We start from the raw sequence: 451,408 nt of genomic DNA, 5'->3' as shown, positions 1-451,408 counted from the left end.
CGCGACCGGCACCGGCGGGCAGGAGGCGCACGCGCGCAGTGGCCGCGGGCGCCGGATCGCCGTGCTGTTCGCGGTGGCCGCGTTCGCCTACGCCCTCGACCTGATCAGCAAGACGCTCGTGGTCGCCAAGCTGGAGGGCCACGAGCCGATCAAGCTGGTCGGGGACCTGCTGGAGCTGCACGCCATCCGCAATCCGGGCGCCGCCTTCGGCTTCGGCGGCGCCTTCACGGTGATCTTCACGGTGATCGCCGCGGCGGTGATCGCGGTCATCATCAGGCTGGCCCGCAAGCTCTACAGCTTCCCCTGGGCGGTCGCCCTCGGCCTGCTGCTCGGCGGCGCGCTCGGCAACCTGACCGACCGGATCTTCCGGGCACCCGGCATCTTCGAGGGCCAGGTCGTGGACTTCATCGCGCCGAAGGGCTTCGCGGTGTTCAACCTGGCCGACTCGGCGATCGTGTGCGGCGGCATCCTGATCGTGCTGCTGTCCTTCCGCGGCCTGGACCCGGACGGCTCGATCCACAAGGACTAGGCCGCCCGGAGTTGTCCACAGGCACGGTCGGGGGTGTCCGGGCCGTCCGGCATACTCGACGGGTGAGCACGATTCCCGAGATCCGTACCCTGCCCGTGCCCGACGGCCTGGAGGGCGAGCGCGTCGACGCCGCCATCTCCCGCATGTTCGGCTTCTCCCGCACGAAGGCGGCCGAGCTGGCCGCGGCCGGCAAGGTCCAGGTCGACGGCGCGGTGGTCGGCAAGTCCGAGCGGGTGCACGGCGGTGCCTGGCTTGAGGTCGAGATGCCGCAGGCGCCCGCGCCGGTGCAGGTGGTGGCCGAGCCGGTCGAGGGCATGGAGATCGTGTACGACGACGATGACGTGGTCGTGATCGTCAAGCCGGTCGGGGTGGCCGCGCACCCCTCGCCGGGCTGGAGCGGCCCGACGGTCATCGGCGGCCTCGCCGCGGCGGGCTACCGCATCTCCACCTCCGGCGCCGCCGAGCGCCAGGGCATCGTGCACCGCCTGGACGTCGGCACCTCGGGCCTGATGGTGGTCGCCAAGTCGGAGCGGGCGTACACCTCGCTCAAGCGCCAGTTCAAGGAGCGCACGGTCGACAAGCGCTACCACACACTGGTCCAGGGCCACCCGGACCCGACGAGCGGCACGATCGACGCGCCCATCGGCCGCCACCCCCAGCACGACTACAAGTGGGCGGTCACGGCCGACGGCAAGCCCTCCGTGACGCACTACGACCTCATCGAGGCCTTCCGCGCCGCCTCCCTGCTGGACGTGAAGCTGGAGACCGGCCGCACCCACCAGATCCGCGTCCACATGGCCGCCCACCGCCACCCCTGCGTCGGCGACCTGACCTACGGCGCCGATCCGACCCTCGCCAAGCGGCTGCGCCTGGCCCGCCAGTGGCTGCACGCGGTCCGGCTCGGCTTCGAGCACCCCGCGGACGGACAGTGGGTGGAGTTCGCGAGCGACTACCCCGAGGATCTCCAGCAGGCCCTCGACCAGGTCCGCGAGGAGACGTACGCGTGAGCGCGGCGTACACCGTCCGGATCGCCGCGGACTTCGCGGACCGCGAGGCCTGCTTCACGGTCCGCAAGGAGGTCTTCGTGGGCGAGCAGGGCGTCCCCGAGGACCTGGAGTACGACGCCCACGACGCGGACGCCGTGCACGTACTGGCGATCCGCGAGGACGGTGTGCCGCTCGGCACCGGACGGCTGCTGCACGGCGCGGCGGCCGTGGCGAAGACCGGCGCGGACGCCTCGGTGGGCTGCCTGGGGCGGCTCGCCGTCTCCCGGGCGGCCCGCGGACTCGGCGTCGGCGCGGCCCTGGTGCGGGCCATCGAGGACGTGGCACGCGCGCGTGGCCTCACCGCCGTGGACCTCCACGCCCAGACCCGAGCCCTGGGTTTCTACGAGCGCCTCGGCTACGCGGCGTACGGCCCGGAGTTCCCGGACGCCGGCATACCCCACCGGGCGATGCGCCGCGCCCTGTAGCGGCGCGCGCTCCCGGCGGCCGGATGGCAGGCTTGAGGCCAGCCGTGTGATCGTCGACCCCCGGAGCGCCGGCCGTGGATCAGTTGGCCCTGTTGTTCGTCCTGTTGCTCGGGGCCCTGGTGAGCGTGCCGGTCGGAGACCGGTTCGGGCTGCCGGCACCGGTGCTGATGACGGTCTTCGGCGGGCTCCTCGCGGTGGCCGACTTCGTGCCCAACGTGAACATCCCGCCGGAGCTGATCCTGCCCGGGCTGCTGCCGCCGCTGCTCTACGCCGCCGTGCGCCGCACCTCCTGGCGGCAGTTCGCGGCCAACGTCCGGCCGATCTTCCTGCTCGCCGTCGCCCTGGTGTTCGTGACGACGGTGTGCGTGGCGTACGTCGCCAACGCGATCGTGCCCGGGCTGTCGATCGGCGCCGCCGTCGCCCTCGGCGCGCTGATCGCCCCGCCCGACCCGGTCGCCGCGACCAGCGTCGCCGGACAGCTCGGGCTGCCGCGCCGGCTGGTGTCGATCCTGGAGGGCGAGGGGCTCTTCAACGACGTCACGGCCATCGTGCTCTACCACGTGGCGATCGCCGCCGTCGTGAGCGGCACCTTCTCGGCCTGGCAGGCAGGCCTGGACCTGGTGCTGTCCGCCGTGGTCGCCGTGGTCGTCGGGGTGGCGCTCGGCTGGGGCGCGAACAAGCTGATGGACCTGCTGGGTGATCCGACCCTCCAGATCGGCATGACCCTGCTGGTGCCCTACGCCTCCTACGTGCTCGCGGAGAAACTGCACGGCTCCGGGGTGCTCGCCGTGCTCACCACGGCGCTCTTCCTCTCCGAGTACGCCACCGACGCCGACGACGTGATGACCCGGCTGGCCGGGTACACCTTCTGGGACATCATCGACACCCTCGTCACGGGCGTGGCCTTCGGGCTCATCGGCCTGGAGCTGCACAACGCCATCCGTACGGCCCAGGGCCGCTGGGGCGAGCTGATCGGCTGGGCCGCCGCCGTCACGGGCGTGGTGATCGTCGTACGGCTGGTGTGGCTGCTGCCCGCGACCTGGCTGACCAAGCGGCTGCACGCGCGACGGGACTACGACGAGGAGATCCCGGTCAGCTGGCGGGAGACCGTCGTGATGTGGTGGTCCGGGATGCGCGGGGTGGCCTCGGTGGCGCTGGCGCTGGCCGTCCCGCTGACGCTCGACGACGGGTCTCCCTTCCCGGACCGGGACGAGATCGTCTTCATCGCCTTCGGGGTCATCGTCGTCACCCTGGTGCTGCAGGGGCTCACCCTGCCCTGGCTGGTGAAGCGGCTCGGGGTGCGGGCCGACTCCGAGCGGGAGAAGGAGTTCGAGAAGGAGCTGGCGGTGCGCGCGGCGAAGGCGGCGAAGGGCAGGCTGCGGGAGATCGAGCAGGTGGAGGACCTGCCCGAGGACCTGGCGGAGCAGATGCTGCGGCGCGCCTTCGACATCGGCATCCGGATCAGCCCGGACATGGGCGAGGAGGAGCGGCGCGAGGCACAGCACCAGCGGGCCAGGCGGCTCAGACGGATCCGGCGGATCCAGAGCGAGATGATGAGCGCGGCCCGGCACGAGGTCCTCGCGGCGCGGAGCGAGCCGGGCGCGGATCCGGAGATCGTGGACCGCGTGCTGCGCCATCTCGACGTGCGGAGCCTGCGCTGAACGGGTGCGCACGCCGACGCACAGGAGTGGCTCGATAGTCGTACGAATGTGTGGTGCCTGTGGAAAACTTCCGCGCCGCTCGGCGGTCCGTGCCTACGCTCGGATCATGACGCGGAACATTGTGATCAGTGGTGGGGGTACGGGCATCGGGCTGGCCACCGCCCGGGCGTTCGCGGCGGACGGGGACCAGGTGCTGCTCCTCGGGCGGCGGGCCGAGGTGCTGGAGAAGGCCGGTGTGCCCGGGGCGCTCACCTGTGCCGCGGACCTCGCCGAGCCCGATCAGGTCCGCAGGGTCGCCAGGTTCGTCGCCGAGGAGTTCGGCACCGTCGACGTCCTCGTGCACTGCGCGGGCGGCGCGGGGCAACTGGAGCCGCCGTCCGACAGCGACGACCCCCTGGACCGGGTGGCCCACGACTGGACCGTCAACTTCAGACAGAACGTGCTGACGGCCGCGCTGCTCACCGAAGCGCTGAAGAACCGCCTCGCCGAGCCCGGCGGACGGGTGCTCTTCGTCAGCTCCATCGCCGCCTACCGCGGTTCGGGCAGCGGTGCCTACGCTGCGGCCAAGGCCGGCCTGCACCCCTACGCGCACGACCTGGCCCGGCAGCTGGGCCCGCACGGCATCACCGTGAACGTGGTCGCTCCGGGGTACGTCGAGGACACCGAGTTCTTCGGGGACACGATGGACGAGGCCCGGCGGGAGCGGCTCATCGGGGACACGGTGACCGGCCGCGCCGGGACACCGGGAGACGTGGCGTCGACCCTGCACTGGCTGGCCTCACCCGCCGCCGGGCACGTCACCTCACAGGTCGTGCAGGTCAACGGCGGTGCGGAGCGCGGCAACTGACGACGGGCGGTGCGGCGGGGGCACCGCGTCGAAGGTGTTGTCAGGACGAGCCGGCAGGGGTGTCCCCGGCTCCGGCGGCTCCGGTGGCGTCGCACCGGCTGGCACCATGGCCTCATGAACATCATGCTCTTTCATTCGATCTACGGCCTCAGGCCCGCGGTGCGGGAGGCCGCGGACCGGCTGCGCGCGGCCGGCCACGAGGTGTGGACGCCGGACCTCTTCGAGGGGCGCACGTTCGACACCGTCGAGGAGGGCATGGAGTACCGGGGCGAGATCGGCAAGGACGAGCTGCTGAAGCGTGCCGTGCTGGCGGCGGCGCCGTACTCCGAGCGCGGGCTCGTGTACGCGGGCTTCTCGCTCGGCGCCTCCGTCGCCCAGACCCTCGCCCTCGGCGACGACAAGGCGCGCGGGCTGCTGCTCCTGCACGGCACGTCGGACATCGCGCCGAACGCACAGGCGGAGGATCTGCCGGTACAGCTGCACGTGGCCGAGCCGGACCCGTTCGAGACGGACGACTGGCTGAGCGCCTGGTATCTCCAGATGGGCCGGACCGGCGCGGACGTGGAGGTCTACCGGTACGCGGGCGCCGGGCACCTGTACACCGACCCGGAGCTGCCGGACTACGACGCCGAGGCCGCCGAGGCCACCTGGCGGGTGGCGCTGGGCTTCCTCGACGGCCTGGAGAACGCGTAGTCGTACGCCCTACACGGGGTCGTAGGTCCGCTCGACCTTCTGGGTGCCGCTGCGGGTGCGGTACGAACGCTCCCACGTCGAGGTCGCGTTCGGGTCGGTGCGGTCGGACAGGACGTAGTAGTCCATCTGCGCCCGGTCGGCGGTGATGTCCAGTACGCCGTAGCCGTGCCGGTCGGTGTCGACCCAGTGGACGTGCCGGTTGGCGGCCCGGATGAGCGGCGCGGCGACGGCGGAGACCGTGCCCTCGGGGACCTTGACGATGTCGTCGAGGTTGTCGGAGGTCACCGAGGTGATCACGAACTCGGTGGCCGCCGACGGCGACAGCGGGTAGGTGCCCGCGTCCACCGGCACGTCGTTGGCCCAGGACATGTGGATGTCGCCGGTCAGGAAGACGGTGTTGCCGATGGCGTTCGCGCGCAGGTGGTCGAGGAGTTCGCGGCGGTCGTGGGTGTAGCCGTCCCACTGGTCGGTGTTGACGCCGATGCCGCCCTGCGGCAGGTCGAGCAGCTCGGCGAGCGGCCCCAGCAGGTCGGCGGTGAGGGAGCCGATGACGAACGGCGCGATCATCACCGAGTTGCCGACCAGCCGCCACTTGGTGTCGGAGGCCTTCAAGCCGGCCTTCAGCCAGTCGAGTTGGGCGCGGCCGGTGATCGTCCGGTTCGGGTCGTCCACCGAGCCGCTGCCCGCCGACGCCTGCTGGGAGCGGAAGGAGCGCAGGTCCAGCAGCGACAGATCGGCGAGCTTGCCGAAGCGCAGCCGCCGGTAGGTGGTGCCCTCGATCGCGGGGCGGACCGGCATCCACTCGAAGTAGGCCTGCTGGGCGGCGGCCTTGCGGGCGGTCCAGGTGCCCTCGGCGCCCTCGGTGTGGTTGACCGCGCCGCCCGACCAGGCGTTGTCGGCGAACTCGTGGTCGTCCCAGATCGCGACGACCGGCGCCTTCAGGTGCAGGGCCTGGAGGTCCGGGTCGGTCTTGTACTCGCCGTGCCGGGTGCGGTAGTCGGCGAGCGTGATGATCTCGTTGGCCGGCGCGTGCGGCCGGACGACCGTGCCGCGGGCCGCGTACTCGCCGGACTTGTACTCGTAGATGTAGTCGCCGAGGTGCAGCCACGCGTCGAGGTCGCCGCGGGCGGCGAGGTGGCGGTAGGGGGCGAAGTAGCCGGCCTCCCAGTTGGCGCAGGTGACCACGCCGAAGCGCAGCCCGGACACGGCCGCGTCCGCCGCCGGGGCGGTGCGGGTGCGGGCCACCGGGGAGTCGGCGGCGCCGGCCGAGAACCGGAACCAGTAGTCGGTCGCCGGCTGCAGACCGCGGACGTCGGCCTTCACGGTGTGGTCGGAGGCGGCGGTCGCCTTGACGGTGCCCTTGGCGACGATGCTGGTGAACGCCTTGTCCTTGGCGACGACCCAGCTCACCTCGGTGTCCGGGCCGATCCCGGAGCCCGGGACGGCCTGCGGGGTCGGAGTCACCCGGGTCCACAGCAGCACGCCGTCGGGCAGCGGATCGCCGGAGGCGACACCGTGCAGGAAGGCGGGGCCCCGGCCGTCGGCGCGCGCCGGGACGGCGGCGGCGAGCGGCGCGGCCAGCGCAGCGGTCGCCGCTGCGGCCTTGACGACCGTACGGCGGCGGGGCGAGAGGGAGTTGAAGCGCTCGGAGGCCGAAAATGATCTCTGTCGACTGGTCACGACCGGTCATGTTACTGGCTGGTACGAACGCGAGAGCGGGCGAACTCCCCATGTTCGCCCGCTCTTCACGCGGAGGCCGGATTCCGCCGGGACGTCAGCCCTTCATGGCTGCGTCGAGCGCCTTGTCGAAGTCGGCCACGGTCATGGGCGGGTTCTTGCCGTCGGGGCCCGTCAGCGTCTTGCCGTCCATCTTCAGGGTCGGGGTGCCCGAGATGCCGTCCTTGTTGAAGATCTTGGACTCCTCCAGCGCCCACCGGTCGTAGGTGCCGTCCTTCACCGCCTTCTGGAAGGCCGCGTTGCCCTTCAGTGCCGGGACCGTGTCGGCGATCTGGAGCAGATAGGAGTCGTCCTTGAACTTGTCGTCCTGCTCGTCGGGGTGCCACTTCGTCGAGTACATCGCGGACCGGTACTCGATGAACGCCTCGGGGCTGACGTTGAGCGCGGCACCCAGGGCGCTGAGCGCGTTCTTGGAGCCCACGCCGGGCAGGTTCTGGTCGAGGAAGGTGGCGCCGACGTAGTGGAGCTTGATCTTGCCGTCGTCGACGTCCTTCTTCACCGTCGCGCCGACCGTCTGCTCGAACTGCGCGCAGATCGGGCAGCGCGGGTCCTCGTAGATGGTGAGGGTCTTCTTGGCGGTGCTCTTGCCGATCACGACGGTCGTGCCGTCCGAGCCCGAGGTGTTGGCCGGCTTCACGAGCGGCTGGGACTTCGCCGCGTCCCACCCTGTGGGCTTGTTGGCCTGGACGACGGCGTAGCCGATGCCGCCGGCGGCGGCCAGCACGGCCACGACCGAGGCGGCCACGATGACCTGCCGCTTGGCCTTGTCGCGCTTGGCCTGCCGCTCGCGCTCCTCGCGCAGCCGCTCGCGGGCCGCGGTCTTCGCCGCCTGGGTGTTCCGCTTGCTCATGTTGGTGATCTCCATGTGGGACGCGCACATGTCGTACGCGGGATACGTGTGGGGGACTGGATGTGCTCGGATGCCGCCGCGTACAAGCCGTTCAGACGGCGGCGAGGGCGGGTGAGCACGGCGGTCCACGCCGTCCCAGGGAGTGCACGAGAAGCCGGTCGCGGGCTGTCGCCGGGCCGGGAGCCGGCCGCGGCAGCCGGCGGGCCGGGGCCGGCCGTACGGCGGCGGAGGTCACCGCCAGCAGCAGCGGCCGGAAGGTGGTGGCGGCGACCGCGCGCAGCAGCTGCATCAGCGCCCGCTCGCCCCGGCGCAGCCAGGCGGCGGCGAGCAGCCCCACGCCGACGTGCGCGGCGAGCAGCAGCCACGCGGCCGTCGGGCCGGCGTGCGCGAGCAGCGCCTCCGGGTGGCCCTGGCCCCCGGTCATCCGGGCGAGCGGGGTGCCGACGGCACCGCCCTGGCACAGCACGTCGAGGCCGAAGGCGCGCAGCGGGCCCGCGACCGGGCCGCCCGCCCGGCCGTAGCAGGTGTGCTGGCCCGTGGTGAACACGGTGTCGGCGGCCAGCTCCACCGGGATCAGCAGGGCCGCGATCCGGCCGAAGCCGCGCTCGCGGCCCGCGAGCGCGTACGCGGCGGCGAAGACGCCGGCGCAGACCGCCAGCACCGTCCCCGCCGGCAGCGGGGCCTGGGACAGCAGCACGTGCGACGCGGTGCTGAGCGTCACGACGAAGGCCGTGAACAGCGCCGCGCGCACGGCTCTGAGCTGGATCCCGGATATGTCCATAGCGATTGAAGAGTCTGTCACGTACGTGAGTAAGGGACCCCTAAAGAGTGCCTGTGAGTGCGCGAAGGTTACAGCCCCGGAATCCGGCCGTTGCGGAACAGGTCGACGAAGATCTGGTGGTCGCCGCGCGCGCGTGCGCCGTAACTGTGCGCGAAGTCCACCAGCAGGGGCGCGAAGCCCTCCTCGTCGGCCGCGAGCGCCGCGTCGATGGCCCGCTCGGTGGAGAACGGCACCAGGGACTCGCCGGACTGGTCGTCCGCCGCCGCGTGCATCGCCGCCGTGGCCCGGCCCAGGTCGGCGACGACCTGGGCGATCTCCTCCGGGTCGTCGATGTCGCTCCAGTCCAGGTCCACGGCGTACGGCGAGACCTCGGCGACCAGCTGGCCCGCCCCGTCCAGCTCGGTCCAGCCCAGCCACGGGTCGGCGTGTGCCTGGAGGGCGCGCTGGGAGATCACCGTGCGGTGGCCCTCGTGCTGGAAGTAGCCCGCGATGGCCGGATCCGTGATGTGCCGGGAGACGGCCGGGGTCTGCGCCTGCTTGACGTAGATCACGACGTCGTTCTCCAGGGCGTCGCTGTGGCCCTCCAGGAGGATGTTGTACGACGGCAGACCGGCCGAGCCGATGCCGATGCCCCGGCGGCCGACGACGTCCTTCACCCGGTAGGAGTCGGGCCGGGCCAGCGAGGCGTCCGGCAGGGTCTCCAGATATCCGTCGAAGGCGGCCAGGATCTTGTAGCGGGTCGCGGCGTCCAGCTCGATCGAGCCGCCGTCCGGCGCGAAGCGGCGCTCGAAGTCGCGGATCTCGGTCATCGACTCCAGCAGCCCGAAGCGGGTCAGCGAGCGGGCGTCACGCAGCGCGTCGAGGAGCGGGCCCTCCGCCGTGTCCAGCGTGAACGGCGGCACCTCGTCGCTCTTGGCGCCCGTGGCCAGGGCGTGGATGCGCTCGCGGTACGCGCCCGCGTAGATCCGCACCAGTTCGGTGATCTGCTCGTCACCGAGCGCCTTCGCGTATCCGATCAGGGCGATCGAGGCCGAGAAGCGCTTCAGGTCCCAGGTGAAGGGGCCGACGTAGGCCTCGTCGAAGTCGTTGACGTTGAAGACCAGGCGGCCGCCTGCGTCCATGTACGTGCCGAAGTTCTCCGCGTGCAGGTCGCCGTGGATCCACACGCGCGAGGTGCGGTCGTCCAGGAACGGACCGCCGCGCTTCTCGGCGTCCAGGTCGTGGTAGAAGAGGCATGCCGTGCCCCGGTAGAACGCGAACGCCGAGGCCGCCATCTTCCGGAACTTCACCCGGAACGCGGCCGGGTCGGCGGCCAGGAGCCGGCCGAAGGCGGTGTCGAAGACGGCGAGGATCTCCTCGCCGCGCTGCTCGTCGTTGAGCCGGTGGACCGACATCGCGGGGTGCCTCCTGGTGCAAGTGCATGAGCGACAGCGTTTCTGTCGTCTCCAACGGGCGACGCCATGCGGGAGTGCCCGGTTCCGCCCGAAGGTACGCGCGAAGAGGCCGTGCGTGTCAGTGGCGAGGCATAGACTTCCCGCTGACCCCAGAACTCCCCGTCCGCCCCATGCCGAGCGTTTCCGTTGGAGGCCATACCGTGTCAAAGCCGCCCTTCACGCACCTGCACGTCCACACCCAGTACTCGCTGCTGGACGGTGCCGCGCGGCTCAAGGACATGTTCAACGCCTGCAACGAGATGGGCATGACGCACATCGCCATGTCCGACCACGGCAACCTCCACGGGGCGTACGACTTCTTCCACTCCGCGAAGAAGGCCGGAATCACCCCGATCATCGGGATCGAGGCGTATGTCGCCCCCGAGTCGCGGCGCAACAAGCGCAAGATCCAGTGGGGCCAGCCGCACCAGAAGCGGGACGACGTCTCCGGCTCCGGCGGTTACACCCACAAGACGATGTGGGCCGTGAACAGTACGGGCCTGCACAACCTCTTCCGGCTCTCCTCGGACGCGTACGCCGAGGGCTGGCTCCAGAAGTGGCCCCGGATGGACAAGGAGACGATCTCCCAGTGGTCCGAGGGGATCGTCGCCTCCACCGGCTGCCCCTCCGGTGAGCTCCAGACCCGGCTGCGTCTCGGGCAGTACGACGAGGCACTGAAGGCCGCCGCCGACTACCAGGACATCTTCGGCAAGGACCGGTACTTCCTGGAGCTGATGGACCACGGCATCGAGATCGAGCACCGGGTCCGCGAAGGCCTCCTGGAGATCGGCAAGAAGCTCGGCATCCCCCCGCTGGTCACCAACGACTCGCACTACACGTACGCGCACGAGGCGACCGCCCACGACGCCCTGCTGTGCATCCAGACCGGCAAGAACCTCTCCGACCCGGACCGCTTCAAGTTCGACGGCACCGGCTACTACCTGAAGTCCACGGACGAGATGTACGCCATCGACTCCTCGGACGCCTGGCAGGAGGGGTGCGCCAACACGCTCCTGGTCGCCGAGATGGTCGACACGACCGGCATGTTCGAGAAGCGCGACCTCATGCCGAAGTTCGACATCCCCGACGGCTACACCGAGGTCACCTGGTTCCAGGAGGAGGTCCGCCGGGGCATGGAGCGCCGCTTCCCCGGCGGCATCCCGGACGACCGGCAGAAGCAGGCCGAGTACGAGATGGACGTCATCATCCAGATGGGGTTCCCGGGCTACTTCCTCGTCGTCGCCGACTTCATCATGTGGGCCAAGAAGAACGGCATCGCGGTCGGCCCCGGCCGAGGCTCGGCGGCCGGCTCGATCGTCGCGTACGCCATGGGCATCACCGACCTCGACCCGATCCCGCACGGCCTGATCTTCGAGCGGTTCCTCAACCCCGAGCGCGTCTCCATGCCCGACGTCGACATCGACTTCGACGAGCGCAGGCGCGTCGAGGTGATCAGGTACGTGACCGAGAAGTACGGCGCCGACAAGGTCGCCATGATCGGCACCTACGGCAAGATCAAGGCGAAGAACGCCATCAAGGACTCCGCGCGCGTGCTGGGCTACCCGTACGCGATGGGCGACCGCCTCACCAAGGCGATGCCCGCCGACGTCCTCGGCAAGGGCATCGACCTCGACGGCATCACCAACCCCTCGCACCCGCGCTACAACGAGGCGGGCGAGATCCGGGGGATGTACGAGAACGAGCCGGACGTCAAGAAGGTCATCGACACAGCGAAGGGCGTCGAGGGCCTGGTGCGGCAGATGGGTGTGCACGCCGCCGGCGTGATCATGTCCAGCGAGCCCATCGTCGACCACGCCCCGATCTGGGTGCGGCACACGGACGGCGTGACCATCACGCAGTGGGACTACCCGCAGTGCGAGTCGCTCGGCCTGCTGAAGATGGACTTCCTCGGCCTGCGCAACCTGACGATCATGGACGACGCCGTCAAGATGGTGAAGTCCAACAAGGGCATCGACCTCGACCTGCTCGCCCTGCCGCTCGACGACCCGAAGACCTTCGAACTCCTCCAGCGCGGTGACACCCTGGGCGTCTTCCAGTTCGACGGCGGCCCCATGCGCTCGCTGCTGCGGCTGATGAAGCCCGACAACTTCGAAGACATCTCCGCCGTCTCGGCGCTCTACCGTCCCGGCCCGATGGGCATGGACTCGCACACGAACTACGCGCTCCGCAAGAACAAGCTCCAGGAGATCACCCCGATCCACAAGGAGCTGGAGGAGCCCCTGGAAGAGGTCCTGGCCGTCACCTACGGCCTGATCGTCTACCAGGAGCAGGTGCAGAAGGCCGCCCAGATCATCGCCGGGTACTCGCTCGGCGAGGCCGACATCCTGCGCCGCGTGATGGGCAAGAAGAAGCCCGAGGAGCTGGCGAAGAACTTCACCATCTTCCAGGCGGGCGCCCGCAAGAACGGCTACAGCGACGAGGCCATCCAGGCCCTGTGGGACGTGCTGGTCCCGTTCGCCGGATACGCGTTCAACAAGGCGCACTCCGCCGCGTACGGCCTGGTCTCGTACTGGACCGCCTACCTGAAGGCGAACCACCCCGCCGAGTACATGGCCGGGCTGCTCACGTCGGTCAAGGACGACAAGGACAAGTCGGCCGTCTACCTCAACGAGTGCCGCCGCATGGGCATCAAGGTGCTCCCGCCGAACGTCAACGAGTCGGTGCACAACTTCGCCGCCCAGGGCGACGACGTGATCCTCTTCGGCCTCGAAGCCGTGCGCAACGTCGGTACGAACGTGGTGGAATCGATCATCAGGAGCCGCAAGGCCAAGGGCAAGTACAGCTCCTTCCCCGACTACCTCGACAAGGTCGAGGCGGTCGCGTGCAACAAGCGCACCACGGAATCGCTGATCAAGGCGGGCGCCTTCGACTCCCTGGGGCACACCCGCAAGGGCCTCACCGCGCACTTCGACTCGATGATCGACAACGTGGTCGCGGTCAAACGCAAGGAGGCCGAGGGCCAGTTCGACCTCTTCGGCGGGATGGGCGAGGAGGAGAGCGACGAGCCCGGCTTTGGACTCGACGTGCAGTTCACCGACGAGGAGTGGGACAAGACCTATCTGCTCGCCCAGGAGCGGGAGATGCTCGGTCTGTACGTCTCCGACCACCCGCTCTTCGGCCTGGAGCACGTGCTCTCCGACAAGGCCGACGCGGGTATCGCCCAACTGACCGGAGGCGAGCACGCGGACGGCGCGGTCGTCACCATCGGCGGCATCATCTCCGGCCTCCAGCGCAAGATGACCAAGCAGGGCAACGCCTGGGCGATCGCCACCGTCGAGGACCTCGCCGGCTCCATCGAGTGCATGTTCTTCCCGGCGACGTACCAGCTGGTGTCGACCCAACTCGTCGAGGACGCCGTGGTGTTCGTCAAGGGCCGCCTCGACAAGCGCGAGGACGTGCCGCGGCTCGTCGCCATGGAGCTGATGGTCCCGGACCTGTCCAACGCGGGCGCCAACGCGCCGGTGATCCTCACCATCCCGGCCACCAGGGTCACTCCGCCCATGGTCAGCCGCCTCGGTGAGATCCTCAGCCACCACAAGGGCGACAGCGAGGTCCGGATCAAGCTCCAGGGCCCGCGCAAGACCACCGTGCTGCGCCTGGACCGGCACCGCGTCAAGCCCGATCCGGCGCTCTTCGGCGACCTGAAGGTGCTGCTCGGCCCGTCCTGCCTGGCGGGCTAGCGAGCGGAGACGTACGAGGGGCGCACCCGTGGCGGGTGCGCCCCTCGTCGTGTGCCTGGGCTCAAGTGCCCTTTATGCAGATGTCAGTTGTGGCCGAACCGCTTCTGCTTGCCCTTGCGCGCCAGGTCCCCGGGCGTCACCTGGGAGAGGTGCTGCTCGGTGCGTGCCTCCACCGAGGACTTCTGGGCCTGTTCCTGCCCGCGCTCGGCCTGCGAGGCGCGCTGCTGACCTCGGTCCTGCTTCTTGTTCTTGGCCATGGTGATCTGCCTCCTGTGGGGGATCTAGGGGCCAGGGCCGGATTCAGATTCACATACGCCGACATCAGGCGCATGTCGGATAATTACCGTGTGTGACAGGGCAGGTGGGCGTGCGTGGGCCGGAAACGCCACGCCGAAGATCCAGTTCCGGCCGTTAACCTCCGCGTGGTCGGGCAGACTCGAAGGAAGTCCGAAATCCAAAGCCTCCCGGGAAGAGGGTGAGTCGCGTGGACCGCTGCATCGTCCTGGTGGACGCCGGGTATCTGCTGGGCGCAGCCGCCAGCCTCCTCGCCGGTGAGCCCTCGCGGTCCCGGATCACCGTCGACCACACCGCGCTGATCCAGGCGCTGCGCGAGCGCGCGGAAGCCGAGACCGAGCGCCCGCTGCTGCGCATCTACTGGTTCGACGGCGCCCCCGACCGCGTTCCCCAGCCCGAGCACCGCCGGCTGCGCGTCATGCCCCGGGTCACCGTCCGGCTCGGCGCCCTCACCCGCAGCGACGGACGCTGGGCGCAGAAGGGCGTGGACGCCGCCATGCACGCCGAGCTGACGGAGCTGGCCCGCAACCGCGCCTGCTCCGACGTCGTCCTCGTCACGGGCGACGGCGATCTGCTGCCCGGCATGATGGCCGCCAAGGAGCACGGCGTCGCCGTCCACCTGTGGGCCGTCCAGGCCGCCGACGGCGACTACAACCAGTCCGAGGACCTGGTCGCCGAGGCCGACGAACGGCGTGTGCTGGACCGCGCCTGGATCACCCAGGCCGTCCGCGCCAAGGAGCTGACCGGCGTCTGCGCCCCGCCGCCCGTGCCCCGCCCCGAGATCGCCGCGATCCTCTCCGCGCCGCTGCCCGAGTCCGCGCTCGCCGCCGCGGCCGAGCGCCCGGCCGAGCAGGGCCCGCCGCCGGCCGCCGCGGCGAGCGCCAACGGCGCGCAGGAGCGGGCCGCCGCCCCCAAGGGCGTACCCACCCCCAAGGACCTCGCCGCCCTGCGCGCCCCCGGCGCCCAGCCCGCCCAGAACCCGGCGACCGCGACCCTGCGCTGGTCCTCCGACAAGGGCTGGGTGGACCGCCCCGGCGTGGTCTCCGAGCCGCCCGAGGCCGCCGCCATGCCGACGCTCGCCCAGCTCACCACCGCCGAGCAGCGCTGGGCCGACCGCGAGGAGGACATCACGACGGTCGGCGGCGACCCGTACGAGGTGGGCCAGGTCTTCGCCCGGCGCTGGATCTCCCGCCTCGGCGACCAGGGCCACCTCCAGAAGCTGGCGCAGATGTACCCGCGCGTCCCGCACCGCATCGACGGGGAGCTGCTGCGCTACGCCGCCCGGTTCGGGCTGCTCGCCCACAAGGACGACCAGATCGACGAGCACGACCGTTACGCCATTCGGGCGGGCTTCTGGCGGGAGATCGACGTGCCCGCGGGGACGGAACCCGCTCCCACCGGGGGACTGAACCCGGGCGGAACCCCCATGGCTGGCCCCAAAGGCGAGTAAAGGCCCCGGACCCCGTACCCTCGTCCCTTGTGAACACGCGCGCGGTACAGGCCCCTCGGGAGGACGGGGAGGACGAGGTCGTACGCGTGCGCGGGCTCGCCAAGACCTACCCGGCCGTCAAGGGACGGCGCGGCGCCCCCGGCACCCCCGAGGTGCGGGCCACCGACGGGATCGAGCTGAGCGTCCGGCGCGGCGAGGTCTTCGGGCTGCTCGGGCCGAACGGCGCCGGCAAGTCCACCCTCGTACGGCAGCTCACCGGACTCATGCGGCCGGACGCCGGCAGCGTCGAGATCCTGGGCCACGACATCGTGCGGCACCCCGAGCGCGCCGCGCGCCTGCTCGCCTACCTCGGCCAGGAGTCCTCCGCGCTGGACGAGCTGACCGTCTCCCTCGCCGTCGAGACCACCGGAGTCCTGCGCGGCCTCGACGTACGGCGGGCGCGGGCCGAGCGGGACGCCGTGCTGGACGAGCTGGGGCTCGCGCCGATCGCCGGGCGGGCGCTGAAGAAGCTGTCCGGCGGGCAGCGCCGGCTCGCCTGCTTCGCCGCCGCCCTCGTCGGCCGGCGCCCGCTGCTCGTGCTGGACGAGCCGACCACCGGCATGGACCCGGTGGCCCGGCGCGCGGTGTGGGCGGCCGTGGACCGGCGGCGCGCCGAGCGCGGCACGACGGTGCTGCTGGTCACCCACAACGTCATCGAGGCCGAGACCGTCCTGGACCGGGTCGCCGTCATCGACCGGGGCCGGGTCATCGCCTGCGACAGTCCGGCCGGGCTGAAGGAACAGGTCTCCGGCGAGGTGCGGGTCGAGCTCGTGTGGCGGGAGCGGGCGCCGCTGGAGGTGCCCGAGGTCGCCGCCCTGCGCGAGCGCGCGGCGGAGTCCGGCCGGCGCTGGACGCTGCGGCTCGCGCCCGAGGAGGCCCGGGCCGCCGTCGCCACCGTGACCGGCGGGGCCGCCTTCGCCGCGCTGGACGACTTCACCCTCGCCACGCCCAGCCTGGAGGACGTCTACCTGGCGCTCGGCGGTGCGGCCCGGCAGGGGCTGGTGAAGGCATGAGCGCGCAGACCGCGACATGCGTATCGGTCGTAGAGGCGTACGGGGTGTACGTGGTGCACGCGACGGCCGCAGGGAAGAGGAGCAGCTCGACGTGAGTGTCGTACCCGCCCAGGTTCTGCCGGGCGGTGTCCCGGCCGTGCCCGAGACGGCACGGGACACGGACGGACTCGGTCCGCCCGCGCGGCTGTGGCCGTCGCTGGCGGCCGTCTACCGGGCGCAGCTGTCCCGGGCCCGGGTGGCGCGGATCCCGCTGCTGTTCGTGGCGACCTTCCAGTCCGTCGGCATCGCGGTGATGATGCGCGGCGTCGTCGACAGCGGTACCGAGGCCCAGTCCGTGGTGGCCGGGTCGGCGGTACTGGTCGTCGCCTACGTCGCGCTGAACCTGCTCTCCCAGTACTTCGGGCAGCTGCGGGCCAGCGGCGGCCTCGACCACTACGCCACGCTGCCGGTGCCGCCGGCCGCGGTGGTGCTCGGCGCGGCGGCCGCCTACGCCTCCTTCACGGTGCCGGGGACCCTGGTGACCGCCGTCTTCGGGTGCGCGCTGTTCGGGCTGCCGCTGTCCAACCTGTGGATCCTGCTGCTCGTGATCCCGCTCGCCGGGGCCGCGCTGTCCGGGCTCGGCGCCGCCTGCGGGCTGCTCGCGCCGCGGCCCGAGCTGGCCACGCTGCTCGGTCAGCTGGGCATGTCCGCGGCACTGCTGCTCGGGGTGCTGCCGGCCGACCGGATGCCGGAGATCATCCGGCTCGCACGCGATCTGCTGCCGTCGACGTACGGCGTGGAGGCGTACGCCCGCACCTTCGCCGAGCGTCCGGACTGGGCCGTCGTCCTCGCCGACCTGGGGGTGTGCGCCGGTGTCGGGGTGGTCTCGCTGGCCGTGGCGACCTGGGCGTACCGCCGGGCCGCCGTCCGGTGACGCGGCGCACAGCGCGACCTGGCACGATGTCAGGGTGACCGCACCGCTGACTCCGCCACCGCCGCCGCACGACGACTCCGCGCACCACGCCTGGCAGGTTCCGCCTGCCGCGGGGCCGGGTGCGGGCACGTACGAAGAGGACGGGCCCGGAATGAAGACCGAGTTGCGGGAGGCCGCCGGCATCACGGTGGCCGTGGCGCTGGGCGGGGTGCTGCTGGGGCTGCTGTGGTGGTGGCTGGCGCCGCACGTGCCGCTGGTCGGCGACGAGGTGGACAAGAGCTGGGTGGTCTACCTCAAGGACAGCGAGGGCGAGCAGGCCATCGGGGTGGACGGCACCTTCACCCTGCTGGCGCTGGGCCTCGGGCTGGTCAGCGGGCTCGCCGTGTTCCTGTGGCGGCGGCGCGGGGGCGTACCGGCCGTGGTGGGCCTCGGCGTCGGCGCGCTGCTCGCGTCACTGCTGGCGTGGCGGCTCGGGGTGTGGCTCGGGCCCACGTCCGACGTGATCGCGCACGCGCAGCAGGTGGGGAAGGGAGTCACCTTCCCGGCGCCGCTGAAGCTGGGCGCGAAGGGGGCGCTGCTGGCCTGGCCGCTGGCCGCACTGGTCGTCCACCTCGCCCTGACGGCGGCCTTCGGCCCCCGGGACCCCGAGCTCCCGTATCCGCCGGGACCGATGACCGAGGACCTGTACGGGGCGCCGCCGGCGTAGCCGGCCCCTTCCTCCCCGCTCGGCGCTCGGCCGGCAGCGCTGCTCGTCAGCCTCGTCCCACCGGTGCCAGCACCGCGTCCGTCAGCTTCGCCAGGTCGCCCGGTGCCAGCTCCACCTCCAGGCCCCTGCGGCCCGCCGAGACGCAGATGGTGGCGTGTGCCGCCGCCGAGTCGTCCAGGACCGTCCTGAGGCGCTTGCGCTGGCCCAACGGGGAGATGCCGCCGCGGACGTAGCCCGTCGTGCGTTCCGCCAGGGCCGGGTCGGCCATGGCCGCCCGCTTGCCGCCGACCGCCGCCGCCAGCGCCTTGAGGTCCAGGGAGCCGGAGACCGGGACCACGGCCACCGTCAGGGCGCCGTCGACGTCCGCGACCAGGGTCTTGAAGACGCGGTCCGGGGAGACACCCATCGCCTCGGCCGCCTCCTCGCCGTAGGAGGGGTGGGCGGGGTCGTGGTCGTAGGCGTGGACCGTGAAGTCCACGCCGGCCGAGGTCAGGGCGACCGTCGCGGGCGTTCCCCCGGACTGCTGCGGCTTCTTCTGCTTCTTCGCCATCCGGCTTCCTCAGTTCAGGCTCGTCGGCGCCCGGGTCAGCTCGAACGCGGGCAGCGAGGGCAGGTTACGGATGATGGCCGTCTCGGCGCGCAGCAGTTTCAGCTCGTCGCGCAGGCGCGAGGCGGTGTCCGGGGCCTGCAGCAGCCGTTGCTTCGTCGGGGTGTCGTGGACCATCGCGGCCGCCACCAGGTACGACACCACGCCCGGGTCGTCCGGCAGCTCCGCGCCCGAGGACAGCGAGCGCTCACGGGCACCGGCCAGCCGCTTCTGGTACTGGCGGAAGGAGCGCAGGACGCCCTCGGCCAGCGCGCCGGCCTCGTCGCCCGGCTCCTCCGGCAGCTCCTCGCACTCCGCCGTCAGGAACGGGCCCGACGCGTCGATCGAGAGCAGACGCACGCGCGTCGTGCCCGTCGCGAGGACCTCGAACGTGCCGTCGGCCCGCTCCCGGATCGTCGCCGCGTCCGCCACACAGGCCGTCGTGTGGAGGGCCTTGAGCGGGTCCGGGCCGAAGCCCGCGGCCGGCCCGCGCTCCGGCTGCGCGGTCGGATCCGGCATGCCGGGGGCGCTCGGCGCCACCTCGTAGCCGTCGCGGATCGCCACGACCGCGAACCGGCGCGGCTCGTCCTCGGGTGTCTTGAGCAACTCGCGCATCACGGCGCGATAGCGCTCCTCGAAGACGTTGAGTGGCAGCACGAGTCCCGGGAACAGCACGGTGTTCAGCGGGAAGAGCGGGAGACGGACGGTGGTCACGGCGCCCCAGCCTAGTGGTCACCGGCGCGAACGTGTCCGCCGTGCCCGCCGAGCGGGACCGGGGACCAGGGCGCCGGCCCCGCGGGCAGGGGCCGCGTACCGGGTGCCAGCAGGTGCTCGCGCAGCCGCAGGAAGTGGCCCAGCGGGTCGTCGGAGAACCGGTCCCAGGGGAACGACGTGGCGTACGGGCCGATGAGGACCAGCTGGGCGCGGGCGTCCTTCCACCGCTCCAGGCGCAGCAGGACGTACAGGAGCTCGTTGCGGATCCCGGCCGGCCAGGGGTCGGCCGGGGGGAAGCGCTCCGACAGGGCGAGGGCCCGGTCGGCCGCCGCGTCCAGCCGGGCGCGCGGCACCTCGGGGCCGCAGCCGTCGGTCAGATAGCCGAGGGCCGCGCGGGCCGGCAGCGCCTGGACCAGCGAGTCGGCGGGCGCGTCCTGCGCGGCCCGGTCGGCGAAGTCCAGGCACTCGCGGTGCGCGCCGTGCCAGGACGTGCCCAGATAGCGCAGGGCGGACACATGGCAGCCGTGGTGGTGCGGGGCCCGCCGTACGGCCGCCTCCCACAGCTCCTCGACATAGCGGTGCCCGGCCCCGGAGCCGCGCGCGTGGTCCAGCGCGATCCGCCAGGGCACCGGATCGCGGTCGTCGGCCCGGGCGGCGGCGGTGATCAGCGGGCTCACCTCGCGCAGCAGTTCGGCGCGGGCCGGGGAGGACCAGACCCGGTCCACCGCGAGCTGCGTCGCGACCAGCAGCACGCCGGGATCCTGCGGGAGGGCCGTGTGCCAGGCGTCGAACCACTCGGGGCGCGAGCGGGCGAAGCCGGCCAGGTGCCGGACGTACCGGTCGTGGCTCTCCCAGGCGGCCGCGGTCCGGGTGGCGGTCAGCAGGGCGGCCGCCGTGGCGTACTCGCCCCGGCCGGCCGCGACCAGCGCGGGGGAGAGCCGGTCGTCGGGCGCGTCGAGTACGGCCTCGGCCCCGGTCTCGGGCCGGCCGGCCGGGCGCGCGGAGCGTCTGTTCATCAGGGCGCAGCGGATGAACGAGGGCAGCGGAGCCATGGTGTCGACCATTGAAAGTCCGCAGGTCGGGGGCGCGCCAGAGGGTTCGGGGAAGTCCAGGAAAGTTGTACGGCGCGAGGTCAAAGAGCGGTAAAGGTGCGGGTTCGTCTGGGTATCGGCTGTGGCCCCCGCCCTCCTGGGTCCCCTCAGCCCCGCCGCAGCAGCCGCGTCGCCCCCGCCGCCACGGTCGTCGCGAGTATCCAGCCGAGCAGGATCATCGCGGCCTTCAGCCAGTCCCAGACGCCGTGCAGCTCCCACTCGCCCGCCTGGCCCAGGTCGATCACCGGCAGCAGCAGGTCCAGCGTGAACAGGGCCGGGCTCCAGTAGGGGTGCTCGTCGTGGTTCGCCGGGAGGTGGTCCGCGTGGGCGAAGGCCAGCGTGCCCGCCGCCCACAGCACCGCCATCCACACCGCGGCCCGGCCCGGCCGGTAGCCGTAGGCGACCGTCCAGTCCTGGACGTACCCGAGGAACTTCGCGGCCAGCGGCAGCGTCTCGCGGCGCCGGCGCTGCTTGGCGAGCAGCACCTCGCGCGCGTCCTCGTCCTCGCCGGCCGCGCGCAGCACCGCCGCCAGCCGCTCGTACGGCTCCGGGGCGTACTCCGCCGTGGCCGCCGCTATCCAGTCCAGGCGCCGGGTCAGCGGGAAGGGGCCCTGCGGCACGAGGTTCTCGTACGTGAAACCGCCCATGTGCAGGTTCCCGGTCCCCGGCCAGGCGTTCGCGCGGTCCACCAGGTTGACGATCCGTGCCCCGGACAGCAGGACCTTGCCGCGCTGCGGCCGGTCGCCGAGGAAGCGCAGCTCGGGCGTGTGCACCCGGCGCAGGGACAGCTCCTGGTCGTCGGTGAGGGCGAAGCGGGCCCGCTCCAGGTCGACGGCGTCCCCGAACCGCCCGTCGTCCAGCCGCAGTCCGCCCCGGCACTCGAAGCGCTGGATCCGCGTCCCGCGCGCGGGAGTCGTACCGCTCAGCTGCGCGCCGCCGACGCCGGCCGGGGTCAGGTACAGGGTGCGCTCGACGGTCAGCTGCGGTGCGTTCAGGGCGAGCCGGGCGTAGGGATTGGCGAGTTTCGCGCCCCGCAGGCTGAGCGACACGCCGACCTTGGCGCTGCGCAGGCTCAGCTCGCCGTGCGACTCCAGCAGCTCCGCCTGGAGGTCCTGGCCGACGGTCATGCCGTCCGCCGCGATCGACCGGCCGCTGCGGTCGCGGTACACGATCGCCTCGTTGAGCAGCAGATCCGTGCCGATGTGCGCGTCGGTCAGCCGGATCCCGTTCTGGAAGCGGCAGCGCGGCAGATGCAGATCGCCCTCGGTGTGCACCCGGGCGGCCTCCAGGCGCGGCACCGCGCAGTTCACCAGGCGCAGGGTCGTGAACCGGGCCTCCGGCACCCGTACCTCGTCGTCGAAGCGGCAGCCGCGCAGCTCGACGTACGGCGTGATCTGGCCGCCCGCCAGCTCCATCGTGCCGGTGATCCGCACGCCGGCGAGCTTCAGCGCGGACACCCGGCCCGCGAGCGCCGGCGGCCCGTCCAGCAGCAGCCAGCACACGATCCGGGCCCGCACGGTCCGCTCGGGTCCCCAGGGATGCCCGCCGTGCGGATCGTCCACGACGGCGTCGCCGCTGTTCAGGTCGTACACACTGCCGTTGCGGAAGGCCTGCCACATGCCCGCCTCGGCCGCCGTCAGCTCGTCCGGCACGTCCCCGGCGACGAAGCCGGCCCCCTCGGTCACCGCCGTTCCTTCTCTCTTCCCGCGCACGACGCTCGCGCATGACATTTCGTACAGCCGTTCATGCCCGCTGAGTGACTGCTGGAACACTAGAGGTGAAGGAGATCTTCCGAATCAGGCCACGTTCTGTATCAGCCATTGATACGCGCGCACGGTGCCCGACCCCGGTCTGAGAGAATTGAGTCCGTGATCTCCCGAATCGATCTGCGCGGCGACGCCCTTCCCGAGGGCCCCGCCCTGCGCGACCTGCTGCCCCGAGCCGACTTCGACGTCTCGGCCGCCCTGGAGAAGGTGCGTCCGATCTGCGAGGCCGTGCATCATCGTGGCGACGCGGCGCTGATCGACTTCGCCGAGAAGTTCGACGGAGTACGGCTGGAATCCGTCCGGGTGCCGGCCGAGGCCCTCACCGATGCCCTCAAGACCCTCGACCCGGCCGTGCGCGCCGCGCTGGAGGAGTCCATCCGCCGCGCCCGCCTGGTCCACCGCGAGCAGCGCCGCGACACGCACACCACGCAGGTGGTGCCGGGCGGCTCGGTGACCGAGAAGTGGGTGCCGGTCGAGCGCGTCGGGCTGTACGCGCCGGGCGGCCGGTCCGTCTACCCCTCCTCCGTGATCATGAACGCCGTACCGGCCCAGGAGGCCGGCGTCGCGTCCATCGCGCTCGCCTCGCCGCCGCAGGCCGAGTTCGGGGGCCTGCCGCACCCGACGATCCTCGCGGCCTGCGCCCTGCTCGGCGTGGACGAGGTCTACGCCGCGGGCGGCGCCACCGCCGTCGCGATGTTCGCCTACGGCACCGAGTCCTGCGCCGCCGCCAACATGGTCACCGGCCCCGGCAACATCTGGGTCGCCGCCGCCAAGCGCTTCTTCACCGGCCGGATCGGCATCGACGCCGAGGCCGGCCCGACCGAGATCGCGGTCCTCGCCGACGACACCGCCGACCCGGTGCACGTCGCCGCGGACCTGATCAGCCAGGCCGAGCACGACCCGCTGGCCGCCGCCGTCCTCGTCACCGACTCCGTCGAGCTGGCGGACGCGGTGGAGAAGGAACTGCGGCCGCAGGTCGAGGCCACCAAGCACATCGAGGACCGGATCGTGCCCGCCCTTGAGGGCCGGCAGTCCGCGATCGTCCTCGTGGACGGCCTGGACGAGGGCCTGCGCGTGGTCGACGCCTACGGCGCCGAGCACCTGGAGATCCAGACCGCCGACGCCGCCGCGGTGGCCGACCGCGTGAAGAACGCGGGCGCGATCTTCATCGGCCCCTGGGCCCCCGTCTCCCTCGGCGACTACGCGGCCGGGTCCAACCACGTCCTGCCCACCGGCGGCTGCGCCTGCCACTCCTCGGGCTTGTCCGTCCAGTCCTTCCTGCGCGGCATCCACATCGTGGACTACACGAAGGACGCGCTCGCCGAGGTCGCCGCCCACGTGGTGACGCTGGCGGAGGCGGAGGACCTGCCGGCGCACGGCGCGGCGATCAAGGCGAGGTTCGGCTGGAAGGTACCGACGAGCAAGTGACCGGCATCGACGATCTGCCCGTACGGGACGAGCTGCGCGGCAAGTCCCCCTACGGCGCGCCCCAGTTGGACGTCCCCGTACGGCTGAACACCAACGAGAACCCCTACCCGCTGCCCGAGCCGCTGGTCGAGCGGATCGCGGAGCGGGTGCGCGAGGCCGCCCGCGACCTGAACCGCTACCCCGACCGGGACGCGGTCCAGCTGCGCACCGAGCTGGCCAAGTACCTCAAGAACACCGGCAAGTACCCCCTCGGCATCGAGAACGTCTGGGCGGCCAACGGCTCCAACGAGGTCATCCAGCAACTGCTGCAGACCTTCGGCGGACCGGGCCGTACGGCGATCGGCTTCGAGCCGTCGTACTCGATGCACGCGCTCATCGCGCGCGGCACGGGCACCGGCTGGATCTCCGGGCCCCGGAACGAGGACTTCACGATCGACCTCGCCGCCGCCGAGCGGGCCATCGCCGAGCACAAGCCCGACGTCGTCTTCATCACCACCCCCAACAACCCCACGGGCAACGCGGTTGCGCCCGAGACCGTCCTCGCGCTGTACGAGGCGGCCCAGGCGGCCAAGCCGTCGATGGTGGTCGTGGACGAGGCGTACATCGAGTTCAGCCACGGCGACTCGCTGCTGCCCCTCCTCGAAGGCCGCCCGCACCTCGTCGTCTCCCGCACGATGTCGAAGGCGTTCGGCGCCGCGGGCCTGCGCCTCGGCTACCTCGCCGCCGACCCGGCGGTCGTGGACGCCGTCCAGCTCGTCCGGCTGCCGTACCACCTGTCGGCCATCACCCAGGCGACCGCCCTGGCCGCCCTGGAGCACACCGACACCCTGCTGAAGTACGTCGAGCAGCTGAAGGCGGAGCGGGACCGGCTGGTCGCCGAGCTGCGCGCGACCGGCTACGACGTCATCGAGTCCGACGCGAACTTCGTGCAGTTCGGCCGGTTCGCGGACTCCCACGAGGCCTGGCAGAAGATCCTCGACCGCGGCGTCCTGGTCCGGGACAACGGCGTACCGGGATGGCTGCGGGTCTCCGCCGGCACCCCGCAGGAGAACGACGCGTTCCTCGACGCGGTCCGTGAAGTCAAGAAGGAGCTTGAGGCATGACTCGCGAAGGTCGCGTGGGAAGAACAGAGCGTACGACGAAGGAGACGTCCGTCCTGGTCGAGATCGACCTCGACGGCACCGGGAGGACCGACATCGCCACCGGCGTCGGCTTCTACGACCACATGCTCGACCAGCTCGGCCGGCACGGTCTGTTCGACCTGACCGTGAAGACCGACGGCGACCTGCACATCGACTCCCACCACACCATCGAGGACACCGCCCTCGCGCTGGGCGCCGCCTTCAAGCAGGCCCTCGGCGACAAGGTGGGGATCTACCGCTTCGGCAACTGCACGGTCCCGCTGGACGAGTCCCTCGCCCAGGTGACCGTCGACCTGTCCGGCCGCCCCTACCTCGTGCACACCGAGCCCGAGAACATGGCGCCGATGATCGGCGAGTACGACACGACGATGACCCGGCACATCCTGGAGTCCTTCGTCGCCCAGGCACAGATCGCGCTGCACGTGCACGTGCCGTACGGGCGCAACGCGCACCACATCGTGGAGTGCCAGTTCAAGGCCCTCGCCCGGGCGCTGCGCTATGCCTCCGAGCGCGACCCGCGCGCGGCCGGCATCCTCCCCTCCACGAAGGGCGCGCTGTAACCCCATGACCAGCCTCTCCACCATCCTGATCGTCGTCGGTCTCTTCCTGGTCGGCGGCATCATCTCCTTCGTCAAGCAGAAGATGCCCACGAGCCTCATCGTGCTGCTCTCCATCGGCGCGGCCATGTGCCTCGTCGCGGGCGTCATGCGGCTGGGGGTGTGGAATTGACCGCCCCCAAGAGGGTTGTCGTCTTCGACTACGGCTTCGGCAACGTCCGGTCCGCCGAGCGTGCCCTCGCGCGCGTGGGCGCCGATGTCGAGATCACGCGTGACTTCGACAAGGCGATGAACGCCGACGGCCTGCTGGTGCCGGGCGTCGGCGCGTTCGCCGCCTGCATGGAGGGCCTGCGCGCCGCCCGCGGCGACTGGGTGGTCGACCGCCGGCTGTCCGGCGGGCGCCCGGTGATGGGCATCTGCGTCGGCATGCAGATCCTCTTCGCGCGCGGCATCGAGCACGGCGTGGAGGCCGAGGGCCTGGACGAGTGGCCCGGCACGGTCGCGCCGCTGGAGGCCGACGTCGTGCCCCACATGGGCTGGAACACCGTCGACGCCCCGGCCGACTCCCAGCTGTTCGCGGGCCTCGACGCCGACGCCCGCTACTACTTCGTGCACTCCTACGCCGTCCACGACTGGCAGTTGGAGTCGCACAACCCGCTGATCGCCGCCCCCAAGGTCACCTGGTCGACGCACGGCAGGCCGTTCGTGGCGGCGGTGGAGAACGGCGCCCTGTGGGCCACCCAGTTCCACCCCGAGAAGTCCGGCGACGCCGGCGCCCAGCTCCTCACCAACTGGATCGGAACCCTGTAGAGACATGGCCAAGCTCGAACTCCTCCCCGCCGTCGACGTCCGCGACGGCCAGGCCGTCCGCCTCGTGCACGGCGAGTCCGGCACGGAGACCTCGTACGGCTCCCCGCTGGAGGCCGCCCTCGCCTGGCAGCGCTCCGGCGCCGAGTGGCTGCACCTGGTCGACCTGGACGCCGCGTTCGGCACCGGTGACAACCGCGAGCTGATCGCCGAGGTCGCGCGGGCGATGGACATCAAGGTGGAGCTGTCCGGCGGCATCCGTGACGACGCCTCGCTGGCCGCCGCCCTGGCCACCGGCTGCACCCGGGTGAACCTGGGCACGGCCGCACTGGAGACCCCCGAGTGGGTCGCCAAGGTCATCGCCGAGCACGGCGACAAGATCGCGGTCGGCCTGGACGTGCGCGGCACCACGCTGCGCGGCCGCGGCTGGACCCGTGACGGCGGCGACCTCTACGAGACGCTGGACCGCCTGAACAAGGAGGGCTGCGCCCGCTACGTCGTCACCGACATCGCGAAGGACGGCACGCTCCAGGGCCCCAACCTGGAGCTGCTGCGCAACGTCTGTGCCGCCACCGACCGTCCGGTCGTGGCCTCCGGCGGCGTGTCGTCGCTGGACGACCTCCGGGCCATCGCCGAGCTGGTACCCCTCGGTGTCGAGGGCTCCATCGTCGGGAAGGCCCTGTACGCGAAGGCGTTCACCCTGGAAGAGGCCCTGGAGGCTGTGTCGTCATGACGTCCGATGCCGTGCGGCGGGTGCAGAGCGGAAGTCCCTGGGAAGAGAGTTTCGGCTTCGCACGCGCCGTCGCGGCGGGGGACCGGGTGTCGGTGGGCGGCACCACGTCCTTCAAGGGCACGGTGCTGTACGGCGAGGGCGACCCGTACGAGCAGACCAGGGTCGCCTTCGGCAACGCCCTCGAAGCGCTGAAGGAGTTCGGGCTCGGCATCGAGTCCGTGATCCGTACCCGCATGTACCTGAGCCATGTGCGCGACGTCGACGAGGCGGGCCGGGCCCACAAGGAGCTGTTCGACTCCGTGCGCCCGGCGACGACCCTTCTCGTGGTCGAGGGCTTCGTCGACCCGCGCATCCTGGTCGAAGTAGAACTCGAAGCATTCAGAGGAGCCTGAGCAGTCATGACCCTGGCGGTCCGAGTCATCCCCTGCCTGGACGTGGACAACGGCCGGGTCGTCAAGGGCGTCAACTTCCAGAACCTGCGCGACGCGGGCGACCCCGTCGAGATGGCGAAGGTGTACGACGCCGAGGGCGCCGACGAGCTGACGTTCCTGGACATCACCGCGTCCTCGGGCAACCGGGAGACGACGTACGACGTGGTGCGCCGCACCGCCGAGCAGGTCTTCATCCCGCTGACCGTCGGCGGCGGCGTCCGTACGGCCGAGGACGTGGACAAGCTGCTGCGGGCGGGCGCCGACAAGGTCGGCGTGAACACGGCCGCGATCGCGCGCCCCGAGCTGATCCGCGAGATCGCGGAACGCTTCGGCCGCCAGGTCCTGGTCCTCTCGGTGGACGCCCGCCGCACCGCGTCGGGTTCCTTCGAGGTCACCACCCACGGCGGCCGCAAGGGCACCGGCATCGACGCCGTCGAGTGGGCGCACCGGGCGGCCGAGCTGGGCGCGGGCGAGATCCTGCTGAACTCGATGGACGCCGACGGCACCAAGGACGGCTACGACCTGGAGATGATCGCGGCCGTTCGCAAGCACGTCACCGTCCCGGTCATCGCCTCGGGCGGCGCCGGCAAGCTGGCCGACTTCCCGCCGGCCGTCGCGGCGGGCGCGGACGCGGTGCTCGCGGCCTCCGTCTTCCACTTCGGCGACCTGCGGATCGGCCAGGTGAAGCAGACCCTGCGGGAGGCGGGCCACCCCGTGCGCTGACGCTGCGCCGGGCTTCGGTCAGATACGAAAGGGAAGTTGCGCAAAATCTGTTGTGCAACTTCTCTTTCGCATCTACGGTCGTGCCCATGGCAAGCAAGGAGAACCGGCGGATCACCGACGTCGGCACACTCAAGGCGCTCGCGCATCCGCTGCGCATGAAGCTCTACCGACTGCTGTTCGTCGCCGAGGCGGCCACCGCCTCCCATCTCGCCGAGCAGGTCGACGAGGCCGTCTCGCTGGTCAGTTACCACCTGCGCAAGCTCGCCGAGCACGGCCTGGTCGAGGAGGCCGAGCCGCGCAGCGCGGACGGCCGTGAGCGCTGGTGGCAGCCGTCCTCCGACGGCGTCTCCATCCGCGACGAGGACTTCCAGGACGCCCCCGAGAAGGTGGCGGCGCATCTCGCGGCCTCCCGGATGTTCCTGGAGCAGCGGGCCGAGATGTACCGGAGGTACCTGGACGAGCGCGCCCACTGGGGCCCGGAGTGGAGCGAGGCCGCCCATGACTCCGAGTCGCTGCTCAGGCTGACCGCCGCGGAACTGGCGGAGCTGAAGAAGGACCTGCACGACCTGCTCAAGCGCTACGACGAGCAGGGGCGAGCCCACGAGGCCGCCGGCGACACCGAAGGGCGCGAGCACGTCGCGCTGCACGTGTACGGCTTCCCGTTCCGCGTCTGAGAGGGCCCCTCCCGTGACCGCCACGCTCGCCGCCCCGTCGACCACCACGCCCGCCCACCGCGACGGCAACGTCCGGCGCTGGCTCGCCGCCTACACCTCCTCGATGCTGGGCGACAGCGTCTACTACCTCGCCCTGTCCTGGGCCGCCGTCCGGGCCGGAACCCCGGCGCAGGCCGGTCTCGTGATGTCGGCGAGCGCGCTGCCCCGGGCCGTGCTGATGCTCGGCGGCGGAGTGATCGCCGACCGGTTCGGTCCGCGCCGGGTGGTCATCGGCAGTGATGCCGTGCGCTGTGCGGCCGTCCTCGCCGTGGCCGCCCTGCTGTTCCTCACCAGCCCGGGGCTGTGGCCGCTCGCCCTGCTGGCGCTGGTCTTCGGCGCCGTCGACGCCGTCTTCGTGCCCGCCGTGGGCGCCCTGCCGGCCCGGCTCACCGCGCAGGACCAGCTCGGCCGGGTCCAGGGCATGCGCAGCCTCGCCATCCGGTTCGCGAGCGTCGTCGGCGCCCCGCTCGGCGGGCTCGGGGTGGCCGCCGGCGGCGCTCCGGCCGCGTTCGCCCTCGCCGGGCTGCTCATCGCCGTGTCCGTGCCGCTGCTGGTCCGCGTGCGCGTACGGGACCTGCCGACGCGGGACGCCGCACCGAAGGGCACGGCCTGGGCGGACCTCAGGGCCGGGCTGCGCCACATCCGCGGCCACCGCGTCCTCGCCCCGCTGATGCTCGCCATCGCCCTCGGCGACCTGGGATTCGTCGGCCCCCTGAACGTCGGACTGACCCTGCTCGCCGACCATCGCGGCTGGGGCGCCGCCGGCATGGGCTGGATACTCGCCGGGTTCGGCACCGGCGCGGGCGCCGCCTCGCTGCTGCTGGCCGTCCGGGGGCGGCTGCCCCGCGCCGGACTCGTCGCCGGGTGCACGATCATCGCCGGCTCGATCGCCGTCGGCGCCCTCGCCTACGCCCCCACCCTGCTGACCGCCGTTGGCACGGCCCTGCTCGTCGGCCTGCTCACCGGGCTGAGCGGGGTGATGTGCGGCGCGCTGCTCCAGACCCGGTCCGACCCCGCCTTCCTGGGCCGCGTCACCGCCGTCTCCAGCCTGGTCAGCCTCGGCCTCACCCCGCTCAGCATGCCCTTCGCCGCCGCCGCTGTCGGGGCCTGGGGGCTGCGCCCGGTCTACGTCGTCAGCGCCGCCGTCTGCGGACTCGGCGGGGTCGTCGCCCTCGCCGTACCGGCCCTGCGCACCGCCGAACTGCCCCGCTGAACATCACTCCCGCGACTGAACCAGCTGCACCAGATTGCCGCACGTGTCGTCGAACACCGCCGCGAGGACCGGCCCCTGCCGCTGCGGCGGGTGCGTGAACCGGACACCCAGGGCGCGCAGCCGCAGGTACTCCGCCGGAAGGTCGTCCACGGAGAAGACGATGCACGGGATGCCCGCGTCGTACAGCGCGCCGCGGTACGCCTGCGCGATCGGGCCCTGCCCGGGCTCCAGCAGCAACTGGAGATCCGGCTGGGCCCCGGGCGCGCCGACCGCGACGAACAGGGCGTCGCCACCCAGGTCCCGGTGGACCCGCGTCTCGAAGCCCAGGACGTCCGTGTAGAAGGCGTGGGCCGCTGCCACGTCGTCCACGTACACACCCGTCATCGCGACCTTGATCATGGGATCAGAACCCGAGCTGCTTGGTGCCCTGCACCTTCTCGATGGCGTCCGCGTCGCCCTCCAGGTCCACCCGGGCCGCGCTCTGCCGGCCGAAGGCGAACATGACCAGCTCGGACGGCTCGCCGGTCACCGTCACCACCGGCACACCCCGGTGCGCCACCACCGTCTGCCCGTCCGGGCGGCGCAGCACCAGACCCGTCGGCACCCCCCGGCCCAGCAGCCGCGCGGTGCGCTCCAGCCGGGACCACAGGGCGTCCTGGAAGACCGGGTCCAGCTCGCGCGCGCTCCAGTCCGGCTGCGCCCGGCGCACGTCCTCGGTGTGGACGTAGAACTCGACGATGTTGGCCGCCTCGTCGACCTGCTTCAGCTGGAACGGCGAGAAACGCGGCGGGCCGGTGCGGATCAGCTGGATCAGCTCGTCGTACGGCTTCGCGGTGTACTCGGCCATCACCTTCTCCAGGCGTGGCAGGAGCTGCTTGACCAGCGTGCCCCCGGCCGCGTCGGGGCGGCGTTCGCGCACGATCACGTGCGCGGCCAGGTCCCGGGTGTGCCAGCCCTCGCAGAGGGTCTCGGCGTCCGGTCCGACGGTCTCCAGCAGGTCCGCGAGCAGCAGCCGTTCACGCTTGGCGAAGGTCGACATGGGGATCAGCCTACGACCGGTCAGAAAGTCCGCCCAGCGGACGTACTCCCCGCGTTGTCGGTGCAGCGCGGCACAATGGCACCCATGACCAGCACGACCGGAACGCCCCGGCCCAGCAGCCTCGACCCGGAGATCGCCGCGCGCCTCAAGCGCAGCCCCGACGGACTCGTCCCCGCCATCGCCCAGCAGTACGACACCGGAGAGGTGCTCATGCTCGGCTGGATGGACGACGAGGCGCTGCATCGCACGCTGACCACCGGCCGCTGCACCTACTGGTCCCGCAGCCGCCAGGAGTACTGGGTCAAGGGCGACACCTCGGGCCACTTCCAGTGGGTGAGATCGGTCGCGCTCGACTGCGACGCCGACACCGTGCTCGTCAAGGTCGACCAGGTCGGCGCCGCCTGCCACACCGGCGCGCGCACCTGCTTCGACGAGGACGTGCTGCTCAAGGACGGCGACGGCGACATCGATTCCGGCCCGGCCGGCTCCGATCAGTAAGGTCAGCGGCCATGGACCTCGAGACCTTCCGCAAGCTCGCCGCCGACCGGCGCGTCATCCCGGTCACGCGCAAGCTCCTCGCCGACGGCGACACCCCGGTGGCGCTCTACCGCAAGCTCGCCGCCGAGCGCCCCGGCACCTTCCTCCTGGAGTCCGCGGAGAACGGCCGCTCCTGGTCCCGGTACTCCTTCGTGGGCGTCCGCAGCTCCGCCACGCTCACCACGCGCGACGGCCAGGCCCACTGGCTGGGCACCCCGCCGGTCGGCGTCCCCGTCGACGGCGACCCCCTCCAGGTGCTGCGCGCCACGCTCCAGACCCTGCACACCCCGAACCAGGAGGGCCTGCCCCCCTTCACCGGCGGCATGGTCGGCTACCTCGGCTACGACATCGTCCGCCGCCTGGAGAAGATCGGCCCCGGCGAGCGCGACGACCTCGGGCTGCCCGAGCTGACCATGCTCCTGACCAGCGACCTCGCCGTGATGGACCACTGGGAGGGCTCGGTCCTGTTGATCGCCAACGCGATCAACCACAACGACCTCGCCACCGGCGTGGACGAGGCCTACGCCGACGCCGTGGCCCGCCTCGACGCGATGGAGGCCGACCTCACGCGCGCGGTGGCCCAGCCCCCGGCCGTCCTGCCGCCCTCGGAGCTGCCCGAGTACACCGCGCTGTGGGGCGGCCCCGACTTCCAGGCCGCCGTCGAGGACGTCAAGGAGCGCATCCGCGCGGGCGAGGCCTTCCAGGTCGTGCCCTCCCAGCGCTTCGAGACCCCGTGCACGGCGAGCGCCCTGGACGTCTACCGGGTGCTGCGGACCACCAACCCCTCGCCGTACATGTACCTCTTCCGCTTCGACGGGTTCGACGTCGTCGGCTCGTCCCCCGAGGCCCTGGTGAAGGTCGAGGACGGGCGGGCCATGGTCCACCCCATCGCCGGCACCCGCCCGCGCGGGGCCACCCCGCAGGAGGACCAGGCCCTCGCCGAGGAGCTGATGGCCGACCCCAAGGAGCGCGCCGAGCACCTGATGCTGGTCGACCTCGGGCGCAACGACCTCGGCCGGGTCTGCGAGCCCGGCTCGGTCGAGGTGGTCGACTTCATGTCCGTCGAGCGGTACTCCCACGTGATGCACATCGTCTCGACCGTCACCGGCCGGGTCTCCGCGGGCCGCACGGCCTTCGACGTGCTCACCGCCTGCTTCCCGGCGGGCACCCTCTCCGGCGCCCCCAAGCCCCGCGCGATGCAGATCATCGACGAACTGGAGCCCTCCCGCCGCGGCCTGTACGGCGGCTGTGTCGGCTACCTCGACTTCGCGGGCGACTCCGACACCGCCATCGCGATCCGCACGGCCCTGCTGCGCGACGGCACGGCCTACGTCCAGGCCGGTGCCGGCATCGTCGCCGACTCCGACCCGGTGGCCGAGGACCAGGAGTGCCGCAACAAGGCGGCGGCGGTGCTGCGCGCGGTCCACACGGCCAACCGGCTGGGCGCACAGGCGCCTTCCGCCCGTAAGGCACGTCCCATCCGAACCCCCGGGTGACGGTTCGCCCGGGGTTCAGGCGATAGTGGAGTACGTGACTGCCGTTCCTCACCCCCGTTCCGAAGCCGCCGAGCCCGTCCGGTCCGGCCGCCGGAGCCTCGCCCTGGCCCTCCTGTGCGGTGCGCTCGGCGCGGCCGTGGCGCTGCTCGCGACCCGGCAGCGCTGGGCGGAGGGCACCGCGACGGTGGCCGGCGGAGCGTTCCCGCTCACCGCGAAGGGCAGCGACGTCACGGGCGTCCCGGCGGCCCTCGCCATAGTGGGCCTCGCCGCGCTCGTCGCCGTCTTCGCCGTCCGCCGGGCCGGCCGCCTCGTCGTCGCCGGGCTGCTCGCGCTGTCCGGCGCCGGGATCGCGGCCGCCGCCCTCGTGTCCGCCTCCGACAGCTCCGCGCTGGACGACAAGGCCGCCCAGGCCAGCGGCGACACCTCCGCCACGGTCGAGGCGCTCAGCCACACCGGCTGGCCCTACGTCGCGGCCGTCGGCGGGGTGCTGATCCTGCTGGCCGGCCTGCTCGCGCTGCGCTACGGCAGCCTGTGGCCCGCCATGTCCGGCCGCTACGAGCGCGGCACCGACCGCCCGCGTCGCAAGGCCCGCCCGGTCGACCCCGAGCGGCCCGAGGAGATGTGGAAGGCCCTGGACCGCGGTGAGGACCCGACCGGGGCCTGAGCCGCAGGCCGCCCCCGGGCGCGGCCGGTGCGCCGGTGCGCCGGTGCGGCCAGGTGTGGCGAACCAGACGCCACCCCCGCGTCCGGAGCACGCACCCGTACGGGACAATGGGGGGTGAGCGTCCGGCTCGGACACTGACGGGCGGGCTCGGAGCCGTACGACACGTACGCCGCTCTCCCGGGACACGTACACAGCAACGAGGAGCACAGACATGGCGGGCAGCAGCCACGGCCACGGTCACACCCCGGCCGCCTGGACCGGCGTCATCATTTCCTTCATCGGTTTCCTGGTCGCGGGCGCCTTCATGGTGATGGCCAACACCGTCGGCTTCTGGGCCGGCATGGTGCTCATCCTCGCCGGCGCCGTGGTCGGCGGCATCATGCGCGCCATGGGCCTCGGCGCCGACCCGAAGCCGCTGAAGATGGTCGGCGGCTCCCTCGCGACCCCCGAGCCGGTTGCCGTGGAGAGCTGAGCCCTCCCGCTCCCGCCTTCGAGGGGCGGTCCGGCACCCGCAGGGGTGCGGGGCCGCCCCTCGGCTTTCCCCCGTACGCCCGCGACGACGCGCGGGCGGCACCGGCCCGCGGCACAATGCGAACGTGAACGCCGACAGCCGCGTGGCCCCGCCCGCGACAGCCGCGACCGCACCGCTCGGACGGCGGCTCGCCGTCCCGGGCGCGCTGCTCGCGGTCGTCGCCGCGGCCTTCGCGTACGTCGGCGCCGTCGACCCGAACGAGCCCGGCCACTACCCGGTCTGTCCGCTGTACCGGCTCACCGGTCTGTACTGCCCCGGCTGCGGCGGACTGCGCAGCGCGCACGCCTTCGTCCACGGCGACCTGCTCACCGCGCTGCACGACAACGCGCTGGGCGTGGCCGGCTACCTGGGCTTCGCGGTGCTGTGGAGCGTCTGGACGGTCCGTACGGCGCGCGGCCGGCCGCTGCGGCCGGACCTCGGCCGGGCCCACCTGTGGGGCGCCGGCGTGTCGCTGCTGGTGTTCACGGCTGTCCGGAACCTGCCGTCGAGCGACTGGTTGCATCCTTGATCACCGGGGGAAGGTCCAGTATGGGGGCACCTCCCGCCGAGCCGTGCGAAGCTGGTTCGAGGGTGGGGGAAGGACCGGCGTCCACTGGATGCGAAGGCACCGGCCCGCTGCGGATACCATCGCTATGACCACGGGTTTTCAGAACGTGAAGAACCCGGGCCCGAAGAACCTGATGAACCTGAAGGAACCACCGTCTGGAAGGGGGCCGCTCGCGTGAGTGTGCTCGACGAGATCATCGACGGAGTCCGTGCCGACCTCGCGGAGCGGCAGGCGCGCGTCAGCCTCGACGAGCTCAAGGAGCGCGCGGCCAAGGCACCCGCCGCAAAGGACGGGGTGGCCGCGCTCAAGGGCGACGGCGTCAAGGTGATCTGTGAGGTCAAGCGCTCCAGCCCCTCCAAGGGCGCGCTGGCCGCGATCGCCGACCCGGCCGGGCTGGCCGCGGACTACGAGGCGGGCGGTGCGGCCGTCATCTCCGTCCTCACCGAACAGCGCCGCTTCGGCGGCTCGCTGGCCGACCTGGAGGCCGTCCGCGCGCGTGTGGACATCCCGGTCCTGCGCAAGGACTTCATCGTCACCTCGTACCAGCTGTGGGAGGCCCGGGCCTACGGCGCCGACCTCGCGCTGCTGATCGTGGCCGCGCTGGAGCAGCCCGCCCTGGAGTCCCTGATCGAGCGCGCGGTCTCCATCGGCCTGACCCCGCTCGTCGAGGTGCACGACGAGGACGAGGTCGAGCGCGCGGTGGACGCGGGCGCCAAGGTGATCGGTGTCAACGCGCGCAACCTGAAGACGCTGGAGGTCGACCGCGGCACGTTCGAGCGGGTCGCCCCGGAGATCCCGAACCACATCGTCAAGGTCGCCGAGTCCGGCGTCCGCGGCCCGCACGACCTGATCGCCTACGCCAACGCCGGCGCCGACGCGGTCCTGGTCGGCGAGTCCCTCGTCACCGGCCGCGACCCGAAGACCGCCGTCGCCGACCTGGTCGCCGCGGGCGAGCACCCCGCGCTGCGGCACGGCCGGAGCTGATCACCCGGTAGGCTGATCCCGATGACTCTCACCGTGACGACCGTGGACCGGTACGCCCGCCTGGCGCGCGGCTGCCGCCCCCGGGGCTGCCGCGCCCCGGCGAGGCGCGTCCACGGCCGCAGGGTGCGGTACGTCATCGGTGACGAACCCGGGCAGGTCAACGGCATGCGATGGCAGCAGCCAACCTGAGGGGCGCGGGGCTCTGTTTGATATGCGGCTACCGCCGCGCGGGCGCGATCAACCACAGCGGTCCCGCAGTCGACTGATCACCCCGTCGCCCCACGGCGAACAGTGTCTTTTCACGCACTCACCGTGAGGTTTCGGCATGCCCAGCAACTTCTTCTTCCCTGACCCGGAGGGTCAAGTCCCCACCGCCGAAGGCTACTTCGGCGTGTTCGGCGGCAAGTTCATCCCGGAGGCCCTCGTCGCCGCCGTCGACGAGGTCGCCGTCGAGTACGACAAGGCCAAGCAGGACCCCGAGTTCGCCCGGGAACTCGACGACCTGATGGTCAACTACACCGGCCGCCCCAGCTCGCTCACCGAGGTCCCCCGCTTCGCCGAGCACGCCGGCGGCGCCCGGGTGTTCCTCAAGCGCGAGGATCTCAACCACACCGGCTCGCACAAGATCAACAACGTGCTCGGCCAGGCCCTGCTCACCAAGCGCATGGGCAAGACCCGGGTCATCGCCGAGACCGGCGCCGGCCAGCACGGCGTCGCCACCGCCACCGCCTGCGCCCTGTTCGGCCTCGACTGCACCATCTACATGGGCGAGATCGACACCGAGCGCCAGGCCCTGAACGTGGCCCGCATGCGCATGCTCGGCGCCGAGGTCGTCGCGGTGAAGTCCGGCAGCCGCACCCTGAAGGACGCCATCAACGAGGCGTTCCGCGACTGGGTCGCCAACGTCGACCGCACCCACTACCTCTTCGGCACCGTCGCCGGCCCGCACCCCTTCCCGGCCATGGTCCGCGACTTCCACCGGGTCATCGGCGTCGAGGCCCGCCGCCAGATCCTGGAGCGCGCCGGGCGGCTGCCCGACGCGGCCGTCGCCTGCGTCGGCGGCGGCTCCAACGCGATCGGCCTCTTCCACGCCTTCATCCCCGACACGGACGTCCGTCTCATCGGCTGCGAACCGGCGGGGCACGGCATCGAGACCGGCGAGCACGCGGCCACCCTCACCGCCGGCGAGCCCGGCATCCTGCACGGCTCCCGGTCCTACGTGCTCCAGGACGAGGAGGGCCAGATCACCGAGCCGTACTCGATCTCGGCCGGTCTGGACTACCCGGGCATCGGCCCCGAGCACTCCTACCTGAAGGACTCGGGCCGTGGCGAGTACCGCGCGGTCACCGACGACGCGGCCATGCAGGCGCTGCGCCTGCTGTCGCGCACCGAGGGCATCATCCCGGCCATCGAGAGCGCGCACGCCCTCGCCGGCGCCCTGGAGGTCGGCAGGGAGCTGGGCAAGGACGGCCTGATCGTCGTCAACCTCTCCGGCCGCGGCGACAAGGACATGGACACCGCCGCGCGCTACTTCGGCCTGTACGACGCCGACGCCGCGGTCGCCGCCGACGCGACCGACACCGCCGAGATCGAGGGGGACGCCAAGTGAGCGGGAACATTCAGCTGCTGTCCGACACCCTCGCCGGCGCCAGGGCCGAGGGCCGCTCCGCGCTCATCGCCTACCTCCCGGCCGGGTTCCCGACCGTGGACGGCGGCATCGAGGCGATCAAGGCCGTCTTCGACGGCGGGGCGGACGTCGTGGAGGTCGGTCTGCCGCACAGCGACCCCGTCCTCGACGGTCCCGTCATCCAGACCGCCGACGACATCGCCCTGCGCGGCGGCGTCAAGATCGCGGACGTCATGCGGACGGTCAAGGAGGCCCACGGGGCCACCGGCAAGCCCGTCCTGGTCATGACGTACTGGAACCCGATCGACCGCTACGGCGTCGAGCGCTTCACCGCCGAGCTGGCCGAGGCGGGCGGCGCGGGCTGCATCCTGCCCGACCTGCCCGTCCAGGAGTCGGCGCTGTGGCGCGAGCACGCCGACAAGCACGGCCTCGCCACCGTGTTCGTCGTCGCCCCCAGCAGCAAGGACGAGCGGCTCGCGCAGATCACCGCCGCGGGCAGCGGCTTCGTCTACGCCGCCTCGCTCATGGGCGTCACCGGCACCCGTGAGTCGGTCGGCGCGCAGGCCCAGAACCTGGTCGGACGCACCCGGGCCACCGGCACCGACCTGCCCGTCTGCGTCGGGCTCGGCGTCTCCAACCGCGTCCAGGCGGCCGAGGTCGCCGGCTTCGCCGACGGCGTCATCGTCGGCTCGGCGTTCGTGAAGCGGATGCTCGACGCCCCCGACCACGCGTCGGGCATCGAGGGGGTCCGCGAGCTGGCCGGAGAGCTCGCCAAGGGCGTGCGCGGACAGGCGTAACCGTCAGCAATCATCCGTAGTCACCTACAACGGAACATTCGGTCACTCGAACGGGTGGACCTGAGGCCGGGGAGGCGCGCTGCGCCTCCCCGGTTCGTTCTGGGGGTGTGAGCGAGAAGAACCGTGACGGAAAGCGCACCGCCCGGGAGCGGCTGGCGGTCGAGCGCGAGAAGCAGAAGTCCGCTGACAGGCGGCGGCGCACGCTGATCGTGGGCGCGAGCGTGGTCTGCGTCCTCGGACTCGCGGCGGTGATCGGCGTGATCGCCGCGAACGCGGGCAAGAGCGGGAGCAGTGCGAAGGCGGGCCCGGTCGTGGCGCCCTCGGGCGCGCAGGGCAAGGACAGCCTCGCGATCCCGGTCGGCAAGGACGGCGCCAGGTCGACGCTCACCGTCTGGGAGGACATGCGCTGCCCGGCCTGCCAGGCCTTCGAGACGGCCTACCGCCCGACGCTCCACGAACTGGTGGACTCCGGCAAGCTCAGAATCGAGTACCACCTGGTCCGGCTGATCGACGGCAACCTCGGCGGCACCGGCTCCCTGCGCGGCGCCAACGCCGTGGCCTGCGCCCAGGACGCCGGAAAGTTCCGCGACTACCACGACGTGCTGTACACGAACCAGCCGAAGGAGACCGACGACGCGTTCAGCAGCAACGACAAGCTGATCGCGCTGGCCGGCAAGGTGGGCGGCCTCGTCACCCCGGCGTTCCGCACGTGTGTGAACGACGGCACCCACGACAGCTGGGTGGACAAGAGCAACAAGGCCTTCCAGTCCGGCGGTTTCAGCGGCACGCCCACGGTCCTGCTCGGCGGGAAGAACATCTACGAGAACCAGAGCATGACCCCCGCCAAGCTGAAGCAGATGGTCGAGGCGGCCGGCCGCTGACCGGCGATTTCCGGACGCCCCCGTTATGGACCCGTAGCCGGGCTGCTTGCCGTCCCCACGGCCCGGCACGGTAGCGTCGGACCTGCCATGGAACTTGCCTACATTCCCAGCCCGTCGCGCGGGGTGCTGTACCTCGGCCCCATCCCGCTGCGCGGCTACGCCTTCTGCATCATCATCGGCGTCTTCGTCGCCGTCTGGCTCGGCAACAAACGCTGGGTCGCCCGCGGCGGGCGGACCGGCACCGTCGCCGACATCGCGGTCTGGGCCGTCCCCTTCGGCCTGGTCGGCGGCCGGCTGTACCACGTGATCACGGACTACGAGCTGTACTTCAGCCCGGGTCGTGACTGGGTGGACGCCTTCAAGGTGTGGCAGGGCGGCCTGGGCATCTGGGGCGCGATCGCGCTCGGCGCGCTCGGCGCGTGGATCGGCGCGCGGCGCCGGGGCATCCCGATGCCCGCGTACGCCGACGCCGTCGCGCCCGGCATCGCCTTCGCGCAGGCCATCGGCCGCTGGGGCAACTGGTTCAACCAGGAGCTGTACGGCCGTGAGACGCATGTTCCCTGGGCGCTGCACATCACCTCGTCCGAGGGCGGCCGGGTGCCGGGCTACTACCACCCGACCTTCCTCTACGAGTCCCTGTGGTGCATCGGCGTGGGCTTCCTGGTGATCTGGGCCGACCGCCGCTTCAAGCTGGGCCACGGCCGGGCGTTCGCCCTGTACGTCGCCGCGTACTGTGTGGGCCGCGGCTGGATCGAGTACATGCGCGTGGACGACGCCCACCACATCCTGGGCCTCCGCCTCAACGACTGGACCGCGATGATCGTGTTCCTGCTGGCGGTGGCGTACATGGTGGTGTCCGCGAAGCTGCGGCCGGGCCGTGAGGCCGTGGTGGAACCGGGTGCCTCCGAGGCCGTGGCCGACGGTACGGAAGAGGCCGCCGAGAGCGGGACCGAGGACGTCGAGGGCAAGGTCGCGGACAAAGCCGAGCCCGATGCCGAGCCCGCTGCCGCGGAGGCGAAGGCCGAGGCCGAGGCCGAGTCGGGGACGTCGAAGACCTGACGGCAGGCGGTACGACGCACAGGGCGCCCTGACCGGGGGCGCCCTTCGCGTGTGCGGTCAGCTCCTGCGTGCCGGCGCCAGCGTGCGCTGGGCCACGGCCACCACCGCCGTGTCGACGAAGCGCCCGTCCGGCAGGGCCTGCGGCCCGCTTCCGTCGCCGCTGCCTCAAGAACCGTCTGTGCCGCCTCGGTCTCCTCCGGTGCGGGCAGGTAGGCCCGTTCGATCACCGGCAGCTGGCGGGGGGTGGATCGCGGCGTGGCCCAGGAAGCCGAGGGCGCGGCCGTGGGCGCAGGAGGCGGCGAGGCCGGCCAGGTCACGGGTGTGGGGGTGGACCGGCTGGGGCGGTGGCGCGAGCCCCGCCGCGCGGGCGGCGACGATCACCCGGGAGCGCGGCCGGTCGAGGCCCGCGTCGGCCCGTACCCCCAGGTCGGCCCGGAGATCCGCTTCGCCGAGGGCGATGCCCCGCAGGGCGGGGTGCGCGGTGGCGACGGCGTAGGCGCGCTCGATGCCGAGGGCCGTCTCCAGCAGGGCGGACAGCGGGCTGCGGCTGCCAGGTCCTTGCCGGCCCAGGGGCTGTCTCCTTGCGGTCCGGGGCGACCGCGTCCTCCAGGTCGATCACCACCACGTCGGCGCCCGCGGTCAGCGCCCCGGCCACGCTGCGCGGGCGGCCGCCGGGGACGTAGAGCCAGGTGAGCGGGGGCCGGGTCGCAGGGCGCCCGCCGCGCGCAGGGCGGCGACGCCGGCCTGTTCGAGGCCCAGTTCGGCGAGGGGCGGTGCCGACGGGGGTGTCGTCAGGGGTGTCGTCGTCCTCATGCGTGGTACTGGTCCTCGATCTCCGGGCGGTACGGCATCGACGCCGACGCCCCGGCCCGCTGGACGGAGATCGCCGCCGCGGCGGCCGCCCAGGACAGGGCCTCCCGCACCGGTTTCTCCTCGGCGAGGGCCACGGCGAGCGCGCCGACGAAGGTGTCCCCGGCGCCCGTGGAGTCGACGGCGGTCACCTGCGGCGCGGCGACGACGAGCGGTTCGGTGCCCCGGGACCGGTACAGACAGCCGGTCGAGCCCAGGGTGACGACGACCTCCGGCACCAGCTCCAGCAGCGCGGCGGCGGCCTCGCGCGGGTCGGTGCGGCCGGTGAGGGTGACCGCCTCGTACTCGTTGGGCACCAACAGGTCGGTCGCGGCGAGGAGTTCGGGCGGCAGCGGCTGGGCGGGGGACGGGGTGAGTACCGTACGGATGCCGTGCCGTCGGGCGGCCTGCGCGCCCGCGACGACCGCGGCCAGCGGGATCTCCAGCTGGAGCAGCAGCGCGTCGGCGGAGGCGATCAGTCCCTCGTCGCCGGGGGAGAGGTGGTCGACGGTGCCGTTCGCGCCGGGGATGACGACGATCGCGTTGCCGCCCTCGTCGTCGACCACGATGTGGGCGGTGCCGGACGGGCCCTCGACCGTGCGCAGGAAGTCGGTGTCCACGCCGGAGTGTTCGAGGGTGTCGCGCATCCGCAGCCCGAAGGCGTCGTTGCCGACCGCGCCGACCATCGAGACGGTGGCGCCGGCGCGGGCCGCGGCGATCGCCTGGTTGGCGCCCTTGCCGCCGGGGATCGTGCGGAACTCCCGTCCGGTCACGGTCTCGCCGCGCTGCGGGGCCTTCGCGACGTAGGTGACGAGGTCCATGTTCGTACTGCCGAGGACGACGATGTGGGTCATGAGCGGGTCGTCTCCACAAGGGTGAGGTGGGCGAGGGTGTCGAAGCCGGTGCCGTCGAAGTCGGCGACGGTGCTGGCGAGCCGGTTCTTCAGCGGGGCCCGCCAGTGCTCGGGGAGCGCCGTCGGTCCGCCCGCGAGGAGACCGGCGACGCTGCCGGCCGTGGCACCGTTGGAGTCGGTGTCCCAGCCGCCGGACACCGCACGGCGGACCGAGCCGGTGAAGTCGCCGTCGGCGTGGGCGAGGGCGGCGACGGTCAGGGCGGTGTTGGGGACGGCGTGCACCCAGTGGTGGGTGGGCCCGTACAGGGCGTGCAGCTCGTCCACGACCGCGTCGAAGTCCTCGTGGAGGCAGGCGAGTTGCAGTGCGTGGTCGATCGCCTGCGCGAGCCGTGAGCGGGGCGGGACCACGCTGCGGCCGGTGCGCAGACAGGCGTGGACGTCCTGGGTGCCGGTGGCGGCGGTGGCGATGACGGCGGCCGTGAACATCGCGGCGTAGACGCCGTTGGCGGTGTGCGTCAACGCCGCGTCGCGGTAGGCCTGTTCGGCGGCGCCGGCCGGGTTGCCGGGGTTGGTCCAGCCGTGCACGTCGGCGCGGATCAGGGCGCCGATCCACTCGCGGAAGGGGTTGCGGTGCCGGGCCGTGTACGGGGGTTCGATGCCGGAGAGGAGGTTGCGGTAGGCGATGCGCTCGGCGGTGAACGTGCGGCCGGGCGGGAGTTCGTCCAGCCAGAGCCGGGCCACGTCCGTGGTGGTGAACGTCCGTCCGTGCCGCCGCAGGAGCAGCAGGTTCAGCAGGGGGTAGTTGAGGTCGTCGTCCTCCGGCATGCCGTCGATGTTCTCGGCGAGGGAGGTGGCGGCCGAGCGGCGGTTCCAGGGGTGCTCGGCGAGCAGGTCGTCCGGTACGCCGACGGCGGTGAAGTAGTCGGCGAGGGGCCAGTTTCCGGCGGCGCGGGCGAGGGCGCGCAGGGCGTCGAGGGGGAGTTTCTCGACGGGTTTGCCGAGCAGACAGCCGACGGCCCGGCCGAGCCAGGCGGCTTCGAGTGCGGCGCGGGTGGTGGTGCCGCCGGACGGGGCGGGCCACTGGGGGCACCGGGACCTGATCCCGTCCAGGTCCGTCGGCTCGTCGTCGGCCAACCGGCTGGGCAGGTCGGCCAGTTCGTCCAGCAGGTCCTCCGCCAGCAGCCGCAGATACCGGGACACCCGGTGCGGCGACGCCCCCGCCCGTTCCGGCGCGTCCGGGCCGCCGGCCGCCCGCCAGCGGGCCTCGATCGCGGAGGGCGACCGGCCGTCCAGGCGGGCCTGGCGGAGTTCGTGGCCGAGCAGGTCCTCCGGCTGGACCCAGGTCAGTCGGAGCATGCGGCGCCTCCGAGTGCCGTGACGGCCCGCTCGTGCGCACGGCGGCGGCGTACGTCCGCCGCGAAGATCTCGCGCGTGACCTCGGTGAGCGTGCGGGCCGGCGCCCACAGGTCGAGCCGGCTGGCCTGCGCGACCGTCTTCGCCCACTCCTCGGGGACGGGCGAGCCGAGGGCGCCCGCGAGGGCACCGGCCATCGTGGCGATCGAGTCGCAGTCGCGGCCGTAGTTGACCGCGCCGAGCACGGCGTGTCGGTGGTCGCCGCCGGAGACGAGCAACATGCCGAGCGCGACGGGCAGTTCCTCGATCGCGTGCAGCCGGGAGGGGCGCCGGGCGGCGAGCGAGGGGGCGCGGTAGTCCGGGCCGACGGTGTCGTACGGGGCGACCGCCGCGCGCAGCGGGCCGAGCGCCGACTCGAAGTCCCGGTGCCGTACGGCGACTTCGCAGACCTTCTCGATCGCCTCGCGCGTGCCGTCCTTCGCCAGGGCGAGGCAGGCCGCGACGACCGACTCGGGGGTCGCGCCCGGGGTCGCGGCGGCGGCGACGGCCGCGGCGAGGACACCTGCCGCCTCCCGGCCGTACGACGACTGGTGCGCACCGGCGATGTCCAGCGCCTCGGCGTAAGCGGCGGCCGGGTTGGCCGCGTTGACCAGGCCGACGGGAGCCATGTACATCGCCGCACCGCAGTTGACGATGTTGCCGACGCCCGCCTCCCGGGGGTCGGCGTGACCGTGGGCGAGCCGGGCCACCAGCCACTTCTCGGCGAGGAAGAGGCGGTGCAGGGGCAGGGTTTCGGCCTCCAGCTCCGGGATCCAGCGGGGGGTGGTCATCAGGTCCGGGACCAGGTGCTCGGCGACGGCGTACGCGTCGAGGTGGTCGCGGACGCGGGCGTAGACCCGGACCAGCGCATGGGTCATCAGGGTGTCGTCGGTGACGTGGCCGTCACCCTTGTGGTACGGCGCGATCGGGCGGGCGGTGCGCCAGGCGTCGCCGTGCCAGGGGCCGACGACGCCGTGCACCCGGCCGCCGTGGCGTTCGGCGATCTGCTCGGGGGAGTACCCCTCGACCGGGCCGCCGAGGGCGTCGCCGACGGCGGCGCCGACGAGGGCCCGGGTGATGCGTTCGTCGAGACCGATGGGGTCTGTTTCGTGAATTAGTTCTGTTTCACAGCTCAGTTCATGTTCTGTGACGGCATGGGAATTGCTGGGCGTCATGCCCCGAATCATCCTCCTGGCCGGGCCGGTTGTGCGGCTTCCAGGAGTCCGGCGAGTTCGACCAGGTCGGTGCCGGTGAGGCGGGGCAGGGCGCAGCCGGACAGGGTGCGGCAGGCGTCCCGCCAGGCCTGCGGGATGCAGGCGCCGCCGCCCAGCGCCCCGGTGAGGGCACCGGCGAGGGCGGGCGCCGAGTCGGCGACACGGGACAGACAGGCGGCGGCGGGTACGGCCGTGTCGATCCGGCCGCCGGCCGCGGTGGCGAGGGCGAGGGCGACCGGCACGGTCTCCGCGGCGGCGATGCCGTAGCTGTAGACGTGGTCGACGATCTGGTGCTCCAGCAGCGGGACGAGGGCGAAGGCGGACTCGCAGCCCTCGGCGAGGGCCAGGGCGTGGCGCGCGTTGCGGCCGATCTCGGAGTCGGCGGGGAGCTCCGCGAGCGCGGCGCCCACGCAGCGCTCCGGGCCGGCGCCGGTGAGGGCGAGCGCGAGTGCCGCGGCCATGGCGCGGGCGCCGTGCACGCCGTCGCCGTCCTGGGTGTAGCGGGCGTCGAACTCGGCGAGTGCGGCGGCGCGTTCGGGATCGCCGGGGTGGGCGACGGCGAGGACGCAGGCACGGACGCAGGCGGCGTCGTCGAAGTAGTGCGGGTTGTCGTGGCCGGTGGCGGGCGGGCGCAGGCCGGTGGCGAGGTTGCCGAGACCGGCGCGGACCGAGATGCGGGCGCGCAGCGGGAGGACGGCGGACTCGATCTCGGGCGCGCGCTCGGCCGCGGCGGCGACCTCCGCGGCCACGGCGGTCCAGGTGAGGTCGATGGCGGCGCGGGTACGGCGCTCCCGGCTGAGGTCGCCGAGGACGTCGTCGTCGCCGGCCCGCAGCACCGCCTCCGCGGCGAAGGCCGCCCACTCGGCGTCGTCGGAGGGGCCGAGGCGCAGCGGCTCGGGCGGCTGGTTGAGGGCGATCGGCACCGGGAGGGTGGTGGTGGCGTTCTGTTCGGCGAAGGTGTCCAGCTCGCGGGTGAGCCGGCGGGTCCACTCGGGCATACGGGCGGCGCGGTGCCGCGCGGCCGGCCAGCCGGCGGCGTCGCCTGCCGCGAGGCCGAGCAGGAGCCCCTCGATACGGCGTACGGTCATGACAGCACCTCACTGCCCGGGTGCCCGGCCAGCGGGCTTCGTACCGTGGGGCGGGGCGGTCCGGGTTCGGGTACCAGCAGTTCCGCCACCTCCAGCACGTGGTGGCCCGCCATCGACGGCAGACAGCGGCCCCGGGACGGGCCGATCGCCGCGGACCAGTGGGCGGGGATCGCCGCCGCGCCCCGGGTCGCGCCGGACAGGGCGCCCGCCACCGCCGCCGTCGTGTCCGCGTCGCGGCCCATGTTGACGGCCGTCAGGACCGCCTCCCGGAAGTCGCCGTCGGCCGCCGCGTACGCGCCGAAGGCGAGGGCGACCGCCTCGGGCGCCAGGTCGGTCCAGGGGTAGCCGCCGATGACCACCGCGCAGCGCACCGCCCGTTCGCCGCGGTGGGCCACCGCCACCGCACGCCGCAGGGAGCGTGCCGTCCAGGAGTCCTCGGGGATCACCGCCAGGGCCGCGGCGATCACCACCGGGAGCGGGGCGCCGGTCATCGCCGCCGCCACGCCCGCCGCCACCGCCTGGCCGCCGTAGATGCCCTCGCCCTCGTGGCTCACCGAGCCGTCGATCGCCACGAGACGGGCGGCCTCGGCGGGGCGGCCCGCCGCGAAGACGCCGAACGGCGCCGCCCGCATCGCCAGACCGTCGCTCCAGGCGTGGCGGTGCTGGGCGGAGATGGGGGCCGCGAGGCCCCGGCGCAGGTTCTCCAGCGTGCCGCGCTCACTGAAGCCGGCGCCGCGGAAGGGGCCTTCGGCCCGGTCGGCGATCCACTCGTGCCAGGCCGCCTCCACATGGGCCGGGGTGAGCGCCGAGCCGTGCCGGGCGAGCAGCAGTCCCGAGAAGATCGCGTACTCCGTGTCGTCCGTCCCGCAGGGGTGCTCGGTGACGTAGTCCGTGATGCGGCCCCAGCGGGCGCGGATCTCGGAGGGCCTGAGGTTCTCCGCGGGCGCGCCCAGCGCGTCGCCCACGGCGAGGCCGAGCAGCGCGCCGCGCGCCCGTTCGCGCGGCCCGGCGGTGTCCCCGTTCCCGTCCCCGGCGGCCGGGGACGGGGGAGTGCAGGCGATCGATGCCATGGCGGGCTCCTTCGGCGAGACCACGAACACGCTTTGCGGATGTGTCCCACGGGCCGCCGTCGGGTGTGCCTCCGAGCGGCTCCCGTCACCCAGTCGGCATCTGAGCCTCAGTGGGCACGGATGAGCAAAGTCGGGTAAAGCCGCAGGTTAGCCCAGCCTTCCCTTGCTGGCGGAGAGGAAGTGATCGGCGTACCTTCGGTGTTGTCGAAGAATAGAACTCGTCCAAAGTTAGCTTTGGCTAAGCTATCCCGGGGGCTCCCATGGCCATCATCGAAACCGAGGCCGCGCTGCACGAGGCGCACCGCGACAACCACACGCACCGCGATGTCAACGGCGGCTGGCTGCGCCCCGCCGTCTTCGGAGCGATGGACGGCCTGGTCTCCAACCTCGCCCTGCTGACCGGCGTGGCCGGCGGTTCCGTCGGCCACCAGACGATCGTCATCACCGGGCTGGCGGGGCTCGCCGCCGGTGCCTTCTCGATGGCCGCCGGCGAGTACACCTCCGTCGCCTCCCAGCGCGAGCTGGTCGAGGCCGAGCTCGACGTCGAGCGCCGCGAGCTGCGCAAGCACCCGCAGGACGAGGAGGACGAGCTCGCCGCACTCTACGTCTCCCGGGGCGTCGAGCCCGGGCTGGCCCGTGAGGTCGCGCGGCAGCTGTCCAGGGACCCCGAGCAGGCGCTGGAGATCCACGCCCGCGAGGAACTGGGGATCGACCCCGGCGACCTGCCGTCGCCGCTGGTCGCGGCCGTCTCGTCGTTCGGGTCCTTCGCGCTCGGCGCGCTGCTGCCGGTGCTGCCGTTCCTGCTCGGCGCGACCGCGCTGTGGCCCGCCCTGCTGCTGGCCCTCGTCGGGCTGTTCGGCTGCGGTGCCGTGGTGGCCCGGGTGACCGCGCGGAGCTGGTGGTACAGCGGCCTGCGGCAGCTCGCGCTCGGCGGTGCGGCCGCTGGTGTGACATACGCCCTGGGCAGCCTGTTCGGAACGGCCGTAGGATAGTGCTACCGGTACTTATGCGATGGGCCGCATAAGTACCCGTTACTCGCTGGTTTCGAATGCTTAACCACCGGGCATGAGCCGTAAGCGCCGCGGGCAACGACGCCTGTCGCACCCCCATGGGGCGAGTGAAGACGCTCTCCCCGCCCCCCGTGGGCCGCCGGACACCGATCCGATCGATCTTTGTCCGCGACGGTCCCCTCGCCATGTCGCCGCCCCGCGCGGTACCGCCGTCACCCCGCGGCACCCCTCGCCGTCTCGTGCGGCACCGCTGCCATGTACCCCGTGGCGTCCGCATGTTGGAACGCGGTATCCGGTTCCCGAGAATCGCTCCATCATGTAACCTGCACGAAATTTTGATCTCACATAGAGATCTTTCGCAGAGGGCCAACGTCGTCCCTCGGCACCTGCCACATGCCACATGACGACGACGGGAGAGCCGATGCGTACGCCGCGCCAGCCGTCCCAGCACTCCGAGAATGGCCAGAACTGGTCGTTCATGGATGCTCGCCCTGCTGCACAGGGTATGTACGACCCCCGCAACGAACACGACGCGTGCGGCGTCGGTTTCGTCGCCACCCTCACCGGCGAGGCGTCCCACACGCTGGTCGAACAGGCCCTCACCGTCCTGCGCAACCTGGAACACCGCGGTGCCACCGGCTCCGAGCCCGATTCGGGGGACGGCGCCGGCATCCTCTCCCAGGTGCCCGACGCCTTCTTCCGCGAGGTGGCCGGATTCGACCTTCCCTCGGCGGGCTCGTACGCGGTAGGCATCGCCTTCCTTCCCGAGGAGGGGACCGAGGACGCCGTCTCACAGATCGAGACGATCGCCGGCGAGGAGGGCCTCACCGTCCTCGGCTGGCGCGCGGTCCCGGTCGCGCCCGAACTGCTCGGCGCCACCGCCCGCTCCACCATGCCGGTCTTCCGGCAGGTCTTCGTCACCGACGGCGCCAGCGAGGGCATCGCGCTGGACCGCAAGGCCTTCGTGCTGCGCAAGCGCGCCGAGCGCGAGGCCGGTGTCTACTTCCCGTCCCTGTCCGCGCGCACGATCGTCTACAAGGGCATGCTGACCACCGGCCAGCTGGAGCCCTTCTTCCCGGACCTGTCCGACCGCCGCTTCGGCTCCGCGGTCGCGCTCGTCCACTCACGCTTCTCCACGAACACCTTCCCGTCGTGGCCGCTCGCGCACCCGTACCGCTTCGTCGCGCACAACGGTGAGATCAACACCGTCAAGGGCAACCGCAACTGGATGCGCGCCCGCGAGTCCCAGCTGGTCTCCGACCTGTTCGGCCCCGGCGACCTCGACCGCGTCTTCCCGGTCTGTACGCCGGACGCCTCCGACTCCGCCTCCTTCGACGAGGTCCTGGAGCTGCTGCACCTCGGCGGCCGTTCCCTCCCGCACTCCGTGCTGATGATGATCCCGGAGGCGTGGGAGAACCACGTCTCCATGGACCCGGCCCGGCGCGCCTTCTACGGCTTCCACTCCACGATGATGGAGCCCTGGGACGGCCCCGCCTGCGTCACCTTCACCGACGGCACCCAGGTCGGCGCCGTGCTCGACCGCAACGGTCTGCGCCCCGGCCGCTACTGGGTCACCGACGACGGCCTCGTCGTCCTCGGCTCCGAGGTCGGCGTCCTCGACATCGACCCCGCCAAGGTCGTCCGCAAGGGCCGCCTCCAGCCGGGCCGGATGTTCCTCGTCGACACCGCCGAGCACCGCATCATCGAGGACGACGAGATCAAGGCGACCCTCGCCGCCGAGCAGCCGTACGCCGAGTGGGTCGAGGCCGGCGAGATCGAGCTGGGCGACCTGCCCGAGCGCGAGCACATCGTCCACACCCACGCCTCGGTCACCCGCCGCCAGCAGACCTTCGGCTACACCGAGGAGGAGCTGCGCGTCATCCTCGCCCCGATGGCCCGCACCGGCGCCGAGCCGATCGGCTCGATGGGCACGGACAGCCCGATCGCCGCTCTCTCCGAGCGCCCGCGGCTGCTCTTCGACTACTTCACCCAGCTGTTCGCGCAGGTCACCAACCCGCCGCTGGACGCGATCCGCGAGGAGCTGGTCACCTCCCTGCGCTCGTCGCTGGGCCCGCAGGGCAACCTCCTCGACCCGACCGCCGCCTCCTGCCGGTCCGTCACGCTGCCCTTCCCGGTGATCGACAACGACGAGCTCGCCAAGCTCATCCACATCAACGCCGACGGCGACATGCCGGGCTTCAAGGCGGCGACCCTCTCCGGTCTGTACCGGGTCTCCGGCGGCGGTGACTCCCTCGCCGCGCGCATCGCCGAGATCTGCGCCGAGGCCGACACCGCCATCGACAACGGCGCCCACCTGATCGTCCTGTCCGACCGGCACTCCGACGCCGAGCACGCGCCGATCCCGTCGCTGCTGCTCACCGCAGCCGTCCACCACCACCTCATCCGCACCAAGCAGCGCACCCACGTGGGCCTGCTGGTCGAGGCCGGTGACGTCCGCGAGGTCCACCACGTCGCCCTGCTCATCGGCTTCGGTGCCGCCGCCGTCAACCCGTACCTGGCGATGGAGTCGGTGGAGGACCTGCTGCGCGCCGGTACGTTCCTCAACGGCATCGAGCCCGAGAAGGCCATCAAGAACCTGATCTACGCCCTCGGCAAGGGCGTGCTGAAGGTCATGTCGAAGATGGGCATCTCCACCGTCGCCTCCTACCGCGGCGCCCAGGTCTTCGAGGCCGTCGGCCTGGACGAGGCCTTCGTCGAGAAGTACTTCAACGGCACCGCCACCAAGATCGGCGGCGTCGGCATCGACGTCATCGCCGAGGAGGTCGCCGCCCGCCACGCCAAGGCCTACCCCGCCTCCGGCATCGCCCCCGCGCACCGCGCGCTGGAGATCGGCGGCGAGTACCAGTGGCGCCGCGAGGGCGAGCCGCATCTGTTCGACCCGGAGACGGTCTTCCGCCTCCAGCACGCCACGCGCACCGGCCGCTTCGACATCTTCAAGAAGTACACGGACCGCGTGAACGAGCAGTCCGAGCGCCTCATGACGCTCCGCGGCCTGTTCGGCTTCACCTCCGGCCGAGCCCCGATCTCCGTCGACGAGGTCGAGCCGGCGAGCGAGATCGTCAAGCGGTTCTCGACGGGCGCCATGTCGTACGGCTCCATCTCCAAGGAGGCGCACGAGACCCTCGCCATCGCCATGAACCAGCTGGGCGGCAAGTCCAACACCGGTGAGGGCGGCGAGGACCCGGAGCGCCTGTACGACCCGGCGCGCCGCTCGGCGATCAAGCAGGTCGCCTCCGGCCGCTTCGGCGTGACCTCGGAGTACCTGGTCAACGCGGACGACATCCAGATCAAGATGGCCCAGGGCGCCAAGCCCGGCGAGGGCGGCCAGCTGCCCGGCCACAAGGTCTACCCGTGGGTCGCGAAGACCCGGCACTCGACGCCGGGCGTCGGCCTGATCTCCCCGCCGCCGCACCACGACATCTACTCCATCGAGGACCTGGCCCAGCTGATCCACGACCTGAAGAACGCGAACCCGCAGGCGCGGATTCACGTGAAGCTGGTCTCCGAGGTCGGCGTCGGCACGGTCGCGGCCGGTGTGTCCAAGGCGCACGCGGACGTCGTCCTCATCTCCGGCCACGACGGCGGCACGGGCGCATCCCCGCTCACCTCGCTGAAGCACGCGGGCGGCCCCTGGGAGCTCGGCCTCGCCGAGACCCAGCAGACCCTGCTGCTCAACGGCCTGCGCGACCGCATCGTCGTGCAGACCGACGGTCAGCTGAAGACCGGCCGTGACGTCGTCATCGCCGCGCTGCTCGGCGCCGAGGAGTTCGGTTTCGCGACCGCGCCGCTCGTCGTCTCCGGCTGCGTCATGATGCGCGTCTGCCACCTGGACACCTGCCCGGTCGGCATCGCCACCCAGAACCCGGTGCTGCGCGACCGCTTCGCCGGCAAGGCCGAATACGTGGTGAACTTCTTCCGGTTCATCGCGGAGGAGGTCCGCGAGCTCCTCGCCGAGCTGGGCTTCCGCTCCATCGAGGAGGCCGTCGGCCACGCCGAGGTCCTCGACGTCCAGCGCGCCGTCGACCACTGGAAGGCGCAGGGCCTGGACCTGGAGCCGCTGTTCCACGTGCCGTCGCTGCCCGAGGGTGCCGTCCGCCACCAGCTGATCGCCCAGGACCACGGCCTGGAGAAGGCGCTCGACAACGAGCTGATCAAGCTCGCCGCCGACGCGCTGAGCGCGGGCTCGGCCGAGGACGCCCAGCCGGTGCGCGCCCAGGTCGCCATCCGCAACATCAACCGCACGGTCGGCACCATGCTCGGCCACGAGGTGACGAAGAAGTTCGGCGGTGCGGGCCTGCCCGAGGACACCATCGACATCACCTTCACCGGCTCGGCCGGCCAGTCCTTCGGCGCGTTCCTGCCGCGCGGTGTCACGCTGCGCCTGGAGGGCGACGCCAACGACTACGTGGGCAAGGGCCTGTCCGGCGGCCGGATCGTCGTCCGCCCGGACCGCGCGGCCGACCACCTCGCCGAGTACTCGACCATCGCGGGCAACACCATCGGCTACGGCGCCACCGCCGGCGAGCTGTACCTGCGCGGCCGTACCGGTGAGCGGTTCTGCGTCCGCAACTCCGGCGCGCTGGTCGTCTCCGAGGGCGTGGGCGACCACGGCTGCGAGTACATGACCGGCGGCCACGCGGTCGTCCTCGGCCCGACCGGCCGCAACTTCGCGGCGGGCATGTCCGGCGGCATCGCCTACGTCATCGACCTCGACCGCGACAACGTCAACGTCGGCAACGTCGATGCCGTCGAGGCACTGGACGACACGGACAAGCGGTGGCTGCACGACGTGGTGCGCCGCCACGCCGAGGAGACCGGCTCGACGGTCGCCGAGAAGCTGCTCGCCGACTGGGACGCGGCCGCGGCCCGGTTCAGCAAGATCATCCCCAGCACGTACAAGGCAGTGCTCGCCGCCAAGGACGCCGCCGAGCGAGCGGGTCTCACCGAGACCGAGATCACCGAGAAGATGATGGAGGCGGCGATCAATGGCTGACCCGAAGGGCTTCCTGAACCACGGCCGCGAGGTCGCCCGGACCCGTCCCGTCGGTGAGCGCGTCAAGGACTGGAACGAGGTCTACGTCCCCGGCTCCCTGCTGCCGATCATCAGCAAGCAGGCCAGCCGCTGCATGGACTGCGGCATCCCGTTCTGCCACAACGGCTGTCCGCTGGGCAACCTCATCCCCGAGTGGAACGACTACGCCTACCGCGAGGACTGGGCGGCAGCCCAGGAGCGCCTGCACGCGACCAACAACTTCCCGGAGTTCACCGGTCGCCTCTGCCCGGCGCCCTGCGAGTCGGCCTGCGTGCTCGGCATCAACCAGCAGCCGGTCACCATCAAGAACGTCGAGGTCTCGATCATCGACAAGGCGTGGGAGACCGGGGACGTCGCCCCGCAGATCCCCGAGCGCCTGTCCGGCAAGACGGTCGCGGTCATCGGCTCCGGCCCCTCGGGTCTCGCCGCCGCCCAGCAGCTGACCCGGGCCGGCCACACGGTCGCCGTCTACGAGCGCGCGGACCGCATCGGAGGCCTGCTGCGGTACGGCATCCCCGAGTTCAAGATGGAGAAGCGGCACATCAACCGCCGTATCGAGCAGATGCGCGCGGAGGGCACCCGCTTCCGTACCGGCGTCGAGATCGGCCGCGACATCAACGCGCGCGACCTGAAGAAGCGGTACGACGCGATCGTGATCGCCGCCGGTGCCACCATGGCCCGCGACCTCCCGGTCCCCGGCCGCGAGCTCAAGGGCATCCACCAGGCCATGGAGTACCTGCCGCTGGCCAACAAGGTCCAGGAGGGCGACTACGTGGCGCCCCCGATCTCGGCCGAGGGCAAGCACGTCGTCGTGATCGGCGGCGGTGACACCGGCGCGGACTGCGTGGGCACCGCCCACCGCCAGGGCGCGGCCTCCGTCACCCAGCTGGAGATCATGCCCCGCCCCAACGACGAGCGGCACCCGACCGGCCAGCCCTGGCCGACCTTCCCGATCCTGTACAAGGTCACCTCGGCCCACGAGGAGGGCGGCGAGCGGATCTACTCCGCCTCCACCACCCACTTCGAGGGCGACGAGGACGGCAACGTGCAGTGGCTGCACCTCGCCGAGGTCGAGTTCGTCGACGGCAAGCTGACCTCCAAGCCGGGCACCGAGCGCAGGATCCCGGCCCAGCTGGTCACCCTCGCCATGGGCTTCACCGGCACCGACCGGGAGAACGGCCTGGTCGAGCAGTTTGGTCTGGACCTCGACGAGCGGGGTAACATCGCCCGCGACGCCGACTTCCAGACCAACGTGCCGGGTGTGTTCGTCGCCGGTGACGCCGGCCGCGGGCAGTCCCTCATCGTGTGGGCGATCGCGGAGGGCCGCTCGGCCGCCCGCGGTGTCGACCGCCACCTGACCGGTGCCAGCGACCTGCCGGCCCCGATCCGCCCGACGGACCGCGCCCTGGCGGTCTGACCCCGGACCCCTCGGGTCCCCTGCAGACGTCCCGTACAACGGCGTACGGAACACTGACGACGCCTGCCCGACTGTCCCCGACCGGACGCTGGGCAGGCGTCGTCGCATGTCCGCACAGCCGAGGGGAAAGCATGACCGCGATCAGCCTGCGCAAGGTGGAGGAGACGGCCCCGGGGCTGGTCAGCCTGTACAAGACCGCCGGCGTGTCCCTGCGCGAGCACGGCCTGGACGGGCAGCGCGCCGCCGTCTACCTCGTGCTCGACCACTCGGGCTCCATGCGGCCGTACTACCAGGACGGCAGCGTGCAGGCGCTCGCCGACCGGGTGCTGGGGCTGTCCGCGCACCTCGACGACGACGGGCGGGTGCCGGTGGTGTTCTTCTCCACGGACGTCGACGCGGTCACCGACATCGCCCTCGACCGCCACGAGGGCGCCGTCGAGCGGATCGTGGCCGGGCTCGGGCACATGGGGAAGACCAGCTACCACCTGGCGATGGACGCCGTCATCGACCACTACCTGGACAGCGGCGCCACCGACCCCGCCCTCGTCGTCTTCCAGACCGACGGCGGTCCGATCAGCCGGCCCGCCGCCGAGCGGTATCTGTGCAAGGCGGCGAAACTCCCGCTGTTCTGGCAGTTCGTCGGCTTCGGCGACCCGGGCAGCCGGCAGTTCGACTTCCTGCGGAAACTGGACGAGCTGGCCGTCCCCGGCAAGCGGATCGTGGACAACGCCGGCTTCTTCCACGCCGGCGAGGACCCGCGGCGCCTGTCCGACGCCGAGCTGTACGACCGGCTCTGCGGGGAGTTCCCGCAGTGGCTGGCGGCCGCCCGCGCCGCCGGGATCCTCCGGCCGCCCGCCGCGTGAACCGGCCGTCGGTCAGGGCGAGTCCGAGGGGGCCGGCGTCTTGAGCGCGTCCTCCAGGAACACCTCCCGGCACTCCTCGGGGCTGCCCCACGCGGTGCGCAGCGCACGGGCCTTGGTCAGCCACAGGGACAGGTCGTACTCGGCGGTGTAGCCGATCGCGCCGTGCAGTTGCAGTGCCGTGCGGGCCGTCGTGTACGCCGCGTCGCAGGCCATGAGCTTGGCGGCGGCCACGTCCGCCGGGCGCAGCGATACCGCCGCGCCGAACAGCAGCGGGCGCGCGAACTCCAGGGCCGTCGCGGCGTCGGCGAGGCGGTGCTTGACCGCCTGGAAGGAGCCGACGGGGACGCCGAACTGGGTGCGCTGCCTGACGTACGCCACGGTGCGGTCGAGCAGCGCCAGCCCGACCCCGAGGGCCTGGGCGGCGACGGCCAGCCGGGCCCAGGTGAGCGCGCGGTCGAACGGCGGGCCGGGGTCGAGGAGTTCGCCGTCCGGCACGAGCGGTGTCAGGCGGCGGGCCGGGTCGAGGGAGCGGCGCACCGGGCCTGCGGAGGCCAGGCGCAGCCCGTCGGGGGCGCGGGCGAGGCGGACCGCGGCCGCGTCGCCGTCGAGGGCATGGCCGTGCGGCACCGCTGCCGTCGTCGCGAGGTCCGTACCCGCCAGGAGGCCCGGCAGGAACCGCTTCGCGAGCGGGGGGTCGGCAAGCAGTACGGCCGCCGCGACCGTCTCCGCCAGCGGACCCGGCACCGCATGCCGCCCCAACTCCACGAAGGCGAAGGCCAGTTCCACCGGATGCCGACCCAGCCCGCCGTGCTCCTCCGGCACCGCCAGGCCGAACACCCCCGCCCGGGCGACACGGCGCCACAACGCGCGCCCGCGCGCATGGTCGCCGCGGCTCCAGTCGCGGATCACCGCCGGGGTGTCCGCGGCCGTCAGCATCGCGTGCAGCGAGTCGGTGAAGGCGCGCTGCTCGGCATCGGGCAGGAAGCGCATCAGCGGCGTCCCTTCGGCAGGCCGAGCAGCCGCTCGGCGACGATGTCCCGCTGGATCTCGTTGGTACCGGCGTAGATGGGTCCGGCCAGCGCGAACACATACCCCTCGGACCAGCCGGAGTCGGCCGACTCGCCCTCGTCGTCCAGCAGATCGAGCGCCGTCTCGTGCAGCGCGAGGTCCAGCTCGGACCAGAACACCTTGTTCATGCTGGACTCGGGGCCGAGCCGCTCGCCCTCCAGGAAGCGGGCGGCGGCCGCGTAGGTGAACAGCTGGTAGGCGCGGGCGCCGATCAGGGCGTCGGCCACGCGCGCGCGTGCGTGCTCGGGGCAGCCGCGCTCCCGCCACAGCTCGGCCAGCCGGCCGGCCGCGGCGAGGAAGCGGCCCGGGGAGCGCAGGGTGAGCCCGCGTTCGTTGCCCGCCGTGGACATCGCGATCCGCCAGCCCTGGCCGGGCTCGCCGATCACGTCCTCGTCCGGGACGAACACGTCGTCCAGGAACAGCTCCGCGAAGGCCGGTCTGCCGTCCAGGCGGCCGACGGGGCGGACGGTGACACCGGGCGCGCGCAGGTCGAACATCAGGTACGTGAGCCCCTGGTGGGGCTTCGGGGCGTCGGGGTGACTGCGGAACAACCCGAAGGCCCGGTCGGCGAAGGCCGCCCGCGAGGACCAGGTCTTGTGCCCGTTGAGCAGCCAGCCGCCCTCCGTCCGCGCCGCCCGTGAGGTGAGGGAGGCCAGGTCGGAGCCCGCCTCCGGTTCGGACCAGGCCTGCGCCCAGACCACCTCGCCGGTGGCCATCGGAGGCAGCACGCGCGCGCGTTGCTCCTGCGTGCCGTGGTCGAAGAGCGTCGGCGCGAGCAGGCTGACGCCGTTCTGCCCGACCCGGCCCGGCGCGCCCGCCGCCCAGTACTCCTCCTCGAAGACCAGCCAGCGCAGCAGACCGGCGTCCCGGCCGCCGTACCGCTGCGGCCAGGACACCACCGACCAGCGGTCCGCGGCCAGTTCGGCCTCCCAGGCGCGGTGCGCCGCGAAGCCCTCCGCCGTCTCCAGGGACGGCAGCGGCGTGCGCGGCACGTGCGCCCGGAGCCAGGCGCGGGCCTCGGCGCGGAACTCCTCGTCGGCTTCGGAATGGGTCAGGTCCACGGCGGCTGCCCCTTTCTCCAGCAGGCTTCCCTAACAAGTGTTTGGTAGGTTAGCGTGACTCCATGACAGGCGTCGAGAGCCCGGCCTACGTCGTCGGACACGGACTGCTCCGGGGCCGCACCGCCGTCATCACCGCGGCGGCCGGCGCCGGCATCGGCGGGGCGACCGCGCACCGCTTCCTGGAGGAGGGCGCGCGCGTGCTGATCAGCGACGCGCACACGCGCCGGCTGCAGGAGCACGAGAGCGAGCTGCGCCGCAAGTTCCCGGGCCGGGTGGCGGCGGTGCCGTGCGACGTCACCGACGAGGCGCAGGTGCGGACCCTGTTCGAGACGGCCGCGCAGGAGCACGGCAGACTCGACATCGTCGTCAACAACGCGGGCCTGGGCGGCACTTCGGACCTCGCCGACATGAGCGACGAACAGTGGTCCCGGGTCCTGGACGTGACCCTGAACGGCACCTTCCGCTGCACGCGCGCCGCCCTGCGGTCCATGCGCGAGACCGGCGGCGGGGTGATCGTCAACAACGCCTCCGTCGTCGGCTGGCGCGCCCAGGCCGGGCAGGCGCACTACGCCGCCGCCAAGGCCGGGGTGATGGCGCTGACCCGCTGCGCGGCGATCGAGGCCGCCGCCTACGGCGTCCGGGTCAACGCGGTCGCCCCCAGCCTCGCCATGCACCCCCACCTGGTGAAGGTCACCTCCGCCGAACTGCTGGAGGAACTGACCGGGCGGGAGGCCTTCGGACGCTGGGCGCAGCCCTGGGAGGTGGCCAACGTGATCGTGTTCCTGGCGTCCGGCTACTCCTCGTACCTGACCGGCGAGGTCGTCTCCGTCAGCAGCCAGCATGCCTAGGCCCACCGGTCCCGGCACCGGAAAGGGGCCGGGTACCAGAATGGGTCCGTGCCGACCAAGAAGAAGCCCCAGGTGACCCCGGCAGCGGCCCGGCGCGGCGAACTCCTCACCACCGCCGCCGAGGTCTTCGCCGAGCACGGCTACAACGCCACCACCGTCCGCAAGATCGCCGACCACGCCGGGATGCTCGCGGGCAGTCTCTACTACCACTTCGACTCCAAGGAGTCGATGCTTGAGGAGATCCTGCGGACCTTCCTCGACGAGCTCTGGGACGGCTACGACACCGTCCTCGACTCCGCACTCGGGCCCCGCGAGACGCTGGAGGCCCTGGTCACCGAGTCCTTCCGGGAGATCGACCGGCACCGCGCGGCCGTCGCCATCTACCAGAAGGAGAGCCGGCAGCTCGTCGCCCAGGACCGGTTCGCGTTTCTCGCCGAGTCCCAGCGCCGGTTCGAGAAGGCCTGGCTGTCCACGCTGGAACGCGGCGTGGCCGAGCACGTCTTCCGCGCCGACCTGGACGTCCGCCTCACCTACCGGTTCGTCCGCGACACCGTCTGGGTCGCCGCCTCCTGGTACCGGCCCGGCGGACAGCACAGCCCGGAGGAGATCGCCCGCCAGTACCTGTCGATGGTGCTGGACGGGATCGCCGTACGCGAGTGACACCGTCTGCATCACGCCCCTTTCCTGTGAGGGAGTTGTCATGGCCGAGGCCTACATCGTCGAAGCGGTCCGCACGCCCGTCGGGCGGCGCGGGGGAGGGCTCAGCGCGGTCCACCCGGCCGACCTGGGCGCACACGTGCTCACCGCGCTGGTACGACGGGCCGGGATCGACCCGGCCGCCGTGGAGGACGTGGTCTTCGGCTGCCTGGACACGGTGGGGCCGCAGGCCGGGGACATCGCCCGCACCTGCTGGCTGGCCGCGGGCCTGCCGGAGGAGGTGCCGGGCGTGACCGTCGACCGGCAGTGCGGGTCCTCCCAGCAGGCCGTGCACTTCGCCGCGCAGGCCGTGCTCTCCGGCACGCAGGACCTGGTGATCGCCGGCGGGGTGCAGAACATGTCCCAGATCCCCATCGCCTTCGCCTCCCGGCAGGCCGCCGCCCCCCTCGGCCTCACCGACGGTCCCTTCCTCGGCAGCTCCGGCTGGCGCGCCCGTTACGGCGACCGGCCCGTCAACCAGTTCGCCGGCGCCGAGATGATCGCCGCCAAGTGGGGCATCAGCCGCGAGGACCAGGAGGAGTTCGCCCTGCGCTCGCACCGGCGCGCCCTCCACGCCCTCGACACCGGCCGCTTCGAGCGCGAGACCGTCCCCCACGGTGAGGTCACCGTGGACGAGGGCCCCCGCCGGGACACCTCCCTGGAGAAGATGGCCACGCTGAAGCCCGTCCTCGACGGCGGCACCATCACCGCGGCCTGCTCCTCCCAGGTCTCCGACGGCGCCGCGGCCATGCTGCTCGCCTCGGAGCACGCCGTCCGCGAGCACGGGCTGCGCCCGCGCGCCCGCGTCCACCACCTCTCCGTGCGCGGCGAGGACCCGATCCGCATGCTCTCCGCGCCGATCCCGGCCACCGCCCACGCCCTGAAGAAGACCGGCCTGACGCTGGACGCCATCGACCTTGTCGAGATCAACGAGGCCTTCGCCCCGGTCGTCCTCGCCTGGCTGAAGGAGACCGGTGCCGATCCCGACAAGGTCAACGTCAACGGCGGCGCGATCGCCCTCGGCCACCCCCTCGGCGCGACCGGCGTCCGCCTGATGACGACCCTGCTCCACGAACTGGAACGCACCGGCGGCCGCTACGGCCTCCAGACCATGTGCGAGGGCGGCGGCCAGGCCAATGTGACGATCATCGAACGCCTCTGAGTCCCGGCAGGCGAGCCAGCACCTCCTCCGCCTCCTTCGCGATCCTCTCCACCAGCTCCGCGCACGACGGCAGGTCGTCGATCACCCCGGCGACCTGCCCGGACGCCATCACCCCGAGATCCGTACGGCCGTCCACCATCGCGGATCTCAGCAGCATCGGCGTGTTCGCCGCCAGCAGCACCTGGCTCCAGCTCAGCTCCTTTCCGTGCTTCATGGCCAGGCCGTCCCGCAGCATCTCCCGCCAGCCGAGACCCGACAGCCGCCGGAAGCCGGCCGCCTTCCGCAGCGCGTGGGCCAGGGCCCGGATCCGGCCCGACCGCTCCAGCGCGGCCACCAGGTCCGTGCGCAGCATCCGGTGCGGCAGGCCGTCCACCGCCCGGGTGACCGTGACGTCCCGGACCGTCGCGGCCAGATAGCGGGCCTTCACCGCGTCCGGCACCGTCGAGTCGGACGTGAGCAGGAACCGTGTGCCCATCGCCACCCCGGCCGCCCCGTACGCCAGCGCCGCCACCAGGCCCCGCCCGTCGAAGAAACCGCCCGCCGCCACCACCGGTATGTCCACCGCGTCCACGACCTGCGGCAGCAGCACGCTCGTCGCCACCTCGCCGGTGTGCCCGCCGCCCTCGCCGCCCTGCACGATCACCGCGTCCGCACCCCACGCGGCGACCTTCTCCGCATGCCGCCGTGCCCCGACGGACGGGATGACGACCACGCCCGCCTCCTTCAGCCGGGCGATCAGCCCGGCCGAGGGGGCCAGGGCGAAGGAGGCCACCCGGACGCCCTCCGCCAGCATGATCTCCACCCGGTCGGCCGCGTCGCCCGCGTCGGCCCGCAGGTTCACCCCGAACGGCGCGTCGGTGCGCGACCTCACCTCCCGTATCGCGTCCCGCAGTTGACCGGGCGTCATCGTCGCCGAGGCCAGGATGCCGAGCGCGCCCGCGTTCGCCGCCGCCGAGACCAGACGGGGGCCGGCCACCCAGCCCATTCCGGTCTGCACGATCGGATGCCGTATGCCGACCAGCCGGGTCAGCGCCGTCTCCATCCGCCCCTCACCCCCCGGCCGCCTCGGGGACCTCGCGCGTCCGCGCGCCGCCCGGGTCCAGCAGCTCGCGGATCAGCCGCAGTTCCGCCTCCGCCGGTTCCCGGGTGTGGGGCACCTCGTCCGGCACGGCGAGCGCGAAGCCCGTCGCCTCCCGCACCTGCTCCACGCTCACCCCGGGATGCAGCGAGGCCAGCCGCATCGAGTGGTCGGGGGTGGCGAAGTCGAAGGCGCCGAGGTCGGACACCACCCGCCCGAGGCGGTGGAAGCGAGCCGCGCCGCCCAGCCCGGCCGCCCGGTCGTACCCCACCCCGCAGACCACGTCCACCCGCTCCACGAACACCCGACGGGAGTGCCTCGGGATCCAGTAACTCGTCGGATTGTTCAGTGTGTTGAGCGGTGCTCCGCGCATTCCGAGCAACTGGCGGCGGGGGTGCGCCCAGTCGCCGATGCAGGAGATGTTCTGGTTGCCGTACCGGTCGATCTGGCTCGCGCCCATCATCACGTGCCGGCGCCCGCCCGCCACCAGCTCCAGATGCTGCCGGTACGGCAACCAGCCCTCGGGTGTGCCGTCCGGGCCGACCAGCAGGGCCTCGCCGTCGGTCAGCAGCAGGTCCGGCGCGAAGGTCAGCCGGGCCAGCCGCGCCCCCAGCGAGGGGATCAGACCCATCGGGCTCGCCAGGATCTCCCCGGCCCCGCGCCAGGCCTCGGCGCAGGCGATCACGCAGTACTCGGCGCGGGTGGGCGGGGGAAGGGGGGCCCGCGTGCCCGCCGTCTCCGGTGTGTTCGTTTCCGATGCGTTCGTCTTCGGTGTGCTCATCCCGTCTGCTCCTTCCGCCACTTCCGCACCGCCGCCCGATAGGTCTCCTCGTCCGGGCCGAGGAACCGCTCGGCGAACTCCGGCCAGGGCGTGGTGGCGTAGAGCCGCTGGAACTCCTCGTCCCTGTCGTAGTCCGGTGCGCAGGACGTGAAGTGCGCGCCGTTCGGGGCCTCCACCACGCCGGTCACCGCGAGGCGTTTGAGCAGCAGCGACTGCGGAGGCGCCGCCTTGGTCAGCTCGGCCGTGTCCACGATCCGTTCGCAGGAGACGTAGGCCGCGTCCGCCGCCGCGCAGAACAGGTCGTCGAAGTAGGGATCCGGGCCCAGGTACTGTCCGTTGCCCAGCCGGTCGGCGCGGCCCATGTGGACCAGGGCCGCGTCCAGCCGCAGGGCGGGCATCGCCACCAGCGTCTCGCCGTCCTCGTACGGCGACGTGACTGTCTTCAGGTGGGGGTTGATCCGCATGACGTCCGAGCCGAGGCCCGCCCGCACCGGCAGGAAGGGCAGCCGGTGCGCCGCCGCGCGCAGGCCTGAGAGGAACATCCCTTCGTCGACCTCCGTCAGCTCGAACCCGGCCCGCTCGCGCGCCGCCCGGTAGTGCGGTTCGAGCGGGATCGAGTCGAGGGTGACGAAGGCGGTGACCAGCGTGCGGATCCGGCCGGCCGCGGCCAGCATCCCGACGTCGGGGCCGCCGTACGACACGACCGTCAGGTCCGTGATGCCCGTCCGCAGCAGGGCTCTGACCAGCGTCATCGGCTTGCGCCTCGATCCCCAGCCGCCGATGCCGAGGGTCATCCCGCTCCGCAGCCGGGAGACCACCTCGTCCGCGCTCATCGTCTTGTCGCCCACCTACGCGCCCTCCTTCCCTGACGTTTCGCTCTCTGCCGATGCGCCGCCGTCCCCGGCTGTGCCGTCGCTCCGGGCCGCGCCGTCCCTGACGTCCGCACCGCTCCTGCCGTCCGCGCCACCCCTACTGCCCTCTGCGCCCCCGCCCTCGTCAGCCGTCCCGAACGTGTCGCGGACCCGGTCCGCCAGTCCGCTGAGGTTGGCCTCGAAGGTGAAGCCCTGTTCGAAGCGGTAGCTGCGGCGGACGTCGACCGGGTCGATGCCGTTGATCGCGGCCTTCGCCATGCGCAGCAGCCGACCGTCCTTCGCGGCGATCTCGCGCGCCAGCGCCAGCGCCGCCTCCCGCAGTTCCGGCCGGGGTACCACCCGCCACACCGAGCCGTGCCGGTGCAGCTCGGCGGCGCTCGCCGTGCGCCCCGTGTAGTACAGGGCGCGCATCAGGTGCTGCGGGACCAGCCGGGCCAGATGGGTCGCGGCGCCCAGCGCGCCCCGGTCCAGCTCGGGCAGTCCGAAGGCGGCGTCCTCGCTCGCCACGATCGCGTCCGCGTTGCCCACCAGGCCTATGCCACCGCCCAGACAGAAGCCCTGCACCGCCGCGACCACCGGGACCGCGCACTCGTACACCGCCGCGAAAGCCTCGGAGCAGCCGTGGTTGGCGCCGATCAGGGCCTCCCGGCCGGCCGCCTGTATCTCCTTGATGTCCACGCCCGCGTTGAACCCACGGCCCTCGGCGGCCAGCACGACACAGCGGACGTCCGCGTCACGGCCGGATTCGCGCACGGCCGCGGCCAGCTCGGACCAGCCGCGCACCGGCAGCGCGTTCACCGGCGGGAAGTCGACCGTGACGACGGAAATCCCTTTTTCCGGGGACGAACGGGAGACACCCATGGCCGCATCAGCTACCTTTCCACCAAACATTTGTTAGGTGCGATGGCTTCGAAGCTAGCAGCCTGCGCGGACAAGCGGGAGGCCCTGTGGATAACTCGACGGCGCGCCCTGTGGGCAACGCATCGCGCGCCACCACCGTGGTGGTCACCGGCGGCACCCGGGGCGTCGGCGCCGGGATAGCGCGGGCCTTTGCCGAGGCCGGAGCCCGTGTCCTGGCCTGCGCCCGCCGTCCGCCCGAACTTCCCGTCGACGGCGTGGAGTTCGCCCCCCTCGATCTGCGCGATCCCCCTGCCGTACGGGACTTCTTCGCCGGGCTGCCCCGGCTGGACGTGCTCGTCAACAACGCCGGAGGCACCCCGTACCGGCTGCTGGCCGACGCCGACGCCGAGCGGCACGCCAGGGTCGTCGAGCTGAACCTGATCGCCCCGCTGACCGCGTCCCTCGCCGCGTACGAGCACCTGCGGCGCAGCCGGGGCTCGGTCGTCATGGTCGGCAGCGTCAGCGGCACCCGGCCCTCGCCCGGCTCGGCCGCGTACGGCGCCGCCAAGGCGGGCCTGGCGAACCTGGCCGCCTCCATGGCCGTGGAGTGGGCGCCCGAGGTCCGCGTCAACACGCTCGTGGTCGGCATGGTCCGCACCGAACTGGCACATCTGCACTACGGCGGCCCGGACGGCGTCGACGCCGTCTCCCGCACCGTCCCGCTCGGCCGGCTCGCAGCCCCCGCCGACGTCGGCGGCGCGGCGGTCTTCCTCGCCTCCGACGCGGCCGCCTACATCAGCGGAGCGAGCCTGCACGTGCACGGCGGCGGGGAGCGGCCCGCCTTCCTGAACGCCACAACAGCCAACCGTCAACCGGGAGATGTGAGATGAGCGCACTCTGCGACGGCCGGGTCGTCGTCGTCACCGGCGCCGGCCGCGGTCTCGGCCGTGCCCACGCCCTCGCCTTCGCGGCCGAGGGGGCTCGGGTGGTCGTCAACGATCTGGGGGTCGGACTGGACGGAGCCCGCGACGCGAAGAGCCCGGCCGAGACCGTCGTCGCCGAGATCCGGGCCGCCGGCGGCGAGGCGGTGGCGCACGGCGGCGACATCGCCACGGCCGAGGGCGCCGCGTCGCTGGTCCGGACGGCACTGGAGGCGTACGGCCGGCTCGACACGCTCGTCAGCAACGCCGGTTTCCTGCGCGACCGGATGCTCGTCAATCTCGACGAGGACGACTGGGACGCCGTGATCCGCGTCCACCTCAAGGGGCACTTCCTGCCGCTGAGACACGCCGCCGCGCACTGGCGGGCCGAGGCCAAGACCGGGCGCACGCCGGTGGCCCGGGTCGTCCACACCAGCAGCGGCGCCGGACTGCTGGGCTCGGTCGGACAGGGCAACTACAGCGCGGCCAAGGCCGGGATCGTCGGCCTGACCCTGGTCGCGGCCGCCGAGCTGGCCCGCTACGGCGTCCAGGTCAACGCCGTCGCGCCCGCCGCCCGCACCCGTATGACGGAGCGCACCTTCGCGGAGACGATGGCGGCTCCGGCGACCGGTTTCGACGTCATGGCGCCTGGGAACGTCTCGCCGCTCGTGGTCTGGCTGGGCTCGGCCGCGAGCGAGGGCGTGACGGGCCGGGTGTTCGAGGCGGAGGGCGGCCGGATCACGGTCATGGAGGGCTGGCGGCCGGGCCCCACCGCCGACAAGGGAGCACGCCGGACCCCGGCCGAGGCGGGCGAGACGGCGCGCGAACTCCTGGCGGCGGCGAAGGAACCGGGGCCGGTGTACGGCGCCTGAACCCCTCGGGGCTCCGGCCCACCGGCGGGAGACGGGCTACGTGTCGCACTCCAGCACCGTCCGGCACACCCCGCACCGCGCGCGGACGCGCCCTTTCACCGGCACCCGGATCCGCTGGTGGCAGGTGGGGCAGGGGAAGCTGACGCGGAGGTGGCCGGCGGGGTCGGGGGTGAAGGCGTAGGAGGCGCCCGGCGCGGTGGAGGGCGCGTGCCGGCGGTCGTGGGCGTAGCGGCGCCGGCCCGCCCAGCCCGCGCCGGTCAGCGGTGGCTGCTGCTCGTCCCGGCGGGCCTGGGCCATGCCCTTGGTGTAGGCGGTGTAGGCCTGCGGACTGGTGAACCACACCGACGGGTCCTCCTGGAACAGCAGCGCCCGCTTGGCCAGGACGTAGCCGAACTCCTCGGGGGTGAGATAGCCGAGCTTCTGCGAGGAGACCGCGTCCTCCCGGTAGGCGTCCAGCAGCAGCCAGCCCGCGCCCAGGTAGGTCGTCACCGTGTCCGTGAGGATCTCGTTCTCCGCCGTGGTCGGGAAGGAGAGGTCCAGGCGGTGCAGATAGACGTGCGCCACCTCGTGCGCGAGGGCGGCGCCGATGTCCCGGCGATGTGTGCGGAAACGGTCGTTCAGCTCGACGAAGTACTCGGGACCCGCCGCCAGTTCGACGTTCGCCGCGTGGGTCATCTCCCGGAAGCCGACGATCAGCCGCGCGTCCGGCAGCCGGAAGTGCCGCACGATCTCGTGGGCCACGCGCTGAGCGCCCAGGTGCAGGTCGTCGGTGTCGCAGAAGGCCACGTCGGCGGGGGCCAGACTGGTCGAGAACGTCTGGACGGTGTCGTAGGACAACCGCCTGTACAGCGCGTTGACGGCGGCCCGCACCGTCTCCAGGTGCGGATAGCCGTGCTCGACGGGTCCGCCGTTCGCCACGTCCGCACCCCCAATGACGCCGGAACTCCTCTCCACTCTAGGCGCGGCGGGCCGCCGGTCATACGGGGCACAGGCGGGGCGCCCGCCGGGCCGGGGGGCTCTCCTCCAGCTCCAGCACCCACAGCTCGTTGTCGCCCTCCCGCAGCACCGGACCGGGGACGTACAGGGACCGCTGGGGGCCCGCCGACCAGTAGCGGCCGAGCCCGAAGCCGTTGATCCAGACGAAACCGCGCGTCCAGCCGGGCAGCTCCAGCCGGGCGTCCCCGGCCCCGCGCACCGTGAGCGTGCCCCGGTACAGGCCCGGGGCGCCCTCCTGTGGCGGCGGGCCGAACGGCACCGCGTCCACGCCGGCGTCGAAGGCGTCCAGATCCAGCCCACGCGCGCGTACCCCGTGCAGGAACTGCCGCTCGTGCACGATGCCCCCGGTGACGCCCTTCGCCTCGCCGAGCCGGGGCCCGTAGTTCACCCGGCCCAGGGACTCCACCCACAGCTCCACGTGCGCGGGGCCCGCGACGGGCTCCTTCAGGACCGGCTCCTCCTCGGTGAGCACCCCGGCCCGCGCCCCGTCGACGTACACCACCGCCAGATCCCGCAGCCCGCGCACGCCGAGCGGGTACGGCTGCCGCGGCCCCGGCACCTCCACCACGTAGCGCACCAGCCCCCGGGTGACCCCCAGCTCCTCGAAGGACGGCGGCACGGGCGTCGTACGCTCCTCGCCGCCCAGCGTCTCCAGTACGGCGTCCAGCCCTGCCCAGGCGGTGAGTGACGCCTCGGACGGTGACTCCAACACGGGGGGCCGCGGCGGAAGTTCGGGCAGCGGGCCGGAGTCGTACGCGGTGAGGACCTCGCGGAACGCCCAGAACTTCGCGGTGGGGCGGCCCTGTTCGTCGACCGGGGCGTCGTAGTCGTACGACGTCACGTCCGGCTCCAGCGGGCCCTCGTGCAGCGCGCCGCCGCCCCGGTTGGCGCCGGCCCAGCCCCCGAAACTCGTGCCGCCGTGCGCCATGTACAGGTTCACCGAGGCCCCCGCGTCGAGGATCTCCCGCAGCGCCCCCGCGGCCTCGTCGGGGTCGCGTACGACGTGCTCGCCGGACCAGTGGTCGAACCAGCCGCACCAGAACTCCATGCACATCAGCGGGCCCTCGGGGCGGTGGCGGCGCAGCGTCTCGAAGGCCACGCGCGCGTGCGAGCCGAAGTTCACCGTGGCGAGCACCCCGGGCAGCGAACCCCCGGTCAGCATGTGGTCCTCCGGCCCGTCCGAGGTGAACAGCGGGACCGTGACCCCTTCCGCACGCAGCAGGTCGGCCAGCTCGCCCAGATGGCCGGTGTCGCTGCCGTAGCTGCCGTACTCGTTCTCGACCTGCACCATGAGCACCGGGCCGCCGCGGTCCAGCTGCCGGGGCACGATCTCGGGCAGCAGACGGCGGAACCAGGCGCGTACATGCGACAGATACCGTTCGTCGCGCGTACGCGCGCGTGTGCCCACCTCATGTGTCAGCCACGCCGGCAGGCCGCCGTTCTCCCACTCGGCGCAGATGTAGGGGCCGGGCCGCACGATCGCCCACAGGCCCTCGTCCCGGGCCGCGTCGAGGAACCGGCCGAGCGCCTGCACGTCCCGGAACGTGCCGGGGCGCGGCTGGTGCAGATTCCACGGGACGTACGTCTCCACGCAGTTCAGGCCCATCGCCCGCAGCATCGCGAGCCGGTGCCGCCACTGCGCCTCGTGCACCCGGAAGTAGTGCAGGGCCCCGGACAGCAGCCGTACCGGTCGCCCGTCCAGCAGGAAATCGCTTTCCCCCACCGTGAACTCGCTCATGCCGCCCAGCCTCGCCCCTGGCGGAGCGCCACGCCATGGACGAAGATCGGCGGTGCTTGGACAAAACGCCGCTCGGCGGGAATCCGTGGTGGCCGACGCCGGGAGGAGCGCCGATGTACCAGACCTGGATGCGGTTCTTCAGCCCTGCTCCCGCCCACCACCGCCTCGGTCTGGTCTGTCTCGGCGTCGGCCTCCAGCACGGCGCGCTGCCCACGGTCGGCCCGCGCACCCTCGACCACCACGTGGCTGTCGTGATCAGCTCGGGCGGCGGCTGGTACCGGGCCGCCGACGGCCGCCGTACGGCCGTCACCGCGCCCGCGCTGCTCTGGCTCACGCCCGGCGTGCCCCACCACTACGCGCCCGACCCGGGCACCGGCTGGGACGAGGGCTTCGTCGACTTCACCGGGCCCGCCGCCGCGACGTACACCGAGCTCGGCTACATCGAGCCCGAGCGGCCCGTCGTACCGCTCTCCGACGCCTCCGGGCCCCGCGCGGTGGTCGCCCGCATCGTCCGCGCCGCCCGCCGGGGCAACCCCCTGCTGGAGGTGGAGACCGGCGCCGCCGTGCACGAACTCCTCGTCGCCCTGCGCCGGGCCCGCGCCGACCTCGCCCCGGACGGCGACCAGGTGCTGGAGGCCCTCGCCCGGGACGCCTGCACCCCGATGAGCGTCGCCGACCACGCACGCGTGCACGGCATGACCCCCGCCGAGCTGCGCGGCGCCGTCCGCCGGGCCGCCGGGTGCAGCCCCAAGGACTACCTGCTCGGCATCCGCCTCGCCCGCGCCAAGGAACTCCTCGCCGCCACCGAGCTGCCCGTCGCGGCCGTCGCACGCCGCGTGGGCTACGACGACCCCGCCTACTTCTCCCGGCTCTTCAGGCGCCGTGTGGGCCTCGCCCCCGTCCGCTTCCGCGCCCAGCAGGGCCGTGCCGTCCCCGGCGGCTGGAGCGACCGGGTGCCGGACCCCGCCGACCCCCCGATGATCCACTCTCCGGACACCCCGTAGACGTGGGCCGCCAACCGCATAGGGTTGACGGCCATGACCACCAGCAACACCGGCACCGGTGACATGCAGCCCGAGGTCCGCCTGGAACTGGAGCGGCTGCGCGACAGCATCGACAACATCGACGCGGCCGTCGTCCACCTGCTCGCCGAGCGGTTCAAGGCCACCCAGCAGGTCGGCCGGCTCAAGGCCGTGCACCAGCTGCCGCCCGCCGACCCGGGCCGTGAGTCCCGCCAGATCGAGCGGCTGCGCCGGCTCGCCGAGAACGCCAAGCTCGACCCGGCCTTCGCCGAGAAGTTCCTGAACTTCATCATCGCCGAGGTCATCCGCCACCACGAGCGCATCGCCGAGGACACCGCCAACGCCCAGCCCGTGGAGGACTGACCCGGAGGAGGGCGCGGGGTAGGGGCGGAGCGGGCGCGGGGCGCTCCGGCGATCGGAACGGGCCCGGTCGACGTTCCGGACATATGCGGCGAACCAGTCCACCCCCTGTCCGCTGTCAGTGCCATCGGGCAGCATGGCCTGCATGTCCGTACTCACGCGCGACGAAGCGCAGCTCCGAGCACAGCTCCTCGACGTCCACCGCTACACGGTCGAGCTGGACCTGACGACCGGGGACGAGACCTTCGACTCCCGCACCGTGATCCGCTTCACCGCGCGGTCCGCCGGGGACACGTTCGTCGAGCTGAAGCCCGCGGAGCTGCGCACGGTCACGCTCGACGGACAGCCCCTCGACCCGGAGTCGCTCGCCGACGGCCGGCTGCCGCTGGAGAACCTCACCGCGGGCGAGCACGAACTGCGTGTCGACACGGCCATGCGCTACTCCCGCACCGGCGAGGGCATGCACCGCTTCACCGACCCCAGCGACGGCGAGGCGTACGTCTACACGCAGATGTTCATGGACGACGTCCAGCGTGTCTTCGCCGCCTTCGACCAGCCCGACCTGAAGGCCGTCTTCGAGGTCTCCGTCAGGGCGCCCGAGGGGTGGACCGTCCTCGCCAACGGCGTCACCGAGCAGCGCGCCGACGGGGTCTGGGAGGCCGCGCCCACCCCGCTGATCTCGACCTACCTCGTCGCCGTCGCCGCCGGCCCCTGGCACTCGGTGCGCACCGAGCACCGCGGGCTGCCCTTCGGCATCCACTGCCGCCGCTCCCTCGCGCCGTACCTCGACACCGACGCCGACGAGATCTTCGAGGTCACGCGTGCGTGCTTCGACCGCTACCACGAGGAGTTCGAGGAGCCGTACCCCTTCGACTCCTACGACCAGGCGTTCGTCCCCGAGTTCAACGCGGGCGCCATGGAGAACCCGGGCCTGGTCACCTTCCGCGACGAGTTCGTCTACCGCTCCGCCGTCACCGACACCGAGCGGCAGACCCGCGCCATGGTCATCGCGCACGAGATGGCCCACATGTGGTTCGGCGACCTCGTCACCCTCAAGTGGTGGGACGACATCTGGCTGAACGAGTCCTTCGCCGAGTACATGGGCTACCAGACCATCGCCGAGGCCACCCGCTTCACCGACCCCTGGACCGAGTTCGCCGTCACCCGCAAGGCCTGGGGCTACGACGCCGACCAGCGCCCCACCACCCACCCGGTCGCCCCCGAGAACGTCGACGACACCGCCTCCGCGCTGCTCAACTTCGACGGCATCTCCTACGCCAAGGGCGCCTCCGCGCTGCGCCAACTGGCTGTCTGGCTCGGCGAGAAGGACTTCCTCGCCGGCATCAACACCCACTTCGCGCGGCACAAGTTCGGCAACGCCACCCTCGCCGACTTCATCGACTCCCTCGCCTCCGCCACCGACCGGGACGTGCCCGGCTGGGCCGACAGCTGGCTGCGCACCACCGGCGTCGACACGCTCACCCCCCGGATCGCCTCCGCCGACAGCACCTTCACCCTGGCCGTCGACCGCACGGGCAGCCGCCCGCACCGCCTCACCGCCGGCCTGTACGACCGCGACGTCGCCGACGAAGGGCACCTGGTGCTGCGCGAGCGCCGCGAGCTCGACGTCCCGCAGAGCGACCCACAGCCTCTCGGCAGGCGCCCCGCGCTGCTCCTGCTCAACGACGGCGACCTCACCTACGCCAAGGTCCGCTTCGACGCCGACTCCTTCGAGGCGCTGCGTGCCGGACTGTCCGGCCTGCCCGACCCGCTCACCCGCGCGGTCGTCTGGAACGCCCTGCGGGACGCCGTGCGCGACGGCGAACTGCCGCCCGCCGCCTACCTGGAGACGGCCCGCGCCCACCTGCCGCGCGAGACCGATCTGGCGATCGTCCAGGGCGTCCTCGCCTTCTCCTCCGGTCAGATCGCCGACCAGTACCTGAGCGCGCGGGAACGCCCGGCGGCCCTGTCCACCCTCACCTCCCTCTGCCGCGACCTGCTGCGCCGCACCGAGGACGGCGACCACCCCGGCCTGCGCCTGATCGCCGTGCGGCACTTGATCGGCGTCGCCGCCCACCCCGACACCATCGCCGCCTGGCTCGCCGACGGCACGGTGCCCGGCGGGCCGGAGATCGACCCGGAGCTGCGCTGGCGCATACTCGCCCGGCTCGCCGTCCTCGGCGCCACCGACGAGGCCACGATCGCCGCCGAGCTGGAGCGCGACCCGAGCGCCACCGGCCGCGAGGGCGCCGCCCGCTGCCGCGCGGCCCTGCCGGACCCGGAGGCCAAGCGCGCGGCCTGGGAGGCCATGTTCACGGGCGACGACCTGTCCAACTACCTCTTCACGGCCACCGCACAGGGCTTCTGGCAGCCCGAACAGGCCGATCTGGTACGGGAGTACGTGCCGCGCTTCTACCCGGACGCGGTCGCCGTCAGCGCCCGCCGCGGCCCCGCCATCGCGCAGGCCGCCGCCCGCTGGGCCTTCCCGGTGCACGCCGTCGACGCCGAGAACGTGGCCCTCGGCCAGGCCTGTCTGCGCGACGCCGATCCCACCCCGGCCCTGCGCCGGACCCTCGCCGACCGCCTCGACGACCTCTCCCGCGCCCTGCGCGTGCGCGGCGGGCAGGAGACACCGGGGGAGCCGCACGAGACGCGGGAGGCCCAGGGGGTGTAGAGGCAGCACCGTGATCGTAGTGACGGGAGCGGCCGGCAACGTCGGCCGCGCCCTCCGCCTCAACGCGCGGGCGGGCATGACTCCGCAGGCATAATCCCAACGCATTTTCCCCGCACGGCAGTACCCACTTTCGGGTTCTGATCGTCGGTATTTCGGGACACACGGGCCACTTCCCGTACAAGCTGGAAAGTGAAGGCCGGCCCGAGAGCGCCCGAAAGCGGAGGACAGCCGATGCCCGGTGACCACCCTCTGCCCGCCCCGGCCCTCGCCTCGGGATCCGGGAGACCCGACGGCTCCGCAGCCCTGCGCCCCCTGCTCGGCACCGTCCTCGACGCGCTCGCGGCCGGTGCCCGGGCGCGGGGCGGGCCGGTGCCCGCCGGGGGACCCGAGGCGGTCGCGGCGCGCGTCGCCGACGTGCTCGGGGACGCGCTGCCGGAACGCGGTGACCCCGACGCCCTGCGCACGCTCGTGCAGGCCCTCGCCGAGGGTGCCGCCGACCCCGCCGACCCGCTGTGCGCGGCCCACCTGCACTGCCCGCCGCTCGCCGTGGCCACCGCCGCCGACCTCGCGGCGAGCGTGCTCAACCCGTCCCTGGACTCCTGGGACCAGGCCCCGGCCGCCTCCGTCCTGGAAGCCGCGGTCACCCGCGCGCTCGCCCACGCGGCCGGGCTCGCCGACGCCCTGGTCACCACCGGCGGCACCGAGTCCAACCAACTCGCCCTGCTGCTCGCCCGCGAGGCGCACGGCGCCGGCGTCCGGCTGGTCTGCGGGACGAACGCCCACCACTCGCTCGCCCGTGCCGCCTGGCTCCTCGGCCTGCCCGATCCGGTCGTCGTCCCCGCGCCGAGCGGCATCCTCGACCCGGCCGCCCTGGACGACGCCCTCACCACGCTCCCCGGTCCGCTGCTGGTCGCCGCCACCGCCGGCACCACCGACGCCGGCCTCATCGACCCGCTCCCCGAGATCGCGGGCCTGTGCGCCGCCCACGGCACCCGGCTGCACATCGACGCCGCCTACGGCGGAGGCCTGCTGTTCAGCGACCGGTACCGGGACCGACTCGCCGGACTCGAAGCCGCCCAGACCGTCACCCTCGACCTGCACAAGCTCGGCTGGCAGCCGGTCGCCGCGGGCCTCCTCGCCCTCGCCCGCCCCGCCGAACTCGCCGCGCTGCACCAACGCGCCGACTACCTGAACGCCGACGACGACACCGAGGCAGGCTTCCCCGACCTGCTCGGCCGCTCCCTGCGCACCACGCGCCGCCCCGACATCCTCAAGATCGCGGTCACCCTGAAGACCCTCGGCCGCACCGGACTCGGCGCCCTGGTCGACCAGGTCTGCGCCCACGCACGCGCGTTCGCCGCCCTGGTCGACGCGCACCCCGGCTTCGAGCTGTACGACCGGCCGGCGATCAGCACGGTGCTGTTCCGGCCGGCGGGAGCCGACGACGACGCCGTGGCCGCCGTACGCCGCCGGCTGCTGCACGAGGGCCGGGCCGTCCTCGGGCGGGCCCGGCTCGACGGCCGGCTCTGGCTCAAGGCCACCTTCCTCAACCCCCGCACCCGGCCGGACGACCTGACCCGGCTGCTGGAACTCACACACACCCGGCCGGTGAACCCCGCAGAAGCCGGTCGGACGGAACCCGCAGAAGAAGGCACCCCCGCATGAGCAACCCCCCACGCCACGAGCCCGCCTCCCCCCGCGACCTCGTCGGCATCGGCATCGGCCCCTGCAACCTCTCCCTGGCCGCGCTCGCCCACCCGCTCGCCGAACTCGACGCCGTGTTCTACGAACAGCGCCCGGGCTTCGACTGGCACCCCGGCCTGCTCATCGAGGGCGCCACCATCCAAGTCCCGTTCCTCGCCGACCTGGTGACCCTCGCCGACCCCACCAGCCCCTGGAGCTTCCTGAGCTTCCTGCGGTCCCGCGAGCGGCTCTTCCCCTTCTACTTCGCCGAGCGCTTCCACATCCAGCGCGCCGAGTACGACGCCTACTGCCGCTGGGTCGCGCAGAACCTGCCCGGGCTGCACTTCCGTCACCAGGTCGACTCGGTGCGCTGGAACCCCGAACGGGACGTGTTCGAGGTCGACTTCGCCCAGGTGGGCGCCGAGGGCGAGGCCGAGGCCCTGGGCCGTACGTACACGCGCAACATCGTCCTCGGAGTCGGCACCGCACCCCATGTGCCCGACCCGCTCAAGCCGCTGGTGGACGCCCCCGGGGTGCCGGTCGTCCACGCCGCCGACTACCTGGACCACCGCGCCGCCGTCCTGGCCGCCGAACACGTCACCGTCGTCGGCTCCGGACAGTCCGGCGCCGAGGTCTTCCTCGACCTGCTGCGCCACCGCCCGGCGGGCTGCGAGCAGCTGCACTGGATCGGCCGCAGCGAGGCGTTCGCGCCGATGGAGTACTCCAAGCTGGGCCTGGAGCACTTCACGCCCGACTACACGCGCTACTTCCACGCCCTCGCCGAGCCCGTCCGCGACCGGCTGATCGCCGCCCAGTGGCAGCTACACAAGGGCATCGACGCGGGCACCCTCGCCGCCATCCACGACGAGCTGTACCGGCGCACCCTGCACGGCGGCTGGCCCGACGCCGTCCTCACCCCCGGCGTCCGGGTCCGCACGGCCGGCCGGATCGCGACCACCCAGGTCGAACTCCATCTGGAACACCTCCAGCAGGGCACCCGCACCCGGCTCACCACCGGCGCCGTCGTCCTCGCCACCGGCTACCGGGAGCGCCCGCTCGACCGCATCCTCGCCGGGCTCGACCCCTACATGCGCCGCGACAGCAGCGAACGCCCGCGCATCGACGAGGAGTTCCGGCTCGTCCTCGACCCGTCCGTGACCGGCTCGGTCTACGTCCAGAACGCCGAGCTGCACACCCACGGCGTCGGCGCGCCCGACCTCGGCCTCGCCGCCTGGCGCAGCGCCACCATCATCAACTCGCTCACCGGAAAGAACCCTTACCCGCTGGCCGAGCGAACGGCCTTCACCACCTTCGGACTTCAGGACGGTCTGCCACGGGTGCCGCAGGCCCGGCAGGCCGTCCTGCAGCTGACGCCCCTCGCCGACGGAAGGTGAGAACCTCGCGAGGCCGGAAGAATCCCAGCGACGGCGGTGTTGGCGGTTTCCATGACCACGACATGGATCGCCGCCCACCGCACCGCCGTCATCGACCCCGACGAGGACTTCGCGCTCTTCCAGAGCCGGGGCTTCACCGATCAGACCGTACGGCAGACCCTGCGGCTGGCCGGGGGAGGCGAGGCGGTACGGATCATCCTCAGCAACCGTTACGGCAAGAAGCCACTGGAGATCGGCGGCGCGCACGTCCGGGGCGACGGGATCGACACCCCGCTCACCTTCGACGGGACCGGGGCCGTCACCGTCCCGGCGGGCGGGGACCTCGTCTCCGACCCCGTCGAGCGGCCCGTCACCGCGGGCCAGGTGCTCACGGTCGGCGTCTATCTGCCCGGTGACACCGGCCCGACGACCTTCTCCGCGGTGCCGTACGACATCGGCCGGGCGGCCCCCGGCGACCAGCTGACCGCGCGGACCCTGCGGGATGCCGAGGAGGTGCCCACCGGACACTTCGGGATCGGCGCCGACGTCCGCGCGCCCGAGGGCACCAAGATCGTGGTCGCCTTCGGGGACTCCTGGATCGAGGGGGCGGCCACCACGCCCGGCCTCGACAACAGCTTCCCCTCCCAGCTCGGCCGCCGGCTGCCCCACGGCTGGATCGTCAACCAGGGCATCTCCGGCAACCGCCTGCTGACCGACCAGATCGGCGAGCGCCTCCTCGCCCGCGTCGACCGGGACGTCCTCGCGGTGCCGGGCGTGAGCCACGTCCTGATCCACATCGGCCTCAACGACCTCGGCCTGCCGGGCCACATCGCCTTCCCCGACCCCGGCGAGCCGCCCACGGCCGACGCGCTCATCGCCGGGCTCACGGCCCTCGCCGACCGGCTGCACGCCGCCGGGCTGACCGTCGTCGGCTCCACCATCGGCCCGTACCGCGGCACGGTCTACGACGGCTACGACAGCGAGGCCGGGCAGGCCGTCCGTCGCGAGGTCAACGCCTGGCTGCTGGGGCAGGAGCACCCCTTCGACGGCATCGTGGACGTCGCCGCCGCCGTCGCGGACCCGGCCGAACCCGACCGGATCCGCGAGGAGTTCGACAGCGGTGACGGCCTGCACGTCAACGACGCCGGCGCGAAGGCGATCGCCGAGGCCGCCGAGCTGTCCCTGCTGAGGCTCTGAAGGCTCCGGAAGCCCTGCCGGATGCCCCGCAGGGAAATTCGCTCATCGGAGCGAGTGACCGCACAATTCAACACTTGTCAACGGCCCTTTACTCAAAGGTTGTTGAGTGGTCATGTGGGGCCGATTCTCTACCGGCGGGTAAGGCCTAGGCTCAAGGTATGCGCCGAGCAAAGATCGTCTGTACTCTGGGGCCCGCCACCGACTCGTACGACCAGATCAAGGCACTGGTCGAGGCCGGAATGGACGTCGCCCGCCTCAACCTCAGCCACGGCACGCACGCCGATCACGAGGAGCGCTATCAGCGCGTACGAAAGGCAGCCGACGAGACCGGCCGCAGCGTCGGAATTCTCGCCGACCTTCAAGGTCCGAAGATCCGGCTCGGCCACTTCGGTGAAGGCCCCGTACTCCTTGAACGCGGCGACGAGTTCACCATCACCGTCGAGGAGGGCGTCGCGGGCGACCGCCACCGGTGCGGCACCACCTACGCCGGCCTCGCCGCCGACGTCACCCCCGGTGAGCGCGTCCTCGTCGACGACGGCAAGGTCTGCCTGGAGGTCACGGCCGTCGACGGAGCGTGCGTGCACACCCGGGTGGTCGAGGGCGGCATGGTCTCCGACCACAAGGGGCTGAACCTCCCCGGCGTCGCCGTCTCCGTCCCCGCCCTCTCCGCGAAGGACGAGGACGACCTGCGCTGGGCGCTGCGCGCCGGCGTCGACGTCATCGCCCTGTCCTTCGTGCGCAGCGGGAGGGACGCCGAGGACGTGCACCGCATCATGGCCGAGGAGGGCCGCCGCCTCCCCGTGATCGCCAAGGTCGAGAAGCCGCAGGCCGTCGAGAACCTCGACGAGATCGTCGCCGCCTTCGACGGGATCATGGTCGCGCGCGGCGACCTGGGCGTGGAGATGCCGCTGGAGCAGGTGCCGATCGTGCAGAAGCGCGCGGTCAAGCTCGCCCGGCGCAACGCCAAGCCGGTCATCGTGGCCACCCAGATGCTCGACTCGATGATCGAGAACTCCCGCCCGACCCGTGCCGAGGCCTCCGACGTGGCCAACGCCGTCCTCGACGGCACGGACGCGGTGATGCTCTCCGGCGAGACCAGCGTCGGCAGGTACCCGGTCGAGACCGTGCGCACCATGGCGAAGATCGTGGAGGCCGCCGAGGAGGGCATGCTCGCGGCGGGCCTGCCCCCGCTGACCGAGAGCAACAAGCCGCGTACCCAGGGCGGCGCGGTCGCCCGGGCCGCCGCCGAGATGGGCGACTTCCTCGGCGCGAAGTTCCTGGTCGCGTTCACCCAGTCGGGAGACACCGCCCGCCGGCTGTCCCGCTACCGCTCGCCGATCCCGCTGCTCGCGTTCACGCCGGAGCCGGCCACCCGCTCCCAGCTCAGCTTCACCTGGGGCGCGGAGACCTTCCTCGGCCCGCACGTCGACTCCACGGACGCCATGGTCGACCAGGTGGACGAGCTGCTCCTGAAGTACGGCCGCTGCCGCAAGGGCGACGTCGTGGTGATCACGGCCGGCTCCCCGCCCGGGGTCTCCGGCTCGACCAACATGGTCCGGGTCCACCACATCGGTGAGGACGACAGCCCGAAGTAGTCACGGGTGACACGAAAAGGGCCCCTCGGTCGAGGGGCCTTGCATGTCTTTCTACACTGACCTTGGGATCCAAGGAAAAGTGCCCCGGGTCGGACTCGAACCGACACTGTACGGGTTTTGAATCCGTTGCCTGCTGCCAATTGGGCTACCGGGGCTCGCAGAATCCAAGGTTTCCCCCGACCCTCCGCGCGTCCACCATACCGTAGCTAGGTAGGCTCTTGTCAGCAGTACCCGTGCCCTGAACGAGGAGCCCCCGTGACCGCCGAGTCGCCCCAGCCCGTAGACGCGCCCGACGACGACAAGTCGCACGTGCCTCCGCTGACGACCCGCGTCGTCATCGCCGAGGACGAGGCCCTGATCCGGCTCGACCTGAAGGAGATGCTCGAAGAAGAGGGGTACACGGTCGTCGGCGAGGCCGGAGACGGCGAGCAGGCCGTCGAGCTGGCCCGCGAGCACCGGCCGGACCTGGTCATCCTGGACGTGAAGATGCCCAAGCTGGACGGCATCTCCGCGGCCGAGAAGATCGCCGAGGAGTCCATCGCGCCGGTCCTCATGCTCACCGCCTTCTCCCAGCGCGACCTCGTGGAGCGCGCCCGGGACGCCGGTGCCATGGCGTACCTGGTCAAGCCGTTCAGCAAGAGCGATGTCGTACCGGCGATCGAGATGGCCGTCTCCCGCTTCACCGAGCTGAAGCAGCTGGAGCAGGAGGTCGCCGACCTCACCCAGCGCCTGGAGACCCGCAAGCTCGTCGACCGCGCGAAGTCCATCCTCCAGACCGAGTACGGCCTGACCGAGCCGGCCGCCTTCCGCTGGATCCAGAAGACCTCCATGGACCGCCGCATGTCGATGCAGCAGGTCGCGGAGGCGGTGATCGCGGACAGCGAGGAGAAGAAGGCGGGCAAGAAGGGCTGAGCCCACCGCCCGTACGACGAGGCCCGTGCCCCGGAGAAGAGGGCACGGGCCTCGCCGTCGTCCTGGTCGGTCCTCGTCAGTCCTCGCCCAGATAGGCCTTGCGCACCGACTCGTCATGCAGCAGGTCCTGTCCGGTCCCGGACAGCACGATCGTGCCGACCTCCATCACATGCCCCTGGTCGGCCAGCGACAGCGCGGCCTGCGCGTTCTGTTCGACCAGCAGGATCGTCGTGCCCTGGGACTTCAGCTCGGCGATCGTCGCCATGATCTTCTGCATCATGATCGGCGACAGACCCATCGACGGCTCGTCCAGCATCAGCAGCTTCGGCTGGGACATCAGCGCCCTGCCCATCGCCAGCATCTGCTGCTCACCGCCGGAGAGGGTGCCCGCGGCCTGCTTCCTGCGCTCCCCGAGGATGGGGAACAGGTCGTAGGCGCGCTGGATGTCCTTCTCGACGCCCGGTTTGTCGCTGCGCAGGAACGCGCCGAGGCGCAGATTGTCCTCGATCGTCATGCGCGGGAAGATGTGCCGCCCCTCGGGGGAGTGGGCGAGGCCCAGCGCGACGATCTGATGCGCCGGGACCTTCTTCAACGACTTGCCGTTGAACCGGATCTGGCCGCCGACCGGCCTCAGCAGCCCGGAGAGCGTGCGCAGCGTGGTGGTCTTGCCGGCGCCGTTGGTGCCGATGAGGGTGACCACCTGACCGGCCTCGACCGTGAACGAGATGCCCTTGACGGCCTCGATCTTGCCGTAGGCGACCCTCAGGTCCTCGACTTCGAGCAGTGCGGTCATCGGTCGTTCTCCTTGCCGGGCGCGGCGTCGGTCGTGTTCTCGGAGTCCGCCGCGGCCGCTTCCGCGGGCTCGGCCGCCGCAGCAGTCCCGGTCTCGGCCGCCGCCTCCGCCGCCTCGACCTCGGCCACCTCCTCGTCGCCGGGCGCGTCCTCGAAGGGTTCGCCGAGGTAGGCCGCGATCACGCGCTCGTCGCCCTGGACGGTCGCGCTGTCGCCCTCGACCAGCTTCTCGCCCTGCACCAGGACGGCCACCCGGTCGCAGAGGTTGAAGATGAAGCGCATGTCGTGCTCGATGACGAGGACGGCGATGCCCTGGTCCCGGATGGCGAAGACCAGTTCCTCGGTGGCCCGGGTCTCCTGCGGGTTCATGCCGGCCGTCGGCTCGTCGAGCAGCAGCAGACCGGGCTCGCTGGCCAGGGCGCGGGCGATCTCCAGCTTGCGCTGCTCGCCGTAGGGGAGGTTGCGGGCGAGGTGCTCGGCCTTGCGGTCCAGGCCCACGAACCGGAGCAGTTCCATGGCCCGTTCGCGCGAGGCCGCCTCGGCGCGGTGGAATCCCGGGCCGCGCAGCAGCGCGGACCACAGGCCCTCCTTGGTACGGGTGTGGCGGCCGACGAGGACGTTCTCCAGCACGGTCATGTTGGCGAACAGCCGGATGTTCTGGAAGGTACGGGCGATGCCGGCCGCGGTGACCTTGAAGGACTTCGGCGGCAGCACCTGGCCCCGGTAGCGGACCTCGCCCTCGGTGGGCACGTACAGGCCGGTCAGGCAGTTGAAGAAGGTCGTCTTCCCGGCACCGTTGGGGCCGATCAGGCCGACGATCTCGCCGCTGTTGACGGTCAGGTCCACATCGCGTACGGCGGTCAGACCGCCGAAGCGCATGGTCACGCCGCGGGCGTCGAGGACGACCTGGCCGGGGGCGGGTGCGCCGGGGGCGGTGTCCTTCGTGGTGGTGTCGGTGGTCATCGTGGTCAGGCCCCTGCCTTGCTGAGGACGGCGGGCGTCTCGGACTCTTCGTGGAACTCCAGCTGGCGGCGCCGGTTCGGGATGAGCCCTTCCGGGCGGAAGCGCATCAGCAGGATGAGGGTGACGCCGAACGCGAAGAGCTGGTAGTCGCCCAGGAACTGGAGCTTGGCCGGGATCAGGTACAGCAGGGACGCGCCGACCAGCGGACCGGAGATGGTGCCCATGCCGCCGAGGACCACCGCGGCCAGCAGGAAGGCCGAGTTGGGCGGCACGGCGTAGGCGAACTGGTACTGCTCCGGGGTCACCGTGTAGGTGACGTGGCCCTGGACGGAGCCGGAGAGCCCCGCCAGGCAGGCACCGAGCGCGAAGGCGATGAGCTTGACCCGGAAGCCGTTGATGCCCATGGCGAGCGCGGCGGTCTCGTCCTCGCGGATGGCGACCCAGGCGCGGCCGATCCGGGAGTCGCTGCTGCGCCGGAACACCACGACCACCACGAGCGTGATGATCAGCATCAGCAGCAGGTAGTTGGCGAACCGGCCGATGGTGGTGCCGAGGATCTGGTGCTGCGCGCCGAAGTCGAAGCCGAGGATGTTCAGGTTCGGGATCGAGGAGATGCCGTTGGAGCCGTTGGTGACGTCCGGGCCCGAGGTGCCGTCCATGTTGAGGACGGTGATCCGGAAGATCTCACCGAAGCCGAGCGTCACGATGGCCAGGTAGTCGCCGCGCAGCCGCAGGGTCGGGGCGCCGATGATGACGCCGAAGACCATGGCCACGACCGCGCCGAGCAGCGCCGAGGCCCAGAACGGCCAGTGCACGTGCAGCGGCGAGGACGGCGAACCGGAGACCAGGGCCGCGGTGTAGGCGCCGACACCGAGGAAGGCGACGTAACCGAGGTCGAGGAGGCCGGCGAGGCCGACGACGATGTTCAGGCCCAGCGCGACGGTCGCGAAGATGAGGATGTAGACGCCGATCGTCGCGTACTGGTCGCTGGTCTGGGTGAACGGGAAGGCCGCGGCGGCGACGAAGGCGCCGATCATGGTGATGTTCCGGTGCTTCGCGGTGATCGCCGAGACACGGGCCACGAGCCCGGCCTTGGAGACCGCGGCGAAACCGAAGCCGGCGGTGATCAGGAAGCCGACGAACAGCTCGTCGTACGCCGTGCCGACGCCGTAGCTGAAGACGGTCAGACCCACGGCCATGACGGCGACGATGACGAGGATCTCGGCCCAGGAGGGCAACGGGCGCGCCGGGGCCGGGGTTTCGGCGGCGAACGCCGCGCGGAACGTGCTCCAGCGCCGGCGGGCGTTGTGCCGGAACAGCTCCCAGCCGGTGTCGTCGGGGTCGACCGGGTCCGGCTCCGGCCGTGTGAACGGCAGGGCCAGCGCGCCGATCAGGGCGACGAGCGTGGTGATCGCGACGACGACGCCGCCCGGGTCCAGGTTGACCAGGCCGCCGAGTTCCACGCTGATGGCGATGACGGTGTACCAGGCCGCGCCGAAGGTGCCGAGCGCGGCCATCTTCAGCGCGGCGTCGGCGCTGCCGGGCGCCAGTGCGCGAAGGCCTCTGACGCCGTAGGAGGCGAGGCCGAACAGGGTGGTGAGGACGCCGCCGATCAGGACGAGGACCTGGAGGCCGCCCGGGTAGCCGTAGACGGTGAGGTCGCCGGGGAAGTCGGTGGTCCAGGTCCAGGACAGGAAGGTGGACGCGATGGTGAGGACGCCGCCGCCGGTGGCGAGGGCCCGGCCGAGCGACGCCGGAAGGCCGACGAGGCCGGTGCGGGCGGCGGCAGGGGTGCTCGAAGTCTCCGGGGTCCCGGGGGACTCGGGGGACTCGGACGGTGTGGTCTGTGTGGTCATCGCTGTCACGCCCTGTCCGCGACGCGCTCGCCGAGCAGGCCCTGTGGCCTGAACAGCAGCACGAGGATGAGGAGTACGAACGCCCAGACGTCTGCCCAGGACTGGCTGCCGAACTTGGCCATTCCGGGGATGTCCGCGATGTAGGCGGTGGACAGGGCCTCGGCCACACCGAGGACGAGGCCGCCGAGCATGGCGCCGTAGATGTTGCCGATGCCGCCGAGGACGGCCGCGGTGAAGGCCTTGAGTCCGAGGAGGAAGCCCATCTTGAAGTCGATCTGGCCGTACTTGAGGCCGTAGGCCACGCCTCCGACGGCCGCGAAGGCGGCGCCGAGGGCGAACGCGATCACGATGATGCGGTCGGTGTTGACGCCCATCAGCCGTGCGGTGTCCGGATCCTGGGCGGTGGCCTGCATGCCGCGGCCGGTACGGGTGCGCATCACGAAGTAGGCGAGGAACGCCATGCTGAGCGGGGCCGCGACCACCAGGAAGATGTCACCGGTCTGGATCGTGACGTTGCCTATGTCGAAGGGGCCGCCCGGAATGGTGGGGAACGTGCGGGCGGACTTCGCCTGCGGGTACCAGGCCCACACCGCCTGCTGGAGCGCCAGGGACAGACCGATGGCGGTGATGAGGGGTGCGAGGCGCGGCGCGGTGCGCAGCGGGCGGTAGGCGAACCGTTCCGCCCCGACGGCGACGGTGACGGAGACCAGGACGGCGCCGATCAGCATCAGCGGCAGGGCCACCCACATCGAGGTGCCGTCGGGAAGGATGTAGACGTAGACCGTGAGCGCGCCGAACGCGCCGGTCATGAAGATCTCGCCGTGGGCGAAGTTGATGAGCTGGACGATGCCGTAGACCATGGTGTAGCCGATGGCGACCAGCCCGTACATGGATCCAAGTAGCAGGCCGTTGACCAGCTGCTGCGGCAGTTCGTTCACCGCATGTCCTCCGAGATGTTCGGACGTTCGACGGATGGAGCCGGATGCGAGACCGCGCGGGGCGCCAGTGGAACAGCGCCCCGCGCGGCTCGGTCGGTGCGGGTGGGCGGGGTCAGCCGCCGTTGTAGGTGCCGGACTCCACTGCCTTCCAGGCGCCGCCCGTCACGGAGTAGACGGTGAGCTGCTTGTTGGTCGCGTCACCGTACTGGTCGAAGGAGACCTTTCCGGTCACGCCGTCGAAGGACACGTTCTGCACCGCGGCGGTCACCTTCGCGCGGGCGTCGGACGGAAGCTTGCCGCCGTTGTCGTCGACGACCTTCTTCACGGCCTCGATGATCGACCAGGCCGAGTCGTAGGAGTAGCCGCCGTAGGCCGCGTAGTCCTCCTTGTAGCCCCCCGCCTTGTAGTCGGCGACGAACTGCTTGGCGGAGGCCAGCGTCTCGACCGGCGCGCCGACCGAGGTGGCGAAGTCGCCGGTGGCGGCGGAGCCGGCCAGCTTGATGAAGGTCGGGTCGTAGATGCCGTCGCCGCCGATCAGCGGGATGTTGGCGCCGGCGGACTTGATCTGCTTGCTGAGCGGACCGGCCTGCGGGTACTCGCCGCCGTAGTAGACCACCTCGGCGCCGGAGCTCTTGACCTTGGTGGCGACCGCGGAGAAGTCCTTGGTGTCGGGGTTGATGTGCTCGGTGCCGACCACCTTGCCGCCGAGCTTCGTGAACTCCTCGGTGAAGGTCTTGGCGAGACCGGCGCCGTAGGTCTTCTTGTCGTCGATGACGAAGACCTTGCTCTTCTTGGCCTTGTTGAAGATGTACTGGGCGGCGAACGGGCCCTGGACGGCGTCCGTGGTCGCCGTGCGGAAGTACGACTTGTACGGACGCGCCTTGGTCTGCTGCCAGTTGGTGCCCTGGGTCAGGTCCGGGCTGGTGTTGGCGGGCGAGACCTCCACCAGCTTGTTGTCGTCGAAGACCTTCTGCATCGACTGCGCGACCGAGGAGTTGAGCGGGCCGACGACGCCGAGGACGGAGTTGTCACCGACGAACGCGGTGGCGTTCTGCTGGCCGGAGGAGGGCTGTGCCTGGTCGTCCTTGGCCGAGATCGCGAAGGTGACGCCCTTGACGAGGTTCTGCTTGTTGGCCGTCTTGACCGCGAGGTCCACGGAGTTCTTGATACCCAGGCCGAGCGCGGACAGGTCGCCGGTCAGCGGGGCGTCGACGCCGATGGTGACGGTGGTACCGCCCTTTCCGGAGTCGGAACCCTTGTCGCCGCCGCTGTCGCGCGAGCCGCAGGCGGTGAGGGTGAGTGCTCCCGCTGCCAGCGCGGCGGTGATGGCGATGAGCGAACGTTGACGCACGATCAGTCCTTTCCCCAGGACGACCGCCTCCCCATGGAGACGGCCGAGCCGCGCGCCTGAACGACATGACAAGCCCAGAAGGCGAGTCGAAGCGGTAATCCGACGGGCGCGGTGACTGGCGGTGACTCTAGGCGTGTGCAGGGAACGTGGAGGAGTACCTGTCCGAGGCTGTGACTCTCTTGTTATGACACGACGTAATGCAGAGCGGTACGCGCTGGGCGGAAGGTCGGAATTCCGTCCGGTTCGCCCCGTCCGGATGATGAGAACCCGCAGGAATTACCATGATCAATTCAGGCGTCTCGGGGGTTTTGGTGATGACGTGATCTTGCTGTCGCAGGCGGCTTTCAACGCCTGGGAGAGGTGGTGCGCATACTGCGAACCGAGGATGAAGCTCTGAATCTGTATTGCGCGCACATTACGCAGGGTTACGTCCAGGAAAGGGAGTCCGGCGTCCTTGGGCACTTTTCCGCATTCCGTCACGTGCATCGTTATCGTGATCTTGCGCTCGGAACTTTCCTTGGCGGCAAAGGGGGTTCGCGGGGTCGTCACCAGCGACAGGCCCGCGTAGGGCTGGGTCACCCGGGCCACGGTGACCGAGGGTCCGGACTCCACTCTCAGTAGCACTGCGAAGCTGAAACTGCGGGGCGGTGCGCCGGGCGGAGTGGGCCGGCCGCCCGCGTAGAACATGTCCACCATCTGAGCGGGATACGGCGTAGGAGGCGGCGGGGGAGACGCAGCCTGCCGGGGCCGGGTGGCGTAGAGGTAGCCGCCACCGCCCAGGAGTACGGCGGCCGCGGCGAGGGCGAGGACGGCGCGGCGGTGGCGGTCGTACCGGGCCGCCGCGGCCCTGCGGATCCGGCTCGCGGGACCGGGAGCCGGGCCGGCCGGTTCCACGGTGTCCCACGCGCGCGTGCCCTCGCCGGGCTCCAGGGGGCCGATGGCGTTCACTGCCAGGGGCTTTCGCTCGGTGCGCCGTACCGGTAGCGGTCGGCGCAGGCCTGCCGCGCCCGACGGTCGATCAACGTGTCTGCCGCAGCGGCTCCTTGACGCCGTTTCACCACCCGTGCCCCGTCCACGACTTCACGCAGGATCTCGTACTGCCCGTTGGACAGCCCCATCGACTGGTAGTCGCCGTAGGTGGTGCCGTCCAGCACCGCGCGCGACCAGTGGGAGACCAGGCGGGTGCACAGGCCGGCGGGGGAAGTGGGGCCGGGGGAGGGTGAATCGGAGCCCGTGGGGTGCGCGGAGGCGTGTTGCGAGGGGGCGTGCTGTGAGGAGGTGTGCTGCGCGGATGTGTGGCGTCCGGTGCCGCCGGTTCCGTGGCAGGCCGTGGCGAGCAGCACCAGCAGCGCGGGCAGCACCGGCCCGAGCAGCGGGAACCTCACCCCCGGCCGGGGGTCCCCTCGCCGTCCCATGCCCTGAAGCTAAGGGGCGGGACGGCGCGGGGCAACGCCCCGGCGAGAGACGCTCAGCCCGCGGTGGGCGGCACCTGTGCCGCGTCGCCCGGCCGCGCGTCCCGCAGGAGGCAGGTCAGCCGGGCACTGCACACCCGGCGGCCCTCCTCGTCGCTGATCACGATCTCGTACGTCGCCGTCGACCGGCCCCGGTGCACGGGCGTGGCCACACCGGTCACCAGGCCCGAGCGCACCCCGCGGTGATGCGTGCAGTTCAGGTCGACGCCGACCGCGATCTTCGAGCTGCCGCCGTGCAGCATGGAGCCGACCGAGCCCAGGGTTTCCGCCAGCACCGCGGAGGCGCCGCCGTGCAGCAGTCCGTACGGCTGGGTGTTGCCCTCCACCGGCATGGTCCCCACGACCCTGTCCGCCGAGGCCTCCAGGATCTGCACGCCCATCCGTGTGCCCAGGTGTCCTGCCGAGAACAGGGCGGGCAGGTCGACACCGAGCGCCGCGTACTCGTCGATGACCTCCTGCGGGAACTTCACTCGCTGCTGCTCACCCATGATCCCGGCTCCGTTCGTCGGCCAGCTGTCCGCTCACAGCTGTCTGCTCGCTGAGCAAACGCTCAGTCGGTCGCCGATTGTTCCAGACGACCCGCCGGCGCACCGGTGTGATCTTCGAGACGTACGACGACGGACTTGCTGGCCGGAGTGTTGCTGGTGTCGGCGGTGGCGTCGAGCGGGACCAGGACGTTCGTCTCGGGGTAGTAGGCCGCCGCGCAGCCCCGCGTCGTCGGGTAGTGCACGACGCGGAAGCCGGGTGCCCGCCGCTCCACGCCGTCCCTCCACTCGCTGACCAGGTCGACGTACGCCCCCTCGGCGAAGCCGAGCGCCCGCGCGTCCTCGGGGTGCACCAGCACCACCCGGCGGCCGCCCCTGATACCCCGGTAGCGGTCGTCGAGGCCGTAGATCGTGGTGTTGTACTGGTCGTGCGAGCGCAGGGTCTGCAACAGCAGCCGGCCCTCGGGCAGTTCGGGGTACTCCACCGGCGCCGCCGTGAAGTTCGCCCTGCCCGTGGCGGTCGGGAAGCGGCGCTCGTCGCGCGGGGCGTGCGGCAGCGTGAAACCGCCCGGCCGGGCCACGCGCGTGTTGAAGTCCTGGAAACCGGGGACCACGCGCGCGATGCGGTCACGGATCGTCGCGTAGTCCTTCGCGAAGTCCTCCCACGGCACCACGCTGTGCCCGCCGAGCACCCGGCGGGCGAGGCCGCAGATGATCGCGGGCTCGGAGCGCAGCAGCGGGCTCGCGGGCGCGAGCCGCCCGCGCGAGGCGTGCACCATGCCCATCGAGTCCTCGACGGTCACGAACTGCTCGCCGGCGGCCTGGAGATCCCGCTCGGTGCGGCCCAGCGTGGGCAGGATCAGCGCCCGCGCGCCGGTGACCACGTGCGAGCGGTTGAGCTTGGTCGACACGTGCACCGTCAGCCGTGCGCGCCGCATCGCGGCCTCGGTCACCTCGGTGTCCGGGGAGGCGGAGACGAAGTTGCCGCCCATGGCGAAGAACACCTTCGCCTCCCCGTCGCGCAGCGCGCGGATGGCCCGTACGACGTCGAAGCCGTGCGCGCGCGGCGGCGCGAACCCGAACTCCTTCTCCAGCGCGTCCAGGAACGCCGGGGCGGGCCGCTCGAAGATGCCCATCGTGCGGTCGCCCTGCACGTTGGAGTGGCCGCGCACCGGGCACACGCCCGCGCCCGGGCGGCCGATGTTGCCGCGCAGCAGCAGGAAGTTGACCACCTCGCGGATGGTCGGGACCGCGTGCTTGTGCTGGGTGAGGCCCATGGCCCAGCAGACGATGGTGCGCTTCGAGGCGAGGGCCATGGAAAGGGCCCGCTCGATCTCCGCGCGCGTGAGGCCCGTCGCCGCCAGAGTCTCGTCCCAGTCGGCGGCCCGGGCGGCCTCGGCGAACTCCGCGAAGCCGTGGGTGTGTTCGCGGACGAACTCCTCGTCGACCGCGCCCTCCGTCTCCAGGATCAGCTTGTTCAGGAGCCGGAAGAGCGCCTGGTCGCCGCCGATGCGGATCTGCAGGAACAGGTCGGTGAGGGCGGCGCCCTTCAGCAGGCCCTGCGGGGTCTGCGGGTTCTTGAACCGCGCCAGGCCGGCCTCGGGCAGCGGGTTGACGCTGATGATCTTCGCGCCGTTCGCCTTGGCCTTCTCCAGCGCGGAGAGCATCCGGGGATGGTTCGTGCCCGGGTTCTGGCCCGCGACGATGATCAGGTCGGCCTGGTGGAGGTCCTCCAGCAGGACGCTGCCCTTGCCGATGCCGATGGTCTCCGAGAGCGCCGAACCGGACGACTCGTGACACATGTTGGAGCAGTCCGGCAGGTTGTTGGTGCCCAGCTCGCGCGCGAAGAGCTGGTACAGGAACGCGGCCTCGTTGCTGGTACGGCCCGAGGTGTAGAAGACGGCCTCGTCGGGGGAGGCGAGGGCCGCGATGTCCTCGGCGACGATGTCGAAGGCGCGCTCCCAGGTGACCGGCTCGTAGTGCGTGCCGCCCTCGGGCAGGTACATGGGGTGCGTGAGCCGCCCCTGCTGGCCCAGCCAGTAGCCGCTGCGGCCGGTCAGGTCCGACACGGGGTGCGCGGCGAAGAACTCCGGCGTGACCCGGCGCAGGGTGGCCTCCTCGGCGACCGCCTTCGCGCCGTTCTCGCAGAACTCCGCCGCGTGCCGGTGGTCCGGCTCCGGCCAGGCGCAGCCCGGGCAGTCGAAGCCGTCCTTCTGGTTCACCCGCAGGAGCGTCAGCGCCGTGCGCCGCACGCCCATCTGCCGCTGGGCGATGCGCAGGGTGTGGCCGATGGCCGGCAGCCCCGCGGCCGCGTGCTTCGGCTCCTCGACCTGCGGCGCGTCCTGGACCGGATCACCCTTGGGCGGCTTCGTCGCCATCGCCCGCTCCCCTCCGACTGCGTGTGCGTGTGCGTCGCCGATCCTCCCACGGCCCACCGACAACGGTGCCGCCCCGGTCTCCGCCTCTCCGTGCCCTCTGCTCCTCCCCTCTCCCGCGACACCGCCCGCACAGCGAGTGACCGCGCCGCGACCCTCGGCCGCCCCGGAACGGAGTGTCAGTGCGGCGTGGCAGGATCGGGGACGTGGCAGAGACAGCAGCGAAGAAGACCGACCAGACCCCCGGCGCCGCCCGTCCCCGGCTGATGCTCATGGACGGGCACTCGCTGGCCTATCGCGCGTTCTTCGCGCTGCCCGCGGAGAACTTCACGACCGCGACCGGCCAGCCGACGAACGCGATCTACGGCTTCGCGTCGATGCTGGCCAACACCCTGCGTGACGAGGCGCCCACGCACTTCGCGGTCGCCTTCGACGTCTCGCGCAAGACCTGGCGCTCCGAGCGCTTCACCGAGTACAAGGCGAACCGGTCCAAGGCCCCGGACGAGTTCAAGGGCCAGGTCGAGCTGATCGGCGAGCTGCTCGACGCGATGCACGCGCCCCGCTTCGCCGTCGAGGGCTTCGAGGCGGACGACATCATCGCCACCCTCGCCACGCAGGCCGAGGCCGCGGGCTTCGAGGTGCTCATCGTCACCGGCGACCGCGACTCCTTCCAGCTGGTCACCGAGAACATCACGGTGCTCTACCCGACGAAGGGCGTCTCGGAGCTGACCCGGTTCACCCCGGAGAAGGTTTTCGAGAAGTACGGCTTGACGCCCGCCCAGTACCCCGACTTCGCGGCCCTGCGCGGCGACCCCTCCGACAACCTCCCCGGCATCCCCGGCGTGGGCGAGAAGACCGCCGCGAAGTGGATCAACCAGTTCGGCTCCTTCGCCGAGCTGGTCGAGCGCGTCGAGGAGGTCAAGGGCAAGGCCGGGCAGAACCTCCGCGACCACCTGGAGTCGGTCAAGCTCAACCGCGTCCTGACCGAGCTGGAGCGCGCGGTCGAGCTGCCGAAGACGGTCGCCGAGCTGGAGCGGGCGCCGTACGACCGCAAGACCGTCGCGATGATCCTGGACACCCTGGAGATCCGCAACCCGTCGCTGCGCGAGCGGCTCTACGCCGTCGACCCCGGCGCGGAGGAGGCCGAGACCACCCCGGTCACCACCGAGGGCGTGGAGATCGACGGCGCGGTCCTGGGCACCGGCGAGCTGGCCCCCTGGCTCACCGGGCACGGCGCCGACACCCTGGGCGTGGCCACGGTCGACACCTGGGCGCTGGGCACCGGCTCGGTCGCCGAGGTGGCCCTCGCCGCGGCCGGGGGAGCGGCCGTCTGGTTCGACCCGGCCGAGCTGGACGAGGCCGACGAGAACGCGTTCGCGGCCTGGCTGGCCGACTCCGCCCGTCCCAAGGTGTTCCACAACGCCAAGGGCGCCATGCGCGTCTTCGCCGAGCACGGCTGGAGCGTCGACGGCGTCGCCATGGACACGGCGCTCGCCGCGTACCTGGTCAAGCCGGGCCGCCGCTCCTTCGACCTGGACGCGCTGTCCCTGGAGTACCTGCACCGCGAGCTGGCCCCGGCCGCCGCGGCCGACGGCCAGCTCGCCTTCGGCGCGGACGACGGCGCCGAGGCCGAGGCCCTGATGGTCCAGGCCCGAGCGGTCCTCGACCTGGGCGGGGCCTTCGGGACCCGCCTGGCGGAAGTCGGCGCGGCGGACCTGCTGCGCGACATGGAGCTGCCCACCTCCGCCCTGCTCGCCCGCATGGAGCGGCACGGCATCGCGGCCGACCGGGCGCACCTGGAGGCCATGGAGCAGACCTTCGCGGGCGCGGTGCAGCAGGCCGTGAAGGAGGCCCACGCCGCCGCCGGCCGGGAGTTCAACCTGGGCTCGCCCAAGCAGCTCCAGGAGATCCTCTTCGACGAGCTGGCCCTGCCGAAGACCAAGAAGACCAAGACCGGCTACACCACGGACGCCGACGCCCTGGCCTGGCTCGCCACCCAGACCGACAACGAACTGCCGGTCATCATGCTCCGCCACCGCGAGCAGGCCAAGCTGCGCGTCACGGTCGAGGGCCTGATCAAGACCGTCGCGGCCGACGGCCGTATCCACACGACCTTCAACCAGACGGTGGCCGCGACCGGCCGGCTGTCCTCCACGGACCCGAACCTCCAGAACATCCCGGTGCGCACCGACGAGGGCCGGGCGATCCGCCGCGGCTTCGTGGTCGGCGACGGCTTCGAGTCCCTGATGACCGCCGACTACAGCCAGATCGAGCTGCGCGTGATGGCCCACCTCTCCGAGGACGAGGGCCTGATCGAGGCGTTCACCTCCGGCGAGGACCTGCACACCACGGTCGCCTCCCAGGTGTTCGCGGTCGAGCGGGACGCGGTGGACGCGGAGATGCGCCGCAAGATCAAGGCGATGTCGTACGGCCTCGCCTACGGCCTGTCCGCGTTCGGCCTCTCCCAGCAGCTGAACATCGACGCGGGCGAGGCACGCGCCCTGATGGACACCTACTTCGAGCGCTTCGGCGGGGTTCGCGACTACCTCCGCCGCGCGGTCGACGAGGCCCGGGCGACGGGCTACACGGCGACCCTCTTCGGCCGCCGCCGGTACCTCCCCGACCTCAACAGCGACAACCGCCAGCGCCGCGAGGCGGCCGAGCGCATGGCCCTCAACGCCCCCATCCAGGGGACGGCGGCGGACATCGTCAAGATCGCCATGCTCAAGGTGGACAGCGCGCTGCGGGCGGCGGACCTGAAGTCCCGGATGCTCCTCCAGGTCCACGACGAAATCGTCCTGGAGATCGCCCCCGGCGAGCACCAAGCCGCGGAGGAGCTCGTCCGCCGCGAGATGGCGAACGCCGTCCACCTCAAGGCCCCCCTGGACGTCTCGGTGGGCGCGGGCCCGGACTGGGAGTCCGCGGCGCACTAGCCCGCGGCGCTTCGGCGGAGGGGCGTTGCCGGCGAAGGCCCGGGATGACGCCCCTCTTCGGGTGCGGGGACTTTCTCCGCACCCGCCGAAGCCCGCCCGGACCCCGCCCGCCCGGATCCCACCCACCCGCAGCACCCGACCGACACCACCACGGCGAACCGGCCAGGCCTCCCCCGCAGGGGCCCGTCACTCACGTGGCCCCCGCCAAAACGCCCCGCACCCCCCGCAGCCGCAACACTGCGGGCATGGGTATACGCATGCTTCACCGCCGGACGCCCGAGGCACACATCCGGGCTGCCTGGCAAGGCATCTCCTCGACGCACGCCCGGCTGCCTGTCTCGCCGGTCCCAGCCCTCGCGGCCGGCGCCAGCACCGCCCGTCTCCCCGTCGACCTCGCGAGGACCGTCCGTACGGCCACCGCGGACCTGCGCCGCAGGTGTGCCGGTCCGGCCGCCCGTGCGGACCGCGTTCCGGACTGGCGCCAGTGGGCCGACCTGGCCCGCGGCTACCTCGCCCTCGCGCTCAGCCTCGTCCCGAGAGCGCGCCCCCGGCCCACCCTCACGGTCTTCGTCGCCTCCCTCACCGACCGGCGGGCCGACGCCGGCCCGCAGCGGCCGCCGCGCCGCGATCCCCGGGACCGTCCGGCGCCGGGACCGGACGCCACGCCCTGACCCCGGCGGCGTACAGCAGCAGCCCCGCGCCCACCCCGAAACACAGGGCCGCCACCAGGTCACCCGGCCGGGCCGGAGCACCCCCGCCCGCCCACTCCCGCGCCACCCGCTGCACCGCCCCGGCCACCGCGCAGCCGCCGACGACCACCCCGGCCCGCCAGCGGTCCCGCACGGACAGCACCGGCACCCCCGCGGGCTCCCCGCCGGGCAGCCTGCGCAGCGCCCGTACGGCGAACGCGGCGAGCACGGCCGCACCTGCCACGGACGAGCCGTACTGGACCCACGCGACCAGCGGCACGCCCAGCAGCCGGTCCCGTTCGACAGCCGGAATCAGCCGGGTCCCCCGGCGGCCGTCATGGGGTGAACGCGTCCCAGACCACATGCGTCAGCGCGCCCAGCGCCGCGGAGACGTACCACCACCCCACCGCGACGGCCCGCACGCGCGCGTGGCACACCGCAGCGCAGCAGCGCGGCCGGCCGGCCCTGCGCGCCCCGGGTCAACAGCGCGAGCAACGGTTCGCGGGCCGGCAGCCACAGCCCCACCAGCGCCCAGGCGATGAGCACATCGACCGTGACGACGCCGGCGAACGCGTGCGTGACCGCACCGAACTCCATACCCCGGGAAGGACATTCGCCGCGTAGAAGGTCATGTCGGGCGCGAAGGAGCCCGCCACGAGCACCGCCGGCACCAGCGGGCCGCGCCCGGTCCCGTCCCGGCGCACCGCCGGCAGGACGGCCGCCGCATGGCTGAGTGTGAACGGCAACAGGACCCCCTCGGACGGTCCTTGGCCGTGCCACCGGTGGCGGTGATCAGGCCCGTTCGGTATGCGGGACCTCCCTGAGCACCCGCGGGCGGGAACGAGAGTCGGCCAACCGGTGAAAACCGGACGTGAACAGGTGCCCGTGTCAGACAAGTTGCCGTAGGGTCGCGAGCGGCGCCGGACCGGCGCGCGCGTGGCGCACGCACCGCACAGCGGGCACGGCGCAACAGACGCAACCGGAGCGCCGGGTCAACCGTCACACCAGAGCGAGACGGACGGACGGAGACGGACGCAGGGGCGTCCACAGGAGGGGTCACTTTATGGCGGCGCATTTCGGCAGGCGGCTGCGCAAGGGGGCGGCGACCACCGCCGTGGCCGCGGCGGCGGTCGCGGCTCTGTCCGCGTCCCAGGCTCCGGGAGCGACCGGCGGGGACCACGACAGACAGACGGCGGCCGGGGCCTCCGCTCCCGTACCCGGCGCGGACGGGGGCGGCGCCACCGGCAACTCGCCGTACTACACGGACCTTCCGCCGCTGAACAGCCCCAACCCCAGCCCGAGCCCCAGCTCCACGCCGACCGCGGGCACCCCGGTCCCCCAGGGCGACGGGGAGGCCGGCATACCCGCGACGGTCCTCGACGCCTACAAGAAGGCCGAGGCCGAACTGCGCTCCTCCAAGCCCGACTGCAACCTGCCCTGGCAACTGCTCGCCGCCATCGGCAAGGTCGAGTCGGGCCAGGCCGACGGCGGCCGGGTCAGCGCCGACGGCACCACGCTGACCCCGATCCTGGGCCCGGTGCTCGACGGCAACGGCTTCGCGCTCATCAAGGACACCGACCACGGGGCGTACGACGGCAGCGCCGCGTACGACCGGGCCGTCGGCCCCATGCAGTTCATCCCGTCGACCTGGGCCTGGGCCGGCCGCGACGGCAACGGCGACGGCAAGAAGGACCCCAACAACGTCTACGACGCCGCCCTCGCCGCCGGGCACTACCTGTGCCGCAACGGCTGGGACCTCTCGCGCGAGGCCGACCTGAGCAGCGCGATCCTCAGTTACAACAACTCGCAGGACTACCTGAACACGGTCCTGAGCTGGCTGGAGTACTACCGCAAGGGCAGCCACTCCGTGCCCGACGGCACCGGCGGCCTGCCCAGCCACCGCAGCGACGACGGCACCGGGCGCACCACGTCACCGTCGCCGACGCCCTCCGGCCCGCCGAAGGCCAAGCCCGGCCCGAAGCCGCACCCGAAGCCCAGCGCACCGGGCAAGCCCGGCGGAAGCGGCAGCCCCGGCCCGACCCCGTCCAAGCCGCCCGTGCCGACGCCCACACCGACCCCCACGGACACGGTGGACCACCTGGAGAACGCGGGCACCACCCAGCTCACCGCGATGGCCGGCGACACCTTCACCGAGCGGATCTCCACCCGCGCCGCGACCAAGCTGGGCAACGCCGTCGCCAAGGTGCGGATCCGGTTCACGATCAGCGGCGACACCGACACCACGTTCGCCGGCGGCGAGAGCGTGGCCACGGTCGTCACGGACACCAAGGGCGTCGCCCTCGCCCCCGCGCTCCAGGCGGGCGAGAAGACCGGCGACTTCAAGGTCACCGCGACCGTCGTGGGCCGCTCGACCCAGGGCGTCGACTACACGGCCACCGTGACAGCGCGCGCCGCCGACACCCTGACCCGCACCAGCGACACCCCGCTGACCTGCACCCCGGGCGGCGAGTTCGCCGACCAGGTCCAGGTGAAGGCGACGTACAAGGGCGCCGTCGCGGACAAGGTCGCGGCCACCGCCGCCCTGATCAAGTCGCCCCTCGACCCGAGCGAGAACGACAAGGGCCCCTACTTCAAGGACGCGAAGGGCAAGACGGTCCGCACCCTCACCGGTCTCCAGACCGACGCCAAGGGCCTGCTCACGCTGCCGAAGCTGTACGCCGACGACGCCACCGGCACCTTCCTGCTCCGGATCACCACCACCGGCGGCGCGGTCCTCACGGTCGAACTGAAGGTCGCCGCCGCCGACACCTCGGCGAGCCCCAGCCCGTCGCCGAGCCCGTCCGCGTAACCGCTCGTCGCCCGAGGGGCGTTCCTCCGCCACGGCGGTGGGGCGCCCCTCATCCATGTGTGCAACGTGTTCTCTTCTCGCCCGGGCGTTGCTACGGTGCCGGATCTGACGGAGTATCAGCTCAGGCCTGTCGGGAGGCCGTATGCGCGCCCTGATCGCCGCCGCGACCGGTCTCGTCGTCGCGGTCGCCCTGGTCCTCACGATCACCGCGATGGGCACACCGGACGCCGCGACCTCCCCGAAACCGCTGCTGACCACGGTGCCCGCGCACCCCTAACCGACCGGCAGGGAGGCCGAGATGCGCCGCAAGGCCAGTCTGATCCTGCTCGCCTGCGCCGTCTTCTGCGCGGCGCTGTCCCCGCTGATGCGCTGGTACGCCTTCCCGCGCCTGGCCAGGATCCCCGCGAACCAGTACCAGGACATGGTCCTGGAGGCCAAGGACGCCACCCTCCTCGACTACGGCACCATGCAGGCCAGGAAGGTCCCCGAGGTCACCATCGTGCAGACCCTCAAGGGCAACGTGGCGGCCGCGAAGAGGATCGAGAAGACGGCGGGGCGGCCGGTCGTCGTCTGGGACAGCCTGTCCTACGTCCAGGGCCCCGACGGCAAGATGGTCTCCAAGGTCCCCGAGCGCTACATCTTCGACGCCCACACCCAGGACCCCGTGCACGCCACCGGCGAGATGGTCGACGGCGACCCGGTCACCCGCCAGGGCATCGAGTTCAAGTGGCCCTTCCTGACCCAGAAGCGCGACTACGAGTACTTCGACGCCCAGACCCGCACCACCAGCCCCATCCACTACAAGGGCACGCAGACCTTCCGCGGCCTGAAGGTCTACTACTTCGAGCAGACCATCCCCTGGACCAAGGTCCCCATGCCGAAGACGATGCCCGTGCAGGGCATCACGCCGGATTCGGTGGCCAGGACGGGCACGACCCGCTGGTACAGCACGGTCCGCAAGTTCTGGGTCGAGCCCGTCACCGGCGCGCCCGTCTACGGCGAGGAGGACCACAAGGAGGAGCTGCGCGGCGGCACCCTGCTCGGCGGCCGGGCGAGCGTCACGGCGTTCGCCGGTGACGTGAAGATGCGCGAGGACTACATCGAGCACACGGTCGCCCTGGTCAAGCACAACCGCACCCTCGTCCTGGCGCTCACCTCCTACGTCCCCTGGGGCTCGCTCGTCCTGGGGATCCTGCTCCTGGCGCTCTCCCTCCTCCTGGAGGCCCGCTCCCGCCACCCCCAGGACCCCGCCCCGGCGCAGTCGGCGGAGCCCGAGCCGGTCAGCGCCTGAGCCGCGCGTTGGTGTGCCGGGTGGGCTCGGCGGCCGTCGGGTCCTCGGGCCACGGATGCTTCGGATACCGTCCGCGCAACTCCGCTCGGACGCCCTTGTAGCCGTCCTTCCAGAAGGAGGCCAGGTCGGCCGTGACGGCGGCGGGCCGCCCGGCGGGGGAGAGCAGATGCACCAGGAGCGGCACCCCCGCCACGGCCGGAGTCTCGTCCAGCCCGAACATCTCCTGCAACTTGACGGCGAGCACCGGCCGTTCGGGATCGTCGTAGTCGATCCGGATGCTGGACCCGCTGGGTACGGCGATCCGCTCCGGCGCCAGCTCGTCGAGCCGGCCCGCCTCCCCGCTCGCCCACGGCAGCAGCCGCGTGAGCGCCTGTCCGGCGTCGATCCGCGCGAGATCGGCCCGCCGGCGAGCCCGGCTCAGCTCCGGCTCCAGCCACTCGTCCACGCGCGCGTGGAGCGCGTCGTCGGACACGTCCGGCCACGGATCCCCGAGATGCGTCCGCAGAAAGGCCAGCCGCCGGCGCAGCGTCTCCGCCTCCCGCGACCAGCGCAACAGCCCGAGCCCGTCCTGCCGGAGGCCGTCGAGGAGAGCGCCGCGCACGAGGGCAGGCTCGGCGTCCCGCAGCGGCCGCACGGCCAGCTCGATGGCCCCCAGCCGCTCGACCCGCCGGGCCACGACATCCCCGTCGGCCCAGCGCACCTCGTCCCGCTCGCTCAGCAGGGACCCGGCGGCGGACCGGGCCACGTCCTCCCGCACGGCAGCCGCGAGCCGCACACGCGCGTGCCCCGTGCCGCCGGGCCGGTCGGCGACTGCCACCACGATCCACGGCGCCCCGCGCAACGCCGACCCGTCGGCCGGCTCGGCCCGGGTCCCGGAGGCCATGAGGTACGACCCGCCGTCGAGCTTGGCCACCCGCTCGGGAAAGGCGAGCGCGGCGACGAGTCCGGCGAGCCGGTCGACCTCGGTGCCCGGCCCCACGTGAACGGCACTCTCCGACCGGAAGCCGTCCGCTCGGGAGTCATCCGACCCGGAGTCCTGGGCCGGCGGTCGGGCGGGATCGGCGGCGACGGCCCGCAGTCGCCGAACCTCCGCGGCCCACCGCCCCGCGTAGGCGTCACCCCCACGCCGCGCACGTCGCAACGCACCGGCAAGATCGTCCCCGTAGTCCCGCGGCACCTCCTCGGAGAGCAGCGCGACCACCTCCGCACCCGCACCCGAGGTGTCCAGCAACGCCCGCCCCAGCCGGGGGTGCACCCCCAGCCGCGCCAACCGCACCCCGAGCCCCGTGGCCCGCCCGGCGGAGTCCACCGCCCCCACGGCCGCCAGCGCGGAGCGCCCGGCCGCCATCGCCCCACCCGGCGGCGGATCCAGCAGCGCCAGCCCGGAGGCGTCGGGATCGCCCCAGCAGGCCGCCTGAAGGGCGAACGCGGTCAGGTCGGCCAGCTTGATCTCCGGCGCCGGAAAGGCCGGCAGACGGCCGTCCTCGGCCTCCGTCCAGCACCGGTACACCGCCCCCGGCGCCTCACGCCCCGCGCGCCCGGCCCGCTGCCGCCCGGCCGCCCGCGACGCCCGTACGGTCGTCAGCCCGCTCAGCCCGCGCGCGTGGTCCACCCGCGGCTCCCGCGCCAGCCCCGCGTCGACCACCACGCGCACCCCGGGCACGGTCAGCGACGACTCGGCGACGGACGTGGCCAGCACGACCCGGCGCCGCTGACCGCCCGCCAGCACCGCGTCCTGCACCGCGGCCGGCGCCCGCCCGTGCACCTGGAGCACCTCGGCGTCCCCCAGGTCCCCGAGCTGCCCGGCCACGCGCGCGATCTCGCCGACACCGGGCAGGAAACACAGCACGTCGCCCGCCCGCTCGGCCAGCGCCCGCCGCACCACCGACGCCACGTGCGCCAGCAGCGCCGGATCGACCCGCATCCCGTGCGGCGGCCGTACCGGCCGCGCCGGGGGCGCCCACACCACCTCCACCGGATGCGCGACGCCCGCCGCCTCGACCACCGGCGCCCCGCCGAGCAGCCGGGCCCAGCCCGCCGCGTCCGTCGTCGCCGACGCGGCCACGAGCCGCAGCTCCGGCCGCAGCGTCTGCCGCACGTCCCAGAGGAAGGCGGCCGCCGTGTCGGCGTCCAGATGCCGTTCATGGCACTCGTCGAGCACGACGACGTCGACGCCCGGCAGCTCCGGGTCCCGTTGCAGCCGCTGGAGCAGCACACCGGTCGTCACGACCTCCACGCGCGTGTGCCGCCCCACGGCCCGCTCACCGCGCACCGTGAAGCCCACGCTCTCACCGGGCTTCTCGCCCAGCAGCCACGCCATCCGCCGGGCCGCCGCCCGCGCCGCGATCCGCCGCGGCTCGGCCACCACGACCCGCCGCGCCGGACCGCCCCCGACCAGCCCCGCCAGCACCAGCGGCACCAGCGTCGTCTTGCCGGTGCCGGGCGGCGCCACCAGGACGGCGGTGCCGTCCGCCTCCAGGGCGTCGGTCAGGTCGGGCAGGGCGGAGCGCACGGGCAGCGCGTCCAGGGCGTCGTAACGGATCACGCCCCCCAGTGTCGTACGACGGGAAACGCACCCCACGCGCGCGTGTGCCTCCCTTCGCAGGCGAAGGGAGGCACACGGAGAACACCGGTGAGGGTCAGTCGCGCTCGCACACGAAGATCGCTGTGCCCGGGAGCAGGCTCCCGCGCAGCGGGGACCAGCCGCCCCACTCCGAGGTGTTCCAGGCCGGCCACTCCGGCTCCACGAGGTCCACCAGCCGGAAACCGGAGGCCACGACGTCCCGGACGCGGTCGCCGAGAGTCCGGTGGTGCTCGACGTAGACCGCCCGCCCCTGCTCGTCCTGCTCCACGTACGGCGTCCGGTCGAAGTACGAGGAGGACACCGACAGGCCCTCGGGGCCCGGCTCGTCCGGGAACGCCCAGCGGATCGGGTGTGTCACCGAGAAGACGAACCGTCCGCCCGGCCGCAGCACCCGGCGCACCTCGCGCAGCACCAGCCGCGGGTCCGCGACGAACGGCAGCGCCCCGTACGCGGAACACGCCAGGTCGAAGGAGCCGTCCGCGAACGGCAGCGCGGAGGCGTCCGCGCAGACGAGCGGAAACGATCCGCCGATCCGCAGGGCGTGCTGGAGCTGGCGGTGCGAGAGGTCCAGCGCCACCGGCCGGGCCCCCTGGGCGGCCAGCCAGCGCGCGCACTGGCCCGCGCCCGCGCCGATCTCCAGGACCTCCTTGCCCTTCAGCTCCTCCAGCGGGCCGAGCAGCTCGGCCTCCACCTCGTCCAGGCCCTCCGGACCCCACACGAAGCGGTCGTCGCCGAGGAACGTGCCGTGCTCGACCTGGTACTCGTCCGCGTTGCGGTCCCACCAGCCCCGATTGGCCCGCGCGCTCTCCGTGACACCGGCGTCACGCCGTGTGGCCTCCGAGGTGGAATCCACGGTGTTGCCCGGGTCATAGCTTTCCGGCTCTTGGATGATCGGCTCCCTCGTCGTACTCTTCCGTCCAACCCGCCGGGGTCTGCCACGGAAGGGTCCCGGAGGCCTGCGTGCGGCCAACTGGGACGTTTCTTCTGCCGGGTATGCGGCTATCCGCCCCCCGTGTGCGCCTTCGCGCATTGACCCTGTCCGGCTGCCCCCGTATGCTACAAGTTGCGCTGCGGGCCTGCGCACCTCAGACGTAGCAGGCTGCGCTCGCATCTGTTGTATGTCCCCTCGGTTGTCGAGGCGCCACCAGCGGTTTTGTGTGGCGCTTCCTTGGCTGTCCGGCTTCATCAGAGCGATACGGGCTCCCGGCGTAGCAGTACCTACGACTTCAATGTCCGTACCGGAGCCCTTTCCCACATGACGAGCAGCACCGAGACCACCGCCACCACCCCGCAGGTTGCGGTCAACGACATCGGTAACGAGGAAGCCTTCCTCGCCGCGATCGACGAGACGATCAAGTACTTCAACGACGGCGACATCGTCGACGGCGTCATCGTGAAGGTCGACCGGGACGAGGTCCTGCTCGACATCGGTTACAAGACCGAAGGTGTCATCCCGAGCCGCGAGCTCTCGATCAAGCACGACGTCGACCCCAACGAGGTCGTCGCCGTCGGTGACGAGATCGAGGCCCTCGTCCTCCAGAAGGAGGACAAGGAAGGCCGCCTGATCCTCTCGAAGAAGCGCGCCCAGTACGAGCGTGCCTGGGGCACCATCGAGAAGATCAAGGAAGAGGACGGCATCGTCACCGGTACCGTCATCGAGGTCGTCAAGGGTGGTCTCATCCTCGACATCGGCCTCCGCGGCTTCCTCCCGGCCTCCCTGGTCGAGATGCGCCGCGTCCGCGACCTCCAGCCCTACGTGGGCAAGGAGCTCGAGGCGAAGATCATCGAGCTGGACAAGAACCGCAACAACGTGGTCCTGTCCCGCCGTGCCTGGCTGGAGCAGACCCAGTCCGAGGTCCGCCAGACGTTCCTCACGACCCTCCAGAAGGGTCAGGTCCGCTCCGGTGTGGTCTCCTCGATCGTCAACTTCGGTGCCTTCGTGGACCTGGGTGGCGTCGACGGTCTGGTCCACGTCTCCGAGCTGTCCTGGAAGCACATCGACCACCCGTCCGAGGTCGTCGAGGTCGGCCAGGAAGTCACCGTCGAGGTCCTCGACGTGGACATGGACCGCGAGCGCGTCTCCCTGTCGCTGAAGGCGACCCAGGAAGACCCGTGGCAGCAGTTCGCCCGGACCCACCAGATCGGCCAGGTCGTCCCGGGTAAGGTCACCAAGCTGGTTCCGTTCGGTGCGTTCGTCCGCGTGGACGAGGGCATCGAGGGTCTGGTCCACATCTCCGAGCTGGCCGAGCGCCACGTGGAGATCCCGGAGCAGGTCGTCCAGGTCAACGACGAGATCTTCGTCAAGGTCATCGACATCGACCTCGAGCGTCGTCGCATCAGCCTCTCGCTGAAGCAGGCCAACGAGTCCTTCGGTGCCGACCCGGCCTCGGTCGAGTTCGACCCGACCCTGTACGGCATGGCCGCGTCCTACGACGACCAGGGCAACTACATCTACCCCGAGGGCTTCGACCCCGAGACCAACGACTGGCTCGAGGGCTACGAGAAGCAGCGCGAGGAGTGGGAGCGCCAGTACGCCGAGGCGCAGGCCCGCTTCGAGCAGCACCAGCAGCAGGTCATCAAGTCCCGCGAGGCCGACGCCGCTGCCGCGGCCGAGGGCGGCGAGGCTGCGGCTCCGGCCGCGACCGGTGGCTCGTACTCCTCCGAGGGCGCCGACACCTCCGGTGCGCTGGCCTCGGACGAGGCGCTGGCCGCGCTGCGCGAGAAGCTGGCCGGCGGCCAGAGCTGAACGCTCACCGCTGAGGCCTAGCCGATAGCTGGTCCTGAGGGGCCGTACCTTCCGAGGTGCGGCCCCTCAGGCGTTCTCCGGGGGACTGGCGCCTGCTTCCTTGATCAGGAAAGTGCCGGGCGGGAATGCCCCCGGTCCAGAGGGCGTTGACCCTGAGGAACACGAGGAGGAGCGGTCACAGTGCTTGATCCGCAGGGTTTGTACGCATGGGAGCCGAAGGGCCTCGCCGTTGTCGACATGGCGCTCGCCCAGGAGTCGGCCGGCCTTGTCATGCTCTACCACTTCGACGGATACATCGACGCGGGTGAGACCGGCGACCAGATCGTCGACCGGCTGCTCGACTCACTGCCCCACCAGCTCGTCGCCCGTTTCGACCACGACCGGCTCGTGGACTACCGGGCCCGCCGGCCCCTGCTGACCTTCAAGCGGGACCACTGGACCGAGTACGAGGACCCGACCCTGGAGGTCCGCCTCGTCCAGGACACCACGGGCGCCCCCTTCCTGCTGCTGTCCGGGCCCGAGCCCGACGTGGAGTGGGAGCGCTTCGCCGCCGCCGTACGGCAGATCGTGGAGCGGCTCGGCGTGCGCCTGTCCGTGAACTTCCACGGCATCCCCATGGGCGTCCCGCACACCCGCCCGGTCGGTCTCACCCCGCACGGGAACCGCACCGACCTCGTCCCCGGCCACCGCAGCCCCTTCGAGGAGGCCCAGGTGCCCGGCAGCGCCGAGTCGCTGGTGGAGTACCGCCTCAGCGAGGCCGGGCACGACGTCCTGGGCGTCGCCGCACACGTCCCGCACTACATCGCCCGCTCCCCGTACCCGGACGCGGCCCTCACGGTGCTGGAGGCCATCACGGCCGCCACCGGCCTGGTCCTCCCGGGCGTGGCGCACGCGCTGCGCACGGAGGCGCACCGCACGCAGACGGAGATCGACCGCCAGATCCGGGAGGGCGACGAGGAACTGACCGCGCTCGTCCAGGGCCTGGAGCACCAGTACGACGCCGCGGCCGGCGCCGAGACCCGGGGCAACATGCTCGCGGAGCCGGCGGAGATTCCGTCCGCCGACGAGATCGGCCGGGAGTTCGAGCGCTTCCTGGCCGAGCGGGAGGGCGACAACTGACCTCCGCCGGTTCCGTTGTCAGTGGCAGGGCCTAAGCTTCGGCACATGCTGAAAGTGGGCCTGACCGGTGGCATCGGCGCCGGCAAGAGCGAGGTGTCCCGGCTGCTCGTGGAGCACGGCGCCGTGCTGATCGACGCGGACCGCATCGCGCGCGAGGTCGTGGCGCCGGGCACCCCCGGTCTCGCGTCCGTGGTCGAGGCCTTCGGCACGGACGTCCTCGCGGCCGACGGCAGCCTGGACCGGCCCCGGCTCGGGTCCATCGTCTTCGCCGACCCCGAGAAGCTCGCCGTGCTGAACTCGGTCGTGCATCCCCTGGTCGGCCTCCGCTCCCGCGAACTGGAGGAGGCCGCGGCCCCCGACGCCGTCGTGATCCATGACGTACCCCTCCTCACCGAGAACGGTCTGGCGCCGCTCTACGACCTCGTGATCGTCGTGGACGCGAGCCCCGAGACCCAGCTCGACCGGCTGGTACGGCTGCGCGGAATGACCGAGGAGGACGCACGCGCGCGCATGGCCGCGCAGGCCACGCGCGCACAGCGCCGGGAGGCAGCGGACATCGTGATCGACAACGACGTCCCCCTGGACACGCTGCACAAGCGTGTCGCCGCCGTGTGGGACGAGCTCGTACGACGCGCTCGCGAGGCGTCCGCGGAATAGCGGGCCCCTGACCGGGCGTTGAACGCTCCGAGTGAGGGAAGGACTCTGCCGTGCCCGAGACCAGCGGTTCCACCGGACGTACTCCGGAAACGCATGTCATCGACTTCCGTGCAGCCGAGCAGCTGCTCAACTCACGGGACCCGCGGGGCGCGGTGAAACTTCTCGACGGAGTCATCGCCGCACACCCCGAGAACACCGCAGCCCGACTGCTCCGCGCGCGTGCCTTCTTCGCCGCGGCGCAACTGCGGCCCGCCGAGCTGGAGTTCACCATCGTGCTGGAGCGCGAGCCGGACAACGCGTTCGCGCACTTCGCGCTGGCCCGCACCTACGAACGCCAGGGCCGCTCCGACCAGGCCAAACGCCATTTCCGGCTGGCGGCCGCGCTCGACCCGAATCCGCAGTATCTGAAGGCGGCCCGCTTCGACGACTGACCGGCCCCGCGACCGGCGACCCGGTGCCGGGCGGTCACGGATGCCGGTGCCTCGGCCAGTGCGGGTACGGCGGCCGGCTCCGCGCCGGCCGGTACGGCGGCACGTCGTCCGGCGGCGGATACGGCGGTACGTCACGGCCCGGCTGGTAGTGCGGGCCCTGCCGCATGTGCCGGAGGATCATGGTCATGTCGACGGTGACGACCAGCCACAGCACCCCGCAGGCCGCCGCCCAGCCGGGGCGCCCGGCCAGCACGAACGCGGCCGTGCCGAAGATCGACCAGACCAGCCCCCACACGCTCAGCCAGAACCGCGCCCGCAGCGCACTGCGCGCGGTCGACGGTTCACTGCCCGTACGCATGGCACACCACCACTCCTCCCTGCAACGTACTCTTCGGGAACGACGTTCACCAACGGTGCGCATCGGGCCCTCGCGTGCCGGTGGCACGTCGTTCACCGAAGGGGGATCCCGTGCTGCCGGACGCCGACGACCTGCCCGAACTGCTCCTCGACCTCTCCGTGCCGCACGAGGACATCAACGACCTGGTGGCCGAACGGCGCAGGATCGCCGCCGATCCGGGCCTGCTGCGGCTCGTCGAGGAGTGCGTCGAGGCGCTGTTCCGCGGCCCGGAGGGGACCGGCCACCCGCCCGACCTGGCGGAACCCTTCGACGCGGCGCCGCAGCAGCTGAGCCGCACCTTCCCCGCATACGTCTTCCTCGCCGCGATCCCGCGCACCCTCGTCCGGCACCGGGACCGCGGCATCCCGCCCGAGATCTCCCGGCGCACCCTGGCCGACCTGGGCCGGCACATGGCGGCACACCGCAGACGGCACGGCACGACCGGCGTGCAGGCGCGGTGCTGGCTGGTCCGGCACTTCCGCGGTGAGCTGTTCCAGCTGGGCCGGTTGCAGTTCGAGCGGGCGCGGCTCGGGCAGCGCTCGGCGCCGGTGATCGCGGCGGCCGGAGCGGCCGCGGTGCCCGGCACACCCTGTCTGAACCTGCACATCCCCGACTTCCACGGCCCGCTGACCCCGGCCGCCTGCGACCGCTCGCTCGCGTGGGCCCGTGAGTTCTTCGCCCGGCACTTCCCCGAGGAGCGGCCGGTGGCGGCGCTGTGCCACTCCTGGCTGCTGGACCGGCAGTTGAGACGCTATCTGTCGGCCGACTCCAACATCATCCGGTTCCAGGACCGGTTCCGCACCGCTCGCGAGGACTCCGAACCGGCCGACACCGAGCCCGTCCAGTTCGTCTTCGGGGACCCCGGACTGCCGGTCGCGGAGCTGCCGCGGCGCACGTCCGTGGAGCGTGCGGTGGGGGACCATCTGCGGGCCGGCGGCCACTGGTACATCGGGCACGGATGGTTCCCGTTCCCCGGCTGAACGGCACGGGGCGGGCGCGGGGTAACTCGAACGGGTGAACTGGCGCGGAAGAGGAACGGGCGTGCGGGGACCGGCCGTTGTTCGGGCATGACGGTCGAAATGCGTGAGGGACACGAGGGCACGGGACCCGGAGCCATCACCCCGGACGGCTGCGCGGTCGAGCTGTACGAGCGGCTGCCGGCGGGCGACGCGCCGGACATCATCGCCGCGGCGGTGCCGGCGGGCGCACACATCCTGGAACTGGGCAGCGGAGTGGGCCGGATGACCCACCCCCTGCTCGAACGGGGCTTCACGGTCACGGCGGTGGACGAGTCCGCCGACATGCTGGCCCGCGTCCGCGGGGCACGCACGGTGTGCGCTCCGATCGAGGAACTGGACCTGGGCGGTGAGCGGTTCGACGTGGTGATGCTGGCGTCGTGCCTCGTGCACGCCGGCGACGAGGAGGTCCGCCGCGGCCTGCTGCGCACCTGTGCCCGGCATGTGGCGAAGGGCGGCTGGGTGCTCATCCAACGGGAGGGCGAGGACTACCACACGAACGTGCCGAGGGAGCGGGTCGACCCGAGCGGCTTCACGATACGGATCGCCTCGGTGGAGCCCGTCGGAGACGGGGTGAACTCGGTCCGGGCCGAGTACACGTTCCCGGACGCGGCCTGGACCCAGACCTTCCTGGCCCGGCCCCTGACGAAGGAGGCGTTCGAGTCGGCACTGGCGGAGGCGGGACTGGAGGTGGACGCGTACCTGACACCGGACCGGACGTGGGTGCGGGCCGTATCGAAGCCGTAGCGGACGTGCCGGTGTTGGCACCGACGCCGGTGCCGGCACCGGCGGTGGGCGGAGAGGCGGTAGGGCGGAGAGGCGGAGGCGATGAGCGATGAGTTTCCGGGACTCGTCGGGTCTACCTCGGTGAAAGCACACAGCACCGCTTCACCCAGGAGACCCTCATGTCCCAGACTGCCGCTTCCGCCAGCGCCACGACGTCCGCGTCCTCCGTCGGCACCCACACCGGCCGGGCCCGATGGGCCGGGGTCGCGCTGCGCTCGGTGCAGGTGTTGCTCGCCCTGTTCTACGGCATCGCGAGTGCCCTGCCCAAGCTCATCGCACACCCCTCCGCCGTCGAGTCCTTCGACAAGATCGGCTGGGGCGGCGGGGCCATGTACACCATCGGCGCGCTCGAACTCGCCGGAGCCGTCGCCCTGTTGATACCGCTGCTCCAGTCCGTGGCTGCGATCGCCCTCAGCGCGCTGATGGTGGGCGCGTTCGTCGTCCAGCTCACCGCCTTCCACGGCCAGAACGCGGCGACCCCGGTGATCCTGATGGTGCCGCTCATCGCGATCGCCTGGGCGCGCCGTGGGTCCAACCGTGCGTTGCTGGGGCTGGTTCGGCGGGGGTGAGCAGGGAGGCGAGCCGAGAGGAGAGAGGGGAGGAGACGGGAGGAGAGACGGGCGGCGGATCACCGACCCCGAGAGCGCCCACCCGATCCACCACGCCCACCGGATCCACCGGCCCGATCCCGCCCACCGGTTCCGCCGGGCCTGCCCGATCCGCCACCTCGGTCCGCACGGCCGCCGGCTCCCCCGGACGTGCCCCGCCCGCCCGCATCACCGGAGCCACCACGGCTGCCCCGTCCACCGCGCTCGCCGGCGCCACCCGGGCCGCCCGGACCACCGGGTCCGGCGAAGCCATCAGGCTTCGCGAAGCCGCCGAGGCCGGCGAAGCTTCCAGGGCCGGAGAAGCCTCTTGGTCCCGCGAGGCCGCTCGGGGCGCCGGGCAGGCTGCCGAGGCCGCGGAGGCGTTCCATCTCGCGGCGGTCTCGCTTGGTGGGGCGGCCGGTGCCCCGGTCGCGGAGGCCGGCCGGGGCCATGGCATCGCGGGGCGGGGGCGGCGGTGAGTTGTCGATGTAGCACTGGACGGCCACGGGGGCGCCGACCCGCTTGCGGATCAGGCGCTTGACGATCACGACCCGTTCCCGGCCCTCGTGCCGCAGACGCACCTCGTCGCCGACGTGCAGGGAGTGTGCGGGCTTCACCCGCTCGCCGTTCACGTGCACGTGGCCGCCCCGGCAGGCGGTCGCACCGAGGGAGCGCGTCTTGATCAGGCGTACGGCCCAGATCCAGCTGTCGATCCGGACCGATTCGCCGGTCGACGGCCCCGCGGCCTCGGCGGCGGCCACCGCGGCGGTGATCTCGGGATCGAGGGGGTGGGCGGCCGGTGTTCCGGAGCCGGAGGTGTTCGGGGCGGGGCTCGTTCCCCCCGGCCCGGCGGTCTCACGGTTCACGGTGTCGTCCGCATCCTCGGAAGCCATGTCCCGACCTTAACTCCCCGGGCGGACCGAGCCGGCCGTGTTTTTCCGGGGCGCGCTCCACAGCGCGAGGAGTGCGAGGGGCTGCCCTCGCCGCTCGCCGGCCGCACCCCCCTGGCTCACCCCGGATGCGTCGGACCGGTGTACCCCAGAGGCTGTTGTCGTTGACCGGACCCGAGCGCAGGAGGTGGCGTGGACACGGCGGGCAGGGTGGATGCGTTGATGGAGGGGCTGCGCGCCGATCTGGTGCGGCTGGCCGAGATTCCCTCCGTGGCGTATCCCGGCTATCCGGAGGAGCCGGTGCATGCGGCGCACGATCTGCTCGTGGAAATGCTGCGCGGCGTCGGCGTGGAGCACATCGAGCGGATCGATCTGCCCGGCACCGCGCCGGTGATCTTCGCGGAGATTCCGCCGCCGGATCCGGCCGCGCCGACCGTCCTGCTGTACTCCCACTACGACGTCCAGCCGGCCGGTGACGAGAGGCTGTGGCTGTCGCCGCCGTTCGAGCCCACGCCGATCGAGGGCGGGCTGCGCGCCCGTGGCATCGCGGACGACAAGGCGAACGTCATCGCACACCTCGGCATGCTGCGGGCGTACGAGGGGCGGCCGCCGGTCGGGGTGAAGATCGTTTTCGAGGGACAGGAGGAGTACGGCAGTCAGTTCGACACGTACCCGCCGACCGATCCGGAGCGGTTCGCGTGCGACGCGATGGTGATCGCCGACCTGGGAAATCTGCGGCCCGGCACCCCGACCCTGACCACCGGGCTGCGCGGGACCGCCGATGTGATCGTGGAGGCCCGTACCCTGGCCGAGCCCCGGCACAGCGGTGAGTTCGGCGGGGCCGCCCCCGATGCCCTGCTCGTCCTGCTCAAGGCGCTGGCGACGCTGCATGACGTGCACGGCGACGTCGCGGTGGAGGGGCTGTGGCGGGAGCCGTGGTCGGGGGCCGGGTACACCGACGACGAGTTCCGCGAGCTGGCCGGGGTGGGCGAGGACCTGCCGCTCATGGGGAGCGGGACGCTGGGGGAGCGGTTGTGGAGCGGCCCGGCGATCACGGTCATCGGGCTCGACGCCCCGAGCGTCGACCACGCCGCCTCCGCCGTCGTCCCGTACGCCCGGGCCAAGCTGAACCTGCGCTTCCACCCCCGGCAGGATCCACGCGAGGCGCTGTCGGCGCTGGCCGAGCATCTGCGGGTGCTCAGACCGTACGGCGTGCCGCTCACCGTCACCCCCGGCGGCACCGGCCCGGGATTCGAGGCCGTCACCGGTGGTCCGGCCTACCGGGCGGCGCTCGACGCGCTTGCGCGAGCATGGGGCACCGAGCCGGCGTACATCGCCACCGGGGGTTCGATCCCGCTGGTCAACGGGCTCGCCAGGGCCGCGCCGGACGCGGAGGTGCTGCTCTTCGGCGCCCAGGACAACCTGTGCAATCTGCATGCCCCGAACGAGCGCGTGCTGCTGTCGGAGCTGCGCAACACGGTCGTGGCGATGTGCGCGTTCGTGGAGAACTACGCGAGCCTCGCGGCGCAGGACCGGGCCGGGGCGGACAGGTGACATCGACATCGACGGCGACGTCGACATCAAGGTCGACGTCGACCTGCTGATCCGCGTCTTCGTGGCGCCGGCAGCCGCGTTCGTCTGAACCGCGCCCCGCGCGGGGGCATACGGTGACGGTATGGACGACAGCGCTGCCCTCGCCCGGCTCGACGGGCGCGTCGCGGACTGCCGGGCCTGTCCCCGGCTGGTGGAGTGGCGCGAGGAGGTGGCCCGGACGAAGCGGGCCGCGTTCGCCGACTGGACGTACTGGGGGCGACCGGTGCCCGGCTTCGGCCCGGCCGACGCCCGGCTGGTGATCATCGGTCTCGCCCCCGCCGCGCACGGCGGCAACCGCACCGGCCGCATGTTCACCGGCGACCGCTCCGGGGACGTGCTCTACCAGGCGCTGTACGACGTGGGGCTCGCCTCGCAGCCCACCTCGGTCAGCGTCGACGACGGACTGGAGCTGTACGGCGTCCGCGTCACCGCGCCCGTGCACTGCGCGCCGCCCGCCAACAGCCCGACGGCCGGCGAGCGCGACACCTGCCGCCCCTGGCTGGTCCAGGAGCTGAAGCTGCTGCGCCCGACGCTCAGAGCCGCCGTCGTCCTCGGTGCCTTCGGCTGGCAGGCCGCGCTGCCCGCGTTCGCCGAGGCGGGCTGGGCCGTACCCCGGCCGCGCCCGGCCTTCGCCCACGGCACCCGGGTCGCGCTCGACGGCCTCGACCTCTTCGGCTGTTTCCATGTCAGCCAGCGCAACACCTTCACCGGCAGGCTCACCCCCGAGATGCTGCGCGAGGTGCTGCGCACGGCGGCGCGGACGGCGGGACTGCCGTGACCGGTAACGCACCTCGGTCAGACGGCTCTACCTTCTTGATCGGGTTGATCGAGCCATTCGTAGGGTTGGGTCGCCCAGGGGTGCTGGGTGTGGCTATCAGGCGGCTGCCGTCTCGTGGCATACGACGCTTCGCCGCCCGGCACCCCACGACGACTCGGCCGCCGATTAGGAAGTGCGAACAAGTCGCTGTGTAGAGCAATGCCGGCGAGGTCGTCTGTGGTACGAGCAGAACGAATACGCACGTCAGGAGCATGATGAGCCGGATATGGGCGGGGATCGACAGCGGCAAGGGCCACCATCACGGCCTTGCTCTGGACGCGGACGGCAAGACGCTGTTGTCGCGGCGGGTCGCCAACGACGAGCCCGAGCTGCTGAAGCTGATCGGTGACATCCTGGACCTGGCTGGCGGCCGTGAGGTCACCTGGGCCATCGACATGACCGGCGGGGAACCCGCGCTGTTGCTGGCCCTGCTGGTCAGCCACGGCCAGGAGGTCCTCTACATGCCCGGCCGACTGGTGAACCGGGCCTCCGACGGCTACCGCGGCGAGGGCAAGACCGACGCCCGTGACGCCTACGTCATCGCCGACCAGGCCAGGATGCGCCGGGACCTGCGGCCCATCCGCCCTGGCGACGAGGCCGCCGTGGAACTCAAGCTGCTGACCGGACGCCGGTCCGACCTGGTCGAGGACCGCACCCGCGTCGTCAACCGCCTGCGCGGCACCCTGCTGAGCATGTTCCCGGCTTTGGAACGAGCCCTGGACGTGACCAACACCGGCCCGCTCAGGCTTCTGACGGGCTACCAGACGCCGCCCGCGATCCGCCGGGCCGGCGTCATGCGGCTGACGAAGTGGCTGGCCAACCGCAAAGTCCGCAACGCGAGAACCCTGGCCGAAGCAGCCGTTGAGGCCGCCGAGCGCCAGCACACCTCCATCCCGGGGGAGAAGATCATCGCGAAGCTGGTCCACACCCTGGCCGAGGAGGTGATGGCCCTCAACGAGCAGATCGCCGAGATGGACAAGCTCATCGAGGGCCGGTTTCGCGAGCACGAACTCGCCGACATCATCCTGAGCGTCCCCGGCATCGGCGCGACCCTCGGTGCCGAGTTCCTCGCAGCCGTCGGCGGCGACCTGGACGAGTTCGACTCTCCGGACGCTCTGGCAGCCTTCGCCGGCGTCGCCCCCGCCCCTCGCGACTCGGGCAAGGTCAGCGGCAACCTCCACCGGCCGATCACCTACCACCGAAGGCTCCAACGCGTCTTCTACACCTCCGCGCTGGTCAGCGTCCGCTACGACCCCAACTCGCGGAAGTTCTACGACCGCAAACGCGCCGAGGGCAAGAAGCATGTCCAGGCCGTGCTCGCCCTCGCCCGCCGACGCGTCAACGTCATCTGGGCCCTGATCCGTGACCGGCGGTGCTACCAAGTCACACCGCCGGTGACCGCAGCCGCTTGACAACAGCATTAGGAAGCGTCGTCCCCGAACAGGTGCCGGACCGTCGAGCGGTAGTTGGCGCGGACGTGGTCCAGCGCGTGGGCGCGGGCGCGGTCCGGGTCGCCGGAGGCGATGGCGTCGTACAACTCGCGGTGTTCACCGAGTAGTTGGGGCCATTCCTCGTTCTGGCGGGTGAGCCAGCGCAGGCGGCCGTCGACCGGCTCCATGACCGAGATCAGCAGGCTGTTGCCGGCCAGGGCGCGGATGCGGTCGTGGAAGCGGGTGTTGATGTCCGTGATCGCCTCGGCGTCCCCCTCGTTCGTCGCCCGCGCCGCCTGGTCCAGCAGTGCGCGCAGCTCCGCCAGGGCCTGCGGCGTCACCCGGCTCGCCGCCAGCCCCGCCGCGTACACCTCCAACGCCTCGCGCAGCTCGAAGAGTTCCCGGACGTCGGTCGGGGTCAGCCGCCGCACGACCGTGCGCCGGGCCGACTCGAACAGGACGAAACCCTCGGCGACCAGTGCGCGGATCGCCTCGCGCACCGGCACGCGTGAGACGCCGAACCGCTCGGCCAGCTCCCGTTCGACGAGCCGGTCACCGGGTGCCAGGCGCCCGGCGATGATGTCCTCCCGCAGGCTCGCCAGCACGCGTTCGCGCACCGCGCCGAGGGGTTCGGTCTTCGTCGTCGCAGAGGCCGTCGTGGGGGTCATGAGCCCATCTTCGCCGACCCGGCGGCGCTTTTACGGGGCTGTAACGGCAACGACATCGGTCCGAACGGTTGACGGCGGGACCATGACGGGAGTTTGGTATACCAAACGGCTGCCGTCCTCCGTCTCCCCCTTGCCCCTGGAGGCCCCGTGTCCCTCGCCGATCGCGCCGAAGCCACCGGCGCCACCGCGTTCGTCCCCGACCCGCGCCTCGTCAACGAGGACCTCGCCCCCGCGAAGCAGCGGAACTGGAAGGTCTTCGACCTGTTCGCCATGTGGATGTCGGACGTCCACAACCTCGGCAACTACACCTTCGCCGCAGGCCTGCTGGTCCTCGGCATGAACGTCTGGCAGGTCTTCACGGCCCTGCTCGCCGGCTTCGTGCTCATCTACATCGGCATGAACCGCATGGGGAAGATCGGCCAGCGCCACGGCGTGCCGTTCCCCGTGGTCAGCCGCATCAGCTTCGGCATCTGGGGCGCCAACATCCCGGCGCTGATCAGAGCCGTGATCGCCATCATGTGGTACGGCATCCAGACCTATCTGGCCTCCGTGGCCGTCAACGTGATGCTGCTCGCCGCGTGGCCGGGCCTGGCGTCCCTCACCCACCACTCCTTCCTCGGCCTGGACGCGCTGGGCTGGATCTCCTTCGTCTCGCTCTGGCTGCTCCAGTGGGTGATCATCAGCCAGGGCATGGAGGCGGTGCGCAAGTTCCAGGACTTCTGCGGCCCGGTGATCTGGCTGGTGATGATCGCGCTCGCGGTCTGGGTCCTGGCCAAGGCCGGCTGGAGCATCTCGCTCACCTCCACCCCGCACCCGGTGTCCACGGGCGAACAATGGCGGCAGTGGTTCGGCGCGATCGGCCTGATCCTCGCCACCTACGGCACGCTGATGCTCAACTTCTGCGACTTCTCCCGCTTCGCACCCGACAACAGGACCGTCCGGCGCGGCAACTTCTGGGGCCTGCCCGTCAATTCCACCGCCTTCGTCGTCGTCTCGGTGATTGTCACGGCCGGTTCGCTGAAGGCGTTCGGGCAGGCCATCACCGACCCGGCGGAGCTGGTCGCCAAGGTGGGCAACACCTGGGTGCTGGTCGTGGCCGCGTTCGCCTTCGCGGTGGCGACCATGGGCGTCAACATCGTCGCCAACTTCGTCTCCCCGGCGTACGACCTCGCCAACGTCTGGCCGCAGAAGATCACCTTCAAGGTCGGCGGCATGATCAGCACGGTGGCCGCGCTGGTCGTCACCCCCTGGAACCTCTTCTCCAACCCGACGGTCGTCAACTACTTCCTCGGCGGCCTCGGCGCCTTCCTCGGCCCGCTGTTCGGCGTGATCATGATCGACTACTACTGGGTGAAGCGCGAGAAGATCGACGTCGACGCGCTGTTCGACGCCCGGCCGGGCAGCCCGTACCACTACCGCAAGGGCGTCAACCCCCGGGCGCTGTGGGCGTTCCTGCCCTCCGCGGCGGTCGCGGCCGTGCTGGCGCTGGTGAAGAGCTTCAGCGACGTGGCGCCGTACTCCTGGTTCATCGGCACCGCGCTCGGCGCCGGTCTCTACGCGCTGCTCAACCGGCGTGACCGCGCGGTCCGTACGACGGAGGAGGTCTGACGAGCGTGCGGATCATCGTCACCAACTGCAACACCACGCAGGAGATGACCGAGGAGATCGTGCGAGGTGCCCGGGCCGCCGCCGGCCCGGGCACCACCGTCACCGGTCTGACCCCTGCCTGGGGCCCCGCGTCCGCCGAGGGCTGGCTCGACAGCTACCTCTCGGCGGCGGCCGTCCTCGACACCCTGCGCACCTACGACGGTCCCGCGTACGACGCCGTCGTCCTGGCCGGTTTCGGCGAGCACGGCCGGGAAGGCGTACGGGAGCTGGTAGACGTCCCGGTCGTGGACATCACCGAGGCCGCCGCCCATCTGGCCTGTCTGCTCGGCCGCCGCTACGGCGTCGTCACCACCCTCGACCGCTCCCTCGGCCAGATCGAGGACAGCCTGGAGACCGCCGGGGTGGCCCGCAACTGCGCCGCCGTCGTCGGCACCGGCCTCGGCGTCCTCGACCTCGCCGAGGACCCCGGCCGCACCGAGTCGGCGTTCCTGTCCGCGGCCGAGCGGGCCCGGGACGCCGGCGCCGAGGTCCTGGTGCTGGGCTGCGCCGGGATGACGGGCCTGCAGCGGACGGTGGGCGAGAAGCTGGGGCTGCCGGTGGTCGACGGCGTGGCCGCGGCGGTCCGGCTGGCCGAGTCCCTGGTGGCCCTTGGCCTGACGACCAGCCGGGCGGGCAGCTACGAGAAGCCGCTGCCGAAGGAGCGGAGGTGGGGGCGGCCCCGCACCGATCAGTAGGGGTCAGTCCTGGGGCTGCCAGACGTACCGCACATCCGGCTCCCGCTCCTCGTTCCCGCTCCCGTCGGTGAACTCGACGGCCGTGAAGCCGTGCCGCTCGTAGAAACGGTGGGCGGGCTTGTTGACCTGGAAGGTCCACAGGGTCAGCCCGCCCGGGCTGCGCCCCTTGGCCAGCGCGACGAACCGGTCACCGATGCCCCGGCCCCGCCACGCGGGGTCCAGGTACAGCTGGGACAGCTCCTGCTCGTGCAGGACCATCACCCCGACGACCCCGCCGCCGGCCGCCTCCGCCAACCAGGTCTCCCGCGCCGGTACGACGACGTTCTCGAAGTAGTCCCGGACGTCGTCGTCGGAGCGCGGCCGGACGACGGTGGGCAGCGCGGCGGTGAAGGAGCGCAGCCAGACGTCGGCGACGGCCCGGGCGTCCCCCGCGACGGCCCGCCGGAGCACGACATCCGCCACACCCGCCACATCCGGTTTGTCGGTCCTGGTCGGCTCGGCGCTGGCTACGACCGTCTCGTCCGTCTTCGTGGGCACCACGGCCGTGGCCGTGATCTCCACCAGTTGCCCGGGGTATCCGAGGCAGGTGACACCGAGCAGCGTCGAGGAGTGCGGCCCCGTGCTCAGCCCCGAGGCCTCCACCACGTCCCACACCGCCGACAGGTCGGCCGTATCGCCGCTGACGACGTACACGTCGGTGGCGATCACATGCTCGAAGTCGCTGCCGACGGCGCGCAGTTGCTCCCGCAGATTGGCGAGCACCCGCTCGGCCTGCCGTACGGGGTCGCCCGGGCCGACGATCTCCCCCTTCTCGTCGAGCGGCACCGAGCCGGCGAGGAAGGCGAGCCTGGTGCCCGTCTCCACCACCGAGGCGTGCGCATAGGCGGGCGGCGGGAAGAGGCCGGGTGCGTTCACTCGGCGGATCATGGCGGCTCCTGGGGTGGCGGTCGACGCCTCCCGATCATCCGCGTCCGACGGCACCGACGCATCCCGGTTTCCCGGCCGGCAGCGGCGAGGGATCCGCGAGCACGCCCAGCCGCCCCACCTGCGCCGGGCGATCCACCGTCGGACGAGGGCTTCAGCAGGTCACTGTCGTGACGGTTCTCCTGGGCATGGTGTTGTGCGGGCTCACCACCAGGTGGGCCGTCACCGCGTCGGTCAACATGCTCGATCGGGACTCCGGGTCCGGCGCCGGAGGCGCTGGGTGCGCGTGGTCCCTCTTCGGACGCGTCGTGCTTCTGGCGGCGGCGTTCTGGACACCCCTGAGCGCGCCGGGCCCCGCCGGTGCCTGGGGGCAGGGTCTCGCCGCCCTCGTGGGTTTGCGGTGACCGCACCCTCGGCTTGTCGGACAACGGGTGCGCGGAGCCCGCACGGGGCGGCGCGGGCGAGGCGAGGTCGACTCGCCGCGCTGCGTACGCCGTTGCGACGCACCAAGGAGGGGCTCGCGGAAATCTCGGGTGCGGACTTCGGGATGGCTGCGGCAGGCTGAAGGGCATGCCCAGCTCTTCCCACGCCGAGCCCGCGGACGGTGGGTCCCCGGGCCGTGAGGTCCCGGGCCGTGAGGTCCCGGGCCGTGAGTCCCCGGACCACAAGTTCCCCGATCTCGGGTCTCCCGGTCCCAGGTCTCCCGATCCCGAGTGCTCCGATCGCGAGTTCCTCGCCGTCACCGCCGACCGTCTCGCCGCCCTCCCCACCGTCCGGGCGGTCGCCCTCGGCGGCTCCCGCGCGCAGGGCGTCCACCGCCCCGACAGCGACTGGGACATGGCGGTCTACTACCGCGGCTCCTTCGACCCCGACGACCTGCGGGCCGTCGGCTGGGAGGGGGAGGTGTCCGAGGTCGGGGGCTGGGGCGGCGGCGTGTTCAACGGCGGCGCCTGGCTGCAGGTCGACGGGCGCCGGGTCGACGTGCACTACCGGGACCTCGACGTGGTCGAGCACGAGCTGGCCGAGGCGACGGAGGGCCGGTTCCGGGTGGAGCCGCTGCTCTTCCATCTCGCCGGCATCCCCACCTACCTGCTCGTGGCGGAACTGGCCGTCAACCAGGTGCTGCGCGGCCAACTGCCGCGCCCGGCGGGCTATCCGGACAAGCTGCGCGTGAGCGCCGCCGAGCGCTGGCACGGCACGGCCCGCGCCACCCTCGACTACGCCAGGACCAACCACGCCCCGCACGGCCGCCTCACCGAGACCGCCGGGGTCCTCGCCACGGCCGCCGCGCAGGCCGCGCACGGCGTGCTCGCGGCACGCGGGGAGTGGGTGACCAACGAGAAGCGGCTGCTGGAGCGGGCCGGGCTGCGCGGGATCGACGCCGTGGCGGGCGCGTTGCGCGCCGAGCCCGAGGCCCTCGTCCACGCCGTCGTCCAGGCCGGAGAAATCCTGGCGGAAGCCCGGCAGTAACGGCGGCCGGAACCGTTTCATCGGGGCAGTCGGGGCAGTCGGGGCGTTGCGTTCATAAAGAAACCGGGCGTTCCGGGCACCTTTCACCTCCCCGAAACGTGATCGCCCCGCTCGCCCGGCGAACTCGCCCTACCGTGGAAGCACGGTCCGCCGGCCACCGTCGTCCGAAGGCACCCCACCCCGACCCGGCCCACGCCACCCCGCCCTCGGACGAACAGGAGCCCCGTGTCCCGGCCCGCCGCACCCCTCTGGCTCGCCCACGCCCTTCGCGCCCAGCGCGGTCCCGTGCCCTGGAGCGCGGTGACCCGGGGTGCGCTCGCGGCCGGGCCGCTGCTGCTCGCCGGGCTGCTGGCCGACCGGCTGCCCAGCGGTGTCCTCGCCGCCATCGCCGCGATGCTCGCCGGCATCAACGACCGCCCCGGCAGCAGGCGCGCCTCCGTCAGGCGGCTCGGGATGCCCGCGCTGGCCGGTGCGCTGGGGCTGCTCGCGGGGACGTACGCCGGGCAGGGGCTGGCCGCCGTACCGCTCACCCTGGTGCTCACCCTGCTGGGGCTGGTCGCCGGCGGCATCAGTGCCGTCGGGCCCGTCGCCTCCGCCGCCGGGACGCAGTTGCTCGTCGGAGCCGCGCTCGGCGCCGGGATGCCCGCGGCCGCGAGCGGCTGGCAGCGCGCGCTCGCCTTCCTCGCCGGGGCCGGCTGGCTGATCCTGCTGCGGCTCGCGCTGCCCACGCCCGGTTCACTCGCCGGGGACTTCCGGTTCGACGGGGAGCGGGAGGCGGTCGCCGACGTGTACGGCGCCGTCGCCGATCTGCTCGACGCCGTGGGCGGTGACCTCGCCACCGCCCGGCGGGCCGCGCTGACGGCCGCGCTCGACCATGCGCAGGACGCCCTCGCCGGACCCCGGTTGCGCCGGTTCGCGAGCTCCGCCGCCGAGCGCCGGCTGCACGCCCAGTACGTGGCCGCGCTGCCCCTCGCCGAGGCCGCCACCGCCCTGTTCTGGGCGGGGGAGCCGGTTTCCGCGCGGGCCGCGGAGGGGCCCCGCAGGCTCGCCGCCGCGGTCCGCGGCAATACCGGCACCGGCCCGCTGCCCGCCCCCAGCCGGTCCGTACCCGCCCTGCGCGCCCTGGACGACGCTCTGTTGCGCGCCGCCGAGGCCTTCGACCGGGCCGAGGGCCCGCACCAGCGGCTGCCCGCCCGGCGACGCGGCCGCCGGGACGCCCTGCGCGCCGCGTTCGGCACCGGCGGGCGCGAGTACGGGCTGCGCGTCGCCCTCTGCTTCGGGGCCAGCGCCGCCATCGCCCAGGCGCTGCACCACACTCGCTGGTACGGCCAGCACCAGCACTGGTACTGGCTGCCCGCCACCGCCGTCTTCCTCGTCAAGCCCGACCTCGGGCCGCTCGCCTCCCGGGTGCTGTGCCGCGCCGCGGGGACCGTGCTGGGCGCCCTGGTGTTCGCCGGGTTCGCCGCGGTGCTGCCGCGCCCGGCGGGGCTGATCGCGCTGGTCGCGGTCTGCGGGGCGCTCGTCCCGGTCGCCACCCGGCACTTCGCCGCGCTGACCGCCGTCGTCACCGTCCTCGTCCTCGCCCTCGTCATGGTCGGCGGCGAACCGCAGGCCTCCGCCGGCCGGATCGGCGAGACGCTGCTCGCCTGCGCGCTCGTGCTCGTCGTCGGGCACCTTCCGATGCCGGGGGAGCGGGGCGGCGGGGTGCGGGCCCGGCTCGCGGCGGCCGGGAGCGCCGCGCACGCCTACCTCGTGCATGTCCTCGGCGAGTCCGGCGACCTCGGCGAGCCCGCCACCCGCGCTGCCGGCGAGTCCTTCGACGCCCGTGCCGAGCGCTGGGCGCTGCGCCGGGAGGCCTACCGCACCCTCGCCGAGGCCCGCACCGCCATCGCGCTCGCCGCCGCCGAACTGCCCGCCCTGGCCCGGCACTCCGCGGGCACCGAGGCCGTCGCGGACGTTCTGGAGCGACTTGTCGACACGACCACGGCCTGCGCCGTGCACCTCGACGACACCGGCCGCCTCACTCTCCGGCATGTCAAGCAACTGCGGGACATTCTGGGCGAGTTGGAACTCCAGGGGATCGAGGTGCCGCTGCCCGCCGCCGCGTAGCCGTACGGTGGCATGCGTCGGCCGACACCTGCCCGACGTGATCGGACGTGGCGTCCACTGCTGCCTCGGCGTGCCGCCGAAGGTGCCGGAAAATTCTTCGCGGACAGCGATGAGTTCCGCTCCCGGCGACGGTCACCACCCCGAACCGACCGTCGGACAGGAGGGCCCATGTCGCTTCCGGAGATCGTCTCGCGCGAGCAGTGGCGCGCGGCGCGCGAGGAGTTGCTGCGCAACGAGGAGGCGGTCCGACGGGCGCGCGAGGCACTCGTCGCGCAGCGGCGGCGGCTGCCCATGGTCGAGGTCGACACGGAGTACGTCTTCGAGGGCGGCGACGGCAAGGCCACCCTCCTCGACCTCTTCGAGGGCCGGTCCCAGCTCATCGTGCACCACTTCATGTTCGCCCCGGAGTGGCGGACCGGCTGTCCGTGCTGCTCGGCCTTCCTGGACCAGCTCGGCCACCTCGCCCATCTGCGCGCCCGGAACACCGCGTTCGCGTCCGTCTCCCGGGCCCCGTTCACCCGCATCCTGCCGTTCAAGGCACGGATGGGCTGGGCGGTGCCCTGGTACTCGTACGCGGCGTCCAACGGCGACTTCAACCGCGACTTCGAAGCCACCGTGGAGTCGGACCGGGGCCCGGTCGAGCGCGCGGGCATCAGCTGTTTCCTGCGCGACCACGACCGGGTCTTCCACACCTACTCGGCCTTCGACGACGGGCTGGACGGCGCCTGCACCATCGCCGGCCTGCTCGACCTCACCGCGCTGGGCCGCAGCCCCGCCGGCAGCGACCGGCTCCGGCTGCACGACGAGTACGACTGACGAGTACGACTACTGACACGAAGCATGCGATTCGCCTACGCAATGTGTGCGCTTCAAGCCGTAACGTGAACGGGTTTTTCTGATTCGCGCCGAACGAGTGTAGGTAATGTCTCAGTGCCATCACTGAGCGAAGCGTTCGCCGTCCCCAGGGCGTTAACTCCTCCAAGAGTGACGCTTTCTGGAGGTGCGCGATGGTGAACGGGCGAACGGTGCTCGAGCGCTTTCCCGCCGGCGGTCCGCGGGGATCCTGGCCCGCGGAGGAGTTCGCGTACGCGCGGCGTATGGAAGGCCTGCCCGCCGAGGTCGTCATGGACCTCGCGACGGACACGTTCCTGGTGATCGTGCGCGGCGGCGACGGCTCGGAGTGACCGCCCGGAGGTTCGGACGCACGGGCTTACGCCGAGACCGCCCGCGACCAGTCCGGGGCCGTGCCGAGCACCCGGCACAGGGCCAGGTACAGCGGGATCGGCGGGGTGTACGGGACCGTGCCCTCGGGGCGGTGGACGAGCCGCGCGGGTCCGGTGACCAGCGCGCCGGGGGCGTACCGGGCCGGAGCCGGCCAGGGCAGGGCGTAGTCGGAGTCCGACGGAACGATCCACCACCACTGCGCGCCGTCGGTGTACACACAGCCCAGCCGGGGCAGCCGCGGTACGACCAGCGGGCCGAGGCGGTCCGGCACGGCCACGGCGTCACAGCCCAGAGGGGCCGTCATGCCCTCGGGCAGCAACAGCCGACGGGGTGCGTCCGGGACGGGCCGCCGGCGTTGCAGCCGTACGAGCGTGTCGAGACCGATCGCGCGCTCGGAGCCGGAACCGGCGCCGGAAGCCGGGCCGTTGTGCTCCGCGCCCGTGCTGTCGGGTCCGCCGCCGGTCACGGCCGCTCCCCGGTGCGGCGCTGTTCGGGGGCCCGGTGCAGCGGCTGGTGCCGAGGGCGGTCCGGGGACCGGTGCTGGTGGGGCTCCGACACGCCGTGCCGGTGCTGCTCGGATATCCCGAGGCGGTGCTGCTCGGACACCGGGTGCACCCGGTACTCGGCCGTCGCGGGCCGGTGCTGCCGCTCGGGCGACCGGGACGGCGACTGTTCCGGAGTCCCCTCGCTCCCACGGCCGAGCGGCTCCGCGGACATGCGGTCGTCGCGGCGGGGCTGCTCGGGGATCCCGCGTTTCCCGTGGACCTCGTCGGCGGGGCGCTCCGCGTCCTCGTGACTGGCCCCGGCCGGGCCGTCCTCGCGGGTGTCGGCAGGCCGGCCCGGCTTCGGGCGAGCACCCCAGCCGAGGTCGTTGCACGGCTCGGCGGTGTCGTGGGCCGCGTCGCTCCGGCGCGGCAGGTCGGCCCAGACCAGCAGGCCGGAGCCGTGCTCCTGCGCACCCCAGGCCCGGCACAACGCGTCGACGAGAAACAATCCCCTCCCGTGCTCCTCGTCCGGCCGCTGCGGGGACGGGTGGGGTTCGCCGGGAGCGCAGCCCTCGTCGAGGACGGCCATGCGCACGATGTCCTCGTGATCGTGCAGCTCGCACACGACATGGCTGCTCGCGGTGTGCACGATCGCGTTCGTGACCAGCTCGGAAATGACCAGGACCGCGCTGTCGCAGGTGTCCGCGCCGACGGACCAGCCGGTCAGCCGGGCATGCGCCAGGCGTCTCGCCTGGGCGACGGAACCCGGATGTGCGGCCAGCTCGAAGCGGAACCGGCGCTCGGCAGCGCCCCACCGGGGGGCCGCTCCCGACGCGGCACCGAGACCGGAACGGTCTGCGGCGGCATCTGTTCCTAAGGGCGCGGACGGAATCACGCTTGCCACTATCTCCCCGCCGTGAACACTTGGCAAGTGTCACTCTGAAAATTGCAGAGTGCTGTGTGACTCGGTCAGAGGCCGTGGCACACTGCTCGCAACAGCACGTCGAGCGGCGCCAATTGGGGTCATCGGAGATCCGCCCCGGTCTTCGAATGAGTCTTCGAATGGCGCCGCAGGGCTGTCGGGAGAGAGCGCGGTGTCAGGTGGAGTGGTGGGGCTTTCGGTGGATTCCGTGGAGGTGACAGCGTGAGCGAGCCGCGGTCCGCGCCGACGGTGGGCCAGGTGGTCCTCGGCCGGCGCCTGCTGGACCTGCGGGAACGCGCCGGGCTGAAGCGCGAGGAGGCCGCCCGCGTGCTGCGCGTCGCCCCCGCCACCGTCCGCCGTATGGAGATGGCCGAGGTCGCTCTCAAGATCCCGTACCTGCAACTGCTGCTCAAGGCGTACGGCGTGCCGGACGACGAGGCCGACGTGTTCGTCCAGCTCGCCGAAGAGGCCAACAAACCCGGCTGGTGGCAGCGGTTCCACGACATCCTGCCGGGCTGGTTCTCGATGTACGTCAGCCTGGAGGGCGCGGCCGGCCTGATCCGCTCGTACGAGCCGCACTTCGTCCCCGGCCTGCTCCAGACCGAGGACTACGCGCGCGGTGTGCTCAAGTCCGGTGCCATCGGCCAGACCAGCCCGGACGACATCGAACGGCACGTCGCGCTGCGCATGCAACGTCAGAGCCTGCTCAGCCGTTCCGACGCCCCCCGCTTCTGGGCGGTGATGGACGAGACCGCCCTGCGCCGGCAGGTCGGCGGCCCGGAGGTGATGCGCGCGCAGATCGACAAGTTGCTGGAGGCGACGAAGCTGCCCCATGTGACGCTCCAGGTGGCCCCGTTCGCCCACGGGCCGCACCCGGGGACGTACGGGCCCTTCGTGCTGTTCCGATTTGCCATGTCAGAACTGCCGGACATGGTCTACAGCGAGTACCTGACCGGCGCGGTCTACCTGGACGCGCGCACCGAGGTGGCGACCCACCTTGAGGTCATGGACCGCATGGCGGCGCAGGCCGCTACGGCACAACGCACGAAGGAGATCCTCCAGGATCTCCGCAAGGAGCTGTGAATGGATCGCATCAAGCCGCGCGGACACGTCTACAACGGCATGCCCGCGCGGGAGCTGGGCAGCGAGGGGTGGCACAAGCCCTGGAGCGGCGGCAACGGCGGCAACTGCCTGGAGGCGATGAAGCTGGCCGACGGCCGGATCGCCGTACGCCAGTCCACCGACCCGGACGGGCCGGCGCTGATCTACACCACGGACGAGATGACCGCCTTCATCGAGGGCGCCAAGGCGGGGGAGGCCGACTTCCTGCTGTCCTGAGCCTGCCCCTGTTTCTCGTTGTTCAGCCGACTTCCTTACCCTGGCACCGACTTGACCCTGCTCTTGACCTTGCCCTTGGCCACGGTCATCCCCCCGAACCTTGCTCGTCCCGCCCCCGGGTAGCCACCTGATGACGACCCGCGCGTCGGCCGGCTCCGTCCCGCAGGAGTCGGCGCCGCCCCGCAGGAGTCGGCCACCCCACAGAAGTCGGCGGCCGCCGTCGAGAAGCCCCTTCCGGCCGGCGTCCCCCTCGCCCGCGCCGCCGTCCCTCACCCCGGTGGCAGCACCGCGCACAGCGCCTCCAGCGCCGCGCCGTAGGCGTGCTCGGCAGGGGCCGCGTACCCGACCACCAGCCCATCGCCCGCCGTCGGCTCGCCCTGCGGATGACGGAACGCCGCAAGGCCGTCCAGGGCGACGCCCTGCCACGCGGCGGCCTTCACCGTCGACCGTTCGGTGCCCGGCGGCAGCCGCAGAACGGCATGCAGACCGGCCGCGAGGCCCGTCACCTCGACGTGCGGCGCGTGCGCCGCGAGCGCGGCCACGAGCCGGTCGCGCCGGTGCCGGTAGCGCTGCCGCATGCGCCGCACATGACGGTCGTACGCCCCGGAGACGATGAACTCCGCGAGCGCGAGCTGGTCCAGGACACTCGCCCAGGCCTCCCGCTCACCCTTCGCCGCGAGCACCGGCCCGACGTACCGCTCCGGCAGCACCATCCAGCCCAGCCGCAGCGCCGGCGACAGGCTCTTGCTGACCGAGCCGATATGGATCACACGCTCCGGATCGAGGCCCTGGAGCGCGCCGACGGGCCTGCGGTCGTAGCGGAACTCTCCGTCGTAGTCGTCCTCCAGCACCACCGTCCCCCGCGCGCGTGACCAGTCGATCACGGCCGCCCGGCGCTCCGGGTGCAGCGGCCCTCCGGTCGGGAACTGGTGCGCGGGCGTGAGCAGCACGGCCCGCTCCCGCCCGAGGGCGTCCACGCGCGCGCCGTCCTCGTCCAACGGCAGCGGCACCGTGCGCACCCCGGCCGTCGCGAGCAGCTCCCGGTGGAAGCCCAGCCCGTACGCCTCCACACCCAGCGGACCGCGCAGCACTCCGCCCGCACCCTGCCCGAACAGCAGCCGCAGCGCGTGCGCGAAACCCGAGCAGACGACGATCCGGTCCGGCTCGGTGCGCACTCCACGCGCGCGTGCCAGATATTCCGCCAGCGCCTCGCGCAGCTCCCGGCGCCCGGCCGGATCCCCGGGCCCGAACGCCTCGCTCGGCGCCACCTGCACCGCCCGCCGGTACGCGGCCGCCCACGCTGCCCGCGGGAACGCCGACGCGTCCGGCGCGCCCTGCTGCAGGTCGTGCCGCGGCCCACGCGCGCGTACGGGCGCTCTCGCCGGTGTCCGTACGGCACCCCGCAGCGGCTCCGCCCGGTCGGCCACCCGGGTGCCCGACCCCTGCCGGGCGGTCAGCCAGCCCTCCGCGACCAGCTCGGCGTACGCGTCCGCCACCGTGTTGCGGGCCACGCCCAGATCCGCGGCGAGCGAGCGGTACGGCGGCAGGCGGGTGCCCGGAGCCAGCCGCCCACTGCGCACGGCCTCCCGCAGCGCCCGGATCAGCGCGGCCCGCCGACCGCCCGGACCCGACAGCTCCAGATGCAGGTCGACGCCGATCCGCTCGGCCGGATTGACCCATGATTCCGTCATGAAAATGCACCCTACAACCGGTCTTTCCGGCTCGTAGGTTGAAGCCATGACGACGCACACGATCACCAACACCGCCCATGTGACCAGCGCGGTCACCGCCGCCGGGGCCGCCCGTACCCGACTCGACCTCGCGAGGTCCGCGCCGAAGGTCTTCCGCGCCATCGTCGGCTTCGACGCCGCCGCCCGCGAGGGCCTCGACCCCGCGCTGGTCGAGCTGATCCAGATCCGCGCCTCGCACCTCAACCACTGCGCCTACTGCCTGCACATGCACACCAACGACGCCCGCAAGGCCGGCGAGAGCGAGGACCGGCTCCACATGGTCGCCGTCTGGCGCGAGGCACGGCACTTCTTCACCCCGAAGGAACAGGCCGCCCTCGCCCTGACGGAGGCCGTGACCCTGGTCGCCGGCGGAGGCGTCCCCGACACGGTCTACGCCGAGGCCGCCGCCCGGTTCGACGAGCAGGAACTGGCCCATGTCCTCGCCCTGATCCTCATGATCAACACCTGGAACCGGGTCGCCCTGTCGACGGGCAAGGTGGCGGGCACGGACGAGCGCAAGGGCTGACCGCCCGCCCGTCGTCGCGCCGGTCCACCACGACGGCGCACGGTGCACGGCGCGTCCCGGTGGTGCCGGACCGTCCACCGGCACAGCCGGGAACGACGAACGGTCACGACAACCGTCGGCCGAGGGCTACACCCTCATCGGCCGGTCTCCCGGAGAGACCGGCGCGGGCAGGCGCCAAGCGCCCGTCAGATAGTGGTCGACGGCCGCCGCCACCGCCCGGCCCTCCGCGATCGCCCAGACGATGAGCGACTGGCCGCGTGCCGCGTCCCCGGCGGCGAACACCCCGGGGACGTTGGTCGCGAAGCCGTCGTCCCGGGCGATCGTGCCGCGCGGAGTGAGCGCCAGCCCCAACTGCGCGATCATCCCGTCCTCCTGGTCCGGCCCGGAGAACCCGAGGGCGAGCAGCACGAGGTCGGCCGGGAGCGTCCGCCCGGTGCCCTCCACCGGCTCCCGCCGCTCGTCGACCTCCACCACGTGCAGCGACCGCACCCGCCCGCTCTCGTCCCCGGCGAAGTGGAGCGTGGACGCCGCGAACAGTCGCGCGTCCGCGTCCGCCGCCGGAGCCGTACGCAGATCCCGCGCCTCCTCGTGCGCGGCCGACAGCCGGTAGACCTTCGGGTACGTCGGCCACGGCTCGGTGTCCTCGTCCCGCTCGGCATCCGGCTGCGCGTAGATGTCCAGCTGGGTCACGGACGCGGCCCCCTCGCGCACCGCGGTACCCAGACAGTCCGCTCCCGTGTCCCCGCCGCCGACGATCACGACGTGCCGACCGGCCGCCGACAGCGGTGATACCTCCAGATCCCCCTCGCACACCCGATTGGCCAGCGGCAGATACTCCATCGCCTGGTGTATTCCGTCCAACGCCCGGCCCGGCACCGGAAGTTCCCGCCACGCCGTGGCCCCCGTGGCGACGACGACCGCGTCGTACCGCCCGCGCAGCTCCACCGCCCCGACATCCCGCCCGACCACCGTCGACGTGCGGAACTTGGTCCCCTCGGCCCGCATCTGCCCGATCCGCCGCTCCAGATGGCGCTTCTCCATCTTGAACTCGGGGATGCCGTACCGCATCAGCCCGCCGAGCCGGTCGTCCCTCTCGTACACCGCGACCGTGTGTCCGGCCCGCGTCAGCTGCTGCGCCGCCGCAAGCCCGGTGGGCCCGGAGCCGATGACGGCGACCGTCATCCCCGACAGCCGCTCCGGCGGCCGTGCCGGGACGAAACCCTCCTCCCAGGCCCGGTCGGCGATCGCGCACTCGACGTTCTTGATGGTCACGGCCGGCTGGTTGATCGCCAGCACGCACCCCGCCTCGCACGGCGCCGGGCACAACCGCCCGGTGAACTCGGGGAAGTTGTTCGTCGCGTGCAGCCGGTCGCTCGCCGCCCGCCAGTCCTCCCGCGAGACCAGGTCGTTCCACTCGGGGATCAGATTCCCCAGCGGGCACGCGTCGTGGCAGAAGGGGACGCCGCAGTCCATGCAGCGGTCGGCCTGTTTGCTGATGATGGGCAGCAGCGCGCCCGGGACGTACACCTCGTCCCAGTCCCGTACCCGTTCCTCGACGGGCCGCCGCGGCCACTCCTGGCGCGGCGTGGTCATGAAACCCTTGGGATCGGCCATGATCGTCGCCACTCTTCCGGCACTCTTCCGGCCACGATACGTCCGTACCGTGGACCGCGCAGAGCGGCGGAGAGCGCTTTCCCGCGCGCCCTCGGAGACGGGTCCGGGGGAGGGGCGGGTCAGGCGGTCGGCCAGCGGTGGGGCAGGTCAGGTGAGGGCCAGGACGTAGACGAGGGCCGACGCGGCGGAGGCGGCGGTACGCACGTGGTTCCAGAACGTCCACTCGCGCACATACACCGGCCAGTACACCGCGGCCTCCGGCGCACCCGGGGTCAACCGGGCCAGCCTGTCGTTGCGGGGCGCGTTCGCGACCACCGTCAGTCCGAACGAGCCGAACAGATACAGCGTGCTGCCCAGCAGCAGCTCGACCGTCCCGTCGCCCGGCCACACCACGAACGTCACCACCGCGATCATCGCGCTCAGCACCGCCGCGCCCCCGAACACCGTCATGAAAGGGGGCCGCACCGCGGCCACGTTGATCGCCTTCATCGCCGCGACCCCCTGTGCGGGCGGCAACGCCGCGAGCCCCCGCATCACGAAGACCGAGAAGGCACAGAAGACCCCGGCCATCAGCCCGGTGCCGAGAACACCCGCCACGACCAGCACGAAGAACGGCCCGTCGATCATCCCCACGCCCTCATCCCGTCTCGTCCCGCCCACCGGGCCGGGCCCGGCAGCACCGTCACCTCCAGCCGACGCCCAGGACGGCGCACCGACCATGGCCGAACCGCCCGCCTCCATAAGCAGGCGTCTCCCTCGAACGCCCTCCCTCCGCTCGTCCTCTTCCGCTCATCCGACGTCCGCGTCCGCGCCCTGCCACGCCCGCAGCACCGCCTCCACGGCCGGGGCGATCCGGCGCCGTGCCTCGTACCGCGGCACCCCGCTCATCAGCAACTGGTCGTACGGCGTGTCCACGTGCCGCACGGCCGCCACGACCGCCGAGATCACCGCCCCCTCCGTCAGCGCCCGCCCCGCCGCACTGCGCCCGACCCGCCCACTGCCCCGCACGGACGCGTGCGCCGCGACGGCACGGGCCCGCTCGGCCGGGCAGCGCGGGAACAGCCGGAGGATCTCGGCCGCGAACGCCGCCACGAACCGCTCGTCCTCCACCGCCCTGCGCCGCGCGTCCCGCGCCCGCCGCCGGCGCCGGGCCTCGGCGTCCGCCAGACAACGGGCCTCCGCCCGGGCCAGCGCCTCCTCCTCCACGAGCACGCCCTGCCGCTCGTAGCGACTCCTGCGCCGGTTGAAGCGCACCACCACCGCCGACAGCGCGCTCTCCTCCCGCGATCTGCGGGTCAGCGCCGTGTCACCGCGCGACAGGAACACCAGGTGCCCGAGGTCGGCACAGTCCAGACAGCGCGGTGCCCCGTCCTCCAGCACGAGCAGCGACAGCGGCCCGCCCCGGCAGACGGAACAGCGCTTGCGCTTGGCGCTCTGGACGACCACAAGCCGCCCGGGGGAGTGGGGAGTTGGCATCGAGGGAAGGCCCATACGCGGTACTTTCCCCGCCACCGCCGCCTGACTCCGTGTCCTTGCCTGCCGTCCTCCCTACCTCCTCCCGTCGCGCACGTTGAACACCGAGACCCGCGCACGGTGCCGTACGGGCGTCTCGATCTCGTCCACCACCGCCACCGCGAGATCGGCGTACGACAGCCACGGCTCACCATCGCCATCACCGTCACTGTCGCTCTGCTCACCGCTCTCGCCCGCCCCGACGGGCACCCGCTCCCCGCCGACGCGGTACCGCCCCGTCCGTGGCCCGCCGTGCTCCAGGAACCCGGCCGGTGTCAGCATCACCCAGTCGACGGGTCCGCCCCCGCGCTCCCGCAGCCGGTCCAGCCCGGCGGTGTGCGCCAGCGCGAAGGGCCGCAGCGCCGACGGGAAGGCCGCCGGGTCGTCCAGCACCATCCGTCCGTCCGTGCCGAGCAGGTTCGCACCGAGCCCCACGGCGACGAGCCGCGTCACCCCGGCCGTGCCGAGCCCGTCGAGCAGCGCGTCGGCGGCCTGCACGAAGAACCCCGGGTCCACCGCGTCGACCCGGTCGTCCGGCCCGCCCGCCGGTGAGACGGCATGCACGGCACCGACATGCCCGGCGGCGACCCTGGCGACCGACCCGGCGTCCAGGACGTCACCGCGCACGACCGTCACGCCCCGCGCACCCAGATCCGGATACCGTGCCGGCTCCCGCACCACCGCCGTCACCGTCAGACCCCGGGCCCGCGCCTCGGCCGTCACCGCCCGCCCGGCCCGGCCTCCAGCACCGAAGACCACGATCCTGCCCATCCCCAACCTCCGTGTCCTGCCCGGTTGTTCGTGTCGGACCAGGACGTTAGAGAGCGGACCCCCGGTTACTTCAACGGTATCGGCGCTACCCTCGACGCATGCCCGACGCACCCTGCAGGACGACCGACGGTCTTCGGCGGACAGCCGATGTGTCTCGGGAGACGGCCGATGCTCTTCGGCGGGCAGCCGACGCGTCTCGCGGGATGTCGGGCATCTCTCGCGGGATACCGGACGTGTCTCGGGGGACGGCGGGCGCGGTGCGGCCCGGCGCCGGGACGCCGGACGCCGACCGGCCCGCGCCTCTCGATCCCGACATGTTCCACCCCCTCTGTCCGTCGTCCGTGATGCCGGTCCGCGTGGGCGACAAGTGGGCCGGCATGGTGATCCGCTGCCTCCAGGACGGCCCGCGCCGCTTCGGCGAACTGCGGGTCCCGCTCAAGGCCGTCACCCCAAAGGTCCTCAGCGAGACCCTGCGCGCCATGGAGCGCGACGGCCTGATCACCCGCACCCCCTACGACGAGAACCCCCCGCGCGTCGAATACGCCCTCATCTCTCTCGGCCGCACCCTGATCCCGCTCCTCGACGCGGCCCGTGCCTGGAGCGAGACCCATCTCCCGTCCCTCCTGGCGGCCCGGCAGACAGCTGCGGCCGACGCTGCCGCTGCCGCGGCGGACCAGGACTGAACCCGCCGCTCGCCGCCGAGCAGCCCGCCACCGACCACAGCGCGCCCCCGTCCCCGTCCTCGGCAGGCGTCCCGTTCCGGTAAGCGCCCCGTCCTTGGCAGGCACTCCGTCCCAGGCAGGCGCTGCCGTCCCGCTCTCGGCCACCCGGCATCATGGGCCGTGTGCGACTCGAAGCGATCACCTGGGACCGGCTTGCCGAGCTGCTTGCCGACCGGCTGGCCGGTGCGGAGCCGGCCGACGGAGGCGCCTGGCCGCGCGTCGGCTTCGACGGTGCCCCGGCCGCCCGCCCCGGAGACCTGGCCGAACGCGTCGGCGAGGCGCTGCGCGTGCGCGGCCGGCCCTCGCTCGTGGTCGGTACCGAGGGCTTCCTCCGGCCCGCCTCGCTGCGCCTCGAACACGGCCGGCGGGACGCGGAGTCGTACTTCGGCGGATGGTTCGACACCGGCGCCCTGTGGCGCGAGGTCTTCGGGCCGCTCGACCCCGGAGGCAGCGGGCGCGTCCTGCCCGACCTGTGGGACCCGGCCACCGACCGCGCCACCCGCAGCACCTACGTCCAACTCCCGCCCGGCGGGATCCTGTTGCTCCACGGCCCCCTCCTGCTCCACCACTGGTTCCCCTTCGACCTGACCGTGCACCTCCTCCTCTCCCCGGCCGCTCTGCGCCGCCGTACCCCGGAAGCCGACCACTGGACGCTGCCCGCCTTCGAGCGCTACGCCTCCGAGACGGATCCCGCCGGCACGGCGGACGTCCTGGTGCGCGCCGACGACCCGCGCCATCCCGCCTGGAGCGGCTGACCCGAGTGGCCCGTCGAGCCGGTCGACGGGTCCCTGCGGCTCTCCCCGGCGCTTCTCCCCGGCTGTTTCTCCCGCCGCTTGTGCCGCTTGCCGCTGCCCGCCTGTCGCTGCCTGGTGCCGCTCAGAGCCAGCCGTTGCGCCGGAAGCCCCGGTACAGCACCACGCACGCTCCCGCCATGACGGCCATGGCCAGCGGATATCCGAACTGCCAGTGCAACTCGGGCATGTGGTCGAAGTTCATGCCGTACACACCACACACCATCGTCGGAACGGCGATGATCGCGGCCCAGGCGGTGATCTTCCGCATGTCCTCGTTCTGCGCGACGGTCACCTGCGCGAGGTGTGCCTGGAGGATGGAGTTGAGCAGTTCGTCGAAGGCGGCGATCTGCTCCTTGGCCCGGATCAGATGGTCGAGCACATCGCGGAAGTAGGCCTGTATCTCCGGCGGGACGACCCGTATGGGCCGGGTGGCCAGGTCCTCCACCGGGCGGCTCAGCGGCACCACCGCCCGCTTCAGCTCCAGCAGTTCGCGCTTCATCTGATAGATGCGGCCGGGGTCGAGCCGAGCGCCGTTCTCCGAGAACACGTCCGTCTCGACCTGGTCGATGTCGGCCTGCACCGCGTCCGTGACGCTCAGGTAGTCGTCCACGACATGGTCGGCGATCGCGTGCAGCACCGCCGCCGGCCCCTTCGACAACTGGTGCGGATGCGCCTCCAGCTCCTCGCGCAGCGGGCCCAGCGAGCCGTGCCGGCCGTGTCGCACCGTGATGACGAAGTCCTCGCCGACGAACACCATGATCTCGCCGGTGTTCACCACTTCGCTGGTCGCCGTCAGCCGTTCGTGCTCGACGTAGCAGACGGTCTTGAAGACCGCGAAGAGCGTGTTGCCGTAATGCTCCAGCTTCGGGCGCTGATGGGCCTCGACCGCGTCCTCCACCGCCAGCGGATGCAGGTCGAACAGCTCCGCGATCCCGGCGAACTCACGGTCCGTCGGCTCGTGCAGCCCCAGCCAGACGAAGCCCTCGCCGGTCTTGCGCACCATCTTCACGGCGTCCACGAGGTCGTGGCAGGTCGGGACCCGCACGCCGTCCTGATACGTCACGCAGTTGACCACCGAGGACCCGAGCGGTGATCTGGCGGGATGGCTCAGGTCCACGCGCGGCTGCCGCCGGGCCAGCCGCGCCACCTTGCGCAGGCCGGAGGCTTTGCCCAGTCCCGTGACCTTGCGCAGATTCCCTGCCATGGACATCTGGGTCTCCTCGCTCGGATCTCCTCGCGTAACGCTTTTCGCGCCTTGCCCGAGCAGTTTGCCAGGCGAGAGCAAAACGCGGGTGAGCCTGTGGGAACACAAGGTTCCGCTTGGTTCCCGCCTGTGGACAAAGGGCCGGCTCCGCCGGTCTCCCGCGCTCGCAGCGTGGGCGGATCCGGACAAGCCGGGTGGGATGATCCTCACATGACGCGATCCGACGGGTACCTTCTGGACAACCGGCAGAACGAGGCGGGACAGCGCTTCGACGCCTTCGCCACGCTCTTCGACCCGACGACCTTCCGGCACATCGAGGGCCTCGGTATCGGACCGGGGTGGCGCTGCTGGGAAGTCGGGGCCGGCGGCACCTCCGTGGTGTCCTGGCTCGCCGAGAAGGTCGGCCCCGCCGGCAAGGTCGTCGCCACCGACATCGACACCTCGCTGATCGCCGCCGCGGCCCACCCGCCGGTCGAGGTTCGCGTCCACGACGTGGGCACCGAGGAACCGCCGGCCGAGGGCTTCGACCTGGTCCACGCCCGGCTCGTGCTCGTCCATGTCCCGGACCGCGAAAGGGCGTTGCGGTCCATGATCCAGGCGCTGCGCCCCGGCGGCCTGCTGCTGGTCGAGGACGCGGACCCTGCCCTCCAACCTCTGATCTGCCCCGACGAGTACGGCCCCGAGCAGCGGCTCGCCAACCGGCTGCGCCAGGGCTTCCGCAAGCTTCTCGCCGAACGGGGCGCCGACCTCTCGTACGGCCGCAGGCTGCCGCGCCTGCTCCGCGAGGCCGGGCTGAGCGAGGTGGCGGCCGACGCGTACTTCCCGATGACCTCGCCCGCGTGCACCGCGCTGGAGGCCGCGACCGTCCGTCAGATCCGCAGCCGCCTCGTCGCCGCCGGACTCGCCACCGACGAGGAGATCGACCAGCACCTGGCCCACGTCGAGACCGGCTCCATGGACCTGGCCACCGCACCGATGATCTCGGCGTGGGGGAGGAAGGCGTAGGAGACGGCGCGGGGCAAGGCGTCGGGGACGCGGGCGACCGTACGGCCTGGGCCGCCGCAATCACCCCTACGGGCGGACAGAGCCCGGGCTGTCCGCCGAGCGGGCCATGGCCCGCGACCGGTCGGGGCCCGGCGGCCATGGCCCGGGATCGATCAGGGCCCGAGCTGTCCGCAGGCCCCGGCAATCGGCGTCCTGTGGCGCTTGTCCGGGCGTTCGCGGCATCGGGGACCTGCGGAGCGCACACGGCGCCGACGTAGCCCGGCCGCGGCCGTCCGAGCGTGCGTGGCACCGGGCCGTCGCCACAGCGGCTGGGCCATCTGCGGCGCCCTGCGACGTCGCCAGGCCATGCGCGTCGCATGGCCATGCACGCCGCCCGGCATCTCGCCGCAGCCGCCCCGGCCTGCTCTGCCCCCTGGACCCGCCGCACCCGCCCGACATGCACCATCTGCGGTACCCGCCGCAGTGATCCGGGAGTGCGCAGAGTCCAGCTTCCGTCACGGTCGACCGAACGTGCACTGTGGCCGGTGGCCCCTGCTGACGGCCCCGCCTCCTACCCCCGCCGCCGGCTGGCCGACGTCTAGGCGCCGCTCCCCGGAATCGGTGGTCTGGCCCCCACTCGGCCCACCGCTCGCGCGCCCGCCCGGCAGCCCTGGGCCGCCGCCTCCTGCGGATCCGCGCCCGCGAGCAGGGCGGCGAGGAACGCGCCGGTGAAGGCGTCGCCGGCGCCCGTGGTGTCCCGGGGGACCGCCGGTGACGCCGGGATGTGCGTCGGCGCGGCGCCGGAACGGGCCACCAGGGCCCCGTCCGCGCCCGCCTTGGCCACCACCAGCGGCACCAGACGGCTCAGCTTGGCCGCCGCGTCCGCCGGATCCTGCAGGCCGGTCAGCAGGCATGCCTCGTCCCGGCTGGGCAACAGCACGTCCAGCTCCTCCGCGAACGCGAGGAACCGGTCCACGCCCAGCCGCGTCAGGAAGCCGGCGGAGGCCGGATCCAGACTGACGGGCACTTCACGCGCGCGTGCCGCCGCGAGTGCGGTACGTGCCAGAGCCCTGCTCGGCTCGGTGAACAGCAGATAGCCCGACAGGTGCAGCCGGGCGACCCCGTCGAGCAACGCGTCGGACCAGTCGTCGGGTTCGAGCCGCAGAGAAGCCCCGCTGTCCGTGAGGAACGTGCGCTCGGCCGCGGCTCCCGTGTCGACGAGGCAGATCACCGTCCCGCTCGCCGCCTCCGGATCGACCACCAGCCGGGGCTGTACACCGGCGGCGAGCAGCTCCCGCTCGTGCCAAGCGGCCGTGTCCGCGCCCACCCGTCCCAGCAGCCGTACGTCCGCACAGCCCGCGTGGGCGGCCCAGCAGGCCACGTTCGCGCCCGCCCCGCCGGGCAGCGTACGGATCGAGGCGACCGTGTCGGTGCCGGCCGCGAGCGGCCCCCGGTGCCGGGCGACCACGTCCGTGATCACGTCCCCGACGACCAGCAGGGCCCCGTTCCGACGCGTGGTCACTCCCTGGTCCAGGCCGTGGCGATCCGAGCCGCCAGCCGTACGTTGCCGCGCACGGCCGCCAGATTGGCGCTCAGGGACGCGCCGTCCGTGTGCCGGACCAGGTAGTCCAGCAGGAACGGGGTCACGGCCTGCCCGCTGACGCCCTGCTCCGCGCAGGCCCGCAGCGCGTCGGCGAGCACGCGCGCGTGCAGCTCGGGATCGAGCTGTTCCGCCTCCGGGACGGGGTTGGCGACGATCAGCGCCGACTCCACGGCGCCCAACGCGTCCTGGGCCCGCATGACCTCGGCGACCTCGTCCGGGCCGTGCAGGGTCCAGTCGACGGGATGCCCCGAGTCGGAGAGGTAGAAGCCGGGGAAACGGTCCGTGCCGTACCCCGCCACGGCCACGCCGAGGGTCTCCAGCCGCTGGAGCGTCGCCGGCACGTCCAGGATCGACTTCACGCCCGCGCAGACCACCGTGATCCTCGTGCGCGCCAGCAGCCCCAGATCGGCCGACTCGTCCTGTGTCACCGTCCACTCCCGGTGCACACCGCCCAGCCCGCCCGTGGCGAACACCCGGATGCCCGCGAGCGCGGCCAGCTGCGCCGTGGCCGACACCGTGGTCGCCCCGCTCGCCCGCGCGGCCACGGCGAGTGGCAGGTCGCGGTGGCCCAGCTTGCGGATCCCGTCCTCGTTCGCGACGCGCTCCAGCTGCTCCTTGTCCAGCCCGACATGAGGGCGTCCGTCCAGGACGGCGATGGTCGCCGGTACGGCGCCCTCCCGCCGCACCGTGTCCTCCAGCTCCCGCGCCACGTGCAGATTGCGGGGACGAGGCAGGCCGTGCGCGATGATCGTGGACTCCAGGGCCACCACCGGCCGCCGCGCGTCGATCGCTTCCCGGACCTCTTCCGACACCACGAGCACCACGCGCATCGCCTCCTGTCCGCCGGCTGTTCGTACCTGGATCTCTGGCGGGCGCCGGGCGCGCCTAAACGCTTGCGGCCTGTGGGAGACGCCACCAGCCTGGAGCGCATGACGAAGAACAGCACGCGTCTCGACCATGTCGTCCTGTGGGTGGCCGACCCGGTGGCCGCGGCCCGTTTCTACACCGAGGCCGTCGGTCTGGAGCCCGTCAGACTCACCGAGTTCGTCGAGGGGAAGGTGCCGTTCCCCTCAGTGCGCGTCAACGAGGAGACCATTTTCGACCTCGCCCCGCACACCTTCGCGGACCGCATGAGGATGCTGCCCGGCGCGGCCGACAGCGCGGGCCATCCGGTCAACCACGTCTGCCTGTCCCTGCCGGCCGACGCCTTCGAGGCACTGCGCGCCCGGCTGGAGAGCAACGGCGTCCCCCTGTCCGACATCGGCCACGACTCCTTCGGCGCCCGCGGCAGCGCCCCGCGATCGTTCTATTTCCGGGACCCCGACGGCAATGTCTTCGAGGCCCGGCACTACGACGCGTAGCAGCCGAGCAGTCGGCGAGCAGTCCCCGGGAGCGGTCAGAACAGCGGCTCGGGCAGCACGCCCTCCAGGGCGAGCAGCTTCCGCTTGGTCTCCAGCCCGCCCCCGAAGCCGCCGATACCGCCGTCGCTCTCCACCACCCGGTGGCACGGCACGACCACCGGCAGCGGATTGGCGCCCATGGCCGCGCCGACGGCCTGCGCCCCGCCGGGCTGCCCGACCCGCCCCGCGAGAGCGCCGTACCCCACCACCGTGCCGTACGGCACCCCGGAGGCCAGCTCGCGCAGCACCTGGCGGTTGAAGCCGGAGATCAGCGACCAGTCCAGCGGCAGGTCGAAGTCGTGCCGCTCGCCCGCGAAGTACGCGCGCAACTGGCGTATGGCCTCGGTGAGCGGCGGCGCGTCCGGATCCTCGACGGGGGCGGCGCCGAACCGGGACGCCAGCCGCTCCAGCGCCCGGTCGCGCACCGCGTCCGTGGCGTGGAAGACGACGTTGACCAGGCCGTCCCGGGTCGCGGCCAGCATCAGCGGACCGATGTCGCTGCCGACGACGGTCCATACGACGCGCTGCTCATCCTGCCGTTCGCTGTCCATGCGACCACCGTACGGCCCGCCACTGACAACGCCCGTCCCGGCTCAGTGCGAGCCCAGCGCCGCGCGCACCACGTCGGCCTTGTTGGTGATGATCCCGTCGACGCCGTACTCCGCGGCCGTGTGGGCGCCGGCCGCGTCGTCCACCGTCCAGGCGAACACCTTGAGCTTCCTGCCGTGCGGCCCCTTGAACGTGTGCACGGCCGCGACATAGCCGCGCGAGAGCGACCCGTACGAGGGATTGATGAGATCGGCGAAGCGCGCGTCCTGGTACAGCTGCTCCACCTTGGGCGAGCCGAGCAGGGCCGTGGTGACCGCGGGCTTCAGCTCGTGGACGGTCCGGATGCTGTCGGCGCTGAAGCTCTGCACGATCAGCCGCTCCAGATGGCTCCCGTCCAGCCAGCCCTCGTTGCCGAGGAGCTTCAGGGTCTGCTGCTCGATGCCCGGGTACAGCTCTGGGTTCTTGATCTCCAGGAGCAGTTTCTCGTGGTTGTGCTCGATCCGCCGCATGTACTGCGCGAGCGTCGGCACGCGGGTGCCCGCGTAGGCGGGGGAGTACCAGCTGCCCGCGTCCAGCCGGGCGATCTCGGCCGCGGTGAAGTCCTTCACCTTCCACGGCGCCCGCCCGGGGAAGACCTGCTCGACGTCGGTGGTGCGCTTCAGGCTGTCGTCGTGGATGACGACCAGCTCGCCGTCCTTGGTGCGCTGGACGTCGTTCTCGACCCAGGTGATGCCCAGCGTCGCGGCCTTGTCGATCGAGGGCAGTGTGTTCTCGGGCGCGTAGGCGGCGGCGCCCCGGTGCCCGACCACCGTCGGCTCGCCGGAACCGCCGGCCCGGGCGTCGGGGGTGGTGATCAGCAGGACCGTCGCGATCCCCAGGACCGCGGCGGCGGTGGCCACTACGCGCGCGTGCATACGGACTCCTCGCGTCGAGTTGATACCGACTGCCACAAGAGTGACAGCAGACGACCGATGGCACCGGGCACACGAGAAGCGCACAACGCGGACAAACACCCAAGTCCGCTCACGGGTACCGCACAAGTGCGGCAACGCCGTGTTTCTTTGCCGGAAAATCGTTCGACCATTCCGGTGGGGGTCATACTCTCTGCGACAACCCTGACCGCCCGCGCGGTCCTGGGGCAGGGGGAACGTTTCAGGTGATCCAGGACGCAAGAGGGCGGAAGGGCAGCCGCGAATGCAAGGCACGGTCGACGGATTCAGCTACGGGGCCGTCACCCCGTTGGCGGCCTATCTGATGGCCTGCCTGGGTGGTGCCCTCGGCCTGCGCTGCACCACGCGCGCGTTGCTGGTCTCGCACTCTCGGCGGCCCGCCTGGCTGGCCCTCGGCTCCGCCGCGATCGGCTCCGGCATATGGACCATGCACTTCGTCGCCATGATGGGCTTCGCCGTCAAGGAGGCGCCGATCCACTACGACAAGCCGATCACCTACGCGAGCCTCGGCCTCGCCATCGTCATGGTCGGCGTCGGAATCTTCATCGTCGGCTACCGCGGGGCCACGGGTGCCGCGCTGTTCACCGGCGGCACCGTCACCGGTCTGGGCGTCGCCTCCATGCACTACCTGGGCATGGCCGGAGTCCGCTTCCACGGCCGGTTCACGTACAACACCGTCACGGTCGCGGCCTCCGTCGCCATAGCGGTCGTGGCCTCCACCGCCGCCCTGTGGGCCGCCGGACGCGTGCGCGGCTTCCTGTGGAGCGTGGGGGCGAGCCTCGTCATGGGGCTGGCGGTCAGCGGCATGCACTACATGGGCATGGCAGCCCTGGGGGTCCACCTCGACGGCCACTCCCACGCCGTCGGCGGCGCGCCGGAGCCGTCCGTGCTCGTGCCCATGCTGATCGGCCCGCTCGTCTTCCTGCTCCTCGCGGCCGTGGTCGTGGTCTTCGACCCGATGATGGTCATGGGCCGGCCCGTCCGTGCGCCCGTCGAGCGGAAACCGGGCGTCCCGGCCGCCGCCGTCGTCTCCCACCTGGACCGCCGGCCCGCGCTCCACGAGGGACGCCGGCCCGAGCACCACGGCTCCAGGACGCCGTAGAACCGCTGATCGGGACCCGTTGTCAGTGCGGGGTCGTACGGTGGATGGCATGCGGCCCGTTTCCCACATCGAACGCACGGTGGCGCCCTTCGAGGTCGTCAGCCCCTACCAGCCCAGCGGTGACCAGCCGGCAGCCATCGCCGAGCTGGCCAAGCGCATCGAGGCCGGTGAGAAGGACGTCGTCCTGCTGGGCGCGACCGGCACCGGCAAGTCCGCCACCACTGCGTGGATGATCGAGAAGCTCCAGCGCCCCACGCTCGTGATGGCGCCGAACAAGACCCTGGCCGCCCAGCTGGCCAACGAATTCCGCGAACTCCTGCCGAACAACGCGGTCGAGTACTTCGTCTCGTACTACGACTACTACCAGCCCGAGGCCTACGTCCCGCAGTCGGACACCTACATCGAGAAGGACTCCTCGATCAACGAGGAGGTCGAGCGCCTGCGCCACTCGGCGACGAACTCGCTGCTCACACGGCGCGACGTCATCGTGGTCGCCTCGGTCTCCTGCATCTACGGCCTCGGTACGCCGCAGGAGTACGTGGACCGGATGGTCCCCCTCCGGGTCGGCGACGAGATCGACCGGGACGATTTGCTGCGCCGCTTCGTCGACATCCAGTACACGCGCAACGACATGGCCTTCAGCCGCGGCACCTTCCGGGTCCGCGGCGACACCATCGAGATCTTCCCGGTCTACGAGGAGCTGGCCGTCCGCATCGAGATGTTCGGCGACGAGATCGAGGCGCTGTCCACGCTGCACCCACTGACCGGTGAGATCATCAGCGACGACCAGCAGCTGTACGTCTTCCCCGCCTCCCACTATGTCGCCGGCCCCGAGCGCATGGAGCGGGCCGTCAACGACATCGAGAAGGAGCTGGGGGAGCGCCTCGCCGAGCTGGAGAAGCAGGGCAAGCTCCTGGAGGCCCAGCGCCTGCGGATGCGCACGACGTACGACATCGAGATGCTCCGCCAGATCGGCACCTGCTCCGGCGTGGAGAACTACTCGATGCACTTCGACGGCCGCTTGCCCGGCTCCCCGCCGAACACCCTGCTCGACTACTTCCCGGACGACTTCCTGCTCGTCATCGACGAGTCGCACGTCACCGTCCCGCAGATCGGCGCCATGTACGAGGGCGACGCCTCCCGCAAGCGCACCCTGGTGGACCACGGCTTCCGTCTGCCGTCCGCGCTGGACAACCGCCCCCTGAAGTGGGAGGAGTTCCAGGAGCGCATCGGCCAGACCGTCTACCTGTCGGCCACCCCGGGCGCGTACGAGCTGTCGCGTTCCGACGGTGCGGTCGAGCAGATCATCCGTCCCACGGGCCTCGTCGACCCGGAGGTCGTCGTCAAGCCCACCGAGGGTCAGATCGACGACCTGGTGCACGAGATCCGCAAGCGCACCGAGAAGGACGAGCGCGTGCTCGTCACCACGCTGACCAAGAAGATGGCCGAGGACCTCACCGACTACTTCCTCGAACTGGGCATCCAGGTCCGCTATCTGCACAGCGACGTCGACACCCTGCGCCGCGTCGAGCTGCTGCGCGAGCTGCGCGCCGGCGAGTTCGATGTCCTGGTCGGCATCAACCTGCTGCGTGAGGGCCTCGACCTGCCGGAGGTGTCCCTGGTGGCGATCCTGGACGCCGACAAGGAGGGCTTCCTGCGCTCCGGCACCTCGCTGATCCAGACGATCGGCCGCGCGGCGCGTAACGTCTCCGGCCAGGTCCACATGTACGCCGACAAGATCACCCCGGCGATGGAGAAGGCCATCGAGGAGACCAACCGCCGCCGGGACAGGCAGATCGCCTACAACAAGGCCAACGGCATCGACCCGCAGCCGCTGCGCAAGAAGATCAACGACATCGTCGCGCAGATCGCCCGGGAAGAGGTCGACACCGAGCAGCTCCTCGGCAGCGGCTATCGCAAGTCCAAGGACGGCAAGGGCGCCAAGGCACCCGTCCCGTCGCTGGGCGACAAGGCGGCCAAGGGCGCGAAGGCCGGCAAGGCGGCCAAGGGCCAGGCGGTGCCCACGGACCGTCCGGCGGCCGAACTCGCCGAGCAGATCGAGGAGATGACCGAGAGGATGCGCGCCGCCGCCGCGGAGCTCCAGTTCGAGATCGCGGCCCGGCTGCGCGACGAGGTCTCGGAGATGAAGAAGGAGCTGCGCCAGATGCGGGAGGCCGGGCTCGCCTGAGCCCGTGACACCCTGCCGGACCTCGGCATACGCGCCAAGTGTTGCAACACCGACACAAAGCGCGGGCCGGGGTTCGGCACTGTCGGTGCGCCTGCGTAGGGTTTTGGTCAACCGCGCACTGCGCGGCAACAGGGGACCATCGAGAGGGGAAATCAGCGGTGTCCGTCAACTTGAGCAAGGGTCAGGCCATCAGCCTGGAGAAGAAGGACGGGGCCACCCTGACCGCGGTCCGCATGGGGCTCGGCTGGCAGGCGGCGAAGCGGCGTGGTCTCTTCGGCTCCCGCACCCGGGAGATCGACCTCGACGCCTCGGCGGTGCTCTTCGCCGAGAAGCAGCCGGTCGACGTCGTCTTCTTCCGCCACCTGGTGAGCGACGACGGCTCCGTCCGCCACACCGGCGACAACCTCGTCGGCGGTGCCGGCCAGGGCGGGGACGACGAGTCGATCCTGGTGGACCTCCAGCGCGTTCCGGTCCACATCGACCAGATCGTCTTCACCGTGAACTCCTTCACGGGCCAGACCTTCCAGGAAGTGCAGAACGCGTTCTGCCGCCTCGTGGACGAGACCAACGGCCAGGAACTCGCCCGCTACACACTGGACGGCGGCGGCGACTACACCGCCCAGATCATGGCGAAGGTGCACCGCGCGGGTCCGGGCTGGACGATGACCGCCCTGGGTTCCCCGGCCAACGGCCGCACCTTCCAGGACCTGATGCCGTCGATCCTGCCGCACCTGTAGGCCCGACCGCTCGACCGGCAAGGCGCACGACACAACGACACAGGGGGGCACGGCGATGACGGCCGAGCTGGTGCGGGGGCAGAACCACCCGCTGTCCCAGATCCGGCTGACGGTCCGGATCTCGGCCGGGGTGCCGGTCCTGGCCGGAGCCACGCTCGGCGACGAGAACGGCACGGTGCCCGGCCCTCAGTGGGTGGCCCATCCCGGCGCCCCCGACCTGCCGGGCGTCGAGGTGCCCCGGCAGACCGCCGCCGAACACCGGCTGGCCGTCGACCTGGGCGCCCTGCCCGAGGCCGTGCACCGCGTCGGTGTGTTCCTCGCGCTGCCCACCGGGCCCGCCGGCCCGCTCCGGTTCGGTGCCGTCGCAGCCCCGCACACCACGGTCGACGGCCCCGACGGCACCGAGATCGTCAGCTACACCTTGACCGGCCTGGACACCGAGACGGCCGTGGTCGCCCTGGAGCTGTACCGCAGACAGGGCGCCTGGAAGGTCCGCGCGACGGGCCAGGGCTACGCGGCCGGCCTTCCCGCACTGCTGGCCGACCAGGGCCTGCCGGAGTCCGCGGACCTGGTGGCCACCATCCAGCGGACACCGGCCCCCGCCCCGGCTCCGCCCCTGCCGGCGCCCACCCCCGCGCCCGGCCCGGGGACGCCGACACACTCGTACGCACCCCAACTCCCGGAGCCCGCACCGTCGTACGAGACACAGAGCCCGTACGACGTGCAGAACCCGTACGACACCCAGGCACCCGGCGCCGCTCCGGCGGACCCCGAAGCTCCGCGAACCCCCGGGGCCCCGGTGGACTACACACACCCGCGCCGCCGCCCACCCGGCACCGCGCAGTCTCCGGCGCCCGCGACGGATGCCGCCACCGACGACCGGCCCGCGCAGCCGGTCGCGGGGGACGCCGTGGGCTGGTCGATGGAGGAGCGGCTGTACAACCAGGTCTGGGGCATGTTCGAGGACCTGGCCCGCACCACGGCCGCGTACCGCAGCGCCGTCGAGTTCGCCGACTCCCGTCTGGAGAGGGAACTGGACCAGGCGCTGGCCGACCCCGGCAGCCGGCTCGGCGCGGCGGGCGACACCGCGCGCGAGGCGGCCCACGCCCGCCGGACGCAGCTGATCGACCAGGCCCGCGTGGTCCTCGACCGCGACCTCGCCCAGCTCTCCGCCGAGTCCGATGTGGTCGAGCCCGCGCTTCCGCCCGCGTACGCCCGCTGGGACAATCCCGTCTGGCACGGCTACCGAGTGCCGGACGAGGAGCCGATGGCTCTGCGGCTGGGCGATCTTCACCTGCCGGAGAGCAAGCCGCTGCGCATTCCCATGCTGGTCAGACTGCCGCTGGAGCGCGGCCTGTGGCTCGACAGCGGCCCGGGGAACGCCCACGGTGTCCCGGACTCCGCCGAACTGCGGCACCTGGCCATGGAGGCCGCGGTCGCACTCGCCGCGCGCCTGCTCGCCGTGCATCCACCGGGCGGTTTCGCCCTCCAGGTCATCGACCCGGCCGGTGCCGGGGCGGCGGCGCTCGGCGTGCTGACCCGGACGGGGGTGCTCGCCATGCCGCCCGCGACCGGGGCGGCGGGTGTCACGGAGGTGCTGGAGAGACTCACCCGTCGGGTCGACCTGGTGCAGATGGCGGTGCGCGGTGGCACGCCCGAGTCACTGCCGCCCGACGTCGACACCGCGCAGCAGTTGCTGATCGTCAACGACTTCCCGCACGGCTTCGACGACCGTGCGGTGACCCGGTTGCGCTACCTCGCCGACGAGGGGCCCGCTGTCGGCGTGCACCTGCTGCTGGTGGCGGACCGCGAGGACGCCGCCGCCTACGGCCCGTTGCTCGATCCTCTGTGGCGTTCGCTGATGCGACTCACACCCGTCGCCGACGACCATCTCGCCGACCCCTGGATCGGGCACGCCTGGACCTACGAGCCTTCGCTGGTGCCGGCCGGCAGCCAGATCGTGCAGCACGTGCTCACCGAGGCGGCCGAGGCCAGGGGCAAGTACAAGTAAAGCCGCCCTGAACTGGGGGTTTTGTCTTTATTTTACCTTTAACTTTACCTTTCCTTGGTTATTGGGTAGGGTCTTCGGTGCGGAGGGGAGTACTCCCTGAGTGCGGCGCACCCGTCAGTACGGACCGGTTCCGGTCCCGGGGCGTCGGCCCCGAGCGGGTGGAAGAGACCTCCGGCAGCGACAGCGCTGAAAGTGTTTGCCGTTACGTAATGCCGGAGGAACAGTGGACGTTTCCGTGACCCTGTGGGTCCTGACCATCGCGGGCCTGGCCGCCCTGATCGCGGTCGACTTCTTCATCGGTCGCAAGCCGCATGAGGTGTCGATCAAGGAAGCCGGTATCTGGACCGTCGTCTGGATCGCCCTGGCCGGACTCTTCGGCCTCGGCCTGTTCCTCTTCGGCGGTGGACAGCCGGCCGGTGAGTTCTTCGCCGGCTTCATCACCGAGAAGTCGCTCAGCGTCGACAACCTCTTCGTCTTCGTCCTGATCATGGCGAAGTTCGCGGTGCCGACCCGCTACCAGCAGCGCGTCCTGCTCGTCGGCGTGCTCATAGCCCTGGTGCTGCGGGCGATCTTCATCGCCGCGGGAGCCGCCATCCTCGCCAGCTTCTCCTGGGTGTTCTACCTCTTCGGTGCCTTCCTGATCTGGACGGCCTGGAAGCTCATCCAGGAGGCCCGCGCGGACGGGGAGGACGAGGAGTTCGAGGAGAACAAGCTGCTGAAGGCCGCGGAGCGCAGGTTCGGCGTGGCGGACCGCTACCACGGCACCAAGCTGTGGATCCAGGAGAACGGCAAGCGGGTCATGACCCCGATGCTGGTCGTGATGCTCGCCATCGGCACCACGGACGTCCTGTTCGCCCTGGACTCCATCCCCGCGATCTTCGGCCTGACCCAGGATCCGTACATCGTCTTCACCGCCAACGCCTTTGCCCTGATGGGTCTGCGGCAGCTGTACTTCCTCATCGGCGGCCTGCTGCGCAAGCTGGTCCACCTCTCGTACGGCCTGTCGATCATCCTCGGCTTCATCGGCGTCAAACTGGTGCTGCACGCCCTGCACGAGTCCGGTGTCCACGTGCCCGAGATCAGCATCCCGGTCTCGCTCGGCGTGATCTGCGCCGTCCTGATCGTCACCACGATCACCAGCCTGATGGCCGGCAAGAAGCAGACGGCCGCCGAGGCGGCGGGTGCCGGCGGTGAAGGTGCCGCGAGGGACAGCGTCGACGCCTGACCCGGCCGACGGCAGAAGCGCCCACCGGCGGGAGCGGGACCGTGCCATGCGGTTCCCGCTCCCGCCGGTGGGATGAGGGCAACGGAAGGATGAGAGGTATCCGAAAAGAGCAGAATGCGAATCCTGTACGCCTCTGCGACGATCGCCGCATGATCAGTAGGCTGCGGTCGCTCACCCGGCAATGGACGACGCTCGTGCCGGTGCTCGCGATCGTCCTCCTGGTCTTCACCTGGGGCCGTGGCCTGCCGGGCGCGGCCGTCGCCCTGGTCACCCTCGTGCTCGCAGGGTCCGTCCTCGCGGCGGTGCACCATGCCGAGGTCATCGCCCACCGCGTCGGTGAACCCTTCGGTTCCCTCGTCCTGGCCATCGCCGTCACGATCATCGAGGTGGCGTTGATCGTCACCCTCATGGCCGACGGCGGCGACAAGAGTTCCACCCTGGCCCGGGACACCGTCTTCGCCGCCGTGATGATCACCTGCAACGGCGTCGTCGGGATCTGCCTGCTCGCCGCTTCCCTGCGGCACGGCACCGCGGTCTTCAACCCCGAGGGCACCGGCGCCGCCCTGGCGACCGTGGCGACGCTGGCCACGCTGAGCCTGGTCCTGCCGACGTTCACCACCAGCAAGCCCGGGCCCGAGTTCTCCTCGGTGCAGCTGACGTTCGCCGCGTTGTCCTCGCTGATCCTGTACGGCCTGTTCGTGGCCACGCAGACCGTGCGCCACCGCGACTACTTCCTTCCGATCACCCGGCAGGGCGAGGTCATCACCGCCGAAGAGCACGCGCGGCCGCCGTCCGCGCGCACCGCCTGGACCAGCCTCGGTCTGCTCGGACTGGCCCTCATCGGCGTGGTCGGGCTGGCCAAGGGCGTGTCGCCCGCCATCGAGTCGGGCGTGGCGGCCGCGGGCCTGCCCCAGGCGGTCGTCGGCGTGATCATCGCCCTGCTCGTGCTGCTCCCCGAGACGATCGCCGCGCTGCGCTCCGCCCGCCGCGACCGGGTGCAGACCAGCCTCAACCTCGCGCTGGGCTCGGCCATGGCCAGTATCGGCCTGACCATCCCCGCAGTCGCCCTCGCCTCCGTCTGGCTGTCCGGCCCGCTCGTCCTCGGCCTCGGCTCGACTCACATGCTGCTGCTCGCGCTGACCGTGGTGGTCAGCTCTCTGACGGTCGTGCCGGGCCGGGCCACCCCTCTGCAGGGCGGCGTCCACCTGGTGCTCTTCGCGGCCTATCTGGAGCTGGCGATCAACCCGTGACCGGCTCCACCACCGGCATCGGCACCGGGCGGGTCTCGGGCAGCAGGGCGAAGCAGGCGAGGCTGAGCAGCGCGACGCCCGTCAGATAGACGCCCACGCCCCAGGGGACCCGCCCGCCGTGTTCCGCGAGCGCCGTGGCCACGATCGGGGTGAGAGCGCCGCCGAGGACTCCGCCGAGGTTGTAGCCCACCGCGGCACCCGTGCAGCGCACCCGCGCCTCGTACAGCTCCGGCAGATACGCGGCGATCACCGCGAACATGGTGATGAAGGAGACCAGAGCGCCCAGGATGCCGAGGAACATCAGCAGCGGCTGACCGGTGCCCAGCAATGCGACCATCGGCAGCATCCACAGGCCGCATGCCGCGCATCCGGTGAGGCACATCGGCCGGCGTCCGAAGCGGTCGGCGAGCAACGCCATGAACGGCGTGAGGGACGCCTTCACCACCACCGCGGCCATGACACAGGTCAGCATCACCGTCCGGCTCACCCCGAGCCGCTCCGTCGCGTACGTCAGCGACCAGGTCGTCACCGTGTAGAAGACCGCGTACCCGGCGGCCAGCGCCCCGGCCGTCAGCAGCACCAGCCGCCCGTGATGCCGTACGACCTCGACGAACGGCACGCGCGCGTGGTCGTCGATCTCCAGGAACCGGGGGCTCTCCACGATCGACCAGCGCAACAACAGCCCGCCGAGCGCCAGCGCCCCAGCCGCCCAGAACGGCACCCGCCAGCCCCAGCGAGCGAACTCCGCGTCGGACAACGTCGCCGACAGCGCGAGCACCACCCCATTGGCGAGCACGAACCCGATCGCCGGGCCCACCTGCGGAAAGCTCGACCACAGGGCGCGACGGCCGGGCGGCGCGTGCTCGGCGGTCAGCAGCACCGCTCCGCCCCACTCCCCGCCGAGCCCCAGACCCTGGAAGAAGCGCAGCACGAGCAGCAGCACCGGCGCGGCGACGCCGATCGACCCGTACGACGGCACACAGCCCACCGCGACCGTCGAGGCGCCCGTGAGCAGCAGTGACAGGACCAGCACCGGCCGGCGTCCGCGCCGGTCACCGAGGTGCCCGAACAGCACCGAGCCGAGCGGCCGGGCCAGGAACCCGACCCCGAACGTCCCGAACGCCGCCAGCGTCCCGGCGAGCGGTGAGAACGTCGGGAAGAACAGCGGTCCCAGGACCAGGGCCGCCGCGGTCCCGTAGACGAAGAAGTCGTAGAACTCGATCGCGGTCCCCGCGAGGGAGGCGGCGGCGAGCCGCGGCATCGATGGTGTGCTTACGGTGCGTACAGGCTCCATGTCGCGTCAACTACCCTTAGTGATCAGGGGTTACGGGGGCGCATGGGGGTGCTGAAGTCACCGGAGTGCGCGCCGAGGCGACGGCGCACGCGGCGCGTCGTCCGCCGTGGTCACCGTGATAGACCGGGTGCGAGCGGCGGTCGTCGACGCACCGCCCCGAACGGACCGGAGGAACCGTGCCCCGCACCCTGGCCAACGCCCCGATCATGATCCTCAACGGGCCCAACCTGAATCTGCTCGGCCAGCGCCAGCCCGAGATCTACGGCAAGGACACGCTGGCCGACGTGGAGGCGCTGTGCGCCAAGGCGGCGGCCGCACACGGGGGCACGGTGGACTTCCGGCAGTCCAACCACGAGGGCGAACTGGTCGACTGGATCCACGAGGCACGCCTGAACCACTGCGGGATCGTCATCAACCCCGCTGCCTACTCCCACACGTCGGTCGCGATTCTGGACGCACTCAACACCTGCGACGGCCTGCCCGTCCTGGAGGTGCACATCTCCAACATCCACCAGCGCGAGTCGTTCCGGCATCACTCCTACGTCTCGCTGCGCGCCGACGGCGTGATCGCGGGCTGTGGCGTCCAGGGCTACGCCTTCGGCGTCGAGCGGGTCGCGGCCCTGCTGGGGGCCGCGCAGGCCGAGGCGTAGCGGCCGCCACGCGCGCGTAGCGGCCGCCCGCCGGGGGCGTCGCGCCACGACCTCACAGGCGGCCGGCCTCCACGATGCGCCGCAGGAAGCGCCGCGTGCGCTCCTGCTGCGGATCGCCGAAGACCTCATCGGCGGTGCCGCGCTCCAGCACGACGCCACCGTCCAGAAAACAGACCTGGTCGGCGACGTCCCGTGCGAAGCCCATCTCGTGCGTCGCCAGGACCATGGTCATGCCGTCGCCCTTGAGGTCGCGGACCACCTCCAGCACCTCGCCGACGAGTTCGGGGTCGAGCGCCGCCGTGATCTCGTCCAGCAGCAACAGCCGGGGCCGTACGGCGAGGGCCCGTACGATCGCCACGCGCTGCTGCTGACCGCCGCTGAGCCGGTCGGGGTAGGCAGTTGCCTTGGCGCCCAGTCCGAGGCGCTCCAGCAGCTCCCTGGCGCGTTCCTCGGCCTCCTCGCGGGGGACGCCGTGCACCCGCCGCGGCGCCAGCGTCACGTTGTCCAGCACGGTCATGTGCGGGAAGAGGTTGTACGCCTGGAAGACGACGCCGATCCTGCGCCGCACCGCGTCCTGGTCGACGCGCGGATCGGTGATCTCCTCGCCGTCCAGCCAGATCGCGCCGTCGTCGATCTCCTCCAGCAGGTTGGCGCAGCGCAGCAGCGTCGACTTTCCCGAACCGGAGGCGCCGATCAGCGCGGTCACCGTGTGCGGGGCGACCTCCAGGCCGACGTCGCGCAGGACGACGGAGCCGGCGAAGGTCTTGCGGACGGACTCCATGCGCAGCACGGGCGCGTCGCTCATAGGGATCCTCCCTGGGCCCGCCGCCGGTCCATCCGGGCCGTCACCCAGTCCGTGAAGCGGGTCATCGGAATGGTCAGCGCCACGAACACCAGCCCGGCGACGATGTACGGCGTGTAGTTCAGACTGCGGCCCACGATGATGTCGGACGCCCGGACGGCGTCCACCGCGCCGCCGATCGACACGAGACCGGTGTCCTTCTGGAGCGACACCAGGTCGTTGAGCAGGGGCGGGACCTGACGGCGCACCGCCTGTGGCAGTACGACGTGGCGCAGCGCCTGTCGGTTGGTCAGGCCCAGCGAGCGGGCCGCGGCGAACTGCGAGGGGTGCACGGACTCGATGCCGGCGCGGAACACCTCGGCCACGTACGCCGAGTACGTGAGCGTCAGCGCGGTACCGCCGAGCAGCACCGGATCGACCGTCACGCCCTGAAGACGCAGCGCCGGCACGCCCAGGACCACGATCATCAGGTTGATGATCAGCGGAAGGCCGCGGAAGAAGTCGGTGTACGCCGCGGCCAGCACGCGCAGCGGGAAGAACACGGGTCCGCGCAGGGTACGCGCGATGGCGATCAGCATGCCGAGGACCAGGACGGCGGCGCCGCAGATCACCAGCAGACGGACGTTCAGCCACAGCCCTTCGAGGACTTTCGGCAGCGCCTCGCGCGCGTACTGCGCGCTGAAGAACGTCTCCTTGGTGCGTGGCCAGCCCGGTGCGTCGACGACGACGAGGTAGAGCACGACAGCTGTGACGAGCGTCGAGAGTGCCGCGACGGCCGTGGCGCGCCGCGCACGCGCGCGTTTGTGGCGTTCCCGCTCCAAACGTCGCTCGGAGGGCACGTAGTTGTCGTCGACGGCGCCGGTCATGTCTCCCTTGTCGTCGGCTCCCTCCGGGGCCGACTCGCCCTTGGTGACCGTCACTTGAGCACCGGGGCGTCGACGGCGTCCGAGAGCCACTGCTTCTCGAGCCGGGCCAGTGTGCCGTCCTTGCGCAGGGAGTCGACGGCGCCGCTCACGCACGGGGTCAGCGCGCTGCCCTTGTCCAGCACCAGCCCGAACTGCTCGGGCGCGCCGCCCTGGTTCTCGAACTGGCCGACGACCTTCGCGTCCGTCACCTCGGCCGAGGTGATGTAGAACGCGGTCGGCAGGTCGACCACGATGGCGTCCACCTGGCCGTTCTTCAACGCGGACTTGGCCTGGTCGTTCTTGGCGAACGCGGCCGCCTCCTGCTTCGGCTTCACCACGTCGGTGATGTAGTCCAGGCTCGTGGTGCCCACCTGGGCGCCCAGCTTGAGGTTCTTCAGATCCGCGATGCTCGCCGCCTTGGCCGCCTTGCTGCCCTTCAGCGCGATCACCGCCTGGCGCACGTCGTAGTAGCCGGAGGAGAAGTCCACGGCCTTCTTGCGCTCGTTGCTGATCGACACCTGGTTGATGTCGAAGTCGAAGGTCTTCACGCCGGGCGCGAACGCCTTGTTGAATAGCACGCTCTGCCACACGACCGCGTTCTTGCCGTATCCGAGCTGCTTGGCCACGGCATAGGCGACCGAGGACTCGAAGCCCTTGCCGTCGGCGGGCTTGTCGTCCTGGAACCAGGGCTCGTACGCCGGTTCGTCCGTCGCGATCGTGAGCTTTCCGGACGTCCTGGTGGCCAACTTGCCCGGGGCGCAGCTCTTCGCGGCCGATCCGGAGGCAGGGGTCGACGCCTTCCCGTCGGGCTGCGGAGCACAGCCGACAGCGGTGGCGAGCAGGGCTACGGTGGCGGCGGCCACCGCGTGGCGCAGGGTGCGAGGGGCAGGATGCATGGCGGGAGATTGGCAGCGAACCCGGCGTTTGTCCAGGTCACAGCGGTAACTGTCCGCATGGTGGGAACGGGTGTTGCGGCTGTGTGAACAGCTTCCGCGAACCTCGCCGCGCGTGTGCCGCAGGCCTGGGCCGCCGGTCGAGGGGCGGGGTGGGAAGACCGGCGGCCCTTCCGCACAGGAGCCGTCGGCCTGCGCGGTACTGCCACCAGTTGACCGCATGGCGGCGTCGCCCGGGAGCGTGCGCAGGGATCCGGCGCGTGTGAAGCGTTCACACGGGGCGCGCGCAGGAGAAAGCGCGCCGGGCGCATGCGAGAGGCGTGCGCGCCCGACGTGCGAACTCCGTGCCATGGAGCGCGCGATGGACCGTGGCGCGCTCGGTCTCCAGGATGCCGCGCCTCACCACCCGCGCGCGTGCCACTCCGGCAACTGGGGCCGCTCCGCGCCCAGCGTGGTGTCCTTGCCGTGTCCGGGGTACACCCAGGTCTCGTCGGGCAGTACGTCGAAGATCTTCGTCTCCACGTCGCGGATGAGGCTGGCAAACGCCCCCGCGTCCTTGAACGTGTTGCCGACCCCGCCCGGGAAGAGGCAGTCGCCGGTGAAGACGTGCGGGTGGCCGTGCGGGTCGTCGTAGACGAGAGCGATCGAACCCGGGGTGTGCCCGACCAGGTGCCGCGCGGTGAGTTCCACGTTGCCCACCCTGATGACGTCGCCGTCGTCCACGCGCACGTCGGTGGGCACCGGGATGCCGGGAGCGTCCTCGCGGCCCGCGTACGTACGCGCGCCCGTGGCCGCGACGACCGCGGCCAGTGCCTGCCAGTGATCGCCGTGCCGATGGGTGGTGACGACAGACGCGATGCCGTCGTCACCGATCATGCCCAGGAGCGTCTCCGCCTCGTTGGCGGCGTCGATCAGAAGCTGCTCGTCGGTGGCGCGGCAGCGCAGCAGATAGGCGTTGTTGTCCATCGGGCCGACCGCGATCTTCGTGATCATCAGGTCTTTCAGCTCGTGCACGTCCGCCGGTCCGCCGACCTTGACCTCTCCGGTGTACGTCATGGCGATCAGCCTATAGCGGGGGCGGGGCCCGCGGACCGTCGTCGGCCTACAGGGGAGGCAGCTTGGGCAGCGTGCCGTCCGTGGTCAGACCGGAACCGTCCCGCCGGCCGGCGAGCCAGCCCAGCAGGTCGGCGGGCGTGCCATGGGCCGCGACCGGCGCGCCGTCGGCGCCGCCGCCCGTGGTCCAGTTCCGGCCGTCCCCGGCGGACAGGCTGGTCGACGGGACCTCCTTGTGCCCGGCGAAGCGCCGGGCCAGGAAGTCGATCTCCCGCTCGGTGAACTCCGCCGGGAGATCCTCCAGCTCGTACCCGATCCCGAGATCCACGTGGTGCAGCTCCACCTCGGCCCACCGGCGGAACGGCACCCGGGACGCGGAGTCGGTGACCCCGTTGCGCAGCTCGACGGTGCGCGACCAGTCCGCCGGCGCGTCCCCCAGCGCCTGGAGGCGGGCCGCGCTTTCGCGCAGGTCGGTGAGCTGCACGTCGAGGGGGCGCGGGGCGTCGCGTTCGATGTCGGCGTCGCGCACCTCGGCGCTCGCGTACATGGGCCGGCCTTCGAGAACGTTCACGAGCGCGTCCGTGTTGCGGGAGAGGTGGGCGAGGACGTGCCCGCGGCTCCAGCCCGGAAGCCGTGACGGCTCGGCGAGCGAAGCGTTGTCCAGTTTGGCGACCGCGGTGAGGAGCCGTTCGGTCGCGTCACGTACACATGCCAGGTCATGAGCGTGATCGGTCATGGACCTGACCCTAGCCCCACCACACCTTTGGGTGAAGGTGGTGAAGCTCGCCCGCAAATCGAAAGCACGTGCTATATCGTCGAGAGCGGCGTCGGGCATGCTGGATGGCCGGGGGTTGTTATGCAACCGGGCAATCCGACCGGCGTTGTCAGTGGCTCCCCCTAGTCTGAAGAAGCACGGGGGCCCCGCCCCTGTCACTTCTCTCAAGAAAGGTGCGGACCGGCGTGGCCGACCGTCTCATCGTCCGTGGCGCGCGCGAGCACAACCTCAAGAATGTCTCGCTCGACCTGCCTCGCGACTCGCTCATCGTCTTCACGGGCCTGTCCGGGTCGGGCAAGTCCTCCCTGGCCTTCGACACGATCTTCGCGGAGGGCCAGCGCCGTTACGTGGAGTCGCTCTCCTCGTACGCCCGGCAGTTCCTCGGCCAGATGGACAAGCCGGACGTCGACTTCATCGAGGGCCTGTCCCCGGCAGTCTCCATCGACCAGAAGTCGACCTCGCGCAACCCGCGCTCGACGGTCGGCACCATCACCGAGGTCTACGACTACCTGCGTCTGCTCTTCGCACGTATCGGCAAGCCGCACTGTCCCGAGTGCGGCCGCCCGATCTCGCGCCAGTCGCCCCAGGCCATCGTGGACAAGGTCCTGGAGCTGCCGGAGGGGAGCCGCTTCCAGGTGCTCTCGCCGCTCGTGCGCGAGCGCAAGGGCGAGTTCGTCGACCTCTTCGCCGACCTCCAGACCAAGGGCTACTCCCGCGCGCGCGTGGACGGCGAGACGATCCAGCTCTCCGACCCGCCGGCGCTGAAGAAGCAGGAGAAGCACACCATCGAGGTGGTCGTCGACCGCCTCACGGTCAAGGACTCCGCCAAGCGCCGCCTCACCGACTCCGTGGAGACCGCCCTCGGGCTGTCCGGCGGCATGATCGTGCTCGACTTCGTCGACCTCCCCGAGGACGACCCCGAGCGTGAGCGCATGTACTCGGAGCACCTCTACTGCCCGTACGACGACCTGTCCTTCGAGGAGCTGGAGCCCCGCTCCTTCTCCTTCAACTCGCCCTTCGGCGCCTGCCCCGAGTGCACCGGTATCGGCACGCGCATGGAGGTCGACCCGGAACTGCTCGTCCCGGACCCGGACAAGTCCCTGGACGAGGGCGCCATCCACCCCTGGTCGCACGGGCACACCAAGGACTACTTCAGCCGGCTGATCGGCGCCCTCGCCGACGCGCTCGGCTTCCGCACGGACATCCCCTTCGCGGGCCTGCCCCAGCGCGCCAAGAAGGCCCTGCTCCACGGCCACAAGACCCAGATCGAGGTGCGGTACCGCAACAGGTACGGCCGCGAGCGCGTGTACACCACCCCCTTCGAGGGAGCGGTGCCGTTCGTCAAGCGCCGGCACAGCGAGGCCGAGAGCGACGCCAGCCGCGAGCGCTTCGAGGGCTACATGCGCGAGGTGCCCTGCCCCACCTGCGAGGGCACCCGCCTGAAGCCGATCGTCCTCGCGGTCACGATCATGGACAAGTCGATCGCGGAAGTCTCCGCGATGTCGATCAGCGACTGCGCGGACTTCCTGGGCCGGCTGACGCTGAACGCCCGCGACAAGAAGATCGCCGAGCGGGTGCTGAAGGAGGTCAACGAGCGGCTGCGCTTCCTGGTCGATGTCGGCCTCGACTACCTCTCCCTCAACCGCGCGGCCGGCACGCTCTCCGGCGGCGAGGCCCAGCGCATCCGCCTGGCCACCCAGATCGGTTCCGGCCTCGTCGGCGTGCTCTACGTCCTCGACGAGCCGTCCATCGGTCTGCACCAGCGGGACAACCACCGGCTGATCGAGACCCTGGTCCGGCTGCGCGACATGGGCAACACGCTCATCGTCGTGGAGCACGACGAGGACACCATCAAGGTCGCCGACTGGGTCGTGGACATCGGCCCCGGCGCCGGTGAGCACGGCGGCAAGGTCGTGCACAGCGGCTCTCTGAAGGAGCTGCTCGCCAACACCGAGTCGCAGACCGGCGCGTACCTGTCGGGCCGCAAGGCGATCCCCCTGCCCGACATCCGCCGTCCCCGCGACCCCTCCCGCCGGCTCACCGTGCACGGCGCCCGCGAGAACAACCTTCAGGACATCGACGTGTCCTTCCCCCTGGGCGTCTTCACGGCTGTCACGGGCGTGTCCGGCTCCGGCAAGTCGACGCTGGTCAACGACATCCTCTACACGCACCTGGCCCGCGAGCTGAACGGCGCGAGGAACGTCCCGGGACGGCACACGCGTGTGGACGGCGACGACCTGGTCGACAAGGTCGTGCACGTCGACCAGTCGCCGATCGGCCGCACCCCGCGGTCCAACCCGGCGACGTACACCGGTGTCTTCGACCACGTCCGCAAGCTGTTCGCCGAGACCACCGAGGCGAAGGTCCGCGGCTACCTGCCCGGACGATTCTCCTTCAACGTCAAGGGCGGCCGCTGCGAGAACTGCGCGGGCGACGGCACGATCAAGATCGAGATGAACTTCCTCCCGGACGTCTACGTCCCGTGCGAGGTCTGCCACGGCGCCCGGTACAACCGGGAGACCCTGGAGGTCCACTACAAGGGCAAGTCCATCGCCGACGTGCTGAACATGCCGATCGAGGAGGCCACCGACTTCTTCGAGGCGGTTCCGGCGATCTCCCGCCACCTGAGGACGCTGAAGGACGTCGGCCTCGGCTATGTCCGCCTCGGCCAGTCCGCCACGACCCTCTCCGGTGGTGAGGCCCAGCGGGTGAAGCTGGCCAGCGAGCTGCAGAAGCGCTCCACCGGACGCACGGTCTACGTCCTCGACGAGCCGACCACCGGTCTGCACTTCGAGGACATCAGCAAGCTGCTGAAGGTGCTCGGCGGCCTGGTCGACAAGGGCAACACGGTCATCGTCATCGAGCACAACCTCGACGTGATCAAGACCGCCGACTGGGTCGTGGACATGGGCCCGGAGGGCGGCGCCGGCGGTGGCCTCGTGGTCGCCGAGGGCACGCCCGAAGAGGTGGCCGGGGTACCGGCCAGCCACACCGGCAAGTTCCTGCGCGAGATCCTCGGTGCCGACCGCATCAGCGACGCGGAGCCGGTCAAGGCGTCCCGGAGCACCCCGGCCCGGAAGACGGCCGCGGCCAGGTCGACGGCGAAGAAGACGGTGACGGCCAAGGCCAACAACACGGCGACCAAGAAGGCCGCCGGGGCCGCCAAGAAGGCCCCCGCGGCGAACCCGGCGAAGAAGACGACGCGAGCCCGCAAGGCCTGACGACACATCACCACATGGGCTGACGCAATACCAAAAAAACGGCGCCCCGCGGGAACTCCCCGCGGGGCGCCGTTCGTTCATCCATCAGCCAGCCCGGTTCTGCGGTGCAGCAGGTCCCCGCGCGCCACAGTCCCGGCCGCACCTTGTCAACAGCACAGAGAAGACGGGGCGTTCACCACTCACCCAGCTCGGCCGCATAGGGCGGCTCGGCCCCGGCCCGTGAGCAGGTGATCGCCGCAGCCCGTGCCGCGAAGCGCAGCAGCCGTGCCCAGCCCTGTGCCCCCAGGGCGGCGAGCGCTTCCGCGGACAACGCGTCCTGGGCGGAAAGCCCGTGCAGCAAGGCCGCGTTCACCGTGTCACCGGCGCCGATGGTGTCCACCACGGCGACCTTCTCACCCGGCACGGAGTGCTCCCCTCCGTCACGGGTGAACACGGTCAGCCCGTCCCCGCCCCGGGTCACCACGACGGCCGACGGTCCCGAGGCCAGCCACTCGCGCGGCGTGCCGCCCAGCCACGCCGCGTCCTCCGCGGACAGCTTCAGCAGCGTCACCGAGGGCAGCCAGCTCTTGAAACGTGCCCGGTAGGCGTCCGCGTCCGGGATCAGTCCCGCCCGGATGTTGGGATCGAGCGCGGTGAACAGCCCCTGCCCGGCCGCCGCGCGCATCAGCTCCTCATAGGCGCTCGCCCCCGGTTCCAGGACGAGCGAGCAGGTGCCGAACGACACCGCGCGCGTGCCGGCAGGCAGTGCGGCGGGCGCGGTGAACAGACGGTCGGCGGTGCCGTCGACATAGAAGGAGTACGCGGCGGAGCCGGTGGCGTCGAGCGTGGCCACCGCGAGGGTCGTCGGCTCCGGCCCGCGCTGGACGGCCGACACATCGACCTCCGCCCGCCGTAGCCCGTCGAGCAGCGCCGCACCGAAGGCGTCGTGCGAGGCCCGCGAGCAGAAAGCGGTGCGGGAGCCGAGCCGGCCCAGGGCCACGGCGGTGTTGTACGGGCCGCCGCCGAGCGCCGGCTTCAGGTCCGCGAGGGCACCGGGGCCCTGCGGTACCAGGTCGATCAGTGCCTCACCGGCGACGACGATCACGAGACGGTTCCCTTCTCGGACAGCGTGAATGGTTCGCGGTGCTCGGGTCTCCCGGCCGCGCCGGGCTGCTCCGGGCAGCCGCAGGACGTGCGATGCACGAACGTGCACGGCAGTCGCACCGTCCGGGCCGGACGCCGGGGCTCGCTCAGCCGGTCCAGGAGAACCCGCACGGCCCGCGCGCCCAGTTCTCTGCTGGGCTGGGCGACGGCGGTGAGCCGTGGCGAGAACAGGTCGGCCCAGGCGAAGTCGTCGAAGCAGCACAGGGCGAGGTCGTCCGGGACGGACCGGCCGAGTCGGCGCAGTGCGCGCAGTGCCCCGATGGTCATCGCGTTGTTGGCGGTGACGAGGGCCGTGGGCGGATCGGGCAGCGTGAGCAGGGCCACCGTCGCCTGCTCGGCACCGGCGGACTCCGAGTCGCCGGACACGAGGAGCCGCTCGTCAAGCGCCAGGCCGGCGGCGGCGAGGCCGTCCCGATAGCCGGCGACGCGCTCTTCGGTGGTGCTCAGCCCGGGCAGACCCGCGACCATGCCGATCCGCCGGTGGCCCAGGGCGGCGAGATGAGCGACGAGGCGGGAGGTCGGCCCGGCGCTCTCGGCACAGACCTGGTCGCACCACGACACGCCCCCGTCGGGGGACGCACCCTCGTCACCGCCGGCCGGGGTGCCGTCCAGCACGCGCGCGTCGATCACCCGGTCGAGGAACACGGTGGGGACGGCGTGGCGGCGGAGGTAGCCGACGAGATCGTGCGGATGTGCGGAGGGGGCGACGATCATGCCGTCCACGCGGCGCTCATGGAGGAGCTGAGCGACCTTGCGTTCGTGCCCGGGGTCGTCGTGCGGGTCGGCGATGAGCAGGCTGTACCCCGCTTCCAGGGCGGCCGCCTCGACTCCCTGGAGGATCTCCGTGAAGTAGGGGTTGCTGATCGCCGACACGGCGAGCCCGATGGAGCGGGTACGGGAGGTCACCAGGGAGCGGGCCAGGGTGTTGGGCGTGTAGCCGAGGTTGTCGACGGCGTCCAGCACGGCCTGGCGGGTGTGCGACAGCACCGGCCGCGTGCCGTTGAGGACGTGGGAGACGGTCGCCACGGAGACACCGGCGCTGCGAGCGACGTCCGCCATGGTGGCCATCGGCTTTTCCTCCCTGAGCCGACGAGGCCGGGCGTTCCCGGCCCCTGTTGCGGGGGCTCCGGCCGGGAACGTATCCCATCGACCGGCCCCGCGTAAACGCTTGCGCAAGCGTTTACGTCCTCCGCCCGGGCAGCCCCGGCCCAGCTGCCTCCCCGGCTCCCCGTCCCCTGGCCTGGCCCCCACCCACCGAGCGTTCCGCTCCAGGGCACCCTCGCCGTCCCTCCGAGGTGCCACCCCTGCCGCAGAACCTGCCCCCTTGCCCGGGTATGGTCGCCCTGCCCAGCCCTTGATCCGTGGAGTTCCAGATGCCCGCCCGACCGTCCGCGAGCCGTCGTACCGTCCTTCGAGGGGCCGCCGTGGCCCCGGTCGCCGGGCTCGGCCTGGCCGCGTGCTCGGCGCCGGGCGGTGCCTCGGCGGCGGCCACCCCGACCGCGCCCGTCGACCTCGGTGCCGAGAGCGAGGTCGCCCAGGGCGCAGCCAAGCTCTACCAGGATCACAACGTGGTCGTCAGCCGTGACAGGAACGGCGCGCTGAAGGCGTACAGCACGATCTGCACGCACGCGGGGTGCCCCATCAACAAGCTCCAGGGGACGACCTTGATCTGCCCCTGTCACGGCAGCGAGTTCGACGCCACGACCGGCAAAGTGGTCCAGCAGCCGGCCACCGAGCCCCTCGCCGAGCTGCCGGTGAAGACCACCAACGGCAGGATCGTCGCCGGCCCGGGCGCCTGACCGGAAGCCGACGCCGGCCGAGCCGCCGTCCTGACGGTCGCCAGTGGCCAACAGGCCTACGACTGCCAACAGCCCTACGGCGTAGGGGATTTCACTCCCAGTCCCACGTGATGCCGATGATGCCCGGCCGGATCCGTGGCTCGACCACGTGGACGCAGTGGTGCGGTCCGGTGACCGGCAGTTCCTGCCGGCCGCTGCGGGGGGCCGCCGCCGAGGGCTGGGTGAAGCGGTGGCAGCGCGCCGGGAGTGCGGCCGTGTCGAAGCGCACCTGGAGTGCGTACTGGCCGCCGGGGGAGCAGAACCGGTGAAGATGTTCACGGGAGGTTCCGGCAGTGCCGTCCTCGATGCCGTACCGGAAGAGGAAGGTGTCGCCGGAGCGCAGCCGGGTGCCGAAGAGCAGCTCGGCCACCAGCAGGCCGGCGTCCTGGTCCCAGCGGACGCGTCCCGTGCGGCAGTTCTCCAGGGCCCGCACCCTGATGTCCGGCGGGCGGCAGCCGGGGTCGCCGTGGTGCACGGCGAGGAAGCGGTCGACGCCGTCGTGGTGGGCCCGCACGATGTGCTGGGCCTCGCGGGCCGCCAGTTCGCGCCGGGCGCCGATCCGGACGTATTCGTGATGGCCGAGGGTGTGCAGTCCGCCGTCGGCGGACCAGCCGAGGCCGGCCCGGAGCCGGTCGAGGACGTCCGAGGCCTCGATCAGGGAGCGGTAGGAGCGGGCCCCGGGGCGGCCGGACACCCTGTGCTCGTGGGTGTCGGCGAGCAGCCGGATCAGCGATTCGTCCGGCAGTTGGAGGATCTCCTCCAGCGCGCGCACGGCCCGCAGTGACTCGGGGCGCTGCGGGCGGCGGGCGCCCTGCTGCCAGTAACTCAGGCTGGTCACACCGACCTTGACCCCGTGGCGGGACAGATGGTGCTGGACACGCTGGAGCGGCAGCCCGCGTGCGGCGATGGCGGCGCGCAGCGCCGCATGGAAGGGGCCGCCCCGAAGGACCATGTCCAGTTCCGTGGTGAGGACGTCCGCGTGCTCGGTGGCATGCCGCATGCCGAGGCGCCTTTCTATGAGGTGTCGCTACGGCTGGTCGGGCCGTCTGCGCTGGTGTGCGGGACCACCCCCGTGGGCGCTGTGAGCACCCCTGACTGCGCACGCCGCATCCCGTTGTGCGGGCGTGCCCGGCCCCGAGTTCCCCCGCATTGAAGCGTGTTGACCTGGCCCCGACAACACCTCGAACCCGCCATGGCCCCGCCCGGCCGGACTGCGGCGCGCCGCCGGAACCGTCGCACCCCCGGGCCGTGCCGGTGCCCGTCGCGCCATGGGAGGATCGGCGCGTGGCGGAGACCTGGGCATTCGCCGGTGACGACATCGCTGTGCCGCCGGAAGAGGCGGTCGCCGGGCTGCGGCGTCGGATCGCAGCGGGGTGTCTCGAAGCCTGGTTCACCGGTTCCACCGGACGCCTGCTGAGCGTGCTGACCAACACCGAGCGCGCGCTGGTGATGCTCCTCGACGCGGACGGCGGTCCGCGGTCACCCCTGGGGCCGCGGGCGTGAGGGTGGGGGCTTCCGGCTCGCGAACGGGCAGTGCGACACGTGTCCCGACGAGGACACCGTGCCGCTCGACGAGGCGCTCAGGACCGTCCGGCAGGTGATCGGCACCGGTGCGTCCCCGGCCGGCGTGGGATGGTGCCGGGACGGGTGAACGGCGCGGGCGCGGACGTTGTCCACAGGCCCGACGCGGTGTCGGCGCTCGCCAGTAGGGTGTGAGACATGGCCGACCCCTCCAGCTACCGCCCCAGGCCGGGTGAGATCCCGGACTCTCCGGGGGTGTACAGGTTCCGTGACGAGCACCGCCGGGTGATCTACGTCGGAAAGGCGAAAAGCCTGCGCCAGCGCCTGGCGAACTACTTCCAGGACCTGGCGAACCTGCACCCGCGCACCCGGACGATGGTGACCACCGCCGCGTCCGTGGAGTGGACCGTGGTGTCCACGGAAGTCGAGGCGCTCCAGCTGGAGTACTCCTGGATCAAGGAGTACGACCCCCGGTTCAACGTCAAGTACCGCGACGACAAGAGCTATCCGTACCTCGCGGTGACGATGAACGAGGAGTTCCCGCGTGTGCAGGTGATGCGCGGTCACAAGAAGAAGGGCGTGCGGTACTTCGGGCCCTACGGGCACGCGTGGGCCATCCGGGACACCGTCGACCTGCTGCTGCGCGTCTTCCCGGTGCGCACCTGCTCGGCCGGTGTCTTCAAGAACGCCGAACGCACCGGCCGGCCGTGCCTGCTCGGCTACATCGGCAAATGCTCGGCACCCTGTGTCGACCGGATCAGCCCCGAGGAGCACCGGGAGCTGGCCGAGGAGTTCTGCGACTTCATGGCGGGCCGCACGGGCACGTACCTCCGCCGCCTGGAGAAGCAGATGATGACGGCGGCCGAGGAGATGGAGTACGAGCGGGCCGCCCGGCTGCGCGACGACATCGAGGCCCTGAAGAAGGCCATGGAGAAGAGCGCGGTCGTGCTCGCCGACGCGACCGACGCCGACCTCATCGCCGTCGCGGAGGACGAGCTGGAGGCGGCCGTGCAGATCTTCCACGTGCGCGGGGGCCGGGTGCGCGGCCAGCGCGGCTGGGTGACCGACAAGGTCGAGGACGTCACCACCGCGGCCCTCGTCGAGCACGCGCTCCAGCAGCTGTACGGCGAGGAGACCGGGGACGCGGTCCCCAAGGAGGTCCTGGTCCCGGCGCTGCCCGAGCCCGTCGCACCGGTCCAGGAATGGCTGGCCGGCCGCCGCGGCTCGAACGTGTCGCTGCGCATCCCGCAGCGTGGCGACAAGAAGGCGCTCATGGAGACCGTGCAGCGCAACGCCCAGCAGGCCCTGGCGCTGCACAAGACCAAGCGCGCCTCCGACCTGACCACACGCTCGCGTGCCCTGGAGGAGATCGCCGAGGCCCTCGACCTGGACAGCGCCCCGCTCCGGATCGAGTGCTACGACATCTCGCACCTCCAGGGGGACGACGTGGTCGCCTCCATGGTCGTCTTCGAGGACGGCCTCCAGCGCAAGAGCGAGTACCGCCGCTTCCAGATCAAGGGCTTCGCGGGCCAGGACGACGTCCGCTCCATGCACGAGGTGATCAGCCGGCGCTTCAGGCGCTACCTCGCCGAGAAGGAGAAGACGGGGGAGTGGTCCGACGGCGAGGAGGCCGCCGCCGACGGGTCTCTCCCCACCGGTGCGGACGAGATCACCGACTCTCTCAAGGACGACGACGGCCGGCCCAAGAAGTTCGCCTACCCGCCGCAGCTCGTCGTCGTCGACGGTGGCCAGCCGCAGGTCGCGGCGGCCCGGCGCGCCCTCGACGAGCTGGGGATCGACGACATCGCCGTCTGCGGCCTCGCCAAGCGCCTGGAGGAGGTCTGGGTGCCGGGCGAGGACGACCCGGTGGTCCTGCCTCGCACCAGCGAGGGCCTCTATCTCCTCCAGCGCGTACGGGACGAGGCCCACCGCTTCGCGATCACCTACCAGCGCGTCAAGCGGGCCAAGCGCTTCCGCGCCGGCCCCCTGGACGACGTGCCCGGCCTCGGCGAAACCCGCAAACAGGCGCTCATCAAGCATTTCGGCTCGGTGAAGAAGCTCCGGTCCGCCACAATCGAACAGATCCAGGAGGTGCCCGGGATAGGCCGGAAGACGGCCGAGACCATCGCCGCGGCCCTCGCCCAGGCGGCCCCGGCCGCACCCGCCGTGAACACGGCGACCGGAGAGATCATTGAAGACGAGGAACCCGACACGACGGGCGGTTCCTCGGGGGAGCCCGCGATCGCGGGTCTCCCGGACGAACGACGGGGGCAGGAGACATGACCGAGCACGAGACACACCCCACGCCCGAGCGAGATCGGGCGCACAAGGAAGCGGGCCGGGACCGGCCACAGCCCGCGGCGGGCGATCAGCACGCGGTCCAGGAAAACGGAGCACAGGTGAGTACGGACGTCACGGCGGCCGCGGCCCCCGAAGCGGCCATCCCCGAACTGGTGATCATCTCCGGCATGTCCGGAGCGGGCCGGTCGACGGCCGCGAAGTGTCTGGAGGACCTCGGCTGGTTCGTCGTGGACAACCTCCCGCCCGCCCTCATCCCCACCATGGTGGAGCTGGGTGCCCGCTCGCAGGGCAACGTGGCGCGGATCGCGGTCGTCGTGGACGTGCGCGGCCGGCGCTTCTTCGACAACCTCCGCGAGTCCCTCGCGGACCTGGACACCCGGGGCGTCACCCGGCGCATCGTGTTCCTGGAGTCCTCCGACGAGGCGCTGGTGCGCCGCTTCGAGTCGGTGCGCCGCCCGCATCCGCTCCAGGGCGACGGCCGCATCGTGGACGGCATCGCCGCCGAGCGAGAGCTGCTGCGCGAGCTGCGCGGGGACGCCGACCTGGTGATCGACACCTCCAGCCTCAACGTGCACGAGCTGCGCGCCAAGATGGACGCCCAGTTCGCCGGCGAGGAGGAGCCCGAGCTGCGGGCCACCGTCATGTCGTTCGGCTTCAAGTACGGTCTGCCGGTCGACGCCGACCTGGTCGCGGACATGCGGTTCCTGCCCAACCCGCACTGGGTCCCCGAGCTGCGCCCGTACTCGGGCCTCAACGAGGAGGTCGCCGCCTACGTCTTCAACCAGCCCGGCGCCAAGGAGTTCCTCGACCGCTACGCCGAGCTGCTGCGCCTCATCGCGGCCGGCTACCGGCGCGAGGGCAAGCGGTATGTGACCATCGCCATCGGCTGTACCGGCGGCAAGCATCGCTCGGTGGCGATGTCGGAGAAGCTCGCCGCGCGCCTCGCGGCCGAGGGCGTGGAGACGGTGATCGTGCACCGGGACATGGGACGGGAATGACGGAACGTACACCGCGGCTGAGCAGACTGCGCCGGATGGTGCCCGAGTCGCGCACCGGCCGCCCGGCCGAGTCGCGCGGCGCCCGGCCCCGCCGCCGGGGCGCCCAGCCCAAGGTCGTCGCGCTCGGCGGCGGCATGGGCCTGTCCGCCTCGCTCGCCGCACTGCGCCGGATCACCGGCGACCTCACCGCCGTCGTCACCGTGGCCGACGACGGCGGCTCCAGCGGTCGGCTGCGTGACGAGCTGGGCGTGCTCCCGCCCGGCGATCTGCGCAAGGCGCTGGCCGCGCTCTGCGGTGACGACGACTGGGGCCAGACCTGGGCCCGGGTCATCCAGCACCGCTTCCAGTCCCAGGGCGACCTGCACGAGCACGCGGTCGGCAATCTGCTGATCGTCGCCCTGTGGGAGCAGCTCGGCGACCATGTGCAGGCCCTGGACCTGGTCGGCAAGCTGCTCGGCGCACACGGCCGCGTGCTGCCCATGTCGGCCGTGCCGCTGGAGCTCCAGGCCCTGGTCAAGGGGCACGACCCGGAGCGCCCGGACGACGTGGACACCGTGCGCGGGCAGGCGACGGTCGCGCTCACGCCCGGGGAGGTGCAGTCGGTGCACGTCGTGCCGAACGACCCGCCGGCCGTGCCCGAGGCCGTGGCGGCGGTCCAGGACGCCGACTGGGTGGTGCTCGGCCCCGGTTCCTGGTTCTCCTCGGTGATCCCGCACCTGCTCGTCCCCGAGCTGCTGGACGCCCTCACCGAGACCAAGGCGCGCAAGGTGCTCTCCTTGAACCTCGCTCCGCAGCCGGGAGAAACCGAGGGCTTCTCCCCGCAGCGTCATTTGGAGGTTTTGGGGCGACACGCCCCTAAACTCGCCCTGGACGTGGTGCTGGCCGACGAGGCCGCCGTACCCGATCGCGACTTGCTCACCGAGGCCGCCAAGCGGCTGGGGGCCGCGGTCGAGCTGGCGCCCGTGGCCCGGGCCGACGGTTCACCGCGGCACGACCCGGAGCTGTTGGCCGCCGCGTACGACCGTATTTTTCGGATGCATGGAAGGATCGGCCCATGGCGATGACGGCAGCGGTGAAGGACGAGATCTCCCGGCTCCCCGTCACCCGGACCTGTTGCAGGAAGGCGGAGGTCTCCGCCATTCTGCGGTTCGCCGGCGGCCTTCACCTGGTGAGCGGGCGCATCGTGATCGAGGCGGAGCTGGACACCGCGATGGCGGCTCGCCGCCTCAAGCGGGACATCCTGGAGATCTTCGGCCACAGTTCCGAGCTGATCGTGATGGCGCCCGGCGGACTGCGCCGCGGCTCGCGCTATGTCGTACGGGTCGTCGCGGGCGGTGACCAGCTGGCCCGCCAGACCGGTCTGGTCGACGGCCGGGGCCGCCCGATCCGGGGTCTGCCTCCGCAGGTGGTCTCCGGGGCCACCTGCGACGCGGAGGCGGCCTGGCGTGGGGCCTTCCTGGCGCACGGCTCGCTGACCGAGCCCGGCCGTTCCTCCTCCCTGGAGGTGACCTGCCCGGGTCCGGAGGCCGCGCTCGCGCTGGTCGGCGCCGCCCGCCGGCTGTCGATCGCCGCGAAGGCCCGTGAGGTGCGGGGCGTGGACCGGGTGGTCGTACGCGACGGTGACGCGATCGGCGCGCTGCTGACCCGGCTCGGCGCGCACGAGTCGGTGCTGGCCTGGGAGGAGCGCCGGATGCGCCGCGAGGTGCGGGCCACGGCGAACCGGCTCGCCAACTTCGACGACGCCAACCTGCGCCGCTCGGCCCGCGCCGCCGTGGCAGCGGGGGCGCGAGTGCAGCGGGCCCTGGAGATCCTCGGCGAGGAGGTGCCCGAGCACCTCGCGGCCGCCGGCCGGCTGCGCATGGAGCACAAGCAGGCCTCGCTGGAGGAGCTGGGCGCGCTCGCCGACCCGCCGCTGACCAAGGACGCGGTCGCGGGCCGGATCCGCCGCCTGTTGGCGATGGCCGACAAGCGCGCCGCCGACCTGGGCATCCCGAGCACGGAGGCCAACCTCAGCGAGGAGCTGGCGGACAACCTGGCCGGCTGACCGGCGCACGCTCAACACGCCGGTGCCGGGCTCCAGTCGAGACCCCGGCACCGGCTTTTTCACACCCACCGACCCGTACGAAACCGCCCCTCGTGAAGTGCCATGACCCTGACGAGTTTGTTCGCCGTCATGGCGGGCCATCGCGGGTCACCGTCGTCCCGGCGAAGGAGCCGGCAAGGAGCAGGACGTCAACGGTGACGAAGTGGGGCTACGACGACGAGGATTCGTCCCCGGACCCCGCAAGTGAGACCTGCCAGGGCGACGACCTCTGCAAGGCGCTCGTCGGCACGCCCGGCGATCCGGCGATCCAGTCATCCCCGGCGCCGTTCCCAGGTCCCCTCGGCGCTGCACACCACCGACGGCGAGGCGGACGGGCACGCCTCCGACGCCAACGGCGTCGCGATGTTCACTACGTCCGCTTCGCGCTCTCCGTCGCCGAGTCCGCCGTACAACCGGACCGGCCGTCCTCCGCGGTCGGTCTGAGCGCCGCCGACTTTGCCCCGGCCGCGTTCCCCACGGCGTACGCCCAGGGCGCGCGTCGGCGGCGGCGAGGGCGATCTGTCCTTCGACGAGTACCGGGCCACGGTGCGGGACGTCCTTCCGGGCGACCGGGTGGGTGTGGTTCACGGGGGAGAGCGGCGACGGGCGGAAGGTCTCCAGAGCGCACGGCCCCGGCAGTGCCGTCAGCTCAGGCTTCACTCCTTGGAGTGGCGGTGGCGCATCCGTGCGGGCAGCGATGCCTACGTTCGTTTTCCCGGCGCGTGAGCCCCTGAAGGCGCCACCCCGGCCGGCGTCCAACTGCCGCTGTAGCAGAGGGGATTGACCGCACCCCGCACCCGCACGCGCTCGACGCCTGCAAGGGCCTCACCCCCACTGACGACCTCACCGGTGTCAGCGCCGCCGGCGAGACGTCGCCGGGCGCCCGGCACGTTGCCGGACCGCCCGTCGGCAGCCCGGCCGCGTGGAAGGAGCGGACGCGTACCGGGCGCTGTTCCGGACGTAGGCGGCGGTGCTCGGGGCGTGAGGGTCGCCACGTTGACAGATCTCGCTCGCCTTGTTCCAACAGGTGAGCGGGAGTCCTCTCAACGGTGCGCAATCGTGCCCCACGAGGGCGCTGATCAAGTGAGCCGACCCGCTCACGAACGAGTGAAGTCGGAGTAAAAATCGCCCGGCATTTCATATCAAATACGGGCGAAACCCCAGTCGATCCGAGGCGGTCCGTACCTCTACTGGCGGGTACGGAACGCCTGCCCGTGTATGGGGCATCTCGATGTCACCCCAGGGCTTCCAGGGAGGTAGGGTCGGTGGTGGTCGGGGACATCCCAAACAGAGCTCGCCGGCACCGCATGGCCGGCGTACCAACGAGGAGATCGGTTCGTGACGATCCGCGTAGGCATCAACGGCTTCGGCCGCATCGGGCGTAACTACTTCCGCGCGCTGCTGGAGCAGGGTGCCGACATCGAGGTTGTGGCTGTCAACGACCTGGGTGACACGGCGACCACCGCGCACCTGCTCAAGTACGACACGATCCTGGGCCGCCTCAAGGCAGAGGTCTCCCACACCGCCGACACCATCACCGTGGACGGCCACACCATCAAGGTGCTCTCCGAGCGCAACCCGGCCGACATCCCCTGGGGCGAGCTGGGCGTCGACATCGTCATCGAGTCGACCGGCATCTTCACCAAGAAGGAAGACGCCGCCAAGCACATCGCCGGCGGCGCGAAGAAGGTCCTCATCTCGGCCCCGGCCAAGGACGAGGACATCACCATCGTGATGGGCGTCAACCAGGACAAGTACGACCCGGCGAACCACCACGTCATCTCCAACGCCTCCTGCACCACCAACTGTGTGGCCCCGATGGCGAAGGTCCTCGACGAGAACTTCGGCATCGTCAAGGGTCTGATGACCACGGTGCACGCGTACACGAACGACCAGCGCATCCTGGACTTCCCGCACAAGGACCTGCGCCGCGCCCGTGCCGCCGCCGAGAACATCATCCCGACCACCACCGGTGCCGCCAAGGCCACCGCCCTGGTGCTCCCGCAGCTCAAGGGCAAGCTGGACGGCATCGCCATGCGCGTCCCGGTCCCGACCGGCTCGGTGACCGACCTGGTCGTCGAGCTCGGCCGCGAGGTCACCAAGGAAGAGGTCAACGCCGCCTTCCAGAAGGCCGCCGAGGGCGAGCTGAAGGGCCTCCTCGACTACACCGAGGACCCGATCGTCTCCTCCGACATCGTCAACGCCCCGGCGTCCTGCACCTTCGACTCCTCCCTGACCATGGTCCAGGAGGGCAAGAACGTGAAGGTCATCGGCTGGTACGACAACGAGTGGGGCTACTCCAACCGCCTCGTGGACCTCACGGTCTTCGTCGGCAACCAGCTCTGATCGTCGAAGCACACCTTGAAGTGAGAGCAGGGCCCGGGCAGCGCAGGGACGCGCTGCCCGGGCCCTGCTCTCACGCCCGGACCGCGTCCTTTTACGATCAGGTGCACCACGAGCCCTCCTTTGGAGTCCACTCAATGAAGACGATCGACGAACTTCTCGCCGCCGGCGTGAGCGGCAAGCGGGTCTTCGTCCGCGCCGACCTCAACGTGCCGCTGGACGGCGTGACCATCACCGACGACGGCCGTATCCGAGCCGTCCTGCCCACCATCAAGGCCCTTGCCGAGGCCGGCGCCAAGGTGGTCGTCGCCTCGCACCTGGGCCGGCCCAAGGGCGCACCGGACCCCGCCTTCTCGCTGCTGCCCGCCGCCGAACGCCTCGGCGAGCTGCTCGGCGCCCCGGTCGCCTTCGCCCAGGACACCGTCGGCCCCGCCGCCCACGACGCGGTCGACGGCCTCCAGCCCGGCCAGGTCGCGGTCATCGAGAACCTGCGCTTCAACCCCGGCGAGACGTCCAAGGACGACGCCGAGCGCGACGCCTTCGCGGACCAGCTGGCCGCCCTCGCCGACGCCTACGTCGGTGACGGCTTCGGCGCCGTGCACCGTAAGCACGCCTCGGTCTACGACCTGCCGGCGAAGCTGCCGCACTACGCCGGCTACCTCATCGCCACCGAGGTCGGCGTCCTGAAGAAGCTCACCGAGGACGTCAGGCGCCCCTACGTCGTCGCGCTCGGCGGCGCCAAGGTCTCCGACAAGCTCGCCGTCATCGACGAGCTCCTCGGCAAGGCCGACCGCCTGCTCATCGGCGGCGGCATGGCGTACACCTTCCTCAAGGCCAAGGGCCACGAGGTCGGCATCTCCCTCCTCCAGGAGGACCAGATCCCGGTCGTCACGGAGTACATGGAGCGCGCCGAGAAGAACGGCGTCGAGCTGGTGCTCCCCGTCGACGTCCTCGTCTCGCCGGAGTTCCCGGACCTGAAGACGAAGGCCCCGGCCAACTCCACCACCGTCGCCGCGGACGCCATCCCCGCCGACCAGGAGGGCCTGGACATCGGTCCGGAGACCCGCAAGCTCTACGCCTCGAAGCTCGCCGACGCGGCCACCGTCTTCTGGAACGGCCCCATGGGCGTCTTCGAGCACCCCGACTACGCCGAGGGCACCAGGGCGGTCGCCCAGGCCCTCGTCGAGTCCAAGGGCTTCACCGTCGTCGGCGGTGGTGACTCCGCCGCGGCCGTGCGTACGCTCGGCTTCGACGAGAACGCGTTCGGCCACATCTCGACCGGTGGCGGCGCCTCCCTCGAATACCTTGAGGGCAAGACGCTCCCCGGCCTCGCCGCACTGGAGGACTGACCCCGTATGACCACCCGCACGCCGCTGATGGCGGGCAACTGGAAGATGAACCTCAACCACCTGGAGGCCATCGCACACGTCCAGAAGCTCGCTTTCGCCCTGGCCGACAAGGACTACGAGGCCGTCGAGGTCGCCGTCCTGCCGCCCTTCACCGACCTGCGCTCCGTGCAGACTCTGGTCGACGGCGACAAGCTCAAGATCAAGTACGGTGCCCAGGACATCTCGCAGCACGACTCCGGTGCCTACACCGGCGAGATCTCCGGCCCGATGCTGTCCAAGCTGAAGTGCACGTACGTGGTCATCGGCCACTCCGAGCGCCGTCAGTACCACGACGAGACCGACGACGTCGTCAACGCCAAGGTCAAGGCCGCCTACAAGCACGGCCTCACCCCGATCCTGTGCGTCGGCGAGGAGCTGGACGTCCGTGAGGCGGGCAACCACGTCACCCACACCCTCGCCCAGCTGGAGGGCGGTCTGAAGGACGTCACGGCCGAGCAGGCCGAGACGATCGTGGTCGCCTACGAGCCCGTGTGGGCCATCGGCACCGGCAAGGTCTGCGGCTCGCAGGACGCGCAGGAGGTCTGCGCCGCCATCCGCGCCAAGCTCGCCGAGCTCTACTCGCAGGACGTGGCCGACAAGATCCGCATCCAGTACGGCGGTTCCGTGAAGTCGGGCAACGTCGCCGAGATCATGGCGCAGGCCGACATCGACGGAGCCCTGGTCGGCGGTGCCTCGCTGGACGCCGACGAGTTCGTCAAGATCGTGCGCTTCCGCGATCAGTGACACCCGCTGTGAGTAGGCGGTAGCGGCGATACGTCGTACCCTTGCGGGGGCACAGCCGGTGCGCTGTGCCCCCGTCGTCCCTCCGAAGTCGTCCATCCGTATCCGAGGAAGTTGGTCCAGCCGTGGTTTTGGGGTTCTCGATCGCCCTGATCGTCTTCAGCCTGCTGCTGATGCTGCTGGTGCTGATGCACAAGGGGAAGGGCGGCGGCCTCTCCGACATGTTCGGTGGCGGCATGCAGTCCTCCGTCGGCGGCTCCTCGGTCGCCGAGCGCAACCTCGACCGGATCACCATCGTGGTCGGCGTGTGCTGGTTCGCGTGCATCATCGTCCTCGGCATGCTGATGAAGTCGAACAGCTGACGCGTCCGTGCGCCCGCGCACAGCACACACATCACGCCTATTCGGCAGGTAAGGCCCCATGTTCGGTACGCGCTCCTGAGCGCGGCCTATCATGGGGCTTGCGTCTTGGTGTGGGGCTTGTAACTCCAATCACTGGACGCGCGTTGGGCCTTACGTAGACTGAGGCGCTCGCAGCGAAGCGGAACGCCGACTCGCTTCGCGGCACCATCACGCAGGGAGTTACGACCGTGGCAAGTGGCAACGCGATCCGAGGAAGCCGGGTCGGGGCGGGGCCGATGGGCGAGGCCGAGCGTGGCGAGTCCGCGCCCCGTCTGCGCATCTCCTTCTGGTGCTCCAACGGACACGAGACGCAGCCGAGCTTCGCCAGCGACGCGCAGGTTCCCGAGACTTGGGACTGCCCGCGCTGCGGCTTCCCCGCCGGCCAGGACCGGGACAATCCGCCGGACCCGCCCCGCACCGAGCCCTACAAGACGCACCTCGCCTATGTGCGGGAGCGGCGCAGCGACGCGGACGGCGAGGCGATCCTCGCCGAGGCGCTCGCCAAACTGCGGGGCGAGATCTAGGCATTGCGACCGGCCGGGCACCTGCGCTGGTGCCGGGCCGGAGCTGCCTCCTCCCGCTCTGCCTCCTCCTGTGCCGTCTGTACGCGGTACGGACACCGGTGCGTCGTACGGACGTACCTGTTGTTGACCGTGCGGACAGCGTTGTGTCCGCTCGTCCCATGTCCTGATCAACTAGGTTGGGACGCGACAGGTGCAGGAAAGAAGGCTGAGGTCGGAAATGAACGCAGACGGCCGGACCAGGCTCAACCAGACGCCCGAGTGGACGGCTCTCGCCAAGCACCGGGAGGAGCTGGCCGACACCCATCTCAGGGAGCTGTTCGCCGCGGAACCCGGGCGCGGTGCGGGATACACGCTCCAGGTCGGAGATCTGTACGTCGACTACTCGAAGCACCTGGTCACCGACGAGACGCTGCGGCTGCTGCGCGAGCTGGCCGACGCCACGGACGTCTTCGGCCTGCGGGACGCCATGTTCCGGGGCGAGAAGATCAACGTCACCGAGGACCGTGCCGTGCTGCACACCGCGCTGCGCGCCCCGCGCGACGCGGTGATCGAGGTCGACGGCGAGAACGTCGTCCCCAAGGTGCACGCCGTCCTCGACAAGATGAGCGACTTCGCCGACCGCGTCCGCTCCGGCGCGTGGACCGGCCACACCGGCAAGCGCATCAAGAACGTGGTCAACGTCGGCATCGGCGGCTCCGACCTCGGCCCCGCGATGGCCTACGAGGTGCTGCGCAGCTTCACCGACCGTGATCTCACGGTCCGCTTCGTCTCCAACGTGGACGGCGCCGACCTGCACGAGGCCACCCGCGACCTCGACCCCGCCGAGACGCTGTTCGTCATCGCCTCCAAGACCTTCACCACGATCGAGACGATCACCAACGCCACCTCCGCCCGCAGCTGGCTGGTGGCCGCGCTCGGTGACGATGCGGCGGTGGCCAAGCACTTCGTCGCCCTGTCGACCAATGCCGGGAAGGTCGCCGAGTTCGGCATCGACACGGCCAACATGTTCGAGTTCTGGGACTGGGTCGGCGGCCGTTACTCGTACGACTCCGCGATCGGCCTGTCCCTGATGATCGCGATCGGCCCGGACCGCTTCCGCGAGATGCTCGACGGCTTCCACCTGGTCGACGAGCACTTCCGCACCGCCCCCGCCGAGACCAACGTGCCACTGCTGCTGGGCCTGTTGGGCATCTGGTACGACAACTTCCACGACGCCCAGTCGCACGCCGTCCTGCCCTACAGCCACTACCTCTCGCGGTTCACCGCGTATCTCCAGCAGCTGGACATGGAGTCCAACGGCAAGTACGTGGCGCGCGACGGCAAGGAGGTGGAGTGGCAGACCGGGCCGGTGGTGTGGGGCACGCCGGGCACCAACGGGCAGCACGCCTACTACCAGTTGATCCACCAGGGCACGAAGCTGATCCCGGCGGACTTCATCGGCTTCGCCGAGCCGGTGGCCGAGCTGAGCGGTGAACTCCGGGCGCAGCACGACCTGCTGATGGCCAACTTCTTCGCCCAGACCCAGGCCCTCGCCTTCGGCAAGACCGCCGAGGAGGTCCGCGCGGAGGGGGTGGCCGAGGAACTGGTCGCGCACAAGACCTTCCAGGGCAACCGGCCGACCACGACCATCCTGGCCCGGGCACTCACCCCGTCCGTCCTCGGCCAGCTCGTCGCCCTCTACGAGCACAAGGTCTTCGTGCAGGGCGCGGTGTGGAACATCGACTCCTTCGACCAGTGGGGCGTGGAGCTGGGCAAGGTCCTCGCCAAGCGCGTCGAGCCCGCCCTGACCGAGGGCGCGGAGGTGCCGGGCCTGGACGCCTCGACCAAGGCCCTGGTCGCCAAGTACCGCGCCCTGCGCGGCCGCAGCTGACCGGCGTACAGCCGGCAGGCACACACAGCTGAACCGGCTACACACAGCCGACCCGGTACGCACGGGAGCCGACCGCGCCGCGGTCGCCCGGCTCCCGTGCGCCCCCGGTGATCGCCGGGTCCGCGCAGGGCCGGGCGCCGGCTCAGGCCACCGCGCTCAGCGTGTCCGCGAGTCGTCGGCGTGCCGTGCGGGTGGCGGGGAGTGCGGCGAGTCCGGCTGCTCCCAGGACGGTGGCCGTGCCCAGCGCGAGCAGCAGTCCGGGGGAGGGAAAGCGGGCGATCCCCGCGCCGATTCCGCTGGAGGCGCCCTGGGCGTCGATGAGCCGGCGGGCCAGTGGCAGGCCGAGGGCCGTGGCGGTGAGCGTCGCGGCCAGGGCCGTGGCGCTCGTGGCCGTGACGGTGATCGCGGTGATCTGCCGCGGGGACATGCCGATCGCCTTGAAGGCGAGCACGTCGCGCTCGCCCTCGCGGACGCTGCCGCCGATCGCGGTCAGCAGTTCCACCAGCCCGATGAGGGCGAGTACGGCGATCAGCCCGGCGACGACCGCGCGCAGCGGGGATAGCCCGTCGGCCGGGTTGGTCACGGCGTGCACGTCCAGGTGGCCCCGGCCGGCGGCGGTGAGCGCGGCGGCCACCCGGTGCGGGTCGGCGTCCGGGCGCAGCCGCAGCTCGTAGAAGGCCGGGGCCAGTTGCGGGTCGTTCTCGCGGAGGGTGTCCAGGGAGGCCGTCACGACCCGGCCGGCGTTCTGCGGTTCGATGCTGCGGCCGACGATGTGCAGGATCTGCGGCCGGTCGCCGACCGTCATCCGTACCCAGTCGCCGACCCGCGCGTGCAGCAGGTCCAGCAGCCCCTGCCCGGCCACCGCCTCGTCCGGTCCGTGCGCGGCCCGGCCCTCGGCGAGGGCGTAGGGGTAGGGGCGGGCGTCGGTGCCGAGACCGCGCAGGGCGATGGTCGCGGTCTGCCCGGGTACCAGCGCGGCCAGTTCGACGCCCGGATAGACGGCGGCGACGCGGGAGTCGCCGGCCAGCAGGGACCGCAGGTCCGCCGGCGCCGGTGTGCCGTCCGTGCGGACCGTGAGCGAGGTGGGCAGACCGACCCGGGCCGGGTCGGTGTGGAACCGGTCGATCGTGGTCCATGCGCTGAGCGCCACCACGATCAGCAGCAACGGCAGGGTGAGACGGGCCACGGTGGTCAGCGAGCGTCCGCGCCCTGTCAGCAGCTTGTGAAAGCCGAGGACCAGCGCGGCCGGCAGACGCATTCCGAGCGCCCGCCGGGCCGGGCCGGTGAGCCGTCCGCCTGTCGCCGCGGCCGGGCGCGGCACCGGGACCGGCGGCACCCGTCCGGCCCGCCAGGCCGCGAGGCCCGTGGTCAGGCCGATGAACAGCACCGCGCCGAGGGGCACCGCCAACAGCGCCATGGCGTGTCCGGGCAGCCCCTGCCACACGCCCACGGCGTCGCCGAGCCGCCCGGGGATCCGGCTGCCCAGCGTCCGGGTGAGGGCGGCGGCGGCCACGGCGCCGAGCAGGGCGTAGGCGAGGTGCTGGAGCAGGAAGATCCGGACGACCTGGCCGGGGGTGAAGCCGATCGCCTTCAGCACCGACAGGTCGCGCAGATGGCCACGGATCCGGGTGGCGATCGCCCCGTGCACGGCGAGTCCGGCGGCGATCAGCGCGCCGAGTCCGAACAGGCCGAGCACCTGCCCGAGCAGGCGGTTGTCCCCCTGTGCCGCGGCGCGGGCCTGCTGCCAGGTGGAGACCTCGCCGACCGCGCCCGCGCCCAGCACGGTGACGGCGCGCTGCACCGCGTAGTCCGTGTCGGCCGGATCGCCGAGCCGCAGCCCGATGACCTGGCCGCCGGGCGCCCGCAGCGCGGCCGGCCGGGCCCAGACCAGGCCCGGCTGCTCGCCGGGGCTGTAGGACGGCTCGGCGCTGTCGGCGATGCCCTCGACGGTCAGGGTGCGACGGGTGCCGGGCAGCGTGAGGGTGTCTCCGGGCTCGGCCAGCAGGGCACGGGCGAGGCCGCTCTCCAGCACCACGCCGTCCGGCTCGGCCGGATCCAGCCAGTGTCCGGCGGTGAGCAGCGGCCGGCCGACGGAGGGCAGCTGCGCGGTGCCGCGCAGCTCCACGGAGGCACGGGCGCCGCGCGAGGCGACGGTGACGGACTCGGTGCGATAGGGGCCGGCGACGGACGCGACGCCGTCCAGCCGGGCGAGCCTGCCGGTGTCCGCGGACGACGCGGTGTGGATCCACACGTGCGCCCCGCGCGCCTCGGCGAAGGTCCGCTGCCAGGGGTTGGTCGCATAGCCGAACAGGGCGGCGGCCAGCAGCAGCGAGGCGACGATGCCGGCGGTGGCCAGCACGAGGAACAGCGCCTCGCCGCGATGCGTCCGCAGGTCGGAGTGCGCCCAGCGCAGGGTGGCCCGCACGTCCCTGAGATCGAGCACGGTCAGTCCTTCAGCTCCAGCACGCCGGAGATGCCGGCGCGGCGCGGCGGCGCACCGTCCAGCGCGGCGTCGTCGACTATCCGGCCGTCGAAGAAGCTGATCACCCGGTCCGCGGCGCTCGCCAGCCGGGCGTCATGGGTGACCAGCACGATCGTCTGGCCGCGTGCGTGGAAGCGGGACAGCAGCCGCATCACCTCGCGGGTGCCCTTGCTGTCCAGGCTGCCCGCGGGCTCGTCGGCCAGCAGCAGCGGCGGATGGTTGACCAGGGCCCGGGCGAGGGCGACCCGCTGCTGCTCACCCCCGGACAGCTCGCCCGGCATGCCGCGCTCCTTGCCGGCGAGGCCCAGCTCGGCCAGCAGCGCCTCGCGCTCGGCGCGGGCCTGCTTCGGCGGGGTGCCGGCGAGCAGGGCGGGCAGTTCGACGTTGTCGGCGACGGACAGGTTCGAGACCAGGTTGAAGAACTGGAAGACGATCCCGATGGCCTTGCGGCGTTCCACCGCCCAGCGCGCCTCCCCGAACGAGTCCGTGCACCGGCCGTCCAGCCAGATGCTGCCCTCGTCCGGCCGCTGGAGCCCGCCCAGCAGGTGCAGCAGTGTCGACTTCCCGGCGCCGGACGGACCGGTGATCGCCACGAACTCGCCCCGGGCCACGCTCAGGTCGACCCCGCGGACGGCGTGCGCGGGCGCGCCCTCGCCGTGGTGTGTCTTGACCAGCCCCTCGGCGCGGAGCACCGGAACACGGTCCTCGCTCATTCCAGTTCCTCCTGGCACCGCTCCAGCCAGTCGAGGTCGGCCTGCAGATGCAGCATCGCGCCCTCGATCAGCAACTGGGCGATTCGGTTGTCCCGGTTCTCGGCCGCGGCCAGCTTCGACAGGCTGCGCATGGTGTTGAGGTACTGGCGCCGCTGCTTGTTGATGAGGGCGATCTGGTCGGCGAGACCGGTCTGCGGGGCGAGGGCGAGCTTCATGAAGAACTCGTCCCGCACCCGCGGCTCGTCCTCGGTCTCCTCGAACCAGACGTGCAGCGCCTCCCGCCCGGCGTCGGTGAGGTGGTAGACCTTCTTGTTGGGCCGGCTGGACTGCTCGACGTCCTCGCCCTCGATCAGCCCGGACTTCTCCAGGCGGCCGAGGGTGACGTAGATCTGGCCGACGTTGGGCTGAGGGTACGCGGAGCCGAGCAGTTGCTCAAGGTCCTGCTTCAGCTCGTAGCCGTGGGCGGGGCCGCGGGCGAGGAGTGCCAGGAGGGCAAGGCGCACTCGTGCTGTCCTCCTGTCTGCTCACAATGTGCTCCAGGCCCTAGTATCGCCCATACCTAACAGGTATACATGGCCTCTGACTCCCGGGGCGAGGGTGCCCGGAGCCGTGTGTACGTGTTCAGGGAGGAACCTATGCGGTGGATACGCGCCGCCGGTAGGGGCCTCCTCGTTCTCGCCGTGATCACGGCCGGGTACGTCACCTCCGGTGCCCGCGCCGAGGAGGGCACGGACGAGGGGCGCGGCCCGCTCACCCTGGCCACCGCCGGCGACCTCACCGGCTATCTCGGCCCGCTGCTCCAGGGCTGGAACCGCACCCACCCCGGCGAGAAGGTCACCCTCGTCGAGCTGCCGGACTCCGCGGACGAGACCCATGCGCAGATGACGACCGATCTGCGCGGCGGCGACCGCAGCCGCTTCGACGTCCTCAACATCGACGTCAACTGGACCCCGGAGTTCGCGGCGGCCGGCTGGATCCGCCCGCTGCCCCCGGACCGCTTCCCGCTGAAGAGCTTCCTGCCGCCCGTCGTGAACACGGCCACCTACGAGGGACGGCTGTACGCGGTCCCGTACGTCACGAACGCCGGGCTCCTGCTGTACCGCAAGGACGTCCTCGCCGAGGCGGGCGTGCCGCCGCCGCGCACCTGGGCCGAGCTGGAGCGCGACGCGAGGACCATCGCGCCGAAGTACGGGCTCGACGGCTACGCGGGCCAGTTCCTGCCCTACGAGGGCCTCACCGTCAACGCGGCCGAGGCCGTGTACTCGGCGGGCGGCACCATCCTCGGCGACGAGGGCACCCGGGTCACCGTCGACTCGGCCGCCGCCCGCGAGGGCATCGGCTTCCTCGCCCGCGGGGTCCGCGAGGGCTGGATCCCGAAGGCGGCGCTGACCTGGAAGGAGGAGGAGTCCAAGCAGGCCTTCCAGGACGGCAGGCTGCTCTTCCTGCGCAACTGGCCCTACGCCTACGCCGTCGCCTCCGCCAAGGGCTCCCGGGTCGCCGGGAAGATCGGCGCCGTACCCCTGCCCGGCCCCGACGGGTCGGGGACCAGCGTCCTCGGCGGCTCCAATCTCGCGGTCAACTCCCATGCCCGGCACCCCGATTCCGCCGCGCGCCTGATCGCCTACCTCACCAGCGCGCAGGTCCAGCGCCAGGTGCTCGTCCGGGGCGCGCTGCCGCCCGTACGCGCCGCGCTGTACCAGGATCCGGCGCTGATCCGGCGGTTCCCCTATCTGCCGACCCTGCGCACCGCCGTGCTCACCGCCGCGCCGCGCCCCAAGAGCGCGCACTACGACCAGGTCAGCCTGGTGGTGCAGGCGGTGGTGTACAGCGCCCTGACCGGCCGCGAGACGCCCGAGCAGGCCGTGCGCCGGCTGGCCGGCGAACTCGACGCCGTCGCCCGTCGCTAGTTACTTGTTAGGTAACGCCGTCATCACGACTGACGGCTCATTGCGGCGATTTGCCCCATTATGGTCAGGCAACTGGCCAGTAGTTTCCGTTCACTTCGTTGACACCCTCGCGAGACTCCTACCTAACATGCATGCATGTTGAGTAAGTACGACGGCTGGTGGCGTGACGCGGTGATCTACCAGGTCTACGTCCGCAGCTTTCTGGACAGCACCGGCGACGGCATCGGCGATCTCGCCGGGGTCCGCGCGGGGCTGCCGTACCTGAAGAAGCTCGGCGTCGACGGCATCTGGCTGAGCCCGTTCTACCCCTCGCCGCAGCACGACCACGGCTACGACGTGGCCGACTACCGCGCAGTCGACCCGCTCTTCGGTGACCTCGCCGAGTTCGACCTGCTGATGACGGCCGCCCACCGGCTCGGCATCAAGGTGCTCCTCGACATCGTCCCCAACCACTGCTCCAGCGAGCACCCCTGGTTCCGCGAGGCCCTGGACAGCGCACCCGGCAGCCCGGCCCGCGCCCGCTTCCACTTCGCCGACGGCCGTGGCCAGGGTGGCGCCGAGCCGCCCAACAACTGGCACGCCATGTTCGGCGGCCCCGCCTGGAGCAGAGTCGGCGACGGCCAGTGGTACCTGCACATGTTCACGCCCGAACAGCCGGACTGGAACTGGCGTCATCCCGAGATCCCCGCCGAGTTCGACCGGACCCTGCGCTTCTGGCTCGACCGGGGCGTGGACGGCTTCCGCATCGACGTCGCCGCCGGCCTGTTCAAGCACCCCGAACTGCCCGACTCCGACGACCCCGAGGCCGACGCCCGCACCCGCGACTCGGTCAATCCGCTCGCCTGGAACCAGCCCGAGGTGCACGAGGTGTGGCGGCAGTGGCGCGCGACATGCGAGGAGTACACGGCCCGCGACGGCCGCGAACGCCTCCTCGTCGGCGAGGTCTCCGTGCCCACCGCCCGCGAACACGCCCTCTACGTCCGCCCGGACGAACTCCACCAGGCCTTCTTCTTCGACCTGCTCGGCGCCCCCTGGGACGCCGACGCCTTCCGCAAGGTCGTCTCCGAGGCCATGCAGGACATCGCCGGCACCGGCTCCACGGTCACCTGGGTCCTCAACAACCACGACCAGGTCCGCACCGTCACCCGCTACGGCGAACCCGTCACCGAAGGCAGCGGTCCAGGGGCTGCGTCGGAAGTGGCGCCTGCCGGGCGACTCCTTGCACGCTCCCCCACTGCCTCAAGGGCGTGGGAGGTGCCCCCACTCGCCGCACCGGGCGAAAGCCCAAGTACGTCCAGTACGAGTGCTTCCGCCCGGCACGCCGAGAGCACGCTCCCCCACCCTCGAACCGAGCTCCGCCCGGCTCGGGCGGGAGGTACCCCCACGACGACGCCACTTCCGACGCAGCCCCTGGGCGCCGCCCGCGCCCGCGCCGCCGCGCTGCTGATGCTGGCGCTGCCCGGAGCCGCGTACATCTACCAGGGCGAGGAACTGGGACTGCCCGAGGTCGTCGACCTGCCCGACGACGTGCTCACCGACCCGATCTTCCGCCGCACCGGCAGCCGCGCCCGCATCCGCGACGGCTGCCGGGTGCCGCTGCCCTGGTCCGGGCAGGCCTCGCCGTTCGGCTTCACCTCCGGCGCCGAGTCCGCCAAACCCTGGCTGCCGCAGCCGGACTACTTCGCCGCCCACGCCACCGACCGCGCCCTCGCCGACACCCGCTCCTTCTGGCACCTGTACCGCGACGGCCTCCAACTGCGGCGCTCACTGCCCCAGTTGGGCGAGGGAACCCTGCGCTGGCTGGACACCCCGCCCGGCGTCCTCGCCTTCGCCCGCGGCGACGACCTCGTCTGCGCCGTCAACTTCACCACCGCCCCCGTGCCCGCGCCGGTCTCCGGCACCCCCCTGCTGTCCAGCGGCCCCTGCCCGCCCGGCGTCCTGCCCGGCTCCACGGCCGCCTGGTGGCTGAACGACCTGTAGATCCTCCGCCGACTTCCCCGCACGAAAGGCCCGTCAACGATGATGCGACGACGTACGACCCTGCTCACCAGCTGTACCGCCCTCGCCCTCGCGCTCGGCGCCACCGCCTGCGGCGGCGGACCGGTCGCGGCCGGCGGCGGCGACAAGGCGCTCAGCGGCCAGACCGTCACCGTGGCCGGTGTCTGGTCCGGAGCCGAACAGAAGAACTTCCAGAAGGTGCTGGACGCGTTCACCGCGAAGACCGGCGCCAAGACCCAGTTCGTCTCCACCGGCGACAACGTCTCCACCGTCGTCGGCAGCAAGATCGAGGGCGGCAACGCACCCGACGTCGTGATGGTCCCGCAGGTCGGCGTGCTCCAGCAGTTCGCCAAGAAGGGCTGGCTCAAGCCGCTGTCACCGACGGCCCGGCAGACGATCACCGCCGACTACGCGCCCGTGTGGCAGAACTACGGCAGCGTCGGCGGCACCCTGTACGGCCTCTACTTCAAGGCCGCCCACAAGTCCACCGTGTGGTACAGCCCCGGCGCGCTCGCCCAGGCCGGCGTCAAGCCGCCGAAGACGTACGACGAGATGCTCAAGGACGGGCACACGATCTCCGACTCCGGGCTCGCCGCCTTCGCCGTCGGCGGCGAGGACGGCTGGACCCTCACCGACTGGTTCGAGAACGTCTACCTCTCCCAGGCCGGACCCCGGAAGTACGACGCCCTCGCCACCCACCAGCTCAAGTGGACCGACCCCTCCGTCGTCAGGGCGCTCACCACCCTCGGCACGCTCTTCAAGGACAAGCAGCTCGTCGCGGGCGGCCAGAAGGAGGCACTGAACACGGACTTCCCCGGCTCGGTGGAGAAGGTGTTCGGACCCAAGCCCGAGGCCGGCATGGTCTACGAGGGCGACTTCGTGGCCGGCGTCGCCCACGACCAGTTCGGGAAGAGCATCGGCAAGGACGCGGACTTCTTCCCCTTCCCCGCGGTCGACGGCGGCACGGCACCGGTCGTCAGCGGCGGCGACGCGGCGGTCGTCCTCAAGGACGCCAAGAACGCCACGGCCGGCATGAAGCTGCTGGAGTACCTCGCCACCCCCGAGGCGGCGGCCGTCTGGGCGAAGGCGGGCGGCTTCCTGTCCCCGAACAGGAAGCTCGACCCCGCCTCGTACGCCGACGACGTCACCCGCGCCACCGCCAAGTCCCTCGTCGGCGCGGGCGACTCGGTCCGCTTCGACATGTCCGACCAGGCGCCCGCCGCCTTCGGCGGCACCAAGGGCGCGGGGGAGTGGAAGCTGCTCCAGGACTTCCTGCGCGACCCCTCGGACCCGAAGGCGACCGCGGCGCAGCTGGAGTCCGCCGCGGCCAAGGCCTACGGGAACTGAGCGGCGACCGCACATGACCGCCACCACCCTCGTGAAACAGCAGGCGGGCCCGCGGGCCGCCGGCCCGGCGCGCGGGCGCCGCGGCCGGCGGCGCGCCCGGCTGATCGCCCTGCTCTTCGTCTTCCCGGCGCTGCTCCTGCTCGGCGCGCTCGTCGTCTACCCGGTGCTGTTCTCCGTCGGCCGCAGCTTCTTCGACGCCTCCGGCACCCGCTTCGTCGGCGCCGGCAACTACACCGGGATGTTCCGCGACCCGGCCACCCTGAAGGCCATCCGCAACACCGCGATCTGGGTCGTCGTGGCCCCGGCCCTGCTGACCGGGCTCGGCCTGATCCTGGCCGTGCTGGTGGAGAAGGTCCGCTGGGCCACCGCCTTCAAGCTCCTGCTCTTCATGCCGATGGCGGTGTCCTTCCTCGCCGCCGGCATCGTCTTCCGCCTCGCCTACGACGAGGACCCGAACAAGGGCGTGCTCAACGCGGCCGTCGTCTCCGTCCACGACGCCTTCCGGAGCACGTCGGCCTACCCGACGGCCCGCGGGCGCGCGGGTCTGCTGACCGAGGACCGCGACGGCTCCTGGCGGACGACGGCCCGGGCGGGCGAGTCCGTGACGCTCCCGATGGTCGGCGTGCTGCCGGGGGACCTGCCGAAGAACGCCGCGCCCGCGTACCCGGCCGCCGCGAAGCAGGCGGCCCCGGGCGAACTGCGCGGAGTCGTCTACCTGGACTTCACCCCCGGCGGGGGCGGCCGGCAGGGCAAGGTCGACCCGAAGGAGAGCGGCCTGCCCGGGATGACGGTCCAGGCGGTGCGCGACGGCAAGGCGGTCGCGAGCGCGACCACCGCGGCCGACGGCTCCTTCCGCCTGCCCGGGCTCGCCGCCGGGTCGTACACGGTGCGGCTGCCGCAGTCCAACTTCGCCCAGCCCTACCAGGGCGTCTCCTGGCTGGGCCCGGCCCTCGTCACCCCGGCGATCATCGGCGCGTACCTGTGGATCTGGACCGGCTTCGCGATGGTGCTGATCGGCGCGGGGCTCTCCACGCTGCCCCGGGACGCGCTGGAGGCGGCCCGGATGGACGGCGCGAACGAGTGGCAGATCTTCCGCCGCATCACCGTGCCGCTGCTGGCCCCCGTGCTGACCGTGGTCTTCGTGACCCTGGTGATCAATGTGATGAAGGTCTTCGACCTCGTCTACATCATCGCGCCCGGACCGGTGCAGGAGGACGCCACCGTCCTCGCGACCCAGATGTGGCTCGTGTCCTTCGGCGGCGGCAACAACCAGGGCCTCGGCAGTGCCCTCGGCGTGCTCCTGCTGCTCCTGGTCATCCCCGCGATGGTCTTCAACGTCCGCCGATTCAGAAGGAGTCAGCGATGAACGCGGTCAGGAGGGGGCTCGGCAACGGCCTCGTGCAGGCCTTCCTGGTGGTGATCGGCCTGGTCTGGCTGACCCCGCTGGCGGGACTGTTCGTGTCCTCGCTGCGATCGTCCGAGGACAGCGCCAAGGGCGGCTGGTGGACGGCCCTGACGAGTCCCGGCCGGCTGTCCTTCGACAACTACACGGCGCTGCTGAAGAACTCCGGCATCACCCAGGCCTTCTGGAACACGGTGCTGATCTCGGTGCCGGCGACCACCCTGGTCGTCGTCATCGCGGCCCTCGCCGGATACGCCTTCGCCTGGCTGGACTTCCCGCTCAGGGAACCGCTCTTCCTGCTGGTGGTGGCCCTGTTGGTGGTGCCGGTGCAGATCGGTCTGCTCCCGGTGGCCAAACTCTTCGGCGCGCTGGGCCTGTTCGGCACCATCCCCGGAGTCGTCCTCTTCCATGTCGCCTACGGCCTGCCCTTCGCGGTGTTCCTGCTGCGGAACTACTTCGCGGAGATGCCGAAGGAGATGCTGGAGGCGGCACGGATGGACGGCGGCAGCGAATGGCGCATCTTCACCCGGCTGGTCCTGCCGGTCGGGCGCCCGGCGCTCGCCTCGCTCGCCATCTTCCAGTTCCTGTGGGTGTGGAACGACATGCTGGTCGCCCTGCTCTTCGCCGACAGCTCGTCCCAGCCGCTGACCGTTCAACTCCAGTCACAGATACGCCAGTTCGGCAGCAACATCGACGTCCTGGCCCCGGGTGCGTTCCTGTCCCTGATCGTTCCGGTCGTGGTGTTCTTCGCGTTCCAGCGGCACTTCGTGCAGGGCGTGATGGCGGGTTCCGTGAAATGAGAAGCGGCGGGGACCGAGGTCCCCGCCGCCCCTACCCACAGCCGGTCGTCACGGCGACGACGGCGGATACAGCGACCGGGGCAGCTGCGAAGCCGCCGCGGAGTCCAGCAGCCACAGGGTGCGCTGCCGCCCGTACGCGCCCGCCGCCGGAGCCTGGATCTCGCCCGCGCCCGACAGGGCGATGGCCGCGGCCTCCGCCTTGTCCGCACCGGCCGCGAGCAGCCACACCTCGCGGGCCGCGCGGATCGCGGGCAGGGTCAGACTGATCCGGGTCGGCGGCGGCTTGGGCGCGCCGTGCACGCCGACCACCGTGCGCTCGGTCTCCCGTACGGCCGGCAACTCCGGGAAGAGCGAGGCCACATGGGTGTCCGGGCCGACGCCCAGCATGAGCACGTCGAAGGTGGGCACCGAGCCGTGGTTCTCCGGCCCGGACGCCTTCGCCAGCTCCGCCGCGTACGCCTCCGCAGCCGCCTCGACGTCCCTGCCGTACGGGCCGTCGGAGGCGGGCATGGCGTGCACGCGCTCCGGGTCCAGCGGTACCGAGTCCAGCAGCGCCTCGCGGGCCTGCGTGACATTGCGCTCGGGGTCGCCCTCGGGGAGGTAGCGCTCGTCGCCCCACCACAGGTCGAGCCGGCCCCAGTCGATGGCGTCCCGCGCGGGCGCCGCCGCCAGCGCGGCCAGCAGGCCGTTGCCGTTGCGGCCACCGGTGAGGACCACGGACGCGGTGCCCCGGGAGGCCTGCGCGTCCACGATCTTCGTGATCAGACGGGCCGCGGCGGCCTGCGCCATCAGCTCCTTGTCGCGGTGGACGACCAGCTGCGGAGTGCTCACTTCGCCGCCGCCTTCCGTGCCGGGGCCTTCTTGGCGGTCTTGGCCGCCGCCTTCTTCGCGGGCGCGGGCGCCTCGGCGGCCTCCGGCTCGGAAGCCGTGGGTTCCGGCGCCGTGTTCAGCCGCTCCACGCCGTAGCGCAGCGCCGACGCGTAGGTGTCGTCCGGGTCGAGCCGGCGCAGCTCCTCCGCGATCAGCTCGGCGGTCTCCCGCCGCTTCAGCGCCACCGCGCGGGCCGGCTGGCCCTCGATGGCCAGCGTGGCCAGCGAACCGTCCGCGCGGTCCAGCACGATCGGGCCGCAGGTGGTCTCCATGCGCACGGCCGTCAGACCGGGGCCGGAGGACAGGGAGCGCCGGACGGGGACGTCCAGCCGGTTCGCGAGCCACATCGCCAGCAGCTCACAGCTCGGGTTGAACTCCTCGCCCTCCACCTCGACGCCCCGCACCTCGCAGGTGACCTGGTCCAGGGCCGCCGCGAGCATCGAGCGCCACGGCGTGATCCGGGTCCAGGACAGGTCGGTGTCGCCGGGCGTGTAGGCCTCGGCGCGGGCCGACAGCTCCCGCACCGGCTGCTCGGCGGTATAGGTGTCGGTGACCCGGCGCTGGGCGAGCGCGCCCAGCGGGTCCTTCGCCGGGTCCACCGGGGCGTTCACCGGCCACCACACCACGACCGGGGCGTCCGGCAGCAGCAGCGGCAGCACGACCGAGTCGGCGTGGTCGGACACCTCGCCGTACAGCCGCAGGACGACCGTCTCGCCGGTACCCGCGTCCGCGCCCACCCGCACCTCGGCGTCCAGCCGGGACGTCGTACGGTCGCGCGGGGTGCGGGAAACCCGCTTGATGACCACGAGCGTGCGCGAGGGATGCTCGCGCGACGCGTCGCCCGCGGCCTTCAGCGCGTCGTAGGCGTTCTCCTCGTCGGTCACGATGACGAGGGTCAGGACCATGCCCACGGCCGGCGTGCCGATGGCCCGGCGGCCCCGGACGAGCGCCTTGTTGATGTCGCCGGCGGTGGTGTCGGTCAGGTCTATCTTCATGGCCGCCGCCAGCTCCGTCCGTCTCGTGCGAGCATCTCGTCCGCCTCGGCGGGGCCCCACGTGCCCGACGGGTACTGCGCGGGCCTGCCGTGCTTGTCCCAGTACTGCTCGATCGGGTCGAGGATCTTCCAGGACAGCTCGACCTCCTCCGTGCGCGGGAAGAGGTTGGCGTCGCCCAGCAGCACGTCCAGGATCAGGCGCTCGTACGCCTCCGGGCTCGACTCGGTGAACGACTCGCCGTAGGCGAAGTCCATCGACACGTCCCGGATCTCCATCGAGGTGCCCGGCACCTTGGAGCCGAAGCGGACCGTGATGCCCTCGTCGGGCTGGACACGGATGACGATCGCGTTCTGGCCCAGCTCCTCCGTCGCCGTGTGGTCGAAGGGGGAGTGCGGGGCCCGCTGGAAGACCACCGCGATCTCGGTGACCCGGCGGCCCAGGCGCTTGCCGGTACGCAGATAGAAGGGGACGCCCGCCCAGCGGCGGTTGTCGACCTCCAGCTTGATCGCGGCGTAGGTGTCGGTCTTCGACTTGGCGTCGATGCCGTCCTCTTCGAGGTAGCCGATGACCTTCTCGCCGCCCTGCCAGCCGCCCGCGTACTGTCCGCGCACGGTCGAGGCGCCCAGGTCCTTCGGCAGCCGTACGGCGCCGAGCACCTTCTCCTTCTCGGCGGCCAGCGCGTCCGCGCCGAAGGAGGCGGGCTCCTCCATGGCGGTGAGCGCCATGAGCTGGAGGAGGTGGTTCTGGATGACGTCACGGGCGGCGCCGATGCCGTCGTAGTAGCCGGCGCGGCCGCCGATGCCGATGTCCTCGGCCATGGTGATCTGCACGTGGTCCACGAAGGACCGGTTCCAGATCGGCTCGAACATCGTGTTGGCGAAGCGCAGCGCCAGGATGTTCTGGACGGTCTCCTTGCCGAGGTAGTGGTCGATCCGGAACACCTGGTCCGGCTCGAACACCTCGTGCACGACCTTGTTCAGCTCCTCGGCCGACTTCAGGTCGTGGCCGAAGGGCTTCTCGATGACGGCGCGCCGCCAGGAACCGCCCGACTGGTCGGCCAGCCCGTGCTTCTTCAGCTGCTGGATGACCACCGGGAAGGAGCGCGGCGGCACCGACAGGTAGAAGGCGAAGTTGCCGCCCGTGCCCTGTGCCTTGTCCAGCTCCTCGATGGTGGCGCGCAGCCGCTCGAAGGCGTCGTCGTCGTCGAAGGTGCCCTGGACGAAGCGCATCCCCTGGATGAGCTGCTGCCAGACCTCCTCACGGAACGGCGTGCGGGCGTGCGCCTTGACGGCGTCGTGGACCTCCTGGGCGAAGTCCTCGTTCTCCCACTCGCGGCGGGCGAAGCCCACCAGCGAGAAGCCCGGCGGCAGCAGACCCCGGTTGGCGAGGTCGTACACCGCGGGCATCAGCTTCTTGCGCGACAGGTCGCCCGTGACGCCGAAGATCACCAGGCCCGACGGCCCCGCGATACGCGGGAGCCGTCGGTCGGCGGGGTCACGAAGCGGGTTCGCTCCGGATCCGACGAGGGGTGACAAATCAGCCCTCCGAGGGGGTGAGGCGCTTGAGCTCCGCCTCGGTCGACTTCAGCAGGTCGATCCAGGACGCCTCGAACTTCTCGACGCCCTCGTCCTCCAGCACCTGGACCACGTCGTCGTACGAGATCCCGAGCTTCTCCAGCGCATCGAGGTCGGCGCGGGCCTGCTCGTAGGTGCCGGTGATGGTGTCGCCGGTGATCTCACCGTGGTCCTCGGTGGCCTCCAGGGTGGCCTCCGGCATGGTGTTGACCGTGTTCGGCGCGACCAGGTCGGTGACGTACATCGTGTCCTGGTACGCCGGGTCCTTCACGCCGGTCGACGCCCACAGCGGACGCTGCTTGCGGGCGCCCGCGTTCTCCAGCGCCTGCCAGCGGTCGGAGGAGAAGACCTCCTCGTACGCCTGGTAGGCGAGGCGCGCGTTGGCGACGGCGGCCTTGCCGCGCAGCGCCTTGGCCTCGTCGGTGCCGATGCCGTCCAGCCGCTTGTCGATCTCGGTGTCCACACGGGACACGAAGAACGACGCCACGGAGCGGATGAGCGACAGGTCGAGGCCGCGCTCCTTCGCCTTCTCCAGACCGGTGAGGTAGGCGTCCATCACCGCGCGGTAGCGCTCCAGCGAGAAGATCAACGTCACGTTGACGCTGATGCCGAGGCCGATGACCTCGGCGATCGCCGGCAGACCCGCCTTGGTGGCCGGGATCTTGATCAGGGTGTTGGGGCGGTCCACCAGCCAGGCCAGCTGCTTGGCCTCGGCGACCGTCGCCCTGGTGTGGTGGGCCAGACGGGGGTCGACCTCGATGGAGACCCGGCCGTCCTGGCCGTCGGTGGCGTCGAAGACCGGGCGCAGGATGTCGGCGGCGTCACGGACGTCCGCCGTCGTGATCATGCGGATGGCCTCGTCGACGGTGACCTTGCGGGCGGCGAGATCCGTGAGCTGCTGCTCGTAGCCGTCGCCGCCGCTGATCGCCTTCTGGAAGATCGTCGGGTTGGTGGTGACGCCCACGACGTGCTGCTGGTCGATCAGCTCGGCGAGGTTGCCGGACGTGATCCGCTTGCGCGACAGGTCGTCCAGCCAGATCGCGACGCCTTCCTCGGAGAGGCGCTTGAGTGCGTCTGTCATGGAATTACATCTCCTACGTGTCGTATATGAGCGTCAGCGCTGGGCGGCGGCGAGGGATTCCCGGGCCTTGGCGGCCACGTTCTCGGCAGTGAAGCCGAACTCGCGGAAGAGCACCTTGCCGTCGGCGGAAGCACCGAAGTGCTCCAGGGAAACGATGCGGCCGGCGTCCCCGACGTACTTGTGCCACGTGAGGCCGATACCCGCCTCGACCGACACGCGGGCCCTGACCGACGGCGGCAGGACGGAGTCCTTGTACGCCTGGTCCTGCTCCTCGAACCACTCCACGGACGGCATCGACACCACGCGCGTGGGGACACCGTCGGCCTGGAGCTGCTCACGCGCCTCGACGGCCACGTGCACCTCGGAACCGGTGGCGATCAGGATCACCTGCGGGGTGCCACCGTCCGCCTCGAAGAGGACGTAACCACCCTTCGCCGCATCCTCGTTGGGCTCGTACGTCGGCACGCCCTGGCGGGTGAGGGCGAAGCCGTGCGGCTGTCCCTTGCCGAACTCCTTGGTGTAGCGCCCCAGGATCTCGCGCCACGCGATCGCGGTCTCGTTGGCGTCGGCCGGGCGGACGACGTTCAGGCCCGGGATGGCGCGCAGCGACGCCAGGTGCTCGACCGGCTGGTGGGTCGGGCCGTCCTCGCCGAGGCCGATCGAGTCGTGCGTCCACACGAACGTCACCGGCAGGTGCATCAGCGCCGACAGACGCACGGCGTTGCGCATGTAGTCGGAGAAGACGAGGAACGTGCCGCCGTAGATACGGGTGTTGCCGTGCAGGGCGATGCCGTTCATCTCGGCGCCCATGGAGTGCTCGCGGATGCCGTAGTGGACGGTGCGGCCGTAGGGGTTGGCCTCCGGCAGCGGGTTGCCCTCGGGCAGGAACGAGCTGTCCTTGTCGATGGTCGTGTTGTTCGACCCCGCGAGGTCGGCGGAGCCGCCCCACAGCTCGGGGATGACCGCGCCGAGCGCCTGCAGCACCTTGCCGGACGCGGCACGCGTCGCGACGCCCTTGCCCGGCTCGAAGACCGGCAGCTTGTCCTCCCAGCCGGCGGGCAGCTCGCCCTTGCTGATGCGGTCGAACTCCGCGGCCCGCTCGGCGTTGTCGTCGCGCCACACCTGGAGCGACTTCTCCCACTCGGCCTTCGCCTGCGCGCCGCGCTCCAGCGCCTTGCGGGTGTGGGCGATGACCTCGTCCGCGACCTCGAAGCTCTTCTCGGGGTCGAAGCCGAGGACGCGCTTGGTGGCCGCGACCTCCTCGTCGCCCAGCGCCGAGCCGTGCGCGGCCTCGGTGTTCTGCGCGTTCGGGGCCGGCCAGGCGATGATCGAACGCATCGCGATGAACGACGGCCGGTCGGTGACGGCCTTGGCCTTCTGGACCGCGTCGTAGATGGCGGCCGGGTCCAGGTCGCCGTTGTCCTGGGCCTCCACGCGCTGCACGTGCCAGCCGTAGGCCTCGTACCGCTTCACGGTGTCCTCGGACACGGCCGTCTCGGTGTCGCCCTCGATCGAGATGTGGTTGTCGTCCCACAGCAGGATCAGGTTGCCGAGCTTCTGGTGGCCGGCCAGCGAGGACGCCTCGGCGGAGATGCCCTCCTGGAGGCAGCCGTCACCGGCGATGCAGTAGACGAAGTGGTCGAACGGGGACTCGCCCTGCGGCGCCTCGGGGTCGAACAGACCGCGCTCGTAGCGGGCGGCCATCGCCATGCCCACCGCGTTGGCGACACCCTGGCCCAGCGGACCGGTCGTGGTCTCCACGCCCTTGGTGTGCCCGTACTCCGGGTGGCCCGGGGTCTTGGAACCCCACGTCCTGAAGGCCTTCAGATCGTCCAGCTCCAGGCCGAAGCCGGCCAGGTACAGCTGGGTGTAGAGGGTCAGGGACGAGTGGCCGGCGGACAGCACGAAACGGTCGCGTCCGACCCATTCGGGGTCGGCCGGGTCGTGCCGCATCACCTTCTGGAAGAGGGTGTACGCGGCCGGAGCCAGGCTCATCGCCGTACCGGGATGGCCGTTGCCGACCTTCTGTACGGCGTCGGCGGCCAGGACACGGGCGGTGTCGACGGCCCGCTGGTCCAGCTCGGTCCACTCAAGGTCTGTGGTGGTCGGCTTGGTGCTCACCCTGGGTCAGGGCTCCTCTCCACATGTCGGTCGCCGGTCTGTCGGGGCATGCGCCCACCCGGCTTCCGGCGGGCTTGCCGCCCACCGGACGCTGTCGAGCCTACCCTCGCGAAGACGTGCGTTTTTTCGACTCATTCCAGACTGCCGGGAGTCCGTGCGATCCGCCTCCCGACTGGCCGAGACGGCATTTGGCACATGAATACGGAGCCGGTCATCTGAGCGCTCAATCGAGGGGTGGGTCCCCTCTTATGGGGGGCCTCCGGGAGGCCTCTCATGCGGGGCCGCCAACACGACCCCACCCCCGCGAAGGTCGGGGTATGGGCAACGTCTAAAGTGGCGTGGTACGCGCGAGCCTTTACCGGGACTTCACAGGGGGAGGCTTGCTGGGATGTCTCTGTCAGGGGTGTGCGTGACGGCCGTCGAATCACGTCCAGCGGGCGTGCTGGGTGGTGCGAGCCAGGGCCCGGTTCACCGGCCGTTCGGGGCCCGTGTCAAGGCGTTCGTGGCTCTGACCAAGCCGAGGATCATCGAGCTGCTGCTCATCACCACCGTTCCGGTGATGTTCCTGGCGCAGAAGGGCGTGCCGGACCTCGGTCTGGTCCTGCTCACCTGCGTCGGCGGCTACCTGTCGGCGGGCGGCGCCAACGCGCTGAACATGTACATCGACCGCGACATCGACGCCCTGATGGACCGCACCTCGCAGCGGCCGCTGGTGACCGGCATGGTCAGCCCGCGCGAGTGCCTCGCCTTCGGCATCACCCTGGCGGTCGTCTCGACGCTGCTGTTCGGGCTCACCGTCAACTGGCTGAGCGCCTGGCTCTCCCTCGGCGCACTCCTCTTCTACGTCGTCGTCTACACGATGATCCTCAAGCGGCGCACGTCGCAGAACATCGTGTGGGGCGGCATCGCCGGCTGCCTGCCGGTGCTGATCGGCTGGTCCTCGGTCACGAACTCGATGTCCTGGGCGCCGGTCATCCTCTTCCTCGTCATGTTCTTCTGGACCCCGCCGCACTACTGGCCGCTGTCCATGAAGGTCAAGGAGGACTACGCGCGCGTGGGCGTGCCGATGCTCCCCGTCATCGCGTCCAACAAGGTCGTCGCCCGGCAGATCGTCATCTACAGCTGGGTGATGGTCGCCGTCTCCCTCCTGCTGACCCCGCTCGGCTACACCGGCTGGTTCTACACGGTGGTCGCCCTCGCGGCCGGCGGCTTCTGGCTCTGGGAGGCGCACGGCCTGCAGAACCGGGCGAAGGCCGAGGTCACCGGCGGGAAGCTGAAGGAGATGCGGCTCTTCCACTGGTCGATCACCTACGTGTCGATCCTCTTCGTCGCGGTCGCGGTGGACCCCTTCCTGCGCTGACGCACGTCACAACGGCCTGCTCTCGCCAGTCGATCTACTCGTGAGTAGCATCGGGGTCATGGCAGACACGCAGCAGGTTGACGCGCGGGCCGAGCGCAAGGTGTCCCGGCTCGCCCACCAGATCAGCGCCTTCGCCAAGGCACACGGCGGGGCCGAGGGCCAGGTGGCCCACATCGGCGAACGCGGCGCCCGCATCGTCCTCGTCGGCGAGGACGGCGGCTGGGGCGACCTGGTGGCCCCCAGCACCGAGATCGCCGAGAAGGCCGTCGAGAAGTCCGGCATCACCGTCCACGAGTCCTTCGACGGTGAATTCGCGGCCAAGGTGAAGACGGGCCCGTACGAGTGGAAGAGGATGGCGGGCATTCAGATCGGGGGTTGACCACATACGGTCCGAAGCCGCCGAATAACCCGCAGTCCCGGGCTGTTCCGCGACCTCGATACCCGTTCCCCCGTTAGGACGTGCAAGGCAGCGCACGTCTTCACGGGGGAGTCCCGGATGATCGAAACGCCGTCCCTGGTGGACCAGTACTGCCACGGAGTGCTCCGCACGGAACTGGGCCTCGGCACCTTCGAGGCCCAACTCGCCCGCACCGAGGGCCCGCCCGCGGCCGGCACCACCCTCTTCGACACCCAGACGGGCTTCGCCGTACGGCGCTGGTGCCCGCCCCTGCTCGGCCTCGAACCCCACTGCGCGCCCGCCCGGTATCTGGCCCGGCGCCGGGAACTGGGCGTCCTGGAAGCGGGCCGGCGGCTGCTGCGCGGCAGCGGCATCACCACCTACCTCGTCGACACCGGCCTGCCCGGCGACCTCACCGGCCCGGCCGAGCTGGCCTCCGCCGGATTCGCCGAGGCCCACGAGATCGTCCGGCTGGAGCTGCTCGCCGAGCAGGTCGCCGACACCTCCGGCACCGTCGAGTCCTTCCTCGCCAACCTCGCCGAGTCCGTGCACGGCGCCGCCGCGCACGCCGTCGCCTTCACCTCCGTCGCCGGCCTGCGCCACGGCCTCGCCCTCGCGCCCGAGCCGCCGGGGCCGGGGGAGGTGCGGGGCGCGGCGGGCCGCTGGCTGGCCGGGCGCCCGGTCGGCGGCGCGCTGCGCGACCCCGTACTGCTGCGGCACCTGCTGTGGATCGCCGTCGCCTCCGGACGGCCCCTGCAACTGCACGCGGGACTCGGCGAGCCCGGCTCCCGCATCGACCGCACCGACCCGGTGCTGCTCACCGACTTCGTGCGGGCCACGGCGGGACTCGGCACCGATCTGATCCTGCTGCACGGCTATCCGTACCACCGGCACGCCGCCCATCTGGCCGGTGTCTTCGCGCACGTCTACACCGACTCCGGCGCCGCGCTCGTGCGCACCGGGGCCCGGGCCGCCACCGTCCTCGCCGAGATCCTGGAGCTGGCCCCCTTCGGCAAGATCCTCTTCTCCACCGGCGCCCACGGCCTGCCCGAGCTGCACGTCGTCGGGGCCCGGCTGTTCCGCGAGGCGCTGGGCCAGGTCCTGGGCGGCTGGGTCGGCGAGGGCGCGTGGTCCCTGGAGGACGCCCAGCGGGTGGCCCGGATGGTCGCGTCGGACAACGCGCGCCGGGTGTACAGGCTGGGCTGAACTGCTCAGACTGAGCGGATGCAGACGGAGTCCCTGCTCGCCCGGTTCCTCACCGGCCTGGCACCCCTGCGCCCCCGCGCCGTCTGGGCGCACGGCTCACTGGCCGGCGGCGACTACCAGGAGGGCCGCAGCGACCTGGACCTCATCGCCGTACTGCCGGACGCGGCGGGCCTCACGACCGTACGGCGGGTCGTGGCGTTGCACCGGCGCCTGCGCACGGAACCGCTCGCCGCGAAGCTCCACTGCAGCTACCTGACGCCGGCGACCCTGGACGATCCGGACCGGTCCCACCTCACCTGGGCGCACCGGCGGGTGATGCGTCGCCCGGTCACCCCCGTCACCCGGCGCGAGCTACACGACTTCGGGCGGGTGCTGCACGGGGAGACACCGGCCGGCCTGCTGCCGCCGGTGCCGCAGCGGCAGCTGACCGCCTTCGTCGTCCGCGACCAGCGGGACTTCTGGCGGCCCCATGTCGACAGGGCCCGGTTGTGGAAGCAGGACGTCTGGGTCGACCTGGGCCTGGTGACCTTCGCCCGCGCCACCGTGACCCTGCGGGACGGGCGGCTGATCTCGAAGCGGGAGGCGCTCGCCGAACTCCCCTCGCTCGGCGCTCCGGCCGAGGTCGTCGAGGACATCACCCGAAGGCGGTACGGCGCGGCCGCGCCCACGGCGGACGACGCGTGGCTCACCCGCCGCGCCGAGTCGACCCGTGCCTACCTCGCCCCGGCGATCGACACCCTGGTCACGACGTACGGATGACGCACGCGCGTGCCGCCGAAAAACGCACCACGCGCGCGTACCGATGGGAAACGCGCTACGCGCGCGTGCCCACCGTCACCTCGGCGGCCGGGCCGGGCAGGTCCACGGCGGCATCCGCACGCTCCCGAAGCGCCAGCAGGACACGCAGGACGCCGATCCACACGAGGCAGGAGCCGAGCATGTGGAGGCCGACGAGCAGCTCGGGCAGGTGGGTGAAGTACTGGACGTAGCCGATGACGCCCTGGCCCAGGAGGATCAGGAACAGGTCCCGGGTGCGGTGCAGCGGGCCCTTCGGCGCGTCGACCGCCTTGAGGACGAACCACAGGGCGAAGGTGAGCGTGACGACGATCCAGGCGAGCACGGCGTGCAGCTTGGCGACGGTCTCCCAGTCGATCGGGATGCGCTTGACGTCGCTGGAGTCGCCCGCGTGCGGGCCCGCGCCCGTCACCACCGTGCCGGCCGCGATCAGCAGGACCGAGGCGACGGCGAGGAACCACACCAGCTGCTGCACGGCCTTGCCGACCAGCGGCCGGGGCGCGCCGTCGCCCTCGCGGGTGCGCTGCCACATCACCGCGGCGACCGTCATGAGAACAGTGGCCAGCAGGAAGTGCGCCGCGACCGTGTACGGGTTGAGGCCGACGAGCACCACGATGCCGCCCAGCACCGCGTTGCTCATCACGAGCCAGAACTGCGCCCAGCCCAGCCGGGTCAGGCTGCGCCGGTACGGCTTCTCGGAGCGCGCGGCGATGATCGCCCAGCCGACCGCCGCGCACAGCACGTACGTCAGCATGCGATTGCCGAACTCGATGGCGCTGTGATAGCTCAGCGCGGTCGTCGGCGTCAGCGAGCCGTCGGTGCACTCGGGCCAGGTCGGGCAGCCGAGGCCCGAGCCGGTCAGGCGCACGGCACCGCCGGTGACGACGATGACCACCGACATGACGAGCGCGGCGAGGGCCGCCCGCTGCACGGTCCGGGGTTCCGGCGTCCAGCGTGCGGCGATGAAGGCGAGCGGGTTGCGCAGGGCGGCTACGGCGTCGGCGCGGGTCAGCTTGGGCACGGGCACCATGGTAGGACGCCGCTTGTGCACGCTTTCACGAGGGTCGGCCCCACGCGTGCGTGCAGGTCGCCGCGCGGCTCACGGCCCGGCTCACTCCCAGCGGAAGAGCTTTCCGGCCGCGGCCAGCCCCACGACCGCCCACACGGCGAGGATCCCGAGGTCGCCCCACGGCATGCCGGCCCCGTGCTGGAGGACGTCCCGAAGACCGCCCGACAGCGCCGAGATCGGCAGCAGCCCCAGGACGTGCTGCCCGGCCGAGCCGAACTTGTCCAGCGGGACGACGACCCCGCCGCCGACGAGCAGCAGCAGGAAGACCAGGTTGGCCGCGGCCAGGGTGGCCTCCGCCTTCAGCGTGCCCGCCATCAGCAGGCCGAGCCCGGAGAACGCGGCCGTGCCGAGGACGAGGAGGAGCAGGACGGCGGCGGGGTTGCCGTGCGGGTGCCAGCCCAGCGCGAACGCGATCACCGTCAGCAGGATGACCTGGAGGACCTCCGTGACCAGCACCGACGCCGTCTTGGCTGCCATCAGCCCCCAGCGGGGCAGCGGCGAGGAGGCGAGCCGCTTGAGCACGCCGTAGCGGCGCTCGAAGCCGGTCGCGATGGCCTGCCCGGTGAACGCGGTCGACATCACGGCGAGGGCCAGGATGCCGGGCGCGAGGAAGTCGACGGCCTTGCCCTTGCCGGTGTCGACGATGTCCACGGAGCTGAACAGCACCAGCAGCAGGGTCGGGATGACGACCGTCAGCAGCAGCTGCTCGCCGTTGCGCAGCAGCATCCTGGTCTCCAGCGCCGCCTGGGCCCCGATCATGCGGGGGAGCGGCGCCGCACCCGGCTCGGGGGTGTAGGTACCGGTACCGGTGGCGGTCGTCATGAGCGCAGCTCCTTGCCCGTGAGCTCCAGAAAGACGTCTTCGAGCGTGTGCCGCTCGACCGAGATCCGGTCCGGCATCACCCCGTGCTGGGCGCACCACGAGGCCACCGTGGCCAGCAGCTGCGGGTCGACCTTGCCGACGACCCGGTAGGCGCCCGGGGTCAGCTCGGCGGCGGTGCAGCCGTCCGGGAGGGCCTTGAGCAGGGAGCCGACGTCGAGGCCGGGGCGGCCGGTGAAGCGCAGGGTGTTCTCGGCGCCGCCCCTGCACAGCTCCTCGGGGGAACCCTGGGCGATGACCCTGCCGCCGTCGATGATCGCCACGTCGTCGGCGAGCTGCTCGGCCTCTTCCATGTAATGCGTGGTGAGGATCACCGAGACGCCGTCGGCGCGCAGATCCTTCACCAGGTCCCAGGTGGCCCGGCGGGCCTGCGGGTCGAGGCCGGCCGTGGGCTCGTCCAGGAAGACCAGCTCCGGGCGCCCGACGACGGCCATGGCGAGCGCGAGACGCTGCTGCTGGCCGCCCGAGAGCCGGCGGTAGCTCGTCCGTCCGCAACTGCCCAGCCCCAGCCGCTCGATCAGCGCGTCCACGTCCAGCGGATGCGCGTGCAGCCTGGCGACGTGCCGCAGCATCTCGTCGGCCCGCGCGCCGGAGTAGACGCCGCCGGACTGGAGCATCACGCCGATACGGGGACGCAGCTCGGCGGAGTGCCGCACCGGGTCGAGGCCCAGGACGCGCACCGTTCCGGCATCCGGCTTCCGGTACCCCTCGCAGGTCTCGACCGTGGTCGTCTTCCCCGCTCCGTTGGGACCGAGGACGGCGGTCACACCCGCCCGGGCCACCAGGTCGAGGCCGTCCACCGCGGTCTTCGTGCCGTACCGCTTCACCAGGGCCTGGACCTGGACCACAGGGTCGCTTCGCATGGATCCAGAGTCTAGGGAGAGCGCGGGGCGCCGCGGAGCCGGGGTGCTAGAACTCCTCCGCACGGGGCCGGTGCAGCGGCAGCCAGCGTTCGGCGTAGGCCACGGCGCCCGCCACCGGGAACAGCCGTACGTCCGCCGCGCCCGCTCTGCCCCGTACGACGTCCCGGTCCCGCTCGAAGTCGTGCCCCAGCTCGTCGAAGCGGTCCGAGGTGATCGAGACCTCGGTCACGGTCTCCCAGCCGCCGCCGGGCGCGGGCCGGCCGACCGGCACGCGGGGCGCGGGTATGCGGTACTCGGCGAGGTGGAAGCTCGTGCAGGCCTCGTATCCGGCGCCCAGCAGCAGGACCCGGGCACCGCGTTTCTCCAGGCGGGCCAGCGGGCTGTGCTCGCCGAGGCGGCAGTCGGGCGCGTGGCCGTCGGTGATCTCGCGCGCGTGCGGGCCGACGGCCGCGAAGGACGTCTGCGGGTGGGCGCTGCGCAGCGCGCCGGGCCAGGTCCGCACGGTCTCCGGGATCACCCCGACCCCGCGCGTGGGCGTGATCAGCGGGTCGTAGGCGGGCATGGTGGCCCGGATCCGGTCCCACCACTGCGCGGGCACCGGCGGGTTCGACCACACCGCCGGGTCGGACAGATCGCCGGTCTGCGTCGGGACGACGAGCGTGCCGTCCGGGCCGAGGGCGTCGAGCAGGCCCTGCACGACGGCGACCGCGCCTCCGTTGACCCAGCCGAGCGCGCTGAGCGAGGAGTGGACGAGGAGGATCTCGCCGGGTTCGACGCCGAGCAGCCGCAGCTGGGCGGCGAGGGTGTCGCGGGTGACGAGCGGGCCGGTCGGAGCGGGTGTCGGCATGGTGGGTGAGTCTTCCGGACGGACCCGCACGGCGCCACCGAATTGCCTGTTCAGCACCCTGTGGATGATCGATCAAAGATCGTTTGCGCAGGTCGGATTAGGTATGCCTAAGTGATGCAGGGCACCGTCCGATGATCCGGACGGCGCTTGTCAGGCCCCGCGGAATTACGCAACAATGGCGTTGTGAAAAACGTCGACGAGGCTCGGGAGACCCCCCTGGGGGCCCCGCAGGAGGAACTCGCGACCGGTGAGCGCTCCACGCGCAACCGCGTCGCCCGCTCCATCCTGGACCACGGCCCGTCGACCGTCGCCGAGCTGGCCGGCCGGCTGGGACTGACCCAGGCCGCCGTCCGGCGCCACCTGGACGCCCTCGTCGCCGACGACGTCGTGGAGGCGCGCGAGCAGCGGGTGTACGGCACGCGCACGCGTGGCCGCCCCGCCAAGGTCTTCGCGCTCACCGACTGCGGCCGCGACGCCTTCGACCAGTCGTACGACAAGCTGGCCGCCGACGCGCTGCGCTGGATCGCCGAGCAGGGCGGTGGCCCCGAGGCCGTCGCCGCGTTCGCCCGCGCGCGGATCACCGCCCAGGCGAGCGCCTACCGCAGGGCGATCGAGGCGGTCACGCCCGACAAGCGCGCCGAAGCACTGGCCAAGGCCCTGAGCGTGGACGGGTACGCTGCAACGGCGCGCACCGCACCGGTCGGCGAGCAGCTGTGCCAGCACCACTGCCCGGTCGCCCACGTCGCGGAGCAGTTCCCCCAGCTGTGCGAGGCGGAGACGGAGATCTTCGCCGAACTGCTGGGGACACACGTCCAGCGACTGGCGACCATCGCGCACGGCGACGGCGTCTGCACGACGTTCATTCCCAAGATTTCCACTGACGCACCTGCAAGCACGGCCGGGAGGAACCCCGCATGACTCTCCCCACGGAGACTGCCCACCCTGAGCTCGAGGGCCTGGGCAAGTACGAATACGGCTGGGCCGACTCCGACGTGGCCGGTGCGTCCGCGCGCCGTGGCCTGAACGAGGACGTCGTCCGGGACATCTCCGGCAAGAAGTCCGAGCCGGAGTGGATGACCAAGCTCCGCCTCAAGGGTCTGAAGCTGTTCGAGAAGAAGCCGATGCCCAACTGGGGCTCGGACCTCTCGGGCATCGACTTCGACAACATCAAGTACTTCGTGCGCTCCACGGAGAAGCAGGCGGAGTCCTGGGAGGACCTGCCCGAGGACATCAAGAACACCTACGACAAGCTGGGCATCCCGGAGGCCGAGAAGCAGCGCCTCGTCGCCGGTGTCGCCGCCCAGTACGAGTCGGAGGTCGTCTACCACCAGATCCGCGAGGACCTGGAGGAGCAGGGCGTCATCTTCCTCGACACCGACACCGCGCTGAAGGAGCACCCGGAGCTCTTCAAGGAGTACTTCGGCACGGTCATCCCCGCCGGCGACAACAAGTTCGCGTCGCTGAACACCGCCGTCTGGTCGGGCGGCTCCTTCATCTACGTCCCGCCGGGCGTCCACGTCGAGATCCCGCTCCAGGCCTACTTCCGCATCAACACGGAGAACATGGGCCAGTTCGAGCGGACCCTGATCATCGTCGACGAGGGTGCCTACGTGCACTACGTCGAGGGCTGCACCGCCCCGATCTACAAGTCGGACTCGCTGCACTCCGCGGTCGTCGAGATCATCGTCAAGAAGAACGCCCGCTGCCGCTACACGACCATCCAGAACTGGTCGAACAACGTCTACAACCTGGTCACCAAGCGCGCCGTGGCCTACGAGGGCGCGACCATGGAGTGGATCGACGGCAACATCGGCTCCAAGGTGACGATGAAGTACCCGGCCGTCTACCTGATGGGCGAGCACGCCAAGGGCGAGACCCTCTCCATCGCCTTCGCGGGCGAGGGCCAGCACCAGGACGCCGGCTCCAAGATGGTCCACATGGCGCCGAACACGTCGTCCAACATCGTCTCGAAGTCCGTGGCGCGTGGCGGCGGCCGCACGTCCTACCGCGGTCTCGTCGAGATCGGCGAGGGCGCCGCCGGATCCAAGTCCAACGTGCTGTGCGACGCGCTGCTCGTCGACACCATCTCCCGCTCGGACACGTACCCCTACGTGGACGTCCGCGAGGACGACGTGTCGATGGGCCACGAGGCGACCGTCTCCAAGGTCTCCGAGGACCAGCTCTTCTACCTGATGAGCCGCGGTCTCACCGAGTTCGAGGCGATGGCGATGATCGTGCGCGGCTTCGTCGAGCCGATCGCCAAGGAGCTGCCCATGGAGTACGCCCTCGAACTCAACCGGCTGATCGAGCTCCAGATGGAAGGCGCGGTCGGCTGAGCGCCAACCGCCCACCCCATCAAGCCACTTACGCAAGAAAGCGAGCAGACCGCAGCCATGGCTGAGGCTCAGAACATCCCCGTGGGCTCCACCACCGCGGGCCAGATCGCGGTGGCCGCCGAGTCGACCGTCGCCACACGCATGAGCGCGCCCCCGTCCTTCGACGTGGCGGACTTCCCGGTCCCGCACGGCCGCGAGGAGGAGTGGCGGTTCACCCCGCTGGAGCGGCTGCGCGGGCTGCACGACGGCACCGCCGTCGTCACCGGCGCGGGCGTGAAGGTGGTCGTGGAGGCCCCGGAGGGCGTCACCGTCGAGACCGTCGACCGTGACGACGCCCGGATCGGCAGGGCGGGCACCCCGGTGGACCGCGTCGCCGCCCAGGCGTACTCGGCGTTCGAGAAGGCCGGCGTGGTCACCGTCCCCAAGGAGACGGTGCTCGGCGAGCCGATCCGCATCGCCGTGCACGGCGAGGGCGGGGTCGCCTACGGCCACCAGGTCGTCGAGCTGGGAGCCTTCGCCGAGGCCGTCGTCGTCATCGACCACACCGGTGACGCGGTCCTCGCCGCCAACGTCGACTACGTCCTGGGCGACGGCGCCAAGCTGACCGTCGTCTCGGTGCAGGACTGGGACGACAAGGCCGTGCACGTGGCCCAGCACAACGCCCTCGTCGGGCGCGACGCGAGCTTCAAGTCGGTCGTCGTCACCTTCGGCGGCGACGTCGTCCGCCTGCACCCGCGCGTCGCGTACGCCGGCACCGGCGGCGAGGCCGAGCTGCTCGGGCTGTACTTCACGGACGCCGGCCAGCACCAGGAGCACCGCCTCCTGGTCGACCACAACGTCCCGCACTGCAAGTCCAACGTCGTCTACAAGGGCGCGCTCCAGGGCGACGAGGCGCACGCGGTGTGGATCGGCGACGTGCTCATCGAGGCCGCGGCCGAGGGCACGGACACCTACGAGATGAACCGCAACCTGGTCCTCACGGACGGCGCGCGCGTCGACTCCGTGCCGAACCTGGAGATCGAGACCGGCGAGATCGTCGGCGCCGGCCACGCCTCCGCCACCGGCCGCTTCGACGACGAGCAGCTCTTCTACCTGATGGCCCGCGGCATCCCGGAGCACGAGGCCCGCCGCCTCGTGGTCCGCGGCTTCTTCGCCGAGCTGGTCCAGCAGATCGGTGTCGCCGACATCGAGGAGCGCCTGCTCGCCAAGATCGAGGAGGAGCTGGAGGCGTCGGTCGCATGACAGCTTCGTCCACGTTCGTCCGCGCCTGTGCGCTCAGCGAGCTGGAGACGGACACCCCGAAGCGGGTGGAACTCGACGGCACGCCGGTCTCGGTCGTCAAGACCGACGGCGAGGTCTTCGCGATCTACGACATCTGCTCGCACGCGAACGTCTCCCTCTCCGAGGGCGAGGTGGAGGACTGCCAGATCGAGTGCTGGCTGCACGGCTCCTCCTTCGACCTCCGCACCGGCAAGCCGTCCGGCCTCCCCGCGACGCGCCCCGTCCCCGTATACCCCGTAAAGATCGAAGGGGACGACGTTCTCGTCTCCCTCACCCAGGAGTCCTGAGGCACCCATGGCAACGCTTGAAATCCGAGACCTGCACGTCACCGTCGAGGCCGACAACGCCACGAAGGAGATCCTCAAGGGCGTCGACCTCACCGTGAAGCAGGGCGAGACGCACGCCATCATGGGCCCCAACGGCTCCGGCAAGTCGACTCTCGCCTACTCCCTCGCGGGTCACCCGAAGTACACGGTCACCAGCGGCACCGTGCTGCTCGACGGCGAGGACGTCCTGGAGATGTCCGTCGACGAGCGCGCCCGCGCGGGCCTGTTCCTGGCGATGCAGTACCCGGTCGAGGTCCCCGGCGTCTCGGTCTCCAACTTCCTGCGCACCTCCGCCACCGCCGTCCGCGGCGAGGCCCCCAAGCTGCGCACCTGGGTGAAGGAGGTCAAGGAGGCCATGGAGCGCCTCAACATGGACCCGGCCTTCGCCGAGCGCAACGTCAACGAGGGCTTCTCCGGCGGTGAGAAGAAGCGCCACGAGATCCTCCAGCTCGAACTGCTCAAGCCGAAGGTCGCGATCCTCGACGAGACCGACTCCGGTCTCGACGTCGACGCGCTCCGCATCGTCTCCGAGGGCGTCAACCGCGTCCGCGAGACCGGCGAGGTCGGCACCCTGCTGATCACGCACTACACGCGCATCCTGCGCTACATCAAGCCCGACTTCGTCCACGTCTTCTCCGGCGGCCGGATCGTCGAGTCCGGCGGTGCCGAGCTCGCCGACAAGCTGGAGGACGAGGGCTACGAGGCGTACACGAAGGGTGGCGTATCCGCGTGACCCCTTCCCGCCATGGGCTCCCCGGCCTCCTCGACACCGAGGCGATCCGCAAGGACTTCCCCGTCCTGGACCGACTGGTCCACGACGGCAAGAAGCTCGTGTACCTGGACAACGCGGCGACCTCGCAGAAGCCGCGCCAGGTACTGGACGCCCTGAGCGAGTACTACGAGCGCTACAACGCCAACGTCCACCGCGGTGTGCATGTGCTCGCCGAGGAGGCCACGGCGCTGTACGAGGGCGCGCGCGACAAGGTCGCCGAGTTCATCAACGCGCCCAGCCGCGACGAGGTGATCTTCACCAAGAACGCCTCCGAGTCGCTGAACCTCGTGGCGAACATGCTGGGCTGGGCCGACGAGCCCTACCGCGTGGACCACGAGACCGAGATCGTCATCACGGAGATGGAGCACCACTCCAACATCGTGCCCTGGCAGCTGCTCGCGCAGCGCACGGGCGCGAAGCTGAAGTGGTTCGGCCTGACGGACGACGGCCGTCTCGACCTCTCGAACATCAACGAGATCATCACCGAGAAGACGAAGATCGTCTCCTTCGTGCTGGTGTCGAACATCCTGGGCACCGTCAACCCGGTCGAGGCGATAGTGCGCCGCGCCCAGGAGGTCGGCGCGCTGGTCTGCATCGACGCCTCCCAGGCCGCCCCGCACATGCCGCTGGACGTGCAGGCCCTCCAGGCCGACTTCGTGGCCTTCACCGGCCACAAGATGTGCGGCCCGACCGGCATCGGCGTCCTGTGGGGCCGCCAGGAGCTGCTGGAGGACCTGCCTCCGTTCCTGGGCGGCGGCGAGATGATCGAGACGGTGTCGATGCACTCCTCGACCTACGCTCCCGCTCCCCACAAGTTCGAGGCGGGCACGCCCCCGATCGCCCAGGCGGTCGGTCTCGGCGCGGCGATCGACTACCTCAACTCCATCGGCATGGACAAGATCCTCGCCCATGAGCACGCGCTCACGGAGTACGCGGTCAAGCGCCTCGCCGAGGTTCCGGACCTGAGGATCATCGGCCCGACCACGGCCGAGGACCGGGGCGCGGCGATCTCCTTCACGCTCGGCGACATCCACCCGCACGACGTGGGCCAGGTCCTCGACGAGCAGGGCATCGCGGTCCGCGTCGGCCACCACTGCGCGCGCCCCGTCTGCCTGCGCTACGGAATTCCTGCGACCACGCGAGCGTCGTTCTATCTGTACTCCACGCCGGCCGAGATCGACGCACTGGTCGACGGCTTGGAGCACGTACGGAACTTCTTCGGCTGAGAGGCGTGAGCTGAGACCGTGAAGCTGGATTCGATGTACCAGGAAGTCATCCTGGACCACTACAAGAACCCGCACGGGCGTGGTCTTCGGGATGGCGACGCCGAGGTGCACCACGTGAACCCGACGTGCGGCGACGAGATCACCCTTCGCGTGAAGTACGACGGCACGACGATCAAGGACGTGTCGTACGAGGGCCAGGGCTGCTCCATCAGCCAGGCGAGCGCGTCGGTCCTCAACGAACTCCTCGTCGGCAGGGAACTGGCCGAGGCGCAGAAGATCCAGGAGACCTTCCTGGAGCTGATGCAGTCCAAGGGCAGGATCGAGCCCGACGACGCCATGGAGGAGGTCCTGGAGGACGCGGTCGCGTTCGCGGGCGTCTCCAAGTACCCCGCGCGGGTCAAGTGCGCCCTCCTGAGCTGGATGGCGTGGAAGGACGCGACGGCCCAGGCGCTGGGTGGCGCCGAAGCCGAAAGGAAGACGGCATGAGCGAGACCGTTGAGATGAAGCCGGCCTCGGAGGAAGAACTCCGCGAGGCGCTGTACGACGTCGTAGACCCCGAGCTGGGCATCGACGTCGTCAACCTCGGCCTGATCTACGGCATCCACATCGACGACGCGAACATCGCGACGATCGACATGACCCTGACCTCGGCGGCCTGCCCGCTGACCGACGTCATCGAGGACCAGGCCAAGTCCGCCACGGACGGCCTCGTCAACGAGCTGCGCATCAACTGGGTCTGGATGCCGCCGTGGGGCCCCGACAAGATCACCGACGACGGCCGCGAGCAGCTGCGGGCGCTGGGGTTCAACGTCTGACGTCACCGTGTGCGTGAAGCGGCGGCACCCGATGCGGGTGCCGCCGCTCTTTCGTGCGGTCAGGCCGGTGTGTCCACGAGCAGGAACGCCGAGTCCGCCCGGTACAGATCGGTGTTCTGGTACGGGTCCAGCTTCAGCCGGAAGTTCTGGTGGCGCAGGAAGCGGCCGGGGTAGTTGACCGACTCCAGCATGGTCGCGCCGGGGCAGGGGGACGGGCGGGGGCAGAAGGTGGCGTCCTGGCGGAACAGGGCGGTGCCGTCGTCCTGTTCCGCACGCAGCAGGAAGTTCCGGTGGCGGAGGTAGCCGCCGTCCGAGGTCGTGAACGAGTAACAGGAGCTGTCCGCGAGGCCCTTGACGACCGTGAAGCTCGCGGCGCTGCGGTCGGCGGCGGGGACGACGGGGTCGAGGTTCACGTAGTCACCGCTGATGTGCCAGTAGCGGTCCGGGTAGTTGACGGAGCGGACGGAGGTCCCCCTCGCGGCCGACTTCGGCGGATGCTGTGAACTTCCATGGCCGGGCGGGGACTTGGCGGGGGAGGCCGGCGGTTCGGCGGAGGGGGAGACGGCCGACTGCGGGGCCGTCGAGGGCGCGGTGCCCGTGCCCTTCGGCGGTGAGGCCGTGCGCGCCGACGGGGAGGCGAAGGAGAGCAGCCCCGGACCGTGGTCGGTCGGCGCCCCGGCCGCAGCCGGGGCCGTCGCCGGACCGGGGTCCGTGCCGTCCAGGGCTATGGCCGTCACGCAGGCGACGACCGTCGCGAGTGCCAGCGCGCCGGCCAGCCAGAGTCTTCGGGTGCCAGGGGTCCGGGAGGTGTCGGCGTTCCAGCCGTTCTCCCAGGGGCGGGGGGTGTGGTCGGGCATGAGCCCGCACATTAGTGGCCCGAGGGCTCCTAGTGAGCGGTTTCTGTGAAAGTGAAACTTTCTCGTTGTGTACGCCCGTACGCATGCGTTGTGTACGCTCGTACACATGGGATATCTCTTGCTCGCCGGCGCCATAGCCGCCGAGGTCGCCGCGACGACGGCGATGAAGTACAGCGCCGGGTTCAGCCGGCTGTGGCCCTCGCTCGCGACGACGCTGGGCTACGTCGTCTCCTTCGCGCTGCTCGCCCAGACGCTGAAGACCGTGCAGATCGGCACCGCGTACGCGATCTGGTCCGGGGTGGGCACCGCGACCATCGCCGTCCTCGGGCTGCTGCTGTTCGGCGAGGGGCTGAGCGCCACCAAGGTCGCCGGGATCCTGCTGATCATCGGGGGCGTGGTCGTGCTGAACCTCGGCGGGGCGAGCCACTGATGGCCCGGCGCTACGACCCCGAGCGGCGCCAGCGGATCATCGACGCCGCGATCCGCGTGGTCGGCCGGGACGGCATCGCCGGGCTGAGCCATCGCAGCGTCGCCGCCGAGGCGGACGTGCCGCTCGGCTCCACCACGTACCACTTCGCCACCCTCGAAGAGCTGATGGTGGCCGCGCTGCGGCAGGCCAACGAGGGCTTCGGCCGCAGGCTCGCCGAGCGGCTGCCGGAGGGCGGCCAGGGGGATCTCGCCGCCGAACTGGCCGCCGAGCTCGGTGCGTGGCTGGCCGGCGAGCGCAGCGGCGTGGAGCTGGAGTACGAGCTGTATCTGGCCGCGCTGCGGCGCCCCGCGCTGCGTCCCGTCGCCGCCGAGTGGACCGAGGACGCGGCCGCCCTGCTCGCCCGGCGCACCGACCCGGTCACCGCCCGCGCGCTGCTCGCGCTCATGGACGGCATCGGTCTCCAGGTGCTGCTGACCGGCGGTTCGTACGACGAGGAGTACGCGCGCACCGCGCTCGCCCGTCTGATCCCCTGAAGCCGCGCCCGGCACGTGAGACGCCCCGGTGCCGGTTCGCCTCCGCGAGGCCGCTCACGTTAGGTTTTGGTACATGACCGACACCGCTTCCCGCACCACCGGCGCCGTCGCCGCCGGCCTCGCCACGATCGCCTCCGACGGCACCGTCCTCGACACCTGGTTCCCGGCCCCCGAACTGGTCGAGCAGCCCGGCCCGGCCGGCACCGAGCGGCTCACCGCCGAGCAGGCGGCACAGCTGCTGGGCGACGGCGCGACCAAGGCGGTCGGCCCGGACGCCCGCCGGGGCGTCGAGGTGGTCGCGGTCCGCACGGTCATCGCCTCGCTGGACGAGAAGCCGATCGACGCGCACGACACCTACCTGCGCCTGCACCTGCTCTCGCACCGCCTGGTCAAGCCGCACGGCCAGAGCCTGGACGGCATCTTCGGCCACCTCGCCAACGTCGCCTGGACCTCGCTCGGCCCGGTCGCCGTGGACGACATCGAGAAGGTGCGTCTGAACGCCCGCGCCGAGGGCCTGCACCTCCAGGTCACCTCGATCGACAAGTTCCCGCGCATGACGGACTACGTCGCCCCGAAGGGCGTCCGCATCGCCGACGCCGACCGGGTCCGCCTCGGCGCGCACCTGGCCGAGGGCACCACGGTCATGCACGAGGGCTTCGTCAACTTCAACGCCGGCACGCTCGGCACCTCGATGGTCGAGGGCCGCATCTCCGCCGGTGTCGTGGTCGGCAACGGCTCGGACATCGGCGGTGGCGCCTCCACGATGGGCACCCTGTCCGGCGGTGGCAACGTGATCATCTCGATCGGCGAGCGCTGCCTCATCGGCGCCGAGGCGGGCGTCGGCATCGCGCTCGGCGACGAGTGCGTGGTCGAGGCCGGACTCTACGTCACCGCGGGCACCCGGGTCACCATGCCCGACGGCCAGATCGTCAAGGCCCGCGAGCTGAACGGCGCCTCCAACATCCTCTTCCGCCGCAACTCCGTCACCGGCGTGGTCGAGGCCCGCCCGAACAACGCGGTCTGGGGCGGCCTGAACGACATCCTGCACAGCCACAACTGACGCGCGCAGCATGCCCGGTAGCGCCCTTCACCCTCCGGTGAGGGGCGCTTCTCTTCTGTCAGGTGCCGGTCTCTCCTGTGCCGACGCCCGCCGCGAACTTGCGCAGCACCGCGAAGTCGCCCTCCCGCAGACCGACCCGCGGATCGACGTGGTGCAGCAGGGCCGGACCGGCGTGACGGGCCTTGACGTACAGCGTGTCCGCCGGGCTCTGCTCGTCGTCCACCCAGGCGAACGGCCGGCCCCCGGCGTACGCCACGATCGCCTCCGTCTTCCAGTGGACGCCGTCCGGGCGCTCGGCGAACAGGCCGTGGCCGAAGTCGACGTACGGCAGGTCGGCGGGCAGGCCGACGACCGGCGCGATCCACACGTTGGCCTCCGCCATCCAGCTCGTCGCCCAGACCAGCTCGTAGCCGAGCCGGAGCAGCGCCGGGCCGTGGGCCGGGTTCAGCCAGACCCGCAGGGGCCGCCGGTAGGCGAGGGGCACCCGGATGGTCGTGTAGCCCGCGGGCCGGCGTTCCGGGTTCGCCGCGTACGGGTTCAGGGGGCCGTCGATGTCCAGGAACAGCAGGGGGCGGCTCACGGGGACACCGTACGGCAGTCCCCGGCCGGGTCCGCCGGCCGCTGATCAGGCCGCCGCCAGCTCCTCGTACCGGGCCAGCAGCCCGTCGGCGGTCTCCCGGCCGGCGGGCAGCAGCGGGGGGCGGACCGGGCCCGCGGGCAGGCCGAGCCGGGCGAGGAGGGCCTTGGCGGTGACCGTGCCCGGCAGGCCCGCGCCCGTCATCGCCTCGATCAACGGCGTGGCGCGCAGCTGGAGTTCGCGCGCCCGCGCGGTGTCGCCCGCGTCGAAGGCGTCGAGGATCGCCGCGATGTGGCCGGGGACGGCGTTGCCGACCGTGCTCACACAGCCCGCAGCGCCGATCGCGTACAGCGCCAGCACGTGCTCGTCGCAGCCCGCGTAGTACGCCAACTCCGTGCGGGCCAGCACCTTCTGGGTGCCGAGGAAGTCGTAGGAGCAGTCCTTGACCGCCACGATCCGCGGGTGTGCGGCCAGCCGGATCATCGTGTCCGGCTCGATCCGGGTGCCGGTGCGGCCCGGGATGTCATAGAGCATCACGGGCAGCCCGCTCGCGTCGGCGACCTGGCGGAAGTGCGCCTCGACCGCTTCCTGCGGGGGCCGGCTGTAGTACGGCGTCACCACCAGCACCCCGTCGGCGCCCGCCTTCTGCGCCCCGAGCGCCAGCTCGACGGTGTGCCGGGTGTCGGCGCTGCCGACGCCCGCGACCAGGGCCACCCGGTCGCCGACCGCGTCCCGTACGGCCGCGACCAGCTCCGCCTTCTCGGCGTCCGAGGTGGTGGGCGACTCGCCCGTGGTGCCGTTCAGCACCAGGCCGTCGCAGCCCTCGGCCACCAGGCGCACGGCCAGACTCCGGGCCCCGTCCAGATCGAGGGCGCCCGCCTCGGTGAACGGCGTGATCATCGCGCAGAGGGTGCGGCCGAAGGGCCGGGCGGTGTCGCGTGTGCTCGTCATGGGAGTAGTCTCGGCAGCGCGATCGCGAAGCTCTACTTAATTCTTCTAAGGGGTATTTCTAAGTATCTCTGATGAATGGGTGGGCGGCCGAAGGCACGGTGTCCAACTCGGGCCCTCATGGGTCACTATGGCCGAAGGGGCACAGTGACGTCCGTCAGTCCGTCAGTCAGTCCGTCATGGGAGGCACCATGAAGCTCGGCAAGGCACTGGCCACCGGGGTCGCCGAGGAGCGGCCGCTCGTCGGCGAAGAAGAGATCCCGCTCCCCGAGGACACCGCCACCGGCACCGCCACCGTCCACGTCGAACCGGCCGGGCCGGCCCGCGAAGAGGTCCCGGCCGCCCGATGAGACTGCGGCTCCCGGCGGAACGCCCGACGGAGCCGCCGACCGGATACAAGATCGCCCACCCGGTGCTGTCCCAGGACGGCACCCGGGCCGGGTTCACCGGGGTGTCGCTCGGCGGCGCGCTGCCGTACGGCGTGCTCGACGACGCCTCCTGTGTCTACGGCCGACGGCACCGCCCGCCCGCGCGGCTGTGCGACTGCGGCTTCCACTGCGTCCACGACCGCGCGGCCGCCGAGGCCATGCTGTGCACCGCCGAGCACCGCACCGCGCTCCTGCTGGAGATCACCGTGCTCGGCGCCTACATCCGCTTCGAGCGCGGATTCCGCTACGCCCGCCAGCGGGTGCGCACGGCCGCCGCCGGTCCCTGCGCCTGCGGGGCCGGGGCCGTCGCGCTCGCCGACGCCGGCTGGGGCCGCCCCGGCTGGCTCGCCCTCGTCCCCGTCTGCGCCGGCTGTGTGCGCGGGCGTACGTCCGTCTCGCTCGCCGGGTTCGCGCGGCTGGCCGGGGAGGGGCTGAAGGTCGTGGCGCGCGGCGGCACTGCGGCGCTCCCGGAGCCCGCCCCGGTATCCGGCGCGGAGCCGGGCGTGCCCGAACTCGTCGCCGAGGCCGCGCTGTTGCAGGCACGTCTCGACTGGTTCCAGACCCAGCTCGCCCGGCTCGGCGAACAGGGGGACGCCCCCTAGCCGTCAGGTGCCGTGCGCCGCCTTCTCACCGAAAACTCGATCCGTCTGGACAAAAAAAGTGTTCGGTGCGAGGGTGGACGCATGCTGGACGTGACCGTGATCGAGGACCCCGAGGCGGCGGCCGTGTCGCTGGACCCCGTGCGGGCCCGGCTGCTCGCCGAGCTGGCCGCCGAGCCCGCGTCGGCGGCGATGCTGGCCGGCAAGGTCGGACTGCCCCGGCAGAAGGTGAACTACCACCTCAAGGCGCTGGAGCGGCACGGCCTGGTCGAACTGGCCGGGGAGCGCCGCAAGGGCAATGTCACCGAGCGGGTGATGCGCGCGACCGCCGCGTCGTACGTCATCTCGCCGGCCGCCCTGCCCGCCGTGCAGCCGGACCCGGAGCGCTTCCGGGACCAGCTGTCCGCGCGCTGGCTGCTCGCGCTCGGCGCGCGTCTGGTGCGGGACGTCGGCGCGCTGATCACCGGCGCCGCCAAGGCCCGGCAGCAGCTGGCGACCTATGCCCTGGACGGCCAGGTCCGCTTCGCCTCGGCCGCCGACCGTGCGGCCTTCGTGCAGGAGCTGACGGCGGGCGTGAGCGCCCTCGTCCGCAAGTACGACGCCCCGGGCGCCGAGGGCGGCCGGGACCACCGGATCGTCGTCGCCCTCCATCCCGCGCTCAAGGCCCCCGCGCTCAAGGACCCCATGGTCAAGGACCAGCCCCCTACAGAGAGTTGAGCAGGAGTCCCGTCATGTCCCAGGAATCGCCCAAGGAATTCGAGATCGTCCGCGAGTTCGAGGTCGACGTCCCGCCCGAGCAGGTGTGGGACGCGGTCGTCAACGCGCCCGGCGCCTACCTCTGGCCGATGGACCCGCCCGAGCCGCGTGTCGGCGGCTCGGGACCCTTCGGCTCCACCGTCACCGCCTGGGACCCGCCCCACCGCTACACCAACCGCAGCGAGAACGTGGGCATGCCCACCCAGTCGGCCAACCAGCTCGACTACACCATCGAGCCCCGCGACGAGGGCCGCCGCGCCTGGGTGCGCTACGTCCACAGCGGCGTCTTCACCGACGACTGGAACAACCAGTACGACGGCGCGAGCAAGCACACCAACTTCTATCTGCACACCCTGTGCGAGTACCTCACGCACTTCGCGCCCCGCCCGGTCACCTTCGCCCAGGTCGACGGGCCCGCGGCCTCGGCGACCCAGCAGGCGCTCGCCGCCGTCGCCCACGCCCTCGGCCTGCCGGACGACGCGGCCGCGGGCACGAAGACCGGCCTCCGGGGGCCCGGCGGGCGGACCCTGGACGCCGTGGTCGACTACCGCAACCCGTACTTCCTCGGCCTGCGCACCGAGGGCGCGCTCATCAGGTTCTTCGGGCGCGGTCACTGGGGCGCCCCGCTCGGCATCAGCGTCCACGACTTCGCGCCGGACGCCGATGCCGAGGCGAACGAGACCGCCTGGCAGGCCTGGCTGAACGGGGTGTTCAGCCGCCAGGCCTGAAACCCCTGGCGGCTTACGGGCGGAAGCGCAGCACCTGCGGGTCGTGGTCGCTGATCTGGTCGTTGAACTCCGAGTTGATGTGCACGCTGTCGTACGCGAAGTCGCCGTCGCGCCGGATCCGCGGGCTGATCAGGATCTGGTCCAGGACCTGCTCGTTGCCCTGGTAGTCGTAGGTGTAACGCTCGCTCCTCGGCAGGGACTTGATCGCCGACCACAGCTCGCCGTCGCCTTCGAGGATCTTGGCGGTGCCGGAGAACTCGAAGTCGTTCATGTCGCCGAGCGCGAGGACGTCCGCGTTCTTCTGGACCTTCAGGATGTCCTTGACGAACGCGTTCACCGCCGTGGCCTGCGCGTGGCGCTGGACCTCGGAGCTGCGCGTCACCGGCTGGTACTGCGCGGTCAGCGGCTGGTCGCCGCCCTTGGAGACCAGGTGGTTGGCGATCACGAAGACGGTCTTGCCGTGGAAGACGAACTGGCCGGCCAGCGGCTTGCGGCTGTCCTTCCAGGCCGCGTTCGCCGGGTCGACCCGGCCCGGCGAGGCCGTCAGCTCCGCCTTGCCGTTCACCTTGGTGACGCCGACCGCGGTGGTGGAGTCGCCGCCCGCGCGGTCCACGAAGGACACCCGCGCGGGGTTGAACAGGAACACCTGGCGGATGTTGCCGCCCGGCTCGCCGCCGTCCTGGTCGTTGACCGGATTGATGGAGCGCCAGTCGTACTTCGGGCCGCCCGCCGCGACGATCGCGTCGATCAGCTTGTTCACGGTGACGCTCGCGTCGACGGTGCCGTCGTCGGTGGCGCCGTTGTCGTCCTGGATCTCCTCCAGGGACACGATGTCCGGCGACCGGAGGTTGTTGACGATCGCGGCGGCGTGCTGGTCGAAGGTGTGGTCGGACGGGTCGAGGTTCTCGACGTTGTACGTCGCCACCGCCAGCTCGCGGCCCGACTGCCTGCGCGTGGTCTCGCGCTCCAGGCCGCCGCTCCTCAGCGTGCCGAGCCTGCTCGCGACCAGCGTGTAGCCGCCGTACTGGTTGAAGTCCAGCGGGCCGGTGGTGGCGCCGGTGAGCGTGTCGCCGACGTTCGCCTTCGGGAAGTCGGCGGTCGCGCCCAGCGACTGTATCTGGAGCCGGCCGGTGTTCTGGGAGTCGTAGGAGTCGTAGACCGTGCCGCCGCGGCGGTTGCGGTGCTCGTGCGGCTTCACCGTGACCCACAGCTCGCTGTACGGGTCGGTGCGGCCGACCACGCGGGCGTCGGCGACCTGGACGTTCATGCCCTCCAGGGACTCGTAGTAGTCCAGGGCGTACGTCGACGGCTGCAGCGGCAGGCCGTTGACCGAGCCGTTCGCGGCCGTGTCACCCGCCGGGGTGTACCGGCTCGGGACCGACTTCGCGTCGATCACGACCGGCGCCGGGACCGGGTTGCCGGTGGAGACCGTGGTGACCGTCGGCCTGGTGATCTCCGTCAGGGACTGGTTGCCGGACGAGGTGCCGCCCGGGACGTACTCGGAGACCGTGCCGGTCACCGTCACCGAGTCGCCGACCGCGACCTTCGGCGTGGAGCCGGTGAAGACGAACACGCCCTCGCTGGTGCGCGGGTCGTCGTCCGGGTTCGGATCCTGCATCCAGAAGCCTCTGGAGGAGCCGTACGCGCGCGTGGCCGTGACGATGCCGGGCACGTCCGCCACCTGCTGGCCGGCGAGCGGCGAGATCCGGGTGGTGCCCTGGATGTCGTGGATGCGCACGGAGTCGGCGTGCGCGGGGGAGGTGAGCACCACGGCGGACGCGGCGGAACAGACGGCGGCGACGGTGAGCGCGGCGAGGCGCGCGGAAGACCTGCTCGGCAAGGGATCCCTCCGGGGATGTGACGAAGCGCCGGGACGAGGTGGGGCACGGGCGGATCGGGAGCGTGGGGAGCCGGTCGCCCTCCGTGACACGCGTAGAGCCGAGTGAACAGTTGTCCCCCCAACTTCTACGCGCGTCAATCTCCAGCTTGTGCAAGGGAGTTGTCAAGGTTTCAGCCATGTACGACGGCCGACGGGGAGATGAACCGGGCGGCATGGGTGGAAATCCGTCTAGGCTGAGCGGTCGAGCCCGTTCACGGTCCGAGGAGAACCAGCCGATGTCAGACAGCTCCCCCCTGCCGCCCGTACGGCTGCGTCCCGAAGCGGAGCTGGCGCGCGCCGCGCTGTCCACGCCGTTGCTCTCCCGCGCCGCCCGCCTCGCCCGCTGGGCCGGGCCCGACACCCGTGTGGACGCCGGCGGCGGACTGGCCGAGGAGCAGCTTCCGGCCGCCGCCGAACTGCTCGGACTGACCGGGGACGACGCCGCCGCCCACGCCGGGGAGGCCTGGCGGGTCGCGGTGGACACCGGGCTGGTCGAGATCGTGGACGAGGAGGAGGGAACGGTCCGGGCGGGGGAGGAGCTGACGCTGCTCACCGGCGGTTCCCCGCACGACGTGCTCACCGTGTGGCTCACCGCCGTCGAGACCGTCCTCGCCGACGCCGCCGTGCCCGACCTGGACGATCTGGTCGGCGCGCTGGACGAGGGCGGCGAGGTCGATTTCTCGTCACTCGACTGGGACCCCGAGGCCGAGGCGGAGTTCCTCGACGGCGTTCTCGGCAACCTCTACCTGCTGACCGTGAGTGAGGACGGTCCCGGCGACGGTCCCGTCCCGCTGCCCGCCCTCGCCGCCTCGATGATCGTCCCCGACGACATGGGCGAGCCCACCAACGATGTCCTGGAGCAGGTCTCGGACGCGATGATGCGGCTGGACGACCAGTTCCGGGTGCTGGAGCCGGTCGGGCTCGTGGAGTACCAGCCCGTCGACGAGGCCCTCATGGCCGACGCCGAGGAGGAACCGGCGGAGCCGGTCGACGACACCGACGTCTCCCGCTACGGCATGGTCCGGCTCACCCCGCTCGGCGCGTACGGGCTGCGGGCGCGGCTGCTGGACGCCGGGTTCGAGGCGCCTGCCGTCGGGGAGCTGGCCGACAAGGGCGCGGACGCGCTGCTCGACGGCACGGCCGGATTCGGTCCGTCGGCGGCCCAGGCCGAGACCGAGCAGTGGCTGACGCGGCGTGAAGCGCTGGTCGCGGCGCGGGAGTTGCTCGCCGCCGCGCGCGGCGGCGACGAGGGCGCGCCGCTGCGCCGACTGCGCTGCCAGCAGGCTCTGTCGCTGATCGGCGGGGACGCCGAGCCGGCGCTGCGCGAGGTGCTGGACGATCCGGAGCTGGGCGGCCTCGCCCGGGTGTGGCTGACCGAGCAGGGCGCCGCCGGGGTGCCGGCGCCGTCCGAGGACATGGTCTTCTGGCTGACCATCGACACGGTTGCCGCACAGCTCGCCGCCGAGGGCAACTCCGAGGAACTGCAGGCCCTGGTCGAGGGGCTGGCCGCACAGCACAGCGGGTTCTTCGCGGCAGCGTGGCGGGTGGAGCACCCGGCCACCGCCGACGTGCTGGAGGCGATGGGGCGGCTGCACCCGGACAAGAAGGTGGCGAAGGAGGCCCGGAAGGCGGCGTTCAAGGCGCGTTCCCAGCAAGGGAGTTGAGGGCAGCCGAAGAACCCCTTGGGTTCGGCATGGGGCAGTGCATACGGATTCTTGAACAAAGGGCTTCGAAGTCGCCCGGTGTTCAGCCGGTGTTCAGAAGCGGGCGTGAGCGTGGGCGCCGGACCGAGGACGCCACCCTCCACGGCACTTCCACCGTCTCAGGAGACACCATGTCGCTCACCCGCAGGGACTTCGCCAGGACATCCGCGATCACCGGCGCCGGGGTGGCGCTGGCGGGCAGCGTCGGCGCCCTCGCCAGCGCCCCCGGCGCCCTCGCCGCCACGGACGACGCCGAGACCGCGGCTGCGGACGGCACGGCGGCAGGCGGCCGGCGCGGCATCGGCTACGGCCCCCTGATCGCCGACCCGGCCGGCCTCCTCGCCCTGCCCGAGGGCTTCACCTACCGCGTCATCACCTACAGCGGCCGCACCACGCTGGAGTCGGGCGAGTTCACCCCGTCCAACCACGACGGCACCGCCACCTTCGACGGCCCGCGCGGCGCCACCCTGCTCGTCAACAACCACGAGCTGGCGGGCCCCCGCGCCAAGTGGCCCCACCCGGTGCCGCTCACCGAGGGCCTGGTCTACGACCCGGCGGCGGCCGGCGGCTGCACGGTGGTCGAGGTCCGCCGCGACCACGTGGCCGAGTGGGTCGGCATTGCGGGCACCGCCACCAACTGCGCGGGCGGCAGCACCCCGTGGGGCACCTGGCTGACCTGCGAGGAGACCGAGGACAAGGCCGGCCAGAACGGTATGACCAAGGACCACGGCTATGTCTTCGAGGTCGACCCCGCCGACCGCCGGGCGGGCCGCGACCCCAAGCCGATCAAGGCGCTCGGCCGCTACGCCCACGAGGCCGTCGTGACCGACCCCGGGCGCGGCCACCTCTACCTCACCGAGGACGCCTCCGGCCCCAACGGCCTGCTGTACCGCTGGACTCCGCCGGAGGGCTTCCGCCACGGCCTCGGCAGGCTGCGCACCCTCGCCGACGACGCGGGCGTGCTCCAGGCGTTCAAGTGCTTCGACTCCGGCGGGAAGTTCGTCGACGACCTCTCCCGCGCCACGAGGACCGGCACGGTCTACGGCGTCGACTGGGTGGACGTCCCCGACCGCGACGCCAGGTCCGTCTCCGTCCGCAAGCAGTTCACCACCGGCCAGGTCACCCGCGCCCGCAAGCTGGAGGGCATGTGGTGGGGCGACGGCGGTGCCTACGTCGTCTCCTCCTACGCCCGCGAGGAGAGCCCGGTCCCCCACGACGGCCAGGTCTGGTTCTACGACCCGAAGCGCCGCACCCTCACCCTCAAGGTGCTGCTCGGCGTCAACCCCGCCCCCGCCGAGGACGGCCCCTTCGACGGCCCCGACAACATCACCGTCTCCCCCTACGGCGGCCTCGTCATCGCCGAGGACGGCGAGGGCGTCCAGCACCTGTTCGGCGCCACCGAGAGCGGGCGCACGTACCCGATCGCCCGCAACGAACTCAACATCGGCACCGAGGCGTCCCCGGAATACAGCGAGTTCACCGGCGTCACCTTCTCGCCCGACGGCAGGACCCTGTACGCCAACATCCAGACCCCGGGCATCATGCTGGCCATCACGGGGCCGTGGAAGCGGCAGAAGCGGTAACCCGTTCCTTCGCTCGCACCGCGGCTGCCTGCCGCGACTCCACACGCATGCCGCTGAGGCGCGGCCGACTCCGACCTGGCGTTCGGTAGCATGCGCGGAGAGTCCCCGGTGGGCGAGGAGTAGCTGGATGGCGCAGGTCAGGCCCATGCGCGCGGACGCTCGGCGCAACTATGAGCGGTTGCTGAAGGTGGCGGCGCAGGCCTTCGCCGAACATGGGGAGAGCGCGTCGCTGGACGACATCGCCAAGCGGGCGGGTGTCGGCACCGGCACGCTCTACCGGCACTTCCCCACGCGGCAGGCGCTGCTGGAGGCCGCGTACGTGGACCGCATCGAGGCGCTCGGGGCACGGGCCGACGAGCTGGCGGCACAACTGCCGCCGGGCGAGGCGCTGATGGAGTGGCTGTACGAGCTGTGCGTCGGCACGATCCAGGTGCGCGGACTGAAGGCGCTGCTCGGATCGGCGGTCACGGACGGCAGCACGGCGGCGCTGCCCGCGTGTGGGACGCCCGTGCGCGGCGCCGCGGGCCGGCTGATCGAGGCCGCGCGGGCGGAGGGCTTCCTGCGGGCCGACCTGGAGCCGGTCGAACTGCTGCGGCTGGCCCACGGGGTGGCCACGGCATCGGAGCTGGCGGACGGGGAGGGCACGCAGATCCGGCGCTATCTGGCGCTGTTGACAGAAGGGCTGCGGGCGTAGGGGGTGCCCCGCGCCCCGGAGGGCGCGGTGGCTGCGTCGCGACAGGGACTACAGGGCCCTCGCCCCCGGGTCCACCATGTTCCGGACCGTGCGGGCCTTGACGAAGTCGCCCAGCGCCGTCATGTCCCACTCGCCCGAGAACTGGCGGACGAGCTTGGCCATCATGACGCCCGTCTGGGGCTCGGCGTTGGTCAGGTCGAAGCGGACCAGCTCCTCGTCGGTGGCCGCGTCGACCAGGCGGCAGTAGGCCTTGGCGACCTCGGTGAACTTCTGGCCGGAGAAGGAGTTGACCGTGAAGACCAGGCCGGTGACCTCCGGCGGGACGCGGCCGAGGTCGACCACGATCACCTCGTCGTCGCCCCCGCCCTCACCGGTGAGGTTGTCGCCCGAGTGCTTGATCGCGCCGTTCAGGATCGTCAGCTTGCCGAAGTAGCAGCTGTCGATGTGGTTGCGCTGCGGGCCGTACGCGATGACCGAGGCGTCCAGGTCGATGTCCGCGCCGCGGAACGCCGGCTCCCAGCCGAGGCCCATCCTCACCTGCGAGAGCAGCGGGCGGCCGGACTTGACCAGGGACACCGTCTCGTTCTTCCGGAGGCTGACGCGGCCCTTGTCCAGGTTCACCTTCCCGGCGCCGGGGACGGGCGCGGGCGGCGTGGGCGGGGCCGGAGGCATCGGGGGAGCCGCCGCGGCGGACATCGGCGGGGCCGGCGGGGTCACCGGCTGCGGCGGGGCCGCGGGCGCCGCGGCCGGTTCCTCCACCGTCACGCCGAAGTCCGTCGCGATGCCGGCCAGGCCGTCGGCGTACCCCTGGCCCACGGCGCGGGCCTTCCAGGCGCCGCCCCGGCGGTAGAGCTCCACGACGACCAGCGCCGTCTCCGCGCCGAGCCGGGGCGGGGTGAACGTGGCCAGCGCGGCGCCGGTGTCCGCGTCGCGGATCGTGGCCGTCGGCTCGACGCCCTGGAAGGTCTGGCCGGCCGCGTCCGGGCTGGCGGTGACCACGATCTTCTCGATGTCCGGCGGGACGGCGGGGGTGTCGACCGTGATCGAGTCGGGGGCCGCGCCCCCGCCGGACGTGTAGGTCACGCCCGGGCCCGTCGGCTGGTTGTAGAAGATGAAGTCGTCGTCCGAGCGCACCTTGCCGTCGCCCGTGAGCAGCAGGCCCGATACGTCGAGCCGCACGGGCGCGGACACGTCCACCGTGACACGGGCGGCCGACAGAGGGATGTTCGAGCCAGGGGTCATAGCTGTCATACCGGGTGAACGAACGACATCGCTTTACCGTTCCCTTACCCAGCCCCCAAGTGGCTCAGGGCACCACCACGATCTTCCGGCCTACCCCCGCCGCGAACTGCTCCAGCGCCTGCGGGTAGCGCTCCAGCGGGATCCGGTCGCTGATGAAGACCTGCGGGTCCAGCACGCCGTTGGCGAACAGCTCCGCCGCCCGCTCGAAGCTGTGCAGCACCGCCATGGAGCCGGTGATGGTGATCTCCTGGTTGTAGATGCGGTACGGGTCGATGGTCACCCGGGTCGCGTAGTCGGCCACCCCGAACTGCAGGAAGGTGCCCGCCTTCGCCACCCGGTCCAGGCCGTCCTGGATCGCCGCCGCGTTGCCGGTCGCGTCCACGACCACGTCCCAGCCCTGCGGCCGCTCCAGCTCGTCCGCGTTCGCCGCCGAGCCGGACACGCCCAGCCGCCGAGCCGTCTCCAGCCGCGCCGGGTTCACGTCCACCACGTCCACGCTCGCCGCGCCCGTGCGCTTGGCCAGCTCCAGCATCATCAGACCCATGGTCCCGGAGCCGTAGATCAGGACGTGGGCGCCGAGGCGGCTGCTGAGGATGTCGTAGCCCCGCACCGCGCAGGACAGCGGTTCCACCAGGGCCGCGTCCTCGGTGCGCACGTGCTCCGGCAGTTTCACGCAGTTCGCCACGGGGGCGACCGCGTACTGCGCCGCCCCGCCCGCCGTGGTCACGCCGATCGCGGCCCACCGCTCGCACAGGTTGTTGTGGCCGCTGCGGCAGTGACGGCACTCGTAGCAGTACAGCGAGGGGTCCACGGCCACCCGGTCGCCGATCGCGACCTCGGTGACCTGGCCGCCGACCGCGACCACCTCGCCCGCGAACTCGTGTCCGGGGACGATCGGCAGCTTGGGCGCGAACTCGCCCTGGAGGATGTGCAGATCGGTGCCGCACAGGCCGCAGGCCGCCACCTCCACGACGACCTCGCGCGGGCCCGGTGTCGGGTCGGGCACCTCCGTGACCACGGCGCGGCCCACGGACTCGATGACGGCGGCCTTCATTTCACGGCTCCCAACGACAGGCCCTGGACCAGTTTGTCCTGGGCGGCGAATCCTGCGGCGAGCACCGGCAGGGAGATGACGAGCGACGCGGCGCACACCTTGGCCAGGAACAGGCCCTGGCTGGTGATGAAGCCGGTCAGGAAGACGGGGGCGGTCTCGGCGACCACGCCCGTCAGCACCCGGGCGAAGAGCAGCTCGTTCCAGCTGAAGATGAAGCAGATCAGGGCGGTGGCGGCGATGCCGGGCAGGGCGATCGGGGCGACCACGCGCGCGAGGATGGTCGGCAGCCGGGCGCCGTCCACGCGCGCGGCCTCGATGACGGCGACCGGCACCTCGGCGAGGAAGGACTGCATCATCCACACCGCGATCGGCAGGTTCATGGAGGTGTAGAGGACGACCAGGAGCCAGATGTTGTCGAGCATCCCGGTGTTCCTGGCGAACAGGTAGATCGGCAGCAGGCCCGCCACGGCCGGCAGCATCTTCGTGGACAGGAAGAAGAACAGCACGTCCGTCCACTTCTTCACCGGCCGGATCGACAGCGCGTAGGCCGCCGGGAGGGCCAGGAGGAGGACACAGAGCGTGGAGACCACCGACGCCACCGTGGAGTTGATCAGCGCGGGCCACGGGCTGGCCCCGCCGCCGCTGCCGAAGAACTCGCGGTAGCCGTCGAGCGTCAACGACGCCGCGAAGGACGGCGGGTTGGTCGCCGCGTCCGCCTCCGAGTGGAAGGAGGTGAGGGCCATCCAGGCGATCGGCAGGAAGAACACGATCCCGGCCAGCCAGGCCACGAGGCCCAGTCCGTTCCGGCGCAGTATGCGCGATACGGCGGTCATGCGCGGGACACCTCCTCGCGGAACAGGGACGACACCACGCGCAGCGCGAAGGTCGCGATGATGATCGAGCCGATGACGACCAGCACGCCGGCCGCCGAGGCGAGGCCGTTCTCGTGGGCCTGGTAGAAGCTCTGGTAGACGGTGTAGGGGAGGTTCGCCGTCCCCAGGCCTCCCGAGGTGATCGTGAAGACCGCGTCGAAGTTCTGCACGATGTAGATCGAGCCGAGCAGGGCGCCGAGTTCGAGGTAGCGGCGCAGGTGGGGGAGGGTCAGATGGCGGAAGACCTGCCAGTCGTTCGCGCCGTCGACCCGCGCGGCCTCGATCTGCTGCTGGTCCCGGCTCTGCAGCCCGGCGAGCAGGATCAGCATCATGAACGGCGTCCACTGCCACACCAGGGAGGCCTCGACCGCGAGCAGCGGGGTGTGGGAGATCCAGTCCGGCTGGGGGCCGCCCACATAGTGCAACAACCCATTGAGCAGGCCGTATTCAGGGTTGTAGAGCACATGCTTCCAGAGCAGCGCCGCGGCCACCGGCACCACCAGGAAGGGTGCGATCAGCAGGGTGCGGACGATGCCCCGGCCGCGGAACCTCCGGTCCAGCAGCAGGGCGAGCACCAGCCCCAGCACCAGGCTGGCCAGCACCACCGCCACCGTGAGCAGCACGGTCGTCCAGACCGACTGGCGCAGGTCGGCGTCGGTCAGCACCTGGCGGTAGTTGTCCAGGCCGGTGAAGTGACGGGCCTTGGGGTAGAGGGCGTTCCAGTCGAAGAAGGAGATCACCAGCGTGGCCACGAACGGCAGTTGGGTCACGGCGATCATGAAGACGAGGGCCGGCAGCAGCGGGGCCCGGGTGGCCCAGGCGCGCAGCCGGGCCGAGGGTTGTTTCACCATGTGTGCGGGGGAGGCCGCGAGGGCGGCCGTGGTCGTGGCTGTCATCGTCCCTCGTACTCCTTGGAGATCTTCTCGGCGAGCTGTTGGGACTTCTTCAGGGCCGAGCCGACGGACTGGCGTCCGGCGATGGCCGCGCTGATCTCCTGGGAGACCTTGGTGCCGAGGTCGGTGAACTCCGGGATGCCGACGAACTGGATGCCGGGTGCGGGCCGCGGCTGCACCCCGGGGTCGTCCGGACGGGCGCTCTCGATGGCCTGCCTGGTCATCTCCTGGAAGGAGGCGGCCGACGCGCGGTAGTCGGCGTTCTCGTACGTCGACGCCCGCTTGCCCGCCGGGACGTTCGGCCAGCCGCTGGTCCGGCCGACCAGTTGCTCATAGCCCTTGCTCGACGCCCAGGAGACGAACTTCCAGGCCTTGTCGGGGTTGCGGGAGGCCTGCTGGATGCCCCAGGCCCAGGTGTAGAGCCAGCCGGAGGACGGGGTCCTCTCGACGGGAGCCGGGGCGTAACCGAGCTTGCCCTTGACCGGTGAGCCGTCGGCCTCCAGCAGTCCGGCGGCGCTCGTGGCGTCGTACCACATGGCGACCTTGCCCTGGGTCATGTCGTTCAGGCACTCGGCGAAGCCGGACTGGGCGGCGCCGGACTCGCCGTGCGCACGGACGAGATCGACATAGAACTTTGTCGCCTTCTCGAACTCGGGCGCGTCCAGGTGGGCCTTCCACTTCGTGTCGAACCAGGTGCCGCCGAAGGTGTTCACGACCGTCGTCAGCGGCGCCATCAGCTCGCCCCAGCCGGGCAGTCCGCGCAGACAGATGCCCTTCATCCCGGGCGTCGCGCCGTCCGCCTTCGCGGCGAGGCCGGCGACCTGCTGCCAGGTGGGGTGGGCGGGCATGGTGAGGCCCTTCGCCGCGAAGACGTCCTTGCGGTACATCAGGAACGACGACTCGCCGTAGAAGGGCTGCCCGTAGAGCTTGCCGTCGTCGGCGGTGAGGGACTGGCGCATCGGTTTCAGCACGTCGTTCTCGTCGTACGACGGGTCCTTCGCGACGTACGAGTCCATCTCGTGCAGCCAGCCGTTGCGGGCGTAGATCGGTATCTCGTAGTTGGACAGGGTGGCCACGTCGTACTGCCCGGCCTGGTTGGCGAAGTCCTGGCTGATCTTGTCGCGGACGTCGTTCTCGGGCAGGACCGTGAAGTTGACCTTGATGCCGGTCTCCTTGGTGAAGTGCGCGGCGGTCAGCTTCTGCAACTCGGTCATCTGCGGGTTGTTGACCATCAGGACGTTGATGGAGTCGCCGCCGGAACCGGTCCCGCCCGCGCCGGCCCAGCAGCCGGAGAGCAGCGGGGCGAGCAGCGTTCCCGCGGCGGCCATGGCGAGCGTGGCTCGCGGCCTCCGTCGGCTCGGGGTGCGCATGGGTCGCTCCTGGAGGTATGGGGAGATAAGGGGCGCTCCTCGGCGTGAAGAGCCCCTGGAGGAGGAGAGTTTGATTTTCGGACCTGGACGGTTTGTTTTTCAGACCCTGATGACCTGTGGGCCCAGCAGGGAGTAGCGGTGGGCCTCGGCGGCCGGGAGCAGGGTGCTCGTCACGATCGCCTCCAGCGCGCCGACCTCGGCGAACCGGCAGAAGCTGACCGCGCCGAACTTGGTGTGCACACCCGCGAACACGGTGCGCCGGGCGGCTCGCAGCGCCTGTGCCTTGACCTCGCTGACCGCCGGGTCGGGCGTGGTCAGGCCGTACTCGCGGGAGATGCCGTTGGCGCCGATGAAGGCCAAGTCGAGGACGAAGCCGGCGAGCATCTTCGTCGTCCAGTGGTCGACGGTGGCCAGCGTGCCCGCCCGGACCCGGCCGCCGAGCAGCAGCACCGAGACCTGTTCGGCCTCGGCGAGGGCGGCCGCGACCGGCAGCGAGGCGGTGACCACGGTGAGCGGCCGGTCGGTGGGCAGGGCCTCGGCGATGAGCTGCGGGGTGAAGCCCTCGTCGACGAAGACCGTCTCGGCGTCCCCGAGCAGCCCGGCCGCGGCGGCCGCGATCCGGCGTTTCTCGGGCACATGGCTGGTGGCCCGGAAAGCGAGCGTCGTCTCGAAGCCGGCGCTCTCCACCGGATAGGCGCCGCCGTGCGTACGGCGGACCAGACCGTGGTCCTCCAGGGCCCGCAGATCGCGCCGGATGGTCTCCTTGGCCACGCCCAGCTCCTCGGCGAGCGCGGCGACGTCGACCGAGCCGGTGGCCCGCGCCGCCAGCACGATCTCGCGCTGGCGCTCCTCGGCCGTCCTCGTGCTCATGTCGTCACCCGCTTTCCCGTGGGACTGCCCGTTCGGGCCCATGGGGGAAGTTCTACAGCGGGGGCGCGGTGCCGACCAAGCCTGTCGCGGGCCCGTTTCTGCCCGTGTGGGCCCGTTTGCCGGGCGTGGTGCCCGCCGTGGACCTGCGAGGCCGTGTCCGGCGGGGTGGGAGCGGGCGGCCCGGATGCCCGGACACGGCGGCGGGCGGGCCCGTTCGGTGCCCGCCCGCGCGCGTGGGCGACGGTTTTCCGCCGCCGGGAGCCTTCGTTCCGGACACCTTGCCCGGGGTCAGTACGGCCAGATCGGCGGGTCGCTCACGAAGTGCCCGCCCAGGTGGCCGTGGGCCGGGTTCGCCGGGTCCAGCTCGCCCTGCTCGGCGATCAGCTTGCCGGCGTACGGCTCGGAGTCGTCCTGCGGCGCGTAACCGAGCGCCCGCGCGGTGCTCAGGTCCCACCACAGCCGGGTGTTGGCGGAGGAGCCGTAGACGACCGTGTGGCCGACCTTCTCGGCGGTCAGGGCCGCGTGGAAGAGACGGGCGCCGTCGGCCGGGCTCATCCACACCGAGAGCATGCGCACGCTGGTCGGCTCCGGGAAGCAGGAGCCGATGCGCACCGAGACGGTCTCCAGGCCGTGCTTGTCCCAGTACAGCTGGGCGAGATCCTCACCGAAGGACTTGGACAGGCCGTAGAAGGTGTCAGGGCGGCGCGGGGTGTCGACCGGGATGAGCGGCTCGCCCGCGCGTGGGGCGGGGGTGAAGCCGACGGCGTGGTTGGAGGAGGCGAAGACGATCCGGGGCACCCCTTCCTGGCGGGCCGCCTCGTAGAGGTTGTAGGTGCCCTCGATGTTCGCCTTCAGGATCTTCTCGAACGGGGCTTCCAGGGAGATGCCCGCGAGGTGGAGGACCGCGTCCACGCCCCGCACCGCCTCGCGCACCGCCGCCGTGTCGGCGAGGTCGGCGGTGATCGCGTCCGGCGCGCCCTCGACGGGGCGCACGTCGAACAGGCGCAGCGTGTAGCCGTACTCCGGCAGCAGGGACCGCATCAGGGTGCCGAGCCCGCCGGCGGCGCCGGTGAGCAGGACGGTGCGGGGAGCGGGCATCCTGGGTTCTCCTTGTGGCCGACATTCACATACATGGACAAGTTAGAGAGCCGTGACCGTCAGCGTCAAGTGTCGCGTGAACGCGGCGAATCCACCCCGGAGTTGCGCGTTTGGCTGCTTGACCTGCCGTAAGAGGGCCCCTTAGCGTGGTCGCGTTCAGAAATGTAGACGTTAATCAGAAACATGCACCGGTGTTTCTCAAGGGAGAGCTCGTGACGCCAGCCCCTCTCACCGAACGGCTCAGCGACCCGAGCGGGCCGCTCTTCTTCCCCGTCACGGCCTACGGCCCGGGCGGCGCCCTCGACCTCGACGTCTACCGCACCCATGTACGCCGCGGTGTCGAGGCCGGCGGCGCCGCCGTGTTCGCCTGCTGCGGCACCGGAGAGTTCCACGCGCTGCTGCCGGAGGAGTTCCGGGACTGCGTCCGGGCGGCCGTCGAAGCCGCCGAGGGGCGCGTGCCGGTGGTCGCGGGCGCCGGGTACGGCACCGCGCTCGCCGTCCGCTACGCGCGCCTGGCCGAGGAGGCGGGCGCCGACGGCCTGCTCGCCATGCCGCCGTACCTCGTCAGGGCCGGCCAGGAGGGCCTGCTGCGGCACTACCGCGAGGTCGCCGCCGCCACGGCCCTGCCGGTCATCGTCTACCAGCGCGACAACGCCGTCTTCACCCCGCCCACGGTGGTCGCACTCGCCCGCACCGACGGGATCATCGGCCTCAAGGACGGCCTCGGCGACCTCGACCTCATGCAGCGCATCGTCAGCGCCGTGCGCACCGAGGCCCCCGGCGACTTCCTCTACTTCAACGGCCTGCCCACCGCCGAGCAGACCCAGCTCGCGTACCGCGCGCTCGGCATCACCCTGTACTCCTCGGCCGTCTTCTGCTTCGCCCCCGAGATCGCCCGCGCCTTCCACCGCGCCCTCGCACAGGGCGACACGGCGACCGTGCGGCGCCTCCTGGACGGCTTCTACCGCCCGTTCGTGGAACTGCGCGCCCAGGGCCACGGCTACGCCGTCTCCCTCGTCAAGGCGGGCGTACGACTGCGCGGCCTGGACGTCGGCGAGGTCCGGCCCCCGCTGCAACAACCGTCGGAGGACCACGTCAAGCAGCTCGCCCAGCTGATCGAGCGCGGGTACGCACTCCTGGAGGAGGGCCGGTGAAGGCGTCGGCGTTCGTCTACCCCTGGGACGTCAACGGCGACCCCGCGGCCCCCGCGCGCGTGGCCGGGCTCGGGATGGAGCAGGTGACCCTCGCCGCCGCCTACCACTCCACCCGCACCCTGACCCCCCGCCACCCCCGCCACCGCATCGTCACCGCCGAGTACGCGGCCGCCCTCTACCCGCCCGGCGACCGCTGGACGGGCCGCGGCCTGCGCCCCTACCCCGCCGGTCGCTGGGCCCCGGGCGACGCCTACGGCGAGGCGGCACGGGCCCTGGCCGCGGCCGGGCTGGAGGTGCACACCTGGGTCGTGCTCGCGCACAACTCCCGCCTGGGCGCCGAGCATCCGGACATCTCCGTCGTCAACGCCTACGGCGACCGCTACCCCTGGGCGCCCTGCATCGCCCAGCCCGCCACGCGCGCGTACCTGGTCGACCTCGCCGCCGAGGCCGCCGTACGTCCGGGTGCGCACGGCACCGAGCTGGAGTCCCTCGGCTGGTACGGGCTCCAGCATCTGCACGCCCACGACAAGACCGGCGGGGTCGGCCTCGGCGAGGCCGGGCAGTACCTGATGGCCCTGTGCTTCTGCCCGGCCTGCCGCGACGGGTACGGCGAACAGGGCCTCGCCCCCGACCGGTTGGCGGCATCCGTGCGCGACGCCCTGGAGCCGCTGTGGCGGGGCACGGCGGACGACGAGGGCTGGCCGACCGTCGTCAAGCTGCTCGGCGAGGAGCCGGCCGCCCGCACGCGCGCGTGGCGCGAGGAGACCGCCGGCAGCCTTCAGGAGGAGGCCGTCGCCGCCGTCCGCGCCGCCGCACCGGCCGGCTTCCGGATCCTGCTGCACGCCGACCCGGTCTCCCACCACTGCGGCGCCAACGCCGGCGTCGACCCCGCGCGCGTGCTCGCCGTCGCCGACGGCGTCGTGGTGCCGTGCACCGGCGGCACCGGCCTGCTGGCGCCCTTCGCCGCACACGCCCGCGAGGGGACGGTGATCGCCGCCAACCTCACCGTGGTGTCCGGGATGGGCGGCAGCCCCGGCACCCTCGCGCAGGACGCGGCACGCGCGCGTGCGCAGGGCGCGACGGAACTGCGGCTGTATCACGCCGGGTTGGCGTCGGACGACGACCTCGACGCGGTACGGGAGGCGCTGTCCGCGCTGTCCGGGCCGGCCGCGCGCTGAGCCGTCGCGGCCGCCGTCAGCAGCAGCGCGAGGCCGTAGAGGGGCAACAGCAGCGCGGGGGAGGCCAGTTCGACCAGGCCCGCGCCGACGCCCAGCCCGATGACGTTGGGCGTGAAGACGAGGGTGTTGGCAGTGGCCGTCGCCCGGCCCAGCAGCGGGCCGGGCGTCTCCCGCTGGACGGCGGTGAACACCGCGACGAGCACACAGGGCAGCGCCAGCCCGGTCGCCGCGGCGGACACGAGGGCCACCGCGTCCGAGGGCACCGCCCGCGCGGCCACCGCGACCGCGTTCAGCGCGATGCCCGCCGCCGCGAGCCGGCGTCCGCCGAGGCGCCGCAGCGCGGCCCCCGCCACGAGCCCGGCCGCCACCGACCCCGCGCCCTGGACGGCGTACAGCACGCCCGTGTAGGCGGGGGAGCGGCCGAGCCGGTCCACGACGGCGTACACCGTCGTGGCGCTCAGCGAGCCGAGCAGCATCGTCGTACCGCCGGCCGCGACGAGCGGACGCAGCCCGGGGTGCCCCCACAGGTGCCGCGCCCCGTCGGCGGTCTCCCGCCACCAGCCCTGCCCGGACCGTACGGGCCGCTCCTCGCGCACCCGCAGCAGGGCGACCAGACCGGCGCAGACCACGAAGGTGGCCGCGTCCAGACAGGCGACCGCCGGACCGCCGAGGGCCGCGTACAGGCCCGCCCCGGTCAGCGGGGCGACCAGCTTCATGCCCTCCGTGACGGTCATCCGCAGCCCGTTGAAATCGCCGAGGAGGTCCTCGTCGACGGCGGCGGTCACCAGCCCCGCCACGGCGGCCTCGGCGACGACCGCCACCGTGCCGTACAGCAGCAGGACGGTGAACAGCAGCCACAGCCCGCCGGGGGAGCGGACGGCGAAGAGCGTGAGGAGGACGGCGGCGAGTCCCAGGTCCATGCGGACCAGCAGGGGCCCCCGGCGCACCCGGTCGGCGACGGTGCCGAGCACCGGGCCCGCGAGGGTGGGCGCCCACATGGCGAGCATGCACAGGGCGGCCAGGCCGTCGGACCCGGTGAGGTCCTTGACCCACACACCCGAGGCCAGCCACAGCGAGGAGGTGCCGAAGGCGGACACCGTCAGGGCGGTGAGATACAGCCCCGCGTTGCGGTCCCGCAGGACGCGCGGCAGGGTCCAGGAAGTCGTCATGCCTGGTCATCGTGGAGCTAAGGGGGGTCGGCGGGGATCGGTGAGGTGCCCTATTTCCCTCGCGGACGCGAACGGGAACGGGCGGGACCGATGAGTTTCCGCGCGCCGGCCGGTCTGTCCTTCGTACGGGAGCACAGGTATCGCGACCCTGAAGGAGTGAGGCAGACATGACCACGTTCGACCTCGGACCCCAGACCAGAGCCGTGGCGCGGCTCGCCGAGTCCGTGACCGACGAGCAGCTGGCCGGCCCGACCCCCTGCCCGGACCTGGCGGTGCGCAACCTGCTGGGCCACCTGCTGGGACTGTCCGTGGCCTTCCGCGACGCGGCGCGCAAGGACCTCGGCCCCACGACCGACACCAACCCGAACGCCGCCGTCCCGGACATCGGCCCCGGCTGGCGCGAGGAACTGCCCAAGGCGCTGGACGAGCTGGCCGACGCCTGGCGCGACCCGGCCGCGTGGACCGGGGACACCCGGGCCGGCGGCGTGGACCTGCCGGCGGCGGTCGCGGGCGCGGTCGTCGCCGACGAACTGGTCGTCCACGGGTGGGACCTGGCGCGCGCCACGGGCCAGGACTACGCCCCCGACCCGGCCGCGCTGGGCTCGGCGCTCACGTTCCTGCGTGCCGCCGCGAATGATCCGAACCGCGGGAACGGGCTGTTCGGGCCGGTGGTCGAGGTGCCGGAGTCCGCGACGCTGCTGGACCGGACGATCGGGCTGAGCGGCCGGGACCCCGGGTGGCGGCCGGTGCCGGCCTGACAACACGCAGGAGGGCCCGAGTTGCCGCGTGTCCGGTTCACCCGGCGCCGTACTCTCGTCCCATGCCCCTCACCCTCACCGTCCTCGGCACCGCCTCCCCGCACCCCGGGCCCGACCGGCCGTGCTCGGGGTACCTGCTGGCCGGTGGGGGCGCCGAGGTGTGGGTGGATGCGGGGCCCGGGTCGTTCGCGGAATTGCAGCGGCACACGGATCCGGCGCGGCTGACCGCGATCTGGATCTCCCATCTGCACGCGGACCACAGCGCCGATCTGCTCGCCGCCGCCTACGCCTTCGCCTTCGGCGGGGCGACCCCGCACGCGCCGATCCCCGTGTACGCCCCGCAGGACTGCGCCCAGAGGCTGGCCGGCTTCCTCGGGCGGGCGGACGTCGACTTCCTCAAGGGCGTCCTCGACTTCCGCGCCCTGTACGACGGCCACGACGTCCGGCACTGGAACCTGCGGCTGACCGCCCGTGCCGTCGCCCACGACACCGAGGCGTACGGACTGCGCGCCGAGTGCCAGGGCAGTGTCCTCGCGTACTCCGGGGACAGCGGGCCGTGCGCGGCGCTCGGTGAACTCGCCTCCCGCGCCGACCTGTTCCTGTGCGAGGCCGACATCGACGCCCATCGCGAAGGCGAACAGGTGCACCTCACGCCGGAGGACGCCGGGCGCATCGCCCGGGAGGCGCGGGTGCGCGAGCTGCTCGTCACCCACGTCGGTCCCACGCTCACCCGCGAGGCGGCCACCGCGCGCGCCGCCGCGGTCGCGGGCCGGCCCACCCGCGCCGCCGTCGAGGGCGACACCCGCACCTGCTGAGGCACCCCGGCCCGGAACCCCGACGTCCTCCGAGGCCCCCGGCTTCCTTTGTCAGAAGCATTGACGAAACACGGGCCCCCTCCTACCTTCAACGCGTCGTACTTCATACGTCATATATGAGACGCGATATGTGAGATCCGAGAGGGCCGCATGACCTCAGTGCCCACCCCGATCCCGTCCCGCACGCAGTACGTGCTGGACGCGATCAAACACCGCATCCTCACCGGGCAGTTGACGCCCGGTCAGGCTCTGGTCGAGACGGAGCTGGCCGCGCAGTTCGGGGTCTCCAAGACCCCGGTGCGCGAGGCGCTGAAGACCCTCGCCGGGACCGGGCTGGTCGTGATGAGCCAGTACAAGGGCGTCACGGTGCGCATGGTGGACGCGGACATGGCACGCGAGGTCTACGACGTACGGCTCCTGCTGGAGCCCGAGGCGCTGCGCAGGGCCGTCCGGCGCGGCGCCCGTCTCGACGCCGCGCGCGACGCGCTGGCCCGTGCCGATGGCGCCACCGACACCGCCGAACGCTCCCTGGCCAACCGGGAGTTCCACCGCGCGCTGTACCTGCCGTGCGGCAATCCACTGCTCGGCCGGATGCTCGACGAGGTCCGCGACCAGGCCGCCCTCGTCTCCGCCGTCGCCTGGGCCACCGACCCCTCCTGGGAGCGGGAGGCCGCCGAGCACCGGGAGATCCTGCGGCTCGCGCTCGCCGGCGACGCCGACGCGGCCGCCGGCGCCCTGCACGCCCACATCGCGTCCTTCGTCCAGCGCGCGTTCCCCTCGGACGGCGACCCCCACTCAGAGGAAGGCCATGCATGAGCAGCGTGACGTTCGAGAGCAGGCGGGCGGCCCTGGCCGACGTGGTGGCCATCCCGGTGACCCCGTTCGCCGCGGACGGCTCCGTCGACACCGGCGCCCACCGGGCCCTGCTGCGCCGCCTGCTCGGCGGCGGGATCACGACCCTCACCCCGAACGGCAACACCGGCGAGTTCTACGCCCTCGCCCCCGAAGAACGCCGTCTGGTCGCCGAGCTGACCGTCGAGGAGGCCGGGGAGCGCGCGGCGGTCCTCGTCGGCGTCGGACACGACCTGCCCACCGCCATCGCCTCCGCCCGGCACGCGCGCGACCTCGGCGCCGGGATGGTCATGGTCCACCAGCCCGTGCATCCCTACGTCTCGGCGGCCGGCTGGGTCGACTACCACCGAGCCATCGCCGAGTCCGTGCCCGAGCTGGGCGTGGTGCCGTACCTGCGCAGCGCCCAGCTGCCCGGCGCCCGGCTCGCCGAACTCGCCGACCACTGCCCGAACGTCATCGGCGTGAAGTACGCCGTACCGGACGCCGCCCGCTTCGCCGCCTTCGCGCGCGACGCCGGCCTCGATCGCTTCGTCTGGGTCGCCGGACTAGCCGAGCCGTACGCCCCCTCCTACTTCTCGGCGGGCGCCACCGGCTTCACCTCCGGCCTCGTGAACGTTGCCCCGGCCGTCTCGCTGAACATGCTCGAAGCGCTGAGATCCGGCGACCACCCGGCCGCCATGAAGGTCTGGGAGCAGATCCGCCGCTTCGAGGAACTGCGCGCCGCCCACGGCTCGGCCAACAACGTCACCGTCGTCAAGGAGGCCCTCGCCTCGCTCGGCCTGTGCCGCCGCGACGTGCGCCCGCCGGGCCGGCCGCTGCCCGAGGACGAGCGTGCCGAGGTCGCCGCCATCGCCGCCGGATGGCCGATATGAGCGCCCCGCGCAAGCGCCCCGAGGACCTGAGAAGCCACCGGTGGTACGGCACCGACGGCCTGCGCTCCTTCAGTCACCGCGCCCGCACCCGCCAGCTCGGCTACCTCCCCGAGGAGCACCTCGGCAAGCCGGTCATCGCGATCCTCAACACCTGGTCCGACATCAACCCGTGCCATGCGCACCTGCGCGACCGTGCGCAGGCCGTGAAGCGGGGGGTGTGGCAGGCGGGGGGCTTCCCGCTCGAATTCCCGGTCTCCACGCTCAGCGAGACCTTCCAGAAGCCGACCCCGATGCTCTACCGCAACCTCCTCGCGATGGAGACCGAGGAGCTGCTGCGCTCCTACCCCGTCGACGGCGCGGTCCTCATGGGCGGCTGCGACAAGTCGACGCCCGCCCTGCTCATGGGCGCGGCGAGCGCCGACCTCCCGGCCGTCTTCGTCCCGGCCGGGCCCATGCTCCCGGGCCACTGGCGCGGCGAGGTCCTCGGCTCCGGCACCGACATGTGGAAGTACTGGGACGACAAGCGCGCCGGCCTCATCGGCGACTGCGAGATGGCCGAGCTGGAGAGCGGTCTGGCCCGCTCGCCCGGCCACTGCATGACCATGGGCACGGCGTCCACGCTGACGGCCGCCGCCGAGGCCCTCGGCGTGACCGTGCCGGGCGCGTCCAGCATTCCGGCGGTGGACTCGGGGCACGACCGGATGGCGGCGCGGGCGGGCCTGACCGCCGTCGAACTCGTGCACCGGGACCGCCGGTTGAGCTACCTCCTCACCCGGGACGCCTTCGAGGACGCCGTCACCACCGTGCTCGGGCTCGGCGGCTCCACCAACGCCGTGATCCATCTGATCGCCATGGCCGGCCGGGCGGGCGTGCGGCTCACCCTGGACGACTTCGACCGGATCGCCCGCACGGTGCCCGTCCTCGCCAACGTCCGCCCCGGCGGCCGGACCTACCTCATGGAGGACTTCCACTTCGCCGGCGGCCTGCCCGGCTTCCTCTCCCGGATCCCGGACCTGCTCCACCTCGACCGGCCGACGGTCGCGTACGACACCCTGCGCGAGCAGCTCGACGGCGCCCGGGTGCACCACGACGACGTCATCCGGACCCGCGACAACCCGGTCGCGCGCGAGGGCGGGGTCGCCGTACTGCGCGGCAACCTCTGCCCGGACGGCGCGGTCATCAAGCACATCGCCGCCGAGCCCCACCTGCTCAAGCACACCGGCCCGGCGGTCGTCTTCGACGACTACCGGACCATGCAGCGCACCATCGACGACCCCGCGCTCGGCATCACCGCCGACAGCGTGCTGGTGCTGCGCGGCTCGGGCCCCAAGGGCGGTCCGGGCATGCCCGAGTACGGCATGCTGCCCATCCCGGACCACCTGCTGAAGCAGGGGGTGCGCGACATGGTCCGGATCTCCGACGCCCGGATGAGCGGCACGAGTTACGGCGCCTGCGTGCTGCACGTCGCCCCGGAGTCGTACGTCGGCGGACCGCTGGCGCTGGTGCGCACCGGCGACCTCATCACCCTCGACGTCGCGGCACGCACCCTCCGACTCGACGTCGACGACGAGGAGTTGGCGCGCCGCCGGGCGCAGTGGACAGCGCCGCCCGTGCGCCACGAGCGCGGATACGGCGCGCTCTACGCCGAGCAGATCACCCAGGCGGACACCGGCTGCGACTTCGAGTTCCTCGCGCGGCCGGGCACGGTGCGGGAACCGTACGCGGGCTGAGCCCGGCAACTGCCCGCGCGACCCCGGTGGCGCCGTGCCTCCGCGACCCCGCGCAGGCTGCCGTACCTGCTGATCGCCCCGGCGGCCCTGCTGATGCTGGGCTTCATCGTCTACCCGGTGCTCAGCGTCTTCTCCTACAGCCTGTAGAACGACAACCCCACCAAGCCGTGACGGAACGGCTTCGCGGGCCTCGGCAACTTCACCCAGGCCTTCGCCCACGACCTCCAGTTCTGGGACACGCTGACCTTCAGCGCCAAGTGGGTCGTGGTGGAAGCCGGGTTGCAGCTGCTGTTCGTACTCGCGCTCGCCCTCATCGTCAACCAGACCTTCGTCGGGCGGTCGCTGGGCCGCGCCCTGGTCTTCTCCCCGTGGGCCGTCTCCGGCGTGCTGACCTCCGCGATCCGGGTGATGCTCTACAACTCCCAGACGGGCACCACCCGTTACCTCGCCGACGCGGGGCTCGGGTCGTACGGCACCAGCTGGCTCTCGGACACCTCGACCGTCTTCCCGGCGGCGGTCGTCGCCGACCTGTGGCGGGGCGTGCCCTTCTTCGCGATCCTCATCCTCGCCGACCTCCAGTCCGTCTCCGAGGACCTGCTCTACACCCTGACCGGCGGCGGCCCGGCGGGGGAGACCACGACCCTTCCCCTCTGCATCGCCCGCACCAGCGTCGACGTGGCGTTCGTGATCCTGCGCTTCTGCTCGATCGTCTATCTGCGGCTGAGCAAGTTCGGAGGTGAGACCAAGTGATCACCGAGATCGCTCCCGCGGCGGAGCAGCGCACGGCGCCCGCGCCGGCCCGGCCCCGCGGCGGACGCCGCGCCTGGGACGAGGTCCCGCGTCGGCAGAACCGTCTACAACGCCCGTAAGCCGGACGGCTCACTGCCGGCCACGACGTTCCTGACGACGGGCGGCACGACGATCGGCGCGACCATGAACTGAACGCCTGAGGACTACCGGGACGCCACGAAGGGGCGGAACCGCGCCAGGGCGTCCCGGTAGTCCCCGGCGACGGGATCGCCGGAAGGCAGGGGGTGGACCCGCAGAAGGTCCTCGGCGGCGTCCAGTGCCGCGGCGGCGAGTTCGGGCCCGGTGGTCCGACCGAGGAGCCCGTCCCGCCCGGACACGGACACATGGTGCTCGGCCGCCGCAGAACGAGCGTGAACGACGTGTCGACCCCGTTGTACCGGAGGTACCGGACGTCGCCCCGCAGAAAGCCGCGGAGCTGGTCCAGCAGGGTGACGACCGACAGGTGGATCATCATGCCCTGATCCGGAACACGGCCGGCCGAGTCGGCCGTGCCGAGGTCCCCGGTGACGACCATGTCCCCCAGGTCGAAGCCGGTGGCCTCCCCCTGCCCCGGCCGCACACTGCACCGCACGGTCACCGGGCCCAGCCCGTGTCGCCGCCCCACACCGCCTCCAGATCGTCGCACCGCACCGTGACGGTAGCGTCGGTCAACTCGATCTCGTGGACGCAGCCGCCGTTCTCGTCGGGAAGCACCTCGTCCAGGAGCACCGTGTCGACCGCCATCCAGTCGATGGCACGGTGGTAGTCGACGGCGAAGTGCCGCACCCCCGAGTAGCTGACGCGCAGCCCGGAGTCGTGCTTCCACCGGTTGGGCGCGAACTCCAGCACCAGCCCCCCGCTCCTGTCGGTCGCGAGCCGCACCTCGGCCAGCTCCAGGTCCTTCACACAGCGGGTGGCACCGGGAATGTCGTAGTGCCCGGGATCGGACACGAAGGCCCAGGCGCCGGACGGCAACTCGCCTCGCAGGCGCGGCAGTTCATGGAGATAGGCGCGGGGGTCGAGGAAGAACCCGTGCTGTTCCCAGTGCACGTCGACGAATTTCATGCTCACGATCCTCCCCCCTCGACCGGACCGCTCGGGTCACCCCGAGGGCGCTCGGCGGTCACCTCCGTGACCTGGGCCCGGAGTTGGCGCGCGGCGGGGAAGTCCGCCGCAAGGAGGGTGGCGTGTCGTGGGACCGTCATCGTATCGATCGGGTAACACCGCTCGCCCAGCAGGGTGTGATGCGCGTAGACAGTCCGTGACCTGGTACATCACTCTCAACAACCGGATCCGGAGTTTTCATGCGGAAGTCCCACAGAGTCGCCGCCGTCGGAGCCGCCTGCGCCATCGCCGGTGCCGCGCTGTACGGCGCGGGTGCGGCCGGTGCCCGGCAGTCGACCGCCGACTCGACCCACGAGCCCTACAACATCGGGCAGTTGGTGAAGGACATCGACACCTACTACGGCACCACCGCCGACAGCAACGGTGTCTACCAGGCGTCGCCCGACAGCCCGTACGCCAAGGACCTGGCGCGCATCGACGCCGACGCCAGGGCCTACATCGACAGGGCCGCCCGCAAGGCGCACCGGCACGGCGAGAAGCCGGCCGTCATGTTCGACATCGACGACACACTGCTGCTCAGCCTGGACTACGAGAAGCGGTACAACTACACGTACAACTCCACCACGTGGAACGACTACGTGAACCGCGCCGACCGGCCGGCCGTCTTCGGCAGCCCCGAACTGGTCCGCTACGCGCAGTCCAGGGGCGTCGAGGTCTTCTACAACTCCGGCCTCACCGAGGCCCAGCGCACCGCCGCCGTCGCCAACCTGAAGAAGGTCGGCGCCGATGTGAACCTCGACGCCGACCACATGTTCCTCAAGAACGCCGCCAACCCGCCCGCTTACCTGAGCGGTTGCGCCACGCAGGGCAGCTGGAAGTGCACGACCGTGCAGTACAAGTCCGGCACCCGCCGGCACATCGAGGACGACCTCGGCTACGAGATCATCGCCAACTTCGGCGACCAGTACTCGGACCTGGACGGCGGCTTCGCCGACCGGACGTACAAGCTGCCGAACCCGACGTACTTCGTGTCCTGACGGCCGTACCGCGTTTCTCCCGGGGGCGCGGTCAGCCGTGCTTCGCGAAGTCGCCCTTCACCGCATAGCCGGTGCCGTCCGCGGTGCCCGTGACGGTGTAGCCGTCGGCCTTCGCGTCCCGGCCGCCGCGCCCGTGGTCGTACTGTCCCGCGAACACCCACTCGCCCGCCGGGACCGTACGGCCCTCCTTGAGGGTCCAGGTGTAGACGAGGAAGCCGCCCCGCTCCTCGACCGTCTGCGTGAAGTCCGTCTCCGGCAGGGAGCGCCAGGCGCCCGTGGAGGACACTCCACCGGTCTGAGCGACCTTCAACTCGACCGTGAGCGAGCTCAGTTGCTTCGACGTCCTCAGGGTCAGATCGCTCTGTGCCCAGAAGTCGTTGCTGTGCGGGTCGACCGAGCCGTCCGACCACAGGGGGCCCTGCTGTTCGCTGCGGGCCACGGGCGGCCGCGCGGAGGCGTCCGGCGTGCGGGACGGGGAGGAAACCGGCGCGCGCGTCGCGTGGGTGGCGCCCGCGCCGGGCGCCGGGCTCGTGGTGCCCGCCGACGGGTGAGCGGTCGTCGCGTGCGGCGTCGGGGTCGGGGTCGGCGAGACCGCGACCGTCTGTTGCGCGGGAGACCTGTCCCGCACGGCGGACGCCACCGCGTACCCGCCGACCGTCAGCACGCTCGCGACCGCCGCGGTGGCCCCGACCACCCGGGCCCAGCCCCACGCCGGCGGGCGGGTGGCCCGGCGGTCGGGGCGGGGGGAGCCGGCGGGCGCGGCCATGCCGCGCTCCACGCGGGCCAGGATGCGCGCACGGTCCGGCTCGTGGACCCCGGCCGCCTCGTGCAGCCGGGCGCGCAGCTCGTCGTGCACGTCCTGCTGCCTCATCGGTTTCTTCCTCCGCTCTCGCCGGTCCGGGCGGCCGTCGCCGCGTGCACCCGCCGCGGATCGCCCCGGGGGCCGAGCAGCCGTCGCAGCTCGGCCATGCCCTTGGACGTCTGGCTCTTCACCGTACCCACCGACACCCCGAGTGCGAGGGCGGTGTCCTTCTCCGAGAGGTCGAACGCGTGCCGCAGCACCACACAAACCCGTTTGCGGAACGGCAGTCCCCGCAGCGCCTCCCGCACGTCCACCACACCGGCCACGTCCGGGTCCTCGGTCCGCTCCTCGCGGTGCGACCAGAACAGCGCGATCCGGCGCCGCTCGCGCACGGCGCTGCGGATCCGGGTGCGGGCCAGGTTGGCGACCACGCCGCGCGCGTACGCCACCGGGTGGTCGGCGGCGCGGACCCGGTCCCAGCGGTGCCACAGCGCCAGCAGCGCGTCCGCCGCGAGATCGTCCGCGGCGTCGGACTCGCCGGTCAACAGGTAGGCCAGGCGGGAGAGTTCGGCGTAGTGCCGTTCGAAGAAGGCGCGGAACTCCACGGAGGCGGCGTCGTCGACGACTGTGCCCACGGGTGACCTCTTCTCGGTGCGGCTCTCGGGTGACGGTACGGGATGTCGGACAACGTATGGTCCACCGAACCAGATTCCGTAACACAGGGAAAACCTGAAACAGGTTGAACAGGGGAACAATCCAGCCAGCATCCGCAAGCCGATCACCAGGTCACGAGGAGTGGCACGATGTCAGTGGACCGGTATTTCCGGATCTCCGAGCGGGGATCCACGTTCGGCCGGGAGATACGCGGCGGCTTCGCCACGTTCTTCACCATGGCCTACATCCTTGTCCTGAATCCGATCATCCTGGGAAGCGCCAAGGACAAGTACGGGCACACGCTCGACACCGGCCAACTCGTCACCGCCACCGCGCTGGTGGCGTGTGTGATGACGATCATCATGGGCGTCGGCGGCAACCTGCCGCTCGCGATCGCCGCCGGCCTCGGCCTGAACGCCGTCGTCGCCTTCCAGCTCGCCCCGCTGATGAGCTGGCCCGACGCGATGGGCCTCGTCGTCCTGGAAGGCCTGATCATCTGCCTCCTGGTCCTCACCGGGCTCCGGGAAGCGATCATGAACGCGATCCCGCACCAGCTGAAGCAGGCCATCGGCGTCGGCATCGGCCTGTTCATCGCGTTCATCGGCTTCGTCGACGCCGGGTTCGTCAGCCGCATCCCGGACGCCGCGAACACCACCGTGCCCGTGCAGCTCGGCGCCGTCGGACGCCTCACCGGCTGGCCCGTGCTGGTCTTCTGCCTCGGTGTGCTGCTGACCATCGCCCTGCTCGCCCGCAAGGTGAAGGGCGCGATCCTCATCAGCATCGTGACGATGACCGTTGTCGCGATCGTCATCGACTCCGTCGCCGGCATCAAGAGCTGGGGCCTGACCACGCCCAAGGTCCCGGACCGGATCGTCGCCGCCCCGGACTTCGGACTCATCGGTCACTTCAGCGTGTTCGGCGGCTTCGGCAAGGCCGGTGTGCTCACCGCCGTCCTGCTCGTCTTCACCCTGATCCTGTCGGACTTCTTCGACGCCATGGGCACGATCGTCGGCATCAGCGCCGAGGCCGGGCTGCTGGACGAGCGGGGCCAGGTGCCCGGCATCGGCCGCGTGCTGTTCATCGACGGCGCCGCCGCCGTCGCGGGCGGCCTCGGCTCCGCCTCCTCCAACACCGCCTACATCGAGTCGGCGGCCGGCGTCGGCGAGGGCGCCCGCACCGGCCTCGCCAACCTCGTCACCGGCGGCCTCTTCGGCCTCGCCCTCTTCCTCACCCCGCTGCTCACCATCGTCCCGCTCCAGGCGGCGGCGCCCGCGCTGATCGCGGTGGGCTTCCTGATGATGACCCACGTCAAGCACATCGACTGGGACCGGTACGAGATCGCGATCCCGGCGTTCCTCACGATCGCCGCGATGCCGTTCACCTACTCCATTACCGACGGCATCGGAGCCGGTTTCGTGGCCTACGTGCTCATCAAGACGGTGCTGGGGAAGGCGAAGGAGGTCAACTGGCTGCTGTGGGGGGTCTCGGCGCTGTTCCTCGTGTACTTCGCCATCGACCCCGTGGAGCAGATCCTCGGGGTGAAGTGAGGGGTGAGGCGCGGCGGCCTACGTCAGCGCCGCCCGCATCATCGCCTTCGCCACCGGTGCCGCCAGGCCGTTGCCGCTGACTTCCGACCTCGCCGCGTCCGACTGCTCGACCAGCACCGCGACGGCGACTTCCTTGCCGCTGCTGTCGGACGTGCCGAAGGACGTGAACCAGGCGTACGGCGTCTTGCTGTTGTTCGGGCCGTGCTGGGCGGTGCCGGTCTTGCCGCCGACGGTGACGCCGTCGATCAGGGCGTTCGTGCCGGTGCCGTCCTTGACCACCGTCTCCATCGCCGACTGGAGCTGCTCGGCGGTGGAGGAGCTGACGATCTCCTTGGTCCCGGCGTCGGAGTCGTAGTCCTTCACCACATCGCCGCCGCTGTCGGTGATCTGGGACACCATGTGCGGCGAGACCAGCTTGCCGCCGTTGGCTATGGCCGCGGACACCATGGCCATCTGGAGCGGGGTCGCCGTGACGTCGAACTGGCCGATGCCGGACAGTCCGGTCTGCGCCTTGTCCATGTGCGACGGGTAGACGCTGGCGTAGGCCCGCACCGGCACATCGAGCTTGTCGTCGTTGAAGCCGAACTTCTCGGCCATGGCCCTCACCTTGTCCTGCCCGAGGTCGACGGCCATCTTGCCGAAGACGTTGTTGCAGGAGTACTGCAGGGCGACCCGGATGGAGGCGTTCTCGCACGGGGCCGACGGGTTCTCGTTGGCCAGCGGCCGCACCGTGCCCGGCAGGGTGTACGGGTTGGGGCTGGCGGTGTGTTCGTCCACGTTCTTGTAGAGCCCGTCCTCCAGCGCGGCCGCCGCCACGACCAGCTTGAACGTCGAACCCGGCGGCAGCGGCTGGCGCAGCGCCCGGTTGGTCAGCGGCTTGTTCTTGTCCGCGTTGAGCTGCTTCCAGGCGGCACCGGCCGTGTTGGCGTCGGTCAGCGAGGAGGGGTCGTACGACGGCGTCGACACCGCCGCGAGGATCTTGCCGGTCTTCGGGTCGATCGCGACGGCCGCGCCCTTCTTGTCACCGAGGGCCTGGTAGGCGGCCTTCTGGACGGCCGGGTCTATCGTGGTGAGCACGTTGCCCGGGTCGGCCCGCTCGCCGGTGAGCGTGCTCAGCACGGTCTTCAGCTTGGGATCCGTGCCGTTGAGCAGGTCCTGGTAGATGCCCTCCAGTTGGGTGGGGGCGTAGGCCTGCGAGGCGTAGCCCGTCACCGCGGCGTAGAGCTTGCCGTCCGTGTACGTCCGCTTGTAAGCGAGATCGCTCCCTGTCGTCCGCGTCGAGCCGGTGATCGCGTTTCCGGCCACGATGATGTTCCCGAGCGGCCGCGAGTACGTCTCGATCGCGCCCCGTCGGTTGTCGTTGTCGTCCGCGAGGGCCTTGCCGTCGTAGAACTGCACCCACGTCGCCCTGACCAGCAGAGCGAGTACGAGCAGCATCGTGAAGACGGACGCCCGCCTGATCGTCTTGTTCATCCCGCTCAGGAGGACGAGCGAGAAGGGGCCGATCGTTCCCGTACGCCCGATTTCTTATCGAACGCTCAGGAACACCGGCCCCGCACGGCGTCCGGTCAGAGCCTGCGCGTCGCGAGCGTCAGCCGGTCGCGGGCGTCGAACAGCGCGTCCTTGATCATCTGCTCGTGGGCGGGCGTGAGCCGGGCCACCGGCACCGAGCAGCTGATCGCGTCCCGGGCCGGGGTGCGGTACGGGATCGCCACGCCGAAGCAGCGCAGGCCGAGCGTGTTCTCCTCGCGGTCGACCGCGAAGCCCTGCTCCCGCACCTGGTGCAGCTCCTCGATGAGCCTCTCGCGGTCGGTGATCGTGTGCTCGGTCAGCGCCGGGAGGGTCTCCGGGAGGAGCTTGCGTACCTGCTCGTCGGCGTACGTGGCGAGGATCGCCTTGCCGAGCGAGGTGGAGTGCGCGGGCAGCCGGCGGCCGACACGGGTGAAGGGGCGCAGATAGTGCTGGGACTGGCGGGTGGCCAGATAGACGACGTTCGTGCCGTCGAGGCGCGCCAGGTGGATCGTCTCCGTGGTGTCGTCCGACAGCCGGTCCAGCGTCGGGCGGGCCGCGGCCACCACCTCGTCGCCGTCGATGTACGACGTGCCGACCAGCAGCGCCCGCACCCCGATGCCGTACCGCGTGCCCGTCGCGTCCGTCTCCACCCAGCCCAGCTCCACGAGGGTGCGCAGCAGCATGTACAGGCTGGACTTGGGGTATCCCACGGCCTCCTGGACCGCCGCGAGGGAGTGCATGCCAGGGCGGCCGGCGAAGTACTCGAGCAGCTCAACGGTCCGTACCGCGGACTTGACCTGCGCCCCGCCCCCTGCGTCGCCTGCCGTCATCGCCCTTGACCCCTTCGTTCGACGAGACCTGGATGTTCGGGGCCCTGGATATTCAGGACCCGGGATATGTAGTCTCCGAGCAGTGAATTCATCATCAGAGACAGCGTTCAGTATATCGAACGCGGCTGATGGGTGACCCAGTTAAGCGCAGTCTCGTCTGGAGAGGACCCGCGGTGGCAGCAGCACCAGTCTGGAGTGTCGACCCGCGCACCGGGAAGCAGCGTGAACAGGTTGCGGTGGAGGCCACAGCCCAGGAGGTGGACGCCGTGGTCCGGGCGGCACACGCCGCGCGCGGCGCCCTCACCGACCGCACGGTCCGCGCCGCCTTCCTGCGCTCCGCCGCCGACGGCCTGGACGCGGCCAGGGACGGCCTCGTCGAGACCGCCGACGCCGAGACCGCGCTCGGCCCGGTCCGGCTCACCGGCGAACTCGCCCGCACCAGCTACCAGTTGCGGGCCTTCGCCGGCATCGTCGACGAGGGCGCCTTCCTCGACGTCGTCATCGACCACCCCGACGACACCGCCACCCCGCCCGTCCCGGACCTGCGCCGCTACAAGGTGCCGCTCGGCGTCGTCGCCGTCTACTCGGCCTCCAACTTCCCCTTCGCCTTCTCCGTCGCCGGCGGCGACACCGCGAGCGCGCTCGCCGCGGGCTGCCCCGTCGTCGTCAAGGCCCACCCCGACCACCCGGCCCTGTCCGAGCTGGTCGCCAAGGTGCTGCGCCGGGCCGCCGCCGCACACGGCATCCCCGAAGGCGTCGTCGGCCTCGTGCACGGCTTCGAGGCGGGCATCGAGCTGATCAGGCACCCGCAGATCGCGGCCGCGGGCTTCACCGGTTCCGTACGGGGCGGGCGGGCGCTCTTCGACGCCGCCGCCGCGCGCCCGGCGCCGATCCCGTTCCACGGCGAACTCGGCTCGCTCAACCCGGTCCTCGTGACCGAGGCGGCCGTCGCCGAGCGCGCCGAGGCGATCGGCACCGGGCTCGCCGGCTCCATGACCCTCGGGGCCGGGCAGTTCTGCGTCAAGCCCGGCCTGGTGCTCGTACCGTCCGGCGCGGCCGGGGACCGGCTGGTCAAGTCCCTCACCGACGCGGTCAGCGACACCGACGCGGGGGTCCTGCTCGACCACCGCATGCGGGACAACTTCGTCGCCGGGGTCGAGGAGCGGGCCCGCCTCGCGGACGTCGACTCGCCCGTCACACCCGGCGCGGGCGGCGAGCACACGGTCAGCGCGGGGTTCCTCACGGTGCCGGCGGCGAAGCTGACCGAGGAGGGCGCCTACGACCTGCTGCTGGAGGAGTGCTTCGGGCCGGTCTCGGTCGTGGCCCGCTACGCGGACGAGGCCGAGGCGAGCGCCGTGCTCTCGCGGCTGCCGGGCAACCTGACCGCCACGGTCCAGGTGTCCGCGGAGGAGGCCGCCGGGCAGGGCCGGGGACCGGAGCTGCTCGCCTCGCTGACCCCGCTGGCCGGGCGCGTGGTCGTGAACGCGTGGCCGACGGGCGTCGCCGTGGCGCCGGCCCAGCACCACGGCGGACCGTACCCGGCCACGACCTCCACGTCCACGTCCGTGGGCGGTACGGCCATCGAGCGCTGGCTGCGCCCGGTGGCCTACCAGAACGCGCCCACCGCACTGCTGCCCGCCGAGCTGACGGACGAGAACCCGCTGGGGCTTCCCAGGCGGTTCAACGGGGTCCTGGAGCGGTAGGCGGGAAGACCCGGGCCGGCTCGGAAGTCCCCTGACACAATCGGACGATGGACGTGGAACTCCCCGAACTCCCCTTCCCCCTGCGCACCTACGGCCCCGAAGGGCACTGGTCCTACGAGGACGGCGTGCTGACCGGCTGGGCCGGTCCCCGGCAGGACCGGTTCGTCCCGCCCACCGGTGCGGCCCTCGACCCCGCCGCCGACGCGCCCCGGCTGCTGGGGGCACCCGAGGGGGACTTCCAGCTGATCGCCCGGGTGACCGTGGGGTTCCGGGCGGCCTTCGACGCCGGCGTGCTGTACGTGCACGTCGGCGAACGGGCCTGGGCCAAGCTGTGCCTGGAGTACTCCCCGGACGTGCCCACCGTCTGCACGGTGGTCACCCGGGGACACTCCGACGACTGCAACTCCTTCACGGTGGACGGAAGTTCGATCTGGCTGCGGATCAGCCGCACCGGCCGGGCCTTCGCCTTCCACGCCTCCCGGGACGGCGAGACCTGGACCTTCGTCCGGCTCTTCACCCTGGGCGACGAGAAGGAGACCGGCGACGCGCTGGTCGGGTTCATGACGCAGTCGCCGATGGGGGAGGGGTGTGTGGTGACGTACGACCACATCGAGGTCAGACCGAGCTGGCCCCAGGACCTGAGGGACGGGAGTTAGCGGGCACCTCCGGCGTGCCGGCGGGCACGGAACCGCACCGTGGGAGAGCGCGTCCTCAACGGCATGATCAGTGACCGAGTGACGGGCGCCCGCGTGATCCGCACCGCCCTGCCCGCCGAGGCCGAGGTGATCGCCGCACTGCATCACCGGGCGCGCTCGACGTACTACCCGGACGGTCTCCCGGACGACGGCATCGACTGGACCGCCGCCTGGCGCGGCGCCGTCGAGCGCCCCGACGGGCAGGTGCTGTGCCTCGTCGACCGGGGCGCCATCACCGCCGTCGCCTCCTTCCGGCCCCCGGCGGACGGCCCCGACGGCACGGTCAAGCTGTTCCAGTTCCACGTCGACCCCGACCGCTGGCGCTCCGGAATCGGCACCGATCTGCACGCGGCCTGCGTGGAGCAGTGGCGCGCCGATCGCAGGCGGAGCGCGGTGCTCGACGTGCACGTGGACAACGCGCGCGCCCAGTCCTTCTACGCCCGTCAGGGCTGGCTCCCCGACCCGGAGAACCCGCCGGCCGACGGCGACCACCATCTGTTCCTGCGCTTCTCCGTGCCCGGGGAATGAAACGGGCTGTTTGAACGTTCACGTACCGGGAGCGGGGAGAGCCCTCGCGCCCGTACGACCCGGAGAAGAGCCGTGAGCATGCGCGTCGAGATCTGGACGGACATCGCCTGTCCCTGGTGCTACGTCGGAAAGGCACGGTTCGACAAGGCCCTCGCCGCCTTCCCGCACCGCGACGAGGTCGAGGTGGTGCACCGCTCCTTCGAGCTGGACCCGGGCCGCGCCAAGGGCGACGTCCAGCCGGTGATCACCATGCTCACCAGGAAGTACGGCATGAGCGAGGCGCAGGCCGAGGCCGGCGAGGACAACCTGGGCGCCCAGGCCGCCGCCGAGGGCCTGGACTACCGCACGCGCGGCCGCGACCACGGCAACACCTTCGACATGCACCGCCTGCTGCACTTCGCCAGGGAACAGGGCGTCCAGGACCAGCTGATCCAGATCCTGTACCGGGCGAACTTCGCCGAGGAGCGGTCCGTCTTCACCGAGGGCGACGAGCGCCTGGTCGAGCTGGCCGTGGAGGCGGGGCTGGACGCGGAGGCCGTCCGCGCCGTGCTCGCCGACCCGGCCCGCTACGCCGACGAGGTCCGCGCCGACGAGCGCGAGGCCGCCCAGCTCGGCGCGAACGGCGTGCCGTTCTTCGTCCTCGACCGCACCTACGGCGTCTCCGGCGCCCAGCCCGCCGAGGTCTTCGCGCAGGCCCTCAGCCAGGCCTGGGGCGAGCGGTCCCCGCTGAAGCTGGTGGACCAGGGCGGGGCGCAGGCCTGCGGGCCGGACGGGTGCGCCGTACCGCAGCAGGACTGAAACCGCAGGTCGGGGCGGACGTATAAGGCTTCCTAAGCGAATCCACGTACATTTTCGCAATGGACGGGGGATGCCCTGCCCCGCACAGTAGGGGCATGGAGACCTTCGAGAGCCTCGTCCGTGCCGAGTTCAGCCCGAAGAACACCTTTCTGAACACCGCGAGCAGCGGCCTGCTGCCCGCCCGTACCGTCGCCGCCCTGCACGAGGCGGTGGCGATCAGGGCGGCGGGCCGGCCGCTGGACCCGCTGTTCGAGGACGTGGAGCTGGCCCGCGCCGCGTTCGCCCGGCTCGCCGGGGTGCCGGTGGCCCGGGTGGCGGCCGGTGCGTCGGTCGCCTCCCAGACCGGGCTGGTCGCCGCCTCGCTGCCCGCCGGCGCCGAAGTCCTCACCGCCGAGAACGACTTCACCTCCGTGCTCAACCCCTTCTACACGCGCGGCGACCTCAAGGTCCGTGCCGTACCGCTGGAGCGGCTCGCCGAGTCCGTGCGGCCCGGCACCGCGCTCGTCGCGGTCAGCGCCGCCCAGTCCGCCGACGGACGGATCGCCGACCTGCCCGCCCTGCGCGAGGCGGCCCGGGCGCACGGCACGCGCACCTACGTCGACTTCTCCCAGGCCGCGGGCTGGCTGCCGATGGCGGCCGGGGCCTACGACTTCACCGTCTCCACGACCTTCAAGTGGCTGCTCGGCCCGCACGGCGCCGCCTTCCTCGTCGTCCCCGAGGACTTCGGGGGCCTCGCCCCGCTGCTGGCGGGCTGGGTCGCGGCCGAGGAACCCTGGGACAGCTGCTACGGCCCGGTGGCCGAACTCGCCCGCTCGGCACGGCGGTTCGACGTCAGCCCCGCCCTGTTCACCTACACCGGCGTGCGCCACTCCCTCGCCCTGATCGAGGAGCTGGGCGTGGCCGCCGTGCAGGCCCACGACCTGGCCCTCGCCGACCGGTTCCGGGCCGGACTCGCCTCGCTCGGCCACGCGCCCCTGCCCGCCCCCGGCTCGGCGATCGTCTCCGTCCCCGGACTGGGCGGGCGGCAGGGCGAGTTGAGCCGCGCGGGCATCGAGGTGTCCGACCGGGCCGGCAACCTGCGGGCCTCGTTCCACCTCTACAACACGCCCGCGGACGTGGACCGGCTGCTGGACGTGCTGGCCGGCTGACGGCGCCGGTGACATGACCGGGCCGGAGCCTCCCGTCCCACACAGGAGGCCCCGGCCCGGGGTTCGCAGGCGTACTCCGGTACGCCGGGGGCTACTTCACCGGCGTGAAGTCCCGCGCCCCGATGAACTCCGGCCGCCGCACCGGTGCCGCGAAGGGCTCGACGGCCGCGTTGTCCACGCTGTTGAACACGATGAAGACGTTGCTGCGCGGGAACGGCGTGATGTTGTCGCCGGAGCCGTGCATGCAGTTGCAGTCGAACCAGGTCGCCGAACCGGCCCTGCCCGTGAAGAGCTTGATGCCGTACGCGCCCGCCATCTTCGTCAGCGCCTCGTCGGACGGCGTGCCCGCGTCCTGCATCTGGAGGGACTTCTTGTAGTTGTCCTTGGGCGTGGCGCCGGCGCAGCCCAGGAACGTGCGGTGCGAGCCCGGCATGATCATCAGGCCGCCGTTGGTGTCGTGGTTCTCGGTCAGCGCGATCGAGACGGACACCGTGCGCATGTTCGGCAGGCCGTCCTCGGCGTGCCAGGTCTCGAAGTCCGAGTGCCAGTAGAAGCCGCTCGCGCCGAAGCCCGGCTTGACGTTGATCCGGGACTGGTGGACGTACACGTCCGAGCCGAGGATCTGCCGGGCCCGGCCGACGACGCGCTCGTCGCGCACCAGGTTCGCGAACAGCTCGCTGATCCGGTGCACCTCGAAGACCGAGCGGATCTCCTGCGACGTCGGCTCGATGATCGAGCGCTCGTCGGCGCGGATCGCCGGGTCGGCGATCAGCCGGTCCAGCTCCTGCCGGTAGACCTCGACCTCGTCGGGGGTGATCAGCTGGTCGATCGCGAGGAAGCCGTCACGCTCGTACGACTGGAGGTCGCCGGTCGCGATCGGACCGGGCGTGTCCGGGGAGCCCCAGACGACCGGGTCCTGCCGGGGGACGCTCACCTCGGTGGCTCCGCGGCTGGGGTACAGATCGGTCAGGGTGGTCATGTCTGTCACACCTCCTCGGGCTCCGTCAGGAGCGGGTAGACGCCGTTCTCGTCGTGGTCCTCCCGCCCGGTCACGGGCGGGTTGAACACGCAGAGGCAGTGGAAGTCCTCCTTGACCTTCAGCGTGTGCCGCTCGTGGCCGTCGAGGAGGTACATGGTGCCGGGCGTGATCGTGTACGACGTCCCGGTCTCGTGGTCGGTGAGTTCGGCCTCGCCCCGGGTGCAGACGACGGCCTCGATGTGGTTGGCGTACCACATCGACGTCTCCGTGCCGGCGTAGAGGATGGTCTCGTGCAGGGAGAAGCCGACCCGCTCCTTGGCGAGGACGATCCGCTTGCTCTCCCAGGTGCCGGACTTCGCCTTCACGTGCCGGTCGGTGCCTTCGATGTCCTTGAACGATCGGACGATCACGGTGCTGTTCTTCCTCCTGGTTCGTGCGCTGGCGCGCCGGTCAGACGGTCTCGCGGACGGCGCGGGCGAGGATCCGCAGGCCCTCGTCCAGCTCGTCCGGTGTGATGGTGAGCGCGGGCAGCAGCTTGACGACCTCGCCCTCGGGGCCGGACGTCTCGATGAGCAGCCCGAGTTCGAAGGCCCGCTTGGCGACCCGGCCGGCCCGCGCCTTGTCGTGGAACTCCATGCCCCACACCAGGCCGCGCCCGCGGTACTCCTTGACGTCGGCGAGGTTCTCCTCGGTGATCGAGATCAGCGCCTGCTCGACCTGCTCGCCCCGGGACCGGGTCTGCTTCTCCATCGCCGAGCCGTCGGCCCAGTACGTCTCCAGCGCCGCGGTCGCGGTGACGAACGCGGGGTTGTTGCCGCGGAAGGTGCCGTTGTGCTCGCCGGGCTCCCACACGTCCAGCTCCGGCTTGAACAGGCACAGCGACATCGGCAGCCCGTAGCCGCTGATCGACTTGGAGACGGTGACGATGTCCGGGGTGATGCCCGCCTCCTCGAAGGAGAAGAAGGCGCCGGTGCGGCCGCAGCCCATCTGGATGTCGTCGACGATCAGCAGCATGTCCTGCCGCTCGCACAACTCCGCCAGCGCGCGCAGCCATTCGGGCCGGGCCACGTTGATGCCGCCCTCGCCCTGCACGGTCTCCACGATCACCGCGGCGGGCTTGTTGAGCCCGGAGCCCTGGTCCTCCAGCAGCCGCTCGAACCACAGGAAGTCCGGGACCGTGCCGTCGAAGTAGTTGTCGAACGGCATCGGGGTGCCGTGCACCAGCGGAATGCCGGCGCCGGCCCGCTTGAAGGCGTTGCCGGTGACGGCGAGGGAGCCCAGGGACATCCCGTGGAAGGCGTTCGTGAACGACACGATCGCCTCCCGGCCCTTCACCTTGCGGGCCAGCTTCAGCGCCGACTCCACGGCGTTGGTGCCGGTCGGGCCCGGGAACATGACCTTGTACGGCAGGTCGCGCGGGCGCAGCACCAGATCCTGGAAGGCCTGGAGGAAGGACCGCTTGGCCGTGGTCGACATGTCCAGGCCGTGGGTGACCCCGTCCCGGTCCAGATAGTCGATCAGCGCCCGTTTGAGCACCGGGTTGTTGTGGCCGTAGTTGAGTGATCCGGCACCGGCGAAGAAGTCGAGGTACACATGGCCGTCCTCGTCGAACATCCGGCTGCCCTGTGCGCGGTCGAAGACCGTGGGCCAGCCGCGGCAGTAGCTGCGCACCTCGGACTCGAGGGTCTCGAAGACACTGAGGTCGGGCTGGGTGATGGTCACGGTGAATCGCTCCTCGGGAGGGGGCTCGGTGGGGGGCTCGGCGGGAGGTACGGGGATCAGCGGGCGGTGACGCCGGTCAACGGGCTGATGCGGTACAGGACTTCGGGGTCGTGCGGGCCGTCCGGGAACAGCTCGGTGGGGAACAGCACCTCGCGTGCGAGGCGCGCCCCGTGCCGCTCGGCGAACGACGTGAACAGCCGCTCGGAGGCCGTGTTGCCGGGGGTGATGGTGGTCTCCACCTCGGTGACACCGCGCTCGGCGGTCAGCCGGGCGGTCAGCCCGTCCAGCAGCGCGGCGGCGATGCCGAGACCCCGGTGGGCGGAGTCCACCGCCACCTGCCAGACGAGCAGGGTGTGCGGGCGGTCGGGCCGCACGTAGCCGGTGACGAAGCCGACCGGTGCCCCGCCCGCGCCGCGCGCCACCGCCGAGGTGCCGGCGAAGTCCCGGCACCACAGCAGATAGCTGTACGAGGAGTTCAGGTCGAGGGTTTTCGAGTCCTTGGCGAGACGCCAGAGCGCGGCTCCGTCGGTCACCGCCGGCTGGTCGATGAGCAGGTCTGCGGGTGCGGCAGTCATGCGGCACGAATTTAGCGAGGCGAATTAGGAAATGCACGGCGGTCGTTGCCGGGCTGCGCAGAGAGCTCGGCGTTTTGCCCGGATTGCCCCACGGCAAATCCGGGCAAATCTACCTCGGTGTGGAGTGCGTCACAGCTAGGAATCCGTCAAGTGGCCGTACGAAACCTGTTGGAAAACTCCCCCGTTTAGCCTTGAAAAAAGCGGGCAGAAGAAGACGGGAAGCTGTCGTCCGGGAAATAGGAGGGAATTGTGAAAGGAAATTGAATTCAGGCGCCGGTGGTTCCGTCGATTTGTTCACGCAGAATGTCGGCGTGTCCGTTGTGCCGGGCGTACTCCTCGATGAGATGGATGAGCACCCAGCGCACACTGACCTCGGCGCCGGTCATCGGCCCGTCGGCGATCCGCCCGGTGTCCTCCAGGCTCCGCCCGGCGAGCAGCTCCCGCCCGCGCGCGATCTCCCGTCGCCAGACGCCCAGGGCCTCCTCCAGCCCGCGCCCGGGATCGAGCGCGTACCCCGCCCCCGCCTCGTCCCCGAACACCAGCGGCACGTCCAGCCCGCCCACCACCCGCTGGAACCAGTTCCGTTCGACCTCGGCGAGGTGCTGCACGAGCCCGAGCAGCGTCAGGGACGACGGCTCCGCCGGGGCGAGCCGGACCTGCTCGTCGTCCAGCCCGCGGCACTTCAGCTCCAGCGTGCCCCGGTGGAAGTCCAGCCAGCTTTCCAGCATGGGTAGTTCGGGCCCGGTCAACAGGGGGACGGGCCGGCCGTCGGGAAGGGTCTGCGGTGCCTGAGGTGTGGTCATGGCGGCAGCATGCCAGGCGGGTACGACAACGCCCCGCACGCGGCACGCGGTTGCGCCGGACACGGCCTTCGGCCGGGCCTCCTGCCTCGCTCGGCGTGGCGGTGAGAGGCGGGCCGGGCGCCGGTGCCGCGGGGCGGCCGGGGCCGGGTTCCTGTGGGCGGTCCGGAGATTCGGTACGTCGGCGGTCGGCCGTGGGTGGTCGGCGCAGGCGGAGGGCTGGGGCGTGGAGGTGTCGGGGGTGCGGTGTGACCGTCGGCTGCCGTGAGGAAGCTTGTGGCCGCGCGGCGGAGCAACGCGGCGGCGGAGCGCTACCGTCCCTCGGTCCAGGCCTTGTCCACGGCCCGCCGTGCCGCCTCCAGGTCCACGCCCAGGCCCTGCTCGGCGAGCGCCCCGCCCAGGGCCGCGAGGGAGCCCTGGACCGCGCCCGGCGTGGCATCCGCCCCGTAGTGGTTGACCCGGATCATCTCCTTCGCCAGCGCGCCCCCGCCCGCGACCAGCGGCAGCGTGGGGTCGCTCGCCAGCGCCCGGGCCACCAGCTCGGAGGCCACCACGCCCGCCGGCACCCGCAGGGTCGTCGCGACCGGCGCCGCGTCCCTCTCCTCGTACACGTACGGCTCCAGGCCGCCGCCCAGCGCCACCGCACCGGCCCGCGTGGCCAGCGCCGCGCCGCGGTGCCGGCCCATCACGGCGTCGAGGCCCGCCGACTCGATCCGCTCCAGGCACGCCTGAAGCGCCAGCATCTCCAGCTGGGCCGGAGCGTGCGGCAGCACCGCGCGGCCCGCGTCGGTCCAGCGCTCCTTCCAGTCCAGCAGGGACAGGTAGGAACGGCGCGGCGCGTGCGGGTTGGCCGCCATCCGGGTCCAGGCCCGCTCGCTCACCGAGATCGCCGACACGCCGGCCGGACCGCCCATCGCCTTCTGCGCCCCGATCACGCACAGGTCCACGCCCCACGCGTCCGGCAGCACCGGCTCCGCGCCCACCGAGGCGACCGCGTCCAGGTAGAAGAGCGCGCCGTGCTCCCGTACCACCTCGCCGATCTCCGCGACCGGGTTGGTGTTGCCGGTCGCCGCCTCGGCGTGGACGAGGGACACGAAGTCGATCCCGGGGTGCTCGGCGAACGCCTCGCGGACCTGCTCGGCCGTGACCGCCGTGTGGAAGGGGACCGTGATGTCGTGCACGGTCGCGCCGCAGGAGCGCAGCCAGTCGCCGAAGGTCTGCCCGTAGGGGCCTGTGATCACGTTCAGGGCCACCGTGCCCGGACCGGCCGCGCCGCGGATCGCGCCCTCCAGCGGCAGCACCGCCTCGCCCTGGGTGACCAGCACGTCCTGTCGGGTGTCCAGCAGCCGGGCCACCCCGTCCTCGATGGCGGCGAAGCGCTCGGCACTCAGCGGGGGCAGGTCGAGGAAGGGGTGCGTCACGGCGGGCTCTCTCTTCGTTCTCGGGTGGTTCCCGGATCTTCGGCCGGTGGGGTCGACTCCATCGATCTTAAGTGGAATGCCCCCGTTACCATCAGTTTGGTTTGAGGTACTCAAACTCTTCCTTATAATCGGAACCCAAAGGTCCCCCACAGAGAAGATCACTCCCCATGAAGACGTTCCTCGGGCGCCGGTCCCGCTTCCTGGCCGCCACCACCGCGACCGCCGCGCTGGCGCTCGTGGTCGCCGGCTGCTCCTCCAGCGGCTCGGGGGGCGGTCCGACGACCGTCAAGGGGGTCCACCTCGTCAAGGGCGGCCAGCTGACCACCTGCACCCACCTGCCGTACCCGCCGTTCCAGTCGGAGGTCGACGGCAAGGTGCAGGGCTTCGACGTCTCCCTGATCGACCTCGTCGCCAAGAACCTGGGCGTCAAGCAGCAGATCCTGGACACGCCGTTCGAGAACTTCAAGACCGGCGCCTTCCTGAACTCCGGCCAGTGCGACCTGGCCGCCGCCGGCATGACGATCACCGCCGAGCGCAAGAAGAACGTCGACTTCTCCGACCCGTACTTCGAGGCCACGCAGGCCGTGCTCGTCGCCAAGAACAGCGGCATCACCTCGTTCGCCGGCCTCAAGGGCAAGAAGCTCGGCGCGCAGGCGCAGACCACCGGTGAGGACTACGCCCGCGGCAAGGGCTACGACCCGGTCTCCTTCGCCTCCTCCGACGCGGTCCTCAACGGCCTGCGCACCGGCCAGGTCCAGGCCGTCGTCATCGACTACCCGGTGGTCCAGGGCTGGCTGAAGGACAAGGCCAACGCGAACGCGTTCAAGGTCGTCGACAACCTCAAGACCGGCGAGCAGTACGGCTTCACGGTCAAGAAGGGCAACAAGGCCCTGCTCGACGCCATCAACACGGCCCTGAAGGACGCCAAGGCCGACGGCACGTACAAGAAGATCTACGAGAAGTGGATCGGCCCGTACAACGCCTCCGTCGCCTCCCCGGCCGCCTCCGCCTCCGCGTCCTGACCCCATGGCCATCGACACGGACGCAGAACTCCAGCCGAGGAGAAGCGGTCTGACGCCCCGTCAGAGGCGTCGGCTGTCGCGCGGGGCGCAGTACGTCGTCTTCGTCGCCGCGGTGGTCGCGCTCGCGGCCGGCGCGGACTGGGGGCGGCTGAAGAACCAGTTCGCGCAGGCCCACATCGCGCGCCAGCTGTTCCCGGACCTCATCACGGTGGCCCTGAAGAACACCGTGCTGTTCACCCTGTCCGGGTTCGTGGTCGGCCTCGCCCTCGGCATGGTCATCGCCCTGATGCGCCTGTCGTCCGTGGGGCCGTACCGCTGGCTCGCCGGCGTCTACATCGAGATCTTCCGCGGCCTGCCCGCGCTGCTGATCTTCATCTTCGTGGGCACCGGCGTGCCGCTGGCCTTCCCGAGCATCGAGTACCCGGGCGGCATCTACGGCAAGGTCGCCGTCGCGCTCGGACTGGTCTCGGCCGCCTACATGGCGGAGACGATCCGCGCGGGCATCCAGGCCGTGCCCAGGGGGCAGATGGAGGCGGCCCGCTCGCTCGGGTTCTCGCCCGCCAGGGCCATGGTCTCCATCATCCTGCCGCAGGCCTTCCGCATCATCCTGCCGCCGCTGACCAACGAACTCGTCCTGCTCTTCAAGGACTCCTCGCTGGTGCTGTTCCTCGGTGTCACCCTGGAGCAGCGCGAGCTGTCCAAGTTCGGCAACGACCTGGCCAGTACGACGGCCAACTCCACGCCGATCCTGGTCGCGGGCCTGTGCTACCTGCTGATCACGATCCCGCTCAGCCTCGTCGTGCGCAGGATGGAATCCAAGGCCAAGAGGGAGATCAGGTGAGCCGCCCCGAGATCCGCGTCCGGGATCTGCACAAGTCCTTCGGCGACAACCAGGTGCTCAAGGGCATCGACCTGGAGATCGAGCAGGGCGAGGTCGTCTGCGTCATCGGCCCCTCCGGCTCCGGCAAGTCCACGCTGCTGCGCTGTGTGAACCTGCTGGAGGAGCCCACCAAGGGGCAGGTCTTCGTCGGCGGCACCGAGATCACCGACCCCGACGTGGACATCGACGCCGTACGCCGCCGGATCGGCATGGTCTTCCAGCAGTTCAACCTCTTCCCGCACCTCAGCGTCACCGAGAACCTCACGCTGCCCCAGCGCCGGGTCCTCGGGCGGGACAAGGCGAGCGCGGCGAGGACCGCCGCCGAGAACCTCGCCCGCGTCGGCCTGTCCGAGAAGGCGGAGGCGTATCCCGCCTCCCTCTCCGGCGGCCAGCAGCAGCGCGTGGCCATCGCCCGGGCCCTCGCCATGGGCCCCCAGGTGATGCTGTTCGACGAGCCGACCTCCGCGCTCGACCCGGAACTGGTCGGTGACGTCCTCGCGGTCATGCGCCGGCTCGCCCGCGAGGGCATGACCATGATGGTCGTCACGCACGAGATGACCTTCGCCCGCGAGGTCGCCGACCGGGTCGTCTTCATGGACGGCGGCGTGATCGTCGAGGACGGCACCCCGGCCCAGGTCATCGGCAACCCGCGGCACGAGCGCACCCGCCACTTCCTGTCCCGGCTGCTCGACCCGGCGATGGCCGAGGTGGAGGAGACCTCCGACCAGGTGGGCGGGCCCGCGCAGTAGCTCATTAAGGTGCAGTACATGAGCGATGGCGCCGTGCTGCACGTGAAGGGGCGGGTCCTCGTCGGGCCCGAGGACGTCCGCGACGAGCTGTGGGTGGTCGGGGGCAGGATCTGCCACGACCGCCCCGTCGGGGCCCGGGACGTCACCACCGTCGAGGGCTGGGTGCTGCCCGGCCTCGTCGACGCGCACTGCCACGTCGGCCTCGACGCGCACGGCCCGGTCGACGCGGACACCGCCGAGAAGCAGGCGCGCACCGACCGGGAGGCGGGCGCCCTGCTGCTGCGGGACGCCGGCTCGCCCTCCGGCACCCGCTGGATCGACGACCGCGCCGACCTGCCGAAGATCATCCGGGCCGGCCGGCACATCGCCCGTACCCGCCGCTACATCCGCAACTACGCGTGGGAGATCGAGCCCGAGGACCTGGTCGCCTACGTCGCCCAGGAGGCGAAGCGCGGCGACGGCTGGGTCAAGCTCGTCGGTGACTGGATCGACCGCGACCTCGGCGACCTGTCCGCCTGCTGGCCGCGCGAGGCGGTCGAGGCCGGTATCGCGGAAGCCCACCGCCTCGGCGCCCGCGTCACCGCGCACTGCTTCGCCACGGACTCCCTGCGCGACCTGGTGGAGTCGGGCATCGACTGCGTCGAGCACGCCACGGGCCTCACCGACGACCTGATCCCGCTCTTCGCCGAGCGGGGCGTCGCGATCGTCCCCACCCTCGTCAACATCGCCACCTTCCCGCAGCTCGCGACCGGCGGCGAGAGCAAGTTCCCGCGCTGGTCCGCGCACATGCGCCGGCTGCACGAACGCCGCTACGACACCGTGCGCAGTGCCTACGACGCCGGCATCCCGGTCTACGTCGGCACCGACGCCGGCGGCTCACTGGCCCACGGTCTGGTGGGCGCCGAGGTCGCCGAACTGGTCACCGCCGGCATACCGCCCGTGGCCGCCCTGTCCGCCACGACCTGGGGCGCCCGCGCCTGGCTCGGCCGGCCCGGACTGGAGGAGGGCGCACCGGCCGACCTGGTGGTGTACGAGGGCGACCCGCGCGCCGACGTACGGGTGCTGGCGGCGCCGCGCCGGGTCGTGCTGAACGGGAAGGTTGTGGAGTAGGAGAGGCGCCGGGGAACGCATGTGCTTCACGATTCGAAGAGGCGTGCGGAAACGGCCCGATTGAGTGAAGTAACCGGGGAACGCTGACCGTTCACCCGTAGTGCGTACAAGGTTGACGGGTCCCAAGCACGTTTCTTCCGGGGAGTCCCACCGCCTTGAACACCTTGACCAGAGCGAACTTCCGCATGCCCGCCCGTCGTCTCGCCGCCGTGGCGACGGTCACGGCCCTCGCCGCGGCACCCGCGGTCCTGGGCGCGGGCGCCGCGCACGCGACCGGTGACCACGGTCGCGCCTCCGCCGTCGTCCTGCGCACCGGGCTCGACGTGTCCCTGCTCAACAAGACCGTCGACGTTCCGCTCGCCCTCTCCCTCAACGAGGTCCGGGCGCCGCAGAGCGCCGACAGGACCGCGCTGTCCGCCCGGCTCGACGGGGTGGACGGCGGCCGGCCGTTCACCGTCCTCGGCGCGGACGTGGCCTCGGCGAAGGCCACGGTGACCGCGCGGCGCGCCGAGGGCTCGGTCCGGCTCGCCCACGCCCGGCTGCACGTCCCCGGCCTGCCCCTGCTGTCCCTGATCGAGGCCGACGCGGTCACCGCACAGGCGGTCTGCGAGGCGGGCAGGACGCCCGTCGCCGCCGCGAACGTCCTCGGCGTCACGGTCCTCGGCAAGCGCGTCACCCTCACCGCCGACGGCCCGACCGAGGTGAAGGTGCCCGGCGTCGGCGAGGTCCGCCTCGATCTGTCCCAGCGGCGCACCACGACCCGTACGGCCGCCGCCACCGCCCTCCAACTCAAGGTCTCCGTCAACCCGTTGAAGCTCAACGTCGCCGACGTCGAGGGCACGGTCACGCTCGCCGGGGCGACCTGCGAGTCCCCGACCGCCGCGTCCTCGGGCGACCCGGCGCCGAGCCACGACCCGGCCGCGGGCACGACGTCCGAGGACGCGCCCGGCAAGGCCGCCCCCGCCTCCGACGTGAAGCCCCAGGGCGGCACGTCGAAGAGCGACCTCGCCGAGACCGGCGGCAGTTCGGCGACCCCTTACCTGGCGGGCGGCGCGCTGGCGCTCGTCCTGGCGGGCGGGGGAGCGGTGGCCGTGGCCCGGCGCCGCAGGAGCTGACGCAGGGCTGAGGCAGGGCTGACGCCCTGGTGCCGCCCCCTTCCCGGCTGTCCCACCGGGAAGGGGGCGGAGCCCCGGTCACGGGAGTGCGGCGGACAGGGCCGAGAGGAACCCGTTGACCGTGGCCCGGTCGCGCACGGCCACCCGCACCCACTGATCGCCGAGCCCCGGAAACGTGTCACCCCGGCGCACGGCGTAGCCGGCCTCGCGCAGCCGTCGTCGTACCTCCGCCGCCCCCGCCATCCGGACCAGCACGAACGACCCCTCCGCCGGACCGGCCACCGAGACACCCCGGTCGGCGAGCGCCGTCAGCCCCGCCACCAGGTGGGCCCGGTCGGCCGCGATGCGATGAGCCGCGTGCCCCGCCTCCGCCAGCGCCCGCGGTGCCACGCACGCCTCGGCGGCGGCCAGCGCCGGCGTCGACACCGGCCACAGCGGCTGGGCCTGCTCCAGCGAGGCGATGATCTCCGGCGCGGCCAGGACGTACCCGATCCGCAGCCCGGCCAGCCCCCAGGTCTTGGTCAGGCTGCGCAGGACGACCAGCCCGGGCACGTCCGTGCGCCCGGCCAGCGCCTCCCGCTCGCCCGGCACCGCGTCCATGAACGCCTCGTCGACCACCAACGTCCGTCCGGGACGGGCGAGTCGGGCGATCCCGTCCGCCGGATGCAGGACCGACGTGGGGTTGGTCGGATTCCCGATCACCACCAGATCGGCGTCCTCCGGCACCGCCGCCGGATCCAGCCGGAACCCGTCCGCCTCCCGCAGCAGCACCCGGTCCACGGTGTGCCCCGCGTCCCGCAGCGCGGCCTCCGGCTCGGTGAACTGCGGGTGCACGACCACCGGCCGGTTCAGCTTCAGGGCCCGGGCCAGCAGCACGAACGCCTCCGCCGCCCCGGCCGTCAGCAGCACCCGCTCCACCGGCAGCCCGTGCCGCGCCGCCACCGCCGCCCGCGCGGCCCGCCCGTCCGGGTAGGCCGCGAGCGAGCCCAGCGACGCGGCGATCCGCTCCCGCAGCCAGGCCGGGGGCGTGTCCGCGCGCACGTTGACGGCGAGGTCGACCAGCTCCGATCCGTCGTCCCGCACCTCGGCGTCGCCGTGATGCCGCAGATCGTGCCCGGTGTCCCCGGTCTCCCCGGTGTCCTCAGTGCGCATGGCTGTGCGTGTGCCCCCCGTGATGGTGATGCCCGTGTCCGTGGTCGTGCCCGTCGTCGTCCGGGTGGAAGTGCGGCTGCTGCGGCAGCCCCACCTTGTCCTCGAAGCCGGGCAGCGCGATCCGGTACACGCACGAGTCGCAGTTCATCCGCAGATCGCCCTCGACCGCCTCCGCGTACCGCTCCATCACCAGGTCCAGCAGTTCCGGCTCGGGCCCGATGACATCGGCGGACCGCACCTCGACCTCCGGGTGCGCGGCCGCCCAGCCCTCGGTCTGCTGTCGCACCCGGTCCGGCAGGATCCCGGTGAACAGGAAGTAGGGCAGGACGACGATCCGCTTCGCCCCCAGCCGCGCGCACCGGTCCAGCCCGCTCGGCACGTCCGGGGCCGCCAGCGACACGAACGCCGTCTCCACCCCGGCGTACCCCCGGCCCTCCCACAGCAGCCGCGCCGCCTTGTGCACCTCGGCGTTGGCGTCCGGGTCCGTCGAGCCGCGCCCGACCAGCAGCACGGTCACATCGGCCCGGTCCCCGGGCGTACGGGCGCCGCCCCCGAGGGCCTCGTCCAGCCGCCGCTCCAGCACGCCCAGCAGCGAGGGGTGCGGGCCCAGCGGACGGCCGTAGGTGTACGAGATCCCCGGGTGCCGTTCCTTCTCGCGGGCCAGCGCGGCCGGGATGTCGCCCTTGGCGTGCCCGGCGGACACCAGCATCAGCGGCACGGCCGCGAACCGGCGTACGCCCTGCTCGACCAGCTCGGTGACGGCGTCGCCGAGCGGCGGCGGGGACAGCTCGATGAAGCCGCCCGCGACGGGCAGTTCGGGGTGGCGGCGGCCCAGCTCCCGCACGAAGTCGCGGAACGCCTCGGCTCCGGCCTCGTCCCGGGTGCCGTGGCCGGCGATGAGCAGGGCGGGCGGCGGGGTGGTCACGGGGTCTCCTCGGGTGAAGTGGGGTGGTACAACAGGGCGTTGAGCGCGGCGGCGGCGACCGCCGACCCGCCCTTCTCGGACACGTTGCTCACGGCGGGCAGCCCGCTCTCGCGCAGCGCGGCCTTGGACTCGACCGCGCCGACGAAGCCGACGGGCAGCCCGATGACGAGCGCCGGGGCGGCGTCCAGGGTGAGCAGCTCCTCCAGCGCGGTGGGGGCGTTGCCGATCACCCACAGGGCGCCGGGCCCGACCTGCTCGTACGCCAGCCGGATCGCGTGGGCGGAGCGGGTGAGCCCCGCGACGGACCCGGCGTCCCTGAGCCGGCACACGGTCTCGCGGCGGGTGATCCCGGCGCCGACCATCTCCACGTCCACGACGACGGGCGCCCCGGCGTGCAGTGCGGCATGCGCCCTGACCAGGTCGTCCTCGTCGGTCACGAGGTCGGTCGCGTACTCCAGGTCGGCGGCGGAGTGGATGACCCGCTCCACCACCGCCCGGGTCAGCGGCGGGAAGTGCGAGGTGTCCAGGCGGGCGCGCAGCCGCCGGTAGGACTCCTGCTCGATGGGGTGGACGATCCGGTTCACTCGGCTTCCTCCTGCTCGCCGGGCTGCGGCGCCTGCCAGCGGTAACCGCGCGGGGTCACCATGCGGCCCGCGACGATCCGGGTCGCGGTGTTGCCCACCGTCACGACCGTCATCATGTCGACCGTCGCCGGGTCGAGCGCACCGAGCGTGGTCACCCGGCTCGACTCGTCCGGCCGGGTCGCGCTCCGGACGACACCGACCGGCGTCGCCGGCTCCCGGTGTCCGCCGAGGATCGCGAGCGCCTCGGGCAGCTGCCAGTCGCGGCCCCGCGAGCGCGGGTTGTAGAAGGTGACGACGAGGTCCGCCTCGGCCGCCGCCCGCACCCGCCGCTCGATGACCTCCCACGGCGTGTGCAGGTCGGACAGGCTGATGGACACGTGGTCGTGGCCCAGCGGCGCGCCCAGGATCGCCCCGGCGGCCAGCGCGGCCGTCACACCGGGCACCCCGACCACGTCGATGTCGTCGGACGCCTCGGCCAGCGCCGGGGACGCCATCGCGTACACACCGGCGTCCCCGCTGCCGATCAGGGCCACCGCCTGCCCCTTGCGGGCCTCCGCGACCGCCGTACGGGCCCGCTCCTCCTCGGCGCCGAGCCCGGACTCCAGCACCCGGGTGCCCGGCCGCAGCAGATCGCGGATCTGGTCGACGTACTGGTCGAGCCCCACCAGCACGGAGGCGCGCCGGAGTTCGGCCGTGGCGCGCGGGGTCAGCAGGTCCCGGGCGCCCGGCCCGAGCCCGACCACCGCGAGCCGCCCGCGCCCCGGACGCCGTACGACGGCACAGGTGGCCATGGCGGGCCGACCGTCGGCGCGCACCGACTTCCGCTTGGGGACGAGGAGTTCACCGCCGCGCACCAGAGCGGCCGCCTCCGCCACGGAGGGCGTGCCGACCGCCGCGAGCGGCGCGTTCGACGGATGGGGCACCTCGACGCCCGCCAGCTCCCCGGCCGCGTACGTCACCAGCGGGACCCCCAGCCGCTCGGCGGCCGCGACGATCCCCGGCTCCGCCGACTTGGCGTCCACGGTGGCCAGTTCGGCGACCGACCGCGCCGAGAGTCCCGCCTGCGCGAGCGCCTCCTCGACCAGCCCGAGCACCTCCTCGACCGGCGCCCCCGCGGACGCGCCGACGCCGACCACCAGCGACGGCGGCCGCAGCAGCACCTCGCGCTCGCCGGGCACGACGGCCCGGTCGGTCAGCCGGACGGTGTACGCCCCGTGCGCGGAGGTGGGCAGGGGCGGCAGCGGCCAGGCGACCTCGGCCTCCAGCGCGACCGGCTCGCCGTCCAGCAGGGCCCGCGAGACCACGGCCACCGAACCCTCGTACGGCAGCCCGAGCGTGTCCAGCCCCGGCAGCCCGACGGAGTCCGTCGCGGTCGTCACGACGGGCTCCGCGCCCAGCAACTCGCCTACTTCGCGGGCGAGTTCGTTGGCGCCGCCGCCGTGTCCGCCGACGAGCGACACCGCGTACCGGCCGCCCTCGTCCACGCACACCACGCCCGGGTCGGCGGTCTTGTCGCCGAGCAGCGGCGCGAGCAGCCGCACGGTCGCACCCGTCGCGAGGAAGCACACCAGCTGCTCGCACTCCGCGAACGCCGCCCGCACCGCCTCCCCGACGGGACCCTCGTACACCCGCGTCCGCTCCGGCCACGCCGCGGCCAGCCGGTCCCGCGCCGCCGCCCCCGCCGCGGTGGCGGAAATGAGGCCGATCACTCGTCAACTCCCTTACTCGATGTCTGGGTTCGCACGCCCCAGAGCAGAAACACAGGATTGGCCGCCGCCAGCCGGGACACCTCGCCCGGCAGCGGTGCCAGGCGCGACGACTGCAACAGCACCCCGTCGCAGCCGAACCCGGCGGCCGTGAGCGCAGCGCGCGCCGCCGGTACCCGGTCGAGCGCGGCCATGGCGACGACGACGGTCCGCCGCGCCCGCCGCGCGCAGGCGCCGATGATGTCCGGCAGCTCCCGGCCGCCACCGCCGACGAACACCGCGTCGGGATCGTCGAGCCCGTCCAGCGCCGTCGGCGCCGCGCCGTGCACCACGGCCACGTCCACGCCGTGGGCGCGGGCGTTGGCCCGCACGCGCTGCACACCGTCCGCCGTCTTCTCCACGGCGACGACGGCCGCGCCGAGCCGCGCGCACTCCACGGCGACCGAGCCCGACCCGGCGCCCACGTCCCAGACCAGGTCGCCGAGCCGGGGCCCGAGCCGGGCCAGGGCCAGCGCGCGCACCTCGAACTTGGTGATCATCGAGTCCCGGTGCGTGAACGCGTCCTCGTCCAGCGCCCACCCGCCGGGCTGCTCCGGCACCCCGGCGACCGTGCGCACCGCGCCGAGCGCACGCGTCTCGTCCAGGCAGAGCACCACGCTGACGTCCGTGCCCCAGTCCCGGGCGGCGGCCTCGGCGGGCGTGACCCGTTCGACGCGCTCGTCCACGGAGCCGAGGGCGGAGGCGACGACCAGGACACGCCCGCCGGACGGGTGAGCCGACGCCGACGCAGACGCCGTCTCCGGTCCGGGGGAGTCGTGCGCGGCCACCGGCTCGGCCGACATGCTCCCCGGCACCCGTGGGCCGTGCCGCAGCAGCGCCGCCCCCAGTTCCGCCGGACCCGCGCCCGGACCCGTCAGCACCGCCACCTTGGGCCGCGCCCGGCAGACGTTGACGGCCGTGCGCAGATCCCGGCCGTGCGCGCTGACCACGACCGCGTCGTCCCAGGGCAGCCCGGTCCGCGCGAACGCCGTCGCCACGGAGGAGACGCCCGGCCGTACGTCCAGCCGCCCGGCCCCGAACCGCTCGGCCAGCGCCCGCACGATCCCGAAGAACCCGGGATCCCCGGAGGCCAGCACGAGTACCGGCAGCTCCTTGCCGACGTACTCCGCGATCGTGTCCAGGGCGGGCGCCAGCGGCCCGAGGACGACGCGCTCGGCGCCGTCGGGCAGCCGTACGGCGTCCAGGTGCCGCCGCCCGCCGACGACGAGCGCGGCCCCGGCGAGGACCTCTTCGGCAAGCGGCGCGCCCGTCCCCGTCGCTGTCCCCGTCCCGGTCCCGACGACCGTGATCAACTCTTCGCCCTCTGCTCGCGCAGGGCCCGCCGGGCCTCCGGGTCGGCCTTGCGGAAGCCGTGGAAGTGCCCGGGGTGGTACAGGTGCGAGCGGGTGCCGTGGGCGTCGAGCGCCGGGCCGACCAGGAAGAGCGTGTGCTTCCAGAGCTTGTGCTCCTTGACCGTCTCCTCCAGCGTGCCGATCGTGCACTTCACGACCAGCTCCTCCGGCCAGGTCGCCTGGTGGGCGATGACCACCGGGGTGTCGGTCGGGTAGCCGCCCTCCAGCAGTTCGCGCACCAGCTGGCCGCTGCGGGCGGCCGAGAGGAAGATCGCCATCGTCGTGCCGTGCCGGGCGAACTCCCGGACCTCCTCCCCGGGCGGCATCGGCGTCTTGCCGCCGCCCAGCCGGGTGAGGACGACGGACTGCGCGACCTCGGGGATCGTCAGCTCGCGCTGCGCGAGGGCGGCCACGGCGGAGAAGGAGGAGACACCGGGGACGACCTCGGTGGCGATCCCGATCTCCGCGCACCGGTCGAGCTGCTCCTGCGTGCCGCCCCACAGCGCAGGGTCGCCGGAGTGGATCCGGGCCACCTTCAGGCCCTCGGCGTGGGCCCGCGCGTAGACGGCGACGACGTCCTCCAGGGACATGGCCGCCGAGTCCAGGATCTCCGCCTCCGCGCGCGCGTGTTCGAGGACCTCCGCCTGGACCAGGCTGGCCGCCCAGATCACCACGTCCGCGTCCGCGATGGCGCGCGCGGCGCGGAACGTCAGCAGGTCGGCGGCGCCGGGGCCGGCACCGACGAACGTCACCTTGCCGGTGGTGGCATCGATGGGGGCATCGGCCATGAGAAAGATCCTCTCGTACGGAAAACACACAGCAGAAGCAGTGAAATGTCAGGGTGTGAGGCGATATGGGAGGTGCCGGATGTGCGCGAAGGCGCCTCGATCGGATAGCAAGTCCCTATGGCGGTCTTCGTCGCGCTCGGCGCGTTCCTGATGACGCTGGCCGGCGGCTGGACGGCTCAGCGCGTGACCGACCGTCGGCACCTGGTCCTGGGCCTCGCCGGCGGTCTGATGCTGGGCGTGGTCGGCCTGGACCTGCTGCCGGAGGCGCTGCACGCCGCCAACCGCGAGATCTTCGGCGTACCCGCCGCCCTGCTGCTCTTCGTGGCCGGCTTCCTGCTGGCCCATCTGGTGGAACGCACCCTGGCCGCGCGCCAGGCCGCCCACGGAGGCGACGAGTCTCACCACCACCGGGCGCCCGAGGTGGGCCTGGCGGCGGCCGGCGCGATGGTGGGACACAGCGCCATGGACGGCGTGGCGATCGGCGCGGCCTTCCAGGTGGGCGGCGGCATGGGCGCGGCCGTCGCGCTCGCCGTGATCGCGCACGACTTCGCCGACGGCTTCAACACCTTCACCCTCACGAGCCTGTACGGCAACGCCCGCCGCCGGGCCGTGGCGATGCTGGTGGCCGACGCCTGCGCACCGCTGGTGGGCGCGCTGTCGACGGCCTTCGTCCACATCCCCGAACCGGTGCTCGGCGGCTATCTGGGCCTCTTCGGCGGCGTGCTGCTGTATCTCGCCGCCGCCGAGATCCTGCCCGAGGCCCACCACGAGCACCCGGCGCGCTCCACCCTGCTGTGCACGGTGGCGGGCGCGGCCTTCATCTGGCTGGTGGTCGGCATCTCCGCCGGCTGACCCGACGCCCGCCCCACCGGGACGTGCGAACGGCCGACCGCCTGCCGGGTTGACCGGGTGTCCGGTGGCTGGGTCGGCCGGGTGTCCGTCGGCGGGGACGGCCGGGTGCGCGTCGGCCTGGCAGGCCGGGTTTCCGGTGGCCTGGTGAGCGACGTTCGGGCTGACCGGATGACCGACGGCCCGGTTGACCGGGTGTGCGTCGGCCTGGCGGACTGGGTGCCCGGCGTCCTGGTGATCGAGGTCTCGGCCGGGCCGGTGTCCGGTAGGGCCGACGGCTTGGCAGACCGGGTGCTCGTCGGCCTGGCCACCGACGTCCGTGCTGTCCGAGTGCCCGTCGGCCGGGCCGACCGGGTGTCCGGCGGCACGGTGGCCGACGTCGAGGCTGTCCGAGTGTCCGACGGCCCAGCCGCCCGTGCGTCCGGCGGCCTGCCGACCGACAGCCCGGCAGGCCCGGCTGGGCCCGCCGATCCGGCTGGCCCCGCAGGGTCGGTGGTCGGGCCGGTGGCCGGCCGGAGAGGTCACAGTTTGCCGCCTCGGCCGGCGTCGCGGCGCGGGGGCGCGATCAGCGTGGAGAGGTACGGCAGCGGCTCCGCGCCCAGCTCGGCGGCCGGCCGCACCGACTCCTCCGGCAGCCCGAGCGCCGAGCCCCAGACGGCGTCACCGATCCGCCCGGTCTCCGCGAGGGCCTCGGCCACCTCCGCGGCCTGCCGGCCGAACTTGTACGCCACGACCGTTCCCGGCCCGGCCAGCGCGTTCTTGAGCACGGCGGACCCGGCCGTGACCGGTACGAGGGTCAGCGGCTCGGTGCCCTCGGTCAGCACCGCACCCGAGCGCGCCGCGAGATCCTGCATCGCGGTGATCCCGGGCACGGTCTCCACGACCACCTCCGGCACCAGCTCCACGATGGTCTGCGCGAGATACGTGAACGTCGAGTACACGTTGGGATCGCCGATCGTGGCGAAGGCGACGGAACCGTGTTCCCTCAGCAGCGCGGCGACCCGCCCGCCCGCCGCGTCCCAGGCCGCCTCCCGGCGCGCCCGGTCGGTCCGCTCGTTCAGCGCGAACACCACCCGGACGACCTTCTCGACGGGCACGTAGTGCAACACGGTCGCCTCGGCGCGGCCCGGCTCGCCCACGTCCCTTCCGTCAGGCGCAGCCATGACGGGTACGACGACGACGTCGGCCGCACGCAGCGCGTTGACCCCCTTGACCGTCACCAGCTCCGGGTCACCCGGACCGACCCCGACTCCGATCAGCCTGCTGCTCATGACGTCCGGCACCTCTCCACGAACCGATGGGCCACACCGGGCTCGGCCGCCCAGTGCGTGTGCAGATAACTCGCGTGCACGCCCCGCTGTACGAAACCTTCCACCCGCCGCACGGGCGTCCTGACCCCCCACGCGGGAGCCGCACCGGCACCCGGCTCGACGACCGTGCGATGGAACTCGTGTCCCCGCATCCGTGTCCCGGCGACGGCCAGCACACTGTCGCCGACGGCCACGGCGTCCCGGTAGCCGAGGGTGAGCCGCTCCGACATCCGCGCGGTGGCATCGAGCACCCCGCACATGGGCTGCCCGTCCAACTCCCGGCAGAGGTAGAGGAATCCGGCGCACTCGGCCGCGACGGGGGCACCGCCGAGGGCCAGTTCCGCCACGGCCTTCCGCAGCGGCTCGTTGGCCGACAGCTCACCGGCGTACACCTCGGGGAACCCGCCGCCGATCACCAACCCGGCGGTGCCTTCGGGCAGTTGCCCGTCCCGCAGCGGGTCGAAGGTGACGACCTCGGCGCCGGCGGCGGTGAGGAGTTCGGTGTGCTCGGCGTAGGAGAAGGTGAAGGCGGGACCGCCGGCGACGGCCACGACAGGCGTCCGCTTCTCAGCCGGGCGAGTCGGGTGGACGTGGCTGGGCAGGGCGGGGGTCCAGGGGGCGGAGTCCCCCGGTACGGCTCCGGCAGCCCGGGCAAGCCCCTCCAGCGCCGCCAGGTCACAGCCCGCCGCCACCTGCGCGGCCATCGCGGCCACGGCCTCGACCGCCGCGCCGCGCCGCTCGGCAACCGGCACCAGTCCCAGATGCCGCGACGGCGTATCCACCTGGGCAACCCGCCGCAGCACACCCAGCACCGGCACACCGGCCGAGTCCAACGCCTCCCGCAGCAGCTCCTCATGGCGGTCGGAGGCGACCTTGTTGAGGATCACGCCCCCGACCCGCACCTCCGGATCCCACGAAGCGAACCCGTGCACCAGCGCCGCCACCGACCGGGACTGCGACGACGCGTCGACCACCAGCACCACCGGCGCCCGCAGCAGCTTCGCGACATGGGCGGTGGAGGCCAGCTCGCCTTCCCCCGCCGCCCCGTCGTACAGCCCCATCACGCCCTCGACCACGGCCAGGTCGCACCCCCGCGCCCCGTGCAGGAACAGCGGAGCGACCAGCTCCGGCCCGCACAGATAGGCGTCCAGGTTCCGCCCGACCCGGCCGGTCGCGAGCGCGTGGTACCCGGGGTCGATGTAGTCCGGTCCGACCTTGTGCGGGGACACGGCGAGCCCCCGCGCGGCGAACGCGGCCATCAGCCCCGTGGCCACGGTGGTCTTGCCGCTGCCCGAGGAGGGCGCGGCGACGACCAGCCGTGGCATCGACGACATCACCACTCGATGCCCTTCTGGCCCTTCTGCCCCACGTCCATGGGGTGCTTGACCTTGGACATGTCGGTGACGAGATCCGCGAGGTCCACCAGCTTCTCCGGCGCGTTCCGCCCGGTGATCACCACGTGCTGGGTGCCCGGCCGGTTCCGCAGCACGTCCACGACCTCGTCGGTGTCCACCCAGCCCCAGTGCATGGGATACGCGAACTCGTCCAGCACGTACAGCCGGTACGTCTCGGCGGCCAGGTCCCGCTTGACCTGCTCCCAGCCCTCCCGGGCCTTCTCCTCGTTGTCCATCTGGGCGTCGCGCTGGACCCACGACCAGCCCTCGCCCATCTTGTGCCAGTCGACGGTGCCGCCCTCGCCGGAGGCGCCGAGCACGCGCAGCGCGTTCTCCTCGCCGACCTTCCACTTCGCCGACTTGACGAACTGGAACACCCCGATCGGCCACCCCTGGTTCCAGGCGCGCAGCGCGAGCCCGAACGCGGCGGTGGACTTGCCCTTGCCGACCCCGGTGTGCACGACGACCAGCGGGCGATTGCGCCGCTGACGGGTCGTCAGACCGTCGTCCGGTACGACACTCGGCTGTCCCTGTGGCACTACGCGGCCCTCCTCGACGTCCCGTGCGTCCCCTGCACATCCCTGACCAGCCCGGCGATCGAGTCCGCCCGCAGCTCGTCCAGCGTGACGGCCGCACCGCCCAGCTCACCTGCGAGCTGCCCGGCGAGCCCGAGCCGCACCGGCCCCGACTCGCAGTCCACGACCACCGACGCGACCCCCTCGGCCGCGAACAGCCGCGCCGCCCGCCCGGCCAGCGCCACCGGCTCCGGACCACCCGTCGCCCGCCCGTCGGTCACCACGACCACCAGCGCCCTGCGCGCCGGATCCCGCAGCCGCTCCACCCGCAGCACCTCGTGCGCCTTGAGCAGCCCGGCCGCCAGCGGCGTACGACCGCCCGTCGGCAGCGACTCCAGCCGTACGGCGGCCGCGTCCACGGACGAGGTCGGCGGCAGCGCGACATCCGCTCCCGCCCCCCGGAACGTCACCAGTCCCACCTTGTCCCGCCGCTGATACGCGTCCAGCAGCAGCGACAGCACCGCGCCCTTCACCGCGCCCATCCGCTGCCGCGCCGCCATCGAGCCCGAGGCGTCGACCACGAACAGCACGAGGTTGCCCTCGCGCCCCTCCCGCGTCGCCTGCCGCAGATCGTCCCGGCGGATCACCAGCCCCGGCCCGGACCGGCCGCGCGCCCGCTGGTACGGGGCCGCGGCCTGCACGGTGGCGGCCAGGTGCAGCTTGGTCAGCGCGCCCCGCGGCCGCCGGGACCCGGTGGTCCGGCCGTGCTCGGTGCGCGCCCGCGAGCGCCGCCCGGCGGCACCCTCGCCGATCCCGGGCACGCTCAGCACCTTGGTCCGGAACGGCTCGGCGGCCCGTACGGCCGACTGCTCCCGGGGCGACCCGGACGCCTGTGGTTCCCCGTCCTCACCCGTCTCCGGGCGCGCGGACGTGTCCCCGTCCCCGTGCGGACCGGAGTCGGGCCGAGGCCGGCCACCGCCCCCACCGGGACCGTCGGGGTCGGGATCGTCCTCGGGGGACTCGCCGGAGAACTCCTCCAGCGTCTCGTCGAGCTTGTCCTCGTCCAGACCGGGCGCGTCGAAGGGATTACGGCGCCTGCGGTGCGGCAGCGCGAGCAGCGCCGCCTGCCGTACGTCCTCCGCCAGCACGTCCGTCCGCCCGGCCCACGCGGCCAGCGCGGTCGCCGTACGGGCCATCACGATGTCGGCCCGCATGCCGTCCACCTCGAAGGCCGCGCAGGTCGCCGCGATCTGCCGCAGCGCGCCGTCGCCGAGGCGCACCTGCGGCAGCAACTCCCGTGCCGCCACGATCCGCCCGCGGACCGCGGCCTCCTCGTCCGCCCACCGTGCGGCGAAGCCGGCCGGGTCGTCGTCGTACGCCAGCCGGCGCCGTACGACCTCCACCCGCTGGTCGGGCTCGCGGGAGGCCGCGACCTCCACGGTCAGCCCGAACCGGTCCAGCAGCTGCGGCCGCAGCTCGCCCTCCTCGGGGTTCATCGTGCCGACGAGCAGGAACCGGGCCGCGTGCCGCACGGAGACGCCCTCGCGCTCCACGTACGAGGCACCCATCGCCGCCGCGTCCAGCAGCAGGTCGACCAGGTGGTCGTGGAGGAGGTTGACCTCGTCGACGTACAGGATGCCCCGGTGCGCGTCGGCCAGCAGGCCCGGCTCGAACGCCTTCACGCCCTCCGCGAGGGCCCGCTCGATGTCGAGCGCGCCGACCAGCCGGTCCTCGGAGGCGCCGACGGGCAGCTCGACCATCCGGGCCGGCCGTGCCGTACCCGGTGCCGGCTCGTGCGGGCCGTCGGGGCAGTCCGGGTCCGGTGCCGCCGGGGCGCAGGAGAACCGGCAGCCGGGGACGACGGCCACCTCGGGCAGCAGCGCCGAAAGGGCGCGTACGGCGGTCGACTTGGCCGTGCCCTTCTCGCCGCGCACCAGTACACCGCCGACCGCCGGGGACACGGCGTTCAGCAGCAGCGCGAGCCGCAGGTCGTCCTGGCCGACAACGGCCGTAAAGGGGAAGGGGGTGCTCACTGGTCTCCCTCCAGGTCGCCTTCCAGCTCCAGATAGGTGGCGCGCAGCCGCTCCAGCGTGTCCGCGTCCGGCTCGGCCCACAGGCCCCGGTCCGCGGCCTCCAGGAGCCGCTCGGTGATGCCCCGCAGCGCCCACGGGTTGGACTTCTTCATGAAGTCCCGGTTCTCCGGGTCGAAGACGTACTCCGCGCTGAGCTTCTCGTACATCCAGTCGTCCACCACGCCGGCCGTGGCGTCGTAGCCGAACAGGTAGTCCACGGTCGCCGCCATCTCGAAGGCGCCCTTGTAGCCGTGCCGGCGCATGGCCGCCATCCAGCGCGGGTTGACCACCCGGGCCCGGAAGACGCGGTGCGTCTCCTCGCCCAGCGTCCGCGTCCGCACCTGGTCGGGTACGGCCGAATCGCCCACGTACGCCTCGGGGTTGGCGCCGGTCAGATGCCGGACCATGGCGACCATGCCGCCGTGGTACTGGAAGTAGTCGTCCGCGTCGACCAGGTCGTGCTCGCGGGTGTCGACGTTCTTCGCCGCTACCGCGATCCGCCTGAACGCGGTCTCCATGTCGCCGCGCGCCGCCCGTCCGTCCAGCCCGCGCCCGTAGGCGTAGCCGCCCCAGACCGCGTACACCTCCGCGAGGTCCGCGTCGGAGCGCCAGTTGCGGGCGTCGATCAGCGGGAGCAGACCGGCGCCGTACGCGCCCGGCTTCGAGCCGAAGACGCGGGCCGTCGCGCGGCGCCGGTCGCCGTGCTCGGCGGTGTCCTCGTCGGCGTGCGCCTTCACGTAGTTGCTCCCGGCGGGCTCGTCCAGCTCCGCCACGGCTCGCACCGCGTCGTCGATCAGCCCGACGACGTGCGGGAACGCGTCCCGGAAGAAGCCGGAGATGCGGACCGTGACGTCGATGCGCGGCCGGCCCAGCTCCGCCGGGGGCACGATCTCGAAGCCCGTCACCCGGCGCGAGGCGTCGTCCCACACCGGGCGGCAGCCCAGCAGCGCCAGGATCTCGGCGATGTCGTCGCCCTGGGTGCGCATCGCGGAGGTGCCCCAGACCGTCAGGCCGACGGACTTCGGGTACTCGCCCGTGTCCTGGAGGTACCGCTGCACCAGCGAGTCGGCCAGCGACTGGCCGACCTCCCAACTCAGCCTGGACGGAATGGCCTTGGGGTCGACCGAGTAGAAGTTACGGCCGGTCGGCAGGACGTTCACGAGGCCACGGGTCGGCGAGCCCGACGGACCCGCCGGGACGTAACCGCCGTCCAGCGCCCGCAGGATGTGCCCGATCTCGTCCGTGGTGCGCGCGAGCCGGGGTACGACCTCGTCGCACGCGAACTCCAACACCCGCACGGCGTCCGGGAGTTCGGTGCCGAGCACGCCCCGCAGGACGGCGGGGACCACCGCGCGGTCCCACGCCCGCGCCTCCATCCCCTCCGCGATCCCCCGGCACAGCTGCTCCAGCAGGTCGATCGTGTCGGCGGCCGTACGGGACGGCCCCTCGGCCAGGTCCGTCAGCTCCACCGGCACCTTCACCGGTGCGCCCGGCTCGGCCAGCAGCTCCTTCTCGACCAGCCCGAAGTGTGCCGCCAGCGCGGCCCTGAGGCCCGGCAGGGCGTTCGCCTGCCCGCCCCACACCTGGGACGCCCGCAGCACGGCCAGCACCAGGTTCACGCGCGGCTCGCCGACCGGGCCGCCGCCCAGGATGTGCAGACCGTCGCGGATCTGCACGTCCTTGATCTCGCACAGATAGCCGTCGATGTGCATGACGAACTCGTCGAAGGCGGCGTCGTCCGGCTGCTCGTCCACATGCAGGTCGTGGTGCAGCTCGGCCGCCTTGACCAGTGTCCAGATCTGGGCCCGCACGGCCGGGGCCTTGGCCGGGTCCAGATCGGAGACGAGCGCGTACTCGTCCAGCAGCTGCTCCAGCTTGGCCAGGTCGCCGTAGGTGTCGGCGCGGGCCATCGGCGGCACCAGGTGGTCGACGACCGTGGCGTGCCCGCGCCGCTTGGCCTGGGTGCCCTCACCGGGGTCGTTGACGATGAACGGGTAGACGAGGGGGAGATCGCCGAGGACGGCGTCCGGGGCGCAGCCGGCGCTCAGGCCAAGGCCCTTGCCCGGCAGCCACTCCATCGTGCCGTGCTTGCCCATGTGCACGATCGCGTCCGCGCCGAACGAGTTTTCGAGCCACCTGTACGCCGCCATGTAGTGGTGCGAGGGCGGCATGTCGGGGTCGTGGTAGATCGCGATCGGGTTCTCCCCGAAGCCGCGCGGCGGCTGGATCATCACGACGACGTTCCCGAACCGAAGGGACGCCAGCACGATGTCCTCACCGTCGACGTACAGGCTGCCCGGCGGCTCGCCCCACGCCTCGGTCATCGCGTCCCGCAACTGCGGGTCCAGCTTCTCGAACCACGCCCGGTAGTCCGCCAGCGGTACCCGGGCGGGCGCGGCGGCCAGCTGCTCCTCGGTCAGCCACTCCACGTCATGGCCGCCGGCCTCGATCAGCCGGTGGATCAACTCGTCGCCGTTGTCGGGGTATTCGGTGAGCCCGTACCCGGCGTCCCGCAACGCGTCCAGCACCCGCACCGCCGACGCGGGCGTGTCCAGACCGACCGCGTTGCCGACCCGCGAGTGCTTGGTCGGGTACGCGGTGAAGACCAGCGCGACCTTCTTCTCGGCGTTCGGCTTGTGCTTCAACCGGGCGTGGCGCAGGGCGATCCCGGCCACCCGCGCGGCCCGCTCGGGGTCGGCGACGTACACCGGGACCTCGTCCGGACCCTGCTCCTTGAAGGAGAAGGGCACGGTGATCAGCCGGCCGTCGAACTCCGGGATGGCGACCTGCATGGCCGCGTCCATGGGGGACAGGGCGGCGTCCGACTCGTCCCAGGCCTTCTTCGACGAGGTGAGGCACAGGCCCTGCAGCACCGGGATGTCCAGGTCGGCGAGGGCACCGATGTCCCAGGACTCCTCGTCGCCGCCCGCCGAGGCCTGTGACGCGTGCGTGCCGCCCGCCGCCAGCACGGTCGCGACCAGCGCGTCGGCCCGGCCCAGCAGCTCGTACAGCCCGGCGTCCGCGCCGCGCAGCGAACCGCAGTACACCGGCAGGGCGTTCGCGCCCTTCGCCTCGATCGCCTCGCACAGGGTGTCCACGAAGGCGGTGTTGCCGCTCAGTTCGTGCGCCCGGTAGAAGAGCACGCCCACGGTCGGCTGGCCGTCCCGAGCCGCGTACGAGCCGTGGACGCCGTACTCCGGCATCCTGTGCGGCTCCTCGAAGCCCTCGCCGGTCAGCAGCACGGTGTCCGACAGGAACCGGGACAGCTCCAGCAGGTTCGCCGGGCCGCCCTCGACCAGGTACTTCAGCGCCTCCGCGACCACACCGGCCGGCACCGAGGACTCGGCCATCAGCTCCGCGTCCGGCACGGCCTCGCCGCCCAGCAGCACCGTCGGGATCCCGGCCGCCTTCAGCGCGGCGAGCCCGTCCTCCCAGGCGCGCTTGCCGCCGAGCAGCCGCACGACGGCGAGGTCCGCGCCGTCCAGCAGCCCCTTCAGCTCCTGCCGGACGTCCACCCGGGTCGGGTTGCCGATGCGGAAGTCCGCGCCGGAGGCCCGGGCCGCCAGCAGGTCCGTGTCGGCGGTGGACAACAACAACACTGTGCTCATGCGGGCGCTCCCGGTGGAATGAAAGGCAGTCCTTGCGGCGCGCCCGACTCGATGAGCCGCCACAGCGCGTCCGTGTCCGCGTGCTGTTCGATCAGGTCGCCGAGCCGGTCGAGCTGCTCCTCGCGCAGCGCGGCGAAGGAGGTGTCCGGCGCGGGCACGAAGCGGCGGCCCGCGGCGGCGGCCACCTCGCGCAGGAAGGCCCGCCGGAAGCCGTCCGACTCCAGCGAGCCGTGCCAGTGGGTGCCCCAGGTCTGGCCGACCCGGCAGCCGTCGAGGAAGGGTTCTCCCCCCTCCATGGAGGCGACGCCGTGGTGGATCTCGTACCCCTCGACCCGCTCGCCGAGGGCCTCCCCTTCCGGCCGGGTCAGGGTCTTCTCGGGGGCGAACCGCACCCGTACGGGCAGGATCCCCAGGCCGGCCACATGCCCCTCGCGGCTCTCGACCTCGTCCTCGATGTGCTCGCCGAGGATCTGGAAGCCGCCGCAGATGCCCAGAACGGGGCGGCCTTCGGCGGCCCTTGCGACGAGCGCCTCCGCCAGTCCGCGCTCCCGCAGCCACTGAAGAGCCCGTACGGTCCCGCGCGTGCCCGGGATCACCGCGAGGTCCGCGTCCGCCAGCTCCTCCGGGCGGTCCACGAACCGCACCACGACGCCCGGTTCGGCGGCGAGCGCGTCCACGTCCGTGAAGTTGGACATCAGCGGGATCGCGCACACGGCGACGCGCAGCACGTCCTCGCCGACCGGGGGAGCGACGGCCGACTCGCGGACCGTGCCGCGCAGCGACACGCGCAGGCCGTCCTCCTCGTCGATGCCGAGGCCGTGCCGGAAGGGGAGAACGCCGTAGGTGCGCCGCCCGGTGAGGTTCCGGAGCATGTCCAACCCCGGTGTCAGCAGCGAGACATCGCCCCGGAACTTGTTCACCAGGAATCCGGCGACCAGCTCCTGGTCCTCGGGCGAGAGCAGCGCGACGGTGCCGAAGAAGGAGGCGAAGACGCCCCCGCGGTCAATGTCGCCGACCACGAGCACGGGCAGTCGCGCGTTCCGCGCGATCCCCATGTTCACGATGTCGGTCCGGCGCAGGTTGATCTCGGCCGGGCTGCCCGCCCCCTCACAGATCACCGCGTCATACGTGCCCCGCAACTCGGCGAGGCAGTCCAGCACCGTGCCGAGCAGCTTCTGCTGCCGCCCGCCGTGGTAGCCGCGTGCGCTCAGCTCGCCCACCGGCCGGCCCAGCAGCACGACCTGGCTGCTCTGTTCGCCCCCCGGCTTCAGCAGCACCGGGTTCATCAGCGCGGTCGGCTCGACCCGGCACGCCTGCGCCTGCATGGCCTGCGCCCGGCCGATCTCCGCGCCCTCCCGGGTCACGAAGGAGTTGAGCGACATGTTCTGCGCCTTGAACGGCGCGACCTTCACGCCCTGGCGCACCAGCCACCGGCAGATCCCGGCCGTCACGACGCTCTTGCCGGCGTCCGAGGTGGTGCCGGCGACGAGGAGTCCCCCGTTCACTTCCCACGTCCCTTCGGGCTCTTGAAGCTGCTGACGATCAGGCGCGCGGCGACCGTCGTGCCGAGCGCGAGCAGGCCGACGCGGCGGGAGAGCCGGGCGGCCCGGTCGATGTCGGCGACCCGGACGGCCCGCCCGGTGTCCCCGCCCAGCACGGGCCGGTGCTCGACGCGTCCGCCGTAGGAGAGCGTCCCGCCCAGGCGGACGCCGAGCGCTCCCGCGAACGAGGCCTCCACGGGCCCGGCGTTGGGGCTCGGGTGCTTGCGGGCGCCGGCCCGCCAGGCGCGCAGGGCACCGCGCGGGTCGGGTCCGGCGACGGCGGCGAGCACGGCGGTCAGCCGGGCCCCCGGCCAGCCGGCCACGTCGTCGAGGCGGGCGGAGGCCCAGCCGTAGCGGCGGTGGCGCGGGGACCTGTGACCCACCATCGCGTCCAGGGTGTTGACGGCCCGGAAGCCGAGCAGCCCCGGCACCCCGGCCACGGCGCCCCAGACCAGGGCGCCCACGACGGCGTCGGAGGTGTTCTCGGCGACGGACTCGACCACGGCCCGGGCGATCCCGTCGGCGTCCAGCGACTGGGGGTCCCGGCCGCACAGGTGGGGCAGCCGGGCGCGGGCCGCCTCGACGTCCCCGCGCTCCAGCGCCCGGCCGATCGTGCGGGCCTCGCGGGCGAGCGAGGTGCCGCCCACGACGGACCAGACGGCGGCGGCGGTCAGCGCGGCGGAGGCGGCGGGGCAGGGGCGTACGGCGCGTGCGGCGGCCGCACCGAGTGCGACGGCGCCGCCCGCGCACACGACGGTGTGCAGCGTGCCCCAGCCGCGGTGGTCGCGCCACAACACGCCTTCCACGGCAGCGGCCGCCCGCCCGAACGCGGCGACCGGATGCCCGCGGCGGGGGTCGCCGAGGAGCAGGTCACCGAGGAGGCCGGCGGCGGCGCCGTACGCGTAGGAGCGATCGGCACCCATGGGCTCAGCCGGCCGTGGGTGCGGGAGCGGGCCTGGTACGGGTCCTTCGGCAGCCGGGCATGGCGATCGGTGTCCTCACTCAGGGTGTCCGCGCCCTGGTTCGACGAGATTCGGCGGTGAGAGTTCCTGGCTCCCGGGGGTTCTTCCCCGGTGACAGTGGCGGGACCGCGCCGGATTCGCACCGGCTTCCTCTCCTGCCGCCGTACATGGCCCCGGCAGTCCACCACGGGCCCGGAACGGCCGTCAACTTGCTGTTGACCTGCACGGGGAGAGTGTGCCGATCCCCACATCGCGGGGCGCGCGTGACCGACCGGCCGGCACGGCAAAGGCTCCCCCGCGTCCAGGACGCGGGGGAGCCTTCGCCGGTGTCGTTGTGTCAGCTCTTGGAGACGATCAGGACGATGCCGTACGCCACCGCCGCCGCGCAGGCCGCGAAGCAGACGTAGGCGCCGGTGACGGCGAGGGCGGCGGAGTCGCCCTGGGCCGCGGCCCGCTCGCGCCGGGTCAGGCCCCTGATGCCGAGGGTGAACAGGACCACGAGGCCCACCGTGAACACGAGGCTGACGCCGAAGACGGAGCCGATGGCCGACCAGTCGATCTTCATGGGGATGCTTCCTTGGTAACCGAGGGGGCCGGGGTCAGACGGTGGCGGCCGGGGGAGCGGCCTGGGCGGCGGGGGCCGCGGTCTCGGTGGCGGCCGGGGCGGGGATCGTGGCCGTCAGGTCCTCGCCGATCGTCCCCGAGGGGGGCGGGGCCACCGCGGCGATGGCGGTGGTCACCACACCGGCCGGCTCCGCGGTCTCCTCGACGACGTTGGTGTGGTCGACGACCTCGCGGCGGGAGATCTTCCAGATCGCGGCGCTGGACGCGACCAGGAAGACGGCGACCGCGGCGGTGCCCCAGTCGCCGAGGTCCGTGACGGACTCGGCGCCCGCGCCGACCAGCGCGGCGGCCGGGAGCGTGAGGATCCAGGCGACCAGCATGCGGGTCGCGGTGGACCAGCGGACCACACCGCCCTTGCGGCCGACGCCGGTGCCCATCACCGCGCCGGAGACGACGTGCGTGGTGGACAGGGAGAAGCCCAGGTGGGAGGAGGCCAGGATGGCGGTCGCGGCGCTGGTCTGGGCGGCGAAGCCCTGGCGCGGCTCCAGGTCGGTCAGGCCCGTGCCCATGGTGCGGATGATGCGCCAGCCGCCGATGTAGGTGCCGAGCGCGATGGCCAGGCCGGCGGAGAGGATCACCCAGGTGGGAGGGTTCGAGCCGGGCGCGATGGCGCCGCCCGCGATCAGCGCGAGGGTGATGATGCCCATCGTCTTCTGGGCGTCGTTGGTGCCGTGGGCCAGGGAGACCAGTCCGGCGGAGGCGATCTGGCCGACGCGATAGCCCTTGCGGGAGGACTCGCTCTCGGCCCTGCCCTCGGTCGTGCTGTCGACGCCGTACGACAGCCGGGTGGCGATCATGGCCGCGAGGCCCGCGACGATCGGCGCGGCGATCGCCGGGAGCAGCACCTTGGTCACCAGCACGTCGCCGTGCACGGCACCGAGGCCGGCGGAGGCGATCGTGGCGCCGATCAGACCGCCCATCAGGGCGTGCGAGGAACTGGACGGGAGGCCCACCAGCCAGGTCACCAGGTTCCAGAGGATCGCGCCGACCAGTGCGGCGAAGATGACCTCGGGCCGGATGCCCTTCTCGTCGACGAGTCCCTTGGAGATCGTGTTCGCGACCTCCACGGACAGGAAGGCGCCGACCAGGTTCAGGGTGGCCGACATGGCAACTGCGATCTTGGGCTTCAGGGCGCCTGTCGAGATGGTGGTGGCCATCGCGTTGGCGGTGTCGTGGAAACCGTTCGTGAAATCAAACGCGAGTGCGGTTACCACCACAATCGCGAGGATCAGCGAGAAGCTTTCCATTTACCCAGGCAATCGTTCGAGGTCATTGGCTGGACGAACGTAGGCAACCTGGATGAACGGAAGGTGAACTGAGGCGGGCGTGGCGGTGTCCTGGGCGGGCGGATGAGGTTCCGTTCGTCTCCGCCCGTCGCCCGCGCCCCCGGCGCCCCATGGCTGTCAGCCGCGCGCGAAGGTCCGCAGCCGGCCGGCCGAGCCGTTGAAGAGATCCTGGTCACCCGGCAGGGCGCCGTCGGTGGCGTGCTGCCAGAACGTCCAGTACTGCCAGCCGCCCGGCAGCGCCCCCGGTCCGGAGGTGCCGTGCCCGGCGATCCACAGCGGGTTGCTGGACGAGAACGCGGCGCTGTCGCCGGTGCACAGCCTCCACCACTGGGCGGTGGTGTAGATCACCGGACGGCGCCCGGTCTCGTTCCTCACCTCGTCGCTGAAGGACCGGATCCAGCGGACCATCTGCTTCTTCGTCAGCCCGTAGCACTTGCGCTTCTTGCTGTACGGGTTGTATTCGACGTCGAGCGCGGGCGGCAGGGTCCAGCCGTCCGCCCGCCAGTCGCCGCCGTGCCGCACGAAGTACCGGGCCTGCGCCGTGCCGGAGGAGCTGTCCGGCAGCGCGAAGTGGTACGCCCCCCGCACCAGGCCCGCCGCGCGGGCGCCGCCGTACTGCTCGTCGAAGTAGGGGTTGCGGTAGCTCGTCGCCTCGGTCGCCTTGACGTAGACGAACCGCGCGCCGTTGTCCCGGGCCGCGTTCCAGCCGACGTGCTTCTGGTGCGAGGAGACGTCGTGCCCCCGGGGCAGGCCCGAGGCCGCGGCCGGGGGGCCGGCCGCGGACACCGCGAGGGCGAGTGCCGCCGTGATCGCGGCGAGGGCACCGGCGCGGCGACGGAGAAGAGTGCGTACACGGGCCATGTGTCTCCCCGGGTCGGCGGACGGCGTGGCGTCCGGCGAGCAAGAGGGATCATTCAAGGCCTGACGAGCGTCAAATTTGTGCCATTTCCGAGCGATTCGATATGAACTCCGCCCATTCGGGGGTAACTGATTCCGGCCGCGGGCGCCTTCCGGGCGACCCCCGGTGCGTCCTTCGCCCGCCCCTCACGCGCCCGTCACGGGTCGCTCGCGGGTCCCCGTGCGCTCCGGAATCGCCACGTCCGGGCCGTGCGGCTGGCAGGATCACGGCATGGCTGAGCAGCGGTGGGACGCGGAACTGGAACGCACGTGGACGGAGCTGGTCGCGACGGCGCGGCGAACCGTAACCGACGGACTCGTGGTCGGCACCTCGGGCAATGTCTCGGCGCGCGTCGGGGACCGCGTGCTGGTGACCCCGTCGGGCGTCCCCTACGACCGGCTCACCCCGGACGACCTCACCTGCGTCGACCTCACCGGCCGCCAGGTGCTCGGCACCCTGGTGCCGACCAGCGAGCTGCCCCTGCATCTCGCCGTCTACCGCACGACCGACGCCCGCGCGATCGTCCACACCCACGCCGTGCACGCCACCGCGGTCTCCACGCTCGTCCCCGAACTCCCGCTCGTCCACTACATGGCCGGCGCCCTCGGCGGCCCCGTCCGGGTCGCCCCCTACGCCACCTACGGCACCGACGAACTGGCCGGGAACATGCTCCGCGCCCTCACCGACCGCTCCGGCTGCCTCCTCCAGAACCACGGCACGATCACCTACGGCACCACCCTCGGCCAGGCCTACGACCGCACCGCCCAACTGGAGTGGATGTGCCGCCTGTGGCTGACGGCGTCCAGCGTGCCGGGCCTGACCCCGTCCCTGCTGACCGGGGCCCAACTGGCCGAGGCGAGCGAGAAGTTGCGCGGGTACGGGCAGCGGAAGTGAGCACGGCGCGCGCCGCCCCCGGCCCCGCCCGCCCGATTCCGCCCGGTCTTCCGCAGCCGCCTCCCGGCACCGCTCACCTCGATCCGCCCCGCCGCTCCACTGGCCGGTGGCCGTGACCCCTACGACACTGGACAGGTGCGCCCCGTCCGAGCGACCGCCACGGCAGTCACCGCGGTCCTGGCGGCCGGCGCGGCGTCCGTCGCCGCCGGCCGGTACGCCAGCGACGCCGCGCTGAAGGCGCCCGCGGGCCGGCCGCTGCCCACCGAGCCCCGCCTGACCGTGCACGGCACGGCCGCCGGCCGGATCGCGCTGACCCGCGCCCTCGCCTCCCTGCGTCCCGGCACCTACGGCCTCGCCGGCGACGGCTCCCACGCGGTCGTCGGCCCCGTCCTGGCGGGGGCGGAGCACAGCGCCGACACCGTCGTACGCCGCCTGGAGCGCGTCACGCACGGCACCCTCGCCTCCGGCGACGCGGTGTGGCTCACCCCGAACCTGTACGTCGGCAACCCGGGCGACGCCCTCGGCCTCGACCACGCCGACATCGACGTGCCCGGCGAACTCGGCAACCTCCCTGCCTGGTTCGTGCCCGCGGCCCGGGACACCTGGGTGATCGCCGTGCACGGCCTCGGCACCACCCGGGAACAGGCCCTGAACCTCATGGGCCCCCTGCACTCCCGCCGCGTGCCCGTCCTCGCCCTCGCCTACCGCGGCGACCTCGGCGCCCCGCGCCCGCCGGACGGCCTGAACCACCTCGGCGAGACCGAGTGGCGCGACGTGGACGCGGCGATCCGCTACGCCGTCCGCTACGGCGCCCGCCGCGTCGTGCTGCTCGGCTGGTCCACCGGCGCCACCATGGCCCTGCGCGCCGCCGAGCACTCCCCGGTGCGCGAGCGCATCGCCGGGCTGGTCCTCGACTCGCCGGTGCTGAGCTGGGAGGCCACGCTGCGCGCCCTCGCCCGGGCCCGGCACACCCCGCCGCCCCTGCTGCCGCTCGCCGTGCGCGCCGCCCAGGGCCGCACCGGCCTGTACGCCGACCGGGCCGCCGAGCCCACCGACCCCGACCTGCTCACCGTGCCGACCCTGATCTTCCACGGCCCCGACGACCAGGTGGCCCCCTGGGAGTACTCTCGCCGCCTCGCCGCCCGCCGCCCCGATCTCGTCGCCCTGCACACCGTGGCCCGGGCCCCGCACGCGGCGATGTGGAACGCCGGCCCGCGGGAGTACCAGGAACGGCTGCGCCGGTTCATGACCCCGCTGGTGTGACCGGGGTCCCGGCCGTCCGGCATGCACCGAAAGCCCCGGTGCCAGGCATTCCGTTTAAGGCCGTACGACTGGCCTGATCCCCCCTCCTCGCCCCGCGCCGGACCCCGTGCGTTGGCCAGCCCCGTCGCCCGCCGTGACATTCCGTTTGGGTTTTCGGACCGTCAACCGGAAGACTGCACCCGTGACGTCCCGTATCCCGCGCGACTCCAGGCTTCGACTCGTCCGACCGCGACCCCTGGCCGCCGCCCCCAGAGCCGTGAACCAGCGGCACCCGCAGCGCCCCGCACCCCGGCCGCCGGAGGGCACACCCGCCCCGGCCGAACTGGCCAGAATGGCGCGCACCGGCCTCGCGGGCGCGGTCCGCGTCGCCCGCTGGGCCGACACCGCCCTCGGCTCCGGCAGCCCCGGCGCCACCGCCGACGGCAAGGCCACCCTCTCCGATCCGACGGCCGACCGCGCCGCCGCCGACCTCGGCCTGAACCCCGCTCAGGTCCGCGCCGACTGGGACACCGCCCGACTCGCCGGACTCGTCGAGGTGCACGGCGACAGCGCGCGGCCCGGCTGGCGGCTGCGCGCCTGGGACCGCGACGACAGCGCCGTGCTGCGCGGCTGGGTCGCCCTCTTCGACGCCTGGTCGCTGGCCTCCCCGGAGCCGGAGGAGCACGAGCCGGCCGCCGTCGCCGAGGTCGTCTCGGCCATGCCCCAGGTGCTCTCCTTCCTCCAGCTGTCCGCCGGGCCCGTCCCGCGCGCGCAGCTGCTCGACCTGCTCCAGCAGCGGGTCACCGAACTGCGCACCGAGCGCTGCGAGATCTCCTACGAGCCCGGCACCGAGCGGCCCGCGGGAACCGTCGCCGAGCCCGCGGACCCCGCGCCCGCCGCCGACACCCCGCTGCCCCCGCTCCTCGACTGGGCACTGCGGGCCCTCGGCGCCGTCGGCGCCCTGACCTACGGCGACGACCAGGCCACCCTCACCCCGCTGGGCAGCTGGGCGGTGTGGGTCAAGCTGGAGCAGATCTGCGTGGCCGCGCAGAGCCCCGCCGGCAACATCGAGCAGTCCGCCGAGGACATGCTGCGCGGCTGCGCCCAGCTCCGGCCGAACGCGGCCCGCGCCGAGTACCGGGCCTGGCTCGCCGCCCGGACCGTCGGCGGCGCCGTCACCGAGCTGATCGACGCCGCGCGCGGCGAGGACGCCCTGCTGCGCGGCCTGGCCTTCGAGGCGCTGCGCGTCGTCGGCGGCCCCGCCGAGCCCGACGTGCACGCGGTCGTGGACGAGCCGGCCCTGCGGCCGTACGCCCTGCTGTGGCTCGCCGAGCACGACGGGGCCGACCCGGAGGACGCCCACGAGGTCCTCACCCGCGAGGAGGCGACCTGGCTGTGGGTCGACACCGCCGCCGCCGTCGCCGACCACGGGGAGGCGCCGATGCTGGTCCGGCATCTGGAATCCGCGGTGCAGCCCACCGTCCCCCAGCTGCTCGACGAGGTCCGCGCCGTCGGTCACCCGCGCACCGTGCAGGTCCTCGTCGCGCTCGCCGCCGCCCACCCCGACCCGGCCCTGGCCAAGGCCGTGCGCCGGGCCGCGTTCCAGGTGCACACCGGCGGCTGAGCGGCACGGCGGCGCCGGCCGCCTCCGACGGCTCAGACGCCGATCTCGGGGGCGTACGTCCCGAAGCTCCAGATGTTGCCCTCAAGGTCCCGGGCCAGGTAGTCCCGCGCGCCGTAGTCCTGGTCCGTCGGGGGCACGAGGATCTCCACGCCGTGCTCCAGGGCCCGCTCGTGGTGGGCGTCCACGTCGTCCACGACGACATACACGCCGGCGGGCCCGGCGTCCTTCATCGCCGCGTCGAAACGGCCGCCCCGGCCCTTGGAGCCGATCATCACCGCGCCGTGGCCCTGGACGAGCTCGGCGTGCATCACCGTGCCGCCCTCCGTCTCGTACACCGACAGCTCCGTGAAGCCCAGGGCCTCCGTCAGCTGTCTGATCGCCGCCTTCGCGTCCGCGTACAGCAGCGAGGGGTAGACGCTCGGCCGTCCACCGCCCATGCCCGCCATGCCGATCACTCCTTCGTACGCCTTCGTACGCCGGTTCCGTGGCGTCCCGCCCAGTCTCGCAGCCACCACTGACAGCGCCGCCCGAACGCACGGACGTAGAAAAACCGCTTGCACCGTCCCGTTAGACTTGTCCTATGGCCATTCTCCTCGCGCATTAGACGGCGCGAACGCCCTCAGCCGTCCGCCCGCCCCTTCCTGTACGCCCTGGAGTCTGTCCGTGATCTCCGCCTCCGGTATCGAGCTGCGCGCCGGTGCGCGCGTCCTCATCGAGAACGCCACCTTCCGTGTCGCCAAGGGCGACCGCATCGGCCTCGTCGGCCGCAACGGCGCCGGCAAGACCACCCTGACCAAGTGCCTCGCCGGTGAGGGCATCCCGGCCGGCGGCCAGATCGCCCGCTCCGGCGAGGTCGGCTACCTCCCGCAGGACCCCCGCACCGGAGACCTCGACGTCTTCGCCCGGGACCGGATCCTGTCCGCGCGCGGGCTCGACGTGCTGATCCGCAAGATGCGCGAGAACGAACAGCGCATCGCCAACGGCCAGGGCGCCACCCGCGAGAAGGCACTCAAGCAGTACGAGCGCCAGGAGACCGAGTTCCTCACCAAGGGCGGGTACGCCGCCGAGGCCGAGGCCGCCACCATCGCCGCCGCGCTCAACCTGCCCGACCGCGTCCTCGGCCAGCCCCTGCACACGCTCTCCGGCGGTCAGCGCCGCCGTATCGAGCTGGCCCGGATCCTGTTCTCCGACGCGGACACCCTGCTCCTCGACGAGCCGACCAACCACCTCGACGCGGACTCGATCATCTGGTTGCGCGACTACCTGAAGACCTACCGCGGCGGCTTCATCGTGATCAGCCACGACGTCGACCTGGTCGAGACGGTCGTCAACAAGGTGTTCTACCTGGACGCCAACCGCGCCCAGATCGACATCTACAACATGGGCTGGAAGCTCTACCAGCAGCAGCGCGAGGCCGACGAGAAGCGCCGCAAGCGTGAGCGCGCCAACGCCGAGAAGAAGGCCGCCGCGCTCAACGCGCAGGCCGACAAGATGCGCGCCAAGGCCACCAAGACGGTCGCCGCGCAGAACATGGCCCGCCGCGCCGACAAGCTGCTCTCCGGCCTGGAGGCGGTCCGCCAGTCCGACAAGGTCGCCAAGCTCCGCTTCCCGGAGCCCGCGCCCTGCGGCAAGACCCCGCTGATGGCCGAGGGCCTGTCGAAGTCGTACGGCTCGCTGGAGATCTTCACCGACGTCGACCTCGCCATCGACAAGGGCTCCCGGGTCGTCATCCTCGGCCTCAACGGCGCCGGCAAGACGACCCTGCTGCGCCTGCTCGGCGGGGTCGAGACGCCCGACACCGGCGAGGTCGTCCCCGGCCACGGCCTCAAGCTGGGCTATTACGCGCAGGAGCACGAGACCCTGGACCCCGAGCGCACCGTCCTGGAGAACATGCGCTCCTCCGCCCCCGACATGGACCTGGTCGAGGTCCGCAAGGTGCTCGGCTCGTTCCTGTTCTCCGGCGACGACGTCGACAAGCCCGCCGGTGTCCTGTCCGGCGGCGAGAAGACCCGGCTCGCGCTGGCGACCCTGGTGGTCTCCTCGGCGAACGTGCTCCTGCTCGACGAGCCGACCAACAACCTCGACCCCGCGAGCCGCGAGGAGATCCTCGGCGCGCTGCGCACCTACAAGGGCGCGGTCGTCCTCGTCACGCACGACGAGGGCGCCGTCGAGGCGCTGCAGCCGGAGCGGATCATCCTGCTCCCGGACGGCGTCGAGGACCTGTGGGGCTCCGGCTACGCGGACCTCGTCGCCCTCGCGTGATCCACTGCGGATGGATCATTCGGCTCATCGGTGATCCATCATCTGTGTGAGATCTCCTCGTATCGGGGTGTGTCGTACACGGATTTTCCGGCCGATCCCTTCATCGCCAAGGGGTCGGCCGTTTCGCGTCGCTGACCTGGTACTTCGTGAATCCACCCGTTCGGTCGCACGGGTGCCACCTCCTGGAACATCAAATTCCGCTTGTGGGGATCCACTCCTGTCGTCACAACGATGTCCCACCGACCTTGCCGAATGGGTGGCCATAGCGCCCAGGAGGGGTGATCATGAGGAGACCAGAGCGCACTTCCCATGAGGAGGCACGGGTGGCCGAGACTCTGAAGAAGGGCAGCCGGGTGACCGGCGCCGCGCGCGACAAGCTCGCGGCAGACCTGAAGAAGAAGTACGACTCCGGTGCGAGCATCCGGGCGCTGGCCGAGGAGACCGGCCGCTCGTATGGCTTCGTACACCGGATGCTCAGCGAGTCGGGCGTCACGCTTCGTGGGCGTGGCGGAGCGACCCGGGGCAAGAAGGCCGCATCGTCCTGACTCCGGGCGGCCATCGGCTTCGATGGTGGCCACCCGGTCGGCGGTCTGACCGGCCGGGTGGTTACTGTGCAGTCACTTAAGCGTGCCCAGCACGGCTGGCATGCCTTACCGACCGCACCCATCGGAGGCGCCCCATGGCTTCGCCCGACCAGGACCTCGCTCCTGTACTCGACAAGGACGGCGTACGGCTCACCGTCGACGACGCGCTCGCCACGGTGACGCTGGCCAACCCGGCCAAGCGCAACGCGCAGAGCCCCGCCCTGTGGCGGGCGCTCACCGAGGCCGGCCGGCTGCTGCCGGGCTCCGTCCGTGTCGTCGTGCTGCGCGGCGAGGGCATGTCCTTCTCCGCCGGGCTGGACCGACAGATGTTCACCCCGGAGGGGATCCCGGGCGAGCCGACCTTCATCGATCTCGCGCGTCGTGACGACGCCGGGCTCGACGCGAGCATCGCCGAGTTCCAGGAGGCGTTCACCTGGTGGCGGCGCAACGACCTCGTGTCCATCGCCGCCGTCCAGGGGCATGCCATCGGGGCCGGCTTCCAACTCGCGCTCGCGTGCGACCTGCGCGTCGTCGCGGACGACGTGCAGTTCGCCATGCGCGAGACCAGCCTCGGCCTCGTACCCGACCTGACCGGCACGCACCCGCTGGTCGGTCTCGTCGGGTACGCCCGCGCGCTGGAGATCTGCGCCACCGGACGGTTCGTCGGCGCCGAGGAGTCGGTGGCGTCCGGGCTGGCCAACCTCGCCGTACCCGCCGGCCAACTGGACGCGGCCGCACGGGACTTGGCCGCGGCGCTGCTGGCCGCACCGCGGGACGCGGTCGTGGAGACCAAGGCGTTGCTGCGCGGTGCCGCAGACCGTACCTACGACGAGCAGCGGGCCGCCGAGCGGGCCGCTCAGGCACGCCGGCTCCGGGACCTGGCCGGCCTCGGCGAATAGCAGGCGAAGGGCACCCGGCCCGGGGACGCGAGGACGGCGGGTCGCGTGCGCCGGTCAGCCGACCGCCGTGATCGACACCGTCACCGTCGGCCTGTCCTCCAGCGCCTCCCGTACGGCCGTGCGGACCCGCCGGGCCACGTCGACGGCCCGGTGATCCGCGCCGGTCGCCACCTCCACGCGCGCGTGGAGGCGCGGCAGGGCCGTCGTACCGGTCGCGCGCTCCTCCAGGCGGATCCCGCGCCCGAGGGAGGCGGTCAGCCCCGTCACCCCCGGGACCGACAGCACGGCCGCGGCCGCCCGGGCCTCGTCCGGGTCCGTGGGCTCCGCGGCCGCCGTCGGCCGGGGCGGACGTACCTCCCGGGGCGGCTCCGCCACCTCCAGCAGATCGGTCACCCGCAGGTCCACCTCCCGCACCAGCAGGCCGAGTCCGTCCGTCGCGGCCGTGGCCAGGGCCTGCCGCAGCCGGGACGCCACCACCGGCAGCGGTTCGGCGGCCGTCGCCGCGAAGTCCGCCGCCACCCGCAGCGGGCCCGGCGGCAGCGCACCCGGCGGGGGCGGTACGACGGGGTCGTGCGCCTCCTGCGGATCGGCGAGCCCGATGCGCAGCGCGCCCAGCCGCACCCCGGGCACCCCGTCCGCCGCCGCACGCTCCAGCACGGCCGCGGCCGCCCCCTCCGCGATCCACGCGCCGTCGCGCACCCCGCCGAGCGGCAGCAGCCTGCCCAGCCCCACAAGCTGCCGCGCGGTCTGTGTCCACCGGTCCGCCGTCATTCCACCAGCCTGCCGTATCCCCGGTGTGCGGGCGGGGAACCATGCGTACGGTGGTCCGGAGACGACGACCGAAAGGGACGTACGGCGATGACCGACATGACGACGGCCCCCGAGGGCGATCACGAGGGCGAACAGTGGGAGCGGCTGTCGGCCCGCAAGGCCACCCGGCGCGGCGGCGGCGACCCGGCCGGTCGCGGCCGGACGACCATCGCCGACGGCGTCGTGGAGAAGATCGCCGGGCTCGCGGCCCGGGACGTGGTCGGCGTGCACACCATGGGCAGCGGCCTGGCCCGCACCTTCGGCGCCGTGCGCGACCGGGTGCCGGGCGGCTCCAGGTCGGTGACGCGCGGCGTCAAGGCCGAGGTCGGCGAGGTGCAGACCGCGCTCGACCTGGAGATCGTCGTGGACTACGGCGTCTCGATCGCCGACGTCGCCCGTGCCGTGCGCGAGAACGTGATCGCCGCCGTGGAGCGCATGACGGGACTTGAGGTCGTCGAGGTCAACATCGCCGTCAGCGACGTCAAGCTGCCCGAGGAAGAGGACGAGGAGCCCGAGCCCCGGATCCAGTGATCCGACCGCACGGCCCCGGACCCGCACGCTGACGAGCTGAGGAGCGCTGCATGAGCATGGCCCTGGTCGGCATGATCGCCGGAATGGCGCTGGGATTCGCCGGGTACTTCGGTGGGTTCGGGGCCTTTTTGCTGGTGGCGGCGTTGGGTGCGATCGGGTTCGTCGCCGGCCGGTTCGCGGAGGGCGACCTGGAGCTGGGCGACTTCTTCCGCACCCGCGACGACCGGCGCGACCGGCGGCGGTGACGGGCGGTGAGCGCCGAGACCGGCGTGGTGCGCCCGCGCCCGGCCCTCGCACCGCCGGGTGAGCGCGGCGCCCTGCGGATCGCCGACCGGGTCGTGGCGAAGATCGCCGCGCAGGCCGCCCGCGAGGCACTGCCACCCCCGCCCGCCGACGCCGCCGCCCCGCACGCCACCGTCGTCTGCCACGGCGACACGGCCCGCATCCAGGTGCACCTCGAACTCGCCTACCCCTGCGACATCGGCGCCCACAGCGCGGCCGTGCGTCGCCATGTCGCCCAGCGGGTAAGCGCGTTGGTGGAGATGGAGGTGACCGAGGTCGTCGTCCGGATCGAGCGGCTGCATCCGGCACCGGCACCCGGCGCGGTCCACGGGAGGGCCTGATGAGCGAGCCACCGACGAGCACCCCGACCCTCGACAAACCCCCGCCCGCCGCCCTGCCCGCACCCCGGGGCAGCCGGCGCTTCTGGGCGCCGCGCCGCGTCCCGGCCGCCGTCGTCGCCGTCCTGCTCGTGGCCGGCTCCGGCCTGCTGCTCTACGACGTCGCCGCCGTCCGCGCCCACCGCCCGGCGATGCGCTGGCGCCGCGCCCTGGCCCGGCAACTGGCCGAACGGCACCTGGACGACACCTGGGTGCTGGTGGGCGCGGGCGTCGCCGCAGCCCTCGGCCTGTGGCTGATCGTCCTCGCGGTCACGCCCGGCCGGCGCGGCCTGCTGCCGATGCGGCGTCCGCACCCCGATGTCCGCGCCGCGCTCCGGCGCGAGGCCGCGGCGCTGCTGCTGCGCGACCGGGCCCTGGACGTGTCCGGGGTCCGCTCGGTACGGGTGCGGATGCGCCGGAGCAAGGCCGACGTCCGCGCCGTCTCGCACTTCCGCGACCTGGCCGACGTCCGCGCCGACCTCGCCCTCACGCTCGGCGAGGCGATCGGGGGCCTCGGCCTGGACCGGCCGCCCACGCTGACGCTGCGGGTGGCACGGCCCGGAAGGAAGGGGTGACGGCGATGCGCGCGGGCCGCCTCAACCGTGTCGTGCTGGGCCTCGTCGGCCTGCTCCTGCTCGTGCTCGGCGGCTCGGTGCTGGCCGTCGGCCTGGGCGCGCCGGTGCCCTCCTGGTGGCCGTACACCGGCCCGCACGACGTCCTGCTGAGCCGGGCCGGGCGCATCCGCTGGCGGCACACCGACTGGTGGTGGCCGGCCGTCCTCGCCGGCCTGGCCGTCCTGGTGCTGCTCGCCCTGTGGTGGCTGACCACGGTCCTGCGCCGCCGCCGGCCGGCCGAGATCGTCGTCGACACCGGCGACGGCGCGTACGCGCTCCTGCGGGGCAGGGCCCTGGAGGCGGCGCTCGCCCAGGAGGCCGTCCGGCAGGACGGCGTGGCCCACGCCGAGGCCGTCCTGCGCGGCCGCCGTACGGCACCCACGGCACGGATCTGGCTCCAACTGGAGCCGCACACGGACCCGTCGGCGGCCCTGGCCGCCTTCACGGCCGGGGCACTGGCGCACGCCCGCGACTCGGCCCGGCTGGCGTCCCTCCCGGCGGAGGTACGCCTGCGGGCGGTCAAACACCCTGCCGAGAGGGTCACGTGACGACGGTCAGAACCCGTGCCGCATGCCGCCGTCCACCGGCAGCATGATCCCCGTCAGATAGGAGGCCGCCGGCGACAGCAGGAACGCCGCGGCCTTCCCGAACTCCTCCGGCGTCCCGTACCGCCGCAGCGGGATCCGGGACTCGTTGGCGGCCCGGGTGGCCTCGGGGTCGGCGGAGAGCCCGTCCAGTTCGCGCACGCGGTCCGTGTCGATGCGCGACGGCAGCAGACCGAGCACCCGGATCCCGCGCGGTCCGAGCTCGTCCGCGAGGGACTTGGCGAACCCGGCGAGACCGGGCCGCAGCCCGTTGGAGATGGTCAGCGCGGGGATCGGCTCGTACACCGACGCGGACAGCACGAAGCCGATGACCCCGCCGGGCTCCAGCTCGGCCGCCGCCGCGCGCGCGAGCCGCACCGCGCCGAGGAACACCGACTCGAACGCGCCGCGCCACTGCTCGTCGGTGTTGTCCGCGACGAACCCGGGCGGCGGACCGCCCACGCTCACCAGCACGCCGTGGAAGCCCCCGAAGTGCTCACGGGCGGCCGCGATCAGCCGCTCGGGAGCCCGCTCGTCGGAGTTGTCCACGGCCACGCCCAGCGCGTTCGGGCCCAGTTCGGCGGCGGCGTCGGCGACCCGCTTGTCGTCCCGGCCGCTGATCACGACCTTCGCGCCGTCGGCGACGAGTTCCCGCGCGGCGGCGTTGCCCAGCCCGCGCGTCGCCCCGGTGACGATGTATACCCGGTCCTTCAGTCCAAGATCCATGCGCTCTATCCTGCCTGTTCGTCGCCGAACAGCGTGAGGGCGGTGTTCACCAGGGCGATGTGGCTGAAGGCCTGCGGGAAGTTGCCCACCTGGCCGCCCAGCGCCGGGTCGTACTCCTCCGCCAGCAGCCCCACGTCGTTGACCAACGCGACCAGCCGCGCGAAGAGTTCCCGGGCCTCGTCCCTCCGGCCCGTCATGTGCAGGGCGTCCGCGAGCCAGAACGAGCAGGCGAGGAAGGCGCCTTCGCCGCCCGGCATGCCGTCGACGCCGACGGCGTCCGTGTCGTAGCGGCGCACGAAGCCGCCGTGGCCGAGGTCCGCGCGGATCGCGTCGACCGTGCCGATCACGCGCGGATCGTCGGGCGGCAGGAAGCCGACCCGGGGGATCAGCAGCAGGGCGGCGTCCAGTTCGCGCGAGCCGTAGTACTGGGTGAAGGTCCCGCGCCGGGAGTCGTAGCCCTGCTCGCACACCTCCCGGTGCACCTCGTCGCGCATCGCCCGCCAGCCGTCCGCGTCGCCCGTCAGCTCCGGGTGCTCCTCCAGGGTCCGTACGGCGCGGTCGGCGGCCACCCACACCAGCACCTTCGAGTGCACGAACTGGCGCCGCCCGCCGCGCACCTCCCACAGGCCCTCGTCGGGCTGGCGCCACGCCGACTGGAGGAACGTCATCAGCGCCCGCTGGAGCGCCCACATGTGCGGCTTGGTGGACAGCCCCGTGGTGCGGGCCAGGTACAGCGAGTCCATGACCTCGCCGTACACGTCCAGCTGGAGCTGGTCGACGGCGCCGTTGCCGACGCGCACGGGCGCGGACTCGGCGAAGCCGGGCAGCCAGGCCAGCTCCCACTCCGGCAGCCGGCGCTCGCCGGCCAGGCCGTACATGATCTGGAGGTCCGCCGGGTCGCCCGCGACCGCGCGCAGCAGCCAGTCGCGCCAGGCCTCGGCCTCCTTGTGGTAGCCGGCGGTGAGCAGGGCGCCGAGGGTGAGGGTGGAGTCGCGCAGCCAGCAGTAGCGGTAGTCCCAGTTGCGCACCCCGCCCAGCTCCTCGGGCAGCGAGGTGGTGGCCGCGGCGACGATCCCGCCCGTCGGGGCGTAGGTGAGCGCCTTGAGCGTGATCAGGGACCGTACGACCGCGTCCCGGTACGGCCCGCCGTAGCGGCAGCGGGCGGCCCAGCGCCGCCAGTCGCTGACGCTGGCGCTCAGCGCCTTGTAGGGGTCGACGAGCGGGGGACGCGGCTCGTGCGAAGGGTGCCAGGTCAGCACGAACGCGACCCGCATGCCCTCGGCGACGGTGAACTCGGAGTGGGTGCCGAGGTCTTCGCCCCACATCTCCACGGCGGGCTCGGTGCGCAGCCACACCGAGTCCGGTCCGGCGACGGCGACCCGGTGGCCGTCGGCGCGGCGCATCCACGGCACGATCGATCCGTAGTCGAAGCGCAGCCGGAGGGTGCTGCGGACGGTGACGTGCCCGCTGACGCCCTCCACGATCCGTACGACGTCGGGGGCGCGGTCGCGCTGCGGCATCAGGTCGGTGATCCGCACGGTGCCGTCGGCGGTCTCCCACTCGGTGTCGAGGACGAGGGTGTCGGGCCGGTAGGCGCGCCGGGTGCAGACCCCGGCCCCCTTGGGCGCGAGCCGCCAGTACCCGTGGTCCTCGTCGCCCAGCAGCTTCGCGAAGCAGGCCCCGGAGTCGAAGCGGGGCAGGCACAGCCAGTCGATCGAACCGTCCCTGCCGACCAGGGCCGCGGTCTGCTCGTCACCGATGAGGGCGTAGTCCTCGATGCGCGCGTTCACGGGATGCGGGTTCCCGGCGGGCCCGGGGGCCAACCAAGGGGTGCGCCGGGGGAGTGACCTGCCCCCGCACGCCCGGGGTCACACGGCGGCCGGCGCCGTCTCCTCGGGCGTCTCCTTCGCGGCCTCGGCCGCCGCGGCCGCCGCCCGGTCGCGGAGCTCGCGCCGGACCAGGGACCACCAGCCGAACGGGACGGCCGCGGCGAACAGCCACCACTGGATCATGTACGCGTAGTTCAGCGGGGCGTCCTCGGTGCCCGGGTCGGAGATCTGCTCCGGGGAGTCGGTCTGCGGCCCGGTCTGCTCGACGTAACCGCCGAGCACCTGGGCGCCGAGCCGGTGCGCCTCCTGCGTGCTGTCGATCAGCATGACCTGCCGGGCGGGCAGGCCCTGGATGTTCTTGATGCCGCTCGCCGCGGTGGTCTCGTCGGCCATCAGCCGCCCGGTGATCGTGGTCTTCCCGGCCGGCGGGGCGGGGATCTTCGGGAAGGCGGTCTGGACGCCGTTCGCGGGGATCCAGCCGCGGTTGACGAGCAGCACCTTGCCGTCGGCCAGGACGAACGGGGTGAGCACATGGAAGCCGACCTCGTCGTCGGAGTTGGTCCGGCGCCGGACCACTTCCTCGCGGGCGGTGTCGAAGGTGCCCGTCGCGGTGACCGTGCGGTACCTCTCGGCGCGGGTCACGGCGTGCCCCGGGGCGGAGAGCCGCTCGACCGGGACCGGCTTGGCGTGCAGCGCGGAGGAGACCAGGTCGTTGCGCGCGGTGCGCTGCTCGTACCGGTGCTGCTGCCAGAAGCCGAGCCGGATCATCGTCGGGATCAGGGCGATCGAGACGAGCGTGAGGATGACCCACTGGACGGACAAAAGGAAGCGGTAGCGACGCACCCCACGACGGTACCCCCGCGCCGTGGGGTGCCTTCAGCCGGGTCGGATCACACCCGGTCGACGATCCCCACCTTCCCCGCTTCCCGGGCGCAGTGGGCGCCGCAGTAGAAGTTGCCGTCGGCCTCCACGCCCTGGCCGATGATCGAGACCTCGCAGCGCTCGCAGAGCGGTGCCATGCGCTGGATCGCGCAGGAGAAGCAGTCGAAGACGTGCACCGCGCCCTGGGCGTGGACCTCGAAGGTCATTCCGTAGTCATTGCCGCAAACTTCACATTTCGCCATGCGCCTCAGGGTGAGCCGTCGCCGGGGCCCGGGCGAGCGGCCGGCGGGTGAGTCTCCCGTCAATCACCCGTTCGTACGGTCACCCGTCCGCCGGTCACCGATCGGCCCGTACGGTCACTCGTCGGCGGGTTCGACGTCGCGCAGCAGCTGTCCGAAGGCGGCCTCGTCCACCACCGGCGTGCCGAACTGGCGGGCCTTGACCACCTTCGACGTGCCCGAGTCGGGATCGTTGGTCACCAGCAGGCTGGTCAGCCGCGAGATGCTGGACGCCACGTGCAGCCCGGCCTCGGTCGCCCGGTCCTCCAGCAGCTCGCGCTCGGTCGAGGTGTCCCCGGAGAACGCCACCCGCATGCCCTGTTTGAGGTGTTTGCCGTCTTCGTACCGGCCGGGGTTGGGGTAGGGGCAGGCGGGCCGCCTGCGGGACGGGCGCCAACTGCTCGGCCGGTAACCGCCGTAGCCGCCGGAGGGCTGGCGGGGCACCGGGCGGTCCGACCACTCCGTCAGCGGCCGGCACTCCAGCAGCGGAAGCCGTACCTCGCCCGCCGCCGCGGCCGCGAGGCTCGGCCGGAACGCCTCCGCCAGCACACGCGCGTCGTCCAGCGCGTGGTGCGCCCGCTGCTGCACGACGCCGTAGTGCGCCGCCAGCGACTCCAGCTTGAAGTTGGGCAGCGGCAGCCCCAGCTCCTTCGACAGCGCGATGGTGCACAGCCGCTGACGCACCGGCGCCTCGCGCTTCGCGCGCGCGTACTCCCGCGCGATCATCTGCCAGTCGAAGACGGCGTTGTGCGCCACGAGTACCCTGCCGTCCAGCCGGGCGGCGAACTCCTCCGCGATGTCCGCGAAGAGCGGCGCGCCTTCGAGCGTCTCGCTCGTCAGACCGTGTATCCACACCGGTCCCGGATCGCGCTCCGGGTTGACCAGCGTGTACCAGTGGTCCTCGACCTCGCCGCGCTCGTCCAGCCGGTACACGGCGGCCGAGATGATCCGGTCGTCCCGGGCCAGGCCGGTGGTCTCCACGTCAACGACCGCGTATCCCTTCGGATACGCGGCCGGCCACTGGGTGGGGGAGGACACTGCGGTCGCACGGTCTTCGAGCATGGTCATTGAGGATACGGGCCGGGACCGACACCGCGGTCCCACAGGTCCCGGTGGGTGCCGTCCTCGCCGCACACGCGTGCGTGCGTCAAGGCGCCACCCGAACACGGTTCCGCCAACCCCCGCCCCCGGCAGTGGTGTCGGCGGGCGTCGGTGCGGCGCGAGCGGCTCCGGGAGTGCGATCCTCCCTGCTGTGACGGAACCAACGCACGACGAGGCACACGGGGGCGCGCTCGGGGCGAGGCTGAACTGGCTGCGGGCCGCCGTGCTCGGCGCGAACGACGGCATCGTCTCCACCGCGGGCATCGTCGTCGGCGTGGCCGGCGCGACCCAGAGCCGGTCCGCCCTGCTCACCGCCGGACTCGCCGGGCTGCTCGCCGGATCGATGTCCATGGCGGCCGGCGAGTACGTCTCCGTCTCCACCCAGCGGGACTCCGAGGTGGCCGCGCTGGCTGTGGAGAAGCGCGAACTGCGGGACCAGCCGGAGGCCGAACTGCGCGAGCTGACCGGCCTGTTGGAGGAGCGCGGGCTGACCCGTGACGTGGCCCGGGAGGCCGCGCAGCAGCTCACCGCGCGGGACGCGCTGCGGGCGCACGCGCGCGTGGAGCTGGGCATCAACCCGGACGAGCTGACCAACCCCTGGCACGCGGCGTGGGCGAGCTTCTCCGCCTTCACGGTGGGCGCGCTGCTGCCGCTGCTCGCCATCGTGCTGCCCCCGGCCGGCCGGCGGCTCCCGGTCACCGTCGTCTCCGTCCTGGCCGCCCTCGTCCTCACCGGCTGGACCAGCGCCCGCCTCGGCGCGGCCCGCCCCGGGCGGGCGGTGCTGCGCAACGTGGTGGGCGGAGCCCTGGCGATGGGCGTCACCTACGCGGCCGGCAGCCTGCTGGGCGCGGCCGGTGTCTGACGGGCGGGCCACGAGGGCCGTACGGGCGTCGCCGGCGGGCCGTACGGGTGGCCGGGGCGTGCCGGGCGGGCCGTACGGGCTGCGGGGTGCCGGTCGGGGGCACCCTGGGCGCGCCGCCGGTGGTGACCACGGCGTACCGTGAGGTGCGCCCGCACACCCCCGCGGGCGCCGCACGACCCCGCACGAGAAGGACCCTCGCCATGCGCGCCACCACCATCCACGCCCCGTACGACATGCGCGTGGAGGACGTCCCCGAGCCCGTGGTGCAGCTGCCCACCGACGCCGTCGTCCGAGTGCTGCGCGCCTGCATCTGCGGCAGCGACCTGTGGGCCTACCGCGGCGAGGCGGCCCGGCAGCCGGGCCAGCGCATCGGGCACGAGTTCCTCGGCGTGGTCGAGGAGACCGGCTCCGAGGTGGGCACCGTCCGGCGCGGTGACCTGGTCGTCGCGCCCTTCATGTGGTCCGACGGCGTCTGCGACTACTGCCGCGAGGGTCTGACGACGTCCTGCGAGCACGGCGGCTTCTGGGGCTCCGTCGGCTACGACGGCGGCCAGGGCGAGGCCGTGCGCGTGCCCTTCGCCGACGGCACCCTGGTCCGGCTGCCCAAGGACGCGGCCTCCGACGACCACCTGCTGTCCGCCCTGCTGACCCTCTCCGACGTCCTCGGCACCGGCCACCACGCCGCCCTCGGCGCGGGCGCCCGGCCCGGCGCCACGGTCGCGGTCGTCGGGGACGGCGCGGTCGGCCTGTGCGCCGTGCTCGCCGCCAAGCGGCTCGGTGCCGAGCGGATCATCGCCCTCGGCCGGCACGAGGTCCGTACCGACATCGCGCGCCGCTTCGGCGCCACCGACGTCGTCGCCGAGCGCGGGGACGCCGCCGTGGAGGCCGTCCGCGAACTCACCCGCGGGCAGGGCGCGCACGCCGTGGTCGAGGCCGTCGGCACGGAACAGTCCATGCGTACGGTCGTCAACATCACCCGCGACGGCGGCGCCATCGGTTTCGTCGGCGTGCCGCACGGCAGCGGCACCGGTCTGGACCTCGGCGTCATGTTCGACCGGAACATCGCCCTGCGCGGCGGTGTCGCCCCGGTCCGGGCCTACATCCCCGACCTGCTCCCCGACGTCCTCGACGGCACGATCGACCCCTCGCCGGTGTTCGACCTGACCGTCGGCATCGAGGGCGTGCCGGACGGCTACAAGGCGATGGACGAGCGCACCGCCCTCAAGGTGCTCGTCACCAACGACTGAATCAACGACGACTGAATCAACGTCACGATCAAGAGTTGATCCGGGCAGTCATCACGTCCAGCGGATCGGCAGCGGCAGCGCCGTGAGCAGGCCCGAGACCGCGACCACCAAGCCCAGGGCGATCACCTCGCCCCGCGCGGGCGCCGACGCGGCCAGCGGGTCCGGCGCGCGGCGCAGCCGGATCCGCGCCCACAGGGCGAGCACGGCGACGACGGCGACCAGGACGACCTTGGCCAGCAGGGTGCGCCCGTACGCCGTCGTCGTCAGCTGGTCCAGGATCGTGGCCGCCGGCATCCGCCGCAGCGAACTGCACACGCCCGTCGCGGTGATGACCGCGAGCAGTACGAGCGCCGCACGCGCGTAGCGGCCGAGCAGCGCTGCCCCCGCCGGGTCGCCGCGCCACTGCCCGAGCGTGCGCAGGGCGTACGGCAGACCGCCGGTCCACAGCGCCGCGCAGGTCAGGTGCACCAGGGTCAGCGCCGCACCGGTGAGCGGGCCGTGCTCGGTGGCCGGGTGCGCGCGCAGCGCCTCGGCGACCACCACCGCGGCCAGCGGCCACGCCTGCGCCGCCGGACGCCGCGAGAGTGCGCAGAACCCCGCCAGCAGAAAGCCGTTGACCTCCAGCAGGGCCAGCTTGCCGTCGCGGGAGCCGTACAGCCCGCCCACGTCGATCTGGCCCAGGCCGTGCGGGATCAGATCGCCGGCCGACACCACCGAGGCGAGCGCCAGCGCGGCGACGAAACCGGCCCCGGCGGCCGGCGGCGCCCAGCTGCGCGGCCGCCCGGCCGGCGCGCCGGGTACACGCCCGGCGAGCCCCCGCACGAACAGCTCGCCCAGCGGCACGCTCAGCGCGGCGAACAGCACCGCGCGCAGCAGTCCGATGCCGCCCACGCCCGGCGCGGCGGCCTCCCCGGTGCCGTGCAGCGCCGCGGCCGGCCCGAGCAGCGGGATCAGGGCGCCCAGCGCCGTCAGGACGAGGAGGGCGACGGCCCGGCCGGTGCCGGACCGCCGGTCGGGGCCGCCCTCGCCGGCGGCCTCGGCGGCCGGTCGTGTCGCGCTCACCCCGGGATCTTCGCCAGTCGCCGCAGAACCGGGCAAGTCCCGGAAAACAACTGGGGCTACGGCATTCCACCCATACGTACGTTTCCGGCCGCCCGTGCGCTCACCGCCAGCGGGCCGGGGACGATCCCCAGGGCACCGGGGACGCCGCCCAGTCCCCGGGGCCGTCCGCGAAGGTCACCGGTGGCAGGGCGTGGCGCAGCCGGCCGAGCGGGCCGTCCGTCTCGGTCAGCCAGGCGTCCGGGCCCGGGTAAGGCGCGCCCGTGGCCGCGGTCGGCCGGATCCCGTCCGTCAGCCAGTGCGCCGTGCGGGCCAGCGCCAGCCGCACCGACCGGCCGCCGCCGTCGTACGACTGCTCGGTCAGCGCCCGCAGCACGGCCGCCGTCAGCAGATAACCGGTGCCGTGGTCCAGGGCCTGCGCGGGCAGCGCACCGGGCTCCTCGGCCGAGCCCTCGGTCACGGCGATGCCGGTCGCGACCTGGACCAGGCTGTCGAAGCCGCGCCGCCCGCCCCACGGCCCGTACGCGCCCCACGCCGAGACCTGCGCCACCACCAGCCCGGGCCGGCGCTCGGCCAGGGCCTGCGGCGAGAGCCCGAACGCGTCGAGGGAGCCGGGCCGGTAGCCGGTGACGACGACGTCCGCCGACGCCAGCAGCTCCTCGAAGGTGTCCCGGTCCGTGCGCAGGTCGAGGGCGGCGGACCGCTTGCCGAACCCCGTGTCGGCGTGCTGGTCGGGCAGTTCGGGCAGCCAGGGGGCGTCCACCCGCAGGACGTCCGCGCCCAGCAGGGCGAGGGTGCGGGTGGCGACGGGACCGGCGAGGACCCGGGTCAGGTCCAGCACGCGCAGCCCCGCGGCGGGCAGCAGCGGAGCGGTGGCGGGGTCGAGCGGCGCGAGCACGCGCGCGGGTGCACAGTCCAGGCGTGCCCGCTCGACCAGCGGGCGCGCGGCCACCTCGGCGGCCTGCTCGGTGGCCGCCCACTCCTGCCGGGTGCGCAGGGCCACGGCGAGACCGCCGGCGCCGAGGACCGCCTCCTCGACCTCCAGGGCCGGCCGCTCGGCGAGCCGGGCGGCCGCCCGGTCCGCCGGGGCGTCCTCGGGCAGGCCCAGCGCACCGAGCAACCGGGCCCGGTGGTGCGGGTAGTTGGCGTGGGTGCGCACCCAGCCGTCGGCCGTCCGCCAGAACCGCGACAGCGGCGCGAAGGCGACCGGGGCCCGGCCGTCGACCCGCAGGTGCCGCTCGCTGTGGAAGGCGGTCGCGACGGCGCCGTCGTCGACCCGGACGCCGGGCACCTCGGCGAGCCCGGCCCGGCGGGCCGCCAGTTCCGCGGCGGCCAGTGCGCAGGCACCGGCACACGCGCGGGCCAGCTGCCGTACGGGCAGGCGCGCCGGGAGGGCGTCCGGGCGCTCGACCGTCGTCACCCGGGCGAGGAGGGCGGGATCGCCGCCCAGTGCGGTCCACGCGGACGCGATGTCCGCCGAGATGCCGGACGCGATGTCTGACGCGGTATCTGTCATGACTACACTATGCATTATTGATGAATCAATATTGATCCGATCAACTCTGCTTCCCGTCCGGCCCCGCGGTCAATGGGTCACCAGGTCACCGCGGCCAGTGCGTCCGCCGTGCCCCGGCCGTAGAAGCCGTTGTGGTTCTTCGTCCCCTCGCACACCGCGTCGACCTTCCCGTCACCATTGATGTCGTACGGGTCCGTGCACGGCACGGCGTCGGCCTCCGCGTAGAGCAGTGCCTTCACCAGGCTCGCCGGAGCGTGCGGATGGGTTGACTTGATCAATGCGGCGACACCCGCGACATGCGGGGTCGCCATCGAGGTGCCCGCCATGTACCCCCACCTGCCGCCGGGCAGCGGGCCGAGGATGAGGCCGCTCGTCGCCGGGGGTTCCGGCTTCTGGTAGGCCGTCGAGTCGCCGCCCGGCGCGGCGATGTCGATCACGCCGAGGCCGTAGTTGGAGAACGACGACTTCAGGCCCTTCGCGCCGGTCGCCGCGACCGTCACGACACCCGGCAGCTGGGTCGGTATGTCGTAGCACCTGTGCGGATCGATCACGCGGTCCGACGGGGTGCCGTCGTTCGGGGAGGCCTTGTCGGTGATCGAGTCGGACGCGAGGTCGTAGCTCTCGTTGCCCGCCGCCGCGACGTTGACCGTGCCCTTCTTCTCCGCGTACCGCGAGGCCCGGGTGACGGCGTCGACCAGCGCCCTCTGGTCCGGGTCGCCGGTGCAGTTGAAGTACCACGGGTCGGTGTAGTAGCTGTTGTTGGTCACGTCGACGTGGTGCTCGGCCGCCCACATGAAGCCGCAGACCACGGCCTCGGTGTAGAAGTAGCCCTTCGGATCGGCCACCTTGATGCCGGCCACCTTGACGCCCGGCGCGACGCCCGTGATGCCGACACCGTTTTTCGCGGCCGCGATCTCGCCTGCCACATGGGTGCCGTGCGGGCTCTCCGACGCGCTCGGCCGCCAGGCGCCGTCCGTCGTGTCGGGCTTGCCGGACACGCAGTTGACCGAGTCCGCGCGGTCGAAGTTGGGCGCGATGTCCGGGTGGGTGTCGTCCACGCCGGTGTCGATGACGGCGACCGTGACGTCCGGGCTGCCCAGGGTCTTCTCGTGCGCCTTGTCCGCCTTGATGGCCGGCAGGTCCCACTGCAACGGCTCCAGTGGATCCTGGCCCCCCGTCGCCTTCGCGCCGGCCGCGGCGATCTCCTGGGCGCTGAGCGCCTTCGGCGTGCCCATGTCCGCGGTGGACTGGGCGGGCAGCGGCGCGTTGCGCGTGGCACCGGCCGAGTCCACCCCGCGTACCGCACGCATCCGCGCGCCGAACTCGGGGTCCGAGGAGTGGACGACGAACACCCCGATCCCGTCGTAACCGGCCACGAGGGAACCGCCGTTGCGCGTGATCTCCCGGCGTACCGACTCGATCGTGCGGCGGTCGGTCCGGGTGTTGACCACGTACGAGAGGTTCGGGCCGTTCTCCGCCGCCCGCGCCGCCGGTGTCGTGGCGGGCGCCGCCGAGGCCGCCGCCGGGAGGAGGCCGAGCGAGGCGGTCAGGGACAGCACGACGGGCACGGCGAGCGCGAGCCTGCGTCTGGAGTGCGAATGAGGCACGGGGTCTCCACATCATCCGGATACGGAACCGCCCGAGACACGGATGGCGCTCGGGCAGGTACATGACGGGTCGGTTGTGCATGGTGAAGCTATCCCGTCGGTTGCTGATCATCAATGACTTGGCAATGACTCGACAAGACCGCTTGCGGATCAACTCATAAGACTTGAACCGGTCCTGGCGTGGCGCCGTGGACCTTGGGCAGGGAGCACGAGCACCATCAAGCCCCCCGTCGTCATGGCAACCGCGAACGCGAGGAGACTCCGTGGCCACCGAGACACCGCCCCCCGCACCGTCGGGGACATCCCTTCCCTCCACCGAGGAGTTCGCAGAGGTGCAGCAGAGCGCGGAGTTCGGTGAACTGCGCCGCGCCCACCGCTCCTTCGCCTTTCCCCTGACCGTCGCCTTCATCGCCTGGTACCTGCTCTACGTGCTGCTCTCCAACTACGCGGACGGATTCATGGGCACCAAGGTGGCCGGCAACATCAACGTCGCCCTCGTCCTCGGCCTCGCCCAGTTCGTCACCACGTTCCTCATCGCCTGGTGGTACGCACGGCGCGCGTCCGCGCAGCTCGACCCCAAGGCGGAGGCCATCAAGTCCCGGATGGAGGGCGGCGCATGAGCCCCGCACAGCACACCCTGCTCGCCGCCGGCGAGGCGAGCCAGCACCGGACGCTGATCGTCACCCTGTTCGCGGTGTTCGTCGCCGTGACCCTCGTCATCACCGTCTGGGCCGGCCGCCAGACCAAGGACGCCGCCGACTTCTACGCCGGCGGACGGCAGTTCACCGGCTTCCAGAACGGCCTCGCCGTCTCCGGCGACTACATGTCCGCCGCGTCCTTCCTCGGCATCGCGGGCGCCATCGCCCTCTTCGGCTACGACGGCTTCCTGTACTCCATCGGCTTCCTCGTCGCCTGGCTGGTCGCCCTGCTCCTGGTCGCCGAGCCACTGCGCAACTCCGGCCGCTACACCATGGGCGACGTCCTCGCGTACCGCATGCGCCAGCGTCCCGTCCGCACGGCGGCGGGCACGTCCACCATCGTCGTCTCGATCTTCTACCTGCTCGCCCAGATGGCCGGCGCGGGTGTCCTCGTCTCGCTCCTGCTGGGCATCACCAGCGACGGCGGCAAGATCGGCATCGTCGCCCTGGTCGGCGTCCTGATGATCGTCTACGTCACCGTCGGCGGCATGAAGGGCACCACCTGGGTCCAGATGGTCAAGGCCGTCCTGCTGATCCTCGGCGCCCTGCTGCTGACCTTCCTGGTCCTGCTGAAGTTCCACTTCAACGTCTCCGATCTGCTCGGCAAGGCGGCCGACAACAGCGGCAAGGGCACGGCGTTCCTGGAGCCCGGCCTGAAGTACGGCGCCACCGGCACCACCAAGCTGGACTTCCTCTCGCTCGGCCTCGCCCTGGTCCTCGGCACCGCGGGTCTGCCACACATCCTGATCCGCTTCTACACCGTCCCCACCGCCAAGGCCGCCCGTAAGTCGGTCATCTGGGCCATCGGCCTGATCGGCGCCTTCTACCTGATGACCCTCGCGCTCGGCTTCGGCGCGGCGGCCCTCATCAAACCGGCCGAGATCATCGCCTCCAACAAGGCGGGCAACACCGCGGCCCCCCTCCTCGCCCTGCACCTCGGCGGCGTCGACTCCACCTGGGGCGCCGTCATGCTCGCCACCATCTCCGCGGTCGCCTTCGCCACGATCCTCGCGGTCGTCGCGGGCCTGACCCTGGCCTCGTCCTCGTCGTTCGCGCACGACATCTACGCCAACGTCATCAAGAAGGGACAAGCCACCGAGAAGCAGGAGCTCGGCGCGGCCCGCTGGGCGACCGTCGGCATCGGCGCGGTCTCCATCGTCCTCGGCGCCCTCGCCCGCGACCTGAACGTGGCCGGCCTCGTCGCGCTCGCCTTCGCCGTCGCCGCCTCGGCAAACCTGCCGACCATCCTCTACAGCCTGTTCTGGAAGCGGTTCACCACCGCAGGCGCCCTGTGGTCGATCTACGGCGGCCTGGTCACCGCGGTCGGCCTCGTGCTCTTCTCGCCGGTGGTCTCCGGCAGCCCGGCCTCGATGTTCCCCGAGGTCGACTTCCACTGGTTCCCGCTGGAGAACCCCGGCATCATCTCCATCCCCGTCGGCTTCCTGCTCGGCGCCCTCGGCACCCTGCTGTCGAAGGAGACCCCGGACGCCGGCAAGTACGCCGAACTGGAGGTGCGCTCGCTGACCGGCACCGGAGCGCACTGACACCTTCCTACGACGGCCGCGCCGTACCGGACTGTACGGTCCTACGACGCGGCCTCGTCGTAGCTCGTGGGATCGGGCCGCTGTCGTTGTCAGTGGCGTCACGTAGGCTCGCCAGCGACGGACGACTCATCCGCGACGGACAATTGAGTGACCGAGAGGGAGGGGGCCCACGTGCTCATCGACACCTACGGCCGGGTGGCCACCGACCTGAGGGTCTCGCTGACCGACCGATGCAACCTGCGCTGCACCTACTGCATGCCCGAGGAGGGCCTGCAGTGGCTGGCCAAGCCCGACCTGCTCACGGACGACGAGATCGTCCGTCTCGTCGACATCGCCGTACGGCTGCTCGGCATCGAGGAGGTCCGCTTCACCGGCGGCGAGCCCCTGCTGCGCCCGGGCCTGGTCGGCATCGTCGAGCGCGTCACGGCCCTCGCCCCCCGCCCCCGGACGTCACTGACGACCAACGGCATCGGCCTCAAGCGCACCGCGGCGGCCCTGAAGGCGGCCGGCCTGGACCGGGTCAACGTCTCCCTGGACACCCTGCGCCCCGACGTCTTCAAGACCCTGACCCGCCGTGACCGGCACAAGGACGTCATCGAGGGCCTGGAAGCCGCCCACGCGGCCGGCCTCACCCCCGTGAAGATCAACTCTGTCCTGATGCCCGGCCTGAACGAGGACGAGGCCCCCGACCTGCTGGCCTGGGCGATCGAGCACGGCTACGAGCAGCGCTTCATCGAGCAGATGCCCCTCGACGCCCAGCACGGCTGGAAGCGCGAGGGCATGGTCACCGCCGGGGACATCCTCGCCTCCCTGCGCACCTGCTTCGACCTCACCCCCGAGGGCGCGGAGGAGCGCGGCTCGGCCCCGGCCGAGCGCTGGCTGGTCGACGGCGGCCCGCACCGCGTCGGCGTCATCGCCTCGGTCACCCGCCCGTTCTGCGCGGCCTGCGACCGCACCCGCCTCACGGCCGACGGCCAGATACGCACGTGCCTGTTCGCCACCGAGGAGACCGACCTGCGCGCCGCCCTGCGCGGCGACGCGTCCGACGAGGAGATCGCCCGCATCTGGAAGCTGGCGATGTGGGGGAAGAAGGCGGGGGCGGGCCTGGACGACCCGTCGTTCGTACAGCCGGACCGACCGATGTCGGCGATCGGCGGCTAGCTAGCTCCCTTCGGGCGCTTCCCACTCGTCGAACGTCACGACGTCCTTCAGGAAACCCCGCATCCCGAGAAACTGCGAAAGATGCTCGCGGTGCTCCTCGCACGCGAGCCATGTCTTGCGCCGCTCCGGCGTGTGGATCTTCGGGTTGTTCCACGCCAGTACCCACACGGCGGCGGCACGGCAGCCCTTGGCGGAGCAGATCGGGATCTCTTCAGTCACGGGTTCGTCTCACAGAAAAGGGGCCGGAACAAGGCGACGCCGGGCAGCCACGGGGGGAGCTGCCCGGCGTCGGTCCGTCGCTCCGACGGGGGATGCGGAGCGCGTACGCAGTATGTCACGGGTACCCCACGACCCGGCACTGGAACTGCACGATTGATCTGAGCTTTTCTTGAGCTTCATGGGTGGGCCGAATTCCGCTTCCACCACTGCTCTGCGGGTCACATCGGGTCGGGCCGCTCACCGCGCGCGCCGGCCGGACGCGCCGAGGCGCCCTCCGCGGCGGACTGCTCCCGGGTGTCCTCGGTGCGCGGCGGCGTGATCATCGGCTTCGCCGGCATGCTCACGAACGTCGACGGCAGGGACGGCGGCCGCTCGCGGCCGGCGTTCGCGATCACCACGGCGACATAGGGGAGCAGCGCACCGAGCACCAGCGCCACGACGGCGACGTACCGCTCGACGTTCCACAGGGCGACCGCGAGGATCACCGACACCGTGCGCACGGTCATCGAGATCACGTACCGCCGCTGCCGGCCCCGCACGTCCTCGGCGAGGCCCGTCCGGGCTCCGGTGATCCGGAACACCTGGACGCCGCCGTGCTGTTTCCGCATCACAGTCCACCATCCGCCCGCATTGGACTCTCCCCGGCCCGCCGTCGTCCGCACCCGGCCGGGAACCGGGCGGGGACACGTTCCACGGTACGCCGCGGCCGGGTCACCGACGAGACCGGGGCACCCACTGCCTGCGGCAACGCCCCCGCACCGCCCGCACGGGTGATCCCGACATGCGCCGTACGGCCCACCCGCCGACACTGGCCCTAATGCTCACGTCGAGCCGTTCGAGGAGGCAGCCATGGGCTGGTTGTGGGCGATCATCGTGGGATTCGTGCTCGGCATCATCGCCAAGGCCGTCATCCCGGGCAAGCAGCACAGTCCACTGTGGCTGACCACCATCTGCGGCATGCTCGGCGCCATCGTGGGCAACGCCGTCGCCCGCGCACTCGGCGTCGCGGCGACCCGGGGCATCGACTGGAGCCGGCACATCTTCCAGATCGTGGCGGCGATCATCATCGTGGCCGCGGTGGACGCCCTCTACATGGCGACGCTGGGGAAGAAGAAGGCCCAGAGAGCCTGAGAACCCCCTGCGGAAAGCACCCCGAATGGGGCGCGGTGAACTGCGCGACACGCCACGACACAGCCGCAGCCCGCAGACCACCGCGCCCCGACGGCACTACCCGGCGACAACCTCCACCGCGGCCAGGTTCTTCTTCCCGCGCCGCAGCACCAGCCACCGTCCGTCCAGCAGATCCTCCTTCGCCGGGACGGCGTCCTCGGAGGCGACCTTCGCGTTGTTCACGTAGGCACCGCCCTCCTTCACCGTCCGCCGCGCGGCGGACTTGCTGGCGACCAGACCGACCTCCGCGAGCAGATCGACCACCGGGCCCAGCTCGGTGACCCGGATGTGCGGCACCTCGGACAGCGCGGCGGCCAGCGTCGCACCGTCCAGCTCCGCCAGCTCGCCCTGACCGAAGAGGGCGCGGCTCGCGGCGATCACCGCGGCCGTCTGGCCGGCGCCGTGCACCAGCGTCGTCAGCTCCTCGGCGAGCGCGCGCTGCGCCGCCCGGGCCTGCGGACGCTCCTGCGTCTGCTGCTCCAGCTCCTCGATCTCCTCGCGGGACCTGAAGCTGAAGATGCGCAGGAACTTCGAGACGTCCCGGTCGTCCGCGTTCAGCCAGAACTGGTAGAACGCGTACGGCGTCGTCATCTCGGGGTCGAGCCACACCGTGCCGGACTCGGTCTTGCCGAACTTGGTGCCGTCCGCCTTGGTGATCAGCGGCGTGCCGAGCGCGTGCACCACGGCGTGCGGCTCGACCCGGTGGATCAGGTCGGTGCCCGACGTGAGGTTGCCCCACTGGTCGCTGCCACCGGTCTGCAGGGTGCAGCCGTACCGCCGGTACAGCTCCAGGAAGTCCATGCCCTGGAGGATCTGGTAGCTGAACTCGGTGTAGCTGATGCCCGCGTCGGAATTGAGCCGCCGCGCGACGGCCTCCTTCGCGATCATCTTGTTGACCCGGAAGTACTTGCCGATGTCACGCAGGAACTCGATGGCCGACAGGCTCTGCGTCCAGTCGAGGTTGTTGACCATCACCGCGGCGTTCGGGCCCTCGAAGTCCAGCAGCGGCTCGATCTGCGCGCGCAGCCGCTCCACCCACTGGGCGACGATCTCGGGTGCGTTGAGCGTGCGCTCCGCGGTGGGCTTCGGGTCACCGATCAGACCGGTGGCACCCCCGACCAGGCCCAGCGGGCGGTTGCCCGCCTGCTGGATGCGGCGCATCGTCAGGATCTGCACGAGGTTGCCGAGGTGCAGGCTGGGCGCGGTCGGGTCGAAGCCGCAATAGAACGTGACGGGGCCGTCCGCGAACGCCTTGCGCAGTGCGTCCTCGTCCGTGGAGAGGGCGATGAGCCCGCGCCACTTCAGCTCGTCGACGATGTCCGTCACGGTTCTCGTATCTCCTTGCTGGTCTTCGGGCAGTCGAGCGACTGCCGCCTACGAGGTTATACGCCCTGACTGACAGAGCTCATATTGAAATCCGGGATGCGCAGCGCGGGCATCGCGGCCCGGGTGAACCAGTCGCTCCACTCGCGCGGCAGCGTCTTCTCGGTGCGCCCGGCCTCCGCGGCCCGCCCCAGCAGGTCCACCGGCGACTCGTTGAACCGGAAGTTGTTCACCTGCCCGGTCACCTCGCCGTTCTCCACGAGGTAGACGCCGTCCCGGGTCAGACCGGTCAGCAGCAGCGTCGCCGGGTCGACCTCGCGGATGTACCACAGGCACGTCAGCAGCAGCCCGCGCTCGGTGTCCGCGACCATGTCCTCCAGGGAGCGGTCGGTGCCGCCGTCCAGGATCAGGTTCCCGAGCGCCGGGGCGACCGGCAGCCCCGTCAGCGCCGCGCTGTGCCGGGTGGTCGTCAGATGCCTCAGCACGCCCTCGCCGACCCACTCGGTGGTGTGCGCCGGCAGTCCGTTGTCGAACACCGACTGGTCGCCGCCCGAGGAGTGGGCGACCACGAACGGCGCGCACTCCAGACCCGGCTCGTGCGGATCGCTGCGCAGCGTCAGCGGCAGGCCGCTCAGCCTGTCGCCCACGCGCGTGCCCCCGCCCGGCTTGGAGAACACCGTCCGGCCCTCGGCCGCGTCCCGGCCCGACGCCGACCACAGCTGGTAGATCAGCAGGTCCGCGACCGCCGTCGGCGGCAGCAGGGTCTCGTACCGGCCCGCGGGCAGCTCCACGCGCCGCTCGGCCCAGCCGAGCCGTACGGCCAGCTCCGCGTCCATGGCGGCCGGGTCGACGTCCTTGAAGTCACGCGTGGAACGGCCGGCCCAGGCCGAGCGCAGCCGGTCGGGCGACTTGGCGTTCAGCTCCAGCGTGCCGGTGGGCTGGTCGTGGCGCAGGCGCAGTCCCGTGGACGTGCCCAGGTACGTCGACACCAGCTCGTGGTTGGCGAAGCCGTACAACTCGCGGCCGCCCGCACGGGCGCGTGCGAACGCCTCGCCGAGCGCCGGGGCGAAGTCGGCGAACACCGCCGAGGAGGTCTCGGCGGGCGCGTCCGTGAAGTCGGGGGACTCCGGCACCCCGCCGACCAGGGGCTGCGCGTCCTCGGCGGGCCCGGCACCGCGCGCGGCGGCCTCGGCGGCCCGCACCAGAGGCTCCAACTCGTCCGCCGTGACGGCCGACCGGGACACGACACCCGAGGCCGTGCCCTCTTTGCCGGCCACGGTCGCGATCACGGTGAGCGTACGGCCGCGCGTCACGCCGTTGGTGGTGAGCGAGTTGCCCGCCCAGCGCAGGTTGGCCGTCGAGTGCTCGTCGGCGATGACGACACAGCCGTCGGCCCGGGACAGCGCGAGCGCCTGCTCCACGACCTCGTGCGGCTTGTTGCTGCGGGCGCTCATCGACCGGCCTCCTGCGTGGTGTTCAGAATGTTGACGCCCTTGAAGAGGGCGGAAGGACATCCGTGCGACACGGCCGCCACCTGGCCGGGCTGTGCCTTGCCGCAGTTGAAGGCGCCACCGAGGACGTAGGTCTGCGGACCGCCCACGGCCGCCATCGAGCCCCAGAAGTCCGTCGTGGTCGCCTGGTACGCCACGTCCTTCAGCTGCCCGGTGATCCGCCCGTTCTCGATCCTGAAGAAGCGCTGCCCGGTGAACTGGAAGTTGTACCGCTGCATGTCGATCGACCAGGACCGGTCACCGACGACGTAGATGCCCCGGTCGACGCTCCCGATCAGGTCCTCCGTGGACAGCCCGGCGGGATCCGGCTGGAGCGAGACGTTGGCCATGCGCTGCACCGGCACATGCCCGGGGGAGTCGGCGTAGGCGCAGCCGTTGGAGCGGTCGAACCCGGTCAGCTTCGCGATCCTGCGGTCCAGCTGGTAGCCGACCAGCGTGCCGTCCCTCACCAGGTCCCAGGACTGCGCGGCGACGCCCTCGTCGTCGTAGCCGACGGTCGCGAGGCCGTGCTCGGCGGTGCGGTCGCCGGTGACGTTCATCAGCTCGGAGCCGTAACGCAGCTTGCCCAGCTGGTCGAAGGTGGCGAAGGAGGTGCCGGCGTAGGCGGCCTCGTAGCCGAGGGCGCGGTCCAGCTCGGTGGCGTGACCGATGGACTCGTGGATCGTCAGCCACAGGTTGGAGGGATCGACCACCAGGTCGTACAGGCCCGGCTCCACGCTCGGCGCCCGCATCTTCTCGGCGAGCAGCTCCGGGATCCGCTCCAGCTCGCCGTCCCAGTCCCAGCCGGTGCCGGTCAGGTACTCCCAGCCGCGTCCGACCGGCGGCGCGATGGTCCGCATCGAGTCGAACTCACCGCTGGACTCGTCCACCGAGACCGCCGTCAGCTCCGGATGCAGCCGCACCCGCTGCTGGGTGGTCACGGTCCCCGCCGTATCGGCGTAGAACTTGTTCTCGTGCACGGTGAGCAGCGAGGCGTCGACGTGGCTGACGCCCGGTGCGGCCAGCAGCCGCGTGCTCCACTCGGCCAGCAGCGCCGACTTCTCCTCGTCCGGCACGGAGAAGGGATCGATCTCGTACGACGAGATCCACGTCCTGTCGGCGTGCACGGGTTCGTCGGCCAGTTCCACCCGCTCCGTCGACCCGGCGGCCTTGATCACCTGGGCGGACAGCCTGGCCATCGCCACCGCCTGCGAGGCGACCTTGGCCGCGGCGTCCAGGGTCAGGTCGACCCCGGAGGCGAAGCCCCACGTACCGCCGTGCACGACCCGGACCGCGTACCCGAGGTCGGTGGTGTCCGACGAGCCGGCGGGCCTGGCGTCCCGCAGCCGCCAGGACGCGCTGCGCACCCGCTCGAACCGGAAGTCCGCGTGCTCGGCCCCCAGCGCACGCGCGCGTGCCAGCGCGGCGTCGGCGAGGGCGCGCAGGGGAAGCGCTGTGAAGGCTTCGTCGATGGAATGGGGCACGGAGGTCTCCCTGCTGTCGTGGCCTGTCTGGTCCGATCATGTCGTGGACGCGCCCCCGGGGACTACACGGTTTCGGTCCCGTCCCGGTCCTTTCTGTAGGGATCCGACAGGGACTTCCCCGTGCCACTGTCGGTGCCCGCTTGCCCGAGCGCGCGGCGCTACCGATAGGTTTTCGATGAAGCCGCCTGTCATCGACGTGTTCGGGCGGGTGGGCCCCACGCTTCAGACCGCTATCGAAAGGGTGATCCGTTGAGCCGCTCGGTTCTCGTCACCGGAGGAAACCGGGGCATCGGCCTCGCCATCGCCCGCGCATTCGCCGACGCGGGCGACAAGGTCGCGATCACGTACCGCTCGGGCGAACCGCCGGCCGGCTTCTTCGCCGTCAAGTGCGACATCACCGACCCGGAGCAGGTGGAGCAGGCCTACAAGGAGATCGAGGACCAGCACGGTCCGGTCGAGGTCCTGATCGCCAACGCCGGCGTGACCAAGGACCAGCTCCTGATGCGCATGTCCGAGGAGGACTTCACCTCGGTCATCGACACCAACCTCACCGGCACCTTCCGTGTCGTCAAGCGCGCGAACCGCGGCATGCTGCGCGCCAAGAAGGGCCGCGTCGTCCTGATCTCGTCCGTGGTCGGCCTGCTCGGCTCGGCGGGGCAGGCGAACTACGCCGCCTCCAAGGCCGCCCTCGTCGGCTTCGCGCGTTCCCTCGCCCGTGAGCTGGGCTCGCGCAACATCACCTTCAACGTCGTCGCGCCCGGCTTCGTCGACACCGACATGACCAAGGCGCTCACCGACGAGCAGCGCGAGAACATCGTGTCTCAGGTGCCGCTCGGCCGTTACGCGCAGCCCGAGGAGATCGCCGCGACGGTGCGGTTCCTCGCCTCGGACGACGCCTCGTACATCACTGGAGCCGTCATCCCCGTTGACGGCGGACTGGGAATGGGTCACTGATCACCATGAGCGGAATCCTCGAGGGCAAGCGCGTTCTGATCACGGGCGTGCTGATGGAGTCCTCCATCGCCTTCCACGCGGCCAAGCTGGCCCAGGAGCAGGGCGCGGAGATCATCCTGACCGCGTTCCCGCGACCCACGCTGACCGAGCGCATCGCCAAGAAGCTGCCGAAGCCCACCAAGGTCATCGAGCTGGACGTGACGAACGAGGAGCACCTCGCGCGGCTGGCCGACGTCGTGGGCGAGGAGCTGGGCGGCCTCGACGGCGTCGTGCACTCCATCGGCTTCGCTCCGCAGGACGCGCTCGGCGGCAACTTCCTCAACACCCCGTTCGAGTCCGTGGCCACCGCCATGCACGTCTCGGCGTTCTCCCTGAAGTCGCTGACCATGGCCTGCCTGCCGCTGATGCAGAACGGCGGCTCTGTCGTCGGCCTCACCTTCGACGCGCAGTACGCCTGGCCGCAGTACGACTGGATGGGCCCGGCCAAGGCCGCCCTGGAGGCGACCAGCCGCTACATGGCGCGTGACCTGGGCAAGCAGAACATCCGGTGCAACCTCATCTCCGCGGGCCCGATCGGCTCCATGGCCGCCAAGTCCATCCCGGGCTTCGCCGACCTGGCCTCCGTGTGGGACTCCCGCTCCCCGCTGGAGTGGGACCTGAAGGACCCGGAGCCGGCCGGCCGCGGCATCGTCGCCCTGCTGAGCGACTGGTTCCCGAAGACCACCGGCGAGATCATCCACGTCGACGGCGGTCTGCACGCGATCGGCGCGTGACTGCCGCCGCTGAGGCGTAGCAGGCGGCCGAGGCCCGCACCTCTGAGGGGGCTGCGGGCCTCGGCCGTATCCGGGGCGAGCACGCCCCTGGGGCGGCCGGCGTCACCCGTTCGGCCCACCCGTCGGGCGGCCGGACCGCCCAACGGCGCACTCTGATTACGCGTTCACCTCGCGCGATCCTCCCCGGCCCGGCAGAGGAGGCCCCTTGTGCGCCTGCCCGGACGCCTGGCTCCGGTGACCGTGGCCGTGGCCCTCGTGCTCTGTCTGCCGTACGACGCGATGCCCTACGCGCGCGTGGACGGCGGAAAGCCGCCCGCGCCGAACCTCTTCGGCGCCGCCTGCCGGACCGACGTCCACGGCTCCCACGTGGTGGCCTACTGCCACAACCCCTACGTCGACACCGACCGCGTACGCCTGCACATCAAGTGCGCGCAGTGGTGGGACATCGGCACCGACAGCGCACCGGTGGACACCCCGCCCGCCCTGACCGTACGGCTCACGGGCCGGTGCTGGAAGGCCGTCCGCGCGGTCTGGATCAGCCACCAGAGGGAGCGCTGAACCGGCCCGGGCGGCACAGGAACGGATAGCTCGCCGCCTCGGTCGCGGCCGCCTCCCTGTCGCCGTTGCGGATCGCGTCCATCAGCCGGGTGTGGTCCATGTGCGTCTCCGGGGTCAGCTCCGCCCCCACGTCCGCGCGCAGCCAGTCCCGCAGGACCTCGCCCAGGTCGGCGTACATCGCCGTCATGGCGTCGTTGTGGGAGGCGGCCACGACGGCCAGGTGGAAGGTGGCGTCGGCGGCCACGAACGCCTCCGCCTCGCCCGTCTCCCAGGCCTCCTCGCGCCGCCGCATGAGCGCGTCCAGGTGCTTGAGGTCCTTCTCGGTACGCCGCTCGGCGGCCAGCTTGGCCGCGGCCGACTCCAGCGCGGCGCGCAGTTCGGCGATGTGCCGCGGGTCGGCGTCGGCGAACCGGCGGTGCATCACCCCGGCCAGCTCACTCGTCGCCACCACGTACGTGCCCGAGCCCTGCCGGATGTCCAGCAGCCCGTTGTGCGCCAGCGCGCGCACGGCCTCGCGGACGGTGTTGCGGGCGACCCCCAGCTGCTCGACCAGCTCCGGTTCCGTCGGGATGCGTGAGCCGACGGGCCACTCGCCGGAGGTGATCTGGTTGCGCAGTTCGGCGATGACCTGCTCGGACAGCGCCGAACGGCGCGGATGGCTCAGGGGCATGGCACACCTTCGCACGACGGGCCCGGGTCCGTACGACCCGGGAATGGACAGTCAATCATCCCATCATTCTATGATGGGTCTCATGGCTAGTGAGGAAACCCGGACAGCGGAAACCCGGACGGCGGACACGCGTACGGCGATGTCATCCACGTCCACGTCGTCCACCGGACGCGGTGCCGCCGCGGCGAGTACCCCCGAGACGCCCCCCGGCGCAGGCCGCACGCGCGCGTGGGCGACGCGGCTGGTCGTCCTCGGCATCGTGCTGTCCGCGCTGAACCTCCGCCCGGCCATCACGAGCCTCGGCGCCCTCCTGGAGGAGGTGCGCGACGGGCTCGGCATGAGCGGCAGCGTGGCCGGTCTGCTCACCTCCGTGCCCCCGCTCTGCTTCGCCGTCTTCGGCGTCACCGCCCCCCGCCTGGCCCGCCGCTTCGGCCCGGCCGCCGTGGTCTGCGCCGGCATGGTCGCCATCACGGCGGGCCTGCTGATACGGCCGTACGTCGGCGGCACCGCCGGATTCCTGGCCGCCACCGCGCTCGCCCTCATGGGCATCGCGGTCAGCAACGTGCTCATGCCCGTCATCGTCAAGCGCTGGTTCCCCGACCGCGTCGGCTCCATGACCGGTCTCTACTCGATGGCCCTCGCCCTGGGCACCTCCCTCGCCGCCGCGGTCACCGTGCCGCTGACGGACGCGATGGGCGGCGACTGGCAGTCCGGCCTCGCCGTGTGGGCCGGCCTCGCGGCCGCCGCCGTCCTGCCCTGGCTGCCGCTCGTCCGCGACCGCGGCGCCGCCCCCGGGCAGCAGCGGCCGGAGCAGGCGCGGCCGGAGCAGGCGCGGCCGGAGCGGGCGCGCACGGCCGGAGCGGCGGCCGAGGAGCAGTCCGTGCCCCTGCGCATCACCCGCAGCCGCACCGCGTGGGCGCTCGCCGTCTTCTTCGGTCTCCAGGCCACCGCCGCCTACATCACCATGGGCTGGATGGCGCAGATCTTCCGGGACGCCGGTGTCGCGGCCGGCACCGCCGGCCTGCTGCTCGCCGTCACCATGGTGATGGGCGTGCCGCTGGCCTTCGTCATCCCGCGCGTCGCCACGCGGCTGCCCCACCAGGGGCCGATCGTGCTGGTCCTCGGTGTGTGCGGGCTCGCCGGATACGCCGGCCTGTACCTCGCGCCGGCCGGCGGCGCCTGGGCCTGGGCGGTGCTGCTCGGCATCTCCAACTGCGCCTTCCCGTTGGCCCTGACCATGGTCGGCATGCGCGCCCGGAGCGGTGCGGGCGTGGCCCAGCTGTCCGCGTTCGCGCAGAGCACCGGCTATCTGATCTCCATTCCGGGCCCGCTGCTGGTCGGCGTGCTCTACCAGCAGAGCGGTGGCTGGGGGCTGCCGATCGCCCTCATGGCGGGCCTGATGGTGCCGCAGATGCTGGTCGGCTTCCTGGCGGGCCGCAACCGCACGGTGGAGGAAGAGGCGGCGGCCCACTGAGCGGACCGCCCCCGCGCGCGTGCCACCCCGGAGCCACGGAGTCACCCAGCCACGGCGCCACGCTGAGCGGACCACCCCGGCCGCACGCGCGCGGGGAACCGGTGCGAGACTGACGGCATGCAGCCTGTGCTCGACCCGAACCCGCAGAACGGCCAGAAGAAGATGCTGATCGTCTTCGGCTCGTTCTTCGCCATCTTCGCCGTCATCGCCGTCATCGCGATCATCGCCTCCCCGTGAGGGCCGCACCCGGGCCCTCCGTCCCGGCGGATGGTGGGGCTGGCCCCACCATCCCCTAGGGGGTAAGGGTCAGGGTGAAGTGGGTGGATCTCCGGATGGGCCGCAGGACGCGGATTCCGTAGCTTCGAGTGGTGACCGCGCGAGGCGGTCACGGACCCGCTCGAAGACCCGCGGAGGCGATCATGTCGGCCCGTACCCACTCCCGGCCCCACGCGGCGCCCACGAGCGGCGTCGACATCCGGCTGCCCTGGTGGGCCCTCGCCCTGCCCGCGCTCGCGTTCATCTCGCTGCTGCTGCTCATACTGAACCCGTCGGACGCACACGCGGCGGGCGGCGACCCCACGATCACGCACCTCTTCGAACGCGCCCAGCAACTCCTCGCGCGCTGATCCGGAGCCCCGTGCGCGGGTGAACCCCCACACCAACTCCCTGCACCACCTGGCTTGTTTCATGCGAAGCTGGGTTTCATGAGCGTTGAAGAACCTCGCAAGATCGTCCTCCTCCGGCATGCGAAGGCCGACTGGGGCCAGGAAGCCGACCACGAACGGCCCCTCGCCGAGCGCGGCCGTCAGGACGCCCCCGTCGCGGGCCGCAAGCTGGCCGACGCAGGGATCACCTTCGACCTGGCCCTCTGCTCCACCGCCGCCCGGACCCGTGAGACCTGGAAGCTCGCCGTCCACGAGCTCGCGGAGCGACCGAGGACCGTCTACGAGGAGCGGGTCTACGAGGCATCCCTGGGCGAGCTGATCGCCCTGCTCAACGAGACCCCGGACGACGTGCGCAACCTCGTCCTGATCGGCCACAACCCCGGGATCCACGCCCTCGCCGACGCCCTCGCGGGCGAGACCGAGGGCGAGTGCCTCCCGCGGATGAACCGCACCGGCTTCCCGACCGCCGCCTTCGCGGTGCTCACCTTCGAGGGCTCCTGGAAGTCCGTGGAGCACGGCGTGGCCAAGCTGGTCGACTTCTGGGCCCCGCACAGCTGACGCGGAGCGGAAGACGAAGGGCCCGGCGCCGCGCGGGCGGTACCGGGCCCTTCTCCGTACGCGGGCCGTTGTGCGGGCCCGCTCAGTCCTCGTCGTGCGTGTCGGCCGCCTCGACCTCTTCGCGGGTGATGCCCAGCAGGTACAGCACGGTGTCGAGGAAGGGGAAGTTCACCGCCGTGTGCGCCGCCTCGCGGACCACCGGCTTGGCATTGAAGGCCACGCCCAGGCCGGCCGCGTTCAGCATGTCCAGATCGTTGGCACCGTCGCCGATCGCCACGGTCTGTGACAGCGGCACCCCCGCCTCCGCGGCGAACCGCCGCAGCAGCCGCGCCTTGCCGGCCCGGTCCACGATCTCGCCGGTGACCCGGCCGGTGAGCTTCCCGTCGACGATCTCCAGCGTGTTGGCCTGCGCGAAGTCCAGGCCCAGCCGTTCCTTCAGATCGTCCGTGACCTGGGTGAAGCCGCCGGAGACCACACCGACCTGGTAGCCGAGTCGTTTCAGCGTGCGGATCAGGGTGCGCGCGCCCGGTGTCAGCCGGACCTCGTTGCGCACCTTCTCCACGACGGAGGCGTCCAGCCCCTTCAGCAGCGCCACGCGCGCGTGCAGTGACTGCTCGAAGTCCAGCTCCCCGCGCATCGCCGCCGCCGTCACCTCGGCGACCTTGTCCGCGCAGTCGGCGTGCGCCGCGAACAGCTCGATGACCTCGTCCTGGATCAGCGTGGAGTCCACGTCCATGACCACCAGTCGCTGGGCGCGCCGGTGCAGGCCCGCCGAGACGACCGCGATGTCGACACCCAGTGCCGCCGCGTCGGACGCCAGAGCCGTGCGCAGCGGCTCGGTCTCCACCCCGGAGATCGCGAACTCCACAGCCGTCACCGGGTACTTGGCGAGCCGGAAGATACGGTCGATGTTGCCGCCGGTCTTCGCGATCCGCCCGGCCACGGCGGCCGTCGACTCGGCGGTGAGCGGATGGCCGAGCACGGTCACCAGGGAGCGCCCGAGACCACGCGGCCGGTTGTCGCCGTGCCCCGAGATGATCTCCGCCTGCATCTTCACCGACTCGGCCCAGCTGTGCACGGTGGCCCGCAGGTCGCCCTCCAGACCGGCCGGCGGCTGGGTCACCAGCGCGCACAGCACCAGCCGGCCCCGGGTGACGACCTGCTCGATGTCGACCACGTCGACCAGGTAGGCGGCGAGGGTGTCGAAGAGCCCGGCCGTGATGCCCGGCCTGTCCTTGCCGAAGATCTTGACGAGGAGGGTGGGGGCCTCAGGGGTCTGCGAAGCGGCGGTCTGCGAAGCGCTCATGGTGTCACCACCGTATCCGGCACCCAGTGCCTGGCGCCGCAGAGGTCCGCCTGACGGACACGGAACAATGGATGTCGGGCGGGTGTCAGGGATCTTGCCGCCACACGAAGGACGGCGGCGAGAGCGCCGCGCCGGGCCGGGCGACGGAGCCACCGGTCATCCCGTGCGCTTCGGTTTCCCCGGCGGTGGCGGTGGTGGCAGGGGAGGCGGGGGTGGCGGTGGCCACTGCGTGCGCTCCGGCCCCGGCGGGGAGCCGTCCGGCCGTGGGGCGGGACGGCGCCGAGAGCCCGGGGGAGCGGGGCCGACGGGCCCGTCGATGGTCGGTGCGCCGTACATGCCGTACGTCCCGCCCTGAGCCCCCGGCGGACCGCCCCCGGCCCGCGACGCGTCGTCCGCGGCCCCCGGCGGCCGTGCGTCCTGCGGCTCCTCGCCCGCTTCCCCCGGCACCCGCAGGTACGGATTGGTGTCCGGGTTCGGCGGCCGGTACGGCACGCTCGGCACATACGGTCCCGCGCCGTCGCCGTGCCCCGTCGGCCGCGCCTCTTCGTCGTACCCCGCGCCCCCGCCCGCCTGCGCACCGTTCCCCCACCCCGCGACGTCCCGAGCCGCCCACACCGCCCCGGACCCCGCCGCCCCCGCGCCCCACGCCAGCAGCGCTCCCGTCGCCCCGGCCCCGGCCCCCCACGCCGCCCCCAGCAGGAGCGCGGCGCCGAGGTGCCCGTGCAGGGCGATGCCCGCGCCGAAGGCGTCGAAGCCGAGCACGGACAGGGACGCGGTCACGGAGACATCCGTCAGCCGGGCGAGCAGCGGGAGAGCGAGCGCCGTCACGACGGCCAGTCGCAGCGCACAGCGGGCGGCCAGGCCGAGAGCGCCACCGGGTGGCGTCTTCCCGCGACCGGGAGCGCCACCGGGCGCCCGTACCTCGTGGCCCTCGCCGGGCCGGCGTGCCACCGGCGTACGGACCGCCGTCAGTACGCCGGCCAGCAGCATCGCCAGGGCCGCCGCCACCCCCAGCAGCCACACGCGGCCGTCCAGGCCGGCCAGCCGATCCAGGGTCACCGGCCGGTCGGCGGTCGTGCCGAGGAACTGGTCCAGCGGATGGGGGAGGAAGGCGCGGAGCAGCCCCGTGGCGTGACCGTCCCAGGGGACGAACAGGCCGAGGGGCAGGCCGAGCCAGACGCCGTTCGGGGTGCCGAGCAGGGCCGCTCCGGCGATCCTGCGCGGATGGTCGTCGCCGATCGCCGCGTACACCGCCGCCGCGAGCCCGGCCGCCACGGTCAGCAGGAGCACGGTGACGAGCGCCGAGACCGCCGGCCGGACCACCCGGTGCACGGCGGACCAGCCCGGGGGCAGCGGCGCGCGGCGCGCGGCCAGCAGCGCGAGCAGCAGGACGCCGGCGCACCAGCCGAGGCCGCCCAGCAGCGTGGCCGGGGTGTCCACGGTGAAACCGACGCCGGCCCGGGCGTGGATCAGACCGCCGATCCCGTGCGGCAGCAGTCCGCCCACGTCGCCGATGCCGGGCAGGGTGAGCCCGCCGCCCCCCTTTCCGCCCGCGCCGCCCGTGCCGAGCAGGCCGCCCGTGCCGAGCGAGCCGCCGTCCACGGTGATGACGTCGTGCCCCGCCCAGGCGAGCCCGCCCAGCAGCGCGACGAAGAGCGCGACCACCGTGCCCGCACGCGCGAGGAGTTCGGCGGGCGTGATCACAACTCCCGCCGTGCGTAAGGACCGTAGGAAGAACCACGACAACAGCAGGGCACCGACCAGGCTCACCCCGAGTGGCGTGATCTCGATGGCCGCGTGCGCCGCCTCGCCTTTGAGTCCGAAAGCGGACACATCGCCCGACGGTACGACCGAACCACCCGCCCCTAGTGCCACAACGGCCGCCGTCATGGGGCCCAGTGAGCCGGCCGCGTCCGCCCGGAGCAGATGCAGCCCGAGCGCGGCCGTGCCGGCCATCCCGGCCAGCGCCCAGCTCACCGCCGCGATCGCGGACAACAGCGCGTCGGCCCAGGGCACCTTTCCGGCGCGCCGTGCGGTCCCGGCACGCGTGGCAGACCTCATGTCAGCCCCCGATCCCCTCCTGGCGGATCCCGTCGAACCGCGGCGCGACGGCCCGGCCGCGCGTGTCCCCCTCGCCGGGATTACCACTCTCCGGGGGGATTTCAACCCCGTCAACGGCGCCTGTTGCAGCGCACGGACGCATTCGTGACAAGGCCCGGGTTTCGGTCAGGGGCCGGAGCCTGAAATAGTTCCCCCCGATGTTCGACATCCCTAGACTCCCTGCGATGGGGGTAATTCGGGGGACAACTCAGTGGGGCATGGAGTGCCTGAACTCGTTCTGGAATCAAACGGACGGACCTGGACGCTGGATCCGTCCAGGCCGTACACCCTCGGCCGCGATCCGCAGGGTGACATCGTCTTCGACGACGCCAGGGTGTCCTGGCGACACGCCACGGTCAGTTTCGACGGCCGTAGTTGGGTCATCGAGGACCACGGCAGCACCAACGGCACGTTCGTGCAGGGCCGGCGGATCCAGCAGGTGGAGATCGGCCCGGGCACGGCGCTGCATCTCGGCAACGCGACCGACGGACCGCGGCTGAATCTGTCCGGTGCCGCGGCGGGCCGGCAGCAGCCCGCGCCGTACGCCGCGCAGGGCGCCGGTGCGCCGGGCTGGGCCCAGCAGGCCCCGCAGCAGGCAGCCGCCGCACCGCAGGCAGCGGTACCGCAGCAGGCACCGGCCCAGCAGGCGCCGACGCCGCAGCAGGCCGCGCCGGCCGGGTGGCAGCAGCAGCCGCAGGCGTCGGCGTTCCCGCAGCAGGCGGGGCCCGCCGACCCGTACGCGCAAGCGCATCCCGGTGGTGGCGCGGGGGCGCCGCCGGCCTACGGCGACCGCAGCCCGACCACGTTCCACCAGTTCGCGGTCGGCCGCGTCATGCGCATCGGCCGTGCCCTGGAGAACGAGCTGGTCGTCTCCGACCTGCAGGTCTCGCGGCACCACGCCGAGTTCCACTCGACGCCCGACGGCCGCTTCGAGATCCGCGACCTCGGCTCGCACAACGGCACGTACGTCAACGGCCAGCCGATCGCCAAGGGCGGCTCGGTGCTGCTCGGCCCGGCCGACATCGTCGGTGTCGGCCACTCCACCTTCCGGATCGTCGGCGACCGGCTGGAGGAGTTCGTCGACACCGGTGAGGTCTCCTTCTCCGCGCGCCATCTGACCGTCACGGTCGACGGCGGCAAGCAGATCCTGAAGGACGTCTCCTTCGGTGTCCCGGAGAAGTCGCTGATCGCGGTCATCGGCCCGTCCGGCTCCGGCAAGTCGACCCTGCTCAAGGCGCTCACCGGCTACCGGCCCGCCAACCAGGGCGAGGTGCTGTACGACAACCGGAACCTGTACAAGCAGTTCGCCGAGCTGCGCCAGCGCATCGGTCTGGTCCCGCAGGACGACATCCTGCACAAGGAGCTGACCGTCAAGAAGGCCCTGAAGTACGCGGCCAAGCTGCGCTTCCCGGCCGACACCACGGCGCAGGAGCGCGACGCCCGCATCGACGAGGTGCTGCGCGAGCTGAAGCTCGACATCCACAAGGACAAGAAGGTCACCTCGCTCTCCGGCGGCCAGCGCAAGCGTGTCTCGGTGGCGCTGGAGCTGCTCACCAAGCCGTCGCTGATCTTCCTGGACGAGCCGACCTCCGGTCTCGACCCGGGCATGGACCGTGACGTCATGCAGCTGCTGCGCGGCCTCGCCGACGACGGCCGCACCGTCCTCGTCGTCACCCACTCGGTGGCCGAGCTGGCACTGTGCGACAAGCTGCTGGTGATGGCGCCGGGCGGCGCGGTGGCGTACTTCGGCCCGCCGGAGGAGGCGCTGAACTTCTTCGGCTACGACAGCTGGGCCGACGTCTTCTCCGCCTTCGAGAACTACCGCGACTACGACTGGGCGGGCCGCTGGAAGGGCTCGCAGCACTACCAGATGTACGCGGCGGACGTCGACGCGGCGGCCCCGCAGTCCGTACAGCACATGCCTCCGATGCAGGCCATCAGGCCGCCGAAGCCCCAGCCGTGGGGTTCGCAGCTGCTGACCCTGATCCGGCGCTATGTGTCGGTGATCGTCTCCGACAAGGGCTTCCTGGCGCTGACGGTGATCCTGCCCGCGGTGCTCGGCTCGGTCAGCCTCCTGATCGACCACAAGCGGGGTCTGCTGGTGAACCCGATGATCAACAAGATCACCGGCGCGCACATCCCGAACGGCACGGCCACCACGGTGCTGCTGATCCTCGCCGTCGGCGCGTGCTTCGCGGGCGCCGCGAACTCGGTCCGCGAGCTGATCAAGGAACGGGTCATCTACGAGCGGGAACGCGCGACGGGTCTGTCCCGGTCGGCGTACCTGATGTCCAAGGTGGTCGTGCTCGGCGCCGTCACCGTGCTCCAGGGCCTGCTGGTCGGCGTGATCGGCTTCGCCAGCCGGACGATCCCGGACCAGGGCGTGGTGCTCGGCGGCTCGACGCTGTTCGAGCTGTGCCTGCCGATCATGGCGCTCGGCTTCACCTCGATGATGTTCGGCCTGGTGATCTCCTCGCTGGTGAAGACCGCCGAGAAGACCATGCCGCTGCTGGTGATGTTCGCGATCATCCAGGTCGTCTTCACCGGCTGCCTGTTCACCCTGCACGGCACGCTCGGCGTCAACGAGTTCTCGTACCTGATGCCGTCGCGCTGGGCGGTGGCCGCGGCCGGCGCCACGCTGGACTTCAACAACATCTCCCCGAACACCGACAACCCGTCCAGCACCGACCCGCTGTGGAACCACACGGCAGGGGCCTGGACCCTGGACATGATCGCGCTGATCGCGCTCGGTGTGATCTGCGGCTTCTTCGTGGCCCGCTTCCTGCGCCGCCACGAGCCGGAGGTCATGCGCAAGTAACCGCGCCCGTACGACACCGAAGGGCGGCCCCCGTTTCCGGGGTGCCGCCCTTCGGCTTACGTAGCTGAGGTCCGCGCCAGGCCTCAGTACGCGCTGTTGACGTTGTCCATCGAGCCGTAACGGTGCGCCGCGTAGTTGGCGGCGGCGGTGATGTTGGCGACCGGGTTGTAGATGTCCCAGGACGTGCCCGACACGTGGTACGCGTTGAAGGTGGGCTGGATCACCTGGAGCAGACCCTTGGAGGGGATGCCGTTGATGGCGTTGATGTCCCAGTTGTTGATGGCCATCGGGTTGCCCGAGGACTCACGGAGGATGTTGCGGTACAGACCGTTGTAGGAGCCGGGGATGCCCTTGGAGCGCATGATGTCCAGGGACTCGCGGATCCAGCCGTCGAGGTTGTTGGCGTACGTCTTCGTGGCGGCGACCGTCTCCATCTGGGGGCGCTGGACGGAGCGGTTCGCGGCCTGGGAGGCGGCGCGGTCCTGGGCGGCCTTCTTCGCGGCGGCCTGGTCGGCGGCCTTCTTGGCCGCGGCGGCCTCGTCGGCCTTCTTCTGCGCGGCGATGCGGTCGAGCTTGACCGTGTCGGTGGCGGCCTGGTCGGTGACCGTGCCCTTGACGTTCTTCAGCGCCGTGCTGCTGCCCGCGACCTGGACGTGAGCGGCCGGGGCGCCGGTGACGGTGCCGGAGTGGCCGGGGGCGGCCGAGAAGGCGAGGGCGGCAGTGCCCAGAGCGGCGACACCGGCGACGGCGATCTTGCCCTGCTTGGTCAGGGCGCGGGTATGAACTCGGGTGAGAACGTTCTTGGGCATGGCTGATGGACCTCTCGTGAGCGCGGAGGTCGCTCCTGCGTCCGCCGGGGGAATCGGTTCCTCCCGCACGAACGCCGCGGGCCTCAGGACCACGGCGCTGAGCGACGAGAGCAATTCTTAGCTGGCGCAAAATGTGCAGGCAAAGGTGTGACCTACGATCCCCGGTAGTGGAGACGCGAAGGGCAAAACCGGACAGACTGGACCGTCTTTCCCGTTCGCGCGGGGAAGGTTTATCTCCTATGTCCCTTCGTACGTGATGTGGACCCTATGCGCGGGCTCACATCGCATCCGCGGAATTCTCACGAGGAGTTGCCCTCGCAACGCTGTGCGTGAGGGTTCTCCTCCTGGAGGACGAGAGCGACGGCGCCGCACTCGTGCCACAGGTAGAGCCCGGTCAGCCTCTCCTCGTAGGCGCGGTCGCCCGCGGCCCGTGCAGCCCGGTCGGCAGCCCGTCCACCACCCGCACCCGGCACTCCGGCATGCCGACCAGGTCCGCCCCGGCAGCACCGCCTCTGTCCCCGCACACGTGCCCGTACGCGCGCGCGTGGTGACCGCTCTGCACCGCGCGACACCGCTGGGCCCAGACCGGCGGTCCTAGGCCCAGGGGACCGGGGCGGGGCGGCGGCGGTCCGATCCGCGGTGTCACACCCCGCCGGTACCGTGAGGACATGAGTGAAGGCCCCCGGTCCGGCCTCGCCGCGGTGAGTGCCGCGTTGCTGGCCATGAGCAGGCACCTGGAGGTGCGCGACGTCCTCAAGACGATCGTCGCCTCCGCCCGCGAACTGCTCGACGCGCAGTACGCCGCCCTCGGCGTCCCCGACGATCACGGCGGCTTCGCCCAGTTCGTCGTCGACGGCGTCAGCGACGCCCAGTGGAAGGCCATCGGCCCGCTGCCCCGCCAGCACGGCATCCTCGCCGCGATGCTGCGCGACGCCCGCCCCGAGCGCCTCGCCGACGTGCGCAAGGACCCCCGCTTCGAGGGCTGGCCGACCGCCCACCCCGACCTGGTCGACTTCCTGGGCCTGCCCATCCGCGACGGCGACGAGGTCATCGGCGCCCTCTTCCTCGCGAACAAGAACTGCCCCAAGCCCGAGGGGAGTTGCGGTTTCACCGCCGAGGACCAGGAACTGCTCTCCATCCTCGCCCAGCACGCCGCCATCGCCCTCACCAACGCCCGGCTCTACGAACGCAGCCGCGAACTCACCATCGCCGAGGAACGCTCCCGCCTCGCCCACGAGCTGCACGACGCTGTCAGCCAGAAGCTCTTCTCACTGCGCCTGACCGCCCAGGCCGCCGCCGCACTGGTCGACCGCGACCCCGTGCGCGCGAAGGGCGAGCTCCAGCAGGTCGCCGCGCTCGCCGCCGAGGCGGTCGACGAACTGCGCGCCGCCGTCGTGGAGTTGCGCCCCGCCGCCCTCGACGAGGACGGCCTGATCGCCACCCTGCGCACCCAGACCCAGGTCCTCGACCGCGCCCACACCGCGCGCGTGACCTTCACCAGCACCGGCTTCCGCGCCCTGCCCGCGGCCCAGGAGGAGGCACTGCTCCGGGTCGCCCAGGAGGCCCTGCACAACGCGCTGCGCCACTCCGGCGCCGAGCGCGTCGCGGTGAGCGTGGACCGGCGCGGCGCCGGCGCCGCGCTGCGCGTCAGCGACGACGGCACCGGCTTCGACCCGCAGGCCGTCCGCCGCGCCGGCCGGCATCTGGGCCTGGTCTCGATGCGGGACCGGGCGAGCGGGGTCGGCGGCACACTGACCGTGGAATCGGTGCCCGGCAAGGGCACCACGATCGAGCTGGAGGTCCCCGGTGGCTGACCCGATCAAGGTGCTGCTCGTCGACGACCACCAGGTCGTCCGCCGGGGCCTGCGCACCTTCCTGGAGGTCCAGGACGACATCGAGGTGGTCGGCGAGGCCGCCGACGGCGCCGAGGGAGTCGCCCGCGCCGAGGAACTGCGCCCGGACGTCGTCCTGATGGACGTCAAGATGCCGGGCATGGACGGCATCGAGGCGCTGCGCAAGCTCCGCGAACTCGCCAACCCCGCACGCGTGCTCATCGTCACCAGCTTCACCGAACAGCGCACGGTCGTCCCGGCCCTGCGCGCGGGCGCCGCCGGGTACGTCTACAAGGACGTGGACCCCGACGCGCTCGCCGGCGCCATCCGCTCCGTGCACGCCGGCCACGTCCTGCTGCAGCCGGAGGTCGCGGGCGCGCTGCTCTCCCAGGAGGACTCCAACTCCGGCCAGGGCAGAGGAGGTTCGCTCACCGAGCGGGAGAGCGAGGTGCTCGGCCTGATCGCGGACGGCCGCTCCAACCGCGAGATAGCCCGCGCCCTCGTCCTGTCCGAGAAGACCGTCAAGACCCACGTCTCCAACATCCTGATGAAACTCGACCTCGCCGACCGCACCCAGGCGGCGCTGTGGGCCGTGCGCCACGGTGTGAGCGGCTGAAACGCCCGCTCCGGCGTCTCCCCGCCACGCCACCACGGCCGTCACGCACGGCAACCTCAAGGGTCATGTTCCGGACTGAGATTCATACCGTCGTGGGAATGTCACCCGGCTGGCGCATCCTCCGGCGCGCCACGCCGTTCTCCAGTGCGTGCCGCGGCGAACCGCCGTGGTGAACGCCTAGGAGGGGTTGGAAAGTGAAGAACCTGAAGAAGGCAGCGGCCGTGACGATTGCCGCCGGTGGTCTGGTGGCGGCCGGTGCGGGCCTGGCCTCCGCCCACGGTGGCTCCCAGGCCTCCGGCGAGGCCCAGGGCTCCCCGGGTGTCGTCTCGGGCAATGTCGTTCAGGTGCCGGTGCACATCCCGGTGAACGCGGTCGGCAACAGCGTGAGCGTCATCGGCGCGCTGAACCCGGCCTTCGGCAACCTCGGCGTCAACCACTGAGTCCTGCCGAACACTGACCACAGGCCTCCCGTGTGCACCGGGAGGCCTTTCAGTTTGTCGTGCGACTGCACCGAACGGGCCCTCGAACCGCCGCGGCCGTACCCCTTCGGGGCCTTCGCCGTTGGGCAACGCACGATCCACGGCCGGGTCGTACCAGCACACGCAGGAGGTACCCGCCCCATGAACATCGCCAAGAAGGCCGTATTCGCCGTGGCCCTCGCCGGTATCGCCGCGAGCGCGTCCGCCGGTGTCGCCGCCGCGGACGCCGGCGCCCAAGGAGCGGCCGTGAAGTCTCCTGGCGTCATCGCCGGCAACCTCGGTCAGCTGCCGGTGCACGTCCCGGTGAACGCGGTCGGCAACAGCGGCAACGTGATCGGCGCCCTGAACCCGGCCTTCCACAACGACGCCGCCAACCTCTGACGACCGGCTGACCACGGCAGAGGGCTCCCCCCGGCACCGCCGCCCGGGGGAGCCCTTCGTGTTCAGCGCGCCCCGCGCTCCCGCTCCTCCACGATCGAGTTGTACGCGGCCACCTGCGCCCGCCGTGCCGTTCGCTCCACGGGCCGCAAGGCCTCGGCCCGCGCGGCCATCTCACCGGCGCTGACCGCACCCCCGTGCCCTTTGCCGTACGCCAGCGACACCAGCAGCGCGACCCGCCGCGCCAGCTCCAGCACCCGCACCGCGCGCGGTGGATACCCCGGCGCCAGCACCTCCCGGCCGTGCTCGGCCCGCGCCCGGTACGCGTCGATCGCCGCCTCCGCCACCGGACCGGACGCGGCGACATCGAGCTTCGACAGCACCTCGGTCGCCTCGCGCAGCGCCTCCGCCAGCTCCCGCTCGGCCTCGCCCAGCGACGGCACGTCGGCGGGCGGCGCCTCCCGCACCGGCAGTACGTGCCAGACCACCTCGGCATGCACATCACCCGCGGGCCCGACCTCGTACACCTCCGGCACCAGCCCCAACGCCGCACCGAAGCAGACCACCGCCTCCTCGGCCTCCAGCGCCCGCGCGTTGAACTCCGGCGGACCGCTCAGCCCCAGCGGATGGCCGGACGCCGGCAGCGCCACCCGCAGCCCCGTCGCCCCCAGCGTCCGCAGCCGGCCCAGCGCGAGCGTGAGCCCGACCGGAGCGGACTCGCCGGGCAGCCCCTCCACCCGGTGCACCGCGTCCTCGCCGACGATGGCGAGAGCGGCGTCGTCCGGAGAGACAAGTCCGGCCAAAAGGGCATTTCCCCAAGCGGCGAGGCGTCCTGAACGCGGTTCCGAGAGCATGCCCCCACCCTAAGGACCGGACCGATGGAATGGAGCCGGGCACTCGTGGCGTAGATTTCAGGAGGGCCTCGCCCACAAGCGCGGCGGCCCGAGCCACAGGCGTACGCGACAGCCGAGACCGGCCACACTGCAAGGGGAGACAACGCGCTCATGAGCGATGTTCTGGAGCTTCAGGACGTATCCGTGGTCCGTGAGGGCCGGGCTCTGGTGGACCAGGTCTCCTGGTCGGTGAAGGAGGGCGAGCGCTGGGTCATCCTCGGCCCCAACGGCGCGGGCAAGACCACCCTCCTGAACGTCGCCTCCAGCTACCTCTACCCCAGCCAGGGCACCGCCACGATCCTCGGCGAGACCCTCGGCAGGCCCGGCACCGACGTCTTCGAGCTGCGCCCCCGCATCGGCGTGGCCGGCATCGCCCTCGCCGAGAAGCTCCCCAAGCGCCAGACCGTCCTCCAGACCGTCCTCACCGCCGCCTACGGCATGACCGCCGGCTGGCAGGAGGAGTACGAGGACGTCGACGAGCAGCGCGCCCGCGCCTTCCTCGACCGCCTCGGCATGAGCGACTACCTCGACCGGAGGTTCGGCACCCTCTCCGAGGGCGAGCGCAAGCGCACCCTCATCGCCCGCGCCCTGATGACCGACCCGGAGCTGCTCCTCCTCGACGAGCCCGCCGCCGGCCTCGACCTCGGCGGCCGCGAGGACCTGGTCCGCCGCCTCGGCCGGCTCGCCCGCGACCCGATCGCCCCCTCCATGATCATGGTCACGCACCACGTCGAGGAGATCGCCCCCGGCTTCACCCACGTCCTCATGATCCGCCAGGGCAAGGTCCTCGCCGCCGGCCCGATCGAGCTGGAGCTCAGCTCCCGCAACCTCTCCCGCTGCTTCGGCCTCCCGCTCGTCGTCGAGCAGGTCGGCGACCGCTGGACCGCCCAGGGCCTGCCCCTGTCCTGACCCCGTCGCACTTCCCTTTTGCGCCCTGTCCGCCGTCCGACCGCCGCCCTACCATGACCGTGTGAACGACATCGACGCATGGGTGTGGTGGCTCGTCGGCGCGGCGGCACTCGGGATCCCGCTCGTCGTCACCGCGATGCCGGAGTTCGGCATGCTCGCGGTGGGAGCCGTCGCGGCCGCGGTCGCCGCCACACTCGGCTTCGACGCCGTCGCCCAGGTCCTCGCGTTCGTCATCGTCTCCGTCGCGCTCATCGCCGTCGTCCGGCCCATCGCCGCCCGGCACACCAGGCAGAGCCCCCGACTCGCCACCGGAATCGACGCGTTGAGAGGCAAGCAAGCCGTCGTGCTGGAGCGGGTCGACGGCTCCGGCGGCCGCATCAAACTCGCCGGCGAAGTCTGGTCGGCCCGCGCCCTGGACACCGAACGCGCCTACGAAGTCGGCCAGGAGGTGGACGTCGTGGAGATCGAGGGAGCCACCGCGATCGTCATCTGAGCCATCCGACAAGCGAGTTGGGCGCCAGTCTGTCAGACTCGACCAGCAAGATCTTCCACAGTCATGAATCTGCCGAAGAGGCGCGGCGGAGAGGGGTACGGGGAACACGATGGAACCGGTCATCATCGTCCTGGTCATTCTGGTGGTGTTGGTCTTCATCGCCCTGATCAAGACCATCCAGGTCATCCCACAGGCCAGCGCCGCCATCGTCGAGCGCTTCGGCCGCTACACGCGCACCCTCAACGCGGGCCTCAACATCGTGGTCCCGTTCATCGACACCATCCGCAACCGCATCGACCTGCGCGAACAGGTCGTACCGTTCCCGCCCCAGCCGGTGATCACCCAGGACAACCTGGTCGTCAACATCGACACGGTGATCTACTACCAGGTGACGGACGCCCGCGCCGCCACCTACGAGGTCGCCAGCTACATCCAGGCGATCGAGCAGCTGACCGTCACCACGCTCCGCAACATCATCGGCGGCATGGACCTCGAACGCACCCTCACCTCCCGCGAGGAGATCAACGCGGCCCTGCGCGGCGTCCTCGACGAGGCCACCGGCAAATGGGGCATCCGCGTCAACCGCGTCGAGCTGAAGGCCATCGAACCACCGACCTCCATCCAGGACTCGATGGAGAAGCAGATGCGCGCCGACCGTGACAAGCGCGCCGCGATCCTCACCGCCGAAGGTACGCGCCAGGCCGCCATCCTCACCGCCGAGGGTGAGAAGCAGTCCCAGATCCTGCGCGCCGAGGGTGAGGCCAAGGCCGCCGCCCTGCGCGCCGAGGGCGAGGCCCAGGCGGTCCGTACGGTCTTCGAGGCCATCCACGCCGGCGACCCGGACCAGAAGCTCCTGTCCTACCAGTACCTCCAGATGCTCCCGAAGATCGCCGAAGGCGACGCCAACAAGCTCTGGATCGTCCCGAGCGAGATCGGCGACGCCCTCAAGGGCCTCTCCGGCGCGATGGGCAACTTCGGCCCCCTGGGCGGCGGTTCGGGAGGCGGCGGCAACTCCATCCCGCCCCAGAACAACGGCACGGAACGCCGGGAGAAGCCCAGCATCGACTAGCGGCACACGGGATGCCGCCGAAGCGAACTCGGCAGACGCTCAGGCGGCATCCCGGGCAAGCCACTCCGGCAGCGCCGCGAAGTCCTCCTGGCCCAGCGCCAGGAGCATCGCGTCCGCCGGCGTCGGCTCGAACGGCTCCCGCAGCAGCTCCATCCCCGCCTGCTCCGGAGTCCTGTCGGCCTTCCGGTGATTGTCCTCCGCACACGCGGCGACGGTATTCAGCCAGGTGTCCTGCCCACCCTGCGCCCGCGGCAGCACATGGTCCACCGTCGTCGCCCTGCGCCCGCAGTACGCGCACCGGTGCCGGTCCCGGACCAGCACCCCCCGCCTCGACCACGGAGCTTGTCTTCGGAACGGCACCCGTACATACCTGCACAGTCTGATCACCCGCGGCGCGGGTATGTCCACAGCGGCACCGCGCATGCGCAGTTCGGGATGGGCCTGCTCGACGACGGCCTTGTCCTGGAGCACCAGGACGACAGCTCGGTTCAAGGTCACCGTCGACAGCGGCTCGAAGCTCGCGTTCAGCACCAGCGTGTCCCGCATCCAGCCCACCTCCCGTGTGCACCTGCCCAGCCCCGGCGGGCTTGGATCAACTCTGGACGGGCGCGCCGAGATGGACAACGCAATAAAAAATGCCCGCCTCCGATCACTTCCAAGACCGGAGGCGGGCAAACGTTCAATGAACGCTCGACTGAATCCCGGCGCCGCGCTCAGCCCTGCCGGCGGTTCTCGTACTCACCGATGAGCTGGGCACGCGCGATCGCGTGGAACCGCAGATTGAATCCGACGACGGCCGGCGACACATCGCCGTCCGGGCCGAGCTTCTCCTGGTCCACCGCGTACACCGTGAAGACGTACCGGTGCGGCCCGTCCCCGGGCGGCGGCGCGGCACCGCCGAAGTCCTTCGACCCGTAGTCGTTGCGCACGTGCACCGCACCCGCCGGCAGCCCCTTGAAGCCGGCGCTGCCCGCACCCGCCGGCAACTCCGTCACCGAGGCCGGGATGTCGAACAGGACCCAGTGCCAGAACCCGCTGCCGGTCGGCGCGTCGGGGTCGTAGCAGGTCACGGCGAAGCTCTTGGTCTCCGGCGGGAAGCCCTCCCAGCGCAGCTGCGGCGAGGTGTTGCCCCCCGCGTAGACCTGAGCGTCCTTGAGCGTCGCGCCCTCCCGGACGTCCTCGCTCGTCACCGTGAACGACGGCACGGGCGGATGGAAATCGTGGGGGAGCGGCCGCCGCTTCAGCTCGGTCACCTCGGTACCTCCTGATCGATGATCTGGAACCAGCAGTTCCCGAGCCTAGAACCAGTTGCGCTTGCTGCCGACCTCGGACAGCCACTGGTTGAGGTAAGCCGCCCAGTCGGTCCCCTGCCAGTCGTTCAGCCCCACCTGGAAGGACCGGAAGGTGTCCGAACCCTCGCTGAACAGACCCGGCTTCTTGTCCATCTCCAGCACGACGTCCATCGCGTGCGCGTCGGCCACGAAGCTCAGCTCGACCTGGTTCAGCCCCCGGTACTGGGACGGCGGGTAGAACTCGATCTCCTGGTAGAAGGGGAGCGTCTGCCGCGTACCCCGGATGTGGCCGCGCTCCATGTCCGCGTTCTTGAACCGGAAGCCCAGCTGGATGAAGGCGTCCAGGATCGCCTTCTGCGCCGGCAGCGGATGGACGTTGATCGGGTCCAGGTCGCCGGAGTCCACGGCCCGCGCGATCGCCAGCTCGGTCGTCACCCCGATGTGTATCCCGCGCAGCGCCTGCCCGTCGATCATCGTGACCGGCGTCTCCCAGGGGATCTCCAGTCCGAACGGCACCGCGTGCACCGCGCCCGCCTGCAGCTCGAAGGCCCCGCCGAGCCGCACCTTGGTGAACTCGATGTCCTGCTTGTACTCCTGGTCGCCGCTCTCCACCTCGACCTTGGCCTGGAGCCCGACCGACAACCCCTCGATGTTCTGGTTCACGGACCCGCCCTGGATACGCACCTCACCCTGGACGACGCCACCAGGCACCGTGTTGACCTCCGTCAGCACGGTCTCGACCGAAGCCCCACCGGCACCGAGGCTCGCGAGCAGCTTCTTGAACGCCATTGACTCTCCCTTTACGAACGGACCTCGACCCCTACAAACGCGCTCCACCCCCGACCGGTTCCGCCGGCGCCACGCCGCGCCTGCACTAATCTCGGTCGGCATGATCGCGTCCCCGGACCGTACGCCGTTGCCCAGAGCATTCTTCGACCGCCCGGTCCTGGAGGTGGCGCCCGATCTCCTCGGCCGCATCCTCGTCCGTACGACCCCCGACGGCCCGATCGCCCTCCGCCTCACGGAGGTGGAGGCGTACGACGGCCCGAACGACCCCGGCTCACACGCCTATCGAGGCCGCACCGCCCGCAACGAGGTGATGTTCGGACCCCCGGGACACGTGTACGTCTACTTCACCTACGGCATGTGGCACTGCATGAACCTCGTCTGCGGCCCCGAGGGCCGGGCGAGCGCCGTCCTGCTCCGCGCAGGCGAGGTGATCGAGGGCGCCGACCTCGCCCGCAAACGTCGACTTTCGGCCCGTAACGACAAGGAACTGGCCAAAGGCCCGGCCCGCCTGGCCACTGCCCTGGAGGTCGACCGCGCTCTGAACGGCACGGACGCGTGCGCCACCGGCGAGACGCCTCTGCGCATGCTGACCGGCAGGAAGATCCCCGCTCACCAGGTACGGAACGGCCCGCGCACCGGAGTCGCCGGCGAAGGCGGCAACGGCGAGGTCCATCCCTGGCGTTACTGGGTCGACGGCGACCCGACGGTGAGCCCCTACCGGGCCCATGTACCGAGGCGCCGCTCAAGTTGACGCGTCCTGGGGAAGTGCGTAACGTATCCCGAGCCGCTGAACCGGGTACGGCAATCGCCAGCAGCCGGAGCGGCCACCCCACTACCTAGTTGCACCCCCTTTGCGGGGTCGATTTCGGCGCGCCCGCGTGCCCGAAATTCGAACTCGCGGGACTCGATTATGAGTCGCCGAGGGAATGAGCTAACGTAGTGAATGTCGAAAGGCCGACGGACGAAAATCCAAAAGCCCAAAGACAACCCGCCGACTGGGAGTCAGACGCCGAAAGGATCTGATAGAGTCGGAAACACCGGAGGGAAGCCCGGAGGAAAGCCCGAGAGGGTGAGTACAAAGGAAGCGACCGTTCCTTGAGAACTCAACAGCGTGCCAAAAATCAACGCCAGATTAGTTGATACCCCGTCTCCGGTCATCACGACCGGGGCGAGGTTCCTTTGAAAAACACAGCGAGGACGCTGTGAACCGGGAGGACTATTCCTCCTCCTGGTTCCACTCTCGTGGTGTTCGACCGGATTACCGGTAAACATTCACGGAGAGTTTGATCCTGGCTCAGGACGAACGCTGGCGGCGTGCTTAACACATGCAAGTCGAACGATGAAGCCCTTCGGGGTGGATTAGTGGCGAACGGGTGAGTAACACGTGGGCAATCTGCCCTTCACTCTGGGACAAGCCCTGGAAACGGGGTCTAATACCGGATATGACCGTCTTGGGCATCCTTGACGGTGTAAAGCTCCGGCGGTGAAGGATGAGCCCGCGGCCTATCAGCTTGTTGGTGAGGTAATGGCTCACCAAGGCGACGACGGGTAGCCGGCCTGAGAGGGCGACCGGCCACACTGGGACTGAGACACGGCCCAGACTCCTACGGGAGGCAGCAGTGGGGAATATTGCACAATGGGCGAAAGCCTGATGCAGCGACGCCGCGTGAGGGATGACGGCCTTCGGGTTGTAAACCTCTTTCAGCAGGGAAGAAGCGCAAGTGACGGTACCTGCAGAAGAAGCGCCGGCTAACTACGTGCCAGCAGCCGCGGTAATACGTAGGGCGCAAGCGTTGTCCGGAATTATTGGGCGTAAAGAGCTCGTAGGCGGCTTGTCACGTCGGGTGTGAAAGCCCGGGGCTTAACCCCGGGTCTGCATTCGATACGGGCTAGCTAGAGTGTGGTAGGGGAGATCGGAATTCCTGGTGTAGCGGTGAAATGCGCAGATATCAGGAGGAACACCGGTGGCGAAGGCGGATCTCTGGGCCATTACTGACGCTGAGGAGCGAAAGCGTGGGGAGCGAACAGGATTAGATACCCTGGTAGTCCACGCCGTAAACGGTGGGAACTAGGTGTTGGCGACATTCCACGTCGTCGGTGCCGCAGCTAACGCATTAAGTTCCCCGCCTGGGGAGTACGGCCGCAAGGCTAAAACTCAAAGGAATTGACGGGGGCCCGCACAAGCAGCGGAGCATGTGGCTTAATTCGACGCAACGCGAAGAACCTTACCAAGGCTTGACATACACCGGAAAGCATTAGAGATAGTGCCCCCCTTGTGGTCGGTGTACAGGTGGTGCATGGCTGTCGTCAGCTCGTGTCGTGAGATGTTGGGTTAAGTCCCGCAACGAGCGCAACCCTTGTTCTGTGTTGCCAGCATGCCCTTCGGGGTGATGGGGACTCACAGGAGACCGCCGGGGTCAACTCGGAGGAAGGTGGGGACGACGTCAAGTCATCATGCCCCTTATGTCTTGGGCTGCACACGTGCTACAATGGCCGGTACAATGAGCTGCGATACCGTGAGGTGGAGCGAATCTCAAAAAGCCGGTCTCAGTTCGGATTGGGGTCTGCAACTCGACCCCATGAAGTCGGAGTTGCTAGTAATCGCAGATCAGCATTGCTGCGGTGAATACGTTCCCGGGCCTTGTACACACCGCCCGTCACGTCACGAAAGTTGGTAACACCCGAAGCCGGTGGCCCAACCCCTTGTGGGAGGGAGTCGTCGAAGGTGGGACTAGCGATTGGGACGAAGTCGTAACAAGGTAGCCGTACCGGAAGGTGCGGCTGGATCACCTCCTTTCTAAGGAGCACTTCTTACCGGGCTCTGCTCGGTCAGAGGCCAGTACATCGGCGAGTGTCCGATGCTGGTTGCTCATGGGTGGAACGTTGATTATTCGGCACGGTCCAGGACGGACCAGGCGCTAGTACTGCTCTTCGGGGCGTGGAACGCTGATCTGGTCGGCTGGTCGTGCCGGGCACGCTGTTGGGTGTCTGAGGGAATGATCTGATCTTCTCCTCAGTCGCCGGCCCCAGTGCACTCGGACCTTATGGGTTCGGGGTGATGGGTGGCTGGTCGTTGTTTGAGAACTGCACAGTGGACGCGAGCATCTGTGGCCAAGTTTTTAAGGGCGCACGGTGGATGCCTTGGCACCAGGAACCGATGAAGGACGTGGGAGGCCGCGATAGTCCCCGGGGAGTCGTCAACCAGGCTTTGATCCGGGGGTTTCCGAATGGGGAAACCCGGCAGTCGTCATGGGCTGTCACCCGCTGCTGAACACATAGGCAGTGTGGAGGGAACGAGGGGAAGTGAAACATCTCAGTACCCTCAGGAAGAGAAAACAACCGTGATTCCGGGAGTAGTGGCGAGCGAAACCGGATGAGGCCAAACCTATGGCGTGTGAGACCCGGCAGGGGTTGCGTCGTGGGGGTTGTGGGATCTCTCTTTCACGGTCTGCCGGCCGTGAGACGAGTCAGAAACCGTTGATGTAGGCGAAGGACATGCGAAAGGTCCGGCGTAGAGGGTAAGACCCCCGTAGTCGAAACGTCAGCGGCTCGTTTGAGAGACACCCAAGTAGCACGGGGCCCGAGAAATCCCGTGTGAATCTGGCGGGACCACCCGCTAAGCCTAAATATTCCCTGGTGACCGATAGCGGATAGTACCGTGAGGGAATGGTGAAAAGTACCCCGGGAGGGGAGTGAAATAGTACCTGAAACCGTGTGCCTACAAGCCGTGGGAGCGTCGGAATGTGCTTGCACATTCTCGTGACTGCGTGCCTTTTGAAGAATGAGCCTGCGAGTTTGCGGTGTGTTGCGAGGTTAACCCGGGTGGGGAAGCCGTAGCGAAAGCGAGTCCGAACAGGGCGATTCAGTAGCACGCTCAAGACCCGAAGCGGAGTGATCTAGCCATGGGCAGGTTGAAGCGGAGGTAAGACTTCGTGGAGGACCGAACCCACCAGGGTTGAAAACCTGGGGGATGACCTGTGGTTAGGGGTGAAAGGCCAATCAAACTCCGTGATAGCTGGTTCTCCCCGAAATGCATTTAGGTGCAGCGTCGTGTGTTTCTTGCCGGAGGTAGAGCACTGGATAGGCGATGGGCCCTACCGGGTTACTGACCTTAGCCAAACTCCGAATGCCGGTAAGTGAGAGCGCGGCAGTGAGACTGTGGGGGATAAGCTCCATGGTCGAGAGGGAAACAGCCCAGAGCATCGACTAAGGCCCCTAAGCGTACGCTAAGTGGGAAAGGATGTGGAGTCGCACAGACAACCAGGAGGTTGGCTTAGAAGCAGCCACCCTTGAAAGAGTGCGTAATAGCTCACTGGTCTAGTGATTCCGCGCCGACAATGTAGCGGGGCTCAAGCGTACCGCCGAAGTCGTGTCATTCACACAATAGGGCCAACGCCTGTGTGGATGGGTAGGGGAGCGTCGTCTGCCGGGTGAAGCGGCACTGGAAGGTAGTCGTGGACGGTTGACGAGTGAGAATGCAGGCATGAGTAGCGATACAAACGTGAGAAACGTTTGCGCCGATTGACTAAGGGTTCCTGGGTCAAGCTGATCTGCCCAGGGTAAGTCGGGACCTAAGGCGAGGCCGACAGGCGTAGTCGATGGATAACCGGTTGATATTCCGGTACCCGCTGTGAAGCGTCAAACATCGAGCATCGTGATGCTAAGGCCGTGAAGCCGTTCCGGACCCTTCGGGGAATGGAAAGTGGTGGAGCCGCCGGACCAAGCGGTTAGTAGGTGAGTGATGGGGTGACGCAGGAAGGTAGTCCATCCCGGGCGGTGGTTGTCCCGGGGTAAGGGTGTAGCCCGAGTGGTAGGCAAATCCGCCACTCATGCAGGGTGAGACCTGATGCCGAGCCGATTGTGGTGAAGTGGATGATCCTATGCTGTCGAGAAAAGCCTCTAGCGAGTTTCATGGCGGCCCGTACCCTAAACCGACTCAGGTGGTCAGGTAGAGAATACCGAGGCGTTCGGGTGAACTATGGTTAAGGAACTCGGCAAAATGCCCCCGTAACTTCGGGAGAAGGGGGGCCACGTCTGGTGACGGCACTTGCTGCCAGAGCTGGGGGTGGCCGCAGAGACCAGCGAGAAGCGACTGTTTACTAAAAACACAGGTCCGTGCGAAGCCGTAAGGCGATGTATACGGACTGACGCCTGCCCGGTGCTGGAACGTTAAGGGGACCGGTTAGCTCCATTTCGGTGGGGCGAAGCTGAGAACTTAAGCGCCAGTAAACGGCGGTGGTAACTATAACCATCCTAAGGTAGCGAAATTCCTTGTCGGGTAAGTTCCGACCTGCACGAATGGCGTAACGACTTCTCGACTGTCTCAACCATAGGCCCGGTGAAATTGCACTACGAGTAAAGATGCTCGTTTCGCGCAGCAGGACGGAAAGACCCCGGGACCTTTACTACAGTTTGATATTGGTGTTCGGTTCGGCTTGTGTAGGATAGCTGGGAGACTTTGAAGCGGGCACGCCAGTGTTCGTGGAGTCGTCGTTGAAATACCAGTCTGGTCGTGCTGGATGTCTAACCTGGGTCCGTGATCCGGATCAGGGACAGTGTCTGATGGGTAGTTTAACTGGGGCGGTTGCCTCCTAAAGAGTAACGGAGGCGCCCAAAGGTTCCCTCAGCCTGGTTGGCAATCAGGTGTTGAGTGTAAGTGCACAAGGGAGCTTGACTGTGAGACCGACGGGTCGAGCAGGGACGAAAGTCGGGACTAGTGATCCGGCGGTGGCTTGTGGAAGCGCCGTCGCTCAACGGATAAAAGGTACCCCGGGGATAACAGGCTGATCTTCCCCAAGAGTCCATATCGACGGGATGGTTTGGCACCTCGATGTCGGCTCGTCGCATCCTGGGGCTGGAGTCGGTCCCAAGGGTTGGGCTGTTCGCCCATTAAAGCGGTACGCGAGCTGGGTTTAGAACGTCGTGAGACAGTTCGGTCCCTATCCGCTGTGCGCGTAGGAGTCTTGAGAAGGGCTGTCCCTAGTACGAGAGGACCGGGACGGACGAACCTCTGGTGTGCCAGTTGTTCTGCCAAGGGCATGGCTGGTTGGCTACGTTCGGGAGGGATAACCGCTGAAAGCATCTAAGCGGGAAGCCTGCTTCGAGATGAGGACTCCCACCCACTTGATGGGGTAAGGCTCCCAGTAGACGACTGGGTTGATAGGCCGGATCTGGAAGCACCGTGAGGTGTGGAGGTGACCGGTACTAATAGGCCGAGGGCTTGTCCTCAGTTGCTCGCGTCCACTGTGTTAGTTCTGAGGCAACGACCGTTGCCGGCTTTGAGCAGAACGCATAACTACAAAGTGTGCTTGTTCGCTCGAAACCATTAGGGTTTCGGTGGTCATAGCGTGAGGGAAACGCCCGGTTACATTCCGAACCCGGAAGCTAAGCCTCACAGCGCCGATGGTACTGCAGGGGGGACCCTGTGGGAGAGTAGGACGCCGCCGAACAATCTTTGGAGGACCCCTGGTCCCAGCGTTCAGCTGGGACCAGGGGTCCTTTTGTTTTTACAATGCTTGCGGTACCGAAGACAGGAGTCACCATGTCCACCAACTCGCCCGACGACCGACCGGAGCGCGACCAGCGGCGACGGGACAGTGGTGACCGCGGTGATCGTGGCGGCTACCGCGGGGACCGCCGTGACAACGACCGCCGTGGTAGCGACCGTCGTGATGACCGGGGTGGCTACGGCCGGCGCGACGACAACCGCGGTGGCTTCCGGCGCGATGACCGGCGCGATGACCGGCGTGATGACCGGCGTGATGATCGTCGTGGTGGTTACGGCGAGCGTGGTGACCGTGGTGATCGTGGTGGTTACGGCGGTCGTAGGGATGACCGTCGTGAGGGCGACCGGGGTGCGCGTCCGGCGTTCCAGCGGGACGACCGGGACCGTGGGCCGCGTCGGGACGACCACCGCCGCGACGACCGTGGCGGTGACCGTGGTGGTTTCCGCCGTGACGACCGTGGCGGCGACCGTCCGGCCTTCCGCCGCGACGACGACCGCGGTGGCTACGGGCGCCGCGACGACCGCCGTGACGACCGGCGCGGCGACGACCGCGGCGGTTACGGCCGGCGTGACGACAACCGCGGTGGTGGCTACTCCGGCGATCGCGAGCGTGGTGGCTTCCGGCGCGATGACCGGCGCGATGACCGGCGTGATGATCGTCGTGGTGGTTACGGCGAGCGTGGTGACCGTGGTGATCGTGGTGGTTACGGCGGTCGTAGGGATGACCGTCGTGAGGGCGACCGGGGTGCGCGTCCGGCGTTCCAGCGGGACGACCGGGACCGTGGGCCGCGTCGGGACGACCACCGCCGCGACGACCGTGGCGGTGACCGTGGTGGTTTCCGCCGTGACGACCGTGGCGGCGACCGTCCGGCCTTCCGCCGCGACGACGACCGCGGTGGCTACGGGCGCCGCGACGACCGCCGTGACGACCGGCGCGGCGACGACCGCGGCGGTTACGGCCGGCGTGACGACAACCGCGGCGAGCGCGGTGAGCGGAGCGGGTTCCGGGGACGGGACGACCGTGGTGCCCGTGGGCCCCGTCGGGACGACCGCGGTGGTCGGCCCGGTGGCTTCCGCCGTGACGATCGTCGTGATGACCGCCGTGACGACCGGGGCGGCTACGGCCGCCGCGACGACAGCCGCGGCGGCGGCCGCTTCCGTGACGAGCGGGAGCGCGACCGGGAGCCGATCAAGCGGCTGCCCATCCCGGAGGACGTCACCGGTGACGAGATCGACAAGGACGTCCGGCAGGAGCTCCAGAGCCTGCCCAAGACGCTCGCCGAGGACGTCGCCAGGAACCTGGTGATGGTCGCCCGCCTCATCGACGAGGACCCCGAGGGCGCCTACGGCTACTCCAAGGTGGCCCTGCGCCTGGCGTCCCGCGTGGCCGCCGTACGCGAGGCCGCCGGGTTCGCCGCGTACGCGAACCAGAAGTACAGCGAGGCCCTGGCCGAGTTCCGGGCTGCCCGACGGATGACCGGCACCGTGGAGCTGTGGCCGGTGATGGCCGACTGCGAGCGTGGGCTCGGGCGGCCGGAGAAGGCGCTGGACATGGCCGGTGCTCCCGAGGTGCACAAGCTGGACAAGGCCGGTCAGGTCGAGATGCGCCTGGTCGCGGCCGGTGCCCGGCGTGACATGGGCCAGCTGGACGCGGCCATCGTGACCCTCCAGAGCCCCGAGCTGGCCTCCAACTCGGTGCAGGCGTGGACCGCCCGGCTGCGCTACGCCTACGCCGACGCCCTGCTGGCCGCCGGCCGGGACGGCGAGGCGCGTGAGTGGTTCGCCAAGGCCGTCGAGGCCGACCGGGACGGCAGCACGGACGCCTCGGACCGGCTCGCCGAGCTGGACGGCGTGGAGTTCGTCGACGCCCTCGACGAGAGCGACGGCGAGGCCGCGAAGGCCTCGGAGCCTGGGGAGAACCACGGCGAGGACGCCGACGAGGAGGGCACCGACGAGGCCGCTGACAAGGACTGACGTCCGTTGACTGACGTCCGTCACTGAAAAGAGGGCAGGCCCCCCGCGGGGGTCTGCCCTCTTTCGCGTTGTGGTCGTCCTCGGCGGTCGTCCTCGGACGTGCTGCCTGCTCAGGTCTCCAGGGCCCGCAGGACCAGCCCCGTCGCCGGTTTCGGGCCGAAGGACGTCGACTTGCGCGGCATGGTGACACCCTGGCGGGCCAGGTCGCGTACGACCTCCTCGCGGACGGGGTGCATCAGGACGGCCGTACCGCCGTCGCGTTCCGCCTTGGCGACCGTCGCGGCCGTGTCGTGGATGTAGGCGATGTGGGCGGGGGAGTCCTCGGGGATGTGCCAGACGTGGTCGAGGAGCGTGGCGTGCAGGACGGTGGCGTCCAGGGAGCGCCAGGCGGCCGGGCGGTCGGCCGGGACCGTGCGGGCCAGCAGGTCCGGGTCCGGGTGGTCGAGCAGGTGGAAGGCACCGTCGCCGGCCAGCAGGAAGGCGTTGCCCGTGCAGGTCGCGTCCGCGAGCACGTCCAGGGCCTCGGCCAGCGGGGCGTCGAGGTGCCGCACCCGGAACAGGCCTTCCACGGCGGCCAGCGCGTCCGCGACCGGCAGGCCGTGCAGCAGGCGGTGGATGGCGCGCACGCGCAGCGGGTAGCGGGCGGTGTCGACGAGGAGGACCAGGCCGTAGTCCCAGGCGCTGGGGGTGGGCTGCTCCGCGCGGAGCAGCCGGTAGGTGGCCCAGCGGTGGTGACCGTCGGCGATCAGGGCCTGGTGCCGGGCGAGGTCGTCCTGGACCAGGGTCAGCTCGGCGGGGTCGGTGAGCGACCACAGGCGGTGGTGGAAGCCGTCCTCGGTGGTCGTGGAGAGCAGCGGGGGCCGCTGCGCCGTGCGCTCGATGACCTCGGCGGTCGTGCCGTTGCCGCGGTAGGTCAACAGGAGCGGTTCCAGGTTCGCGCGCGTGGCGCGCATCAGGTCCGCGCGGTCGGCGACGACGGGCGGCATGACGTCCTCGTGCGGCAGCACCACGCCCTCGGACGGCTCCGAGATCCGCAGCGCGCCGATGACACCGCGCTGGAGCAGGCCGTCGCCGTCTCTCTGCTCGTAGACGTACAGGCCGGGTTCCGGATCCGTGGTGAGGATGCCCTCGGCGAGCCAGCGGCGCAGGGTGTCTGCCGCCTGTTCGGTGCGGGCGCTCGGGGTGCCGGCCTCGGGCAGGATCAGCCGGACGATGTTGTGCGGGTCGGCGGACTGGAGGTGGTGTACCCCGTCGGGCCGGACGACCACGTCGTACGGCGGGGACGTGACGGAGGCGAGGCTGCCGACCCGTTCGGGGTCGTAGCGAAGGCCTCGGAACGGCGTGAGTTCCAGGCCTCGGCGCGCCTTCGCTTCCGAGTGACCTGCGGTATTCATCCCGGCATCGTACGTGTGTCAGTGGCGTGCGGGATGATCGGGGGAAAGGCGATCGAACGAGGAGCGATGTGGAATGAGCCAGGCGGTCAGGACGAGGCCCGAGGGCAGTGGGCAGCCCCTGAGCGAGGCGTACGACACGGCGCTGCTCGATCTGGACGGGGTGGTGTACGCGGGCGGGAACGCGATCGCGCACGCCGTCGACTCGCTGGCGGTGGCGCGGACGGGCGGGATGCATCTGGCGTACGTCACGAACAACGCGCTGCGCACGCCGGACGCGGTGGCGGAGCACCTCACGGAGCTGGGCATACCGACGGGGACGGACGACGTCATCACGTCCGCGCAGGCCGTGGCGCGGCTGATCAGCGAGCAGGTGCCGGCGGGGGCGCGGGTGCTGGTCGTCGGCGGTGAGGGGCTGCGGGTGGCGCTGCGCGAGCGGGGGCTGAATCCGGTGGAGTCGGCGGACGACGATCCGGCGGCCGTGGTGCAGGGCTTCGGCGGGCCGGAGCTGACCTGGGGGCGGTTCGCGGAGGCGTCGTACGCGGTGGCGCGCGGGGTGCCGTGGTTCGCGTCCAACACGGACCTGACGATCCCGAGCGGGCGGGGCATCGCGCCGGGCAACGGGGCGGCGGTGGAGGTCGTGCGGATCGCGACGGGCAAGGAGCCGCAGGTGGCGGGCAAGCCGCTGCCGCCGATGCACAAGGAGACGATCATCCGTACCGGCGCGCGGCGGCCGCTGGTGGTCGGGGACCGGCTGGACACGGACATCGAGGGCGCGTTCAACGGCGGGGTGGACTCGCTGCTGGTGCTGACCGGTGTCACCGACGGGGCCCGGCTGCTGTCCGCGCCGCCGCAGCACCGGCCGACGTACGTGGACGCCGATCTGCGCGGGCTGCTCACCGGTCAGCCGGAGGTCACGGCGGCGGGCGAGGGTTTCCGCTGCGGCGGCTGGACGGCGGCGGCCGGGTCGGACCGGCTGGAGCTGGAGGGCGACGGCGAGGCGCTGGACGGGCTGCGGGCGCTGTGCGCGGCGGCCTGGACGGCGGCCGGGGAGGGCTCCTGCGAGCTGGACGGGGGGAAGGCGCTGGCGCGGCTCGGACTGTGAGGGACCCCGGGGATCGAGATCGGGAGCGAGGGTAGGCTAACCTAACCTCGTGTTGGTCGACAGTCCTCCGGAACAGCGCGCGGAGACCGCCCCCGCGCCCTCAAGTCGCAAGGCGGTACGGGCTCTTGGGCTCCTGCTCTCCGTCGTGGTCCTGGTGCTCGTCGCTCTGGCGAGCATCGCGATCGGGGCGAAAGCACTGTCGCCGGACCAGGTCTGGCACGGCCTGTTCCACGACACGGGCACATACGGCGATGTCGTCGTGGACGAGCGGGTCTCGCGCACGGTGCTCGGGCTGCTCGCCGGGGCCGCGCTCGGTCTGTCCGGTGCCGTGCTCCAGGCGCTCACCCGCAATCCGCTGGCCGATCCCGGGCTGCTCGGGATCAACGCGGGTGCCTCCGCGGCCGTCGTCACCGCCATCACCTGTCTCGGCGTCACCAGCCTCACCGGCTATGTGTGGTTCGCCTTCCTCGGCGCCGCGGCGGTCGGCGCGCTGGTGTGGTTCCTCGGCGGCAGCCGCGGCGCCACCCCGGTCCGCCTGGCCCTCGCCGGTACGGCCGTCAGCGCGGCCCTCTACGGCTATCTCCAGGCCGTGATGATCACGGACGACGCGGCGCTGGGCAAGATGCGCTTCTGGACGGTGGGTTCGCTGGCCTCGGCCACGAACGCGACCATCGTGCAGGTGCTGCCGTTCCTCGCGGCCGGCACGCTGCTGGCGCTCGGGCTGGCCCGGCCGCTGAACGCCGTGGCCATGGGCGACGACACGGCCCGTGCCCTCGGCGCCCACCTGGGCCGCACCCGCGCGCTCGCCATGCTGGCCGCCACCGTGCTGTGCGGTGCCGCGACCGCCGCCTGCGGTCCGATCGTGTTCGTCGGCCTGATGGTGCCGCACGTCGTGCGCTCCTTCACCGGCCCCGACCTGCGCTGGATCCTGCCGTACGCCACGGTCCTGTCGCCCGTGCTGCTGCTCGGCGCCGACGTGATCGGCCGGGTCGTGGCCCGCCCCTCGGAACTCCAGGTCGGCATCGTCACCGCGCTCATCGGCGGCCCGGTCTTCATCTTTCTCGTACGACGGCGGAGGACGGCCCAGCTGTGAAGACCTCAACCGTGAACCGGGCCCTGCGCACGCCCGGCGGGCTCTCGCTGCGCCTGGACGTGCGGGCCGTGCTCGTCGTCGTCATCCTGCTGGTGGCCGCCGGTGCCGCGGGCGTGCTGCTGATCGGCACCGGCGACGCGAAGATCCCGGCGGCCGACGTGCTGAGGACCCTCGCCGGGAACGGCACCGCCTACCAGGACTTCATCGTCAACGAGTTGCGGCTGCCGCGGGTCCTGGTCGGCCTGCTGGTCGGTGCCTCGCTCGGCCTCGGCGGCGCCCTCTTCCAGTCCGTCTCCCGCAACCCCCTCGGCAGCCCCGACGTCCTCGGTCTGTCGCAGGGCTCCACGGCCGGCGCGCTGGTCGTCATCGTGCTGATGTCCGGCACCGCCGCCCAGGTCACCCTCGGCGCGCTGATCGGCGGTCTGGCGACCGGATGCGCCATCTATCTGCTCGCCTGGAAGCAGGGCGTGCACGGATACCGGCTGGTCCTGGTCGGTATCGGCATCTCCGCTGTCGCCACCGCGATCAACGGCTATCTGCTCACCAAGGCCGACATCGTCGACGCGGCCCGCGCGGTCGTGTGGATGACCGGCTCCCTCAACGGCCGTGACTGGGACCAGGTCTGGCCGCTGCTCGCCCTGTGCGCCGTCCTCGTCCCGGTCGTGCTCGCGAACGCGCGCGGCCTGCGGATGATGGAGATGGGCGACGACGTCGCGGGCGCCCTCGGGGTGCGCGTGCAGCGCGTCCGGCTGGTGCTGATGGTCTCCAGCGTGCTGCTCACCGCCGCCGCCACGGCCGCCGCCGGACCCGTCGCCTTCGTCGCGCTCACCGCCCCGCAGCTCGCCCGGCGCCTGACCCGCTCGCCGGGCCCGAACCTGGTGCCCTCCCTGTGCATGGGCGCCGCCCTGCTGGTCGCCGCCGACTGGGCCTCGCAGCGCGCCTTCGGCGCCGACCAGCTGCCCGTCGGCGTGGTCACCGGCGTCCTCGGCGGCGGCTATCTGCTCTGGCTGCTGGTCACCGAGCGCAGGGCGGGCCGGATATGAGCGGCACGCACACGAACACCCCTAGGAGCACTGTGAACCGCCTGTCCGCCGAGAACGTCACCCTTGCCTACGAACAGCGCGTCATCGCCGAGCAGTTGTCGGTGGAGATCCCCGACAACTCCTTCACGGTGATCGTCGGCCCGAACGCGTGCGGCAAGTCGACACTGTTGCGGGCGCTGTCGCGGATGCTCAAGCCCAGTGCGGGCCGGGTGCTGCTCGACGGGCAGGTCATCCAGTCGATGCCGGCGAAGAAGGTGGCCCGCACCCTCGGCCTGCTGCCGCAGTCGTCCATCGCGCCCGACGGCATCACCGTCGCCGACCTCGTCGGCCGCGGCCGCTACCCGCACCAGGGGCTGCTGCGCCAGTGGTCGACGGAGGACGAGCGGGTCGTGCGGGAGTCCATGCGGCAGACCGGGGTCGCGGAGCTCGCCGACCGGTACGTCGACGAGCTCTCCGGCGGGCAGCGCCAGCGGGTGTGGATCGCCATGGCGCTGGCCCAGCAGACCCCGCTGCTGCTCCTGGACGAGCCGACCACCTACCTCGACATCCAGCACCAGATCGACGTCCTCGACCTGTGCGCCGAGCTGCACGAGACCCAGGGCCGCACCCTCGTCGCCGTCCTGCACGACCTCAACCACGCGGCCCGCTACGCCACCCATCTGATCGCGCTGCGCGGCGGCACGGTCGTCGCCGAGGGTGCCCCGAACGACATCGTCACGGCCGAACTGGTCGAGGAGGTCTTCGGGCTGCGCTGCCAGATCATCGACGACCCCGAGACCGGGACCCCGCTGGTGGTGCCGGCCGCGCGCAAGGCCAGGGCCGCGGCGGCGTCCTGAGCACGGTCACAGCAGCTTTCTGAGCCGGAACAGGTCCAGCAGGCTCGCCTCCAGCCGCACCCGGCCGGTGCCCCAGGCGGTCGCGAAGTTCAGCTCGCCGCTCACCAGGTCCACCAGGTCGTCCCCGGCCATGGCGAGCCTGATCTGCGCCTTCTCCCGCGGCGGACCGGGGTGGGTGTCGTCCACCTCGATCCGGCCGCCGGTCAGCCGGCCGGTGAAGGTGACGTCCAGGTCGGTGATGTGGCAGCTCACCGAGCGGTCCAGGGCGGCGGCCGCCCGGACGTCGCCTTCGGCGCCCTGCATGTTGTCCGAAAGCTTTCCCAGTGCGGCGCGGCACGCCTCGATCGTGGCCATCGCCCCCGACGGTATACCAGCGGTTCGGGGTAGCGTCGGGGCATGAACGACTCGGTTCCGGAGACGGAGATCCCGGCGGACGCGCCGGAGGCGGAGGACGCGGCGCAGGAGTACGACCCCGCCGCGCCCGCCCCGCTGAACGTCCCGCGCACCCCCACCGGCAACGCCGAGGTCGACGCCCAGCTCGACCGGCTCGCCGACACCGACCACCTCGCCACCGACGGACACGTCGAGGTGTACGAGGATGTACATCGGGGGCTGCGCGACGCGCTCACCGCGCTCGACGCCCGCCCGGTACCTCAGGCGCCCCCACGGCCGTAGACAAAAGCAGACAAAAGCAGGAGCTGAACCGAACGTGGCAGGAGTCGCACGCCGTCGTCTGGACGCGGAGCTGGTCCGGCGGAAGCTCGCGCGCTCGCGCGAGCACGCCAGCCAGCTGATCACCGCCGGGCGGGTCACCGTCGGCAAGACCGTGGCGACCAAGCCGGCCACGCAGGTGGAGACGGCCGCGGCGATCGTCGTGCAGAGCGACGACAGCGACCCCGACTACGTCTCCCGGGGCGGCCACAAGCTCGCGGGCGCGCTGGCGGCCTTCGTGCCGCTGGGGCTCGTCGTCGAGGGCCGGCGCGCGCTGGACGCCGGCGCGTCCACCGGCGGCTTCACCGACGTGCTGCTGCGTGCGGGCGCCGCGCACGTCGTCGCCGTGGACGTCGGCTACGGACAGCTCGCCTGGTCTCTCCAGAACGATGAACGCGTCACCGTCAAGGACCGTACGAACGTAAGGGAGTTGACGCTCGACGCGATCGATGGGGAAGCTGTGGATCTTGTCGTGGGCGATCTGTCCTTCATCCCGCTCGGGCTGGTGCTGCCGGCCCTCAAGCGGTGTGTGAAGCCGGACGCCGACCTGGTGATGATGGTCAAGCCGCAGTTCGAAGTGGGGAAGGAACGGCTCGGCAGCGGGGGTGTCGTACGGAGTCCGCAGCTGCGGGCGGAGGCCGTGCGCGGGGTGGCCGAGAAGGCCTGGGAGCTGGGGCTCGGGGTGCGTGGTGTCACCGCGAGTCCGCTGCCGGGCCCCTCGGGCAACGTCGAGTACTTTCTCTGGCTGCGGTCCGGCGCCCCCCGCCTGGACCCGGCCGACGTCGACCGTGCAGTGGCGGAGGGGCCGCGTTGACACAGAACCTGGCGCGTACTGTTTTCCTGCTCGCCCACACCGGGCGGCCCGCGGCGATCCGCAGTGCGGAACTCGTCGTCAAGGGCCTGCTCCGGCATGACATCGGGGTGCGGGTGCTGGAGGAGGAGGCGTGCGACCTGCCGCTCCCCGAAGAGGTGGAGCTGGTCAAGGAGGCGACACCGGACTGCCTCGACGGGTGCGAGCTGCTGATCGTCCTCGGCGGTGACGGCACCCTGCTGCGGGGCGCCGAGTTCGCCCGCGCGTCCGGCGTGCCGATGCTCGGCGTCAACCTCGGGCGGGTGGGATTCCTCGCGGAGGCCGAGCGGGACGACCTCGACCGGGTGGTCGACCGGGTGGTGGCGCGGTCGTACGAGGTCGAGGAGCGGATGACCGTCGACGTCGTCGTGCACCGCAACGGGGACATCGTGCACACCGACTGGGCGCTGAACGAGGCGGCCGTGCAGAAGGCCGGCGCCGAGAAGCTGCTGGAAGTCGTGCTGGAGATCGACGGGCGGCCGGTGACGGGGTTCGGGTGCGACGGTGTCGTGCTGTCGACCCCGACCGGATCCACCGCGTACGCCTTCTCGGCCGGCGGGCCCGTGGTGTGGCCCGAGGTGGAGGCGCTGCTGATGGTGCCGATCAGCGCGCACGCGCTGTTCGCCAAGCCGCTCGTGACCTCGCCGGACTCCGTGCTCGCGGTGGAGGTGCTGCCGCACGTCCCGCCGGGTGTCCTGTGGTGCGACGGGCGGCGGACCGTCGAGCTGCCGCCCGGTGCGCGGGTGGAGGTGCGGCGGGGGGCGGTGCCGGTGCGGCTGGCCCGGTTGCACCATTCGTCGTTCACGGACCGGTTGGTCGCGAAGTTCGCGCTGCCGACCACGGGATGGCGAGGGGCTCCGCACCACTCGACGGAGTGAGAGGGGCGGCCTGTGTGCACTCCCCGCCCCGGACCTCGTATGGTCTGTTCCGTGTTGGAGGAGATGCGGATACGGTCGCTCGGGGTCATCGACGATGCCGTCGTCGAGTTGTCGCCGGGGTTCACCGCGGTCACCGGTGAGACGGGTGCGGGCAAGACCATGGTGGTCACGAGCCTGGGGCTGCTGCTCGGTGGCCGGGCGGATCCGGCGCTCGTGCGGATCGGCGCCGGGAAGGCGGTCGTGGAGGGGCGGATCACCGTCCCCGCGGGCGCGCCCGTCGTCGTACGCGCCGAGGAGGCCGGTGCCGAGCTGGACGACGGCGCGCTCCTGATCAGCCGTACCGTCTCCGCCGAGGGCCGCTCACGCGCGCACGTGGGCGGCCGCAGCGTACCCGTCGGGCTGCTTGCCGACCTGGCCGACGAGCTGGTGGCCGTGCACGGGCAGACCGACCAGCAGGGCCTGCTGAAGCTGACCCGGCAGCGGCAGGCCCTGGACCGGTATGCGGGCGACGCCGTCGCCGTGCCGCTGGCGAAGTACGCCGAGGCCTACCGGCGGCTGCGGGCGGTCTCCGCCGAGCTGGAGGAGATCACCACGCGCGCGCGTGAGCGGGCGCAGGAGGCCGACATGCTGCGCTACGGCCTCGACGAGATCGCCGGGGTCGAACCGCGGGCCGGGGAGGACGTCGAACTGGCCGAGGAGGCCGAGCGGCTGGGGCACGCCGAGGCGCTGTCGTCCGCCGCGACGGCCGCGCACGCCGCTCTCGCGGGCAACCCGGAGGACCCCGAGGGGATCGACGCCTCGACGCTCGTGGCGGGCGCCCACCGGGCCCTGGAGGCCGTCCGGTCCCACGACGCGGCGCTGGCCGCGCTGGCCGGCCGGATCGGGGAGATCGGGATCCTGCTCGGCGACGTCGCCGGCGAACTGGCCGGGTACGCCGACGACCTCGACGCCGATCCGCTGCGGCTGGCGGCGGTGGAGGAGCGCAGGGCCGCGCTGACGGCGTTGACGCGCAAGTACGGCGACGACGTCAACGCGGTGCTGGCGTGGGCCGAGCGGAGCGCCGCCCGGCTGACCGAGCTGGACGGCGACGACGAGCGGATCGGGGAGCTGACCGCCGAGCGGGACGCGCTCCGCACCGAACTGGGCGGCCTCGCACAGGCGTTGACGGACGCGCGCACGGAGGCCGCCGCGCGGTTCGCCGCCGCCGTGACCACCGAGCTGGCCTCGCTGGCGATGCCCCACGCGCGTGTGTCCTTCGACATCCGGCAGACCGAGGACCCGGACGGCGTCGAGGTCGGCGGCCGTACGGTCGCCTGCGGCCCCTCGGGCGCGGACGAGGTCGAGCTGCTGCTCGCCCCGCACCCCGGCGCCCCGCCGCGGCCCATCGCCAAGGGCGCCTCCGGCGGTGAGCTGTCCCGGGTGATGCTCGCCGTCGAGGTCGTCTTCGCGGGTACCGACCCCGTGCCGACGTACCTCTTCGACGAGGTCGACGCGGGTGTCGGCGGCAAGGCCGCGGTCGAGATCGGGCGGCGCCTGGCGAAGCTCGCGAAGACCGCGCAGGTCGTCGTGGTCACCCACCTGCCCCAGGTCGCCGCCTTCGCCGACCGGCAGTTGCTGGTCGAGAAGACCAACGACGGCTCGGTCACCCGGTCCGGCGTGAAGGTGCTGGAGGGCGAGGAGCGGGTCCGGGAGCTGTCCCGGATGCTGGCCGGCCAGGAGGACTCCGAGACGGCCCGCGCCCACGCCGAGGAACTGCTGGCGACGGCCCGGGCGGACGCGTGAGCGGCCGGACGGCCACCTTCACCGCCCTGGCGGGCTCCGGCGCGCTCGCCGCCGCCGTCACCCGCGCCGGCACGGCCGCCCTGCGCCTGGGCGCGCCGGGCACGCGCGCGCGTTGGGAGCGGAAGAACCACGCCGGGCGGACCGTCGAGCTGTACGCCGGGCCCGCCTCGGCCGTCGGTACGGCGCTCGCCGCCGCCCGTGTGCACCCGGCCGCCGGGGCCGCCGTACTCGCCGCCGGCGCCTGCGGGGCCTACGACGATGTCGCCGCTCACCTCTCCGGGGACACCCGGCGCGGCTTCCGCGCGCACCTCGGCGCGCTGCGGAACGGCGAGGTCACCAGCGGGGCCGTGAAGCTGTTCGGGATCTCGGCCGCCGGGCTGGCCGCCGGCGCGCTGCTGAAGGAGCGGGCGCTGGACAAGCTGCTCGCCGGGATCGTGATCGCCGGTACGGCACACTTCGTCAATCTCGTCGACGTACGGCCCGGGCGGGCCGCCTGCGCCGTGCTCGCGCTCGGCGCGCCCGGGCTGCTGCGCACCGGGCCCGGGGCCGAGTTGTCGGCCGCCGCGATGGGCGCGGCCGCCGCCGTGCTCCCGGAGGACCTGGGGGAGCGCGCGATGCTCGGTGACACGGGGGCGCACGCCCTCGGTGCCACGCTGGGGGCGGCCATCGCGGCGGGCAACCGGCGCGCGGGACTGCTCGCGCACGCCATCGCGGTCGTGGCCGCCGCGGCGTACGGCGATCGGGTGACCGCCGCGGCGCGCTCGCTGTGACCGTCTGACCTCGGCGGACGGGGGCGCGCGTCGTTCGCCCGCGCCAGGCATTCCTTCACCCGTGTGGGTGACGTGCGCCGGCGCATTGCCCCGGCCCGCGGCAGCGTGCGCCCGCCCGGGTTTCCCGCAACGGCCCTACGCCCTGGCATGCTTGGCGGAGAACGGGGGCGGGCGGCGGCCCGGACGGGCCCGCGCGGGAGGCGCGCGGGGTATGTCCTTCCGCTCCCTTGCGCCCGCTACTTTCTGTACGTTTCCTCGTGACCGCCCACGTCGAACCAGGAGCCTCGGCCACGTGAGCCCCCTGAGCAGCAACGCGCCGCACGGTCAGTCGACGCTGCGCACCGTGCAGGTGCTGGGCGGAGGCAACGCCGGCAGCAGCGCCCATGTGCGCTCCCTGGCCGCGGGGCTCGTGGCACGGGGCGTGCGGGTCACCGTGTGCGCCCCTGTCGAGGCCGACCGCGCCTACGACTTCACCGGCGCCGGTGCCGAGCACGTGCACGTGCCGCGCAGCAGCGACCCCGTCTCCGTGGCCGCGCTCCGGGCGGCCTGCTCGGGCGCCGACCTGGTGCACGCGCACGGACTGCACGCCTCCTTCCGGACCGTGCTCGCGCTCAGCGGCCGGCGCACCCCGCTCGTGGTCACCTGGCACGACCGGGCCCGCGCGGAAGGGCCGCGGTCCCAACTGCTGAAGGTGCTGGAGCGGCGCGTGGTCCGCACCGCGACCGTGGTCCTCGGCGCCAGCTCCGACCTGGTGGAGCGGGCCCGGCGGACCGGGGCGCGGGACGCGCGGCTGGCCGCCGTCGGCCTGCCCGGACAGCGCACGCCCGTCGACCGCGACGACCCCGACCGGCTGCGGGCGAAGATCCGCGCCGAACTCGGCGCCGGATCGGGCCCGTTGCTCATCGCCGTCGGCTCCCTCGACCGCCACCGCGGCTACGACGTCCTGCTCGACGCCGCCCGCGCCTGGCGGGACCTGGACCCCACCCCGCTGGTCGTGATCGCGGGGGAGGGGCCGCTGCGCCCGCACCTGGCGCGCCGGATCGAGGACGAGGAGCTGCCCGTGCGGCTCATCGGCCGCCGCGAGGACGTGCCCGAACTGCTCGCCGCCGCCGATCTGACGCTCCTGACGAGCAGTTGGGAGTCGCGCTCGGTCCTCGCCCAGGAGGCGCTGTACGCGCGCGTTCCCCTCGTCGCGACCCGGGTCGGCGGCATCCCCGACCTCGTCGGCGACGCGGCCGCCCTCGTCCCGTACGGCGACGCGGAGGCGCTCGCCGACACCGTCGTACGCCTCCTCGATGACCCCGAGCGCTGCCAGGAGCTGCGCGAGGCGGGGGTGCGGCAGACCGCCGGCTGGCCGACCGAGGACGAGACGGTCGCCCAAGTGCTCAGTGTCTACGACGAGTTGACGCAGCACCGGCCGCTGGCCTGAGCGGGGCCCGCTAGGGCGCGTGGCGGCGCGCACGCAGCGCGAGGCTCAACGCCAGTACCGTCTGCGGGTCGTCGAGGTCGGTGCCCAGCAACTCCCCGATGCGGGCGAGGCGGTTGTAGAGGGTCTGCCGGTTCAGATGCAGTTCGCGGGCCGTCTCCGCCTTGCGGCCGGCGTGCGCCAGATACGTCTCCAGGGTCGGCAGCAGCGGCGGCCTGGAGCGGCGGTCGTGCTCGCGCAGCGGGCCGATCGCGCGGTCCACGAACGCGGCGAGGTCCGGGTGGTCGCGCAGCCGCCACAGCAGCAGGTCGATGTCCAGGCGCCGGGCGTCGTACCAGGGCCGGTCGGTCAGGCCCTGCGCGGCCGTCGCCGTCTCCGCCGCGTGCCGCAGTCCCGCCGAGGCGGCCGCCCAGCCGCCCGCCGCGGCGACGACCACGACCGGCGGCGGCGAGCCCGGCCGCCGCATCCCGGCCCGCTCCACCCCCGCCCGGAGGGCCGCCGCCACCCGGTCCGCGACCGCGGCCCGCTCCGGCTCCGCGCGCAGGCCCAGCAGCACCAGCACCCGGCCCTCCACCGGCCGTACCCCCAGCAGCACCGGCACCCCCACCGCCGCCAGTTCCTCGGACACCGCCCGCGCCAGCACCGCCCAACCCCCGCCCGGGGAAAGGGAGTCGCCGATCCGCATCACCACGGGCAGCAGCGGGCTCTCGCCGGGCTTGAAGCCGAGCACCCGGGCCTGCGCCGGGGCGTCCTGCGCCGAGATCCGGCCCTCGGCGAGATCGGTGAGGAAGTCACCGCGCCCCCGCGCCGCCAGCTCCTCCTCCTGCCGGGCCTGCATCAGCACCACGGCCAGGATGCCCGCGGCCCGCTCGGCGGCCATCCGGTGCACCGGAGCCAGCGGCGAGCACACCGGCAGCAGCACCAGGCGGGCGCGGACGGAACCCGCCGTCCCCGGTCCGCCGCCGGGCACGTCCACCAGCACCGAACCGGCGGGCGGCGGCGCGTCCTTGTGCGGGCCGCGCAGCCCCTCCCACACCTGGAGCGGATCCGCGCCCTCGGGCCCCTCCCCGGCGGCGTACAGCAGCCGCCCGTCGGGCGTCTCCAGGAACACCGGGTTGCCGCCGAAGCCGGCCAGGATGCCCAGCACCTGCGGCACCCCGCCACCGCCGAGCAGCGCCTCGGTACAGCGCCGGTGCACCTCCTCGGCCCGCTGGAGCAGCGCGTAGTGGCCGTTGACGATCTCGGTGTGGATCTCCTCTGTCACCGTCACGAACGGCACCTCGCGGTGCAGCTGGACCAGCGGCAGCCCGGCGGTCCGCGCGGTGTCCACCAGCGCGGCGGGCAGCCGTGTGAAGCGCGGGCCCAGCTCCACCACCAGGGCGGCGATCCCGCGCTCGGCGAGGGTGCGCACGAACGCCCGCTGCTCGGCCGGGCGGGTGCCGAGGCCGTAGCCGGTGGTGAGGAGCAGCTCGCCGCCCTTGAGCAGCGAGGCGATGTTCGGCACCTCGCCCGCGTGCACCCAGCGCACCGGGCGCCCCAGCCGGTCGGCACCCGCCAGGATCTCGGGCAGTCCGCTGCGCAGGCCGGGCAGCTCCAGGGCCCGCTGCACGGTGATCCCGGCGCCCTGGGTGTCGAGTCGGTGGTCGGTGCGGCTGTCCATGCAGCGGACGCTACCTGCGCGAACGCCCTTCGGGACAGCTTCGGGACGGCTTCGGGTCACACCGGTTCGACGGTGTGGCCGAAGCGGAAGACGTTGTCCGGGTCGTAGCGCCGCTTCACCTTCTCCAGCCGCAGCAGGTTCCCGGCGCCGAGGCCCGCCCGCAGCCGCTCGGGGCCCTCGTCGCCGACGAGGCCGAGACAGACCGCACCGGTGCTCCAGGGCCGTACGTCGGCGCACGCGTCCCGCACCCAGGCCGTCGCACGCTCGTCGTCGGCGGGGTCCGCCCAGCCGGCGAAGGGGTGCAGCAGCCAGGACGCGTCCCGGTACGGCACCGGGTAGGTGCGCGGGCCGGCGGCGATCGCGCCGCCGAGCGGGACGAGCGCGAGCCGGTGCGCGCCCGGCACCGGCAGGTCCGCCGCGCGGGCGCAGAAGGCGTCCACCGCCGCGTCGGGCAGCGCGTCCAGGCACTGCGCCGACCAGTGGGCGCGCATTCCCCACGGCGGGTAGGGCAGGGCGTCCGGCTCCGTCTCGTGCGGCAGCGCGAGCAGCGGCCCGGCGAGCTCACGCAGGCCGCTCTCGCCGCCCACGTACGTCAGCAGGGCGCAGCACCCCGGCGCGGACCGCGCCCGCGCACCGGTCAGGTACAGCACGGCTCCGCCCACCTCGTCCGGACCGGTACGGATGACCTCGCGGAAGGCGCGGACCACGTCCGGGCCGGCCTGCGGCGGGTACCGCAGCAGCGCGACCGCGTACCGCGGCAGTTCGTGCAGCTCCAGCGTGAGCGCCGTCGCCACGCCGAAACCGCCGCCCCCGCCGTGCAGCGCCCAGAACAGCTCGGGGTTCTCGTCCGCGCTCGCGTGCACCCGCTCGGCGTCGGCCGTCACCAGCTCCACCGCGATGAGGTCGTCGACGGCCAGGCCGAAGGCACGGTCCAGGCGGCCGGTACCGCCGCCGAGGACGAAGCCGGCGACTCCGGCACCCGGCACATGGCACCCCGTGGCCACGAGTCCGTGGGGCCGGCTCGCCCGGTCCAGGTCGCGCGTCGTGGCTCCGCCCGCGACCCGGACCGCCTCGTCCGCCGGGTCGACGGTGACCGTGCGCATCCGGCTCAGATCCACCAGGAGCGCCCCGTCGACCGGGCCGCCCGCCAGGCCGTGCCCGCCGCCGCGCACCGCGATGCGCAGGTCCAGATCGCGTGCGAAGCGCACCGCGCGGACGACGTCGGCCGTGTCCGCGCACCGCGCGATCACGGCCGGGCGCCGGTCGATCCGTGCGTCGAAGACGGCCCGGGCCCCGTCGTAACCGGGATCCCCCGGGGCGAACACGTCGCCGGCCAGATCCTCGCGCAGCACGGCCAGGGCCGCCCGCGCCTTCGAGAGGGAAGCCATGGCCGACCGCCCCCTTTCCGGAAAGGGGGGATGCGTTCGGTTTTCAGCCTAGGCGGGGCCGGTCACCGGGTCGCGCTCAGCCTCCGTACGCCCCCGAAGCCGTCAACCGCAGTGCCGTGTCGATCAGCGGCACGTGGCTGAAGGCCTGCGGGAAGTTGCCGACCTGGCGCTGCAGGCGCGGGTCCCACTCCTCGGCGAGCAGGCCGAGGTCGTTGCGCAGCGCGAGGAGCTTCTCGAACAGCTTGCGGGCCTCGTCGACGCGGCCGATCATCGCCAGGTCGTCGGCCATCCAGAACGAGCAGGCCAGGAAGGCGCCCTCGTCGCCGGGCAGGCCGTCGACGCCCTCGTCGCCGCCCGAGGTCGGGTAGCGCAGGATGAACCCGTCCGGGGTGGACAGCTCGCGCTGGATCGCCTCGATCGTGCCGATCACCCGCTTGTCGTCCGGCGGCAGGAAGCCCATCTGCGGGATCAGCAGCAGCGAGGCGTCCAGCTCCTGGGAGCCGTAGGACTGCGTGAAGGTGTTGCGCTCCTTGTCGTAGCCCTTCTCGCACACGTCCCGGTGGATGTCGTCGCGCAGTTCCTTCCAGCGCTCCAGCGGGCCGTCCGCGTCGCCGGACTCGATCAGCTTGATCGTGCGGTCGACGGCGACCCAGGCCATCACCTTGGAGTGCACGAAGTGCCGGCGCGGGCCGCGCACCTCCCAGATGCCCTCGTCCGGCTCCTGCCAGTGGTCCTCCAGGTAGCGGATGAGCTTCAGCTGGAGCAGCGAGGCGTAGTCGTTGCGGGCCAGACCCGTCATGTGGGCCAGGTGCAGGGCCTCGGTGACCTCGCCGTACACGTCCAGCTGGAGCTGGTGCGCCGCGCCGTTGCCGACCCGGACCGGGGCGGACTTCTCGTAGCCGGGCAGCCAGTCCAGCTCGGCCTCGCCGAGCTCGCGCTCACCGGCGATGCCGTACATGATCTGCAGGTTCTCCGGGTCGCCCGCGACCGCGCGCAGCAGCCACTCGCGCCAGGCGCGGGCCTCCTCGCGGTAGCCGGTGCGCAGCAGCGACGACAGGGTGATCGCGGCGTCGCGCAGCCAGGTGTAGCGGTAGTCCCAGTTGCGCACGCCGCCGATGTCCTCGGGCAGGGAGGTCGTCGGGGCCGCGACGATGCCGCCGGTCGGGGCGTACGTCAGCGCCTTCAGCGTGATCAGGGAGCGGATCACCGCTTCGCGGTACGGCCCGTGGTACGTGCAGTGGTCCACCCACTCGCGCCAGAACTCCTCCGCCGCCTCCAGCGACGTCTCCGGCTCCGGCAGCGGCGGCGGCTCCCGGTGCGAGGGCTGCCACGAGATGGTGAAGGCGATCCGGTCACCGGGGGCGACCGTGAAGTCGGCGTACGTCGTCAGCGACTTTCCGTAGGTCTCCGCCTCGGTGTCGAACCACACCGAGTCCGGGCCCGCGACGGCCACCGTACGGCCCTCGTTCCTGTGCACCCAGGGCACCACCCGGCCGTAGGAGAACCGCATCCGCAGGGCGGAGCGCATCGGCACCCGGCCGGTGACGCCCTCGACGATCCGGATCAGCTGCGGCGCGCCGTCACGCGGCGGCATGAAGTCGGTCACGCGCACGGTGCCCCGCGGGGTGTCCCACTCGGACTCCAGGATCAGCGAGTCGCCGCGGTAGCCGCGCCGGGCGGCGACCGGCGGCGTCGCGTCGGCCGCGTGCGCCGGGCCGAGCCGCCAGAAGCCGTGCTCCTCGGTGCCCAGCAGGCCGGCGAAGATGGCATGCGAGTCGAAGCGGGGCAGGCACAGCCAGTCCACCGTGCCGTCCCGGCAGACCAGTGCCGCGGTCTGCATGTCTCCGATGAGTGCGTAGTCTTCGATGCGCCCGGCCACGTGCAACTCCAGTCGAACGGCCACGTCACGCCCCCGCGCAGGGGGCTGTCGCTGATGCGGTCAAGGGGTCGTTGTTGTGCGTCGTTGAGCGGTGAAGCAAAGCAGCCCGCCGAGCCCTGAGGCAAAACGACGGTCCTTGCTCAACGAACTGCCGCGCGCTCGTTGTTCCGGTGGATATCGGCGGGGGTGTGCCGTCGTTCCGGCCTGGCTCGGCAGCGAATGTCCGAGCAGGATACGACGCAGCCAGATGATCTGCGTGCCGCTCCGGGCAACCCGTGTGGGCCGAACGAGTGAGCAGCGGGTGATGACGATGTGACCGGCACGTTTTTGTGGTGACACGTGTGGCGGACGTGGTGGAGACCCGTCGGCCGGCCCCGTGCGGGCACCCGCGGCGGGCCGGGCCGTGTCCGCGCCGGTGCGGAGCGTGGCCGGAAGCCATCTCCTCCGGGCGCTGATACCCTGGTAGCCCGTGGACCGGTGGGACCCGAAGGAAGACAGACGGGCTCCCCCGAACCGCAGCGGCGGCGCCCCCACCCGGAAGCACAGCGATGTCCGGGCCCGGCAGCCGCACCGCACGAAAGCCAGCGACCACGGGAGCCCCCTCTTGGCCATGCCGCCGAAATCCACGACGACCAAGCACATCTTCGTCACCGGGGGTGTCGCCTCCTCGCTCGGCAAGGGCCTCACCGCCTCCAGCCTGGGCATGCTGCTCAAGGCCCGCGGGCTGCGCGTCGTGATGCAGAAGCTGGATCCGTATCTGAACGTCGATCCGGGCACGATGAACCCCTTCCAGCACGGTGAGGTCTTCGTCACCAACGACGGTGCCGAGACCGACCTCGACATCGGACACTACGAGCGGTTCCTGGACCGTGACTTGGACGGCACCGCCAACGTCACTACAGGCCAGGTCTACTCCACCGTGATCGCCAAGGAGCGCCGCGGCGAGTACCTCGGTGACACCGTGCAGGTCATCCCGCACATCACCAACGAGATCAAGCACCGCATCCGGCGCATGGCGACGGACGAGGTCGACGTCGTCATCACCGAGGTCGGCGGCACCGTCGGCGACATCGAGTCCCTGCCCTTCCTGGAGACCGTCCGCCAGGTCCGCCACGAGGTCGGCCGCGACAACGTCTTCGTGGTCCACATCTCGCTGCTGCCCTACATCGGCCCCTCGGGCGAGCTGAAGACCAAGCCCACCCAGCACTCCGTGGCCGCGCTGCGCAACATCGGCATCCAGCCCGACGCGATCGTGCTGCGCTGCGACCGCGAGGTCCCCACCGCCATCAAGCGCAAGATCTCCCTGATGTGCGACGTGGACGAGGCCGCCGTCGTGGCCTGCCCCGACGCCCGCTCCATCTACGACATCCCGAAGGTCGTGCACACCGAGGGCCTGGACGCCTACGTCGTGCGCAAGCTCGACCTGCCCTTCCGTGACGTGGACTGGACGACCTGGGACGACCTGCTGGACCGCGTCCACAACCCCGACCACGAGATCACCCTCGCCCTGGTCGGCAAGTACATCGACCTGCCCGACGCCTATCTGTCGGTCACCGAGGCCCTGCGCGCCGGCGGCTTCGCCAACAAGGCCCGCGTGAAGATCAAGTGGGTCACCTCCGACGACTGCAAGACCCCGGCCGGCGCCAAGGCCCAGCTCGGAGACGTCGACGGCATCTGCATCCCCGGCGGCTTCGGCGACCGCGGTGTGCTCGGCAAGGTCGGCGCGATCAGGTTCGCCCGCGAGAACAGGATCCCGCTGCTCGGCCTGTGCCTGGGCCTGCAGTGCATCGTGATCGAGGCCGCCCGCAACCTGGCCGACATCCCCGACGCCAACTCCACCGAGTTCGACCCCGCCACCGCCCACCCGGTCATCTCCACCATGGCCGAGCAGATGGACATCGTCGCCGGCGAGGGCGACATGGGCGGCACCATGCGGCTCGGCATGTACCCGGCCAAGCTGGCCGAGGGCTCCATCGTGCGCGAGGTCTACGACGGCAAGGAGTACGTCGAGGAGCGCCACCGCCACCGCTACGAGGTCAACAACGCCTACCGCGCGGAACTGGAGAAGAAGGCCGGGATCCTGTTCTCCGGCACGTCGCCGGACGGCAAGCTCGTCGAGTACGTCGAGTACCCCCGTGACGCGCACCCCTACCTGGTCGCCACCCAGGCGCACCCGGAGCTGCGGTCCCGGCCGACGCGCCCGCACCCGCTCTTCGCCGGGCTGGTGAAGGCCGCGGTCGAGCGGAAGATCGCGAAGTAGCACAGGAGCTGTACGGTGGCCGGGGCGCGTGTGTCCAGCACGCTCGCGCCCCGGCCGCCGGCGCATGTGGGGAAGGACAGGGCATGACGATCAAGGACAGTCCCGAGGAGTGGGAGATCCGGGCGACGGACACCCCCTTCGTGGGCAACAAGACCTCCGTGCGCACGGACGACGTGGTCATGCCCGACGGCTCGGTCGTCCGCCGTGACTACCAGGTCCACCCCGGATCGGTCGCCGTCCTCGCCCTGGACGAGGAGGACCGGGTCCTGCTGATCAACCAGTACCGCCACCCCGTGCGGCACAAGCTGTGGGAGATCCCGGCCGGCCTGCTCGACGTCCCCGGCGAGAACCCGCTGCACGCGGCCCAGCGCGAGCTGTACGAGGAGGCGCACGTCAAGGCCGAGGACTGGCGGGTGCTGACCGACGTGTACACCACCCCCGGCGGCTGCGACGAGGCCGTACGGGTCTTCCTCGCGCGGGAGCTGGCGGAGGCCGAGGGCGAGCGGTTCGAGACCGAGCACGAGGAGACCGACATGGAGTACGCGCGCGTGCCGGTCGACGAGCTGGTGCGCCGTGTCCTGGCCGGCGACGTGCACAACAACTGCCTGGTCGTGGGCGTGCTCTCGCTGGTGGCGGCCCGCGGCGGCGACGGTCTCGACGCCCTGCGCCCGGCCGACGCCCCCTGGCCCGCCCGGCCCTTCACCTCCTGAGCCACCCGTTCGGCTCGGTGGTGTGACGATCGCCTGATCCGATCGAGCGATCTGTGCGCCGCGCTCCTCACCGCACGTCAGAGAGCGTGAACTAGGCTTTTCACGCCTGTCTCGGAAGATCCGGCGGGCTTGCGCGTGCGGTGGGACGGGAGTGTGGCCCGTGACGGATCAGGCGGTGGACGCAGGCGGCGTGGGGCGACCGGCGCACGAGGTCACGGAAGACTATTTCCTGGGGCGCACACGGGAGTTGAAGGAGCTGCGCGCCGACATCGAGCGCGCGGGCCTGGACACCCTCGCCGGCCGCAAGGCCCCTCGCGCGCGCGTGCTCCTGATCGCGGGCCGCCCCGGCTCGGGCCGGACCGCGCTCGCCGAGAAACTCGTCCGCCAGATCGCCCGCCGCTACCCCGACGGGGTGCTGCGCGCCCGGCTCGGCGAGCCCGACGGCACCCCCGTCCCGGTCGAGCGCACCGCCCGCGACCTGCTCGCCGCGCTGGACCGGCCGGCCCCGCCCGGCGCCGCCGAGGACGAGCTGACCGAGGCGCTGCGCACCGCCCTCACCGACCGGCGCACCCTGCTGCTCCTGGACGACGCGGCCGGCGCCGAGCAGGTCGACGCGCTGCTGCCGGACTCCCCGGACTGCCTGGTCGTGGCCGTCTCCCAGGGCCCGCTCACCGGCATCGCGGACGTCCGCCCCTGCACCGTCGGCGGCCTCGACACCAAGTCCGCGGTGGAACTGCTCACCCGCTACACCGGCGCGGTCCGCATCACCGTCGACCCGCGCGCCGCCGAGAGCCTCGCCGAGGCCTGCCAGGGCCACCCGGCCGCGCTGGTGCTGGCCGGCGGCTGGCTCGCCGCCCGACCCCAGGCCGCCGTCTCCGACCTGGCCAAACGGCTGCACGCCGGCGCCGACGACGCCATGGACGCCAGCCCGCCCGCCCGGGTCCTGCGGCTTGTGTACGACGAGCTGTCCGCCCCGGCCGCCCGGATCCTGCGGCTGCTCGCGCTCGCCCCGGCCGGCCTGGCCGACCCGCACACCGCCTCCGCGCTCGCGGGCTGCTCGGTCGGCGCCGCCCGCGCCGTCCTGGACGACCTCGTCGCCCTCGGCCTGCTGCGCGCGGCGGACTCGCCGCTGCCGCAGTACGAGGTCCCCGGCTGGCTGCACCCGCTGCTGTGGGCCCTCGCCCGGAGCCAGGAGCGGCCCGCGGAGCTCCAGCTGGCCCGGGCCCGGATGCTGGAGCGGACGGTACGGCTGCTCCAGGCGTGCCGGGCGATCACCGAGACGGACAGCGCGCAGGCCCGCGAGAAGCTGAACGCCATGCCCCGCGAGGTGCGCTTCCCCAACCCCCGGGCCGCCGCCGACTGGCTGCGCATCCGCCGGCCCGCCCTGCTCGCCTCCGCCCGGCTCGCGGTGGCCGACGGCGAGCTGGACACGCTCGCCCGGCGGCTGATGTCCCAGCTGGTCAGGGCCCTGGTGGCGCACGAGGGCACCCAGGCCGCCGCGGCCGACCTGTACGGCCTGCACAGCCTCGTCCTCGATGTCGCCGAGCGGCGCGGGCTGCCCCGGGAGAAGGCCGCCGCGCTGCTGAACCTGGGCGACGTGGACGCGCAGACCGGCCGCACCCGGGACGCGCTGGCCCGCTACCGGCTGGCGCTGGCGGCCGGACGCGAAGCGAACGACCCGTACGCGACCGGCCGCGCGATGGAATCCGTAGGCGGGGCGTACCAGGAGCTGGGGGACCACGACCGGGCCGCCGACTGGTTCGGCCGGGCCCTGGCCGAGCGGCTGGCCCGGGGCGAGCGCGAGCAGGCCGCCCGGCTGTACGGCCGGATCGCCACCGCCCACACCTACGCGGGCCGCTACGGCGAGGGTCTCAGGAACTGGCGGGCGGCCGTCGCCGGGTACCGCAAGGGCGGTGATGTCGCCGCCCACGCACGGGCGTTGAGCGAGCTGGCCCGGGTGCAGGAGTACGCCGGACGCTTCGAGGAATCGCTGCGCACCTGCCAGGAGGCGGCGGAGTGGGCGCGCCGCGCCGAGGACGTCCGGCTGCAGGCCGCGCTCCAGCTCCGGCTCGCCGACACGCTGGAGCATCTCGGCGACCCCACGGCCGCCCGACTGCACCGCGCGGCGGCCGAGCGCATGCTGGGTGAGGAGGCCCCGCAGGACGGCACCGAGGACGACACAAGGGCGGAACAGGACAGGAACGCCTGCGAAATCCGTAGTCCATCCAGTGAAGATTGATGCAATGAAAGGCTAGACACGCAGAACACCTTCATTAAACTGGCTCTGCCGCACGTTCTCCTGCGGTGTCTCCCGGTGTGCCCCCGCATGCCTGGGTATGTCTTGTAACGCCCCCCCATACCCTCTGAGCCAAGGACCGTGATCGACGTGAAGGTCGGCATCCCCCGCGAGGTCAAGAACAACGAGTTCCGGGTGGCCATCACCCCCGCCGGTGTGCACGAGCTGGTGCGCAACGGCCACCAGGTCGTCATCGAGCGGGGTGCCGGCCTCGGCTCCTCGATCACGGACGAGGAGTACGTCTCCGCAGGTGCCGCGATCCTCGACACCGCCGACGAGGTCTGGGCCGCCGCCGAGCTGCTGCTGAAGGTCAAGGAGCCCATCGCGGAGGAGTACCACCGCCTGCGCAAGGACCAGATCCTCTTCACCTACCTGCACCTGGCCGCCTCCAAGGAGTGCACGGACGCGCTCGTCGAGTCCGGCACCACGGCCATCGCCTACGAGACGGTCGAGCTGCCGAACCGCGCGCTGCCGCTGCTCGCCCCGATGTCCGAGGTCGCGGGCCGCCTCGCCCCGCAGGTCGGCGCCTACCACCTGATGGCCCCGAACGCCGGCCGCGGTGTGCTCCCCGGCGGCGTCCCGGGCGTGACCCCGGCCAAGGCCGTCGTCATCGGCGGCGGTGTCTCGGGCTGGAACGCCACGCAGGTCGCCGTCGGCATGGGCTTCGACGTGACCCTGCTCGACCGCGACATCAACAAGCTGCGCGAGGCCGACAAGGTCTTCGGCACCAAGGTGAAGGCGATCATGTCCAACGCCTTCGAGCTGGAGAAGGCCGTCCTGGACGCCGACCTCGTCATCGGCGCCGTCCTCATCCCGGGCGCCAAGGCCCCGAAGCTCGTCACCAACGAGCTGGTGGCCCGCATGAAGCCCGGAAGTGTTCTTGTCGACATCGCGATCGACCAGGGCGGCTGCTTCGAGGACTCCCACCCGACGACCCACGCCGAGCCGACCTTCAAGGTGCACAACTCGGTCTTCTACTGCGTCGCCAACATGCCCGGCGCGGTGCCCAACACCTCCACCAACGCCCTCACCAACGCGACGCTGCCGTACATCGTCTCGCTCGCGAACAACGGCTGGGTCGAGGCGCTGCGCCGCGACGCCGCGCTCGCCAAGGGTCTCAACACCCATGACGGCAAGGTCGTTTACAAGGAGGTCGCGGACGCCCACGGCCTGGAGCACGTCGAGCTGGCCTCGCTGCTCGGCTAAGTCACCTTTTCGTAAAGGCGATACGTCAACAAGGCGTGTCAACGGCACGCACCCGGCCGGACCTTGCCCGACAAGGTCCGGCCGGATGTGTGTATGGTCACTTTGCGGCTCTCGGTCAACTCGCCTCGAACGTAACCCTTCGACCGATTCGTACACCGGTGAAACCTGCTGTGCGACGGCCGTACGCCCTTGACAGCGAGATGTTTCATTGCCGACACATCGTGCCGGGTCCGGCGGATTGTGTTGCTGCGGACCGCCGACACGCCATAGAGTCGCCAACCGTCGGCATGGTGCCACGCTGACCTTGTCTAGAAGTTCCCTGGTCACCAAGGAGGTAAGACGACTTGTGAATGAGTCGACATTTTCTCCCGGGGGTGGTCAACCAGGAATGCCGGCACAGGGCCAGGGGCCCACGGGATTCGAGGCTGTCGGCTCCGTCGCAGTGCGCACCTTCGCAGCCCACCAGAGTCCGGTTCCGCAGGTGACCCGGAGAGCACACCAGAGCATGGATGGCCATCACGTGAACGCCATGGCCGGCGACGGAAGTGGCGCGCCCCACAACCACCTCGCCGACTACGACGAAGTGCCCGAGGGGCACTTCTACGACCCCGACGCCGAGTACGAGCCCGATCCGGAGTACGCGGCCACGCTCGCGCCCGACGCGGCCCGCCAGCGCCGTGAGCGCGTCGGTCCGACCGGACGCCCGCTGCCGTACTTCCCGATCCCGGGCCCGCTGACCGACCACGGCCCCGCGAAGATCATCGCGATGTGCAACCAGAAGGGCGGCGTCGGCAAGACGACGTCGACCATCAACCTGGGTGCCGCGCTCGCGGAGTACGGCCGGCGCGTGCTGCTCGTGGACTTCGACCCGCAGGGCGCGCTGTCGGTGGGACTCGGCGTCAATCCGATGGAGCTGGACCTGACCGTCTACAACCTGCTCATGGAGCGGGGCATGTCGGCGGACGAGGTCCTGCTGAAGACGGCGGTCCCCAACATGGACCTGCTGCCCTCCAACATCGACCTGTCGGCCGCAGAGGTCCAGCTGGTCTCCGAGGTCGCCCGCGAGTCCACGCTCCAGCGCGCCCTGAAGCCGCTGATGGACGACTACGACTACATCGTGATCGACTGTCAGCCCTCGCTCGGCCTGCTCACCGTGAACGCCCTGACGGCCGCTCACAAGGTGATCGTGCCGCTGGAGTGCGAGTTCTTCGCCCTGCGCGGTGTGGCCCTGCTGACCGAGACCATCGAGAAGGTCCAGGAGCGGCTCAACCCCGACCTGGAGCTGGACGGCATCCTGGCCACGATGTACGACTCGCGCACGGTCCACAGCCGCGAGGTCCTGGCCCGGGTGGTCGAGGCGTTCGACGACCACGTCTACCACACGGTCATCGGCCGCACGGTCCGCTTCCCGGAGACCACGGTCGCCGGTGAGCCGATCACCACCTACGCCTCCAACTCCGTCGGTGCCGCCGCCTATCGCCAACTCGCCAGGGAGGTGCTCGCCCGGTGTCACGCCGAGTGAGTCTGCCCGGGGCCGACGAACTCTTCCGTACGACAGGGGGGACGGCGCTTCAGCCGTCGACTCCCCGCCGCCCAGCGAACGGTGAGGCCCGGGTGCCGTCCCCCGCGGCGGAGAGCGACGACGTCGCCGCCGAGGACGCACCGCAGTCGGTGCCGGTCCAGGGCGGTGACGGCGAGGGCGCGGAGCACGTCGCCGCGGAGGTCGAACGGGGCGAGTCCGGCGAGTCCCGCACCCGGCCGGCGCGACGGCAGGGCACGCAGGAAGGTTCTGCCGACGCCCAGCCGCGCAAGCGGGGGCGGGCGCCGAACCGGCGGCCCAGCGGACGCGAGCGGCACGACGAGAAGATCACGGTGTACGTGTCCGCCGAGGAACTGATGGACCTGGAGCACGCCCGCCTGGTGCTCCGCGGCGAGCACGGGCTGGCGGTGGACCGCGGGCGCATCGTCCGCGAGGCGGTGGCCGTGGTCCTGGCCGACCTGGAATCCCGCGGGGACGCGAGCATCCTCGTACGACGGCTGCGGGGACGGTAGGGGTAGCCTGCGGGGGCCATGACCTCGCCCGACGTTCCCGCCCCCGCGTCCGCCTCCGGCCCGGCCGCCGGACGGCGGCGTGTGCTGGGACGCGGGCCGGGTGCCGCACCGGCCGAGCACACCGAGCCGATCGCGGCACCGCCGGAGGACCACCCGGACACTCACCCGGACGCGTCGGTGCAGGTCGCCCCGCCGCCGACCTCCCCGCCACCGGCGCCGGCACCCGAAGAAGCCCCTGACGGCGTCTTCAAGGTCCGCCTCGCCAACTTCGAGGGCCCCTTCGACCTCCTCCTCCAGCTCATCTCCAAGCACAAGCTGGACGTCACCGAGGTCGCCCTGTCGAAGGTCACCGACGAGTTCATGGCGCACATCCGCGCCATGGGGCCGGACTGGGACCTGGACCAGACGACCGAGTTCCTCGTCGTGGCGGCCACGCTGCTCGATCTGAAGGCGGCCCGGCTGCTGCCCGCCGCCGAGGTCGAGGACGAGGGCGACCTGGCGCTGCTGGAGGCCCGGGACCTGCTGTTCGCGCGGCTGCTCCAGTACCGCGCCTACAAGCGGATCGCGGACATCTTCAACGCGCGCCTCGACGAGGAGGCCCGCCGGTACCCCCGTACCGTCGGCCTGGAACCCCAGTACGCCGAGCTGCTGCCCGAGGTCGTCATCAGCATCGGCCCCGAGGGCTTCGCCAGGCTCGCGGTCAAGGCGATGCAGCCGAAGCCCAAGCCGCAGGTCTACGTCGACCACATCCACGCACCGCTGGTCAGCGTGCAGGAGCAGGCCCGGATCGTGGTCGCCCGGCTGCGGGAGCTGGGCGAGGCCGGCTTCCGGACCCTGGTCGAGGACACCGACGACACCCTCACCGTCGTCGCCCGCTTCCTCGCCCTGCTGGAGCTGTACCGCGAGAAGGCCGTCGCCCTGGAGCAGGAGACCGCGCTCGGGGAGCTGATCGTGCGCTGGACCGGCGGGGACACCGACACGGCGCCGATGGTCACCGACGAGTTCGACCGGCGGCCCGAGCCGCCCGAGGAGGAGAAGAAGGCATGAGCGAGGAGACCGCCGAGGTCCCGGCCGGGCTGCGGACCGTCGCCGACCTCGGCCTCAAACCCGCCCTGGAGGCCATGCTCATGGTCGTCGACGAGCCCGCGACCGAGGAGCACCTGGCGAAGCTGCTGGAGCGGCCGCGACGGCAGATCGCCGACGCGCTCCGGGAGCTGGCCGACGAGTACGACGTCCAGGGGCGCGGCTTCGAGCTGCGGTTCGTCGCGGGCGGCTGGCGCTTCTCCACGCGCGCGGAGTACGCGCCGGCCGTCGAGCGGCTCGTCCTGGACGGCCAGACCGCCCGGCTCACCCAGGCTGCGCTGGAGACCCTCGCGGTCGTCGCCTACCGCCAGCCGGTCAGCCGCAGCCGCGTCTCCGCCGTCCGCGGGGTCAACTGCGACGGTGTGATGCGCACCCTGCTCCAGCGCGGTCTGGTCGAGGAGGCGGGCGCGGAACCCGAAACAGGTGCGATCCTGTACAGGACGACGAACTACTTCCTGGAGCGGATGGGCCTGCGCGGCCTGGACGAGCTTCCGGAGCTCGCGCCCTTCCTCCCGGAGGCGGAGGCGATCGAGGCCGAGACCCAGGAGGGAGTCCCGTCGTTCGACCCGGACGCGCCCGACGCGCCCGGCGTAGAGGACGCAGACGACTAAGACGGAACTTTGATGCGAAGCAGCGGCAGCGGCAAGAGTGGCGGGCAGGGCGGGCGCGGTAACCACCGCGGCGCCGGCAACAACCGGGACGAGCGGCAGGGGCAGGGCCGTCCCCGCAAGCCCCGCCCCGAGGAGCGCCGCTACGACGTGGGCCCCGGCGCCTCCCAGGAGGGCCCCAAGTCCGGGCGCGGCGGCGCGGCCCGCGGCGGTGCCAAGGGCGGCCCGAAGAAGGCCCAGCCGCAGCGCGGCCGTACGGCGCCCGGCACCTCCCGTGAGTACGAGGCGCGGGCCGAGGAGCGCAACCGCGAGCGGTACGCGGGCAAGAAGGACGTCAAGCCGCCCAAGACCTTCCCGGGCGCCGAGCAGGAGGGCGAGCGGCTGCAGAAGGTCCTCGCGCGTGCGGGCTACGGCTCCCGGCGGGCCTGCGAGGAGCTGATCGAGCAGGCGCGCGTCGAGGTCAACGGCGAGATCGTGCTGGAGCAGGGCAAGCGGGTCGACCCCGAGAAGGACGAGGTCAGGGTCGACGGCCTGACGGTCGCGACGCAGTCGTACCAGTTCTTCTCGCTCAACAAGCCCGCCGGTGTCGTCTCCACCATGGAGGACCCGGAGGGACGCCAGTGCCTCGGCGACTACGTCACCAACCGTGAGACGCGGCTCTTCCACGTCGGCCGGCTGGACACCGAGACCGAGGGTGTCATCCTGCTCACCAACCACGGCGAGCTGGCGCACCGTCTCACGCACCCGAAGTACGGCGTGAAGAAGACCTACCTCGCCGCCATCGTGGGCCCGATCCCGCGCGACCTGGGCAAGCGCCTGAAGGACGGCATCCAGCTGGAGGACGGCTACGCGCGCGCGGACCACTTCCGGGTCGTGGAGCAGACCGGCAAGAACTACCTGGTCGAGGTCGTCCTGCACGAGGGCCGCAAGCACATCGTGCGCCGCATGCTGGCCGAGGCCGGCTTCCCGGTCGAGAAGCTCGTGCGCACCGCCTTCGGCCCGATCACCCTGGGCGACCAGAAGTCGGGCTGGCTGCGCCGGCTGTCCAACACCGAGGTCGGCATGCTGATGAAGGAAGTCGACCTCTAGGCCGACCCCGCAATCGCCCTGCCATGACCTGACCACCGCCCCCGTCCGCCGTCACAGTGACGGCCGGCGGGGGCGGCGGTGGTCGTGGGTCCGAACCGAGGCGGCCTGTCGGAGCCGGGAGCGCTCTGGGACGCTTGAGTCCATGATCGAAGACCTCGACCTCGACCTCGCGCCCGTGGTCGCGGAACAGCCCGACCCGGTGCTGTTCGCGACCGTCTCCGGAGCCCATCTCTACGGCTTCCCCTCGCAGGACTCCGACGTGGACCTGCGCGGCGTCCATCTGCTCCCCGTCGCCGACCTCGTCGGCCTGCGCGAGCCGGCGGAGACCCGCTCGCGGGCCTGGGTGCGCTACGGCGTCGAGCTGGACCTCGTCACCCACGACCTGCGCAAGTTCGTACGGCTGATGCTCCGCCGCAACGGCTATGTGCTGGAGCAGCTGCTCTCGCCCCTGGTCGTGCACACCGGCGACCCGCACCGGGAGCTGGCCGCGCTGGCGCCCGCCGTCCTCACCAGCCACCACGCCCACCACTACCGGGGGTTCGCGGTGACCCAGTGGCGGCTGTTCGAGAAGACCGGCGAACTCAAGCCGCTGCTCTACACGTTCCGCGTGCTGCTCACCGGCATCCACCTCATGCGCAGCGGCCGGGTCCAGGCCCATCTGCCCACCCTGCTGGACGAGATCGACGCGCCCGGCTATCTGCCCGAGCTGATAGCCGCCAAGCGGGAACGGGAGCACGGGAAGGCCGAAGACATCGCGCACGCGCGCGTGGAGGCCGATGTGGAGCGGCTGCACGCCGTCCTCGACGAGGTCCAGGCCACCTCGGCCCTCCCCGACGCGCACGACGCCCACGACGCCCTGCACGACTTCGTGATCCGCGTGCGACTGGAGAGCTGACCGCACCCCCTAGGGCAGTCCGGTGAGTGCGGAGGCGCGGCGGGTGCGGAAGAGGAAGTCGGACACCCGGGCGCCGTCCGGCTCCGCAGGCAGCGGCGTGCGGAGCAGGGCCTCTTCCGTCTCCGCCGCCAGCCGGGCCATCCGGGCCTCGACCTCCGGCCAGGGGACCTCGCCGCGCCTGACCGCGAGCAGCGCCTCGCGCCGCTCGCCGACGTCGATGCGCAGCTCGCCGGTGCGCAGCAGGTCCCGCGCGCTCGTCAGCAGCCGCAGCAGATGCATGGCGTGCTTCCAGCGCGGAGCGCCCGTCGTGCGCACGTCGGCGTCGAGCTTCCTGCGCTGGCCGAGGGCGTAGCGCGTGAAGGTGTCGTACGCCCGGCGGGAGAGGAAGGCGCCGCGCAGGGACAGCAGCTCCCGGCCGGTGTCGTCCACGTGCTCCACCAGCGGGGAGTGCAGGCACTCCAGGATGTTCGGGTTGCCGCGCAGCGCCAGCTCGCAGAACCGCTCCAGCTCCCAGGAGAACTGCTCCTCGCCCGGCCCCTCGACATGCGTCGGCGGCTTCTCGAACCGCCAGAACAGGGGGGTGGGGGCGAGGAACACCCCCTGCCGGTCGGTGTCGCTCGCGTCCGTGGCCAGGCCGAAGGCGCGGGAACCCATGACACAGGCGTAGATCGTGTGCTCGCGCACGAGGTCGGTCGGCCGCATGCCCGGAGCGTACGCGGGCCCCTCACGTCAGACGGATCGAATTTCCGCTCACCTTGATCGACTTCGGCGGCAGCGGCCTCTTCGCGGGGCCGTGGGCCACCGTGCCGTCGGCGATGTGGAACCTGCTGCCGTGGCACGGGCAGTCGATGGTGCCGTCGGCGACCCGGCTCACCGTGCAGCCCAGGTGCGTGCAGATCGCCGAGAAGGCCTTGAAGTCGCCCTTGGCCGGCTGTGTGACGACGACCTTCTGCTCCTTGAAGATCTTGCCGCCGCCCTCCGGGATCTCACCGGTGTCGCCCAGCGTCCGGCCACCGCTCCCGGAGCTCTTGCCGCCGCAGGCCACGAGGGGCACGGTCAGTACCGCCGCCCCCGTCACCAGAACCGTGCGCCGCTTCGCACCCTCGGCCATGCCGCCCTCCGTACCGACGTCGGAACCGGGATATCCCGGACGCTTCGCATCGTCTCAGTGATCGGGCGCCGCGCGCTGGGCCCGCACGGGCTGACTACGCTGGACGGACCAACAACAGATCCGCATGTCAGCAAGGAGCAGCGCCGTGGCGGTACGAGCGGTCCGTGGGGCCGTCCAACTGGAGCGGGACGAGGCCGCGCACATGGACGAGCAGGTCGCAGCCCTGCTCACCGCCATCCTGGAGCGCAACGAACTGACCGCCGACGACCTGATCAGCATCTGGTTCACGGCCACCCCCGACCTGCACAGCGACTTCCCGGCCGCCGCCGCCCGGGGGCTCGGCAGCCACTTCGCCGACGTACCCCTGATCTGCGCCCAGGAACTGGACGTCGCCGGTGCCATGCCCCGGGTCGTCCGGGTCCTCGCCCACGTCGAGTCCGACAAGCCGCGCGCCGCCATCGCGCACGTCTACCTCGGCGCCGCGGCCGCCCTGCGCAAGGACATCGCCCAGTGAGAAGCGCACTCGTCATCGGCACCGGCCTCATCGGCACCTCCGCCGCCCTGGCCCTCACCCAGCGCGGCGTCACCGTCCACCTCGCCGACCACGACCCCGGCCAGGCCCGCACGGCCGCCGCGCTGGGCGCCGGCACCGACGAGGCCCCCGACGGACCCGTCGACCTCGCGATCGTCGCCGCCCCGCCCGCCCACGTCGCCGCCGTGCTCGCCGACGCCATGCGCCGCGGCGTGGCCCGCGGCTACCTCGACGTGGCCAGCGTCAAGGGCGCCCCGCGCCGCGAGCTGGAGGCGCTCGGCCTGGACCTGTCGGCGTACATCGGCAGCCACCCCATGTCCGGCCGGGAGAAGTCGGGCCCGCTGGCCGCGACCCCCGACCTCTTCGAGGGCCGCCCCTGGGTGCTCACCCCGACCCGGGACACCGACACCGAGGTGCTGAACCTCGCCCTGGAGCTGGTCTCGCACTGCCGGGCCGTGCCGGTCGTCATGGACGCCGTCGCCCACGACCGCGCCGTCGCCCTCGTCTCCCACATGCCCCAGCTGGTGTCCAGCATGGTCGCCGCCCGCCTGGAGCACGCCGAGGAGGCCGCCGTACGGCTGTGCGGGCAGGGCATCCGGGACGTGACCCGGATCGCGGCCTCCGACCCGGGCATGTGGATCGACATCCTGTCCGCCAACCCCGGACCGGTCGCCGACCTGCTCGCCGACGTCGCCGCCGACCTGGACGAGACCGTCGAGGCCCTGCGCGCCCTCCAGTCCTCCGACGACGCCAAGCGGCACGAGGGCACCGCCGGCATCGAGGACGTGCTGCGCCGCGGCAACGCCGGCCGGGTGCGGGTGCCCGGCAAGCACGGGTCCGCGCCGCGGGTCTACGAGGTCGTGGCGGTCCTGATCGACGACCAGCCGGGACAGCTGGCCCGGATCTTCGCGGACGCGGGAGCGGCCCGGGTCAACATCGAGGACGTCCGCATCGAGCACGCGACGGGACAGCAGGCCGGTCTGGTGCAGCTGATGGTGGAGCCCAAGGCGGTACCGGTGCTGAGCGCCGCGCTGCGGGAGCGCGGCTGGGCGCTGCGGCAGTAGCGGGCGCGCGCGTCCGGACGAGTGACCCGCACCCAGTAACCTTGTGCAGGGCGCACTCGCTCCCCGCACCCCGCCCGCACCGCACCAGGAAGGTGTCCCTCCGTGGAAAACGGCGCCGCCCCGACCGCCAAGCCCGTGATCGTCGCGATCGACGGCCCCTCCGGCACGGGCAAGTCGAGCACGTCGAAGGCCGTGGCCGCCCAGCTCGGTCTGAGCTACCTGGACACCGGCGCCCAGTACCGGGCGATCACCTGGTGGATGGTGACCAACGGCATCGACCTGGAGGACCCGACCGCCGTCGCCGCCGTGGCCGGCAAGCCGGAGATCGTCTCCGGCACCGACCCGGACAAGCCGACCATCACGGTCGACGGCGTGGACGTGGCCGGCCCGATCCGCACCCAGGAGGTCACCTCCAAGGTCAGCGCGGTGAGCGCGGTGCCCGAGGTGCGCACCCTGATCACCGAGCTCCAGCGCTCGATCGCCGGCGGCGCGGAGCGGGGCATCGTGGTCGAGGGCCGGGACATCGGTACGACCGTCCTGCCCGACGCCGACCTGAAGATCTTCCTCACCGCCTCCCCGGAGGCCCGCGCGGCCCGCCGCAGCGGCGAGCTGAAGGGCTCCGACGTCCACGCCACCCGTGAGGCGCTGATCAAGCGGGACGCGGCCGACTCCTCGCGCAAGACCTCGCCGCTCGCCAAGGCGGACGACGCGGTCGAGGTGGACACCACCGAGCTGACCCTCGCCCAGGTCGTCGAGTGCGTCGTCACCCTGGTCGAGGAGAAGCGGGCGGGGAAGTGAGCGAGCCGGTTCCCTCCGTAAGGGGCGCCGAGGTCGGGCGGCGCATCGGCGTCGGCCTGATGTACGGGCTGTGGAAGCCGCGGGTGCTCGGCGCCTGGAAGGTGCCGGCCGCCGGCCCGGTGATCTTCGCGGTGAACCACTCCCACAACGTCGACGGCCCGATGGTCATGGGCGTGGCACCCCGGCCGACGCACTTCCTGATCAAGCAGGAGGCGTTCGTCGGCCCGCTGGGCTCCTTCCTGACCGGCATCGGCCAGCTGAAGGTGGACCGCACCACCGCCGACCGCACCGCCATCACCCGCGCGCTCGGCGTGCTGGAGGCCGGCGGCGTGCTGGGCATCTTCCCGGAGGGCACCCGGGGCGAGGGCGACTTCGCCTCGCTGCGCGCCGGGCTCGCCTACTTCGCCGTACGCAGCGGGGCGCCGATCGTGCCCATCGCCGTACTGGGAAGCGCAAAGACGCCCGGCCGGCTGATAAAGGCGCTGCCCCCGCTGCGCTCCCGTGTCGACGTCGTCTTCGGCGACCCGTTCGACGCGGGCGACGGCAGTGGGCGGCGCACGCGCAAGGCGCTGGACGAGGCGACCGAGCGCATCCAGAAGCAGCTCACCAGCCACCTGGAAAACGCCAGGCGCCTGACCGGGCGCTAGGTGACACTTGAGTAGTGGATCAGCCCAGGCTGGGCCGGTCCACCGATCACCACGAATGAACGACGAGGTACGGACTTCATGAACGACGACATCCAGCCCGACGGCTCGGCCGCGTACGAGGACGCGCACGAGTACGACCACGGGGCTCTCGGCGACGCCGAGTACGCGGAGTTCATGGAGCTCGCCGCGGAAGAGGGCTTCGACGTCGAGGACGTCGAGGGCGCCATCGAGGCGGCGGGCCACGGCCCGCTGCCCGTGCTCGCCGTCGTCGGCCGCCCCAATGTCGGCAAGTCGACCCTGGTGAACCGGATCATCGGCCGCCGCGAGGCCGTCGTCGAGGACAAGCCCGGTGTCACCCGCGACCGCGTCACCTACGAGGCCGAGTGGGCCGGGCGCCGCTTCAAGGTCGTCGACACCGGCGGCTGGGAGCAGGACGTCCTCGGCATCGACGCCTCCGTCGCCGCCCAGGCCGAGTACGCGATCGAGGCGGCCGACGCGGTCGTCTTCGTCGTGGACGCCAAGGTCGGCGCGACCGACACCGACGAGGCGGTCGTCCGGCTGCTGCGCAAGGCCGGCAAGCCGGTCGTGCTGTGCGCCAACAAGGTCGACGGCCCGAGCGGCGAGGCCGACGCGGCCTACCTGTGGAACCTCGGCCTCGGCGAGCCGCACCCCGTCTCCGCGCTGCACGGCCGCGGCACCGGCGACATGCTGGACGCCGTCCTGGAGGCGCTGCCCGAGGCGCCCGCGCAGGGCTTCGGCACCGCGATCGGCGGCCCCCGACGCATCGCGCTCATCGGCCGCCCGAACGTCGGCAAGTCCTCCCTGCTGAACAAGGTCGCCGGCGAGGAGCGCGTCGTCGTCAACGAACTGGCGGGCACCACCCGCGACCCGGTCGACGAGCTGATCGAACTCGGCGGCGTCACCTGGAAGTTCGTGGACACCGCCGGCATCCGCAAGCGCGTCCACCTCCAGCAGGGCGCCGACTACTACGCCTCGCTGCGCACGGCGGCCGCCGTGGAGAAGGCCGAGGTCGCGGTCATCCTGATCGACGCCTCCGAGAACATCTCCGTGCAGGACCAGCGGATCGTCACCATGGCCGTCGAGGCGGGCCGCGCGGTCGTCCTCGCCTTCAACAAGTGGGACACCCTCGACGAGGAGCGCCGCTACTACCTGGAGCGCGAGATCGAGACCGAGCTGGGCCAGGTCGCCTGGGCCCCGCGGGTGAACGTCTCGGCGCGCACCGGCCGGCACATGGAGAAGCTGGTCCCGGCGATCGAGACCGCCCTCGCCGGCTGGGAGACCCGCGTCCCCACGGGCCGGCTGAACGCCTTCCTCGGCGAACTGGTCTCGGCCCACCCGCACCCGGTCCGCGGCGGCAAGCAGCCCCGCATCCTGTTCGGCACCCAGGCCGGGACCAAGCCCCCGCGCTTCGTCCTCTTCGCCTCCGGCTTCATCGAGGCGGGCTACCGCCGCTTCATCGAGCGCCGGCTGCGCGAGGAGTTCGGCTTCGAGGGCACCCCGATCCACATCTCGGTGCGGGTGCGCGAGAAGCGCGGCCAGAAGAAGAAGTAACCGCCGTACGGCAAGGGCGGCCCCCCGACCGAGAAGGCCGGGGGGCCGCCCTTGCCGTACCTCACGCGCCCTGGCGCGGTCCCGGCGGCAGGGCCGGGGCGACGTAGTGCATCCCGGTGTCGTGCGGGTGGGGCCGCCCGATCGTGCCGATCCGCTGCCACTGCGACTGCTGCCGCGCGCTGTAGGCCCCGGCGCTGTAGGCGCTGTACGAGCTGCTGAACGACCCCGCCCGTGGACCCCCGTACGAGCCTGTCACGCCTGGGAGTTCACCGAAGGGACTGAACCTCAGCCCCTCCTCCCCGCTGCGGTCCCCCGGCAGCGTGCGGAAGGACTTGACCCATTCCGCGTAGAGCATGTCGTAGATGGGCGTGGCCGAACCCCCCACGGCCCCGTCCTGCGCCAGCCGGGCTGACGGAACGGAGACGAAGGAGGTTCGGCGAGGGGGTGGAGTGTCGTATGCGTGCACGTATGTCCAAACGACCGGGACCCTGAAGAGATGCGGTTCTGTGATCTCCCGAGGTGCGCGGGGCTGCCCCCTGGGGAGAACGTCACGTACCGGCGAGAGGCAGAGCGGCAGCGACCAGCTTGCCCACCGCCGCCGCCTTGTCGAGGGACTCCCGCAGCAGGTCCTCCCGCGGCTGCCGCCCGATCGACCCCACCGGCGCCGCGAACATGAGCACCTGCTGGTGCTTGTTGGCCGCGGCCCGCCAGCTGTCGGTCACCTGGAGCGGCTGGTGCGCCTGCCACCAGGCCACCGGCTGCCCGCCGTTGGCCGAGGGCTGGAGCACCGCGTGCAGCTGGCCCATGGCGAGCAGCACCGACCAGCCGTGCAGCACCGGCGGCACGGACGTCAGCTCGGTCACCGGCGTGAACCCCTGCTCGATGAGCAGCGGGAGGAAGTCGTCGCCGGGCCCGGTGGTGCCCGGGCGCACGATCGGTGTCGTCGGCTCGACGACGAGCGCGGGGTGCAACTCGCCCTCGATCAGCACGAGTCCGCTGGTCACGCCGAGCACCGCCTGCTCGGGCACGGCCTTCGGCGGCTCGCCCGCGCCGGGGGCGACCCCGCCGATGGACCGGACGGCGCCCTGGAGCTGCTCCTCGGTGACCTGGACGACCTGCGAGGGCAGGCAGCTGGCGTGGGCGAAGGCGAGGACGGCGGTCTCGTCCCCGACGAACAGAACGGTGCTGGTGCGCTCCTGTCCGGAGTCGCCCGGGGTGCGGCAGGAGGTGCAGTCGTAACTGCCCGGGGTGTTCTCGTCGGCGAGCAGCCGGTCGGCTTCTTCGTCGCCGATCTCGGCGCGTACCTCGTCACTGACGTCGAGCATGCGCGGCACGGGGGCTCCCTCGGGATGCGTGCTGGGTCGGCCGGGTGGCTCCCGGCCGATGAGCCCCGGGGTTCCGGGCTCATGAAGAAGACAACGGGCGTCCTGTGGTGGGAGTCACGCCCCGGCAGGAACCGGTTCGCATCAACCACCGCACACGGTCACGAGACGTGCGGAATCGGCCACTCACCGTCAACTCCCCGCCCAGTCAAGGAGCTTGAACGGGTGAAGTGAATCACGTTTGACTTCGGTTACTGGTCGAAAAATCAGGAAATCCAGGGATGTAGTGGGTGGCCTGAATTCGCCGCTACCTGCGGTAACAGCCAACTGGCCTGGAAGGACAGGGAGTTGGTTGATTTCAGCAGGTCACCCTCCATACATTCCTCCGCCGTGTGCAACGAGCACCGCTCGGGAACGTCCACCGCCCGGCACCGGCAGCAGCACCGCCGGTACCGGTCCGGGGCGGACGGGGCGGACACGAGGAACCGCGTTCATGCGCGGCGAGACGTGCTCCGCCGGGGGGACCCCGGGTTCGTGGAGAGGGAATTACATGTCCGAGTGTGCCGATACCACCCGCAACGCCGCCCGTCACGACGGCACCCGCAAGGGCCGTACGACGGCCGCGCTCGCCGGAGCCGCGCTGCTCGCCCCGCTGGGGCTGCTGGCCGCGACCGGCAACGCCGCGGCGGCGGACAGCGGGGTGTGGGACCGCATCGCCCAGTGCGAGAGCGGCGGCAACTGGCACATCAACACCGGCAACGGCTACTACGGCGGGCTCCAGTTCTCCGCCTCGACCTGGCGCGCGTACGGCGGCTCCGCCTACGCCGCGACGGCCGACCAGGCCTCCAGGAGCGCGCAGATCGCCGTCGCCGCCAAGGTCCAGCAGGCCCAGGGCTGGGGTGCCTGGCCGGTCTGCTCGGCCCGCGCCGGCGCCTTCGGCGCGGTCCCCGCGGCCGACCGCACCGGTTCCTCCGGTTCGGCCTCCGGTTCGGCCTCCGGCTCGGCCGGCTCCAAGGGCGTGACGACGAAGTCCGCCCCGACCAGGTCCACTCCGGCACCGTCCGCTCCGGCGCGGACGGCGGAGCGTCCGGCGGCCCAGACGGGCCGCAGCGGCTCCCCGGAGGGTCGCGACTACCTCGTCCGCGAGGGTGACACCCTGAGCGCGATCGCCGTCGCGCACGGGACCGACTGGCAGCGGATCTACGCCGCCAACAAGAAGGTCATCGGCGACGACCCGAACCTGATCGTGCCCGGCCAGCGCCTGGCGCTCTGAGCGCCGAGCACCGCGCGGGACAGCCGCCGCCCACCGAGGGCGGCGGCTGTCCCGCATCCGTGCCGTGGCCCGCCGCGTGTGCTGGTTCCGTGAAATTCCTATGCGGCGTCAGCTGCCCGGGTATCGCACGGGATTGCCCGGGGAATGCCGTTCGTGCACCGTTCCCGTTCCCCACCACGGGCCTTTCCGTGGCTAATTCGAAGCGGTCCGGCGGACGGTGTGAATTCTGTTCGATTGACCGGGTGAGCCGGGCGGAAACCCTCGTACGTGTGACCCGGGAAGCTGTGACAGAAGTGTGACCCGGGGCAGATCTTCCTCTTACCTTGCTAGCTTGGTGGTATGGCACCGATTCCCACTCCGCCCGCGGAGCCCCAGGACAGTCCGGACGGGTACGTCGGCCTCGACGCCGCCGACGCCGAGCGGCTCGCTCGGCAGCGCGGCTGGGCGACGGTGCGGCCGCTGCCGCCGGGCGCGGTCATCACGATGGAGTACCGGGTGGGGCGGCTGAACTTCGAGGTGCGCGACGGCCGGGTGGCCCGCGCCTGGAAGGGGTGACCGCCCCGTCGACGGCGCGTACGTACGGCAAAGGCCCCGCTCCCGATGAGGGAGGCGGGGCCTTTCTCGTGCGTGGCGGCGGGGGTGTGCGTACCGGACCCGCCGCCGGACCGGGCCGTCAGCCGCCGGTGAGGGGGCGGGCCGGCTGGGTCGTGCCGCGCGGGACACGGTGGTCGGTGTGCGGCGGGCGGCGACTGCCCGCCGGGGTGACCGGAGTGCGCTCCGAGCGGGTCGTGTGCGGCCCCGGGGCCAGGTGGGCGAGCCCCCGGGAGGCACGGGTCGAGGCGACCGGCTCGCGGGCCGGCGACGGCTGCTCGGACCGCGGGGCGCTGCGCGGCTTGAGCACCACCGGGGTGACCGGGACGGCCGGTTCGGCCACCGGGCGGCCGCGGCGGGCCCGCCAGCGGTCGCGCAGGTCGAACAGCCAGTCCTCGGTGCGCGCGATCGGCGGCTCGAACCACGGTAGCGCGAGCAGGATCAGCAGGCCCGCGGCCCAGCCCAGCAGCACATCGCTCAGCCAGTGCGTACCGAGGTAGACGGTGGTCATGCCGACGCCGAGCGAGGTGATCGCGGACAGTGCCGACAGCCAGCGGCGCGCCCGTGGAGTGGAGGCCAGATACGCCAGGATTCCCCATGTCACGACCGCGTTGGCGGTGTGGCCGCTGGGAAATATATCGCCGCCCCTCATCATCTCGTTCGAGCCGATCACGGTCGCGTAGTGCGGACCGAGGCGCCCCATCCCGTACTTGGCGGCGCCGACCGTGATGTTCAGCAGCAGCAGCGAGGTGGCCAGGGTCAGCAGCGGGCGCAGGGTGTGCTGCCGCCAGGAGCGCCAGCCGAGCCAGGCCGCGACCATCACGGCGGTGGGGCCGCGCTGGCCGAGCACCACGTAGTAGTCGAGGAAGGCGTGGATCTGCGGCCACTGCTGGTACGGCCGGAAGAACATGACCTGCCAGTCGAGCCGGACCAGCCAGGACGTGATCACCACGGCCCACACGATCGCCAGGTAGAAAGCCAGGGTCGCCGTGAACAGCACGACCCGGTGCCGGCTCATCCTCGGCACATCGATGTGGGCCGGTCGTTCCGGCTCACGGTCGAGTCTGGCGAACACCCGGTCCAGACGCCGAGTGAGGTTTCGTTCGGTACGCACCCAATCGACGTTACAGCGAGTGAGGTGTGAACCCCGTCGAAACTGCGGCTTTGTGATGACGATGTGATGTGGCAAACCTCTCAAGCGTGGCTCGAATTCCGGGGATTCCGGAATCCGGTGAGATCGCCGTCTTCAATTCCTTTGATCGTTCCGGGTGTTGTTTATATGGCGCTTATAAATGCGTTAACCGGGTCCTGGTGCGGAATTCTCCGGAGCGTCACCGCCCGAAGAAGTCGATCATGGTGGACCGGAGCCGTTCAGCCAGAACGCCCCGTAGATCGCCGAAACGACCGCCAAACCCACGGTGACCAGCGCGGACTTGGCGGTGCGCGGCCGGGCGAGGGCGCGGGCGAGCGGCAGCAGCAGCGGGAACGCGGGCAGCAGCAGCCGGGGCTTGGAGCCGAAGTAGCTCGACGCGCACAGGGCGAGTGCGAGCACGACACTCGTGTACACCAGCAGGGCGACGGGCTGGCGCTGCCGGACGCCGACGACGTGGAGCCACAGCAGCAGGGCGACGCCGACGATCAGGCCGACACCGGCGAGCGCGGACGGAAATGACGTGAACTTGTCGGCCACGAAACACGCGAAGGCGTAGCCGCCGTCGAACCCGTTGCGCCAGCCGGCCTGCACGTCCAGATACCCGAGCGGGCCCTTGCCGGTGCGGTGCCCCACCCAGAGGACGTAACCGGCGGCGCCGAGCGGGGCCAGCAGCATGCCGAGGGCGCGGCGCCGGGCGGGGACCTGCGGGCCCGGCCCGCCGTGCTCTCCCGCGCGCTCACGGCGGTCCCGCACGAACGACAGCACCCCCACGACCCACACCGCCGCGACCACCGCCGCCCCGACCGGCCGGGTCATCCCCGCCAGCGACGCGAGCAGCCCGGCGCTCACCCAGCGCCCGGCGAGCAGCGCGTACAGCGACCAGGCCGCCAGCGCCGTGAACAGCGACTCGCTGTAGGCCATGGACTGCACGATCCCCACGGGCAACACCGCCCACAGCAGTACCGCGCAGACCCCCGCCCGGGCGTCGTACACCCGCTCCGCGACCGCGAAGATCCCCGCCGCGGCGGCCAGTGAGGCGAGCAGGCTCACCGCGAAACCCGCGTCCGCGTACGACAGCGGCGAGAGCGCGTGCAGCAGCCGCTCCAGCCAGGGCAGCAGCGGGAAGAAGGCCAGGTTGGAGTGGACGTCGCCGTTCGGCAGCCGCACCTCGTAGCCGTAGCCCAGCTCGGCGACGCGGGTGTACCAGAGGGAGTCCCAGCGCGCGGTCAGGAGGCCGTACGCGCTCTTGCCGCGCGCGGCGCTCCACACCGCCAGCGCCACCAGCCCCAGGGCGCGCACCGCCGCATAGCCCAGCAGGGCGGGCACGGCCCGGCGCAGGAGGGGGGCGCGGGTGCCGCCCGCGCGTATGTCAAGAACGGTCACGGGCTCGATTATCGGACGACCGCGGAACCGGTCCCGCCCCCGGGGCATAGAGGTTGTTTCGGTCAAGAGGGGGTGAAGTGGCATACGCCACACGGGTCCGGTCGGGCGTGTGAGAGGTCCGCCACGTGTGCCCGAGACGGACTCGCGTACGCTGACGAGTCACCCGCGTGGGTTCGAGCGGGCCGGAGACACCGCTCCTCTCCGGTTCAGCGACAGGGAGTCCCCACCCGTCGGTCCGCCGCACGCGAGGGATCAGCTGGGAGGTACACGCATGTCCGGTACGACCTCGGCTGCCGTGCGGCCGCGCCGCCGGGCAGCCGGAGCCGGTGCCAACCGCTGGGTCGTGCTCGTCGTCCTCTGCGTCAGCCTGCTGCTCGTCGCCCTCGACGCGACCGTGCTGCACGTGGCGGTCCCCGCCGTCACCGAGGACCTCAGGCCCGGCGCCGTGGAACTGCTCTGGATCGTCGACGTCTATCCGTTGGTCTGCGCCTCGCTGCTGATCCTCTTCGGCACGCTCGGCGACCGGATCGGCCGCCGACGCGTCCTGCTCCTCGGCTACGGCCTCTTCGGCGTCGCCTCCGCCATGGCCGCCTTCGCGCCCACCGCCGAGACCCTGATCCTCGCCCGCGCGCTGCTCGGCGTCGGCGGCGCCATGATCATGCCCGCGACCCTGTCGATCCTGCGCCAGGTCTTCCCCGACCGGCGCGAGCGCGCGCTCGCCATCGGCGTCTGGAGCGCGGTCGCCGCCGTCGGCGCGGCGGTCGGCCCGCTGCTCGGCGGCTTTCTGCTGGAGCACTTCTGGTGGGGCGCGGTCTTCCTCGTCAACATCCCGCTGATGCTGGTCAGTCTGCCGGTCGGCCGCATCCTGCTGCCCGAGTCCCGCGGCGACCGCAGCGGCCCCTGGGACGTCGGCGGTGCCCTGATGGCGGCCGGCGGCCTGTTCGGTGTCGTCCTCGGGGTGAAACGGCTGGGCGGGGGAGAGGCCCCGGCGAGCCCCTTCACCGTGCTGCCGCTGCTGATCGGCGCGGCGCTCCTCGTCCTCTTCGTACGGCGCCAGCGGCGGCGGCTCCATCCGCTGGTGGACCTGCGGATGTTCCGCCGACCCGCGTTCAGCACCTCGGTGGGCTGCATCGTGCTGGCGATGCTCGCGCTGGTCGGCCTGGAGCTGATCGCCGCGCAGTATCTGCAACTGGTCCTCGGGCTGTCGCCGCTGCAGACCGGCCTGCGGCTGCTGCCGCTCACCGTCGCGGCGATGGCGGCGGGCCTGGCGGGCGCGCGGCTGCTGCGCCGCTTCGGGCCGCGCCGCATGGTCTGCGTCGGCTTCCTGCTGACCGCCGCCGCCGTCCTCACGCTCACGGCGATGGGCGCCGACGACAACGCGCCGCTGCTGCTGTCCGGGTTCGTGCTGCTCGGCTTCGGCCTGGAGACCACGCTCTTCGGGGCGTACGAGTCGATGCTCAGCGAGGCCCCGGCGGACCAGGCCGGCGGCGCGGCGGCGGTCGGCGAGACGTCGTACCAGCTCGGCGCCGGCATCGGCATCGCCCTGCTCGGCAGCGTGATGAACGCCGCCTACGCGCCAGGGCTGCGGTCGGTGCCGGGTGTGCCGCGGCACACCTCGCGCGCGGCCGGGCACTCGCTCGGCGAGGCCTACGACCTGGCCGACCGGCTCGGCGGCGACGCCGGGGCCGCGCTGCGGCAGGCCGCGCGGGACTCCTTCGTGCACGGGCTGCATGTGACGCTGCTGGTGAGCGCGGGGCTGTTGCTGCTGGGCGCGGCGATGGCGCTGCGGCTGCCGCGGGTCATGCACTGCGCCGCCGAGGCCGTGACGACGGTGGAGCTGCCCGCGCCGAGGGAAGTGGCCGAGTCCCGGGTCTCGGCCTGACGTCCTGCCCGACGTACTGGACGTGCGGGACACCGCACCGTAACGTCTGCGGCAAAATGTGACTAGCAGCGCTAGTTTTCTGTGTGCCGGAGGGTTTCCCATGTCCGCGTCCTCGAAGTTGCCCCCCTTCGATCCCGCCGACCCGCTCGGGATCGACGACCTGCTGGAACCCGAAGACCTCGCCGTGCGGGACACCGTGCGGGCCTGGGCGGCGGACCGCGTGCTGCCGTACGTCGCCGAGTGGTACGAGAACGGGGAACTGCCCGGGATCAGGGAACTCGCCCGCGAACTCGGCACGATCGGCGCCCTCGGCATGTCCCTGACCGGATACGGCTGTGCGGGCGCGACGGCCGTGCAGTACGGCCTGGCCTGTCTGGAGCTGGAGGCGGCCGACTCCGGCATCCGCTCCCTGGTCTCCGTGCAGGGCTCGCTCGCCATGTACGCGATCCACCGGTTCGGCAGCGAGGAGCAGAAGCTCCGGTGGCTGCCCAGCATGGCGGCCGGCGAGGTGATCGGCTGCTTCGGACTCACCGAACCCGACCACGGCTCCGACCCCGCCTCGATGCGCACCCACGCCAAGCGTGAGGGCGGGGGAGACTGGGTGCTGAACGGCCGCAAGATGTGGATCACCAACGGCTCGGTCGCCGGGGTGGCCGTCGTCTGGGCGCAGACCGAGAACGGCATCCGCGGCTTCGTCGTCCCGACCGACACCCCCGGCTTCTCGGCCCCCGAGATCAAGCACAAGTGGTCCCTGCGCGCCTCGGTCACCAGCGAACTCGTCCTGGACGACGTACGGCTGCCCGCCGACGCCGTACTCCCGGAGGTCACCGGACTGCGCGGCCCGCTCAGCTGTCTGTCCCACGCGCGCTACGGCATCGTCTGGGGTGCGATGGGCGCGGCGCGCAGCAGCTTCGAGGCGGCCGTCGACTACGCGAAGTCGCGCGAGCAGTTCGGGCGGCCCATCGGCGGCTTCCAGCTCACCCAGGCCAAACTCGCCGACATGGCGGTCGAACTGCACAAGGGAATCCTGCTCGCCCACCATCTGGGGCGGCGGATGGACGCCGGCCGCCTGCGTCCCGAGCAGGTCAGCTTCGGCAAGCTCAACAACGTCCGCGAGGCCATCGAGATCTGCCGTACGGCGCGGACGATCCTCGGTGCCAACGGGATCTCCCTCGAATACCCCGTGATGCGGCACGCGACCAACCTGGAGTCGGTGCTCACCTACGAGGGAACCGTGGAGATGCACCAGCTCGTGCTGGGCAAGGCGCTCACCGGGCTCGACGCCTTTCGGTGAGCCCGCCGTCCGGTGAGCCCCTGCCGGAGGCGGGGCTCGGGAGGCAGGGCCGGTGAGCGGCCCTGCCTCAGCTCTGGTTGAAGAACCCGTCCTCGCGGCGTGCCGCCGGCTCACCGCTGATGATCTCCGTGTTCGACGGCGTCAACAGGAACACCCGCGTCGCCACCCGCTCGATCGTGCCGTGCAGACCGAAGGTCAGCCCCGCCGCGAAGTCCACCACGCGCTTGGCGTCGGCCGGCTCCATCGCCGTGAGGTTCATGATGACCGGGACGCCCTCCCGGAACAGCTCGCCGATCGCCCGGGCGTCCCGGAAGCTGTCCGGGGTGACCGTGCCGATCCGGTGGCCCTTCTCTTCGGCCGTGTCCGTGGCCACCTTCACCCGGGGGTCCGTGACCCAGGCGTCCCCGGACTCGGTGCCCTCGGAGTACTCGTCGTCGTAGTAACGCTCGTCATCGTTGTCGTCGACGAGGCCGAGCCACGCACTCGCCTTGCGTACCGATCCCATGGACGCCTCCTCTCACAGCAGGCTTTCTCGCTTTCCGCACCCCTATGGTCATCCATGATGCGGACGGTGCGCCAAGTGGATAGACGCCGCGCGGGGGGTTTGTGACGGTACTGGTGCACAGCCGATCCGTCGAGAGCCCTTGTGCCCCAAGGCTCCAGCCACATATGGCTGCTGACTGTGAGTGAAATATGATCGTCGGCGGCGGATGGGTGAGCGTCACTGCGTACGGGTGAACACCAACGCCGCACCACAAAACGGGGGATCGGCAGTGTTCGGAATCGTCAGACCGTGCTCGCACCGGCTCGGTGAACGCCTCAAAGCCGAGTGGATGGCGCACTTGTGCGGGCTGTGCCTCGCGCTGCGCCGCGACCACGGCCAGTTCGCGCGCATCGTGACGAACTACGACGGGCTGCTCATATCGGTTCTGACGGATGCTCAGGCCGGTCCGGCCGAGGGTTCCCGGCGCACGGCCGGACCGTGCGCGCTGCGCGGGATGCGGACCGCGTCCGTCGCCCGGGGCGAGGGCGCGCGGCTCGCCGCGGCCGTCTCGCTGGTGCTCGCCGCGGCGAAGGTCCGCGACCATGTCGCCGACCGGGACGGGCTGCTGGCCCGCAGACCGGTGGCCGCCGCGGCCCGCCGGGTCGCCGCGGGCTGGGGCCGGGCCGGTGCGCGCGGCGGCGGTGCCGTCGGCTTCGACACCGGCGTCCTCGTCGAGGCCGTCGACCGGCAGCTCGGCCTGGAGACCCTCGCCGGGTACGGCACTCCGATCCTGACGGTCACTGAGCCGACCGAGACCGCGACGGCGGCGGCCTTCGCGCACACCGCGGTGCTGGCCGGCCGCCCGGACAACGCGCGGCCCCTGGCGGAGGCCGGGCGCCTCTTCGGCCGGCTCGCGCATCTGCTGGACGCCGTGGAGGACCAGGAATCCGACGCCCTGTCGGGCGCCTGGAACCCGCTCACCGCCACGGGCACGTCCCGTGCGGAGGCCCGCCGGCTCGCCGACGACGCCCTGCACGGCATCCGGCTCGCCCTGCGCGACGCCGAGTTCGCCGACGGCGAGCTGGTGCATCTGCTGCTCGTGCACGAGTTGCGGCGGTCGGTGGACCGGGCGTTCGGCCCGCATGACCCGCGACAGCCCCCTCGCCCGCATCCGCACCAGCCCAAGGCGCCGCGGGGGTTCCTGCCCGGCTGCGGGGCGTTTCTCCTGGTGTGCTGCACCTGCCAGATGTGCTGCGCGGACGAGTACGAGGGTCCCTGGTCGCGGAAGAAGCGGGAGGGGTGCTGTTCGGACTGTGACTGCGACTGCCCGTGCGACGGATGCGACGGGTGTGACGGCTGCTGCGACGGATGCGACTGCTGCTGCCCCTGTGACGGGTGCTAGCAGCGAGAGGCGCGAGGGGAGGGGGTGCGTGAAGGCGTGGAGAGAGTGCGGAGAGAAGAGAGGACGCGAGTACGCCCGTTCGCGGCGGGCGCGCGCAGGGGGTCAGCTCAACAGGAACAGGACCACACGCGACCGAAGTCGATGTGGGAGCGGGTGACCAGCCACTGCTGTGGATGCATGGGGCAAGTGGAACAGGCATCCGGTTCCGCGTCAACTGACGTGAGACGTACGGCTCACAGTACGGACAGCCTTGACAGAGTGTGGAAACGCCCACGTACTCTCGACGGACGGCCCTGCTGAGGGGCTCGGCCGTGTGAAGGCACCGACCTGACTCTTCGCGTCACGGAGCCTTCGCATGCCATTCGACATCCTCGCCACCGTCCAGCACGACGAACTCGGCGCGGAGCGTGCCCGATGAGGCCGCAGCTGGTGATCGTGGGAGCCGGCCCGCGCGGGACCGGCCTCCTGGAGCGCATCGCGGCCAACGCCCCCGAGCTGTACGCCGACACGGGCCTGGACATCCATCTGGTCGACCCCCACCCGCCGGGCGGCGGCCGCATCTGGCGCCAGGCGCAGTCGCCGCTGCTGTGGATGAACTCGCACGCCGAGGACGTCACCATGTTCACCGACGACACCGTGGCCATGGACGGCCCGGTGCGCGAGGGCCCCACCCTGCACGAATGGGCCGGACTCGACGGCGGCACCTTCGCCGACCGGCAGCTCCAGGGCCGCTATCTGCGCCACGTGTACGAGCGCGCGCTGGCCGAACTGCCCGAGGGCATCACCGTCCACCACCACCCCCGGCGCGCCCTGCGGGTCAGCGGCCCGCGCGACGGGCGCCAGCAGGTGTGGCTGGCGGGCCGGTCCCGCCCCCTCCTCGCCGACCTGGTGATCCTCACCCTCGGCCACCTCGACGCCGAACTCGACGACGAGCAGGCCGCGTTGGCGGCGCACGCCCGCGAGCACGGCCTGGTGCACCTGCCGCCCGACTTCACCGCCGACACGGACCTGTCCCCGCTGCGCCCCGGCGAGCCCGTGCTCGTGCGCGGCTTCGGTCTCGCCTTCGTCGACCTGATGGTCCTGCTCACCGAGGGCCGCGGCGGCCGGTACGAGGGCGACACCTATCTCCCCTCGGGACAGGAGCCGGTGCTGTACGTCGGTTCGCGGCGCGGAGTGCCGTACCACTCGAAGATCGGCTACGAGTGGACCGGCGACCGGCCCCCGCTGCCCCGCTTCTTCGGCCCCGCCGAGGTCGAGGAACTGCTCGCCCGGCCGGCCGGCCTCGACTTCCGGCGCGACGTGTGGCCGCTCGTGGAGAAGGAGCTGGGCTTCGCCCACTACCACCGGCTGTTCACCGCCCACGCCGGACGTACGGCGATGGCCTGGGCCGACTTCGAGGAGAAGTACGCGGCCGCCGCGGGCCCCGCCGAGATGCGGGCGCTGGTCGCCGCCGCCGTACCGGACCCGGCCGACCGGCTCGACCTCGGCGCGCTCGACCGTCCGCTGGAGGGAGTGCGGTACGCGTCGCACGAGGCGTACCAGGAGGGGCTGCGCGGGTACGTGGAGAATGACCTGATACGACGTCATGATCCCTCGCACAGCGCGGACTTGGGGGTGTTTCTCGGTCTGCTGTCCGTCTACGGACAGATGGTGCGGCTCGGGAGCACCGGGTCCTGGTGGCACGGGTTCTTCAGCTATCTGGCGTCCGGCCCGCCCGGACCCCGGCTGCGGCAGATGCTCGCGCTGTCCCGGGCGGGACTGCTCCGCTTCGTCGGCGCCGACATGACCGTGCGGGCCGAGGACGGGGTGTTCCGGGCCGCCAGTCCCACCGTGCCGGGCTTCTCCGTCGAGGCGCGGGCGCTGGTCGAGGCCCGGCTGCCCGACCCCACCGTCGGACGGGCCCGCGACAGTCTGCTGCGCGAACTGCACGCCGACGGCGCCGCCGAGAACCCCGAGGGACTGCTCCGGGTCGACCGCGGGGACGGCCGCGTCCTCGACACGGCCGGGCGCCCGCATCCCCGGCGCTTCGCGCTCGGCCCGTACACCGACGCCCGTACCTCCGGCGCCTTCACCCGGCCGCGCACCGGCGGGCCCGCGTTCCGGCAGAACGACGCCACCGTCCGGGCGGCGCTGGGAATGCTGCGGAGCCTGGCCGGGCGGGCCGCCGCCTGAGCCGGCTGCCCCGACCCGCTAGCGACCGTCAACGACCAGTAAGGGAACCCTTCATGAGTGTCATGGCCGCGGGCCGGTACCGGCCGGGGCTGCTGCACCTCGCCGCCGGCATCGATCTGCCGGGCTCCTTCGACGCCGGGGCCTACCTCGAACTGGCCCTGCTCGCCGAGCGGGGCGGGCTGGACTTCGTGACGCTGGACGACCCCCTCGGCCGGCCCGGGCCCGACGCGCTGGACGTGCTGTGCCGGGTGGCGCCCGCGACCCGCCGGATCGGCCTGGTCCCGACGGTTCCCGCCGCCCGCGCCGAGCCCGTCCGGGTGCGGGACGCCGTGGTGACGCTGGACTGGGTCAGCGGCGGGCGGGCCGGCTGGAGGGGCGATGTGTCCGGGAAGCAGGGGGAGGCGGAGGAAGGGGAGTCGTTGCGGGGGTGTTGCGTGCGGGTGGTCGACGCCACCGAGCGGCACGGCCGCGCCGTCGCCGCCCGGTGCGCGGACGTGGCCCTGGTGCGGGTCTCCCGTCCGCAGGAGGCCGCCGTCGTCCGTGCCGAACTGCGGGAGCTGGCCGCCGAGTCGGGGCGCGCGCCGGACGCGCTGCGGGTGCTGGTGAGCCTGCTGATCGACCTCGGCGACGGGGAGTACGCCGCCGAGCCCGGATCCGGCGGCGGAGGCCCCCGGCCGACCGTGCGCGGCCCGCTGTACCGGGGCGGACCGGTCGACCTCGCGGAACTGGTCGCCGGCTGGCACGCCGACGGTGCCGCCGACGGCTTCCACCTCGTGCCCGTCGAGCCGCGCCGTGACCTGGAGCGGCTCGTCAACGGCACGGTGGGGCTGCTCCAGCACCGCGGCCTGTTCCGCACCTTCTATCCGGGCAGCACGCTGCGCGACCACCTCGGGCTCGCCCGGTCCGCTCGGCAGTACGTCATGACCGGGGGAACGCCGGACGGCGCACCGGAGGGGCGGAGCGCCGTGTAAAAGCGGTTTAAATTTCTACGGCTGAAAGGCGCCCTTGTGGCGACCGGTCGTTCGGCCGAATACTCCCCCTCAGCGCTTGTCGGGGGCATGTGTGTTCGGAATCCCGGGCCTGTCCCTGGCTGCGCCTCACGGGCCCCGACCCCACGCGGGCCCCCGACTTCCCTTGGAGGGAACGAAAAGTGAGGATCAAGCGCACCACTCCCCGCAGCGGTACGGCGAGACGGACCCGGCTGATCGCCGTGGCGACCGGTTTCCTGGCCGCAGCGGCGTTCGCCGCCCCCACCGCGAACGCCAGCGACGTCCACACGTTCAGCGCGACCCAGCTCACCAGGGCGAGCGACTCCGTCCGCCAGGCCGACGTAGCCGGTACGGCCTGGGCGGTCGACAGCAGGACCGGACATGTCGTGGTCACCGTCGACAGCACCGTGTCCCAGGCCGAGATCGCCAGGATCAAGCGGCAGGCCGGTGCCGAGTCGGACGCGCTCACCATCAAGCACACCCCGGGCAAGTTCAACAAGCTGATCACCGGTGGCGACGCCATCTACGGTGGTGCCTACCGCTGCTCGCTCGGGTTCAACGTGCACAGCGGCAGCACGTACTACTTCCTCACGGCCGGCCACTGCGGCCAGGTCGCCTCCACCTGGTACAGCAACTCCAGCCACAGCACGGTGCTCGGCACCAATGTCGGCTACAGCTTCCCGGGCAATGACTTCGCGCTGGTCCGCTACACCAACTCGGCCGTCGCGCACCCCAGTTCGGTGGGCAGCCAGTCCATCACGAGCGCGGCCACGCCGTCCGTGGGCACGACCGTCTACCGCCGGGGTTCCACCACCGGTACGCACAGCGGGCGGGTCACCGCGCTGAACGCCACCGTCAACTACGGCAGCGGGGACATCGTCTCCGGGCTCATCCAGACCACCGTCTGCGCCGAGGGCGGCGACAGCGGCGGTCCGCTGTACGGCGGGTCCGTGGCGTACGGGCTGACGTCCGGTGGCAGTGGTGACTGCACCTCCGGCGGTACGACGTTCTTCCAGCCGGTGACCGAGGCGTTGAGCTACTACGGGGTCACGCTGCCGTAGCGTCCCTGGTTCCGGTTCCGGCTTCGGCTTCGGTCTCCAGAGCCCCCGCGGGCGTCCCGCCTGCGGGGGCTCTGTTTCGGCCATCACGCTCCGAGCAGTGCTACTCGCTCGTAGTGTTTGCAGTGCGAACCTCCTGGCGTGACGGTGGACGGTCGAAGCGGTGGGGTGCGCGGGGCTTCTCCGTGCGCGTCCTGAAGTCAACCTTGTGTGCTCCCTGTGCCGTTCGGAAGAGTGGGCGCTCGTCAACCAGCCTTCCGGCCCGTCCAGGTCCCCACAGCCCGCGGGCCGTCCCCCCACAGGAGGACGTGAGTTGAAGCACCGACGCATATCCGGGCGGCGGGCCGCCGTGGCCGGCGCGGGAATCGCTGCGCTGGTCGCCGCGGGTGTCACCTTGCAGAATGCGAACGCCAGCGAACCGGTGAAGTCCGCTCCGGAGGCGCGAGTTCTCTCCGCTCCCGCGGCTGGAAATCTCGCCTCCACGCTGCTGAGCCATCTGGGCTCCGATGCCGCCGGGAGTTACTACGACGCCCGGGCGAAGAGCCTCGTCGTCAACGTGCTCGACCAGGGGGCCGCCCGGACGGTCGAGGCGGCGGGCGCCAGGGCGAGACTCGTCGGCAACTCGCTCGCCGCACTCGACGGCGCGCGGACCACGCTGAAGAAGGACGCGACCATCGCCGGTACGTCCTGGGCGACGGACCCGGTCAGCAACAAGGTCGTCGTCACCGCGGACAAGACGGTGTCCGGGGCGCAGTGGGCCAAGCTGGGCAAGGTGGTCGACGGGCTCGGCGCAAAGGCCGAACTGAAGCGGTCGAAGGGGGAGTTCAAACCCTTCATCGCCGGCGGTGACGCGATCAGCGGGTCGGGCGGGCGCTGCTCGCTCGGGTTCAACGTGGTCAAGGGCGGGCAGCCGTACTTCCTGACCGCCGGGCACTGCACGGCGGACATCTCCGCCTGGTCGGACGCCGGCGGCAAGGAGATCGGGCAGAACGCCGAGTCGCACTTCCCGGGCACCGACTTCGGGCTCGTCAAGTACACGGCGGACGTCGCGCACCCGAGCGAGGTCGACCTGTACGACGGGTCCACCCAGAAGATCACCGGGGCCGCCGAGGCGACGGTGGGGATGAAGGTCACCCGCAGCGGGTCCACCACCCATGTGCACGACGGGACGGTCACCGGGCTGAACGCCACCGTGAACTACCAGGAGGGGACCGTCAGCGGGCTCATCCAGACCGATGTGTGCGCCGAGCCCGGTGACAGCGGCGGGTCGCTGTTCTCCGGGAGCAACGCCATCGGGCTGACCTCGGGGGGCAGCGGCGACTGCACCTCCGGTGGTGAGACGTTCTTCCAGCCGGTCACGGCGGCCCTGTCGGCCACCGGGGCGCAGATCGGCTGATTCGTACTTCTCGCGGAGCCCCGTCCCCCGGGTGGTGGGTGGCGGGGCTCCGGCATGCCCCGCGGTCCTGGCGGGCGGGCGTTTGTGCAGGTGGGAGGCGATCGAACGGATGTCGTACACACGTTCGAGAATGGAGGTATGGTGGGGGTGGAAGTAGGGAACTGATGTTCGAGTGCGGGAGGTGCGTGTGCCGGGCTTCGCGCATCTGCACACCGTCTCCGGGTTCTCCCTGAGGTACGGGGCCTCCCATCCGGAGCGGCTGGCCGAGCGTGCCTCGGAGCGGGGCATGGACGTGCTCGCACTGACGGACCGGGACACCGTCGCGGGGGCCGTGCGCTTCGCCAAGGCCTGCGCGGGGGCGGGCGTGCGGCCGGTTTTCGGGGTGAACCTCGCGGTGGCTCCGGCGCGGGCGCCGCGAGGCGAGCGGCGCCGTGTCCCGGTCCGTGGTGGCGCCTTTGTCGATGAGTCGATTCCCCGGATCACCTATCTCGCCCGGGCCGGCGCCCAGGGGTGGGCCGACCTGTGCCGGCTTGTCACGGCCGCGCACAAGAGCGCGGACACCCCTCGGCTGACCTGGCCCGACAACCACGGCGACGGGCTGACCGTGCTGCTCGGGCCCGGCTCCGACGTGGGGCGCGCGCTGGCCGCGGGGCGGCCGGACCGTGCGGCCGGGCTGCTCGCCGCCTGGCGTGAGGTCTACGGGGACGCGCTGCGGCTGGAGGCCGTCTGGCACGGGCGTACGGGGACGGGGACCGGCTCGCTGCGGCTCGCCGCCCGTACCGTCGGCTTCGCCGCCGAGCAGGGGGTGCGGCCGGTGCTGACCAACGCGGTCCGGTACGCCGACCCCGGCCAGGGCCCGGTCGCCGACGTGCTGGACGCCGCCCGGCGGCTGGTGCCGATCGACCCGACGAAGGAGCTGGACTCCGGGGAGGCCTGGCTCAAGGGGGCGGGGGACATGCTGCGGGCGGCCGAGCGGATCGTGGAGGCCGCGGGCTACCGGCGCGACCTCGCCCACCGGCTGCTGGAGCAGACCCGGACGACGGCCGCCGAGTGCCTGGTCGACCCCGAGGACGACCTCGGGATCGGTACGGTCCACTTCCCCGAGGCCCACCTCGTGGGTGCCGGGCGGCGGACCGCCCGGCGGGCCCTCGCCTCGCGGGCGGCGGCGGGGATGCTGCGGCTCGGGTACGGCGGGCGGCGTGCGTACTGGGAGCGGATGCACGACGAGCTGGACATCATCGACCACCATGGTTTCGCTTCCTATTTCCTGACGGTCGCCCAAGTCGTGGACGACGTACGGGAGATGGGCATCCGGGTCGCCGCCCGTGGCTCCGGCGCGGGGTCGTTGGTGAATCACCTCCTGGGCATCGCGAACGCCGACCCGGTCGAGCACGGGCTGCTGATGGAGCGCTTCCTGTCGAAGGAGCGCGTCGTGCTGCCCGACATCGACATCGACGTGGAGTCGGCGCGCCGGATCGAGGTGTACCGTGCGATCATCGGGCGTTTCGGCGAGGAGCGGGTCGCGACGGTCGCGATGCCGGAGACCTACCGGGTCCGGCATGCCGTCCGGGACGTGGGTGCCGCCCTGTCGATGGACCCGGAGGAGATCGACCGGGTCGCCAAGTCCTTTCCGCACATTCGGGCCCGGGACGCGCGGGCCGCCCTGGAGGAGCTGCCCGAACTGCGGCAACTGGCGGGCGAGAAGGAGCGGTTCGGGCGGTTGTGGGAGCTGGTCGAGGCGCTCGACGCCCTGCCGCGCGGGGTCGCCATGCATCCGTGCGGGGTGCTGCTGTCCGACGCCTCGCTGCGCGCCCGTACGCCGGTGGTGCCGACCAGTGGCGAGGGACTGCCGATGTCGCAGTTCGACAAGGAGGACGTGGAGGATCTCGGGCTGCTCAAGCTCGATGTGCTGGGGGTGCGGATGCAGTCGGCCATGGCGCACGCCCTGGCCGAGGTGGAGCGGGCCACCGGGCAGCGGGTCGACCTGGACGCGGTGCCGGCGGGGGACGCGGCGACGTACGAGCTGATCCGGTCCGCCGAGACGCTGGGGTGCTTCCAGATCGAGTCGCCGGGGCAGCGCGATCTGGTGGGGCGGCTGCAGCCGAGCACCTTCCATGACCTGGTCGTCGACATCTCGCTGTTCCGGCCCGGGCCCGTCGCCGCCGACATGGTGCGGCCGTTCATCGAGGCACGGCACGGGCGGGCGCCCGTGCGGTATCCGCATCCGGATCTGGAAGAACCGTTGCGGGGGACGTACGGCGTCGTCGTCTTCCACGAGCAGATCATCGACATCGTCGCCATCCTGACCGGGTGCGGGCGGGGCGAGGCCGACCGGGTGCGGCGGGGGCTGTCCGACCCGGAGTCGCAGGGGCGGATCCGGGTGTGGTTCGCGCAGCGTGCGGCGGCGAACGGGTACGACCTGGAGACGATCCGGCGGACCTGGGAGATCGTGGCGGCCTTCGGGTCGTACGGCTTCTGCAAGGCGCATGCCGTGGCTTTTGCCGTGCCGACGTATCAGTCGGCCTGGCTGAAGGCCCATCACCCGGCGGCCTTCTATGCCGGGCTGCTCACGCACGACCCGGGGATGTACCCGAAGCGGCTGCTGCTGGCCGACGCGCGGCGGCGGGGGGTGCCGATCCTGCCGTTGGACGTGAACGTGTCCGGGGTCGCTCATCGGATCGAACTGGTGTCTGAATCGGGGGTGTGGGGGGTGCGGCTCGCCCTGTGCGATGTGCACGGGATCAGCGAGGCGGAGGCGAAGAGGATCGAGGACGGGCAGCCGTATGCCTCCCTGGTGGACTTCTGGGAGCGGGGGCGGCCCAGCCGGCCGCTGGCCGGGCGGCTCGCCCAGGTCGGGGCGCTGGACGCGTTCGGCGCCAACCGGCGTGATCTGCAACTGCACTTGACCGAGCTGCAGCGGGGGGCGCGAAGCGGTGGCGGTGGTCAACTGCCCCTGGCCGGTGGGCGCGGGACCGCCCCGGCCGGACTGCCGGATCTGTCGGATGCCGAGCGGCTCAGCGCCGAGCTCGGGGTGCTGTCCATGGACGCCTCGCGGAATCTCATGGACGACCACCGGGAGTTCCTCGGGGAGCTGGGCGTGGTCTCCGCACGCCGGCTGCGTGCGGCGCGGCACGGGGAGGCCGTGCTGGTCGCGGGCGCCAAGGCGGCCACCCAGACCCCGCCGATCCGGTCCGGCAAACGGGTCATCTTCTCCACGCTGGACGACGGCACGGGGCTGGTCGATCTCGCGTTCTTCGACGACTCGCACGACGCCTGCGCCCACACCGTCTTCCATTCGTGGCTGCTGCTGGTCCGGGGCGTGGTGCAGCGGCGCGGGCCGCGCAGTCTGAGCGTGGTGGGTTCCGCCGCCTGGAACCTCGCCGAACTGGTCGAACTGCGTGCCGAGGGCGGGCTGGACGTGGTGGCCGCGCGGCTCGCGGAGCCGGTGACCGGGGGCGGTGACGGAGCCGGCGACGGGGACGGCGACGGCACGGGCGGGCGGCGGATCCATCTGCCCACCGGATACGAGATGCATCCGTGGGCCGACCTGCGCCCCGCCGGGCAGGAGGCCGCGCAAGGGCCCGCGGCGATACGGAAGTTGTGGCACCAGAGTCCGGGGAGTGCGGGATGACCATCCTCTGCGTACGTTTCCAGCTGCCGCCGATGTACGAGGCGGCCCTGCCGGGGCTGCTCGGACTGCTGGAGGACTTCACCCCCGTCGTCGAGGCGCTGCCCCCGGACGGGGCGCTGGCCGATCTGCGCGGTGCCCAGCGGTACTTCGGGCGCGGCGCCGTGGAACTGGCCTCGGTGATCCGGGTGCGGGCCCTCGCGCGGTACGGCGTCGACTGCGCGATCGGCGCGGGGCCGGGGCCGATGCTGGCCCGCGTGGCGCTGCGCGGCGCCCGGCCCGGGGTGACGTGTGCCGTGCCGGAGGACCCGGACGCCGTCGCGGACTTCCTCGCCGGGCTGCCGGTGTCCGCGCTGCCCGGCGTCGGCGCGGCGACCGCCCGCACCCTGTGCGAGTACGGCCTGGACACCCTGGGACTGGTCGCCGCCGCCCCGCTGTCCACGCTCCAGCGGCTGATCGGCGCGCGGGCGGGCCGGGAGCTGCGGGAGAAGGCGAACGGCGTCGATCGCGGGCGCGTCGTACCGAACGGCGTCTCGCGGTCGCTCGTCGCCGAACGGCCCTTCGAACGCGATGAGGTGGACCCCGACCGGCATCACAGGGCGCTGCTGTCGGCCGCCGGGGAACTGGGTGCCCGGCTGCGCGCGCTGGAGAAGGTCTGCCGCACCCTGACGCTCACCGTGCGCTACGCCGACCGGTCCTCGACCGCCCGCAGCCGCACCCTGAAGGAGCCCACCGCGCACTCGGCGGCCCTGACGCGGACGGCCTGTGGCATGTACGAGGCGCTCGGCCTCCAGCGCGCCCGGGTCCGCGCGATCGCCCTGCGCGCCGAGGGCCTGACCTGCGCCGACCAGGCCTCCTACCAGCTCACCTTCGACCCCGTGGACGAAAAGGTCCGCCGCATCGAGGAGGTCGCGGACCGCGCACGCGCGAAGTTCGGGCCCAGGGCGGTGATCCCGGGGTCACTGGCGGCGTGACTCCGTTCGGCCGGGTGTCAGTTGGCCCAGGGCGGAGCGATGCGGGTGCCGTCGGCGAGCTCCGCCTCCAGACCGACGGAGGTGGTGACCCAGGAGATCGCCGTGTGGCCGGACGGATTCTCCACGGCGAGGGTCGCGCCGGCGTTGACGATCACGGTGTCCCCCGCGCCGATGCGGTCGGTCCGGCCGTCGAGGGTGATCAGCAGGTCGCCGACGAGCAGATGGAAGATCTCCTCCCGGGTGACGGTGTGCGCCGGGGCCTTGGTCCCCGGAGGAATCTCGCCGCGCCAGGCGCACAGTTCTCTGCTTCCGGTGAGCGGGGTCGCGTACGAGACGAAGCGGGCGCCGTGGATCTCGTGGGACACGGCCTGGGTGGAACGGACGACGGGCATGGCTGTGCTCTCCGTTCGGAAAGTAGTCAAGCTGCTTGACTATATGGTCAAGCAGCTTGATCGATCCGTCAAGGGTGTTTCAATGCCCCCGTGCAGAACTCCGACGCCATGGCCCTGTCCGCCGCGCTGCTCGCCGCCGCGGGCGACCTCACGCAACGCATTCACGAGGGGGTCTTGGCCCGGGGGTTCGCCGATCTGCGGCCCGCCCACGGCTTCGCCTTCGCGCGGCTCTCTCCGGACGGGGCCACCGTCAGCGACCTCGCCGCCCATCTCGGCGTGACCAAGCAGGCCGCGAGTCAGCTGGTCGACGAGATCGTGCGCAAGGGGTACGCCGAGCGCCGGTCGCATCCGCGGGATGCGCGTGCCCGGTTGGTCGTGCTGACCGAGCGTGGCCGGGACTGCACCCGGGCGGCGGAGCAGGCGGCCGCCGAGGTGGTGGGCGGATGGGCCGAGGTGCTCGGGGAGCGGGAAGTGCGCCTGCTGGGGGACCGGTTGGCGCGCGTCGCGCCGGGCGGGCCGATCAGGCCGGCCTGGTGACGGAGTGTCGGTTCCAGTGATGTTCCACCGGTGCTGGAAGGTTTTTACTGGCGCGTAACTTCACACTTGCGCTACTCGCCCGTAACTTGACGAGTGAACAGCGTCCTCGTGATCCGGATCACAGGGTAAGGCCGTCGCACCTCCCTTGAGCCGCAAGGAGATCACTCGATGCTGCCCTGGAAGCGAGCCCTCAGACCCCTCGCCGCACTGCTGCTCACCACCGCCGTCGCCGTCGTGCCGGCCGCCACCGCGCACGCGGCCGACTCCGCCCCGAGCACCGGCTGGAACGACTTCAGCTGCAAGCCCTCCGCCGACCATCCCCGGCCGGTCGTCCTGGTGCACGGCACCCTGGGCAACTCGGTCGACAACTGGCTCTCCCTCGCCCCCTACCTGGAGGCCCGCGGATACTGCGTCTTCTCCGTCGACTACGGCCAACTGACCGGCGTCCCCGTCTTCTACGGCCTCGGCCCCATCGACAAGTCGGCCGGCCAGCTGTCCGCCTTCGTCGACAAGGTGCTCGCCGCGACCGGCGCCGCCAAGGCCGACCTCGTCGGCCACTCCCAGGGCGGCATGATGCCCCGCTACTACCTGAAGTTCCTCGGCGGCGCCGCCAAGGTGAACGCCCTCGTCGGCCTCGCCCCCGACAACCACGGCGCCACCCTCAGCGGCCTCACCAACCTGCTGCCGTACTTCCCCGGCGCCTCGGACCTGATCAAGGCCACCACCCCCGGCCTCGCCGACCAGATCCCCGGCTCGGACTTCCTCACCAGGCTCAACGCGGGCGGCGACACCGTCCCCGGAGTGCACTACACCGTCATCGCGACCAAGTACGACGAGGTGGCCACGCCCTGGCAGAGCCAGTACCTGAGCGGCTCGGACGTCCACAACGTCCTGCTCCAGGACCTGTGCCCGCTCGACCTCACCGAGCACGTCGCGATCGGCCTGTTCGACCGCATCGCCTTCCACGAGGTGGCGAACGCGCTGGATCCGGCCCACGCGAGCGCCACCACCTGCGCGTCGGCCCTCAGTTGACGCGCGCCGGGGCCTGTCCGACCTGAGCCGCCGGACAGGCCCCGGAACCCTCAGCGGCGGCCCGTCGCCCGGCGCCGCACCGACAGGAACAGCGCGGCCGAGCCGAGCGCCAGTGCCGCCGCGCCACCGAGCGCCAGGTAGGTGGTGCCGGTGGACGCACCGGTCTCCGCGAGGTTCCGCGAAGTGCCCGCGGCCTCGGGCGCGTTGGCGGTGCGGGGCGGGGCGGCCGCGTCGCCGCCGTGGCCGTGGTGGCTCATCGTCGACTTGCCGGCACCCGCCGCGATCTGCCGGTCGGTGGGGGCGGAGGCGGCCGGGGCGGGGGCGGTGCCCGTACCGCCCGCACTGCTCGTGCTGCCCGTGTTCTCCGTGGCGCCGCCGAAGTCGACGTCCGAGCAGGAGTAGAACGCCTCCGGGCTGTCCGAGCGCTGCCAGACCGCGTACAGCAGCTGCCTGCCCGAGCGCTCGGGGAGCGTGCCGGAGAACGTGTAGAAGCCGCCCGAGGCGACCGGGTCGGTGACCGTCGCCACCGGGTGCGCCAGATCCAGTTCGGACCAGGCCAGCGGCTTCGCCGGGTCGTAGCCGGGCTTGGTGGAATAGACCGTGAAGGTGCCCTTGTGCGGGGCCGTCACCCGGTACTTGAAGGTGTACGACCCGCTGTGCACGCGCGTCGCCGGCCAGTCGGCGCGGGCCAGGTCCAGGCCCTTGAACTCCTCGTTGTCCGCACTGCACAGCCTGCCGTCCGGGATCAGCTGCCGGTGCCGGCCGGCCGCGTCGCCGATCCGGATGCCGTTCCAGTCGTACAGCGCCTGGGTGCCGCCCGCCGCCACGGCCGCCCTGCACGCGGCCGACCTCGGGCTCTCCGGCCCCTCGGCGTAGCACTGAGAGACCCGGCTGACCGGATCGCCCATCGAACCGTGCGCGGACGCGGGCGCGGCGGCGAGTGCCAGCGCGGTGCTGCCGAGGGCGGCGACGACGGCGACCTTGCGGCGTGCGGGCATGGGGAACTCCTCGAACGGTCCTCGGGGGCGGGCTGGATCCCGTGGGGGCGATCCGACGCTAGCCCCAAGAATCCGAAAAATCGCCTGCTGGGGGCGGGCGGGGGAGATCCTTATGGCGGCGTTAAGGGAGTGCTCAGACTGCGCTGAGGCAGATAGCGTCCACGCCATGACGAACGACGAGATCAGGCCCGCCCGGGCCGCCGACGCACCGGCCGTGAAGGCGGTGACCGACGCGGCCTACCGTCACTACATCGAACGCATCGGGGTGGTGCCGCAGCCCATGGAGGCGGACCACGTGGCGGACGTGGCCGCGGGCCGGGTGTTCGTCCTCGGGGAGCCGGTGACCGGGCTCGTCGTCATCGACGCCCACGACGACCACCTGTTCCTCGACAGCATCGCCGTTCACCCCGACGCGCACGGCAACGGGGTGGGACGGCGCCTGCTGGAATTCGTGGACGCACGCGCGCGTGCGCTCGGTCTGTCCGAGGTCAGGCTCTACACGAACGCGATGATGTGGGAGAACCAGGAGATCTATCCGAAGTTCGGCTACGACGCGGTGGAACGGCGCGCGGACGGGCCGTACGACCGCATCCACTACCGCAAACGGCTGGGCTGACCACGCGCGGCCGGTCCGGTCAGCCGTCCGGCCACCAGGTGCGGGCGATGTCCTTGCGCACCTCCGGACGCCCCGCGGGACGCTCCTCCGCCTCTTCGCGGATGCGGCGGCTGTCCGTCCTCTTCAGGGGCTTCTGCACGGTCGCGCGGCGCATGGCTGCCTCCTTCAGCACCTACCCGGTTCCGTGATGTCACGGAGGCAGACGCTTTCGGGGAGGGTTCCTCATCGGAGCCGGATTGTCAGTGGCGGGTGTCACTCTGTGGGCATGAGCGCTGTGGGCACGAACGAGATCGACTGGGACGCCGAGGCCGCCGGCTTCGACGACGAACCGGACCACGGGCTGCGCGATCCCGAGGTCCGCGCGGCCTGGGCGGCCAGAGTCCGCGGCTGGCTGCCCGGACACCCCGCCGACGTCCTCGACCTGGGCTGCGGCACCGGCAGCCTCGCGCTCCTCGCCGCCGAGCGGGGCCACCGGGTGACGGGTGTCGACGCGTCCCCGGCGATGGTCGAGCGGGCCCGCGCCAAGCTCGCCGGGCGGGACGCGGCGGTCCTGTGCGGGGACGCCGCGGCCCCGCCGGTGGGCGAGCAGCGCTTCGACGTCGTCCTCGTCCGGCATGTGCTGTGGGCCCTGCCCGCGCCCGACCGGGTGCTGCGGCACTGGCGCGAGCTGCTGCGGCCCGGAGGCCGTTTCGTGCTGGTCGAGGGGGTCTGGGGGACCGCGCACCCCGTCGGCATCCCCGCCGGGCGCCTCACCGCCCTGCTCGCGCCGCTGAGCGCGGACGTACGCGTGGAGCGACTGTCCGGCGACCCGCTGCTGTGGGGCAGAGCCGTCGAGGACGAGCGGTACGCGGTGGTGGCGACCGTGTGAGCCGATCCGGGCCGGGCGCGCGTGCCTGCGCCCGGCTCCGGCGTCAGCGGGTCAGGCCAGCAGGTCCGCGAAGCCGCCGGCGCGGGCCAGCGCCTCCAGCGTGTCCAGGGCCGCCACGGCGGCGGACGCGGCCCCGGGGTCCGCCTCCGTCAGTCCGCTCGCGGCGAACTCGTCCTCGTCCAGCCGTCGTACGTCGCTGCCGTCGGCGGAGCGCCACAGGTCCAGGTCGAGGTCCTCCACCACCAGCTCGGCGCCGGTGCGCACCGCCGGGCGGGTGATGTCGCAGTACCACCCCTTCACCGTGCCGTCCCCGGCCCGGACCTCCTTGACCGCGTACCAGCGGTCCCGCCAGAAGTACTCGGTGAAGACGTCGCCCGGCTCGAAGCGGACGAAGCCGAAGTCCCGGACCCCGGCGCCCGCCCAGGGGGCCCGTACGGCGATGCGCGTGCCGTCGTCGTGGAGCAGCTCGGCCGGGTAACGGATCTTCGTACGGCCGCCCTTGACCAGTACGACCGTCAACCCGGCCGGCGGCTCAGACGAGTTCGTGGACATGGCGGACCTCCGTCGCACAGATCTCGTACCCCAGCGACGTGTTGATCGCCAGCATCGGGGCGTTTGCGGTGTCGTTGCCCGTCAGCGCGTCGGTCAGGCCGGCGGCGCGGGCGCGGTGCAGCGAGTCGGTCTTGGCCAGCTTGGCCAGGCCGCGCCGGCGGAAGGCGCGCGCGGTGCCCGTCATCGCGGTGACATAGCGACTGCCCCCGTCGGTGTACGCCACGCTGAAGGCGACCGGGCGGCCCCCGGCCACCACGACCGTGGTCAGCTCGCGGTCGAGCAGCGGATGCTCCCAGGATCCCGTGAGCCAGGCCTCGTAGTCGGTGAACTCGACGTCGACGTCGCCCGGTTCGTCGGACATCGTCTCCGCGTCCAGCCGGAACAGCGGCCGCGGGTCGTCCGCGAAGTCCGCGGCCGTGCGCAGTTCGACGCCCGGCGGGGGAGCGGGCAGGGGCGGCAGCGAGGCGTGGGCCAGGTCCAGCCGGAGGAAGTGGGCGGAGCGGCTGGCACGGTAGCCGCGCCTCTCGGCGAAGGCGCGGTTGGCCGGCTCGTCCAGCACCCACGCGAACAGCTTCGTCGCCCCGTGCGCCGCCAGATGCTCCTCGGCGGCCCGCACCAGCAGGTCGCCCGCGCCGCGCCGGGTCCGCTCCGGGTGGACGTAGATGTTGAGCATGCCCTGGCCGGGTTCGGGGCTGTCGTGCGCCAGCATCACCTGGGCGGTGCCGATCACCTCGCCGTCCTCCTCCGCCACGAGGGACCGGGCCCCGGCCTCGGGAGGGGTGCGGGTGAGCGTGTGCAGGACGGACGCGGGGGTCCACAGGATGTACGGGAGGGCCTGATGCCGTACCCGGGTGAAGTCCTCGACGTCGGAGGGGTCACCAGGGCGCAGATCGCGCACGGTCACAGTCATGACAGGGGACCGTACGGACACACGTTCCGGTACGCCTCTCATTTTCCGGCGGGTGGGCCACGCCGGGTGCGGGACAATCGGGTCGTGAGCCTGAAGATCCGCATCGATGACAGCGCGCCCCCGTACGAGCAGGTGCGGGCGCAGATTTCCGAGCAGGCGCGGTCCGGGGTGCTGCCGGTGGGGTACCGGCTGCCGACCGTGCGCGGGCTGGCCGAGTCGCTGGGGCTCGCCGTGAACACCGTGGCCAAGGCGTACCGGGCGCTGGAGACCGACGGGGTGATCGAGACCCGGGGACGCAACGGCACCTTCGTGGCGGCCGCCGGCTCGGCCGCGGAGCGGGGGGCCGCCGCCGCGGCGCAGACGTATGTCGAGCACGTCCGGAGGCTGGGGCTGGACGAGCCGGAGGCGCTGGCCGCCGTGCGGGACGCCCTGCGGGCCGGTTACGGGAAGTAACGCGAAGGCGGGAAGCCTCAGTGGAGCCGGGCCGGCTCCGGTACGCGCGTCACCGTGAGACCCGCCCGCTGCGCCGCCCTCCCGAACGTCACCGCGTCCGCCACCGCCGCCCCGCCGGGGTCGTTGTTGAAGTAGGCGTACACATCACGCGCGTCGGACCAGGTCGTCGCGACGCGGTCCACCCAGGTCTCCAGGCAGCGGCGGCCGTAGCGGGGCCAGGGGTGGGCGCGGCCCTCGTGGAAGCGGACGTAGCCCCAGTCGGCCGTGCGCCACAGCGGGGTCGTCGGGTGGGCCTGCACGTCCGCCCAGCACAGCGCCGCGCCCCGGGCCGACAGGACCTGGCGCACCTCGGATGTCCACCAGGAGGCGTGACGGGGCTCGACCGCCACCCTCGTACCGGACGGGAAGCGGGCCAGACAGGCGTCCAGCAGCGCGGGGTCCGCGCGCAGGGTCGGCGGGAGCTGGAGGAGGACCGGCCCCAGGCGGTCACCGAGGCCCGCCGCGTGGGTCATCAGCCGGTCGACCGGCTCGGCGGGGTCCTTCAGGCGCTTGATGTGGGTGAGATAGCGGCTGGCCTTGACCGCGACGACGAAGTCCGGCGGCACGCGCTCGCGCCAGGTCTCGAAGTTCTCCCGGGTCGGCAGCCGGTAGAAGGCGTTGTTGAGCTCCACCGTCGCGAAGAGCCGGGTGTACTCCTCCAGCCACAGCCGCGCCGGGACCCCGGCCGGATACACGAGGTCCCGCCAGTCCTTGTACTGCCAGCCGGAGGTGCCGACGAACAAGGTCACACCACCATCAAAGCACTACAGGTACAGCCCCGCGTCCGCACCGTCCCGCGCCCCCGGCACCGAGGTCGGGGCCGTGCCCCGGCGCAGCGCGTACAGCTCGGCCAGGGTGGCGCCCTCGCGGCCGACGCCCTCCTCGGTGCCGAGCCAGTTCACCGCCTCGCGGCGGCTGAGCGGGCCCACCTCGATACGGGCCAGACAGCGGCCGGGGCGGACCACCGCCGGGTGCAGCCGCTCCAGGTCCTCGTTGGTGGTGACGCCGACCAGGACGTTGCGGCCCTGGCCGAGGAGGCCGTCGGTCAGGTTCAGCAGCCGGGACAGGGCCTGGCCCGCCGTGTGCTTGGCCTCGCCGCGGATCAGCTCGTCGCAGTCCTCCAGGAGCAGCAGGCGCCAGCGGCCCTTGCCCGCGCTGTCCTCCTCGCCGATCGCGATGTCCATCAGATAGCCGACGTCGGAGAAGAGGCGCTCGGGGTCCAGGACGCAGTCGACCTGGCACCAGTCCCGCCAGGAGCGGGCGAGCGTGCGCAGCGCGGAGGTCTTGCCGGTGCCCGGCGGGCCGTGCAGCAGCAGGAGGCGGCCGGCGATGTCCTGCGGGGTCGTCTTCATCAGGCGGTCCATCGCGTCCGCCACCGGGGCCGTGTAGTTGGGCCGGATCTCGTCCCAGGTGCCCGCGGAGATCTGCCGGGTGGTGCGATGCGGGCCGCGCCGCGGGGAGACGTACCAGAAGCCCATCGTCACGTTCTCGGGCTGCGGCTCGGGCTCGTCGGCCGCGCCGTCCGTGGCCTGGTCGAGGACCCGCTCGGCGAGGTCCGCGCTGGTCGCGGTGACCGTGACGTCCGCGCCGCGGTTCCAGCGCGAGACCAGCAGGGTCCAGCCGTCGCCCTCGGCGAGCGTGGCGCTGCGGTCGTCGTCGCGCGCGGCGCGCAGCACGCGGGCGCCGTCGGGCAGCAGGGTCGCGCCGGAGCGGACGCGGTCGATGTTCACGGCGTGCGAGTACGGCTGCTCGCCCGTCGCGAAGCGGCCGAGGAACAGCGCGTCGACGACGTCGGACGGCGAGTCGGAGTCGTCGACGTGGAGCCGGATCGGCAGAGCGTCGTGTGGGTTAGCAGACATGCCGCCATGATCCGCCACCGATGACCTCCGCGCACGGCATTTCCTCCCCTTGTGCCGGGTGTTCCGAAGAGCCGTCGCGGGTGTCGCGAACTCCCGCCGGACGGATGCCCTCCGCCGTTACTGTTGTCCTTGATGGGACGTCATGGGTGGGATTCGGATACTCGGCGGTGGCGGCTCACCGCCCTGCTCGGCGTCGGCGCGGTCGCGCTGGCCCTGGTGGTGACCCTCGTCAGCACGCTGTCCGGCGGTCCCGGCACGACCGGCACCACCCGCGACGGCGCCACGGTGCACGGCACTCCGGCCCGGCCGAGCGCGGCACCGGAGCCGTACGTCGGCTGGGGCTTCACACACACCCAGTACAGCGCCGACCAGGGCGCCGGCGCGGCCACCACGCGCGTGGAGCAACTGCTCACGCAGAACCGCGGACTGGCGCAGAACCAGGCGGTCATGGGCTGGGGCGCGGACAACCCCGAACCGGTCCAGGGGCACTACGACTTCGGCGCCCTGGACCGGCGGATCGACTTCATGCGGGCCTCCGGCGGCACCCCGGTGATCACCCTGTGCTGCGCCCCGGACTGGATGAAGGGCGGGCGGGCCGGGGTCGGCAACACGAACTGGAGCCAGTCCGCCCTGGAGACCGCCCCCACCCCCGACCACTACCAGGACTACGCCGACCTCGCCGCGACCGTCGCCCGGCGCTACCCGGACGTGAAGCACTTCATCGTCTGGAACGAGTTCAAGGGCTTCTGGAACGACGCCAAGTCCCGCTGGGACTACGAGGGTTACACCACGCTGTACAACCTCGTGTACACGGCGCTGAAGAAGGTCGACAAGGACATCATGGTCGGCGGGCCGTACCTCGTCATGGACAGCGTCGACCCCAGGGACCAGAACGCCTCCGCCGCGGTGAGGGGTCCATGGGGCGCCATGGACCAGCGGGTGCTGGACGCCTTCACCTACTGGAACGCCCACAAGGAGGGCGCCGACTTCACCGTGGTCGACGGCTCCAGCTACACCCGCGACGACGACCTGCTGCCGGACGAGTTCGCGGCCACCGGCAAGTTCACCGCGGTCGGCGAGTGGATCCGGCGGCAGACCCACGACCTGCCGCTGTGGTGGGCCGAGTACTACGTCGAGCCCGGCGACGGCAACGGCAACCGCACCGGCTGGACCGAACCGCACCGCGTCGCCGCGCAGGCCACCGGCATGATCGCCCTGGTGCGGGGCGGCGCCGACTCCGGCTTCTACTGGAACCCGGAGGACAAGTCCGGCAGCGGCTGCGCCGGCTGCCTGTGGACGCCGACCGACAGCGCCGCCGGCGGCCGCGAACTGCCCATGTACGACCTGGTGTCCCGGTTCGCCAGGGCCTTCCCGCCGGGCACGCGGTACGAGGACGTGCCGGTCGCCGCGGACGACGTGCCGAACGTCCGTGTCATGGCGAGCGACAGGACCGTCCTCGTGGTCAACACGCAGAACCGGCCGATCAGCGCGCAGATCGACGGCAAACGGTTCGGGATGGGGCCGTACGAGGTGAAGTGGCTCGACCGCTGAACGGCCGAGCCGCCCTCACTTCATGGTCAGGAACCGCTGCACCAGCGCGGCCAGCACCACCGCCAGCAGCGGCAACGAGAACCAGAACGAGCCCTGGAGCAGGCGCAGTTGTCGTACGCCCGGACGCATCGCGACGCGTGCGACCTCGCGTGCGGCCAGCAGCAGGACCAGCAGGACGGCGGCCAGCGCGCCGACCACCGACCACGGGGTCCAGGTCACGATCGGCCCGGTCGGCCCCGGGTCCGGCTTCGGCACCGCGCCCGCCGGCCGCTGCCGCATCGCGTACACGGTGACGTCGTCGTTGGCGTAGGCCTTCGTCAGCTCCTGCCGGTCGTCCAGGTTCTCGACCAGCCGCCGCTCCCAGGAGACGGGGTAGCCCGCGTCCAGCTGGAGATAGGTGACCTGACTGCGGTTGATCATCAGATACGAGTTCGGGCCCGCGTCCTTCAACGACTTGACCAGGCCCGACACCAGGACCGGGTCGGTCGGGGCCAGCGCGGGCACGTAGTTCACGCGCTCCATGTCCTTGGCGCCCCACGGCAGCGCCGGGGTCACGTCGTTGACCGTGTCCTGCGTCAGCCACAGCAGGCGGACCGTCGGCCTGTCGTGGGCGTACACCCAGTTCATCGCCGCGACCTCGCCGGGCCGGGTCCGCTCGAACGTCTCGTTGCCCCAGCGGGCCACCAGGAAGCCGCCCATCAGCAGCAGCCCGGCGAGCAGCGCGGCCAGCGGGGCGAGGCTCACCCGGTCCTTCGCGCGCTCCTTCGCGGTGACGCCGGTGCGCGGGAAGAGGGCGAGGGCGCCGAGCAGGGCCGCGCCCGGCACCGCGAACATGAAGACGCGCAGCGCCATCTCGCCGCCGTACGACTGCATGCCGAAGCCGAGGAACGGCACGAAGGTGAGGACCAGCAGGGAGCGTTCGCGGTAGCGGTGGAAGCGCCGGCGCCACCAGCCCCAGCAGGCGAACGCCAGCACCGAGCCGGCCAGCAGCACGCGGACGTACAGCACCAGCTTGTGGCTCGAACTGCCGCCCTGGATACGGCCGGAGACGGACGTCGACACATTGCTGCCGACCCCGCCGACCCCGCCGAACAGATCGTTGAAGTGCCCGGACCAGTACGGTTCGGCCATGAAGCCGAGCCATACCGCGGCCAGCACCCCGAACAGCAGGGGCAGGCCGCGCAGTTCGGACCGGCGGAGCAGGACCAGGGCCGCGAGCACGCCGAGCATGACGAACGGGGTGAGCTGGTGCGCGGGCACGCTCGCCGCGTACAGGCCGATCAGCACCAGGAGCAGGACGGACCGCTGCTGCCGGTCGGCCGGTGCCGGCTCGGCCTCGCCGGGCCGGTACGTCGTCCAGATCACGCGCGGCGACCGGAACCAGACCAGCAGGATCGCCACGAACATCAGGTACAGCAGATAGGTGAAGCCCTGCGGGGAGAAGTAGTCCTGGCCGACCCAGCCGCACAGCACGAACAGCCAGACGCCGGTCCACTTCGCCCGCCAGCTCGCCCGCATCGACCGGGTGAGCAGGAACATCGGTGCCAGATAGGCGAGTTGGACGGCGGTCGGCCACCAGCGGATGACCTCGGTGAAGTCCGTGACCCCGCAGGCCCGGCCGACGAACGCGGCGGCCGCGAAGAACCCGGGCCAGCTCCAGCGGGCGTCCAGGTCGGGTACGGCGGAGCCGGTGCGGTCGATGTAGTCGAGGAAGCCGAGGTGCTGCCACGCCGTGGGGAAGCGCGGCTCGGTTTCGAGCACGGCGGGCAGGGCGTGCAGTGACACGACCGTCGCCAGCAGGGTGAGCAGCAGCAGCGCCCGGTGTTCGCGGCGCAGCCACAGCAGCGCGGCGAACACCGTGACCAGCAGAGCGGCCCCGGCCAGGGTCGGCAGCGGCAGCACCGAGACCAGCCCGAGCCCGCCCATCCGGTCCAGGTCCGCCTCGCCGAGCCGCAGCGCGGGCACCCAGTACAGCAGCAGGGCGGCGATCAGCAGACAGCCGAGGACGACTCCGGAGCGGGTGGGCAACAGCCGTTGCGTGAGCGGCCCGTGCGCCGCGTGCTCCTCAGGGGCCTCTTCCTCGTCCGGTACGGCGCGGCCGGCGGCCAGGGACGCGTCCGGTCCCCCCGCCGTGAACGGCGCGTCGACCTCCGCCGCCCCCGCCTCCCGCGGCAGCGGCGTGCCCGTGGGCGGGGTGCCCGGGCCCGGGCGGACGTCGGGACGGCGCTCGGCGTGGTCGAAGTCGACGTGGATGCCGAGGGCGAGGGTGTCCGAGTCCAGCGCCCAGGCCGGACCGGGCCGGCGCGTCGTGACGCCGGCGGCCGGGACCTCGCGCGGGCCCAGGTCGGCGAGGTCCCCGTCGGGTGCGGCCGCGTCGGCCGCGGCGTCGGGGGCGCTCCGGATCGTCCGCCACAGCCGCGGCGCGGCGAGCGCGGCGATCACCGCGAGACTGCCGGCCTCGGCGACGCCCGCGCCGGTCAGCCCCATCCGGGGCAGGAGCAGCAGGGTCGCCCCCAGCACCAGAACGCACAACAGGCCCTGGAACAGGGCGAGTCCGCCGGTGCGGCTGCGCGCGCGCAGCACCGCGAAGTACGTCTCGATCACGACCCGCAGCACCGAGCCGACCGCGAGCCAGCGCAGCAGCGGGGTCGCCGCGTCCGCGTAGCCCGCGCCGAACACACCGAGGATCCAGGGCGCGCCGACGATCAGGACGGCGGCGACCGGCAGCATGATCCGGGCCATCCGCCGCAGCGCCGCCCGGGTGTGGGCGGCCAGCCGGTCCGGGTCGTGCGAGCCCTCGACGGTGAGGGAGGCGCCCATGTTGATGGCGAGGAGGTCGGTCGTGCCGCCGATGGTGGTGGCGATGTAGAAGTACGCGTTCTGCGCCGAGCTGACCTGCGAGGCGACGATCACCGGGACGAGGTAGATCACCGCGAGCGAGAACAGCGAGCCGGTGTAGTCCCCGGCCAGGAACCGGCCGACCTGCCGCAGCGTGGGCGGTTCGGTGTGGCCTTCGGTCGCCCTGACATGCCGGGGCACCAGCCGCCGGAACACCAGCCAGCCCAGCGGCACGACCGAGGTGGCGATGGCGGCCACCCAGGAGACGAAGACACCGGTGGCGGGTATGGCGACGGCGAACGCGGCGAGCAGGGCCAGCTTCACGGCCGAGAACACGGTGTTGCCCACCGGCACCCAGGTCGCGCTGCGCAGCCCGGTCAGCACACCGTCCTGGAGCGTGAGCAGGTTCCAGGCCATGACGGCCACGACGAAACCGAGCCCGTGCAGCGTGCCGTGCAGGAACCGGTAGGACGGTCCCCAGGAGTCCAGGGTCAGCAGGAAGACGCCGGCCGCGACCGCCACCACCAGCGAACTGCCCGCGTACGTACGGAAGATGAGCGTGCCGGTGCGCTTCCCGGACACCGGGATGAAGCGGGCGAGGGCACCGGTCAGGGTGACCGCGGTCAGTCCGGCGAGGAACTTCATCGCGGCGATGGCGGCCGAGCCCTGCCCGACCGCCGACTCGGAGTAGTAGCGCGCCGCGGCCAGCCAGAAGCCCAGCCCGAGGACGGCGCTGATGCCGGTGTTGAGCATCAGCGCGTAGGCGTTGCGGAACAGCGGGCTGCCGTCGCGCGGGGACCGGCCCGCCCCGGGCGCCTCGTCGGCGCCGGTCGTGGCCTCGGTGGTGGTCGTCGTGTCAGACACGGGAACGCATGGCCTTCCGGCGGACCTGGCGGATCTGGCGGGCTCTGCGGACGAGGGCGTACCCCTTGGTGAGGGCGCGGTCCCCGGCGAAGGTGCGGGCGATCGCACGGCCCTGGAGCAGCCGCTCGAACTCCTCGACCGTGGTGCCGCGCCGGACCGTGACCCGTTCGAGTGCGTACGGCCCCTGGCGGCGGCGGGCGAGCGCGTTGCCGACGGCGAGGGCCTGGGCGTAGCCGCTCGCCCGCACCGCCCGGCGCACCCGGCGGCTGGAGTAGCCGTACGGGTAGGCGAACGACAGCGGGCGGGCGCCGAGTTCGCCCTCGACGATCTCGGTGCAGCGGTCCAGCTCGGCACGCAGCTCGTCGTCGCCGAGCTGGTCGAGCTGCGGGTGGGTGTGGCTGTGGCCGCCGATCTCGACGCCGGCGGCGGCCAGTTCGCGTACCTGGGGCCAGTCGAGCATGGTGTCCAGGCCGCCTCCGGTGTCGTGCGTGCCCCGGAGCCAGCCGGTGGAGACGAACAGCGTGGCCGGGAAGCCGTGCTTGGCGAGCACGGGCAGTGCGTGCCGGTGCACGCCCTCGTAACCGTCGTCGAAGGTGATCAGCACCGGCCGGGCGGGCAGCGGGCGGCCGGTGCGCCAGCGCTCCGCGAGGCCGGCGGTGGTCAGCGGGGCCAGGCCCAGATCACCGATCAGCGCCATCTGCTCGGCGAACGCCTCCGGTGCGACCGACAGGGCCCGGGTGGCGTCGTTGGGGGCGGTGGCGACGGAGTGGTACATGAGGATGGGCACGGTCGACTCATCCATCGGTGCCCCCCGCCGAACCGGCGCGCGCCCGACCGCCTTCTGCGGAAGCACCGCGCGCCCGAGCGCCGTCGCGGGCCGGGGGCGCGGGTGGCGTCTCCTGGGCCGGTGGTGCCGGTGGCGTCCCGTGGACTGGCGGTGCGGGCGGCGTCCCTTGGGCTGGTGGTGCGGACGGCGTCCCTTGCGCCGGTGGTGCGGAGGGCGTCTGCTGGACCGGCGGCGCGGAGGGCGTCTCCTGGGCCGGTGGTGCCGGCGGTGTTCCCGGGACCGGGGGCGTGGGCAGCGTCCCCCGGACCGGTGGGGTGGACGGTGTTGCCCTGTCCGGTGGTGTGGAGGGTGTCCGTGGGGTTGCAGGCGCGGACGGTGTCGCCTGGATCGGGGCTGCCGAGAACGTCGTACCGTTGCGCCGCGCCCGTAGGCTGCCCACCGCGTAGCCGCCGGCGGCGCTCAGCACGCCCGCGACGATGGCGCCCGCGCGGCCCGCGCCGCCCGGGCGGGCCAGCAGGGCGTCCCGCAGGCCACGAGCGACCCCGGCGGGCAACACCCGGGTGGTGTACCGGCGTTCGGACTCCAGCCCCTTGTCCGCGCCGACGCTGCGGGCGACCAGTGCCTTGGACAGGCCCTCGGCGTAGGTGCGGGTGCGGAAGTAGGCGAAGTGCTCGCGGGGTGCGGGCACCCGGTGGTGGATCACCGCCCGGTCGTCGATGAGCAGGACGGCGTCGGGGCGGGCGCGGGTGAGGCGGATGCACAGCTCCGTCTCCTCGCAGCCGAGCGGGCGGCGGTCGCCGTCGCGGCCGATGCCGGTGGCGAAGCCGCCCGCCGCGTCGAAGGCCGTACGCCGGAACGAGGCGTTTCCGCCGAGCACGTTGCGGACCCGCACCCGGCCGGCAGGCAGGCCCTTGTAGGTGCAGCCCACCACCCAGTCGAACTCCTCCGGGAACCAGTCCGGGCGCCGGCCCGACGCCCAGACCGGCACCGTACGGCCGCCGACCGCCATGACGCGCGGGTCGGCGTACCCGGCGGCGAAGTGGCGCAGCCAGTCCCGCTCGGCCACGGCGTCGTCGTCGAGGAAGGCGATCACGTCACCCCGGGCGGCCGCGATGCCGGTGTTGCGGCCGGCGGACAGGCCGCGCGGGCCCGCGTTGGCCAGCACGCGGACGCTCCCGGTCGGCTCGCACTCCTCCTTGTACTCGCGCTCCAGCCGGTCCTTGAGGGCCGGGTTGTGGTCCACGACCAGGAGCGTCTCCAGCGCCGGACGCGACTGCGCGCGCACCGAGGAGACCGCCGCGAGGATGTCCTCCCAGCGGTCCTCGGTGTACACGCAGATCACGACGGAGATGTCGGGATCTCTCAAGACACCTCTCCCCGGACCGCGTCGAGCATCGGCGAGTGGCGTTCCTGGCGGCGCAGCTCACGCCGGTTGGAGCGCTCCTTCAGGATGACCTGGAGCACCCGGAACCCGTCGCGTACCGCGCGCAGGTTGCTGGTGCCGTGGATGCGGAGGTACTCGTGGCTCGGTATCTCCTGGACCTTGAGCCCCGCCTTGACCACTCTGATGTTCATCAACGTCTCGACCTCGAAGCCGGTGCAGTCGAGGTCGATCTTGTCGAGGCAGTGCCGCCAGAAGGCGTTGTAGCCGTAGCACAGGTCGGTGTAGCGCGCCCCGAACTTGCGGTTGACCACGGCGCACAGCGCACGGTTGCCGAGCTTGCGGATGAAGGTCATGTCGTCGGTGCCGCCGCCGTTGGCGAAGCGGGAGCCCTTGGCGAAGTCGGCGCCGGAGACGAGCGCGGAGACGTACGACACGATCTCGCCGCCGTCCGCCGAGCCGTCCGCGTCCACCATCACGATGATGTCGCCCCGGCAGGCCTCGAACCCGGTGATCAGGGCATCCCCTTTGCCCTTGCCACTCTGTTCGACGACCCTGACGCCGGGCCACAGGGACCGGGCCACCTCGACCGTGTCGTCGGTGGAATTGCCGTCCACCAGAACGACTTCGTGTATCCAGTCCGGAAGGGTCTTGAAGACGTAGGGCAGATTCTCCGCCTCATTCATGGCGGGAATCACCACGCTCACCGGCGGAGTGATCGCGAGGTGAGAGGAGATGGGCCGGTAGTTCGCGGCGATTAACGGATCTTGCCCCGAAGCCGGCGGGCGCAGAACGGAACTCATGGGTCTTTTCCCTCTCGTCCGGTGGACCACCCACCCCCGGGTGGCCCGGTTGTCTGTCCGGTTCGAAAGGGGGGTTACTCATCTTCGGCACGGCGAAATGATCTCCGGGCACGTTGATGAGCTGGCAAAGCTGGCCGGTCTGCCCGGGAAATACGGCAGCCGGTCGCGCGGCACGACTCGGTCACAGCTGTGGTCACCGAGCACGGCACCCCCCTACCGCGCCCCGCGCCGGAACGTCACGGCCCTGAGCCCTCCCCTGAACCGTGTGCTGACGGACCGATGCGGGTGAGACGTATGACGGTATTGACGATTGAACCAGAATGGCAAGACCTGGATATCAGTCTCACGTTTCTGTTGGTTTGGCCGTTGCATAACTTTGGCCGGAGTTACTCACTTTTACGTAGAAGAACCCACAGGAGCAGCAGCAGACTCGGTGCGGTCACGGCGATCACCCCGCCGTGGACGGACCAGCGGTGCGCGGCCAGCATGCCCTGGGCCACCAGCATGTTGAGGACGACCGAGCCCGCAAGGGCGGCGAGCGTCCGGGGATACGGATCCAGCCCGCGCAGCGCCGCCGCGATGGCCGCGGCCGGCGCGGCGAGCAGGAAGAACAGCGTGCACGGACCGCGCAGCGGTGAGCCGGAGTCGGTCAGGGCGAGCAGTGCGCCGACCGCCGCGACGGCGGTCGCGGCCCCCATGAGCAGCGGCGACAGGACCCTCCCCGGTCCTGGCCGTGCCCCTTCGGGCTGCTCGGTGGCGCCGTCCGATGGACGTGACTTGATGCGTAAGGTCTGCATTGGCGACCGTGCCCCCCGATTTGACCCCGACGCGCGGGATGTCGGGCTTCAATGTGGCGCAGGCCGGGGCGGGCGTCAAGACGGGATCCGGGGCCGAGTTGACTCGTGGTCAACACATTTGGCATGCACACGCAAGATGCGGTGCGGTGAACTTCTTCGGCTGATCTTGTTCAGACTTCAAAAGTTCTTGGCATGAACACTTCCGGTCAACACGCGTAGGAGTTACCACAGTTGTAGGCAGAGATCCTGCTATAGGGAGGCACCATGAGTCGTTCCAGACTTTTCGGATTCGTGACCTCGCTCCTCCTCGCCGCCGGACTCGGACTCGGCGGAGCCGCGGCGGCCCAGGCCTCGACAGCGGCAACCGGCGGCTATGTGGCGCTCGGTGACTCCTACTCCTCCGGAGTGGGAGCGGGCAGCTACATCAGCTCCAGCGGCAGCTGTGACCGCAGCACCAACGCGTACCCGTACCTGTGGAACGCGGCCCACTCCCCGTCGTCGTTCGCCTTCAACGCCTGCTCCGGCGCCACCACGGACGACGTCCTCGGCAACCAGCTCGGCTCGCTGAACTCCGGCACCTCGCTGGTCTCCATCACCATCGGCGGCAACGACGCCGGGTTCTCCGACGTCATGACGACCTGCGTGCTCCAGTCCGACAGCAGCTGCATCAGCCGCATCAACACCGCCAAGGCGTACGTCGACTCCACGCTCCCCGGCAAGCTCGACAACGTCTACAACCAGATCAGCGCCAAGGCCCCGAACGCCAAGGTGGTCGTGCTCGGTTACCCCCGCTTCTACCTGCTCGGCCAGACCTGCCTCGGGCTGTCCGACACCAAGCGCTCCGCGATCAACGGCGCTGCCGACTACATGGACACCGCCATCCAGGCGCGTGCCGCGGCGCACGGCTTCGTCTTCGCCGACGTCCGCCCGGCCTTCTCCAGCCACGAGATCTGCTCCGGCGACTCGTGGCTGCACAGCGTGAACTGGCTCGACATCACCGAGTCGTACCACCCCACCGCGGCCGGCCACTCCGGCGGCTATCTGCCGGCGTTCACCAATAACGCGTAACCGACCGCACGCGGTACGGGTGATCTGCGCGTCAACACGTCACCCGTGCTGTTCGCTCGTCAGGGTGAAGTTCCGGACGAGTCCGAAGCGGAAGCGGAGGCCCCGCCCGACGGGGTCTCCGTCGCCGTCGCACAGCTCACCGAGAACGGCACCGCGTTCGACGTGGCCCGCACCGGGGCCCGTACCTCGACGCTGACCGCGTTGTCGGCCGAGCCGGTCTGGGAGTACGTCGTCAGGGTCACCCGCACCTTCTGGCTCGTCCCGTCACCGGCCCCGAACGACAGCGTCTGCCAGCCGGGATCCGCGACCGACCCGTGCGCGAGCACCCACCGGTACGCCACCTGCGCCGGCACCCGTCCCACCGTGAACGTCGCCGTGAACGCGGGAGCCTGTCCGCTCGGCGGCGGACAGGGGCCGGAGTACGCCGTGTGCGCGCCGGCCAGCGTGACCCGAACCGACTGAGCGGGCCGGGCCGACGACGAGGTGCTGCTGCGCGGGGCCGACGGCGTGCCCGTGGCAGCGTCCGTGCCACTGTGCGTGGGCGCCTGGGCGCTGCCGCTCACCAGGGGACCGCCCGTGCCGCTCGCGCCGTCGCTCCCGTGCCCGCCGCCATCGCGGTTGAGCAGGGCGTACGCCAGCCCCGCCAGCGCGACCACGATCACGAGCAGCCCCGCCACCAGTGCGACCACCGCCCCGCGACGGCGCCCGGGTTCCGGCTCGTCGGGCGGTAACTGCGTGGTGGCGGGCGGTGGTTGGGGCGCCCAGGACTGCTGCCCCGACCACGGCTCCCGGGCCACGACGGTCCGGGCGTACGCGGACGGATCCGGTGGCGGCTCCGGGCGGGGCGCCCCACCTCCGGAGGGGGTACCCCCGGCCGCCACGAGCCGCAGCTCCCGCTCCGCCCGCTCGGCACCGGGCCGCTGGGCCGGGTCCTTGCGCAGCAGCCCCGCGACGACCGGCGCGAGCGGACCCGCCCGCAGCGGCGGCGGCAACTCCTCGTCCACCACGGCCCGCAGGGTGCTCAGCGGGGTGTCGTAGCGGAACGGGGAGACGCCCTCGACGGCCGCGTACAGCAGCACGCCCAGCGACCACAGGTCCGACTCGGGGCCGGGGGTGCGGCCGAGCGCCCGCTCCGGAGCCAGGAACTCGGGCGAGCCGACGACCTCGCCGGTCATGGTGATCGCCGAGCTGCCCTCGACCGAGGCGATCCCGAAGTCGGTCAGCACCACCCGGCCGTCGTTCGCGAGCAGCACGTTGGCCGGCTTCACGTCCCGGTGCAGCACCCCGGCCGCGTGCGCGGCGCGCAGCGCGGACAGCACCTCGGCGCCGATGTGCGCGGCCTCCTGCGGCGCCAGCGGGCCCTCCGCCTCCAGCCGGTCGGCGAGCGACAGCCCGCGCACCAGCTCCATCACGATCCAGGGACGGCCGCCCTCCATCGCCACGTCGTACACCGTGACCACGTTGCGGTTCGCGACCCGGGCCGCGGCCCACGCCTCCCGTTCCAGGCGGGCGTACATCCGCTCGACGTCGGAGGCGGGCAGCCCGGCCGGGGCGCGCACCTCCTTGACGGCCACCTCCCGGTGCAGCACCTCGTCCCGGGCCCGCCACACGGTGCCCATGCCGCCCTCGCCCAGCGGGGACAGCAGACGGTAGCGGCCCGCGATCACACGGTCGCGGCCCGGATCTTCGGACACGAGCGCCCCCAGGCATGTCGCGTGATTTCTCCACAAACGTAGCTCAACCGAGGGCTGTTGCGGCCCCCTTGAGCACCAATCCGGCGCCCAGGGCCAGGACGGTGAGCGCGGAGGCGAGCGGCAGGCTCCGGCGCACGAGCGCGCTCAGGGGGTGCGCGGTCCACCGCGGGCGCCGTTCGAGCACCCGGGACGCCCCCGAGCCCAGCCGGACCACGGCGACCCCGGCCGCGGTGAGCGTCAGCGCGAGCCCGGCGCCGTAGGCGACGACGAGCAGCAGCCCGAACCAGGCCTTGCCGAGTGCGGCGGCGCCGACGAGCACGACCACGGCCGACGGACTGGGCACGAGCCCCCCGGCGAAGCCGAGCAGGATCGTGCCGCGCAGGGTGGGAACGGTGGGGTGGGTGTGGGTGTGACCGCCGTGGGTGTGGGTGTGGCTGTGCTCACCGTGGGCGTGGCCGTCATGGGGGTGCGTGTGGGCGTGCTCGTGGCTGTGGGTCCGGTTCCGCAGTGCCCGGCGTACGAGGTTCACCCCCGCCGCCAGGACCAGGGCCCCGCTCGCCAGGCCCAGCCAGGCGATCACCGAGGGCGTGGCGGCGGACCCGGCGGTGACGAGCAGGCCCAGGGCGACGACGCCGAGGGTGTGGGTGACGGTGACCGACGCGGCCAGCGGCAGCACGTCCCGGAGCCCGGCCCGGCCGCCGCGCGCCGCCGCGGTGGCCGCCATCAGGGTCTTGCCGTGCCCCGGCGCGAGGGCGTGCAGGGCGCCGAGGACGACCGCGACGAGCAGCGCGAGGGCGGCGAAGCCGACGGTGAGGCCATGGCGGGCCACCAGGCCGTCGAGGGCCCGCGTCCAGCGGTCGGCGCCCCGGGGCAGCACGGAGGCGGCCGGGGCGTCCGGCCGCTCCTCGGCGAGGGCGGGACCGCCGGGACGCACGCGCAGCGACGCGGTGGAGACGTCGGCCGGGGACGACAGCAAGTCCTTGGGATACGTGGTCAGTTCGTGCGAGACGGACGTCCTCGGCACGTCCGAGCCGGTGAGCGTCGTCCGGTCGCCGCGCGCGGTGATCTCCCGCCAGCCGGGCCCGGACCAGTTCGTGTCGGCGCGGAAACCGAGGGCGAGCGACCCGGCGCGGGGGAGCGGGGCGGACCAACGGCATTCCACCCGCAGGGTGTTGAGCCCCGCCTGGCCGGGCCGTGGCGTGGCCCGGCTGTCCCGCACGGTGAGGGGGACCCGGCGCCCGGCCACGGTCACCTCGCTGCCCCGGGCGTCCCGCTCGCAGCGCTGCCGGGCCCACCGAGCCGTCCCCAGCCGCTCGATGTCGGGCTTCGCCTGGGTCGCCGGAATCTCGGCCAGGTCCTCGACGTGCTCCACCCGGAGCTGCCCCGGCGCCGGGACGAGTCCGTCGTACCGGTTGACGGTGAAGTTGCCGAGCGGATGCGCGCTCGCGGCGGCGGCCGGCAGGAACACGAGCGCACACCCGGCGGCGAGGACGAACGGCAGACGCGGTCTCACTTCGCGGCCTCCAGGGCTGTGCGGGCCGCGGCCGCGCCCACGGGGGAGAAACCGGGGTTCAGCTTCAGGGCCGAGGCCAGCACGGCGCGGCCGGCCGCACGGTCGCCGGTGGCCAGCTCGATCACGCCGCGGTGGTAGAGGAAGACGGCGTTGCGGTAGCCGGTGGCGGTGGCCTGACGGGCGTAGGAAAGGGCCTCCGTGTCCCGGCCGTTGACGTGCAGCGCCCAGGCGAGCGCGTCCGCCGTGTGCACGGTGTGCCGGCGGGCCCACTCGGCGCGGGCGGCGCGCAGGGCGGCCGCCTTGTCGCCGTGGTCGGCGGCGGCCAGCGCGGTGTCGAGGTCGGCGTCGACGCCGTTGGCGCGGGCCAGCGCGACCCAGGTGTCCACGAGCGCGTACTGCTGCCGCGCCCTGGCCAGGTCCCCGGCCGCGCCCCGCGCCTCGTACAGCTCGCCCAGCTCGACGAGCGGAGCGGGCAGCGGATACCGGGACACCACCGACTCCATGCCCGTGATCGCCGCGGCCCGGTCACCGCTCGCGGCCTGCGCCCGGGCCCGGCCCTCCAGTGCGGGGAGGTAGGTCTCGTCGGCGGCGAGGGCGCGCGCGTACTCCGCGAGCGCGGTCCCGTACTCGCCCTGGTTCCACGCGAGTTGGCCGAGCTGGGTGGCCACGTAGGCGATGTCGCCGGGCGAGGTGGCGAAGGACAGCGCCTGCTGGAGGACCCGGCGTGCGCTCGGCACGTCCCCGCGCAGCTCGTGCACGTACGCGTACCGCGTGAAGACCGGCACGCCCGGCCTGCGCGCGTCGGCGGTGTCGGCCGCCCGCGCCGCCTCGTCGTACCGGCCGAGCTCCACCAGGGCGTCGATACGGGAGCACAACGCGCGTTCGCTGTACGGGTTCTGCCGCAGCGCCCGGTCCGCGTAGGTCAGCGCGCCCGCGAAGTCGTGCCGCGCGGCGGCGAGCGCGGCGCGTCCGGCCAGCGCCTGGTCGCTGTCCGGCGCCAGTGCCAGGGAGCGGCGCAGCGCCTGGTCCGCCTGCGGGTACCGCGACGGGTCGCCCTTGGTCCGCGCCTGCTCGACATAGGCCAGGGCGAGCGTGGCCCAACTCCCGGCGTCCTTGGGCTGGGTGCGCAGGTGCGCCTGGAGCGAGGCGATGCTCGCGTCCAGGTTCCCGGTGCCGAGGAGGCCGGGATCCACGGCACGGGACGCGGCAGGCGCGGCCGCGGGCGCCCGGCCGGCGCCGACGGCCACCGCACCGCCGGTCAGCGCCGTCGCCAACAGTACGGCAGCGCACCCGAGTTGAAAGGTCCGCCACCGCCGCCCGGCGGTGCCCCGCTCGTCGGCGGCGGCCGTGTCGTTCTCGTTGTTCGCGCGCGGGCCCATGGCCTCTCCGCCTCTCCTCTGCTCCGTCTGCTCCCCGTCTGCTCCGTCGACGGGGTGGGAGGCGCGGCCCGCCGTGGGGGGATACGGGCCGCGCCGGTCTGGGGTGGGGACGGGGTCAGTACGGGCGCTGCAGCCGGCGGCGCCACCAGGCGAAGGCCGTGCCGAGCAGCAGGATCCCGGCCGCGCCCGACGCCGCCGACGCGGCGATCAGCATCGTGTCGCCGGAGCCGCCGGAGGAGCCCGCCGGCTGGAGCGCGTCGCCCAGCTGGCTGCGGACGTCCGTGCCCGCGCTCGTGCCCTTGGCGAGCGGGCCGCGCGAGCCGGAGGTGGGCTCGGCGACGTACGGGAAGGACTTCTCGAAGGTCTGGTCGTTCGCGTTCACCCCGTCGCCCAAGTCGTTCTTCATGCCGACCAGTTCGCCCTCCATCACCTGGAGCGCCTCGTCGACCACGTCGTCGCCGAGGCGACGGCCGTTCGGGAAGCCCGCGTTGTCGCCGTCCAGGACGCCGAGCCGCTTGGGGTGCGCGCTCGGCTTGATCGACGTGTTCAGGCGCAGCTCCTCCGAAGGCCGCACGTTCGGCGGCTGGTTGAGGCCCTTGACCCCCTTGAGGAACACGTCGACCAGGTCGCCCCGCGGCTCGCTCGGCGCCTTGATCTTGTAGATCGACTCGATGAGCTTCGGCAGCTCGGGGTGGGTGACGTTGTTCAGGAACCGGCCGTCGTCGGCGGGCTGGGAGGCGTTGAACCTGTCTTTGTCCTTCTGCGGGTTCACGACCTCGTTCACCAGCGGGTTGCCCAGACGGGAGACCTGGCTGTAGTAGCCCTGCGCGTTACGGCGCTGGGTGGTGGACCAGATGCCGACCACCGGCTGGCCCGCGGACTCGCGGATCAGGGCGGTGGGCACCTGGAGGGCGATGCTGTTCACGTTGTAGCCCTTGAGCGTGTCGTTGCCGACCTCGCTGAGGTTGCCGCCGTACAGCAGGTCGAAGACGCGCAGGTCGGCGAAGAACGGGTCGTCCGCCTGCCCGGCGAACGTCGTGCCGCCGCCCTTCGTCCGGTGGATCGCCTGGGCGCGCAGTTTGGCGTAGTCCGGCATGGACGCCTTGCCGACGTCGGAGGGCGCCACCGGCACGTCGTTCGCGAGCTTCGCGCGCGAGACCACCCGCCCGTGCCTGAACTGGAGCAGATCGATGTCGTAGGTCTGCGTGATGTTGAGGTTCGGGTCGTCGAGGCTCTTCACGACACCGGTGTTGTAGAGGAACGTCCTGCCGTTCTTCGTGTGGGTCCTGAAGGTGTAGCGGAAGACCAGATCGTCGTGCGCGTCGCCGTTGTTGTCGATGTGCAGGTCGTACTGGGCGTCGTCGGCGAACGTGTAGAAGTTCGGCCCGCCCGCCGGCTCCTCGAACGGGATCCAGTTCGCCACGATCGTCGTCGTGTCGGGCTTGTCCGGGCTGACGAACGCGTACAGGTCCGTGTTGTCGTACTGCGGGGTCCCCGAGATCAGCGGGGCCTCCCGGTGGGAGGAGGCGGAGGCCGCCCCGGGGGCCAGCGCGGCGACGCCCGCGGCGGTGAGCCCGCCGGCCGCCAGCGCGCCGCACAGGAGCGTGACCAGGCCCGTGCGGCCCCGGCCGCGCCTGGAAACAAGAGGTGTCATGCCGTCTGTCCGTCCGTCCTCGGTGCCGACTTGCCCTTGACGGACGCTCATTCGGAGCCGGGCGGGGGACGGATTGGCCGGACGGGAAAAAAGATTTGGGCGGCTCCCGACCCGCGTTTTCGGCCCGCTCATCCGTATCACCGGCGGGAGGTGGGCGTTCGTGCGGATGCGCGGAGCACGGGGAGGGGCCGGCTGCGGCCACGGCGAGGGGGCCCGCATACAGGCGGACGAGCTGCTCGTGCTCGTCGCGGGCGGCGATCACCGGGCGTTCGAGGACCTGTACGCCCTGGTGTCCGGCCCGGTGTACGGGCTCGTACGGCGGGTGGTGCGCGACCCCGCCCAGTCCGAGGAGGTGGCCCAGGAGGTGCTGTTGGAGACCTGGCGGTCCGCTGCCCGGTTCGATCCGGGCCGGGGCAGCGCGCTGTCCTGGATCCTCACCCTCGCCCACCGCCGCGCCGTCGACCGGGTGCGCAGCGCCCGCGCGGCCGGCGAACGCGAGCAGCGGGAGGCACTGCGCGCCGGGGAACCGGCGTTCGACCAGGTCGCCGAGGAGGTAGAGGCGGGACTGGAGCGGGAGTGGGTGCGCCGCTGTCTGAAGCGGCTCACGGACCTCCAGCGCCAGTCGGTGACCCTCGCCTACTACGACGGCTACACCTACCGTGAGGTCGCCGAGCGGCTCTCGCTGCCGCTCGGCACGGTCAAGACGCGGATGCGCGACGGACTCACCCGGCTGCGCCAGTGCCTGGGAGGCGCCGCATGAGCATCCTCGGCAGGCTGCTGCGCCGCGGCGATCCGCACTCCCTCGCGGCCCCGTACGCGCTCGACGCCCTCGAACCCGGCGAGCGGCGCCGGTTCGAGAAGCATCTGCGGGACTGCGAGCGCTGCGGCGCCGAGACCCGGGCGCTGGCCGAGGACGCCGTGCGGCTCGCCTGGTCCACGGCGGCCCCGGCACCGGCCGCCCTCCGGGACCGGGTGCTGGCCGCCGTACGCGCGACACCGCAGGCCCCGGCGCCGGCCGCCGCGGCGTCGGGCGCGGAGCGCACGCCCCGGCTGCCGCCGCACGTCTGGGGCACCCAGCCGCCGCCGGGACGCACCCGTACGCCCCGCACGCGCCCTCTGTTCGTGCCGCTCGCCACGGCGACCGCGGCGGCGGCCCTCGTCGTCGCCTCGCTCTTCGGGGTCCAGGCGCACCGCGCACAGGGCCGGCTCGACGCCGCGCAGGTGCGGGCACGTGAGATCGCCCACGTTCTGGCGGCTCCCGACGCCCGCGCCACGAGCAGCAAGGACGCTCGGGGCCGCGGTATCGGAGTGATCGCTTCCGCCTCGGAGCAGGAGGCCGTCGTCACCCTCAGCGGATACGGCACCCCGTCCGGCGGCCGTGTACACCAGCTCTGGCAGATGCGCCCCCATGCGCAACCGCGCTCCCTCGGGCTCTTCGCCGCTGACACGCCGCTGATCGCCAAGGGGCTTGAGACCTCCTCGACGTCACTCGCCGTAACCGTCGAGCCTGACGGCGGCTCAGCGCAGCCCACCGGCCAGCCCATTGTCCAACTCACCCTGAAATCGGTCGGATTCGGAGAGTAGTCATCGAGGGATGGTCAACCTCCTTGCGGGGAAGGTGAATCCTGTGGCCGAGATACACGCGTGCCGCCCTGGGGCGATAGGGTTACCCTGCCCGGGCCGGGTGGACTCGTACGGGTGGGGAGTGACATGGATCAGATAACAGTGCGCAGCAGGGCCAGGATCCCTGCGATCACCTGCGGGAGCAGCGCGACCAGTTCGCGCCTCGACCGCCATCTGTCGGTGCTGGCGGGTCCCGCCATACCGCAGCGGGAGACGGTCGAGGCGACCTCGCTGATGCTCGAACTGACGGCGCGTGACACCGCCCACCAGCGCAGTGACCGGGGCAAGCGGGTCAGCCGCGTCTCCCTGTTCGCGCCGCTGCGCCGGCTGCGCCGCTCGCTCTTCGGCGGCCACGGACGCGGGCACTGAGCGAGCCGAGCGGGCGGTGAGCCGCCGCTGACCGAGCGAGCGGCCCCCTGGAACCCATCCGGGGTGCCCGCGCTCAGGCCACCACACCGTCCCGGCGCATCGCTGCGATCTCGTCGTCCGTCATCCCCACGGCATGCAGCAGCGCCCCGGTGTGCTGCCCGAGCGCGGGCACATCACCCATCCGTGCCTCGTCCCCGCCCGGCAGCCGGGGGAGGGAGGCAGCGCGCCTTCAGCGGCCCCACCGGCGAACCCACCTGACGCCACCGCTCCCCGTTCGGCCGGCCGCCGCCACTCCCGGTCGTTCCGCACGGACAGCAGCACGTGCCCGCCGCCGGCCGTCGGACAGGCGTCGTACGGCGCGATCACGGCGTGCGCGAGCCCGGTGCGCGCGGGGGCTCGCCCCCGTGCATCGCGTGGTGCAGCGGTGCCCCGGCTCCGGAGTCCCGGTCACCGACCCGAGCCCGGAAGTAGTGCGGTTCAGCCGCCGCGGCTGTACCGGCGCACCGCCAGTGGCAGGAACACGGCGACGAGCGCCAGGCTCCAGACGAGCGACCCGGCGACCGGATGCGCCACGGGCCAGGCGGCGCCGCGCGGGACGGGCGCGTTGCCGAACAGGTCGCGCAGGGCGGTCGTCACGGCGCTGATCGGATTCCACTCGGCAACCGTGCGCAGCCAGCCCGGCAGGTTGTCCGTGGGGATGTACGCGTCGGACAGCAGCGGCAGCACGAAGGAGGAGGCGCCGAGCTGCCCGGCCGCGTCCTCGCTGCGGGTGAGCAGCCCGAGGTGGATCCCGACGCAGGTGCAGGCGAACCGGAAGAGCAGCAGCAGCCCGACGGCGCCGACGGCGTCGAGCGCGCCGCCCTCGACCCGCCAGCCCACCGCGAGCCCCACCAGCAGCAGCGGAATCGTGCCGAGCGTCGTGACCACGAGGTCCGCCACGGCCTGCCCGAGGGGTACGGCGGCCCGGCTCACCGGCATCGTCCGGAACCGGTCCATCACGCCCCGGTGAGTGTCGGCGGCGGCCTGGAACATGCCGTTCATCAGGCCGCCGGCGGCGGTCGCGACCAGCAGTCCGGGCACCAGGAAGGCGCGGTACTCGCGGCCCGGCATCGCCAGCGCGCTGCCGAAGACGTAGCCGAAGAACAGCAGCATGTTGACCGGCATCAGCTGGGTCAGGACCGTCAGGCCCGGGTTGCCCAGGACCCGGCGCAGCTGCCTGCCCGTCATCGCCAGGCCGTCGTGGGTCAACGCGCTCATGTCACCAGCTCCTTGCTGTCGGCGGACGCGGCCCCGGACCGTCCGGTGAGCCGCAGGAAGACGTCGTCGAGGGTGGGCGGGCGCAGGCTCGCGTCGAGCAACGGCACACCCGCCGCGTCGAGTTCGCGCACCAGGCGCGGCAGGGTCAGCGTCCGGTCGGTGGTGACCGCGCCGACGGCGCCGCGCTCGCTGTCGAACACGGGCTCGCCGCCGGTGAGTTGGTCGAGCACGGCGGCGGCCTTCGGGAGCGCGTCCGGGGCCGCGACCACGGCCTCGGCGTACGACCCGATGAGCGCCTTGAGTTCGGCGGGCGAGCCGGTGTGCGCGACCCGGCCCCGGTCCACCAGGGCGATGTCGTCGGCGAGTTGGTCCGCCTCCTCCAGGTACTGCGTGGTCAGCACCACCGTCGTGCCGTCCGCCCGCAGCTCGCGCACCGCCTGGTGGACGTGGTTGCGGCTGGCCGGGTCGAGCCCGGTGGTCGGCTCGTCGAGGAAGAGCACGTCGGGGCGGCGGATGAGGCTCGCCGCTAGGTCCAGCCGGCGCCGCATGCCGCCCGAGTAGGTCGAGGCCTTGCGGTCGGCGGCCTCGGTGAGCCCGAAGCGCTCCAGCAGTTCGCCGGCCCGGTCGGCCGGTCCGCGCACCCGGTGCAGCCGGGCGAACAGCCGCAGGTTCGCCCGCCCGGTGAGGTCTCCGTCGACCGAGGCGTACTGCCCCGTGACCGAGATCCGGCTCCGTACGGCGGCGGGCTCGCGCACGAGGTCGCACCCGGCGACCCGCGCGGACCCGCCGTCCGGCCGCAGCAGCGTCGTCAGCAGCCGTACGGCGGTCGTCTTCCCGGCGCCGTTCGGCCCGAGCAGTCCGCAGACGGTGCCCTCGGCGACGGCCAGATCCAGTCCCCGCAGGGCGTGGACAGCGCCGAAGCGTTTCTCCAGGCCTTCGCTAAGTACAGCGTACGTAGTTGTCATGAGGCGACCATAGCGCACTGCGTACGCTGTACGTAACTAGCATGGTGACCGAGGTGATGACCGATGGCAGTCCGAGGGGCCGTCCCCGAGGTGATCTGGGCGCGCCCCGAGCGCACCGGGCGGGGTCCGAAACCGGCGTACACCCGCGACGACATCGCGGCAGCCGCCGTCCGGATCGCCGACGCGCAGGGGCTCGACGCGGTGTCGATGCGGCACGTCGCGGCCGAGCTCGGGTGCGGCACCATGTCGCTGTACAACTACGTCCCCCGCAAGGAGGACCTGTACGAGCTGATGATGGACACGGCCAGCGCGGAGCACGTCCTGTGGGAGCCGGGCGGCGACTGGCGGGCCGACCTGATGAGGGTGGCGCGCGAGACGCGCGCGCTGATGCGCCGGCATCCGTGGATGCCGCGCCTGATGTCCCCCGTCTACGGCTTCAGCCCCCACGCCCTGCGCTATCTGGAGCACTGCCTGGCCTGCCTGGACCCGCTGGAGGCGTCCTACGGCACGAAGCTGGAACTCGTCGCGATGGTCAACGGCGTGGTGACGACGTACGTCCGCAACGAACTCGACACCGCCGAGCGGGTGCGTGCGCTGCCGTGGTCGGAGGCCGAGGAGAACAGGGCGCGCGGCGCGTATCTGGGGCGGCAGCTGGCCTCCGGCGCGTTTCCGAGGATGGCGGAGGCGTTCGCGCGGGACGCGGGGCCGGTGGATCTGGAGGAGGTCTTCGAGCGGGCGCTCGGGCGGCTGCTCGACGGCTTCGCCCCGGGGACCGGCGACCGGTGAACCGGGAGCGCGCCGGGCGTCAACTCGCCCTGATCGCACAGACCCTGGCGACGGCCCGCCGCCAGGGCATCCCGCTCTGGCTGCGCGGCGGCTGGGCCATGGACTTCCTCCTCGGGGAGGTCACCCGGGAGCACGGGGACAGCGACTGGTTCGCGCGGGCACGGGACGCCGCGCCCCTCGCCGGGCGGCCCGCCCCCGATCTCCGGCTCGACTTCGTCAGGGGCGCGCTGGACAGCAGTCTCGCCCTCGTCGACCGGGATGCGGCGGTGGGACTCCGGAGGGCCTTCACCTGTTCAAGATCCCTCAGCAGACACCTGGCTCACCCGTCCACAACCTCGCCGGACAGAACAGTCAGACCGGACGGAACGGTTAGAGCAGAGCGAACTGGCCCTCCGGGCCCTCCTCGTGGTGGTCCAGGACGGAGGCGGGGCGGCGGGACGAGGCCGGTGGCGGAAGGATGCCGGCCGCGCGCAGATCGCCGGCGGTGATCGGTGAGGCGATCTCCAACTCGGCGCGTCCCGGGCGCAGTTCGGCCAGCAGGGCCAGGACCGTGATGAGCTCCAGCAGCTCCGAGGTCCAGCTCTGCGGCCAGCCCGCCGGGCGGATCGCCGCCAGGGTGCCGGCGGCGGCCGGGGCCGTGCGGGCCGTGAACCAGGACTCCAGCACCCGGACCCCCGCCACCTCGAAGTCCCAGGCCTGCGGCGGGACGGGGGAGATGCGGCCGTCGTCCAGGTGGAGGGTCTCCTCCTCGGCGTCGTAGTGCAGGGTGAGGGGGCGGGGCGGCAGAGGTGCGCGGACATAGGGGCGGCGGCCGCCCGGCAGCCTGGGGCGGTCGCCGTCGCGGCGCATCAGCCACAGGGCGCGGCGGCCCGACTCCACACCCCGGTCCCAGACTTCGGCGTCCCCGGTGAGCGGGACGGTGAGGTCCGGGCGGACCGCCGCCAGGATCCAGGCCAGCAGGTCCGCCGCCGTGGGGCGGCTGCCGAGGCGGTCCGCCAGAAGGGCCAGCAGGCCCGGCGCCAGATTGGGTTCCGTGCCGCCCGGGCGGCGGTAGAGGGGGCGGATCCGGGTGCCGCGCAGGGTGGGCAGGAGCGACGTGGCCAGCAGCGGGAGACCGGGGTCGGCCGTCTCCGCCGTGAACACCTGGTGCGCGTCCGCCACGCGCCACAACTCCGGGCGTGCCGCGTCGAGCAGCCGGTGGTCCGGGATCAGCCACTGTTCGTCGAAGGGGGCCGCCAGCACCCGTACCGGCCGTGCGCAGGGGCCCTCGGCGCGGGCCAGCCGCTCCGTGCCGGTCGACTGCCCGGGCAGCTGGCCCACCGCCGAGTCGAGGGTGCGGGCGCGGCTCGGCTCGAACAGGGCCAGGCGGCCCTCGCCCTCGGCCGTCAGCAGCGCGTCCCAGCGGGCCGTCAGGGAATCCGGATCGGGTGCCACCGGCCAGGCGCGCCCCGGCCGCAGCGGTGCGACGGACCACGGCATGAGGTCCGCCAGCAGCGGAGCGTCGGCGTACGTCACGCAGGGCATGGTACGGGCTCCCTGCACGGACCGGTTCAGGTCGCCTCCAAGGTCACCGTGAACGAGAACCGGTCCCCCCGGTAGTGGATCACCGCCACGTCCAGCACCCGGCCCTCGGTGTCGTACGTCACTCCCGTGTAGTGCAGGATCGGGCTGAGCAGCGGTACTTGGAGCAGACGGGCGGTCTCCGGGTCGGCGAGCCGGGCCTCCACCGTGTCCGTGATGCGGCTGATGTCCGCCCCGACCATGTCCCGCAGCACCTTCGTCATGGGCCAGCGGATCAGGTCCTCCAGGTCGACGTGCGCGGCCAGTTCGGGGCGGATGTGGTTGACGGCGTGGTTCGTCGGCTCGCCGGTCTTCTCGTCGCTGCGCAGCCGGTGGTACGTCGCGACCTCGTCGAGGTCCGGGAAGTACTCGGCGAGCGGTGCCGGCACGGGCGCGCTGCCGTGGTCCAGCAGCTCGGTCGTCATGCCGGACTGCTGGGCCACGATCGCGTCCACCGAGCCGAGCAGCCGCACCGGGGCGCCCCGGTGGGCGTCCGGCTCGATGAACGTGCCGCGCCGCCGGTGCCGGCTGATCAGCCCCTCGTCCTCCAGCTCCTTCAGCGCCTGCCGCATGGTCAGCACGCTCACCCCGTAGTGCTCCGCCAGTTGCTCCTCGGTGGGCAGCCGCAGCGGGGCCTCGGCCGAGCGGCCCAGTATCGAGGCGCGCAGCGACTGCGACACCTGGTACCAGAGCGGCAGCTTGCGGTTCAGGACGATCGAGTCCGGGGCGAAGGAGGTCACACGGCTATCCGTACCTGCCGATGAACATCAGGCGCAACAAGGTGTCACGCGCGGAAGTGGGGCTCCAGACCCCGCCACACGTCGTCGTAGCGCGGCTGGAGGTGGTCGGCGCCCGCCGCGTGCGCGGTGAGGGTCACCGGCCAGCGGGTCTCGAACATGAACGCCAGACCGTCGTCGATCTTCTGCGGCGTCAGCTCGGCCGCGCTCGCCCGGTCGAACGTCTCCCGGTCCGGGCCGTGCGCCGACATCATGTTGTGCAGCGAGCCGCCCCCGGGCACGAAGCCCTCGGCCTTCGCGTCGTACGCGCCCTCGATCAGGCCCATGTACTCGCTCATCACGTTCCGGTGGAAGTACGGCGGCCGGAACGTGTCCTCGCCCACCAGCCAGCGCGGCGCGAAGACGACGAAGTCCACACCGGCCAGGCCCGGGGTGTCCGACGGGGAGGTCAGGACCGTGAAGACGGACGGGTCCGGGTGGTCGTAGGAGATGCTGCCGATGACATTGAACCGGCGCAGGTCGTAGACGTAGGGCACGTGGTTGCCGTGCCAGGCGACGACGTCGAGCGGGGAGTGGTCGTAGGTCGCCGCCCAGAGGTTGCCGCAGAACTTGTTCACCACCTCCACCGGGCCCGCCACCTCTTCGTACGCGGCCGCCGGTGCCCGGAAGTCCCGTGCGTTGGCGAGGCCGTTGGCGCCGATCGGACCCAGGTCGGGGAGGCGGAACGGCGCCCCGTAGTTCTCGCAGACGTACCCGCGGGCGGACTCGTCCAGCAGCTCCACCCGGAAGCGCACCCCGCGCGGGACCAGCGCCACGTGCGCGGGCTCCACCTGCAGGCGCCCGAACTCCGTGTGCAGCAGCAGCCCGCCGCGCTCGGGGACGATCAGCAACTCGCCGTCGGCGTCCGAGAAGACGCGCTCCATCGAGGAGTTGGCGTGGTACAGGTGCACGGCCATGCCGGTGCGCTGCGCCGCGTCGCCGTTGCCGCCGAGCGTCCACAGACCGGCGAGGAAGTCCGTGCCGGCGGGCGGCTCGGGCAGCGGGTTCCAGCGCAGCCGGTTGGGGTCGGGCACGGACTCGGTGAAGGGCGCCGTGCGGAGCGCGCCGTTGTCGGTGCGGGTGAACGCGGGATGCGCGGCCGACGGGCGGATGCGGTACAGCCAGGAGCGGCGGTTGTGCGCCCGGGGCTCGGTGAACGCCGAGCCGCTCAGCTGCTCCGCGTACAGGCCGAGCGGCGCGCGCTGCGGCGAGTTGCGGCCCTCGGGCAGGGCGCCCGGCACCGCCTCGGAGGCGTGTTCGTTGCCGAACCCCGTCAGGTACGACAGTCCCGCGGCCGTCTTCCGCGCGTCCCCGCTCATGATCGCTCCCTCGCGTGCCGATTCCTATGTAACACCGTAGGAATGAGCGGGGGCGGACGCAAGAGGATCTCGCCTACTCCCTCCGGGGGACCACGGAGACCGGCCGGAACCAGACTTCAGGCGGATTCGAAAGGCCGGAATGCTGTTCTACCCTCGCGACCATGCCCAGGACCCCGTGGACCCGCAGAACTCTCACCGCACTCGCGGCGTGCGTCCTGCTGCCGCTGGGCGCGGCGGGCTGTACGGGCGGTCACGCCCGGAGCGGCGCGCCGTCGCCCGCGCCGGTCGGCAAGGTCCTGGGCGACACCGACGGGACGGGCCGCCACCTGCGCGAGGTCGACACGAAGAACGCGCCCGAGGTCGGCGTCGAGGTCACGCCGGACAGGCGCGACGGCTGGGACGTGCGCCTGACCTTCCACCGCTTCCACTGCTCCGCGCCCGGCGCCGGACACGCGGCGGTCACCGGACGCGGGCTCGCCTATCTCTTTGTCGACGGCCACGAGGCCGCCCGGCTGCGCTCGTACGACTACCACCTGCCCGGCCGGCTCGTCCCGCGCGGCACCCACCACGTCACCGCGCGCCTGTACGCCGACGACGGCACCGCGTGGGCCGTGCACGGCAAGCCGGTCCAGAGCACCGCCGACATCACGGTCTCGGACCCGGAGCCCTCGCGGAGCCCCGCGCCGGCCTCGTCGCCGACTCCCGCGCCGGCCTCGTCGCGGTCCGCGGGAAGGGTGTCCGCGCCGACGATGGGCGCTTCCCCGGTGCGATGACTGCATCGTCCACCGTTGTCCGTGCGGGAGGGCGAGGTTCACCGGACCCGGGGCGGAGAGGCATCATGAAGCCCGTGCCCCACGCGACTTCGCTCCGCCGTGCGCCCGTCCAGCGCCGCAGTGCCGAACGGCTGACCAGGATCCTGGACGCCTGTGCCGAACTCCTCGACGAGGTCGGCTACGACGACCTGAGCACCCGCGCGGTCGCGCTGCGCGCCGGTGTGCCCATCGGCTCCGTCTACCGCTTCTTCGGCAACAAGCGGCAGATGGCCGACGCCCTCGCCCAGCGCAACCTGGAGCGCTACACCGAGCGCGTCACCGATCGGCTGAAGCAGGCCCCAGGCGGGGGAGACTGGCGGGCCGCGATGGACGCCGTCCTCGACGAGTACCTCGCCATGAAGCGCACCGCGCCCGGCTTCTCGCTGGTCGACTTCGGCAATCAGATACCGGTCGGCGACCGCCGGTCCGAGCCCAACACCCGGGTCGCCGACCGGCTCGTCCGGCTGCTCTCCGGCCATCTCGGCCGCGCCCCGGACGACGAACTGCGGCGGGTCTTCCTGGTCGCCGTGGAGAGCGCGGACGCCCTCGTCCAGCTGGCCTTCCGCACGGACCCCCAGGGCGACGAGGCGATCATCACCGAGACCCGTGAGCTGCTGCGGGCGTACCTGGGCCGCGTGCTGGACTGAGCCGTCGGCCGCAAGGCTGTGACCTTGAAGAAGATGTCGCCGATCGCGGCGCTCGTGCTGATCCCCACGCTCGGCTTCGCTCGCGCGGGAGCCCCCACCGCCGCCACCGCGCTGAAGGTCGACGCGAGCGATGTCTTCGTGCCGATGATCCCGGACCCGGCCGTGGGCCTGCTGTTCGTCCTGGTCCTCTCCTGCGTCCTCGGCTCCCGCCGCACCACCCTGCGCCCCGGGCTGTACTGGTTCAACGCGCTGCTCACGGGCGCGCTGCTGACCGCCATGATCATGGAGTGGCCGCCGCCGTCTTCACCGGCGTCCTCCAGGGCGCCGGCGTGGTCGACCACAGGGCGACGTGGCTCGTGGACAACGTCCCCGACGGCACGGGCCTGCACATGGCCCTCGTCACCGGCGTGCTGAGCATCCCGCTGACGTACTTCGTGTCCGACGACGGCTTCTCCTTCGGCATCCTGCCGGTGCTCGCCGAGGCGGGGCAGGCGCACGGCGTCCCGACGCTGGAGATCGCCCGCGCCTCGATCGTCGGCCAGCCCGCACATGTCCAGCCCGCTCGTCCCGGCCGTCCACGTCCTGGTCGGCATGGCCGAGGCGGAGTTCGGCGACCGCACCCGGTTCGTCGTCACGTGGGCCGCGCTGACATCCCTGGCCGTGCTCGGGGCAGGAATCGTCTTCGGCATCATCTGACAACCGCAAGCCGATCACTCGACGGAGGTCGTATCCATGGCACCCGGTGGGAACCGCGGCTGGCTGCTCCGCCTCGTCCTCGCCTTCGGCTTCGCGCAGGGGGCGGTGTCGATGGCCCGGCCCGCCGTCTCCTACCGGGCCCTCGCGCTCGGCGCCGACGAGCGGGCGGTGGGCGTCATCGCCGGTGTGTACGCGCTGCTGCCCCTCTTCGCCGCCGTACCGCTCGGCCGGCGCACCGACCACGGCCGGTGTGCCCCCCTGCTCCCGGCGGGCGTGGTCCTCATCTGCGGCGGCTGCGCGCTGAGCGGAGCGGCGAACTCCCTGTGGGCGATGGCCCTGTGGAGCGGGGTGATGGGCCTCGGCCACCTCGGCTTCGTCATCGGCGCCCAGTCGCTCGTCGCCCGCCGGTCCGCGCCGCACGAACACGACCGCAACTTCGGCCACTTCACCATCGGCGCCTCCCTGGGCCAGTTCCTCGGCCCCATCGCCGCGGGCCTGCTGATCGGCGGTCCGGACATGGCCGGCAGCAGTGCCCGCGCCCTCGTGGCGGCGGGCGCGGGCGCGGCGGTCGCCTTCACCTCGCTGTGGCGACTCGAAGACCGTACGGCCCGTACGGCCGCCACGTCCCGTGCGGAGCGGCGCGACCGGGTCCCGGTCGGCCGCATCCTGCGCGCCCGGGGCGTCCCGGCGGGCATGCTCATCAGCCTCTCCGTGCTGTCCGCCACGGACATCCTCACCGCCTACCTCCCGGTCGTCGGCGAACACCGGGGCATCACACCGGCGGTCATCGGCGTACTGCTGGGCCTGCGCGCCGGGGCGACGATCGCCTGCCGTCTGGTCCTCACCCCGCTGCTGCGGCTGCTGGGCCGGCCCGCGCTGCTCACCGTGACCTGCTTCCTGGCGGCGCTGCTGTGCGCCGGGGTCGCCCTGCCGCTGCCGGTGTGGACGCTCGGCCTGCTCCTGACGCTGCTCGGCTTCTGTCTGGGGGTGGGCCAGCCGCTGTCGATGACCACGGTGGTGCAGGCCGCGCCCGACGAGGCCCGCTCCACCGCGCTCGCCCTGCGCCTGACCGGCAACCGGCTCGGCCAGGTCGCCGCCCCGGCCGCCGCCGGTCTGGTCGCCGGGGTCACGGGCGCGGCGGCGCCGTTCGTGATGCTCGGGGCGTTGCTGCTGCTGTCGGCGGGGGTGGCGGTGCGCTCGCCGGGGCGCAAGCGGGCCGGACGGGTGGCGGGGGAGAGGGCGGGGCGTACGGGATTGCGCCGCACGAGCGATCTCTGACGGCGCGCCGGAGGTCGGTGCCATGGGATGAGGCGGCCATCGCGCAGAGTCCAGACGAAAGATGGATTTGTATGAAAATCGTCTGACTTGGAGGAACGTGCATGCCCACTCAGACCTCACCACGTGTTCTCGGCCCCCGTGCGGGCGCCACTGTCGTCATCGCCGCCCTGGCCGCGGTGGGTGCGTCGTGGGTGGCGGCGCCGCACGCGGCTGCCCAAGGGGAGAACGGCGACATCAGGGTGCACAGCGTGGGCGTGCCCTACGGTGTGACGAAGGATGAGCCGACGGTCTGCAAGTTCTACCTCGATGCCGTCAACTTCGACATCCTGCCCAATATCCCCTACATCATCCAGGCACAGCCCCCGCTGCCCAGTGCCGCCACCGTCACCGGGGTCATCCAGCTCGCCGGAGGCGCCGGACACACCGACGCGATCGGCCTGACCGACGGGCAGTACAAGCTCACCTGGGTCGCGGCGGGTGCCGTGAAGGAGAAGCTCTTCCGCGTCAACTGCCACGACCCCCGGCACGACGAGGGGCACGACGAGGGGCACGGTGCGAACGGACAGATCGAGGACCACCGGGACCACCATCAGCAGGACGGTCCGGGCTGGGACGGGAGAGACCGCAACGATCCACCGCGGGGCGGTGTGCACGCGGGCGGGGGCGGTCTCATCGACACGGCCGCGGCGTACTCGCCGGTGGCCGCCGCGGGTGTCGTGGGTCTGAGCGCGGTCGGCGGTGTGATGTACCTCCGCCGCAGCCGCCGGCGGCCTCATGGCGCCGCGTAGACGCCGACGCAGGCCCTGGCACCGGACCCGCGCCTACCGCCTCACCAGGACGGCCCTCCTGGTGACCGTCCTGGTGGCGGCGGGGCGCCGGTGCGCGGGCGGGTACGCCGGGCCGGGCGACCAGGGCGGAATGACGGCCGCCCGTGGAGCGGGGGCGGCCGGGGCACGATCCTGCGAGGCGCCTTCCGGACGCCCGCCCGACCCGCTGTCGCGGTCCCGGCCGGTGTCCTTCCGCATCCCCTCGCTGGGCATCGACGGCCAGATCACGGGCCTCCGGCTCGACAGGGCAGGGCAGTTGGAGACCCCGCCCATGGACAGGCCCAGACTGGTCGGCTGGTACGAGGGCGGCCCCACACCGGGCGAGTCCGGCACCGCGATCGCCGTCGGCCACCGGGACACGTCGACCGGCCCGGCCGTCTTCGCCGGGCTCGCCCAGGTCAAACCCTGCAAGCTCATCGAGGTGAGCCGTGCCGACGGTCGCACCGCCGTCTACACGGTGGACCGGATGACGGTGTACGACAAGGCGGGCTTCCCGGACAAGGAGGTCTACGCCCCGGCCTGGCGACCGGAGCTCCGCGTGCTGACCTGCGGCGGCTACTACAGCCGGCGGACGGGCTACACCAGCAACGTGGTCGTCTTCGCCCACCTCACCGCCGTACGCGAACCGGGCACGGCGGCGGCAGCCCGCTGAAGCGCGGCGGCCCGCCGGTCCGCGGCCGGCCCGGCAGGGCAGGGGTGGGCGAGTGAACGCCGCCCGGCCCGGCGATGATGTCCGGGAGCGTCCGGTGGAGCCGGTGGTGTCTGGCGCAGGAAAACTAACGCCGCTAGTTTGTGTGCCGGACGATGCCGACCCGCCGGGAGGAAGCAGCATCATGAAGGCACATGACGGCCTGTACATCGACGGCGCCTGGCGCCCCGCCGCGGGCGCGGACGCGATCGACGTCGTGAACCCGGCCGACGAGCAGGTCATCGGCCGCGTCCCGGCCGGTGGCGCGGCGGACGTCGACGCGGCCGTCCGGGCGGCCCGGGCCGCCCTGCCCGGCTGGGCCGCCACGTCCCCCGCCGAGCGCGCCGCACGCCTCGCGGCGCTCCGGGACGTCCTCGTGGCCCGCAAGGACGAGATCGCCGAGACGGTCACCGCCGAACTGGGCTCCCCGCTCCCGTTCTCCCAGGCCGTGCACGCGGCGGTGCCGATCGCGGTCGCCGGCTCCTACGCCGAACTGGCGGCCGCCCACTCCTTCGAGGAGAAGGTCGGCAACTCCACCGTCCTCGCCGAGCCGGTCGGTGTCGTCGGCGCGATCACCCCCTGGAACTACCCCCTGCACCAGATCGTCGCCAAGGTCGCCCCGGCCCTGGCCGCCGGATGCACGGTCGTCCTCAAGCCCGCCGAGGACACCCCGCTCACCGCCCAGCTGTTCGCCGAGGCCGTCCACGAGGCGGGCGTTCCGGCCGGAGTGTTCAACCTGGTCACCGGCCTCGGCCCGGTCGCCGGCCAGGCCCTCGCCGAGCATCCGGACGTGGACCTGGTCTCCTTCACCGGCTCCACGGCCGTCGGCCGGCAGATCGGCGCCGTCGCCGGAGCGGCCGTGAAGCGGGTCGCCCTCGAACTCGGCGGCAAGTCCGCCAACGTCATCCTGCCGAGCGCCGACCTCGCCAGGGCGGTGAACGTCGGCGTCGCCAACGTGATGTCCAACTCCGGCCAGACGTGCAGCGCCTGGACCCGCATGCTCGTCCACCGCGACCGGTACGACGAGGCCGTCGAGCTGGCGCGCACCGCCGCCGTCAAGTACGGCGACCGCATCGGCCCGGTGGTCAGCGCCAGGCAGCAGGCACGGGTGCGCGGTTACATCGAGAAGGGCGTCGCCGAGGGCGCCCGCCTCGTCGCCGGCGGCCCCGAATCGCCGCACGAGAAGGGCTACTTCGTCAGCCCGACGGTCTTCGCCGACGTGACGCCGGAGATGACCATCGCCCAGGAGGAGATCTTCGGCCCGGTCCTCGCGATCCTGCCGTACGACGACGAGGACGACGCCCTGCGCATCGCCAACGGCACGGTGTACGGCCTCGCGGGCGCCGTGTGGGCCGCCGACGAGGCCGAGGCGGTCGCCTTCGCCCGCCGCATGGACACCGGCCAGGTCGACATCAACGGCGGCCGGTTCAACCCCCTCGCCCCCTTCGGCGGTTACAAGCAGTCCGGGGTCGGCCGGGAACTCGGCACGCACGGCCTCGCCGAGTACCTCCAGACCAAGTCCCTCCAGTTCTAAGGAAGTACGCGACCCATGGCCGTACGAGCCGCCGTCCTGCCCGCCGTCGGCGCGCAGTTGGAGATCACCGACGTCGAGCTGCCCGACCCCGGACCCGGACAGGTCCGCGTCCGCCTCGCGGCCGCTGGCGTCTGCCACTCCGACCTGTCCCTGTCCAACGGCACCATGCGGGTGCCGGTCCCGGCCGTCCTCGGCCACGAGGGCGCGGGCACGGTGATGTCGGTGGGCGAGGGCGTCACGCACGTGTCCCCGGGCGCCCCCGTGGTCCTCAACTGGGCGCCCTCCTGCGGCAGTTGCCACGCCTGCTCGCTCGGCGAGGTCTGGCTGTGCGCCAACGCGCTGAACGGCGCCGCCGACGTCTACGCCCGCACCGCCGACGGCACCGACCTCCACCCCGGCCTCAACGTGGCCGCGTTCGCCGAGGAGACGGTCGTCGCCGCGTCCTGCGTGCTCCCCCTGCCCGAGGGCGTGCCCCTCGTGGACGCCGCCCTCCTCGGCTGCGCCGTGCTGACCGGGTACGGCGCCGTCCACCACTCGGCGAAGGTCCGCCCCGGCGAGACGGTCGCGGTCTTCGGTGTGGGCGGCGTGGGCCTCGCCACCCTCCAGTCGGCGCGCATCGCGGGCGCGTCCCGGATCATCGCCGTGGACGTCTCCCCGGCGAAGGAGGAACTGGCCCGCGCGGCCGGCGCGACGGACTTCGTCCTCGCCTCCGACACCACCGCCCGCGAGATCCGCGCCCTCACCGGCAAACAGGGCGTGGACGTGGCCGTGGAGTGCGCGGGCCGCGCGGTCAGCATCCGCGCCGCCTGGGACTCGACCCGCCGGGGCGGCCGTACGACGGTGGTCGGCATCGGCGGCAAGGACGAGCAGGTCACCTTCAACGCCCTGGAGATCTTCCACTGGGGGCGCACCCTGTCCGGCTGCGTCTACGGCAACACCGATCCGGCCCGCGACCTGCCGGTCCTCGCCGAGCACGTACGCGCGGGCCGCCTGGACCTGTCCGCCCTGGTCACCGAACGCATCGCCCTGGAGGGCATCCCGGCGGCCTTCGAGAACATGCTCGCGGGCAAGGGCGGCCGGGCACTGGTGGTGTTCTGAGGCTCGCGCCCCGAAGAGGCCCGGGGGAGCCGGAATTCAGCACAACGCTTCCGCAGGAATGCCGAGCAGCTCCGACAACTCCCGCTCCCCCGACGCGGTCACCTTCACCGCCCGCTCCGACCCGATCCGCGCACACCACCCCGCCTCCAGCGCATGCCGGCACAGCGCGGCCCCGGCCGCCCCCGCGAGATGGGGCCGCCGCTCGGTCCAGTCCAGACAGGCACGGGCCAGCGGACGCCGGCCCGAGACCTCCAGCCCCATGCCCATCTCCCGGAACCACTGCACCCCCGCGTCCGTCAGCGCGAACCCGGTGTCCTGCCGCAACAGCCCCCGGACGGTCAGCGCGTCGGTGAGGGCGATCCCGAGCCGCCCCGCGAGATGGTCGTAACAGGTGCGCCCCCGCGCCATCGCGGACCCGGCACCCGACTCCCGCAGGGTACGAGGGGCCCGGCGCACCGCCGCCGCGGGCACCTGCGCGGCGAGATCCTCCACGAGCCCCGCGACCCGCGCGTCGGCCAGCCGCACATACCGGTGCCGCCCCTGCCGCTCCTGCGCGAGCAGGCCGCCGGCCACCAGTCTGTCCAGGTGCTCGCTGAGCGTGGACGCGGCGACCCGGGCGTGCCGGGCCAGCTCACCCGCCGTCCAGGCACGCCCGTCGAGCAGCGCCAGCAGGCACGTGGCCCGGGTCTCGTCGGCGAGCAACGCGGCGAGCGCGGCCAGTGCGGCGGCCCGCGGGTCCTTGGCGGTCATGCCCCCAGCATGCGGCACCGGAATTTCGGCGCCCGCCGACCTATTGCTGCGCGCCCTGTTCGGCCTGCTCGTACTGCCGCTCCAGTCCGTCCAGCAGCGCCCTCAGCCCCGTCTCGAAGGCCCGCTCGTCGATCTTCTCCTGCTGCTCGGCGAGGAGGTGGGCCTGGCCGAGGTGGGGGTAGTCGGCCGGGTCGTACGCGCTCGCGTCGTCCACGAAGCCCCCGGCGAACGAACCGAGCGCGGAGCCCATGATGAAGTACCGCATCAGCGCGCCGATGGAGGTCGCCTGGGCCGGCGGCCAGCCCGCGTCGACCATCGCGCCGTAGACCGCGTCGGCCAGGCGGAGCGCGGCCGGACGGCGGCCCGGGCCGCGGGCCAGCACCGGGACGATGTTGGGGTGGTCGCGCAGGGCGGCCCGGTAGGAGACGGCCCAGTCGTGCAGCGCGGTGCGCCAGTCGCGGCCGTCCTCGAACATCGCCAGGTCCACCAGGGCGCTCACCGAGTCCGCGACCGCCTCCAGGATCTGGTCCTTGGTGCGGAAGTGGTTGTAGAGCGAGGGCCCGCTCACGCCCAGCTCGGCGGCGAGCCGGCGGGTGGAGACGGCCGCCAGTCCCTCGCGGTCCACGAGTTCCCGGGCCGTCTCGACGATCCGGTCGGTGCTGAGGAGGGGCTTGCGCGGTCGGGCCATGGCGCACATAGTAGGGCTGCGAGCCAGAAACTAGCAGTGCTAATTTAAATGTACGGCTTTCAAGATATGCCGCTCGTGCCGTCGTCCGCCGTGCCGTCTTCTGTGGGGTGATCTCGTGGTGAACCTGGAGCTGAGCGAGGAGCAGGCCGCCGTACGGCAGCTCGCCCGGGACTTCGTGGCGCGCGAGATCGCCCCGCACGTCGTGGCCTGGGACCGGGCCGAGGAGGTCGACCGGGGCATCGTGCGCAAGCTCGGCGAGGTCGGCTTCCTCGGGCTGACCGTCCCCGAGGAGTACGGCGGCTCCGGCGGCGACCATCTCGCGTACTGCCTCGTCACCGAGGAACTGGGGCGCGGCGACTCCTCCGTGCGCGGGATCGTCTCCGTCTCCCTCGGGCTCGTCGCCAAGACCATTGCCGCCTGGGGTGACGAGGAGCAGAAGCGCCGCTGGCTGCCGGGTCTGACCTCGGGGGAGTACGTCGGCTGCTTCGGCCTCACCGAGCCCGGCACCGGCTCCGACGCGGGCAACCTCACCACCCGCGCCGTACGCGACGGCGACCACTACGTCATCAACGGCGCGAAGATGTTCATCACCAACGGCACCTGGGCGGACGTCGTGCTGCTCTTCGCCCGCTCCACCGACGCCCCCGGCCACAAGGGAGTCTCCGCCTTCCTCGTGCCCGCCGACACCCCCGGCCTGACCCGCCGCACCATCCACGGCAAGCTCGGCCTGCGCGGCCAGACCACCGCCGAACTCGCCTTCGAGGACGTCCGGGTGCCCGCCTCGGCGATGCTGGGGGAGGAGGGCAAGGGCTTCTCCGTCGCCATGTCGGCGCTCGCCAAGGGGCGGATGTCGGTGGCGGCCGGGTGCGTCGGCATCGCCCAGGCGGCGCTGGACGCGGCCGTGCGGTACGCCGGTGAGCGCGAGCAGTTCGGCAAGCCGATCGCCGGGCACCAGCTGGTGCAGGAGCTGATCAGCGACATCGCCGTCGACGTGGACGCGGCCCGGCTGCTGACCTGGCGGGTCGCCGATCTGATCGACCGCGGGCAGCCGTTCGCCGTCGAGTCCTCCAAGGCCAAGCTGTTCGCCTCCGAGGCCGCCGTGCGCGCCGCGAACAACGCCCTCCAGGTCTTCGGCGGCTACGGCTACATCGACGAGTACCCGGCCGGCAAACTCCTGCGCGACGCCCGCGTGATGACCCTCTACGAGGGCACCAGCCAGATCCAGAAGCTCCTCATCGGCCGTTCCCTGACCGGGGTTTCGGCGTTCTGAGTAACCGATCTGAGTATGTGTGCGGATGTGGCGCGGGCCACGTGCGTCGATGCTCTTCCCCATGAGTGACACACCGGTCAAGCAGCAGAGCACGACCGCCTTCTACGGCCAGTCCGTCGCCTCCTTCGCCATCGCCATGGCGGCCACCGCCATCGGCATCTACCAGCTCGACACCAACGCCTGGGTCCGGGCCTTCCTCGCCGTCGCGGTCCTGTACCTGGTCACCTCCGCCTTCACCCTCGCCAAGGTGATCCGGGACCGCCAGGAGGCCGGGCAGATCGTCAGCCGGGTCGACCAGGCCCGCCTGGAGAAGCTCCTCGCCGAGCACGATCCTTTCGAGAAGATCTGAACCGCGAAGATCTGAACCGTGAAGATCCGGGCAGGCGCGCTAAGCGAGCGCTCACCTTCGGCGGTATGGTGGTGCTCCTGTCATCGAGAGGGGCGAGCGAGCGATGAGTGCGGCGCAGGAGACGACCGGCGGCGAGATGGAGCCGTGGGAAGAGGTCACCCCTGACGCGGCCCGGCGGCTGCTCGTCGCCGCCGTGGAGGCCTTCGCCGAGCGCGGCTACCACGCGACGACGACCCGGGACATCGCGGGCCGCGCCGGCATGAGCCCGGCCGCGCTCTACATCCACTACAAGACCAAGGAAGAGCTGCTCCACCGGATCAGCCGGATCGGCCACGACAAGGCTCTCGACATCCTGCGCACGGCGGCGCGGCGCGAGGGCACCGCGGCCGAGCGACTGACCGACGCGGTCAGCTCCTTCGTGCGCTGGCACGCCGGGCGGCGCACCACCGCGCGGGTCGTGCAGTACGAACTCGACGCCCTCGGCCCCGAGGCCCGCGCGGAGATCGTGGCGCTGCGCCGCCAGGTCGACGCCGAGGTGCGCGGGATCATCGAGGACGGCGTGGCCGCGGGCGAGTTCGACGTGCCGGACGTCCAGGGCACCACGCTCGCCGTGCTCTCGCTCTGCATCGACGTGGCCCGCTGGTTCACCGTGAACGGCCCGCGCACGCCCGAAGAGGTCGGCGCTCTCTACGCCGACCTCGTCCTGCGGATGGTGGGCGCCCGGTAGGGCGCCCGCTCCGTCACAGGTAGTACCGGGACACCGACTCCGCCACGCACACCGGCTTGTCGCCGCCCTCGCGCTCCACGGTGAACGCGACCGTCACCTGGACACCGCCGGTGACGTCCTCGACGCCGGTGATCTTCGCGGTGGCGCGCACCCGCGAGCCCACGGGGACGGGGGCGGGGAAGCGGACCTTGTTCGTGCCGTAGTTCACGCCCATCGTCACGCCCTCGACCCGGATCAGCTGCGGGCCGAACAGCGGCAGCAGCGAGAGCGTCAGGTAGCCGTGGGCGATGGTGGTCTTGAACGGCCCCTTCGCGGCCTTCTCCGGGTCCACGTGGATCCACTGGTGGTCGCCCGTGGCGTCGGCGAACAGGTCGATCCGCTTCTGGTCGACCTCCAGCCAGTCGGTGTACCCCAGCTGCTCGCCCACGGCCGCCCGCAGCTCGTCGGGGGAGGTGAAGGTCCTCGGTTCTGCCATGTTCCCGGCCTCTCGCTCGATTCTCTAAGCGACTGCTTAGCATGGTCGGGCGCGGGGCGCCTGTCAACGGACCGCGACGGGGATCGGGTCGCTAGGCTGTGAGGAGTGCCCCAGATTCCCGAGAAGATCCATGAGCTGACCGTCGGCCAGCTGTCCGCGCGCAGCGGCGCCGCGGTGTCCGCGCTGCACTTCTACGAGGCCAAGGGCTTGATCAGCAGCCGGCGCACCACCGGAAACCAGCGGCGCTACAGCCGGGACACCCTGCGCCGGGTCGCCTTCGTCCGCGCGGCCCAGCGGGTCGGCATCCCGCTGGCCGTGATCCGGGACGCCCTGGCGGAGCTGCCCGAGGAGCGCACGCCGAACCGTGAGGACTGGGCGCGGCTGTCGCAGAGGTGGCGCTCGGAGCTGGACGAGCGCATCAGGCAGCTGAACCGGTTGCGGGATCACCTGACCGACTGCATCGGGTGCGGCTGCCTGTCGCTGGAGAACTGCGTGCTGTCGAACCCGGACGACGTGTTCGGCGAGCGGCTGACGGGGTCGCGGCTGTTCGCGGAGGGACGCTGATCGCCGCGCGGCGTCGACCGGCGGGGGTCCGGTGCCCCGCCGGGTGCGCCCCTACTCGTACTCGGTGCCGCCCTTCCTCGTCAGATACGCCGGGCTCACCGCCTTCGCGATGGCCCGGCCCCCCGTCACCGCGCTGTACCGCTCCACCGCGGGCCGTATGACCACGCCCTCCCGCAGATGCAGTCCCCGCCCGGACACGGTCTCCCGGCCGCTCGCGAACTCCCGAACCCGATCGATGTCGTACGGCCCCGCGTACAGCCGGGGCACCAGCGGCAGTTCCCCCGTCAGCAGCTCGGCGGCGTCCAGCCAGCGGACGGTGCCGTCGATCTCGGCCGACACGTCGAACGCCGCGTATCCCAGCGTCTCCCGTCGGCCGTCCGCGCCGTAGGCCAGGTCCTGCACCCCCGCGCCGTACACCTCCCCGAACACGCCGACCCGGGTGGCGCCCAGCCGTTCGCAGAGCCGTGCCGCGACCTCGGCGACGCCGTGTCCGCGCACCGCCCGCCAGTACAGGTTCCGCGGGTCCTCCTTCAGCGCCAGGGACTTGGCGCCGAAGCCCTTGGAGGAGACGTACGCCCGGCCCTCACCGGCGACGTACGTCAGCAGGCACGCCGATCCGTGCAGCTTCTCCGTGAGGACGACCGGCTCGCCCGGCGTGAAGATGTCCGGGTAGCGCTGGATGTTCTCGATGTCGACCCAGGGCAGCAGCGCGGCCGCCTGCTCGACCTCACCGTTCATGGTCGGCGGAACCGGCGGCACCCACTTGGTGATGCCCAGCAGCTCGGCGAAGTCCGTGCCCTCGGCCGCCGCGTGCGCCAGGTCGAGGCCGGCCAGCGCGGTCGGCCGGCACACGATGCCCTGCGACAGCTCGCCGCGCAGCCGCACCGCCCTGACCCGGTTGGCCTCGCCGCCCGCCAGTCGGCCGGTCAGCCCCAGCTCCTCGATCAACCCGGGCGGGAGCACGGCCTGCTCGGGGATGTAGACGGCGGCATCACCGGTGCGGTACGCGCCCTTGGCGACGACCGCGCGATACAGGCCCACCTGGGCCAGTTCGAGCGCGTCGGCGTTCGGATGCTCGTGGACGGTCAGCACTTCGGCGGTGACGCGCAGCGTCGACATCGCAACTCCCCGGGGAGAAGGGCACGTTGACGGCCCTCAGACGTGTTTCATCACGCCCTACTCTGCGAGCCGAAAACGGCTGGAGCGAGTGGATTAGCGGCTGCTACCGTCGTGATCTTCGTCTCCTGCCCGGCCCCGGGAGCGCGTGTACTGGACCAGTGCCTCCGCGACCAGCTCGGCGTTGCCGGACGCGCGGCGGCCGTCCGGGAGGAACAGCGTGTCCTCCAGGCCGATCCGGGTCGCGAGGCCCGACCGGGCGGCCAGCCGCAGCACCGGCCAGGTGCCGCCCTCCTCGCCGTGCAGCAGCACCGGACGGCCGTACGTCTCGCCGAGCGCGGACAGCAGTGTCCGCGCCGAGGGCTCGGCGCTCGCCGGGTCCGGATCCGTCACCTCGGCCAGCACGCGCAGCACCCTCGGCCCGAGCGGGGAGCGCGCGAACCGGGCCGCGCCGTCCGTGCCGGACCACAGGCCCGCCTCGACGCCCACGCCCCTGTCCAGCAACTGCCGGGCGACCGCTTCGGCGCCGGGCTCGTGCCAGTTGACCGAGGCGAAGTCGGGAAGCGCCGACCAGCTGCGCACCCGCGCGAGCCGGGCCGCGGGGTCGGGCTCCGCCCACGCGCCCGTGGTCACCCCGACCGGAACCGTCACCCGCGCCCGGATCGCCTCCAGCGTGGGCGCGAGGACGCGCGGGGAGAGACTGTCGTGGCCGCACGGCGTCCTGGGGTGGACATGGATCTCGGTGGCCCCGGCTGCCACGGCTTCCGCCGCGCTGCGGGCCAGCTCTTGTGGTGACATCGGCACGCTCGCGCCGTCGACGGCGGAGCGGCGCCCGTTCAGACAGACCTGCACCATGCCCCCGATGGTGGCAGTCGTCACTGACAACGGGCTCGGTCCCGGCAGGGGTGCGGCATCCCCCTTCGCACCCCCCGAGGGAAATCCCTCGTTCTCAGGCCGACATCAGCAGCCGTTCGCGACGGGCGTACTCCAGCACGCGCGCGGTGAGCAGCGGACGCGGGACGAGGATCCCGCAGTCCGTGCAGACGGGGCCGGAGGACGGCTCGTGGTCCAGGCCGTAGCGCCAGACCAGGCGGTCCGCGCCGCAGACCGGGCAGCACGAACCCGGTGTGCGCTCCAGCGCGGTGATCAGGCGGCGCAGCACTTCCGCCAGCGGCTCGTGCGGGTGCACCCGGGGGTCGTCGCACCAGGCGACCCCGAAGCCCCCCCAGGTCATCCGGTGCCAGTCGTCCACGCTGCCCGGCCGGCGCAGCCCGTCGTGCTTCTCCTTCCTGCGCCGCTCGATGAAGTCGGTCTCATAGGCGAGCCAGACGGACCGGGCCTCCTCCAGCTCCTCCAGCGCGGCCACGAGCCGCACCGGGTCGGGGGAGCGGTCCTCCGGGCCGAAGCCCGCCCGGGAGCACAGGTGGTCCCAGGTCGCCCGATGCCCGTAAGGGGCGAACTTCTCAAGGCACTTGCGCAGTGAGTACCGCCGCAGTGCCAGATCGCAGCCCGGATCGCGTACCTGTCTCGCCAGACTCCGGAAACCCGCCATCGCCCTGCACCTCCGTCACACCTGCACCTGTACTTCGGTCACTTCGGCGTTGCCGCGCGAACCGCGCGCGGCGTCGACGAGTAGACGTATCGACAGGCGATTCGGCTCCATCTCGTCCTGTGGTTCTGCTTGCCGACTCCCAAAACTGACGCATGTTCATCTTTAAAGCTGGGGATACCGGCGGTAACGTTCGGCCACCCCAGTCGCTTGGAGCTGCCATGCCACGGCGAACCCCACGCACCGCCCTTGTCAGACTGAGAACGTCCCGCCGCTTCACCAGGTTCCTGAAGACCGCCTCGATCTGCGTCCTCGTCGGCGGCCTGCTCTCCCCTCTCACGCAGACGGCAGCCTCCGCCGCCACGGCCACCGCCTCGAACGACTACTGCGGCGGCCGGTGCTCGGACATCCTGCCGCCCGGCGAGAACGGCAACGCCACCCTCGCGCAGATCCTGCTCAACCAGGCCTTCGGCACCCAGCCTTCGCACGCCGAGGACCAGCTCGGCCCGTACGCGAACCTGGCGAGCGGCTACAAGGGCCTGACCGACGCGACGATCAACAACTTCTTCAACGACTCGTCGTTCGGCGTCCCGTCCGACCAGGTCGCCTCCACCGAGAACCCGGCCGGCCGCAGTGACGTGACGATCGTCCGTGACAAGAAGGCCGGTGTGCCACACATCACAGGCAGCACGCGGTACGGCACCGAGTTCGGCGCCGGATACGCGGCGGCCGAGGACCGGTTGTGGCTGATGGACGTCTTCCGGCACGTCGGCCGCGGCCAGCTGACCTCCTTCGCCGGCGGCGCCGCCGCCAACCAGGGCCTGGAGCAGGAGTTCTACCGCAACGCGCCCTACACCGAGGCCGACCTCCAGGCGCAGATCGACAACGCGGTGGCCAGGAACGGCGCCCGCGGCCAGCAGGCCCTCGCCGACGCCGACGCCTACCTCGCGGGCATCAACTCGTACATCGACGCCTCCGACAGCGGCCGCTACTTCCCCGGCGAGTACGACCTCACCGGCCACAAGGACCCGATCACCAACGCCGGCACCATAGACCACTTCAAGATCACCGACCTGGTGGCGCTGGCCTCCGTCATCGGCACGCTGTTCGGCTCCGGCGGCGGCGGCGAGGTCAACAACGCCGTCTCCCTGCTCGCCGCCCAGCAGAAGTACGGGGTCGAGGAGGGCACCAAGGTCTGGGAGTCCTTCCGTGAGCGCAACGACCCCGAGGCCGTGCTGACCGTCCACGACGGATCGAGCTTCCCCTACGGCGGAAAGCCGGACACCGCCCAGGGCGAGGCCCTGCCCGACGCCGGGTCGGTCACCCAGGAGCCGCTCGTCTACGACCGTACGGGCAGCGCGGCCACCGCGGCCGCGAAGAGCACCTCCACCGCCGCGGCGAAGAGCACGCTCAGCTCGTCCCATCGCGGGATGTCCAACGCCCTCGTCGTGAGCGGCAAGTACACCGCCAGCGGGCATCCGATCGCCGTCTTCGGGCCGCAGACCGGCTACTTCGCCCCGCAGCTGCTCATGCTCCAGGAGATCCAGGGCCCCGGCATCAGCGCGCGCGGCGCCTCCTTCGCGGGCCTGAGCATGTACGTCGAACTCGGCCGCGGCCAGGACTACTCGTGGTCCGCGACCACCTCGGGCCAGGACATCATCGACACCTACGCCGTCGAGCTGTGCCAGGACGACCACCACTACCTGTACCACGGCACCTGTACGGCCATGGACGAGGTCGAGCAGAAGAACTCCTGGTCACCGACCACGGCCGACAGCACGCCGGCCGGGTCGTACACGATGAAGGTCTGGCGCACGAAGTACGGGCCGGTGGAGTACCGCGCGACCGTCGGCGGCAAGAAGGTCGCCTACACCACGCTGCGCTCGTCGTACCTGCACGAGGCCGACTCGATCATCGGCTTCCAGATGCTGAACGACCCCGACTACGTCAAGGGCCCCCAGGACTTCCAGAGCGCGGCCCAGCACATCAACTTCACGTTCAACTGGTTCTACGCCGACTCCCGGCACACCGCGTACTACAACAGCGGTGACAACCCGGTCCGGGCCGCCGGTGTCGACGCCGAGTTCCCCGTCTGGGCACAGCCCGCGTACGAGTGGCGCAACTGGGACCCGGACACCAACACGGCCGACTACACCCCGGCCTCCGCGCATCCCAACTCGATCGACCAGGACTACTACGTCTCCTGGAACAACAAGCAGGCCAAGGACTACACGACCGCGTCCTGGGGCGACGGCTCGGTGCACCGCGGCAATCTGCTGGACGACCGGGTGAAGAAGCTGGTCGCGGCCGGCGGCGTGACCCGGACCCAGCTGGTGCAGGCCATGGCGGACGCGGCCCTCGCCGACCTGCGCGCCGAGGACGTGCTGCCGAAGCTGCTGAAGGTGATCAACTCCTCTGCGGTGTCCGACCCCACGGCCGCCGCCGCGGTGAACAAGCTCCAGGCCTGGAGCACCGCGGGTGCGCGGCGCACGGAGACCTCGGCGGGTTCGAAGACGTACGCCGACGCCGACGCGATCCGCATCCTGGACGCGTGGTGGCCGCTGCTGGTCAAGGCGGAGTTCGAACCCGGGCTTGGCAGCGACCTGTACACCGACCTGACCGGCAACCTGTCGATCGACGAGGCCCCGTCCGCCGGACACGGCCCGACCGGCTCGCACGCCGGCAGCTCCTTCCAGTACGGCTGGTGGAGCTATGTCGACAAGGACATCCGGGCGGTGCTCGGGGAGAACGTGCAGGGCGGACTCGCCGAGAAGTACTGCGGCGGCGGTGACCTCGGCTCCTGCCGGAACATCCTGATCAGCACCCTGGACCAGGCCGCGGGCATGACCGCCGCCCAGGTCTACCCCGGAGACTCCCTGTGCTCCGCGGGCGACCAGTGGTGCGCCGACTCGATCGTGCAGCGCACCCTGGGGGGCATCAAGCACGGCAACATCAGCTGGCAGAACCGGCCGACCTTCCAGCAGGTGGTGGAGTACACCTCGCACCGATGAGGTGACGGGGACGAGGTGACGCCCCGGCGGCGGGCCGGCTCAGCCGATACGGCCCGCCGCCAGGACCACCCGCGCCAGCTCGGGGTGCACGATGTCGCTGTGCGCCCCGGCCGGCGGGCCGCCCCGGCGGACGACCGACGCCGCGTCCACGCTCACGCACCCCGTCGCCGGCAGCCCCGACGCCAGCGCCGTCGCGAGGTCCAGCCGCGCGGCCCCCGGCACCGCCTGCACCCCGTCGTGCCCCATGGCACCCCACTCCGGCCCGAGCAGGGCCGCGATCTCGCTGCCCACGCACGAGCGGTCGTCCCCCGACAGCCGGGAGGCCAGCGGATAGAACGTGCCGAGCGCGGAGTCGAAGTGCGAGTAGCAGGCCACCAGCGGACCGTCGATCCGCCGCTGCTGGTCCTTCAACGCCCCCGCCTGGTCCGGGGCCTGTGGCACGCGCTCCGCGAACGCGTAGTGCGAGAAGGCGCCTTGCAGCAGCGTCACCGACTTCACCGCCCGCACCCCGTCGGGCAGCCCGCGCAGCGCGAACGACACCAGCCGCCCGCCGAAGCTGTGCCCCATCAGATGCACCCGCACCCCGGGCACCGCCCCCGCCAGCCTCCCGATCGCCGGGCCGAGTCCGCGCTCGCCGACCGTCCCGGCGCGCCGCTTCATCGTGTAGTACGCCGCCTGCCGCAGCAGCTCCTTGGCGCCCTCCCAGGGGTTCGGGATGCTGAACCCCTCGGCGGGGGCTGCCGCGGACCGGACCGACGCGAGCGCCTCGGCGAACTCCGCGCACGCGGTCGCCGGGTCCTCGGCGAACACCCGCGGTTCGCCCTCCTCCTCCGTGTCGGCGACGCCGGGCAGCCGCTCCCCGTCGATCAGCTGCCGCACCAGCCGCCCGAACTCGGCCAGCCCCTGGGCGCCGTCCGGCCGTTCGTCCAGCATCCGGGCCAACCGGCCGATCAGCGCCGCCCGGTCCGGGAAGACCGCCACCAACGCCCGCTGGGTGTCCGCGTCCAGCCCCGCCGGCTGCGCCGCCGCGACCGCCGTCGACCTCGGGAAGTCGGGGATCGGCTCGTCGCTGAAGCGCATCGACGGCCAGATCACGCCCACGTAGCCGAGCCGGGCGTGCGGGGCGAGCCCGGGGATCGGGGCGAAGAAGCGGCGGTACAGCGCGGTCGCGCTCGAACGGTCGTCGTTCCAGCCGTGGGCGAAGACCATCAGGTCACGGACGCCGCGCTCCGCGACCTGTGCCAGCAACCGGTCGCGCTCGGAGCCGTCCACGTCCCCGTCCGCGTCGAAGGTCAGCTCCCAGTAGGGAGACACGATCGTTCCAGGATCCGCCATGCCGGGCTCCCTCGGCCGTCCATCGGGCCTCACTCGTACAGGAGATACCCCTTTCGCGTACGCCGGAACGCGGCCAGCTCGTCCTGCCAGGCGCCCGTCACCTCGTCCGTGCCCGCGCCCGCGTCGATCATCGTGCGCACCCGGTCCGAACCGGTGAGCTTGTCGATCCAGTCGTCCGGCCGCCAGGCGAAGTCCGCCCAGACTTTCTTCGCGGTCACCAGGAGCGCGATCCCGGTGCGTACCGGGTCGTAGGCGGTCCGGTCCGTCACGTGGATCTGCACCCCGCCGACCGTCCTGCCCGCGAACTTGGAGAACGTGGGCGCGAAGTACGCCTCCCTGAACCGGACGCCGGGCAGGGCGAGTTCGTTCGCGGCGGCGGCCCAGCGGCCGTCGACGCCCTCGGCGCCGAGCAGTTCGAAGGGCCTCGTCGTGCCCCTGCCCTCCGAGAGGTTGGTGCCCTCCATCATGCAGGTGCCGGAGTAGACGAGCGCCGTGTCCGGGGTCGGCATGTTCGGGCTCGGCGGCACCCACGGCAGGGCGGCGGCGTCGTACCAGTCCGAGCGCCGCCACCCGCTCACCGGGACGGTGTCCAGCGCGACCGGCCGGTCCAGGAACTCCCCGTTGAACAGCCGCGCCAGCTCCGCGACGGTCATGCCGTGGGCCTGCGCGATCGGCTGCCGGCCGACGAAGGTCGCGAACTCCTTGTGCAGGACCGGTCCTCGGGCCTCGCGGCCGGTCACCGGATTGGGCCGGTCGAGGACCACGAACCGCTTCCCCGCGAGCCGGGCCGCCTCCATGCAGTCGTAGAGCGTCCAGATGTACGTGTAGAAGCGCGCGCCGACGTCCTGGATGTCGAAGACGACCGTGTCGACGCCGGCGGCGGTGAAGATGCCGGCGAGGGCCCGGCCGCTCTTGAGGTACGTGTCGTAGACCGGCAGGCCCGTCGCCGGGTCGGTGGAGCGGCCCTCGGAGCCGCCGGCCTGCGCGGTGCCCCGGAAGCCGTGCTCGGGGCCGAAGACCGCCGTCAGCCTCACCCGGGGGTCCTGGTGCATCACGTCGACGATGTGCAGGGCGTCCCGGGTGATGCCGGTGGGGTTGGTGACGACGCCGACGCGCTGGTCCGTCAGCAGGGAGTAGCCGTCGGCCGCGAGCCTTTCGAAGCCGGTTCGCACGCGTTCGCGGTGCAGCGGCGGGCGTGGGGCGGCGGCCAGTGTGGCCGATGCGAGGAGGTTCCGTCGGGACAGAGGCATGCCTTGAGGGTGGTGCGGTCGCTCTTCCTTTTACACATACCGACTGGTTAGTCTGGCGAGCGCTGAGCCGAGTCGCGTCGTGTCGAAGGAGACCGATGGTGGAAGCCGTGCAGGATGCGGGAGTGGTCGTCACGGGGGCGGGCGGAGGGATCGGGGCCGCGCTGGCCCGGCGGTTCGCCGCCGAGGGGGCGCGGGTCGTCGTGAACGACCTGGACGCCGAGAAGGCGAAGGCGGTGGCCGCGGAGATCGGCGGGACCGCCGTGCCCGGCGACGCCTCCGCGATCGTCGCCGACGCCCGGGACGCACTCGGCGGCACCGTCGACGTCTACTGCGCGAACGCCGGGGTCGCCTTCGAGGACGGCGGTGCGGGCGGGCCGCTCGACGAGCGGTCCTGGGCGCTGTCCTGGGACGTGAACGTCATGGCGCACGTCCGCGCGGCCCATGAGCTGCTGCCCGACTGGCTGGAGCGCGGCCGCGGCCGGTTCGTGTCCACCGTGTCGGCCGCCGGGCTGCTCACCATGATCGGCGCCCCCTCCTACAGCGTCACCAAGCACGGCGCCTACGCCTTCGCCGAGTGGCTGTCGCTGACGTACCGGCACCGGGGCGTCAAGGTGCACGCGATCTGTCCGCAGGGCGTGCGCACGGACATGCTGGCCGCGACCGGCAGTGCCGGGGAGCTGGTGCTCCAGTCGACCGCGATCGAGCCGCAGGCCGTCGCGGACGACCTGTTCCGGGGGATCGAGGAGGACCGCTTCCTGATCCTGCCGCACCCCGAGGTGGCCGGTTTCTACCAGGCGCGCGCCGCCGAGCCCGACCGCTGGCTGCGCGGCATGAACCGCGTCCAGCGCACGTGGGAGGAGGCCCGGTGAGCCGCCCTTCCCGGTACGCCGACCGGCCCTGGCTCGCCCTGCTCGACGAGGCCCAGCGCGGTCCCGTCGACCCCGCCGACTCGCTGGTGCACGCGCTCGCCGCCGCCGTCGCCGAGGCCCCCGACCGCACCTTCCTCGCCTACTTCGACGCCCGGCTGAGCTACCGCGAGGTGGACGCGCTGAGCGACTCCGTCGCCGCCCACCTCGCCGCGCGCGGGCTGGAGCGCGGTGACCGCGTGGCCGTGCTGCTCCAGAACTCCCCGCACTTCGTGCTCGCCCTCCTCGGCGCGTGGAAGGCGGGCGCGGTCGTCGTCCCCGTCAACCCGATGTACAAGTCGGCCGAGGTGGGGCACGTCCTGCGGGACGCCGAGGTGACCGCGCTGGTCTGCTCCGACCGGGCCTGGGAGTCGTATCTGCGCGAGACGGCGGCCGGCTCGCCGGTGCGGATCGTGCTCACCGCGTCCGAGCTGGACTTCCAGACGCGTGACGACGCGCGCGTGCTCGGGTTCGAGCGGCCGCCGCGGGCCGCCGACGCCGACGATCTCGTGGCCGTCGCCCGGCAGGGCGGTACGGCACCCGAGGGCCGCGCTCCGCGTCCGGACGACATCGCCCTGATCAGCTACACCTCCGGCACCAGCGGCACGCCCAAGGGCGCCACCAACACGCACGCCAACATCATGCACAACGCCGAGCGGCAGAGCACCGGGCTCGGGCTGCCCGAGGCGCCCGTGTACTACGCGCTCGCGCCGCTGTTCCACATCACCGGCATGGTCTGCCAGTTCGGCGCCTGTCTGAACAGCGCGGGCACCCTGGTGCTGACCTACCGCTTCGAGCCCGGGGTCGTCCTGGAGGCGTTCGCCGAGCACCGCCCGCACTACACGGTCGGCCCCGCCACCGCCTTCATGGCGCTGGCCGCCCGCCCGGACGCGACGCGCGAGCACTTCGCCTCCTTCGTCAACATCTCCTCCGGCGGCGCCCCCGTGCCGCCCGCCCTCGTCGAGGGGTTCCGGGAGCGCTTCGGGCCCTACATCCGCGTCGGCTACGGCCTCACCGAGTGCACCGCCCCCTGCGCCGCCGTCCCGCCCGGCCTGGAGGCGCCGGTGGACCCCGTCTCCGGGACGCTGTCGGTCGGCGTGCCCGGCGCCGACACGCTCGTGCGCATCCTGGACGAGCGGGGCGAGGAGGTGCCGTTCGGGGAGCAGGGCGAGATCGTCGTGCGCGGCCCGCAGGTCATCCCCGGCTACTGGCGGCGCCCGGAGGCCACCGCCGAGACCTTCCCGGACGGCGAGCTGCGCACCGGCGACATCGGCTTCATGGACGAGCAGGGCTGGCTGTACGTCGTCGACCGCAAGAAGGACATGATCAACGCGTCCGGCTTCAAGGTGTGGCCGCGCGAGGTCGAGGACGTGCTCTACACCCACCCGGCGGTGCGCGAGGCGGCCGTCGTCGGGGTGCCCGACGGATATCGTGGCGAGACCGTCAAGGCGTATATCAGCCTGCGTCCGGGCGCCGAGACGGACCCGGACGAACTCGCGGTGTACTGCAAGGAGAGACTTGCGGCTTATAAGTACCCGCGTCAGGTGGAGATCCTGCCCGAGCTGCCGAAGACGGCGAGTGGGAAGATCCTCCGCCGGGAACTGCGTTCCCGCGCGCACGACGAACACTGAGCACCATCGAGCGACACGGAAAGGCAGGTGGCCGGCAGTGCCCAGAACGACGGACGGGGACGGGACACCCGTCCCGCAGCGGCTGCTGGCCGCCGCCACCCGGCTCTTCGCCGAGCAGGGCTACGACCGCACCTCGGTGCAGGAGATCGTGGAGGCGGCAGGCGTCACCAAGGGCGCGCTGTACCACTACTTCGGCTCCAAGGACGACCTCCTGCACGAGGTGTACGCGCGCGTGCTGCGCCTCCAGATGGAGCGGCTCGACCACTTCGCCGACATGGCCGCACCGGTCGAGCAGCGCCTGCGGGGCGCCGCGGCGGACGTG

Annotated in this window: 417 protein-coding genes, 1 tRNA gene, 3 rRNA genes, 10 pseudogenes and 1 riboswitch (2 of these 432 running past the window's edge); of the genes and pseudogenes, 249 read left to right on the top strand and 182 right to left on the bottom strand. The window is 72.0% G+C overall.

From position 1 onward, the window contains the following. From lspA to AC4OXY_RS16950, 6 genes are all read left to right on the top strand, one after another. Nucleotides 1–529, top strand: partial view of a signal peptidase II gene (gene lspA, locus AC4OXY_RS16975; protein WP_376293617.1) — the 3' portion only. It extends 98 nt beyond the left edge of the window; 529 of the gene's 627 nt are visible here — the last part of the coding sequence; its start codon lies beyond the left edge, outside the window; the stop codon is at nt 527–529. 62 nt (nt 530–591) lie between these two features. Then, nucleotides 592–1,536 carry an RluA family pseudouridine synthase gene (locus AC4OXY_RS16970; protein ID WP_356021032.1) on the top strand — a complete coding sequence of 315 codons (945 nt, stop codon included), beginning with the start codon at nt 592–594 and terminating at the stop codon, nt 1,534–1,536. After that, entirely contained in the window at nt 1,533–2,000 is a 468-nt protein-coding gene (locus tag AC4OXY_RS16965) for a GNAT family N-acetyltransferase (protein WP_356021034.1), read from the top strand. Before AC4OXY_RS16970 ends, AC4OXY_RS16965 begins: the two co-directional genes overlap by 4 nt. A gap of 74 nt (nt 2,001–2,074) precedes the next feature. Beyond that, complete coding sequence (locus AC4OXY_RS16960) at nt 2,075–3,661, top strand: Na+/H+ antiporter (protein WP_491994159.1); 1,587 nt, start codon at nt 2,075–2,077, stop codon at nt 3,659–3,661. 106 nt (nt 3,662–3,767) lie between these two features. Continuing rightward, entirely contained in the window at nt 3,768–4,508 is a 741-nt protein-coding gene (locus tag AC4OXY_RS16955; protein ID WP_362820600.1) for an SDR family NAD(P)-dependent oxidoreductase, read from the top strand. A gap of 114 nt (nt 4,509–4,622) precedes the next feature. Further along, nucleotides 4,623–5,201, top strand: a complete 579-nt coding sequence (locus AC4OXY_RS16950) for a dienelactone hydrolase family protein (protein WP_356021041.1) — start codon at nt 4,623–4,625, stop codon at nt 5,199–5,201. Nucleotides 5,202–5,210: 9 nt separating this feature from the next. Here the strand turns inward: AC4OXY_RS16950 and AC4OXY_RS16945 are convergent, their stop codons facing one another. The 4 genes from AC4OXY_RS16945 to AC4OXY_RS16930 form a co-directional block, all read right to left on the bottom strand. Further along, a complete protein-coding gene (locus AC4OXY_RS16945; protein ID WP_491994158.1) occupies nt 5,211–6,881 on the bottom strand; it encodes an alkaline phosphatase D family protein in 1,671 nt (556 codons plus the stop codon). Between the two features lie 94 nt (nt 6,882–6,975). After that, a complete protein-coding gene (locus AC4OXY_RS16940) occupies nt 6,976–7,788 on the bottom strand; it encodes a DsbA family protein (protein ID WP_356021046.1) in 813 nt (270 codons plus the stop codon). A gap of 91 nt (nt 7,789–7,879) precedes the next feature. Further along, nucleotides 7,880–8,569 carry a hypothetical protein gene (locus tag AC4OXY_RS16935; protein WP_491994157.1) on the bottom strand — a complete coding sequence of 230 codons (690 nt, stop codon included), beginning with the start codon at nt 8,567–8,569 and terminating at the stop codon, nt 7,880–7,882. Between the two features lie 68 nt (nt 8,570–8,637). Then, a complete protein-coding gene (locus AC4OXY_RS16930; RefSeq protein WP_356021049.1) occupies nt 8,638–9,963 on the bottom strand; it encodes a DUF2252 domain-containing protein in 1,326 nt (441 codons plus the stop codon). Between the two features lie 200 nt (nt 9,964–10,163). On the opposite strand from AC4OXY_RS16930, the gene dnaE reads away from it, so the two are divergent. Next, nucleotides 10,164–13,703 (top strand): DNA polymerase III subunit alpha, encoded by a 3,540-nt coding sequence (gene dnaE, locus AC4OXY_RS16925; RefSeq protein WP_402063440.1) that lies wholly within the window; start codon nt 10,164–10,166, stop codon nt 13,701–13,703. Nucleotides 13,704–13,786: 83 nt separating this feature from the next. Here the strand turns inward: dnaE and AC4OXY_RS16920 are convergent, their stop codons facing one another. Further along, nucleotides 13,787–13,960 carry a hypothetical protein gene (locus AC4OXY_RS16920; protein ID WP_376293629.1) on the bottom strand — a complete coding sequence of 58 codons (174 nt, stop codon included), beginning with the start codon at nt 13,958–13,960 and terminating at the stop codon, nt 13,787–13,789. A gap of 227 nt (nt 13,961–14,187) precedes the next feature. On the opposite strand from AC4OXY_RS16920, the gene AC4OXY_RS16915 reads away from it, so the two are divergent. The 4 genes from AC4OXY_RS16915 (at nt 14,188) to AC4OXY_RS16900 (ending at nt 18,118) form a co-directional block, all read left to right on the top strand. After that, nucleotides 14,188–15,447 carry an NYN domain-containing protein gene (locus tag AC4OXY_RS16915; RefSeq protein ID WP_376293632.1) on the top strand — a complete coding sequence of 420 codons (1,260 nt, stop codon included), beginning with the start codon at nt 14,188–14,190 and terminating at the stop codon, nt 15,445–15,447. Nucleotides 15,448–15,476: 29 nt separating this feature from the next. Next, nucleotides 15,477–16,499 (top strand): ABC transporter ATP-binding protein, encoded by a 1,023-nt coding sequence (locus tag AC4OXY_RS16910; protein WP_362823619.1) that lies wholly within the window; start codon nt 15,477–15,479, stop codon nt 16,497–16,499. Nucleotides 16,500–16,590: 91 nt separating this feature from the next. After that, a complete protein-coding gene (locus tag AC4OXY_RS16905; RefSeq protein WP_356021060.1) occupies nt 16,591–17,412 on the top strand; it encodes an ABC transporter permease in 822 nt (273 codons plus the stop codon). A gap of 34 nt (nt 17,413–17,446) precedes the next feature. Next, nucleotides 17,447–18,118, top strand: coding sequence for an AAA family ATPase (locus AC4OXY_RS16900; protein ID WP_356021062.1), 672 nt, complete (start codon nt 17,447–17,449; stop codon nt 18,116–18,118). A gap of 46 nt (nt 18,119–18,164) precedes the next feature. Here AC4OXY_RS16900 and ybaK read toward each other — a convergent pair whose 3' ends face one another. The 4 genes from ybaK to AC4OXY_RS16880 form a co-directional block, all read right to left on the bottom strand. Then, nucleotides 18,165–18,668: a Cys-tRNA(Pro) deacylase gene (gene ybaK, locus AC4OXY_RS16895; RefSeq protein ID WP_356021064.1), complete on the bottom strand. Its 504-nt coding sequence runs from the start codon at nt 18,666–18,668 to the stop codon at nt 18,165–18,167. 9 nt (nt 18,669–18,677) lie between these two features. After that, on the bottom strand, nt 18,678–19,418 hold the full coding sequence (locus tag AC4OXY_RS16890) for an LON peptidase substrate-binding domain-containing protein (RefSeq protein ID WP_362823618.1): 741 nt from the start codon (nt 19,416–19,418) through the stop codon (nt 18,678–18,680). Between the two features lie 11 nt (nt 19,419–19,429). Next, nucleotides 19,430–20,482 (bottom strand): hypothetical protein, encoded by a 1,053-nt coding sequence (locus AC4OXY_RS16885; RefSeq protein ID WP_491994156.1) that lies wholly within the window; start codon nt 20,480–20,482, stop codon nt 19,430–19,432. A gap of 134 nt (nt 20,483–20,616) precedes the next feature. Next, complete coding sequence (locus tag AC4OXY_RS16880; RefSeq protein WP_362823616.1) at nt 20,617–22,194, bottom strand: oxidoreductase; 1,578 nt, start codon at nt 22,192–22,194, stop codon at nt 20,617–20,619. 183 nt (nt 22,195–22,377) lie between these two features. Between AC4OXY_RS16880 and hisD the strand changes: the two genes are divergently transcribed. The 10 genes from hisD (at nt 22,378) to AC4OXY_RS16830 (ending at nt 30,022) form a co-directional block, all read left to right on the top strand. Further along, on the top strand, nt 22,378–23,703 hold the full coding sequence (hisD, locus tag AC4OXY_RS16875; RefSeq protein ID WP_356021072.1) for a histidinol dehydrogenase: 1,326 nt from the start codon (nt 22,378–22,380) through the stop codon (nt 23,701–23,703). Continuing rightward, nucleotides 23,700–24,806, top strand: a complete 1,107-nt coding sequence (locus AC4OXY_RS16870) for a histidinol-phosphate transaminase (RefSeq protein ID WP_402063433.1) — start codon at nt 23,700–23,702, stop codon at nt 24,804–24,806. The genes hisD and AC4OXY_RS16870 overlap by 4 nt, the downstream gene beginning before the upstream one ends. Beyond that, nucleotides 24,803–25,405, top strand: a complete 603-nt coding sequence (hisB, locus tag AC4OXY_RS16865) for an imidazoleglycerol-phosphate dehydratase HisB (RefSeq protein WP_071375442.1) — start codon at nt 24,803–24,805, stop codon at nt 25,403–25,405. Before AC4OXY_RS16870 ends, hisB begins: the two co-directional genes overlap by 4 nt. Before the next feature lie 4 nt (nt 25,406–25,409). Continuing rightward, nucleotides 25,410–25,574, top strand: coding sequence for a hypothetical protein (locus AC4OXY_RS16860; protein ID WP_356021076.1), 165 nt, complete (start codon nt 25,410–25,412; stop codon nt 25,572–25,574). Beyond that, nucleotides 25,565–26,212 carry an imidazole glycerol phosphate synthase subunit HisH gene (gene hisH, locus AC4OXY_RS16855; RefSeq protein WP_356021078.1) on the top strand — a complete coding sequence of 216 codons (648 nt, stop codon included), beginning with the start codon at nt 25,565–25,567 and terminating at the stop codon, nt 26,210–26,212. Before AC4OXY_RS16860 ends, hisH begins: the two co-directional genes overlap by 10 nt. Nucleotides 26,213–26,216: 4 nt before the next feature. Beyond that, the gene (gene priA / locus AC4OXY_RS16850; protein WP_071382787.1) at nt 26,217–26,942 is read left to right on the top strand and encodes a bifunctional 1-(5-phosphoribosyl)-5-((5-phosphoribosylamino)methylideneamino)imidazole-4-carboxamide isomerase/phosphoribosylanthranilate isomerase PriA; all 726 of its coding nucleotides are present in this window, start codon (nt 26,217–26,219) and stop codon (nt 26,940–26,942) included. After that, nucleotides 26,939–27,334, top strand: coding sequence for a RidA family protein (locus AC4OXY_RS16845; RefSeq protein WP_071382786.1), 396 nt, complete (start codon nt 26,939–26,941; stop codon nt 27,332–27,334). The genes priA and AC4OXY_RS16845 overlap by 4 nt, the downstream gene beginning before the upstream one ends. Before the next feature lie 6 nt (nt 27,335–27,340). Next, nucleotides 27,341–28,096, top strand: coding sequence for an imidazole glycerol phosphate synthase subunit HisF (hisF, locus tag AC4OXY_RS16840; protein ID WP_356021082.1), 756 nt, complete (start codon nt 27,341–27,343; stop codon nt 28,094–28,096). An 86-nt stretch (nt 28,097–28,182) separates the two neighbouring features. Next, nucleotides 28,183–28,770 carry an ArsR/SmtB family transcription factor gene (locus tag AC4OXY_RS16835; protein ID WP_356021084.1) on the top strand — a complete coding sequence of 196 codons (588 nt, stop codon included), beginning with the start codon at nt 28,183–28,185 and terminating at the stop codon, nt 28,768–28,770. A 13-nt stretch (nt 28,771–28,783) separates the two neighbouring features. Beyond that, nucleotides 28,784–30,022 carry an MFS transporter gene (locus AC4OXY_RS16830; RefSeq protein WP_356021086.1) on the top strand — a complete coding sequence of 413 codons (1,239 nt, stop codon included), beginning with the start codon at nt 28,784–28,786 and terminating at the stop codon, nt 30,020–30,022. Nucleotides 30,023–30,025: 3 nt separating this feature from the next. Here the strand turns inward: AC4OXY_RS16830 and AC4OXY_RS16825 are convergent, their stop codons facing one another. Together AC4OXY_RS16825 and AC4OXY_RS16820 are read right to left on the bottom strand one after the other, a co-directional pair. Next, a complete protein-coding gene (locus AC4OXY_RS16825; protein ID WP_356021088.1) occupies nt 30,026–30,421 on the bottom strand; it encodes a VOC family protein in 396 nt (131 codons plus the stop codon). 4 nt (nt 30,422–30,425) lie between these two features. Continuing rightward, nucleotides 30,426–31,061 carry a TIGR03085 family metal-binding protein gene (locus tag AC4OXY_RS16820; protein WP_356021090.1) on the bottom strand — a complete coding sequence of 212 codons (636 nt, stop codon included), beginning with the start codon at nt 31,059–31,061 and terminating at the stop codon, nt 30,426–30,428. Nucleotides 31,062–31,145: 84 nt separating this feature from the next. Between AC4OXY_RS16820 and hisI the strand changes: the two genes are divergently transcribed. The 11 genes from hisI (at nt 31,146) to lgt (ending at nt 40,185) form a co-directional block, all read left to right on the top strand. Next, complete coding sequence (gene hisI / locus AC4OXY_RS16815; RefSeq protein ID WP_402063428.1) at nt 31,146–31,559, top strand: phosphoribosyl-AMP cyclohydrolase; 414 nt, start codon at nt 31,146–31,148, stop codon at nt 31,557–31,559. 11 nt (nt 31,560–31,570) lie between these two features. Beyond that, a complete protein-coding gene (locus AC4OXY_RS16810) occupies nt 31,571–33,094 on the top strand; it encodes an anthranilate synthase component I (RefSeq protein ID WP_402063426.1) in 1,524 nt (507 codons plus the stop codon). 25 nt (nt 33,095–33,119) lie between these two features. After that, a complete protein-coding gene (locus AC4OXY_RS16805) occupies nt 33,120–33,758 on the top strand; it encodes a TIGR02234 family membrane protein (protein WP_356021097.1) in 639 nt (212 codons plus the stop codon). Nucleotides 33,759–33,969: 211 nt separating this feature from the next. Further along, nucleotides 33,970–34,230 carry an HGxxPAAW family protein gene (locus AC4OXY_RS16800; RefSeq protein WP_356021099.1) on the top strand — a complete coding sequence of 87 codons (261 nt, stop codon included), beginning with the start codon at nt 33,970–33,972 and terminating at the stop codon, nt 34,228–34,230. 124 nt (nt 34,231–34,354) lie between these two features. After that, the gene (locus AC4OXY_RS16795; protein WP_491994155.1) at nt 34,355–34,798 is read left to right on the top strand and encodes a DUF2752 domain-containing protein; all 444 of its coding nucleotides are present in this window, start codon (nt 34,355–34,357) and stop codon (nt 34,796–34,798) included. A gap of 213 nt (nt 34,799–35,011) precedes the next feature. Then, a complete protein-coding gene (gene trpC / locus AC4OXY_RS16790) occupies nt 35,012–35,821 on the top strand; it encodes an indole-3-glycerol phosphate synthase TrpC (RefSeq protein ID WP_071382776.1) in 810 nt (269 codons plus the stop codon). 21 nt (nt 35,822–35,842) lie between these two features. After that, the gene (gene trpM / locus AC4OXY_RS16785) at nt 35,843–36,010 is read left to right on the top strand and encodes a tryptophan biosynthesis modulator TrpM (protein WP_351800536.1); all 168 of its coding nucleotides are present in this window, start codon (nt 35,843–35,845) and stop codon (nt 36,008–36,010) included. Between the two features lie 136 nt (nt 36,011–36,146). After that, nucleotides 36,147–37,430: a tryptophan synthase subunit beta gene (gene trpB, locus AC4OXY_RS16780; protein WP_356021104.1), complete on the top strand. Its 1,284-nt coding sequence runs from the start codon at nt 36,147–36,149 to the stop codon at nt 37,428–37,430. Next, on the top strand, nt 37,427–38,245 hold the full coding sequence (gene trpA / locus AC4OXY_RS16775) for a tryptophan synthase subunit alpha (protein ID WP_376293661.1): 819 nt from the start codon (nt 37,427–37,429) through the stop codon (nt 38,243–38,245). The genes trpB and trpA overlap by 4 nt, the downstream gene beginning before the upstream one ends. A gap of 107 nt (nt 38,246–38,352) precedes the next feature. Further along, nucleotides 38,353–39,126, top strand: a complete 774-nt coding sequence (locus AC4OXY_RS16770; protein ID WP_356021108.1) for a DsbA family protein — start codon at nt 38,353–38,355, stop codon at nt 39,124–39,126. 87 nt (nt 39,127–39,213) lie between these two features. Beyond that, on the top strand, nt 39,214–40,185 hold the full coding sequence (gene lgt / locus AC4OXY_RS16765; RefSeq protein WP_356021110.1) for a prolipoprotein diacylglyceryl transferase: 972 nt from the start codon (nt 39,214–39,216) through the stop codon (nt 40,183–40,185). A gap of 57 nt (nt 40,186–40,242) precedes the next feature. Here the strand turns inward: lgt and AC4OXY_RS16760 are convergent. The 7 genes and pseudogenes from AC4OXY_RS16760 to AC4OXY_RS16730 all read right to left on the bottom strand — a co-directional run bounded on the left by AC4OXY_RS16760 (nt 40,243) and on the right by AC4OXY_RS16730 (nt 46,651). Continuing rightward, a pseudogene (locus tag AC4OXY_RS16760) lies at nt 40,243–40,840 on the bottom strand (HpcH/HpaI aldolase/citrate lyase family protein). Then, nucleotides 40,825–40,998, bottom strand: a complete 174-nt coding sequence (locus AC4OXY_RS16755; protein ID WP_491994154.1) for a hypothetical protein — start codon at nt 40,996–40,998, stop codon at nt 40,825–40,827. The pseudogene AC4OXY_RS16760 and the gene AC4OXY_RS16755 overlap by 16 nt, the downstream one beginning before the upstream one ends. Further along, complete coding sequence (gene rbsK / locus AC4OXY_RS16750; protein ID WP_356021114.1) at nt 40,995–41,888, bottom strand: ribokinase; 894 nt, start codon at nt 41,886–41,888, stop codon at nt 40,995–40,997. The genes AC4OXY_RS16755 and rbsK overlap by 4 nt, the downstream gene beginning before the upstream one ends. Continuing rightward, nucleotides 41,885–43,243 (bottom strand): ADP-ribosylglycohydrolase family protein, encoded by a 1,359-nt coding sequence (locus tag AC4OXY_RS16745; protein ID WP_356021116.1) that lies wholly within the window; start codon nt 43,241–43,243, stop codon nt 41,885–41,887. The genes rbsK and AC4OXY_RS16745 overlap by 4 nt, the downstream gene beginning before the upstream one ends. After that, nucleotides 43,231–44,454, bottom strand: coding sequence for an ADP-ribosylglycohydrolase family protein (locus AC4OXY_RS16740; RefSeq protein ID WP_362819172.1), 1,224 nt, complete (start codon nt 44,452–44,454; stop codon nt 43,231–43,233). The genes AC4OXY_RS16745 and AC4OXY_RS16740 overlap by 13 nt, the downstream gene beginning before the upstream one ends. A gap of 8 nt (nt 44,455–44,462) precedes the next feature. After that, nucleotides 44,463–45,581 carry an ADP-ribosylglycohydrolase family protein gene (locus AC4OXY_RS16735; protein WP_356021120.1) on the bottom strand — a complete coding sequence of 373 codons (1,119 nt, stop codon included), beginning with the start codon at nt 45,579–45,581 and terminating at the stop codon, nt 44,463–44,465. Next, nucleotides 45,578–46,651 carry an ADP-ribosylglycohydrolase family protein gene (locus tag AC4OXY_RS16730; RefSeq protein WP_491994153.1) on the bottom strand — a complete coding sequence of 358 codons (1,074 nt, stop codon included), beginning with the start codon at nt 46,649–46,651 and terminating at the stop codon, nt 45,578–45,580. The genes AC4OXY_RS16735 and AC4OXY_RS16730 overlap by 4 nt, the downstream gene beginning before the upstream one ends. Nucleotides 46,652–46,911: 260 nt before the next feature. On the opposite strand from AC4OXY_RS16730, the gene AC4OXY_RS16725 reads away from it, so the two are divergent. The 4 genes from AC4OXY_RS16725 to AC4OXY_RS16710 all read left to right on the top strand — a co-directional run bounded on the left by AC4OXY_RS16725 (nt 46,912) and on the right by AC4OXY_RS16710 (nt 54,994). After that, entirely contained in the window at nt 46,912–47,643 is a 732-nt protein-coding gene (locus tag AC4OXY_RS16725; RefSeq protein WP_356021125.1) for a VIT1/CCC1 transporter family protein, read from the top strand. A 439-nt stretch (nt 47,644–48,082) separates the two neighbouring features. Further along, the gene (gene gltB, locus AC4OXY_RS16720; protein WP_491994152.1) at nt 48,083–52,675 is read left to right on the top strand and encodes a glutamate synthase large subunit; all 4,593 of its coding nucleotides are present in this window, start codon (nt 48,083–48,085) and stop codon (nt 52,673–52,675) included. Beyond that, nucleotides 52,668–54,131 carry a glutamate synthase subunit beta gene (locus AC4OXY_RS16715; RefSeq protein ID WP_356021130.1) on the top strand — a complete coding sequence of 488 codons (1,464 nt, stop codon included), beginning with the start codon at nt 52,668–52,670 and terminating at the stop codon, nt 54,129–54,131. The genes gltB and AC4OXY_RS16715 overlap by 8 nt, the downstream gene beginning before the upstream one ends. Before the next feature lie 131 nt (nt 54,132–54,262). Then, nucleotides 54,263–54,994, top strand: a complete 732-nt coding sequence (locus tag AC4OXY_RS16710) for a vWA domain-containing protein (protein ID WP_491994151.1) — start codon at nt 54,263–54,265, stop codon at nt 54,992–54,994. 12 nt (nt 54,995–55,006) lie between these two features. On the opposite strand, the gene AC4OXY_RS16705 is transcribed toward AC4OXY_RS16710, so the two are convergent. Together AC4OXY_RS16705 and AC4OXY_RS16700 are read right to left on the bottom strand one after the other, a co-directional pair. After that, nucleotides 55,007–55,984 carry an acyl-CoA dehydrogenase family protein gene (locus AC4OXY_RS16705; RefSeq protein WP_491994150.1) on the bottom strand — a complete coding sequence of 326 codons (978 nt, stop codon included), beginning with the start codon at nt 55,982–55,984 and terminating at the stop codon, nt 55,007–55,009. Beyond that, on the bottom strand, nt 55,984–57,123 hold the full coding sequence (locus AC4OXY_RS16700; protein ID WP_356021135.1) for an acyl-CoA dehydrogenase family protein: 1,140 nt from the start codon (nt 57,121–57,123) through the stop codon (nt 55,984–55,986). Before AC4OXY_RS16700 ends, AC4OXY_RS16705 begins: the two co-directional genes overlap by 1 nt. 62 nt (nt 57,124–57,185) lie before the next feature. Here AC4OXY_RS16700 and AC4OXY_RS16695 point away from each other — a divergent pair, with 62 nt between their 5' ends. Genes AC4OXY_RS16695 through AC4OXY_RS16685 form a run of 3 tightly spaced genes read left to right on the top strand, consistent with a single transcriptional unit; the run spans nt 57,186 to nt 59,829 of the window. Next, nucleotides 57,186–57,971 carry an SDR family oxidoreductase gene (locus tag AC4OXY_RS16695; protein ID WP_376290706.1) on the top strand — a complete coding sequence of 262 codons (786 nt, stop codon included), beginning with the start codon at nt 57,186–57,188 and terminating at the stop codon, nt 57,969–57,971. 48 nt (nt 57,972–58,019) lie between these two features. After that, nucleotides 58,020–58,631: a TetR/AcrR family transcriptional regulator gene (locus AC4OXY_RS16690; protein WP_356021139.1), complete on the top strand. Its 612-nt coding sequence runs from the start codon at nt 58,020–58,022 to the stop codon at nt 58,629–58,631. 40 nt (nt 58,632–58,671) lie between these two features. Then, nucleotides 58,672–59,829: an acetyl-CoA C-acetyltransferase gene (locus AC4OXY_RS16685; RefSeq protein WP_356021140.1), complete on the top strand. Its 1,158-nt coding sequence runs from the start codon at nt 58,672–58,674 to the stop codon at nt 59,827–59,829. Here the strand turns inward: AC4OXY_RS16685 and AC4OXY_RS16680 are convergent. The 4 genes from AC4OXY_RS16680 to AC4OXY_RS16665 are packed head-to-tail and all read right to left on the bottom strand — an operon-like array spanning nt 59,813 to nt 63,421. Next, on the bottom strand, nt 59,813–60,871 hold the full coding sequence (locus AC4OXY_RS16680) for an NAD(P)H-dependent flavin oxidoreductase (RefSeq protein WP_356021142.1): 1,059 nt from the start codon (nt 60,869–60,871) through the stop codon (nt 59,813–59,815). The two genes, AC4OXY_RS16685 and AC4OXY_RS16680, sit on opposite strands and share 17 nt — an antisense overlap. A 7-nt stretch (nt 60,872–60,878) precedes the next feature. Further along, the gene (locus AC4OXY_RS16675) at nt 60,879–61,688 is read right to left on the bottom strand and encodes a CoA-transferase subunit beta (RefSeq protein ID WP_491994149.1); all 810 of its coding nucleotides are present in this window, start codon (nt 61,686–61,688) and stop codon (nt 60,879–60,881) included. Next, on the bottom strand, nt 61,685–62,536 hold the full coding sequence (locus tag AC4OXY_RS16670; RefSeq protein ID WP_356021146.1) for a CoA transferase subunit A: 852 nt from the start codon (nt 62,534–62,536) through the stop codon (nt 61,685–61,687). Before AC4OXY_RS16670 ends, AC4OXY_RS16675 begins: the two co-directional genes overlap by 4 nt. Further along, entirely contained in the window at nt 62,537–63,421 is an 885-nt protein-coding gene (locus AC4OXY_RS16665; RefSeq protein ID WP_491994148.1) for an enoyl-CoA hydratase family protein, read from the bottom strand. 110 nt (nt 63,422–63,531) lie between these two features. On the opposite strand from AC4OXY_RS16665, the gene AC4OXY_RS16660 reads away from it, so the two are divergent. Further along, nucleotides 63,532–64,290 carry an SDR family oxidoreductase gene (locus AC4OXY_RS16660; protein ID WP_356021149.1) on the top strand — a complete coding sequence of 253 codons (759 nt, stop codon included), beginning with the start codon at nt 63,532–63,534 and terminating at the stop codon, nt 64,288–64,290. Then, entirely contained in the window at nt 64,287–65,192 is a 906-nt protein-coding gene (locus AC4OXY_RS16655; protein ID WP_491994147.1) for an SDR family oxidoreductase, read from the top strand. Before AC4OXY_RS16660 ends, AC4OXY_RS16655 begins: the two co-directional genes overlap by 4 nt. A 36-nt stretch (nt 65,193–65,228) precedes the next feature. On the opposite strand, the gene AC4OXY_RS16650 is transcribed toward AC4OXY_RS16655, so the two are convergent. Together AC4OXY_RS16650 and AC4OXY_RS16645 are read right to left on the bottom strand one after the other, a co-directional pair. After that, a complete protein-coding gene (locus AC4OXY_RS16650) occupies nt 65,229–66,110 on the bottom strand; it encodes a hypothetical protein (protein ID WP_356021152.1) in 882 nt (293 codons plus the stop codon). Nucleotides 66,111–66,168: 58 nt separating this feature from the next. Then, on the bottom strand, nt 66,169–67,926 hold the full coding sequence (locus AC4OXY_RS16645) for a glycoside hydrolase family 35 protein (RefSeq protein WP_491994146.1): 1,758 nt from the start codon (nt 67,924–67,926) through the stop codon (nt 66,169–66,171). A 113-nt stretch (nt 67,927–68,039) separates the two neighbouring features. On the opposite strand from AC4OXY_RS16645, the gene AC4OXY_RS16640 reads away from it, so the two are divergent. From AC4OXY_RS16640 to pyk, 7 genes are all read left to right on the top strand, one after another. Continuing rightward, the gene (locus tag AC4OXY_RS16640; RefSeq protein WP_491994145.1) at nt 68,040–68,930 is read left to right on the top strand and encodes a helix-turn-helix domain-containing protein; all 891 of its coding nucleotides are present in this window, start codon (nt 68,040–68,042) and stop codon (nt 68,928–68,930) included. 33 nt (nt 68,931–68,963) lie between these two features. Continuing rightward, complete coding sequence (locus AC4OXY_RS16635) at nt 68,964–69,311, top strand: chorismate mutase (RefSeq protein ID WP_491994144.1); 348 nt, start codon at nt 68,964–68,966, stop codon at nt 69,309–69,311. 142 nt (nt 69,312–69,453) lie between these two features. Further along, nucleotides 69,454–71,982: an aminopeptidase N gene (gene pepN, locus AC4OXY_RS16630; protein ID WP_491994143.1), complete on the top strand. Its 2,529-nt coding sequence runs from the start codon at nt 69,454–69,456 to the stop codon at nt 71,980–71,982. A gap of 231 nt (nt 71,983–72,213) precedes the next feature. Continuing rightward, entirely contained in the window at nt 72,214–73,647 is a 1,434-nt protein-coding gene (locus AC4OXY_RS16625; protein WP_491994142.1) for a pyridoxal phosphate-dependent decarboxylase family protein, read from the top strand. Continuing rightward, the gene (locus tag AC4OXY_RS16620; protein WP_491994141.1) at nt 73,644–75,059 is read left to right on the top strand and encodes a lysine N(6)-hydroxylase/L-ornithine N(5)-oxygenase family protein; all 1,416 of its coding nucleotides are present in this window, start codon (nt 73,644–73,646) and stop codon (nt 75,057–75,059) included. Before AC4OXY_RS16625 ends, AC4OXY_RS16620 begins: the two co-directional genes overlap by 4 nt. 51 nt (nt 75,060–75,110) lie before the next feature. Beyond that, on the top strand, nt 75,111–76,235 hold the full coding sequence (locus AC4OXY_RS16615) for a GDSL-type esterase/lipase family protein (protein ID WP_356021167.1): 1,125 nt from the start codon (nt 75,111–75,113) through the stop codon (nt 76,233–76,235). Nucleotides 76,236–76,393: 158 nt separating this feature from the next. Then, nucleotides 76,394–77,830: a pyruvate kinase gene (gene pyk, locus AC4OXY_RS16610; RefSeq protein WP_356021169.1), complete on the top strand. Its 1,437-nt coding sequence runs from the start codon at nt 76,394–76,396 to the stop codon at nt 77,828–77,830. An 80-nt stretch (nt 77,831–77,910) separates the two neighbouring features. On the opposite strand, the gene AC4OXY_RS16605 is transcribed toward pyk, so the two are convergent. Then, nucleotides 77,911–77,985, bottom strand: a tRNA-Leu gene (locus AC4OXY_RS16605). Nucleotides 77,986–78,085: 100 nt separating this feature from the next. Here AC4OXY_RS16605 and AC4OXY_RS16600 point away from each other — a divergent pair. Next, a complete protein-coding gene (locus tag AC4OXY_RS16600; RefSeq protein ID WP_356021172.1) occupies nt 78,086–78,742 on the top strand; it encodes an ANTAR domain-containing response regulator in 657 nt (218 codons plus the stop codon). Nucleotides 78,743–78,818: 76 nt separating this feature from the next. On the opposite strand, the gene AC4OXY_RS16595 is transcribed toward AC4OXY_RS16600, so the two are convergent. The 9 genes from AC4OXY_RS16595 to AC4OXY_RS16555 all read right to left on the bottom strand — a co-directional run bounded on the left by AC4OXY_RS16595 (nt 78,819) and on the right by AC4OXY_RS16555 (nt 88,977). Beyond that, nucleotides 78,819–79,535: an ABC transporter ATP-binding protein gene (locus AC4OXY_RS16595; protein ID WP_356021174.1), complete on the bottom strand. Its 717-nt coding sequence runs from the start codon at nt 79,533–79,535 to the stop codon at nt 78,819–78,821. After that, nucleotides 79,532–80,497 carry an ABC transporter ATP-binding protein gene (locus tag AC4OXY_RS16590; protein WP_356021175.1) on the bottom strand — a complete coding sequence of 322 codons (966 nt, stop codon included), beginning with the start codon at nt 80,495–80,497 and terminating at the stop codon, nt 79,532–79,534. The genes AC4OXY_RS16595 and AC4OXY_RS16590 overlap by 4 nt, the downstream gene beginning before the upstream one ends. A 5-nt stretch (nt 80,498–80,502) precedes the next feature. Continuing rightward, complete coding sequence (locus tag AC4OXY_RS16585) at nt 80,503–82,353, bottom strand: branched-chain amino acid ABC transporter permease (protein ID WP_356021177.1); 1,851 nt, start codon at nt 82,351–82,353, stop codon at nt 80,503–80,505. A 5-nt stretch (nt 82,354–82,358) separates the two neighbouring features. Next, nucleotides 82,359–83,291 carry a branched-chain amino acid ABC transporter permease gene (locus AC4OXY_RS16580; protein WP_356021179.1) on the bottom strand — a complete coding sequence of 311 codons (933 nt, stop codon included), beginning with the start codon at nt 83,289–83,291 and terminating at the stop codon, nt 82,359–82,361. Between the two features lie 112 nt (nt 83,292–83,403). Then, nucleotides 83,404–84,642 carry a branched-chain amino acid ABC transporter substrate-binding protein gene (locus AC4OXY_RS16575; RefSeq protein ID WP_356021181.1) on the bottom strand — a complete coding sequence of 413 codons (1,239 nt, stop codon included), beginning with the start codon at nt 84,640–84,642 and terminating at the stop codon, nt 83,404–83,406. Between the two features lie 285 nt (nt 84,643–84,927). Then, the gene (locus AC4OXY_RS16570) at nt 84,928–85,221 is read right to left on the bottom strand and encodes a hypothetical protein (RefSeq protein WP_376290726.1); all 294 of its coding nucleotides are present in this window, start codon (nt 85,219–85,221) and stop codon (nt 84,928–84,930) included. A gap of 365 nt (nt 85,222–85,586) precedes the next feature. Then, entirely contained in the window at nt 85,587–86,057 is a 471-nt protein-coding gene (locus AC4OXY_RS16565; protein ID WP_491994140.1) for a hypothetical protein, read from the bottom strand. Nucleotides 86,058–86,110: 53 nt separating this feature from the next. Beyond that, the gene (locus AC4OXY_RS16560; RefSeq protein WP_356021186.1) at nt 86,111–86,602 is read right to left on the bottom strand and encodes a PaaI family thioesterase; all 492 of its coding nucleotides are present in this window, start codon (nt 86,600–86,602) and stop codon (nt 86,111–86,113) included. A gap of 62 nt (nt 86,603–86,664) precedes the next feature. Next, on the bottom strand, nt 86,665–88,977 hold the full coding sequence (locus AC4OXY_RS16555; RefSeq protein ID WP_491994139.1) for an FdhF/YdeP family oxidoreductase: 2,313 nt from the start codon (nt 88,975–88,977) through the stop codon (nt 86,665–86,667). Nucleotides 88,978–89,180: 203 nt separating this feature from the next. Here AC4OXY_RS16555 and polA point away from each other — a divergent pair, with 203 nt between their 5' ends. Then, nucleotides 89,181–91,907 (top strand): DNA polymerase I, encoded by a 2,727-nt coding sequence (gene polA, locus AC4OXY_RS16550; RefSeq protein WP_491994138.1) that lies wholly within the window; start codon nt 89,181–89,183, stop codon nt 91,905–91,907. A gap of 245 nt (nt 91,908–92,152) precedes the next feature. Further along, nucleotides 92,153–92,578: a hypothetical protein gene (locus AC4OXY_RS16545; RefSeq protein WP_356021193.1), complete on the top strand. Its 426-nt coding sequence runs from the start codon at nt 92,153–92,155 to the stop codon at nt 92,576–92,578. Here the strand turns inward: AC4OXY_RS16545 and AC4OXY_RS16540 are convergent. Next, nucleotides 92,487–93,342, bottom strand: a pseudogene (locus AC4OXY_RS16540) (DUF4184 family protein). The gene AC4OXY_RS16545 and the pseudogene AC4OXY_RS16540 sit on opposite strands and share 92 nt — an antisense overlap. A gap of 317 nt (nt 93,343–93,659) precedes the next feature. Here AC4OXY_RS16540 and AC4OXY_RS16535 point away from each other — a divergent pair. The 3 genes from AC4OXY_RS16535 (at nt 93,660) to pgfA (ending at nt 96,696) form a co-directional block, all read left to right on the top strand. Next, on the top strand, nt 93,660–95,405 hold the full coding sequence (locus AC4OXY_RS16535) for a lytic transglycosylase domain-containing protein (protein WP_356021195.1): 1,746 nt from the start codon (nt 93,660–93,662) through the stop codon (nt 95,403–95,405). Between the two features lie 142 nt (nt 95,406–95,547). Next, nucleotides 95,548–95,682: an SPW_0924 family protein gene (locus AC4OXY_RS16530; RefSeq protein ID WP_356021197.1), complete on the top strand. Its 135-nt coding sequence runs from the start codon at nt 95,548–95,550 to the stop codon at nt 95,680–95,682. A 21-nt stretch (nt 95,683–95,703) separates the two neighbouring features. Then, nucleotides 95,704–96,696 carry a cell envelope lipid trafficking protein PgfA gene (pgfA, locus tag AC4OXY_RS16525; RefSeq protein WP_356021199.1) on the top strand — a complete coding sequence of 331 codons (993 nt, stop codon included), beginning with the start codon at nt 95,704–95,706 and terminating at the stop codon, nt 96,694–96,696. Here pgfA and hrpB read toward each other — a convergent pair. Then, nucleotides 96,686–99,241, bottom strand: a complete 2,556-nt coding sequence (hrpB, locus tag AC4OXY_RS16520; protein WP_491994137.1) for an ATP-dependent helicase HrpB — start codon at nt 99,239–99,241, stop codon at nt 96,686–96,688. The genes pgfA and hrpB overlap by 11 nt on opposite strands. Before the next feature lie 94 nt (nt 99,242–99,335). Further along, the gene (locus AC4OXY_RS16515; RefSeq protein WP_491994136.1) at nt 99,336–100,310 is read right to left on the bottom strand and encodes a class I SAM-dependent methyltransferase; all 975 of its coding nucleotides are present in this window, start codon (nt 100,308–100,310) and stop codon (nt 99,336–99,338) included. Nucleotides 100,311–100,535: 225 nt separating this feature from the next. Between AC4OXY_RS16515 and rpsA the strand changes: the two genes are divergently transcribed. The 4 genes from rpsA to AC4OXY_RS16495 all read left to right on the top strand — a co-directional run bounded on the left by rpsA (nt 100,536) and on the right by AC4OXY_RS16495 (nt 104,233). Next, entirely contained in the window at nt 100,536–102,026 is a 1,491-nt protein-coding gene (gene rpsA / locus AC4OXY_RS16510) for a 30S ribosomal protein S1 (RefSeq protein WP_071375501.1), read from the top strand. Nucleotides 102,027–102,206: 180 nt separating this feature from the next. Further along, entirely contained in the window at nt 102,207–103,145 is a 939-nt protein-coding gene (locus AC4OXY_RS16505; RefSeq protein WP_356021206.1) for a PAC2 family protein, read from the top strand. Nucleotides 103,146–103,190: 45 nt separating this feature from the next. Continuing rightward, nucleotides 103,191–103,802, top strand: coding sequence for a dephospho-CoA kinase (coaE, locus tag AC4OXY_RS16500; RefSeq protein ID WP_356021208.1), 612 nt, complete (start codon nt 103,191–103,193; stop codon nt 103,800–103,802). A gap of 50 nt (nt 103,803–103,852) precedes the next feature. Next, complete coding sequence (locus AC4OXY_RS16495) at nt 103,853–104,233, top strand: tetratricopeptide repeat protein (RefSeq protein WP_356021210.1); 381 nt, start codon at nt 103,853–103,855, stop codon at nt 104,231–104,233. A gap of 34 nt (nt 104,234–104,267) precedes the next feature. Here AC4OXY_RS16495 and AC4OXY_RS16490 read toward each other — a convergent pair whose 3' ends face one another. Then, nucleotides 104,268–104,591 carry a DUF6343 family protein gene (locus AC4OXY_RS16490; RefSeq protein ID WP_356021213.1) on the bottom strand — a complete coding sequence of 108 codons (324 nt, stop codon included), beginning with the start codon at nt 104,589–104,591 and terminating at the stop codon, nt 104,268–104,270. 110 nt (nt 104,592–104,701) lie between these two features. Here AC4OXY_RS16490 and AC4OXY_RS16485 point away from each other — a divergent pair, with 110 nt between their 5' ends. The 3 genes from AC4OXY_RS16485 to AC4OXY_RS16475 all read left to right on the top strand — a co-directional run bounded on the left by AC4OXY_RS16485 (nt 104,702) and on the right by AC4OXY_RS16475 (nt 107,001). After that, complete coding sequence (locus AC4OXY_RS16485; RefSeq protein WP_491994135.1) at nt 104,702–105,610, top strand: acyltransferase domain-containing protein; 909 nt, start codon at nt 104,702–104,704, stop codon at nt 105,608–105,610. Nucleotides 105,611–105,709: 99 nt separating this feature from the next. Then, nucleotides 105,710–106,393 carry a class I SAM-dependent methyltransferase gene (locus tag AC4OXY_RS16480; RefSeq protein ID WP_376290747.1) on the top strand — a complete coding sequence of 228 codons (684 nt, stop codon included), beginning with the start codon at nt 105,710–105,712 and terminating at the stop codon, nt 106,391–106,393. 158 nt (nt 106,394–106,551) lie between these two features. Then, complete coding sequence (locus AC4OXY_RS16475) at nt 106,552–107,001, top strand: DoxX family protein (RefSeq protein WP_376290750.1); 450 nt, start codon at nt 106,552–106,554, stop codon at nt 106,999–107,001. Between the two features lie 59 nt (nt 107,002–107,060). Here the strand turns inward: AC4OXY_RS16475 and AC4OXY_RS16470 are convergent, their stop codons facing one another. Continuing rightward, a complete protein-coding gene (locus tag AC4OXY_RS16470; protein ID WP_491994134.1) occupies nt 107,061–107,912 on the bottom strand; it encodes an RNA-binding S4 domain-containing protein in 852 nt (283 codons plus the stop codon). Between the two features lie 189 nt (nt 107,913–108,101). Between AC4OXY_RS16470 and AC4OXY_RS16465 the strand changes: the two genes are divergently transcribed. From AC4OXY_RS16465 to AC4OXY_RS16455, 3 genes are all read left to right on the top strand, one after another. Next, entirely contained in the window at nt 108,102–109,463 is a 1,362-nt protein-coding gene (locus AC4OXY_RS16465) for a M20/M25/M40 family metallo-hydrolase (RefSeq protein WP_491994133.1), read from the top strand. Nucleotides 109,464–109,584: 121 nt separating this feature from the next. Next, nucleotides 109,585–110,280 (top strand): uracil-DNA glycosylase, encoded by a 696-nt coding sequence (locus tag AC4OXY_RS16460; protein WP_491994132.1) that lies wholly within the window; start codon nt 109,585–109,587, stop codon nt 110,278–110,280. 254 nt (nt 110,281–110,534) lie between these two features. Then, nucleotides 110,535–111,731, top strand: coding sequence for an IS110 family RNA-guided transposase (locus AC4OXY_RS16455; protein ID WP_491994612.1), 1,197 nt, complete (start codon nt 110,535–110,537; stop codon nt 111,729–111,731). A gap of 8 nt (nt 111,732–111,739) precedes the next feature. Here the strand turns inward: AC4OXY_RS16455 and AC4OXY_RS16450 are convergent, their stop codons facing one another. Next, nucleotides 111,740–112,417, bottom strand: coding sequence for a GntR family transcriptional regulator (locus AC4OXY_RS16450; RefSeq protein ID WP_491994131.1), 678 nt, complete (start codon nt 112,415–112,417; stop codon nt 111,740–111,742). A gap of 147 nt (nt 112,418–112,564) precedes the next feature. Between AC4OXY_RS16450 and AC4OXY_RS16445 the strand changes: the two genes are divergently transcribed. Both AC4OXY_RS16445 and AC4OXY_RS16440 read left to right on the top strand, forming a co-directional pair. Continuing rightward, a complete protein-coding gene (locus AC4OXY_RS16445; RefSeq protein WP_362819133.1) occupies nt 112,565–114,025 on the top strand; it encodes an NCS1 family nucleobase:cation symporter-1 in 1,461 nt (486 codons plus the stop codon). A 5-nt stretch (nt 114,026–114,030) separates the two neighbouring features. Beyond that, the gene (locus tag AC4OXY_RS16440; RefSeq protein ID WP_356021230.1) at nt 114,031–114,759 is read left to right on the top strand and encodes an aspartate/glutamate racemase family protein; all 729 of its coding nucleotides are present in this window, start codon (nt 114,031–114,033) and stop codon (nt 114,757–114,759) included. A gap of 3 nt (nt 114,760–114,762) precedes the next feature. Here AC4OXY_RS16440 and AC4OXY_RS16435 read toward each other — a convergent pair whose 3' ends face one another. Beyond that, nucleotides 114,763–115,221, bottom strand: a complete 459-nt coding sequence (locus AC4OXY_RS16435; RefSeq protein WP_376290997.1) for a GNAT family N-acetyltransferase — start codon at nt 115,219–115,221, stop codon at nt 114,763–114,765. Between the two features lie 132 nt (nt 115,222–115,353). Next, a pseudogene (locus tag AC4OXY_RS16430) lies at nt 115,354–115,686 on the bottom strand (RidA family protein); the annotation flags it as partial. A gap of 567 nt (nt 115,687–116,253) precedes the next feature. Between AC4OXY_RS16430 and AC4OXY_RS16425 the strand changes: the two are divergent. From AC4OXY_RS16425 to AC4OXY_RS16410, 4 genes are all read left to right on the top strand, one after another. Then, the gene (locus tag AC4OXY_RS16425) at nt 116,254–117,153 is read left to right on the top strand and encodes a nucleotidyltransferase domain-containing protein (protein ID WP_491994130.1); all 900 of its coding nucleotides are present in this window, start codon (nt 116,254–116,256) and stop codon (nt 117,151–117,153) included. Between the two features lie 225 nt (nt 117,154–117,378). Next, entirely contained in the window at nt 117,379–119,262 is a 1,884-nt protein-coding gene (locus AC4OXY_RS16420) for an FUSC family protein (RefSeq protein WP_491994129.1), read from the top strand. Nucleotides 119,263–119,430: 168 nt separating this feature from the next. Further along, complete coding sequence (locus AC4OXY_RS16415) at nt 119,431–120,078, top strand: DUF899 domain-containing protein (RefSeq protein ID WP_356021238.1); 648 nt, start codon at nt 119,431–119,433, stop codon at nt 120,076–120,078. A 191-nt stretch (nt 120,079–120,269) separates the two neighbouring features. Then, complete coding sequence (locus AC4OXY_RS16410) at nt 120,270–120,446, top strand: DUF8839 family protein (RefSeq protein WP_356021240.1); 177 nt, start codon at nt 120,270–120,272, stop codon at nt 120,444–120,446. 26 nt (nt 120,447–120,472) lie between these two features. Here the strand turns inward: AC4OXY_RS16410 and AC4OXY_RS16405 are convergent, their stop codons facing one another. Beyond that, a complete protein-coding gene (locus AC4OXY_RS16405) occupies nt 120,473–120,871 on the bottom strand; it encodes a hypothetical protein (RefSeq protein ID WP_356021354.1) in 399 nt (132 codons plus the stop codon). 77 nt (nt 120,872–120,948) lie between these two features. Continuing rightward, nucleotides 120,949–121,866 carry an ATP-binding protein gene (locus AC4OXY_RS16400; protein WP_402063382.1) on the bottom strand — a complete coding sequence of 306 codons (918 nt, stop codon included), beginning with the start codon at nt 121,864–121,866 and terminating at the stop codon, nt 120,949–120,951. Between the two features lie 249 nt (nt 121,867–122,115). Between AC4OXY_RS16400 and AC4OXY_RS16395 the strand changes: the two genes are divergently transcribed. Both AC4OXY_RS16395 and AC4OXY_RS16390 read left to right on the top strand, forming a co-directional pair. Continuing rightward, the gene (locus tag AC4OXY_RS16395) at nt 122,116–122,976 is read left to right on the top strand and encodes a Sco1979 family transcriptional regulator (protein WP_356021242.1); all 861 of its coding nucleotides are present in this window, start codon (nt 122,116–122,118) and stop codon (nt 122,974–122,976) included. Then, the gene (locus AC4OXY_RS16390) at nt 122,977–123,231 is read left to right on the top strand and encodes a DUF397 domain-containing protein (RefSeq protein WP_071382716.1); all 255 of its coding nucleotides are present in this window, start codon (nt 122,977–122,979) and stop codon (nt 123,229–123,231) included. It abuts the gene before it with no gap. 269 nt (nt 123,232–123,500) lie between these two features. Here AC4OXY_RS16390 and pdxR read toward each other — a convergent pair whose 3' ends face one another. Beyond that, nucleotides 123,501–124,922, bottom strand: coding sequence for a MocR-like pyridoxine biosynthesis transcription factor PdxR (gene pdxR / locus AC4OXY_RS16385; RefSeq protein WP_491994128.1), 1,422 nt, complete (start codon nt 124,920–124,922; stop codon nt 123,501–123,503). Between the two features lie 46 nt (nt 124,923–124,968). Here pdxR and AC4OXY_RS16380 point away from each other — a divergent pair, with 46 nt between their 5' ends. Continuing rightward, entirely contained in the window at nt 124,969–125,487 is a 519-nt protein-coding gene (locus AC4OXY_RS16380; RefSeq protein ID WP_491994127.1) for a carboxymuconolactone decarboxylase family protein, read from the top strand. 126 nt (nt 125,488–125,613) lie between these two features. Here the strand turns inward: AC4OXY_RS16380 and AC4OXY_RS16375 are convergent, their stop codons facing one another. The 4 genes from AC4OXY_RS16375 to AC4OXY_RS16360 form a co-directional block, all read right to left on the bottom strand. Then, nucleotides 125,614–127,101, bottom strand: a complete 1,488-nt coding sequence (locus AC4OXY_RS16375; RefSeq protein ID WP_362819128.1) for a glutamate synthase subunit beta — start codon at nt 127,099–127,101, stop codon at nt 125,614–125,616. A 147-nt stretch (nt 127,102–127,248) separates the two neighbouring features. Further along, nucleotides 127,249–127,728 (bottom strand): anthrone oxygenase family protein, encoded by a 480-nt coding sequence (locus AC4OXY_RS16370; protein ID WP_491994611.1) that lies wholly within the window; start codon nt 127,726–127,728, stop codon nt 127,249–127,251. A 162-nt stretch (nt 127,729–127,890) separates the two neighbouring features. Beyond that, nucleotides 127,891–128,592: a DUF2293 domain-containing protein gene (locus AC4OXY_RS16365; protein WP_491994126.1), complete on the bottom strand. Its 702-nt coding sequence runs from the start codon at nt 128,590–128,592 to the stop codon at nt 127,891–127,893. A 57-nt stretch (nt 128,593–128,649) separates the two neighbouring features. Next, entirely contained in the window at nt 128,650–129,384 is a 735-nt protein-coding gene (locus tag AC4OXY_RS16360; RefSeq protein ID WP_491994125.1) for an NAD(P)-dependent oxidoreductase, read from the bottom strand. A gap of 233 nt (nt 129,385–129,617) precedes the next feature. Between AC4OXY_RS16360 and AC4OXY_RS16355 the strand changes: the two genes are divergently transcribed. Then, nucleotides 129,618–130,067 (top strand): winged helix-turn-helix transcriptional regulator, encoded by a 450-nt coding sequence (locus tag AC4OXY_RS16355; protein ID WP_491994124.1) that lies wholly within the window; start codon nt 129,618–129,620, stop codon nt 130,065–130,067. A gap of 152 nt (nt 130,068–130,219) precedes the next feature. Then, a complete protein-coding gene (locus tag AC4OXY_RS16350; protein ID WP_356021257.1) occupies nt 130,220–130,861 on the top strand; it encodes a nucleoside/nucleotide kinase family protein in 642 nt (213 codons plus the stop codon). Between the two features lie 121 nt (nt 130,862–130,982). On the opposite strand, the gene corA is transcribed toward AC4OXY_RS16350, so the two are convergent. Beyond that, nucleotides 130,983–132,110: a magnesium/cobalt transporter CorA gene (gene corA, locus AC4OXY_RS16345; RefSeq protein ID WP_356021260.1), complete on the bottom strand. Its 1,128-nt coding sequence runs from the start codon at nt 132,108–132,110 to the stop codon at nt 130,983–130,985. 204 nt (nt 132,111–132,314) lie between these two features. On the opposite strand from corA, the gene AC4OXY_RS16340 reads away from it, so the two are divergent. Further along, nucleotides 132,315–133,109 carry a methyltransferase domain-containing protein gene (locus AC4OXY_RS16340; RefSeq protein ID WP_362819123.1) on the top strand — a complete coding sequence of 265 codons (795 nt, stop codon included), beginning with the start codon at nt 132,315–132,317 and terminating at the stop codon, nt 133,107–133,109. Between the two features lie 577 nt (nt 133,110–133,686). Here AC4OXY_RS16340 and AC4OXY_RS16335 read toward each other — a convergent pair. Both AC4OXY_RS16335 and AC4OXY_RS16330 read right to left on the bottom strand, forming a co-directional pair. Next, nucleotides 133,687–134,622, bottom strand: a complete 936-nt coding sequence (locus AC4OXY_RS16335; RefSeq protein WP_491994610.1) for a carbohydrate kinase family protein — start codon at nt 134,620–134,622, stop codon at nt 133,687–133,689. Beyond that, entirely contained in the window at nt 134,607–135,515 is a 909-nt protein-coding gene (locus AC4OXY_RS16330) for a pseudouridine-5'-phosphate glycosidase (protein ID WP_491994609.1), read from the bottom strand. The genes AC4OXY_RS16335 and AC4OXY_RS16330 overlap by 16 nt, the downstream gene beginning before the upstream one ends. A gap of 105 nt (nt 135,516–135,620) precedes the next feature. Between AC4OXY_RS16330 and AC4OXY_RS16325 the strand changes: the two genes are divergently transcribed. After that, complete coding sequence (locus AC4OXY_RS16325; RefSeq protein ID WP_356021266.1) at nt 135,621–136,052, top strand: VOC family protein; 432 nt, start codon at nt 135,621–135,623, stop codon at nt 136,050–136,052. A gap of 35 nt (nt 136,053–136,087) precedes the next feature. On the opposite strand, the gene AC4OXY_RS16320 is transcribed toward AC4OXY_RS16325, so the two are convergent. Together AC4OXY_RS16320 and AC4OXY_RS16315 are read right to left on the bottom strand one after the other, a co-directional pair. Continuing rightward, the gene (locus AC4OXY_RS16320) at nt 136,088–136,642 is read right to left on the bottom strand and encodes a methylated-DNA--[protein]-cysteine S-methyltransferase (protein WP_491994123.1); all 555 of its coding nucleotides are present in this window, start codon (nt 136,640–136,642) and stop codon (nt 136,088–136,090) included. Between the two features lie 42 nt (nt 136,643–136,684). Beyond that, a complete protein-coding gene (locus tag AC4OXY_RS16315; RefSeq protein WP_356021268.1) occupies nt 136,685–137,554 on the bottom strand; it encodes a glycerophosphodiester phosphodiesterase in 870 nt (289 codons plus the stop codon). Nucleotides 137,555–137,834: 280 nt separating this feature from the next. On the opposite strand from AC4OXY_RS16315, the gene AC4OXY_RS16310 reads away from it, so the two are divergent. The 6 genes from AC4OXY_RS16310 (at nt 137,835) to AC4OXY_RS16285 (ending at nt 146,103) form a co-directional block, all read left to right on the top strand. Continuing rightward, complete coding sequence (locus AC4OXY_RS16310; RefSeq protein ID WP_491994122.1) at nt 137,835–138,692, top strand: MHYT domain-containing protein; 858 nt, start codon at nt 137,835–137,837, stop codon at nt 138,690–138,692. A 49-nt stretch (nt 138,693–138,741) separates the two neighbouring features. Further along, nucleotides 138,742–140,880, top strand: a complete 2,139-nt coding sequence (uvrB, locus tag AC4OXY_RS16305; RefSeq protein ID WP_356021273.1) for an excinuclease ABC subunit UvrB — start codon at nt 138,742–138,744, stop codon at nt 140,878–140,880. A gap of 158 nt (nt 140,881–141,038) precedes the next feature. Further along, complete coding sequence (locus AC4OXY_RS16300) at nt 141,039–141,617, top strand: TerD family protein (RefSeq protein WP_071370829.1); 579 nt, start codon at nt 141,039–141,041, stop codon at nt 141,615–141,617. A 55-nt stretch (nt 141,618–141,672) separates the two neighbouring features. Then, nucleotides 141,673–143,628: a TerD family protein gene (locus tag AC4OXY_RS16295; RefSeq protein ID WP_491994121.1), complete on the top strand. Its 1,956-nt coding sequence runs from the start codon at nt 141,673–141,675 to the stop codon at nt 143,626–143,628. A 223-nt stretch (nt 143,629–143,851) separates the two neighbouring features. Next, nucleotides 143,852–144,853: a TerC family protein gene (locus AC4OXY_RS16290; protein WP_376290792.1), complete on the top strand. Its 1,002-nt coding sequence runs from the start codon at nt 143,852–143,854 to the stop codon at nt 144,851–144,853. Nucleotides 144,854–145,002: 149 nt separating this feature from the next. Continuing rightward, on the top strand, nt 145,003–146,103 hold the full coding sequence (locus AC4OXY_RS16285; RefSeq protein WP_362819116.1) for a calcium:cation antiporter: 1,101 nt from the start codon (nt 145,003–145,005) through the stop codon (nt 146,101–146,103). Here AC4OXY_RS16285 and AC4OXY_RS16280 read toward each other — a convergent pair. Then, complete coding sequence (locus AC4OXY_RS16280) at nt 146,093–147,364, bottom strand: MFS transporter (RefSeq protein ID WP_356021282.1); 1,272 nt, start codon at nt 147,362–147,364, stop codon at nt 146,093–146,095. The genes AC4OXY_RS16285 and AC4OXY_RS16280 overlap by 11 nt on opposite strands. 209 nt (nt 147,365–147,573) lie before the next feature. Here AC4OXY_RS16280 and aroQ point away from each other — a divergent pair, with 209 nt between their 5' ends. Continuing rightward, the gene (gene aroQ / locus AC4OXY_RS16275; protein ID WP_356021284.1) at nt 147,574–148,047 is read left to right on the top strand and encodes a type II 3-dehydroquinate dehydratase; all 474 of its coding nucleotides are present in this window, start codon (nt 147,574–147,576) and stop codon (nt 148,045–148,047) included. Nucleotides 148,048–148,099: 52 nt separating this feature from the next. On the opposite strand, the gene AC4OXY_RS16270 is transcribed toward aroQ, so the two are convergent. The 5 genes from AC4OXY_RS16270 to AC4OXY_RS16250 form a co-directional block, all read right to left on the bottom strand. Beyond that, nucleotides 148,100–148,852 (bottom strand): amino acid ABC transporter ATP-binding protein, encoded by a 753-nt coding sequence (locus tag AC4OXY_RS16270; protein WP_356021286.1) that lies wholly within the window; start codon nt 148,850–148,852, stop codon nt 148,100–148,102. Beyond that, nucleotides 148,849–149,769 carry an amino acid ABC transporter permease gene (locus AC4OXY_RS16265; protein ID WP_356021288.1) on the bottom strand — a complete coding sequence of 307 codons (921 nt, stop codon included), beginning with the start codon at nt 149,767–149,769 and terminating at the stop codon, nt 148,849–148,851. Before AC4OXY_RS16265 ends, AC4OXY_RS16270 begins: the two co-directional genes overlap by 4 nt. Then, nucleotides 149,766–150,650 carry an ABC transporter substrate-binding protein gene (locus tag AC4OXY_RS16260; RefSeq protein ID WP_491994120.1) on the bottom strand — a complete coding sequence of 295 codons (885 nt, stop codon included), beginning with the start codon at nt 150,648–150,650 and terminating at the stop codon, nt 149,766–149,768. Before AC4OXY_RS16260 ends, AC4OXY_RS16265 begins: the two co-directional genes overlap by 4 nt. Before the next feature lie 396 nt (nt 150,651–151,046). After that, a complete protein-coding gene (locus AC4OXY_RS16255; RefSeq protein WP_491994119.1) occupies nt 151,047–151,703 on the bottom strand; it encodes an MBL fold metallo-hydrolase in 657 nt (218 codons plus the stop codon). 46 nt (nt 151,704–151,749) lie between these two features. Next, nucleotides 151,750–152,436, bottom strand: a complete 687-nt coding sequence (locus AC4OXY_RS16250) for a maleylpyruvate isomerase family mycothiol-dependent enzyme (protein WP_376290804.1) — start codon at nt 152,434–152,436, stop codon at nt 151,750–151,752. Between the two features lie 224 nt (nt 152,437–152,660). On the opposite strand from AC4OXY_RS16250, the gene uvrA reads away from it, so the two are divergent. Further along, the gene (gene uvrA, locus AC4OXY_RS16245) at nt 152,661–155,696 is read left to right on the top strand and encodes an excinuclease ABC subunit UvrA (RefSeq protein WP_356021296.1); all 3,036 of its coding nucleotides are present in this window, start codon (nt 152,661–152,663) and stop codon (nt 155,694–155,696) included. Nucleotides 155,697–155,868: 172 nt separating this feature from the next. On the opposite strand, the gene AC4OXY_RS16240 is transcribed toward uvrA, so the two are convergent. Both AC4OXY_RS16240 and AC4OXY_RS16235 read right to left on the bottom strand, forming a co-directional pair. Then, nucleotides 155,869–156,780, bottom strand: a complete 912-nt coding sequence (locus AC4OXY_RS16240; RefSeq protein WP_356021298.1) for a carbohydrate kinase family protein — start codon at nt 156,778–156,780, stop codon at nt 155,869–155,871. After that, complete coding sequence (locus AC4OXY_RS16235; RefSeq protein ID WP_491994118.1) at nt 156,777–157,907, bottom strand: LacI family DNA-binding transcriptional regulator; 1,131 nt, start codon at nt 157,905–157,907, stop codon at nt 156,777–156,779. The genes AC4OXY_RS16240 and AC4OXY_RS16235 overlap by 4 nt, the downstream gene beginning before the upstream one ends. 305 nt (nt 157,908–158,212) lie before the next feature. Between AC4OXY_RS16235 and AC4OXY_RS16230 the strand changes: the two genes are divergently transcribed. Further along, the gene (locus tag AC4OXY_RS16230) at nt 158,213–158,638 is read left to right on the top strand and encodes a Rieske (2Fe-2S) protein (RefSeq protein ID WP_356021302.1); all 426 of its coding nucleotides are present in this window, start codon (nt 158,213–158,215) and stop codon (nt 158,636–158,638) included. 91 nt (nt 158,639–158,729) lie between these two features. Here AC4OXY_RS16230 and AC4OXY_RS16225 read toward each other — a convergent pair whose 3' ends face one another. Next, nucleotides 158,730–159,677 (bottom strand): hypothetical protein, encoded by a 948-nt coding sequence (locus AC4OXY_RS16225; protein WP_362819021.1) that lies wholly within the window; start codon nt 159,675–159,677, stop codon nt 158,730–158,732. A 284-nt stretch (nt 159,678–159,961) separates the two neighbouring features. Here AC4OXY_RS16225 and AC4OXY_RS16220 point away from each other — a divergent pair, with 284 nt between their 5' ends. The 12 genes and pseudogenes from AC4OXY_RS16220 (at nt 159,962) to pgi (ending at nt 172,847) form a co-directional block, all read left to right on the top strand. Next, nucleotides 159,962–160,180 carry a hypothetical protein gene (locus AC4OXY_RS16220; RefSeq protein ID WP_356021307.1) on the top strand — a complete coding sequence of 73 codons (219 nt, stop codon included), beginning with the start codon at nt 159,962–159,964 and terminating at the stop codon, nt 160,178–160,180. A 216-nt stretch (nt 160,181–160,396) separates the two neighbouring features. After that, nucleotides 160,397–162,481: an excinuclease ABC subunit UvrC gene (gene uvrC / locus AC4OXY_RS16215; protein ID WP_356021309.1), complete on the top strand. Its 2,085-nt coding sequence runs from the start codon at nt 160,397–160,399 to the stop codon at nt 162,479–162,481. Next, complete coding sequence (gene rapZ / locus AC4OXY_RS16210) at nt 162,478–163,497, top strand: RNase adapter RapZ (protein ID WP_356021311.1); 1,020 nt, start codon at nt 162,478–162,480, stop codon at nt 163,495–163,497. The genes uvrC and rapZ overlap by 4 nt, the downstream gene beginning before the upstream one ends. Continuing rightward, nucleotides 163,494–164,561: a gluconeogenesis factor YvcK family protein gene (locus AC4OXY_RS16205; RefSeq protein WP_376290820.1), complete on the top strand. Its 1,068-nt coding sequence runs from the start codon at nt 163,494–163,496 to the stop codon at nt 164,559–164,561. The genes rapZ and AC4OXY_RS16205 overlap by 4 nt, the downstream gene beginning before the upstream one ends. Continuing rightward, a complete protein-coding gene (gene whiA, locus AC4OXY_RS16200; RefSeq protein WP_356021315.1) occupies nt 164,552–165,541 on the top strand; it encodes a DNA-binding protein WhiA in 990 nt (329 codons plus the stop codon). The genes AC4OXY_RS16205 and whiA overlap by 10 nt, the downstream gene beginning before the upstream one ends. A 200-nt stretch (nt 165,542–165,741) precedes the next feature. Further along, nucleotides 165,742–166,199, top strand: a pseudogene (locus AC4OXY_RS16195) (hypothetical protein); the annotation flags it as partial. Between the two features lie 719 nt (nt 166,200–166,918). Next, nucleotides 166,919–167,926, top strand: a complete 1,008-nt coding sequence (gene gap / locus AC4OXY_RS16190) for a type I glyceraldehyde-3-phosphate dehydrogenase (RefSeq protein ID WP_071381538.1) — start codon at nt 166,919–166,921, stop codon at nt 167,924–167,926. Nucleotides 167,927–168,060: 134 nt separating this feature from the next. Next, complete coding sequence (locus AC4OXY_RS16185; protein ID WP_491994117.1) at nt 168,061–169,272, top strand: phosphoglycerate kinase; 1,212 nt, start codon at nt 168,061–168,063, stop codon at nt 169,270–169,272. Between the two features lie 6 nt (nt 169,273–169,278). After that, the gene (gene tpiA, locus AC4OXY_RS16180) at nt 169,279–170,055 is read left to right on the top strand and encodes a triose-phosphate isomerase (protein WP_362819017.1); all 777 of its coding nucleotides are present in this window, start codon (nt 169,279–169,281) and stop codon (nt 170,053–170,055) included. A 122-nt stretch (nt 170,056–170,177) separates the two neighbouring features. Further along, a complete protein-coding gene (secG, locus tag AC4OXY_RS16175; RefSeq protein WP_356021321.1) occupies nt 170,178–170,414 on the top strand; it encodes a preprotein translocase subunit SecG in 237 nt (78 codons plus the stop codon). A 227-nt stretch (nt 170,415–170,641) separates the two neighbouring features. Continuing rightward, nucleotides 170,642–170,977 carry an RNA polymerase-binding protein RbpA gene (locus AC4OXY_RS16170; RefSeq protein ID WP_003976875.1) on the top strand — a complete coding sequence of 112 codons (336 nt, stop codon included), beginning with the start codon at nt 170,642–170,644 and terminating at the stop codon, nt 170,975–170,977. A 217-nt stretch (nt 170,978–171,194) separates the two neighbouring features. Beyond that, the gene (gene pgi / locus AC4OXY_RS16165; protein ID WP_356021324.1) at nt 171,195–172,847 is read left to right on the top strand and encodes a glucose-6-phosphate isomerase; all 1,653 of its coding nucleotides are present in this window, start codon (nt 171,195–171,197) and stop codon (nt 172,845–172,847) included. 142 nt (nt 172,848–172,989) lie between these two features. Here pgi and AC4OXY_RS16160 read toward each other — a convergent pair whose 3' ends face one another. From AC4OXY_RS16160 to AC4OXY_RS16150, 3 genes are read right to left on the bottom strand one after another with little or no spacing between them, the layout of a single operon-like run. Continuing rightward, nucleotides 172,990–175,272 (bottom strand): FtsX-like permease family protein, encoded by a 2,283-nt coding sequence (locus tag AC4OXY_RS16160; RefSeq protein WP_491994608.1) that lies wholly within the window; start codon nt 175,270–175,272, stop codon nt 172,990–172,992. A 20-nt stretch (nt 175,273–175,292) separates the two neighbouring features. After that, a complete protein-coding gene (locus AC4OXY_RS16155) occupies nt 175,293–176,042 on the bottom strand; it encodes an ABC transporter ATP-binding protein (RefSeq protein WP_362819016.1) in 750 nt (249 codons plus the stop codon). After that, nucleotides 176,039–176,545, bottom strand: coding sequence for a PadR family transcriptional regulator (locus AC4OXY_RS16150; protein ID WP_356021327.1), 507 nt, complete (start codon nt 176,543–176,545; stop codon nt 176,039–176,041). The genes AC4OXY_RS16155 and AC4OXY_RS16150 overlap by 4 nt, the downstream gene beginning before the upstream one ends. Nucleotides 176,546–176,677: 132 nt before the next feature. Between AC4OXY_RS16150 and AC4OXY_RS16145 the strand changes: the two genes are divergently transcribed. The 5 genes from AC4OXY_RS16145 (at nt 176,678) to AC4OXY_RS16125 (ending at nt 183,496) form a co-directional block, all read left to right on the top strand. Then, complete coding sequence (locus AC4OXY_RS16145; RefSeq protein WP_491994116.1) at nt 176,678–177,949, top strand: ABC transporter substrate-binding protein; 1,272 nt, start codon at nt 176,678–176,680, stop codon at nt 177,947–177,949. A 135-nt stretch (nt 177,950–178,084) separates the two neighbouring features. Further along, nucleotides 178,085–179,929 (top strand): glycoside hydrolase family 13 protein, encoded by a 1,845-nt coding sequence (locus AC4OXY_RS16140; protein ID WP_491994115.1) that lies wholly within the window; start codon nt 178,085–178,087, stop codon nt 179,927–179,929. Nucleotides 179,930–179,968: 39 nt separating this feature from the next. Then, complete coding sequence (locus AC4OXY_RS16135) at nt 179,969–181,294, top strand: ABC transporter substrate-binding protein (protein ID WP_356021335.1); 1,326 nt, start codon at nt 179,969–179,971, stop codon at nt 181,292–181,294. Nucleotides 181,295–181,307: 13 nt separating this feature from the next. Beyond that, entirely contained in the window at nt 181,308–182,660 is a 1,353-nt protein-coding gene (locus tag AC4OXY_RS16130) for an ABC transporter permease subunit (protein WP_356021337.1), read from the top strand. Continuing rightward, entirely contained in the window at nt 182,657–183,496 is an 840-nt protein-coding gene (locus tag AC4OXY_RS16125) for a carbohydrate ABC transporter permease (protein WP_356021339.1), read from the top strand. The genes AC4OXY_RS16130 and AC4OXY_RS16125 overlap by 4 nt, the downstream gene beginning before the upstream one ends. Nucleotides 183,497–183,544: 48 nt before the next feature. On the opposite strand, the gene pgl is transcribed toward AC4OXY_RS16125, so the two are convergent. The 5 genes from pgl to tkt are packed head-to-tail and all read right to left on the bottom strand — an operon-like array spanning nt 183,545 to nt 190,137. After that, nucleotides 183,545–184,327, bottom strand: coding sequence for a 6-phosphogluconolactonase (gene pgl, locus AC4OXY_RS16120; RefSeq protein WP_362819009.1), 783 nt, complete (start codon nt 184,325–184,327; stop codon nt 183,545–183,547). After that, nucleotides 184,324–185,361: a glucose-6-phosphate dehydrogenase assembly protein OpcA gene (opcA, locus tag AC4OXY_RS16115; RefSeq protein ID WP_356036395.1), complete on the bottom strand. Its 1,038-nt coding sequence runs from the start codon at nt 185,359–185,361 to the stop codon at nt 184,324–184,326. The genes pgl and opcA overlap by 4 nt, the downstream gene beginning before the upstream one ends. Then, the gene (zwf, locus tag AC4OXY_RS16110; protein WP_356036398.1) at nt 185,358–186,896 is read right to left on the bottom strand and encodes a glucose-6-phosphate dehydrogenase; all 1,539 of its coding nucleotides are present in this window, start codon (nt 186,894–186,896) and stop codon (nt 185,358–185,360) included. Before zwf ends, opcA begins: the two co-directional genes overlap by 4 nt. A gap of 1 nt (nt 186,897) precedes the next feature. Continuing rightward, nucleotides 186,898–188,016 (bottom strand): transaldolase, encoded by a 1,119-nt coding sequence (tal, locus tag AC4OXY_RS16105; protein ID WP_362819004.1) that lies wholly within the window; start codon nt 188,014–188,016, stop codon nt 186,898–186,900. Nucleotides 188,017–188,049: 33 nt separating this feature from the next. Then, nucleotides 188,050–190,137 (bottom strand): transketolase, encoded by a 2,088-nt coding sequence (tkt, locus tag AC4OXY_RS16100; RefSeq protein WP_491994114.1) that lies wholly within the window; start codon nt 190,135–190,137, stop codon nt 188,050–188,052. A gap of 403 nt (nt 190,138–190,540) precedes the next feature. Here tkt and AC4OXY_RS16095 point away from each other — a divergent pair, with 403 nt between their 5' ends. The 4 genes from AC4OXY_RS16095 (at nt 190,541) to AC4OXY_RS16080 (ending at nt 193,859) form a co-directional block, all read left to right on the top strand. Then, complete coding sequence (locus AC4OXY_RS16095; RefSeq protein WP_356036477.1) at nt 190,541–191,497, top strand: heme o synthase; 957 nt, start codon at nt 190,541–190,543, stop codon at nt 191,495–191,497. 58 nt (nt 191,498–191,555) lie between these two features. Next, a complete protein-coding gene (locus tag AC4OXY_RS16090) occupies nt 191,556–191,876 on the top strand; it encodes a hypothetical protein (RefSeq protein WP_158919707.1) in 321 nt (106 codons plus the stop codon). Nucleotides 191,877–191,993: 117 nt separating this feature from the next. Further along, complete coding sequence (locus AC4OXY_RS16085; protein ID WP_356036406.1) at nt 191,994–193,100, top strand: amidohydrolase family protein; 1,107 nt, start codon at nt 191,994–191,996, stop codon at nt 193,098–193,100. Nucleotides 193,101–193,118: 18 nt separating this feature from the next. After that, nucleotides 193,119–193,859, top strand: a complete 741-nt coding sequence (locus AC4OXY_RS16080; protein ID WP_491994113.1) for a nucleotidyltransferase family protein — start codon at nt 193,119–193,121, stop codon at nt 193,857–193,859. A 55-nt stretch (nt 193,860–193,914) separates the two neighbouring features. Here AC4OXY_RS16080 and AC4OXY_RS16075 read toward each other — a convergent pair whose 3' ends face one another. The 4 genes from AC4OXY_RS16075 to AC4OXY_RS16060 all read right to left on the bottom strand — a co-directional run bounded on the left by AC4OXY_RS16075 (nt 193,915) and on the right by AC4OXY_RS16060 (nt 197,553). Further along, entirely contained in the window at nt 193,915–194,925 is a 1,011-nt protein-coding gene (locus AC4OXY_RS16075) for a COX15/CtaA family protein (RefSeq protein WP_356036412.1), read from the bottom strand. 81 nt (nt 194,926–195,006) lie between these two features. Then, nucleotides 195,007–195,786, bottom strand: a complete 780-nt coding sequence (locus AC4OXY_RS16070) for an ABC transporter permease (RefSeq protein ID WP_376290844.1) — start codon at nt 195,784–195,786, stop codon at nt 195,007–195,009. Next, nucleotides 195,783–196,706, bottom strand: coding sequence for an ABC transporter ATP-binding protein (locus tag AC4OXY_RS16065; RefSeq protein WP_362818994.1), 924 nt, complete (start codon nt 196,704–196,706; stop codon nt 195,783–195,785). The genes AC4OXY_RS16070 and AC4OXY_RS16065 overlap by 4 nt, the downstream gene beginning before the upstream one ends. Nucleotides 196,707–196,752: 46 nt before the next feature. Then, on the bottom strand, nt 196,753–197,553 hold the full coding sequence (locus AC4OXY_RS16060; protein WP_491994112.1) for an AAC(3) family N-acetyltransferase: 801 nt from the start codon (nt 197,551–197,553) through the stop codon (nt 196,753–196,755). A 183-nt stretch (nt 197,554–197,736) separates the two neighbouring features. On the opposite strand from AC4OXY_RS16060, the gene AC4OXY_RS16055 reads away from it, so the two are divergent. Genes AC4OXY_RS16055 through AC4OXY_RS16020 form a run of 8 tightly spaced genes read left to right on the top strand, consistent with a single transcriptional unit; the run spans nt 197,737 to nt 204,309 of the window. Further along, nucleotides 197,737–198,471: a helix-turn-helix transcriptional regulator gene (locus AC4OXY_RS16055; protein WP_071370874.1), complete on the top strand. Its 735-nt coding sequence runs from the start codon at nt 197,737–197,739 to the stop codon at nt 198,469–198,471. Next, nucleotides 198,468–199,889, top strand: coding sequence for a Fe-S cluster assembly protein SufB (sufB, locus tag AC4OXY_RS16050; protein WP_071381563.1), 1,422 nt, complete (start codon nt 198,468–198,470; stop codon nt 199,887–199,889). The genes AC4OXY_RS16055 and sufB overlap by 4 nt, the downstream gene beginning before the upstream one ends. A gap of 57 nt (nt 199,890–199,946) precedes the next feature. Beyond that, entirely contained in the window at nt 199,947–201,131 is a 1,185-nt protein-coding gene (gene sufD, locus AC4OXY_RS16045) for a Fe-S cluster assembly protein SufD (RefSeq protein ID WP_356036423.1), read from the top strand. Continuing rightward, a complete protein-coding gene (locus AC4OXY_RS16040) occupies nt 201,128–201,457 on the top strand; it encodes a non-heme iron oxygenase ferredoxin subunit (protein ID WP_356036426.1) in 330 nt (109 codons plus the stop codon). Before sufD ends, AC4OXY_RS16040 begins: the two co-directional genes overlap by 4 nt. A 7-nt stretch (nt 201,458–201,464) precedes the next feature. Next, nucleotides 201,465–202,229, top strand: a complete 765-nt coding sequence (gene sufC, locus AC4OXY_RS16035) for a Fe-S cluster assembly ATPase SufC (protein WP_356036429.1) — start codon at nt 201,465–201,467, stop codon at nt 202,227–202,229. Further along, entirely contained in the window at nt 202,226–203,494 is a 1,269-nt protein-coding gene (locus AC4OXY_RS16030) for a cysteine desulfurase (protein WP_356036431.1), read from the top strand. Before sufC ends, AC4OXY_RS16030 begins: the two co-directional genes overlap by 4 nt. Nucleotides 203,495–203,512: 18 nt before the next feature. Further along, entirely contained in the window at nt 203,513–203,980 is a 468-nt protein-coding gene (gene sufU / locus AC4OXY_RS16025) for a Fe-S cluster assembly sulfur transfer protein SufU (RefSeq protein WP_356036434.1), read from the top strand. Further along, a complete protein-coding gene (locus tag AC4OXY_RS16020; RefSeq protein ID WP_037743875.1) occupies nt 203,977–204,309 on the top strand; it encodes a metal-sulfur cluster assembly factor in 333 nt (110 codons plus the stop codon). The genes sufU and AC4OXY_RS16020 overlap by 4 nt, the downstream gene beginning before the upstream one ends. A gap of 59 nt (nt 204,310–204,368) precedes the next feature. On the opposite strand, the gene AC4OXY_RS16015 is transcribed toward AC4OXY_RS16020, so the two are convergent. Further along, entirely contained in the window at nt 204,369–205,166 is a 798-nt protein-coding gene (locus AC4OXY_RS16015) for an AbfB domain-containing protein (RefSeq protein ID WP_376290853.1), read from the bottom strand. A gap of 106 nt (nt 205,167–205,272) precedes the next feature. Between AC4OXY_RS16015 and AC4OXY_RS16010 the strand changes: the two genes are divergently transcribed. The 3 genes from AC4OXY_RS16010 to dapD all read left to right on the top strand — a co-directional run bounded on the left by AC4OXY_RS16010 (nt 205,273) and on the right by dapD (nt 207,189). After that, nucleotides 205,273–205,596 carry a DMT family transporter gene (locus tag AC4OXY_RS16010; protein ID WP_362818982.1) on the top strand — a complete coding sequence of 108 codons (324 nt, stop codon included), beginning with the start codon at nt 205,273–205,275 and terminating at the stop codon, nt 205,594–205,596. Then, entirely contained in the window at nt 205,596–206,129 is a 534-nt protein-coding gene (locus AC4OXY_RS16005) for a TetR/AcrR family transcriptional regulator (RefSeq protein ID WP_356036442.1), read from the top strand. The genes AC4OXY_RS16010 and AC4OXY_RS16005 overlap by 1 nt, the downstream gene beginning before the upstream one ends. Nucleotides 206,130–206,202: 73 nt before the next feature. Continuing rightward, a complete protein-coding gene (gene dapD / locus AC4OXY_RS16000) occupies nt 206,203–207,189 on the top strand; it encodes a 2,3,4,5-tetrahydropyridine-2,6-dicarboxylate N-succinyltransferase (RefSeq protein WP_356036445.1) in 987 nt (328 codons plus the stop codon). 58 nt (nt 207,190–207,247) lie between these two features. On the opposite strand, the gene AC4OXY_RS15995 is transcribed toward dapD, so the two are convergent. Together AC4OXY_RS15995 and dapA are read right to left on the bottom strand one after the other, a co-directional pair. Then, nucleotides 207,248–207,769, bottom strand: a complete 522-nt coding sequence (locus AC4OXY_RS15995) for an HAD domain-containing protein (RefSeq protein ID WP_491994111.1) — start codon at nt 207,767–207,769, stop codon at nt 207,248–207,250. A gap of 45 nt (nt 207,770–207,814) precedes the next feature. Further along, nucleotides 207,815–208,717 (bottom strand): 4-hydroxy-tetrahydrodipicolinate synthase, encoded by a 903-nt coding sequence (gene dapA / locus AC4OXY_RS15990; protein ID WP_491994110.1) that lies wholly within the window; start codon nt 208,715–208,717, stop codon nt 207,815–207,817. Between the two features lie 176 nt (nt 208,718–208,893). Between dapA and AC4OXY_RS15985 the strand changes: the two genes are divergently transcribed. The 4 genes from AC4OXY_RS15985 (at nt 208,894) to AC4OXY_RS15970 (ending at nt 211,225) form a co-directional block, all read left to right on the top strand. Continuing rightward, entirely contained in the window at nt 208,894–209,064 is a 171-nt protein-coding gene (locus tag AC4OXY_RS15985) for a hypothetical protein (RefSeq protein ID WP_491994837.1), read from the top strand. After that, nucleotides 209,061–209,744 carry a hypothetical protein gene (locus tag AC4OXY_RS15980; protein ID WP_491994109.1) on the top strand — a complete coding sequence of 228 codons (684 nt, stop codon included), beginning with the start codon at nt 209,061–209,063 and terminating at the stop codon, nt 209,742–209,744. Before AC4OXY_RS15985 ends, AC4OXY_RS15980 begins: the two co-directional genes overlap by 4 nt. 81 nt (nt 209,745–209,825) lie before the next feature. Further along, nucleotides 209,826–210,458 (top strand): ArsR/SmtB family transcription factor, encoded by a 633-nt coding sequence (locus AC4OXY_RS15975; protein WP_356036453.1) that lies wholly within the window; start codon nt 209,826–209,828, stop codon nt 210,456–210,458. 14 nt (nt 210,459–210,472) lie between these two features. Next, entirely contained in the window at nt 210,473–211,225 is a 753-nt protein-coding gene (locus AC4OXY_RS15970; RefSeq protein WP_376290867.1) for an SRPBCC family protein, read from the top strand. A gap of 13 nt (nt 211,226–211,238) precedes the next feature. Here AC4OXY_RS15970 and AC4OXY_RS15965 read toward each other — a convergent pair whose 3' ends face one another. Beyond that, nucleotides 211,239–213,065 carry a DUF8508 domain-containing protein gene (locus AC4OXY_RS15965; protein WP_491994108.1) on the bottom strand — a complete coding sequence of 609 codons (1,827 nt, stop codon included), beginning with the start codon at nt 213,063–213,065 and terminating at the stop codon, nt 211,239–211,241. A 275-nt stretch (nt 213,066–213,340) separates the two neighbouring features. Between AC4OXY_RS15965 and AC4OXY_RS15960 the strand changes: the two genes are divergently transcribed. The 3 genes from AC4OXY_RS15960 (at nt 213,341) to AC4OXY_RS15950 (ending at nt 217,084) form a co-directional block, all read left to right on the top strand. Beyond that, complete coding sequence (locus AC4OXY_RS15960; protein ID WP_356036459.1) at nt 213,341–214,768, top strand: hypothetical protein; 1,428 nt, start codon at nt 213,341–213,343, stop codon at nt 214,766–214,768. Nucleotides 214,769–214,938: 170 nt separating this feature from the next. Continuing rightward, on the top strand, nt 214,939–216,390 hold the full coding sequence (locus AC4OXY_RS15955) for an alkaline phosphatase PhoX (RefSeq protein ID WP_491994107.1): 1,452 nt from the start codon (nt 214,939–214,941) through the stop codon (nt 216,388–216,390). Between the two features lie 127 nt (nt 216,391–216,517). Then, nucleotides 216,518–217,084 carry a TetR/AcrR family transcriptional regulator gene (locus AC4OXY_RS15950; RefSeq protein ID WP_362818964.1) on the top strand — a complete coding sequence of 189 codons (567 nt, stop codon included), beginning with the start codon at nt 216,518–216,520 and terminating at the stop codon, nt 217,082–217,084. A gap of 48 nt (nt 217,085–217,132) precedes the next feature. Here AC4OXY_RS15950 and AC4OXY_RS15945 read toward each other — a convergent pair whose 3' ends face one another. The 7 genes from AC4OXY_RS15945 to AC4OXY_RS15915 all read right to left on the bottom strand — a co-directional run bounded on the left by AC4OXY_RS15945 (nt 217,133) and on the right by AC4OXY_RS15915 (nt 224,483). Next, complete coding sequence (locus tag AC4OXY_RS15945) at nt 217,133–218,326, bottom strand: TerD family protein (protein ID WP_491994106.1); 1,194 nt, start codon at nt 218,324–218,326, stop codon at nt 217,133–217,135. Nucleotides 218,327–218,390: 64 nt separating this feature from the next. Then, nucleotides 218,391–219,380, bottom strand: coding sequence for a zinc-dependent alcohol dehydrogenase family protein (locus AC4OXY_RS15940; protein WP_376290876.1), 990 nt, complete (start codon nt 219,378–219,380; stop codon nt 218,391–218,393). Then, nucleotides 219,377–220,213, bottom strand: a complete 837-nt coding sequence (locus AC4OXY_RS15935) for a carbohydrate ABC transporter permease (protein ID WP_356036469.1) — start codon at nt 220,211–220,213, stop codon at nt 219,377–219,379. Before AC4OXY_RS15935 ends, AC4OXY_RS15940 begins: the two co-directional genes overlap by 4 nt. Then, on the bottom strand, nt 220,210–221,148 hold the full coding sequence (locus AC4OXY_RS15930; protein WP_362818958.1) for a carbohydrate ABC transporter permease: 939 nt from the start codon (nt 221,146–221,148) through the stop codon (nt 220,210–220,212). The genes AC4OXY_RS15935 and AC4OXY_RS15930 overlap by 4 nt, the downstream gene beginning before the upstream one ends. Next, nucleotides 221,145–222,515 carry an ABC transporter substrate-binding protein gene (locus tag AC4OXY_RS15925; RefSeq protein ID WP_356036473.1) on the bottom strand — a complete coding sequence of 457 codons (1,371 nt, stop codon included), beginning with the start codon at nt 222,513–222,515 and terminating at the stop codon, nt 221,145–221,147. Before AC4OXY_RS15925 ends, AC4OXY_RS15930 begins: the two co-directional genes overlap by 4 nt. Nucleotides 222,516–222,614: 99 nt before the next feature. Next, entirely contained in the window at nt 222,615–223,385 is a 771-nt protein-coding gene (locus AC4OXY_RS15920) for a DeoR/GlpR family DNA-binding transcription regulator (RefSeq protein ID WP_356036475.1), read from the bottom strand. A 288-nt stretch (nt 223,386–223,673) separates the two neighbouring features. Further along, nucleotides 223,674–224,483, bottom strand: a complete 810-nt coding sequence (locus tag AC4OXY_RS15915) for an NAD-dependent epimerase/dehydratase family protein (protein WP_491994105.1) — start codon at nt 224,481–224,483, stop codon at nt 223,674–223,676. Nucleotides 224,484–224,695: 212 nt separating this feature from the next. On the opposite strand from AC4OXY_RS15915, the gene AC4OXY_RS15910 reads away from it, so the two are divergent. Further along, nucleotides 224,696–225,637, top strand: coding sequence for a 5-dehydro-4-deoxyglucarate dehydratase (locus AC4OXY_RS15910; RefSeq protein ID WP_491994104.1), 942 nt, complete (start codon nt 224,696–224,698; stop codon nt 225,635–225,637). After that, nucleotides 225,634–226,815 (top strand): hypothetical protein, encoded by a 1,182-nt coding sequence (locus tag AC4OXY_RS15905; protein ID WP_491994103.1) that lies wholly within the window; start codon nt 225,634–225,636, stop codon nt 226,813–226,815. The genes AC4OXY_RS15910 and AC4OXY_RS15905 overlap by 4 nt, the downstream gene beginning before the upstream one ends. Here AC4OXY_RS15905 and AC4OXY_RS15900 read toward each other — a convergent pair. Next, a complete protein-coding gene (locus AC4OXY_RS15900) occupies nt 226,734–227,984 on the bottom strand; it encodes an MFS transporter (protein ID WP_362818951.1) in 1,251 nt (416 codons plus the stop codon). The two genes, AC4OXY_RS15905 and AC4OXY_RS15900, sit on opposite strands and share 82 nt — an antisense overlap. Nucleotides 227,985–228,151: 167 nt before the next feature. On the opposite strand from AC4OXY_RS15900, the gene AC4OXY_RS15895 reads away from it, so the two are divergent. From AC4OXY_RS15895 to AC4OXY_RS15865, 7 genes and pseudogenes are all read left to right on the top strand, one after another. Then, on the top strand, nt 228,152–228,742 hold the full coding sequence (locus tag AC4OXY_RS15895) for a TIGR03086 family metal-binding protein (protein ID WP_356030980.1): 591 nt from the start codon (nt 228,152–228,154) through the stop codon (nt 228,740–228,742). Between the two features lie 62 nt (nt 228,743–228,804). Further along, a complete protein-coding gene (locus tag AC4OXY_RS15890; RefSeq protein WP_356030981.1) occupies nt 228,805–229,557 on the top strand; it encodes an MBL fold metallo-hydrolase in 753 nt (250 codons plus the stop codon). A gap of 150 nt (nt 229,558–229,707) precedes the next feature. After that, the gene (locus AC4OXY_RS15885; protein ID WP_356030982.1) at nt 229,708–230,373 is read left to right on the top strand and encodes a GntR family transcriptional regulator; all 666 of its coding nucleotides are present in this window, start codon (nt 229,708–229,710) and stop codon (nt 230,371–230,373) included. Beyond that, the gene (locus tag AC4OXY_RS15880; protein ID WP_491994102.1) at nt 230,370–231,281 is read left to right on the top strand and encodes a dihydrodipicolinate synthase family protein; all 912 of its coding nucleotides are present in this window, start codon (nt 230,370–230,372) and stop codon (nt 231,279–231,281) included. The genes AC4OXY_RS15885 and AC4OXY_RS15880 overlap by 4 nt, the downstream gene beginning before the upstream one ends. Further along, complete coding sequence (gene araD / locus AC4OXY_RS15875; protein WP_491994101.1) at nt 231,269–233,011, top strand: L-arabinonate dehydratase; 1,743 nt, start codon at nt 231,269–231,271, stop codon at nt 233,009–233,011. Before AC4OXY_RS15880 ends, araD begins: the two co-directional genes overlap by 13 nt. 9 nt (nt 233,012–233,020) lie before the next feature. Then, nucleotides 233,021–233,761 (top strand): annotated as a pseudogene (locus AC4OXY_RS15870) (carbohydrate ABC transporter permease). Nucleotides 233,762–233,827: 66 nt separating this feature from the next. After that, nucleotides 233,828–233,953, top strand: a pseudogene (locus AC4OXY_RS15865) (right-handed parallel beta-helix repeat-containing protein); the annotation flags it as partial. Nucleotides 233,954–233,964: 11 nt separating this feature from the next. Here AC4OXY_RS15865 and AC4OXY_RS15860 read toward each other — a convergent pair. Beyond that, the gene (locus AC4OXY_RS15860) at nt 233,965–234,138 is read right to left on the bottom strand and encodes a hypothetical protein (protein ID WP_491994100.1); all 174 of its coding nucleotides are present in this window, start codon (nt 234,136–234,138) and stop codon (nt 233,965–233,967) included. A 256-nt stretch (nt 234,139–234,394) separates the two neighbouring features. Then, nucleotides 234,395–234,865: a hypothetical protein gene (locus AC4OXY_RS15855; RefSeq protein ID WP_491994099.1), complete on the bottom strand. Its 471-nt coding sequence runs from the start codon at nt 234,863–234,865 to the stop codon at nt 234,395–234,397. A gap of 239 nt (nt 234,866–235,104) precedes the next feature. On the opposite strand from AC4OXY_RS15855, the gene AC4OXY_RS15850 reads away from it, so the two are divergent. Next, entirely contained in the window at nt 235,105–235,902 is a 798-nt protein-coding gene (locus AC4OXY_RS15850) for an HAD family acid phosphatase (protein ID WP_356030988.1), read from the top strand. 31 nt (nt 235,903–235,933) lie between these two features. On the opposite strand, the gene AC4OXY_RS15845 is transcribed toward AC4OXY_RS15850, so the two are convergent. Both AC4OXY_RS15845 and AC4OXY_RS15840 read right to left on the bottom strand, forming a co-directional pair. Further along, nucleotides 235,934–236,773 carry a hypothetical protein gene (locus tag AC4OXY_RS15845; protein WP_491994098.1) on the bottom strand — a complete coding sequence of 280 codons (840 nt, stop codon included), beginning with the start codon at nt 236,771–236,773 and terminating at the stop codon, nt 235,934–235,936. After that, entirely contained in the window at nt 236,770–237,339 is a 570-nt protein-coding gene (locus tag AC4OXY_RS15840) for a SigE family RNA polymerase sigma factor (RefSeq protein ID WP_491994097.1), read from the bottom strand. The genes AC4OXY_RS15845 and AC4OXY_RS15840 overlap by 4 nt, the downstream gene beginning before the upstream one ends. 168 nt (nt 237,340–237,507) lie before the next feature. Here AC4OXY_RS15840 and AC4OXY_RS15835 point away from each other — a divergent pair, with 168 nt between their 5' ends. Continuing rightward, nucleotides 237,508–238,905 (top strand): NCS2 family permease, encoded by a 1,398-nt coding sequence (locus AC4OXY_RS15835; RefSeq protein WP_356030991.1) that lies wholly within the window; start codon nt 237,508–237,510, stop codon nt 238,903–238,905. A gap of 18 nt (nt 238,906–238,923) precedes the next feature. On the opposite strand, the gene AC4OXY_RS15830 is transcribed toward AC4OXY_RS15835, so the two are convergent. Together AC4OXY_RS15830 and AC4OXY_RS15825 are read right to left on the bottom strand one after the other, a co-directional pair. After that, nucleotides 238,924–240,378, bottom strand: coding sequence for a peptidoglycan D,D-transpeptidase FtsI family protein (locus AC4OXY_RS15830; RefSeq protein ID WP_491994096.1), 1,455 nt, complete (start codon nt 240,376–240,378; stop codon nt 238,924–238,926). Nucleotides 240,379–240,473: 95 nt separating this feature from the next. Continuing rightward, entirely contained in the window at nt 240,474–241,247 is a 774-nt protein-coding gene (locus AC4OXY_RS15825; RefSeq protein WP_356030993.1) for an IclR family transcriptional regulator, read from the bottom strand. A 173-nt stretch (nt 241,248–241,420) separates the two neighbouring features. Between AC4OXY_RS15825 and AC4OXY_RS15820 the strand changes: the two genes are divergently transcribed. The 5 genes from AC4OXY_RS15820 to AC4OXY_RS15800 all read left to right on the top strand — a co-directional run bounded on the left by AC4OXY_RS15820 (nt 241,421) and on the right by AC4OXY_RS15800 (nt 246,119). Next, the gene (locus AC4OXY_RS15820; protein WP_491994095.1) at nt 241,421–242,950 is read left to right on the top strand and encodes an aldehyde dehydrogenase (NADP(+)); all 1,530 of its coding nucleotides are present in this window, start codon (nt 241,421–241,423) and stop codon (nt 242,948–242,950) included. 47 nt (nt 242,951–242,997) lie between these two features. Then, nucleotides 242,998–243,606, top strand: coding sequence for a DUF1349 domain-containing protein (locus AC4OXY_RS15815; RefSeq protein ID WP_491994094.1), 609 nt, complete (start codon nt 242,998–243,000; stop codon nt 243,604–243,606). Between the two features lie 63 nt (nt 243,607–243,669). Further along, nucleotides 243,670–244,173, top strand: coding sequence for a GNAT family N-acetyltransferase (locus tag AC4OXY_RS15810; RefSeq protein WP_356031109.1), 504 nt, complete (start codon nt 243,670–243,672; stop codon nt 244,171–244,173). A 78-nt stretch (nt 244,174–244,251) separates the two neighbouring features. Then, nucleotides 244,252–244,971: a DsbA family oxidoreductase gene (locus AC4OXY_RS15805; RefSeq protein ID WP_356030996.1), complete on the top strand. Its 720-nt coding sequence runs from the start codon at nt 244,252–244,254 to the stop codon at nt 244,969–244,971. 95 nt (nt 244,972–245,066) lie between these two features. Next, nucleotides 245,067–246,119 carry an aminotransferase class V-fold PLP-dependent enzyme gene (locus tag AC4OXY_RS15800; RefSeq protein ID WP_356030997.1) on the top strand — a complete coding sequence of 351 codons (1,053 nt, stop codon included), beginning with the start codon at nt 245,067–245,069 and terminating at the stop codon, nt 246,117–246,119. Nucleotides 246,120–246,210: 91 nt separating this feature from the next. Here AC4OXY_RS15800 and thpD read toward each other — a convergent pair whose 3' ends face one another. The 6 genes from thpD to AC4OXY_RS15770 form a co-directional block, all read right to left on the bottom strand. Further along, nucleotides 246,211–247,098: an ectoine hydroxylase gene (thpD, locus tag AC4OXY_RS15795; protein ID WP_356030998.1), complete on the bottom strand. Its 888-nt coding sequence runs from the start codon at nt 247,096–247,098 to the stop codon at nt 246,211–246,213. 5 nt (nt 247,099–247,103) lie between these two features. Beyond that, on the bottom strand, nt 247,104–247,508 hold the full coding sequence (locus AC4OXY_RS15790) for an ectoine synthase (protein ID WP_362818925.1): 405 nt from the start codon (nt 247,506–247,508) through the stop codon (nt 247,104–247,106). A 40-nt stretch (nt 247,509–247,548) separates the two neighbouring features. Further along, nucleotides 247,549–248,820 (bottom strand): diaminobutyrate--2-oxoglutarate transaminase, encoded by a 1,272-nt coding sequence (gene ectB, locus AC4OXY_RS15785; RefSeq protein WP_356031000.1) that lies wholly within the window; start codon nt 248,818–248,820, stop codon nt 247,549–247,551. 56 nt (nt 248,821–248,876) lie between these two features. After that, on the bottom strand, nt 248,877–249,395 hold the full coding sequence (gene ectA, locus AC4OXY_RS15780; RefSeq protein WP_356031001.1) for a diaminobutyrate acetyltransferase: 519 nt from the start codon (nt 249,393–249,395) through the stop codon (nt 248,877–248,879). Between the two features lie 266 nt (nt 249,396–249,661). Then, nucleotides 249,662–250,198, bottom strand: coding sequence for a DinB family protein (locus AC4OXY_RS15775; protein WP_491994093.1), 537 nt, complete (start codon nt 250,196–250,198; stop codon nt 249,662–249,664). Between the two features lie 308 nt (nt 250,199–250,506). Continuing rightward, the gene (locus tag AC4OXY_RS15770) at nt 250,507–251,616 is read right to left on the bottom strand and encodes a pyridoxal-phosphate-dependent aminotransferase family protein (protein WP_491994092.1); all 1,110 of its coding nucleotides are present in this window, start codon (nt 251,614–251,616) and stop codon (nt 250,507–250,509) included. Nucleotides 251,617–251,783: 167 nt separating this feature from the next. Between AC4OXY_RS15770 and AC4OXY_RS15765 the strand changes: the two genes are divergently transcribed. From AC4OXY_RS15765 to AC4OXY_RS15745, 5 genes are all read left to right on the top strand, one after another. Beyond that, the gene (locus AC4OXY_RS15765) at nt 251,784–252,638 is read left to right on the top strand and encodes a basic amino acid ABC transporter substrate-binding protein (protein ID WP_356031004.1); all 855 of its coding nucleotides are present in this window, start codon (nt 251,784–251,786) and stop codon (nt 252,636–252,638) included. A 4-nt stretch (nt 252,639–252,642) separates the two neighbouring features. Beyond that, entirely contained in the window at nt 252,643–253,479 is an 837-nt protein-coding gene (locus tag AC4OXY_RS15760) for an amino acid ABC transporter permease (protein WP_362818917.1), read from the top strand. After that, entirely contained in the window at nt 253,476–254,267 is a 792-nt protein-coding gene (locus tag AC4OXY_RS15755; protein ID WP_491994091.1) for an amino acid ABC transporter ATP-binding protein, read from the top strand. Before AC4OXY_RS15760 ends, AC4OXY_RS15755 begins: the two co-directional genes overlap by 4 nt. 18 nt (nt 254,268–254,285) lie before the next feature. Further along, nucleotides 254,286–255,377, top strand: coding sequence for an amidohydrolase family protein (locus AC4OXY_RS15750; RefSeq protein ID WP_376290909.1), 1,092 nt, complete (start codon nt 254,286–254,288; stop codon nt 255,375–255,377). 164 nt (nt 255,378–255,541) lie between these two features. Beyond that, a complete protein-coding gene (locus AC4OXY_RS15745; protein WP_356031110.1) occupies nt 255,542–256,492 on the top strand; it encodes an SCO1860 family LAETG-anchored protein in 951 nt (316 codons plus the stop codon). A gap of 78 nt (nt 256,493–256,570) precedes the next feature. Here AC4OXY_RS15745 and cobC read toward each other — a convergent pair whose 3' ends face one another. The 6 genes from cobC to cobM are packed head-to-tail and all read right to left on the bottom strand — an operon-like array spanning nt 256,571 to nt 263,038. Beyond that, nucleotides 256,571–257,644, bottom strand: a complete 1,074-nt coding sequence (gene cobC / locus AC4OXY_RS15740) for an Rv2231c family histidinol phosphate aminotransferase CobC (protein WP_491994090.1) — start codon at nt 257,642–257,644, stop codon at nt 256,571–256,573. Next, complete coding sequence (locus AC4OXY_RS15735) at nt 257,634–258,569, bottom strand: sirohydrochlorin chelatase (protein WP_376290914.1); 936 nt, start codon at nt 258,567–258,569, stop codon at nt 257,634–257,636. Before AC4OXY_RS15735 ends, cobC begins: the two co-directional genes overlap by 11 nt. Next, entirely contained in the window at nt 258,566–259,153 is a 588-nt protein-coding gene (locus AC4OXY_RS15730) for a precorrin-8X methylmutase (RefSeq protein ID WP_362818911.1), read from the bottom strand. The genes AC4OXY_RS15735 and AC4OXY_RS15730 overlap by 4 nt, the downstream gene beginning before the upstream one ends. Continuing rightward, a complete protein-coding gene (cobJ, locus tag AC4OXY_RS15725; protein ID WP_491994089.1) occupies nt 259,150–260,862 on the bottom strand; it encodes a precorrin-3B C(17)-methyltransferase in 1,713 nt (570 codons plus the stop codon). Before cobJ ends, AC4OXY_RS15730 begins: the two co-directional genes overlap by 4 nt. Beyond that, entirely contained in the window at nt 260,859–262,211 is a 1,353-nt protein-coding gene (cbiE, locus tag AC4OXY_RS15720) for a precorrin-6y C5,15-methyltransferase (decarboxylating) subunit CbiE (RefSeq protein WP_491994088.1), read from the bottom strand. Before cbiE ends, cobJ begins: the two co-directional genes overlap by 4 nt. Further along, on the bottom strand, nt 262,208–263,038 hold the full coding sequence (gene cobM, locus AC4OXY_RS15715; RefSeq protein ID WP_356031013.1) for a precorrin-4 C(11)-methyltransferase: 831 nt from the start codon (nt 263,036–263,038) through the stop codon (nt 262,208–262,210). Before cobM ends, cbiE begins: the two co-directional genes overlap by 4 nt. Before the next feature lie 117 nt (nt 263,039–263,155). On the opposite strand from cobM, the gene AC4OXY_RS15710 reads away from it, so the two are divergent. After that, nucleotides 263,156–263,890, top strand: a complete 735-nt coding sequence (locus tag AC4OXY_RS15710; protein ID WP_356031014.1) for a ZIP family metal transporter — start codon at nt 263,156–263,158, stop codon at nt 263,888–263,890. 518 nt (nt 263,891–264,408) lie between these two features. Here the strand turns inward: AC4OXY_RS15710 and cobI are convergent. The 10 genes from cobI to AC4OXY_RS15660 form a co-directional block, all read right to left on the bottom strand. After that, nucleotides 264,409–265,158, bottom strand: coding sequence for a precorrin-2 C(20)-methyltransferase (cobI, locus tag AC4OXY_RS15705; protein WP_491994087.1), 750 nt, complete (start codon nt 265,156–265,158; stop codon nt 264,409–264,411). After that, the gene (locus tag AC4OXY_RS15700; RefSeq protein ID WP_356031016.1) at nt 265,155–266,531 is read right to left on the bottom strand and encodes a cobyrinic acid a,c-diamide synthase CobB; all 1,377 of its coding nucleotides are present in this window, start codon (nt 266,529–266,531) and stop codon (nt 265,155–265,157) included. Before AC4OXY_RS15700 ends, cobI begins: the two co-directional genes overlap by 4 nt. After that, nucleotides 266,531–267,130 carry a cob(I)yrinic acid a,c-diamide adenosyltransferase gene (gene cobO / locus AC4OXY_RS15695; protein WP_356031017.1) on the bottom strand — a complete coding sequence of 200 codons (600 nt, stop codon included), beginning with the start codon at nt 267,128–267,130 and terminating at the stop codon, nt 266,531–266,533. The genes AC4OXY_RS15700 and cobO overlap by 1 nt, the downstream gene beginning before the upstream one ends. Beyond that, a complete protein-coding gene (locus AC4OXY_RS15690) occupies nt 267,130–269,139 on the bottom strand; it encodes a putative cobaltochelatase (RefSeq protein WP_356031018.1) in 2,010 nt (669 codons plus the stop codon). Before AC4OXY_RS15690 ends, cobO begins: the two co-directional genes overlap by 1 nt. Next, nucleotides 269,136–272,786 carry a cobaltochelatase subunit CobN gene (gene cobN / locus AC4OXY_RS15685; protein ID WP_491994086.1) on the bottom strand — a complete coding sequence of 1,217 codons (3,651 nt, stop codon included), beginning with the start codon at nt 272,784–272,786 and terminating at the stop codon, nt 269,136–269,138. Before cobN ends, AC4OXY_RS15690 begins: the two co-directional genes overlap by 4 nt. After that, nucleotides 272,783–274,291, bottom strand: coding sequence for a cobyric acid synthase (locus AC4OXY_RS15680; RefSeq protein ID WP_356031021.1), 1,509 nt, complete (start codon nt 274,289–274,291; stop codon nt 272,783–272,785). The genes cobN and AC4OXY_RS15680 overlap by 4 nt, the downstream gene beginning before the upstream one ends. Then, nucleotides 274,288–275,250, bottom strand: a complete 963-nt coding sequence (locus AC4OXY_RS15675; RefSeq protein WP_491994085.1) for a cobalamin biosynthesis protein — start codon at nt 275,248–275,250, stop codon at nt 274,288–274,290. The genes AC4OXY_RS15680 and AC4OXY_RS15675 overlap by 4 nt, the downstream gene beginning before the upstream one ends. Nucleotides 275,251–275,351: 101 nt before the next feature. Then, a riboswitch (cobalamin riboswitch) is annotated at nt 275,352–275,490 on the bottom strand. 136 nt (nt 275,491–275,626) lie between these two features. Beyond that, the gene (locus AC4OXY_RS15670) at nt 275,627–275,854 is read right to left on the bottom strand and encodes a hypothetical protein (protein ID WP_356031024.1); all 228 of its coding nucleotides are present in this window, start codon (nt 275,852–275,854) and stop codon (nt 275,627–275,629) included. Nucleotides 275,855–275,888: 34 nt separating this feature from the next. Then, the gene (locus AC4OXY_RS15665) at nt 275,889–277,160 is read right to left on the bottom strand and encodes an inorganic phosphate transporter (protein WP_491994084.1); all 1,272 of its coding nucleotides are present in this window, start codon (nt 277,158–277,160) and stop codon (nt 275,889–275,891) included. A 156-nt stretch (nt 277,161–277,316) separates the two neighbouring features. Beyond that, nucleotides 277,317–278,060 (bottom strand): lysozyme, encoded by a 744-nt coding sequence (locus tag AC4OXY_RS15660; protein ID WP_356031027.1) that lies wholly within the window; start codon nt 278,058–278,060, stop codon nt 277,317–277,319. A gap of 268 nt (nt 278,061–278,328) precedes the next feature. Between AC4OXY_RS15660 and AC4OXY_RS15655 the strand changes: the two genes are divergently transcribed. The 3 genes from AC4OXY_RS15655 to AC4OXY_RS15645 all read left to right on the top strand — a co-directional run bounded on the left by AC4OXY_RS15655 (nt 278,329) and on the right by AC4OXY_RS15645 (nt 281,857). Beyond that, nucleotides 278,329–278,991, top strand: coding sequence for a class II aldolase/adducin family protein (locus AC4OXY_RS15655; RefSeq protein ID WP_362818890.1), 663 nt, complete (start codon nt 278,329–278,331; stop codon nt 278,989–278,991). A gap of 135 nt (nt 278,992–279,126) precedes the next feature. Continuing rightward, nucleotides 279,127–280,254: an alpha/beta hydrolase gene (locus tag AC4OXY_RS15650; protein WP_356031030.1), complete on the top strand. Its 1,128-nt coding sequence runs from the start codon at nt 279,127–279,129 to the stop codon at nt 280,252–280,254. A 181-nt stretch (nt 280,255–280,435) separates the two neighbouring features. Then, on the top strand, nt 280,436–281,857 hold the full coding sequence (locus AC4OXY_RS15645) for a hypothetical protein (protein WP_491994083.1): 1,422 nt from the start codon (nt 280,436–280,438) through the stop codon (nt 281,855–281,857). 32 nt (nt 281,858–281,889) lie between these two features. On the opposite strand, the gene AC4OXY_RS15640 is transcribed toward AC4OXY_RS15645, so the two are convergent. After that, nucleotides 281,890–282,303 carry a VOC family protein gene (locus AC4OXY_RS15640; RefSeq protein WP_356031033.1) on the bottom strand — a complete coding sequence of 138 codons (414 nt, stop codon included), beginning with the start codon at nt 282,301–282,303 and terminating at the stop codon, nt 281,890–281,892. Nucleotides 282,304–282,520: 217 nt separating this feature from the next. On the opposite strand from AC4OXY_RS15640, the gene AC4OXY_RS15635 reads away from it, so the two are divergent. The 3 genes from AC4OXY_RS15635 (at nt 282,521) to AC4OXY_RS15625 (ending at nt 285,602) form a co-directional block, all read left to right on the top strand. Further along, nucleotides 282,521–284,119: an ABC-F family ATP-binding cassette domain-containing protein gene (locus AC4OXY_RS15635; protein ID WP_356031034.1), complete on the top strand. Its 1,599-nt coding sequence runs from the start codon at nt 282,521–282,523 to the stop codon at nt 284,117–284,119. A 323-nt stretch (nt 284,120–284,442) separates the two neighbouring features. Next, complete coding sequence (locus AC4OXY_RS15630; RefSeq protein ID WP_004002281.1) at nt 284,443–284,664, top strand: helix-turn-helix domain-containing protein; 222 nt, start codon at nt 284,443–284,445, stop codon at nt 284,662–284,664. A 134-nt stretch (nt 284,665–284,798) separates the two neighbouring features. After that, the gene (locus tag AC4OXY_RS15625) at nt 284,799–285,602 is read left to right on the top strand and encodes an enoyl-CoA hydratase/isomerase family protein (protein WP_362818886.1); all 804 of its coding nucleotides are present in this window, start codon (nt 284,799–284,801) and stop codon (nt 285,600–285,602) included. 54 nt (nt 285,603–285,656) lie between these two features. On the opposite strand, the gene AC4OXY_RS15620 is transcribed toward AC4OXY_RS15625, so the two are convergent. After that, entirely contained in the window at nt 285,657–286,373 is a 717-nt protein-coding gene (locus AC4OXY_RS15620; RefSeq protein ID WP_376290941.1) for a nucleopolyhedrovirus P10 family protein, read from the bottom strand. A gap of 87 nt (nt 286,374–286,460) precedes the next feature. Between AC4OXY_RS15620 and AC4OXY_RS15615 the strand changes: the two genes are divergently transcribed. The 5 genes from AC4OXY_RS15615 to amaP are packed head-to-tail and all read left to right on the top strand — an operon-like array spanning nt 286,461 to nt 288,764. Further along, the gene (locus AC4OXY_RS15615; RefSeq protein ID WP_356031038.1) at nt 286,461–286,943 is read left to right on the top strand and encodes an Asp23/Gls24 family envelope stress response protein; all 483 of its coding nucleotides are present in this window, start codon (nt 286,461–286,463) and stop codon (nt 286,941–286,943) included. A 50-nt stretch (nt 286,944–286,993) separates the two neighbouring features. Next, entirely contained in the window at nt 286,994–287,188 is a 195-nt protein-coding gene (locus AC4OXY_RS15610) for a hypothetical protein (RefSeq protein ID WP_356031039.1), read from the top strand. Nucleotides 287,189–287,194: 6 nt separating this feature from the next. Continuing rightward, nucleotides 287,195–287,566, top strand: coding sequence for a hypothetical protein (locus AC4OXY_RS15605; RefSeq protein ID WP_356031040.1), 372 nt, complete (start codon nt 287,195–287,197; stop codon nt 287,564–287,566). Beyond that, nucleotides 287,566–288,177 carry a DUF6286 domain-containing protein gene (locus AC4OXY_RS15600; RefSeq protein ID WP_491994082.1) on the top strand — a complete coding sequence of 204 codons (612 nt, stop codon included), beginning with the start codon at nt 287,566–287,568 and terminating at the stop codon, nt 288,175–288,177. Before AC4OXY_RS15605 ends, AC4OXY_RS15600 begins: the two co-directional genes overlap by 1 nt. A gap of 5 nt (nt 288,178–288,182) precedes the next feature. Next, entirely contained in the window at nt 288,183–288,764 is a 582-nt protein-coding gene (gene amaP / locus AC4OXY_RS15595; RefSeq protein WP_376290946.1) for an alkaline shock response membrane anchor protein AmaP, read from the top strand. A 6-nt stretch (nt 288,765–288,770) separates the two neighbouring features. On the opposite strand, the gene AC4OXY_RS15590 is transcribed toward amaP, so the two are convergent. From AC4OXY_RS15590 to AC4OXY_RS15570, 5 genes are all read right to left on the bottom strand, one after another. Continuing rightward, complete coding sequence (locus AC4OXY_RS15590) at nt 288,771–289,526, bottom strand: SDR family oxidoreductase (protein ID WP_376290948.1); 756 nt, start codon at nt 289,524–289,526, stop codon at nt 288,771–288,773. 5 nt (nt 289,527–289,531) lie between these two features. Beyond that, nucleotides 289,532–291,316: a glycoside hydrolase family 15 protein gene (locus tag AC4OXY_RS15585; RefSeq protein ID WP_356031047.1), complete on the bottom strand. Its 1,785-nt coding sequence runs from the start codon at nt 291,314–291,316 to the stop codon at nt 289,532–289,534. Between the two features lie 78 nt (nt 291,317–291,394). Then, nucleotides 291,395–292,198 (bottom strand): SURF1 family cytochrome oxidase biogenesis protein, encoded by an 804-nt coding sequence (locus tag AC4OXY_RS15580; RefSeq protein ID WP_356031048.1) that lies wholly within the window; start codon nt 292,196–292,198, stop codon nt 291,395–291,397. Nucleotides 292,199–292,245: 47 nt separating this feature from the next. Continuing rightward, on the bottom strand, nt 292,246–292,479 hold the full coding sequence (locus AC4OXY_RS15575) for a hypothetical protein (protein ID WP_356031049.1): 234 nt from the start codon (nt 292,477–292,479) through the stop codon (nt 292,246–292,248). Between the two features lie 114 nt (nt 292,480–292,593). Then, the gene (locus AC4OXY_RS15570) at nt 292,594–293,577 is read right to left on the bottom strand and encodes a DEDDh family exonuclease (RefSeq protein ID WP_356031051.1); all 984 of its coding nucleotides are present in this window, start codon (nt 293,575–293,577) and stop codon (nt 292,594–292,596) included. A 190-nt stretch (nt 293,578–293,767) separates the two neighbouring features. Here AC4OXY_RS15570 and AC4OXY_RS15565 point away from each other — a divergent pair, with 190 nt between their 5' ends. Both AC4OXY_RS15565 and AC4OXY_RS15560 read left to right on the top strand, forming a co-directional pair. Further along, the gene (locus AC4OXY_RS15565) at nt 293,768–294,478 is read left to right on the top strand and encodes a VIT1/CCC1 transporter family protein (protein WP_356031052.1); all 711 of its coding nucleotides are present in this window, start codon (nt 293,768–293,770) and stop codon (nt 294,476–294,478) included. Nucleotides 294,479–294,678: 200 nt separating this feature from the next. Further along, nucleotides 294,679–295,725 carry a zinc-dependent alcohol dehydrogenase family protein gene (locus tag AC4OXY_RS15560; protein ID WP_491994081.1) on the top strand — a complete coding sequence of 349 codons (1,047 nt, stop codon included), beginning with the start codon at nt 294,679–294,681 and terminating at the stop codon, nt 295,723–295,725. 51 nt (nt 295,726–295,776) lie between these two features. Here the strand turns inward: AC4OXY_RS15560 and AC4OXY_RS15555 are convergent, their stop codons facing one another. The 3 genes from AC4OXY_RS15555 to AC4OXY_RS15545 form a co-directional block, all read right to left on the bottom strand. Beyond that, nucleotides 295,777–296,787: a CopD family protein gene (locus tag AC4OXY_RS15555; protein WP_491994080.1), complete on the bottom strand. Its 1,011-nt coding sequence runs from the start codon at nt 296,785–296,787 to the stop codon at nt 295,777–295,779. A gap of 100 nt (nt 296,788–296,887) precedes the next feature. Then, nucleotides 296,888–298,300 carry a CoA transferase gene (locus AC4OXY_RS15550; RefSeq protein ID WP_491994079.1) on the bottom strand — a complete coding sequence of 471 codons (1,413 nt, stop codon included), beginning with the start codon at nt 298,298–298,300 and terminating at the stop codon, nt 296,888–296,890. Nucleotides 298,301–298,377: 77 nt separating this feature from the next. Continuing rightward, nucleotides 298,378–299,907, bottom strand: a complete 1,530-nt coding sequence (locus tag AC4OXY_RS15545) for a S8 family peptidase (RefSeq protein ID WP_376290958.1) — start codon at nt 299,905–299,907, stop codon at nt 298,378–298,380. 263 nt (nt 299,908–300,170) lie between these two features. Between AC4OXY_RS15545 and AC4OXY_RS15540 the strand changes: the two genes are divergently transcribed. From AC4OXY_RS15540 to moaA, 3 genes are all read left to right on the top strand, one after another. Next, the gene (locus AC4OXY_RS15540; RefSeq protein WP_376290961.1) at nt 300,171–300,527 is read left to right on the top strand and encodes a DUF485 domain-containing protein; all 357 of its coding nucleotides are present in this window, start codon (nt 300,171–300,173) and stop codon (nt 300,525–300,527) included. Then, entirely contained in the window at nt 300,524–302,149 is a 1,626-nt protein-coding gene (locus AC4OXY_RS15535) for a monocarboxylic acid transporter (protein ID WP_362818870.1), read from the top strand. The genes AC4OXY_RS15540 and AC4OXY_RS15535 overlap by 4 nt, the downstream gene beginning before the upstream one ends. 171 nt (nt 302,150–302,320) lie before the next feature. Beyond that, nucleotides 302,321–303,310: a GTP 3',8-cyclase MoaA gene (gene moaA, locus AC4OXY_RS15530; protein WP_491994607.1), complete on the top strand. Its 990-nt coding sequence runs from the start codon at nt 302,321–302,323 to the stop codon at nt 303,308–303,310. Here the strand turns inward: moaA and AC4OXY_RS15525 are convergent, their stop codons facing one another. Next, on the bottom strand, nt 303,311–303,529 hold the full coding sequence (locus AC4OXY_RS15525) for a hypothetical protein (RefSeq protein ID WP_362818868.1): 219 nt from the start codon (nt 303,527–303,529) through the stop codon (nt 303,311–303,313). Between the two features lie 218 nt (nt 303,530–303,747). After that, entirely contained in the window at nt 303,748–304,137 is a 390-nt protein-coding gene (locus AC4OXY_RS15520) for a DUF3099 domain-containing protein (RefSeq protein ID WP_356031065.1), read from the bottom strand. A 241-nt stretch (nt 304,138–304,378) separates the two neighbouring features. Here AC4OXY_RS15520 and AC4OXY_RS15515 point away from each other — a divergent pair, with 241 nt between their 5' ends. After that, entirely contained in the window at nt 304,379–304,660 is a 282-nt protein-coding gene (locus AC4OXY_RS15515) for a GlsB/YeaQ/YmgE family stress response membrane protein (RefSeq protein ID WP_356031067.1), read from the top strand. Nucleotides 304,661–304,756: 96 nt separating this feature from the next. Here the strand turns inward: AC4OXY_RS15515 and tyrS are convergent, their stop codons facing one another. Genes tyrS through AC4OXY_RS15500 form a run of 3 tightly spaced genes read right to left on the bottom strand, consistent with a single transcriptional unit; the run spans nt 304,757 to nt 308,996 of the window. Further along, nucleotides 304,757–306,025 carry a tyrosine--tRNA ligase gene (gene tyrS, locus AC4OXY_RS15510; RefSeq protein ID WP_356031068.1) on the bottom strand — a complete coding sequence of 423 codons (1,269 nt, stop codon included), beginning with the start codon at nt 306,023–306,025 and terminating at the stop codon, nt 304,757–304,759. 56 nt (nt 306,026–306,081) lie between these two features. Then, the gene (locus AC4OXY_RS15505) at nt 306,082–307,476 is read right to left on the bottom strand and encodes a metallopeptidase TldD-related protein (RefSeq protein ID WP_356031070.1); all 1,395 of its coding nucleotides are present in this window, start codon (nt 307,474–307,476) and stop codon (nt 306,082–306,084) included. Then, on the bottom strand, nt 307,473–308,996 hold the full coding sequence (locus tag AC4OXY_RS15500) for a TldD/PmbA family protein (protein WP_491994078.1): 1,524 nt from the start codon (nt 308,994–308,996) through the stop codon (nt 307,473–307,475). The genes AC4OXY_RS15505 and AC4OXY_RS15500 overlap by 4 nt, the downstream gene beginning before the upstream one ends. Nucleotides 308,997–309,245: 249 nt before the next feature. On the opposite strand from AC4OXY_RS15500, the gene fabG reads away from it, so the two are divergent. The 3 genes from fabG (at nt 309,246) to AC4OXY_RS15485 (ending at nt 311,281) form a co-directional block, all read left to right on the top strand. Continuing rightward, entirely contained in the window at nt 309,246–309,950 is a 705-nt protein-coding gene (gene fabG / locus AC4OXY_RS15495; protein ID WP_356031073.1) for a 3-oxoacyl-[acyl-carrier-protein] reductase, read from the top strand. 5 nt (nt 309,951–309,955) lie between these two features. Continuing rightward, nucleotides 309,956–310,723, top strand: a complete 768-nt coding sequence (gene fabI, locus AC4OXY_RS15490) for an enoyl-ACP reductase FabI (protein WP_356031074.1) — start codon at nt 309,956–309,958, stop codon at nt 310,721–310,723. A 207-nt stretch (nt 310,724–310,930) separates the two neighbouring features. After that, nucleotides 310,931–311,281, top strand: a complete 351-nt coding sequence (locus tag AC4OXY_RS15485; RefSeq protein WP_362818864.1) for a hypothetical protein — start codon at nt 310,931–310,933, stop codon at nt 311,279–311,281. Here the strand turns inward: AC4OXY_RS15485 and AC4OXY_RS15480 are convergent. Beyond that, complete coding sequence (locus AC4OXY_RS15480; protein ID WP_356031077.1) at nt 311,259–311,951, bottom strand: FadR/GntR family transcriptional regulator; 693 nt, start codon at nt 311,949–311,951, stop codon at nt 311,259–311,261. The genes AC4OXY_RS15485 and AC4OXY_RS15480 overlap by 23 nt on opposite strands. Nucleotides 311,952–312,033: 82 nt before the next feature. On the opposite strand from AC4OXY_RS15480, the gene AC4OXY_RS15475 reads away from it, so the two are divergent. The 4 genes from AC4OXY_RS15475 (at nt 312,034) to AC4OXY_RS15460 (ending at nt 314,648) form a co-directional block, all read left to right on the top strand. Next, nucleotides 312,034–313,425: a CynX/NimT family MFS transporter gene (locus tag AC4OXY_RS15475; RefSeq protein WP_491994077.1), complete on the top strand. Its 1,392-nt coding sequence runs from the start codon at nt 312,034–312,036 to the stop codon at nt 313,423–313,425. 117 nt (nt 313,426–313,542) lie between these two features. Further along, entirely contained in the window at nt 313,543–313,662 is a 120-nt protein-coding gene (locus tag AC4OXY_RS15470; RefSeq protein WP_256255592.1) for an SGM_5486 family transporter-associated protein, read from the top strand. 182 nt (nt 313,663–313,844) lie between these two features. Beyond that, nucleotides 313,845–314,051, top strand: coding sequence for a hypothetical protein (locus AC4OXY_RS15465; RefSeq protein WP_376290973.1), 207 nt, complete (start codon nt 313,845–313,847; stop codon nt 314,049–314,051). 78 nt (nt 314,052–314,129) lie between these two features. Then, on the top strand, nt 314,130–314,648 hold the full coding sequence (locus AC4OXY_RS15460) for a SixA phosphatase family protein (RefSeq protein ID WP_356031082.1): 519 nt from the start codon (nt 314,130–314,132) through the stop codon (nt 314,646–314,648). Nucleotides 314,649–314,730: 82 nt separating this feature from the next. On the opposite strand, the gene serB is transcribed toward AC4OXY_RS15460, so the two are convergent. Together serB and AC4OXY_RS15450 are read right to left on the bottom strand one after the other, a co-directional pair. Beyond that, on the bottom strand, nt 314,731–315,954 hold the full coding sequence (serB, locus tag AC4OXY_RS15455) for a phosphoserine phosphatase SerB (protein WP_356031083.1): 1,224 nt from the start codon (nt 315,952–315,954) through the stop codon (nt 314,731–314,733). A 156-nt stretch (nt 315,955–316,110) separates the two neighbouring features. Continuing rightward, nucleotides 316,111–318,015 (bottom strand): streptophobe family protein, encoded by a 1,905-nt coding sequence (locus AC4OXY_RS15450; protein WP_491994076.1) that lies wholly within the window; start codon nt 318,013–318,015, stop codon nt 316,111–316,113. 262 nt (nt 318,016–318,277) lie between these two features. On the opposite strand from AC4OXY_RS15450, the gene AC4OXY_RS15445 reads away from it, so the two are divergent. Next, the gene (locus AC4OXY_RS15445; RefSeq protein WP_362818855.1) at nt 318,278–320,872 is read left to right on the top strand and encodes an FHA domain-containing protein; all 2,595 of its coding nucleotides are present in this window, start codon (nt 318,278–318,280) and stop codon (nt 320,870–320,872) included. Between the two features lie 83 nt (nt 320,873–320,955). On the opposite strand, the gene AC4OXY_RS15440 is transcribed toward AC4OXY_RS15445, so the two are convergent. Further along, on the bottom strand, nt 320,956–321,681 hold the full coding sequence (locus AC4OXY_RS15440; protein ID WP_356031089.1) for a transglycosylase SLT domain-containing protein: 726 nt from the start codon (nt 321,679–321,681) through the stop codon (nt 320,956–320,958). A 668-nt stretch (nt 321,682–322,349) separates the two neighbouring features. Here AC4OXY_RS15440 and AC4OXY_RS15435 point away from each other — a divergent pair. The 4 genes from AC4OXY_RS15435 to AC4OXY_RS15420 all read left to right on the top strand — a co-directional run bounded on the left by AC4OXY_RS15435 (nt 322,350) and on the right by AC4OXY_RS15420 (nt 324,989). Beyond that, nucleotides 322,350–323,495, top strand: a complete 1,146-nt coding sequence (locus AC4OXY_RS15435; RefSeq protein ID WP_356031090.1) for a GAF domain-containing sensor histidine kinase — start codon at nt 322,350–322,352, stop codon at nt 323,493–323,495. After that, complete coding sequence (locus AC4OXY_RS15430; RefSeq protein ID WP_356031091.1) at nt 323,488–324,129, top strand: response regulator; 642 nt, start codon at nt 323,488–323,490, stop codon at nt 324,127–324,129. The genes AC4OXY_RS15435 and AC4OXY_RS15430 overlap by 8 nt, the downstream gene beginning before the upstream one ends. A gap of 194 nt (nt 324,130–324,323) precedes the next feature. Continuing rightward, on the top strand, nt 324,324–324,569 hold the full coding sequence (locus AC4OXY_RS15425; protein ID WP_356031093.1) for a chaplin: 246 nt from the start codon (nt 324,324–324,326) through the stop codon (nt 324,567–324,569). A gap of 180 nt (nt 324,570–324,749) precedes the next feature. Beyond that, a complete protein-coding gene (locus AC4OXY_RS15420; RefSeq protein ID WP_356031095.1) occupies nt 324,750–324,989 on the top strand; it encodes a chaplin in 240 nt (79 codons plus the stop codon). A 62-nt stretch (nt 324,990–325,051) separates the two neighbouring features. Here the strand turns inward: AC4OXY_RS15420 and AC4OXY_RS15415 are convergent, their stop codons facing one another. Continuing rightward, the gene (locus AC4OXY_RS15415) at nt 325,052–325,840 is read right to left on the bottom strand and encodes an Rv1486c family protein (protein ID WP_356031096.1); all 789 of its coding nucleotides are present in this window, start codon (nt 325,838–325,840) and stop codon (nt 325,052–325,054) included. A 150-nt stretch (nt 325,841–325,990) separates the two neighbouring features. On the opposite strand from AC4OXY_RS15415, the pseudogene AC4OXY_RS15410 reads away from it, so the two are divergent. The 3 genes and pseudogenes from AC4OXY_RS15410 to AC4OXY_RS15400 form a co-directional block, all read left to right on the top strand. After that, nucleotides 325,991–326,521 (top strand): annotated as a pseudogene (locus AC4OXY_RS15410) (ABC transporter ATP-binding protein); the annotation flags it as partial. Between the two features lie 328 nt (nt 326,522–326,849). Beyond that, complete coding sequence (locus tag AC4OXY_RS15405) at nt 326,850–327,281, top strand: NfeD family protein (protein WP_491994075.1); 432 nt, start codon at nt 326,850–326,852, stop codon at nt 327,279–327,281. 109 nt (nt 327,282–327,390) lie between these two features. Further along, a complete protein-coding gene (locus tag AC4OXY_RS15400; protein ID WP_356031101.1) occupies nt 327,391–328,350 on the top strand; it encodes an SPFH domain-containing protein in 960 nt (319 codons plus the stop codon). Nucleotides 328,351–328,389: 39 nt separating this feature from the next. On the opposite strand, the gene AC4OXY_RS15395 is transcribed toward AC4OXY_RS15400, so the two are convergent. The 3 genes from AC4OXY_RS15395 to AC4OXY_RS15385 form a co-directional block, all read right to left on the bottom strand. Next, the gene (locus tag AC4OXY_RS15395; protein WP_356031102.1) at nt 328,390–328,896 is read right to left on the bottom strand and encodes an HNH endonuclease; all 507 of its coding nucleotides are present in this window, start codon (nt 328,894–328,896) and stop codon (nt 328,390–328,392) included. A gap of 167 nt (nt 328,897–329,063) precedes the next feature. Beyond that, complete coding sequence (locus AC4OXY_RS15390; protein ID WP_356031104.1) at nt 329,064–329,603, bottom strand: YbhB/YbcL family Raf kinase inhibitor-like protein; 540 nt, start codon at nt 329,601–329,603, stop codon at nt 329,064–329,066. A 45-nt stretch (nt 329,604–329,648) separates the two neighbouring features. Continuing rightward, a complete protein-coding gene (locus AC4OXY_RS15385; protein WP_491994074.1) occupies nt 329,649–330,431 on the bottom strand; it encodes a sporulation protein in 783 nt (260 codons plus the stop codon). A gap of 100 nt (nt 330,432–330,531) precedes the next feature. On the opposite strand from AC4OXY_RS15385, the gene AC4OXY_RS15380 reads away from it, so the two are divergent. From AC4OXY_RS15380 to AC4OXY_RS15355, 6 genes are all read left to right on the top strand, one after another. After that, nucleotides 330,532–331,182: a DNA-3-methyladenine glycosylase gene (locus AC4OXY_RS15380; RefSeq protein ID WP_356031107.1), complete on the top strand. Its 651-nt coding sequence runs from the start codon at nt 330,532–330,534 to the stop codon at nt 331,180–331,182. Nucleotides 331,183–331,702: 520 nt separating this feature from the next. Next, nucleotides 331,703–333,228: ribosomal RNA gene (locus AC4OXY_RS15375) — 16S ribosomal RNA — on the top strand. 312 nt (nt 333,229–333,540) lie between these two features. Next, nucleotides 333,541–336,659: ribosomal RNA gene (locus tag AC4OXY_RS15370) — 23S ribosomal RNA — on the top strand. Nucleotides 336,660–336,763: 104 nt separating this feature from the next. Further along, nucleotides 336,764–336,880: ribosomal RNA gene (rrf, locus tag AC4OXY_RS15365) — 5S ribosomal RNA — on the top strand. The 16S, 23S and 5S rRNA genes sit together here, the layout of an rRNA operon. Before the next feature lie 150 nt (nt 336,881–337,030). Further along, nucleotides 337,031–338,242 carry a hypothetical protein gene (locus AC4OXY_RS15360; protein WP_491994606.1) on the top strand — a complete coding sequence of 404 codons (1,212 nt, stop codon included), beginning with the start codon at nt 337,031–337,033 and terminating at the stop codon, nt 338,240–338,242. Then, on the top strand, nt 338,134–338,910 hold the full coding sequence (locus AC4OXY_RS15355) for a tetratricopeptide repeat protein (RefSeq protein WP_491994605.1): 777 nt from the start codon (nt 338,134–338,136) through the stop codon (nt 338,908–338,910). Before AC4OXY_RS15360 ends, AC4OXY_RS15355 begins: the two co-directional genes overlap by 109 nt. 110 nt (nt 338,911–339,020) lie before the next feature. Here AC4OXY_RS15355 and AC4OXY_RS15350 read toward each other — a convergent pair whose 3' ends face one another. Next, nucleotides 339,021–340,304 carry a DUF1015 domain-containing protein gene (locus AC4OXY_RS15350; RefSeq protein ID WP_491994073.1) on the bottom strand — a complete coding sequence of 428 codons (1,284 nt, stop codon included), beginning with the start codon at nt 340,302–340,304 and terminating at the stop codon, nt 339,021–339,023. Between the two features lie 73 nt (nt 340,305–340,377). On the opposite strand from AC4OXY_RS15350, the gene AC4OXY_RS15345 reads away from it, so the two are divergent. Genes AC4OXY_RS15345 through AC4OXY_RS15330 form a run of 4 tightly spaced genes read left to right on the top strand, consistent with a single transcriptional unit; the run spans nt 340,378 to nt 344,378 of the window. After that, nucleotides 340,378–341,406: an HAD-IIA family hydrolase gene (locus AC4OXY_RS15345; protein WP_491994072.1), complete on the top strand. Its 1,029-nt coding sequence runs from the start codon at nt 340,378–340,380 to the stop codon at nt 341,404–341,406. Between the two features lie 49 nt (nt 341,407–341,455). After that, nucleotides 341,456–342,499, top strand: a complete 1,044-nt coding sequence (locus tag AC4OXY_RS15340) for a FecCD family ABC transporter permease (RefSeq protein ID WP_491994071.1) — start codon at nt 341,456–341,458, stop codon at nt 342,497–342,499. Next, nucleotides 342,496–343,542 carry a FecCD family ABC transporter permease gene (locus AC4OXY_RS15335; RefSeq protein WP_491994070.1) on the top strand — a complete coding sequence of 349 codons (1,047 nt, stop codon included), beginning with the start codon at nt 342,496–342,498 and terminating at the stop codon, nt 343,540–343,542. The genes AC4OXY_RS15340 and AC4OXY_RS15335 overlap by 4 nt, the downstream gene beginning before the upstream one ends. Beyond that, nucleotides 343,539–344,378 carry an ABC transporter ATP-binding protein gene (locus AC4OXY_RS15330; RefSeq protein ID WP_491994069.1) on the top strand — a complete coding sequence of 280 codons (840 nt, stop codon included), beginning with the start codon at nt 343,539–343,541 and terminating at the stop codon, nt 344,376–344,378. Before AC4OXY_RS15335 ends, AC4OXY_RS15330 begins: the two co-directional genes overlap by 4 nt. A 6-nt stretch (nt 344,379–344,384) precedes the next feature. Here AC4OXY_RS15330 and AC4OXY_RS15325 read toward each other — a convergent pair whose 3' ends face one another. Then, entirely contained in the window at nt 344,385–344,732 is a 348-nt protein-coding gene (locus AC4OXY_RS15325) for an SCP2 sterol-binding domain-containing protein (RefSeq protein WP_356022660.1), read from the bottom strand. 42 nt (nt 344,733–344,774) lie between these two features. On the opposite strand from AC4OXY_RS15325, the gene AC4OXY_RS15320 reads away from it, so the two are divergent. The 6 genes from AC4OXY_RS15320 (at nt 344,775) to AC4OXY_RS15295 (ending at nt 350,798) form a co-directional block, all read left to right on the top strand. After that, nucleotides 344,775–345,053 (top strand): hypothetical protein, encoded by a 279-nt coding sequence (locus AC4OXY_RS15320; RefSeq protein WP_402066951.1) that lies wholly within the window; start codon nt 344,775–344,777, stop codon nt 345,051–345,053. Between the two features lie 34 nt (nt 345,054–345,087). Beyond that, nucleotides 345,088–345,903, top strand: coding sequence for a TlyA family RNA methyltransferase (locus tag AC4OXY_RS15315; protein ID WP_356022655.1), 816 nt, complete (start codon nt 345,088–345,090; stop codon nt 345,901–345,903). Further along, entirely contained in the window at nt 345,900–346,817 is a 918-nt protein-coding gene (locus tag AC4OXY_RS15310) for an NAD kinase (RefSeq protein WP_071375903.1), read from the top strand. Before AC4OXY_RS15315 ends, AC4OXY_RS15310 begins: the two co-directional genes overlap by 4 nt. A 39-nt stretch (nt 346,818–346,856) precedes the next feature. Beyond that, nucleotides 346,857–348,599, top strand: coding sequence for a DNA repair protein RecN (recN, locus tag AC4OXY_RS15305; protein WP_356022652.1), 1,743 nt, complete (start codon nt 346,857–346,859; stop codon nt 348,597–348,599). Beyond that, entirely contained in the window at nt 348,596–349,369 is a 774-nt protein-coding gene (locus tag AC4OXY_RS15300) for a hypothetical protein (protein ID WP_491994068.1), read from the top strand. The genes recN and AC4OXY_RS15300 overlap by 4 nt, the downstream gene beginning before the upstream one ends. Before the next feature lie 292 nt (nt 349,370–349,661). Then, a complete protein-coding gene (locus tag AC4OXY_RS15295; protein ID WP_491994067.1) occupies nt 349,662–350,798 on the top strand; it encodes a glycosyltransferase family 4 protein in 1,137 nt (378 codons plus the stop codon). Between the two features lie 10 nt (nt 350,799–350,808). On the opposite strand, the gene AC4OXY_RS15290 is transcribed toward AC4OXY_RS15295, so the two are convergent. The 3 genes from AC4OXY_RS15290 to AC4OXY_RS15280 form a co-directional block, all read right to left on the bottom strand. Beyond that, entirely contained in the window at nt 350,809–352,455 is a 1,647-nt protein-coding gene (locus tag AC4OXY_RS15290) for a PucR family transcriptional regulator (protein ID WP_356022645.1), read from the bottom strand. Nucleotides 352,456–352,511: 56 nt separating this feature from the next. Beyond that, nucleotides 352,512–353,843, bottom strand: a complete 1,332-nt coding sequence (locus AC4OXY_RS15285) for an FAD-binding oxidoreductase (protein ID WP_362819328.1) — start codon at nt 353,841–353,843, stop codon at nt 352,512–352,514. A 76-nt stretch (nt 353,844–353,919) separates the two neighbouring features. Beyond that, nucleotides 353,920–355,722 carry a glycoside hydrolase family 15 protein gene (locus AC4OXY_RS15280; RefSeq protein WP_356022698.1) on the bottom strand — a complete coding sequence of 601 codons (1,803 nt, stop codon included), beginning with the start codon at nt 355,720–355,722 and terminating at the stop codon, nt 353,920–353,922. Between the two features lie 610 nt (nt 355,723–356,332). On the opposite strand from AC4OXY_RS15280, the gene pyrG reads away from it, so the two are divergent. From pyrG to AC4OXY_RS15230, 10 genes are all read left to right on the top strand, one after another. Beyond that, nucleotides 356,333–357,982, top strand: a complete 1,650-nt coding sequence (pyrG, locus tag AC4OXY_RS15275; protein ID WP_071382327.1) for a CTP synthase — start codon at nt 356,333–356,335, stop codon at nt 357,980–357,982. 83 nt (nt 357,983–358,065) lie between these two features. Beyond that, on the top strand, nt 358,066–358,692 hold the full coding sequence (locus AC4OXY_RS15270; protein WP_356022640.1) for an NUDIX domain-containing protein: 627 nt from the start codon (nt 358,066–358,068) through the stop codon (nt 358,690–358,692). Nucleotides 358,693–358,852: 160 nt separating this feature from the next. Further along, nucleotides 358,853–360,931: a tetratricopeptide repeat protein gene (locus tag AC4OXY_RS15265; protein ID WP_356022637.1), complete on the top strand. Its 2,079-nt coding sequence runs from the start codon at nt 358,853–358,855 to the stop codon at nt 360,929–360,931. A gap of 138 nt (nt 360,932–361,069) precedes the next feature. Beyond that, nucleotides 361,070–362,194, top strand: a complete 1,125-nt coding sequence (gene ald, locus AC4OXY_RS15260; RefSeq protein ID WP_362819327.1) for an alanine dehydrogenase — start codon at nt 361,070–361,072, stop codon at nt 362,192–362,194. A gap of 388 nt (nt 362,195–362,582) precedes the next feature. Further along, a complete protein-coding gene (locus AC4OXY_RS15255; RefSeq protein ID WP_356022633.1) occupies nt 362,583–363,716 on the top strand; it encodes a ParA family protein in 1,134 nt (377 codons plus the stop codon). After that, on the top strand, nt 363,701–364,246 hold the full coding sequence (locus AC4OXY_RS15250) for a hypothetical protein (RefSeq protein ID WP_356022631.1): 546 nt from the start codon (nt 363,701–363,703) through the stop codon (nt 364,244–364,246). Before AC4OXY_RS15255 ends, AC4OXY_RS15250 begins: the two co-directional genes overlap by 16 nt. 18 nt (nt 364,247–364,264) lie before the next feature. Further along, complete coding sequence (locus AC4OXY_RS15245) at nt 364,265–365,293, top strand: segregation and condensation protein A (protein ID WP_491994066.1); 1,029 nt, start codon at nt 364,265–364,267, stop codon at nt 365,291–365,293. Further along, nucleotides 365,290–365,940, top strand: a complete 651-nt coding sequence (gene scpB / locus AC4OXY_RS15240; RefSeq protein WP_356022626.1) for an SMC-Scp complex subunit ScpB — start codon at nt 365,290–365,292, stop codon at nt 365,938–365,940. The genes AC4OXY_RS15245 and scpB overlap by 4 nt, the downstream gene beginning before the upstream one ends. 12 nt (nt 365,941–365,952) lie before the next feature. Continuing rightward, entirely contained in the window at nt 365,953–367,026 is a 1,074-nt protein-coding gene (locus AC4OXY_RS15235; protein ID WP_356022623.1) for a pseudouridine synthase, read from the top strand. Between the two features lie 142 nt (nt 367,027–367,168). Next, nucleotides 367,169–367,921, top strand: coding sequence for a nucleotidyltransferase domain-containing protein (locus AC4OXY_RS15230; protein ID WP_356022620.1), 753 nt, complete (start codon nt 367,169–367,171; stop codon nt 367,919–367,921). 9 nt (nt 367,922–367,930) lie between these two features. On the opposite strand, the gene AC4OXY_RS15225 is transcribed toward AC4OXY_RS15230, so the two are convergent. Both AC4OXY_RS15225 and AC4OXY_RS15220 read right to left on the bottom strand, forming a co-directional pair. Then, a complete protein-coding gene (locus tag AC4OXY_RS15225) occupies nt 367,931–368,623 on the bottom strand; it encodes a nucleotidyltransferase domain-containing protein (protein ID WP_491994065.1) in 693 nt (230 codons plus the stop codon). Between the two features lie 22 nt (nt 368,624–368,645). Further along, nucleotides 368,646–369,032 (bottom strand): Rieske (2Fe-2S) protein, encoded by a 387-nt coding sequence (locus AC4OXY_RS15220; RefSeq protein WP_356022616.1) that lies wholly within the window; start codon nt 369,030–369,032, stop codon nt 368,646–368,648. Between the two features lie 145 nt (nt 369,033–369,177). On the opposite strand from AC4OXY_RS15220, the gene aroH reads away from it, so the two are divergent. The 5 genes from aroH to der all read left to right on the top strand — a co-directional run bounded on the left by aroH (nt 369,178) and on the right by der (nt 373,645). Continuing rightward, nucleotides 369,178–369,546: a chorismate mutase gene (gene aroH / locus AC4OXY_RS15215; protein ID WP_071375886.1), complete on the top strand. Its 369-nt coding sequence runs from the start codon at nt 369,178–369,180 to the stop codon at nt 369,544–369,546. Then, nucleotides 369,543–370,628: a prephenate dehydrogenase gene (locus AC4OXY_RS15210; RefSeq protein WP_356022613.1), complete on the top strand. Its 1,086-nt coding sequence runs from the start codon at nt 369,543–369,545 to the stop codon at nt 370,626–370,628. Before aroH ends, AC4OXY_RS15210 begins: the two co-directional genes overlap by 4 nt. Nucleotides 370,629–370,730: 102 nt before the next feature. Beyond that, on the top strand, nt 370,731–371,426 hold the full coding sequence (gene cmk, locus AC4OXY_RS15205) for a (d)CMP kinase (RefSeq protein WP_356022611.1): 696 nt from the start codon (nt 370,731–370,733) through the stop codon (nt 371,424–371,426). 59 nt (nt 371,427–371,485) lie between these two features. Then, the gene (locus AC4OXY_RS15200; protein WP_356022695.1) at nt 371,486–372,073 is read left to right on the top strand and encodes a lysophospholipid acyltransferase family protein; all 588 of its coding nucleotides are present in this window, start codon (nt 371,486–371,488) and stop codon (nt 372,071–372,073) included. Nucleotides 372,074–372,151: 78 nt separating this feature from the next. Beyond that, nucleotides 372,152–373,645 (top strand): ribosome biogenesis GTPase Der, encoded by a 1,494-nt coding sequence (gene der, locus AC4OXY_RS15195; protein ID WP_491994064.1) that lies wholly within the window; start codon nt 372,152–372,154, stop codon nt 373,643–373,645. Nucleotides 373,646–373,706: 61 nt separating this feature from the next. Here the strand turns inward: der and AC4OXY_RS15190 are convergent, their stop codons facing one another. Together AC4OXY_RS15190 and AC4OXY_RS15185 are read right to left on the bottom strand one after the other, a co-directional pair. Beyond that, nucleotides 373,707–374,111, bottom strand: a complete 405-nt coding sequence (locus AC4OXY_RS15190; RefSeq protein ID WP_071382313.1) for a hypothetical protein — start codon at nt 374,109–374,111, stop codon at nt 373,707–373,709. Nucleotides 374,112–374,193: 82 nt separating this feature from the next. Beyond that, nucleotides 374,194–374,979 (bottom strand): DUF8842 C-terminal domain-containing protein, encoded by a 786-nt coding sequence (locus AC4OXY_RS15185; RefSeq protein ID WP_071375881.1) that lies wholly within the window; start codon nt 374,977–374,979, stop codon nt 374,194–374,196. A gap of 538 nt (nt 374,980–375,517) precedes the next feature. On the opposite strand from AC4OXY_RS15185, the gene AC4OXY_RS15180 reads away from it, so the two are divergent. Next, nucleotides 375,518–376,240 carry a transglycosylase family protein gene (locus AC4OXY_RS15180; RefSeq protein WP_376289105.1) on the top strand — a complete coding sequence of 241 codons (723 nt, stop codon included), beginning with the start codon at nt 375,518–375,520 and terminating at the stop codon, nt 376,238–376,240. A gap of 339 nt (nt 376,241–376,579) precedes the next feature. Further along, nucleotides 376,580–376,795 carry an I78 family peptidase inhibitor gene (locus AC4OXY_RS15175; RefSeq protein ID WP_491994063.1) on the top strand — a complete coding sequence of 72 codons (216 nt, stop codon included), beginning with the start codon at nt 376,580–376,582 and terminating at the stop codon, nt 376,793–376,795. Nucleotides 376,796–376,913: 118 nt separating this feature from the next. On the opposite strand, the gene AC4OXY_RS15170 is transcribed toward AC4OXY_RS15175, so the two are convergent. Together AC4OXY_RS15170 and AC4OXY_RS15165 are read right to left on the bottom strand one after the other, a co-directional pair. Beyond that, nucleotides 376,914–377,945, bottom strand: coding sequence for a phosphatase PAP2 family protein (locus tag AC4OXY_RS15170; RefSeq protein ID WP_356022599.1), 1,032 nt, complete (start codon nt 377,943–377,945; stop codon nt 376,914–376,916). Between the two features lie 237 nt (nt 377,946–378,182). After that, nucleotides 378,183–379,367 carry a mannosyltransferase family protein gene (locus AC4OXY_RS15165; protein WP_491994062.1) on the bottom strand — a complete coding sequence of 395 codons (1,185 nt, stop codon included), beginning with the start codon at nt 379,365–379,367 and terminating at the stop codon, nt 378,183–378,185. Nucleotides 379,368–379,638: 271 nt separating this feature from the next. Here AC4OXY_RS15165 and AC4OXY_RS15160 point away from each other — a divergent pair, with 271 nt between their 5' ends. After that, entirely contained in the window at nt 379,639–381,249 is a 1,611-nt protein-coding gene (locus tag AC4OXY_RS15160; RefSeq protein WP_491994061.1) for an MFS transporter, read from the top strand. Nucleotides 381,250–381,349: 100 nt separating this feature from the next. Further along, nucleotides 381,350–382,543: an acyl-CoA dehydrogenase family protein gene (locus AC4OXY_RS15155; RefSeq protein ID WP_356022591.1), complete on the top strand. Its 1,194-nt coding sequence runs from the start codon at nt 381,350–381,352 to the stop codon at nt 382,541–382,543. Between the two features lie 67 nt (nt 382,544–382,610). On the opposite strand, the gene AC4OXY_RS15150 is transcribed toward AC4OXY_RS15155, so the two are convergent. After that, complete coding sequence (locus AC4OXY_RS15150) at nt 382,611–383,048, bottom strand: cell division protein SepF (protein WP_356022589.1); 438 nt, start codon at nt 383,046–383,048, stop codon at nt 382,611–382,613. A gap of 268 nt (nt 383,049–383,316) precedes the next feature. Between AC4OXY_RS15150 and AC4OXY_RS15145 the strand changes: the two genes are divergently transcribed. From AC4OXY_RS15145 to AC4OXY_RS15115, 7 genes are all read left to right on the top strand, one after another. Then, complete coding sequence (locus tag AC4OXY_RS15145; RefSeq protein ID WP_356022586.1) at nt 383,317–384,429, top strand: DUF5685 family protein; 1,113 nt, start codon at nt 383,317–383,319, stop codon at nt 384,427–384,429. A gap of 414 nt (nt 384,430–384,843) precedes the next feature. Continuing rightward, a complete protein-coding gene (locus AC4OXY_RS15140; protein WP_491994060.1) occupies nt 384,844–386,601 on the top strand; it encodes an FAD/NAD(P)-binding protein in 1,758 nt (585 codons plus the stop codon). Between the two features lie 53 nt (nt 386,602–386,654). Next, nucleotides 386,655–387,572, top strand: coding sequence for an LLM class flavin-dependent oxidoreductase (locus tag AC4OXY_RS15135; RefSeq protein ID WP_491994059.1), 918 nt, complete (start codon nt 386,655–386,657; stop codon nt 387,570–387,572). A gap of 179 nt (nt 387,573–387,751) precedes the next feature. Next, a complete protein-coding gene (locus tag AC4OXY_RS15130; RefSeq protein ID WP_376289094.1) occupies nt 387,752–388,651 on the top strand; it encodes a S1 family peptidase in 900 nt (299 codons plus the stop codon). Nucleotides 388,652–388,961: 310 nt separating this feature from the next. Further along, nucleotides 388,962–390,044 (top strand): S1 family peptidase, encoded by a 1,083-nt coding sequence (locus AC4OXY_RS15125; RefSeq protein ID WP_376289092.1) that lies wholly within the window; start codon nt 388,962–388,964, stop codon nt 390,042–390,044. A 187-nt stretch (nt 390,045–390,231) separates the two neighbouring features. Next, entirely contained in the window at nt 390,232–393,675 is a 3,444-nt protein-coding gene (locus tag AC4OXY_RS15120) for a DNA polymerase III subunit alpha (protein ID WP_491994604.1), read from the top strand. After that, nucleotides 393,672–394,646, top strand: coding sequence for a DNA polymerase Y family protein (locus tag AC4OXY_RS15115; protein ID WP_362819317.1), 975 nt, complete (start codon nt 393,672–393,674; stop codon nt 394,644–394,646). The genes AC4OXY_RS15120 and AC4OXY_RS15115 overlap by 4 nt, the downstream gene beginning before the upstream one ends. 17 nt (nt 394,647–394,663) lie before the next feature. Here the strand turns inward: AC4OXY_RS15115 and AC4OXY_RS15110 are convergent, their stop codons facing one another. Further along, complete coding sequence (locus AC4OXY_RS15110) at nt 394,664–395,038, bottom strand: cupin domain-containing protein (protein ID WP_356022573.1); 375 nt, start codon at nt 395,036–395,038, stop codon at nt 394,664–394,666. 90 nt (nt 395,039–395,128) lie between these two features. Between AC4OXY_RS15110 and AC4OXY_RS15105 the strand changes: the two genes are divergently transcribed. Both AC4OXY_RS15105 and AC4OXY_RS15100 read left to right on the top strand, forming a co-directional pair. Then, a complete protein-coding gene (locus AC4OXY_RS15105) occupies nt 395,129–395,575 on the top strand; it encodes a MarR family winged helix-turn-helix transcriptional regulator (RefSeq protein ID WP_356022571.1) in 447 nt (148 codons plus the stop codon). 168 nt (nt 395,576–395,743) lie between these two features. After that, nucleotides 395,744–396,607, top strand: a complete 864-nt coding sequence (locus AC4OXY_RS15100) for an esterase/lipase family protein (protein ID WP_362819315.1) — start codon at nt 395,744–395,746, stop codon at nt 396,605–396,607. Nucleotides 396,608–396,657: 50 nt separating this feature from the next. Here the strand turns inward: AC4OXY_RS15100 and AC4OXY_RS15095 are convergent, their stop codons facing one another. Beyond that, nucleotides 396,658–397,605 carry a lytic polysaccharide monooxygenase auxiliary activity family 9 protein gene (locus tag AC4OXY_RS15095; protein ID WP_376289087.1) on the bottom strand — a complete coding sequence of 316 codons (948 nt, stop codon included), beginning with the start codon at nt 397,603–397,605 and terminating at the stop codon, nt 396,658–396,660. A 166-nt stretch (nt 397,606–397,771) separates the two neighbouring features. On the opposite strand from AC4OXY_RS15095, the gene AC4OXY_RS15090 reads away from it, so the two are divergent. Further along, complete coding sequence (locus AC4OXY_RS15090; protein WP_491994058.1) at nt 397,772–398,221, top strand: GNAT family N-acetyltransferase; 450 nt, start codon at nt 397,772–397,774, stop codon at nt 398,219–398,221. Nucleotides 398,222–398,240: 19 nt separating this feature from the next. Here the strand turns inward: AC4OXY_RS15090 and AC4OXY_RS15085 are convergent, their stop codons facing one another. Beyond that, the gene (locus AC4OXY_RS15085; RefSeq protein WP_256464732.1) at nt 398,241–398,375 is read right to left on the bottom strand and encodes a hypothetical protein; all 135 of its coding nucleotides are present in this window, start codon (nt 398,373–398,375) and stop codon (nt 398,241–398,243) included. Nucleotides 398,376–398,486: 111 nt separating this feature from the next. Here AC4OXY_RS15085 and AC4OXY_RS15080 point away from each other — a divergent pair, with 111 nt between their 5' ends. Then, nucleotides 398,487–399,089, top strand: a complete 603-nt coding sequence (locus tag AC4OXY_RS15080; protein WP_356022561.1) for a class I SAM-dependent methyltransferase — start codon at nt 398,487–398,489, stop codon at nt 399,087–399,089. Between the two features lie 51 nt (nt 399,090–399,140). Here the strand turns inward: AC4OXY_RS15080 and AC4OXY_RS15075 are convergent, their stop codons facing one another. Beyond that, on the bottom strand, nt 399,141–399,641 hold the full coding sequence (locus tag AC4OXY_RS15075) for a ribonuclease FAU-1 family protein (protein WP_491994057.1): 501 nt from the start codon (nt 399,639–399,641) through the stop codon (nt 399,141–399,143). Next, complete coding sequence (locus AC4OXY_RS15070) at nt 399,622–400,551, bottom strand: GNAT family N-acetyltransferase (RefSeq protein WP_491994056.1); 930 nt, start codon at nt 400,549–400,551, stop codon at nt 399,622–399,624. The genes AC4OXY_RS15075 and AC4OXY_RS15070 overlap by 20 nt, the downstream gene beginning before the upstream one ends. 84 nt (nt 400,552–400,635) lie before the next feature. Here AC4OXY_RS15070 and AC4OXY_RS15065 point away from each other — a divergent pair, with 84 nt between their 5' ends. Beyond that, entirely contained in the window at nt 400,636–401,004 is a 369-nt protein-coding gene (locus AC4OXY_RS15065; protein ID WP_356022554.1) for a GntR family transcriptional regulator, read from the top strand. A 17-nt stretch (nt 401,005–401,021) separates the two neighbouring features. Here the strand turns inward: AC4OXY_RS15065 and AC4OXY_RS15060 are convergent, their stop codons facing one another. Then, nucleotides 401,022–401,792 (bottom strand): DUF72 domain-containing protein, encoded by a 771-nt coding sequence (locus AC4OXY_RS15060; protein ID WP_491994055.1) that lies wholly within the window; start codon nt 401,790–401,792, stop codon nt 401,022–401,024. Between the two features lie 15 nt (nt 401,793–401,807). Further along, on the bottom strand, nt 401,808–402,902 hold the full coding sequence (locus AC4OXY_RS15055) for a DUF5925 domain-containing protein (RefSeq protein ID WP_362819310.1): 1,095 nt from the start codon (nt 402,900–402,902) through the stop codon (nt 401,808–401,810). Nucleotides 402,903–403,034: 132 nt separating this feature from the next. On the opposite strand from AC4OXY_RS15055, the gene AC4OXY_RS15050 reads away from it, so the two are divergent. Further along, a complete protein-coding gene (locus AC4OXY_RS15050) occupies nt 403,035–404,453 on the top strand; it encodes a GH39 family glycosyl hydrolase (protein WP_491994054.1) in 1,419 nt (472 codons plus the stop codon). Nucleotides 404,454–404,468: 15 nt separating this feature from the next. Here AC4OXY_RS15050 and AC4OXY_RS15045 read toward each other — a convergent pair whose 3' ends face one another. The 5 genes and pseudogenes from AC4OXY_RS15045 to AC4OXY_RS15025 all read right to left on the bottom strand — a co-directional run bounded on the left by AC4OXY_RS15045 (nt 404,469) and on the right by AC4OXY_RS15025 (nt 411,824). Then, nucleotides 404,469–408,155, bottom strand: coding sequence for a lipopolysaccharide biosynthesis protein (locus AC4OXY_RS15045; protein WP_491994053.1), 3,687 nt, complete (start codon nt 408,153–408,155; stop codon nt 404,469–404,471). After that, nucleotides 408,148–408,957 carry a polysaccharide deacetylase family protein gene (locus AC4OXY_RS15040; RefSeq protein ID WP_362819307.1) on the bottom strand — a complete coding sequence of 270 codons (810 nt, stop codon included), beginning with the start codon at nt 408,955–408,957 and terminating at the stop codon, nt 408,148–408,150. Before AC4OXY_RS15040 ends, AC4OXY_RS15045 begins: the two co-directional genes overlap by 8 nt. A gap of 367 nt (nt 408,958–409,324) precedes the next feature. Next, nucleotides 409,325–410,308, bottom strand: a pseudogene (locus tag AC4OXY_RS15035) (glycosyltransferase family 2 protein); the annotation flags it as partial. Beyond that, complete coding sequence (locus AC4OXY_RS15030) at nt 410,305–411,126, bottom strand: glycosyltransferase family 2 protein (protein WP_071375857.1); 822 nt, start codon at nt 411,124–411,126, stop codon at nt 410,305–410,307. The gene AC4OXY_RS15030 and the pseudogene AC4OXY_RS15035, both read right to left, overlap by 4 nt. Nucleotides 411,127–411,512: 386 nt before the next feature. Further along, the gene (locus tag AC4OXY_RS15025; protein ID WP_491994052.1) at nt 411,513–411,824 is read right to left on the bottom strand and encodes a hypothetical protein; all 312 of its coding nucleotides are present in this window, start codon (nt 411,822–411,824) and stop codon (nt 411,513–411,515) included. A gap of 363 nt (nt 411,825–412,187) precedes the next feature. Here AC4OXY_RS15025 and AC4OXY_RS15020 point away from each other — a divergent pair, with 363 nt between their 5' ends. After that, nucleotides 412,188–412,991 (top strand): SGNH/GDSL hydrolase family protein, encoded by an 804-nt coding sequence (locus AC4OXY_RS15020; protein WP_491994051.1) that lies wholly within the window; start codon nt 412,188–412,190, stop codon nt 412,989–412,991. Between the two features lie 59 nt (nt 412,992–413,050). Here AC4OXY_RS15020 and AC4OXY_RS15015 read toward each other — a convergent pair whose 3' ends face one another. From AC4OXY_RS15015 to AC4OXY_RS15000, 4 genes are all read right to left on the bottom strand, one after another. Then, the gene (locus AC4OXY_RS15015) at nt 413,051–414,685 is read right to left on the bottom strand and encodes a serine/threonine-protein kinase (RefSeq protein ID WP_491994050.1); all 1,635 of its coding nucleotides are present in this window, start codon (nt 414,683–414,685) and stop codon (nt 413,051–413,053) included. 43 nt (nt 414,686–414,728) lie between these two features. Beyond that, entirely contained in the window at nt 414,729–416,198 is a 1,470-nt protein-coding gene (locus AC4OXY_RS15010) for a nickel transporter (RefSeq protein ID WP_491994049.1), read from the bottom strand. Next, on the bottom strand, nt 416,195–417,577 hold the full coding sequence (locus AC4OXY_RS15005; RefSeq protein WP_491994048.1) for a tetratricopeptide repeat protein: 1,383 nt from the start codon (nt 417,575–417,577) through the stop codon (nt 416,195–416,197). Before AC4OXY_RS15005 ends, AC4OXY_RS15010 begins: the two co-directional genes overlap by 4 nt. A 115-nt stretch (nt 417,578–417,692) precedes the next feature. After that, complete coding sequence (locus AC4OXY_RS15000; RefSeq protein ID WP_356022530.1) at nt 417,693–419,231, bottom strand: DUF4331 domain-containing protein; 1,539 nt, start codon at nt 419,229–419,231, stop codon at nt 417,693–417,695. Between the two features lie 217 nt (nt 419,232–419,448). Here AC4OXY_RS15000 and AC4OXY_RS14995 point away from each other — a divergent pair, with 217 nt between their 5' ends. The 3 genes from AC4OXY_RS14995 (at nt 419,449) to AC4OXY_RS14985 (ending at nt 421,223) form a co-directional block, all read left to right on the top strand. After that, nucleotides 419,449–419,991 (top strand): sigma-70 family RNA polymerase sigma factor, encoded by a 543-nt coding sequence (locus AC4OXY_RS14995; protein WP_270084660.1) that lies wholly within the window; start codon nt 419,449–419,451, stop codon nt 419,989–419,991. Beyond that, nucleotides 419,988–420,815 (top strand): anti-sigma factor, encoded by an 828-nt coding sequence (locus AC4OXY_RS14990; RefSeq protein WP_356022527.1) that lies wholly within the window; start codon nt 419,988–419,990, stop codon nt 420,813–420,815. The genes AC4OXY_RS14995 and AC4OXY_RS14990 overlap by 4 nt, the downstream gene beginning before the upstream one ends. A 126-nt stretch (nt 420,816–420,941) precedes the next feature. Continuing rightward, entirely contained in the window at nt 420,942–421,223 is a 282-nt protein-coding gene (locus AC4OXY_RS14985; protein ID WP_356022526.1) for a hypothetical protein, read from the top strand. 73 nt (nt 421,224–421,296) lie between these two features. On the opposite strand, the pseudogene AC4OXY_RS14980 reads toward AC4OXY_RS14985, so the two are convergent. The 3 genes and pseudogenes from AC4OXY_RS14980 to AC4OXY_RS14970 all read right to left on the bottom strand — a co-directional run. Continuing rightward, nucleotides 421,297–421,654 (bottom strand): annotated as a pseudogene (locus AC4OXY_RS14980) (CoA transferase); the annotation flags it as partial. A 46-nt stretch (nt 421,655–421,700) separates the two neighbouring features. Beyond that, the gene (locus AC4OXY_RS14975) at nt 421,701–422,480 is read right to left on the bottom strand and encodes an ABC transporter permease (RefSeq protein WP_376289062.1); all 780 of its coding nucleotides are present in this window, start codon (nt 422,478–422,480) and stop codon (nt 421,701–421,703) included. After that, nucleotides 422,477–423,445, bottom strand: a complete 969-nt coding sequence (locus AC4OXY_RS14970) for an ATP-binding cassette domain-containing protein (RefSeq protein WP_491994047.1) — start codon at nt 423,443–423,445, stop codon at nt 422,477–422,479. Before AC4OXY_RS14970 ends, AC4OXY_RS14975 begins: the two co-directional genes overlap by 4 nt. A gap of 63 nt (nt 423,446–423,508) precedes the next feature. Between AC4OXY_RS14970 and AC4OXY_RS14965 the strand changes: the two genes are divergently transcribed. Continuing rightward, complete coding sequence (locus AC4OXY_RS14965) at nt 423,509–424,231, top strand: TetR/AcrR family transcriptional regulator C-terminal domain-containing protein (protein ID WP_376289058.1); 723 nt, start codon at nt 423,509–423,511, stop codon at nt 424,229–424,231. Then, complete coding sequence (locus AC4OXY_RS14960) at nt 424,228–424,719, top strand: nucleotidyltransferase domain-containing protein (RefSeq protein WP_491994046.1); 492 nt, start codon at nt 424,228–424,230, stop codon at nt 424,717–424,719. The genes AC4OXY_RS14965 and AC4OXY_RS14960 overlap by 4 nt, the downstream gene beginning before the upstream one ends. Here AC4OXY_RS14960 and AC4OXY_RS14955 read toward each other — a convergent pair. Genes AC4OXY_RS14955 through hmgA form a run of 3 tightly spaced genes read right to left on the bottom strand, consistent with a single transcriptional unit; the run spans nt 424,601 to nt 427,886 of the window. Then, entirely contained in the window at nt 424,601–425,755 is a 1,155-nt protein-coding gene (locus AC4OXY_RS14955) for a type ISP restriction/modification enzyme (RefSeq protein ID WP_356022514.1), read from the bottom strand. The genes AC4OXY_RS14960 and AC4OXY_RS14955 overlap by 119 nt on opposite strands. 26 nt (nt 425,756–425,781) lie before the next feature. Further along, entirely contained in the window at nt 425,782–426,531 is a 750-nt protein-coding gene (locus AC4OXY_RS14950) for a GntR family transcriptional regulator (protein ID WP_356022511.1), read from the bottom strand. 44 nt (nt 426,532–426,575) lie between these two features. After that, complete coding sequence (gene hmgA, locus AC4OXY_RS14945; RefSeq protein WP_376289051.1) at nt 426,576–427,886, bottom strand: homogentisate 1,2-dioxygenase; 1,311 nt, start codon at nt 427,884–427,886, stop codon at nt 426,576–426,578. A 161-nt stretch (nt 427,887–428,047) separates the two neighbouring features. On the opposite strand from hmgA, the gene AC4OXY_RS14940 reads away from it, so the two are divergent. The 8 genes and pseudogenes from AC4OXY_RS14940 to AC4OXY_RS14905 all read left to right on the top strand — a co-directional run bounded on the left by AC4OXY_RS14940 (nt 428,048) and on the right by AC4OXY_RS14905 (nt 435,466). Continuing rightward, nucleotides 428,048–428,659 carry a hypothetical protein gene (locus AC4OXY_RS14940; RefSeq protein ID WP_491994045.1) on the top strand — a complete coding sequence of 204 codons (612 nt, stop codon included), beginning with the start codon at nt 428,048–428,050 and terminating at the stop codon, nt 428,657–428,659. A gap of 65 nt (nt 428,660–428,724) precedes the next feature. After that, the gene (locus AC4OXY_RS14935) at nt 428,725–429,345 is read left to right on the top strand and encodes a TetR/AcrR family transcriptional regulator (protein WP_491994044.1); all 621 of its coding nucleotides are present in this window, start codon (nt 428,725–428,727) and stop codon (nt 429,343–429,345) included. Nucleotides 429,346–429,432: 87 nt separating this feature from the next. Then, nucleotides 429,433–430,041: pseudogene (locus AC4OXY_RS14930) on the top strand (transporter permease); the annotation flags it as partial. Nucleotides 430,042–430,077: 36 nt separating this feature from the next. After that, a complete protein-coding gene (locus tag AC4OXY_RS14925; protein WP_491994043.1) occupies nt 430,078–431,319 on the top strand; it encodes an MFS transporter in 1,242 nt (413 codons plus the stop codon). 101 nt (nt 431,320–431,420) lie between these two features. Continuing rightward, nucleotides 431,421–432,107, top strand: coding sequence for a hypothetical protein (locus tag AC4OXY_RS14920; protein ID WP_356022499.1), 687 nt, complete (start codon nt 431,421–431,423; stop codon nt 432,105–432,107). Next, nucleotides 432,094–432,798 carry a class F sortase gene (locus AC4OXY_RS14915; protein ID WP_356022497.1) on the top strand — a complete coding sequence of 235 codons (705 nt, stop codon included), beginning with the start codon at nt 432,094–432,096 and terminating at the stop codon, nt 432,796–432,798. Before AC4OXY_RS14920 ends, AC4OXY_RS14915 begins: the two co-directional genes overlap by 14 nt. A gap of 181 nt (nt 432,799–432,979) precedes the next feature. Further along, complete coding sequence (locus AC4OXY_RS14910) at nt 432,980–434,368, top strand: aldehyde dehydrogenase family protein (protein ID WP_491994042.1); 1,389 nt, start codon at nt 432,980–432,982, stop codon at nt 434,366–434,368. Between the two features lie 15 nt (nt 434,369–434,383). Next, nucleotides 434,384–435,466, top strand: a complete 1,083-nt coding sequence (locus AC4OXY_RS14905; protein WP_356022492.1) for a Zn-dependent alcohol dehydrogenase — start codon at nt 434,384–434,386, stop codon at nt 435,464–435,466. A 36-nt stretch (nt 435,467–435,502) separates the two neighbouring features. On the opposite strand, the gene AC4OXY_RS14900 is transcribed toward AC4OXY_RS14905, so the two are convergent. Further along, nucleotides 435,503–436,216 carry an ArsR/SmtB family transcription factor gene (locus tag AC4OXY_RS14900; RefSeq protein WP_491994041.1) on the bottom strand — a complete coding sequence of 238 codons (714 nt, stop codon included), beginning with the start codon at nt 436,214–436,216 and terminating at the stop codon, nt 435,503–435,505. Nucleotides 436,217–436,256: 40 nt separating this feature from the next. After that, nucleotides 436,257–436,904: a TetR/AcrR family transcriptional regulator gene (locus tag AC4OXY_RS14895; RefSeq protein WP_356022487.1), complete on the bottom strand. Its 648-nt coding sequence runs from the start codon at nt 436,902–436,904 to the stop codon at nt 436,257–436,259. 118 nt (nt 436,905–437,022) lie between these two features. On the opposite strand from AC4OXY_RS14895, the gene AC4OXY_RS14890 reads away from it, so the two are divergent. The 3 genes from AC4OXY_RS14890 (at nt 437,023) to AC4OXY_RS14880 (ending at nt 439,250) form a co-directional block, all read left to right on the top strand. Beyond that, nucleotides 437,023–438,174, top strand: coding sequence for an acyl-CoA dehydrogenase family protein (locus tag AC4OXY_RS14890; RefSeq protein WP_362819346.1), 1,152 nt, complete (start codon nt 437,023–437,025; stop codon nt 438,172–438,174). A gap of 61 nt (nt 438,175–438,235) precedes the next feature. Then, nucleotides 438,236–438,523, top strand: a complete 288-nt coding sequence (locus AC4OXY_RS14885) for a YiaA/YiaB family inner membrane protein (protein WP_491994040.1) — start codon at nt 438,236–438,238, stop codon at nt 438,521–438,523. Nucleotides 438,524–438,626: 103 nt separating this feature from the next. After that, nucleotides 438,627–439,250, top strand: coding sequence for a TetR/AcrR family transcriptional regulator (locus AC4OXY_RS14880; protein ID WP_356022483.1), 624 nt, complete (start codon nt 438,627–438,629; stop codon nt 439,248–439,250). A 13-nt stretch (nt 439,251–439,263) separates the two neighbouring features. On the opposite strand, the gene AC4OXY_RS14875 is transcribed toward AC4OXY_RS14880, so the two are convergent. Next, entirely contained in the window at nt 439,264–439,725 is a 462-nt protein-coding gene (locus AC4OXY_RS14875; protein ID WP_356022481.1) for a MaoC family dehydratase, read from the bottom strand. Nucleotides 439,726–439,830: 105 nt separating this feature from the next. Here AC4OXY_RS14875 and soxR point away from each other — a divergent pair, with 105 nt between their 5' ends. Then, complete coding sequence (soxR, locus tag AC4OXY_RS14870) at nt 439,831–440,289, top strand: redox-sensitive transcriptional activator SoxR (protein ID WP_356022479.1); 459 nt, start codon at nt 439,831–439,833, stop codon at nt 440,287–440,289. 51 nt (nt 440,290–440,340) lie between these two features. Here the strand turns inward: soxR and AC4OXY_RS14865 are convergent, their stop codons facing one another. The 3 genes from AC4OXY_RS14865 to AC4OXY_RS14855 all read right to left on the bottom strand — a co-directional run bounded on the left by AC4OXY_RS14865 (nt 440,341) and on the right by AC4OXY_RS14855 (nt 442,957). Further along, nucleotides 440,341–441,408: an RNA ligase (ATP) gene (locus tag AC4OXY_RS14865; protein WP_362819288.1), complete on the bottom strand. Its 1,068-nt coding sequence runs from the start codon at nt 441,406–441,408 to the stop codon at nt 440,341–440,343. A gap of 93 nt (nt 441,409–441,501) precedes the next feature. Next, a complete protein-coding gene (locus tag AC4OXY_RS14860; protein WP_491994039.1) occupies nt 441,502–442,260 on the bottom strand; it encodes a 3-keto-5-aminohexanoate cleavage protein in 759 nt (252 codons plus the stop codon). A 94-nt stretch (nt 442,261–442,354) separates the two neighbouring features. Next, nucleotides 442,355–442,957, bottom strand: a complete 603-nt coding sequence (locus tag AC4OXY_RS14855; protein WP_356022473.1) for a hypothetical protein — start codon at nt 442,955–442,957, stop codon at nt 442,355–442,357. 218 nt (nt 442,958–443,175) lie between these two features. Here AC4OXY_RS14855 and AC4OXY_RS14850 point away from each other — a divergent pair, with 218 nt between their 5' ends. Next, the gene (locus tag AC4OXY_RS14850; RefSeq protein ID WP_491994038.1) at nt 443,176–445,965 is read left to right on the top strand and encodes a penicillin acylase family protein; all 2,790 of its coding nucleotides are present in this window, start codon (nt 443,176–443,178) and stop codon (nt 445,963–445,965) included. Between the two features lie 39 nt (nt 445,966–446,004). Here the strand turns inward: AC4OXY_RS14850 and AC4OXY_RS14845 are convergent, their stop codons facing one another. After that, nucleotides 446,005–447,300: a serine-threonine protein kinase gene (locus AC4OXY_RS14845; protein ID WP_491994037.1), complete on the bottom strand. Its 1,296-nt coding sequence runs from the start codon at nt 447,298–447,300 to the stop codon at nt 446,005–446,007. Nucleotides 447,301–447,329: 29 nt separating this feature from the next. Then, a complete protein-coding gene (locus AC4OXY_RS14840) occupies nt 447,330–448,550 on the bottom strand; it encodes an exo-beta-N-acetylmuramidase NamZ family protein (protein ID WP_356022467.1) in 1,221 nt (406 codons plus the stop codon). A gap of 95 nt (nt 448,551–448,645) precedes the next feature. Here AC4OXY_RS14840 and AC4OXY_RS14835 point away from each other — a divergent pair, with 95 nt between their 5' ends. The 3 genes in view from AC4OXY_RS14835 to AC4OXY_RS14825 are tightly spaced (at most 37 nt apart) and all read left to right on the top strand, a layout consistent with a single transcriptional unit that may run on beyond the window. Beyond that, a complete protein-coding gene (locus tag AC4OXY_RS14835; protein WP_356022465.1) occupies nt 448,646–449,419 on the top strand; it encodes an SDR family NAD(P)-dependent oxidoreductase in 774 nt (257 codons plus the stop codon). Further along, nucleotides 449,416–451,086 carry a class I adenylate-forming enzyme family protein gene (locus AC4OXY_RS14830; protein ID WP_491994036.1) on the top strand — a complete coding sequence of 557 codons (1,671 nt, stop codon included), beginning with the start codon at nt 449,416–449,418 and terminating at the stop codon, nt 451,084–451,086. Before AC4OXY_RS14835 ends, AC4OXY_RS14830 begins: the two co-directional genes overlap by 4 nt. Nucleotides 451,087–451,123: 37 nt before the next feature. Further along, nucleotides 451,124–451,408, top strand: partial view of a TetR/AcrR family transcriptional regulator gene (locus AC4OXY_RS14825; RefSeq protein WP_071375821.1) — the beginning only. Its footprint extends 309 nt past the window's final position; 285 of the gene's 594 nt are visible here — the first part of the coding sequence; its start codon is at nt 451,124–451,126; the stop codon falls past the right edge of the window.

The sequence above is a fragment of the Streptomyces sp. HUAS MG56 genome, assembly GCF_058673395.1.
Note: the sequence above shows the minus strand (reverse complement) of the source record. Positions and strands in the feature narration are given on the sequence as shown.

What these genes read in the sequence shown, in the direction of transcription:
- uvrB (WP_356021273.1), top strand. Translation starts at nt 138,742, where the DNA reads ATGCGGCCCGTTTCCCACATCGAACGCACGGTGGCGCCCTTCGAGGTC.
- AC4OXY_RS16615 (WP_356021167.1), top strand. Translation starts at nt 75,111, where the DNA reads ATGACCACGACATGGATCGCCGCCCACCGCACCGCCGTCATCGACCCC.
- AC4OXY_RS15880 (WP_491994102.1), top strand. Translation starts at nt 230,370, where the DNA reads ATGAGCAGCGTGACGTTCGAGAGCAGGCGGGCGGCCCTGGCCGACGTG.
- AC4OXY_RS15225 (WP_491994065.1), bottom strand. Translation starts at nt 368,623, where the DNA reads ATGCGGCCGACCGACCTCGTGCGCGAGCACACGATCTACGCCTGTGTC.
- AC4OXY_RS15025 (WP_491994052.1), bottom strand. Translation starts at nt 411,824, where the DNA reads ATGGGGGCCGCGACCGCCGTCGCGGCGGTCGGCGCACTGCTCGCCCTG.
- thpD (WP_356030998.1), bottom strand. Translation starts at nt 247,098, where the DNA reads ATGACCACCCTGACCGATCTGTACCCCAGCCGCGGAGCCACCGAGGTG.
- AC4OXY_RS16295 (WP_491994121.1), top strand. Translation starts at nt 141,673, where the DNA reads ATGACGGCCGAGCTGGTGCGGGGGCAGAACCACCCGCTGTCCCAGATC.
- ectA (WP_356031001.1), bottom strand. Translation starts at nt 249,395, where the DNA reads ATGACTGCCGCACCCGCAGACCTGCTCATCGACCAGCCGGCGGTGACC.
- AC4OXY_RS16860 (WP_356021076.1), top strand. Translation starts at nt 25,410, where the DNA reads ATGACCAGCCTCTCCACCATCCTGATCGTCGTCGGTCTCTTCCTGGTC.
- AC4OXY_RS16040 (WP_356036426.1), top strand. Translation starts at nt 201,128, where the DNA reads ATGACAGCTTCGTCCACGTTCGTCCGCGCCTGTGCGCTCAGCGAGCTG.
- AC4OXY_RS15090 (WP_491994058.1), top strand. Translation starts at nt 397,772, where the DNA reads ATGACGAACGACGAGATCAGGCCCGCCCGGGCCGCCGACGCACCGGCC.
- AC4OXY_RS15470 (WP_256255592.1), top strand. Translation starts at nt 313,543, where the DNA reads ATGCAGCCTGTGCTCGACCCGAACCCGCAGAACGGCCAGAAGAAGATG.
- AC4OXY_RS15400 (WP_356031101.1), top strand. Translation starts at nt 327,391, where the DNA reads ATGGAACCGGTCATCATCGTCCTGGTCATTCTGGTGGTGTTGGTCTTC.
- AC4OXY_RS14965 (WP_376289058.1), top strand. Translation starts at nt 423,509, where the DNA reads ATGGCAGTCCGAGGGGCCGTCCCCGAGGTGATCTGGGCGCGCCCCGAG.
- AC4OXY_RS16010 (WP_362818982.1), top strand. Translation starts at nt 205,273, where the DNA reads ATGGGATATCTCTTGCTCGCCGGCGCCATAGCCGCCGAGGTCGCCGCG.
- AC4OXY_RS15325 (WP_356022660.1), bottom strand. Translation starts at nt 344,732, where the DNA reads ATGGCCACGATCGAGGCGTGCCGCGCCGCACTGGGAAAGCTTTCGGAC.
- rbsK (WP_356021114.1), bottom strand. Translation starts at nt 41,888, where the DNA reads ATGACCCACATCGTCGTCCTCGGCAGTACGAACATGGACCTCGTCACC.
- AC4OXY_RS15655 (WP_362818890.1), top strand. Translation starts at nt 278,329, where the DNA reads ATGGCTGAGCAGCGGTGGGACGCGGAACTGGAACGCACGTGGACGGAG.
- AC4OXY_RS15855 (WP_491994099.1), bottom strand. Translation starts at nt 234,865, where the DNA reads ATGAAATTCGTCGACGTGCACTGGGAACAGCACGGGTTCTTCCTCGAC.
- AC4OXY_RS14840 (WP_356022467.1), bottom strand. Translation starts at nt 448,550, where the DNA reads ATGCCTCTGTCCCGACGGAACCTCCTCGCATCGGCCACACTGGCCGCC.
- opcA (WP_356036395.1), bottom strand. Translation starts at nt 185,361, where the DNA reads ATGAAGATAGACCTGACCGACACCACCGCCGGCGACATCAACAAGGCG.
- pyrG (WP_071382327.1), top strand. Translation starts at nt 356,333, where the DNA reads ATGCCGCCGAAATCCACGACGACCAAGCACATCTTCGTCACCGGGGGT.
- AC4OXY_RS14835 (WP_356022465.1), top strand. Translation starts at nt 448,646, where the DNA reads ATGGTGGAAGCCGTGCAGGATGCGGGAGTGGTCGTCACGGGGGCGGGC.
- AC4OXY_RS16560 (WP_356021186.1), bottom strand. Translation starts at nt 86,602, where the DNA reads ATGGGTGAGCAGCAGCGAGTGAAGTTCCCGCAGGAGGTCATCGACGAG.
- AC4OXY_RS14940 (WP_491994045.1), top strand. Translation starts at nt 428,048, where the DNA reads ATGCCCAGGACCCCGTGGACCCGCAGAACTCTCACCGCACTCGCGGCG.
- AC4OXY_RS15800 (WP_356030997.1), top strand. Translation starts at nt 245,067, where the DNA reads ATGGAGACCTTCGAGAGCCTCGTCCGTGCCGAGTTCAGCCCGAAGAAC.
- hisI (WP_402063428.1), top strand. Translation starts at nt 31,146, where the DNA reads ATGACCAGCACGACCGGAACGCCCCGGCCCAGCAGCCTCGACCCGGAG.
- AC4OXY_RS15805 (WP_356030996.1), top strand. Translation starts at nt 244,252, where the DNA reads ATGCGCGTCGAGATCTGGACGGACATCGCCTGTCCCTGGTGCTACGTC.
- AC4OXY_RS15515 (WP_356031067.1), top strand. Translation starts at nt 304,379, where the DNA reads ATGGGCTGGTTGTGGGCGATCATCGTGGGATTCGTGCTCGGCATCATC.
- AC4OXY_RS14845 (WP_491994037.1), bottom strand. Translation starts at nt 447,300, where the DNA reads ATGGCGGATCCTGGAACGATCGTGTCTCCCTACTGGGAGCTGACCTTC.
- AC4OXY_RS15750 (WP_376290909.1), top strand. Translation starts at nt 254,286, where the DNA reads ATGAGCGATGGCGCCGTGCTGCACGTGAAGGGGCGGGTCCTCGTCGGG.
- AC4OXY_RS16920 (WP_376293629.1), bottom strand. Translation starts at nt 13,960, where the DNA reads ATGGCCAAGAACAAGAAGCAGGACCGAGGTCAGCAGCGCGCCTCGCAG.
- AC4OXY_RS16390 (WP_071382716.1), top strand. Translation starts at nt 122,977, where the DNA reads ATGGATCGCATCAAGCCGCGCGGACACGTCTACAACGGCATGCCCGCG.
- AC4OXY_RS16745 (WP_356021116.1), bottom strand. Translation starts at nt 43,243, where the DNA reads ATGCTCCGACTGACCTGGGTCCAGCCGGAGGACCTGCTCGGCCACGAA.
- sufC (WP_356036429.1), top strand. Translation starts at nt 201,465, where the DNA reads ATGGCAACGCTTGAAATCCGAGACCTGCACGTCACCGTCGAGGCCGAC.
- AC4OXY_RS16930 (WP_356021049.1), bottom strand. Translation starts at nt 9,963, where the DNA reads ATGTCGGTCCACCGGCTCAACGACGAGCAGCGCGGCGAGGAGATCCTC.
- AC4OXY_RS15450 (WP_491994076.1), bottom strand. Translation starts at nt 318,015, where the DNA reads ATGAGGTCTGCCACGCGTGCCGGGACCGCACGGCGCGCCGGAAAGGTG.
- AC4OXY_RS15660 (WP_356031027.1), bottom strand. Translation starts at nt 278,060, where the DNA reads ATGGCCCGTGTACGCACTCTTCTCCGTCGCCGCGCCGGTGCCCTCGCC.
- AC4OXY_RS14895 (WP_356022487.1), bottom strand. Translation starts at nt 436,904, where the DNA reads ATGGCCCGACCGCGCAAGCCCCTCCTCAGCACCGACCGGATCGTCGAG.
- AC4OXY_RS15620 (WP_376290941.1), bottom strand. Translation starts at nt 286,373, where the DNA reads ATGACGGCGGACCGGTGGACACAGACCGCGCGGCAGCTTGTGGGGCTG.
- AC4OXY_RS15825 (WP_356030993.1), bottom strand. Translation starts at nt 241,247, where the DNA reads ATGACGGCAGGCGACGCAGGGGGCGGGGCGCAGGTCAAGTCCGCGGTA.
- AC4OXY_RS15890 (WP_356030981.1), top strand. Translation starts at nt 228,805, where the DNA reads ATGCCCCTCACCCTCACCGTCCTCGGCACCGCCTCCCCGCACCCCGGG.
- AC4OXY_RS16565 (WP_491994140.1), bottom strand. Translation starts at nt 86,057, where the DNA reads ATGGGACGGCGAGGGGACCCCCGGCCGGGGGTGAGGTTCCCGCTGCTC.
- cobI (WP_491994087.1), bottom strand. Translation starts at nt 265,158, where the DNA reads ATGAGCAGCAGGCTGATCGGAGTCGGGGTCGGTCCGGGTGACCCGGAG.
- AC4OXY_RS16740 (WP_362819172.1), bottom strand. Translation starts at nt 44,454, where the DNA reads ATGACGCCCAGCAATTCCCATGCCGTCACAGAACATGAACTGAGCTGT.
- cobM (WP_356031013.1), bottom strand. Translation starts at nt 263,038, where the DNA reads ATGGCCGATGCCCCCATCGATGCCACCACCGGCAAGGTGACGTTCGTC.
- AC4OXY_RS14920 (WP_356022499.1), top strand. Translation starts at nt 431,421, where the DNA reads ATGCCCACTCAGACCTCACCACGTGTTCTCGGCCCCCGTGCGGGCGCC.
- pdxR (WP_491994128.1), bottom strand. Translation starts at nt 124,922, where the DNA reads ATGACGGAATCATGGGTCAATCCGGCCGAGCGGATCGGCGTCGACCTG.
- AC4OXY_RS16515 (WP_491994136.1), bottom strand. Translation starts at nt 100,310, where the DNA reads ATGCGCGAAGGCGCACACGGGGGGCGGATAGCCGCATACCCGGCAGAA.
- AC4OXY_RS15940 (WP_376290876.1), bottom strand. Translation starts at nt 219,380, where the DNA reads ATGAAGGCCGCCGTCATCGAGTCCGTGGGCCGCGCCGTGGTCACGGAG.
- AC4OXY_RS15480 (WP_356031077.1), bottom strand. Translation starts at nt 311,951, where the DNA reads ATGCCCCTGAGCCATCCGCGCCGTTCGGCGCTGTCCGAGCAGGTCATC.
- AC4OXY_RS16585 (WP_356021177.1), bottom strand. Translation starts at nt 82,353, where the DNA reads ATGACCACACAGACCACACCGTCCGAGTCCCCCGAGTCCCCCGGGACC.
- AC4OXY_RS15775 (WP_491994093.1), bottom strand. Translation starts at nt 250,198, where the DNA reads ATGACCACACCTCAGGCACCGCAGACCCTTCCCGACGGCCGGCCCGTC.
- AC4OXY_RS15475 (WP_491994077.1), top strand. Translation starts at nt 312,034, where the DNA reads ATGGCTAGTGAGGAAACCCGGACAGCGGAAACCCGGACGGCGGACACG.
- AC4OXY_RS16375 (WP_362819128.1), bottom strand. Translation starts at nt 127,101, where the DNA reads ATGGCCGATCCCAAGGGTTTCATGACCACGCCGCGCCAGGAGTGGCCG.
- der (WP_491994064.1), top strand. Translation starts at nt 372,152, where the DNA reads ATGAACGACGACATCCAGCCCGACGGCTCGGCCGCGTACGAGGACGCG.
- AC4OXY_RS16620 (WP_491994141.1), top strand. Translation starts at nt 73,644, where the DNA reads ATGAGCAACCCCCCACGCCACGAGCCCGCCTCCCCCCGCGACCTCGTC.
- AC4OXY_RS14850 (WP_491994038.1), top strand. Translation starts at nt 443,176, where the DNA reads ATGCCACGGCGAACCCCACGCACCGCCCTTGTCAGACTGAGAACGTCC.
- AC4OXY_RS15270 (WP_356022640.1), top strand. Translation starts at nt 358,066, where the DNA reads ATGACGATCAAGGACAGTCCCGAGGAGTGGGAGATCCGGGCGACGGAC.
- AC4OXY_RS16530 (WP_356021197.1), top strand. Translation starts at nt 95,548, where the DNA reads ATGCGCGCCCTGATCGCCGCCGCGACCGGTCTCGTCGTCGCGGTCGCC.
- AC4OXY_RS16230 (WP_356021302.1), top strand. Translation starts at nt 158,213, where the DNA reads ATGCCCGCCCGACCGTCCGCGAGCCGTCGTACCGTCCTTCGAGGGGCC.
- AC4OXY_RS15320 (WP_402066951.1), top strand. Translation starts at nt 344,775, where the DNA reads ATGAACGACTCGGTTCCGGAGACGGAGATCCCGGCGGACGCGCCGGAG.
- AC4OXY_RS16810 (WP_402063426.1), top strand. Translation starts at nt 31,571, where the DNA reads ATGGACCTCGAGACCTTCCGCAAGCTCGCCGCCGACCGGCGCGTCATC.
- AC4OXY_RS14885 (WP_491994040.1), top strand. Translation starts at nt 438,236, where the DNA reads ATGAGTGACACACCGGTCAAGCAGCAGAGCACGACCGCCTTCTACGGC.
- pgi (WP_356021324.1), top strand. Translation starts at nt 171,195, where the DNA reads ATGAACGCAGACGGCCGGACCAGGCTCAACCAGACGCCCGAGTGGACG.
- hisF (WP_356021082.1), top strand. Translation starts at nt 27,341, where the DNA reads ATGACCCTGGCGGTCCGAGTCATCCCCTGCCTGGACGTGGACAACGGC.
- corA (WP_356021260.1), bottom strand. Translation starts at nt 132,110, where the DNA reads ATGTCCATGGCAGGGAATCTGCGCAAGGTCACGGGACTGGGCAAAGCC.
- AC4OXY_RS15980 (WP_491994109.1), top strand. Translation starts at nt 209,061, where the DNA reads ATGAGACTGCGGCTCCCGGCGGAACGCCCGACGGAGCCGCCGACCGGA.
- AC4OXY_RS14875 (WP_356022481.1), bottom strand. Translation starts at nt 439,725, where the DNA reads ATGGCAGAACCGAGGACCTTCACCTCCCCCGACGAGCTGCGGGCGGCC.
- AC4OXY_RS16835 (WP_356021084.1), top strand. Translation starts at nt 28,183, where the DNA reads ATGGCAAGCAAGGAGAACCGGCGGATCACCGACGTCGGCACACTCAAG.
- AC4OXY_RS15095 (WP_376289087.1), bottom strand. Translation starts at nt 397,605, where the DNA reads ATGCCCGCACGCCGCAAGGTCGCCGTCGTCGCCGCCCTCGGCAGCACC.
- AC4OXY_RS15570 (WP_356031051.1), bottom strand. Translation starts at nt 293,577, where the DNA reads ATGCTCGAAGACCGTGCGACCGCAGTGTCCTCCCCCACCCAGTGGCCG.
- AC4OXY_RS15765 (WP_356031004.1), top strand. Translation starts at nt 251,784, where the DNA reads ATGAAGACGTTCCTCGGGCGCCGGTCCCGCTTCCTGGCCGCCACCACC.
- whiA (WP_356021315.1), top strand. Translation starts at nt 164,552, where the DNA reads ATGGCGATGACGGCAGCGGTGAAGGACGAGATCTCCCGGCTCCCCGTC.
- AC4OXY_RS16060 (WP_491994112.1), bottom strand. Translation starts at nt 197,553, where the DNA reads ATGCCGACACCCGCTCCGACCGGCCCGCTCGTCACCCGCGACACCCTC.
- AC4OXY_RS16640 (WP_491994145.1), top strand. Translation starts at nt 68,040, where the DNA reads ATGTACCAGACCTGGATGCGGTTCTTCAGCCCTGCTCCCGCCCACCAC.
- AC4OXY_RS16410 (WP_356021240.1), top strand. Translation starts at nt 120,270, where the DNA reads ATGGTGAACGGGCGAACGGTGCTCGAGCGCTTTCCCGCCGGCGGTCCG.
- fabI (WP_356031074.1), top strand. Translation starts at nt 309,956, where the DNA reads ATGAGCGGAATCCTCGAGGGCAAGCGCGTTCTGATCACGGGCGTGCTG.
- AC4OXY_RS14975 (WP_376289062.1), bottom strand. Translation starts at nt 422,480, where the DNA reads ATGAGCGCGTTGACCCACGACGGCCTGGCGATGACGGGCAGGCAGCTG.
- AC4OXY_RS15945 (WP_491994106.1), bottom strand. Translation starts at nt 218,326, where the DNA reads ATGACCCCTGGCTCGAACATCCCTCTGTCGGCCGCCCGTGTCACGGTG.
- AC4OXY_RS16360 (WP_491994125.1), bottom strand. Translation starts at nt 129,384, where the DNA reads ATGGGCAGGATCGTGGTCTTCGGTGCTGGAGGCCGGGCCGGGCGGGCG.
- cobN (WP_491994086.1), bottom strand. Translation starts at nt 272,786, where the DNA reads ATGAGCACAGTGTTGTTGTTGTCCACCGCCGACACGGACCTGCTGGCG.
- AC4OXY_RS15000 (WP_356022530.1), bottom strand. Translation starts at nt 419,231, where the DNA reads ATGACACCTCTTGTTTCCAGGCGCGGCCGGGGCCGCACGGGCCTGGTC.
- dapD (WP_356036445.1), top strand. Translation starts at nt 206,203, where the DNA reads ATGACCGACACCGCTTCCCGCACCACCGGCGCCGTCGCCGCCGGCCTC.
- AC4OXY_RS16320 (WP_491994123.1), bottom strand. Translation starts at nt 136,642, where the DNA reads ATGGACAGCGAACGGCAGGATGAGCAGCGCGTCGTATGGACCGTCGTC.
- hmgA (WP_376289051.1), bottom strand. Translation starts at nt 427,886, where the DNA reads ATGAGCGGGGACGCGCGGAAGACGGCCGCGGGACTGTCGTACCTGACG.
- AC4OXY_RS16005 (WP_356036442.1), top strand. Translation starts at nt 205,596, where the DNA reads ATGGCCCGGCGCTACGACCCCGAGCGGCGCCAGCGGATCATCGACGCC.
- AC4OXY_RS15385 (WP_491994074.1), bottom strand. Translation starts at nt 330,431, where the DNA reads ATGGCGTTCAAGAAGCTGCTCGCGAGCCTCGGTGCCGGTGGGGCTTCG.
- AC4OXY_RS15420 (WP_356031095.1), top strand. Translation starts at nt 324,750, where the DNA reads ATGAACATCGCCAAGAAGGCCGTATTCGCCGTGGCCCTCGCCGGTATC.
- AC4OXY_RS14925 (WP_491994043.1), top strand. Translation starts at nt 430,078, where the DNA reads ATGGCACCCGGTGGGAACCGCGGCTGGCTGCTCCGCCTCGTCCTCGCC.
- AC4OXY_RS16705 (WP_491994150.1), bottom strand. Translation starts at nt 55,984, where the DNA reads ATGCGCTTCCTGCCCGATGCCGAGCAGCGCGCCTTCACCGACTCGCTG.
- AC4OXY_RS15460 (WP_356031082.1), top strand. Translation starts at nt 314,130, where the DNA reads ATGAGCGTTGAAGAACCTCGCAAGATCGTCCTCCTCCGGCATGCGAAG.
- AC4OXY_RS15560 (WP_491994081.1), top strand. Translation starts at nt 294,679, where the DNA reads ATGCGCGCCACCACCATCCACGCCCCGTACGACATGCGCGTGGAGGAC.
- AC4OXY_RS15810 (WP_356031109.1), top strand. Translation starts at nt 243,670, where the DNA reads ATGATCAGTGACCGAGTGACGGGCGCCCGCGTGATCCGCACCGCCCTG.
- AC4OXY_RS15815 (WP_491994094.1), top strand. Translation starts at nt 242,998, where the DNA reads ATGGACGTGGAACTCCCCGAACTCCCCTTCCCCCTGCGCACCTACGGC.
- AC4OXY_RS16665 (WP_491994148.1), bottom strand. Translation starts at nt 63,421, where the DNA reads ATGGGTGTCTCCCGTTCGTCCCCGGAAAAAGGGATTTCCGTCGTCACG.
- AC4OXY_RS16470 (WP_491994134.1), bottom strand. Translation starts at nt 107,912, where the DNA reads ATGGCTTCCGAGGATGCGGACGACACCGTGAACCGTGAGACCGCCGGG.
- AC4OXY_RS16820 (WP_356021090.1), bottom strand. Translation starts at nt 31,061, where the DNA reads ATGTCGACCTTCGCCAAGCGTGAACGGCTGCTGCTCGCGGACCTGCTG.
- AC4OXY_RS15615 (WP_356031038.1), top strand. Translation starts at nt 286,461, where the DNA reads ATGACCGACATGACGACGGCCCCCGAGGGCGATCACGAGGGCGAACAG.
- trpM (WP_351800536.1), top strand. Translation starts at nt 35,843, where the DNA reads ATGACTCTCACCGTGACGACCGTGGACCGGTACGCCCGCCTGGCGCGC.
- AC4OXY_RS16280 (WP_356021282.1), bottom strand. Translation starts at nt 147,364, where the DNA reads ATGCCGCGGCTCGCCGCCGCCTCCCTCGCGGGGACCGCGATCGAGTTC.
- AC4OXY_RS16535 (WP_356021195.1), top strand. Translation starts at nt 93,660, where the DNA reads ATGGCGGCGCATTTCGGCAGGCGGCTGCGCAAGGGGGCGGCGACCACC.
- AC4OXY_RS16145 (WP_491994116.1), top strand. Translation starts at nt 176,678, where the DNA reads ATGCGGTGGATACGCGCCGCCGGTAGGGGCCTCCTCGTTCTCGCCGTG.
- AC4OXY_RS15415 (WP_356031096.1), bottom strand. Translation starts at nt 325,840, where the DNA reads ATGCTCTCGGAACCGCGTTCAGGACGCCTCGCCGCTTGGGGAAATGCC.
- AC4OXY_RS16725 (WP_356021125.1), top strand. Translation starts at nt 46,912, where the DNA reads ATGGCCATCATCGAAACCGAGGCCGCGCTGCACGAGGCGCACCGCGAC.
- uvrC (WP_356021309.1), top strand. Translation starts at nt 160,397, where the DNA reads ATGGCCGACCCCTCCAGCTACCGCCCCAGGCCGGGTGAGATCCCGGAC.
- coaE (WP_356021208.1), top strand. Translation starts at nt 103,191, where the DNA reads ATGCTGAAAGTGGGCCTGACCGGTGGCATCGGCGCCGGCAAGAGCGAG.
- gltB (WP_491994152.1), top strand. Translation starts at nt 48,083, where the DNA reads ATGCGTACGCCGCGCCAGCCGTCCCAGCACTCCGAGAATGGCCAGAAC.
- AC4OXY_RS16065 (WP_362818994.1), bottom strand. Translation starts at nt 196,706, where the DNA reads ATGCGAAGCGACCCTGTGGTCCAGGTCCAGGCCCTGGTGAAGCGGTAC.
- AC4OXY_RS14910 (WP_491994042.1), top strand. Translation starts at nt 432,980, where the DNA reads ATGAAGGCACATGACGGCCTGTACATCGACGGCGCCTGGCGCCCCGCC.
- AC4OXY_RS16625 (WP_491994142.1), top strand. Translation starts at nt 72,214, where the DNA reads ATGCCCGGTGACCACCCTCTGCCCGCCCCGGCCCTCGCCTCGGGATCC.
- AC4OXY_RS16955 (WP_362820600.1), top strand. Translation starts at nt 3,768, where the DNA reads ATGACGCGGAACATTGTGATCAGTGGTGGGGGTACGGGCATCGGGCTG.
- AC4OXY_RS15960 (WP_356036459.1), top strand. Translation starts at nt 213,341, where the DNA reads ATGTCAGACAGCTCCCCCCTGCCGCCCGTACGGCTGCGTCCCGAAGCG.
- AC4OXY_RS16710 (WP_491994151.1), top strand. Translation starts at nt 54,263, where the DNA reads ATGACCGCGATCAGCCTGCGCAAGGTGGAGGAGACGGCCCCGGGGCTG.
- AC4OXY_RS16490 (WP_356021213.1), bottom strand. Translation starts at nt 104,591, where the DNA reads ATGCGTACGGGCAGTGAACCGTCGACCGCGCGCAGTGCGCTGCGGGCG.
- AC4OXY_RS15440 (WP_356031089.1), bottom strand. Translation starts at nt 321,681, where the DNA reads ATGCCCAAGAACGTTCTCACCCGAGTTCATACCCGCGCCCTGACCAAG.
- AC4OXY_RS14900 (WP_491994041.1), bottom strand. Translation starts at nt 436,216, where the DNA reads ATGACCGCCAAGGACCCGCGGGCCGCCGCACTGGCCGCGCTCGCCGCG.
- AC4OXY_RS15590 (WP_376290948.1), bottom strand. Translation starts at nt 289,526, where the DNA reads ATGGATCTTGGACTGAAGGACCGGGTATACATCGTCACCGGGGCGACG.
- AC4OXY_RS15435 (WP_356031090.1), top strand. Translation starts at nt 322,350, where the DNA reads ATGAGTGAAGGCCCCCGGTCCGGCCTCGCCGCGGTGAGTGCCGCGTTG.
- AC4OXY_RS15575 (WP_356031049.1), bottom strand. Translation starts at nt 292,479, where the DNA reads ATGGCGAAATGTGAAGTTTGCGGCAATGACTACGGAATGACCTTCGAG.
- AC4OXY_RS16235 (WP_491994118.1), bottom strand. Translation starts at nt 157,907, where the DNA reads ATGGCCACCATGGCGGACGTCGCTCGCAGCGCCGGTGTCTCCGTGGCG.
- lgt (WP_356021110.1), top strand. Translation starts at nt 39,214, where the DNA reads ATGGAACTTGCCTACATTCCCAGCCCGTCGCGCGGGGTGCTGTACCTC.
- AC4OXY_RS16735 (WP_356021120.1), bottom strand. Translation starts at nt 45,581, where the DNA reads ATGACCGTACGCCGTATCGAGGGGCTCCTGCTCGGCCTCGCGGCAGGC.
- AC4OXY_RS14860 (WP_491994039.1), bottom strand. Translation starts at nt 442,260, where the DNA reads ATGGTGCAGGTCTGTCTGAACGGGCGCCGCTCCGCCGTCGACGGCGCG.
- AC4OXY_RS15845 (WP_491994098.1), bottom strand. Translation starts at nt 236,773, where the DNA reads ATGAGGCAGCAGGACGTGCACGACGAGCTGCGCGCCCGGCTGCACGAG.
- AC4OXY_RS16260 (WP_491994120.1), bottom strand. Translation starts at nt 150,650, where the DNA reads ATGCATCCTGCCCCTCGCACCCTGCGCCACGCGGTGGCCGCCGCCACC.
- AC4OXY_RS16350 (WP_356021257.1), top strand. Translation starts at nt 130,220, where the DNA reads ATGGGCCGTGTGCGACTCGAAGCGATCACCTGGGACCGGCTTGCCGAG.
- AC4OXY_RS16425 (WP_491994130.1), top strand. Translation starts at nt 116,254, where the DNA reads ATGCCCAGCTCTTCCCACGCCGAGCCCGCGGACGGTGGGTCCCCGGGC.
- AC4OXY_RS15155 (WP_356022591.1), top strand. Translation starts at nt 381,350, where the DNA reads ATGTCCGCGTCCTCGAAGTTGCCCCCCTTCGATCCCGCCGACCCGCTC.
- AC4OXY_RS15040 (WP_362819307.1), bottom strand. Translation starts at nt 408,957, where the DNA reads ATGGATGAGTCGACCGTGCCCATCCTCATGTACCACTCCGTCGCCACC.
- AC4OXY_RS15600 (WP_491994082.1), top strand. Translation starts at nt 287,566, where the DNA reads ATGAGCGAGCCACCGACGAGCACCCCGACCCTCGACAAACCCCCGCCC.
- AC4OXY_RS16595 (WP_356021174.1), bottom strand. Translation starts at nt 79,535, where the DNA reads ATGACCGCACTGCTCGAAGTCGAGGACCTGAGGGTCGCCTACGGCAAG.
- AC4OXY_RS16635 (WP_491994144.1), top strand. Translation starts at nt 68,964, where the DNA reads ATGACCACCAGCAACACCGGCACCGGTGACATGCAGCCCGAGGTCCGC.
- AC4OXY_RS16845 (WP_071382786.1), top strand. Translation starts at nt 26,939, where the DNA reads ATGACGTCCGATGCCGTGCGGCGGGTGCAGAGCGGAAGTCCCTGGGAA.
- pyk (WP_356021169.1), top strand. Translation starts at nt 76,394, where the DNA reads ATGCGCCGAGCAAAGATCGTCTGTACTCTGGGGCCCGCCACCGACTCG.
- AC4OXY_RS16070 (WP_376290844.1), bottom strand. Translation starts at nt 195,786, where the DNA reads ATGACGACCGCCACCGGTACCGGTACCTACACCCCCGAGCCGGGTGCG.
- AC4OXY_RS15230 (WP_356022620.1), top strand. Translation starts at nt 367,169, where the DNA reads ATGATCGAAGACCTCGACCTCGACCTCGCGCCCGTGGTCGCGGAACAG.
- AC4OXY_RS15900 (WP_362818951.1), bottom strand. Translation starts at nt 227,984, where the DNA reads ATGACGACTTCCTGGACCCTGCCGCGCGTCCTGCGGGACCGCAACGCG.
- AC4OXY_RS15465 (WP_376290973.1), top strand. Translation starts at nt 313,845, where the DNA reads ATGTCGGCCCGTACCCACTCCCGGCCCCACGCGGCGCCCACGAGCGGC.
- AC4OXY_RS15180 (WP_376289105.1), top strand. Translation starts at nt 375,518, where the DNA reads ATGTCCGAGTGTGCCGATACCACCCGCAACGCCGCCCGTCACGACGGC.
- AC4OXY_RS16655 (WP_491994147.1), top strand. Translation starts at nt 64,287, where the DNA reads ATGAGCGCACTCTGCGACGGCCGGGTCGTCGTCGTCACCGGCGCCGGC.
- AC4OXY_RS15115 (WP_362819317.1), top strand. Translation starts at nt 393,672, where the DNA reads ATGACCATCCTCTGCGTACGTTTCCAGCTGCCGCCGATGTACGAGGCG.
- AC4OXY_RS15200 (WP_356022695.1), top strand. Translation starts at nt 371,486, where the DNA reads ATGTACGGGCTGTGGAAGCCGCGGGTGCTCGGCGCCTGGAAGGTGCCG.
- AC4OXY_RS15160 (WP_491994061.1), top strand. Translation starts at nt 379,639, where the DNA reads ATGTCCGGTACGACCTCGGCTGCCGTGCGGCCGCGCCGCCGGGCAGCC.
- AC4OXY_RS15930 (WP_362818958.1), bottom strand. Translation starts at nt 221,148, where the DNA reads ATGACAGCCACGACCACGGCCGCCCTCGCGGCCTCCCCCGCACACATG.
- AC4OXY_RS16285 (WP_362819116.1), top strand. Translation starts at nt 145,003, where the DNA reads ATGATCAGTAGGCTGCGGTCGCTCACCCGGCAATGGACGACGCTCGTG.
- AC4OXY_RS15100 (WP_362819315.1), top strand. Translation starts at nt 395,744, where the DNA reads ATGCTGCCCTGGAAGCGAGCCCTCAGACCCCTCGCCGCACTGCTGCTC.
- AC4OXY_RS15245 (WP_491994066.1), top strand. Translation starts at nt 364,265, where the DNA reads ATGACCTCGCCCGACGTTCCCGCCCCCGCGTCCGCCTCCGGCCCGGCC.
- AC4OXY_RS15885 (WP_356030982.1), top strand. Translation starts at nt 229,708, where the DNA reads ATGACCTCAGTGCCCACCCCGATCCCGTCCCGCACGCAGTACGTGCTG.
- AC4OXY_RS16310 (WP_491994122.1), top strand. Translation starts at nt 137,835, where the DNA reads ATGCAAGGCACGGTCGACGGATTCAGCTACGGGGCCGTCACCCCGTTG.
- AC4OXY_RS15665 (WP_491994084.1), bottom strand. Translation starts at nt 277,160, where the DNA reads ATGGAAAGCTTCTCGCTGATCCTCGCGATTGTGGTGGTAACCGCACTC.
- AC4OXY_RS14985 (WP_356022526.1), top strand. Translation starts at nt 420,942, where the DNA reads ATGGATCAGATAACAGTGCGCAGCAGGGCCAGGATCCCTGCGATCACC.
- AC4OXY_RS15050 (WP_491994054.1), top strand. Translation starts at nt 403,035, where the DNA reads ATGGGACGTCATGGGTGGGATTCGGATACTCGGCGGTGGCGGCTCACC.
- araD (WP_491994101.1), top strand. Translation starts at nt 231,269, where the DNA reads ATGGCCGATATGAGCGCCCCGCGCAAGCGCCCCGAGGACCTGAGAAGC.
- AC4OXY_RS15710 (WP_356031014.1), top strand. Translation starts at nt 263,156, where the DNA reads ATGGCGGTCTTCGTCGCGCTCGGCGCGTTCCTGATGACGCTGGCCGGC.
- AC4OXY_RS16935 (WP_491994157.1), bottom strand. Translation starts at nt 8,569, where the DNA reads ATGGACATATCCGGGATCCAGCTCAGAGCCGTGCGCGCGGCGCTGTTC.
- AC4OXY_RS15150 (WP_356022589.1), bottom strand. Translation starts at nt 383,048, where the DNA reads ATGGGATCGGTACGCAAGGCGAGTGCGTGGCTCGGCCTCGTCGACGAC.
- AC4OXY_RS16885 (WP_491994156.1), bottom strand. Translation starts at nt 20,482, where the DNA reads ATGGTCGACACCATGGCTCCGCTGCCCTCGTTCATCCGCTGCGCCCTG.
- AC4OXY_RS16155 (WP_362819016.1), bottom strand. Translation starts at nt 176,042, where the DNA reads ATGAGCGAGGACCGTGTTCCGGTGCTCCGCGCCGAGGGGCTGGTCAAG.
- AC4OXY_RS16325 (WP_356021266.1), top strand. Translation starts at nt 135,621, where the DNA reads ATGACGAAGAACAGCACGCGTCTCGACCATGTCGTCCTGTGGGTGGCC.
- AC4OXY_RS16680 (WP_356021142.1), bottom strand. Translation starts at nt 60,871, where the DNA reads ATGGAGACGGCGCTGACCCGGCTGGTCGGCATACGGCATCCGATCGTG.
- tal (WP_362819004.1), bottom strand. Translation starts at nt 188,016, where the DNA reads ATGACAGACGCACTCAAGCGCCTCTCCGAGGAAGGCGTCGCGATCTGG.
- AC4OXY_RS15395 (WP_356031102.1), bottom strand. Translation starts at nt 328,896, where the DNA reads ATGCGGGACACGCTGGTGCTGAACGCGAGCTTCGAGCCGCTGTCGACG.
- AC4OXY_RS16590 (WP_356021175.1), bottom strand. Translation starts at nt 80,497, where the DNA reads ATGACCACCGACACCACCACGAAGGACACCGCCCCCGGCGCACCCGCC.
- AC4OXY_RS16255 (WP_491994119.1), bottom strand. Translation starts at nt 151,703, where the DNA reads ATGACGTACACCGGAGAGGTCAAGGTCGGCGGACCGGCGGACGTGCAC.
- AC4OXY_RS16365 (WP_491994126.1), bottom strand. Translation starts at nt 128,592, where the DNA reads ATGGGCCTTCCCTCGATGCCAACTCCCCACTCCCCCGGGCGGCTTGTG.
- AC4OXY_RS15985 (WP_491994837.1), top strand. Translation starts at nt 208,894, where the DNA reads ATGGGAGGCACCATGAAGCTCGGCAAGGCACTGGCCACCGGGGTCGCC.
- AC4OXY_RS16075 (WP_356036412.1), bottom strand. Translation starts at nt 194,925, where the DNA reads ATGGTGCCCGTGCCCAAGCTGACCCGCGCCGACGCCGTAGCCGCCCTG.
- AC4OXY_RS14880 (WP_356022483.1), top strand. Translation starts at nt 438,627, where the DNA reads ATGAGTGCGGCGCAGGAGACGACCGGCGGCGAGATGGAGCCGTGGGAA.
- AC4OXY_RS15255 (WP_356022633.1), top strand. Translation starts at nt 362,583, where the DNA reads ATGCCGGCACAGGGCCAGGGGCCCACGGGATTCGAGGCTGTCGGCTCC.
- AC4OXY_RS15675 (WP_491994085.1), bottom strand. Translation starts at nt 275,250, where the DNA reads ATGGGTGCCGATCGCTCCTACGCGTACGGCGCCGCCGCCGGCCTCCTC.
- AC4OXY_RS15135 (WP_491994059.1), top strand. Translation starts at nt 386,655, where the DNA reads ATGAGTGTCATGGCCGCGGGCCGGTACCGGCCGGGGCTGCTGCACCTC.
- AC4OXY_RS15380 (WP_356031107.1), top strand. Translation starts at nt 330,532, where the DNA reads ATGATCGCGTCCCCGGACCGTACGCCGTTGCCCAGAGCATTCTTCGAC.
- AC4OXY_RS16755 (WP_491994154.1), bottom strand. Translation starts at nt 40,998, where the DNA reads ATGAGGACGACGACACCCCTGACGACACCCCCGTCGGCACCGCCCCTC.
- AC4OXY_RS15895 (WP_356030980.1), top strand. Translation starts at nt 228,152, where the DNA reads ATGACCACGTTCGACCTCGGACCCCAGACCAGAGCCGTGGCGCGGCTC.
- AC4OXY_RS14865 (WP_362819288.1), bottom strand. Translation starts at nt 441,408, where the DNA reads ATGTCGACGCTGCGCGTCACCGCCGAAGTGCTGACCGTCCACGAGCAT.
- AC4OXY_RS15350 (WP_491994073.1), bottom strand. Translation starts at nt 340,304, where the DNA reads ATGAATACCGCAGGTCACTCGGAAGCGAAGGCGCGCCGAGGCCTGGAA.
- sufB (WP_071381563.1), top strand. Translation starts at nt 198,468, where the DNA reads ATGACTCTCCCCACGGAGACTGCCCACCCTGAGCTCGAGGGCCTGGGC.
- AC4OXY_RS16340 (WP_362819123.1), top strand. Translation starts at nt 132,315, where the DNA reads ATGACGCGATCCGACGGGTACCTTCTGGACAACCGGCAGAACGAGGCG.
- AC4OXY_RS16675 (WP_491994149.1), bottom strand. Translation starts at nt 61,688, where the DNA reads ATGAGCACACCGAAGACGAACGCATCGGAAACGAACACACCGGAGACG.
- AC4OXY_RS15290 (WP_356022645.1), bottom strand. Translation starts at nt 352,455, where the DNA reads ATGGACAGCCGCACCGACCACCGACTCGACACCCAGGGCGCCGGGATC.
- AC4OXY_RS16715 (WP_356021130.1), top strand. Translation starts at nt 52,668, where the DNA reads ATGGCTGACCCGAAGGGCTTCCTGAACCACGGCCGCGAGGTCGCCCGG.
- AC4OXY_RS15830 (WP_491994096.1), bottom strand. Translation starts at nt 240,378, where the DNA reads ATGAACAAGACGATCAGGCGGGCGTCCGTCTTCACGATGCTGCTCGTA.
- AC4OXY_RS16270 (WP_356021286.1), bottom strand. Translation starts at nt 148,852, where the DNA reads ATGAGCGACGCGCCCGTGCTGCGCATGGAGTCCGTCCGCAAGACCTTC.
- AC4OXY_RS16225 (WP_362819021.1), bottom strand. Translation starts at nt 159,677, where the DNA reads ATGCGGCATGCCACCGAGCACGCGGACGTCCTCACCACGGAACTGGAC.
- AC4OXY_RS15670 (WP_356031024.1), bottom strand. Translation starts at nt 275,854, where the DNA reads ATGAAGATCGACTGGTCGGCCATCGGCTCCGTCTTCGGCGTCAGCCTC.
- hisB (WP_071375442.1), top strand. Translation starts at nt 24,803, where the DNA reads ATGACTCGCGAAGGTCGCGTGGGAAGAACAGAGCGTACGACGAAGGAG.
- AC4OXY_RS16315 (WP_356021268.1), bottom strand. Translation starts at nt 137,554, where the DNA reads ATGCACGCGCGCGTAGTGGCCACCGCCGCCGCGGTCCTGGGGATCGCG.
- AC4OXY_RS15920 (WP_356036475.1), bottom strand. Translation starts at nt 223,385, where the DNA reads ATGAGCACGAGGACGGCCGAGGAGCGCCAGCGCGAGATCGTGCTGGCG.
- AC4OXY_RS16480 (WP_376290747.1), top strand. Translation starts at nt 105,710, where the DNA reads ATGCGTGAGGGACACGAGGGCACGGGACCCGGAGCCATCACCCCGGAC.
- scpB (WP_356022626.1), top strand. Translation starts at nt 365,290, where the DNA reads ATGAGCGAGGAGACCGCCGAGGTCCCGGCCGGGCTGCGGACCGTCGCC.
- AC4OXY_RS15975 (WP_356036453.1), top strand. Translation starts at nt 209,826, where the DNA reads ATGCTGGACGTGACCGTGATCGAGGACCCCGAGGCGGCGGCCGTGTCG.
- AC4OXY_RS16085 (WP_356036406.1), top strand. Translation starts at nt 191,994, where the DNA reads ATGATCGAAACGCCGTCCCTGGTGGACCAGTACTGCCACGGAGTGCTC.
- AC4OXY_RS16555 (WP_491994139.1), bottom strand. Translation starts at nt 88,977, where the DNA reads ATGGCGACGAAGCCGCCCAAGGGTGATCCGGTCCAGGACGCGCCGCAG.
- AC4OXY_RS14915 (WP_356022497.1), top strand. Translation starts at nt 432,094, where the DNA reads ATGGCGCCGCGTAGACGCCGACGCAGGCCCTGGCACCGGACCCGCGCC.
- AC4OXY_RS15175 (WP_491994063.1), top strand. Translation starts at nt 376,580, where the DNA reads ATGGCACCGATTCCCACTCCGCCCGCGGAGCCCCAGGACAGTCCGGAC.
- AC4OXY_RS15970 (WP_376290867.1), top strand. Translation starts at nt 210,473, where the DNA reads ATGTCCCAGGAATCGCCCAAGGAATTCGAGATCGTCCGCGAGTTCGAG.
- recN (WP_356022652.1), top strand. Translation starts at nt 346,857, where the DNA reads ATGGTCTGTTCCGTGTTGGAGGAGATGCGGATACGGTCGCTCGGGGTC.
- pepN (WP_491994143.1), top strand. Translation starts at nt 69,454, where the DNA reads ATGTCCGTACTCACGCGCGACGAAGCGCAGCTCCGAGCACAGCTCCTC.
- AC4OXY_RS15760 (WP_362818917.1), top strand. Translation starts at nt 252,643, where the DNA reads ATGGCCATCGACACGGACGCAGAACTCCAGCCGAGGAGAAGCGGTCTG.
- AC4OXY_RS16730 (WP_491994153.1), bottom strand. Translation starts at nt 46,651, where the DNA reads ATGGCATCGATCGCCTGCACTCCCCCGTCCCCGGCCGCCGGGGACGGG.
- AC4OXY_RS16020 (WP_037743875.1), top strand. Translation starts at nt 203,977, where the DNA reads ATGAGCGAGACCGTTGAGATGAAGCCGGCCTCGGAGGAAGAACTCCGC.
- serB (WP_356031083.1), bottom strand. Translation starts at nt 315,954, where the DNA reads ATGAGCGCTTCGCAGACCGCCGCTTCGCAGACCCCTGAGGCCCCCACC.
- AC4OXY_RS16205 (WP_376290820.1), top strand. Translation starts at nt 163,494, where the DNA reads ATGACGGAACGTACACCGCGGCTGAGCAGACTGCGCCGGATGGTGCCC.
- AC4OXY_RS16825 (WP_356021088.1), bottom strand. Translation starts at nt 30,421, where the DNA reads ATGATCAAGGTCGCGATGACGGGTGTGTACGTGGACGACGTGGCAGCG.
- AC4OXY_RS15550 (WP_491994079.1), bottom strand. Translation starts at nt 298,300, where the DNA reads ATGACAGATACCGCGTCAGACATCGCGTCCGGCATCTCGGCGGACATC.
- AC4OXY_RS15915 (WP_491994105.1), bottom strand. Translation starts at nt 224,483, where the DNA reads ATGCCCGCTCCCCGCACCGTCCTGCTCACCGGCGCCGCCGGCGGGCTC.
- AC4OXY_RS16800 (WP_356021099.1), top strand. Translation starts at nt 33,970, where the DNA reads ATGGCGGGCAGCAGCCACGGCCACGGTCACACCCCGGCCGCCTGGACC.
- tpiA (WP_362819017.1), top strand. Translation starts at nt 169,279, where the DNA reads ATGACCACCCGCACGCCGCTGATGGCGGGCAACTGGAAGATGAACCTC.
- AC4OXY_RS15640 (WP_356031033.1), bottom strand. Translation starts at nt 282,303, where the DNA reads ATGGCGGGCATGGGCGGTGGACGGCCGAGCGTCTACCCCTCGCTGCTG.
- AC4OXY_RS15110 (WP_356022573.1), bottom strand. Translation starts at nt 395,038, where the DNA reads ATGCCCGTCGTCCGTTCCACCCAGGCCGTGTCCCACGAGATCCACGGC.
- AC4OXY_RS15850 (WP_356030988.1), top strand. Translation starts at nt 235,105, where the DNA reads ATGCGGAAGTCCCACAGAGTCGCCGCCGTCGGAGCCGCCTGCGCCATC.
- AC4OXY_RS16645 (WP_491994146.1), bottom strand. Translation starts at nt 67,926, where the DNA reads ATGAGCGAGTTCACGGTGGGGGAAAGCGATTTCCTGCTGGACGGGCGA.
- AC4OXY_RS15955 (WP_491994107.1), top strand. Translation starts at nt 214,939, where the DNA reads ATGTCGCTCACCCGCAGGGACTTCGCCAGGACATCCGCGATCACCGGC.
- AC4OXY_RS16950 (WP_356021041.1), top strand. Translation starts at nt 4,623, where the DNA reads ATGAACATCATGCTCTTTCATTCGATCTACGGCCTCAGGCCCGCGGTG.
- AC4OXY_RS15080 (WP_356022561.1), top strand. Translation starts at nt 398,487, where the DNA reads ATGAGCGCTGTGGGCACGAACGAGATCGACTGGGACGCCGAGGCCGCC.
- AC4OXY_RS16450 (WP_491994131.1), bottom strand. Translation starts at nt 112,417, where the DNA reads ATGACCCCCACGACGGCCTCTGCGACGACGAAGACCGAACCCCTCGGC.
- AC4OXY_RS14990 (WP_356022527.1), top strand. Translation starts at nt 419,988, where the DNA reads ATGAGCATCCTCGGCAGGCTGCTGCGCCGCGGCGATCCGCACTCCCTC.
- AC4OXY_RS16130 (WP_356021337.1), top strand. Translation starts at nt 181,308, where the DNA reads ATGACCGCCACCACCCTCGTGAAACAGCAGGCGGGCCCGCGGGCCGCC.
- AC4OXY_RS15055 (WP_362819310.1), bottom strand. Translation starts at nt 402,902, where the DNA reads ATGTCTGCTAACCCACACGACGCTCTGCCGATCCGGCTCCACGTCGAC.
- AC4OXY_RS15235 (WP_356022623.1), top strand. Translation starts at nt 365,953, where the DNA reads ATGCGAAGCAGCGGCAGCGGCAAGAGTGGCGGGCAGGGCGGGCGCGGT.
- AC4OXY_RS14935 (WP_491994044.1), top strand. Translation starts at nt 428,725, where the DNA reads ATGAAGCCCGTGCCCCACGCGACTTCGCTCCGCCGTGCGCCCGTCCAG.
- AC4OXY_RS15520 (WP_356031065.1), bottom strand. Translation starts at nt 304,137, where the DNA reads ATGCGGAAACAGCACGGCGGCGTCCAGGTGTTCCGGATCACCGGAGCC.
- AC4OXY_RS16415 (WP_356021238.1), top strand. Translation starts at nt 119,431, where the DNA reads ATGTCGCTTCCGGAGATCGTCTCGCGCGAGCAGTGGCGCGCGGCGCGC.
- AC4OXY_RS14905 (WP_356022492.1), top strand. Translation starts at nt 434,384, where the DNA reads ATGGCCGTACGAGCCGCCGTCCTGCCCGCCGTCGGCGCGCAGTTGGAG.
- trpB (WP_356021104.1), top strand. Translation starts at nt 36,147, where the DNA reads ATGCCCAGCAACTTCTTCTTCCCTGACCCGGAGGGTCAAGTCCCCACC.
- AC4OXY_RS15700 (WP_356031016.1), bottom strand. Translation starts at nt 266,531, where the DNA reads ATGTCGTCGATGCCACGGCTGGTCGTCGCCGCGCCCTCCTCGGGCAGC.
- rpsA (WP_071375501.1), top strand. Translation starts at nt 100,536, where the DNA reads ATGACGAGCAGCACCGAGACCACCGCCACCACCCCGCAGGTTGCGGTC.
- AC4OXY_RS16015 (WP_376290853.1), bottom strand. Translation starts at nt 205,166, where the DNA reads ATGCCCGACCACACCCCCCGCCCCTGGGAGAACGGCTGGAACGCCGAC.
- AC4OXY_RS15345 (WP_491994072.1), top strand. Translation starts at nt 340,378, where the DNA reads ATGAGCCAGGCGGTCAGGACGAGGCCCGAGGGCAGTGGGCAGCCCCTG.
- AC4OXY_RS16455 (WP_491994612.1), top strand. Translation starts at nt 110,535, where the DNA reads ATGAGCCGGATATGGGCGGGGATCGACAGCGGCAAGGGCCACCATCAC.
- AC4OXY_RS15140 (WP_491994060.1), top strand. Translation starts at nt 384,844, where the DNA reads ATGAGGCCGCAGCTGGTGATCGTGGGAGCCGGCCCGCGCGGGACCGGC.
- AC4OXY_RS15935 (WP_356036469.1), bottom strand. Translation starts at nt 220,213, where the DNA reads ATGACCGCCGTATCGCGCATACTGCGCCGGAACGGACTGGGCCTCGTG.
- cobC (WP_491994090.1), bottom strand. Translation starts at nt 257,644, where the DNA reads ATGCGCACTGAGGACACCGGGGAGACCGGGGACACCGGGCACGATCTG.
- AC4OXY_RS15020 (WP_491994051.1), top strand. Translation starts at nt 412,188, where the DNA reads ATGAGTCGTTCCAGACTTTTCGGATTCGTGACCTCGCTCCTCCTCGCC.
- AC4OXY_RS15535 (WP_362818870.1), top strand. Translation starts at nt 300,524, where the DNA reads ATGAGCCCCGCACAGCACACCCTGCTCGCCGCCGGCGAGGCGAGCCAG.
- AC4OXY_RS16370 (WP_491994611.1), bottom strand. Translation starts at nt 127,728, where the DNA reads ATGATCGACGGGCCGTTCTTCGTGCTGGTCGTGGCGGGTGTTCTCGGC.
- dapA (WP_491994110.1), bottom strand. Translation starts at nt 208,717, where the DNA reads ATGACGAGCACACGCGACACCGCCCGGCCCTTCGGCCGCACCCTCTGC.
- AC4OXY_RS16250 (WP_376290804.1), bottom strand. Translation starts at nt 152,436, where the DNA reads ATGACCGATCACGCTCATGACCTGGCATGTGTACGTGACGCGACCGAA.
- AC4OXY_RS16125 (WP_356021339.1), top strand. Translation starts at nt 182,657, where the DNA reads ATGAACGCGGTCAGGAGGGGGCTCGGCAACGGCCTCGTGCAGGCCTTC.
- AC4OXY_RS15610 (WP_356031039.1), top strand. Translation starts at nt 286,994, where the DNA reads ATGAGCATGGCCCTGGTCGGCATGATCGCCGGAATGGCGCTGGGATTC.
- AC4OXY_RS15835 (WP_356030991.1), top strand. Translation starts at nt 237,508, where the DNA reads ATGTCAGTGGACCGGTATTTCCGGATCTCCGAGCGGGGATCCACGTTC.
- AC4OXY_RS15085 (WP_256464732.1), bottom strand. Translation starts at nt 398,375, where the DNA reads ATGCGCCGCGCGACCGTGCAGAAGCCCCTGAAGAGGACGGACAGCCGC.
- AC4OXY_RS15070 (WP_491994056.1), bottom strand. Translation starts at nt 400,551, where the DNA reads ATGACTGTGACCGTGCGCGATCTGCGCCCTGGTGACCCCTCCGACGTC.
- AC4OXY_RS15005 (WP_491994048.1), bottom strand. Translation starts at nt 417,577, where the DNA reads ATGGGCCCGCGCGCGAACAACGAGAACGACACGGCCGCCGCCGACGAG.
- AC4OXY_RS15925 (WP_356036473.1), bottom strand. Translation starts at nt 222,515, where the DNA reads ATGCGCACCCCGAGCCGACGGAGGCCGCGAGCCACGCTCGCCATGGCC.
- AC4OXY_RS16940 (WP_356021046.1), bottom strand. Translation starts at nt 7,788, where the DNA reads ATGAGCAAGCGGAACACCCAGGCGGCGAAGACCGCGGCCCGCGAGCGG.
- AC4OXY_RS16685 (WP_356021140.1), top strand. Translation starts at nt 58,672, where the DNA reads ATGGCCGAGGCCTACATCGTCGAAGCGGTCCGCACGCCCGTCGGGCGG.
- priA (WP_071382787.1), top strand. Translation starts at nt 26,217, where the DNA reads ATGGCCAAGCTCGAACTCCTCCCCGCCGTCGACGTCCGCGACGGCCAG.
- AC4OXY_RS15330 (WP_491994069.1), top strand. Translation starts at nt 343,539, where the DNA reads ATGAGCGGCACGCACACGAACACCCCTAGGAGCACTGTGAACCGCCTG.
- AC4OXY_RS15950 (WP_362818964.1), top strand. Translation starts at nt 216,518, where the DNA reads ATGGCGCAGGTCAGGCCCATGCGCGCGGACGCTCGGCGCAACTATGAG.
- AC4OXY_RS16460 (WP_491994132.1), top strand. Translation starts at nt 109,585, where the DNA reads ATGGACGACAGCGCTGCCCTCGCCCGGCTCGACGGGCGCGTCGCGGAC.
- AC4OXY_RS16140 (WP_491994115.1), top strand. Translation starts at nt 178,085, where the DNA reads ATGTTGAGTAAGTACGACGGCTGGTGGCGTGACGCGGTGATCTACCAG.
- AC4OXY_RS15505 (WP_356031070.1), bottom strand. Translation starts at nt 307,476, where the DNA reads ATGAGCGCCCGCAGCAACAAGCCGCACGAGGTCGTGGAGCAGGCGCTC.
- AC4OXY_RS14855 (WP_356022473.1), bottom strand. Translation starts at nt 442,957, where the DNA reads ATGGCGGGTTTCCGGAGTCTGGCGAGACAGGTACGCGATCCGGGCTGC.
- AC4OXY_RS16080 (WP_491994113.1), top strand. Translation starts at nt 193,119, where the DNA reads ATGCAGACGGAGTCCCTGCTCGCCCGGTTCCTCACCGGCCTGGCACCC.
- AC4OXY_RS16380 (WP_491994127.1), top strand. Translation starts at nt 124,969, where the DNA reads ATGACGACGCACACGATCACCAACACCGCCCATGTGACCAGCGCGGTC.
- ybaK (WP_356021064.1), bottom strand. Translation starts at nt 18,668, where the DNA reads ATGGCGAAGAAGCAGAAGAAGCCGCAGCAGTCCGGGGGAACGCCCGCG.
- AC4OXY_RS16545 (WP_356021193.1), top strand. Translation starts at nt 92,153, where the DNA reads ATGGGTATACGCATGCTTCACCGCCGGACGCCCGAGGCACACATCCGG.
- AC4OXY_RS15030 (WP_071375857.1), bottom strand. Translation starts at nt 411,126, where the DNA reads ATGAGTTCCGTTCTGCGCCCGCCGGCTTCGGGGCAAGATCCGTTAATC.
- AC4OXY_RS16135 (WP_356021335.1), top strand. Translation starts at nt 179,969, where the DNA reads ATGATGCGACGACGTACGACCCTGCTCACCAGCTGTACCGCCCTCGCC.
- pgfA (WP_356021199.1), top strand. Translation starts at nt 95,704, where the DNA reads ATGCGCCGCAAGGCCAGTCTGATCCTGCTCGCCTGCGCCGTCTTCTGC.
- AC4OXY_RS16695 (WP_376290706.1), top strand. Translation starts at nt 57,186, where the DNA reads ATGACAGGCGTCGAGAGCCCGGCCTACGTCGTCGGACACGGACTGCTC.
- AC4OXY_RS15075 (WP_491994057.1), bottom strand. Translation starts at nt 399,641, where the DNA reads ATGTCCACGAACTCGTCTGAGCCGCCGGCCGGGTTGACGGTCGTACTG.
- AC4OXY_RS15285 (WP_362819328.1), bottom strand. Translation starts at nt 353,843, where the DNA reads ATGGCTTCCCTCTCGAAGGCGCGGGCGGCCCTGGCCGTGCTGCGCGAG.
- rapZ (WP_356021311.1), top strand. Translation starts at nt 162,478, where the DNA reads ATGACCGAGCACGAGACACACCCCACGCCCGAGCGAGATCGGGCGCAC.
- AC4OXY_RS16475 (WP_376290750.1), top strand. Translation starts at nt 106,552, where the DNA reads ATGTCCCAGACTGCCGCTTCCGCCAGCGCCACGACGTCCGCGTCCTCC.
- sufD (WP_356036423.1), top strand. Translation starts at nt 199,947, where the DNA reads ATGGCTGAGGCTCAGAACATCCCCGTGGGCTCCACCACCGCGGGCCAG.
- AC4OXY_RS14970 (WP_491994047.1), bottom strand. Translation starts at nt 423,445, where the DNA reads ATGACAACTACGTACGCTGTACTTAGCGAAGGCCTGGAGAAACGCTTC.
- AC4OXY_RS16090 (WP_158919707.1), top strand. Translation starts at nt 191,556, where the DNA reads ATGGCAGACACGCAGCAGGTTGACGCGCGGGCCGAGCGCAAGGTGTCC.
- amaP (WP_376290946.1), top strand. Translation starts at nt 288,183, where the DNA reads ATGCGCGCGGGCCGCCTCAACCGTGTCGTGCTGGGCCTCGTCGGCCTG.
- AC4OXY_RS14955 (WP_356022514.1), bottom strand. Translation starts at nt 425,755, where the DNA reads ATGCCCTGCGTGACGTACGCCGACGCTCCGCTGCTGGCGGACCTCATG.
- AC4OXY_RS15220 (WP_356022616.1), bottom strand. Translation starts at nt 369,032, where the DNA reads ATGGCCGAGGGTGCGAAGCGGCGCACGGTTCTGGTGACGGGGGCGGCG.
- AC4OXY_RS16185 (WP_491994117.1), top strand. Translation starts at nt 168,061, where the DNA reads ATGAAGACGATCGACGAACTTCTCGCCGCCGGCGTGAGCGGCAAGCGG.
- AC4OXY_RS15625 (WP_362818886.1), top strand. Translation starts at nt 284,799, where the DNA reads ATGGCTTCGCCCGACCAGGACCTCGCTCCTGTACTCGACAAGGACGGC.